At 45.0% G+C, this 461,373-nt stretch carries 401 protein-coding genes, 4 pseudogenes, 2 riboswitches and 1 other annotated feature (1 of these 408 only partly in view); of the genes and pseudogenes, 92 read left to right on the forward strand and 313 right to left on the reverse strand.

Features of this window, described 5'->3' with window-relative positions; genetic code table 11:
* Window positions 1-180 precede the first annotated feature (180 nt).
* The 6 genes from V6W81_RS20595 to V6W81_RS20620 all read right to left on the reverse strand — a co-directional run bounded on the left by V6W81_RS20595 (window position 181) and on the right by V6W81_RS20620 (window position 15,025).
* A complete protein-coding gene (locus tag V6W81_RS20595; protein ID WP_145045698.1) occupies window positions 181-525 on the reverse strand; it encodes a hypothetical protein in 345 nt (114 codons plus the stop codon).
* Between the two features lie 284 nt (window positions 526-809).
* Window positions 810-4,229 carry an SMC family ATPase gene (locus tag V6W81_RS20600; RefSeq protein ID WP_338540207.1) on the reverse strand — a complete coding sequence of 1,140 codons (3,420 nt, stop codon included), beginning with the start codon at window positions 4,227-4,229 and terminating at the stop codon, window positions 810-812.
* Window positions 4,226-5,410: an exonuclease SbcCD subunit D gene (locus tag V6W81_RS20605; RefSeq protein WP_145045702.1), complete on the reverse strand. Its 1,185-nt coding sequence runs from the start codon at window positions 5,408-5,410 to the stop codon at window positions 4,226-4,228. Before V6W81_RS20605 ends, V6W81_RS20600 begins: the two co-directional genes overlap by 4 nt.
* A gap of 166 nt (window positions 5,411-5,576) precedes the next feature.
* Complete coding sequence (gene addA / locus V6W81_RS20610; protein ID WP_338540208.1) at window positions 5,577-9,923, reverse strand: helicase-exonuclease AddAB subunit AddA; 4,347 nt, start codon at window positions 9,921-9,923, stop codon at window positions 5,577-5,579.
* Window positions 9,920-13,423 carry a helicase-exonuclease AddAB subunit AddB gene (gene addB, locus V6W81_RS20615; protein ID WP_145045706.1) on the reverse strand — a complete coding sequence of 1,168 codons (3,504 nt, stop codon included), beginning with the start codon at window positions 13,421-13,423 and terminating at the stop codon, window positions 9,920-9,922. Before addB ends, addA begins: the two co-directional genes overlap by 4 nt.
* A 222-nt stretch (window positions 13,424-13,645) precedes the next feature.
* A complete protein-coding gene (locus tag V6W81_RS20620; protein WP_338540209.1) occupies window positions 13,646-15,025 on the reverse strand; it encodes a class I SAM-dependent rRNA methyltransferase in 1,380 nt (459 codons plus the stop codon).
* A 500-nt stretch (window positions 15,026-15,525) separates the two neighbouring features.
* On the opposite strand from V6W81_RS20620, the gene V6W81_RS20625 reads away from it, so the two are divergent.
* Complete coding sequence (locus V6W81_RS20625) at window positions 15,526-16,527, forward strand: Na/Pi cotransporter family protein (RefSeq protein WP_338540210.1); 1,002 nt, start codon at window positions 15,526-15,528, stop codon at window positions 16,525-16,527.
* A gap of 57 nt (window positions 16,528-16,584) precedes the next feature.
* On the opposite strand, the gene V6W81_RS20630 is transcribed toward V6W81_RS20625, so the two are convergent.
* The 18 genes from V6W81_RS20630 to gpr form a co-directional block, all read right to left on the reverse strand.
* Window positions 16,585-17,019, reverse strand: coding sequence for an NUDIX hydrolase (locus tag V6W81_RS20630; protein WP_145045712.1), 435 nt, complete (start codon window positions 17,017-17,019; stop codon window positions 16,585-16,587).
* A 131-nt stretch (window positions 17,020-17,150) separates the two neighbouring features.
* Complete coding sequence (gene mtaB / locus V6W81_RS20635) at window positions 17,151-18,497, reverse strand: tRNA (N(6)-L-threonylcarbamoyladenosine(37)-C(2))-methylthiotransferase MtaB (protein WP_307220458.1); 1,347 nt, start codon at window positions 18,495-18,497, stop codon at window positions 17,151-17,153.
* Window positions 18,498-18,499: 2 nt separating this feature from the next.
* Complete coding sequence (locus V6W81_RS20640; RefSeq protein ID WP_338540211.1) at window positions 18,500-19,264, reverse strand: RsmE family RNA methyltransferase; 765 nt, start codon at window positions 19,262-19,264, stop codon at window positions 18,500-18,502.
* Window positions 19,265-19,432: 168 nt separating this feature from the next.
* Entirely contained in the window at window positions 19,433-20,110 is a 678-nt protein-coding gene (locus V6W81_RS20645; RefSeq protein WP_338540212.1) for a site-2 protease family protein, read from the reverse strand.
* A gap of 3 nt (window positions 20,111-20,113) precedes the next feature.
* On the reverse strand, window positions 20,114-21,079 hold the full coding sequence (prmA, locus tag V6W81_RS20650; protein ID WP_145045720.1) for a 50S ribosomal protein L11 methyltransferase: 966 nt from the start codon (window positions 21,077-21,079) through the stop codon (window positions 20,114-20,116).
* 235 nt (window positions 21,080-21,314) lie between these two features.
* Window positions 21,315-21,710: a hypothetical protein gene (locus V6W81_RS20655; RefSeq protein ID WP_338540213.1), complete on the reverse strand. Its 396-nt coding sequence runs from the start codon at window positions 21,708-21,710 to the stop codon at window positions 21,315-21,317.
* Window positions 21,703-21,882, reverse strand: a complete 180-nt coding sequence (locus V6W81_RS20660) for a YfhD family protein (RefSeq protein WP_056695979.1) — start codon at window positions 21,880-21,882, stop codon at window positions 21,703-21,705. The genes V6W81_RS20655 and V6W81_RS20660 overlap by 8 nt, the downstream gene beginning before the upstream one ends.
* Window positions 21,883-21,930: 48 nt before the next feature.
* Window positions 21,931-22,299 (reverse strand): hypothetical protein, encoded by a 369-nt coding sequence (locus V6W81_RS20665; protein WP_145045723.1) that lies wholly within the window; start codon window positions 22,297-22,299, stop codon window positions 21,931-21,933.
* A 219-nt stretch (window positions 22,300-22,518) separates the two neighbouring features.
* Window positions 22,519-23,643 carry a molecular chaperone DnaJ gene (dnaJ, locus tag V6W81_RS20670; protein ID WP_056695975.1) on the reverse strand — a complete coding sequence of 375 codons (1,125 nt, stop codon included), beginning with the start codon at window positions 23,641-23,643 and terminating at the stop codon, window positions 22,519-22,521.
* Window positions 23,644-23,772: 129 nt separating this feature from the next.
* Window positions 23,773-25,617: a molecular chaperone DnaK gene (gene dnaK / locus V6W81_RS20675; RefSeq protein ID WP_145045725.1), complete on the reverse strand. Its 1,845-nt coding sequence runs from the start codon at window positions 25,615-25,617 to the stop codon at window positions 23,773-23,775.
* Window positions 25,618-25,748: 131 nt separating this feature from the next.
* Window positions 25,749-26,318 carry a nucleotide exchange factor GrpE gene (gene grpE / locus V6W81_RS20680; protein WP_056695972.1) on the reverse strand — a complete coding sequence of 190 codons (570 nt, stop codon included), beginning with the start codon at window positions 26,316-26,318 and terminating at the stop codon, window positions 25,749-25,751.
* 78 nt (window positions 26,319-26,396) lie between these two features.
* Entirely contained in the window at window positions 26,397-27,428 is a 1,032-nt protein-coding gene (gene hrcA / locus V6W81_RS20685; protein WP_056695970.1) for a heat-inducible transcriptional repressor HrcA, read from the reverse strand.
* Between the two features lie 336 nt (window positions 27,429-27,764).
* Window positions 27,765-28,235, reverse strand: coding sequence for an N-acetyltransferase (locus V6W81_RS20690; protein WP_056695968.1), 471 nt, complete (start codon window positions 28,233-28,235; stop codon window positions 27,765-27,767).
* 118 nt (window positions 28,236-28,353) lie between these two features.
* A complete protein-coding gene (gene hemW / locus V6W81_RS20695) occupies window positions 28,354-29,538 on the reverse strand; it encodes a radical SAM family heme chaperone HemW (protein ID WP_338540214.1) in 1,185 nt (394 codons plus the stop codon).
* Between the two features lie 233 nt (window positions 29,539-29,771).
* Window positions 29,772-31,586, reverse strand: a complete 1,815-nt coding sequence (lepA, locus tag V6W81_RS20700; RefSeq protein WP_145045729.1) for a translation elongation factor 4 — start codon at window positions 31,584-31,586, stop codon at window positions 29,772-29,774.
* A gap of 147 nt (window positions 31,587-31,733) precedes the next feature.
* Entirely contained in the window at window positions 31,734-32,096 is a 363-nt protein-coding gene (locus V6W81_RS20705) for a hypothetical protein (RefSeq protein ID WP_338540215.1), read from the reverse strand.
* A 50-nt stretch (window positions 32,097-32,146) separates the two neighbouring features.
* On the reverse strand, window positions 32,147-33,454 hold the full coding sequence (locus V6W81_RS20710) for a stage II sporulation protein P (RefSeq protein ID WP_338540216.1): 1,308 nt from the start codon (window positions 33,452-33,454) through the stop codon (window positions 32,147-32,149).
* 211 nt (window positions 33,455-33,665) lie between these two features.
* Window positions 33,666-34,667, reverse strand: coding sequence for a GPR endopeptidase (gpr, locus tag V6W81_RS20715; protein ID WP_145045735.1), 1,002 nt, complete (start codon window positions 34,665-34,667; stop codon window positions 33,666-33,668).
* A 175-nt stretch (window positions 34,668-34,842) separates the two neighbouring features.
* Here gpr and rpsT point away from each other — a divergent pair, with 175 nt between their 5' ends.
* Window positions 34,843-35,115: a 30S ribosomal protein S20 gene (gene rpsT, locus V6W81_RS20720; protein ID WP_024628504.1), complete on the forward strand. Its 273-nt coding sequence runs from the start codon at window positions 34,843-34,845 to the stop codon at window positions 35,113-35,115.
* A gap of 213 nt (window positions 35,116-35,328) precedes the next feature.
* Here the strand turns inward: rpsT and holA are convergent, their stop codons facing one another.
* From holA to V6W81_RS20735, 3 genes are all read right to left on the reverse strand, one after another.
* Entirely contained in the window at window positions 35,329-36,345 is a 1,017-nt protein-coding gene (gene holA / locus V6W81_RS20725; RefSeq protein WP_145045737.1) for a DNA polymerase III subunit delta, read from the reverse strand.
* A 441-nt stretch (window positions 36,346-36,786) separates the two neighbouring features.
* Window positions 36,787-38,079 carry a zf-HC2 domain-containing protein gene (locus V6W81_RS20730; protein ID WP_338540217.1) on the reverse strand — a complete coding sequence of 431 codons (1,293 nt, stop codon included), beginning with the start codon at window positions 38,077-38,079 and terminating at the stop codon, window positions 36,787-36,789.
* Window positions 38,076-38,624: an RNA polymerase sigma factor gene (locus V6W81_RS20735; protein WP_056695951.1), complete on the reverse strand. Its 549-nt coding sequence runs from the start codon at window positions 38,622-38,624 to the stop codon at window positions 38,076-38,078. Before V6W81_RS20735 ends, V6W81_RS20730 begins: the two co-directional genes overlap by 4 nt.
* Window positions 38,625-38,969: 345 nt before the next feature.
* Here V6W81_RS20735 and V6W81_RS20740 point away from each other — a divergent pair, with 345 nt between their 5' ends.
* On the forward strand, window positions 38,970-39,272 hold the full coding sequence (locus V6W81_RS20740) for a hypothetical protein (RefSeq protein ID WP_056695947.1): 303 nt from the start codon (window positions 38,970-38,972) through the stop codon (window positions 39,270-39,272).
* 120 nt (window positions 39,273-39,392) lie between these two features.
* On the opposite strand, the gene V6W81_RS20745 is transcribed toward V6W81_RS20740, so the two are convergent.
* The 4 genes from V6W81_RS20745 to V6W81_RS20760 form a co-directional block, all read right to left on the reverse strand.
* A complete protein-coding gene (locus V6W81_RS20745) occupies window positions 39,393-41,453 on the reverse strand; it encodes a copper amine oxidase N-terminal domain-containing protein (protein ID WP_338540218.1) in 2,061 nt (686 codons plus the stop codon).
* A gap of 103 nt (window positions 41,454-41,556) precedes the next feature.
* On the reverse strand, window positions 41,557-44,397 hold the full coding sequence (locus tag V6W81_RS20750; RefSeq protein ID WP_430700903.1) for a ComEC/Rec2 family competence protein: 2,841 nt from the start codon (window positions 44,395-44,397) through the stop codon (window positions 41,557-41,559).
* Between the two features lie 409 nt (window positions 44,398-44,806).
* Window positions 44,807-45,328: a deoxycytidylate deaminase gene (locus tag V6W81_RS20755; RefSeq protein WP_145045746.1), complete on the reverse strand. Its 522-nt coding sequence runs from the start codon at window positions 45,326-45,328 to the stop codon at window positions 44,807-44,809.
* A gap of 33 nt (window positions 45,329-45,361) precedes the next feature.
* Window positions 45,362-45,973 carry a ComEA family DNA-binding protein gene (locus tag V6W81_RS20760; protein WP_338540220.1) on the reverse strand — a complete coding sequence of 204 codons (612 nt, stop codon included), beginning with the start codon at window positions 45,971-45,973 and terminating at the stop codon, window positions 45,362-45,364.
* A 187-nt stretch (window positions 45,974-46,160) separates the two neighbouring features.
* Between V6W81_RS20760 and comER the strand changes: the two genes are divergently transcribed.
* A complete protein-coding gene (comER, locus tag V6W81_RS20765; protein WP_056695937.1) occupies window positions 46,161-47,006 on the forward strand; it encodes a late competence protein ComER in 846 nt (281 codons plus the stop codon).
* On the opposite strand, the gene leuS is transcribed toward comER, so the two are convergent.
* The 17 genes from leuS to spoVAC all read right to left on the reverse strand — a co-directional run bounded on the left by leuS (window position 46,987) and on the right by spoVAC (window position 64,127).
* Entirely contained in the window at window positions 46,987-49,431 is a 2,445-nt protein-coding gene (gene leuS, locus V6W81_RS20770; RefSeq protein WP_145045748.1) for a leucine--tRNA ligase, read from the reverse strand. The genes comER and leuS overlap by 20 nt on opposite strands.
* Before the next feature lie 72 nt (window positions 49,432-49,503).
* Window positions 49,504-49,773 (reverse strand) — a binding site (T-box leader).
* A 55-nt stretch (window positions 49,774-49,828) separates the two neighbouring features.
* Entirely contained in the window at window positions 49,829-50,785 is a 957-nt protein-coding gene (locus tag V6W81_RS20775; protein WP_338540221.1) for a phosphotransferase family protein, read from the reverse strand.
* A 187-nt stretch (window positions 50,786-50,972) separates the two neighbouring features.
* Window positions 50,973-51,743, reverse strand: coding sequence for a class I SAM-dependent DNA methyltransferase (locus V6W81_RS20780; RefSeq protein ID WP_145045752.1), 771 nt, complete (start codon window positions 51,741-51,743; stop codon window positions 50,973-50,975).
* A 369-nt stretch (window positions 51,744-52,112) separates the two neighbouring features.
* Window positions 52,113-53,027, reverse strand: coding sequence for a CvfB family protein (locus V6W81_RS20785; RefSeq protein ID WP_338540222.1), 915 nt, complete (start codon window positions 53,025-53,027; stop codon window positions 52,113-52,115).
* Complete coding sequence (rsfS, locus tag V6W81_RS20790) at window positions 53,024-53,371, reverse strand: ribosome silencing factor (protein ID WP_338540223.1); 348 nt, start codon at window positions 53,369-53,371, stop codon at window positions 53,024-53,026. The genes V6W81_RS20785 and rsfS overlap by 4 nt, the downstream gene beginning before the upstream one ends.
* 17 nt (window positions 53,372-53,388) lie before the next feature.
* Window positions 53,389-53,955: a bis(5'-nucleosyl)-tetraphosphatase (symmetrical) YqeK gene (gene yqeK, locus V6W81_RS20795; RefSeq protein WP_338540224.1), complete on the reverse strand. Its 567-nt coding sequence runs from the start codon at window positions 53,953-53,955 to the stop codon at window positions 53,389-53,391.
* A complete protein-coding gene (locus V6W81_RS20800) occupies window positions 53,939-54,529 on the reverse strand; it encodes a nicotinate-nucleotide adenylyltransferase (RefSeq protein ID WP_145045759.1) in 591 nt (196 codons plus the stop codon). The genes yqeK and V6W81_RS20800 overlap by 17 nt, the downstream gene beginning before the upstream one ends.
* Before the next feature lie 12 nt (window positions 54,530-54,541).
* Window positions 54,542-54,832: a ribosome assembly RNA-binding protein YhbY gene (gene yhbY, locus V6W81_RS20805; RefSeq protein WP_145045761.1), complete on the reverse strand. Its 291-nt coding sequence runs from the start codon at window positions 54,830-54,832 to the stop codon at window positions 54,542-54,544.
* A 114-nt stretch (window positions 54,833-54,946) separates the two neighbouring features.
* Window positions 54,947-55,816, reverse strand: coding sequence for a shikimate dehydrogenase (gene aroE, locus V6W81_RS20810; protein ID WP_338540225.1), 870 nt, complete (start codon window positions 55,814-55,816; stop codon window positions 54,947-54,949).
* Window positions 55,817-55,856: 40 nt separating this feature from the next.
* Window positions 55,857-56,984: a ribosome biogenesis GTPase YqeH gene (gene yqeH, locus V6W81_RS20815; protein WP_145045765.1), complete on the reverse strand. Its 1,128-nt coding sequence runs from the start codon at window positions 56,982-56,984 to the stop codon at window positions 55,857-55,859.
* A complete protein-coding gene (locus V6W81_RS20820) occupies window positions 56,981-57,508 on the reverse strand; it encodes a YqeG family HAD IIIA-type phosphatase (RefSeq protein ID WP_338540226.1) in 528 nt (175 codons plus the stop codon). The genes yqeH and V6W81_RS20820 overlap by 4 nt, the downstream gene beginning before the upstream one ends.
* A 109-nt stretch (window positions 57,509-57,617) precedes the next feature.
* Window positions 57,618-59,831, reverse strand: a complete 2,214-nt coding sequence (locus V6W81_RS20825; RefSeq protein WP_338540227.1) for a transglutaminase TgpA family protein — start codon at window positions 59,829-59,831, stop codon at window positions 57,618-57,620.
* Window positions 59,828-61,075: a DUF58 domain-containing protein gene (locus V6W81_RS20830; protein WP_145045769.1), complete on the reverse strand. Its 1,248-nt coding sequence runs from the start codon at window positions 61,073-61,075 to the stop codon at window positions 59,828-59,830. The genes V6W81_RS20825 and V6W81_RS20830 overlap by 4 nt, the downstream gene beginning before the upstream one ends.
* A gap of 3 nt (window positions 61,076-61,078) precedes the next feature.
* Window positions 61,079-62,035: an AAA family ATPase gene (locus V6W81_RS20835; RefSeq protein ID WP_056695906.1), complete on the reverse strand. Its 957-nt coding sequence runs from the start codon at window positions 62,033-62,035 to the stop codon at window positions 61,079-61,081.
* Between the two features lie 219 nt (window positions 62,036-62,254).
* On the reverse strand, window positions 62,255-62,605 hold the full coding sequence (spoVAE, locus tag V6W81_RS20840) for a stage V sporulation protein AE (protein ID WP_056695903.1): 351 nt from the start codon (window positions 62,603-62,605) through the stop codon (window positions 62,255-62,257).
* A 2-nt stretch (window positions 62,606-62,607) separates the two neighbouring features.
* Window positions 62,608-63,624: a stage V sporulation protein AD gene (gene spoVAD, locus V6W81_RS20845; protein ID WP_145045773.1), complete on the reverse strand. Its 1,017-nt coding sequence runs from the start codon at window positions 63,622-63,624 to the stop codon at window positions 62,608-62,610.
* Complete coding sequence (spoVAC, locus tag V6W81_RS20850) at window positions 63,621-64,127, reverse strand: stage V sporulation protein AC (RefSeq protein ID WP_338540228.1); 507 nt, start codon at window positions 64,125-64,127, stop codon at window positions 63,621-63,623. Before spoVAC ends, spoVAD begins: the two co-directional genes overlap by 4 nt.
* A gap of 669 nt (window positions 64,128-64,796) precedes the next feature.
* Between spoVAC and V6W81_RS20855 the strand changes: the two genes are divergently transcribed.
* Together V6W81_RS20855 and V6W81_RS20860 are read left to right on the forward strand one after the other, a co-directional pair.
* Window positions 64,797-65,870, forward strand: coding sequence for a M42 family metallopeptidase (locus V6W81_RS20855; RefSeq protein WP_145045777.1), 1,074 nt, complete (start codon window positions 64,797-64,799; stop codon window positions 65,868-65,870).
* Window positions 65,871-66,050: 180 nt separating this feature from the next.
* Window positions 66,051-66,371 (forward strand): hypothetical protein, encoded by a 321-nt coding sequence (locus V6W81_RS20860; RefSeq protein WP_338540229.1) that lies wholly within the window; start codon window positions 66,051-66,053, stop codon window positions 66,369-66,371.
* 241 nt (window positions 66,372-66,612) lie between these two features.
* On the opposite strand, the gene V6W81_RS20865 is transcribed toward V6W81_RS20860, so the two are convergent.
* Window positions 66,613-67,320 carry a metal-dependent hydrolase gene (locus V6W81_RS20865; protein ID WP_338540230.1) on the reverse strand — a complete coding sequence of 236 codons (708 nt, stop codon included), beginning with the start codon at window positions 67,318-67,320 and terminating at the stop codon, window positions 66,613-66,615.
* Window positions 67,321-67,637: 317 nt separating this feature from the next.
* On the opposite strand from V6W81_RS20865, the gene nirB reads away from it, so the two are divergent.
* The 4 genes from nirB to V6W81_RS20885 all read left to right on the forward strand — a co-directional run bounded on the left by nirB (window position 67,638) and on the right by V6W81_RS20885 (window position 72,113).
* The gene (nirB, locus tag V6W81_RS20870) at window positions 67,638-70,067 is read left to right on the forward strand and encodes a nitrite reductase large subunit NirB (protein WP_338540231.1); all 2,430 of its coding nucleotides are present in this window, start codon (window positions 67,638-67,640) and stop codon (window positions 70,065-70,067) included.
* A gap of 31 nt (window positions 70,068-70,098) precedes the next feature.
* Window positions 70,099-70,425: a nitrite reductase small subunit NirD gene (nirD, locus tag V6W81_RS20875; protein WP_056695881.1), complete on the forward strand. Its 327-nt coding sequence runs from the start codon at window positions 70,099-70,101 to the stop codon at window positions 70,423-70,425.
* A gap of 52 nt (window positions 70,426-70,477) precedes the next feature.
* A complete protein-coding gene (locus V6W81_RS20880) occupies window positions 70,478-71,266 on the forward strand; it encodes a formate/nitrite transporter family protein (protein WP_145045783.1) in 789 nt (262 codons plus the stop codon).
* 217 nt (window positions 71,267-71,483) lie between these two features.
* Window positions 71,484-72,113 (forward strand): YfbR-like 5'-deoxynucleotidase, encoded by a 630-nt coding sequence (locus tag V6W81_RS20885; RefSeq protein WP_056695875.1) that lies wholly within the window; start codon window positions 71,484-71,486, stop codon window positions 72,111-72,113.
* Here V6W81_RS20885 and V6W81_RS20890 read toward each other — a convergent pair whose 3' ends face one another.
* Window positions 72,114-72,923 carry a response regulator transcription factor gene (locus tag V6W81_RS20890; protein WP_338540232.1) on the reverse strand — a complete coding sequence of 270 codons (810 nt, stop codon included), beginning with the start codon at window positions 72,921-72,923 and terminating at the stop codon, window positions 72,114-72,116.
* 1 nt (window position 72,924) lies between these two features.
* On the reverse strand, window positions 72,925-74,817 hold the full coding sequence (locus tag V6W81_RS20895; RefSeq protein WP_338540233.1) for a cache domain-containing sensor histidine kinase: 1,893 nt from the start codon (window positions 74,815-74,817) through the stop codon (window positions 72,925-72,927).
* A 159-nt stretch (window positions 74,818-74,976) separates the two neighbouring features.
* Between V6W81_RS20895 and V6W81_RS20900 the strand changes: the two genes are divergently transcribed.
* From V6W81_RS20900 to V6W81_RS20920, 5 genes are all read left to right on the forward strand, one after another.
* On the forward strand, window positions 74,977-76,278 hold the full coding sequence (locus V6W81_RS20900; protein ID WP_338540234.1) for an ABC transporter substrate-binding protein: 1,302 nt from the start codon (window positions 74,977-74,979) through the stop codon (window positions 76,276-76,278).
* Window positions 76,279-76,333: 55 nt separating this feature from the next.
* Window positions 76,334-77,206: a carbohydrate ABC transporter permease gene (locus V6W81_RS20905; protein WP_145045791.1), complete on the forward strand. Its 873-nt coding sequence runs from the start codon at window positions 76,334-76,336 to the stop codon at window positions 77,204-77,206.
* A complete protein-coding gene (locus tag V6W81_RS20910) occupies window positions 77,207-78,031 on the forward strand; it encodes a carbohydrate ABC transporter permease (RefSeq protein ID WP_338540235.1) in 825 nt (274 codons plus the stop codon).
* 145 nt (window positions 78,032-78,176) lie between these two features.
* Window positions 78,177-78,602 (forward strand): Rrf2 family transcriptional regulator, encoded by a 426-nt coding sequence (locus tag V6W81_RS20915; RefSeq protein ID WP_128102956.1) that lies wholly within the window; start codon window positions 78,177-78,179, stop codon window positions 78,600-78,602.
* Between the two features lie 465 nt (window positions 78,603-79,067).
* A complete protein-coding gene (locus V6W81_RS20920; protein ID WP_338540236.1) occupies window positions 79,068-79,925 on the forward strand; it encodes an SDR family oxidoreductase in 858 nt (285 codons plus the stop codon).
* Window positions 79,926-80,181: 256 nt separating this feature from the next.
* On the opposite strand, the gene V6W81_RS20925 is transcribed toward V6W81_RS20920, so the two are convergent.
* From V6W81_RS20925 to V6W81_RS21080, 32 genes are all read right to left on the reverse strand, one after another.
* Window positions 80,182-80,721: an RNA 2'-phosphotransferase gene (locus V6W81_RS20925; protein WP_338540237.1), complete on the reverse strand. Its 540-nt coding sequence runs from the start codon at window positions 80,719-80,721 to the stop codon at window positions 80,182-80,184.
* A gap of 355 nt (window positions 80,722-81,076) precedes the next feature.
* Window positions 81,077-81,511 carry an Imm48 family immunity protein gene (gene imm48 / locus V6W81_RS20930; RefSeq protein ID WP_338540238.1) on the reverse strand — a complete coding sequence of 145 codons (435 nt, stop codon included), beginning with the start codon at window positions 81,509-81,511 and terminating at the stop codon, window positions 81,077-81,079.
* Between the two features lie 170 nt (window positions 81,512-81,681).
* Window positions 81,682-82,575: a nucleotidyl transferase AbiEii/AbiGii toxin family protein gene (locus V6W81_RS20935; protein ID WP_338540239.1), complete on the reverse strand. Its 894-nt coding sequence runs from the start codon at window positions 82,573-82,575 to the stop codon at window positions 81,682-81,684.
* Between the two features lie 34 nt (window positions 82,576-82,609).
* Window positions 82,610-83,191 (reverse strand): hypothetical protein, encoded by a 582-nt coding sequence (locus tag V6W81_RS20940; protein ID WP_338540240.1) that lies wholly within the window; start codon window positions 83,189-83,191, stop codon window positions 82,610-82,612.
* A 175-nt stretch (window positions 83,192-83,366) separates the two neighbouring features.
* Window positions 83,367-83,834: a hypothetical protein gene (locus tag V6W81_RS20945; protein ID WP_338540241.1), complete on the reverse strand. Its 468-nt coding sequence runs from the start codon at window positions 83,832-83,834 to the stop codon at window positions 83,367-83,369.
* A 67-nt stretch (window positions 83,835-83,901) separates the two neighbouring features.
* On the reverse strand, window positions 83,902-84,411 hold the full coding sequence (locus V6W81_RS20950) for a hypothetical protein (RefSeq protein ID WP_338540242.1): 510 nt from the start codon (window positions 84,409-84,411) through the stop codon (window positions 83,902-83,904).
* Between the two features lie 82 nt (window positions 84,412-84,493).
* Window positions 84,494-84,997: a hypothetical protein gene (locus V6W81_RS20955; protein ID WP_338540243.1), complete on the reverse strand. Its 504-nt coding sequence runs from the start codon at window positions 84,995-84,997 to the stop codon at window positions 84,494-84,496.
* A gap of 47 nt (window positions 84,998-85,044) precedes the next feature.
* Window positions 85,045-85,641: a CbrC family protein gene (locus V6W81_RS20960; protein WP_338540244.1), complete on the reverse strand. Its 597-nt coding sequence runs from the start codon at window positions 85,639-85,641 to the stop codon at window positions 85,045-85,047.
* Between the two features lie 340 nt (window positions 85,642-85,981).
* Window positions 85,982-86,755 carry an Imm47 family immunity protein gene (imm47, locus tag V6W81_RS20965; protein ID WP_338544037.1) on the reverse strand — a complete coding sequence of 258 codons (774 nt, stop codon included), beginning with the start codon at window positions 86,753-86,755 and terminating at the stop codon, window positions 85,982-85,984.
* Between the two features lie 256 nt (window positions 86,756-87,011).
* Window positions 87,012-87,161, reverse strand: a complete 150-nt coding sequence (locus V6W81_RS20970; RefSeq protein WP_338540245.1) for a hypothetical protein — start codon at window positions 87,159-87,161, stop codon at window positions 87,012-87,014.
* Between the two features lie 150 nt (window positions 87,162-87,311).
* Window positions 87,312-87,767 (reverse strand): DUF6630 family protein, encoded by a 456-nt coding sequence (locus V6W81_RS20975; protein ID WP_338540246.1) that lies wholly within the window; start codon window positions 87,765-87,767, stop codon window positions 87,312-87,314.
* A gap of 17 nt (window positions 87,768-87,784) precedes the next feature.
* On the reverse strand, window positions 87,785-88,762 hold the full coding sequence (locus tag V6W81_RS20980) for a hypothetical protein (RefSeq protein WP_338540247.1): 978 nt from the start codon (window positions 88,760-88,762) through the stop codon (window positions 87,785-87,787).
* A gap of 17 nt (window positions 88,763-88,779) precedes the next feature.
* Window positions 88,780-88,959, reverse strand: coding sequence for a hypothetical protein (locus tag V6W81_RS20985; RefSeq protein WP_056695831.1), 180 nt, complete (start codon window positions 88,957-88,959; stop codon window positions 88,780-88,782).
* Window positions 88,960-89,309: 350 nt separating this feature from the next.
* Entirely contained in the window at window positions 89,310-89,690 is a 381-nt protein-coding gene (locus tag V6W81_RS20990) for a hypothetical protein (protein ID WP_338540248.1), read from the reverse strand.
* Window positions 89,691-89,956: 266 nt separating this feature from the next.
* On the reverse strand, window positions 89,957-90,445 hold the full coding sequence (locus V6W81_RS20995) for an immunity protein YezG family protein (RefSeq protein ID WP_338540249.1): 489 nt from the start codon (window positions 90,443-90,445) through the stop codon (window positions 89,957-89,959).
* A complete protein-coding gene (locus V6W81_RS21000) occupies window positions 90,445-93,366 on the reverse strand; it encodes a DNA/RNA non-specific endonuclease (RefSeq protein WP_338540250.1) in 2,922 nt (973 codons plus the stop codon). Before V6W81_RS21000 ends, V6W81_RS20995 begins: the two co-directional genes overlap by 1 nt.
* 69 nt (window positions 93,367-93,435) lie before the next feature.
* Window positions 93,436-93,912, reverse strand: coding sequence for a DUF4280 domain-containing protein (locus V6W81_RS21005; RefSeq protein ID WP_056695786.1), 477 nt, complete (start codon window positions 93,910-93,912; stop codon window positions 93,436-93,438).
* Between the two features lie 37 nt (window positions 93,913-93,949).
* Window positions 93,950-94,519, reverse strand: coding sequence for a hypothetical protein (locus V6W81_RS21010; protein WP_338540251.1), 570 nt, complete (start codon window positions 94,517-94,519; stop codon window positions 93,950-93,952).
* Entirely contained in the window at window positions 94,516-95,793 is a 1,278-nt protein-coding gene (locus V6W81_RS21015; protein WP_338540252.1) for a pentapeptide repeat-containing protein, read from the reverse strand. Before V6W81_RS21015 ends, V6W81_RS21010 begins: the two co-directional genes overlap by 4 nt.
* 84 nt (window positions 95,794-95,877) lie before the next feature.
* On the reverse strand, window positions 95,878-97,302 hold the full coding sequence (locus V6W81_RS21020) for a contractile injection system protein, VgrG/Pvc8 family (protein ID WP_338540253.1): 1,425 nt from the start codon (window positions 97,300-97,302) through the stop codon (window positions 95,878-95,880).
* Window positions 97,299-97,934, reverse strand: coding sequence for a hypothetical protein (locus V6W81_RS21025; RefSeq protein ID WP_338540254.1), 636 nt, complete (start codon window positions 97,932-97,934; stop codon window positions 97,299-97,301). The genes V6W81_RS21020 and V6W81_RS21025 overlap by 4 nt, the downstream gene beginning before the upstream one ends.
* 28 nt (window positions 97,935-97,962) lie before the next feature.
* Window positions 97,963-98,736: a DNA and RNA helicase gene (locus tag V6W81_RS21030; RefSeq protein ID WP_338540255.1), complete on the reverse strand. Its 774-nt coding sequence runs from the start codon at window positions 98,734-98,736 to the stop codon at window positions 97,963-97,965.
* Between the two features lie 31 nt (window positions 98,737-98,767).
* Window positions 98,768-101,419 carry a molecular chaperone gene (locus V6W81_RS21035; protein WP_338540256.1) on the reverse strand — a complete coding sequence of 884 codons (2,652 nt, stop codon included), beginning with the start codon at window positions 101,417-101,419 and terminating at the stop codon, window positions 98,768-98,770.
* A 31-nt stretch (window positions 101,420-101,450) separates the two neighbouring features.
* On the reverse strand, window positions 101,451-102,140 hold the full coding sequence (locus V6W81_RS21040) for an iron-dependent peroxidase (RefSeq protein WP_310138257.1): 690 nt from the start codon (window positions 102,138-102,140) through the stop codon (window positions 101,451-101,453).
* 7 nt (window positions 102,141-102,147) lie between these two features.
* Window positions 102,148-103,440, reverse strand: a complete 1,293-nt coding sequence (locus tag V6W81_RS21045; RefSeq protein WP_338540257.1) for a normocyte-binding protein — start codon at window positions 103,438-103,440, stop codon at window positions 102,148-102,150.
* Window positions 103,440-105,245 carry a serine/threonine protein phosphatase gene (locus tag V6W81_RS21050; protein WP_338540258.1) on the reverse strand — a complete coding sequence of 602 codons (1,806 nt, stop codon included), beginning with the start codon at window positions 105,243-105,245 and terminating at the stop codon, window positions 103,440-103,442. The genes V6W81_RS21045 and V6W81_RS21050 overlap by 1 nt, the downstream gene beginning before the upstream one ends.
* A 40-nt stretch (window positions 105,246-105,285) precedes the next feature.
* Window positions 105,286-106,167: a PP2C family protein-serine/threonine phosphatase gene (locus V6W81_RS21055; RefSeq protein WP_235540532.1), complete on the reverse strand. Its 882-nt coding sequence runs from the start codon at window positions 106,165-106,167 to the stop codon at window positions 105,286-105,288.
* Window positions 106,152-106,685: an FHA domain-containing protein gene (locus tag V6W81_RS21060; protein WP_145046582.1), complete on the reverse strand. Its 534-nt coding sequence runs from the start codon at window positions 106,683-106,685 to the stop codon at window positions 106,152-106,154. Before V6W81_RS21060 ends, V6W81_RS21055 begins: the two co-directional genes overlap by 16 nt.
* A 43-nt stretch (window positions 106,686-106,728) precedes the next feature.
* Window positions 106,729-107,274 carry an FHA domain-containing protein gene (locus V6W81_RS21065; RefSeq protein WP_235540531.1) on the reverse strand — a complete coding sequence of 182 codons (546 nt, stop codon included), beginning with the start codon at window positions 107,272-107,274 and terminating at the stop codon, window positions 106,729-106,731.
* A 50-nt stretch (window positions 107,275-107,324) separates the two neighbouring features.
* Window positions 107,325-107,780, reverse strand: a complete 456-nt coding sequence (locus V6W81_RS21070) for a J domain-containing protein (RefSeq protein ID WP_145046584.1) — start codon at window positions 107,778-107,780, stop codon at window positions 107,325-107,327.
* A 129-nt stretch (window positions 107,781-107,909) separates the two neighbouring features.
* The gene (locus V6W81_RS21075; RefSeq protein WP_056695746.1) at window positions 107,910-108,335 is read right to left on the reverse strand and encodes a hypothetical protein; all 426 of its coding nucleotides are present in this window, start codon (window positions 108,333-108,335) and stop codon (window positions 107,910-107,912) included.
* Window positions 108,336-108,519: 184 nt separating this feature from the next.
* Window positions 108,520-110,688 carry a transcriptional regulator gene (locus tag V6W81_RS21080; RefSeq protein WP_145046586.1) on the reverse strand — a complete coding sequence of 723 codons (2,169 nt, stop codon included), beginning with the start codon at window positions 110,686-110,688 and terminating at the stop codon, window positions 108,520-108,522.
* 579 nt (window positions 110,689-111,267) lie between these two features.
* Here V6W81_RS21080 and V6W81_RS21085 point away from each other — a divergent pair.
* On the forward strand, window positions 111,268-113,328 hold the full coding sequence (locus tag V6W81_RS21085) for a vWA domain-containing protein (protein ID WP_338540259.1): 2,061 nt from the start codon (window positions 111,268-111,270) through the stop codon (window positions 113,326-113,328).
* Window positions 113,329-113,623: 295 nt separating this feature from the next.
* On the opposite strand, the gene V6W81_RS21090 is transcribed toward V6W81_RS21085, so the two are convergent.
* From V6W81_RS21090 to V6W81_RS21110, 5 genes are all read right to left on the reverse strand, one after another.
* Window positions 113,624-114,613 carry a serine/threonine protein kinase gene (locus V6W81_RS21090; RefSeq protein ID WP_338540260.1) on the reverse strand — a complete coding sequence of 330 codons (990 nt, stop codon included), beginning with the start codon at window positions 114,611-114,613 and terminating at the stop codon, window positions 113,624-113,626.
* A 307-nt stretch (window positions 114,614-114,920) separates the two neighbouring features.
* A complete protein-coding gene (locus tag V6W81_RS21095; RefSeq protein ID WP_145046591.1) occupies window positions 114,921-115,790 on the reverse strand; it encodes an alpha/beta fold hydrolase in 870 nt (289 codons plus the stop codon).
* A 222-nt stretch (window positions 115,791-116,012) separates the two neighbouring features.
* Window positions 116,013-116,666, reverse strand: coding sequence for a ribonuclease H (gene rnhA, locus V6W81_RS21100; RefSeq protein ID WP_239288216.1), 654 nt, complete (start codon window positions 116,664-116,666; stop codon window positions 116,013-116,015).
* Between the two features lie 95 nt (window positions 116,667-116,761).
* A complete protein-coding gene (locus V6W81_RS21105; RefSeq protein ID WP_338540261.1) occupies window positions 116,762-117,148 on the reverse strand; it encodes a hypothetical protein in 387 nt (128 codons plus the stop codon).
* A gap of 156 nt (window positions 117,149-117,304) precedes the next feature.
* Window positions 117,305-117,727, reverse strand: coding sequence for a hypothetical protein (locus V6W81_RS21110; RefSeq protein ID WP_338540262.1), 423 nt, complete (start codon window positions 117,725-117,727; stop codon window positions 117,305-117,307).
* Between the two features lie 416 nt (window positions 117,728-118,143).
* Between V6W81_RS21110 and V6W81_RS21115 the strand changes: the two genes are divergently transcribed.
* Window positions 118,144-118,722 (forward strand): DUF421 domain-containing protein, encoded by a 579-nt coding sequence (locus tag V6W81_RS21115; RefSeq protein ID WP_338540263.1) that lies wholly within the window; start codon window positions 118,144-118,146, stop codon window positions 118,720-118,722.
* A 312-nt stretch (window positions 118,723-119,034) separates the two neighbouring features.
* On the opposite strand, the gene V6W81_RS21120 is transcribed toward V6W81_RS21115, so the two are convergent.
* From V6W81_RS21120 to V6W81_RS21130, 3 genes are all read right to left on the reverse strand, one after another.
* Entirely contained in the window at window positions 119,035-119,598 is a 564-nt protein-coding gene (locus tag V6W81_RS21120; RefSeq protein ID WP_338540264.1) for a nitroreductase family protein, read from the reverse strand.
* A 66-nt stretch (window positions 119,599-119,664) separates the two neighbouring features.
* Window positions 119,665-120,432 carry an ABC transporter ATP-binding protein gene (locus tag V6W81_RS21125; protein WP_338540265.1) on the reverse strand — a complete coding sequence of 256 codons (768 nt, stop codon included), beginning with the start codon at window positions 120,430-120,432 and terminating at the stop codon, window positions 119,665-119,667.
* Window positions 120,433-120,434: 2 nt separating this feature from the next.
* The gene (locus V6W81_RS21130; protein ID WP_338540266.1) at window positions 120,435-121,544 is read right to left on the reverse strand and encodes a FecCD family ABC transporter permease; all 1,110 of its coding nucleotides are present in this window, start codon (window positions 121,542-121,544) and stop codon (window positions 120,435-120,437) included.
* Between the two features lie 131 nt (window positions 121,545-121,675).
* On the opposite strand from V6W81_RS21130, the gene V6W81_RS21135 reads away from it, so the two are divergent.
* Window positions 121,676-122,749 carry an ABC transporter substrate-binding protein gene (locus tag V6W81_RS21135; RefSeq protein WP_338540267.1) on the forward strand — a complete coding sequence of 358 codons (1,074 nt, stop codon included), beginning with the start codon at window positions 121,676-121,678 and terminating at the stop codon, window positions 122,747-122,749.
* 656 nt (window positions 122,750-123,405) lie between these two features.
* Here V6W81_RS21135 and V6W81_RS21140 read toward each other — a convergent pair.
* On the reverse strand, window positions 123,406-124,767 hold the full coding sequence (locus tag V6W81_RS21140; RefSeq protein WP_338544038.1) for an amino acid permease: 1,362 nt from the start codon (window positions 124,765-124,767) through the stop codon (window positions 123,406-123,408).
* A 272-nt stretch (window positions 124,768-125,039) separates the two neighbouring features.
* Between V6W81_RS21140 and sigK the strand changes: the two genes are divergently transcribed.
* Window positions 125,040-125,741: an RNA polymerase sporulation sigma factor SigK gene (sigK, locus tag V6W81_RS21145; protein WP_056695710.1), complete on the forward strand. Its 702-nt coding sequence runs from the start codon at window positions 125,040-125,042 to the stop codon at window positions 125,739-125,741.
* A gap of 100 nt (window positions 125,742-125,841) precedes the next feature.
* Here the strand turns inward: sigK and V6W81_RS21150 are convergent, their stop codons facing one another.
* The 3 genes from V6W81_RS21150 to V6W81_RS21160 form a co-directional block, all read right to left on the reverse strand.
* Window positions 125,842-126,276, reverse strand: coding sequence for an ATP-binding protein (locus V6W81_RS21150; RefSeq protein WP_338540268.1), 435 nt, complete (start codon window positions 126,274-126,276; stop codon window positions 125,842-125,844).
* A 2-nt stretch (window positions 126,277-126,278) separates the two neighbouring features.
* Window positions 126,279-127,016, reverse strand: a complete 738-nt coding sequence (locus V6W81_RS21155; RefSeq protein WP_145046611.1) for a tRNA(His) guanylyltransferase Thg1 family protein — start codon at window positions 127,014-127,016, stop codon at window positions 126,279-126,281.
* 271 nt (window positions 127,017-127,287) lie between these two features.
* Window positions 127,288-128,532: an MFS transporter gene (locus V6W81_RS21160; protein WP_338540269.1), complete on the reverse strand. Its 1,245-nt coding sequence runs from the start codon at window positions 128,530-128,532 to the stop codon at window positions 127,288-127,290.
* Between the two features lie 263 nt (window positions 128,533-128,795).
* On the opposite strand from V6W81_RS21160, the gene V6W81_RS21165 reads away from it, so the two are divergent.
* Both V6W81_RS21165 and V6W81_RS21170 read left to right on the forward strand, forming a co-directional pair.
* Complete coding sequence (locus V6W81_RS21165; protein WP_338540270.1) at window positions 128,796-129,581, forward strand: hypothetical protein; 786 nt, start codon at window positions 128,796-128,798, stop codon at window positions 129,579-129,581.
* A gap of 81 nt (window positions 129,582-129,662) precedes the next feature.
* A complete protein-coding gene (locus V6W81_RS21170) occupies window positions 129,663-130,082 on the forward strand; it encodes a hypothetical protein (RefSeq protein WP_338540271.1) in 420 nt (139 codons plus the stop codon).
* Between the two features lie 27 nt (window positions 130,083-130,109).
* Here the strand turns inward: V6W81_RS21170 and V6W81_RS21175 are convergent, their stop codons facing one another.
* Window positions 130,110-131,045: an ADP-ribosylglycohydrolase family protein gene (locus tag V6W81_RS21175; RefSeq protein WP_338540272.1), complete on the reverse strand. Its 936-nt coding sequence runs from the start codon at window positions 131,043-131,045 to the stop codon at window positions 130,110-130,112.
* A gap of 706 nt (window positions 131,046-131,751) precedes the next feature.
* Between V6W81_RS21175 and V6W81_RS21180 the strand changes: the two genes are divergently transcribed.
* Both V6W81_RS21180 and V6W81_RS21185 read left to right on the forward strand, forming a co-directional pair.
* Window positions 131,752-132,420, forward strand: a complete 669-nt coding sequence (locus tag V6W81_RS21180) for an HAD family hydrolase (RefSeq protein WP_056695690.1) — start codon at window positions 131,752-131,754, stop codon at window positions 132,418-132,420.
* 50 nt (window positions 132,421-132,470) lie between these two features.
* The gene (locus V6W81_RS21185; protein WP_056695688.1) at window positions 132,471-133,643 is read left to right on the forward strand and encodes a mannitol-1-phosphate 5-dehydrogenase; all 1,173 of its coding nucleotides are present in this window, start codon (window positions 132,471-132,473) and stop codon (window positions 133,641-133,643) included.
* 141 nt (window positions 133,644-133,784) lie between these two features.
* On the opposite strand, the gene V6W81_RS21190 is transcribed toward V6W81_RS21185, so the two are convergent.
* The 3 genes from V6W81_RS21190 to V6W81_RS21200 form a co-directional block, all read right to left on the reverse strand.
* On the reverse strand, window positions 133,785-134,690 hold the full coding sequence (locus V6W81_RS21190; RefSeq protein ID WP_338540273.1) for a hypothetical protein: 906 nt from the start codon (window positions 134,688-134,690) through the stop codon (window positions 133,785-133,787).
* Between the two features lie 139 nt (window positions 134,691-134,829).
* The gene (locus V6W81_RS21195) at window positions 134,830-135,483 is read right to left on the reverse strand and encodes a YkyA family protein (protein ID WP_338540274.1); all 654 of its coding nucleotides are present in this window, start codon (window positions 135,481-135,483) and stop codon (window positions 134,830-134,832) included.
* A gap of 88 nt (window positions 135,484-135,571) precedes the next feature.
* Entirely contained in the window at window positions 135,572-136,471 is a 900-nt protein-coding gene (locus V6W81_RS21200) for a polysaccharide deacetylase family protein (RefSeq protein WP_338540275.1), read from the reverse strand.
* A gap of 228 nt (window positions 136,472-136,699) precedes the next feature.
* Here V6W81_RS21200 and V6W81_RS21205 point away from each other — a divergent pair, with 228 nt between their 5' ends.
* Together V6W81_RS21205 and V6W81_RS21210 are read left to right on the forward strand one after the other, a co-directional pair.
* Window positions 136,700-137,644: a DMT family transporter gene (locus V6W81_RS21205; RefSeq protein ID WP_145046625.1), complete on the forward strand. Its 945-nt coding sequence runs from the start codon at window positions 136,700-136,702 to the stop codon at window positions 137,642-137,644.
* Between the two features lie 75 nt (window positions 137,645-137,719).
* Window positions 137,720-138,559 carry a sulfurtransferase gene (locus V6W81_RS21210; RefSeq protein ID WP_338540276.1) on the forward strand — a complete coding sequence of 280 codons (840 nt, stop codon included), beginning with the start codon at window positions 137,720-137,722 and terminating at the stop codon, window positions 138,557-138,559.
* 217 nt (window positions 138,560-138,776) lie between these two features.
* Here V6W81_RS21210 and V6W81_RS21215 read toward each other — a convergent pair whose 3' ends face one another.
* Window positions 138,777-139,571, reverse strand: coding sequence for an alpha/beta fold hydrolase (locus V6W81_RS21215; protein WP_338540277.1), 795 nt, complete (start codon window positions 139,569-139,571; stop codon window positions 138,777-138,779).
* A 129-nt stretch (window positions 139,572-139,700) separates the two neighbouring features.
* Here V6W81_RS21215 and V6W81_RS21220 point away from each other — a divergent pair, with 129 nt between their 5' ends.
* On the forward strand, window positions 139,701-140,618 hold the full coding sequence (locus V6W81_RS21220) for a LysR family transcriptional regulator (RefSeq protein WP_338540278.1): 918 nt from the start codon (window positions 139,701-139,703) through the stop codon (window positions 140,616-140,618).
* Between the two features lie 46 nt (window positions 140,619-140,664).
* A pseudogene (locus V6W81_RS21225) lies at window positions 140,665-140,766 on the forward strand (sulfurtransferase); the annotation flags it as partial.
* 348 nt (window positions 140,767-141,114) lie between these two features.
* Here the strand turns inward: V6W81_RS21225 and tnpA are convergent.
* The 4 genes from tnpA to V6W81_RS21245 form a co-directional block, all read right to left on the reverse strand.
* Window positions 141,115-141,603: an IS200/IS605 family transposase gene (gene tnpA, locus V6W81_RS21230; protein ID WP_090915317.1), complete on the reverse strand. Its 489-nt coding sequence runs from the start codon at window positions 141,601-141,603 to the stop codon at window positions 141,115-141,117.
* Between the two features lie 186 nt (window positions 141,604-141,789).
* Window positions 141,790-143,346 carry an acetamidase/formamidase family protein gene (locus V6W81_RS21235; protein ID WP_338540279.1) on the reverse strand — a complete coding sequence of 519 codons (1,557 nt, stop codon included), beginning with the start codon at window positions 143,344-143,346 and terminating at the stop codon, window positions 141,790-141,792.
* Between the two features lie 471 nt (window positions 143,347-143,817).
* Window positions 143,818-144,048, reverse strand: a complete 231-nt coding sequence (locus V6W81_RS21240; protein WP_145046635.1) for a helix-turn-helix domain-containing protein — start codon at window positions 144,046-144,048, stop codon at window positions 143,818-143,820.
* Window positions 144,049-144,066: 18 nt separating this feature from the next.
* Window positions 144,067-144,684 carry a DUF2975 domain-containing protein gene (locus V6W81_RS21245; RefSeq protein WP_338540280.1) on the reverse strand — a complete coding sequence of 206 codons (618 nt, stop codon included), beginning with the start codon at window positions 144,682-144,684 and terminating at the stop codon, window positions 144,067-144,069.
* A gap of 386 nt (window positions 144,685-145,070) precedes the next feature.
* Between V6W81_RS21245 and V6W81_RS21250 the strand changes: the two genes are divergently transcribed.
* Together V6W81_RS21250 and V6W81_RS21255 are read left to right on the forward strand one after the other, a co-directional pair.
* Window positions 145,071-145,958: a hypothetical protein gene (locus V6W81_RS21250; protein WP_338540281.1), complete on the forward strand. Its 888-nt coding sequence runs from the start codon at window positions 145,071-145,073 to the stop codon at window positions 145,956-145,958.
* 38 nt (window positions 145,959-145,996) lie between these two features.
* Window positions 145,997-147,073, forward strand: coding sequence for a hypothetical protein (locus tag V6W81_RS21255; protein WP_338540282.1), 1,077 nt, complete (start codon window positions 145,997-145,999; stop codon window positions 147,071-147,073).
* 57 nt (window positions 147,074-147,130) lie between these two features.
* Here V6W81_RS21255 and V6W81_RS21260 read toward each other — a convergent pair whose 3' ends face one another.
* Entirely contained in the window at window positions 147,131-148,759 is a 1,629-nt protein-coding gene (locus V6W81_RS21260) for a helix-turn-helix domain-containing protein (RefSeq protein WP_338540283.1), read from the reverse strand.
* Between the two features lie 118 nt (window positions 148,760-148,877).
* A complete protein-coding gene (locus tag V6W81_RS21265) occupies window positions 148,878-149,912 on the reverse strand; it encodes an ABC transporter substrate-binding protein (protein ID WP_338540284.1) in 1,035 nt (344 codons plus the stop codon).
* Between the two features lie 959 nt (window positions 149,913-150,871).
* On the opposite strand from V6W81_RS21265, the gene V6W81_RS21270 reads away from it, so the two are divergent.
* Entirely contained in the window at window positions 150,872-152,794 is a 1,923-nt protein-coding gene (locus V6W81_RS21270) for a carbohydrate-binding protein (protein WP_338540285.1), read from the forward strand.
* A 280-nt stretch (window positions 152,795-153,074) separates the two neighbouring features.
* Window positions 153,075-153,734, forward strand: a complete 660-nt coding sequence (gene catA, locus V6W81_RS21275) for a type A chloramphenicol O-acetyltransferase (RefSeq protein WP_338540286.1) — start codon at window positions 153,075-153,077, stop codon at window positions 153,732-153,734.
* Window positions 153,735-154,034: 300 nt separating this feature from the next.
* On the opposite strand, the gene V6W81_RS21280 is transcribed toward catA, so the two are convergent.
* The 6 genes from V6W81_RS21280 to V6W81_RS21305 form a co-directional block, all read right to left on the reverse strand.
* Window positions 154,035-154,364: a hypothetical protein gene (locus V6W81_RS21280; protein WP_338540287.1), complete on the reverse strand. Its 330-nt coding sequence runs from the start codon at window positions 154,362-154,364 to the stop codon at window positions 154,035-154,037.
* 200 nt (window positions 154,365-154,564) lie between these two features.
* The gene (locus tag V6W81_RS21285; protein ID WP_338540288.1) at window positions 154,565-156,196 is read right to left on the reverse strand and encodes an exosporium glycoprotein BclB-related protein; all 1,632 of its coding nucleotides are present in this window, start codon (window positions 156,194-156,196) and stop codon (window positions 154,565-154,567) included.
* A 35-nt stretch (window positions 156,197-156,231) separates the two neighbouring features.
* The gene (locus V6W81_RS21290) at window positions 156,232-156,591 is read right to left on the reverse strand and encodes a hypothetical protein (RefSeq protein WP_145046646.1); all 360 of its coding nucleotides are present in this window, start codon (window positions 156,589-156,591) and stop codon (window positions 156,232-156,234) included.
* Window positions 156,592-156,969: 378 nt separating this feature from the next.
* Window positions 156,970-157,608, reverse strand: coding sequence for a hypothetical protein (locus V6W81_RS21295; RefSeq protein WP_338540289.1), 639 nt, complete (start codon window positions 157,606-157,608; stop codon window positions 156,970-156,972).
* Window positions 157,605-158,111: a flavodoxin family protein gene (locus V6W81_RS21300; protein ID WP_338540290.1), complete on the reverse strand. Its 507-nt coding sequence runs from the start codon at window positions 158,109-158,111 to the stop codon at window positions 157,605-157,607. The genes V6W81_RS21295 and V6W81_RS21300 overlap by 4 nt, the downstream gene beginning before the upstream one ends.
* A complete protein-coding gene (locus tag V6W81_RS21305; protein WP_338540291.1) occupies window positions 158,111-158,692 on the reverse strand; it encodes a TetR/AcrR family transcriptional regulator in 582 nt (193 codons plus the stop codon). Before V6W81_RS21305 ends, V6W81_RS21300 begins: the two co-directional genes overlap by 1 nt.
* A 231-nt stretch (window positions 158,693-158,923) precedes the next feature.
* Here V6W81_RS21305 and V6W81_RS21310 point away from each other — a divergent pair, with 231 nt between their 5' ends.
* Window positions 158,924-159,643, forward strand: a complete 720-nt coding sequence (locus tag V6W81_RS21310; protein ID WP_338540292.1) for an SDR family NAD(P)-dependent oxidoreductase — start codon at window positions 158,924-158,926, stop codon at window positions 159,641-159,643.
* Window positions 159,644-159,748: 105 nt separating this feature from the next.
* Here V6W81_RS21310 and V6W81_RS21315 read toward each other — a convergent pair whose 3' ends face one another.
* The 3 genes from V6W81_RS21315 to V6W81_RS21325 form a co-directional block, all read right to left on the reverse strand.
* Window positions 159,749-160,966: a glycoside hydrolase family 5 protein gene (locus V6W81_RS21315; protein WP_338540293.1), complete on the reverse strand. Its 1,218-nt coding sequence runs from the start codon at window positions 160,964-160,966 to the stop codon at window positions 159,749-159,751.
* 264 nt (window positions 160,967-161,230) lie between these two features.
* Entirely contained in the window at window positions 161,231-162,256 is a 1,026-nt protein-coding gene (locus V6W81_RS21320) for a hypothetical protein (RefSeq protein ID WP_338540294.1), read from the reverse strand.
* 329 nt (window positions 162,257-162,585) lie between these two features.
* Entirely contained in the window at window positions 162,586-164,331 is a 1,746-nt protein-coding gene (locus V6W81_RS21325; RefSeq protein WP_338540295.1) for a methyl-accepting chemotaxis protein, read from the reverse strand.
* Window positions 164,332-164,593: 262 nt separating this feature from the next.
* Between V6W81_RS21325 and V6W81_RS21330 the strand changes: the two genes are divergently transcribed.
* The gene (locus V6W81_RS21330) at window positions 164,594-166,663 is read left to right on the forward strand and encodes a methyl-accepting chemotaxis protein (RefSeq protein ID WP_430700906.1); all 2,070 of its coding nucleotides are present in this window, start codon (window positions 164,594-164,596) and stop codon (window positions 166,661-166,663) included.
* A 100-nt stretch (window positions 166,664-166,763) separates the two neighbouring features.
* A complete protein-coding gene (locus tag V6W81_RS21335) occupies window positions 166,764-167,939 on the forward strand; it encodes an aminotransferase class I/II-fold pyridoxal phosphate-dependent enzyme (protein WP_338540296.1) in 1,176 nt (391 codons plus the stop codon).
* Between the two features lie 162 nt (window positions 167,940-168,101).
* Here V6W81_RS21335 and V6W81_RS21340 read toward each other — a convergent pair whose 3' ends face one another.
* From V6W81_RS21340 to hcp, 9 genes are all read right to left on the reverse strand, one after another.
* Window positions 168,102-170,147, reverse strand: a complete 2,046-nt coding sequence (locus V6W81_RS21340) for an iron ABC transporter permease (protein WP_338540297.1) — start codon at window positions 170,145-170,147, stop codon at window positions 168,102-168,104.
* Window positions 170,144-171,148 carry an ABC transporter substrate-binding protein gene (locus tag V6W81_RS21345; protein WP_145046656.1) on the reverse strand — a complete coding sequence of 335 codons (1,005 nt, stop codon included), beginning with the start codon at window positions 171,146-171,148 and terminating at the stop codon, window positions 170,144-170,146. Before V6W81_RS21345 ends, V6W81_RS21340 begins: the two co-directional genes overlap by 4 nt.
* A 180-nt stretch (window positions 171,149-171,328) precedes the next feature.
* On the reverse strand, window positions 171,329-171,871 hold the full coding sequence (locus V6W81_RS21350) for a CueP family metal-binding protein (RefSeq protein WP_338540298.1): 543 nt from the start codon (window positions 171,869-171,871) through the stop codon (window positions 171,329-171,331).
* 132 nt (window positions 171,872-172,003) lie between these two features.
* Window positions 172,004-172,453 carry a V4R domain-containing protein gene (locus V6W81_RS21355; RefSeq protein ID WP_338540299.1) on the reverse strand — a complete coding sequence of 150 codons (450 nt, stop codon included), beginning with the start codon at window positions 172,451-172,453 and terminating at the stop codon, window positions 172,004-172,006.
* 248 nt (window positions 172,454-172,701) lie between these two features.
* Entirely contained in the window at window positions 172,702-173,733 is a 1,032-nt protein-coding gene (locus V6W81_RS21360; RefSeq protein ID WP_338540300.1) for an NAD(P)/FAD-dependent oxidoreductase, read from the reverse strand.
* A gap of 1 nt (window position 173,734) precedes the next feature.
* Complete coding sequence (locus tag V6W81_RS21365) at window positions 173,735-174,715, reverse strand: ABC transporter substrate-binding protein (RefSeq protein ID WP_338540301.1); 981 nt, start codon at window positions 174,713-174,715, stop codon at window positions 173,735-173,737.
* Between the two features lie 97 nt (window positions 174,716-174,812).
* On the reverse strand, window positions 174,813-176,438 hold the full coding sequence (locus tag V6W81_RS21370; protein ID WP_338540302.1) for a helix-turn-helix domain-containing protein: 1,626 nt from the start codon (window positions 176,436-176,438) through the stop codon (window positions 174,813-174,815).
* 203 nt (window positions 176,439-176,641) lie between these two features.
* Window positions 176,642-178,039 (reverse strand): PTS transporter subunit EIIC, encoded by a 1,398-nt coding sequence (locus tag V6W81_RS21375; protein ID WP_338540303.1) that lies wholly within the window; start codon window positions 178,037-178,039, stop codon window positions 176,642-176,644.
* A 215-nt stretch (window positions 178,040-178,254) separates the two neighbouring features.
* Window positions 178,255-179,547 carry a hydroxylamine reductase gene (gene hcp / locus V6W81_RS21380; protein ID WP_056701675.1) on the reverse strand — a complete coding sequence of 431 codons (1,293 nt, stop codon included), beginning with the start codon at window positions 179,545-179,547 and terminating at the stop codon, window positions 178,255-178,257.
* Between the two features lie 374 nt (window positions 179,548-179,921).
* Here hcp and V6W81_RS21385 point away from each other — a divergent pair, with 374 nt between their 5' ends.
* Together V6W81_RS21385 and V6W81_RS21390 are read left to right on the forward strand one after the other, a co-directional pair.
* Window positions 179,922-182,573, forward strand: coding sequence for a cation-translocating P-type ATPase (locus tag V6W81_RS21385; protein WP_338540304.1), 2,652 nt, complete (start codon window positions 179,922-179,924; stop codon window positions 182,571-182,573).
* A 232-nt stretch (window positions 182,574-182,805) separates the two neighbouring features.
* Window positions 182,806-184,149, forward strand: coding sequence for an MFS transporter (locus V6W81_RS21390; protein ID WP_338540305.1), 1,344 nt, complete (start codon window positions 182,806-182,808; stop codon window positions 184,147-184,149).
* A 21-nt stretch (window positions 184,150-184,170) separates the two neighbouring features.
* On the opposite strand, the gene V6W81_RS21395 is transcribed toward V6W81_RS21390, so the two are convergent.
* From V6W81_RS21395 to V6W81_RS21415, 5 genes are all read right to left on the reverse strand, one after another.
* Window positions 184,171-184,626 carry an SMI1/KNR4 family protein gene (locus V6W81_RS21395; protein ID WP_338540306.1) on the reverse strand — a complete coding sequence of 152 codons (456 nt, stop codon included), beginning with the start codon at window positions 184,624-184,626 and terminating at the stop codon, window positions 184,171-184,173.
* A 45-nt stretch (window positions 184,627-184,671) separates the two neighbouring features.
* On the reverse strand, window positions 184,672-185,328 hold the full coding sequence (locus V6W81_RS21400; protein WP_338540307.1) for a DUF2625 family protein: 657 nt from the start codon (window positions 185,326-185,328) through the stop codon (window positions 184,672-184,674).
* Window positions 185,329-185,430: 102 nt separating this feature from the next.
* The gene (locus V6W81_RS21405; RefSeq protein WP_338540308.1) at window positions 185,431-185,730 is read right to left on the reverse strand and encodes a hypothetical protein; all 300 of its coding nucleotides are present in this window, start codon (window positions 185,728-185,730) and stop codon (window positions 185,431-185,433) included.
* Window positions 185,731-185,856: 126 nt separating this feature from the next.
* Complete coding sequence (locus V6W81_RS21410; RefSeq protein WP_338540309.1) at window positions 185,857-186,831, reverse strand: sensor domain-containing diguanylate cyclase; 975 nt, start codon at window positions 186,829-186,831, stop codon at window positions 185,857-185,859.
* A 23-nt stretch (window positions 186,832-186,854) separates the two neighbouring features.
* Window positions 186,855-187,661: an alpha/beta fold hydrolase gene (locus V6W81_RS21415; protein WP_338540310.1), complete on the reverse strand. Its 807-nt coding sequence runs from the start codon at window positions 187,659-187,661 to the stop codon at window positions 186,855-186,857.
* A gap of 216 nt (window positions 187,662-187,877) precedes the next feature.
* On the opposite strand from V6W81_RS21415, the gene V6W81_RS21420 reads away from it, so the two are divergent.
* Complete coding sequence (locus V6W81_RS21420; protein WP_338540311.1) at window positions 187,878-189,092, forward strand: MFS transporter; 1,215 nt, start codon at window positions 187,878-187,880, stop codon at window positions 189,090-189,092.
* Entirely contained in the window at window positions 189,085-189,657 is a 573-nt protein-coding gene (locus V6W81_RS21425) for a TetR/AcrR family transcriptional regulator (RefSeq protein WP_338540312.1), read from the forward strand. Before V6W81_RS21420 ends, V6W81_RS21425 begins: the two co-directional genes overlap by 8 nt.
* Window positions 189,658-189,802: 145 nt before the next feature.
* Here the strand turns inward: V6W81_RS21425 and V6W81_RS21430 are convergent, their stop codons facing one another.
* The gene (locus V6W81_RS21430) at window positions 189,803-191,434 is read right to left on the reverse strand and encodes a DUF1593 domain-containing protein (protein ID WP_338540313.1); all 1,632 of its coding nucleotides are present in this window, start codon (window positions 191,432-191,434) and stop codon (window positions 189,803-189,805) included.
* 474 nt (window positions 191,435-191,908) lie between these two features.
* Here V6W81_RS21430 and V6W81_RS21435 point away from each other — a divergent pair, with 474 nt between their 5' ends.
* Both V6W81_RS21435 and V6W81_RS21440 read left to right on the forward strand, forming a co-directional pair.
* A complete protein-coding gene (locus V6W81_RS21435; protein ID WP_338540314.1) occupies window positions 191,909-192,565 on the forward strand; it encodes a hypothetical protein in 657 nt (218 codons plus the stop codon).
* 30 nt (window positions 192,566-192,595) lie between these two features.
* Window positions 192,596-193,156 carry a DUF1697 domain-containing protein gene (locus tag V6W81_RS21440; RefSeq protein WP_338540315.1) on the forward strand — a complete coding sequence of 187 codons (561 nt, stop codon included), beginning with the start codon at window positions 192,596-192,598 and terminating at the stop codon, window positions 193,154-193,156.
* Window positions 193,157-193,290: 134 nt separating this feature from the next.
* On the opposite strand, the gene V6W81_RS21445 is transcribed toward V6W81_RS21440, so the two are convergent.
* The 4 genes from V6W81_RS21445 to V6W81_RS21460 all read right to left on the reverse strand — a co-directional run bounded on the left by V6W81_RS21445 (window position 193,291) and on the right by V6W81_RS21460 (window position 200,593).
* Window positions 193,291-195,528: a carboxylesterase/lipase family protein gene (locus V6W81_RS21445; RefSeq protein ID WP_338540316.1), complete on the reverse strand. Its 2,238-nt coding sequence runs from the start codon at window positions 195,526-195,528 to the stop codon at window positions 193,291-193,293.
* A 584-nt stretch (window positions 195,529-196,112) separates the two neighbouring features.
* Window positions 196,113-197,369, reverse strand: a complete 1,257-nt coding sequence (locus tag V6W81_RS21450; protein ID WP_338540317.1) for an amidohydrolase — start codon at window positions 197,367-197,369, stop codon at window positions 196,113-196,115.
* A gap of 124 nt (window positions 197,370-197,493) precedes the next feature.
* Window positions 197,494-199,008: an AbgT family transporter gene (locus V6W81_RS21455; protein ID WP_338540318.1), complete on the reverse strand. Its 1,515-nt coding sequence runs from the start codon at window positions 199,006-199,008 to the stop codon at window positions 197,494-197,496.
* A gap of 280 nt (window positions 199,009-199,288) precedes the next feature.
* Complete coding sequence (locus tag V6W81_RS21460) at window positions 199,289-200,593, reverse strand: hypothetical protein (protein ID WP_338540319.1); 1,305 nt, start codon at window positions 200,591-200,593, stop codon at window positions 199,289-199,291.
* A 327-nt stretch (window positions 200,594-200,920) separates the two neighbouring features.
* On the opposite strand from V6W81_RS21460, the gene V6W81_RS21465 reads away from it, so the two are divergent.
* Both V6W81_RS21465 and V6W81_RS21470 read left to right on the forward strand, forming a co-directional pair.
* Window positions 200,921-202,567 carry an alkaline phosphatase gene (locus V6W81_RS21465; RefSeq protein ID WP_430700907.1) on the forward strand — a complete coding sequence of 549 codons (1,647 nt, stop codon included), beginning with the start codon at window positions 200,921-200,923 and terminating at the stop codon, window positions 202,565-202,567.
* 157 nt (window positions 202,568-202,724) lie between these two features.
* The gene (locus tag V6W81_RS21470; RefSeq protein ID WP_338540320.1) at window positions 202,725-203,090 is read left to right on the forward strand and encodes a VOC family protein; all 366 of its coding nucleotides are present in this window, start codon (window positions 202,725-202,727) and stop codon (window positions 203,088-203,090) included.
* 180 nt (window positions 203,091-203,270) lie between these two features.
* On the opposite strand, the gene V6W81_RS21475 is transcribed toward V6W81_RS21470, so the two are convergent.
* On the reverse strand, window positions 203,271-203,972 hold the full coding sequence (locus V6W81_RS21475; protein ID WP_338540321.1) for a DUF4274 domain-containing protein: 702 nt from the start codon (window positions 203,970-203,972) through the stop codon (window positions 203,271-203,273).
* A gap of 135 nt (window positions 203,973-204,107) precedes the next feature.
* On the opposite strand from V6W81_RS21475, the gene V6W81_RS21480 reads away from it, so the two are divergent.
* The gene (locus tag V6W81_RS21480; RefSeq protein ID WP_338540322.1) at window positions 204,108-205,238 is read left to right on the forward strand and encodes a hypothetical protein; all 1,131 of its coding nucleotides are present in this window, start codon (window positions 204,108-204,110) and stop codon (window positions 205,236-205,238) included.
* Between the two features lie 229 nt (window positions 205,239-205,467).
* Window positions 205,468-206,667: an MFS transporter gene (locus tag V6W81_RS21485; RefSeq protein WP_430700908.1), complete on the forward strand. Its 1,200-nt coding sequence runs from the start codon at window positions 205,468-205,470 to the stop codon at window positions 206,665-206,667.
* 83 nt (window positions 206,668-206,750) lie between these two features.
* Here V6W81_RS21485 and V6W81_RS21490 read toward each other — a convergent pair whose 3' ends face one another.
* Window positions 206,751-207,194 carry an Lrp/AsnC family transcriptional regulator gene (locus V6W81_RS21490; protein WP_338540323.1) on the reverse strand — a complete coding sequence of 148 codons (444 nt, stop codon included), beginning with the start codon at window positions 207,192-207,194 and terminating at the stop codon, window positions 206,751-206,753.
* A gap of 171 nt (window positions 207,195-207,365) precedes the next feature.
* On the opposite strand from V6W81_RS21490, the gene V6W81_RS21495 reads away from it, so the two are divergent.
* Window positions 207,366-208,532: a serine hydrolase domain-containing protein gene (locus V6W81_RS21495; RefSeq protein WP_338540324.1), complete on the forward strand. Its 1,167-nt coding sequence runs from the start codon at window positions 207,366-207,368 to the stop codon at window positions 208,530-208,532.
* A 133-nt stretch (window positions 208,533-208,665) separates the two neighbouring features.
* Here the strand turns inward: V6W81_RS21495 and V6W81_RS21500 are convergent, their stop codons facing one another.
* From V6W81_RS21500 to V6W81_RS29245, 10 genes and pseudogenes are all read right to left on the reverse strand, one after another.
* The gene (locus V6W81_RS21500; RefSeq protein WP_338540325.1) at window positions 208,666-209,334 is read right to left on the reverse strand and encodes a cyanophycinase; all 669 of its coding nucleotides are present in this window, start codon (window positions 209,332-209,334) and stop codon (window positions 208,666-208,668) included.
* Window positions 209,335-209,358: 24 nt separating this feature from the next.
* Window positions 209,359-210,429, reverse strand: a complete 1,071-nt coding sequence (locus tag V6W81_RS21505) for a serine hydrolase domain-containing protein (protein WP_338540326.1) — start codon at window positions 210,427-210,429, stop codon at window positions 209,359-209,361.
* A 211-nt stretch (window positions 210,430-210,640) separates the two neighbouring features.
* Window positions 210,641-212,134: a methyl-accepting chemotaxis protein gene (locus V6W81_RS21510; RefSeq protein WP_338540327.1), complete on the reverse strand. Its 1,494-nt coding sequence runs from the start codon at window positions 212,132-212,134 to the stop codon at window positions 210,641-210,643.
* A 300-nt stretch (window positions 212,135-212,434) separates the two neighbouring features.
* Complete coding sequence (locus V6W81_RS21515; protein WP_338540328.1) at window positions 212,435-213,481, reverse strand: pectate lyase; 1,047 nt, start codon at window positions 213,479-213,481, stop codon at window positions 212,435-212,437.
* Between the two features lie 206 nt (window positions 213,482-213,687).
* Window positions 213,688-214,839: a DUF4179 domain-containing protein gene (locus V6W81_RS21520; RefSeq protein WP_338540329.1), complete on the reverse strand. Its 1,152-nt coding sequence runs from the start codon at window positions 214,837-214,839 to the stop codon at window positions 213,688-213,690.
* Window positions 214,829-215,377 (reverse strand): RNA polymerase sigma factor, encoded by a 549-nt coding sequence (locus tag V6W81_RS21525; RefSeq protein WP_338540330.1) that lies wholly within the window; start codon window positions 215,375-215,377, stop codon window positions 214,829-214,831. The genes V6W81_RS21520 and V6W81_RS21525 overlap by 11 nt, the downstream gene beginning before the upstream one ends.
* A 188-nt stretch (window positions 215,378-215,565) precedes the next feature.
* A complete protein-coding gene (locus V6W81_RS21530) occupies window positions 215,566-215,967 on the reverse strand; it encodes a hypothetical protein (RefSeq protein WP_338540331.1) in 402 nt (133 codons plus the stop codon).
* 50 nt (window positions 215,968-216,017) lie between these two features.
* A complete protein-coding gene (locus tag V6W81_RS21535) occupies window positions 216,018-216,344 on the reverse strand; it encodes a hypothetical protein (RefSeq protein ID WP_338540332.1) in 327 nt (108 codons plus the stop codon).
* Window positions 216,345-216,393: 49 nt separating this feature from the next.
* Window positions 216,394-217,041, reverse strand: a complete 648-nt coding sequence (locus V6W81_RS21540; protein ID WP_338540333.1) for an SMI1/KNR4 family protein — start codon at window positions 217,039-217,041, stop codon at window positions 216,394-216,396.
* 20 nt (window positions 217,042-217,061) lie between these two features.
* Window positions 217,062-217,549 (reverse strand): annotated as a pseudogene (locus tag V6W81_RS29245) (DUF6386 family protein).
* Between the two features lie 276 nt (window positions 217,550-217,825).
* Between V6W81_RS29245 and V6W81_RS21555 the strand changes: the two are divergent.
* Complete coding sequence (locus V6W81_RS21555; protein WP_056701620.1) at window positions 217,826-218,203, forward strand: PilZ domain-containing protein; 378 nt, start codon at window positions 217,826-217,828, stop codon at window positions 218,201-218,203.
* Between the two features lie 71 nt (window positions 218,204-218,274).
* Here V6W81_RS21555 and V6W81_RS21560 read toward each other — a convergent pair whose 3' ends face one another.
* Complete coding sequence (locus tag V6W81_RS21560; protein WP_338540336.1) at window positions 218,275-219,618, reverse strand: uracil/xanthine transporter; 1,344 nt, start codon at window positions 219,616-219,618, stop codon at window positions 218,275-218,277.
* 175 nt (window positions 219,619-219,793) lie between these two features.
* On the opposite strand from V6W81_RS21560, the gene V6W81_RS21565 reads away from it, so the two are divergent.
* A complete protein-coding gene (locus V6W81_RS21565) occupies window positions 219,794-220,717 on the forward strand; it encodes a LysR family transcriptional regulator (protein WP_338540337.1) in 924 nt (307 codons plus the stop codon).
* A 208-nt stretch (window positions 220,718-220,925) separates the two neighbouring features.
* Here the strand turns inward: V6W81_RS21565 and V6W81_RS21570 are convergent, their stop codons facing one another.
* The 6 genes from V6W81_RS21570 to V6W81_RS21595 all read right to left on the reverse strand — a co-directional run bounded on the left by V6W81_RS21570 (window position 220,926) and on the right by V6W81_RS21595 (window position 227,812).
* Complete coding sequence (locus V6W81_RS21570; protein WP_338540338.1) at window positions 220,926-222,839, reverse strand: beta-glucoside-specific PTS transporter subunit IIABC; 1,914 nt, start codon at window positions 222,837-222,839, stop codon at window positions 220,926-220,928.
* Between the two features lie 128 nt (window positions 222,840-222,967).
* Entirely contained in the window at window positions 222,968-223,819 is an 852-nt protein-coding gene (gene licT / locus V6W81_RS21575) for a BglG family transcription antiterminator LicT (RefSeq protein WP_056701613.1), read from the reverse strand.
* A 23-nt stretch (window positions 223,820-223,842) separates the two neighbouring features.
* Window positions 223,843-224,016, reverse strand: coding sequence for a hypothetical protein (locus tag V6W81_RS21580; protein WP_156395541.1), 174 nt, complete (start codon window positions 224,014-224,016; stop codon window positions 223,843-223,845).
* Between the two features lie 83 nt (window positions 224,017-224,099).
* On the reverse strand, window positions 224,100-225,533 hold the full coding sequence (locus V6W81_RS21585; protein WP_164848763.1) for a glycoside hydrolase family 1 protein: 1,434 nt from the start codon (window positions 225,531-225,533) through the stop codon (window positions 224,100-224,102).
* Window positions 225,534-225,709: 176 nt separating this feature from the next.
* Window positions 225,710-227,167, reverse strand: a complete 1,458-nt coding sequence (locus tag V6W81_RS21590; RefSeq protein ID WP_145046698.1) for a glycoside hydrolase family 1 protein — start codon at window positions 227,165-227,167, stop codon at window positions 225,710-225,712.
* A gap of 351 nt (window positions 227,168-227,518) precedes the next feature.
* On the reverse strand, window positions 227,519-227,812 hold the full coding sequence (locus V6W81_RS21595; protein ID WP_338540339.1) for an antitoxin Xre/MbcA/ParS toxin-binding domain-containing protein: 294 nt from the start codon (window positions 227,810-227,812) through the stop codon (window positions 227,519-227,521).
* A 134-nt stretch (window positions 227,813-227,946) separates the two neighbouring features.
* Here V6W81_RS21595 and V6W81_RS21600 point away from each other — a divergent pair, with 134 nt between their 5' ends.
* The 3 genes from V6W81_RS21600 (at window position 227,947) to V6W81_RS21610 (ending at window position 230,763) form a co-directional block, all read left to right on the forward strand.
* Window positions 227,947-229,011: a suppressor of fused domain protein gene (locus V6W81_RS21600; RefSeq protein WP_338540340.1), complete on the forward strand. Its 1,065-nt coding sequence runs from the start codon at window positions 227,947-227,949 to the stop codon at window positions 229,009-229,011.
* Between the two features lie 51 nt (window positions 229,012-229,062).
* Window positions 229,063-229,824 carry a LuxR C-terminal-related transcriptional regulator gene (locus V6W81_RS21605; protein WP_338540341.1) on the forward strand — a complete coding sequence of 254 codons (762 nt, stop codon included), beginning with the start codon at window positions 229,063-229,065 and terminating at the stop codon, window positions 229,822-229,824.
* 150 nt (window positions 229,825-229,974) lie between these two features.
* Window positions 229,975-230,763: a hypothetical protein gene (locus V6W81_RS21610; protein WP_338540342.1), complete on the forward strand. Its 789-nt coding sequence runs from the start codon at window positions 229,975-229,977 to the stop codon at window positions 230,761-230,763.
* 82 nt (window positions 230,764-230,845) lie between these two features.
* Here V6W81_RS21610 and V6W81_RS21615 read toward each other — a convergent pair whose 3' ends face one another.
* On the reverse strand, window positions 230,846-232,582 hold the full coding sequence (locus V6W81_RS21615) for an ABC transporter ATP-binding protein (RefSeq protein WP_310138463.1): 1,737 nt from the start codon (window positions 232,580-232,582) through the stop codon (window positions 230,846-230,848).
* A gap of 145 nt (window positions 232,583-232,727) precedes the next feature.
* Here V6W81_RS21615 and V6W81_RS21620 point away from each other — a divergent pair, with 145 nt between their 5' ends.
* The 3 genes from V6W81_RS21620 (at window position 232,728) to V6W81_RS21630 (ending at window position 237,616) form a co-directional block, all read left to right on the forward strand.
* Entirely contained in the window at window positions 232,728-234,170 is a 1,443-nt protein-coding gene (locus V6W81_RS21620; RefSeq protein WP_338540343.1) for an ABC transporter permease, read from the forward strand.
* A 75-nt stretch (window positions 234,171-234,245) separates the two neighbouring features.
* Window positions 234,246-235,760: an ABC transporter permease gene (locus V6W81_RS21625; protein WP_338540344.1), complete on the forward strand. Its 1,515-nt coding sequence runs from the start codon at window positions 234,246-234,248 to the stop codon at window positions 235,758-235,760.
* Between the two features lie 29 nt (window positions 235,761-235,789).
* Window positions 235,790-237,616: an ABC transporter substrate-binding protein gene (locus V6W81_RS21630; protein WP_338540345.1), complete on the forward strand. Its 1,827-nt coding sequence runs from the start codon at window positions 235,790-235,792 to the stop codon at window positions 237,614-237,616.
* Between the two features lie 92 nt (window positions 237,617-237,708).
* Here the strand turns inward: V6W81_RS21630 and V6W81_RS21635 are convergent, their stop codons facing one another.
* On the reverse strand, window positions 237,709-238,164 hold the full coding sequence (locus V6W81_RS21635; RefSeq protein ID WP_338540346.1) for a hypothetical protein: 456 nt from the start codon (window positions 238,162-238,164) through the stop codon (window positions 237,709-237,711).
* 222 nt (window positions 238,165-238,386) lie between these two features.
* Here V6W81_RS21635 and V6W81_RS21640 point away from each other — a divergent pair, with 222 nt between their 5' ends.
* Window positions 238,387-238,587, forward strand: coding sequence for a hypothetical protein (locus tag V6W81_RS21640; protein ID WP_128103100.1), 201 nt, complete (start codon window positions 238,387-238,389; stop codon window positions 238,585-238,587).
* A 73-nt stretch (window positions 238,588-238,660) separates the two neighbouring features.
* Here V6W81_RS21640 and V6W81_RS21645 read toward each other — a convergent pair whose 3' ends face one another.
* From V6W81_RS21645 to V6W81_RS21665, 5 genes are all read right to left on the reverse strand, one after another.
* Window positions 238,661-239,398 carry a cyclase family protein gene (locus V6W81_RS21645; protein WP_338540347.1) on the reverse strand — a complete coding sequence of 246 codons (738 nt, stop codon included), beginning with the start codon at window positions 239,396-239,398 and terminating at the stop codon, window positions 238,661-238,663.
* Between the two features lie 265 nt (window positions 239,399-239,663).
* Window positions 239,664-240,590, reverse strand: coding sequence for an NADP-dependent oxidoreductase (locus V6W81_RS21650; protein WP_338540348.1), 927 nt, complete (start codon window positions 240,588-240,590; stop codon window positions 239,664-239,666).
* A 298-nt stretch (window positions 240,591-240,888) separates the two neighbouring features.
* A complete protein-coding gene (locus V6W81_RS21655; RefSeq protein WP_338540349.1) occupies window positions 240,889-242,094 on the reverse strand; it encodes a cation:proton antiporter in 1,206 nt (401 codons plus the stop codon).
* Window positions 242,095-242,097: 3 nt separating this feature from the next.
* The gene (locus V6W81_RS21660; protein ID WP_056701588.1) at window positions 242,098-242,604 is read right to left on the reverse strand and encodes a cation:proton antiporter regulatory subunit; all 507 of its coding nucleotides are present in this window, start codon (window positions 242,602-242,604) and stop codon (window positions 242,098-242,100) included.
* Window positions 242,594-243,067, reverse strand: coding sequence for a GreA/GreB family elongation factor (locus V6W81_RS21665; protein WP_338540350.1), 474 nt, complete (start codon window positions 243,065-243,067; stop codon window positions 242,594-242,596). Before V6W81_RS21665 ends, V6W81_RS21660 begins: the two co-directional genes overlap by 11 nt.
* A 511-nt stretch (window positions 243,068-243,578) precedes the next feature.
* Here V6W81_RS21665 and gdhA point away from each other — a divergent pair.
* Complete coding sequence (gene gdhA / locus V6W81_RS21670) at window positions 243,579-244,955, forward strand: NADP-specific glutamate dehydrogenase (RefSeq protein ID WP_338540351.1); 1,377 nt, start codon at window positions 243,579-243,581, stop codon at window positions 244,953-244,955.
* A 162-nt stretch (window positions 244,956-245,117) separates the two neighbouring features.
* On the opposite strand, the pseudogene V6W81_RS21675 reads toward gdhA, so the two are convergent.
* A pseudogene (locus V6W81_RS21675) lies at window positions 245,118-245,294 on the reverse strand (PTS glucose transporter subunit IIA); the annotation flags it as partial.
* Between the two features lie 62 nt (window positions 245,295-245,356).
* On the opposite strand from V6W81_RS21675, the gene V6W81_RS21680 reads away from it, so the two are divergent.
* Window positions 245,357-246,400 carry a LacI family DNA-binding transcriptional regulator gene (locus tag V6W81_RS21680; RefSeq protein ID WP_338540352.1) on the forward strand — a complete coding sequence of 348 codons (1,044 nt, stop codon included), beginning with the start codon at window positions 245,357-245,359 and terminating at the stop codon, window positions 246,398-246,400.
* Between the two features lie 39 nt (window positions 246,401-246,439).
* Window positions 246,440-247,330, forward strand: a complete 891-nt coding sequence (locus tag V6W81_RS21685; protein ID WP_338540353.1) for a pentapeptide repeat-containing protein — start codon at window positions 246,440-246,442, stop codon at window positions 247,328-247,330.
* A gap of 222 nt (window positions 247,331-247,552) precedes the next feature.
* On the opposite strand, the gene V6W81_RS21690 is transcribed toward V6W81_RS21685, so the two are convergent.
* From V6W81_RS21690 to V6W81_RS21755, 14 genes are all read right to left on the reverse strand, one after another.
* Window positions 247,553-248,530, reverse strand: a complete 978-nt coding sequence (locus tag V6W81_RS21690; protein ID WP_397338675.1) for a diaminopimelate dehydrogenase — start codon at window positions 248,528-248,530, stop codon at window positions 247,553-247,555.
* Window positions 248,531-248,710: 180 nt separating this feature from the next.
* The gene (locus V6W81_RS21695; RefSeq protein ID WP_338540354.1) at window positions 248,711-249,307 is read right to left on the reverse strand and encodes a hypothetical protein; all 597 of its coding nucleotides are present in this window, start codon (window positions 249,305-249,307) and stop codon (window positions 248,711-248,713) included.
* 184 nt (window positions 249,308-249,491) lie between these two features.
* Entirely contained in the window at window positions 249,492-249,650 is a 159-nt protein-coding gene (locus tag V6W81_RS21700) for a hypothetical protein (RefSeq protein WP_186380874.1), read from the reverse strand.
* A gap of 46 nt (window positions 249,651-249,696) precedes the next feature.
* Window positions 249,697-249,999: a hypothetical protein gene (locus V6W81_RS21705; RefSeq protein ID WP_145408267.1), complete on the reverse strand. Its 303-nt coding sequence runs from the start codon at window positions 249,997-249,999 to the stop codon at window positions 249,697-249,699.
* A gap of 447 nt (window positions 250,000-250,446) precedes the next feature.
* Window positions 250,447-251,208, reverse strand: coding sequence for an exodeoxyribonuclease III (locus V6W81_RS21710; protein WP_338540355.1), 762 nt, complete (start codon window positions 251,206-251,208; stop codon window positions 250,447-250,449).
* 146 nt (window positions 251,209-251,354) lie between these two features.
* Window positions 251,355-251,552: a hypothetical protein gene (locus tag V6W81_RS21715; RefSeq protein ID WP_338540356.1), complete on the reverse strand. Its 198-nt coding sequence runs from the start codon at window positions 251,550-251,552 to the stop codon at window positions 251,355-251,357.
* A gap of 91 nt (window positions 251,553-251,643) precedes the next feature.
* Window positions 251,644-252,201, reverse strand: a complete 558-nt coding sequence (locus V6W81_RS21720) for a GNAT family N-acetyltransferase (protein WP_338540357.1) — start codon at window positions 252,199-252,201, stop codon at window positions 251,644-251,646.
* A 285-nt stretch (window positions 252,202-252,486) separates the two neighbouring features.
* Window positions 252,487-255,435, reverse strand: a complete 2,949-nt coding sequence (locus V6W81_RS21725; RefSeq protein ID WP_338540358.1) for a beta-galactosidase — start codon at window positions 255,433-255,435, stop codon at window positions 252,487-252,489.
* A 52-nt stretch (window positions 255,436-255,487) separates the two neighbouring features.
* Window positions 255,488-256,984 carry a glycoside hydrolase family 30 protein gene (locus V6W81_RS21730; RefSeq protein WP_338540359.1) on the reverse strand — a complete coding sequence of 499 codons (1,497 nt, stop codon included), beginning with the start codon at window positions 256,982-256,984 and terminating at the stop codon, window positions 255,488-255,490.
* A 155-nt stretch (window positions 256,985-257,139) separates the two neighbouring features.
* Window positions 257,140-257,985 (reverse strand): carbohydrate ABC transporter permease, encoded by an 846-nt coding sequence (locus V6W81_RS21735; RefSeq protein WP_338540360.1) that lies wholly within the window; start codon window positions 257,983-257,985, stop codon window positions 257,140-257,142.
* Window positions 257,978-258,865, reverse strand: coding sequence for a carbohydrate ABC transporter permease (locus V6W81_RS21740; RefSeq protein ID WP_128103126.1), 888 nt, complete (start codon window positions 258,863-258,865; stop codon window positions 257,978-257,980). Before V6W81_RS21740 ends, V6W81_RS21735 begins: the two co-directional genes overlap by 8 nt.
* A gap of 114 nt (window positions 258,866-258,979) precedes the next feature.
* Window positions 258,980-260,251 (reverse strand): ABC transporter substrate-binding protein, encoded by a 1,272-nt coding sequence (locus V6W81_RS21745; protein WP_056701535.1) that lies wholly within the window; start codon window positions 260,249-260,251, stop codon window positions 258,980-258,982.
* A 181-nt stretch (window positions 260,252-260,432) separates the two neighbouring features.
* Window positions 260,433-261,461, reverse strand: a complete 1,029-nt coding sequence (locus V6W81_RS21750) for a LacI family DNA-binding transcriptional regulator (RefSeq protein ID WP_338540361.1) — start codon at window positions 261,459-261,461, stop codon at window positions 260,433-260,435.
* Window positions 261,462-261,587: 126 nt separating this feature from the next.
* Entirely contained in the window at window positions 261,588-262,538 is a 951-nt protein-coding gene (locus tag V6W81_RS21755; RefSeq protein ID WP_338540362.1) for a metallophosphoesterase family protein, read from the reverse strand.
* Between the two features lie 317 nt (window positions 262,539-262,855).
* Here V6W81_RS21755 and V6W81_RS21760 point away from each other — a divergent pair, with 317 nt between their 5' ends.
* The gene (locus V6W81_RS21760; RefSeq protein ID WP_056701528.1) at window positions 262,856-263,218 is read left to right on the forward strand and encodes an iron-sulfur cluster biosynthesis family protein; all 363 of its coding nucleotides are present in this window, start codon (window positions 262,856-262,858) and stop codon (window positions 263,216-263,218) included.
* 92 nt (window positions 263,219-263,310) lie between these two features.
* Here the strand turns inward: V6W81_RS21760 and V6W81_RS21765 are convergent, their stop codons facing one another.
* Entirely contained in the window at window positions 263,311-265,371 is a 2,061-nt protein-coding gene (locus V6W81_RS21765) for a methyl-accepting chemotaxis protein (protein ID WP_338540363.1), read from the reverse strand.
* 412 nt (window positions 265,372-265,783) lie between these two features.
* Between V6W81_RS21765 and V6W81_RS21770 the strand changes: the two genes are divergently transcribed.
* A complete protein-coding gene (locus V6W81_RS21770) occupies window positions 265,784-266,200 on the forward strand; it encodes a hypothetical protein (RefSeq protein WP_338540364.1) in 417 nt (138 codons plus the stop codon).
* A gap of 251 nt (window positions 266,201-266,451) precedes the next feature.
* Here the strand turns inward: V6W81_RS21770 and V6W81_RS21775 are convergent, their stop codons facing one another.
* From V6W81_RS21775 to V6W81_RS21815, 9 genes are all read right to left on the reverse strand, one after another.
* The gene (locus V6W81_RS21775) at window positions 266,452-266,757 is read right to left on the reverse strand and encodes a hypothetical protein (protein WP_338540365.1); all 306 of its coding nucleotides are present in this window, start codon (window positions 266,755-266,757) and stop codon (window positions 266,452-266,454) included.
* Window positions 266,758-266,785: 28 nt separating this feature from the next.
* Window positions 266,786-267,367, reverse strand: a complete 582-nt coding sequence (locus V6W81_RS21780; RefSeq protein ID WP_338540366.1) for a hypothetical protein — start codon at window positions 267,365-267,367, stop codon at window positions 266,786-266,788.
* A 139-nt stretch (window positions 267,368-267,506) separates the two neighbouring features.
* On the reverse strand, window positions 267,507-267,842 hold the full coding sequence (locus V6W81_RS21785; RefSeq protein WP_338540367.1) for a type II toxin-antitoxin system PemK/MazF family toxin: 336 nt from the start codon (window positions 267,840-267,842) through the stop codon (window positions 267,507-267,509).
* On the reverse strand, window positions 267,839-268,141 hold the full coding sequence (locus V6W81_RS21790; protein WP_338540368.1) for an AbrB/MazE/SpoVT family DNA-binding domain-containing protein: 303 nt from the start codon (window positions 268,139-268,141) through the stop codon (window positions 267,839-267,841). Before V6W81_RS21790 ends, V6W81_RS21785 begins: the two co-directional genes overlap by 4 nt.
* 112 nt (window positions 268,142-268,253) lie before the next feature.
* Window positions 268,254-268,427 (reverse strand): hypothetical protein, encoded by a 174-nt coding sequence (locus V6W81_RS21795; protein WP_164848771.1) that lies wholly within the window; start codon window positions 268,425-268,427, stop codon window positions 268,254-268,256.
* On the reverse strand, window positions 268,427-268,732 hold the full coding sequence (locus V6W81_RS21800; RefSeq protein WP_145046762.1) for a DUF2089 family protein: 306 nt from the start codon (window positions 268,730-268,732) through the stop codon (window positions 268,427-268,429). Before V6W81_RS21800 ends, V6W81_RS21795 begins: the two co-directional genes overlap by 1 nt.
* Window positions 268,733-269,072: 340 nt before the next feature.
* Complete coding sequence (locus tag V6W81_RS21805; protein ID WP_338544042.1) at window positions 269,073-270,272, reverse strand: MFS transporter; 1,200 nt, start codon at window positions 270,270-270,272, stop codon at window positions 269,073-269,075.
* Between the two features lie 260 nt (window positions 270,273-270,532).
* Window positions 270,533-271,570, reverse strand: coding sequence for an ROK family protein (locus V6W81_RS21810; RefSeq protein WP_338540369.1), 1,038 nt, complete (start codon window positions 271,568-271,570; stop codon window positions 270,533-270,535).
* Between the two features lie 211 nt (window positions 271,571-271,781).
* Window positions 271,782-272,051 carry a hypothetical protein gene (locus V6W81_RS21815; protein ID WP_338540370.1) on the reverse strand — a complete coding sequence of 90 codons (270 nt, stop codon included), beginning with the start codon at window positions 272,049-272,051 and terminating at the stop codon, window positions 271,782-271,784.
* A gap of 108 nt (window positions 272,052-272,159) precedes the next feature.
* Between V6W81_RS21815 and V6W81_RS21820 the strand changes: the two genes are divergently transcribed.
* Window positions 272,160-272,375, forward strand: a complete 216-nt coding sequence (locus V6W81_RS21820; RefSeq protein WP_338540371.1) for a helix-turn-helix domain-containing protein — start codon at window positions 272,160-272,162, stop codon at window positions 272,373-272,375.
* Between the two features lie 32 nt (window positions 272,376-272,407).
* Here V6W81_RS21820 and V6W81_RS21825 read toward each other — a convergent pair whose 3' ends face one another.
* Window positions 272,408-276,490, reverse strand: coding sequence for a hypothetical protein (locus V6W81_RS21825; protein WP_338540372.1), 4,083 nt, complete (start codon window positions 276,488-276,490; stop codon window positions 272,408-272,410).
* Window positions 276,491-276,913: 423 nt separating this feature from the next.
* Between V6W81_RS21825 and V6W81_RS21830 the strand changes: the two genes are divergently transcribed.
* Entirely contained in the window at window positions 276,914-277,342 is a 429-nt protein-coding gene (locus V6W81_RS21830; RefSeq protein WP_338540373.1) for a hypothetical protein, read from the forward strand.
* 134 nt (window positions 277,343-277,476) lie between these two features.
* On the opposite strand, the gene V6W81_RS21835 is transcribed toward V6W81_RS21830, so the two are convergent.
* From V6W81_RS21835 to V6W81_RS21845, 3 genes are read right to left on the reverse strand one after another with little or no spacing between them, the layout of a single operon-like run.
* A complete protein-coding gene (locus V6W81_RS21835) occupies window positions 277,477-278,271 on the reverse strand; it encodes an ABC transporter permease (RefSeq protein ID WP_338540374.1) in 795 nt (264 codons plus the stop codon).
* Between the two features lie 19 nt (window positions 278,272-278,290).
* A complete protein-coding gene (locus V6W81_RS21840; RefSeq protein ID WP_338540375.1) occupies window positions 278,291-279,079 on the reverse strand; it encodes an ABC transporter permease in 789 nt (262 codons plus the stop codon).
* 2 nt (window positions 279,080-279,081) lie between these two features.
* The gene (locus V6W81_RS21845; protein ID WP_338540376.1) at window positions 279,082-280,098 is read right to left on the reverse strand and encodes an ABC transporter ATP-binding protein; all 1,017 of its coding nucleotides are present in this window, start codon (window positions 280,096-280,098) and stop codon (window positions 279,082-279,084) included.
* A 251-nt stretch (window positions 280,099-280,349) separates the two neighbouring features.
* Here V6W81_RS21845 and V6W81_RS21850 point away from each other — a divergent pair, with 251 nt between their 5' ends.
* Entirely contained in the window at window positions 280,350-280,961 is a 612-nt protein-coding gene (locus tag V6W81_RS21850) for a TetR/AcrR family transcriptional regulator (RefSeq protein WP_338540377.1), read from the forward strand.
* Between the two features lie 190 nt (window positions 280,962-281,151).
* The gene (locus tag V6W81_RS21855; protein WP_338540378.1) at window positions 281,152-282,480 is read left to right on the forward strand and encodes an amidohydrolase family protein; all 1,329 of its coding nucleotides are present in this window, start codon (window positions 281,152-281,154) and stop codon (window positions 282,478-282,480) included.
* A 19-nt stretch (window positions 282,481-282,499) separates the two neighbouring features.
* On the opposite strand, the gene V6W81_RS21860 is transcribed toward V6W81_RS21855, so the two are convergent.
* Window positions 282,500-283,099, reverse strand: a complete 600-nt coding sequence (locus V6W81_RS21860; RefSeq protein WP_338540379.1) for a DUF4304 domain-containing protein — start codon at window positions 283,097-283,099, stop codon at window positions 282,500-282,502.
* Between the two features lie 170 nt (window positions 283,100-283,269).
* Here V6W81_RS21860 and V6W81_RS21865 point away from each other — a divergent pair, with 170 nt between their 5' ends.
* Window positions 283,270-283,617, forward strand: a complete 348-nt coding sequence (locus tag V6W81_RS21865) for a hypothetical protein (RefSeq protein ID WP_338540380.1) — start codon at window positions 283,270-283,272, stop codon at window positions 283,615-283,617.
* 92 nt (window positions 283,618-283,709) lie between these two features.
* Here V6W81_RS21865 and pstB read toward each other — a convergent pair whose 3' ends face one another.
* The 5 genes from pstB to V6W81_RS21890 all read right to left on the reverse strand — a co-directional run bounded on the left by pstB (window position 283,710) and on the right by V6W81_RS21890 (window position 289,021).
* On the reverse strand, window positions 283,710-284,465 hold the full coding sequence (gene pstB / locus V6W81_RS21870; protein ID WP_338540381.1) for a phosphate ABC transporter ATP-binding protein PstB: 756 nt from the start codon (window positions 284,463-284,465) through the stop codon (window positions 283,710-283,712).
* A 172-nt stretch (window positions 284,466-284,637) separates the two neighbouring features.
* Window positions 284,638-285,546 (reverse strand): phosphate ABC transporter permease PstA, encoded by a 909-nt coding sequence (pstA, locus tag V6W81_RS21875; protein ID WP_145046786.1) that lies wholly within the window; start codon window positions 285,544-285,546, stop codon window positions 284,638-284,640.
* Window positions 285,543-286,511 carry a phosphate ABC transporter permease subunit PstC gene (gene pstC / locus V6W81_RS21880; RefSeq protein ID WP_338540382.1) on the reverse strand — a complete coding sequence of 323 codons (969 nt, stop codon included), beginning with the start codon at window positions 286,509-286,511 and terminating at the stop codon, window positions 285,543-285,545. Before pstC ends, pstA begins: the two co-directional genes overlap by 4 nt.
* Window positions 286,512-286,698: 187 nt before the next feature.
* Window positions 286,699-287,562, reverse strand: a complete 864-nt coding sequence (locus tag V6W81_RS21885; RefSeq protein WP_056701493.1) for a phosphate ABC transporter substrate-binding protein — start codon at window positions 287,560-287,562, stop codon at window positions 286,699-286,701.
* A 58-nt stretch (window positions 287,563-287,620) separates the two neighbouring features.
* A complete protein-coding gene (locus V6W81_RS21890) occupies window positions 287,621-289,021 on the reverse strand; it encodes a stalk domain-containing protein (protein ID WP_338540383.1) in 1,401 nt (466 codons plus the stop codon).
* 680 nt (window positions 289,022-289,701) lie between these two features.
* Here V6W81_RS21890 and V6W81_RS21895 point away from each other — a divergent pair.
* Window positions 289,702-290,736 (forward strand): alpha/beta fold hydrolase, encoded by a 1,035-nt coding sequence (locus V6W81_RS21895; protein WP_338544043.1) that lies wholly within the window; start codon window positions 289,702-289,704, stop codon window positions 290,734-290,736.
* A gap of 325 nt (window positions 290,737-291,061) precedes the next feature.
* On the opposite strand, the gene V6W81_RS21900 is transcribed toward V6W81_RS21895, so the two are convergent.
* The 5 genes from V6W81_RS21900 to V6W81_RS21920 all read right to left on the reverse strand — a co-directional run bounded on the left by V6W81_RS21900 (window position 291,062) and on the right by V6W81_RS21920 (window position 297,370).
* Window positions 291,062-292,003, reverse strand: coding sequence for a family 43 glycosylhydrolase (locus tag V6W81_RS21900; RefSeq protein WP_338540384.1), 942 nt, complete (start codon window positions 292,001-292,003; stop codon window positions 291,062-291,064).
* 84 nt (window positions 292,004-292,087) lie between these two features.
* A complete protein-coding gene (locus V6W81_RS21905) occupies window positions 292,088-293,797 on the reverse strand; it encodes a discoidin domain-containing protein (RefSeq protein ID WP_338544044.1) in 1,710 nt (569 codons plus the stop codon).
* A gap of 20 nt (window positions 293,798-293,817) precedes the next feature.
* Window positions 293,818-295,503 (reverse strand): extracellular solute-binding protein, encoded by a 1,686-nt coding sequence (locus V6W81_RS21910; RefSeq protein WP_338540385.1) that lies wholly within the window; start codon window positions 295,501-295,503, stop codon window positions 293,818-293,820.
* A gap of 94 nt (window positions 295,504-295,597) precedes the next feature.
* Window positions 295,598-296,467 carry a carbohydrate ABC transporter permease gene (locus V6W81_RS21915; protein WP_338540386.1) on the reverse strand — a complete coding sequence of 290 codons (870 nt, stop codon included), beginning with the start codon at window positions 296,465-296,467 and terminating at the stop codon, window positions 295,598-295,600.
* A gap of 18 nt (window positions 296,468-296,485) precedes the next feature.
* On the reverse strand, window positions 296,486-297,370 hold the full coding sequence (locus V6W81_RS21920) for an ABC transporter permease (RefSeq protein WP_338540387.1): 885 nt from the start codon (window positions 297,368-297,370) through the stop codon (window positions 296,486-296,488).
* A 315-nt stretch (window positions 297,371-297,685) separates the two neighbouring features.
* On the opposite strand from V6W81_RS21920, the gene V6W81_RS21925 reads away from it, so the two are divergent.
* Together V6W81_RS21925 and V6W81_RS21930 are read left to right on the forward strand one after the other, a co-directional pair.
* Complete coding sequence (locus V6W81_RS21925; RefSeq protein ID WP_338540388.1) at window positions 297,686-299,398, forward strand: sensor histidine kinase; 1,713 nt, start codon at window positions 297,686-297,688, stop codon at window positions 299,396-299,398.
* Window positions 299,395-300,744: a response regulator gene (locus V6W81_RS21930; RefSeq protein WP_338540389.1), complete on the forward strand. Its 1,350-nt coding sequence runs from the start codon at window positions 299,395-299,397 to the stop codon at window positions 300,742-300,744. Before V6W81_RS21925 ends, V6W81_RS21930 begins: the two co-directional genes overlap by 4 nt.
* 195 nt (window positions 300,745-300,939) lie before the next feature.
* Here V6W81_RS21930 and V6W81_RS21935 read toward each other — a convergent pair whose 3' ends face one another.
* The 3 genes from V6W81_RS21935 to V6W81_RS21945 form a co-directional block, all read right to left on the reverse strand.
* Window positions 300,940-302,262 carry an LLM class flavin-dependent oxidoreductase gene (locus tag V6W81_RS21935; protein WP_338540390.1) on the reverse strand — a complete coding sequence of 441 codons (1,323 nt, stop codon included), beginning with the start codon at window positions 302,260-302,262 and terminating at the stop codon, window positions 300,940-300,942.
* 13 nt (window positions 302,263-302,275) lie between these two features.
* On the reverse strand, window positions 302,276-303,502 hold the full coding sequence (locus V6W81_RS21940; RefSeq protein WP_145408227.1) for an MFS transporter: 1,227 nt from the start codon (window positions 303,500-303,502) through the stop codon (window positions 302,276-302,278).
* Window positions 303,503-303,645: 143 nt separating this feature from the next.
* Entirely contained in the window at window positions 303,646-304,092 is a 447-nt protein-coding gene (locus V6W81_RS21945) for a GNAT family N-acetyltransferase (protein WP_338540391.1), read from the reverse strand.
* Between the two features lie 311 nt (window positions 304,093-304,403).
* On the opposite strand from V6W81_RS21945, the gene V6W81_RS21950 reads away from it, so the two are divergent.
* A complete protein-coding gene (locus V6W81_RS21950) occupies window positions 304,404-305,309 on the forward strand; it encodes an ArsR/SmtB family transcription factor (RefSeq protein WP_338540392.1) in 906 nt (301 codons plus the stop codon).
* A 56-nt stretch (window positions 305,310-305,365) separates the two neighbouring features.
* On the forward strand, window positions 305,366-306,598 hold the full coding sequence (locus V6W81_RS21955; RefSeq protein WP_338540393.1) for an MFS transporter: 1,233 nt from the start codon (window positions 305,366-305,368) through the stop codon (window positions 306,596-306,598).
* A gap of 122 nt (window positions 306,599-306,720) precedes the next feature.
* On the opposite strand, the gene V6W81_RS21960 is transcribed toward V6W81_RS21955, so the two are convergent.
* The 23 genes from V6W81_RS21960 to V6W81_RS22070 all read right to left on the reverse strand — a co-directional run bounded on the left by V6W81_RS21960 (window position 306,721) and on the right by V6W81_RS22070 (window position 327,592).
* Window positions 306,721-307,251, reverse strand: coding sequence for an SMI1/KNR4 family protein (locus V6W81_RS21960; RefSeq protein WP_338540394.1), 531 nt, complete (start codon window positions 307,249-307,251; stop codon window positions 306,721-306,723).
* A 52-nt stretch (window positions 307,252-307,303) separates the two neighbouring features.
* Entirely contained in the window at window positions 307,304-308,227 is a 924-nt protein-coding gene (locus V6W81_RS21965) for a DUF7638 domain-containing protein (RefSeq protein WP_338540395.1), read from the reverse strand.
* 237 nt (window positions 308,228-308,464) lie between these two features.
* The gene (locus V6W81_RS21970) at window positions 308,465-309,283 is read right to left on the reverse strand and encodes a purine-nucleoside phosphorylase (RefSeq protein WP_310138597.1); all 819 of its coding nucleotides are present in this window, start codon (window positions 309,281-309,283) and stop codon (window positions 308,465-308,467) included.
* 128 nt (window positions 309,284-309,411) lie between these two features.
* Window positions 309,412-309,741, reverse strand: a complete 330-nt coding sequence (locus V6W81_RS21975) for an immunity protein TriTu family protein (protein WP_338540396.1) — start codon at window positions 309,739-309,741, stop codon at window positions 309,412-309,414.
* Window positions 309,742-309,807: 66 nt separating this feature from the next.
* Window positions 309,808-310,167, reverse strand: coding sequence for a hypothetical protein (locus V6W81_RS21980; RefSeq protein ID WP_310138602.1), 360 nt, complete (start codon window positions 310,165-310,167; stop codon window positions 309,808-309,810).
* A 242-nt stretch (window positions 310,168-310,409) separates the two neighbouring features.
* On the reverse strand, window positions 310,410-311,312 hold the full coding sequence (locus V6W81_RS21985) for a carbohydrate ABC transporter permease (RefSeq protein ID WP_056701450.1): 903 nt from the start codon (window positions 311,310-311,312) through the stop codon (window positions 310,410-310,412).
* Between the two features lie 13 nt (window positions 311,313-311,325).
* Complete coding sequence (locus tag V6W81_RS21990; protein WP_260985345.1) at window positions 311,326-312,228, reverse strand: ABC transporter permease; 903 nt, start codon at window positions 312,226-312,228, stop codon at window positions 311,326-311,328.
* A gap of 181 nt (window positions 312,229-312,409) precedes the next feature.
* Window positions 312,410-314,071 carry an ABC transporter substrate-binding protein gene (locus V6W81_RS21995; protein ID WP_056701445.1) on the reverse strand — a complete coding sequence of 554 codons (1,662 nt, stop codon included), beginning with the start codon at window positions 314,069-314,071 and terminating at the stop codon, window positions 312,410-312,412.
* 132 nt (window positions 314,072-314,203) lie between these two features.
* Window positions 314,204-315,763, reverse strand: coding sequence for a response regulator (locus tag V6W81_RS22000; RefSeq protein ID WP_338540397.1), 1,560 nt, complete (start codon window positions 315,761-315,763; stop codon window positions 314,204-314,206).
* Window positions 315,764-315,774: 11 nt separating this feature from the next.
* Window positions 315,775-317,547, reverse strand: a complete 1,773-nt coding sequence (locus V6W81_RS22005; protein WP_338540398.1) for a sensor histidine kinase — start codon at window positions 317,545-317,547, stop codon at window positions 315,775-315,777.
* Between the two features lie 4 nt (window positions 317,548-317,551).
* Window positions 317,552-318,664 (reverse strand): helix-turn-helix domain-containing protein, encoded by a 1,113-nt coding sequence (locus V6W81_RS22010; RefSeq protein ID WP_338540399.1) that lies wholly within the window; start codon window positions 318,662-318,664, stop codon window positions 317,552-317,554.
* A 196-nt stretch (window positions 318,665-318,860) separates the two neighbouring features.
* On the reverse strand, window positions 318,861-319,892 hold the full coding sequence (locus tag V6W81_RS22015) for an endo-1,4-beta-xylanase (protein ID WP_338540400.1): 1,032 nt from the start codon (window positions 319,890-319,892) through the stop codon (window positions 318,861-318,863).
* Window positions 319,893-320,107: 215 nt separating this feature from the next.
* Complete coding sequence (locus tag V6W81_RS22020) at window positions 320,108-320,461, reverse strand: hypothetical protein (RefSeq protein ID WP_239288541.1); 354 nt, start codon at window positions 320,459-320,461, stop codon at window positions 320,108-320,110.
* Between the two features lie 372 nt (window positions 320,462-320,833).
* The gene (locus V6W81_RS22025) at window positions 320,834-321,331 is read right to left on the reverse strand and encodes a hypothetical protein (protein ID WP_338540401.1); all 498 of its coding nucleotides are present in this window, start codon (window positions 321,329-321,331) and stop codon (window positions 320,834-320,836) included.
* A 106-nt stretch (window positions 321,332-321,437) separates the two neighbouring features.
* Complete coding sequence (locus V6W81_RS22030) at window positions 321,438-321,728, reverse strand: hypothetical protein (RefSeq protein ID WP_338540402.1); 291 nt, start codon at window positions 321,726-321,728, stop codon at window positions 321,438-321,440.
* Between the two features lie 75 nt (window positions 321,729-321,803).
* Entirely contained in the window at window positions 321,804-322,226 is a 423-nt protein-coding gene (locus V6W81_RS22035) for a DUF1801 domain-containing protein (protein ID WP_338540403.1), read from the reverse strand.
* A gap of 82 nt (window positions 322,227-322,308) precedes the next feature.
* Complete coding sequence (locus V6W81_RS22040; RefSeq protein ID WP_338540404.1) at window positions 322,309-322,857, reverse strand: GNAT family N-acetyltransferase; 549 nt, start codon at window positions 322,855-322,857, stop codon at window positions 322,309-322,311.
* A gap of 164 nt (window positions 322,858-323,021) precedes the next feature.
* Complete coding sequence (locus V6W81_RS22045; RefSeq protein ID WP_056701425.1) at window positions 323,022-323,297, reverse strand: CD3324 family protein; 276 nt, start codon at window positions 323,295-323,297, stop codon at window positions 323,022-323,024.
* 220 nt (window positions 323,298-323,517) lie between these two features.
* Window positions 323,518-323,946: a GNAT family N-acetyltransferase gene (locus V6W81_RS22050; protein ID WP_338540405.1), complete on the reverse strand. Its 429-nt coding sequence runs from the start codon at window positions 323,944-323,946 to the stop codon at window positions 323,518-323,520.
* 5 nt (window positions 323,947-323,951) lie between these two features.
* Entirely contained in the window at window positions 323,952-324,446 is a 495-nt protein-coding gene (locus V6W81_RS22055; RefSeq protein WP_338540406.1) for a hypothetical protein, read from the reverse strand.
* 246 nt (window positions 324,447-324,692) lie between these two features.
* Window positions 324,693-325,916 (reverse strand): amidohydrolase, encoded by a 1,224-nt coding sequence (locus V6W81_RS22060; RefSeq protein WP_338540407.1) that lies wholly within the window; start codon window positions 325,914-325,916, stop codon window positions 324,693-324,695.
* A 376-nt stretch (window positions 325,917-326,292) separates the two neighbouring features.
* Window positions 326,293-326,832 carry a methylated-DNA--[protein]-cysteine S-methyltransferase gene (locus tag V6W81_RS22065; protein ID WP_338540408.1) on the reverse strand — a complete coding sequence of 180 codons (540 nt, stop codon included), beginning with the start codon at window positions 326,830-326,832 and terminating at the stop codon, window positions 326,293-326,295.
* Window positions 326,833-326,893: 61 nt separating this feature from the next.
* Window positions 326,894-327,592, reverse strand: coding sequence for a DNA alkylation repair protein (locus V6W81_RS22070; protein WP_145046843.1), 699 nt, complete (start codon window positions 327,590-327,592; stop codon window positions 326,894-326,896).
* A 235-nt stretch (window positions 327,593-327,827) separates the two neighbouring features.
* On the opposite strand from V6W81_RS22070, the gene mgtE reads away from it, so the two are divergent.
* A complete protein-coding gene (mgtE, locus tag V6W81_RS22075) occupies window positions 327,828-329,198 on the forward strand; it encodes a magnesium transporter (RefSeq protein ID WP_310138641.1) in 1,371 nt (456 codons plus the stop codon).
* 116 nt (window positions 329,199-329,314) lie between these two features.
* On the opposite strand, the gene mmsB is transcribed toward mgtE, so the two are convergent.
* The 6 genes from mmsB to V6W81_RS22105 form a co-directional block, all read right to left on the reverse strand.
* Window positions 329,315-330,478, reverse strand: coding sequence for a multiple monosaccharide ABC transporter permease (mmsB, locus tag V6W81_RS22080; RefSeq protein WP_338540409.1), 1,164 nt, complete (start codon window positions 330,476-330,478; stop codon window positions 329,315-329,317).
* Entirely contained in the window at window positions 330,453-332,012 is a 1,560-nt protein-coding gene (gene mmsA, locus V6W81_RS22085) for a multiple monosaccharide ABC transporter ATP-binding protein (protein WP_338540410.1), read from the reverse strand. The genes mmsB and mmsA overlap by 26 nt, the downstream gene beginning before the upstream one ends.
* 21 nt (window positions 332,013-332,033) lie before the next feature.
* Window positions 332,034-333,119, reverse strand: a complete 1,086-nt coding sequence (chvE, locus tag V6W81_RS22090; protein ID WP_145046850.1) for a multiple monosaccharide ABC transporter substrate-binding protein — start codon at window positions 333,117-333,119, stop codon at window positions 332,034-332,036.
* 330 nt (window positions 333,120-333,449) lie between these two features.
* Complete coding sequence (locus V6W81_RS22095) at window positions 333,450-334,706, reverse strand: response regulator (RefSeq protein WP_338540411.1); 1,257 nt, start codon at window positions 334,704-334,706, stop codon at window positions 333,450-333,452.
* Window positions 334,703-336,679: a cache domain-containing sensor histidine kinase gene (locus V6W81_RS22100; protein WP_430701371.1), complete on the reverse strand. Its 1,977-nt coding sequence runs from the start codon at window positions 336,677-336,679 to the stop codon at window positions 334,703-334,705. The genes V6W81_RS22095 and V6W81_RS22100 overlap by 4 nt, the downstream gene beginning before the upstream one ends.
* Window positions 336,660-337,667, reverse strand: a complete 1,008-nt coding sequence (locus tag V6W81_RS22105) for a substrate-binding domain-containing protein (protein WP_338540412.1) — start codon at window positions 337,665-337,667, stop codon at window positions 336,660-336,662. Before V6W81_RS22105 ends, V6W81_RS22100 begins: the two co-directional genes overlap by 20 nt.
* Before the next feature lie 207 nt (window positions 337,668-337,874).
* Here V6W81_RS22105 and V6W81_RS22110 point away from each other — a divergent pair, with 207 nt between their 5' ends.
* Both V6W81_RS22110 and V6W81_RS22115 read left to right on the forward strand, forming a co-directional pair.
* Entirely contained in the window at window positions 337,875-338,459 is a 585-nt protein-coding gene (locus tag V6W81_RS22110; protein WP_338540413.1) for a LysE family translocator, read from the forward strand.
* 15 nt (window positions 338,460-338,474) lie between these two features.
* Window positions 338,475-339,251, forward strand: a complete 777-nt coding sequence (locus tag V6W81_RS22115) for an AraC family transcriptional regulator (RefSeq protein WP_338540414.1) — start codon at window positions 338,475-338,477, stop codon at window positions 339,249-339,251.
* An 8-nt stretch (window positions 339,252-339,259) separates the two neighbouring features.
* Here V6W81_RS22115 and V6W81_RS22120 read toward each other — a convergent pair whose 3' ends face one another.
* Together V6W81_RS22120 and V6W81_RS22125 are read right to left on the reverse strand one after the other, a co-directional pair.
* Window positions 339,260-339,823 carry a hypothetical protein gene (locus V6W81_RS22120; RefSeq protein WP_338540415.1) on the reverse strand — a complete coding sequence of 188 codons (564 nt, stop codon included), beginning with the start codon at window positions 339,821-339,823 and terminating at the stop codon, window positions 339,260-339,262.
* A 175-nt stretch (window positions 339,824-339,998) separates the two neighbouring features.
* On the reverse strand, window positions 339,999-341,432 hold the full coding sequence (locus V6W81_RS22125; RefSeq protein ID WP_056701393.1) for a glycoside hydrolase family 1 protein: 1,434 nt from the start codon (window positions 341,430-341,432) through the stop codon (window positions 339,999-340,001).
* 100 nt (window positions 341,433-341,532) lie between these two features.
* Between V6W81_RS22125 and V6W81_RS22130 the strand changes: the two genes are divergently transcribed.
* The 3 genes from V6W81_RS22130 to V6W81_RS22140 all read left to right on the forward strand — a co-directional run bounded on the left by V6W81_RS22130 (window position 341,533) and on the right by V6W81_RS22140 (window position 344,044).
* On the forward strand, window positions 341,533-342,480 hold the full coding sequence (locus tag V6W81_RS22130) for a helix-turn-helix transcriptional regulator (RefSeq protein ID WP_260985334.1): 948 nt from the start codon (window positions 341,533-341,535) through the stop codon (window positions 342,478-342,480).
* An 88-nt stretch (window positions 342,481-342,568) separates the two neighbouring features.
* A complete protein-coding gene (locus V6W81_RS22135; protein ID WP_338540416.1) occupies window positions 342,569-343,384 on the forward strand; it encodes a class I SAM-dependent methyltransferase in 816 nt (271 codons plus the stop codon).
* Window positions 343,385-343,432: 48 nt separating this feature from the next.
* Window positions 343,433-344,044, forward strand: a complete 612-nt coding sequence (locus tag V6W81_RS22140; protein WP_338540417.1) for a hypothetical protein — start codon at window positions 343,433-343,435, stop codon at window positions 344,042-344,044.
* Window positions 344,045-344,109: 65 nt separating this feature from the next.
* Here the strand turns inward: V6W81_RS22140 and V6W81_RS22145 are convergent, their stop codons facing one another.
* The 3 genes from V6W81_RS22145 to V6W81_RS22155 all read right to left on the reverse strand — a co-directional run bounded on the left by V6W81_RS22145 (window position 344,110) and on the right by V6W81_RS22155 (window position 347,188).
* Window positions 344,110-344,904, reverse strand: a complete 795-nt coding sequence (locus V6W81_RS22145) for a hypothetical protein (protein WP_338540418.1) — start codon at window positions 344,902-344,904, stop codon at window positions 344,110-344,112.
* A gap of 97 nt (window positions 344,905-345,001) precedes the next feature.
* Window positions 345,002-345,418 carry a hypothetical protein gene (locus V6W81_RS22150; protein ID WP_056701385.1) on the reverse strand — a complete coding sequence of 139 codons (417 nt, stop codon included), beginning with the start codon at window positions 345,416-345,418 and terminating at the stop codon, window positions 345,002-345,004.
* A 489-nt stretch (window positions 345,419-345,907) separates the two neighbouring features.
* Entirely contained in the window at window positions 345,908-347,188 is a 1,281-nt protein-coding gene (locus V6W81_RS22155) for an XRE family transcriptional regulator (protein WP_338540419.1), read from the reverse strand.
* A gap of 201 nt (window positions 347,189-347,389) precedes the next feature.
* On the opposite strand from V6W81_RS22155, the gene fabV reads away from it, so the two are divergent.
* A complete protein-coding gene (gene fabV / locus V6W81_RS22160) occupies window positions 347,390-348,580 on the forward strand; it encodes an enoyl-ACP reductase FabV (protein WP_338540420.1) in 1,191 nt (396 codons plus the stop codon).
* Window positions 348,581-348,644: 64 nt separating this feature from the next.
* On the opposite strand, the gene V6W81_RS22165 is transcribed toward fabV, so the two are convergent.
* Window positions 348,645-348,866, reverse strand: coding sequence for a hypothetical protein (locus tag V6W81_RS22165; protein WP_145046872.1), 222 nt, complete (start codon window positions 348,864-348,866; stop codon window positions 348,645-348,647).
* Between the two features lie 139 nt (window positions 348,867-349,005).
* Window positions 349,006-349,611 carry a restriction endonuclease gene (locus V6W81_RS22170; protein ID WP_338540421.1) on the reverse strand — a complete coding sequence of 202 codons (606 nt, stop codon included), beginning with the start codon at window positions 349,609-349,611 and terminating at the stop codon, window positions 349,006-349,008.
* A 440-nt stretch (window positions 349,612-350,051) separates the two neighbouring features.
* Between V6W81_RS22170 and V6W81_RS22175 the strand changes: the two genes are divergently transcribed.
* Window positions 350,052-351,320: a PQQ-binding-like beta-propeller repeat protein gene (locus V6W81_RS22175; protein ID WP_338540422.1), complete on the forward strand. Its 1,269-nt coding sequence runs from the start codon at window positions 350,052-350,054 to the stop codon at window positions 351,318-351,320.
* 173 nt (window positions 351,321-351,493) lie between these two features.
* On the opposite strand, the gene msrA is transcribed toward V6W81_RS22175, so the two are convergent.
* The 6 genes from msrA to V6W81_RS22205 all read right to left on the reverse strand — a co-directional run bounded on the left by msrA (window position 351,494) and on the right by V6W81_RS22205 (window position 357,561).
* Window positions 351,494-352,009: a peptide-methionine (S)-S-oxide reductase MsrA gene (msrA, locus tag V6W81_RS22180; RefSeq protein WP_145046878.1), complete on the reverse strand. Its 516-nt coding sequence runs from the start codon at window positions 352,007-352,009 to the stop codon at window positions 351,494-351,496.
* A gap of 217 nt (window positions 352,010-352,226) precedes the next feature.
* Window positions 352,227-352,484 carry a GlsB/YeaQ/YmgE family stress response membrane protein gene (locus V6W81_RS22185; protein WP_056701367.1) on the reverse strand — a complete coding sequence of 86 codons (258 nt, stop codon included), beginning with the start codon at window positions 352,482-352,484 and terminating at the stop codon, window positions 352,227-352,229.
* A gap of 314 nt (window positions 352,485-352,798) precedes the next feature.
* Window positions 352,799-354,106, reverse strand: coding sequence for an AAA family ATPase (locus V6W81_RS22190; RefSeq protein ID WP_338540423.1), 1,308 nt, complete (start codon window positions 354,104-354,106; stop codon window positions 352,799-352,801).
* Window positions 354,106-355,569: an RtcB family protein gene (locus V6W81_RS22195; protein ID WP_338540424.1), complete on the reverse strand. Its 1,464-nt coding sequence runs from the start codon at window positions 355,567-355,569 to the stop codon at window positions 354,106-354,108. The genes V6W81_RS22190 and V6W81_RS22195 overlap by 1 nt, the downstream gene beginning before the upstream one ends.
* A 587-nt stretch (window positions 355,570-356,156) precedes the next feature.
* On the reverse strand, window positions 356,157-356,975 hold the full coding sequence (locus tag V6W81_RS22200; protein WP_145046881.1) for a TerC family protein: 819 nt from the start codon (window positions 356,973-356,975) through the stop codon (window positions 356,157-356,159).
* 289 nt (window positions 356,976-357,264) lie between these two features.
* The gene (locus tag V6W81_RS22205) at window positions 357,265-357,561 is read right to left on the reverse strand and encodes a DUF3817 domain-containing protein (RefSeq protein ID WP_145046883.1); all 297 of its coding nucleotides are present in this window, start codon (window positions 357,559-357,561) and stop codon (window positions 357,265-357,267) included.
* A 213-nt stretch (window positions 357,562-357,774) separates the two neighbouring features.
* On the opposite strand from V6W81_RS22205, the gene V6W81_RS22210 reads away from it, so the two are divergent.
* On the forward strand, window positions 357,775-358,875 hold the full coding sequence (locus V6W81_RS22210; RefSeq protein WP_338540425.1) for a glycosyltransferase family 4 protein: 1,101 nt from the start codon (window positions 357,775-357,777) through the stop codon (window positions 358,873-358,875).
* 12 nt (window positions 358,876-358,887) lie between these two features.
* Here V6W81_RS22210 and V6W81_RS22215 read toward each other — a convergent pair whose 3' ends face one another.
* From V6W81_RS22215 to V6W81_RS22275, 13 genes are all read right to left on the reverse strand, one after another.
* Window positions 358,888-359,250, reverse strand: a complete 363-nt coding sequence (locus V6W81_RS22215) for an HIRAN domain-containing protein (RefSeq protein ID WP_239288596.1) — start codon at window positions 359,248-359,250, stop codon at window positions 358,888-358,890.
* 43 nt (window positions 359,251-359,293) lie between these two features.
* The gene (locus V6W81_RS22220; RefSeq protein ID WP_056701351.1) at window positions 359,294-360,259 is read right to left on the reverse strand and encodes a helix-turn-helix transcriptional regulator; all 966 of its coding nucleotides are present in this window, start codon (window positions 360,257-360,259) and stop codon (window positions 359,294-359,296) included.
* 258 nt (window positions 360,260-360,517) lie between these two features.
* A complete protein-coding gene (locus V6W81_RS22225; protein WP_338540426.1) occupies window positions 360,518-361,039 on the reverse strand; it encodes a hypothetical protein in 522 nt (173 codons plus the stop codon).
* 241 nt (window positions 361,040-361,280) lie between these two features.
* Complete coding sequence (locus tag V6W81_RS22230) at window positions 361,281-361,913, reverse strand: 50S ribosomal protein L25 (RefSeq protein WP_239288605.1); 633 nt, start codon at window positions 361,911-361,913, stop codon at window positions 361,281-361,283.
* 218 nt (window positions 361,914-362,131) lie between these two features.
* Window positions 362,132-362,635, reverse strand: a complete 504-nt coding sequence (locus V6W81_RS22235; RefSeq protein ID WP_338540427.1) for a hypothetical protein — start codon at window positions 362,633-362,635, stop codon at window positions 362,132-362,134.
* A 242-nt stretch (window positions 362,636-362,877) separates the two neighbouring features.
* Entirely contained in the window at window positions 362,878-365,751 is a 2,874-nt protein-coding gene (gene pulA, locus V6W81_RS22240; protein ID WP_338540428.1) for a type I pullulanase, read from the reverse strand.
* 347 nt (window positions 365,752-366,098) lie between these two features.
* On the reverse strand, window positions 366,099-368,165 hold the full coding sequence (gene pulA / locus V6W81_RS22245; protein WP_338540429.1) for a type I pullulanase: 2,067 nt from the start codon (window positions 368,163-368,165) through the stop codon (window positions 366,099-366,101).
* A gap of 220 nt (window positions 368,166-368,385) precedes the next feature.
* Window positions 368,386-369,900 carry an extracellular solute-binding protein gene (locus V6W81_RS22250; RefSeq protein WP_338540430.1) on the reverse strand — a complete coding sequence of 505 codons (1,515 nt, stop codon included), beginning with the start codon at window positions 369,898-369,900 and terminating at the stop codon, window positions 368,386-368,388.
* 301 nt (window positions 369,901-370,201) lie between these two features.
* Window positions 370,202-371,311: a glycoside hydrolase family 88/105 protein gene (locus tag V6W81_RS22255; RefSeq protein WP_338540431.1), complete on the reverse strand. Its 1,110-nt coding sequence runs from the start codon at window positions 371,309-371,311 to the stop codon at window positions 370,202-370,204.
* 23 nt (window positions 371,312-371,334) lie between these two features.
* The gene (locus tag V6W81_RS22260) at window positions 371,335-372,834 is read right to left on the reverse strand and encodes an extracellular solute-binding protein (protein ID WP_145046901.1); all 1,500 of its coding nucleotides are present in this window, start codon (window positions 372,832-372,834) and stop codon (window positions 371,335-371,337) included.
* A 69-nt stretch (window positions 372,835-372,903) separates the two neighbouring features.
* Window positions 372,904-373,776: a carbohydrate ABC transporter permease gene (locus tag V6W81_RS22265; protein WP_128103222.1), complete on the reverse strand. Its 873-nt coding sequence runs from the start codon at window positions 373,774-373,776 to the stop codon at window positions 372,904-372,906.
* Between the two features lie 44 nt (window positions 373,777-373,820).
* On the reverse strand, window positions 373,821-374,774 hold the full coding sequence (locus tag V6W81_RS22270; protein ID WP_056701329.1) for an ABC transporter permease: 954 nt from the start codon (window positions 374,772-374,774) through the stop codon (window positions 373,821-373,823).
* Between the two features lie 350 nt (window positions 374,775-375,124).
* Window positions 375,125-377,461: a helix-turn-helix domain-containing protein gene (locus tag V6W81_RS22275; RefSeq protein ID WP_145046902.1), complete on the reverse strand. Its 2,337-nt coding sequence runs from the start codon at window positions 377,459-377,461 to the stop codon at window positions 375,125-375,127.
* A gap of 537 nt (window positions 377,462-377,998) precedes the next feature.
* Here V6W81_RS22275 and V6W81_RS22280 point away from each other — a divergent pair.
* Together V6W81_RS22280 and V6W81_RS22285 are read left to right on the forward strand one after the other, a co-directional pair.
* The gene (locus V6W81_RS22280) at window positions 377,999-380,101 is read left to right on the forward strand and encodes an endonuclease MutS2 (protein WP_338540432.1); all 2,103 of its coding nucleotides are present in this window, start codon (window positions 377,999-378,001) and stop codon (window positions 380,099-380,101) included.
* Window positions 380,102-380,161: 60 nt separating this feature from the next.
* Window positions 380,162-380,470 carry a cysteine-rich CWC family protein gene (locus V6W81_RS22285; protein ID WP_338540433.1) on the forward strand — a complete coding sequence of 103 codons (309 nt, stop codon included), beginning with the start codon at window positions 380,162-380,164 and terminating at the stop codon, window positions 380,468-380,470.
* Between the two features lie 530 nt (window positions 380,471-381,000).
* Here the strand turns inward: V6W81_RS22285 and V6W81_RS22290 are convergent.
* Together V6W81_RS22290 and gcvH are read right to left on the reverse strand one after the other, a co-directional pair.
* Window positions 381,001-381,438, reverse strand: a complete 438-nt coding sequence (locus V6W81_RS22290; protein ID WP_145046907.1) for a hypothetical protein — start codon at window positions 381,436-381,438, stop codon at window positions 381,001-381,003.
* Window positions 381,439-381,853: 415 nt separating this feature from the next.
* Entirely contained in the window at window positions 381,854-382,246 is a 393-nt protein-coding gene (gcvH, locus tag V6W81_RS22295) for a glycine cleavage system protein GcvH (RefSeq protein ID WP_056701322.1), read from the reverse strand.
* Between the two features lie 340 nt (window positions 382,247-382,586).
* A riboswitch (glycine riboswitch) is annotated at window positions 382,587-382,710 on the forward strand.
* Between the two features lie 3 nt (window positions 382,711-382,713).
* Window positions 382,714-382,812: riboswitch (glycine riboswitch) on the forward strand.
* 244 nt (window positions 382,813-383,056) lie between these two features.
* Between gcvH and gcvT the strand changes: the two genes are divergently transcribed.
* From gcvT to gcvPB, 3 genes are all read left to right on the forward strand, one after another.
* Window positions 383,057-384,193 carry a glycine cleavage system aminomethyltransferase GcvT gene (gene gcvT / locus V6W81_RS22300; protein ID WP_338540434.1) on the forward strand — a complete coding sequence of 379 codons (1,137 nt, stop codon included), beginning with the start codon at window positions 383,057-383,059 and terminating at the stop codon, window positions 384,191-384,193.
* The gene (gene gcvPA / locus V6W81_RS22305; protein ID WP_338540435.1) at window positions 384,190-385,545 is read left to right on the forward strand and encodes an aminomethyl-transferring glycine dehydrogenase subunit GcvPA; all 1,356 of its coding nucleotides are present in this window, start codon (window positions 384,190-384,192) and stop codon (window positions 385,543-385,545) included. The genes gcvT and gcvPA overlap by 4 nt, the downstream gene beginning before the upstream one ends.
* Window positions 385,546-385,622: 77 nt before the next feature.
* Window positions 385,623-387,107 (forward strand): aminomethyl-transferring glycine dehydrogenase subunit GcvPB, encoded by a 1,485-nt coding sequence (gcvPB, locus tag V6W81_RS22310; protein WP_338544046.1) that lies wholly within the window; start codon window positions 385,623-385,625, stop codon window positions 387,105-387,107.
* Window positions 387,108-388,678: 1,571 nt separating this feature from the next.
* Here gcvPB and ptsP read toward each other — a convergent pair.
* From ptsP to V6W81_RS22365, 11 genes are all read right to left on the reverse strand, one after another.
* Window positions 388,679-390,391 carry a phosphoenolpyruvate--protein phosphotransferase gene (ptsP, locus tag V6W81_RS22315; RefSeq protein WP_145046915.1) on the reverse strand — a complete coding sequence of 571 codons (1,713 nt, stop codon included), beginning with the start codon at window positions 390,389-390,391 and terminating at the stop codon, window positions 388,679-388,681.
* Complete coding sequence (locus V6W81_RS22320; protein WP_036617010.1) at window positions 390,384-390,659, reverse strand: HPr family phosphocarrier protein; 276 nt, start codon at window positions 390,657-390,659, stop codon at window positions 390,384-390,386. Before V6W81_RS22320 ends, ptsP begins: the two co-directional genes overlap by 8 nt.
* 79 nt (window positions 390,660-390,738) lie before the next feature.
* Entirely contained in the window at window positions 390,739-392,793 is a 2,055-nt protein-coding gene (gene ptsG, locus V6W81_RS22325) for a glucose-specific PTS transporter subunit IIBC (protein WP_145046917.1), read from the reverse strand.
* A 287-nt stretch (window positions 392,794-393,080) separates the two neighbouring features.
* The gene (gene glcT, locus V6W81_RS22330) at window positions 393,081-393,935 is read right to left on the reverse strand and encodes a glucose PTS transporter transcription antiterminator GlcT (RefSeq protein WP_338540436.1); all 855 of its coding nucleotides are present in this window, start codon (window positions 393,933-393,935) and stop codon (window positions 393,081-393,083) included.
* 166 nt (window positions 393,936-394,101) lie between these two features.
* Window positions 394,102-395,649 (reverse strand): flotillin family protein, encoded by a 1,548-nt coding sequence (locus V6W81_RS22335; RefSeq protein ID WP_145046919.1) that lies wholly within the window; start codon window positions 395,647-395,649, stop codon window positions 394,102-394,104.
* A 55-nt stretch (window positions 395,650-395,704) separates the two neighbouring features.
* Window positions 395,705-396,241: a protease gene (locus tag V6W81_RS22340; RefSeq protein WP_145046921.1), complete on the reverse strand. Its 537-nt coding sequence runs from the start codon at window positions 396,239-396,241 to the stop codon at window positions 395,705-395,707.
* Between the two features lie 281 nt (window positions 396,242-396,522).
* Window positions 396,523-397,686, reverse strand: coding sequence for an iron-containing alcohol dehydrogenase (locus V6W81_RS22345; protein WP_338540437.1), 1,164 nt, complete (start codon window positions 397,684-397,686; stop codon window positions 396,523-396,525).
* Between the two features lie 93 nt (window positions 397,687-397,779).
* Entirely contained in the window at window positions 397,780-398,367 is a 588-nt protein-coding gene (locus tag V6W81_RS22350; protein WP_338540438.1) for an MSMEG_1061 family FMN-dependent PPOX-type flavoprotein, read from the reverse strand.
* Window positions 398,368-398,541: 174 nt separating this feature from the next.
* On the reverse strand, window positions 398,542-400,140 hold the full coding sequence (locus tag V6W81_RS22355; RefSeq protein WP_338540439.1) for a UDP-glucose--hexose-1-phosphate uridylyltransferase: 1,599 nt from the start codon (window positions 400,138-400,140) through the stop codon (window positions 398,542-398,544).
* 15 nt (window positions 400,141-400,155) lie between these two features.
* Complete coding sequence (gene galE / locus V6W81_RS22360) at window positions 400,156-401,145, reverse strand: UDP-glucose 4-epimerase GalE (RefSeq protein ID WP_310138758.1); 990 nt, start codon at window positions 401,143-401,145, stop codon at window positions 400,156-400,158.
* Window position 401,146: 1 nt separating this feature from the next.
* A complete protein-coding gene (locus V6W81_RS22365) occupies window positions 401,147-402,328 on the reverse strand; it encodes a galactokinase (protein WP_338540440.1) in 1,182 nt (393 codons plus the stop codon).
* 170 nt (window positions 402,329-402,498) lie between these two features.
* On the opposite strand from V6W81_RS22365, the gene V6W81_RS22370 reads away from it, so the two are divergent.
* Window positions 402,499-403,440 (forward strand): AraC family transcriptional regulator, encoded by a 942-nt coding sequence (locus V6W81_RS22370; protein ID WP_338540441.1) that lies wholly within the window; start codon window positions 402,499-402,501, stop codon window positions 403,438-403,440.
* A gap of 267 nt (window positions 403,441-403,707) precedes the next feature.
* On the opposite strand, the gene mgrA is transcribed toward V6W81_RS22370, so the two are convergent.
* From mgrA to V6W81_RS22400, 6 genes are all read right to left on the reverse strand, one after another.
* Window positions 403,708-404,718 (reverse strand): L-glyceraldehyde 3-phosphate reductase, encoded by a 1,011-nt coding sequence (gene mgrA / locus V6W81_RS22375; RefSeq protein ID WP_145046930.1) that lies wholly within the window; start codon window positions 404,716-404,718, stop codon window positions 403,708-403,710.
* Window positions 404,719-404,798: 80 nt separating this feature from the next.
* Window positions 404,799-405,539, reverse strand: coding sequence for an NAD-dependent protein deacylase (locus V6W81_RS22380; protein WP_338540442.1), 741 nt, complete (start codon window positions 405,537-405,539; stop codon window positions 404,799-404,801).
* A gap of 40 nt (window positions 405,540-405,579) precedes the next feature.
* The gene (locus V6W81_RS22385) at window positions 405,580-406,359 is read right to left on the reverse strand and encodes an HAD family hydrolase (protein ID WP_338540443.1); all 780 of its coding nucleotides are present in this window, start codon (window positions 406,357-406,359) and stop codon (window positions 405,580-405,582) included.
* 27 nt (window positions 406,360-406,386) lie between these two features.
* On the reverse strand, window positions 406,387-407,163 hold the full coding sequence (locus V6W81_RS22390) for an alpha/beta fold hydrolase (RefSeq protein ID WP_338540444.1): 777 nt from the start codon (window positions 407,161-407,163) through the stop codon (window positions 406,387-406,389).
* An 85-nt stretch (window positions 407,164-407,248) separates the two neighbouring features.
* Window positions 407,249-407,914, reverse strand: coding sequence for a bifunctional 2-keto-4-hydroxyglutarate aldolase/2-keto-3-deoxy-6-phosphogluconate aldolase (locus V6W81_RS22395; RefSeq protein ID WP_145408163.1), 666 nt, complete (start codon window positions 407,912-407,914; stop codon window positions 407,249-407,251).
* 84 nt (window positions 407,915-407,998) lie between these two features.
* Entirely contained in the window at window positions 407,999-408,964 is a 966-nt protein-coding gene (locus V6W81_RS22400; protein WP_338540445.1) for a sugar kinase, read from the reverse strand.
* Between the two features lie 219 nt (window positions 408,965-409,183).
* On the opposite strand from V6W81_RS22400, the gene V6W81_RS22405 reads away from it, so the two are divergent.
* From V6W81_RS22405 to ilvD, 3 genes are all read left to right on the forward strand, one after another.
* A complete protein-coding gene (locus V6W81_RS22405; RefSeq protein ID WP_338540446.1) occupies window positions 409,184-410,224 on the forward strand; it encodes an acyltransferase family protein in 1,041 nt (346 codons plus the stop codon).
* A 100-nt stretch (window positions 410,225-410,324) separates the two neighbouring features.
* The gene (locus V6W81_RS22410) at window positions 410,325-410,576 is read left to right on the forward strand and encodes a KGG domain-containing protein (protein WP_307216055.1); all 252 of its coding nucleotides are present in this window, start codon (window positions 410,325-410,327) and stop codon (window positions 410,574-410,576) included.
* A 315-nt stretch (window positions 410,577-410,891) separates the two neighbouring features.
* Window positions 410,892-412,577, forward strand: a complete 1,686-nt coding sequence (gene ilvD / locus V6W81_RS22415; protein ID WP_239293741.1) for a dihydroxy-acid dehydratase — start codon at window positions 410,892-410,894, stop codon at window positions 412,575-412,577.
* 168 nt (window positions 412,578-412,745) lie between these two features.
* Here the strand turns inward: ilvD and V6W81_RS22420 are convergent, their stop codons facing one another.
* Entirely contained in the window at window positions 412,746-414,170 is a 1,425-nt protein-coding gene (locus V6W81_RS22420; protein ID WP_338540447.1) for a polysaccharide deacetylase family protein, read from the reverse strand.
* A gap of 190 nt (window positions 414,171-414,360) precedes the next feature.
* Between V6W81_RS22420 and V6W81_RS22425 the strand changes: the two genes are divergently transcribed.
* The gene (locus V6W81_RS22425) at window positions 414,361-415,581 is read left to right on the forward strand and encodes an AI-2E family transporter (RefSeq protein ID WP_338540448.1); all 1,221 of its coding nucleotides are present in this window, start codon (window positions 414,361-414,363) and stop codon (window positions 415,579-415,581) included.
* Here the strand turns inward: V6W81_RS22425 and V6W81_RS22430 are convergent.
* The 15 genes from V6W81_RS22430 to cymR all read right to left on the reverse strand — a co-directional run bounded on the left by V6W81_RS22430 (window position 415,545) and on the right by cymR (window position 432,203).
* Window positions 415,545-417,365: a peptidoglycan D,D-transpeptidase FtsI family protein gene (locus tag V6W81_RS22430; RefSeq protein ID WP_338540449.1), complete on the reverse strand. Its 1,821-nt coding sequence runs from the start codon at window positions 417,363-417,365 to the stop codon at window positions 415,545-415,547. The two genes, V6W81_RS22425 and V6W81_RS22430, sit on opposite strands and share 37 nt — an antisense overlap.
* A 117-nt stretch (window positions 417,366-417,482) precedes the next feature.
* Window positions 417,483-419,744: a methyl-accepting chemotaxis protein gene (locus V6W81_RS22435; protein WP_145046948.1), complete on the reverse strand. Its 2,262-nt coding sequence runs from the start codon at window positions 419,742-419,744 to the stop codon at window positions 417,483-417,485.
* A gap of 238 nt (window positions 419,745-419,982) precedes the next feature.
* A complete protein-coding gene (locus V6W81_RS22440; RefSeq protein WP_056701277.1) occupies window positions 419,983-421,311 on the reverse strand; it encodes a peptidase U32 family protein in 1,329 nt (442 codons plus the stop codon).
* A gap of 17 nt (window positions 421,312-421,328) precedes the next feature.
* Window positions 421,329-422,258, reverse strand: a complete 930-nt coding sequence (locus V6W81_RS22445; RefSeq protein WP_145046950.1) for a peptidase U32 family protein — start codon at window positions 422,256-422,258, stop codon at window positions 421,329-421,331.
* 15 nt (window positions 422,259-422,273) lie between these two features.
* Window positions 422,274-423,296: an endolytic transglycosylase MltG gene (mltG, locus tag V6W81_RS22450; RefSeq protein WP_338544047.1), complete on the reverse strand. Its 1,023-nt coding sequence runs from the start codon at window positions 423,294-423,296 to the stop codon at window positions 422,274-422,276.
* 93 nt (window positions 423,297-423,389) lie between these two features.
* Window positions 423,390-423,704 (reverse strand): DUF1292 domain-containing protein, encoded by a 315-nt coding sequence (locus tag V6W81_RS22455; RefSeq protein WP_128103253.1) that lies wholly within the window; start codon window positions 423,702-423,704, stop codon window positions 423,390-423,392.
* The gene (locus tag V6W81_RS22460; RefSeq protein ID WP_024633075.1) at window positions 423,705-424,004 is read right to left on the reverse strand and encodes a DUF1292 domain-containing protein; all 300 of its coding nucleotides are present in this window, start codon (window positions 424,002-424,004) and stop codon (window positions 423,705-423,707) included.
* A gap of 12 nt (window positions 424,005-424,016) precedes the next feature.
* Entirely contained in the window at window positions 424,017-424,433 is a 417-nt protein-coding gene (ruvX, locus tag V6W81_RS22465; RefSeq protein ID WP_186380887.1) for a Holliday junction resolvase RuvX, read from the reverse strand.
* A 127-nt stretch (window positions 424,434-424,560) separates the two neighbouring features.
* On the reverse strand, window positions 424,561-424,821 hold the full coding sequence (locus V6W81_RS22470) for an IreB family regulatory phosphoprotein (RefSeq protein ID WP_056701269.1): 261 nt from the start codon (window positions 424,819-424,821) through the stop codon (window positions 424,561-424,563).
* Between the two features lie 232 nt (window positions 424,822-425,053).
* Window positions 425,054-427,684 carry an alanine--tRNA ligase gene (gene alaS, locus V6W81_RS22475; protein ID WP_310138818.1) on the reverse strand — a complete coding sequence of 877 codons (2,631 nt, stop codon included), beginning with the start codon at window positions 427,682-427,684 and terminating at the stop codon, window positions 425,054-425,056.
* A 425-nt stretch (window positions 427,685-428,109) separates the two neighbouring features.
* Window positions 428,110-429,177, reverse strand: a complete 1,068-nt coding sequence (locus V6W81_RS22480) for an AI-2E family transporter (protein ID WP_128103256.1) — start codon at window positions 429,175-429,177, stop codon at window positions 428,110-428,112.
* 389 nt (window positions 429,178-429,566) lie between these two features.
* Window positions 429,567-429,776 carry a hypothetical protein gene (locus V6W81_RS22485; protein WP_024633070.1) on the reverse strand — a complete coding sequence of 70 codons (210 nt, stop codon included), beginning with the start codon at window positions 429,774-429,776 and terminating at the stop codon, window positions 429,567-429,569.
* 10 nt (window positions 429,777-429,786) lie between these two features.
* Complete coding sequence (locus V6W81_RS22490) at window positions 429,787-430,308, reverse strand: PRC-barrel domain-containing protein (RefSeq protein ID WP_056701263.1); 522 nt, start codon at window positions 430,306-430,308, stop codon at window positions 429,787-429,789.
* 165 nt (window positions 430,309-430,473) lie between these two features.
* Window positions 430,474-431,625, reverse strand: coding sequence for a cysteine desulfurase family protein (locus V6W81_RS22495; protein ID WP_338540450.1), 1,152 nt, complete (start codon window positions 431,623-431,625; stop codon window positions 430,474-430,476).
* A 158-nt stretch (window positions 431,626-431,783) separates the two neighbouring features.
* A complete protein-coding gene (cymR, locus tag V6W81_RS22500; RefSeq protein WP_056701259.1) occupies window positions 431,784-432,203 on the reverse strand; it encodes a cysteine metabolism transcriptional regulator CymR in 420 nt (139 codons plus the stop codon).
* A 323-nt stretch (window positions 432,204-432,526) separates the two neighbouring features.
* Here cymR and mnmA point away from each other — a divergent pair, with 323 nt between their 5' ends.
* On the forward strand, window positions 432,527-433,651 hold the full coding sequence (mnmA, locus tag V6W81_RS22505; RefSeq protein ID WP_056701257.1) for a tRNA 2-thiouridine(34) synthase MnmA: 1,125 nt from the start codon (window positions 432,527-432,529) through the stop codon (window positions 433,649-433,651).
* A gap of 186 nt (window positions 433,652-433,837) precedes the next feature.
* On the opposite strand, the gene crcB (V6W81_RS22510) is transcribed toward mnmA, so the two are convergent.
* From crcB (V6W81_RS22510) to V6W81_RS22525, 4 genes are read right to left on the reverse strand one after another with little or no spacing between them, the layout of a single operon-like run.
* Window positions 433,838-434,194, reverse strand: coding sequence for a fluoride efflux transporter CrcB (crcB, locus tag V6W81_RS22510; protein ID WP_338540451.1), 357 nt, complete (start codon window positions 434,192-434,194; stop codon window positions 433,838-433,840).
* Window positions 434,191-434,589: a fluoride efflux transporter CrcB gene (crcB, locus tag V6W81_RS22515; RefSeq protein WP_338540452.1), complete on the reverse strand. Its 399-nt coding sequence runs from the start codon at window positions 434,587-434,589 to the stop codon at window positions 434,191-434,193. Before crcB (V6W81_RS22515) ends, crcB (V6W81_RS22510) begins: the two co-directional genes overlap by 4 nt.
* A 2-nt stretch (window positions 434,590-434,591) precedes the next feature.
* Window positions 434,592-435,899 carry a replication-associated recombination protein A gene (locus V6W81_RS22520; RefSeq protein ID WP_145046960.1) on the reverse strand — a complete coding sequence of 436 codons (1,308 nt, stop codon included), beginning with the start codon at window positions 435,897-435,899 and terminating at the stop codon, window positions 434,592-434,594.
* An 18-nt stretch (window positions 435,900-435,917) separates the two neighbouring features.
* On the reverse strand, window positions 435,918-436,799 hold the full coding sequence (locus V6W81_RS22525; RefSeq protein ID WP_145046962.1) for a LysR family transcriptional regulator: 882 nt from the start codon (window positions 436,797-436,799) through the stop codon (window positions 435,918-435,920).
* A 146-nt stretch (window positions 436,800-436,945) separates the two neighbouring features.
* Here V6W81_RS22525 and V6W81_RS22530 point away from each other — a divergent pair, with 146 nt between their 5' ends.
* Entirely contained in the window at window positions 436,946-437,701 is a 756-nt protein-coding gene (locus tag V6W81_RS22530) for an SDR family NAD(P)-dependent oxidoreductase (protein WP_338540453.1), read from the forward strand.
* Window positions 437,702-437,730: 29 nt separating this feature from the next.
* Entirely contained in the window at window positions 437,731-438,606 is an 876-nt protein-coding gene (locus tag V6W81_RS22535) for a DMT family transporter (protein WP_338540454.1), read from the forward strand.
* Window positions 438,607-438,791: 185 nt separating this feature from the next.
* Here the strand turns inward: V6W81_RS22535 and V6W81_RS22540 are convergent.
* The 11 genes and pseudogenes from V6W81_RS22540 to V6W81_RS22590 form a co-directional block, all read right to left on the reverse strand.
* Window positions 438,792-440,970, reverse strand: a pseudogene (locus tag V6W81_RS22540) (HelD family protein).
* A gap of 225 nt (window positions 440,971-441,195) precedes the next feature.
* Window positions 441,196-442,977 carry an ABC transporter ATP-binding protein gene (locus V6W81_RS22545; protein WP_338540455.1) on the reverse strand — a complete coding sequence of 594 codons (1,782 nt, stop codon included), beginning with the start codon at window positions 442,975-442,977 and terminating at the stop codon, window positions 441,196-441,198.
* 71 nt (window positions 442,978-443,048) lie between these two features.
* Window positions 443,049-444,347, reverse strand: coding sequence for an NCS2 family permease (locus V6W81_RS22550; protein ID WP_338540456.1), 1,299 nt, complete (start codon window positions 444,345-444,347; stop codon window positions 443,049-443,051).
* A gap of 338 nt (window positions 444,348-444,685) precedes the next feature.
* The gene (locus tag V6W81_RS22555) at window positions 444,686-445,447 is read right to left on the reverse strand and encodes a tRNA threonylcarbamoyladenosine dehydratase (RefSeq protein WP_145046973.1); all 762 of its coding nucleotides are present in this window, start codon (window positions 445,445-445,447) and stop codon (window positions 444,686-444,688) included.
* Window positions 445,448-445,464: 17 nt separating this feature from the next.
* On the reverse strand, window positions 445,465-447,243 hold the full coding sequence (gene aspS, locus V6W81_RS22560; protein ID WP_063567716.1) for an aspartate--tRNA ligase: 1,779 nt from the start codon (window positions 447,241-447,243) through the stop codon (window positions 445,465-445,467).
* A gap of 226 nt (window positions 447,244-447,469) precedes the next feature.
* Window positions 447,470-448,720 carry a histidine--tRNA ligase gene (hisS, locus tag V6W81_RS22565; protein ID WP_338544048.1) on the reverse strand — a complete coding sequence of 417 codons (1,251 nt, stop codon included), beginning with the start codon at window positions 448,718-448,720 and terminating at the stop codon, window positions 447,470-447,472.
* A 721-nt stretch (window positions 448,721-449,441) separates the two neighbouring features.
* Complete coding sequence (locus V6W81_RS22570) at window positions 449,442-449,891, reverse strand: hypothetical protein (RefSeq protein WP_145046975.1); 450 nt, start codon at window positions 449,889-449,891, stop codon at window positions 449,442-449,444.
* Window positions 449,892-449,987: 96 nt separating this feature from the next.
* Entirely contained in the window at window positions 449,988-450,494 is a 507-nt protein-coding gene (locus V6W81_RS22575; RefSeq protein WP_056701229.1) for a type 1 glutamine amidotransferase domain-containing protein, read from the reverse strand.
* A gap of 344 nt (window positions 450,495-450,838) precedes the next feature.
* The gene (locus V6W81_RS22580; protein ID WP_156395533.1) at window positions 450,839-451,006 is read right to left on the reverse strand and encodes a hypothetical protein; all 168 of its coding nucleotides are present in this window, start codon (window positions 451,004-451,006) and stop codon (window positions 450,839-450,841) included.
* Window positions 451,007-451,085: 79 nt separating this feature from the next.
* Window positions 451,086-451,541 carry a D-aminoacyl-tRNA deacylase gene (dtd, locus tag V6W81_RS22585; protein WP_145046977.1) on the reverse strand — a complete coding sequence of 152 codons (456 nt, stop codon included), beginning with the start codon at window positions 451,539-451,541 and terminating at the stop codon, window positions 451,086-451,088.
* A gap of 12 nt (window positions 451,542-451,553) precedes the next feature.
* Window positions 451,554-453,731, reverse strand: coding sequence for a RelA/SpoT family protein (locus V6W81_RS22590; RefSeq protein ID WP_145047061.1), 2,178 nt, complete (start codon window positions 453,729-453,731; stop codon window positions 451,554-451,556).
* A gap of 382 nt (window positions 453,732-454,113) precedes the next feature.
* On the opposite strand from V6W81_RS22590, the gene uraA reads away from it, so the two are divergent.
* Window positions 454,114-455,430: a uracil permease gene (gene uraA, locus V6W81_RS22595; RefSeq protein ID WP_338540457.1), complete on the forward strand. Its 1,317-nt coding sequence runs from the start codon at window positions 454,114-454,116 to the stop codon at window positions 455,428-455,430.
* Between the two features lie 204 nt (window positions 455,431-455,634).
* Here the strand turns inward: uraA and V6W81_RS22600 are convergent, their stop codons facing one another.
* The 5 genes from V6W81_RS22600 to secD form a co-directional block, all read right to left on the reverse strand.
* Entirely contained in the window at window positions 455,635-456,147 is a 513-nt protein-coding gene (locus tag V6W81_RS22600) for an adenine phosphoribosyltransferase (RefSeq protein ID WP_056701222.1), read from the reverse strand.
* A gap of 37 nt (window positions 456,148-456,184) precedes the next feature.
* Window positions 456,185-458,593 (reverse strand): single-stranded-DNA-specific exonuclease RecJ, encoded by a 2,409-nt coding sequence (gene recJ / locus V6W81_RS22605; RefSeq protein WP_338540458.1) that lies wholly within the window; start codon window positions 458,591-458,593, stop codon window positions 456,185-456,187.
* Window positions 458,594-458,633: 40 nt separating this feature from the next.
* Window positions 458,634-459,608: a cation diffusion facilitator family transporter gene (locus V6W81_RS22610; protein ID WP_338540459.1), complete on the reverse strand. Its 975-nt coding sequence runs from the start codon at window positions 459,606-459,608 to the stop codon at window positions 458,634-458,636.
* A 73-nt stretch (window positions 459,609-459,681) separates the two neighbouring features.
* Entirely contained in the window at window positions 459,682-460,590 is a 909-nt protein-coding gene (gene secF / locus V6W81_RS22615) for a protein translocase subunit SecF (protein WP_145046985.1), read from the reverse strand.
* On the reverse strand, window positions 460,580-461,373 hold the 3' portion of the coding sequence (secD, locus tag V6W81_RS22620) for a protein translocase subunit SecD (RefSeq protein WP_145046987.1). It continues 457 nt past the right edge of the window; 794 of the gene's 1,251 nt are visible here — the last part of the coding sequence; the start codon falls outside the window, past its right edge; the stop codon is at window positions 460,580-460,582. Before secD ends, secF begins: the two co-directional genes overlap by 11 nt.

A 461,373-nucleotide genomic window follows, 5' to 3' on the forward strand; every position in this document is an offset into this window, starting at 1 on the left:
CTATTCAATATGTTGGATTCCGCAACTGCCGGATGTAGTACTCCTAAAGTAAGAACTAAGTACTGATCATTCGAGGCATCTATTAGCGCAATACACACACGATGCCTATCTATATGCTCCAGAGCGCACCCATCAAATATATGAAAGGTCTTTGCGGCAGATCTATACTAACTCCCGGTCTTAGTAGTACGGTAACAAGGTCAATGCAGTAAGGGCAAACAGCGGGAGTACGAGCCGATTAAATCGTCTACGTCCATAGCCATAATAAGGATATGGCGTCGGATATCCGTAACCCGGGTAAAATCCACGCGCATGTGCTATTGGATAGTTCGCTCCAGGCATTGCATTAGGTGCCCAGTTCGCATGGTGCATCGCTGCTTCTGGCCCAACAGGAACAGCCAAATAGATCATTTCATCATCCACATTTTCCATAATCCCGTCATAGTGACTGCCATCCTGCATCTGCACGCATACGTACCGATGCATGTGCTCTTTACAAATTTTCTTCGCTTCCACCTTTTCCACTTCTTAACGCCTCCCTGATCATTGCTCATCATCACCCTTTCATCGTATTCAGCTCTGGGCGAATTGACACTGCAAGAACAGGTAAAAAAAAGAAGCACCCCGTGTGTAGCTTCCTAAAGGAAGTCACTGCTTGCGGACGTCTATTCAGGATCATTCCTGATCAAACGTCCGCCGGGGTACTTACATCAAGTTTGTCGGCTTAACTGTAGTATAACAATGCGGTGAACCTGTATCTGTGATGTAACTCACTTTGTGATTGAATGAATTTAGACGTAGATTTATATCTACAATGTTTCCAGAACAACTCGAGAGCCGCCACCAGCCTCACTTGCCGGAATGACAACCAGCTTACGTGCTAGACGTGCCCGCAGTTCAGGTACGTGGCTAATGACACCAACGGCTAGACGATCGTCATGCAATTTCTCCAGTGAGGTTATGACCGTGTCTAACAGTTCAGGATCAAGTGTGCCGAACCCTTCATCCAGGAAAAAGAATTGCAGTGGATACTGCCCTCGAAGCTGAATCTGTGCAGACAACGCCAATGCTAGCGACAGCGAGGTTAAGAAGGTCTCGCCGCCCGACAAGGTGGACACTGGGCGTTTCACCCCACCATTAGCATCATCACATATGACAAACCCACCACCTGAATCAACTTCAAGCGAATATCTCTGTTTGGTTAAGAAGCGTAATCGCTGGGATGCTGCCTGGCTAACCTGCATCAATTGCTCTTCAGCAATGTATTCTACGAAGGCATTCCCGCGGAAAGCAGATTGTAGCTTACTCAGTAGCTCGCCTTCTCGGCTAACGTCCACTCGTTGGTTCTCCAGTTCAGTCCAGCGTACGTGACGTTGTTGAACATCTTCCAAGTCCCGCTCAGTCCGAGCTTTGGCGCTCAGTGCCGCTTCATCCTCAGCCCGTCTCAGCCGTAACTGTTCCGTGCAAGCAATCCACTGTTCCTCAGTCACCTCAGCTCCCGCAAGTTTCTGCTCCAGTTCTCGTAACTGCGATGCCAGCTCACGTTCCTGTTCGCGGTGTTGCTGGATGGCCGCAGCCAGTCGTTCTGCCTCCTCGGAAGCGATGGCTGCCTGCATAACAGCTTCCTCCGAAGTAAATGGTGATTGATCCAGCAGTTGCTTCCAGCGCCCTTGTGCTTGCTGCAGATGCTCGCCAGCAGAGGCAGCGGCTTGATGAGCGATAACGTCTTTCTTCGCCGACTCTTGTTTCAGAGCGTCTGCTTCCTTGAAACGCTGTGCTGCCTCGGTTGCAGATGTTCTTAATCGATTCAGCTGAGCCTGCGCAGCAGCAATCAGGTCTTCTACGCGTTGTTCGCCAACCCATTGCCGTAATCGGTCTTCCTTCTCGGCAAGTTGTTTGCTGTTGCCCTGCCACTCCGTCTGCCACTGGATTAATTGTTTATCCAATTCAACCAGCTTGCGCTGAAGTGATTGAAGGATCTCTTGCTTCTCCTCAAGGAACGTCACGCTTTTGTTCAGACGTTCCTTGATGTCTTCGGCGCGTGCATCGCGCTCCTGCATCGCCTGATATAGGACCTTGGCCTGTTCTGGGGCGATGTCAGGCAGTTCCGCGGCCCAGCGATCGCGCAGCGCTGTCGCTGCCGCCTCGCTCTCGGCCAGCTTGCGCTCCGCCTGGGCGAGCCCGGCACGGCCGGCTTCCTGCGCAGCCGCCGCCTCCATGCGGCGCTGCTGTGCGCTTACGGCCGCCTGCTGCAACGCAGCGGCCTCCGCTTGCAGCGGCGCTGCGGCGTCAGCCAGCGCCCGCGCGGCTTCGCGCAGCGCGGCGGCACGCGTCGCCCAGTCCGCCGAGGAGCGCCCGTTCACGGGCGACGCGGCGGGCTCGGGCTCCGCTGCCGCAGGCGCGGCCTCGGCTGCGGACGGAGCTTCGCCGGCCGCAGCGCCAAGCTGCGTCAGCAGGCTGCGACGTTCGTGCAGCTGCTGGCGCAGCCCAAAGCGCAGCTCCTGCAGCTCCGCGTGCAGGCTGCGCAGCAGTTCCAGGTCCGCATCGTCTGCGTGCGGACCTTCTCCCGCCGGCGTAGCCGGGAGCGGGTGGTGTGCGGAGCCGCACACCGGGCAAGGCTCGCCGTCACGCAGCTCGGCGCGCAAGGCGGAGGAGAGCCGGTGCAGCTCCTGCTCACGCATCGTGCCCCGAAGCTGTTCCTCCGCCCCAGCCAGCAAGCTCTGCTCGCGTCCGATGTCCTGCTCGCATGCAAGCAAGGCTTCAAGACCTGCAGCCGCCTGTTGTATCAATTGCTCACGCTGTATGCTCAGGCGGCTCTCCTCTTCAGTGATCGCCTGCAGCTTATTGGCTCCCTGTGTGGCTGATTGCTGGCTCGCCTCGAGTTCCACCTTGTTCTGACGTAACTGCTCTGCTACCGTGTCCATCCGGTGCTGAAGCTCTAATGCAGACTGTAGCTGTCTCCGCTCATCGGCTTTGACTTCGTTGGGCTTCAGGCTCTCCTGTAACTCTTCCCGCCGTTTACGTCCACGCTGCTGCAACTCTTGCTCTTTCTCCAATTGTTGACCCACAACCGTCTGCTCTGCTTGAGCTTGCTCAAGTAAATGCTTCAGACGTGAAGCATCCTCTCTAAGCCCGTCACGTTCCTTTTGCAGTTCTTTTGCCTGTTCCAGTTGCTCTAGGCGCAGCATTAATTTGGGCTCTTCCTCAGACAGTTGCACTCGAGTAGCCTCTGCCTTTTCCGCTTCAAGAACAGACTGCTTCTCATGTTCTATCGCTTGCTGATGCGCAGTCTCGGCTAACTGCTGACGCAACTGCTGTTCCGCCATAGCTTCGCGCATTGTTTGTAATGCAGGCAAAATCACTTCTGCTGCACTAGCCTGTTTCAAACGTTCTTCACCTGCAACAATGTGTGCTTCCTGTGCTTTTAACTTACGCTGCTCCTCTAAGCGAGATTGACGTTCATGACTCCATTCACGAATTTTACCCAGCTGTTCGGCTTCTTTCGTGGCCTCTTCTAACGCTTTACGGGACAGAGCCGCTGCACGAACTGCCTCTTCAAGAAGCCGAGCCGTCTCTTCAAGAGTCTCCTTACTTGCATTGCCTAACCCTTGCTGCTCCGCAACGAGGGACTGATGAACCATATCATTATTCTTCACTCGTCTGCTTAACTTGATGGCAAGCTGGTCTCCGTATTTCTCCAAATGGAAAAGCCGTTGCAGCATCTGACGTCGCTCGCTGCCCTTCAGAGACAGAAATTCGGCAAATTTCCCTTGCGGAAGAACAACCGCACGCGTAAAATCATCCATTTTGAGTCCAATCACATCCTCGACAGAGCGGTTAACCTCGGCTAACTTATCCGCAAGTACATGATCTTCCCCGTCAATGGTCTCAATAAATTTACTAACCGTATTGCTTACAGATACTTCATTATTTCGTTTGAATCGCCGCTCCACGCGGAATCTACGCGTACCTTCCGCAGATGATAATTCAAACGTAAACGCAACCGACAATGCATCCTCGGCATGGTTCATAATTCCCTGTGTACCATTCACCGCACGTTCTACTTTTCCGTACATTGCTAGTGTAATGGCATCAAGCAAGGAGGATTTCCCACTTCCCGTAGGTCCGAAAATACCGAATAACCCTGTCTCTGTCAGCACGGTAAAATCAATCTCCTGCGTGTCACGATAACTCTGTAAACCAGCCACTTTTAACGAAATCGGCTTCATTTGGCCTCAGCCTCCTCACGAACACCTGGCTCGTCCTCATCGACAAGCTCCAGGAATAGCTGTACAAGCTTCTCTTCAGGCTCTGCCCCACCGGTCTGCCGCTGATAGAACTTTCGGAATAATTCATGCACAGGCAGCTCAGAGCGTTGCTCTAACAGACCCGCAGCAGCCATCTCGGGATACACCGGACGGATGTGAATAATACCGTCATGGGCTCTTCGAAGCTGCTGGATTTCTTTTAAAGACATGGCATCCTCTAGCCATACTTCCATATCTACAAAGGCCTGGGCATCTCGGCCTTCCTCTAACCAACGATGAACCTCAGCAAGCCCTCCTCGCGCCTTCCAGCGAACAAGGGGACGACCACAGGTTAGCAGCACTTCTTCCACATGTGGAACACCACCAGGTGCTAGATCCACCATCGTCACCGATTTACTCTGTCCTGCTTCTGAGAAGCTGTAGGCTAATGGCGAACCGCTATAACGAATAATACCGTCTCCCTTTACCGCCTGTGCACGATGCAGATGTCCGAGTGCTGTATATTGCGCACCTACAGACAGCGCTGAAGGATCTACAGTGTAAGCACCACCAACCTGAATCGGACGTTCGGAATCACTTTCTACACCGCCAAGCACATAGATATGGCTCATGGCTAGATTCACTGTATCCGGTTGGAATGATGCTGCCAGATGCTGCATCAGCATCCCTACACGCCGGCTATACGCTTGACGAAGTACATTCTCATCCCCATCCGTTGTCAGTAGTTCGTTCAATCTAGCTTCAGATGGATAAGGTAACGCCGCAATGTTTGCCGTCTCACCTGTACGCTTTGCATGAAAGGTCACCGCTTCCGCAGTAGGCATTCCTACAAGGGTGATACCCTGTCTATTCACAAGCGGAGTTACCGATGCAACCCGTTCGGGCTGATCATGGTTTCCCGCAATGACCACAAGTGGTCTGCCCCGCTCGGTAAGCCTTGCGGCTGCTTCATAGAATAATTGCTCCGCAGAAGCTGGAGGGTTTACTGAATCATACACATCGCCAGCCATTAGAATAGCATCCGCCTGCTGATCATCTGCTAGTTTGACAAGCTCATCAATAAAGTCTTCCTGTTCTCGCAGACGGCTCCGACCTTCGAGTGTTTTCCCCAAATGCCAGTCTCCTGTATGCAAAATACGCATTGTCCGTTCGTCCCCTCTCCCAAGAACATTTCAAAGTACTGCCCATGAATCCATCTCATAACTCACTAAACCTGATGTATGTAACGAGATATAGACTAATAAACTCTTTTGATCTATATCTCGTCCTAATTAAGGTAGCTCAAGCTATTTTAAATGAATCCTTATATTAACATTTCACTGCATGTCCACCATCAAAGAAATAAAGCCACCTGTGGTCAACCTTACGTCCCAAAATATCCTCAATTGCCCGGCTATATAACTCTAGCTGGAAACGATAGTTTGCAGTTAAATCGTTTAACCCTTGTGCATCATTCCAGACACGATCCGTTTTATAATCTAGCAGCACAAGTTTGCCCTCCACCTCATAGAGGCAGTCTATAATCCCTTGAACCAATACCGTCTCATCTACCAGTGATGCCTGAAGTCCTTCGCCTTCATCTACTGTCTGCATCCCCTCATGTGGCGTTATATCACGCAACCACTCAGCAGGAGAATGATGTGCAGGCAATCCGTAAATAAATGGAATCTCCCGTTTTACCCAATCTGCGCGCACAAGTTCCAATCCAGGCTCAGTATCAAAAAAAGCAACGAGTTGCGTAGCATCAATGACCTCTCCCTGATGTGGCAACAGAATCTGTAGTTGTAGCAACCGCGCGATCGTACTTTCCACAACCTCGACGTCAACCCTTGTTCCATCCATCGGAAGATGCTGCATCAATGTATGATACACCGTTCCTCTTTCTGCACCTGTTAGCTTTTTCTCTTCCATGAATTTAGGACGACGCAAATGCAATTTGAAGGACGAATCCGGATCATGGCTTCTACTGTTATCAGGCTGCACTACTAGATTCAACTTCTCATTCGACGGATCATCTGTATGCGAAGTATTATTCTCAATTCGTCTTGCCATCTCTTCCATTACCTGTAGTGGCTGGTATTCCTGTTTGGCGAGCAATGTCTTAAGCTCAGACACGGATGTGCTTGCCGCAACCTGCGTTGCCGCTGTGTGTGGATATGCCCAGGATAATCGTTGATTGACTTGCTCCATAAGCGAGACATCTGTTTGCCCATCTTCAGTAACTTCATCACGATGACCGTTATCTTGCTGAGCTAATTCTAACAAGTCAGCAGCTTCATCGCTTCTCTCTTCAGAAATACGTAACTGAACAGGCTGTACTGCTTGCAACGCAGCAATTCGTTCCTTCCGAACTTCTGACATCGCTTCTTCCTCGTCCTTGAGATGTCCATGAACCATGTCCCGTGAAACCTGATCTGCAGAAACCACGGTGATATTCCAGCGCGACTCGTCGTCCATTAAGCAAGATGAATAGGAATCACTTCCTCCAGCCAATTCACGAAGGGAAGCCGCTGCTGGGTGACGAATAAGGGACGGGCCGATCCAGTCCAAATAATTACGTCCCGCTGCAAGTAAGTAGTCTGGCAATAACAACTCCGAACTGTCCTTCACCTGTGACCAAGCGGCTGCCTTTTTGGCAACATCCTTCACTGTTCCTATGAGAATCATTTTCTCCTTTGGACGTGTGAGCGCCACGTACAGCACCCTCATCTCCTCGGCTAACAGCTCAAATTGAGCCCGGCGGCGAATCGCTAGATTTGCAAGTGTCGGGTACGCAACACGGTTCTCTTGATCCACGAACCTTGGGCCGAATCCAAGCTCCTTATGCATGAGAAAAGGTGCGTTCAGATCCTGCTGATTGAACATTTTGGATATCCCCGCCACAAAGACTACTGGGAATTCCAGTCCTTTACTTCGATGAATGGTCATAATCCTTACTTCGTTGTCTTGCTCAGCAGCACCGCCGACTGTTCCTAAATCTCCACCATTCTCACGCAGTCTAGAGACATACGTCAAAAAGCGGAACAAACCTCGATTCGCAGTTGCTTCCTCATATTGACGCGCCCGATCATATAACGCCTTAAGATTACTCTGACGCTGCATGCCACCGGGGAGACCACCTACCCAGTCCAAGTACCCCGTCTCTCTGTAAATCCGCCAGATTAATTCACTCAGACTGCCTTGACGAGCCTCTAATCGCCATTGCTTCAATTGACGTGCAAACTGAATCAATTTTTGCTGTAATGTCACACCCTCATCAGGCTGAACGGCATTGTCCTCATCACTTACAAGATTGACCAGTCCCGCCCAGTGAGCCGCATCAACATCACTGCTGGATTGTCGCATGTCATCTACACGATCTAACTCAGCAGTAACCGCCGTCTCTCGTCGTGCCTGCTCCAGCTCTGTCCACGCATCAGGCCAATTCATCTGAACGGCTTGATCGTCACGATTTTCTTGCATGCGCTTCTGGTCTAAGCTGTGGTCATGCCCTGAATGATCTAGTTCTCCTGTAGCCAACACTACAGCATCATAGAAGGATTGAGTTTTATCCCCGAGACGAATCTGTGCCAGTTCCTCTTCGTCTAGACCAACAATCGGTGACCGTAGAACCGCAGCAAGAGGAATATCCTGTCTTGGGTTATCGACAATCTGAAGCAGGGACAACATCACTTCCACTTCGATTGCCTGAAAATACCCTTTGCTCTGCTCACCACCAGCAGGAATGCCTTGTTGCCTAAACTCTTCAATCATAAGCGGCGCCCACATTTGAGCAGAACGCAACAAAATGACAATGTCACCGTACCTTGCCGGTCGCATCGTTTTCAGCGCTTTATCATACACCTGCAATGCAGGCTGATCTGCATCGCCCACAATCTCTCGAATACGTCTAGCCATTGCTCGTGCTTCCAGTTGAGCAGTCTCTAACTCAGCGCTCTCCAGTTCAGCAGTAGCCAGTGTATCTCCCTGCTCCTCTGTGCTTTCAGACAGATCAGGCCCACCGCCTTGACGATCAATTAATATGACCTCAGGTGTATACGCCTCATCTCTTTCCGTCTCTGACGGGAACGATGCTCCATAAGCAAGCTGTGCTCGTTCATCATACGCAATCTCCGCCACACCTTCGTTCATAATCTGCCGGAAGAGCATATTGACCGAATGAACAACTTCTTCACGGCTTCGAAAGTTACGCGCTAGATCAATACGTCTGCCCGTGTGCTCGCTGGAGTCTTCGTCCTGATCCAGTACAGCACTTGAAGCATATTGACGGTATTTGTTAAGAAACAGCCCCGGCTCGGCCAGACGAAAACGATAAATACTCTGTTTTACATCACCAACCATAAATCGATTACCAGGATTTTCTCTTGAAATTAGTCTTACGATATCTTCCTGTACAGTATTGGTATCCTGATATTCATCCAGTAACACTTCATCAAAACGTGCACGAAATTCCATTGCTGCATCTGAAGGCATGGACACAGCTGGCGTAGAATCCTCATGACGCAAAATTTGAAGACAGTAATGCTCCAGATCGCTAAAATCAACCTGCCCACGCTCCTGCTTCGCCTGCTGGTATCGTTCTCCAAACTCACTGACGAGTTTAGATAACTCGTGCATCAGTGGGGCAGCCTGCTCTAATTCCTGCCAGAACGAAAAGGCAGTTCTCCCGAACAATGATCCTTTCAGATCAGTTACTGCTTTTTTGGCTGCTTCGCGAAGATCCTTAACTTGCTCTTGAAGCCCTGGGTCTGTCTGATCTTTCTTACAAGGCTTGAGCTTGCCAAATGCGGCTGATTGAAAGACGTCTGGCAACTTGTCCCATGGCATGATCTGAACGGCAGAACGAAGCTCCTCTACCATCACCAGATCTTCCTTGAGCGTATCCGCATAAGGTGCCGGCCCTTCTGGCTGCATAGCAATTTCAATCCCTTGGCGCAACACCCCAGCGGCACCACTTAACGTAAGTGAGGCATCACGTAAAATACTCTGTACCCAGACCGTACGTCCTAGCGCCTCTACACTCTCCACCTGAAAAGCAGACGCCATTTCTGCCAGCCAGTGATCTGGCCAAGAATGACTGCGAGAGAAGTCATACAGCCGTTGTACGAGCCGATGCATTGCATCATCGTTCCGCTCGCCACTGAACCAATCCACTAATTTGCGGAATGTACTGCCTTCATCCTGCTCACCATACTTTTCTTCAAAAAGCTGTTCCAGCAGTTCTTGCCGCATCATTTCAGCTTCATTTTCATTCAATATCCGGAAGGCAGGATTCAGCGGAATCTGCTGATAATAACGCCGTATAACTTCCATACAAAATGAATGCAGTGTCGTGATGGACGCACGTCCAAGAAGCGAAAGCTGCTTACGCAGATGCTCTTCTCCAGGCTGATCTTCCAGCGCACGTTCCAATGCTTCACGTATACGTTGCTTCATCTCGGCCGCGGCTGCTTTCGTAAATGTTGCTACAAGCAAACGATCTACGCTGAATCCCTGAGAAGGGTCGGCAATTTTGCGAATAATCCGTTCGACCAATACAGCCGTTTTACCCGATCCCGCAGCGGCGGCAACTAGAATGTCTTCTCCACTCTGCGAGATCGCACTCCACTGGTCATCACTCCAGAAGCTACCTTCTGGTTTTGGCATATTCGTCATAACGTTTCCCCTCCCTTGTTGTGAGATAACAACTCCCATATTTGCTGTTTGCCTGGTCTTGATAACAGATTATATTCATTACCTTCTATATTCTCATCAAACTGACAGACTGGCTTATACGGACAGAAGGTACATGCAACTTCCTGTTGGATACGATAAGGCTCGATGCCCACGTCCCCGTCCGTAATCCGTGTACCAATCTCTCGAATGTTGCTTCGTACGGTTGCAAGCAATGTGTCCCATTGCTCAGGTGTAGCTACAGCTGCACTGCTGTAAAAACTACCATCTGCTTTCAGTGCAACAGGAATAATCGCAGAATACCCTTTTTCCAAGGTATGATCCATTTGAGCAATGTTATCTCGGTCTGCGAGCAATAGTCCTTTCATTTTGAAGCGTTTCAGCAGCTCTTGTCCTGCTTGCTCCGAGGTCATGCCATTGGAAGATTGCAGTAGCGGATTATGCACATGGAAATACAGCGTGCCGCCCGGCATGGCAGATTCACCCAACCATTCTTCAGCCGCACTAAGTAACACTTCCAGATACGTAAGCATCTGTAGTGACAGACCATAATACACTTCGTGTAGCTTGAGATCCGTCTGACTTGACTTATAGTCTATGACTCGTAGTAGAAGTCCATTTTCCCCTTCAGCAACATCTACGCGGTCAATTCGACCGACAATCTCCATCACACAACCATTTTCCAGTTCAAAACGTAACGGCGGCAAAGGCTTGCCTGGTCCAAAATCAAGCTCAAGCCCGATCGGTTCATAACTTCCTCGTCTAGACTGTTCTCCCAGAATAACGGAAGCTCTGCTGACAATCTCCTTCAACTTGCGGAAAATGTAACCATACCGTTTGGTGCTAAGCAAAATTTCTCCTTGAAGCTGTGGAGCAATCTGCTCCACCGTCTGCTCTGCCTCTTGTCGGCATTGCTCTGGCGATAAACTCCCCCAGCTACGATTTTCTTCACGCAAGCGCATCGCCAACTGACTGAGTGCAGCATGAAATAATTGACCGATATCTGGTGCTTGAAGACGGTAAAGCTGGCGATCCTTCAAGCGTAATCCATGAGAAGCAAAGTGAGAGAATGGGCATGCTACAAACCGTTCCATCCGGGAGACACTTGTGCGAACTTCCGTACCGTACAATCTCCGACTAGTGGATGTGCGAAGTGGTAACGCCCGGTTACGATAAAAGACGGATCCCAGTAATCGGTCCAATAGCGGTTTGCTGCTTTCTTGCGAAGCATGCCAGTTATACACGGCCCACCATAATTCTGGAATGTCCTCACCGCGGCGCCATCTGCGCAATTGTCCAATTAACGTAGATAAGCTCTGTTCCGGATGACGAACATAGGCCCAATGATTCTGTAAAGCGACTGATCCCTGAGGTTCAGTCAGAAGAGGCTGCTCCTGTTTACCAAACATGTTCCGCACATGTCTTACAATCTCCGAAGGTAGCAGCGACTTCCCTTCATCATCCGCGACAGGGTAACTTAGCCACAGTTGGTCACTAGCTGATGTTAAGGCGGTATATATCAGAAAACGCTCGTCCAGCATTTGTCTGGTCGCTCCAGGCCCCAGAGGCAAACCTCTTTCTGTTAACAAAAGTCGTTCCTGCTCAGTCAATACACCATCCTCTTGAGGTACAGCCGGGAGTTCTCCATCCACTGCTCCAAGAATAAATACATACTTGATATCTTGCAGACGCGTCCGATCCATCGAACCAACCAATACCTGATCTAATGCAGGTGGAACCAGACCCAATTTAAGCTCCGTTAGTCCTGTCTCAATTAATCCAGCAAACAAATCCAAGTCCAGACGCTCGGCTCCCATCATATCGACCATCTGATCAAGCAGATCTAGAACGGCTCCCCACATTTGTCGATGCTCGCGTGAACGTTCCGGATCACCTTGAGCGGTGGCCTCGGTGGACATCGCCTCCAGCTTCCATGGAATCTCCGCATCTTCAAGTAAATTGTATAATGCAGCACACTGTTCCTTGGCTGTCTTTGCCTTGCTCATTCGCTTCTCAAAAGCACCCATTGGATCTGTAATAACCGTGCGGCACTTTTCCATCAACGATAACATTTGTTCACGTCCACGGCTCCGATTTTCCTGACCGTTGTCCTCCAGCGACAAGCTAGGCACATACTTCCAAGGTTTGCCGTCTGTCCAGCGGTATCCGTGAATACCACAAGCTAGGATGTAATTCTCGAGTTGATCCATGTCCTCACGGCTCACTGAACCATCCCGAGGCAGGAGGAGATCTGTTTTGACACAACGAAACACATCTTCGTAACGCCAGCGACGACGAACAACATCCAGTGCTGAACGAATAAACTCCGCGAGCGGATGATGCAGCTCACTTCGTCTGCGATCCAAGAAGACAGGGATGTTATAATCTCGGAACAACGGCTCGGCAATATCTGCATAAGCATCTAACTGACGAACCAACACAGCCATCTCACGGTAACGCGCACCCTCATCTTGAGCCAAACGTCTCATTTCCCGTAGCGCACCTTCCAGTTCCGCACGACGGTTCTCGGCTGCATACAACTTAATACCAGAATCACGCCCTTCACTTCTCCAGCGAACTCTACGATCGAACCCCGCTTCCAAATGCGCTAATCCCGGGCTTCCTTCATATCTTGGCGCAACCCCTGGCTGAAGAATCATCGTTTCGCTCGGCACACCTAAGTCATCAGCCATGCCTTTGAGACGTGCATAAGCACTCGCTGTGGGATAGAACAGATCCAAATCGTTAGGAAGTGCACCATGCTCGTATGGGCGATCTAACGTCAATGCAATCGTAACATTAGAAGACTGCAACATCAGTCTTCCAATCACACTCAGTTCCTGTGGAGTAAATCCCTGAAACCCATCTATCCAAATCTGAGAATCTTTCAGCATCGTGCCTTCAGATAACCGTTCAGTCAATTCGCTGAGCGTATCTTCATCATCAATGTAGAGATCCGTTAATTCCTGTTCATAATCACGATATATTAAAAGCAGATCATGAAGCTTATCTCCCAATATCGGTGCTGACGAAGAGGCATTCCACATGGAAACTCCGTCTCCCAGCGATGCAGGATCAAGCTCATAACGTTTAAATTCACCATATAGGTTGTTCAGATGACTAATAAAGCCTAATTGACTGCTTGAAGCACCAAATAATTTCAACTCTTCCTTACGCCGTTGCAGTACTTTATAGAGCAGCATCTTCTTACCTTCAGCACCGATTGGAATACGCGCCGAACCACCAGCCTCCTGCATGACACGGTAAGCTAGTCTTCGGAAACCAAGCACTTCAGCGCGCATAGATCCTTTGATCATGCCAGAAGAGACGAGTGCTTGCTCTGTACGGAATGAACTCTGTTCAGGTACTAGTAAAATAAGGGGATTCCCCTGTGGCTCCTGTTGAAGCAGGGTAGTAATTTCCCGGGTAACCAGGGCACTCTTGCCACTGCCTGCCCGGCCAATAACGAAGCGTACGGACATGTCTAATCCTCCAAATCATCACGAACAAGATTTTAATTCTCAGTATACCATACCTGACTCGGTTCGGAACATACGTTTGCCACTATTCGGCAGCATCGGAAACATCTCCATAAGCATTACAAAAAGGCCTACAGCTATATAACTGCAGACCTCCAATTTGATGTTGATATGATTGTTGTTACAACATAATTTGTCGTTTAAATGCTCGTGTGACTCATTACTTTATTTTGTTTTACTGCGAACCTCGAAGATCGCAAATTTCAGGTAATGTCCTTCATCTACACCCAAAATCTGTGGGTGATCCTTGCCTGCTGCCTTCCACTCAATGAGGCGAAGCACTTTGCCAGCATCTTCAGCCGCATCTGCGATTGTTTCGAGGAAAAGGTCTGGGCGCATGTGATATGAACAGCTTGCCGTTACAAGATATCCACCCTCATTGACGAGTCTCATACCATGAAGATTGATGTCCTTGTATCCACGGCATGCACCTTTGACTGCTGATTTCGTTTTGGCAAACGCCGGTGGATCAAGGATAACCACGTCAAACGATTTACCTCCGCCAGCAGCGAGCGCTTTGGAAGTGTCTACTTTTTGCTCGCCTGCACGTGCACGTACATTCCGATCTTCGAGTCCTTTAACCTGTTCACGCAGGTATTGGAAAGCATCTGCTACAACAAATTCAACTCGATCAGTGAATCCGTTCAACTCCACATTCGTTCTAGCACTTTCGATCGCATGCTCTGAAATGTCCAGACACGTTACTTTCTTCGCTCCATACTTACAAGCATTCAACGTGAAGCTGCCTGTATGTGAGAAACACTCCAGTACCGTCGCACCATCCCAATAAGGAAATGTTACAACTTTACCACTTTTGTTAACAGGCAACCGTTGCTCACTACCATCCTGCTCCACTTGTTCAAGACGGATACCGCTTTTGTAGCCCCAGCCCTTCATTAAGGGTTCGATCGCTGCACGGTTCTCACGCTGATCGAAGAAATAGCCTGTTTTCTGACCTTCCACGATATCTACTTTAATGAGCAAACCGTTTTCTGTTACGGTCACATGACGTGGGCACTCTCCGTATAGAGGACCTTTAATCTGCTCCAAGCCTTCCAGCTCACGAATAGACACATCGCTCCGCTCGTAAATGCCCTCAGGCTGCATCACTTCAATCAGTGCTTGGACAATCGCCTCACGACAACGATCCATCCCCAGTGTCAATAGCTGTACCACAAGTATGCTGCCGAAGCGGTCAACGATCAACCCAGGTAAAAAATCCGCTTCACCATAAACCAAGCGATACGCTTCTCCGTCTTGGATGAAACGTTCACGATGGCGTAAGCAATCCTGGAAACGTGCTGTAAAGAACGCTGTATCCATCTGAGCAAAATCTAACGGTTGGTAGGATACAACCCGTACAGTAATTTGTGATGCAGGATTGTAATACCCTGTCGCTAGGTAGCGACCTTGATGATTTAATACATTAACTAGATCTCCAGGCTCTGGATTTCCGTCAACTGAGGCAATTTCATTGTTAAAGATCCATGGATGTGCATGTTCCAGCCGCTTTTTGCGACTGCGTTCTAGGGTAACCGATGGCAAGGTAAATCCACTTCCTTTGTGAGTTAGTTGAAAAGATAGGTTTAGTGCAAAGGGAGACGCTCCGGGGACGGATCGGTCTTTCGATCGCTGTTATCCCCAGATTTTTTGGATTCCCTTTCTCAAAAGGGAAAATCCGGGGATAAACGCGAACGCTCCGCTTCTCCAGATCCGATTCCGTCCCCTCCGCTCCGTTTGCACGAATCTCCGTATCTTTTGAATATGGCGGTACGTAGGGGTAAACCTTTGAATGATGGCTGTTCCTCTTAACAGTTCCCTTTTTCTAAAAGGGAACTGTTAAGAGGAAGGCGCTCGCTTCGCTTCTACAGATTCAATTCCATGTTCTTGCTCCGTTCGTAAGAATATCTTTATTATTTGAGCTCCGTGATACGTAGGTAAAACCTTTAATCTCTTCTCGCTGTAATTCCTCATGCTTGTCATGGTTGTCCTTACCGGCTCATAGGATGAAGATAAGAGCCATGCAGGAAGGAATGAGGTTACGGATGTTCAGAGAAGTTGTGTTTCCTTTATTATATGGGCTTGTTATCTTCTTTGCTGGCATGAAGGTCATGGAAATGTCGCTACAGCGCATGGCTGGACCTATGCTCGCCGGGTGGCTTAACCGCGCCACTTCTGCCCCATGGAAAGGGATGGCTTTTAGTGCAGGCGCAACTGCACTGCTTCAGAGCAGTACCGCCGTTACCGTGCTCACCATTGGTCTTGCCAATGCAAGAATCATCACCTATGGACGCACGCTTGGGATTATTTTAGGTACAAATATCGGAACCTGTCTAACCACCGAGCTTGTTGGATTACAGATTGGACGTGCTGCACTACCTCTACTCGTTCTTTCCCTGCTTGGCTGGGCTACTTTTGTTGTCCTTGCAGAACGCAATCGGGCGGCTCCCGAAGAAACCAAGCGAACGCTTTTTCATATACAATGCAGTTTTTTGGCAGCAGCAGGATTCGCACTCGTCATGACAGGCATTCAGGTCATGCAATCCATTGCAGTTCCACTCCGAAGCATGGGTGTATTCCAATGGTTTTTGGATCGCTCCGCGGATAGCCTATGGTGGGGATTCCTTGCAGGAGCCTGTCTGACAGCACTAATTCACAGCAGTGCAGCTGTCATCAGCATGGCTATAACACTTGCCGCGACAGGTGTGTTACCCGTAGAGATTGGCATTGCCATTGTGATCGGCTCCAATGTGGGCACATGCATCACAGCCGTTCTTGCTGCCGCTGGCGGAGCATCCGCAGGCAAATTCGTCGCAGCCGCGCATGTCGTATTAAACGTGGCGGGTGCACTACTTTTCATGCCGCTCATTGATCAGCTTCATGCAGCTTCAGCTTGGCTGTCCGCGGATCACGGAGCACAGATCGCCCATGCACAGACCTTGTTTAACATCATATGCTCTCTATTAGCTCTACCCTTATGTTATTTACCAATCTGGCACAAAAAACCACCGGTTTCCGCCCCTTCGGCGAAATCACCCGTGGCATAGTGCTTTTGATAACTGTTCTCCCTAAAATCCGCAACTTATGAACCGAAATCTGAATAATTAAACGTTAATGCCTAGTTTGTTCAGTGCATCACGTAGAATGCTGTCATTGTTGTCATAGCCGTTACTTTCCTGTCTGGACCATGCTTCCTCAGGTGTATACCAATCTACGCCTTTAATTTCTTCAATCTGAGGCTGCATATCGCCACTCTCTGCCTCCACTAAATAATAGTGAACTTCCTTGTCTACCGGACCGAACTCTGCATGTTGGTACGTATAGGCGATAACGTCGACAGGTTCAACAATTCGTCCAACCATGCCTGTCTCTTCTAATATCTCGCGCAGCGCTGTCTGCTCAATCGTTTCGCCTGGTTCCATTTTGCCCTTAGCCAATGTCGTTTTCCCGTAACGATCCACAATCAATTGGATCTGTAGTTTTCCGTCATCGTCTTTGCGATAAACAACGCCACCTGCTGAAATTTCTTTTTTGTTCATTTTGTTCTCCCCCAATCACGGAATACTTACGGTCTGCTACACAACTTCTTAGCCATTTTATTGCAAAAGAAGGATTTCATCGCCCGGGTACGTTCCCCAAGGAAATGAAATCCTTGTTTTTGTCATCTCGATTACATCGCCGCAGACTTCAGTTGATCTTCCAATACACGAACCAACGTAGCCTGGCTCTCATTAACGCCAGCTTCAGTAAGCTTCACGCGGCATACTTTACCGATCATATCCTGGGAACCATCGAATACCAATTGAATGTAATTATCGCTGTATCCTTGCAGTTTACCACTGCCTTCGCGACCTTTGGCTTCTCCCTCAGGAATAACATCCAATACTTGTCCCACGAATTGCTGTGCATAAGCCAACTGCATCTGTTCAGACAGATCGATCAATTCATGTACACGGGCATTTTTCACTTCTTCATCCACCTGATCTTCCATACGTGCTGCCGGCGTTCCGGTACGTTTGGAATAAGGGAATACGTGCATTTCGGAGAAACCGATCTTCTTCATCAGTTCATAGCCGTTACGGAACATCTCATCCGTTTCACCCGGGAAGCCTACAATAACATCTGTCGTAATGGCTACATCCGGCATAGCTTCACGAATGCGGAGCATTTTATTGTAGAACTCTTCGGTTGTATATTTACGGCGCATCCGTTTCAACACTGCATCGTCCCCTGCTTGCAGCGGAATATGGAAGTGACGAACTAATTTATCCGAACGTTTAATCACATCCAGCATACGATCATCGATCTGGCTAGCTTCAATGGAGCTAATACGAATACGTTCCAGACCTTCGACTTTATCCAGATCCCAGAGCAGATCGGTTAAGTCGTAGTTTTCCATGTCGTCACCATATCCACCAGTATGGATACCTGTAAGCACAATTTCTTTGTAGCCCGCATGCACCAATTGATGAGCCTGTTGAACAATACTGTTTGATTCCCGGCTACGAGACAGACCACGCGACCACGGAATGATACAGAATGTGCAGAAGTTATTACATCCATCCTGAATTTTCAGGAAGGCACGCGTACGATCAGCAAAATCAGGCACATCCATTTCTTCAAACACACGTGTCTTCATAATGTTACGTACCGCGTTTACCGGTTGGCGGGATTCCTGAATTTCTCTAACATACGGCAAAATTTTATCCCGATCTTGTGTTCCGATAACCAGGTCTACTCCTGGAATATCTAGAATCTCGGCAGGAGAGGTCTGAGCGTAACAGCCAGTTACTGCCACAATGGCATCCGGATTCCGACGAATGGCACGACGAATAATTTGACGGCTTTTTTTGTCACCTGTATTCGTCACTGTACAAGTATTAATTAAGTATACATCGGCCGTCTGTTCATCAAAGTCCACTTGATCGTATCCTTCGTTCTTGAACAGTTGCCAGATTGCTTCTGTATCATAAAAGTTAACTTTGCAGCCTAAGGTGTAAAACGCCACGGATGGCATAATTACATTCCCCCCATTTCTCCAGATTCGTATAAAACACAAGTCAGCGCGGCCATTCCAGCCGTCTCTGCACGCAAAATCCGTTTGCCTAGTCCAACCGATACAGCGCCAGCCTGATCAGCTTCCAGCGTCTCCTTCTCCGAGAATCCGCCTTCTGGACCTACCACAATCAACACATTAGCCGAAGCATCAGGTGCAAGCTTTTCTACGAAAGGTTTTAGCGCATCGCGCAGTTGCTTGCCGTTTTCTTTCTCATAACAATAGCATACCAGATCATATCCCTCAAAAGAAGACAACAGCCCTTTCCAAGAAAGCGGCTGCTCAATGGACGGAATACGGTTGCGATGGCTCTGCTCAGCAGCTTCCTTGGCAATTTTCCCCCACCGCTCTAGTCGTTTGCTTTCCTTCTTGGCATCATATTGCACGATCGTCCGTTCCGAGAGAAAAGGAACAAACGCTACCGCTCCGATCTCAGTGCATCGCTGAATGACCGTTTCCATCTTGTCACCTTTAGGCAAACTTTGAGCTACCGTTACACGAATACGAGCCTCATGATCCATCTCCAGAGGCTCCACAATATTCGTTGTCACTTCACCAGCTTCTATGCCTTCAATCTCCACCAGAGCTTCTCTGGTACGTCCGTCACTGACAATTAGTTTATCTCCAGGTTTGCCGCGCATAACCTTACTGATATGGCGCGCATCATCCCCTGTGATTACAACCGAACGCTCTTGGAATTGTTCTTCAGATACAAAATAACGCTGCATAGGTCTGTCCACCATTCTATCCTGTTATGAATGAAATCCACCCTGCTCGCAAGCAGGCGTGAATCCATACGCCACAGATGATCATACAACTTTTATGTCCTTCTGACCAGTATTTCAGTCCAAAACGTTATCATTCGTTTATATAGAAATACGTGTTCGAAAAGGCCTCTAAAATAGACCTCTAATTAGATTTCCAAAATCGTCATACATACTGTATGCCAACATGTATAACGGATTAATCGTTACATCGCGTAACGGAGGTACGATAAGAATAAGCAAGAAAATAAGAATAGACCATTGCTCCACGCCCTGTAGCTTGCGACTAATAGAGGGCGGTAATAACTCTTCCAGAACCCGATAACCGTCCAGAGGTGGTAATGGAATCAGGTTGAACAGAAACAGGAAAAAGTTCGTGAGATTGAACATGAAGAAGAAGGTCGCAATCGCTGTATACAAACGTTCATTTGCAATATTATGCATAACTCCAGTACCCACAAGCGTAGCGAATACGATGGTACCAATGATCGCAAGCAACAAATTACTCAACGGACCCGCCAAGGAGACAATCAAACTCATTCTCCGCGGATGATCGAAGTTAGCTCGATTCACAGGTACAGGCCGAGCCCAACCAAAACCAGCGATCAATAGCATTATTACGCCCAATAGATCAAAATGCACAACCGGATTAAGCGTTACTCTCCCTAACAGTTTCGCTGTTGGATCTCCAAACTTATTGGCAAAATACGCATGTGCAAACTCGTGCACCGTAAAAGCAATCAGAATTGTTAGTAAGAAGAACGGTAACTGATCTAATGGGTAACGAAAGAGCGAATTAAGAAAATCCATCCGTTACCTCTTCCTAGCTACGTACGCCAGCCAGTCCTCATCACGGTGAACGGCACTAATTTCAAACCCAGCGGCAATGAGTCCATCATGAACTAACTGCTCTTTATTTTTCCAGATACCTGAAGCAATATAAACGCCTCCTGGTTCAAGAGCATTATAGACATCGTCCACAAACAGCATGATGATCTCCGCAAGAATATTAGCTACAATGACTTTGACTGGGAGTTTAACACCAAGCGTTGGGTCTTCGCTACCCAATACAGACAATAGATCACTTTCCTTCACGGTGATACGATTATCAAGTCCGTTTAGATGTGCATTTTCCTTCGCGCTGGATACAGCCACTGGATCCAAATCTAAAGCTAGAACATGCTTCGCCCCAAGTTGTACCGCGCCAATGGCAAGAATGCCTGAACCTGTTCCGACATCAATGACTTCTTCTCCGCCTTGGATCACCGTTTCCAGTGTACGCAAACAGAGTGAAGTTGTTGGGTGAGTCCCCGTACCAAAGGCCATGCCTGGGTCAAGCTCGATAATTTTTTCGTCTGGGCTTTCTGGAGTGTACTCCTCCCATGTAGGTTTGATCGTCAGACGTTCTGACACACGCACAGGTTTAAAATACTTTTTCCAAGCATCTGCCCAGTCGTTCTCATCAACCGTTCTTGTCTCATAACGCACGTCACCCACATTTATATCGAATTCAGCAAGTTGCTCAATTCTTGGGCGCACTTCTGCCTGTAATGCTTCCATGTCTGTGTCTTCGGAAAAATACCCTTTGATCTCAGCAAAACCTTCAGGAATATCATTCAAGGGAAATTCATACCACTCACCATAGGGTGCATCACGCTTTTTATTTAAAGTACCGGACTCTTCAATTGAAACCCCTCCAGCACCTGCTTCATGCAAAAAATTCGAAATCATCTCCACCGCTTCTTCGGTAGTATGTATTGTTAGTTCATGCCATAACATACGTTATTTTTCCTCCTCATTTTTCAAACATCCCCATCATTGTACTACACAAGCGAGTCAGAATACAAAATGCAGTAATTAAAGGCAGCTGTTCGGATAGCCGATTGAAGCGCCGCTAATATCTCATCATCCATAACTAACGGGTCTACACAACTTCTTAATGAGAACAAAAAAAACAGGATCTCGTAGCAATGGCTAGAGCATCCTGTTCTTTTGGCTTATTCTATTACATTTGTTAATAAAAACGCCCACCGTTTTGGCTAATCATCTCGGCTGCCTGCGGAAACGAATCGTTAGTCACCGACACGGTCAATAAAATCCCTTGTTTGGGTTGCCCTGTCGATATGGTCTCAGGCATATCATATACCTGACCATTGGATAGCATTTCCGGATCATCGCTAATTAGCGAAAGAACGTTAAGTTCCCCGCTAAACCCACCAATTACCGCCGTGGGAGAGAATTCTCCCTCCTCATCCTGTTTGGCAATCGGTTCATTAGATTGCAGAGGAAGACTTTCAATACGCAATTGATTTGGGTGTAATAGTTCGAGAGCTCTCCGTGCAGATTCAGCGTCAGACCAACTCGTAAAGACTGCCTCAATCCTTACTGTTGAGCGAACGTCTTCAGTCATGCAGCTCTCTTCCTTGACGACGATCAGCTGCCTCACTCCGACGCAATGCCTCTACGTCTTCATGATCGGCTGCCTCACTACTAAATTCCACATCTTCATTTTTTGCAGATTGCAATCGTTTCATTTTCTCGGTCTTCGTCAAAATTTTGCCCGGGCGTTCATGTTCTGCCATGTTATGTTCCTCCTTTAATATCAGTGCCCTATTATGGATGGGGTCTAACTAGATCATGCCACCAGCCTGCTCGATTATCGACAAGGCGCGGTGATGTACGGATTCATCTACGACTACAGTGAGCAAGACATCCCGACCTGTAGGGCCTTCTTGTCCGCCATCACTCATCCCACTAGCGGTAGGATCTGCAGCAGCCATAATTCCAGCGGTTACATTCATGCCCATCGCTCCAGGCACCCAAGAAGAGTAACTACCAGAAACTCCTGGCGTGTACGAGGCTCCACTTGGCCCGACACCCGCATAACGGCTGAAACGATTGATCGACAGGTCCTCCACACGTAACGCCTCCAATTTTTTGGCAGCGCCTTCTGCTTGCTCTGGGCTATGGAAGTACGCCAAAATGTTTTTCTCACTCATCTGGTCACACCTGCTTCCCTAGTTTTCGTATATGGGCTATCCCTTATCGTTCTCGCTATGCTAGTCTGCCGCAATGCTTCTCCATTTATGCACAAAAAAGGACACCATGCCGAATAACAGCAATGATGTCCTTTTATATTTACAATAACTGTGGTGAACCACATATTTGAAGCTTTCCGGCTAAGGCCTTACACCGAGTTGTTGGATAACATCCATCTATTAGTCACCACGGAATGCGCGTTTTACTCGATCAAAGAAGGATTGCTCATGTTCATGAGTTTGTTCTCCATCTAGTGCAGCAATTTGGCGTAACAGATCTTTCTGCTCGTCATTCAGCTTGCTAGGTGTAACAACAACCACCTTCACATGTTGATCCCCTTGCCCCATACCACGCAGGCGTGGAACCCCTTTGCCTTTAAGACGGAAATAAGTTCCGGTTTGCGTACCTGCTGGAATTTTCAACTTCACTTTTTCAGTCAACGTTGGAATCTCAATCTCGTCTCCCAATGCTGCCTGAGCAAACGTCAGTGGAATCTCGCAGTAAATATCGTCTCCTTCGCGTTCGAAGAAATCATGTGATTTCACACGAATAACAATATACAAGTCTCCCGCTGGGCCACCACGCAGACCGCCTTCCCCTTCACCTGTCATACGCAGTTGTGCACCATCATCTACGCCCGCTGGAATGCGAACATGGATTTTGCGTTGCTTGCGCACTTTACCGCTACCACTGCACGTTGTACATTTTTCTTTGATAATTTGTCCTGTACCACTACAGTTTGAGCATGCACGGCGATTCACCATACGGCCAAATGGAGTGTTCTGAACAACTTCCTGTTGTCCACTACCTTTGCAGACCGTACATGTTTCTGGTTTCGTTCCTGGTTTAGCACCTGAACCGTGACAAGTGTCACAGCCTTCAGTACGCGGAATTGTAATATCCGTTTCTTTACCAAAGACAGCCTCTTTGAACTCAATGGTCATGGTATATTGCAGATCGTTCCCACGTTGCGGTGCATTAGGATCACGTCGTCCGCCACCACCACCGCCAAAGAACATATCGAAGATATCGCCAAATCCACCGCCACCAAAATCGCCGCCACCACCGAATCCACCTTGATTCGGATCAATATGCCCATATTGGTCATACTGCGCACGTTTCTGGCTGTCACTAACAACATCATAAGCTTCTTTCACTTCTTTGAACTTAGCTTCTGCATCATCCGCTTTGTTTACGTCAGGGTGATACTGACGTGCAAGCTTACGGTATGCCTTTTTGATCTCCTCGTCGCTTGCATTTTTGCCAACGCCGAGAACCTCATAATAATCACGTTTTTCAGCCACTCTTCCACCCCCATAACATTCACCATATCGCACATCGTGACAAAAGGAAAGTCAAAGCACGGGAGCCCCGGCTCTGACTTTCCCTTTAATCCGAACGTCACCGATGTTTCATTCGCCTAAATGCGCGAATTAGTTTTGTTTTTTATCTTCGTCTACGACTTCGTAATCCGCGTCAACAACGTTATCACGTTTAGCAGAACCTTGTTGCTCTTCAGCACCTTGAGCTGCTTGTTCTTGTGCTTGTGCTTGCTCATACAGTTTTACGGACAGTTGTTGAACGATCTCTGTCAGTTCTTCTGTAGCTGCTTTGATGTCTTCCAAGTTGTCTGTAGCTACTACACCTTGCAATTTTTCTTTTGCAGCGTTAGCTTTTTCAACTTCACCAGCGTCAGCTTTTTCACCAAGATCTTTAATCGTTTTGTCCACAGAGTAGATCAGTTGGTCTGCACTGTTTTTGGCTTCAACGAGTTCTTTACGTTTTTTATCTTCTTCAGCGTGCAACTCAGCATCTTTCATCATTTGCTCAACTTCAGCATCGCTCAAACCGCTGGAAGAAGTGATTGTGATTTTTTGTGTTTTGTTCGTACCTTTATCTGTTGCAGATACGTTAACGATACCGTTGGCATCAATATCGAAGCTAACTTCGATTTGTGGAACACCACGTGGAGCTGGTGGGATATCTCCCAGCATGAAGCGTCCAAGGGATTTGTTACCTGCTGCCATCTCACGCTCACCTTGCAGGACGTGGATCTCAACGCTAGGTTGATTGTCGGCATAAGTGGAGAACACTTGAGATTTACTTGTAGGGATCGTTGTGTTGCGCTCGATCATTTTAGTGAACACGCCACCTGCAGTTTCGATACCCAGGGACAATGGAGTTACGTCGAGCAATACAACGTCTTTCACATCACCTGTCAGTACGCCCGCTTGTACAGCAGCACCCAAAGCTACAACTTCATCCGGGTTAACGCCTTTGTGAGGCTCTTTACCTGTCAGTTTTTTGATTGCTTCTTGTACTGCTGGAATACGTGTTGAACCACCAACCAATACGATCTTGTCAATATCGTTAGCAGTCATGCCTGCATCACTCAATGCACGACGAGTCGGCTCAAGTGTACGCTCAACAAGACTTGCAGAGATCTCTTCGAATTTCGCACGGCTCAGGTTAAGCTCCAAGTGCTGAGGAACGCCGTCAGCCACTGTAATGAACGGCAGGGAAATCGTTGTAGTCAATACGCCGGAAAGTTCTTTTTTCGCTTTTTCCGCTGCATCTTTCAAACGTTGCACCGCTGCTTTATCTTTGCTCAGATCAATACCTTGATCTTTCTTGAATTCACTTACGAGGTAATCAATGATTACTTGGTCGAAGTCATCTCCACCTAGTTGGTTGTCACCACTAGTTGCTTTAACTTCGAAGAAGCCATCGCCGAGTTCAAGGATAGATACGTCGAACGTACCGCCACCAAGGTCATATACGAGGATCGTTTGATCTTCGGATTTCTCCATACCATATGCCAGTGCCGCTGCTGTTGGTTCGTTGACGATACGCAGAACTTCCAAACCAGCGATTTTGCCAGCATCTTTTGTTGCTTGACGCTGACTGTCATTGAAGTAAGCTGGAACTGTGATAACCGCTTGAGTTACCGTTTGACCCAGGTAAGCTTCAGCGTCAGCTTTCAATTTTTGCAGGATGATTGCAGAGATCTCTTGTGGAGAATAATCTTTGCTATCGATTGTTTCTTTATGGGAAGTACCCATGTGACGTTTGATCGAGATGATCGTACGATCTGGATTCGTAATAGCTTGGCGTTTTGCAGTCTCACCTACAACGCGCTCACCGTCTTTTTTGAAACCTACCACGGATGGCGTTGTACGTGCGCCTTCTGGGTTTGGAATTACGACAGCCTCGCCGCCTTCCATAACCGCTACGCATGAGTTAGTTGTTCCTAAGTCAATACCGATTACTTTGCTCATCGGAAAATTTCCTCCTTCGACAATTGAGAAGAATCCTTCGATCCTTCGCTGTATTATGATTTATTTTCTTGCTCTATGTGTGCAAACCTCTATATGAAGCTTCGCGGGCATCATACCCTCACAAAGAGGAATTATGAGCTTACCTTAACCATAGCTGGACGAAGCACTTTATCTTTTAGCATATAGCCTTTTTGGACTTCCTCAACAACGGTACCTTCTTCATACTCGTCGCTTTCCACTTGCATAATCGCTTGGTGGAATTCAGGATTGAACGGTTGTCCCACCGTCTCCATTGCAGTCAGACCTTCGTTGTTCAACACGGACTCCAACTGGCGGAAGATCATTTGAATGCCTTTGGAAAAAGATTCACTCTCCGTACCTTCAGGTACAGTCGCCATAGCACGCTCAAAATTGTCGATAACCGGTACGAGTTCGGTGATCAGCTTCATCGAAGCGTATTTCGCTAGTTCTTCTTTTTCCTTTTGTGTGCGGCGACGGAAGTTGTCAAAGTCAGCTTGTGCACGAACCAAACGTTGCTGATGTTCCTCAGCTTCTGCCGTCAAACGTGCGATCTCACCTTGCTCTTGATCTACCATCTCCTCAGCCTGTGCTTCTGCAGCACCTGCTTCGTTAACAGGCTCCTGGCTTTCAGCCGCTGTTGTTTCCTGTTCTTCTGCTGCGAATGATTGCTCCTCTTTCAAGATGTTCACCTCCTTATAAGAATGAAATGGTTCATTTCCCGTTCATATAAGCATCATGCGGGATGACCCACACAATGCTTATTTGAAACGATGCGTTAACATCGAAGTCAAGTCACGAGAGAGTGTATTTAATATATGAATGACACGTGCGTAATCCATTCGCGTCGGTCCCAGTATACCAATGGAACCTAAGGCCTCTCCATCCAATGAGTAGGATGCTGTAATCAGGCTGCAGTTGGCAAAGGCTTCATGATCATTCTCGGTACCAATCCGTACCTGAATCCCAGATCCACCCGGCACGGGCATCATTAACTTCATCAGTGTTGGTGTCTCATCTAACAGGTCAAGAATATCTTTAACCTTTTCAACATCTTTAAACTCAGGTTGAGTTAACATATTTGTAGCACCGCTAAGGAACAGACGATTGTCGTGCTCATTATCAAAAGCGCTATTCAGCACCTGCATTACTTCTTCATAGCGATTAATATGTCGTTCCATCTCTTGCCCAAGCTCTGTATAAAGACGTGATTTGAGTTTATAAATAGGCACACCGACCAATTTGGTATTTAACAGACGCACCACATTCTCCATCTCGGCTACCGAGATTTCCGGTGGAATCTGTACAGTTTTGTTCTCGACTTGGCCTGTATTCGTTACAATAATCGCCACGGCCTCCCGTTCATTGAGCGGAAGCAGTTGAAAATGGCGAAGCGAGGTGTGAAATACTTCCGGCCCCAGCAAGATCGAAGTATAATTTGTCATGTGTGACAATATGACTGATGCATGCTGTATGACCTGTTCCATCACGTTTAACTTTTCAGCAAAAAATGACTTCAGATCGTCCAACTCTTGAGGCTCCACTTGATTCCATGGAACCAGATGATCTACATAATAACGGTAGCCCTTATGGGAAGGAATTCGTCCAGCAGATGTATGCGGCTGTTCCAAAAATCCCATATCCTCAAGATCCGCCATCTCATTACGGATCGTCGCCGGACTGTATCCAACATCTCCTCGTTTGGAGATGCTTCGGGACCCTACGGGCTCAGCTGAACGGATATAGTCATCCACTATAGCGTTCAGAATCATACGTTGACGCTCTGTTAACATGGTGAGTATCCCTCCTTCTGACTGCAATGTCCCATGTCGTTAGCACTCAGGTTAGATGAGTGCTAAGCGGTAATACAAAAATACCAAACTGACATGAACATTGTCAAGTCAGTTTCATAACCATACTCATCAATTTATTACGTATGTTCAAGCTGACATGTTTTTTAGAACACCTTTAGCACGAAGAAGACGGAAATCATGCGATATCTCTAATAGTATAGACCATTCTCCGTCAGTCATAACATTCAACATTCATTATACATAATATGCATGAAAAAGGATCGCATGTGAGTAGAGTTGTTCACTCAAGACTCTGTTCATGCGACCCATTATGCATCAGGCGGAAATTTCTAGTTCTTTCAGTACTGCAATCTCGTCGCAGCAATTTTGTTTGCTGCAGTGCACGCAGTCCGTCCATACTTTTTCAGGAAAAATCTCTTTATCTACAATGGCAAAGCCATTTTTCTCAAAGAAAGAAACTTCATATGTGAGTGCCATCACTTTAGGAATTTTCTGATTCTGAGCTTCTTCCACCAGTCGATCCAGCAACCGGGAACCTATACCCAGTCCTTTGTGTCCTTCTGAGATACCAAGGGATCTAACCTCCACTAGATCGTTGCCCAAACGGCAAAGCGACCCACATCCCACGACCTCTCCATCCACTTCAGCGACGACAAAGTGTTCCAGTTGCCTATGCAGTACTTCCCTTGATCGCGGAAGCATGATCCCACGCTCTGCGTATCCCTTAATCATTTCATATAGCGGTTCAACATCTTCCGGCACGGCTTTTCTGCATATAACCGACATTCTGCTCTCCTCCTATTACCAAGCTTTCCGAAGGAAAGCCAACTTCGTAGTTGTTAAATTACACGCTCTGCCAAAATCAATATGAATAAATATACAACAAAGCGTATAGAATTTCAAGCTACGAATTTAGCGATATCGAGCCAATAAACTCGGCAAAAACGTCGTTTCCGAACAGGATACCCTGCTCACTCAGACGGAAGCCGTCTGACGTCCGCTCAAGTAATCCTGCGTTTAACATTTTGCCCAATGGTTTTGCGAACACCTCTTCAATGGATTCACCAAATTGCTCACTGAAACGTGAGGCCGAGGCTCCCTCTAGCATTCTGAGTCCAACCATGAGATAATCCTCCATCGCTTCTGGACGACTGATCTCAAAATGATCTAAACGCGGCAGTCCCGTTTTGGCAGCTTCAACATACGGATTTATTCCTTTAATATTCATATGCCGTTCGCGGCCTACATATCCATGTGCACCTGCTCCAAGTCCATAATAATCCTCATTGCGCCAGTATGTGATATTGTGACGACTCTGGAAGCCAGGTTTAGCAAAGTTACTGATCTCATACTGTTCATAACCTGCTTCTTTCATTCGGCTCATTAATAGAAGATACATCTGCAATTCATCATCTTCATGCGGTAGCGGCAATTGATTTTTCTGGTACAGCGTATGGAAAAGAGTGTTCTCTTCCACTTTCAAGCTGTAGATTGAATAATGCGGCAGATCCAGTTCCAGCGCTCTGTCGATGCTCTCATTTAACATCTCTACCGTCTGGTTTGGCAAACCGAACATTAGATCGATGGACAAGTTGCTCAATCCTGCTTTACGTGCATTCTCCAAGCTACGATATACATCATCCGTGTTATGAATACGACCGATGCCAGTGAGTAGGTCATTTTGGAAAGCCTGCACACCAAAGCTGACACGGTTAACGCCGCCTTCTTTCATCGCAGCAAGCTTCTCCGCATCTGTAGTGCCCGGGTTCGCTTCCATTGAAAACTCAATATCGTCTGCCCAATTGGGGAAATACGTTTTGACGGAACGAAGGAAGTAAGCCATTTCGTCAGGCTTCAAGGCTGTCGGCGTGCCCCCACCTACAAATATAGTCTTAATCTCGCCCGGCGGATTCGCCTTAACGGTATGCTCCATTTCTCGTTCCAATGCCTCTAAATACTGCATGACAGGCTGATCCTTCAGAACGTAGGAGTTAAAATCACAGTAAAAACATTTATTCGTGCAAAAGGGAATGTGAAGGTACACCGCTTGGGGTGAACCTGTTTTCCGGCTTTGTGATGTCAATGTCATGGGTAAGTCCCCCTCTATTTGAAAAAAGGAAAGCCATCCGGCTTCCCCTCTCAGCTTCATTATATAAATTGAATTTACTCGTAAGGATCAGTTCAATCTATATCGTATTATCGTTTGCAAGCAAACGTCTTACAATTCAATTTCGATACACACATTCTGTGTTGTACCCGAAATTGAATTATTGGAATCTAATTTGAATACACACATTCTGTGTTGTACCTCAAAATAGATTATTAATCATCAATTTTCAACACGGCCATGAACGCTTCTTGTGGTACCTCAACGTTACCAACCTGCTTCATCCGCTTCTTACCTTCCTTCTGCTTCTCAAGCAGTTTCCGTTTCCGCGAGATGTCACCACCATAACACTTAGCAAGTACGTTTTTACGCATTGCTTTTACCGTTTCACGCGCCACTACCTTCGTTCCAACGGATGCCTGAATCGGCACCTCGAACATTTGCCGCGGAATCAGCTCACGAAGCTTCTCACAGATAATGCGGCCGCGGTTATATGCACGGTCACGGTGAACGATGAAGGACAGAGCATCGACCTGTTCACCATTGAGCAAAATATCCATTTTCGCCAGATTAGACTGACGATAACCAGACAACTCATAGTCGAAGGATGCGTAACCTTTGGTACTTGATTTTAATTGATCGAAGAAGTCATATACAATCTCGGACAGTGGGATTTCATACGTAATCGTAACCCGTGTGGTGTCCAAGTACTCCATATTAACGTATTCGCCACGTTTGTTTTGGCACAATTCCATAATGGTACCTACATAATCATTCGGTACGATAATGGCTGCTTTAACATACGGTTCTTCAACATAATCAATCCGTCCTACCTCAGGGTAGTTAGAAGGGTTGTCGATCTGTATCATCTCACCATTGGTCAGTGTGACATGATAGATTACGCTTGGTGCAGTAGTGATCAACGGAATGTTGAACTCACGCTCAATCCGCTCTTGGATAACGTCCATGTGCAGCAATCCGAGGAATCCGCAACGGAATCCGAATCCAAGTGCACTGGATGTCTCTGGCTCAAAGCTCAGTGAAGCATCATTTAATTGCAATTTTTCCAACGCCTCACGCAGATCCACGTAATCCGATGTTTCAATCGGATACAGACCGCAGTAAACCATTGGATTAATTTTGCGATAACCCGGCAAAGGCTCTGCCGTTGGCTTTTTGGCATCGGTTACTGTATCCCCGACCCGCGTATCTCCTACGTGCCGGATACCTGCTACGATAAATCCAACGTCACCCACGTTCAGCTCGTCCACAATAGTCATGCGTGGTTTGAAGGCACCCACTTCGATAACCTCAAATGACTTGTCTGTTGCCATCATTTTGATCTTCGAACCGGATTTGATCTTACCATCGACAACACGTACGTATACGATTACACCTTTGTACGGATCATAGTGCGAGTCAAAAATCAGCGCTTTCAGTGGTTGATCCGGGTCACCCGCAGGAGCAGGTACGCTTTGTACCACTTGCTCAAGAATCTCCTTGATACCAATTCCAGCCTTGGCGGAAGCCAGCACTGCATTGCTTGTATCAAGCCCAATCACATCTTCTACTTCCTGTTTCACACGATCAGGATCAGCGCTTGGCAGGTCAATTTTGTTGATGACTGGTAGAATTTCGAGATCATTATCAAGCGCAAGATATACGTTAGCTAGTGTTTGCGCTTCAATCCCCTGAGCTGCATCCACTACCAACAATGCGCCTTCACATGCAGCCAAACTCCGTGATACTTCATACGTGAAGTCTACGTGTCCTGGCGTGTCAATCAGATTCAATAGATACTCTTCACCATCGTCTGCTTTGTAAGTCAGAGCTACAGCTTGCAGTTTAATCGTAATTCCACGTTCGCGTTCAAGATCCATCTGATCCAGCACTTGCTCCTGCATCTCACGCGATGTAAGCGCACCTGTGTACTCCAAGATCCGGTCCGCAAGTGTTGATTTGCCGTGATCTATATGTGCAATAATTGAGAAGTTACGAATTTTACGTTGTCTTGCCCGAATGTCAGTCATTCCTTACCCCCAGAAACAGCCTAGTGTCAATCACTTCATTATAACAGTTGATGCAGGGTGCATCAATCCCATGATGTTTCAACTTTATCATAATTTATCACTACGAAGAACTGCCAGGGGTATATTTTGCCTTGAATGTATTGCTTTTTATTCAGCAACGCCACTAAACAGGGAGACCACCCATTTAATTCCGTTATGAGAAAGGTTCTGAAGAAGCCCTGCCGTTTTATCAGCAAGAACATCAACCGGTGCTTGGCTCTGCTCTGCTCCTAACACCTGACTCGGCGATTGGACAGGTACAACCGGCGGTTCCTTTTTTTTGACCTGCTCCACAGGCTGCTCTGGCTCAGATTCGACTGCGACGGATGCTGGCTCTGACTTTACAAGCGCAGGACTTTCCTGCTGATCATTCCCAAGCTGAAAGTTACTGCCTGCCAGCTGCATACCAAACAGAATTCCCAGTAACATCAGAACAGCAACCGATAGCAGCTTTTTCCCGAATCTGGACACGCCCTTCGCCCCCTCGATACATGATTTAGAATGTTCTCCGTTGACTCAACCTAACCACCTTGTGTTTTCGTTTCCGCACTTGCTTTATCTACGTTCTGATCTTGCCAATACACTTCGGCAATCATGTCAGCTAATATTTTAGAGGTTCGCTCTAATTCAGCTGCCGTATTATCGATGCCTCCGATTTCAATAAGGATACTGTTTGGAGACAGTGTCTGGTTGTATTCACCATTGTTAGCTCCTCCACCGGTTTTCCCCCAGACTCCACGAGAAACCCCAGGATACTTGGCCTCAAGCTTCTTGTGAATCTTAGCCGCAAAGGCTTCATTTTTCTCCCAGTTCGGATTTTCATGCCCAATGATAAAGTAGACTTTTGCATATCCAAGACCTTCAATCGTTGTTGTTGTTTTATTATGGCGCTGTGAATCCCTGTGGATATCAATGAGATAGGTAAGATCATCATTTTGGGCAAGTGCAGCTTTTACTGTCTGACGTGAATATTTATAGGAATAATTCCAGTTGTAGTCCTTCACTTTAGTAGGGTAATCCTCCTTAGCATGTTCAACCCCTATACCTAGCTTTTCCAAACTATCTGTTAAATAGCTCCCCACTTGAAAAACATTGCCTGTGGACTTGCCTGACGAAGGATTATCACTCTTGGTCCCTAATAATGGATTGTATCCTTCCCGTGGATGTGAGTGATAGATGAGGACTGCCTTTTTATCTAATGTAGGTTCGGGATCATCCTCTGGATTCTTCTTAGGCGGATTTTCCTGAGCTTCTGGATCTTTGGAATCTCCTGGATCTTCAGTTTCGTCCGTATCTGGTGAGGTCGGGTCATCCTGCCCTGGGGGAGTATGTAGCTCTCCCTCACTTTTCCCACCATTCGTCGAAGCTGTGTCCGTTAATCCGGGACCGGGTTGATAATCCTCTGGTGCTTCTGCCTTTTCATTTCCCGAGCCTGGCCGAAGCAACACCGGCTGATTTGACCCCATTCCTGGCATTTCTCTAGCAATTAAGCTTTTGGGATCCTGAGGATTAACATTGGTAAGCAGTTGAAAAACAAACGTAGTTAAATTCTCACCTGAAAATGCAGAGGTTTGTTCCTTTTGAGTTAAGTGCGGGACTTCCATACCAAGCATGTCTACGAAAAAACGACTAGACACGGTACTCGCAAATCCTTTCATTGAAGAAACAGGCGAGTTATTTAACTGCTTCTCAGCCATTCCTCCCAGACCGAGTACAATAAAAAATAGGATCGATATAATCATAAGCAACAGCAATGTACGACCCATGGCCAGTACATGCAGAAATCTTTTTCTCCACTTGCCAATATTCCATGCCAATATTTTGTTCATGCCTCTGTCTCCTTCCCTGCTGGACAACTCTTATACTCCAACTCTATGAGCTAGTTAGAATTGATAGAACTAGAAGAGGACAATCTCCAAAAAAAAAGAAAGTCCGATAGATTCGGACTCTCTTCTAAGAGGGCTTGGAAAGTGCATTTTCGGGAAAAGATAGGAAGTAGCTGGAAGTGGTTAACTCTAAAGTTAACTTCACCAGTTTCAATTAATGTGTATAGGCAGCTACATTATCAGGATTAACAGCATCATGTAATGCCGCATTCAGCCCTGTTGCAATGACATTAGCGATGTCTTCTATAAACTCATCAATCTCTTTAGGGGTTACGATCAGATCATGACCCAATGGTTCCAATATTTCTTTGACCAAACTGAGGCGCTCATGTTCACTGATGTCGTCAAGCATGCCCATGATTTGCTTCGTTTGATCCGTCTCCTGGCGGAAATGACTCCGCATCATTTCAATCGCGTTATTCACAATCGTTGATGCATAACACACCGTAGGGACTCCAATTGCAATACAAGGCACACCCAGAATATCCTTAGTTAAGCCACGTCGCTTATTCCCAATGCCAGAACCTGGGTGAATCCCTATGTCTGCAACTTGTATTGTTGTGTTGACACGTTCTAATGAACGGGAAGCAAGAGAATCAATCGCAATAATCGCATCTGGCTTGGTTCGATCCACGATACCTTGTACGATATCACTCGATTCAATTCCCGTAGTTCCGAGTACCCCTGGAGCAATAGCACTCACTTCTCGATAGCCTGGTGCTACCTGATCTGGCACTAATTCAAAATATTGACGAGTAACCATGAGATTCTCCACAACTAACGGGCCAAGTGCATCAGGCGTTACATTTAAATTTCCAAGTCCCACAATTAAGATCTTGGAGTCTTTGTTAATGCCTGCTTTAGTCATAAAGTCTTCCATTTCTCGAGTGAACTCTGCAGCGACACGTTCCTGTAGTTCCGTATCTCCATTGCGAAGGGCGGGAACCTCCAACGTAACATAGTGTCCCTTTACACGACCGATGGCTTGTGCAGCAGCATCGTTCTGAACATCAATCCGCGTAATCGTGATTCCTTCTTTGGTCTCTACATCTTCCCGCAGACCTGGAATCGTTTGCTTCTGGTCACCTTGAACCATTTCCTTTGAATCAATTGCCAAATCAGTGCGTACTGTATAGTTCTGTAAATCAAGTGTCATCCGTTCTTGCCTCCCTTACCGCATTTGAGCATATTGTGTGGGAAAAAGGGATACTTTATGCAACACGCCCGAATATGATAGGAATTTCTGTTGCAATTTACATGCCATCATGCTAGAATATTTTAAGTTGTGAAACGTTTGTATTCATGCAAATGCCTTACAGGAGGTGAATGTAATGCCAAACATCAAATCCGCTGTTAAACGCGTAAAAACGAGCGACAAGCGCCGCGCACTCAATGCTTCCCAGAAATCTGCACTTCGTACAGCTGTTAAAGCTGCTGATGCTGCCCTGGTAAGCAACGAAGTTGATACTGCTAAAGCTGCAATTCAAGCTGCTTCCAAAAAGCTGGACAAGGCTGTAACTAAAGGTCTGGTTCATAAAAATGCTGCAGCTCGCAAAAAGTCTCGCTTGGCGAAAAAACTGAACGCTCTTTCCGCACAAGCGTAAGAAGCGTTACTTATACGATCCAATGGAAAAATCCTGAACAGCATGTGCTTTCAGGATTTTTTAGCTATGTGGTCGGTTGAGTACTATCAGAACAAAAAGCGGCTCTCACTCGGTTGATCAATGATCAACGGAATGAGAGCCGCTTTTGTCTATTTCCGCTAATGGATGATTCGCAATAATAATTAGCATTACACTAACATCACGCAACACTTCTTAGGCACCAAGTTTTAACAAAAATAACTCCAGACCAAGCACTTTGTCTACAGCACCTGTTTTCATTTGATAATCCAGCTCACTCAGATGGCTTAAAATCAGTCGTAAACGTTCAGGTTGAAATTTACGTGCCTGCTCCCCAGCAATTTTGACTGCATAGGGGTGGAGTCCAAGCTGGCTTGCAATCTGCTGCTGTGAATAGCTCTGTTGCCCAAGCTCCTTCACTTGAATCATGATTCGGAACTGTCTAGCGATCAATGCCGCAATTTTGATAGGCTCTTCGCGCTGTTTCAACAACTCATAGAATAGGGATAACGCCTTCTCAAGCCTTAGATTCGCCAATTCCTCTACTAGAGCAAATACATTCTGCTCCGTGCTACGCGCAACTAACGATTCGATATCCGCACGTCTAATCATGCCACCGTTTCCAGCAAAAAGGCAGAGCTTGTCTACTTCAGCAGATAACGTCTGTAGACCTGTTCCCGCATAACTAACGAGAATATCTGGAGCTCCAGGCTCAAAGGTAACCTCACGTTGTTTAGCCAGCTTCACAATCCAGTTCAACAACTCTTCCCCACTAAGTGGAGCAAACGAAAGCACAATGGCTTGCTTCTTCGCAGCCTTAACTAACTTTTTGCGCTCGTCCAGCTTATCTCCTTGGGCTAAAAATACGATTGTACTGTAATCCGCAGGGTTATCCATGTATGTCAGCAAGCGATCAACCTGATGTTCAATTTTGGAATCCTTACCGGCTGTAAACAGATTCGCATCTCTAACAATAATTAGTTTACGCGGCACAAGGAAAGGAACTGTCTCCGCTTCTTCGATAACAACTTCTACAGGCGTCTCCGAGAGATCATAAGGTACAATCGCAAAATCTCGATGCTCCTCCTCAATAACCTGTTCCTTCAACATATCCGTAAATTGCTGTATCTGGTATTTCTCCGTTCCGTACAGCACATATATCGGAGCCGTATCCCCACTTCGTATTGCTTTTGTTGCACTCTTCACATCCATCACGGTGCCTCCTTATCCCTCTTATCCTACCAGAAAACGTGACAGACAACAAAGGGGCCTTCGATCCACCGTGTGGATGAAGACCCCTTAGTCCTACATCTATATAAACGCAGCACCAACCACTCTAGAAGAAGCTGTTCAAAAAAGTTCGCTTTTGATTACGAAGGATGCGCGAGCGGCATCTCAGCGTCGAACATAGAATTCAACCGAAATGTCCGTTGCTCACGTAGGTTGCCTACGCTCCGCTACTCCATTTCTAGCTTCATCCCATCTTCTCGGTACTGAAAATCGCCCTTTTTGAACACATAACTAGTAGAGGCTGATGCGCGGTCATACGACGTCAGTTGTTATAACTGATATAGGACGTGGTTTACTTCCATTATATTCAGATGCAGCTAAAATGTTCTTCCATGGACAGATGATAACCATAACATGGTACGATTATTTCCCGGAATTCTCACTGTCTGCTGCCGGAGCTACATTAAATGATTTTTTCATTGCTGCTCCATCCTTCTCTGTCTCATAATTGAATACGGTGCTATCCTTGGACCAGCTAGCCGATTTCAATGTTCCTTCCAGATCACGTTGTTCTACTAGATTCAGAACGTCAGAATCACTGGCAGATTTAGAATAGATACTGAGCTGGTTGCCGATCTGTATGACCAGATAAGAACCGTTCGGAGACTTCCACTCTGTTGCAGGAGGAGTCACCGCAGCAGCAAACCCACGATCTGGAGCAACCAATCCATTGTTACCTTCTGTCGCCTGCTCAGGGCTCTGATCTGCATTAGGAGCGACCATTCCCGTTGCTGGTTCGTCATTATTTACATGCGGCACTACATCTTGCGTCGAGAAAGACTCTGACTCTCCAGTTTCAGGCTCAGTTCCAGCACCATCATCTGAACGTCCTTGAGGAGCATCAGCACTTCCCGGATCTACACTCTTTTGTTGATCAGGTTGTACTTGATTAGCATTCCCCTGATTTTCCGAAGGAGTTGACGCTGAAGGTGTTTCTTTCGGCGCATCGACTTTTGCCCCAGCATCAGCCGACGGCTGTTTCGGTGTTACATCTTCCTGTGGTTGAGTGTCCTGCACCTTCTCCGACTCATTCTCCTCAGGATTTACTGTCGAAGTAGATTCTTGTGTATCAGGCTGTGAATCAGGCTGATCTTTGGACAGCCCTGACATAGTACTATTATCTCCCTCTGCAGGGGCAGCGGAATCCTCGTTGCTAATTTCCATTCTCAAAGCGTTCTGATCCTCATTACCGCTTTCTTGAGCACTCCCTGCGCCCATCATTGACTCTGCATTTTCAATTTTCTCAGGCGTATAACCCCATATAGCTACGCCCAATACCAAGACTGCTGCCGCAGCCCCCATAGACATTCGACCAACCATAGAATTAAACCATGACGGTTTAACTTTCCGATCACTTGATCGTTGTAAATTTTCAAATGCAGCAGGGACAGGACTCATTTCTTGCATTGTACTGCTCTGTTCCCTCCGCGCTTCGTCGATCGCATCTAATTGAGGCATAATTGCATCCACTAAACTAAACTTTGGGGTTACTTGCGGTAAATCTTCCAGTTCTCTGGACAAAGCTCTGAGCAAACTAAAATTCTCGGCGCACTCCGGGCACTTGGCCACATGTTGTAGCAACTGCTCGGTCTCCACCTCACCCAGATCATGATCCAGATACCGGTGCATCCATTCCACCACCTCATCACATTTCATCCTGTCACACCACCTTTCTGATACTCCTGTAATAGATTTTGTAATTGTTGTCTAGCTCGGAATAAATAAGATTTCACCGTATTCAACGGAAGATCTAGACAGTCCGCAATTTCGTTATACGATAAATCCTGTAAGTATCTTAGAACAATCACGGTTCGATGATGCTCTGGAAGCTTGTTGATCGCCTCCTGAATATCTTTTGCCACATACGTGGACATGACTTCAAATTCTACATTTTGATTATCTTGAAAAACCATCTCATGCTCGTCAATCGAGACAGAAGGCTTGGTTCTTCTAAATTTATCAATACAGATATTCGTTACAATGCGTTGAACCCAGGTTTTGAATTGTGCTTTTTCTTCATAAGAATTAATCTTGGTGTAAATTCGGATCAACGCTTCCTGAGCAGCATCCAAAGCGTCTTGTTCATTATTTAAGATGTAAAATGCGGATCGATAAACATGCTGTTCAATGTTCCGCAATAGGGTAATTAGAGCGTCGCGATCGCCCGATTGAGCGGCTCTGATGAGTTCCGGCTCTACCACAAAGGATCCCCCTCTCCCTGCAACCTTACAGACGTGACCATCAATAAAATTGTTGCAAAGTTAAGTATTTTTTTATTGGCACCATAAAATAACGGCTTATGTATTAGGGCCGCCCAAAATCTTCTCTTAGAATAACAGAAATTGCATAAAGCGTCATCACAGCAAAAAGCTATTCCAGTACTTACACGATTCAATTGATGAGCAATAGCATATATTATAGCAAACAGGCTTTCAGAAGCAAAAAATAAAAAAAGTCGAATTTTGTACAAATTTAAGCTCTTTTTAATGCAATTTTCATGAAAATAGTGTATTGTAAATTTACATTCATAATACGAGGTGATGAGCATGCCAGCTCTAGCGAAAATTCAATTGTTAAAAGAACAAATGCCTAAGGAATATCAAAGCATTTCTCATTTTGTAGAACATGCACTGGAATCCATTGATACCTTGGTAGAGGAACATCGGAAATACACTGCTGCACAAGCGTTATACGGCGATAAAATTGTCGGATCGGAAGAACGCTTGTACAGAGAAACCGTACTTGATGTTCGCGAGCAACTTCTGCTTACGCTTGAAAAAACAGTAGAAGACCTTCTGCATAAAGGCGATAAGCACTGGAACAAGCATTTTAAAGACGGTGTTGAATAGTTTCAACTAGCAATTAAATAGCCCGTTTCCGTTTCCTCTTAGATGGAGGGCATGGGAAGCGGGCTTTTTTGTGCAGTTCTGTAACTTGTAATCAAAAGAAATGAATAATTCGTGTAATGATCAGTAAATCACAATCAGTTTGCCATTGGCAAATCCTAAAGCTCTTACACCTGCGGAGCTAGCATATACCCAAGCTTCGATCTTGCCTTTTGAACTTGTTTCATACGAAATGCTCGTTGGATCCCCCCACGCCAAGCGAGCCTGCGTCATGTTCATTCCTAGAACTACTTCTCTAGCAATAATTTTATTCCATGTGGACTGAGACCAATTGTATTTCTTATAAGGATCAGAAGAGAAGAATTGGTCAGAATCAGCAAGCATTTCCGTCACACTGGAGGGCGCACCTCCTGCATAAGCAGAAACCGTTTTTCCTTTAGCATTACGGAATACAACGGTGTAACTTCGATCACTATTATTCTTCTCAATTTTGATATCTGTAACGGTCACTTTGCTGAAACGTTGCCCTAAACTCGTATCACTGTTAATCCAGTAAGACCTGCCAATGAAGCGACTAAGATTCCCCAGCTCTTTTTTCTTGAGCAGTGCACTTGTGTCCTTCGATTCCACCACAATAGAAGAATCTCCAACCAGCACCTTGGCCTGCTTTAGCTCAGCATCCCATTGAACCTGAATGCCTGCAGTCTGCCTTAATAAGTCAGCAGGAAATACAGTTTGTCCTCCAATGGTTTGTACTTTCCCTTTCAGTTTAAGCTCTTTGTTGTTAAATTGAGCAATAGCGCTTCCTTTTTGCAAAGTAATTCGGTCATCGCCAAATTGAATCTCAAAAGTTGAGCCTTTCACAACGACTTTGGCTCCCAATGTTTGGAACACCGACTGTACTGGTAAGTAAATATTTCCCTCCAACATTGTGGAACCTGTTAAATTTCGTTGTTGTGAATCAACGTTCAGTTGAACACTTGAGGTCTGGTCTCCTGTCTTGAACGTCACTTTGGTTGTTCCCATACCCGTAACCTTTAGTTTGCCTCCTGCCTGAATCTGTGCAACTTGCGGTTGTTCCACTATAATTTCTTCAGGCAAGGGCACACGTTCATTTTTGAAACCGTTGCTATAATTCTCCACAAGGGTAAGGCTAACTGTATCTCCAATATTAGCTTTTTTGGAAGACGCCAAGAGAGTCACTTCATTTAATGTGGGAGCTGATAAAGGTACTAACCTGCCATTATCATATTTTGCCCATGCCCCATCTTGTAACTGTGCATATAATTCATCCAGACGAGGTGCATACACCATTTGGGACACATTAGTTAATCCTGGTAGTTGCTCGCCCTTATATTTGGCAGTTCGATCGTAGCTCCAAACGGTTCCATCTTGTTTCACCGTAAGCAGTTTATGCGTATCCCCCCACCAAATCAAAGATTTCACATTATCCGCAACCGTGATCTGCTTGTCCTCATACAACATACTTACAATGACTACCGACCCATCATTTTTTAAGACTGCTGCATAAACGCCATTCGTTGCAATCCGTTTACCATCGGGCACATTTCCAGCTTTACGTATCTTATTGTAATTGGCATAATACACGTCCCCTGATGAAGATAAGGCGCTATAAGAAGAATCTTTTCCAGAACTATCCCGATAGGAACTCACATCAATAATGGATTCCGCAACTTTATCCTTATCCTTAAATGTATAAAGGTTTCCATCTTGTAGCAAAACTAATCCATGGCCATATACTCTTACAACCCCATTAAATTGTTTCGTTTCCGGTATATGTGCATTGTCTTTATCCCACCGAATAACTTGGCCAGCCGCAGTCCAACCAAAGATGGAATGGTCATCTGATTTTGAAATACCGATCAGGTTTCGATTTTGTGTCCATACTCCGCTCGTGGTTCCTTTAGACCAAAGTGTACCATCATCCAGCAAATAGTCATTCTGGTCAAGAACTGAAATGATCTTGCTATTGGAACTAGATGCCGCAGATACAGGGGTATAACTAATCAATAGACCAAAGATTAAAAATCCAATCCATAAAGTAATAAATTTAATACCCCTTTTGCCTCTATGATTCTCTGTTACAATCTGACTACATTGTGTTGTTTCAAGAAGTCCCATTTCATTCTCCTTCTCGCTTATGTATTCTTGTTTATTACGCACTAAGTTCCCCAGCCCTCCTCAAGCTGAGTTTAATTGAGTTATGAAATTAATCAAAATACTATTCGAGAAAAATATCCAATGTCCTGCAATATCCGAAAATTCATCATTCCCTGCCCTCCAATTTATATCGAATATCAATTTCCCCACCTTTGACCCTCATCTGGACCTCCCCCATCTGATCTGTTCGATAGATCTCGGATCCCGTTTCCCCCAGACGTTCCATAACTCCCGGATTGGGATGACCATAGGTATTGTTGACTCCAGCGGAGATTACAGCGGTTTTGGCATTCCAATATTGAAGCCATGCTTCGGTTGACGACGTTTTACTACCGTGATGAGCCACCTTCAGGACGTCAATGGCGATCGACTCCTCCTTCGCTGCCGTCTCTTCTGCATCACCAGTGACTTTCCCAGCCGTTTTGTTGCCCGAAATCATTTTCATTAGTTCCAGAGGAACATCCTTATTAACAATTCCACCTTTTACATTCTGTCTTTCAAACTGGGTAGCAAGCGAGCCATTCTGAATCATATGGAGCAGATCTTGCTCGGCTGCTGCATCCATATCTCCCGTGAACAAAAATGAAGCGCCAGCTATATCCAGCAAAAAGACAACCGAATCATGATTTTGATCTTCAGATACAGGAATACCATCCTCAGCCTCAAGAAGCAAGGTATCTAGATCTGGATTAATAAAATGTAACGTAGTCTCCTCATCGGCGACGTAAGACAGTCCTTGCCGAATTGCATATAGCGGTATATTACGCTCAATAGCTGTATCTATAAGTTTATCAAAATTGCTCTTACCACTTGTTGTGCCATTGAACATAAAACGCTCCACTGGAATCTGTTCCAGTACAGCTTGTAATCCCCCAGCATGATCCTGATCGGCATGGGTTACGATAACGGCATCCAGCCGATGTATGCCTCGTTTCTTCAGCAAGGGTACAACCACCTTAGCTCCAACTTCATAGGGATCACGCCGAGTTTTCCACGATTGATCAGGCTTGCCGAAGCTAACTGTACCCCCACCATCAACCAAAATATGCTTTCCCTCAGGCGTTGTAATTAACGTGCTATCCCCCTGACCAATATCAAGAAACTGTACTATACCTGTATTTGATGGTTGCGGAGTTTGATAGGCCCACCATAACCCTGCAATTAAAGTAATCGCAAGCAACCCGCATATCCATCGTTCATAAACAGCTCTTTGTCTCCCCGGATCATCACCCGCTCCTCTAGCCCGAAATGCACTTGTATACTCTGGCCAGGCAATACTTGCGCTGAGTGCTGTCATCGAACCCTTGTGCTTTGCTTGCGCTATATGATTCTGATTCGGTGGGTAAAGAGAGGACTTGAAGGCAAGTTTGCCATTCATCTTAGAGGTCGCCCATGCTGCATCTTCGCGTTTCAACGGTTTGGTCTCTTCCTCCATATGACTGCTCCATTGCGGTTCTTGACCATTCCCTTGAAACCATATACGTAATAGTGCATACAACACTCCGTAATAGACTCCAACCCACAGCCAGGTAGGCGTAGCCCAGATAAGTACAAAACCAGGCAAACTATTCAACCATTCAATGCCAGCAAAGGTTAGTTTGTTTAGGAGGATGACCAGCCAAGCGAACGGTTTGGCAAGAGGGAGCCATATCATAGATAACAGTAATGCAACTGCTCCAAGGGGTAAAACCACAGCGCTAATGAGGGAGACAAAAAGGAAATTCGCTACAAACGATAATATTGAAAACTGATTGAAATACAAAATGGTCACTGGAAAAGAAATGAGCTGCGCTGTAACGGTCACTGAGGCGGTCGCGGCCAGTGCTTTGGGTAATTTTCTAAACAGACGATTAATAAAGGGCATATAGATCATTAAACCAGCGGTGACGAGAAAAGAAAGCTGGAAGCTAACGCTCAGCAAAAAATACGGATTACACCACATCATTAACAATGCTGCCGCACTGATCATCTGCAATCCATCTCTAGCTAACCCTCGTCTAGCCATATACAAGCCAAGCATGGACATAATGCCTGCACGAATGACTGAAGGTGAACCACCAGATAACATGACATATGCCGGAATAAGAAATAACACAATTGTGAGTGAGGTTTCCCTAGTTAACCTCAGCCAAGACATCAGAAATAATAATGAACCAACATACACAGCAACATGTGTGCCTGATATCGCTAGGATATGGGTAAGTCCAAGCTGTGAGAAGTGACCATACGTATCCGGATCAATGTCCTTCGCCATACCTATGATCAGCCCCTTCATATATCCAGCATGGGGTTCAGGAAATAAGCCCTCTAATGCGGAACCTAACTGGTATCTGATCATGTCATTCCAACGAAAAATATCAAAACGGCCCCAGCCTTCAGGCTGTATGGAAGTGATTGAGCTGGCACCTTTGACCTTAAACAACCAATGTATCTCCTGTGTCCGCAAATAATTACGATAGTCAAAGCCACCATAATTCCGGGCTTCCCCTGGTCTAGTGAACGAGCCAGTCAATATCACGGTATCCCCGCGGCTCCACGCCATCGCTATGTCCTGCTCTTCTTCTTCAGCTAGTTTGACTTGTACCATCATACGCTCACCCACGTCATGCATCGGCTGTTGCTTCGGATCTGCCCTTTCTTCGGTGCCAGATAACGGGTCTGATTCTGGATATATTGTCGAAAGTAACAACTCAAAATCGGCCCGATCTCCATCCACACGAACAGCTGACGCGATTGTACCTTCTAGCTTCGCTACATATCCATCAAGCTCCTGATGACTCCTTCCAGTGATCTCCGGCAAGACACTGACATTACGCAGATCATTCCATTCCCAGTGGGCAAGACCACCTAGAAGCGATGCAACAAGTAATAGACGAGTCCAGCCACGAATATCTATCCAGTGAAAAAGGAGGGGCATACATGCCAGCACTCCCACCAACCCCCACATAAGTGTCCATCCTGATAATGCACATCCCACTACACTTCCGCATAACCAACAGACTGTAAATAGCAATAACGGCCTACCTTTCATCCTAATCCCCCCTTATCGTTTTTTGCAGAAATATCTAGAGCAATTACATTGTTTCCGAAGAAAACAACCTTCGTAAGCATCTACTTATTTCGGCTGAATCCCATCTTCGACACTGAGATGCCGACTGGCATTCTTCGTAATCAAAAGCGGACTTTCTGAACAACCTCTAGAAGCAGAAAAACCCCCGGTAGCTGACGTAGCTAACCGGAGGTTCTTCCTCGATCTAAAGCGTAATTTAGTTAAGTGATATCACATTACAATACACATGCCTAGTGACAGAGACGATAGTACACGAAGTCTTTAGATCCTCCCCATGCCTAACCGTTTAATCACGAATTGTCATCATCGTCTCACGTGGAGGCTGATATTGCTCCAGCTTGCGGAATGTGATTCCTTTTTGCGCCATCATACGTGTTACTTTACCGGTATCCTTAGGATACGGGCGATGGAAAACAATTTCTGTAATGCCACTGTTCGCAAGCATATTAGAGCAAGTCCAGCAAGGTTCATCCGTCACATACACAGAAGAGCCCTCCCGATCGATTCGATCCGTGAACAGAAGCAAATTTTGCTCCGCATGAATGGTGCGAATACACCGCTGCTTCTTGACCATTTCTTCTTGACCATCAGTCACAACCAGTTCGTACTCTTCGGATATCATGCATCCTGCTTCTGAACAATCAGGTACGCCCATAGGTGCCCCGTTGTATGCTGTTCCGAGCAGTTTTTTCCCTTGGACAAGCACTGCACCTACATGCCGACGCGAACAGCGGGAGCGGGTTGAGACCATATAAGCAATATCCATGAAGTAAGTATCCCAGTCTTTGCGTACATCTGCTGTACTCATATTTGCATCCTCTCCCGATTGAAATAATCTAATTTAGCGAATCTGCACATAAGGAGCCATCTTCTCCAGCATTTTCATACCTATTCCTTTTACTTTGGTCAAATCACTGACTCTTGTAAACGGTCCGTGTGCATTTCGATAATCAACGATGGCCTGTGCCTTCTTCTCTCCAATGCCTGGAAGCTCGGTGAGTTTAGAGACAGGGGCTGAATTGATATCAATCTTACCGTTGTCGACAACCTGTTGCTCTGGTGGACTTGTAACCTGCTGTTCAAGCTTTATTTCTGTTTCAGTTGAGATATTCGTGACCGCTGCAGACGTAGCAGATTCCGTATTACCCACGTCTGGACTCTTCTCCTCTGACGCCTTCCCCTGCATCGTAGAAGAAGCCTCACTGTCTCGAGCAGGATTCACCCCCGCATTGACTGATGTGGCTTGTTCTACTACAGCTTGCGTTGACAACTCACTATTTTGACCCAAAACAGCCGACTCTACAATAGCAGCTTCCTGCTTGAGCGTCGGCGTTTGAGTGGCGAGCTGCATCGGTTCCCAGCCAGAAGGCGGCTGTTCACTTTTGCCCGACCATAATATAAGTATCGTTCCAATTACCGCAGCACCAATCGTCCATCCTTGTTTCCATCTCATTCGTCTACACCTCTCCCTGTTATCAAAATAGATCAATTTTGAACACGGGCGGTGCTTCCGAACCGTCTATAAATGGACTACAAACTCCACATTCCTTTTTTGATGTCATGTCAAACAAGTTATGCTGCATAGACTAGAAGGAACGAACTACGCCAGTACCGTAAAGCATGAAAGGAGGCCTGAAACAATGAAGGTTGGATTTATCGGAACCGGCAGCATGGGAAGCCTGCTGATCTATGCCCTGATCCAATCCGGAGCATTGGAGCCGCGGCAGATCGCCGCAAGCAATCGTACCCCTTCCAAAGTGCGTCAGTTATCCCTCCGTTATCCCGGTCTGCATGAATCACAGAGTAATCGGGAAACCGTTATCCGGAGCAACATTATCTTCCTCTGTGTGAAGCCGCTGGAATTCAAACATGTTATTGACGAGATCCTGCCCGTCGTGAATCCCAATCATATGATTGTATCGATCACTAGTCCCGTGCAGCTGCGTCATCTGGAATCTTCACTTCCTTGCAAAGTCTCCAAAGTTATCCCAAGCGTCACACATCAGGTCGGTAGCGGAGCGTCATTATGTATACACGGTGAACGAATGACACCTGAAGATCGCACTGTGTTGGAAGGCTTGCTGAGTCATTTCAGCAAACCTTACCAAGTGGATGAAGCTTGCACACGCATAACATCCGACTTTTCCAGTTGCGGACCTGCATTCATATCGTTCTTTTTGGAACAGTGGATTGAGAGTGCCGTCAAGCTTACAGGGATCAAACGAGCAGATGCATGTGCTCTTGCAGGCGAGATGCTCCTTGGAACAGGTAAACTGCTCACTGAAGGAGGGTATACGCCTCAAGAACTTCAAGCTCGAGTTGCTGTTCCCGGTGGCATCACTGCTCAAGCCTTGGCACTACTCAAGATTAGTCTGGACGGTGTGTTTGATAGCCTCATTCACACCACCCATGACAAATATGATGAAGACCTGGTAAAGCTTAATGAACTATTCCAAGCCAGTGAGATTAACCGGCAACAATATTAACCAGTTTGCCTGGAACGGCAATGACCTTACGAATGGTCTTGCCTTCCAGAGCCTGCTTCACTGGTGCAAGCTCCATCGTGAAGTCCTGCATGCCTTGTGCATCCAAATCCTTCGCAACGGTTGCCCGTGTTACAATTTTGCCATTCACTTGAACGACAATCTCCACTTCAGCGTCTACCGTCATTGCTTCGTCATATTCAGGCCAAGCTACATAAGTAATACCACCTTCATGACCTAAGCGACTCCACAGCTCTTCCGCCATATGCGGCGCAAGTGGTGACAGTAATTGCACGAAGTTCTCCATCGATTCACGTGGCAGCGTATCTGCTTTGTATGCATCGTTGATGAAGATCATCAGCTGACTGATCGCTGTGTTGAAGCGCAGATGTTCCAGATCATCTGTAACCTTCTTAATTGTTTTGTGAGCAGTACGCTTGAATTCTTCTGTACCGCCATCCGCTGTAATTTTATCATTAATCGCGCCAGTATCCTCGTTGATGAAGAGACGCCATACACGTGACAGGAAGCGGTACATGCCTTCAACCCCGTTAGCATTCCAAGGTTTTGTTGCTTCCAATGGTCCCATGAACATCTCATACAAACGCAGAGTATCTGCACCGAATTCATTTACAATTTCATCTGGGTTAATAACGTTACCACGAGATTTACTCATTTTCTCATTATTAGTTCCCAGAATCATACCTTGGTTCACAAGTTTATGGAATGGCTCTTTCGTCTGCACTACACCCAGATCATACAGCACTTTATGCCAGAAACGTGCATACAGCAAGTGAAGCACAGCGTGCTCTGCTCCCCCGATGTACAGATCCACAGGCAGCCATTGTTGTTGTTTCTCCTGAGAGATCAATTCCTTGTCGTTATGTGGATCGATAAAGCGCAGGTAATACCAGCAGCTTCCCGCCCATTGCGGCATGGTGTTTGTCTCACGACGTGCTTTCATTCCAGTTTCAGGGTCAACCGTATTCACCCACTCGGTTACATTCGCCAGTGGTGATTCGCCTGTACCCGAAGGCTTGATCTGATCGATGTCCGGCAGCAACAACGGAAGTTGATCCTCAGGCACGGTCTTCATCGTTCCGTCTTCCAGATGTAGAATTGGAATCGGCTCTCCCCAGTAGCGTTGGCGGCTGAACAACCAGTCACGCAGACGATATGTCGTTTTGCCTTCACCTTTACCGCTGTCTTCCAGCCATGCAATCATCTTCGCAATCGCTTCTTCGTTGTTCAGACCATTCAAGAAATCAGAGTTAACGTGTGGTCCGTCTCCGGAATACGCTTCTTTGGTCACATCCCCACCAGCAACAACCTCAATGATATCCAGTCCGAATTGCTTCGCAAATTCCCAGTCACGTGTATCATGCCCAGGAACCGCCATAATTGCACCTGTACCATAACCAGCCAGAACATAATCGGCGATCCAGATAGGCACCTTCGCTCCATTTACTGGATTGATGGCATAAGCTCCTGTAAATACACCTGTTTTGTCTTTGGCCAAATCGGTACGTTCCAGGTCACTCTTACGTCCAGCTTGCTCCTGATAAGCTTTGATCGCTTCACGTTGCTCAGCTGTCACAATGGCATCTACCAACTCATGTTCTGGCGCCAATACAGCATAACTAGCTCCAAACAAAGTATCCGCACGAGTCGTGAATACCTTGATTACTTCCTCACGTCCCTCAATGGCAAACACCACTTCTGCTCCTGTGGATTTACCAATCCAGTTACGTTGCATATCCTTAATGCTCTCGGACCAATCCAGCTCTTCCAGATCCTCCAAGAGGCGCTCAGCATATTCAGTAATTTTCAAAACCCATTGACGCATCGGTTTACGGACAACTGGGTGATTACCGCGCTCACTTTTACCGTCAATGACCTCTTCATTAGCCAGCACTGTACCCAATGCTTCGCACCAGTTTACAGGTACTTCATCAACGTAAGCGAGGCCTTTGTTGTACAACTGGATGAAGATCCATTGCGTCCATTTGTAATAATCCGGATCCGTTGTGCTGATCTCCCGATCCCAGTCATAGGAGAACCCAAGGGATTTAATCTGACGACGGAAGTTGTCAATGTTACGGAATGTGATCTCACGTGGGTGTTCACCCGTATCAAGTGCATGCTGCTCAGCAGGCAAACCAAAAGCGTCCCAGCCCATCGGATGCAAAACATTGTATCCACGCATACGTTTGTAACGAGAAACGATATCTGTTGCTGTGTATCCTTCCGGGTGACCTACGTGCAGTCCCGCGCCTGATGGATATGGGAACATATCCAATGCATAGAACTTCGGTTTAGCCGGGTCCTCACCTGTTTTGAACGTTTTATTCTCATCCCAAAATTGCTGCCAACTTTTCTCCATCACTTGCGGTTGATAGCCGTGCTTCGGCTGGTGATTCTCACTCATCTATTGTTCCTCCTCTGGTTGATTCACATAAATTACAACAAAAAAACCTCAGCATCCCGTAGCGTTTGCAGCGCTAGGGACGAGAGGTTGAATTCCCGTGGTACCACCCTAGTTAGCGGATGAACGTGCTTCGTCATCCACTCCCTTTGAACCTGTAACGGCGGTTAACCGATGCGGATTTCCATTCCTTCACCCACCGAATAGACATCGGTTAAGTATCGGATGGTGTAATCACCGCATTTCTCCAAGGCGAGTTCGTGAAATACTGTCAATCGGCTTGCACCAACCGCCGACTCTCTGTCATGTACAGGACTCACTACTGATCCTTATCATCGAAATATGTATACAATATCGGAAACATTATATAAAAAAGTACCGCTAAAGTCAATGACAGACCTCAGCCTAACCGAAACCGTTCAATGCTTTCTTCTAGATTGTGAATTGTCCACTGAATATGATCTTGATCATCAAACTGCCGGTATGCACATTCGATTCGAAGTAATAGGTCAAAATACAGATCATATAACCCTCTTCTGCTTCGTTCACTTGGTGTTGTAATGGATGCACCGTAACCCTTCAAAAAGCCAGTCGTGTAATTAAAATGACTAAAATAATGCTCCATCAATGGATCTGCCCAGAGTGATCGCTCAAAATCAATAATGGCGGTAATTCGACCATTCTCCACCAGCACATTGCCATCCCACAGATCCCAGCTAATAAACACAGGTTCTAGCACATCATCGAGGACATCAGCTCTAGCCTGAATCAAACGCTCCAACTCCTCATAAGACATCGAAAACGTAATCCCTGCCTTTTTCCCATCGATTAATACATCATCCATCAGTTGCAGAAAAGCTTCTTTCCATGTGGAATAACGTTGTCGTTCCGATGAGAAATAACCAAATTGTTCGCCTTTGATTTCATTCAATCTTCGGTTGTAAAGCCCGATCTGTTCCTCAATCGCTTCCTGTTTTTCAACGCTACAGTGCTCTTTCACTTGGTTATACGGCTTACCTGTCATATGCTCCATAATAAAATATTCTGAGGGAGCAAGAGTTAGCGAATCATCATACGCAAGTACACGAGGAATAGGTACATCCGTTAGTTCTGACACAAGACGCAGCGCCTCCACTTCAGTCTTCATTAACCCTTGTTCACAACGCATCAGATTGGATTTATCCGTAGGGGCTATTTTGAGCACCACTGTCTGTCCATCTTTTAATACGATCCGATATGCCTGATTCGCCCAGCCTTCATTCATTTCCTGATACTCAGATAGTTCACTATTTAATATTTGGGTTACTATCCGTTCTAGCTGTTCCGAAGTTAGCTTGGTTTTGTATTTACTTTCCACCCCATAATCACCTGTCCTTCTTAAGTTCGTCATCTTATCTCATCAAAAAAGGAAAACGCTTTCTGTTAGTGTTATTATGGCTTCCCCGCACTTAACTGGCAATAGCTTAGATCACGTTTCAACGCTCCTATTCTGATCAAAATAAAAAAACGCCCTCCGCATATGCAAGGGCGATGAACAAGACTAATTATTTGATAGCAACATAGAACAGACGCTGCGCGCCATCCCCTGCTTCTTCCCACTCAAAATCTGCGTACACACTGACATCGCGGAATCCCGCCTTCCGTAACTCCAGCTTCATCCACTCCGGATCGTATGCACGCTGCACATGCACCTCTTCAAACCTCTGATAGAGATCCTTCCCCCCATCATCAACACGTGAGAAAATGCTAAGATGATGTTCGATCTCACATCGTTCCGAGTCTAAAGCACTTGTCCAGATATAGGATATCGAGCGTTCGTCCAGTACAAAAGGCTGTTCTTCCTCATATCGAATGAATGTATTGGGATGATGCACATCAAACAGGAATGTTCCTCCTGGCTTCATCATTTCGTACGTTCGTTGGAAGGTGCGGATGACATCGTCCTGCTCCAGCAAATAGTTAATACAGTCACAGAATGAAATAACCGAGTCAACAGGCTCAGGCACTCTCCATTCGCACATATCCTGCTGTACCCACCGTACACTGCCTTCACGGTACAAACGATGCCCTTGGGGAGTAGCTTCCATCTTACTGCGAGCCACAGATAACATATCCGCCGAAAGGTCGATCCCCGTCACCTCGAATCCTGAGTTAACCAAAGGGATCGTAATCGAACCTGTACCACAACCAAGTTCTGCTACACTTTTGGGCATCCCGTGCCGCTCCCAAGCTGTTCTCGCGAACCTTATCCAGTCCGGATAAGGCATATCTTCCATTAATTCATCGTAAACATAGGCAAATTTACGGTAAGACATGTCAGGCACCGCACTTTCAATTCATTTTATTATAAAGTTCAAAAATATTTACACTTGCCACTCCGATGACAGAACAACCTTCCGATCGCTGTTATCCCCAGATTTTTTTGATTCCCTTTTCCAAAGGGTAAATCCGGGGATAGCTGATGCTTCCGATGCAGCTTTCTTTCAGAAAGCTTTCAGGCGAACGCTTCGCTTCTTCATGTTATTTCTGTCTTCTCCGTTCTCGTGTAAAGAATTAGTTAAACTTATATAAATTTATTATAGACGAAAAAGCAGGGGCGTCCGGAGTTCACCCAGCCTTGCCCTGCTTTTACATTGGACTCACATGAGTCTTCGTTTAGCTTAAGTTCAACGTTAATAACGTTACTAGTTCTTGTCCGAATCTGGAGCAGAAGCTTGCGAAGCAGCTTCCGTCAGGTATGTCCAGTTTTCTTTCTGAGTGACCAGTCCATCCTTCATTAGCTTACCTAAAGCACGCTTGAAGGCTGATTTGCTGATGCCAAAACGCTGTTTAATAATATCCGGTGGCGTCGCATCCGAATACGGCATTCCACCTGTTGGACGCTCCTTCATGAACGCGAGTAGCTTATCCGCATCCTCGTTACGACCTACCTCTTTGCGAAGAGACGTTGCCAAGTTCACACGTCCATCCTCACGAACCAGCGTTACCCGGCATTTCACTTTCTCGCCGAGACGCAACAAGTGCGTACGCTCGGAGGAATGGATCATACCAATGGCTCCGAATCCAAGTACACCACCTTCTACAAGTACAAAAGTACCCATTTGCAATGGCTTGTACACCGTCGCTTCGACCCATTCGTTGAGCCATGATGTCGGTGCATGGAAGGCTAACGTTGCAAGTTCACGTTCTCCAGCCAATTTCGCACGAAGACGACCTTGCTTATCATGCTCCATGATAACAAAAACCTCGTCCCCAACCTGTGGACGCAGCTCTTCTAATTCAGGCAATTCACGGATAGGAAGCAGTAGTTGCCGACCCAGACCCATTTCTAGAAAACAACCGAGCCGTGGATGTACGTCAGCCACAACAAGTCGTGCCATTTCACCAAGGGTGAGGTAAGGCTTCTTCATTGTCGCGGCAAGGCGATCTTCCGTATCAAAAAAGATAAAGACTTCCAGCGTCTCATCGATTTTGATATCTCGTGTCAGCTCCGTATAGTGAAGCAGTACATCTTCCGATCCAGTCGTCAAAAAGTAGCCAAACGGAGATACTTCACGTTCAACCCGCAATGAGACAACAGTTCCTGCAATCAAATTCATACCGTCTCCACCACTTTAGCATCCGACCATAAACGTTCGATGTTGTAGTATTCGCGCTCATCGCGGTGGAAGACATGAACAACCACGTCTCCCAGATCCATGAGAACCCAGCGTGCAGAATCCATACCCTCGATCCCTTTAATCGTTACACCTGCAGCATGCGCCTGTTTACGAATCTCTGTAGCAATAGACTGTACCTGTGTATCCGAGTTACCGTGACAGATTACAAAATAGTCAGCTACCAGTGAAATTCCCACCAGATCCAGTGCTACAATGTTGGATGCCTTTTTATCGTCTGCGGCTGTAACCGCCATATTCATTAGTTCTTTCGATGATAATGTCATGAACCAACCTCCATAGTTTATAATTGTGTAATCAGATCATTACGTGCAAACATGGTTAAAGGGTAAATCACTCTCCGCTGTGATAACAGCAAGCTAATCGTTGAGTCAAAACCAGCGATTAACCCTTCCTCCAGACTGTGTTCAGCCTGTTCACGAATGCGATCCACACCCGGAAAATCTCTTCCCGGTTCAATATAATCCGCAAGACATACCACCTTATCCAGCAGACTCATGCCCACTCTTCCAGAGGTATGCCAACGAATAGCATTAATGATCTCCAGATCATCGATTCCGTAATCCCGCTGTGCTACAAAAGCACCAACCTCTGAGTGCCAGAGCTGCTTGTCATGCTGCAACAGGTCTTCGTTTAATCCATTGTCACGGATGACTGCTTCCATCTCTGATACAGGCCAGTACTTGGCAACATCGTGCAATATGGCAGCTAGATCCGCCTTCACGGGATCTGCACCATATTTTTCAGCTAAATATACGGCAGATTGCATCACGCCAAGTGTATGCTTCCAGCGTTTCTCCGGCATTTGACCCGAAACGGCTTGGATGAGTTCCTCACGGCTTAGTGCCATATAAACCGCTCCTTACAATATATTCATGAACTGCAGCAGGAATCATGAAACGTACCGATTGTCCCTTCGCAAGACGTTTACGTACGGCAGTGGATGATATGTCGACAAGCGGCATCTCTGCCAGTAATACTTTGTCTTGCAGCTCATCGGGTAACTCATCCAGATGAAGCTGAAAGCCGGGTCTGCCCACTCCGATAAAGGTCAAGCGTGCCGCAAGCTCCTCGATCTGTTCCCATTTGGGTAGATAGTTCACCATATCCGCACCAATGATAAAGTAAAAATCATGCTCTGGATAACGATTCCATAGCTCCTTCATCGTGTCGATCGTATAAGATACGCCACCAAGCTCCATTTCAATATCCAGCATCTCATATTGCTGTACATCTTGGATCGCCGCTTCCGTCATATCCAGACGTTGCTGCCCCGAAGCCCCGGCTCCACGCTTGTGTGGTGGAACATGGGAGGGCATGAACCAGATTTCATCCAGTGCATGGGAATCCCTCGCAGCTTCAGCGGCCAACAGATGTCCCATATGGATTGGATCGAATGTTCCACCCATGATCCCAATCTTCATGATGTCACCGTCCTAAGGAAGTTCGATTTGTTTATTGTCGCGTGATTCCTTATACAGGACAATCGTACCACCAATCACTTGTACAAGCTCACTGCCAGTCTCACGAGCAAGTTCTGCCGCGATTTCGTTTTTGTCATCCAGATTATTGTTCAAAATTTGAACTTTCATCAACTCGCGTTTTTCGATCGCATCTTCAATGTGACGGAACAGATGGTCGTTTGTGCCACCTTTACCGATCTGAAACACCGGGGTCAGATGATGTGCTTGTGAACGCAAAAAGCGTTTTTGTTTACCTGTTAACATGAATATTCCATACTCCTTATGCTCAGCACACGCTGTGACAGAAGAGTCTCTGTCAGGCTTGGCTGTTCAATTATATTTTAATGTCATTATTTATTATTCACTTAACCTTGCTTGTTACTTATCGAAGCTGTCTAGTACCGCTTGTCTCATTGTCTCCACAGGAGCCTGGATACCGAACCAATGTTCAAAAGCCACCGCGCCCTGATATACAAACATCCCCAGACCACCATGCACTGTACATCCACGTAGGCGCGATTCACGCAACAGACGTGTCTCCAATGGATTATAAATGAGATCACTTACGGCTGCATCTGCACGAATCAGTGCAGGATCTACCGGAACATCATCCACATGAGGATGCATACCAGCAGCCGTTGTATTAATAACAATATCAGCGGAAGCAAGCACAACTGCTGCTTCTTCCATTCCACTGCCTGTAATCTCACCTAAACCATGTGCTCGCAGATCCGAAGCAAGTTCAATGGCTCGCTCGGCTGTACGGTTCAAAATGTGTATACGTTCAGGCTTTTCTAGAGCCAGCGCGTAAATGACGCCTCTAGCAGCTCCACCTGCCCCCAGAACAGCAATCCGTTTGCCTGCTAGGTCAGGCACAGCTTCTTCCTTAAGTGACCGTACATAACCAATGCCATCCGTATTATAGCCTATCAGCTTTCCGTCCTTATTGACAATGGTATTGACTGCACCAATCAACCGTGCGCTCTCATCGATCTCATCCAGATAAGACATAACCTGCTCCTTATGAGGAATGGTGACATTCACACCGCGATACCCTAGAGCAACAATGCCTCTAACCGCTGCCTGCAATTGTTCCGGATGAACATGGAGTGGCATATAGATTCCATTCACTTCTGCCGCCTTTAAAGCTGCATTATGCATAGCCGGAGATTTGGAATGAGCAATAGGATCACCCATAACGCCCAGCAACACTGGAAGTGAAGTCGTGGTTTTCTTTTGTTCAGACAACGCGTCCGCCTCCGATCTGATGAATATGTTACTGACCTGGTTAGATCAGAGAAGGACGAACGAGTACCCGGATACCTTTAGGTACATGAACAGCTACGAGAGCCCCATTGTCTCCGTTCACTTTAACCCAGCCTAGACCGGAGATAAAGATATCGGACTGACTTCCACGTTTGATACGGAACTCATGACGAGTCCATTCAGGCATCTCCGAAGCACCTTCGCGTGTTGGCGGGGTAAGCAACTCTCCCAGATGATCACGGTACAATTCATCCGCGCGTTCTAGCTTCGTCCGGTGAATATTCAGCGCTGTGCTGATAAAACATGTGAAGGACTGACGATCACCCTCTACAAAGTCGAAACGAGCCATACCGCCAAAGAACAGCGCTTGACCTGGATTTAATTGATATACGGCAGGCTTAAGCGGCTTGTCCGGCATAATCGCAGCCAAGTCTTTGCGAGATACGATCTCGCTGAAACGCCATGGATATACGATTCCCGGGGTATCAATAATGAATTTCCCATCTTCCAATGGAATGTTCACCATATCCAGCGTTGTTCCTGGATAACGGGATGTTGTGAGTTCCTGCTCCAGATCGCTGTAGTCACGAATCAATCGGTTAATCAACGTAGATTTACCCACATTGGTTCCGCCGACCACATAAACGTCACGATCTTCACGATAGGTGCTTACCAATTCTAGGAGACGTTCGAAGCCTTGATTTTGCTTAGCGCTCACGAGCAACACATCTACAGTGCGCAGTCCCTGCTCCTTAGCCTGCTTCTGTACCCAGTTGCGAACCTTGTTCCAGTTTGTTACTTTAGGTAGCAAGTCCGTTTTGTTTACTACAAGTAGAACCGGATTGTTACCGACAAAACGTTGTAAGCCAGAGATGACGCTACCGTCAAAGTCAAACAGATCAACGATATGGATGACAAGTGCATCCTTATCCCCGATTTGGCTCAGTAGTGCTAGGAACTCGTCCTGATCAACAGTTACAGACGATGATTCATTATAATTTTTGATACGGAAACAACGTTGGCATATTACCGGTTCACGATCCAACGCTTTCTCAGGAATAAAGCCTGGCTTATCCTGGTCTTCTGTTTGCAGATGCACGCCGCATCCACTGCATCTTACGGCAAGATTGCCGTTATGCGTGTCTGTCATTTCTTATTTTCCTCCTCAAGCCATAAGCCTTTCTTGCGCAAACTAGTTAGAGCAATCCGTTCCACTCGTCGATTGAAGCGCGTCATGAATCCTTCATCACCGATGGAGATGGGCAATACCAGCACGGTATAAAGCCCTAGCCGGTTACCTCCATATACATCGGTCAACATCTGATCGCCTACCACAATCGTTTTGTCTGGCGTTAGCTCCATCATTTTCATTGCTTTACGAAACGGTGTATTCGATGGTTTGCGTGCACTGTGCACAAACTGGATATCCAGTGGCGTAGCAAACAAGGATACACGATTCAAATTATTATTGGACACAATCATTAGTTTGAAGCCTGCCTCTTTCACACGCGCAAACCATTCGATCAGTTCAGGCGTTGCATCAGGCGCTTTGGCTCCAACAAGCGTATTGTCGAGATCAGTTATTATTCCGCGATAGCCTTGAGCGTACAGCTCTTCCAGATTAATGTCAAAAACCGTGTCTACTCGCAGCTTGGGCATTAACATTTTAAACAATCAAGTCACCTCAGTTTCATACGACACACTATATCACAAATCTGTCTTTCCTGAAAATGCATACAACGCTTGATGCGCTAGAAAAAAGGAAAAACGGGACGGGCAATAATTATGCCCGTTCCGCTTTGAGTTCCTTCCGTAGCTTCAAGGCCGTCTCATACACTGCCTTCCAATCATCTGAAGTTACAGATGCTGGACTATAACGCGTGCGTTCAAACCATGCTAACAGTTCATGCAGCGTGGCTGCAGATGCTGGTACAGACTGGCTCCAGCGGTTAACTGATTCACGCAGCGTTTCATCCCCACTGCGGGTTAAGCCTTTGCGTTTCACATAACGAATCCAGCGTTCCGTTTCAGCTACAACCTTCTGCTCTGGTGTAAGCGGCTCGCCTGTTCGTAGACGAAGTAACAAGAAACGAAGAGAGAAGCGGTTCCGCCAGAACATGTAGGCAACCCATGCGATCAGGATGGCTACAGCCATCCAAATGACGAATGTTGGTACACCAGATGTCGCTTGCTCAGATACAGGTGTCTGTTCTTCTTCCTGCACCGGCTCTTCTTCTGGCTGCTCTTCTGGCTCGTCAACCGGCTGCACATCAGGTGCCTCTGTTAACAAAGGCATATCAAAGCCTGGTGTTGCTTCAACTGGAATCCATCCATACTCACCAAAGTAAACTTCAGCCCAAGAGTGAGCATCTGCATTGGTTACTGTATAGGTGGTCTCAATCTCAGAGCCAGGTTGACGAGGTGCCTGCATGTCTGAGTTGAGAGACAATTGTCCTGGTGCATAACCTTTAACCCAGCGAGCAGGAATCCCTTCGGAACGCGCCATCATGACTAGAGCTGTGGAGAAGTAATCACAGTAACCTTCCATAACATCGAACAGGAATCCTTCGACAAAGTCACTGCTCACTTTCCGGGATAAATCCGGATTATTGGTGTATTCAAAATTGGTTTGTAAATAGTTTTGCAGTAATGCTACTTTTTCATACGGAGTATTTGCAGAAGCCGTAATTTCGTTTGCTAAGTCCGTAACTCGATCCGGGAAACGAGACGGCAACTGTAAATACATATCGTCGGCTGGATTACTTCCGTACAGATCGTCAAAAGATTTTGTACGAAGCTCGTCCTCTACAACCACAGGTGCTTCAGATACGACTGTATACGTTTTGGGATACTGAGGTTGTTGTCGGTTTGTCATTAGCAGCAACTCAGCCTGCTCTGGATTCCAGAGCATTCGATTAGACTCCGTCTGTCCATCAATGGAAGTGACTTCTGCAATGGAGTACGCTCCAAACATAATCGGATAAACCGTATCATTCAGCATCGTTACTTTTTGCGTCACTTGTTTTGTGTTCCCACTACCTGCGTCATCATTCTCCAACGTTTCGCCAGGCTGCACCTCTTCCGTCGAGGCACGTCTACGGTCATCCCAGCCTGTTCCGGTGTACTCTTCACGAGTCTCACCACGCCAGTAACTACGCTCATTGGTCTGTACAGACATCACAGGTGTGTAGTCAAAGTTAAAACCGCCGCCAAGTTGATTATCTTCACGACTATATCCAGACTCTGTTGAATTTGGAATATCGAGTGTTCCATTGCCAGCCTGACTGGTCGAAGTTCCGGTATAGTTACGCCATGCTGTATATGGATCTGTCAGCGTTGGAGGTACTTCCGGCATGTTCACACTTGCTACAATAATAAGAGAAAAAATGATGGCGATATTGGCAATGATTTTGTATGGATACCGAATGAGTCGCTTCCAGCCTTGTGGAAAATAAACTTGAAAGTTACGGAAGTGCTGACATACTAACCAACCCATACCTGCAAACATCACCCAAGCAACCTCAATCCACAAGGAAATCTGAGTGAAGGAATCCAGAATCCCCATGGATACAATATTAATACCCAAGAATACTAGAATGCGCCGAGTTGTATTCACCAAACGTAATGCAGCTTCAAGCATGACCCAGGCACATAGGGAAAACCAGATATATGGATTAGAGTGAAAGATAAATTGCTCCACCCGATCCGTAAATGAACCATAAGGAATGTACACAGAGTAATCAATTAAGGTTTTATGCAAAATATAAATAAGAACGATGGCTTTAATGATCGTGCGATAGATAAGCTTAAATGGCAAAATCACTTCAAGTACACTCATAGCTGCCAGCGTCCACAATACCAAAGAGGTCGTCTCGTTATACCACGATTCCTTAGTAAACGACAGCCACTGCATCGCAATCAGAAAGATCCATAGCAGCGATGCCGCTTGATACCACGATCTTTTGCCAGATGCCTGTTGTTTGCCTGTTGTATTCATGCAGAACCTCCCCCCATAACCGTTGGGAGCTCCTGAAGATGGGCCACCGTGAAGGATCTTGTACCTCTACCACGCAGCATGGCAGACCACTCTGCGCTCTGACGAGAGCCTTGAGGATCGACCAGGACATGACAAGGTGTCATCCCCCGGGTATCCGCCCATCTTAACAATTCTAATACCTTCTCATCCTTCTGAGGTGAAATCAAAACGAAATAAGCTCCTTGCGGCAACTGACGCCCAAGCTTCTCTACACCCGGAAGCAAGCGACGATCCTGCCCGTTGTATTGAATGTCCACCAGATGATGCATCATCTTCTGACGGTCAATGAGACTTTCGCTAGGTGCGAGGAATGTGTTCTTATCAGACAAGGTCATCAATCCCATCCCCATCCGCTCTCTTGAACCATATTCCAATAAAGAGGCTGCTGTGGACACCGCTAATTCAAATGTTTCACTCTGTTCATAGCTGGCTGCCAGTGCATCGATAACCAGAACGGTTTTGGGCACAGATTCGTGCTCAAACTCCTTCGATTTCCATGAACCGGTCTTCGCTGTGGCATTCCAATGAATGCGAGAGAGACGATCCCCGTAGACATAGTCGCGGACACCATTAATCTGGGTTGTTTCTCGGCGTGAGCGTGTCTGTGCTGTCTGTGGTCCAGATAATCGTGATTTGCGATCATATAACTGCCAGTAGGGAATAAACACAGTTCGTGGTAACACTCGAAATTCGCCCTTGGCTTTAAACGTCCCGCGATGCTCAATCAGCCCGAAAATATCTTCACTTGAACATTCCGTTTTGGAAAATACATATTTTCCACGTTCGAGCGGCGGTGTCTGAAACGACAGCTCACCAACGCCCCTCATATTGGGAATTAGGCTCTCACGGAACGACCATGATTCACCGTTGTGGCGATGTAGCATCTCACGCACGACCACATAAGGAAGTGGTAGAAATCCGGGAATGTTCACTCGAAGCTGAACTTGAACCTGATCACCAGCATGCAGCAATTCTTCATGACCCTGACCTGATGACAATGCCCTAGCTCCCTTAGCGCGTCTTACACCACTAAAACCAGCAATAGCAAGGTACAGACAGAGCAGGGTAACCATCGATAATAACATGATGGATGTCTTACCACCTTGAAATAGAACATACGCAAGGCAGCACATCCACACCGCCGCGATGCTCCAAACGCGGGGATGCCGTATTCCTCTTTTGACGGTACTCAAAAGCGGCTTCATAAACTATTGCCCCATAGAAACGGGCACACGTATCTGCTGAAGTACAGAGTTCAGAACAGCTTCAGAACTCATGCTATCCAGTCTCGCCTCAGGACGTAGCACAATCCGATGAGAGATGACATATGGCGCCATTGTCTTCACATCATCGGGAAGCACATAGTCCCGTTCCTGTAGGAAGGCGAAGGCTTTTACCGCTGACATAAATGAAATGGCCGCCCGCGGGCTGGCACCGAGCAATACGGATGGATGGGAGCGTGTGGTACGAACAACATCCAGCAAATAATCCATCACTGGATCACCAATGAATACTTCCTTGATCTCCTGCTGGATAGCAGAGATCTGATCCATATGAGTCACCGACTCGAGTCGGTCAACCGGTTGACCCGACTGATGCTGCTTCAGCAGTGTTTTCTCAATATCCTTATCTGGATAACCAAGGCTTATTTTCAACATAAACCGGTCTAGTTGTGCCTCCGGCAATGTATATGTTCCTTCAAAATCAATCGGGTTCTGCGTAGCACAGAGCATAAACGGATGTGGCAAATCGTAAGTATCCCCGTCTACCGTCACACTGCGTTCTTCCATAACCTCCAGCAATGCCGATTGGGTCTTCGTTGTAGCTCGGTTAATCTCGTCTGCCAGCAAAATGTTCGTCATGACTGGACCTGGACGGAAGTAAAAGCGCTCATCACGCGGATGGAACACGGATACACCCGTAATGTCACTCGGTAAAATATCTGGATTACATTGAATACGGCGGTATTCGCCGCGCATCGATTTGGATAAGGCCTTAATCAATTGTGTCTTGCCTGTTCCCGGTACGTCTTCAATTAAAACGTGGCCGCCTGCAAGCAAAGCTGTGAGCAAAAGTTGAATTTCAAAGGATTTCCCCATTATGCAAGATTCTAGATTAGAACGGACTGCTGAAATGATTTGGATCGACTCTTTGCGCACAGGCATATGTCTAACCTCCTAAAAAAGCATACAGATTTCCTTTTATTGTACATGATCCATGGGCGCGAGTACACTCGAAGAGAATCACAATTTGTTTCCAGCCGTCCGATTCACCGCTATTCACGCATGAATACGACAAAAAGAGACCCGGATAAGAGTTATCCGAAGCCTCTTTGGAAATTGTTTTTTTCTATCTGCACGTACTGCCCTCTACCACCACAACGATCACCCTTTTGGACGAACAACAAGTGCCGCAAGAAATGAGAAGATAATCGCTGCGGAAATCCCCGCTGCAGTTAGATCGAAGATACCGGTGATTACACCGAGCCAGCCTTCTTTCTCCAATTCGGTTAATGCTCCATGGACTAGGGAATTACCAAAACTCGTAATGGGAATGGAAGCACCTGCACCCGCAAATTTCACCAGTGGATCATAGAGGCCAAAGGCATCAGCCACAGCGCCTGCAACCACCAACGTACTCATCGTATGTGCTGGTGTCAACTTGACCCCATCCATAAGAAGCTGTCCAATGACACAGATTAAGCCGCCAACGATAAATGCCCACAGAAATTGCATTTTCAACCCTCCTTCTCGATGGAAACGGCATGTGCAATACAAGGAATACTCTCACCCTGCTGGTAAGATAGCGGTGACAATAAAGCTCCCGTAGCTACCACCAGAACACGTTTTAAATCGCCCTTTTGCATTCGGTTTAGAATGTGCCCATAGGTAACTGATGCGGAGCATCCGCAACCACTTCCCCCTGCCACGACCTGAGGCTGTTTCTCACGGTCATAGATCATCAATCCACAGTCGTTAAACACCGTTTGTTCCATTGGAATGCCTTCTTTATGCAAAAGTTCTTTGGTGATCGGTAGTCCGACCGAAGCAAGATCTCCCGTAACAATCAGATCGTAATAACCCGGCTCAAGCCCTGTATCACGGAAATGAGAAACCAACGTATCCGCAGCCGCAGGTGCCATGGCTGCTCCCATGTTGAATGGATCTTTGATGCCCAGATCCATAACGCGACCGATCGTTGCGTGTGTAATGACAGGCCCTTCTCCTGTTCGCGATACAACTCCGCAGCCTGCACCTGTGACGGTATACTGCGCATAAGGCGGCTTCTGTGACCCATACTCGGTCGGATAACGAAACTGCTTCTCTACGGTACAGTTGTGACTGACCGTTCCTGCAAGAACGTAGTCACCGCCCCCAGAATCCACAATGAGAGAAGCCAGTGCCAAACTTTCCATGGAGGTGGAGCATGCACCAAACACACCGAGGAAGGGGGCTCCTAGCTTACGAGCTGAGAACGAACTACTGATGATCTGGTTCATGAGATCTCCACCAATGAAAAACTGAAGCTCTTCTTTGGTAATATTCGCATTGATCAACGCTAGTTGAGTCGCCTGCTCTAATAGCTTGCGCTCCCCTTTCTCCCATGTCTTCTCGCCAATCTCCAGATTGTCGTATACATAGTCAAAGTCAGATGCGAGCGGCCCTTGACCTTCGTCAGGTCCAACAACAGCAGCCCTGCCAACAATGCGTGGACGATTTTCAAATTTCCAAGTTTGACGTCCCAGTCGTTTCATAGATGTCCTCCCCCAAATCCGAGGAAGGCATATACGATCCCGATAATAAATGCTGCGACTACACCAAACACGATAACGGAGCCAGCCAGCTTAAACATGTTGGCACCTACACCAAGTACCAATCCTTCTGCCCTGTGCTCCAGCGCCGCAGAACACATCGAGTTGGCAAAGCCTGTAACCGGAACGGCTGTACCCGCCCCTGCCCATTGTGCGATTTTATCGTATACACCAAGACAGGTCAGCACGACCGAGATAAAGATCATCACCGCTACGGTCGGGCTAGCTGCTTCCTTAGAAGTCATATCAAAACCCGCCATAAATGCTTCTTGGATAGCTTGTCCAATCAGGCAGACAAATCCCCCAACGAAAAAAGCTTTAATGCAGTTAGCCAAGAGGGGACGTGCAGGTTCATGCTTTTTGGCTACCTTTTTATATTCCTGCTCACTTATGGACAATGATGGTGATTTTTTGCTACTGCCGGTTCCTTTCGTCTCAGCTGGCAATGTACAGAACCTCCTTCGAAATGGAATGAGAACGCGAATTCATTCCTGTATGCAATGGTTGGACGTGTGTAATCCTAAATACATTGTTTGTTAATGTTCGTAAGGTTATGTATCCGGCGAAATGCAGCATATGTTTCCAGTGTGATAAAGATTTGAATTTGCTGATGTAAGCGCCGGATCTTTCTAAGCTACAAACTATCCTGCATTCGGATAAGGCCTTTCCCTTTATGCATTCCTTGAATGTATACAATCATGCTCTTACAAATAAAGCAGGATGATAACGAGTAGAATAAACAAGACGATGAAAAGAACTGCTTCATTACCTTCATCAGGTGGCTTCATCTAGTTGTATGCAACTCCTTCCTATTGCTCAAACGTATAGAACAAAGGATGTGGTTTCCCTGAGAGGTAAACCACTCCTATCTATGTATTCCTATTCAAACAGCTATTCGGTGGAACAGGGCTTGTGCGGATTTCATACGAATATGCAGTGGAAATCGAAACTCAATATGCCTGATATACGTGACGTAAACATGGACAATTACGTGCGCAAGGTTCATACTGGTTATGACCGGTGGTTAATAATTGATCCTGAAATGACAGGATTCCATGTCCAGCAGCCGTTCTGCTGAGACTTGAACTACATAAGAACAGAGGAGTTGTCCACATATGAATGAAAAAACAATGGATATGTTTCGCACACTGACTGAATTCCCTTCTGCTTCGGGCTTTGAACGTGAGCTTCGCGGATGGATGAAGGATCAGCTTTCCGCTTACACGGATGAATTTGTTCAGGATCGCTTGGGTAGTCTTTTTGGTGTATTACGCGGGGATGAATCAGGCCCTAAAGTAATGGTTGCTGGGCATTTTGATGAAGTAGGCTTCATGACGACTGGCATTACAGAAACCGGTATGATTAAATTCCGTCCACTGGGTGGATGGTGGAGCCAAGCTGTGTTGTCACAACGACTTCAGATCATCACACCTGAGCGCCGAATTACTGGGGTTGTAGGCTCTACACCTACACATCTTTTGGATGAGTCCCAGCGCAGCAAGCCGGTGGATCTGAACACCATGTACCTGGATATTGGTGCAGATAACCGCGCTGAAGCGGAGTCATGGGGCATCCATCCGGGCATGCAAATTGTACCTATTTGTGAATTTACACCAATGGCGAATCCGAAGAAAATCATGGCTAAGGCGTGGGATAACCGTTATGGTGTTGGTCTCGCACTGGAACTCGTTGAGGCACTTCATAAAGAAAAATTGCCTAATATCCTATATTCCGGGGCAACCGTTCAAGAGGAATTGGGTCTTCGCGGCGCACGTACCGCTGCAAATCTCATTGAGCCTGATATCTTCTTCGCACTCGACTGTAGTGCAGCCAATGATATGACAGGAGACAAGCAATCCTTTGGACATATTGGACAAGGCGCATTGCTGCGTATTTTTGATCCAGGCATGTTCACCCATCGTGGTATGGTTGAGTATGTGCAGGATACAGCATCCTCCAACCAGATTAAGATGCAATACTTCATCTCACCAGGAGGAACAGATGCAGGACAGGTTCATCTGAGCGGTATTGGTGTCCCTTCCACCGTTATTGGAATCTGTGCTCGTTACATTCACACTTCTTCATCCATCATCCATACAGATGACTATGATGCAGCGAAAGAATTGATTGTGAAGCTCGTCAAAGGACTGGATCGCTCCACGATGAATACCATTATCAATAATGCTTAACATCTGAACGCACGCTTTATTTCAAGAGATGTCCTGACTATGTCGGGATGTCTCTTTTTTCGTTTTCACCAATAGTACGTGTTCAAAAAGGATAGATTAATAGGTCGAACATTATAGGAAATTACACATAAGATACAAGAACGGAAGAAGAATCAAACACCAAGCGGCGGGGGAGCTTCTATGGCAGTAAGAAAGAATGGAAAGTCGAATAAGAGCTCCAAAAAAGAGAATGCTGCCAGCTCCCTTCTTGGCGGTAATCTTAAAGGAAGAAATCTGGAGCTTATTGTGGCAGCATTACTAGTGAGCGGGAAGCTCAGAGTGGATGCGGTTACGTTGTTTCGCGAAGCTACGCTTGTCGTTGAATTGGTCGGCCAATATAAAACGCTACAACAGATCACACCATCGAATCAAGACAAACTTGTGCAATTTCTGGATGAAATCGGTGGCGATATGACGTTAAATGATGTTATTCGGGCATTTCAACAAAGAATCAATTCCTAACACCAAGAAATGAGGTTGAGATCATGTCTGACTTCGATGGAAATGGATTCGCCGAGCTAATCATCATCGTCATTCTTGTTGTTTTATTCGTATATGGTTCCTCAGATATTGATAGCCTAACCGATGCCCCTTCTCAAGCTTAAGTAAGCGGCATCCACCCTAGCATGCAAGACAAAAATCATCTGTATCCCTACAAACGCCAGTCTGAGCTTCAATCTACAGACTGGCATTATTGGGATCGTTAGAGAAATAGTGGTGAAAATGCAATCCAGGCAAGTATGAGAGTAAGTACAATGCAGACATTCTCAACTACGGCTCCATGCTTGGTTCCCGTACTCATTAGATTCGCACGTATACGCCACTTAAGTGGCGGTAGTGGACGGATTCCCCGATTCGTTAATGAATCAGCAAGTAGATGCATAGCATAGGCTGTACCCCCAGCGATCCAGATCTCCGGTTGCAGCTGCGCAGTCGTAGTATACAGCAGTCCTGCCCACACTGCAGTTCCATACACTGTATGCGTTAGTCCCCTGTGTGTCAGCGTTGTACATAACATCAGCAAACTCCCTGCAATCCAGTTCCAAGGCGCAAATGCATGGCCGTAGAAAACCAACCCCAAGCCAATCGCAAACATTAGCACTTTACGGAGTGAGCGTGAAGGCAAAAATGATACCATACCAATCAAGATCGCAAGTAACAGATTCCAAGGTTGACTCTGAACATAGAAGTACACAAACACCGCCGTCGGTAACAAAATCGTCTGTAGTAGCCTAATGAGACTGTTTGGCAGAGCCTTCGAAACCAATAGCGAGTTGGGTTCATCGATGTCAGGCAACAGTGAACCGATCAGCGCCACCGTTACTGCAGGATCTGTTACAGGCAGACCTGTGAATTGAAGAACAGAAAGCGATACCCCTGTTCCAATAATAAGGTGGGATCTTCCCATCATGATGCAAAAACTTCCTTTCGACGAAATAGGGAACATAACTGACCCACTTCTGATATTACACTGATTTCAAAATGAGAACAATAGTTCGTATATCCTTATTTATTTTCAAAATAAATTTTGAGTTCTGTGACCGGGACCACAGTTTTTATTTTGTGAGGAGTTTATCGTTATTTGTGAAATTTATCACATTAGATGATGCCAATCATCTGTATGATTAAAATATAAACCACTAAAAATGTTAGTAAATACGTGTTCAAAAGCGCGAGCTTCTGAACAACCACTGGTAATGTACAGTCTATCCAAGGAGGCCTATACACATGAACGGAAATAAAGAAAAACTGGTCGTCATCGGTAACGGCATGGCAGGAATTAGTACGGTTGAGCAAATTTTAAAATTAAGCTCCCGCTTCGAGATCACAGTTATTGGTACAGAACCCTACCCTAACTATAACCGCATTATGTTGTCCTATGTGCTGGAGGGCAGCAAAACGTTGGATGATATTGTACTCAATGACCTGCATTGGTATGAAGAATATGGTATTACGTTGCATATGGGCACAACGGTATCCAAAATCGATTCCGATACACGCGAAGTGGTGACTACAGACGGTTCGCGCGTTCCTTATGACAAGGTCATCATTGCTACAGGCTCCAATTCCTTTATTCTTCCTGTACCTGGACACGATAAACAGGGCGTTGTTGGATTCCGGGATATCGCTGACTGTAATACGATGCTAGATGCAGCGAAGAATTACAAAAAAGCAGCTGTCATTGGTGGCGGATTGCTAGGTCTAGAAGCAGCTAAAGGACTGGTTCAGCTCGGCATGGAGGTTACCGTTGTCCACTTAATGCAGGATCTCATGGAACGTCAACTAGATTCAACAGCTTCTGCCATGTTAAAGGCTGAACTTGAACGCCAAGGCATCCAATTCAAAATGGGTGCACAGACATCCGAATTGCTTGGCGGCGAGCGTGTTGAAGGTATTCGTTTTGCAGATGAAACGGTACTGGATGTTGATTTTGTTGTTATGGCTGTCGGTATCAAACCAAACATCACTGTTGCTCGCGAGAGCGGCATGGAAGTCAATCGAGGCATCATTGTTGACGACTACATGCAAACTTCTCTTGAAAATGTGTATTCCGTCGGAGAATGTACAGAGCATCGCGGTGTGTGTTACGGCCTCGTCGCTCCATTATTCGAACAAGGTATGATCCTGGCTAAACATATATGCGGTGTTGAAACTGCACCTTATGAAGGTTCTGTAGTATCTACGAAATTGAAAATTTCGGGCGTAGATGTATTTTCGACAGGTGAGTTTATTGATGGCCCTGAGCACACGGTTATCTCTCACAAAGACGAATGGAAACGCACGTACAAAAAAATCCTGCTTCGCGATAATGTAATGGTCGGCGCTGTGTTATTTGGTGACATCACGGATTCAGCGGAGCTGCAAAAACTGATCAAGCAACAGACTGAAATGACCGATGACCTGTACGCTTCACTCATGGGCACAGGCTGCGGTGGACACAAGAAGGCAACATCGGTAGAAACGATGGCTGAGGACGAAATCGTATGTGGCTGTAATGGTGTTACCAAAGGTCATATTATGGACGCGATTACGAATCAAGGATTAACCAGCATCGATGAGATCAAAGCGAGCACGGGTGCAACACGTTCTTGCGGTGGCTGTAAACCAGTCGTAGAACAGATCTTGCAATATGTACTTGGTGATAATTTTACAACGGGTGCCAAACAGGGCATTTGCGGATGTACTTCCCTAAGCCGGGATGAGATCGTAGCGGAGATCAGACAAAAAGGTCTGCAAACGACCAAAGAAGTGATGAACGTATTGGGATGGACTCAGCCTGAGGGCTGCTCGAAATGCCGTCCTGCAATCAACTATTACCTGGGTATGATTGCACCGGATACACATGAGGATGAGAAGGAATCCCGCTTCGTCAACGAACGTATGAACGCCAATATTCAGAAAGACGGAACCTATACCGTTGTGCCACGGATGTATGGCGGGGTTACAACACCAGAAGACTTGAAACGTATCGCGGATGTATCGGTCAAATACGATGTAAAAGCGGTTAAAGTGACTGGAGGACAGCGTCTAGACTTGATCGGAGTCAAAAAAGAAGATTTGCAAAACGTATGGGCTGAGCTCGATATGCCTTCAGGCTATGCTTATGCTAAATCACTTCGTACCGTCAAAACATGTGTAGGTTCACAGTTCTGCCGCTTCGGTACACAGGATTCAATGGCTATGGGCGCCAGAATTGAACGTAAATTCGAACGCTTGGATCTACCTGCTAAATTCAAATACGCCGTGAACGGCTGCCCACGTAACTGTGCAGAAGCATGTACGAAAGATATCGGTATTGTTGGTAACGACGGCGGTTGGGAAATATTCATCGGCGGTAACGGCGGGATCAAAGCCAGACTTGCGGACTCCCTCTGCAAAGTGAAAACGGACGAAGAATTGATCGAGCTGTGCGGCGCCATCATGCAACATTATCGTGAGACTGCCAACTACCTCGAACGGACTTCGGAATGGGTAGAACGTGTGGGTCTGGAATCGATACGTGCAGTTGTGGTTGACGATATTCAAGAACGTAAGGCGCTAATGGAACGAATTGAGTTTGCACTTGGACATGTGGAAGAACCTTGGCAAAAAGCAATTCGAAATGAACAAGGTGAGAACAAACTATTTCACGGAATTGAAGTAACTGCCCGTCCGTAAGTCAAACCACTACAGATAAGGAGAGTTCAATATGACAACTAAACCAGCCGGCACCTATTACCCTGCCGGAACGATTGATGAATTTCTACCTCGCATTGGTAGAGTCGTTGAGATTCAAGGCAAACAGCTCGCTGTATTTCTTGCCTCGGATGGCACCATCTTCGCAGCAGATAATCGAAACCCGCATCCGAAAGGCGGACCACTTGCCGAAGGCATTGTGTCAGGTCATTACCTCTATGACCCACTGTACGATTGGAAGATCGATCTTAGCACAGGTCTAGTGCAAGCTCCCGACCAAGGACAGGTTCAGATGTACTCGGTCAAAGTGGAAAATGGAACGGTCTGGATTGCAGTATAGCTGCAGTCCAGGTAACACATGGGATTGATGCTTAAGTATGGGGGAAACCGACATGTACACACCTAATGTTGAAGGAATTATTGAAGCCGCGGTCAAAAAAAGAGATCAAATGAATTCAGGTCTAGCACGTTATATGGTATCCGCCTTGATGGCTGGTGCATATGTAGGCCTTGGCATTATTCTAATCTTCAGTATCGGCGCACCGCTTCTCGCGGCGCAATCACCTTTTCAGATGATCCTGATGGGCATGTCCTTCGGGCTCGCTCTCACCCTTGTTATTTTTGCAGGGTCGGAGCTGTTTACGGGCAACAATATGTTTTTTACCATGAGTACGTTAGCAGGTCGCACTACCGTGAAAGACACAATGAAGAACTGGGGACTTGTCTTTCTCGGCAATCTGATCGGCGCGGTCATTCTGAGTCTGCTCATTGTCGGCAGTGGTTTGTTCAAAACAGCTACACCAGAGCATCTGCTCTTTGCCGTTTCTGCTAAGAAGATGGCAGCCCCCGTTACTGAGCTATTCTTCCGCGGCATTCTCTGTAACTGGCTCGTCTGTCTAGCCATCTGGATGTCTTCACGCACAAAAGAGGACATTGCCAAGCTTGTATTGATCTGGTGGTGTCTGTACGCATTTATCGCCAGTGGATATGAGCACAGCGTTGCCAATATGACATTGCTCTCCTTATCTTGGTTACTGCCAAACCATCCGGATACCATCACATTAGCAGGCTGGTTCCATAATATGATTCCAGTCACACTCGGTAACATTGTCGGAGGCGCTTTGTTTGTTGGGATGGCCTATTGGTTCGTATCACCTGTGAGAAAGAAAACCCGTCAATGACTCATGCTCTCATGCTATAAACCATGCATTCTCTGGACTCTCAGAGGGCATGGTTTTTTACGTTCTATTTTTCTACGTTATGTTTTTTATGTCATGACTTTATTTACCTTATGACCTTTTACCTTTCACAACCTCAGCGTTAATCCGCCGTTTACATATTAGTCGTATAGTCGAACCATGCCTTAACATATCTAACGACCAAAGGATGACTGCTTATATGGGAATACACACGTACTTCAGATCTCTGAATGATCTAGAACGCATTATCCGAACGCCAGGCAAATTCAAGTTTGAGGAACACAGCGTGTCCGCACATTCATGGAAGGTCGTGCAATACGCCAAAACGCTCGCCGATATTGAAGAACAGAACGGCGTAGCTATTGATTGGAAAAAGCTTTACGAGATCACCAGCAGCCATGATTACGGCGAGATTTTCATTGGAGATATCAAAACTCCGGTTAAGCATTATTCACTTGAGCTTCGTGCGATGCTGCAGCAAGTCGAGGAAGGTATGGTTGAGCATTTTATCAACGAGAACATTCCCGAAGAGTTCCAAGCCATATTCCGCCGTCAACTGCGTGAAGGTAAAGATCAATCTGTTGAAGGGCTTATTCTTGAAGTTGCCGACAAGATGGATCAGGTATATGAAGCCTTTGCAGAATTACAACGGGGAAATACGGAGAAAGAATTCATTGTGATGTATCGCTATGCCCTGATCAAAATCAAGAACATTGACCTTCATTGTGTTCACTACTTCCTCCATCACATCCTCCCCGACATTATTCAAGAAGGCATCCGTTCCCCGATTGATATTCGCAAAATAACTGAAGAAGCACTCGCCGAATAATCAGCTCAAGTCGCCATGGCTCTCATGATCCAGGGACAGAGCTTTTTTTCGTTCTGCACACTGTTGCCGATATTCACTTGGATATACCCCTGTTTTATTTTTGAAAATACGGCTGAAATAATGAGAGTCCGCGTAGCCAACGGCTTTGCCTATCGATTGAATGTCCAGGTTCTGATGCGCAACGAGCAACCGCTTCGCTTCGTTAATTCTCAGCCCTGTCATATATTTGAGCGGAGTTTCGCCCGTTACTTTTTTGAAACACTTACCTAGATAATCCACGCTAAAGTGCATCTGTCCCGCCATATCCTGAAGGCTGATCTCGTGCATGTAATGCTGCTTCACGTACAGTTTGACCGCCTCTGCAATATCCTCTGGCTTCCTCTGTTCGTCCACAGCCGCACTAACATGCGTGAGAGAATCAACTACATTCCCAAGCTTGAGTTCCATCGCGTCCAGCAGTCCACGAATCTGGTCTTCCGAGATCGGCTTGAGCAAATAATCCTCCACCTTATAGCTGATCGCCTGACGTGCATACTCAAATTCATGATGACCGCTGAGGATTACAATTTTCACTTGAGGATAGGCAAAATACAGATGCTTCGCCAGTTCTAATCCATTCATCACGGGCATCTGAATATCGGTGACGACAAGATCAGGAACCGTCTGTTCGATCAATTGCAGTGCCTCCTGCCCATTCCTCGCTTCGCCAATTACCTCGAATCGTGTACCCAGCTCACTGAACTTTCGCGACACATTACGGCGGATCAGTGCTTCATCCTCCACAATAATGGTTCTGTAGTTAACCGTCATTTCAGCCACGCTCCTTTCGAATAGAACCACCCACGGTAATTCTGACCCCGCCGTTAAGCCTATTCTCGATGTGCATCTGCGCCTTAGAGCCATACCACAATTTCAGTCGTATCCAAATATTCCTCAGCCCCATGCCGTTAATCGCAAGATCAGGAATACGCTCCCATTCCTCTGAAGATGCAATATACGCTTGTATGGATGTTAATACCTCTGGCTCCATGCCCGGTCCGTTGTCTTCAACGATAATCCGCCAGGTTTCTTCCGCTTCGTTCAACTCTCCTCCAACATACAGCTTCCATGGAGGTGAATCGCCTAGTCCATATTTGATGGTGTTCTCCAATAAGGGTTGGATCAGCAGCATGGGAATACGTATATGGTGCATGGCCTCTGGAATATGAAACGTATAATGCAGATCCTCTTCGAACCGAATCTTCATACACTCCAAATACCGCTCGCAATAATTCATCTCCTCTGATAAGGTCACCCCTTCAGGGTTAGGTGCTGAGATATAACGAAGCATCGCTGTAATATGACCACAAAAAGCAACGATCTGGTCATTCATGCCCTCTTCGGCCATGATGCTGATATTCGTGATGTTATTGTAAAGGAAGTGAGGATTCATCTGGGATTGCAACGCGAATAAACGCGTATCCGTTTCCTGCGACTTGAGAGCAAGCATATCCTGGAAGGACTGCATAAGCTGTTGATTCAATCGAACAAATGTATCGTTCAGTTCATCCATCTCGCGGATGGAGCTTGGATGATCCAGCTTGAACAAATGACCCGAATCCTGGCCTGTGGCGAGGTCTTGTACACCGATCTTTTGAATGATGCGCTGTAGCCGATGCAGGGGTAACGTGACTCTTTTGGAGATCAGATACGATAACACGAGAATGAGCAATAACATGCCTAACGTAGCGCCTATAAATAGCGTAGCCATTCGGTTCAGGCTCACGAACAACGATTGCTTCGATTGTGTCACGATCACTGTCCAGCCCGTTTCGGCTGAGGTCATGTATGTCATCATCTGAGGAGAGTTGCTGTCCGTGTGGACGACCTCTTGCATTTCTCCTGGTGGGTACTGTCCCGTGCGAATCATAGCTAGATCCTCTGAACTAATCATCATTGTTGCCTCAACATCCTCCGAGGAAGAGCGGGAGAAGGGGTACAGTAACGATCCTCGCTCATCGATTACATCAATATGCAGCTCTTCATTCCCAGCCTGTATTTCATGTAGATAGTTGAACATCGTCTGAGCATCCTGCAAAATTTCGACGACGCCTTGGCTAACGTAATTCCCGTTCTTGTACACACGTGTAAGTGAGACATATCGGCTATCCGACTCTCCTTCACCTGTAGGCATGGGCAGACTGCCTCCATCTAACATCGTGATAACTCGCCAGCCATTGCGATTCCAGGTTTCGTTGTACCAAGGTCTCTGCGTTAAGTCGACATTCATCTGTCCATTAAAAGCACCCGCCCCTAGCATTTTGCCATTCACATCATAGATGTTAGCCTGTTTGGCTGTATTCGAGCTGCTAATGATGGCTAATATGACGTCGATCAGCGTGGTTGTATCTTTGTAGAATGCTGGATCTGCCGCAATCCCCTGCTCGCTTCCTTCCGCAGGAGACAAGTAGTGACTAAAGTGCTCCTTAACCAGATTGGAATAAACGATATTCATTGAGAAATTGTTCATCTTGACTACTTCCTGATCCAGATTACTCACCAGGGATGCACCGAGCTGCTTCTGCTGTTCTTCGCTGCGACTGCGAATATCATTGGCCAGAAAAACGTACAGCAGCCCTGCCACAATGAGTGCAAACACAATAAAAACTGCCGAGTAATACATAAACAAGCTTTGCTGCAACGTTCGAAAACGGTATCGAATCATCTTACACCTCAATCTACGGGTTCGAAAATGTCCACCCAACAGACCGCTTTTGTCTATTGAGCCCATTCCTCAATCAGCGTAATGTTGAACACATAAGAATACGCTTACATTATGTTGTACTGCAAGACATCATATCTTATTCTTCCAGGAGGTTCAATGATGAAAAAAAGATTTTTGGTATCACTAGCCAGCTTGTTACTCGTATCCGGATTGCTGCTAGCTGGCTGTAACTCGGCTAAAACATCGGAAGGTTCAGGTAAAGTAACCCTTACGTTTGGAACAAGCCAAAGTGGCATTCCACGTACGGGAATTATGCAAACGATGGCGAAGGAATATGAACAAGAAACGGGTGTGAAAATTGACTTTCAGGTGGTGCCTGATGCCCAGTGGAGAGATCTGATCAAAGTAAAACTCGCTTCTGGCGAAGCACCGGATATCTTCAATGTCGATGTAGACCCACTTAGCATGCCAGCTAATGTGCGACCAGAAGAGAATGCGATTGACCTGACCAATGAGGAATTTGCCGGACGAATGTCCGAAGAAATTCTGCCAACCGTCAGCCATAACGATAAAGTTTACGGCGTTTCATTCGCTCCATCGAAAATTTGGTATGTGTACTATAACAAACGGATATTTAATGAGCTGGGCATCGAGCCCCCAACCACATACGCCGAGTTTAAAGCCATTAGCGAGAAAATTAAGGCTCAAGATATCATCCCATTTTACCAAGCACCAGCAAGCGGATGGTATCAGGTACTCCCCCTGTTCGAGACAGGGCCTAACTATGAACATACGACACCGGGAACTTATGAGAAGCTGAACAACAATGAGATGAAGGTCGCAGATCTGACGCAGTTAAAGACCGTTATTGAGCAACTAAAAGAATTCGCGGATCTCGGATATTTCGGCAAAGACTTCTTGTCCAACACCGTTGAAGCTGGCATCGAAGCCTTCGGTCAGGAAAAAGCAGCAATGCTGCTGCGTGTGCCTGGTACTGAAAAAGAAGTCTCCGAAGCTTACCCTGAGATGGAAGACAATATGGGATTCTTCGTCATGCCTTGGGGTGATAACCAAACAATTGGTGTCAATCCAGGTGGTTCCGCAGCGATGTTTGGCAACAAAAACAGCAAACATCCTGAAGAAGTGCTGAAGTTCTTCCGCTGGATTACGGAGCATGACAATCTACAACGTGTATTTGACGGAGGCGAGGGTAATCTGACCATCTGCTGGCCGGAGATTGAACCTAAGCTGACGCAAGATTATATCGATTATGAGAAAAATCACGAAAAAGGAACGGTTATGCAAGCTGCCGTGAAGTATATCGATCCTCAATGGATGGATATCGGCAAAGATATTTCGGGTATGTTTGCCGGCGCTATGACTCCTGATCAAATTTTGCAGAATATTGATAAACGTCGGGCGGAACAAGCCAAAGTGTTGAAAGATGAGGCATGGCAGTAGTTGTGTCGTGTCACTACAGTGAAGCACGCGGCAGGAAGGACAGGTGTTACATGTTATGAATGCGAACAAAATTTATCCTTGGTACTTCTCATCCGGAGCGATTGTGCTTTACCTCCTATTCATCGTCGCTCCCGCCCTGCTGGGTATATATTATTCCTTCACCGACTGGAACAGCTATAGCTCGGAGAAGAACTTTGTTGGACTGGAGCATTTTCGCACCATTTTGGCGGGTGATCCTACCTATCTACTTTTTATCAAAAACACAGTGTTATTTACGTTAGTTACATCGATTGCGAAAACGGTATTAGGGCTATTTCTCGCCTTGCTGCTCGTTAGTGGTGTGAAGGCAGCCAATCTGCATCGGATGATTATTTTCTCACCGCAGGTGCTGTCCTTCCTCATCATTGGTCTAGTGTTCAAAAGCCTACTTGATCCAAACAATGGCTTTGTTAACGTTACGCTGCGGTCGCTCGGACTTGATTTTCTGGCGCAAAACTGGCTCGGCTCACTGACGTGGGCGATGCCGTCCATTATGGCTGTGGATACGTGGAAAGGCATGGGCTATATTATGGTGCTGTTCATTGCGGGATTGCTCGCCATTCCCCGTGATTATTACGAAGCGGCATCCATTGACGGCGCAGGGTTCTGGCAGAAGCTGTTCAAAATCACCCTACCGATGCTGATGCCTACCATCACCATTGCAACAGTATTAAATATTACGTATGGCTTGCGGGTATTCGATGCTGTTTACGTGCTCACCAACGGCGGGCCGGGTAACGCAACAGATGTCATTAACACAGCAGTATATTCGTCTTTTGCCAAAGGGTATTGGGGACTCGGTAGCGCACTATCCACCATTTTGTTTGTCATTATGGCGATCATCTCCTTCTTCATTATTCGCTTGATGAACCGAAAGGTGGAATTCTAGATGCGCTTGAAGAAACGACTTGTTTCCTTATGTCTGAACGTGCTGGCATGGATCCTTAGCCTTATTGTATTGATTCCTTTTGTCGTCATCGTCCTGAACTCGTTCAAGTCTGATGCGGAAGCTAAGGTGTTGAAACTAACACTTCCAGAGACGTTTATTTTCGAAAATTATAAAATTGTATATGAGCAAGGACATCTAGGCAGCTCCTTCTTCAACAGCCTGTTACATGCGGGAGCATCCTCCCTTTTACTCGTATTTGTCGTGGCCTTCTCGGCCTTCACGCTATCTCGGAATCACTCCCGGTGGAGTAAGTTCCTATACTTCTTCCTCATTCTAGGCATTACATTGCCTCTGAACTATATTCCTTTGATGGAAGTGATGAAGACACTAGGCATGATTAATTCACATGTCGGCATGGTTCTACTCTACACTGCGATGGGCATTCCCATCTCCCTGTTCATTACGTTTGCGTTTGTATCGAATATTCCAAGAGAGTTAGACGAGGCTGCCATCATGGATGGATGCAACGGGATCAAGCTTTTCTTAAAAGTTATTGTCCCTCTGCTCACCTCCGTGCTGGTTACGGTATTTGTCTTGAATTTCCTCAGTGTATGGAATGAATTCACCGCTCCGCTCTACATGCTCAATACGGTCGAGATGTGGCCTATGACGCTGGCTGTATATAATTTCTTCGGACAGTTCAGTGCACAGTGGAATCTAGTTAGTGCGGATATTGTACTTACATCGTTGCCTGTGTTAATTGTGTTCCTCATTGGGCAAAAGTATATTGTAGGCGGGCTCACTTCCGGGGCTGTCAAAGGTTGATATGGCGGGATTTCATGAGAATACGCAAGATGGAAAATGGAGTTCAGCTAACATGAATGGAACCCATGCTGCGGAGGACAACGAAAAATTCATTTGACTTCGGTGTACTTTGTAACTATTATGGTTACAACGGTGGTGATTAACAATGAAACAAATCAGCAGTCGTTTCTCCATTGCAGTTCATACATTATCTCTGATTGCCGTTGTACCTACAGAGTGCACCGGAGATTTTATAGCTAGAAGTGTCAATACCAATCCCGTCATCATTCGCCGGATCATGTCCACGCTGAAGAAAGCAGGCTTGATTGATGTCAGACCTGGCGTTGGTGGTGCGTATCTGCTCAAGCCGCCTGCGGAGATCACGTTGTTGGATATCTATCATGCGCTCGATGTCGTGGAGGATGGTCAGCTGTTTAACTTTCACAAACATCCGAATCCAGCCTGTTCGGTAGGTAGCATGATTGAGCATACATTGCGTGCCGAACTGGTAGAGGCTCAGCTTGCCATGGAGGAACGGTTGAAGCGTGTTACGATTCAGCAGTTGATGGATCAAGTTCAACCAGATGAATAGCCCAGTACACTATGATTCCCTTTCGATTTTTTGATTGGTTCGTTGAAGAGAACTGGCTATTTTGGTGAAAATTAAAAAAAGCTCAGGGTTGAGCTTTTTTTATCCCTTCGTTGTAATCACACCTGTTATAACGTATATGGTTACATCAATACTTTAATACTTTTACATTAGGAAAGCTATATTTAAGTGCGTGTTCAAAAAGGTCGGTTTTCAGTACCGAGAAGATGGGGTGAAGATAGAAATGGAGTAGCGGAGCGTAGATTAAGCTACGTGAGCAACTACATTGTTTCTGAAGGAAACAACCTTCGTAAGCATCTACTTATTTCGGCTGAATCCCATATTCGAAGCTAAGATGCCGTCAGGCATCCTTTGTAATCAAAAGCGGACTTTTTGAACAACCTCTTTAACGCATCTACTTAGGCATTTCCCTATGATTTTAAAACATACCCATTGGAGGAATTAACAATGACAATTTTAGTTACTGGCGCAACAGGACATCTCGGTTCACTCGTCGTAGAAGCTTTGCTACAATCCGTTCCGGCTTCGAATCTGGCAGTAAGTGTTCGTAATCCAGAAAAAGCAGAGCACCTACGCTCCCAAGGTGTGGACGTACGTCATGGTGATTTTGATCAACCGGAAACATTGGCACAAGCCTTTGCCGGTGTAGATCGTCTACTCTTGATCTCTGCTGATGCAGATAACGAAACGCGTATTCGTCAGCACAAGGCTGCCGTAAGTGCAGCGAAGCAAGCTGGGGTTGGCTTTATCGCCTACACAAGTGTTGTCAATGCAGGACAGAGCTCCCTTTCTCTCGCAGAAGTACACCGTGCAACAGAGAGTGCGATTCTGGAGACAGGCATCCCGTATTCCTTCCTACGAAATAACTGGTATTTGGAAAATGAAGCAGGCAGCATTCAAGCTGCGATTCAAGGCGCACCTTGGGTTCATGCTACGGATTCCAGCCAGGTGGGCTGGGCTACCCGTCGTGATTACGCACATGCTGCAGCTGCTGTGCTAACAGGTGAAGGTCATGAGAACACAGTCTATGAACTGTCTGGCAAACTTTTAACTCAAGCTGAACTTGCTGCCATCGCTGGTGACGTACTGGGCAAGGACATCCCCATTCAGAACGTAGACGGCGCTGCTTATGCTGAAATCATGAAGGGCGCAGGTCTACCAGACTTTATCGTATCCATGCTAGTGGATATGCAAGCTGCAATTAAAGATGGCGCACTTGCAGTAGAGAGCAACACACTCGAACAATTGCTTGGACGTCCAGCTCAGCCACTTCGCGAGGGCATTCAAGCGATTGTTGGTCAATAAGATCCGATGAGCCGTTGAGCTGATGAATTTCACCGACATCGATTCTGTTAAGGATATGGCATGATTCGTACGAGAAAGGGACACACCAACTCAAGGTTGGAAGTGTCCCTTTTCTGTACTAACGATTGATTTTAATGAGTATACACCGTAAGAGCAATCCCGATCATAGACCGGTGTTTTCTCTTTTGGTAGCTCTGTTTGCATCTCTATTTATATCTCGTTTGTATCTTCTCTCATGCTCTTTCTTATGATCCACTCAAGGTTGCTGAATGTACTGTATAGGAATATGATCAGCTAGCCAAATATTTTCATTTCCATGATAGAACCGTATTCCATCTTGGGCAGCCTTAGCAGCGTCGATTGTCAAAATAATAGGCTGGTCATCCCGCCTGCGTCCGACCTGAGTGGCAGTTTCCATATCTGCGGATAGATGCACGTATTGCCGTTGTCTCGGCTGTAAACCCTGCTCCATAATGGACTCTACTGCACGTAAGGGCGTACCATGGTAAAGCGTCGCTGGGGGAGTTGCAGGTAATTTCGCAATCTTGTGTGGAGTCGAATGTCCATATAAGGCGCGAATCCGACCAGCTTGAATCTCATGTCGCTTTTTCTCCGAGACTGCGATCATCTTCTCCAGATCCGCTTCCGTCACATGCTTCCACTGCGGGCTCTCATGCAGCGCCACAAGCAATTGTGAGATCTCCACCCAGCCCTCTTCGTCTAACTCCAGCTCATATTCCCACGGAGCGTGACGCAACGCATAAGAGAGTTTTTTACTCAACTTCATCAGATCCATCGCAATCAACTCCTAAGTAGGTTAATAGGTTCGATGTAAGAAGGTTTCCACTAACCATTCTGATAACAGAAAAAATTTAAGGTTAGTAAAACTATATAGATTGAACTAAAAATATTTACACTGACCACTCCGATGACAGAATAACCTTCCGATCGCTGTTATCCCCAGATTTTTTTATTCCCTTCCCATAGGGGAAAATCCGGGGATAGCGTATGCTTCCGAAGTAGCTTTCTTTCAGAAAGCTTTTGCGAACGCTTCGCTTCTTCACGTTATTTCTGTCCTCTCCGTTCTTGTGTAAATTTATTGTTTAATCTATATAGTTAAACATATCTTCTTCGTAACAAAAATACCACCGTTAGGAGCGTACAGCCGTTAAAATCTCTTGTATATTCCGTGCAAGTCCCTCATTATCATCCTGTGTAAATTGGTAGTGTCCATCAATGCCACGATGAATAATTGTATTCATGACCGGATGAGCCTCACGATCTGAAGCCACTCGAATGAGGTCGTCGGCAAAGTCTACTGCCTGTTGTTCACTATAAAGAAACGGCTTGATTAGCATTCGAATACTTAGGGCATGAGCTTGAGGCTCTCGAAGCTGATCCCGATGAGTGATGCCATATACAGCACCGAATCCAAAAGCAGCAATAACTTGTCGTTCCAGTTCTGTCGTCTGCTCCAACGGCGTGCCAATCAGTTCGCAGATTCGATTCACCATCTCCTCCAGCTCGTTCGCTGCAGCAGCTATAATTACATCATTAATATCATCAGCGTTAATAAAATCAGTCATAGGTAATTCTCCATTTCTGAACCAGTTTGGATCCATTCTATGAATCACTTGCCCCTATTGTAACGAGATAGGGCGAACAGTTCAAATCTATCAATATGCTCGATAGATGCTATGAATTGAAGTAAAAGGGCAAGAGCGAACAAGGTTCAGTTCATATTGTGAGCAATTAACTATCTTTTATGAATGGTAGGGCCAGGAAGATTTTCGTAAGCATGAATGTTAATACCTGCCTGGTTCATGATCTCACGCAGCTTCGTCGCAAACTCCGAATAATAATAGTCTATGTTCAGACTTCCCGCATAATCTCGCAGATCATACTCGGATAACTCTACTCTTAGATCAACCAGGTCATCCACCAGTACCTTCTTGATCGCTGCATCCGTTATGGATGGATCGATATGACATTCGTTGACTAGCGTCTGTAACGTTTGTTGCAGTGTCTGCTTGTCATACGTGGGATGCGTTAACAGGAAGCTCAGATCGTATAAGTCCTTGAACCGGGGTCTAACAATCGTCTGATGCAGCTTCCACGCAACTTGAACCGATAATGGAACTGTATACGGAACGACAAAAGGCTCTCCCATAAGCGGTTGGTACGTGAGTGGGATCGGCGCAGCCTCCATATCCAGATTAAAGGAAATATCCAGAAATAACTCCTCTTCATAGGTATCTTCCTGTCTAGGTTCACTCGTGAAATAATAAGCTAGATCGGTATTAATCGTTGGAAAGTCATCCGCCATCGCGTAATCAATTCTGCGCCAAAAGGCGTTCTCGCGAAAACTTCTAAACATGACACCATCGTTCAGATCAAGCTCCGTGACCTGGATCATCCAGTCGGTAAAAAGTTTCTTGGCCTGCTGATCATCCTCGACCTTACCCATGTACAAAAAGTCGATATCCTCCGCGTCCCGAATATCTCGGTTGCTTAAATACTGTCTTGTTAACAAGCTGCCTTTCAATACAAATGGCATACCTACATGAGATGCTCTTCGTAGCAGTGCCTCTAACGCAATAATTAATTTCTCTCCCCAGCTGAACTGGTGTAGATGCTTCACTTCAGACATCTCTATTCCTTCTTTCCCCTATATGTATGTGTGATTAGATCCAGCCACGATCCAGTTCTTCTCTGCTGTCATAGACACATAATTCGTACTGTTCCTTGATGAGCTCGATTCCGTTGTGTTGCAAGATATGATGTATCTGCTTCACTGTGTTGTAGAACTGTTCAGACCTGTTATATTCTCGGACTGTTACAAATCGTATTTTGCCATTTGCATTAAGCGAGTTTCTTGAAATATGTCCACCGTTACCTTCGCATAATTCTTTTAAATGATTCACATCATCTACGTTCACTTTACCGTGCCATTCGAAATAGGGGGTGGAGTTAGCTACCATCCGCTGATGAAAGTACGTCTCCTCCTTCGCTGGAACCTCTACCTTGGTTCGCACGACCGTAAACCCGCTATCTTGGAAGCGTGCAGCCATCTGTTTAATGGTACCGTGTACTTCATCAAAATTCGTACTATGTATTACGCCTGTAATCATCGGTTGATGAATGTAATCGCCATGATCTAACACAATCATCACTGGTTTAACCTGCTCTATCTGGCAACGTTCAATAAAGCTCGCCTTCTCTTCAAGACTTAGATCATTCACTGTAATATGAAACTCAAATTCCATGTGCTCACTCCCTGTCGTTTCTTATGATGTTAGGATCGTTGCGAAGATGTTAGGTGTACTACTTTACTCACAATTCTCTGGGAAACTTCCTAAATTATACATCGGTATTTTGCTAGATTTGTTTCAGTTTTCTTCAACATAGTCTTGTAAGGACTATAGATTTTTAAGTTAGTACTTACCTAAGATAAGACATCTGAATATCCACAAGATTATGCAAACTAATTTCAATTCTCATATCTTCGTTTTCATTAATGGCTGTTAATGTTGTATCTTCAATACTTAACTGTTTAATAGGATTGGTTACATCAAGAAAGATGCCCCACACCAAATAGTCGTCTGCATCTGTACAAGCAATGAAGCCTTCATTTCCCATTTGCCCATCCCCGCCATAGATCTTGCCACCTTGATAATCAATACTCGTCCATGGGTCAACCATAGTCCAGCAGTCTGCGTTATATTTCTCCACACTCTCAATCGTGGTATCACAGAGGGGAGAACAGTATATTCTGCGCTCATTGTTGTTGGGATCGTAATAGGTCTCGATATTTAACATGATGATGTTCCCATTGGAGAAAGCAATACAATTCAGCCCGGGCAACTCACGTTGTTCGGCAGACCAATGTTTCATTATTGAGCCGTTCATAGCGTTATCCTCCTTATCCATTCAATTTTATCTATGTGACAAAACATTCACTTGGTGCAATTCGAATCTACATGCAAGATGGAGTCCAGTCTTTTTCACTCTCTTTAATATATGTAACATACCCATTTGCCGAAAATCGTGCATCAAGCACCCTGGTTGCGTAAGCCTTACTACATCCCTGTTCCACATGAATTTCATCCTGTAGAAACAACATAAATAGAGATTCAGACGCTCCATCATCGGACAAATATAATCCCAGTAATTCGTTGTATTGAGAACCGAAAACCAAACCTATGTATTCGATTTTGAAAGTCAGCTTTTCTTTGCATTCCAGTAGTCCTTCGTATGTAGCGTACAAATTAAAATCATCCACATCATCTATTCGATTCGCCGATATTAACGGATTCATTCCCCTTATGTATACACCTATGACATCGCCATCACTTTTTTCAAGGAAAATAACCTGGTCTAATCGTTCATGATCCTCTTCATCCTGTAGATAAATGATATTTGCAATATCTTGTTGGCTAAAATAGTGGTCTACCTTTTTGGTAACAGACAACATATATTTGTTCATGGAGAACCTCACGATCTATTGTGGAATAATCATCATGTATTATAATTATAAAACCGAAATAAGTTTTTATGATTTAACTAGTTTAGTAAATGTACAATGTACCTTTTGGCCATCTTCCGTTCCATCCGCATGGACAGTGCCCTGATCTAAGAACCAGTAACATTTGTCCAAAGAAACTTGGACAACCTTTAAACTCGCCAAACGCACGCTCAACACCAGCATTAAGCAATAACCAGGCTATTGTTCCTGCAAACTCATCTTTTATATTCTTCTTTTCAATAACATCGTTAAGTGTAGCAATAGCCGTTTTATACTGCTGTGACTCTCTTACGGCAACAACAACTGCATTAAAATCTCTAACACTATATCCTAATTTCCTCAGAATAAATTCCGCAAGACGATCTCTACTATTGGAGATTATCGCCTCCCATTCTTCCTTATCATCCAATTCTTCTGCTGTCTCCCAGCACTCCACTTGTTGTATTGAACAAAGTAACTCCATGGCTTCGATTTTTCCGCAATTTTTAAACCAATGGATATCCTCAAATGCATTCAACAACTCTTGACTAACAATAATCTCTTTCATTAAATAAACCCACCTTTGCAAACCATTAAATATAAGCACTGTAAAAATCAAGTATTATCTATATGTATTCTGTACTTCCCTTTATTTGATAAAGATTCAAACAAATACAACCCTATATCATCAAAGATTGAATCTCTATTAAAACCGTAATTTTCATATAGTTCATTTAATGCCTCACTTAACAATAATAATTTATCTTCTATTTCTTCTATTGTTAGGTACTTCACAAAAGCAAGAGGGAAGTTGTTTTCTGTTAACCAGTACGACTCCTGCCAAGACACATATCCAGGGGTTCTAAATAATAATTCTTCAATTGCAGGTTCTTCTGATAAGGAGACTTCATCATAACCAAGAAAATATAAAAACTTATTTGTAGATTCATCATAAGAAACCGATAGAGAAGACCCTCTGTATTCTATTCCACCTTGAAAAAAACCATTAAAATCTTTCCAAGCCTTCCCATTATGGATGCATACTGGGCAAATTCCATTCAAATCTTCGATGCTATAAAAGGGACCATAATAGATATAATCACTAGTATTTTTGCAAACAGAGCAGTTCTTCTTTTCATAATTGACTTCAAAAATACCATTTGTGTATGCATGAGGTTGAAATCTAAAAAATGGTGTTTTCTCTAAAGTCATATTACATTCTCCTATCGTTATTTTCCTTTGAATCCATAAACCCATGATAATTAACTTCTAAATTTCTGTATGCGTACGAAGAGCGATAATTAACGATTAATTTATATTGGTGATGCACTATAGGGATGAATGATAACTTAATTCGAAATAATCCCACTTGTATGAATATTTTTTAGCACGAAGCAGCTGTAAAAAAACAACAACACGCCAGTCAACTTGAATTTTCGCGTTGTACTGTATGTTAGGAGGATACACAGAATCTAATAGGCTAATTGACTTCGCTAGGTTGAATTGAATTCAGAAATTCTTTAAATGATACACTCACAAAAATATTGTTTATTTAACACTCATAACCATAAAAATACTTTACTCCCCTCTTCCATTCTTTTTTCGACAAATCCTCCACATATGTTATAAAATTCTTATAGTTTTTTTCATTAATTCTTGTGTAGTAATCTCCAGGTACTTTCTTTCCCGACCAGACAGACAACAATGATGGGATCAACTCCAACTCCAGTGCTTGTTGAGTGCTAGCAGCTATTAAAACCCTTTCTATCATTTTTTTAGCTAAGTCACCAGGAAACACGAAATTTAGATTATAATAATACATTCCTATATCGTGGTCATCTCTATATTCCAAATAATATTGACCAATATCTTCTAATGTCGCATCCTCTCCCAGCTCTTCTTCAAAATCCGTATAAAAATCAATTGAATCTCTTAAAATTATAGAAGTTTCATCAATTTCATCCCACTCTTCAAGTAATGCTAGAAGATATGGAACAATCTCGACTGATAGCGAGGTAACTGCCGCAGAAGCAAAGGTGTTAATCACCTCAACATTAGCACTTTCCAGAAAACGAAGATTGCTTGGATCTAATAGATCATCATGATTACAAACCGAGCAGAATATTCTAATACAAAGATTCAATACAGATTCATTTTTAGTATGATTCATTAGTTGAAACAAAAGTGGTTTTTGTGTGAAGTCTCCTAATTTGAAAAGATCAATAAGATGAAATAAAATATCCTGCTCAGTATCTGCATTCAAAATTCTATCTTTAATATCTTGAATACTATAATAGGGTTTTTCTCCATACCAAATACTGTTCATTAAATTATTATTCACTTTCTATCACTGCCTCTACTTTTTACTTTTCCCAATTATCTGATCAGTATCCCTTTCCAGTTTTAATCTTCTTTCTGGAAAAAAGTTTGGCTCGCTATATCATATTCATTTCGTTGAAGTACTTGGCTACTATATTTAATTCTTGACTAACTAGAGGAAAAGCCCAGACTGAACTATACCACTTGCTTGAATTTTTTTGTAAGCATCACCAATTAATTTTTTATCTTCTTCAGTCTTTGGCTTAACTCATCAGTAGATTCTGCATGAAGCCTTTCGCCATACCGCCAGCCATCTTGAGTCCGTTTGCCAGCTTCGGCGAATTCACCATCAGATCGTTCAGCTTACCTTTTGGCTTGTTCACTAGATCCGTTGGACTGAAGTAGACTCGCAAGCTCCTTCTCCTTGCTTATGACCTTAACTAGCAATATCTAAAGTAACGTATTTCCTATCTATGTACATCAATTCCTTGTTTACTACTGATCCAAATAGGCAGGCTCCGTATTCTAACCAGAACCTGCCTGCCTTCTTTTATCAATCACTATTAGACATAATACTGAATATGTCGCTCTTTTTCAGGAATATCCTCATCCCCTAATAAATCAACCTGCGTTAAAGCATCCTTGTGTTCAAGTTCAGCAATGAATAGCGCATAGAAATCACCTGTTGTCGGATAGGTGTATAGACCATATCCTTTTGGAGAGATCAACTTGTTAACTTCTCTGATCTTCTCCGGAAGATACTTGTAGTCGAACTCTCCCAACTCTTCCAGTTCATCCGGGGTTCCCAATTCAATGTCGTGATTGAACTCGTAATCTAAGATATAGTTTACGATCTCATGGCTCTCTTCTCCCTTGTAATCCAAAAACAAAAATCTTTTGGTTTCCAGACCATAGTTCAGCATACTGAAATACGCAAGCGACTCCTCTGGATCATTCAAGATACGTTCAACGTCTTCCGGATCTTTGAAAATCAAAGGCACCAAATCTTCCTCATCCATGTTGTATTCCTCCTCTCTTATTGAAATAGTTCTCCATGTTGATTAGGAATATATTCAGGGTAATTCTTACGATAGAATTCATCTACCATTTTGAGCAGTGGGTCTAATTCAGGATACGGTTCAGGGTCTTGTATGTTCATTTTGGCTTCAGGTGTATTCATGAGAAAATCATCAAAGTGCTCCGGATTAGGTAGTCCTTGTTTTTTTCGTACATGAAGTAAGAAGAGAATTTCATAGGGGTAAAACGCGTAATCGAAATTGCCAAACTCCAGTGACTCTCCTAAATCTGAAGCCAAGGTAGCATGATGATCTGACATCTTAGCGATTAACTGTGTGATCTCATCCAGATCAGGTGTATTCCAACGATCCAACACTTCTCTATAGATACCAAGTTCCTCTGGAATCAAGTCACAACGCTTATCCCGATCCTCTAATGTTGATCTGGCAGCCAAATGAACATGATCGTTAGTTCCTAAAAGCGTTTTGTTAGTGTATTGTAGATACAACTCTAGCAAAAACCAAATATGTTGTTTCCAATCATTGGCCTCCATAATGTTCTCTCCAAAATAATCCTCTATAAAATTAAAGAATAATGTTTCCTCCTTCGCCCATCCATACATATTAAAGTGAATTAGCGCGATTATGTTGGACTCAAAAGAATAATTGATCAATTTCATTTTCGGATAACGATCTTTATAAATATGTCTACACATACATTGATATAAAGTAACTTGCTGCATTTGTTTTAATCCTATAGAACTGTTATTACCGTTGATTAAGACTTCATTTTTCCATACAGATAGCCAATAGGAGGAGATTCTATACAGATTAATTAAAAGAATATGATCTTTTCCAATATCTTGACTTTCTACTATTGGAGTATTTTCACTTTCAGCTTCTTCATATTTCAACTGAACTTTATCTAAAGTTGATTTATCCGCGAAATTTTTAAGATACCTTTTATAAGCTAATTGTAGTTTTTTTGAATTTAACATTCGTTTCTCCTTAAATATTATTTAAGTGCTTTACTCCAGTCTTTTACTTTCACAATATCTACTCCAAATCCAACTTTTGTTTTTGAAATATCTGTTTCTACTCTAACATACTCAAATTCCAAACCTGGATTTTCCTTTAACAATTTTTCGTATCTTTCATTAAAATCAGAATATCTGGAATCTTTATTTTTCAACATATTTTCGAAGTAACCTTCCCCTCCTAACTTCTGATTTGTAGAGTATGAAAAGCTTCCCCATTCCGATGTCTTGGCCTCAATCATCGTTAATTTAGGTGGTGGGCCTTTTGATAAAAATGTCCCATCTACTCCATTTCGGCCAACTTGGAATAAATCTGAAATATCTTTGCCTAAATTGTTATCCTTAGCAATTTGTTTGGCTACTTCTTCTCCAAAGTCACCTTTATCATGATGATAATATTTTGAATTATCTATTTTACGCTCATACCCTTCTACATTGGATAAATCATACTTGTGACTAATATCATCTGGTGTATCCAGCCTATTGGCCAGCTTACTTCGTTCTCGTTTTAATTTCTTGAGTTCTTCTTTGCTTGCCCTTCTTTTTCTCGTTTCTTAATTTCCTGATCTAAAGCGTCAACTTCTTTTTTGATTTGTTTCTGGCTTTTTCCTTTTGATTTATTTTTCTTACCGCCACCTGTGCTACCCACAATCATCATGGCCGACAATAATATATTCGAATCCGCATAATTACCAAGCATATCTATTGCGGCAGAGAACATCGCATCAGACATCAAATCTGCCATCAGACCATGTGTGAAATCAGTTGCTTTCGTGAGCGCGTTCCCAAGCATTGGCGACTTCATCATCAGAGCATCCAGCTTGCCTTTGAGCTTGTTCGCTAGATCTGTTGGACTGAAGTTACTGGCAGGTCCCTTTGCCTTGGTCATGACTTGCACTATCTTAGAGTACGTTTCTATTAACTATGTACAACAAACCCTAGTTTCTATCAATTATAAGAGGCAGGCTCCCGTATTCTAACCAGAGCCTGCCTAATTTTTTTCATTCGCAGTCGTGGGGTAAAGGTTTTATTAACCATAACCTTTGGAATTTTCAACTTGTTGACTTCTCTGATTTTCTTATGAAGGAAAAATCTAATTAAATGAAGCAACAACTAATTCATACCATTTTAAAGCTCTATACCAAAGATACTAACTTAAATTGGATTATCAGGAAATTCCTCGGTGTATCTAGCTATTAGGTTTTGTAAATCCACGTCTTGAGGATATTCTTTTAAATATTTATACTTCCAAATTATAAGTTGGTCACTAAAGCTGTAATTGGTATCAAACCAATTTGTATAGTCAAAGTGTACTTTTAAACTCCCGGATATATCCAAAATTAACGTAAAAGAATACCATAATTCTTGCCCTTCTTCTTGAAATAATTCTCTCAATGCTTCTGCTAATGACAGGAGTTTTCTTTTATTTAATTTGAATTCTCTTTCGTTTACTTGGTATTTAAAAGGAATCTCAAGACTATGTTCATACCTATCAGGCTCTGTTTCTGGTTGGTAGTAAAAGTAAGTTCCTCCACCATCGTCAGAAACCTGAGCATAAAAATAAAACTTTTTCCAACCCTCCGGTATCATTTCATTAACCGTCTCAGCGATCTGTCGATATAAATGATTCAGTGTTTCCTCCATTATTTGCCCCCGCTTTTATTTTTTATTGTTTTTTCAGTAATTCCCTTACCCTCAATCTCATAGACTATCTCGAACGCATCTGGTCTCATTGAATTACCCGAATAGATTGGTTCAATTTTTACTGTAACCTTTTTCGGCGGATCTTCTTTAAGCGCATTCGCCCAATCCGTTTCCATATCATACCATAATCCACCACTCCGATTAATATTGCTATTTTGTGGCACAAGGTTATCAATGTCCTTCGGCCCTTTGAATTGTGCTCCTATTAAGTGTCCACCATCATCATCATCTTTTCTGCCTTGCCCTTTTCCTACTGTTCTCTGAGCATATTCACTTCGATCGCCTTTACCAAGTACAAGCGTTCCTTCACAATTAATAATACGTCCTTGGCTATCTGTACGATAAGTGTAACCATCTGGTGATGTGTATTCCACATTCGGTTTTAAAACCTTTTTTCTACCTTTCTTTGTAAAGTGATCTCCGTACTTAACCGTTTCATAACCGGTTTGTTTAGAATCATCAACATCACCATTTTTATCTTTCTTGGAATCTGATGTTGACGAATCCTTCGGATTATCTCCCGTTTTCCCTTTAGATTTGTCCGTTTCCTGATCTTTAGGTTTAGGTTTGTTTGGTTCATCCTTGGTTTTGTCTTTCGTCTTATCTGTGTCTTTCGGTTTATCCTTATCCTTGTTACCTGAATCCTTATCTTTCTTGCTCTTATCCTTATCACCAGAACCTTTATTATTGGAAGTAATCCCTTGGTTCTGATTCTTCTTGAACTTGCCACTTAGCATACTCATCAGAATCATGGCTTTAGTCATTGTATCCGAATCGACGTATTGGCTTAATTGCTCCAAGCCATAATTCATCGCTTCACTCATGAGTAGATTCTGCATGAAGCCTTTGGCCATGCCGCCCGCCATTTTTAGTCCGTTCCCAAGCATTGGCGACTTCATCATCAGAGCATCCAGTTTGCCTTTGAGCTTGTTCGCTAGATCTGCTGGACTGAAGTTACTGGCAAGTCCCTTCGCCTTGGTCATGACTTTTCCGAGTGCACCCGAGATGGCATCGCCAGCTTTATTGGCGAGATCACCGATGGCCTTCGCAACTTGACCTGCCTTATCTGCAATCTTTGTGGCTGCACCTACGACACTGTCGACCACTTTACCCGCTTTTTTAACTAGCTTGGCGCCTTTGATGGCAAACTTGGCACCCGTTGCTGCCCAGCCTACGAACGGGATCGCCGCGGCAGCGGACAACGCCGCGTTGGTATAGTCTCCTCGAGCCGCATAGATGGCTGCATTGGCAAGGTCTGCGACCTCACCGACCACCGGAATCATACCGACAACATCCAGTACGGTCTGAGTCACATCCAGCACTTTTCCCCAGAAGCCCTTCTTCTCCTCTTCGGGTTCCTCTTCCACCTGTACCTCAGACACAAATGGCGCTTCTGGTACTGGCTCAAGATCCTCCACCGTTACAGGCATTTTGATTAGGCCATCGAGCAGCACTTCACTGCCCTTCAGATCGGTCATGCCATCCAGAATCATACTGCTGTCTCCGCACTGTAGGAAAATGGTTTCCTGTGCCTCAATCCCTATCTTCTTCTCGCTCTCAAGCGTAATCTCCTGCCCACCGGATGCTACAATTCCGCTATTACTCTGAATGGTGACCCCGCCGCCGTCCAATGTAATGAATAGACTGCCTTCTGTCGCAATTAGAGACATTTCCGAATCCGTCATTTTCATTTCTTTGCCATAATTCGTTCCCCAGCTCTTCGTTGCTGGATCTGCAGTCTTGGGAGAAGGCTGACTGCCCCGACGCACAGAACCCATCGCGAATGCGTCGCTCTCTTGACCACTAGCAAAATACACTTGAACAGCTGAGCCGGATTCTGGCATGCTGTAGAATCCACCGCCATCTCCGGCATATACAGCCGAATAAGGCATCCAGCTTGCTTCCGCTTCCGATTGGGAGGCATCCACATCCAGATGGACTTTTACCGTGTCTTTGGTAACACCGATAATTTTGCCTTCTAGTGCTGCTCCGGCAATGTCATCGTTCCTGATTTCATTTTGCCGAATTCCACTTTCTGGACTAAGCGTAACCGTATGGCGAAGCAACCCTCCTACCGTTTCGCTTACGCAAGCAGCTACTTTCAGCTCCTCCTCGTGGAAGAGCACAGTATCTCCAAGCGCCAACCAGCGATGGGTATCTATCATATAACTCGTGAAGTCTTTCTCCGTTACGCCCGTAGCACCTACCGACCAAGCTTCTTTCAACGCCTTCATATCTCGCCTTAGCGTATATGCTTGGTCTGGCAGTTCTGTATACCGCCCATCTGGCACGCCAATATACAGTTTAGGAGAGTCAGCCGATATTTCCGGAATGATCGCTGCGCCGAACCGTGACGCGAGTCGGCGTAAGAAAGCCCAATCCGTCTCTCGATATTGCAGCGTCAAGGCTCCTAGTTTCGAGCCTCCACTCACATAATCAATGACATCTGATCTCGGATAAACCTTCAATACCTGCCGAATGACGTCTTCACAGTCCTGATCCTTGTTCTGGAACGAACGAATACGAGGTTCAATGTCTAGCAGATATGAGTAAGACACTGCCTCTAGCTCCAATATGTATATCCCTTGTACTCGGCGGATGCTGACATCCAGTACAAGTCCTTGGAACAGCTTGCGAACTTCCTGCCCCTGTTCTCCGATCTCCACCAACGACACGGTCTCATCTTTGGCGAGCCGGTTCAGATCTTGATCCTGATGCTCTTCTGGAATAATGCCTTGCAAATACAAGCGAGCATGTTCTCCTGCACTCCGCTCGATCCGCAAATGTTGTATGTTCTGCAACGTGTATGGAGATATACATCGGATATTCCCCATACCCACTGCCGCTTCCACTACACTCATCGTCTCACTTCTTTCCTAGCAATGTCAGCACACGGAAAAAAGGTCTCAGCTATAGCTCTAAGATGTTCATTACCTGATGTTACCGCCAAACCCGGTTGTGCCGCCTATGGAAGACCCTCCAAGCTCTTGACCATCATCTTCAATCTGGATGTAGCCTCCGTGGAGACACATATTCATGCAGGTACTTAACAGTGCAGGTTCATTCTCAATGAGCACATCTGTTTTGCCCTCCATCCATGGTGTAGAGATGGAAGGAATACAGGGTGCCTTCTGGACACCTTCAATATCGAATTCACCTGTCTGAACGACAGGATTCAATTGACTGGTACAGTTACCAAACGGCATAATGTGAATCATCGGTGTTGCATCAGCCACGTTCAGTTGTGCTTTTTCCTTTAGATGCACGCCATGGCTGTAAGGTATTTTCAATCGATTCAACTGTGTACCACAAGAACAACTTAAGATCGCTCCGGCCACAACATACGTTGGGCCTCCAGCCCCTTCATCCACTACATCCGGTCTCGTCGCTCCAATCGCTTCAGCCATTGATTTTCCTCCTCCGCTGGGTTTCACCCAGATGATTTTATAGACTCAGTAAACGGTTCTCCCCTTCAACCTGATTCACACGTTGCAACCGCAAACCAGTATAGTTCCTTCGTAATATCGCTTCAGCCAGAGCAAGATTCACCAATATCACTGTTTCTTGCAATCGTTCATCCGCCACATAAATAATGGGCCAAGATGTGCTCCTTAATTGATCCGCATCAACTTGAAGCACATTTAACTTGCCACTATTATCAAAGGTACTGCTTCGAGATAGAGCTTGCAGACGTGGAGGCACCATGAACCAATACGGGTGCAATTGCTGTCTTTCCATGTCCATCAATCCAACCAAACGAAACATGAGACGCGGGGCAAAGGTATGTAACAGGCGTTTAAGCTCATCCGACCACATTGGATATGGGCGTTCAATCAGATCTACAGCTACAGGCCTTCGATTCGGACGGATGGTAAACTGTAGATTCGATTGTTCGAGTTCATTTAATTGCTCGCCTCTCATCCACTCAGGCTGAATAATACCTTTAACTCCCACGGGCTCAATCGCTCCTGTTACACGTGTATCCTGCATGATTTGGAACCAATTGTGCCTCATACGAGCTTTCCTCCTTGCCCTAAGCTCTTCTCCAATAATTGCGCTAACTGTTGATCCATTGTGCCAGCCATATGATCTATTCCTTCTCGTATCCGTACTACCGGGCGATCCAGAATGCGGCAAGAAGTTCCAAGATCCATTTGCGCTCTGTCCAAACGGGAACCTGTGAAATCCACTTTAGATACATCTGTCCCTCGAAAATCCGTATCAGCCAAATTGCATACGCCAAACACGGTGTTTTCAAACGATGCTTCTCTAAAATCGGCTCCTTGAAGATCTGCCAGTATAAAGTCAGCTTCTCTTAGATCCGCCCCTGCGAAGGAAACTGGGTTGAATCCAGGTGCGTCCCAGATCTCTGAATTAGGTATCCCCTGCCTTGCTTCAATTCCATGAAATAGAGCGCCAACCATCCTGCAGTTTCGGAACCGGGCGCCGTACATCTGGCTGCCATTCCAGCGAGTGTCCGTTAAGTCACATTGTTCCCACACCGTGTTTACCAGATTGCTATTTTCGAATTGACTTCCGCCAAACGCAACATCTCGAAACGCTGAGAAACGGAAATCCATTCCACTGTAGTCTCCTCCAGCCAGATCCAGATGTTCTAAGGCTGCATAGCCGTAGACTTCTTCTGTTCTTTCAGCAAGCCACTTTCGAATCTCGGCTTCATCCGCAGGTTCAGCATCTGTTTTGTATACCGACTCACTGACATCCAAATATTCACCTACACGTACTTCAATAGCAGGACACTTCTCTAGATTAATAAATGATTCGCATTGCACGGCCTCCGGCATCGCTTGGTGGATCAGATGAGTTACATAAGCATGTCCATGCTCTGCTTCTCGTAATAACAAGCGTTCCAGTTCTGGTTGTGCAATGGAGCCTGTATAGGAAGATCCCGGTCGCTCCAATTCCTCCTTCCAGCAAGCCAGCATAATATCTAGGTAGCCAAACGCCCATGAAGCATCGTAAGCTCCCTCAATAGGAGAAGGATCGAATAACCACGTTTCGTCCGCAGCTTCTGTCAAATACAGAGCCTTCCCTTCTAGCAATTGTGTTCGAAGTAGAGAATACGTGAAGTGTCCCACGGCTCCATGTTCACCGATGTTCTGCATGTCCAGTACCAACTGACACTGCTTGGCAAAATGCCGAATAAATTCTTCTTTCAGTCGTTCGCGATTCTGCTGATAGACCTGCTCCCATTGCAGCATCACACGATTCCGCAGAGGTATTACAATCTCTTGCTTGAAATGCTCAAGCGCAGTAGTCACGAGCATTCACCCTCTCCCTTGAATATCATCAATACGTTGTCAGATGAATATTGTAAACATTTTTCACTTTATACTCTTTGTTACTAGCGTTTAATTGGTTTTCAATTCAGTTCCTACTAGAGAGGTCGTACCATCCATTTTGATATTACTCTCTTTGCAGGTTAGACTTATTTCTTCCTTCGCAGAGAACACAATGCTTTTCTCAGCATTCATCATAATATCTTCCTTAGCAAAGATCGTGATCTGCTGACTACTAATAATCTCAATCCCCCCGCCTTCACTGAGACGAATAAAGATCTCCCCATCCTTGCCAGTAACAATCACCTCTTCAGGTGTCATCTTCAATTCCTTCCCTGCTGCCGTACGGAAGTATTTGTGATCTGGGTTGCTCAGCTTGTTGCTCTCCCCCTCATCCGAGTTCTGACGTACCGAGCTTGTAGCTACCCCTTCCTCTTCCTTGTTACCAGGGAAATACACCCGCACATGATCGCCTTTCTCCGGCATAACGTACCAACCACTGTTTCCTTCTGCGGTATACACAGATTGGTAAGGAAAAGCATGTGCCTCACCCTCATTCTGAGCTTGATCGATTTGCAGATGTATCTTCAATTTATCTTTGCTAATACCGATAACGACACCTTGCAAGGAAACCCCAATAATCTTATCGTTATAAAATGTATTTTGTCTGAGACCCCGGTGAGTACTCAGTGTATAACGGTGCTTTAATAGTCCATTTTTCATTTCCGTAAAAGCTTCATATACGTACAGCAGCTTGCCTTTAAATTCAATGGCATTTCCCAGATCAAGTACACGGTTCGTCTCAACCTCGTAATACACATAGTCCTCCTCACCCACCTCAACCTTCGTGTTCTGAGAAGTGTATCGGAACTTATCCATCCGTTTGCGAACTCTGTAGTTAAAATCCTGCAGCTTGCCTTTAGATGAAGTATCGAACAAACCAAAATAAAATTTGGGTGTATCAAATACGGAAGCAGGCATGAGTCCTGTCCGCAGTCGAGATGCAATTCGCTTCAGAAATTGCCAATCCGTCTCCTCATACTGAAGAGTAAACTTTCCAATCGCTGCTCCGTCCGTCGCCGCATCCATAATATCGATATTAGGGTAACCAGCCGCAATCTGATCCAATAGCTGGGGATATGTCATACCGTGGTTTTGAAAAGAACGACTTTTCTTACGGATATCGAGTTCATGGGTATGGGAGATACCCTCGACTTCAAGTAAGTAGACGCCGCCCTGCACCATAACGCTAACATTAAGGATTAGACCGCTGAACAATACAGATGTACTGCCTTGATCATCGACTTGGCTAATCTCCACAAGTGTATCGGAACCACTTAACCGTACATAAGAATCCTTCTTCTCTTCATCTACAATTCCCGTGAATCTCACACGAGCGTGCTCATTCATCTGTTTAGTAATCGTTAACTCACGAAGACTAATTACCTCAAATGGACTCACTCTCACATTTTTGTAAGATAAGGCTTCAATGCTCATTCTCCAGCATCCCTTTCGTCATGGACTTCAAATCGAACCGAATTCATGATTGCTGAAGCCACGCGTTGCCAGTCATCCAGTTCATGGTCTGTACAATTGAAAGTACAGATTAGTGCCCGATCCTCCAAAGAAGTAAATAACATCAAATGATATAAGTTTGCGTTTACGACAGGAGTCAAAAATTCACATGTCGCCGCTTCACGTCCTCCGACCATGCGATCTCCATCCCCGTACCACTTGGTGAGCTTCTGCGTTCGCCGCAATATCTGAATCATGCTCTGTTTAAATAACGGTATATCCTCTGCAGGTAATGGATTCATCGTATGGTTTACTGCAATATTAATCGTGCCCTCAGCATTGGTGTAGATTGTGCTTGGTCTATGCTGTGAAGGGTACTTCATATTCATCATTTGTTCAGACATCGGTTTGAACGTTCGAGGCAGCATCATCCACAGCTTGCCTTCCAGCAGTTCTGTTTCCTGAAAAGAATACGGGTTGCCGCCAATTTGTAGAAAAGCTGCCTTCAAATCCGGCTCAGGGTCTTCTGGGATATGCCCATAATCACCATCTTCAACCGAATTCATTTTCATGCCGTTCATCATTGCAACAATCTTCTCATCCCAATGCTTCATTGTTACATCCTCCCTTGCTGTTCCAAATTCAATCCACAATCATCCGATGTGGCACGCCCACCGGCATACCCGAGCGACCTGATCCGCGGCCAGCATTCGCCAATATGCGGTCTAGATATCGATGGATCTGTGCGTTGTCATACTCCCGGTACTCGAGTCCCAACCGATTCGCAATGTGATGCAGGATGACGGTTCGTGCAATTGTGCCTTCGTTCAGACACATCATGGCAAAGATCAGATCCTGGGGATCGGAGGTTCCTGTGCGAAGCAATCTCTCTGCATAATCTTTCATAACGAGAGGGGATAATGTGCTAACACCTTCCGCTGCATATGCGACATGAATAACATGAAGCGTGTTGAACTCTGTTGCTAGATCCGCAAAGGTCTGATAATCCCGCCTGAGTCTGGCGCCTTCCTTCAGCTTGAACCGTGCGAGCTCCATTTCACTGGAATCACAGGTAGCCTCCTCATCCAGCCGAAGTTCTGCATGACTGGCTGTCATGTCACTTAGCTTCTCATCCTCGGTAAATCGAAGTTTCAGCACATTCACCCTACCCGTAGCCTGATATTCCAGTTCAGCAGACTCGGTTAACATATACAATCTTCCCTTGTGCAGCACCATTCCCGGAGTAACCACCAGCTTGTCCGGGTATACCTCCACCTCTGCGCCTGCAAGGATACCATCCGCGTAACTACGGTAGTACAACTCCATGTAGTCTCGGGGATAGTCCCGTAGTTCCTCCAGCATTGATGTCTTGAGAATTCTGCCTTTATGAAAATGGGGATAGGAATACGTGAACATGAACGTTTCCCCTCCTTTCTGCTGACGATGTTCATTTCATTCCGTCAAAAAAATCCAGTTCGGACAAATCCGTCTCGAATGGGAGCAGCTTCTGCGAACCGAGATACAATCGTTCATTTCTACGAGCTACAGGTAGTACGTGGAAGCCCCAATGCCGATCATCCGGGTAAACAAAAAACTTCGTCTCTCCGTTCACGATGGAGTCCGTATCATCTTGCGGAATTTTGTCTCCATATTGCGCACGGATATCTTCGTACAGAACCTCTTTATATGCATCCTGACGATTGGAATACACAAATTTCTGTCTCAGTTGACCATCGTTTCCGCTCAGATATAATTCCACTTCTGCTGTCTCAAACGGGCGAGATATGCTGCCAGGGATCCCGTCACTGCGATCCAGACTACTGATCAACACTTTTTCACGTCCATTGTGTGTGTATGCACTTACGGTATACGGGATAACAGCCGCATCATGTGTAATCTCTGCCTGAACAGCACCTGTTTTGCGGGCACTCAGATAACGAATCGCACCTCGGAGACAGGCAAGTTTGAGATCAGGTACACGTCCTTCCGCAGGTTTTTGCCGAAACTCAATGCTCCTGCCTGGAACAAACTCCTTCAACGCTTCCCGAAATACATCAATGCGGCAGGATTGGCCTGTCAGCTTGATAATGGAGTATTGACTCATCTTTCCTTGCCGATAGAAGTCATCCAGAAACTTCCGCACTACCTCATAGATATCTGCTTTAATCAGTTGAGTAATCTCTTTAATATTGAACACAACATCAGGGAACTCGTACTCGTCCTTCAGTTCCCCGCCACGTTCCACAGACAGAAACCATCGTTCCATAGTCGTGATCTGTAGATCACTATCTCGATCATCTTCCATCTCGGAATGGAATCGATTGCGTAGGATACCTGTTTTGCGGAAAAATTGCTGTTTCATCTCTTCGGCGATCTCCCACAGAAAATAAAAGTTGCCTCTTACCCGCAAGTATTCATCCCGTGAACGGTTCTCCCTACGTGCAAAAGCAGTAGGTATGATCTGTTCTGCCTCCTCGTAACGCTGCTCCAGCTTCCGATACACGGACTTCACGCCTTCTTCGTCCACTTGGCGGAATACATCTGCACCAGGTGCTTCAATTAAATGATCGATATCCGTTACTTGGCGGCGGCCACTGTAATAATCGGCGAATACAATTTTCATGAACTGCATGATGCGATATGTAATGTTGTGACCCCCGAAGTTGGTATCCCCATTTTCGTACGTGGTATGGATGTCCAGCTTATACGCCATATGTCCGTCTTCCATCGTAAATGCGCAGGATGACAAGTCGGTCGTTCCGCCGCCGCAATCAATCACGAGTGCATGATACATCTGCCCTTCCATGAACACACCGCGTTCCATACCATCCGCAAGCGTGTTATAGAGAACAGCCATCCCCTCATCCAGCGCATAAGTCTGTTCAATCTGATAGTCTGGAAGCATCTCCCCGAACATCTGCAAAAACTGTGTTTTCATCTTCACGGGACTCGTAAAATGTACATGGCGGAACTTGCACTTGAATTGATGCTCTGCGGTTCGAATAATATAGCTCATGTACGCACGTAGCAGATCCATCCGAGAAACGTTAGCTGCATTTCCATGAACATCGACGATTTCTTCCAGCTTGGTATAATTGTTCACCCAGCGCTTCATACTCCGGAACACACTGGCTCGGCTGCTGTATCCTCCGCGACGCATGCTTCGCAATGCCTCATAGCCGAATTCGTAACGAATATTTGACGGATCGGAGCAATCTGCTACACCAATGGCCGTAGGCAACACTTCAATCCAGTCGGTGTCTTTGTAAGTGGGATCAGGAAATGCAACATAGTTAATGGCATCCATTCGAACCCGTCCATTCAACAGATCCTGACTGCTGGGTGCTTGAATATAACCGTTATGCAAAAAGGCGCCTGCCGTCGTATTGGAGGTGCCAAAATCTATCGCAAGCACAGCTTCTGTTGGCTCAAGCTCCCGAATATCCAGATCAGCCAGTGGAATCTGAGTATATTGAATATGAACCGGAGGTAGAGGGCGGTTGGAGTAATACGTCTGGTACAAATATTCCGAATCGCGTTTACGGAAAAAGAGCAGACTGTACTGTCTGTTTCCCGAACGCTTCCAAGTCGATCCACTGCCTGCCGTCAGATAAAAAGTACCAGCTACAGTGTCATCCTTAACGAGGTTGAAGATGCCACACAGCTCCATGCTCTCATTGACCAACAGCACATTAGACTCCGTTAACCCTCCGGGTGCGGTGACGACGTATTGATCCAGCTTGTCCACCTTCAAACCTTCGTACAGAATAAGCCTTGCGGGAACACTGATTCCTCCATCACTGCTCATCGGAGCTGTCATATGACGGGATATTGCCTTTTGGATGCGCTCAAATCCACCCTCATACGACTGATCGATCCACAATACATCGTCAGCCCCCAGAAATTTCAGAATGATCCGTATCAACTCTTCGCGCTCCGTTCTGGGCCCCAATCCCTCAACTAAACGCTCTTTGTAACAAATGTTACGCAATTGGAATGTCGTCATATCCATTAGTTCTTCACGCGTATAACGCATCGTGCCTCTGGCTCGCTCCCTGCCGGTGGCGTCAGGATACAATCGGTATGAATAACCGTTCATCTATGCTTCCTCCTTACAACTGCTACCGCTGCTAATATAGCGCAATACCGTCCTGTATCATCGTATAGTCCACATCCAATATGCCAAAATGATGACCCCAATAGATTTCCGTATCGAAGCGAACCGGCAAAAATAGTTCTAGAATCAGCTCCAACTTCTCCTTCGCCTCTGTGCGTTCCGCCTGTCCAATATATAAGAGCAATTCGTCCTTCTCCTCACAATTGGCATATAGAGTGGAGCGGGGAAACATCCGAACAAGTGTATCTCGTAGAAGATGCACAGCCTCTCCCGTATCGTACAAGCGGAGCATATTACAAGCGATCACTTCCTGCTCCTCTCGACCAAACAGCTCCAATCGCCGCTTAATTCGCTCCCCGTATACACCCGAATGCATATCATTCAGAATGAAACGAATGTAGTACTCCCGCTTGTTCATCCCCTGCATCAGATCCATATTCGCCAGAAAATGAATGACCAGATCAAATAACGCTTCCCGTAATTCCACCTGCTCTTCATTGTTGATATCAAACAAATCTCGGAATATATCAAAAAAGCGATAATACGGATTCACTTCGATCGTCCGTTCTACCCCTGAAGCATTCAGATTCGTATGACTGAGTTCCATGTAAGGCGAGTACACGCGTGCAGGCACAAAGGAAATATCGCGCAGATCAGCTCCATTTCGCTTCGCTCGAATGACGAGATCCCATATATAGTTCATGTCATACTCACACCCATTCCCCTTCACAGCAGTATTCCGGGAAGGCAAGCTGGACTTCCGATACGAGAAAGCTCAGCAAATCATCTAAGAAAATAGCCATCTCCGGCTGAATTCCATGGTTGCTGAACCTCAAAATCATTCGATGTTTATCCGCCTCAACACGAACATGATCACTGACAAATTCATTGAGTGGATACGTTACTCCAAGTCCCGAACCAGGTGCTACAACCTGCACATCCTCTAGTTCCAATCCTTCTGCCGACTGAAAAGCATGAATCATGCGGGCAATCTCGCCTTTGGATCGAACAGATCGTCCCTCCTGACGTGCATACTTACCAGCAAAACCTTCCCGTTTGTTATTGGAAAATAGCGGGTAGTCCATCCTGCTAATTCGGGTAGCAACAGGCACCGCTACCTTAAGCACCGTCCAAGAATCTGATTTTTCTAGTGGAGATACGATGGTAATCTCCTCTTCTGATCTTTTGATATACCGGATGTGCGATTCTTCTCCATCAACCAGATATCCGTGCTCTGTTCCTGTTTTGCGGAGTGGTAATACATGCTCATAATTAATTCGATCCGAAGCCGGTACAGGGAAGCCACCTGTTTTCATATCAAGCTTCTGAATGTTCCACAGTGGAATCATATTCGTTCGTTTGTAGGACTCAAATTCTTCTAGATGGATAGAGAGTTCCTTGACGGTTTGTTGTTTGTCCCATTCGTCACCGTCATCCGAACTGACCAGAACACAATCAACGAATTTGAATATGTAGGGTGCATTAACTGACTTCCAAGGAAGGCTGTTTTTACGAAATACTCGGTACAACTCTTCAACTTTGGAGATATATGCGGTGCTTGGTTTCAATCGAACGGTTATCGCATGTCTACCCTCACTCGTTACAATTTCACCGCGAAATGTGCGATTACTATGTAACAGAGATTGCAGCTCACGATGACCGCACTCCATATAACATGTAAATAACTTCATCTCTTCCTTGCGTGACAAAGCTTCTGATGCTTCGCTCAAATATACCTTCTGAGGAACAGCATCCTCGGGAAGAATCGGATATAAGAATTCATGAATCGGATCTAAATCTTCATGTGCACATAACGTGACATATACATCATGACGTTCCTCTTGCGGAAGAACCTCATCGAACACACGCTGCTCAATCTGCTTATTCAGCGTCTCCTGGTATTCAACCAAATTCAGAAAAACGCCAGTCATGAGGTTCTTTAGCATGCTGCGTTGTTCAAGATCCTCCATCTTATTGAGGCGGTCACGGATAATGTCTTTCATTATGAATCTCCTCCTTCCGTTGTTGGCTGCTCTTCAGACTCTATTTCAGTTGTATTATTGCTAACCGCATTCGTAGCTCCAGTTCCTACAGATGAATTCGTATCACCATTGGTAGTATTAGATGTGTTGGATGTATTGGAAGAACTGCTTCCCACCGAATTATTCGTGTTCACTCCGCCTGTGTTGTTTGTCAGATCCGTGTTCATCCCTGACATATCTGCTGATCCGAATCCTGCTGTATCCGCATTTAGGTCAGCCGCGGGTACGGGTGGATTGAGCTTTTCGTCCAACTTGTTAATTTTGCGTTCCATCGCCAGCACACGTTCCAGCATATCAATCTCCTGATACACTTCCTGTGCTTTCTCGTAGGCTGTTAGCGCACCCGCATAATCGCCCGCTTCATTGAATCGATCACCCTTCTGTTCCAACGTATCTGCTTGAAGCTGGCGCGACTGGCGTTTGATATCTGCACGTTTCGTCTCCGCCGTCTCCAGTTTGGTGGCGATCTCCTTCAGGGCATCCTTATAAGCTGTCTCCGTTGCGGCTGTTCGAGCTCGTTTATACAAAATAATAGCCCCACTATAGTCCCCGTTCTGGAGTTTCAGATCCCCTTCGGTAATCCAATCCTGCACTTGTTGGAAGGTTGTCATTTGCTCCAGTCGCTCTGAAATAACTTCTCGATTGAACATGCTGTATGACTCCGTCAATTCGAGTGCCTTCGTATAGCTAGCCGTTGCCTTCGTAATATCGCCTTCCTTCAGATGAGCGTCTCCATCGACGAGCGTCTGAGCAGCAGCCATTTTTTCAGTAAATAGCTTCTTATGTATCGGGTCCTTGACCTTAATAGAATTGTTGCGTGCTAGACTGTAATCCGAGACCGCCTTGGCGTACTCCTGTTCCTTCACATACTGGTCAGCATTCTGCTCGTATTGCAGCATATCTACAACTAACTCAGCCTTCTTGGCTGCGCTTTTTACCGCATAGAATATGCCCGCCCCACCAAAAATGAGAAGCATGATTAACATAATCGCAATCCGCTTAATCCACTTCTTCCGATTCTTAGGCTCTTCGTGAAAGATTTTGTTCACATAAATAGCAGCCGCACTGTAATTCTCGATTCGCGCACGCTGCTTGCTCAGCATCACTTCTTCGAGGGTATCCGCCAGCGTCTGTGGATCATTGGCTCCCTCCACGGCATCGATCATCTCGGCATCCTGTACACCTTCCCACAGACCAGGCGTACAGAGTACAAGCACATCTCCGTCAGCAAGCTTGATTTTGTCGGATACATAAGGCTTAATCATACCGGGTTTGCCAGCATATTCATTCAGATTACCGCGTTCATCATGTTGGTCAACACGATCCTCTGCAATCTGTCCTTCCGCAGCAAGTCTTGCAGCTACACTATGATCCTTGCTTTTCAGAGCAATACGGTTACCTCGAAAATGATACAACCGGGTATGTCCAGCCGATGCCCAGACCATACGTGTATAATCTGTGACCACAATGACGAATCCCGCTTTGAGTCTGACCCGGCGGCTCTCATACTGCAACCATTCATGGGCGATCTTGATATATTCGGTGAGTCTGCGTTTCGACATCGTCGGTTTGTCTAGAAAGGATTCAAGAATGGTCTGCACCGTGATCTGTGCACTGTTCACCTCTGTGTCCGTGTCCAGTCCATCTGCCATGACATAACAAGCCCAATCCTCCAGTTCTACACAACCGTAGAAATCTCGATTTTTCAGGAAAGATCCCGCTTCCGAGACAAACGCTGTATTAAATTCACTGTTCTCCTTCCTCATCCGTCTCCCCATTTCCCGTCCCTGTGCGTTGCCTTATCCCTTACCATCCTTGCTCCAAAATGATAATCGTGGCATTATCCTGATGCACGAGCTGTTTTTCTTCAATTAGATCAATAATGGCCTGTGCAGCATCAAATGGCGGAATACTTTGCGCCAATATGGTTTCCAGTTCCATCTCCGTGAGCGAGTTATATACACCATCACTGCATAACACAATCTTGTCCGCCGGATGCAACGCAAACGGCTCGTCCGCGATTTCCATTTGCTTGAAATGGTCGTATCCCAAATAGTTGACCAGCCTTTTGCGCTGCGGGTTATCCAGTGCCTCCTGCTCCGATATCTGTCCAGACATGTATTGTTCTTCTAGTTGACTTTCCAGCGTATGTTTGTGATTAATCGGAATAAGTTCACCTTGGCGAAATACAGATAGAATGCTATCTCCAACGGCTCCCCAATAGAGATTTCTTCCCCGAATCATGACTGAAACTAGGGTTGTGCCCCCTGGAACACCAAGCAAATTACGGAGAATAGCTTGATTCGCTAAGTGCGCAGACTCACTCCAGAACTCGTCCGGGTCTGGGAATCGATCCAGTGCCTCAAACTCACGGATGAAGGTTTCAACGGCTGTCGTACTCGCAACCTTTCCACCCGATAATCCACTAATTCCATCAGCAAGTACCGCAAGTACGCCATAGGGCTCTACAGCACAGGCAAAATAATCATCTTGCTCACTTCGAGCTCCAATCGTCTGTCCATTCCCAATCTGAACTCCAACCGGTCTATCGTCACGCTGCCTTACCGGAATCCGGCTTCGGACGAATAATAGTAATCCAATGGACAGACAACCTGCTAAGATCACCCAATAAGGGGTTAGCTCCTTGTCGTTCCAGAGAATCATGAACGTACTCACTGCTGCTCCCATTCAAAGTGCACACCGCACAATGGAATGAAGATGAATTTACTTCGACCTAATTGAATGACATCGTATGCAGCCAGTTCCACCGGAGAATAGACCGCTTCATTGTTGTGATACGCAAGGCCAGAGGCATCACCGGGCAGCAAGTAGAAATTTCTCTTTTTGGGATCATATACGATCACCGCATGATTACGCCGAGAAATGGTGTTATCTCCGAGGATGCGAACATGCATCTCTTCTGAACGTCCGATAAAGTTCTTCTCTGCCATAATCCGATAATCCTGACCCATCTGTGCACCTTCAATGCACACGAGCCAGCCTGTTACTGGTTCAATCCCCGTCGTTTCTCCCAAATACGGCATGGTTTTGTCTTCCTCAGATGTACGAGGTGCCCGCGGGATTGCACCCGCCCCATCACTACTACTTGAAGCTGGTGATTCCACTGCTAGATTGCAATATGGACACGTATTCCCGTGCCGTCTCGTGCTGAACATATGTCCGTTTCCGCATCTTGTCAGACTCATTTCGTTTCATTCCCCCGTAAGCTTGTATGATGGTACGCCAACGTCATTTCACCAAAATTCGGGTATTGGCAATATAAATTAAATCCCCCGCCTCAATTAGACTGGGTTCCTCGATTTCCAATTTGGATGCTCGGCTCTGATTGCCCTTACGCACACCTACACCACTGGCCGAATCGATATCCTCGATAAACCATTGGCCTGATGCTTTGTTAAGCACGGCATGCTGTTGACTGATTAGAGATGCATAAGGTGTATCTGACAGATCGATGTCTGCCTCACTATGTTTCGAACTTTTACCGATAAGCACACTGGTCTCACCCTGGATGTACCATTCCTTCACACTTGTTCCGTCATCATCGAGCAGTACAAGTTTTACAACGCGTGAGGATAGTTTCTTCTTTTCCGCCTTGGTAGCAGGCATGTATTTAAAAAACAGATAAGCCGCTCCCGAGAGAATCACGATGCTTCCAGTAATCCACTGGGCACCCATATCCCGGTTCACAAAAAATATGTAATAGAGCACGGTTAACGAAATGATGGCGACACATGCATCAAGCCCTATCGTCAATACCGACCTTCCTTGTCTCACGTTTCATAACCTCCGCCTGAGCCAGAATCTCTTATAAATTGTTTAACATCCTACTTTTTTCGAACTCCGAAATAACGGTCAAACATGGCGGACATATCCATTCCCTTATGAGAATCGGCTTTATTCCCACTGTTCGGACTTTCTTTCCCCTTTGGTCGAATCCCAAAAAACTGTTCAAATTGTTCATGCATTCGCGAAGGATCTGACCAGCCAGTTACCGGATTTCCTCCGGAAGCTGCATGGTTTTCCCTTGTTGCATGATTGGAGCCTGTTCCCTTGGAGCTACTACTTCCTCCAGATCGAGGTTGTTGGTCATACGCAGCCTTAAGCTCTGGATTGCCAAGGGTGCTGTAAGCCTCATGAACCTGCTTAAAGCGTGCTTCGGCCTGAGCATCGCCGCCATTCACGTCAGGATGATACGTTTTGGCTAATTGGCGATAAGACTTCTTAATCTGTTCAGGCGAAGCATCTCGACTTACCCCAAGAACAGCATAAAAATCACTCATTTGATTGTTCCTCCTTCCTTACTGTTATCAGTGCAAAATAAAGATTAAGGGGCACAAGGCCCCTTAACTTATGATGCTTGTTCCATGCAAGTGCCGGTAGCACTTGTCTGGGACATCAGATGTTTCCTATTAAACCGGGAAGCCACCTTCAATTTTCGTGAACTCAGTTTTGTCTTTTTTCTGTTTGATGAACAAGCTGAATTCACCCACACCTTCGGTATCTCCGAAACGCTCTGTGTAATCCACTACAAAAGCATTAGGCATGTAAATTTTGCGTACCACTTGGTCAGCTGCAACAACTTCCAGCGTTACTTTACGGTAGCAATCTGCTTTTTCAGCAGGAACGAGGGACCACAGCGCCAGCTTCATCGTGTCATCTGCGTTGTCACCATCCGTTGCTGTAATGATTTTGCCGCTAATGCGCAGTGTTGCGCCCACATCTGTGGAGCGTGCATTGGAATCATCCGGCGTATCTGTGTCGTATACGACTGTACGGATATTATCCATTCCCAATTCGATTGTTTCTGCGCCTTCTACTTTCAATACAAAACCCATTAATAAAAACCTCCTTAAGATTAGGAAAAATGTGTCCGCCATCCTGCTTCAAAATCTGAGGAAAGACAACGAAATATATGTATAAAGGCAAGCCGGTAAAGGCAGCCTCTAACACCAAATTCATGTTTTCAACACGTTGTTTAAAGAACTATACACACTATTAAAACTTATATATTTAAACTAGCTAGACTTTCATTGCACTTGTGCCTTTGGTAATCATGACCTCAAGATTCTTCACGTTACCGTTGAAGACCAGGTCAATATGGCACATATTGCTCTTCTCATCGATGATAAAGCTCATGTCATCACCCTCTTGAATGATCGAATTGATCGATCCACGAGTTCCCAGCCACCGGCTCTTTTGACTGCTCGGATTGTTGCTGAAGAATTTGACGATATTTTCATGCTTGAAATCACCGGTTTGGAAACGGAGCAAGCGTTCAATGTATGTGCTAACAAGTGTCTTATACAAGGAATCAAATCCATCTTCGGACATCGCCATGCTTCTAGCTTTATACACGGTGATTCGTTTGATATCACTGTCCTGAATCTGAGCATTTTCCGATGAGAAAATAAATCCAAAGTTCTTCCGGTTAATCGAATCCTTAATAGTGTTCGTGAAACCCGAAATTTCCTTGGTCATCGTCGTAACAACACGCAGACTGTTATCGCCAGCTTCGATATCAAAACGCACCCCTGGATAATCGCGGTTGACCGTTTTGAATGCTCCACGCAGATACTCCGGACATTGATAAGCTGCCACAATACCAGCAGATACATAAGATGCTCCTACATAAACACCCTCGATCCAAAGTCTCAGGATATCTTCTTTTTCCTTCGAGAGCTCAACACCATGCTCGGTTTGAAGCATACGGCTGTCGATGACTACACCTGACTTCTCCTTCGGAATAATGGTGAAATTCGGCGCACTTGGAATCGCAAACTCACTATATTCCTTCCGCGTTAACACAGAACATTTCTCAATGTACTTATCAATGCCAGCGGTAGCCATACTGCTGAACGTCGTCTCTTCTCCGGATTCAAAACTGAAGAAGACCTGGACTTTGTAGTCCTTCACGACTTGCAGAAGCATTGTCAGGGATTCCATACTATTCCCGTCCTGCTTAACCACCTTGTCATTACCACGGAAACGAGTACGACTGACCTTAACTTGGCTTGTATTCTCCAGTTCAACCGAAGGTACAATCCCGAACCAGATCGTATCCGAAAAGTCATTCTTCGCGTTAACCGTGTTAAGGTACGTCTCTAGCCGTGGAATATTGCTACTCTTCACAAGCATATCCAGCTTCGTGTTGGAGATCAGCATGGAAGGAACCATACCTTTGTTCTTCGTTGCATATTGATCAAAGAACATTTTGACACCCAAAATCTTCTCCACCAACGGCTTCACTGTTTTGACAAAGTCATCCTTGGCGTTTTTGTAAAACTCCAGGTATGTATTGTAGTTCTGTACCTCCACGGATGTATCCACATCGGTCTGTACCGCAGGAAGTGGGGAGAATGTACGAACAACCAGATCCTGAACATAAGGTGAAGGTGTCTCGGACAATGAATTATAATCCTCGGCAAATACCTGAGTCAGATCTGTACTACTTGCTTCATCCAATAACATCAACTCGTTGTTATCCGATTTAGGAGCTTCGATAATTTTCAATTCTCCGCTCTCACCGATGGTCAGTTGACCCACTTGAATCGCTTCGGAAGAGGTCTCTTCCTGTGCACGACCCAATAACAAACGGGTTTTGATATCTTCAATTGCAAGCGGTAGCATCGCCATGACATTGTTGTAATTCCGGCTAGCTTCCTCGAACATCACATTCAATTTGTCGCCGATATCCAGCTTCTTAGGATCTCCATCATCCAGCTTCTCGTGCTGGCCGTACATGTAGTGAATTTCCTTCCGCACTTGGCGGATGTCATCCATCACTTTTTTCGGGGAGATCATGTCGAGCAGATTCTCAAACTTGAAATCTACGTTGGTAATGCCTTGGCTACGCTTTGTATCGATCAAGGTAAACAACATTCTTAGAAAATCATTGCTCTGATCAATTTTGATCTCCGAGATGGCTTCATCCGGAATACCTTCCGGTTTTTTAAGCGTATACATGACTTTCTGGTTCACCGCATTGAAAAATGAATATACGCTCGGTGAGAACTTATCCAGAAACTCATCAAAGCTGCGAACAAGCAAGTGCTCGTTAATCTCTTTGATTTTGTCATCGCTCAGGCTATCAATGCCCTTCACGTCACCAACGATTGTGATGAGATCCAACTTCTCGGGATTGATCTCTTCAAAAAGCATCGTTCGGTTCGTTTGATTAATAATGTCCATTCAGGCAGCATCCTCACGAGCAGGCTTTCATTCGGGCGGATGCTTTCCCCCCTCCATCAATTTTTGACACTCCGCACGTCTTTTCGGCCTTTGGTCTTGATCTTTAAGAATCAAACTAGGCAGAAGGAAGACGATCGATAGAACGAGCTGTCAACATGTAACTGGAACTTATGTACCAGTTTATGCCGTTTGCTTTGGAGATTTATGGAATTCATCTTAATCATCAGCGACATGTTTTGTCAATATTCCCCACTATAGGTCTAAAAGCTCATTTTATAACCTTCGATATACCTATAGAACTAATTTTTGGAATTCGCTTCATTTCCTTGTAAGTCAAACCGATGATATAGAATATCCTATAATTTGGATCTTGTTCAAGGATTTAAGACCGATGGAGTATTCCCCCTATTCGAGCGTGTAAACACATAACCTATGCGAGGTTGCACTTCTTTTGACAATGCAAAACTACGCATAACCACGTTAAAACGTGTGGAAGCAGAAAAAAATTAGATTTTGTAGATTTACTTCAAGAAACATAAGCTAGTTGTGTGCAAACAGAAAGGAGACTTGAAGCCTCACATGATATTAATTAAATTCAAAAAAGCATGGCTTACCCTATTGGTGGTGAGCATCTTACTTCCCAATTGGGACACTGGAAACGTGCACGCAGATTCATCTGTCAAGACCCAGGCTTATGAAGGCCTAGATGCTATGTTTGTTCTAGACGTTAGCTACTCAATGAATGAGACTGACAAAGATCGCATTGCCGAAGAAGTTATACATATGTTTATGGATATGAGTAGTGGACCTAAGACCCGGCTTGGCTTTGTAGCCTATAATGACAAGATCACATCATCTGTACCTTTGATGGATATCTCATCTTCCGGAGCTCGCAATAATCTTCGCAGCCGTGTGGATGGATTGAAGCGTTCAGGTTATACAGATCTTGGACTCGGTTTACGCCGAGGTGCCAGCTTGCTTGAACAATCTAAGACAGATCAACGTAAACCATTTATGATTTTGTTATCTGATGGGGAGACAGACTTAAGGGGTTCAACCAATCGAACACCTGCCGATTCTTCCAAAGATGTCGACAAGGTAATTCAAATGGCACAACAAGCCGGTTATCCGATCTATACTGTTGGGCTTAACCGAGATGGAACTGTAAATCCTGCTGAACTTGAACGAATTGCCAAAGAAACAGGTGGTTCTTCCTTTATCACCGGAAGTGCAGACGACTTACCCGAGATTTTCAATCGAATTTTTGCCGATCAGATTCAATCCGTTCTCGTTTCTGTAGCTGCTGTTACAGCAACTGGGGCAATGCAAGAGGTCACAGTAGACATTCCGAATTCAAGTATGGCGGATGCGAATATCATCATGCTCTCGGATCATGCGGTCTCTGAGGCTCAGCTCTATTATCAATCCAGCAATGTGAGCTTTATCCGTTCAGACAAATATGCTTTGATGAAGATTATTCGTCCGGTTAAAGGACAGTTCAAATTGAAATTCAAAGGACGTAGCGGAGATCTTGTGAAGATTAACCTGCTCGGCAATTACAACGTTTCTGCATCTGCAAATATGGCAACTGAGCTGCCAGTCAAGGGACAGAGCATTACGTTTAACGCTGCGTTATACGATCAAGCTACTGAGCCAAAGCCAATTCAGGATCTGGATGTATACAAAGGTCTTGAAGCTGAGCTAATCGTGAGCACATCGGAAGGAACGAGTGAACGCGTAGCTCTAACGAATACAGGCAGTGGGTTTACGGGGAATTATACGTTTCCGAAGTCTGATCTATATACATGGGGACTCCGCATCGACGGTCCAGACTTTTATCGAGAGATCACTCCGGTTGAAGTAGATATTACGAACCAAGCCCCTGTAAGTACAGGCACTTCCATGGATTTGTCCAAAGATGACGGGGATGCTTATCTGGATCTAAATACATATTTTGAAGATGCTAATAATGACCCTTTAACTTATACGCTCGGTGCAGCTCAGAATGCCAGTACACTTGGTAATGCGAGCATTAATGGAAATATGCTGCACTTGTCTTCTCTTCACACCGGTAGTTCGTTCGTTCAGATTACAGCAACGGATTCCGAAGGCGCGAGTGTGACCACCGACATCCCATTGCGGATTCACTCTTTACGTGAAAAGATTTTCTTATTTACTGGCTTGGGGATCCTTGCCGCAGGTGGGATCTTTGCTTTGTATTGGTTTGTGTTGAAGCCTAAGCCTGTGTTTCGCGGAAGGTTGGAGGGTTATTTTCTTGCAACAGCGAGTGGTGAAGATATTCCGGTTACCCATTGGCCTCTAACTTCGCTGAACAGTCGAAAGGTGAGCTTAAATGAGCTTTTTGCTCGAATGGATATTGGAGTGAGGGTACCCGAAGCAGGCAGAATTTGGCTGGAAGCAGGCAAAAAAGAAACATTGCTGATCCGGCATGATACGAATTGCACCGTCGTTCGAGGTCGAACACCTGTGAAACGGCGCCATACGGAGGCTCTGGAGTATAATGAAAAGTTATATGTTACCTTCGAGGATGGAATTACCGAGATTGAAATTCGTTACAAGCCTATTAAACCGAGTACCAATATTTCAGTTGGGCAACGGAGAGAACCGTACCAGCCATAGTTAAATGCGATGTGCTCTGTTAGGGACGAATTGTAACTCACTTACCAACTAGAGATATTCGTAGCGGAAGGACATGAGCGTTCGAGAAATCGAGGATGATTTATCATTTACTCGTCTCTGTTGTTGCCCTTCTATATTGCACACAGATACTTTTCCTGATTAAAGCAGCTAACGGTACTATACATTTGACTCCCTAACAAATAAAACAGGTTAGATACAACCCACCGGGGTTAATCTGACCTGTTTTTTCGTATGCATATGATATGTAACACTTGGCGTATACCTGGGATTTGGTTCAGGCGGTCTCGTGCTGTTTGCCTGACTCCGCTTCGTAGATCTGAGTATGTTCATTCTCAGCCAATGACCACTCCACCGTTCCCGGTTTACGCACTTTCCACACCAAAGCCTGCATCTGCAATGATCTTCTCACCCACCGTAGCGAAGCACAACGCTTCTCGGAACGAACGGATAGTCCCCAGTGAATGACATGAGCGAGCCATGGATTCACATATTCATTGTGCGAACGCACTGACGGGAGTTCATCCTGGAATAGACGCTGCTTCACATCCATCGGCGGCTGTCCACATGTCCAGTAATGAAGCAGTGCTGCTAGACTATATATATCGGACATCGGCCCTTGACTGGACTTCTCTGAATAAAATTCGAGCGGAGAATATCCAGCAGATGTGAAAATGACCTGTTTCTCACCAGATGGCATCGGCCACCGAACGGCAGAACCGAAATCTAATAATTTAGGCGTACCATCCTCCATCACCATAATGTTAGAAGGTTTCAGATCCCGATGCAGAATGCCTTGCTTATGTATATGTTCAACGGTATCGATAATCGGAAGAAGCGTGCCTTTGATAAAAGCAGCATCCAATGCATGATTACGTTCTTTCAAATAATCATTCAACATCGTCCCCGTACAGTATTCCATCACAAGGTAGCCGGTATCATTCGCTTCAAAATGATCTACATATTGAATAATATGAGGATGATTCAGACCAGATAACAGCTCTCCTTCAATTAGGAAAGAAGCAAGTAACTCTTGATACTGTCCACTGTATCCTCGTGAGGAACAATACACACTCCGTTTGTCAGACTGACGGGAAGCCAGACTTTGAGGGAAGAATTCTTTGATCGCAACTTTCGCGCCTGTATTCCGATCTCTTCCTATGTATACAATAGCCAGCTCGCTACAAGCTAGGACTTGTCTTACTTGATATGTATCGTTCAATATAACATTGCGTTGCAGTGCCATTTTGTAGTTATCTTTTCTCATAACTTCCTTCGTCTCACCCCTATCTAACTGAGGAACTTTCCGCAGGTTGCATCATTTCGTTCAGTCAGTAAGCAATTGGATCGCCAACCATATATATAAACCAAATGATGCAACATGAATCATATCCCTGCGAAAAAAATATAATTATTTTACCTTAATACTACACTTGCTTCATTCTATTACTTACGCATACCTTACTCGTACCCATAATTGTTTCATTCTTCTATTTATGTTATCGACAGAACGGAGCATTTAATGAATGCATTCGCACAAAAAGTATAATTATTCCGCTCAATGTCTATATCGTTTAATAATTCTCTTGTAAGAAAAGCTTAATCTCCTCGTTCATCTGAACCAGCACATCCTGGGATGGATAATGTCCGGTATCATACTTAACGGTTCTCACATTCGGGATAATCTTTCGTGCTCTCTCAATCAACTTATCTCCTGGGAAAAAGATATCCTTCTCACCTGCCAAGAGTAGTGTTGGGGCAGTGTAGTTCAACAATTCTTCTCGGTCGGTCAGCTTCGGCATATCCTGTTCCAGACTTACATGTTTGAAAATTTTGCCGATGATGTTCTTATCTACTTCCTTCATACAGTTACAAGACATGGTATCTGCAATTTTTTGCAGCGAATTCGGTGAAGAAGTCATTCGGTAAGTCACAATCGGAAGCATGAAGTCCTGAGCCACTTTCATTTTGGAACGAGCAATCAGTCCCGCTGGTGCAACTAGAACGGAGCACGCAATTCGATCCGGAATATACGTTGCGAGTCTCAGAATAATTCCACCGCCAAAGGAAGGACCGATAAAGGCACTTTGCTCAATCTCATAGTGATCTAGCAGATCCGTCACCCACATCGCCAAGCTATCAAACCTCGCGGAGATTCGGGTATCCTCACTATAGCCGGGGTGACCAATGGTATCCGGTGCAATAATTCGATAATCCTTAAATAAGGAAGAGAACCATGACAGCGTCATCGGATTCACACAATTCCCGCCTTGGAGAATAAATAACGGCTTGCCGTCCTTAGGACCAGTCAATAACACATGGGTCTGTCCAAAACGTGTTTCAACATACTCACGCGTAAAGCCCTCACCCAACTGATCTACATATGCCTCGTATTCCTCAAGAATACAACTCTTACCTTCTTCACTTCTGTAAATGGAACTCATGTCTGCCTCCTGCAATGTGTACTCAAATAACTCATTTTCATCATATTCGTTTCATATAACCAGTAAAAATAACGACTCAAAAAGATAAAGAGGGCCTGCAGACGGCAGGCTCCTCCATATGTGCAACTTATCATATTGACTGATTATAGAATGGAAATTGGAAATTGTAAATATCGTTTCTAATAGACAACAAATATCATGATTAGAGAGCGCAACGGCAGCTTATTTTCGGCCATAATCCGCCTTAATTTCGCCCCATTGTTTGGTCTGCCATTTCAGCACTTTATTACTGTATGTGTTGGTTCGCAGCCACTGCTCTGCACGGTCAATCATAAGCCAGATTTCTTCTGTTGAAGAATCTCGCGGCAATGTGGTCGATACCGCCTTTTGCTTCAACCATTTCATCGCATTGACTGAGTCGGTGTACACCGTCTTATTACTGCCCTCTTTCTTAAGATGAGCCAGTGCATGTACAATCGCTAGAAATTCTCCAAGATTGTTGGTGCCTTTTGAGATTGGGCCAACCGAGAAGATGATCTCACCAGTACGAGTATCCACTCCTTTATATTCTACCGGCCCTGGATTACCTCGTGTACCTACATCAACCGAAATGCTGTCATAATCGACCTCTTCGGAGGTTTCCATGCCAGCACTACGTCCACTGCTTCCTGCCTTCGTCTTGGACGAACCCTTAGCACCAGTGCCCCAATTGCCTTTCCAACCTGCACGATACGCTTCTTCTGCCGCAGCTTTGGATTCGTATGACTTATATTTAGCCCCAGTATATTGATCTGTCTGCGCCTTGCATTCTGCCCACGTACTATATACACCTGGCTGTTTGCCTTCCCAGACAACATAATATTTAGATTTGGCCATCGTTACCCGCTCCCTTACTCGCTTACGTTCAATACCCTATTGTATACGAACCACAGGGTGGATTGAAAGTTAATGATAGTTCATAGAAAAAGTAATTATATGATCTCTCTTATGATGGGGGTTATTGCGAAGCAGTTGTCCAATTCAGGTTCGTCTAATAGCGCCCAATAACGTAGCGTATTGTAGTGAATGTCCGCATCAAGAATGAGATGATGTTTCAGTACATTGATTATCTCTGGATCGCACGTTCCTTCCACAAGAGCATCGTTACAAGATTCAATTATAATGATCATCAGCGCGAACTTTTCTTCAACATCCCATGGGTATTGATCATACGCATCCAGAAATTCAGTTATCCTAGAAGCATCCGCAACCTCATACTCCCAGTCTTGTGTAAATTCACCCTGTGATTTAAGATTCAATTTACTGCACAGGCTCCTTACTGCATGTCCTGTAACATACTTAGGATAGTTCTTCTCCATATGGATCTCCTTCGTATAATTCCTTTTACATCAATTGTATCACTCTCTTAATTGGATCGATCCGTCAGATTGTGTATACAGAAAGGTTAACATATGAAGTATACTTCAACCATCCAGCTTATATCATATTTATCGCATAGCGGATGCAAAGACCTATTACCTATCTCTCTCTAACGAATGAAGGGGATTGGCAATATGTTCCCCAACCTCTGCAATAGTTTCTTCGATTTCACTACGAATGGCTGGGTCTAGCTTATTATCCTGATGTAAAGAATTTTGCACTTGTGAAAAGCATCCCTTTAACCCTAAATTCACTACTAGCGACAGCATAATGTCTACCTCATCATAGGAGTCCGTATTCCACAGCTTTCGAAGCACCTGGTCTATGTTATCTCGTAGTTCCTTCTCTAGTAACTCATACGTCATCGCTTGTCGATCAGTTAGCTCGCTAAGAATCAGTAAGAACTCTTGCTTATCGTTTGTACCATTCTCAAAGTGTTGAAGTGCGTCATGGAACAGCGTATGTAAAAAGTCTACAGCACAATAATCAGGTAATTTGCGGATATCTTCGTAATGCATAATTAATGTGGCATCTCCTCTCCAGTTCTGAGCTTCGAACAAAGTTACATTATCTTCTTTTTAATATCCAAAAATTCAACTTCACTCTCCAAATTCTATTCACAAATAAAGCCATATCCCTATCATGATCGCATTAACGAACACTAGATTTTTCTGTTTATAATAAATAACAATACATCTCCACTAACAGTTTGAACTTAAAATTTCCCAGGCAATGAACTGTACAACAGCATCCAAGTTATTAGAGGTTAGTGCCCAAACGATAAGGAAGTGGGAATGAGGCGACAGGTATCCAAGCAAAAAGAACATGTTGAACATTGAAGATTTGTATTTTCCCTTTTGCATAAATTCCCCTTATCCAGAACACGCTAATCCTAATGATGGAAAAGACTGTATTAGAAAGGAGATCGAAGTACATGGATTGGATATGGAAATCGATCTTACTTGTTCTGGTGGGTATGCTTTTATTGCGCATTGCGGGGCGTAAGTCCATCTCACAGATGAGTGTTGCAACCACGGTCATTATGATCTCAATCGGAACAACGATTGTACAGCCTATTGCGAATCATGAGCTTGGCAAAGCCATTGGATCAGCAACTGTTTTTATTGCGACTTTACTGGCTGTAGAGGTGCTTCAGTTGAAATTCAATTTTTTCGAACGGCTGATGAGTGGTAGCTCCAAAATTGTTGTTGAAGACGGCAAAATCATTGTGCCCAATCTGAACAAGATGCGTTATACCGTGGATCAGTTAGAGATGCATCTGCGCCAAAGTGGCATCTCTAGTGTGGAAGACCTGGAAACGGCAACTGTAGAACCAAACGGTCAATTGGGCTATGTATTGAAAAGACATGCGCGTCCAGTCACGATTGGAGATTTGGAGCTATTGCTTCAGGGTCAGAATCCTAATGTAAAACAGGATAATAATTCAGGAAACATTTTCAATGAAGTCAGCCAGGGTGAGCATCAGGAGCCAGTTGATCCTATGCTACGCTGATCCGCTAGTCTTATCCAATAGAACCGTCCCATAAAGCAATGCCACATTGCAATCGGGACGGTTTTTTGTTGTTATGTTCATTCCATTCTTCTCCGTATCGTTCAAAATAAAATTAATAAACAGAAAAAAGCCGAAGCCTTAAGGCTCCAGCTAGGGGTGTGTCTGAAAACTCCGAAGGAAGCAGATTTTGACGAATTTTGTTTCAAGCAAGAAAGTTTTCCGCAGGCGTGCCGGGGCACGTCAAGGGAAAGTGACGCAGCAGGGGGCGAAAAGGCGGTAAAAGATGCACTTCAGCGAGTTTTGAGACACGCCCTAATTAAATATCGTTAGTTTATCTTCTGCAGCAGTTCGCGGACGTGGCTGAGGAATGACTTCGGGATAACCAATGTGCAGTACACCTACGATCCGTTCGCCTGGTTGTACCCCTGCCATCTCACGGAAATTAGGAGAGAACTGGTATGCATTTGTTTTCCACACAACCCCAAGTCCCTGCTCCCACGCAGCCAACTGGAAACTCTGTATCCAGCTACATACTGCACCAAAATCCTCAATCCATTGTTTCGAACGAGGGTCTTCCTTCATCACCACAATTAAGTGCAGCGGAATGATTGCATACTCGGCTCTACGTGACTCTTCATATCTACGACGGTCATCGGCCGACAGGGCATCCAGCACCGCTTCTGTAAATAGATGACGGGAATCACCCGAAAATTGAATATAACGCCAAGGCTCACGCAAGCCATGATTAGGTGCCCAGTTGGCTGTATTTAACAACGACAGCAACAGCTCCTGAGGAACGGGAGTACTCTTGAACTGCCTGATTGTCCTGCGATCCATAATCGTCTGTGCTACGGGTGTTAGCTGATTGACCTTCATAAGTTCACTCCTTGTGTAATGTATGGTCTAATAGTCTCACTTATTATGATGCTCTCTCTCTTGAACTTACCGTGTGCTTAGATAAGCAATCCCAAGCCCACCTGTTACGGGATTTTGGTAGATTTCACAATCTACCTCAAACACTTCACCAATCATCTCGCGGGTTAATATATCGGCAGGTTTACCATGAACCACAATCTGTCCCTGCTTCACCACGTAGAGATGATCACAATACGAAGCGGCGAGTTCAAGATCGTGCAGCGCAGCCAGAATTCCGATATCGAGGCTTTTCACGATATTGAGAATCTGTAGCTGGTATTTAATATCCAGATGATTGGTCGGCTCGTCCAATATCAGAAATTCGGGTTGCTGAGCCAGCACACGAGCCAACACAACACGCTGCTTCTCCCCGCCGGACAACGAAATATAGTTACGGTCTGCGTGTCCGTTTAGATGTACCTTTTCCAAAGCCTGCTCGACAATTTCAAGATCCCGTCCATTATCCGTCTCCAGCAACTTCTTATGCGGGGTACGTCCCATCATGACCATCTCACGCACCGTAAAATCGAAGCTCAACTCGTTAAACTGACCCACTACACCCATATGCCGAGCAACGACTTTGGGACTGGACTTCAATATATCCGTATGATCCAAAAATACATTGCCCTGCTGGGGCTTAATGACCTTATAGATGCTCTTGAGCAGCGTGGATTTGCCACAACCGTTAGGTCCGATCAAGCCAACGAACTGCTTTTCTTTTACCTGCAAAGAAATATTACGAATAATATCTGTGTTCTGCACCGTGATGGATATGTTCTCTACATTCAGTTCCATGGTTAGTTTCCTCCAAAACCGTAGCCTTTTTTGACTAACATATACATGAACATCGGTGCACCTATCATCGCTGTAATGATCCCGATTGGCAGCTCTACACTGGATATCAGAGATCTTGCAATAACGTCTGTCCAGATGAGGAAGATCGCACCAAAGAGTACGGATACAGGCATCACTTTGCGATGGTCTGAACCGACCAGACCTCTAACGATATGCGGAATAATGAGACCGACAAAACCAATCATGCCGCAGCTCGCCACCATAACCCCTGTCACCAGCGCCGTTAATAACATATAGAGCCTACGGTACACACTCAAGTTAATGCCAAGCGTAACTGCTGCTTCATCACCCAGTAACATGGTGTTCAGCACACGGGATTGCAATAGGAAGAACACAATCGACACAATCACCACGATACCGATCAAAGGTAGCTTATTCCACCCGGAGGCAGCGAGACTACCCATCGTCCAGAACGTTACCGTTTTGATTCCCTCAGCGTTGTTAGCAAAATAGATAATAAAATTAGAAAAGGCTGTACACAGCGCATTAATAACCATGCCAGCAAGCACAAGCTTGACTGAGGTCATCTTGCCCCGAATGCCTGCTAAGGTTAGCACCAACAAGGAAGCTCCCATGGCTCCCGCAAATGCCCAGAAGGCCACTCCCGTCTGTCCTAACCAACTGATGGCACCGAATCCAATCAAGATCGCAAACGTTGCTCCGAGTGAAGCTCCCGAAGATATACCCAATATGTATGGATCGGCCAACGGGTTCTGTACAGCTGCCTGCATGACTGCACCACACATCGCGAGACCCGCACCAATAAACATCGCCATCAGAACACGCGGAAAACGAATCTGCCAGATGATATCGGTAAATGATCCAGCTTCAATCGCTGCTTGACCGATTTGGAATCCTGTCAATTTGAATACAAGGATGCGATAGGATTCAGCAAGCGGGATACTCACCTGCCCGATCGATACGGCAATGCCAACAGAAATAATCATCACACCAATCAGAAGCGCGATTAATAATGCAAAACCGGATTTGCTGTGAATAAGAGATTCTTTTCTTCCCACACGCGGTGTCTGAAGCTGAACTGTCTGTGCCATCTTGTCCCCCATCATTTCCTACGAAAATAAAATAAAAAGAATTTAGCTATTTACAAAGTATTTTCTCGGATTATAATTGAGAATGATTATCTTTGTCAATTTACATTACAGAAAAGGGGCTCTCTCTCATTATGAAATTTACATCCAGAAAAGTACTCATCACCTGTCTAAGTCTTATGCTACTTCTTCTCGCTGCTTGTTCTAATGCCACATCCTCCAATACGGAGCAAACCACCGCATCAGGAGAAAATACAACCAACACTTCAGAATCAACCACTACCGCTGGAGATACGAATAAAACAACCTATCCACTGACGATTGAAAACTTCAGTATCTCCGGTGAAGGCGGAGAATGGAAACCGAAATCCCAGACGTTCGAGAAAGCACCTGAGCGTGTTGTAGCCAACACACAATCTGTAGCTGAAATGTTAATTAAGCTCGGTCTAACAGACAAAATGGTCGGAGTAGCTGCATTGTATGGCTCTGTGACTCCAGATGTTGCTGACGATTTCGCTAAAATTCCAGTCCTATCCGAAAACTATGTAGGTAAAGAGCTCGTTGTAGGCGCAAGCCCAGACATCGTGTTGGGTCGCGGTGACCTGTTCGCAGATGCTGACTGGGGCGTGGGTACCGTGGATGGACTGAACGACATGAATATCCATACATTCCTGCAAACAACAAACCATAAGGGCACATTGGACAGCCTCTATAATGATATTGCACAGCTCGGACAGATCTTCGATGTACAGGAAAATGCTACATCTTTCACCGAGAGCCTGAAAGCACGTGCTGAAGCAATCAAGGCGAGTGTTGCAGATCAGCCTGAGCATACATTTGCTTACATCGTACCTGCGTCCGAAGATTCCATTACAGTTAGCAGCATGCAAAATGATACGTATCAATTGGATGCGCTCAGCCTGCTGAAATTGAAGAATGCTTTTGATGGCGTGCAAGGCGAAGTCAGTGTAGAGCAACTGATCACAGCTAACCCAGACTACCTGCTGTTGTCTGCGTATACGGGTTCCCCGGATATCGACAAACTGATTCAAAATCTATATGCTAATCCTGCCTTGCAAAGTATGAATGCGATTAAGAACAAACAAATCTATGTCACTGATTTTGGTCAGTTCTGGGGTTATGGGCATCAGATTCTCGATGGTATCGAAAATATGCAGAAGCAAATGAATGAAAACCCAATTCAATAACAAGCATGTTCATCTTGATTGAAAGTGCTACATTATGAAATGAATGTAATCAGTTAATATGCTGGACAACGCAACGCTATATGACAAGAGCAGGAGATGTTAATCTCACTGCTCTTTTTCTTTAGGACATTACTACGTAATGCGTGTGTGAAATGGATTACATCATGTAGTGTGATTTGAGAACAAACGAATGAGGCAACGAGCAGATAAAGTATATTCATCAACGATCTTCTCTGCATACACCGTCGATTTTAACGACTCTGAGAGACCTTATTGGATCGGATCACGAGGAATGGAAATAGTAAGGAATCTGAGAAAAGTTATATGACGAAATACAACGGAATGAAACTAGTTTTCGCACCCAAAAGGCATATTAGCGTGTCAACGATTCGTTATCTTTTCCGAAATGCAATTTTCCCGCCAATAAGGCCTACTGAGTTCGTTAGGGATGGAGGTTAGCACTCAACAAAAAAAGTTGCCCCAAGTCATATGAACGACTTTTGAGACAACTCCTTATTTACTCCAACTATACTTTTGGATTTTTTTACTTTTATTTGATTTTTCACTTTACTTTTATTGATTCTTATTTTTTTGGCTTAATGCTTCGTTTCTTAATACATTACTGCTTTTTATAACGTTACGCCCTGTTCTACCAATCAGCTCTTACTCAAAGCACGTCTTCTCTTCTGCACAAGATATACGCCCACCAGCAGAATGAACCATACCGGCGTTACAAACAATGCTACCCGAGTATCTTCTGCGAATCCGAGGATCACCAGAACAAAGACCAAGAAAGTGAGAATAATGTAATTCGAGAACGGATATAGCGGCAATCTAAACTTCGCACGCTTAGCAAGTTCTGGCTGAGTACGGCGATATTTCAGATGACTGATTACGGTGATGCCCCACACAAAAATAAAGCAAACGGTCGACACACTCGTAATTAGAACAAACACGCCCTCAGGCATGACATAATTCAATATAATCGCAAGCAGAATAATCAACGTCGAGAAAAACAGCGCATTGGACGGTACCTTTCTCCGGTTAACTCGTGCAAACGAAGAAGGTGCATTGCGATCCTTGGCCATCGAGAATACCATACGACTTGTACTAAAAATGGCACTATTACATGCCGAAGCTGCCGACGTCAGCACGACAAAATTTACAATTCCTGCGGCTGTTGCGATACCGACAGCAGCAAATACCTGCACAAATGGACTCTCACTCGGCACAATAGCGTTCCAAGGATAGATGCTCATAATGATCAACAAGGCGCCAACGTAGAATAACAACACCCGAATCGGGATCTGGTTGATGGCCTTAGGAATGACTTTCTCTGGATTCTCTGTCTCCCCAGCTGTAAGCCCTACAAGTTCAATACCGACAAAGGCGAAGACAACCATCTGGAACGATAGTAAAAACCCATGTAACCCATGTGGGAATAGTCCACCATGACTCCAGATATTTGTGAAGCTTGCTGGACCTAGATCCGTAGAGAATCCTTTGACAATCATGAAGAGCCCAATGACAATCAGCGCCACGATGGCAATGACTTTAATTAAAGCAAACCAGAACTCCATTTCCCCAAACCATTTAACTGTAGCCAAATTCATGATCAACAGAATAACCAGTGCAATTAAGCCCGGCATCCATTGAGGAATGTTCGGAAACCAAAATTGTGTGTACAGCCCAACCGCTGTAACGTCTGCCATCGCAATCGATATCCAGCAGAACCAGTAGGTCCATCCCGTGACAAATGCCGCCATCTCCCCAAGGTAATCACGCACAAAGTCCACAAATGAATGATAGTTCAAATTGCTTAACAACAATTCTCCCAAGGCACGCATGATCAGGAACAGCACGATCCCTGTGATGATGTAGGCAAGCAGGATCGACGGCCCAGCCAATTGAATGGTTTTGCCTGCCCCTAGGAACAGTCCCGTACCAATGGCTCCCCCGATGGCCATCAGCTGCACATGCCTATTTTTTAACCCCCGCGTTAATGTTTCTTCTTGCATCGTACTCAACCACTCTCTTTCTGCTCATGCTCTCTAAGTTGCTAAAATAGTTATACCCCATCATATAATAATCTCCGCAGAATACAATCCCTGATTTTTTATTTTTTAAGACTGTCGAATCCCTTCTGCAGAAATATCAATGATTGCTTGGAGATTCAAACCCTTTTTCACGTGTACGTGCACTTCTGGGCAACAGCCTACATACAATAAATCGACCCTGTTCCCTTATGTGCTCAGGCCAGATCGTTGTAAAACTGCAGGAGGTGTCATCTGTGCCCGGATTGTTTACTGCAATTGCCCTATTCATCAAAGAGTTGACGTTGCTCGTCTCGTATGTCAAAAATAATGCATTCCCTCAACCGCTCGCTGAGGACGACGAAGCCAAACATTTACGCCTCATGGCTGAAGGCAATGCCCATTCTCGAAATCTGTTGATCGAACACAATTTGCGCCTCGTCGCACATATCGTTAAGAAATTTGATAATACCGGCGAAGATCAGGAGGACCTGATTTCAATCGGAACCATCGGTTTGATCAAGGCTATCGAAAGCTTCCAGCAAGGAAAAGGAACCAAGCTTGCTACGTTTGCCGCTCGTTGTATTGAGAACGAAATACTGATGCATCTCCGTTCCCTGAAAAAAACACGTAAAGACGTATCCCTGCATGATCCCATCGGAACAGATAAAGAAGGCAATGAAATTACACTGATAGATATCCTAGGAACAGAAGCAGATGATGTCGTAGACCGGGTTCAACTCAAAATTGAGAAAAGTAAAATTTATCGTAATCTCGATATTCTCGATGATCGGGAGAAAGAAGTCGTTATTGGCCGATTCGGTCTGGAAGCAGGTGGTGAAGAACGGACCCAGCGTGAAATCGCCAAGGAACTGGGCATCTCCCGTTCTTATGTGTCGCGGATTGAGAAAAGGGCGCTCATGAAGCTTTATCATGAGTTCTATAAACAAAAGAGTTAGAAACTTCTTCATCATCGAAGTTAGGTTCTGCATTGTAACCAAAAGGGAGCTTATCCGGTGCTTTAAAACTGCGCCCGAATAGCTCCCTTTGCATACCTACTTATATCTGCTCAACCTCAAACTCTCCATCCACGGAACGGATTAAATACAACGTATCAAACCCTTCAGCGTATGTAGGCATTTGCAAATTCTTCATCGTGCTTTTGAGTCCAACCTCAGGAATCTTAGCGGCTCCTTCTCTCCGTTCATTCCTCGCATAAGACAACTCGTAATCAGGTTCAAAATAATAACCAACAACCTTAAATCGGTTCCTCTTGGCTGCATCGATATACTTCTTTCGTTCTTCGATCGTGGGATTCGTATTATCAATCACAAAGGGTTGTTTCGCCTCAAGCGAAGCGGTTAAATAAATCTGCTCACGATGTCTCGTTCTCAACATATCCAGATTGATTCGAATATGCGTTTTGAAGAAGTTTGCTTGATAAAATGTCGATTTCCCCGAGGCCTGTATCCCAACAAAAATTATACATTCCACTGTTACTCATCCTTTTGTAGATAAACGTATTGATTAATGTATTCACGATCCTGGCTAAAGATAGGCGTTTCCAAATCCACGTCCCATTTGCTCCGCGTAGCTTCACCCTTTTTGTAAAATTGCTTGGTTATACAGGCTCCACGTTTCTGCCAGATCGGTAGGTCATTCCAATTGATCCCTCTTTCAAGGAATAATTTATCCTGTAGACTTTTCCCATCTAGACCTTGTAGCTCGTTATGTGGAAAATGAGCTTGCGCTACCATAGAGATGCTGTTCTTCGTTGCATCCTGTTGTCGCCAGAGAAAATAATTGGTCACTTCATCCGGCGGAAGCACCCAAGCCCTACTATCAAAGGTGGCCAGTGGCTTGTCCGGATAATGATCTCGGATCACTTCATTAAACTTGGCGGTTGCCATCGAGGCGGATACGGAAACCATCTTTTGCAGGTTATTTTCAAACCATGATTTCGTTGTTAATTTATCGTAGTTCGTCAACAGCAGAGATATTTCATCGCTCTGATGGTACACTAATTTGCACCCCATAATGTTCTGCGCTAAGTATTTACTGGTCTCCCACAGAGCCCCTGTCAATGCTTCATCAAATGGTTTCTTCAAGCCACGTGTAAACGTGTGAAAGTGACATCCATCGATTCGAATAATAATCGGCAGCCGCTGAGGGAGGGTTTGTCTGAATGTATTTTCATACCCCTTCATCCGATTTCCAAAATCATCTTTTCTCATCTCTACCCCTCCTGCAAAACCTATGTAATTAAAATCCTCGTTGTCTTGTCTCGTCTTGTCTTGTTGGTACATCTATTGTCTAACGTGCAACTCCATCAACAGCTATTTATCACTTCATTATACAACGTAAAAAGCTTGCGAACTATTGGTTTCTCCTGACGCACTTGATGTTAATTATTACTTCTCATCTTAATTGATCTGAAACCAAAAAACCTCCATTCCACATCTCAATGTGTGAACAGAGGTTTTGTATGCTGCATGATATCCCTATTTAATTCGCTGATGCAACTTCTACCATTTCCGACTTATCAATCAATCGTTTTCTCCGATCCATTCCTACACTAATCAATAACCCTAATAATCCACAAGCTGCAATAACGGCTGCATAGAGCGGTACGGAACCCAGCCCCGTATGGGTAATTGCGAAGCCACCTAAGTACGCACCCCAGGCGTTACCCAAATTGAAAGCTGAATGACTTGACGTCGTAGCAAGCAATGGCGCTTCTCGGGTCAGGTTCATAATGCGAATCTGCAATCCTGGCATAATACCGAATGCCGCGACACCCCAGCAAAATATTGTAATGACTGCAAGAGTAGCATTCTCTAGCGTAAACGTAAGTAGAGCGAGAAGTACAGCTAGTATACCGAAATTAACTATGAGTGACGGCATCAGCTTCCAATCCGCCAGACGTCCACCTACCATATTGCCAAGGGTAACACCTACGCCGAACAGTACAAGAATCCAGGTTACATTTTGCTCCGCAAAACCACTAATATCCACTAACATTGGAGTAATGTAAGTGAACACAGCAAAGAGACTTCCACATCCTAACGCACCTACAAGTAGAACCAATAATACCTGCGGGCGAATCAGGTTGCGAAACTGCTGCATCAGATTCGCTGGAGCGCCTTGTGGGATAACCGGAATAAAGCGAATGATCCCGATTAACGAAATGATACCTAGGATTGTAATCGCACCGAACGATGATCGCCATCCCAATTGTTGACCGATAAATGTACCAAATGGAACGCCAATGATATTCGCAATCGTAAGTCCTGCAAGCACAACGGATACAGCTCCTGCCCTTCTCTCTGGAGCAACCAGCTTCGTTGCCATAATCGATCCTACACCTAGAAACGTACCATGCGCAAATGCCGTCAAAATACGTGCGGAGATTAGTAACCCATAGGTTGGTGCTATAACAGACAAAGCGTTGCCTAGTATGAAAATGCACATTAATAGGACAAGCAATCTCTTTTGCGGTATTTTATGTGTAAACACCGTTAATATCGGTGCACCTACAGCTACACCAAGGGCATATCCCGTAATAAGTTGGCCTGCTTGTGGAATGCTCACATTCAGATCTGTCGCCACGTTTGGCAACAATCCCATAATGATAAATTCGGTCATACCAATCGCAAATGCACCTACAGTGAGGCACAGCAAGGACAATGGAAATGCACCTCGTGGATTGGATGGCGAAGCTTGCGCCTTATTGCTCTCTGTCTTACTCATACGATGTCTCTTCTCCTATCCGTTTAACATAATGAAACCTTGCACATCTCTATAAACACAACTTATATAGTATACCGCCATGCTCTAATCCTGAACAGTAATTCTCGGTATTCAGGCGCTATAGGGACATGAAGAAGCTGTGGGACTTTAGTTTTAAATCTGTCTTTTACGTATAGGTCAGACTTACCTTTTATCCCATTTTTTGTTGAAATACTCCTTAGCATATGTTTAATTGGTATGAATTCATAAGGAGGTATTACACATTGATAAGAAAAGAATTTAAGGCATTTTTAGCTTTTGTCATGTTCGCCACTGTTGTATTAGGAACTTTCCAGCATCCCCGAGCAAGTGCCGAAGAATCAGCTAACAACGAAATAACAATCGAAGAGAATTGGTGGGATGTGGATGCAGCACAAAGCTTAAGCACAGTAAATGACTCTTCTAAGCAACTAACCAAAGAAGAGGTCTTGGATATCGCTAGAGAACAACTTGAGAATCAGAATGCATCACAAGAGAGCATTGATTATTTCACTAACCTTATTGAGAACGAATATAACGCTATGCCTAACGAAGGAATAACAACGCAAGCTCAGGCTACACAAGCCGCTACCGCTAATACCAAACAAGTATTGATGAAGAGAGGTGGAGAGGATTACTATCAGTCTTACCTGGGAAGTAGATATATCGCCACTCACCGAGTTCAATACTTACCACCTACGGTGACAGCAGATATTATAGACAAAAAGCTGCGCGGAAACCTGACCACTTGGCAGCATGTGATGACGGCATTGTTAGGCTGGCCAATCTCTGCCAAATTCCCTGTAATCGGCCATATTATTTCAGCAGTAGGTGTTCTCAACACGATTGATTCATATATGACGTCTGAAACGATCCGTAAGATTGAAGCATCTACCGGAGCATCTAGAATTATTAGTTACAACTCCTCTCAGGGAGAAGACACTCTGTGGGTACCTTGGACAGAATACCCATATGCTAACGTTAGCGTCGACTCACAGTACTCTAAGAATTCCAGTCATGTGATCTATTAAAATTAAATTGATATTACGAATCAATATTAATCATCAAGTCATGACCAGGCTTACTATTATCCAATGTGAAAGGGACTTAACATGAATACTCAACCTCTGAAGAACAAAATTTGGTATTATTTCACCATTGTTTCTTTTGCGCTCCTACTTCTCAGTTCATTCATGTTAGAACAGATAACTTCCCAATCTGCGGTTGAGCAGTTATTGGGTGCGTATATCATCCCCGTGTACGTTGTTGTTCTTGTTGTGATCTCCACCATAATCCGGCAACGGGATGAGTTATTCAATTTAGCACTAATCATCTTCGCCACATACGCACATGCAGACTACACTGAAATGCTCCTAACGCATTGGATTATTTCATTAGCTCTTCCGGTTCTATTTATCCTGCGGCTGATCTTCGTCGTAAAAAGGAAACATAGAACCGCGATTGGCATTGGAATAGGAGCCGCTATTATTTATCTCTTCTTCTACCTTCGCTATACGCTTGATGTCATATAACACGAACAAAGCCAAAATCACAGGATCTCACCCGTGATTTTGGCTTTTATTCGCTTTATGCCACAGCCCATTCACTACCTCATCCAACGTTTCTTGCATAGCCAGCTTCTCTCGCCATTGGACTGGAATACCGCTGAGACCGTAATACGCACCGGCAATTTGCCCATACACAGCTCCGGTTGTATCCGCATCATCGCCTAAGTTGACCGCCAAAAGTGCTCCTTCTTCAAAAGTAGAAGATTTATAAAAAGCCCACAAAGCCGCTTCAAGCGAACGAACGACATAACCACTCCCTTGAATTTCGGGCGGCTCCTTGCGCTGATAAGACCCTTCCACCACTTCCTCTATGCCAGGGGAAAATGTCTTCGTTTCCCGCCACTGACGAATGGTCACGGGTGACAACATGGTTTCTTTGCTCGCTCCCTGAAGTCCAGCCACCAGAATCGCAGCCAATACACCACAGGCTTCTACGCTTTCGGTCGTGGCATGTGTTGTTCGAGAACTCATCTCGGCATACCGCACCGCTTCTTCCGGGTGGTTAGCATAGGCCATTGCTACTGGAGCAAGCCGCATAATGGAGCCGTTGCCTGCCGTATTCGGATTCGTAGATCCACTATACGGCTCCCCTGACACTGCAAATCGTTCCAAAGCGTTCCGCGTCGCCCCGCCAATATCGAAGCATGTTCCCGTACTGCTCATGTATCCCACTTGGTACCAGTTTGTATATCTTCGCATCTGATCTGCAGGGTCAAAAGCTTCTCTCCGCACCAAACTTTCTGCCAGACACAGAGCCATAGAGGTATCATCTGTCCATTGCCCAGCCTTTAATCCAAATACGCCGCCACCCACCATATCCGTCAGTGGTTCAAATGTTCCCGGCGCACTGAATTCCACAGTTGTACCGAGTGCATCGCCAGCGGCAAGTCCAATGAACGTTCCATTAAAGCGATCTTGATTAAGCATCTGCCATTCCTCCTCTTCCATTCACCATTCAACCTAGATTAACTTCTTTCATTTTGACACATGCCTCAATGTGGCGCAAAAAGATTAATATTCCACACTTATTTAGCCTTATTTCAATTGCCTTTCTTCTATTATAAAAGTGTCGAAACCTGTTGAACGGTTGTCATATCCAGTAATCCATAAAAAAAGTTTAAAAAAATCAAACTGAAAATACAGTTTTTCCAGTACACCGCTTACATGCAAAAGGCATAACGGTTTATGACTTTTTCTATTTTCTGAAAATACGTCATTCATGTGCAAATTTTCAATGTAAACAATCATAACGCGCTTGACCCTTCACTTTGTCCTATGTTACGGTTTTATTAGATACAGCGCATATTATTTTCCAGTTTTATTGCTTTAACCTGTTGTCTGCGTCAACTAACATGCCGCAGGTTAAATAATACAGGAAATGAATTTGCAGAAAGTTTTCATTTCATTCCAAACAATATAGGTTCAACCAAACTTTTTACACGAGAACGGAGAGAACAGAAATAACGTGAAGAAGCGAAGCGTTCGCCTTTATCACCGGATTTTCCCTTTGAAGAAGGGAATCCAAAAAATCTGGGGATAACAGCGATCGGAAGGTTATTCTGTTATCGGAGTGGCAAGTGTAAACATTCTTTAGTTGAACTTATCTAATTCTGAAACAGGAGGAAACAAATTTATGATTAAGGCACTGGTTTTTGATTTTGACGGAACGATTATTGATACAGAAACAGCATGGTATGTCGCTTTTCGAGATGCCTATAAGGAACATGGTGTCGACCTGACCCTGGAGATGTATTCACAATGCATCGGTACCAGTCTAAAAACATTCAATCCATATGAGTACTTAATAACAGATTTGAATCTTCCGATCGATCGGGATGCGTTCAGGGAATCCGTTCAGTTGCATCACGCAGCACTGATGAACAAAGAACAAGTCAGACCCGGTATCCAGAACTACCTCGATGCAGCACGCGAAGCAGGATTGAAATTGGCCGTTGCGTCCAGCTCGAAGCGCGAGTGGGTTGAGCAACACCTCGAACAACTGAAGCTTAAGGATTATTTCGAAGTAATCCGTACAGCTGACGATGTAGCCAATGTGAAGCCGGATCCAGAATTATATAATCAAGCGCTTGAAGCCCTTGGAGTAACTGCAGACGAAGCCGTCGCGATTGAAGATTCACCTAACGGCGCGCGTGCAGCTGCTGCGGCAGGTATTCACTGTGTCGTTATCTCCAATACCATTACCGGGACACTTGAATTCGACATGCCTCACCAACGGCTATCCTGCCTGACCGACCTCGAATTTAATGATCTGATCTCGAAGCCACTCGTCACTACCGTTTAAGTCTGAACGAATGCTGCTTCATTTCAATGATTAAAAGGGGGAGTTCACACATGAAAGCTGTACATTTTGGTGCGGGCAATATAGGCCGCGGTTTTATCGGTCATATGTTGTCCGCTTCCGATTACGAAGTCTGCTTTGTCGCACGTAACCCGAAGAAAATCTCCATGCTCCAGAAGAGGAAAGAGTATCCGATTACACTTGCAAATCGTGATCAGGATACAACGATTGTAAATAACGTAACTGCCATCAACGTTGGCGAACAAGATCGAGTAGCCGAGCATATTGCCTCGGCTGATCTGATAACAACGGCAGTTGGTGTATCAGCACTTGAAGATATCGCGGAACCGATTGCCAAGGGCATTCACCTTCGCATGCAACAACGTAACCCTGCTCCGCTCCATATTATTGCTTGTGAGAATGCTATTGGAGGAAGTACACGCCTTAAGAAGCGTATCTACCCTTTACTTGATGAACAGACTCGCCAGAAAGCGGAGCGCTATGTCGCCTTCCCTAATGCGGCTGTAGATCGGATCGTACCCGCTCAGGATCACCAGGATCCCTTACAGGTGACGGTTGAACCGTTCTACGAATGGGTTGTACATCGCCCCGCGTTATTGGATGGATTCAAGAAAATTAAAGGTGTACACTACGTTGATTCTCTTGAGCCATATATTGAACGTAAAATGTTTACCGTCAACACCGGACACTGTGTTGCGGCATACTTCGGATATCTCGAAGGATTCAAGACCATTCGACAGGTCATGAGTCACAAACCGCTTCGTGAGAAAATTCGTCATGTCATGGAAGAGACCGGAGCAATGCTCATCCAGAAACATGGCTTCGATCCACAGAAGCATAGCAGGTACATTGATACCATTCTCGAACGCTTTGCCAATCCGAACCTGACAGATCAGGTGACCCGGGTCGGCCGCTCACCTCTTCGCAAGTTATCGCCTTACGACCGGCTTGTTCGCCCAGCGATGCAGGCCAGTGAATTCGGAATAGCAATTCCTCATTTAACTTCCGCTATGGCAGCCGCGATGTTGTTCAACTACGAACGAGACGAGGAAGCCATGACGCTACAACACATGATTCGTGAGGACGGCGTATCCGCCTTTATTCGCGAACGCATGGGTATTCCCGACGCACATCCCGTTCATGGGCAAGTTGTCGCCCGTTATGAAGACATTAAAGGGCGCAAGGAAGCTACGATTTTGACTTAATCAGATATTGATGTCTGGGTCATTCTTGATATGAATAGAACAAGGGCTCAGAACGAAGACCTTAGAACAAGCAAAAGCAAAAGCCGGGAGGAACCCATGCGCTTAAGCATAGTCCCTTCCGGCTTTATCATGTTTGTATCCTTATTTAGGAGAAACCTTTTCGTTCATGATGGAATTCAAAGATGCATATGCCATTGGCAAGAACCCTTCGGACGGCTCACCAATAGGTGCATTCACACGGAAGATAAACCCGTTTCCATCCAGCTCTTTCACAATATAATATTCTGTCTTCTTATCGTTCTGAGACATCATGTATAGCTGAGCATCATTCATCGATCCCGTGCTAAGCTCTTTCTTGGTTAATTCCTTAACCTCTCCAGTCTCTGACAGCTCTTCTTTTGCATCCATCTTCAAGAAATCCAGATTATAGTCAGAAGGCAACTTTTCAATCTCTACCTCATAATCGGGATCAATCTTCATCGTCAATTCATTCTCATCTGCGTCGAATGCCATCGGTTCAAATACATACAACGAATATCCATTACCCTGTGCCAGCGTGACGGGACGTTTCTCTGTCATTCCTTCCACAGCCACTTCTAACTCAGACGTCTTGGGACGATCCGATGTACCATTAGCACCTGTACTCGCACGATCGTCATCTACTTCAACCTTCGTAATTTCCTTGACCACAAGTTGTTTGATCGTCGTATCTCCCGCAAAGGTTCTCTCTACATACTTGAAACGAACGGTATCCTCATCATCTATATCGTCGAATAAGGGCTGAACACTCTCTTCTACCTGGAATGACATCGGTTCATCCTTTACCCGAATCTCTACCGTATGAGGATCCGCCCAACCTGTAAGGATGCCTTCCGCTTCAATCACATCACCCTCTGCAGGTTGCTCCTCCGGTGCAGGCGCAGGTGCCTGTTCCCCTGTATTGCTGGTAGGTGGCTGCACCGCCGGATTACTGTTACCACAGGCGACGAGTGAGAACCCCATCATTAAAACTAGAATTGATGCACTAATATTCATTGTACTTCGCATATGAACACCTCCGTTAGCTTATACGCAATGATGCTTGTCCATGTTGCTTGACATTTAACTGAGCTACTTACTACTACTTACACCACTGACGTTATACTCAATCAAAAGGATACTCCAGCAGACTAGCATCTCACTGCGCTTAGCTTGCCTGATCCATCTCCACAAGCTTGGCATTCGCACTGTTAAAGGTTTTGGTCTGGATATTGAACTGCTTCCTGAACTCGGCAACTTGCACATATTGCGCATTTCGTTCTCGAATCGCTCGTTTAATCTTCACAAGGTTCGGCTTAACATCGGCTCTCATCATCGAATACAGCAGTTCTTCTGCATCCAAGCTCTGTTTATAGGACGCAACGAATCCGTCGAACGTAGCCGCTCTTACCTGATATTGATCCAGCACAGCCTGTGCTTGAGCCAACGTTTCTTCTTTTTCAAAAGACAATTCATCTAGAGACGTTCGAAGACTATCGATCTGCTCCAATGTCTGCTTCATGGCCGAATCAGCCTCGTCCAACAATTTCCGACGTTCATTAATGTGTTGGGCTGCCTGGTCTAATAGATCCTCAATATGGCTGTTTTTGTTCTTCCCCTTACTCAGAATCTCCGTATATAATTCCATGTCTTCCCGTTCATGACGAGAAAGCTCCTTCAGGCTCTCATCGATCCCCTGATCATGCTGAAGCCATTGATTCACCTGATTCGCCGCTGGTTCCTGCGGCTGTCCGCAGGCGGTAAGAAGCAGGATCAGCCCTATGCTGAATGCCGTCCACATTGTTTTTTTTCTGCCAAGCACCTGATCGACTCTCTCCCTTTTGCATCTGTTATGCCATTTCTCGAATCTATTTCAATGTTCTCCTACAGTGCGTATTCTTGAACCTCTCTTATAAACGCGTATCTCCGCTAAAATTAGCAATCCAATGCGCACTCGGATCATATACCTCGAACTCATAACCACGATCTTCTAGCATTTTCAAAATACGAGGCAATGCCTGTACGGTCTGTTCACGTTCATGCATAAGAATGACTTCTTTATCCCGATGTACGCTACTGCTGACGCGATCTACAATCTTATCTGGCTGTCCAGGCAGATTCCAATCCAGGGAGTCTGTGGTCCAATCCCACATTTTGAATCCGGCTGCCGCAATGTCTCCTCGGAATTTCTCTCCGATCTGAGGGCTGCTGCCATAAGGGGCGCGAATCAGATGAGTTGTGAAACCAATCAGCTCCTGTACCATCTTCTGTTCCTTCTTAAACTCCTTGACAAAATTCGAGGAGCTACCGCTCTTATACAGTTTATTATAGTTATGCGTCATGCTATGAAGACCGGGATAGCTGCCTTCTTTTACAAGCCGCTCGACCACCTCTTTGTGTTGATTCAACTGTCGTCCGATCATGAAGAAGGTCGCCTTTGCCTCATGTTGCTTCAAAATGTCCAGCAGTGTTGCGGTATGTTCACTTGGTCCATCATCAAAAGTTATGTATGCCAGCTTGCGAACCTGACCTTGGAACCTCACAGGCTCTTCCTTCACATCTGGAGTCATTGCAATCATGCCAAGCTTCGTCGGTTGCTCAATGGCCGTGATGGGTGGGGGTGCAACGTAATCTTTGATCCAATGTGTCATTCCAATGAAAATATATGTTAAACCGGTAATCAGCATTACAAGAATCAGCAACGCTGCACTAAGTCTCCCATACCGGATTCGTCTACGTTTGTGCGTCTTCATTCGGCTTGTTGTCTGCGAGATCGCGCCGTTCTTTCCCGCTGTCTGCTCTACTTTCACTACCAGGCCACTTCCTTAATTTCATTTTTTCCCGAATCTTGGTATATTATATCGTTTCATGTCTCTATATAGAAGATTAATAGAAAAGCCCTGTGGGAGAATGACAGAATAGTTACAAGCTCGGTTACAATCTACTTATCTATTTTCATATGATGCATTTCCTGTGGATTCATTCTCCTGTATAATGATTTCATTTACGCCATTTGACTTCAAGAAGGAGCTACACCCATGACAAGCTTGAAACATACCGGCAGATCCATCTATCTGTTATTCTTTGTCGGTATTATCGCCATCTCGTTTTCTTCTATCTTTGTACGCTGGTCTTCCGCAGATGTTGCGGTAATCGCCATGTATCGTCTCTTCCTTACCAACCTGCTGATGCTTCCGTTTATCTGGAAGTACAGACATGAAATGTTACGTCTCAACTTCAGACAATGGGCATTGTTGGTCGCTTCTGGGGTTATGCTTGCACTTCACTTCCTGCTCTGGATGGGGTCTCTACGCCTAACGAGTGTTGCCAGCTCAACCGTAATTCTAGCGCTCGAACCGATTCTAATCTTGGCTGGTTCCATCTGGCTGTTCAAAGCCAAAGTGAACCGTATGATGATTATCGGAATGGGTATCGCACTGCTCGGTTCCATCGCTATTGGCGCAGGAGACTTCCAGTTGGCGGGAACCGCACTTCAAGGCGACATTCTCTCGTTGCTCGGCACCATTGCTGTAGCGGTACACATGCTGTTAGGACAGTTTTTGCGATCAGGACTTAGCGCCTTTTCCTATAATTTCTGGGTATTCTTCGTCGCTGCCTGTACACTAGCTGTATACAATCTAATCCAGGGTCATGCCTTTGGTGGTTATGCGGCAACCGAGTGGGGAATCTTCCTGTTGCTTGCCATTGTGCCAACGATCTTTGGACATTATCTCTTCAACTGGCTGCTTCAATATATGAATGCAACGACGGTATCCATGGGGGTGCTTGGGGAGCCTGTTTTCTCCTCCCTGCTGGCCTGGATGCTGCTTGGCGAATCGCTGAGTACGCTGCAGATGTCTGCGGGCGTGTTCATCCTATTTGGCGTGTGGATCTTCATTCGATATGGCAAAACGAAGCCACAACTAGCTCCTGCCGAGGACAATATGGTAGGAAACACCCCAGCTAAACCAACTGTTGTATAAAGTAGACCAGGCAATGCTATAGCTGAAACTCATGCCTCACTAATAATCTCATTACTTATAAGGCGGTGTATTGTTATGAAAAATATTGTATCCATGCGCTGGCTACTCGCCAGAATGTACGAACCGGATGTTGTTATCGCGGATTGCCGTTTCCTACTCGGTCAACCGAATGCCGGAAGAGAGGCGTATAAAGCTGGTCATATTCCAGGTGCAGTCTACCTCGATCTAGAAAATGATCTTTCCTCTCCAGTATCCGCCCATGGCGGACGTCACCCACTGCCTGATCCGGCTGCGCTCGCAAGTCGCCTAGCCAAAGCTGGGATCAGTTCAGATGCTCGCATTGTTGCGTATGATGATCAAGGCGGCATGAACGCCTCGCGGCTATGGTGGTTGCTACGTTATATGGGGCATGAACAGGTATATGTCATGGATGAAGGCTTTACCGCTTGGCAGAATGCCAAATTCCCTGTTACGACGGATGTACCCGTTCAGATTCCATCTTCGTTCGAGTGGAACGTACAACCTCAGATGCTGGCAAGTGTAGAAGATGTGCAACAAGCGTCGGCAAGCGGTAGCGCCGTGCTCATCGACTCCCGCGATGCCCGTCGTTATGCCGGGCTGGAGGAACCGATCGACGCCAAGGCCGGACATATTCCGGGGGCTTTGAACTATTTTTGGAAAGACGTGCTTAATGCGGATGGTCGCTGGTCTGGTGTTAACGCATTAGAGGAGCGGTTCTTGAAACTGGGGAAAGATGATGCGATTATCGTGTACTGTGGCTCTGGCGTATCCGCCTGCCCGAACGTGATCGCGCTGGAAGAAGCGGGATATACGGATGTGAAGTTGTATTCCGGGAGCTGGAGCGATTGGATTAGTTATGAGGGGAATGCGGTGGCTACGGGAGAAGAGATCTAGGTTAGTTTGGAACAGGGAAGCCCGTGAAGGACGCGGGCTTTTTTTGTGCTTGCGAAAATTTCAAAAAGCATAAGTCATGATATGGGGATATAAACCATATGAGGCGCTCCGTATCTGGAAAAAAACATAAATAAAAAGACTCGCCTGGCAAAAGCCGACGAGCCTGTATACGTAAGCAAGGATTTGAGGCGTTCCCTTGGCTTCATGGGAAAATTTTTTATGAAAGGACGAAATTGATGACTTCCCGATTGAACTTTTCTTTTTCCTCATAAAAAGGGGCATGCCCGCTGTTTTCAAAACGAACAAGTTTGGATGTCGATACCATTTCGTGAGCTTGTTCGGCGGCCGGGAACGGACATACTTGGTCGTGAACGCCGTGCAGCATTAATGTCGGGACACGAATGGCTTCAAGATCGGATTGAAGATCTTCCCTACCGATCGCTTTTACCGTTTCAATAGTGGCATGGACATTTGCCTTCATACCCATATGCCATAACCAGTTTTCTATCCCTTGGGAAGGTTGTATGTGGAAAAATCCTTTAAACATATTCGTCAGCGTTTGCGGACGATCAGATTGAAGCCCGGCGATCAATCCGTTTACTGCTTCTTCGGGAAGTTTGCTCAACGTCGACGCTCCGAAAAGCATCAATTTGGAAACTTTATGTCCGCTATGTCTTCCCATATACCGCGTTACAACACCTCCGCCCATAGAAAAACCGGCCAGTGTAACATCATTGAGGTCAAGCTGATCGATCACTTCCTTGATATCGTCTGCCATCCGATCATAAGTGTACCCATGTAGTGGATGATCAGAGCGGCCATATCCTCGCAGATCGATTCCGATAAAACGGATACCTTGCCCAGGCAGAATCGATTGCTGATACTCGTAGATTCGATGATTGACCGGCATACCGTGTACAAATACAACCGGTTTGCCTTCCCCGACATCTTCCACGTAAAGCGTGACGTTTTCCTCGACCTTAATATAATGACCATTGGATGTATGCTTCATGATAATTTCCCCCTTGGCGAAGTGGTTGGCTTAAGAATATCCATATGCTATCATGGATTTATCCATTTTAAAAACGAAGAAATATGATGGAATCCATTTGTTTTTTTGATACCTAGGGGGGGCATAGTCATGTTGGGGACTTTGGAAGGACGTTCGTTGCTTACCTTTTTGGCCGTTTTGGAAGAAGGGAATTTTAGTCGTGCCGCAGAAAAGCTGGGTTATGTGCAATCAACGGTTACTTCGCAGATTCAGTTATTGGAGCAAAGCTGCAATCAGAAACTTTTCCACCGACTTCCCCGCGGCGTAAAGCCTACTGAAGCGGGCGAACAATTTGCGCAGTATGCCCGACAATTCGTACAATTGGGTCATTCGCTCGAAGAAGCCATGGAAAATTTAAATTATCCTCGAGGCATGCTACGGTTGGGATCGTTGGAATCTTTTTTGGTAACGCGGATGCCCGATTTCATGCATGGTTTTTTCACGGAATACACCGAAATCAATCTGCTGTTAGAAACGGGATTTCAAGCGGACATTGTTGAACAAGTTCAGTCTCATGCACTCGATTTCGGAATCGTGCCGATGGATCCCCAAAAAGAAGATCTGATTTTCGAACCGCTTATTGAAGAAGAGATGATCGTTGTCTCCTCCCAAAGTCTGGCTTATTTGATCGCAAACGAAGGCTGGGAAAATACTTCGGGGATTCAGATGGTCGGTTTCGGTTCCCGCTGTGTGTATCATACGGAAGGCCTTAGACTCTTAAGCGAAATGGGGATTCCTTCTGACAGCCGTTCGACCGGATTTGCCAGTACTGAACTTGTAAGGCAGATCGTCACTTGTGGACTCGGCGTTGCTCTTGTGCCTAAAATTTCGATGGCTCAAGAACTTACGTCAGGCCTTGTCGTTTCACTCCCTCTGCCTCGACAAGTCACCTTCGTTCATGGGATCGTTCGGCACAAAAAACGTGTATTGAACACGCCCTCCAAAGTGTTTTATCAGGAAATTATCAAATATTTTTCCGATAGAACTTCTTTAAGGCCGATAGAATAAACGGTGTCGTCTACCCGATGGGGAAAGAAAAGAAGCGATCGGGCTGGAGATCGTCGTCTACTACGGCTCCGGCGTAGGCGCTTGCCCGAACGTGCTAGCGCTGGAAGTAGCGGGGTTCACCAGCGCACGGCTGTATTCCGGAAGCTAGAGCAACTGGATTAGTTATGAGGGGAATGCGGTGCCTACGGGGACTGAGGAAGAGCAAAAAGATGTATAATAGTGTATCTATGTTGAATACATCGTCGGGTGGTTTATCTGCCCCGGCGATGTATTTTTCTATGTTCGGAGTCAACAACATGGCTACAAAGCACACAGAAGTAGACATCAGGAGGCAGCCTTTAGGGATTTCATGATAACAAAAAAAAAGAAATCAAAACCACCCGTATAACGGGTGGTTTGCTCTGCGGCTGAAAGCCTTTGTTACTGGCCAGCCCTAAAAGGGCGTTGAAGGATTCGCCAACCGCACTACTTTTTCGGCCACCCTTAAAAGGGTTCTCTATTTCTTCTTCTTTCGTTGCTCCTTTGTTTCTTCGCCTGTAAATGGATCGATGTACTCCGCCATGGTTATTTGTTCTGCGACGATGTCTTCCTGCAATTGATTTTGGATATATTCCTGTATCACTTTCTTGTTCCTTCCGACCGTATCTACATAAAATCCTTTACACCAGAACTTCCGATTTCCATATCGATACTTTAGACTAGCATGTCTGTCAAAGATCATTAGGCTGCTCTTTCCCTTTAAATATCCTATAAATGCTGACACACTAAGTTTTGGTGGGATACTCACCAACATGTGAATATGGTCTTTACACGCTTCCGCTTCAATAATCTCTACATTTTTTCGCTCACATAATTGTCTCAATATCTTTCCGATGTCTTGTTTCAATTTTCCGTAAATCACTTGTCTTCTGTACTTTGGAGCAAACACGATATGATACTTACAATTCCATTTTGTATGTGCTAAACTGTTCACATCAGATGACATCTGTATTCCTCCTATTGTCGATAAATTCGGTTGGCGAACCAAATTTATTGTAACATTAGGAGGAATTTTTTTTGATACATCGCTGAAAGCTCCCCTGAACCATACGCATAGCGTATGGTTTTCTTTTCACAACAAAAAAACCGCGATGGACAACTGTCCACCACGGTTGAATGATGAAATCGATTATTACTTTGTACTTAACGATACATTGGCTGTTAACGTCTTGTCGATCGTCGTCCAGTTTACATAAGCACCTAGTATTTCATTAATAATAGAAACCGGAACTACGGTTTCGCCATTTAAAAGCTTAGGTACCTTACTATTGAACACTAGTTTATCGTTAATGGAATACACATCTGAACCAATTTGGGCACTTATATTTTTCGTGCCTAATTTGATTTGCGTTGTGCGCGTCTTATGATCCCATTCTACTGTGCCACCCAATAGCTCCGAAATGGTTCGAATCGGTACGTAGAACTCATCGTTATGAACAACCGGCTTGATTGACGTACCACTTACATTCATTATAACGTCAACATATTCAAGGAAATCGGTCTTCCGAATGAGTCCATGAACCCCTTTCGTTCGGTCTACGACCTGAGATACTTCATAATCCGTTGCGGCCGATAGGTACGCATAAGCCACACTTCGATCCATATCAAGCTTATCGGATAAGAATTGAATCGATTCACGTACGGATTCTTTCATTGCTTCATCCAAATCAGGATCCAGTCCAATGGGAATCCAATAATCCTCTGTTTCAGCAAAGGGTTGCGTGAATTCTCCACTATGCGGGATTGACGGATCACCTTTCTTTAACACCGTTAATCGAACTGTCCCTCTTAAGGAGGCTTCCAATGCAGTTAATGCGACTTCTCCATCTCCTTGAGCAAAGTGTGGATCTCCAGTATAGAATAGCCCGCCTTTAACTTGAATCGGATAATAAATAGTTGAACCAACACCTAACTCATTAATATCCATATTCCCTCCTGTTTCAATAGGTGGGATAGAACTCACAACTTCACTGGTATTTGGTGCAACCCCCATAACACCTAGAAACGGGTTAATTGGGAAACGTACATTCTTGCCAGCTTTTGTTGGTAATAAACCATACCAATTGCCGTTGATTTCTTCAATCGGCGTAAATATAGATACATTATTGTATAATTCCGGTTTTGTTGCGCTAGCCCCCTCTTGCGGGCCTGAATTTTCTGGGAATTCGTTAGGAAGGGCACCTTTACCATGGCGGTTAGAAATGACACCATATGGAACTCGAGTTTGCAACGAAAGGACTTCTACTTTAAGAACATCTCCTGGCATCGCTCCCTCAACCGCTACTGGCCCAGTGATAATATGAGGTCCGTCTTTTACATAATCATGCTGAATCTCAGAAGCCGCAATTGCCTTCGCATCATCCAACACGCCATCGGGTGAGATACCATATTTGCCGAAGTACTCCACTGGATTTCTCCCTTGATCCTCGATCAGTCCCTCATGCGATACCGTATCAAATGTTACAGCACTTCCTGATGGTACAGTAAGAATAGGAGAGCTATCTCGATTAGGCAGTGATCCCCAGCGAATGTTTTCAATCGCAGACGTTACATAATAATCACCTTCTACCTTATCGATGGTTGTTGGTTGCAGCGGCATACTAAAGCCCACTGAAGGAAGAGCAAATGTCAACATACCTACAATCCCGACTGAAACCCCTAATTTCCTAATCGTTCGGTTAATAAACATTACATCTCCTCCATCACATTATGTAATATTACCTAACACTTAAATACACATTAACATATAAATATATTTACAACAATGCATTAATGTGAATAAACTTTACATAAATTAACTATATATCAATATCAACTTATACAAATAAATCGAATGTCATTATACTTTTCATATGTAAGACATATAAAATTTAAATACATCTAGCAAATTTGAGGATACTCCTTTCGAGATTTGGTTGAAGGCATAATCACCTACCCGAACCTGATTGCGCTCAAAAAAGTGGGATTCTTGAATGTGGAGGTGTATTCCGGAGGCGGAGAGATTGAATTAGTTATGAGGGGAATGCGGTGGCTACAGACATGAATAACGTCAAAGAACCCGCGCTCTGCGCAGGTTCTTTGTGTTCGGCTTGGGTGGTGTCCCTCTCGGTACATAGTGCTCTGAGATACTCCGAAACAATTAAAAAGTAAATAGTCACTCTCATTCCACTTCACTGCTGTCGCTGTCGCCTGGAATATATTCCAGAATGTCTCCAGGCTGACAGTCTAAGATTTCGCAGATTGCTTCCAAGGTAGAGAAGCGGATCGCCTTCACTTTCCCCGTTTTCAGATTGGACAGATTGACATTGGAGATCCCTACCTTATCAGCCAGGTCATTCAATTTCATTTTTTTGTCGGCCAGAACTCGGTCGAGACGTATAATAATCGGCACTGTCATCAATCTCCATTCTCATAAAGTCGAATCATGCTCTTCCTGCAGAAGAGCGCCATATTTGAAAATCTCGGAGATGAACAGCACGAGTATGCCGATGATAATTCCGATTAAAGAGATACTCCCCAGATTAATGGAGAAGATACGAGTTACGAACAGGCAGATCAGAATGTTGAGAATCAGCTTCGCCAGCAAAGAATACAGGATAACGACGACTCCCAGCCTTCTTAGACGCGTGGCATTCGCCAGGCTAAACGGACTGCCTCCGCTAAGTATGCTACCTATTATATAGCGAATCTGGCCAATCGAGTAGATGTAAGTAATGAAGATAAGCGTAGTGTTGGTCAAAGTGACGACCAGATAAGCGGTCTTAGCATCGAACATATCAGGATTGATCGGTTGAAAATAAGTGAAAGGCACCATGACACTATTCGTCACAGTATCCGATAATGGTACTGAAAAAAACCAGTGCGCAATTCCCTTCTCTGCAGTGAACAGCTCCTGAGGAGTTAATCCGATCCATAGTTTGAAACAGACCAACGCAATGAGTATTGCAATTCCTCCCCAATATCCGATCATAAGTGCGAAGTGCATTCTTTTGAGGCCAGGCTTGGCTCTAAATTCAATTCCGTTCATGAACAATCTCCTTTCCATGTGAACTTACAATATATACTAAATGATCCATTCACGAAAAACAATAAATATTTAATGATAAACATTAATTTTTTATTGAAGAACGACCTCAAACTTCTTGATGATGAACGATCTGCTGGTACAACTTCGCACAGACAAGCAGGAAGCCAGAAGTCTCTCCGATGTAATGACCGATGGTTTTGTGAACTGGAGGAATGAGCTGAGGAGGCAGGTTGGTTCTAAATCAAACCGATTGTAGATTCATTCTGCCGTCATTCTGAGATTCTAGACTGGATTCGGTTAGTACGTTGTAGATGATTGGTTTTATCCCCTAATTCTCTTATAATGGATAAGTTAAAGAATAATATACTATTTTAGGGAGAGAGAGTATGAGAAAGAGTAGTAGACGCTTTATCACCTGGTTTTTAACTGTAGTAGCTATGATGTTGTTTAGTGGGTTGCTACCGAATACAGGTGGAAAAGCAGAAGCGGCACAAGAGCGGTTTAAATCCGAATTCGAATTTGAATTTAAGTTTGAGGAAGAAGCATCCAGAGTTATACCGCAGGTTCGTGTAACGAAGTTTTATTTTGATGATGGTCGTGTGGAGACTGAACTTCATGAATTTCCTAAGCAGGCACGAGCTGTATCGAAAGACGCTCAATATTTGGAGAGCGCTCGCAAAAAAGATGATCCAGCGCTGAAGCAAACATTTTATCCAGGCTGCGGTTGGGGCTTTGGCACACATGTGATGAATACAGAGAAAGGTCCGCTAGCTTTTACGATTTATTGTGATTCAACGACAGACAAACAACCAGATGCAAAAGGTGAAAAGAAGTCAGTAAGCAATCATGTTATCTATAAATATGATCTCGAACGCAATCTTCTAAGCGTGTTGAATCAAGTACAAACGTTCGGGGAAAGCCGGCCTCCGTTCCGAATGTATTATGACTTTGGAGGCTATACCTTGCAAGAAGGAAACGGAGAAATAAACTATGAAGAACGAAATACCCGAGTCTATTCACTGCTCAGTAACAAACTGCTGGCGCGTATTGCTGGATATCCACAGGAAATCAGCCAAACCTTAAGGTACTCCGAGTACACAAAAATATCCAATGATCCAAAAGTTCTCGCTAAAATCGGAAATTATGTAACACATAGGAATAATAATTACATAGGAGAAACAATCATTTTGAATTCAGACGGAACCCGAACAAAAAGCAAGATTCCCGCCGAACTGCCAAAAAATGTTTTTTTGAAAATAAAATCGGTTCAATAACTTATGTATCCTATAAAAATCCAAAAGGCGAAAATACTATGGTAGGTTATCGAACTTCTACAAGTGCAGCAATCAAGCCATTATCTCGCGTAGATGCTTCAAGTTCCATACGATTCTCTAAGTACGAACGTTACGTTCTGATTCATCAGCAAACAGCCAAAGAAAAAACGTTAAGAATCATCGATACAAAAACGGCAAAAGTTGTATCCGAAATTCCGGATACCGGCTTTGCAGTATATAGGGAAATTGGCGATTCAATTCTTTTATTCCAAGCTGAAAAGAAAGATTACTACCTGCATGTGCCAACAGGAATTGTTACCCGTAACATGGAGAATTCTCAATTGGTACAAGCCGATACAGGCGGGTACACGGGCGACCAATCGAAACTGATTTCCATGCAGGCTCCACCACAAATGCTCGTAAACGGCAAACCGATGCGTTATGCCGGCCAAGGCCCCTTCCTGACGAAGGACAACCGATGGTACGTAGAAGTGAATGATTTTGCAAAGGCAGCGGATGCTACAGTGTCCAAAACTTCCAGTGGACTTACGATCAATCGTGGTAATTACAAAATGACCGTCTCCAAAACCGATAAAACGATATTAACCTGGGCTGGGCAGACCTTCGTACCGTTGGAGACACTGAACGAAAAATTGGGCATGGCTGGAGGTTTCTTGAATTCCCTTTTAGGTAAAGGCTACGAATACAAAGTGCTCCATGTTTTCTCCAAAGATCTGAAAGAAGCAGATGTGATCGCTCGCCCTGATCTGTATGAGGCCATCGAAAATCATTCAGGGAATTATTATTCAATGGAAAATGGTAAACCTGCCGCAAGGCCGTTGTCGGAAGCCAACAGATATTATTATGATGGAACTAATCTCATCTTCAAAGATGGCTTACTCGTAAATGTAGCTTCTATTCACAATGCGGGTGGCCGTACGATGCGAAATATTATCTTCGATATCAATAAACTGAAGCATGTCATTGCCGTCTATGGAACGCCGAATGCAACCAAAACCGGAGGACAAATGGTACGCTGGTACGAGGTGGATGGTAACGTGCTGGTATTCGAAAGTAACACGAATTTGAGCAGTGCTTATTATATTTCACGTTAAACCATGAAGTGCTCCAAGCCCGATTCCTAATAAGGACTCGGGCTTTTTTAATAAAATTTACGATGAAATGAATTCTGATTCCCCGCTCTCGACCAACTTAACGATCTCGTCTAATTGTCCATCGACCGCCAGCGGTGTGTACATCCACCATTTATCGTAGGATACGGTGTGTACGTTCCCTTTACGAACAACATTTAAGTTGCCCCACACTTCTGAGCGACACAGCTTACGGAAAGCGGCTTCGGCATACGGATTTTGCCCATTCACCATGACAAACAGGCGATCTGCATCATAATTGCGAAGTTCTTCGAAGGGTAGCTTGTCCGAGAAGGCATTATGACCGTTATAGTTGTTAATGAATTGCTGCACGAGTGGATGAGGGGTCAACTGAAGGGAGCGATGTAGTACGTGCCCCATGTTCCGGTTACCTGCCACACGAAAGCCTGTGTCATCGATCACCAGTGCCGCATACGTATCTTGTAATCCAATAATGGAAGCAAGTCGTTCCTTGGTTCGGGCAACTCTAAGCTGATGCTGTTCCATCCATTCTCTGCTTCTACTGCGCTTGTTCATCACAGCAGAGACGCTGTCCAACTGTTGGTATACATCCTGAGATTGCCAGGGGATGCGAACCACTTCAGCAATCTTGGAAAACTGTTCGTATTCTCCCGTCGTCATATGCTCATATCCCAGAATAAGATCAGGCTCCATACCACGAATGGCCTCGAGATCGTATGGTTCCCACTCAAATGGTCTGATTTCAGCCAAATACGGACGAACGTACTCATTGCGATACAAATGATAATCAGGTGCTCCAATAGGTTTCATACCCAGCGCAAGCAAATGAGAAGTGAATAGCAGACCGATTACACGCGGCTCACGTTGCTTCATATACATACTGGGAGATACTCCTTCTTGCTGCTTGAACCTGCGGCTGAAATAAAATTCGTCCTTGAAGCCAACCTGTGTGGCAATCGCGTGCATATCCCGGCTTGGTGAGCGAAGTAAACGTTTGGCCTGATCCACTCGTACGCGATGCAAATAATCCATCGGGCTTGTTCCTGTGATCTGTCGGAAAATATGGCTATACTGCCTTGTGCCAACACAGGCCATGGCAGCCAGCTCCCCCACCTTCCAATGTTGCTGGTAATTTCCCTCAATGTGAGTGATCGTTCGAAGCACTGCCTCCTTTGTATTGGAAGGTTGATCCGCACACGCCTTAATTGCAAATTGAAAAATCACTTCCTGTAGCAAAATTCCACGCCTGAATCGCCCCATTCCTTTCTCGGTCATTCTTAGATCGGCAATCTGATCCAGTAATTCCATCACATTAGCCAAAGGCTGTATGGAAACTAATCGATTCCCGATATTAGTCAATGGATGCTCCTCGGCGTCTCCATCCCATTCTGCATCAAATTCCAGCTTGTGTGCATGCACGATCTGCCCTGGCAGTTGTTCCCACGCTATGACCGTGCCAGGAAGAAGCAAAATACTGCTGCTAGGAACAATTGGGAAACGTTGTTCATCCACAACAGCAATACCTTCACCCTCATTCATCACCCATAATGCATAATTGTCTGAAGTGAACATCCGATGTTCTATACCCGAATGAAACGTATGGACTTCAAGCCCAATCCACCGTAAACGTACGTTATCCATGGGTAAATCGAAGCTCTGCCAATCCACAGTTGTTCACCTTCCTCCAAATGAAAACGATTCTCATCTACATCTCATTGTATTGTACGATAATTTAGACATGCAGAAAAGCCCCCTAAACATAGGGAGCTTTTACACTAATTTTTCCTTATTGCTTGTGTTGTTTGAACAACTCCACCGCTTCATCCAGCAGAGCATCAGTGGAGAATAACGTGTAAGACCACCATTTGTCATGCGGTACGATAAATACGTTGCCGTTTTTGACCGCAGGCAGGTTCTGCCACAGCTTGGATTCCTTCATTTTCTCATAAAATTCTGTTGAACCTGGCTGGGTATCATTCACCTTAATGATCAAGTAATCCGCCGTAAGCTCAGGCAATTTCTCCAGTGATTGCGGCTCGGTATACACGAGGAATCCATCACTTTTATCAACCTCTTCCTGAACCCATGACATGCGTTTTAATCCGAGCAGTTCATGCAATACAAAGCCCATATTGCGATTACCTGCGACTTGGAAGGAGTCCTTGAAAATTTCGACAGCTGCTACTGTCTGATCTGCTCCAACAAGGCTGCTCATTTCGGCTTTGCGTTCTTCTACCTTCGCCTCATGCTTCGTAATCCATTCTTCAGCTTCTGACTTCTTACCAACGATATCACCGATATATCTCAGTTGATCGTACAGATTATCTTCCCATGGATAGACCACCGTCGGAGCAATCTTCTCTAATTGAGCAATGATGTCCGGTTCGACAAAGGAAGACGCGATGATCAAATCTGGCGTAAGTGCTGTTACAGCTTCCATATTAGGTGGATAGTCCCCAGCGATTTCAACCTTACTAGCCGCATTTTTGAGATAATAATCCTGATCAATCTCATACTGGAGTCCACCTACTGGCGTAATACCAAGAGCAAGTAATTGCGTCGTTGCACTGATTGAGAAAATACGCTGTGCTTGCACAGGAATCTCTTTGGTTCCCGTAGGATCTGTAAAAGTTTTCGTTTGCGGAGCATCAGTGGATGCCACTTCTTCCTGCGTTGTCGTTCCTGTATCCGTTGACGACGAAGCCGTCTGGCTTCCAGTGGATGAACCACTATCGGCTTGCGTGCCACATCCCGTCATAATTAAGATCAACAGCAATACGATTGCTGCAGACATCATGCTATACAACCCTTTTCGTTTCATTAAATGGATCTCCTCGCTATGCAGTATTCAGTAATGAGAATCAATATCACTTAGACTAGAATACTGGACAGACCTCTTCTTTGCACATGGAGAATTCGGCGATTTTTTTTAGATCATTGAGAGGTTGTAAGATCAGGGGATATTAGCATCATCTATCGATCTGATAAATTCCTGAGTCAAGCGGGTAGAGTGTTTATTAGCAAAGTTATAAGGCAGTTCACCTAGTAAACTCCCAAGATCATAAACTTCTACTTTTGAGCCAGTTATCAAAAGCATGGACAAGCCGCAAGCACAATGGCCTTTCGCAAATTGATTCTTTTGATAATAGAAAGGGACATTCCCCTGCCTTTTTAGTGAAACAGGTATAATCGCAGGGCGAACTCTGACCAACGATCATTATGCATATGTCAAAAGTCAATCAATTCACTTTCAGCCTGCAATTCTTGCGGGCTTGTTCGTGTGTCACGGGCACTCTTTCCCCTTATCATTGAATCGAACAAACACGCCAATGTAAAGCACGCCAAGACTGTACTTCCGCCATCTCAACTTCTCCTCTCTCTAATCAAGTTACGTTTACAAAATTAGATAAAAAGTGATTGTATTCTAGCAAAAATGTGATATGATATCGTCAAGTTAATAAACATTTTAAAGAAAATATGAAAAATAATTACAATTGATTCGGTTTATTTTATAGACAGATGTCATTTAACCTATTGTATTGAAAGCGATTGCAGACAACAACCGGACAGATTATAGCGTTTCTAGCGAAGTCTGGTGATGCAACAATACTGTTGGGTTATAGCTGTCCATTGCCGTCGTGGATATGTACACGCCGAGCATGTCGTATGGCTTGAGCCATAGATGACGCACCTGAGATCCCCAGACGAAAAAAACCTGAACAACGGAGGTGAAGTGAGATCATTCCTGTTTTCACATTTTAACTTATGGAGGCGAAACGTATGATCCGTAAACCCCTTGCCATGCTAATGTCCTTTCTTCTGGTGCTGCTTCTCTTCCCAGCTCATTCAAGCCATGCAGCCAATGCTCCACTTGCCAAACTGCCTGGAAACGCCAACCCCCTTATCGATCATAAATTGGGAGCTGACCCGTATGTGCTCGTACATAATAATCGGGTCTATGTGTACATGACGGGTGATTCCTATCTCTATAACAATGATGGCTCCATTAGAGAGAATCAGTATAGTACCATCGGAAGAATCAATGTAATCTCTTCTTCCGATCTGGTGAATTGGACAGACCATGGCTATATACCTGTAGCTGGTGCGAACAATGCTAATAACGGTCAAGGTATAGCCAAGTGGGCAACCCAATCCTGGGCTCCAGCAATGGCGAAGAAAACGATCGGTGGCAAAGATAAATTCTTCCTCTACTTCGCAAATTCCGGTGGTGGTATTGGTGTACTAACAGGTGACTCACCTATCGGCCCTTGGTCAGATCCGCTGGGGCGTGCACTTCTGACGCATAGCACACCGGGTATGGCTGGGGTAACATGGTTATTCGATCCGGCTGTTCTCGTCGATGACGATGGCTCGGCTTATCTGTACGCGGGTGGAGGTATTCCAGACTCCAATAATGCAGCATCCATCGCTAATCCAAAAACTTCTCGGGTGATCCGACTCGGCGCGGATATGATCAGTGTGGTAGGAAGTGCTGTAACGATTGATGCCCCTTATATGTTCGAGGATTCGGGCATACACAAATACAATGGCAAATATTATTACTCCTATTGCATCAACTTTGCGGGGACACATCCTGCGGCATACCCAAAAGGTGAAATCGGATATATGGTAAGTGACAGCCCAATGGGTCCTTTTACGTATCAAGGACATTTTCTCAAAAATCCTGCAACATTCTTCGGCGTAGGTGGGAATAACCATCATGCCGTGTTCCAGTTCAACAATCAATGGTATGTCGCCTATCATGCACAAACAGTTAGCAAAGCTTTTCTCGGTGATGGCAAAGGATATCGTTCGACGCATATCAATAAACTGACACACAACGCGAATGGAACCATTCAGGAGGTACAAGGCAACATGGCTGGTGTTCCTCAGATTGCTAACGTAAATCCGTATGTACGTGTAGAAGCTGAGACCATTGGCTGGCAAGCGGGAATTACAACTGAACCAAGCCAAGCGAGCGGTGGCCCGGTCGCTAATCAGAACGTAACAAACATTCATAATGGAGACTGGATTGCCGTGAGTAATGTTGATTTTGGCTCGGCGGGTGCTTCGAAATTCAAGGCCAATGTCGCTTCCACCGGAAGTGGTAAAATCGAGGTACGACTGGATAGCCCAACAGGGCCTCTAGTTGGAACGCTGAACGTAAGTTCAACTGGTGGTTCTCAGACTTGGAAAGAGCTAGAGACAACTGTGACCAATGCTACCGGTATGCATCACTTGTATCTTGTCTTTACCGGCACGGGGAACGGAAACCTGTTCAACTTGGATTACTGGCAATTTACATCGAGCTCAGGCAACAATCCTAACCCCAATCCCGTCGTGAGCCGTTATGAGACTGAAACGATGACCATCGGTGGCCCCTATGCTGGCCTGATCAGCTCTCCTTTTAATGGCGTAGCCCTATATGCAAATAATGATTATGCGGCATATAATCAATATTTTGCCTTTCCTACCCACAACTTTTCTGTCCGCGGAGCTTCCAACAACAATAATACCGCCCGCGTCGATCTGGTGATTGGTGGAGTAACAGCTGGCTCCTTCTACTTCACTGGAACCCAACCCACAGTGCAGACACTGTCGAACGTTACCCATGCCACAGGGAATCAGGAGGTTAAACTGGTAGTTACCACAGATAACGGCACATGGGATGCATACATCGACTATCTTGAACATTCCCAATAACTTCAGTAGATGCAGCATCAAAGGGATTGCACTTTCGAAATGATCTATAGCTGTCCTGTTGGTATCAACGATAGTCATGAGATAAAATGAAGTATGAACCTGCTGTCAGCTGTCAGCAACAACTGGAGTCATGAAATCAACTAATGAGAGAATTCCAGAGTTACTTTGGAAACTCTACTGAAACGCATATAAAATAAGTAGATGACGAGGAGTGAGGCAATGGTCAAAGCAGTGGATGTACCCTCCTAAAATAAATATTTTAATTTTAGGAGGGTGAATATTGAATTTTAATATTATTGATATGCATCAATGGCGTAGAAAGCCTTATTTTGAACATTATCTCAATCATGTCTGTTGCACTTACAGTATGACGGTACCGGTTGATATCAGTCGGTTGCGGGAGGAACTTAAACGCTCAGGTAGGAAGCTGTATCCGGCTCTAATCTATATGATTACGACAGTCGTTAATCGACATCATGAATTTCGGACTTCTTTTGACTCTGAAGGACGGTTAGGGATTTGGGAACAGATGTCTCCAAGCTTCACTATTTTCCATGAGGAACATCGCACGTTCTCGAGCATTTGGACACCGTTCAGTGAGCATTTCCCAACATTTTATCAGCGGTATCTTGAGGAAACGGCCAAATACCTTAATGCAGATCAGTTATTTCCTAATCCCGACGTACCGCCAAACACGTTCCCCATTTCATGTATACCGTGGGTTAATTTCACTGGATTTAACCTAAATGTCTATGCGGGAGAGCGTTACTTACTTCCTTTTTTTACGATTGGGAAGTTCCTTCGCCAAGATGACAAGGTTCTGCTACCTCTGTCGGTTCAATTCCATCATGCAGTATGTGACGGGTACCATGCTAGTGTGTTGTTCAATGAGCTTGAAGAATTAGCATCAGGATGCACACGTTGGCTGAAGGACGAGTGATAAGATGGCAGGTATGACATTAAAAAAATTACTAATCTCTAATAGAAGCAGCTTGTTATCATGGCTTTCTTTGAAGCTTTCTTTGGTGACTTGCTGGTAATAGGAATTAGGCAAGATATTCATTGAACTCGTTAGAAGAGACTCCCGTCCCTACTGGACAGGATGAACAAGCATAAGCCCGCGATCAACGCGGGCTTATAACACATATCTTTATTGTTAAATATCCTCACTGAATATCAACAGTATATGCGGAAGCCAGAAGCTCAGCATAGCTGTCATAACCAATCACAATATAATGTTTCAGCTGCAGCCGATTACGTGGGTCGTATTTCCCCCGTTCTTGTACAAGCCACTCCGAAGTGTGTACCTGGTATACCCCGTATCTGGGTTACTCCCGATTAACTCGTACCCATTGTAGTTAGCCTCATCGAAATTAAGTGTGATACACCGAAGCTCAGCGACATTGGAAAAATTCAGCTGCATCTGGTGATACTTCATTTTCATTTCTCCGGATTCTTCGAGCGGTGTTACATCAACGTTAATACTCACGCCATTCTGTTCTGTATAACGAACCTCCATCTCGGTTGTAGAGATTCGGCAGTCTAATCGTTCTGGTTCCAATGAAAGCATGAACCATATCCTCCTCCGTCTGGCTTAAGCTGCTATTTGTTAGAGGTCGTCCACACAAAAACCCCTCTATAATAGACAGATTAATGGACTTTCTTTTCTCTGTCTATTATAGAGGTTTCATATCAAGTACTACGTTACCCCTCAGCATGATCCGCAAGAAGCTCCCTGTTTATGAATTGTATACAAAGTGTGAAATTCTGTTAAGTGATGTTAAGGCTGCCGCTTGCATATCCGGCCAAGGTTGTAGCCACATCAATTCCGGCTGTTACGGATGCCGAGAACACCATAAGCAGACGGTCACCCGCAGCTACTGGAACACTCAGTCCCGTGGTCAATCCGCTGGATATTGTGCCCAATGCCAAAACGCCGGTCAGTGGAGGAGCCAAGGTAACCAATGCACCAGGTACAGCTGTAAAGGTGTTATTAGGTGTAGTGGAATGGAACAGTTGTGCAGTTATGGTTACTGTAGATCCAACCAAGCTAAGCCCAGCTGTCGTGCTGAAATAGGCAGCCAGTGAAGTAATCGTTCCTGCACGAGATGCTGAGAAAGCGAAGTTAAGCAAGGTGCCTGCAGCGCCCGTGAGATCAATAATGCCTCCATTAACACTTATTCCTGTGGCACTGTTACCAAAACCAACTAAACTGGAGGTATTTAAAAGTCCACCTAATACTGTAGTCAACGCGACTGGAAGTCCCGATGCATAAGGAATGATCGCTCCAGAACCTGCTGCACCTGTCGCTCCCGTTGTACCTATTGCTCCGGTCACTCCCGCTGTACCCGTGGTGCCGGTTGCTCCCGTTATACCCGCCGTGCCGGTTGCTCCGGTTACTCCCGTTGTACCCGCCGTGCCGGTTGCTCCCGTTACTCCTGTTGTACCTGGTGCGCCGGTTGCTCCCGTTACTCCTGTCGTACCCGCCGTGCCGGTTGCTCCCGTTACTCCCGTTGTACCCGCTGAGCCTGTTGCTCCGGTCACTCCCGTTGTACCCGCCGTGCCGGTCACTCCCGTTACTCCCGTTGTACCCGCCGTGCCTGTTGCTCCGGTCACTCCCGTTGTACCCGCTGAGCCTGTTGCTCCGGTCACTCCCGTTGTACCCGCTGAGCCTGTTGCTCCGGTCACTCCCGTTGTACCTGCCGTGCCTGTTGCTCCGGTCACTCCCGTTGTACCCGCCGTGCCGGTTGCTCCCGTTACTCCCGTTGTACCCGCCGTGCCTGTTGCTCCCGTTACTCCTGTCGTACCCGCCGTGCCTGTTGCTCCGGTCACTCCTGTCGTACCCGCGGTGCCTGTTGCTCCCGTTACTCCTGTCGTACCCGCCGTACCTGTTGCTCCCGTTACTCCTGTCGTACCCGCCGTACCTGTTGCTCCCGTTACTCCCGTCGTACCCGCCGTACCTGTTGCTCCCGTTACTCCCGTCGTACCTGGCGTGCCCGGTGCGCCTGTCGCTCCTGTAGACCCGGTTGCGCCGGTGATGCTTGGGATTTCACCTATCAATTCTGAAGAAACCAAACGATGAGCTGCTACCAAAGAGCCTGTGCTGCTTTTTCCCCATACGGATACTTGAACAGGATCATTAACCACCGCTGTTGTTGAAAAGGTAAACTCGAACGCATCAAAATTAGCAAAATAATTGTTGGTTATCACTTGATTTGGTGCAATGTCGAACGACTCACTGACATATAGAATCCTGGATCCATCAGTCATATAATACCCTTGTAGTTGTATGGTTGAAGTTACGGTATCGCTTCGATTATCAATTCTGATCGTAACCGACTGAGTCGGTCTTACACCGTTAACCGAATTATTTTCTATTGGTCCTGTTGACAAAAAACTCATCGCCACATCCTCCTCTTGTGAGTGAACCCCTTTTGCTAGATATCCTTAACTATGTTTTCGTGTACCACTATTCGGTGTGCATCAACTAATTGCCCAGACGCTTGTTTGCCCCACACTGAAATCCCTACTTCCTCCACACCTTCCGCACTAGTTTCAAAAACAAACTCAAAAGCATCCAAATCTGCGAAATAATTTTTGCTCACGACTTCGTTAGGTGCAATACTGATTGCTTCATTCACATACAGCGTCCTTGTTGTACTTACTACAAAGCCTTGCAAATAAACTATTACAGAATCTACAGTAGCGCGATTTACCAATCTAATCGTCACCTGTTGTGTCGGTCTAACGCCAGAAACGGGGCTGTTTTCTACCGGCCCAGTTGATAAAACACTCATTATCCCCATCCCACCTTTTTATGAACCTCTAACTCTGGAGGTATTTTGTATATTGGAACACAAGCCAACGGTGCGGACAAAAGTCAGTGGGCAAGTTCACCATAATCAATAAACAATAACAGTCTTCACCCAGAGCTTAGCTATAAAAGGCTGGATTATGTACAGCAAGGAGGAGAAATAACGCTAGTGCTATTATGAAGTTTTTTCATTGTTATCCGCAGGCTGATTCTTTGTGTCTTAACCAAAATCCATTCCAGAAGAAACTAAACGACTGTTCCCAGTAAATTATATGGAAACAGCCACAGCTTAAGACTTTTTTTCGTGTCTACTTGTTCAGTTTTTTTATGTAATCTAACGTGCTGTCCCCTATGTCTTACTCTACAATCTCCGCAACATGTCCTTTTTCTTCAAACCGTTTTTCTTGGCGGTAGCTTCCCAAAAGGAGCGCTTTGCTGCCCATTTCCATGCAAAACGTGGAAAGTTTGGACTGAAAAAGCGAGATTGTCCTATCCCTTGTGTGTTAATGTGGTGGGCAAGTTCTTGAATTGCTCTGCCGAGATTCCGAAGAGGGCCATGTCCGAGTGGAACCTTTTCGAGAAAACCCAACATTTCACCGCCACCTTGACCAAGACCCTGTCCAAAGGTTACCCCTGAGCGCTGACACCAATTTTGAATGATTTCAATAGCAATTTGATTTTGGTGTCCCTCATAAAAACCATTGTTCAGCATGACATATAGATAAATATCCTTGTTACGTTCTGTTCTCATAAATTTCTCTAAGGTCACAAGCATGCTAAATAAATGGGATGGCAAGCCGTCCACGTACAGTGGTGATGCAATAACCAGTACATCCATATCGCAAAGTTCAATGAACTGCGCGTCTGTAAGTGCTCTCTGGCGAATCGGGAAGTGTGTAACTTCATGCTCTTCATGGATAAGAGGCTCCAAAGCTTGCAGCATGAAGGCAGAGTTACTTTGTCTTACTTTGGGACTCCCGTTAATCATCGCGATTTTCATTGAAGCATCCCCCTCACATCTTGGGCATGTGTGTGAAAGAACACACTTTTATTGGCAGAAGCCCAGTTAAGACTATTGGCAGCAACAAGCTTCTTCGCAGTTTCCTTCTCATTTTCCATAATGTCTTCGCCATAAAAATGGACAGACAAGGCGAAGCGATTTTTGTATCGTTGCTTATGGTGAGTTTCCCCATTCTTCGTAACGAAATAAGGCAACACGTAAGAGATACTTCTGTTAAGTACATTAAGCACAAAAGGGCTATAGCTTCCATACATGCACTCGCTGACAATGATCAGCTCATCAATTTTGGAGAGACGTTCTCCCATGTGCTGATATTCATCCCTTATAATACATACGCCAGGCGTTCTGGTCCAGCATCCGAAACAGCCAACACATTTGCGAATGGAGCCATTGTTGGTGACAACGTCCAGTTCCAAAGCATCTGTAGGATTATATATCTGACTCAACTGCTGTTCAGGCAAATCATGAATTAGCATTTTCATTATTTTCCCTCCTGAAATGGGGTTTGGATCGTGATATAATCACGCCAATTTCCAGAGAAACGAACACCATTGTTAGTGAGCAGCGAAGCTATACCGTGCACCATCGCCCACAATGCAATTAACTGTTGTGGACATTGCTCCTCGGGAAGGCCGACGGAACGAAACATACGATATGCAATCATGCGAAACAGTACAAACGGCGGATAATCATCTTGGTCATAGTTATCCAGATTAATTGAGATTTTAGAATGATAGAACAAGAACTGAAAATAAGGCGGATGATCCACAAAAAAATCAATGTAGGCCTGACCCAGCAAGGATACGGCTTCGCGGCTGTCCTCCTGTCCATCAATGGAAGTATGAAGCTTATCCATAAATTGTGCTGTCACATGCTCCCCCATAGCAGCAAGTAGTTCATCCACATTTTCAAAATGACTATAGGGTGCGGTGTGACTAACGTTGCATTTTGCAGCAACCCGACGCAGCGAGAAGCTCTTTAAACCATCCTCGTTAATCAGTCGAATACCTGCTTCAATCAGTTGACCTCGCAGATTGCCATGGTGATACGGCTTTTCCTTCATAAAATATAAGCGCTCCCTTCTCAATAACTTAACACTGTAAAGATTGTATCATATAATCTTTACAGTGTTAAGTTTAATTAGCGAATGAATCCATTAATTTGCCTCTATTTAGCAAAACCGCCGCTGTTCCTAGCAAAATTTGGAGCTATATATCCCTAGATGATATAGTAAAACCTGTAATCCTTTTTTAGAAATTAATATCTTGTACATATAAGAAAGAGAGGCATGAAGATGAAAAGTTACCTTGTATTTGGTGCAAGTAAGGGATTAGGAGATGCCTTTGTTAGAGGTGTACCTCAGGAGGGTGACAAGGTCTGGGTTGTATCCAGAAGTAAACCCGAGAGTCTGAAGTTGAATGATGGTGTAGAGCGAATATGGGTTCAGGCCGATCTTGCTAATCAAAATGCGGCTACCATTGTTACGGATCAGCTAAAAAACGAAAGACTAGATGTTCTCATCTACAATGTGGGAATCTGGGAAAAGGAAGGCTTCGAGGATCACTATTCGTTCGACCGAGATGAGCCTGCGGATATTAGTCAGCTGATCCATGTGAATATCACCTCAACGATTGTATGTATTCAGGCTTTATTGCCGCATCTGCGACAATCTTCAGGAGGAAAGATCATCCTCATCGGTTCAACAGCGGGACTTAACAATGCCAATAATACACAGGTTTCTTTTGTCGCTTCCAAATTTGCTATTCGTGGAATTACAGAAGCACTGCGAGAACATACCAGACAGGATGGCATCGCTGTTACGTGTATTAACCCTGGGGAGCTTGCAGCCGAGATTCCTTATGAGCAAGGAGCCCAGCGAGCACTTGAGGAATATAACGGAACACGCATCCCGCTTCAGGACATGGTCTCCATTGTGAAGTGTATCGTTAGCCTATCCAACGCTGCCTGTGTGAAAGAGATTAACGTTCCTGCGCTAACAGATACCAACACCTAGCTTATTAACGATATGATCACCAATATATGGCTTCAAAAAACCTAAAAACGGCGCGTTCCTTCTATCAGGAGCGCGCCGATTGCATTCATCTCGCCAAACGGCGGATTATTGCATACCTTGCATAATTCCATTAATAATTCCTTGCTGAGTTACCGTATTGTTGTATCGGTTAAACAAGCCGAATCCATGCTGACCGTTGTAACCATTGTCCCAGTATACAGGAACCGCTTTATACTTTTTGGCTGTTTTCGCAACAGCTTTGGCAAATATGGCACGGTACGTATTGTTGGTAGAATCATATGACGTTTTGTCAATGGAGCCGAATTCGCCGATCACAACAGGATAGCCTTGTGTCACAAATTTATCGTGCATCGATTTCAACTGTGATTCCAAGTAATCCTCTTGACCCCAAGTAGACTTCTTGGATGGGTTAGTCGCCGTTGCTCCCCATTGAGTGATGTTACCAGATTCTTCACCGGCGAAATCCCAAGGAGAATAATAGTGTGCCGAGATCATAATTCTTTTTTCGGAGCTCGGAATGGTCGAAGATCGGAACGTATCTGTTGGCAGAACGAAACCATAGTTGCCTACCGTATAGTCAATATTCGTATTCCAACCTGGGATCAGCAGCCATCTAGCGCTGTTGTTTCCTCCCGTTTTCCGAACGGTATCCACGAAGATCTGATTGTAAGCGTTAAGGTTTGCATAGTAGGCAGGATTAGGATTGCCGTAAGTCCCATCAAATGTTTCATTCATGGATTCTAGCACAAGGCGCTCATCATAATTAATGAACTTATTGGCAATTTGTTGCCATACACGTTGATATTTTTCTTTGATCTGTGTTTGATTCGAACCATTCACAAGCAACCATCCACCTTGAACGGAATTGAATCCATCCCCGTGAATGTTTATGACCACGTAGAGCCCTTCATTGTAGGCATAGTCAACAACCGTTTTTACCCGGTTCAACCATGTAGCATTGATCGTATAGTTGGGAGCGCTTCCAATATGGCTCAAATATGATACTGGGATACGGATCGTATTAAATCCCGCTGCCTTTACCTTTTTGATCAACTCTGGAGTAACGGTAGGATTATTCCATGCTGTCTCGCTTGGTGTACCATTGACTGATGCCTCCAATGAATTCCCCAAGTTCCATCCGGCACCCATCTCATAAACGATCTGCGAAGCCGGCAGTGATCTGAAATCCGAAGTAATTGGTGTTGCCGCTGATGCCTTAGAACCCCATCCAGAGAAGACCACTGAAGCCAACAAAACGAGAGCTAAGCTATGAATGCCTAATTTCTTCATTTTCATAAGCATGTCCAACCTCCATTTAAATGAATAGTTTATGCACACCTACATAACCGTTCCATGATTAAATCCAATCAACGTTCGGAGAATACGGAGCCTCCCTTCTACTAACTTAAGGAGATAAAAGTGGTAACAAACTTTACCGATAGATTCCCTTAATCATCTATGCTGATTGAATAATACGTGACCAAATAATACCATATATTAGTAAAATAAGGAACTACTATTCTCGGGAAATTTAACTATTTTGTCGAAAAATCCATTATAATCACGCTACATCAACACACGAGATAGGTGCGCAAGTGCCATCGATTGAATTCGATTTTCTTCTGGAATATTTTCATAGAGAAGATCCGCTTTACCTGCTTCGACCATTCGTTTACGCAAAGCGCCGATTCGTCCTTTATTGACATCCATAAAACGAAAATCCACCTGTCGTAAATGATCCATTTCCGCCATACGGTTACAGGCCTCGGCCTTAAGCTTTGGATTAATCTCTTTTAATTCAAGCACCTCTAACTGGTTTGCATTCCATAGATGATCGATATCCTTCAATGATTTCATGTAATCTAGTTCAACTTGCCTTAGGTTGCTCAACCTGGAGAGATCGCATAAACGCTCTACTTTGGGAAGGGACAGCCGCAGATAGACCAAATTATGCAATGTTTCTAACGCATCAATGTTGCTTAAATTACGTATGGCAGATAACCGCAGCATGCTAATGTTTGAGCTAGCTAGGACATCCAGTGAGTCATTTAAGGTACAGCTGTCTATAGCCAGATACGTTAAGAGGGGTAGATCTACAACAAAATCAAGCTTCGCGATAGCGCAGTTCAGTACAAGCGTCTCCAACCGGATACAATCCTCGATCGGTGAGAGATCATTGAATTTACCATGAAGCGACAGGTACTTTAAATACTTGAAATTTCGAATAAAATCAAGGGATTGCCCTTTTGGTGAATGAATCTCCAGATAATCCATGCGGTCTAATGCACTCAATGGATTCAAATCCTGTCTCTGCTGAAGATGGAGCTTCAGCGCAGTAACATGCTTCAACTCTGCAAGTTGTGCTAACACTTCCTCTGAGGAAGGACTGTTCTTCTCCACATGGGATACGTACAAAATCAGATCCGGTCTTCTCGCAAATACATGTTGATCTAATTGAATGAGATCATGCAACTTATCTACTCCAACTACATAGCTGATCGTCGCTCGATTCCGCAAATGTCTCACAGCGTCATCCATCTTGTTCATTGTCCAGGGAACCCCGCTCATTGATGCAGCCCAAACTTCACTCATCGTTCGTCATCCTCCATTTACCCATTATTATTTATTGAAATGAGAATTTACCGATTTTAGATCACTTCCTATAATTGTAAAGGAGGCTGATAACATTGAGAAGTACAATATTGAGTTTCTATCAATTGGTTAGCTCCGAAACAGCTACACAAATGTATCATCTTCGAGCTTTACCGATGTCCAGCAGCAAATAATTATCACAAAAAAATACACCCGTTTACCGATCACACGAAGGTCTTCGACTCTTCATATTCGGTACAACAGGGTGTATTTCTATTTCTATTTCTTTTTCTATACATATCAATGAAGCAACTCATTTTTACGCAGGTCTATACTTTAAACCCTTTCACAAGATCGTTTAGACGCGAAGCACTTTCCTTCACTTGATCCGACTGGTCAGCTACCTGCAACGATTGCTCCGTAGAGGACACCATGTGTTCAGCAATATGCTGACTCGATGCAGCGGATTGCTCACTAGCCGTTGCGATCTCATGAATCGCACGTACGAGCGTATCAACCGTTTGTTTTACCTCTTGAGCCGTCTTATGAAGATCGTTAACGGTATTGGCTTGATCCACTGCATTGTTGTAGTACTGCCCGGCCGTATTTTCCAATAGCTGATAGTCGCTTCCCACCTGATTATACATAAACGCAAGCATTTCCTTAGCGCTAGAGGATAGATGAGCAACCGATTCGGTAACTTCACTGGTGACATGCCGAATCTGATCTGCCGCTACTCTAGAGCCATCTGCCAATTTGCGAATCTCCTCAGCCACAACGGCAAATCCTCTGCCTGCCTCTCCTGCACGAGCAGCTTCAATGGAAGCATTTAATGCGAGCAAGTTGGTTTGCGCCGTAATATCCAGAATAGATTGGGATAATACACTAATCTGGTCAACCGCATTGGCACGTTCCAATGCTTCATTCATTTTGGCACTTGCACTTGTGTACATATCTTGGGCAGCCTTACTAGATTCACTAGCCTCCTGCTTCAGAGCCTCGGCTTTGTCGCTGGTAACGTTCGCCGACTCTGCCTCCTCCTTCGTACGAGAAGAGATATATTCCGTAGCTCGAAGCACCTCATTAACCGATTGATTCATATTTTCAGTATATGCCGAGGTCTCTTCCATCGTAGCTGATAACTCTTCCACGGTAGCAGATACTTCCCGGATACGCTCGTTAAGCTCCGACATATTTTGGTTGGTGAGATCACTCATCTCGTTGATCTGACGAGACTCTTGTACCACACTCGTAATGACCGTTGAAGTAGCTCCCGTCATGGAATGGATTCCACGTGCAATAACACTAATCTCGTTATTCCCTTGGAGTATGTTCGGATCGAGGGTAGCTGTCAAATTACCCTGCGTCACTTCAGCACAGTAGTGATTGATCGCACGCATCCGCAGAATAATATTTCGAATCGTGATAAACGAAACAGCCCCTAGAATAGCAAATGAAGATATCAACACAATACTAAGTAAAACCGCTTTTTCTCTAATCGTTTCCTGAGCTGCATCGTACAGCTTCGCGGATTCCTCTTCGATATATGTACTTAGCTTGGAGATCGTTTCTACAATGACTGTACTGCTTTTGTTAATTCGATTTCTCTCTTCATCATCGTAAGTTCCCGTTGTTTTCTTCACGTCCATGATCCGTTCGATGTCCTGGTCATAGACTTCCAGTTTAGCCTGTAGATCAGTAAAAATCTCTTGTTCTGTTGGATCTAATGATCGTGCGGAGAACTCATCCATTCCAGCCATAACATTGCTCTTATTTTTCTGAACTTGCTCATATTGCTTATCCGTATACTCTTGTTTGTCGAGAAGCTTCGTATAATTAGCTCGCATATTATAGAAGTCCGCTTTGATCTCCAGAATGTTCGTCTGATGCAGGAAGCGATCGGTGTAGAGCTTCCCCTGCCCCTCTTTTACCTCATTCATACCGAATATTCCGGACAGGAACAAGATAAATAACCCCACTAAACTAACCGCGAGCATCAAGATCAAGGTTGTCGTTAACCTCAGATGTTTAATTCCCCTCCTCTTGGATCCACTATGTAATGATTTTTGTACCATGGATACTCCCCCACTTTGTTCATATGACTTAAATTTCACATCGTGATAACTATATATCGGTCAAACGAGGTTCCAATTGTTAGATGGCGATAAAAAGGTTCATCACTTTATTGCACAAATATGAAGGAACTCTGCCCTTGTAGACACGATCTAGACCTTTTCATTTTTTTTCGTACAACCTATAAAAACCTACATAAATCTATTTATTTTTCCGACATATACTTAGGAGCATTTAGCTTAATAATCATCTGGGAGATGGAACATGAAAAAAATGTTGAAACGGGGATCTAACGGTGCCAGAGTAACCAGCATCGCCAACACAGTATCTATTGTATTGTTAATTATTATCGTAGTCGTCTTCACCGTTCTTGGCACATTTATGTTTTCGAGTACACGGAGTATCCTGATCAAACAACAGGAATCTATGCTACAGACCAAGACACAGGCTATTGTCAGTGAATTTGATGCGATGTTTAAAGAAAAAGGATCACTCGTGAAACAGATGTCAACGAATACACTTTTTCAACAATATATCGAAACCACCGAATCAGCAGAAGTGGCGACAACCTCTCCACATGCTGAAGAGACACAGGCAACATTAGCAGCAATTGTCAAAGAAGAGCCTTCATTTGCCGATGCTTGGATCGCAGGTATTGAAGGAAAGGGATTCTGGCTGCAAAATGATGGCGTCTCTTCCGCGCCGGACTTTGATATTCAGACTCGTCCCTATTATGAGCCTATTCGAGCTACAGATGGACTGTACTATTCAGATCCATACATCGATATCGCAGCAGGTAATGTACTGATGGGCATTTTCTATCCGATCAAAGATAACAATCAACTCATCGGGTTTGCCGCAGCGGATATCGCATTCAAAGACATTCCTGCTATTATGGAAAGCTATTCTCTTGGGAACACGGGCTATTCCATACTGGTTTCCAAGACAGGAGAGATTCTGTACCACCCGGATGAGGAGAAAGTCTTAAAAGAAAACATCACGGACAGCACTAGCGACCTGGGGGAAATCGGTAAGAAGATGATCGCTGGGGAATCCGGTGTACAACTTATTACAGACGACAACGGGGAACGTCGTTATATCGGTTATGCCACTAGTAAAGATACCGGATGGGCGGTAGGTCTGACAATAACTGAGAAAGAGGTTCTTGAAGAACTGAAGACGTTCACGTGGATTACGCTTAGCGGATTTGCTGTAGCTACCCTTTTATTGGTTATCATCTGCTACATTACACTTCGTTACCTGTTAAGATCCATTCCACAACTGCTCGCGAAGATCAAATTGATTGAGCAAGGGGACTTAACGATTCAACTGGATGCCCAAGCGAATAATGAGATAGGTCAAATATCTCGCGGCATTAATACGATGGTGCAAAAAATTCAAAGCATGCTGCAAATCGTAGGCAGCTCTGCTCATGTACTGAATCAGTCCTCTACCGATCTACAGTCGATCTCTTCTAGAACGGCTACAACGATGAATGATACAAGTACAGCCATTAATGAGATTGCGAATGCAACCAACTATCAGTCAATTGAGACAGAGAACATTTTACGTAAAACAGGATCATTATCAAGCCAGATCGATGAGATTGCAACCGATGCTCAAGCGATCGAAACGATGGTACAGACCTCGGCTGATCAAAGTGGACAAGGATTAACGGTCGTGGAGCAGCTATCCCAATGGGCCGAAGAGAATCACAATTCCACACAGGCCATTTCATCCATTATTCAGGAAATTGACCAGAGCCGTCATGAGATTTCCAGCTTCGTGGATACGGTCAATCAGATTGCAACACAGACCAACCTGCTTGCTCTCAATGCTTCGATTGAGGCAGCACGTGCAGGAGAACAAGGTCGAGGCTTCGCCGTCGTGGCGGGAGAAGTACGTAAGCTTGCTGAACAGACCGCACTTGCGACCCAGGAGATTTATAAAAAAGTACGTGTTATTGAGGAAAAAACAACAATATCGGTTGAGCATACCGCTCGCGGCATGAAAATCGCGGAGGAAAATGCGAAATCCGTAGAGGATACGAAGCAAGTATTCTTCAGCATTAACAAAGACTTGGAAGATTTGAAATTGCGCATGATTCAGATCAGTACAAATACCGCTAATGTGCATAAGCACAAAGATGAAATTTTGCAGGCATTGGAGATCATCTCTTCCACTACCGAAGAAAATTCAGCTTCAACCGAAGAGGTTAGTGCCAGCACGCAAGAACAGCTAGATAGTATTGAGCAGGTTGCTGACTTATCCAAACAGTTGAATCAACTATCCAGCAAATTACAAGAGGAACTCAAACAGTTCAAAGTCGAATAAACGATATTACGGTATCATACCCGTCTCCTCTTCTCATTTACGCCCAGTCCATCTATTATAGATAGATATGTGTACGATGAGGAATGGAGGATACGACATCATGGAATTTGCAAAACGTATGAACCACTTTAGTGAGGGGATCTTCACCCGTTTGCTCGAAATCAAGCGCGAACGGTTAGAGAAGGGACAAGCGGTGATTGATCTTAGCGTGGGGACACCTAATATCCCGCCTGCCCCCCATATTATCACAGCACTGTGCGAAGCTGCGGCAGATCCCCAAAACTACATTTATGCAGTAAATGACCAGAGTGAACTATTGCAAGCAGCCAGTACATGGTACAAACAGCGTTATAATGTAGAGCTAGATCCAAAGACACAGATCTGTTCTTTACTCGGCTCACAAGAAGGGCTTGCCCATATTTCCCTATCCATCGTTGATGAAGGGGATTTGGTGCTTGTTCCTGATCCATGTTACCCGGTATTCGCAGATGGGCCTCTACTCGCTGGAGCCGAATTGTATTATATGCCACAACAAGAAGAACACGGATATGTCATTCAGCTAGAGGATATTCCAGCAGACATCGCAGCCCGTGCGAAATTCATGCTGGTGTCTTACCCTAACAATCCAACTACAGCGATGGCACCGGAGCAATTCTATGTGGATCTGATTGCCTTTGCCAAAAAGCATAATATTATAGTTCTTCATGACAATGCCTATAGTGAACTTGTATTTGATGGAAAGACTTGTGGGAGCTTCCTCTCCCTGCCCGGCGCCATGGACGTAGGTATCGAATTCAATTCCTTGTCCAAAACCTATGGACTTGCTGGCGCAAGAATTGGTTTCTGTGTAGGTAATGCATCGGTTGTCTCTGTGCTTAAGAAATTAAAATCCAATATGGATTATGGTATGTTTCTACCGATTCAGAGAGCCGCAATTGCAGCCATCACCGGAGATCAGTCACAAGTTGAACAGGTACGAGCGATTTATGAGGAACGTCGAGATATCCTGTGTGATGGCTTCAGCCGGCTCGGATGGCATATCACGAAGCCCGAAGCAACAATGTTTGTCTGGACGCGGATCCCTGCGCATTACAAGTCTTCAGAACAGTTCGCCACAGACTTGGTTAACCAAACAGGCGTAATTGTTACCCCAGGTAGCGCATTTGGTCCTTCTGGTGAAGGGTATGTCAGACTGGCTCTAGTGCAGAGTCAAGAACAGTTAGAACAAGCACTTCAATACGTAGAAGCCAGTGGGATCTTAAATCCTAACAACTAAATACAGCAATAACAAAGAAGAGAAGCACGATTGCCCTGTATAGGGACTCAAAGTGCTTCTCTTCTTTGCTATCTACGCGAACAGCCCGCTACATGAGCAGGCTGCAAGGTTATTTTACATAGTTACATACTAGGATGGAATGTCCATGTCCTGATCTAACTTTTACTTGATCGACTTGCGCCAGTTGGAGCGATACATCAGGTAAAGGAAATATGGTGTACCAATGAGCGCGATCAGTATGCCTGATGGGATCTCCGTTGGTGCCATCACCGTTCTACCAATCGTATCTGCCAATACCAGCATAACTGCACCAACCAGGGCGGACAAAAACATCGATCGTCTTAACTTATGTCCAGTGAGTAACCGAACCATGTGCGGTGCTATTAGACCGATAAAGCCGACAGTACCTACACATGCGACAGCACCGGCTGCCAACAACACACCTGTTGCCATGGCCATTAACCGTGTTCGGCGTACACCTAAACCAAGTCCTGACGCACTATTATCATCAAAGACTAACAATTCAAATCGACGAGCAAGCCACCAGGCAATCGGTATGAGAATGACTAAAAATAGACCGATGACTCTCACCTGTTCCCAGGTACGCGCATACGTGCTTCCTGTCAGCCAGATATATCCGCTGCTTCCATATACCGCGCCACGCACGATTAGAATCTGGATACCTGCGCCAGCAATGGCGGACATCGCAATTCCTAGCAACACGACCGCAGAAGGATTTAATCCTTTTTTCCACGAGAGTGAGAATACAACTGTTGCAGCGATACCTGCACCGATAATTGCTGCAATAGGTAGCAGGAATGCCGGTAGACCTGGCCAGAGAATAATGACCATCATCGCTCCGAGACCTGCACCTGAGGATACCCCAACGATGGAAGCGTCCGCCAGTGGATTACGTACCGCCATCTGGATCAACACACCGCTAATTGCCAGTGCAGCTCCAGCACCTGCAGCAACAAGGGTACGTGGAATACGCAACTGAATTATACCGGAGAACAACCCCTCTGACGTGAATAGACTCGGTATTAGATCACCTAGTGGAATACGCATCCCACCAAACATTGTACTAACCAGAATCAGAAGTATCGTGGCGGCACTAAATACAACCGCCAATGGACCAAAAGCCCAACGGCGACGCGCCCCCGTACTCATGGAGGTAGTCATGCCCCCGCCATTTGCTGCTTTCATCCGGGTAAGCACCAGCCAGATTAGCCATGGTGCCCCAATGATCGCCATTACAGCACCCGTTGGCAGCTCCATACTGGAGTTATGTACCATTTTGGCAAGTACGTCAGCACCGATGAGCAGCGCAGCACCCCATATAAAAACACCCGGTAATAATAAACGATTAGAACGCACTCCACTTAGTCGAACGAGATGTGGTGCAACCAATCCAACAAAACCGATTGGCCCAATAACGCTGACGATTACTGCTGCCAGCAATACGGCGAGAAGCAACCCACCTGCACGAGCCAACCCAACCTTCTGCCCTAATGAGGAAGCGGTTGATTCATCCAGCTCTAACATGTCCCACTGCCGGGATAACAACAGAGCAAGGAGTGTAATACCGATCACCCAAGGCCAAGCATAGGCTACGCCACTCCAGTCATTTTGCACAAGTGTTCCGGAGCCCCAGAGGAATAACCCCTGTGTTTCCATAGAGAAGAAAATATGTAATGCACTCGTGAATGAACCAAGTACCATTGATACAATCATACCTGATAATGCTAGTCGAACCGGGCTTGAAGCTCTGCCACCGCCCATGAAATAAGCTGCAAATGCAGCTACCAATCCACCTAAAGCAGCAAATAAGAAGGGAGACTGACTGAGTAAACCTGGAAATAAAATCGCTCCGAGCACCACGATAAAGTATGCTCCCGCATTAATACCTAATGTATCTGACGCAGCCAGCGGGTTACGCGTAATCGTTTGCAGTAAAGCTCCTGCTACAGCTAATGCTCCGCCTGCAAGAATACCAATAACGGTTCGGGGCATACGTAGATCCCAGATCATATTATGCTCTAATGTATTCTGCTTACCCATCAGAGAATCGACAACAGTCTGCAATGGAATGGCTGCCTCTCCATAACAAAGGCTTACAAAAAAAAGCACGATGAGAGCGGTTAAACCGCCCCCATAGATGCTTATTGTGCGCCAGTTCACGGCTGGCTTAGCTTGAACCGAACTCATTTCGTAATCGCTCCAACGACTCCATCAACGAGAACTTTGGAGGAGATTGGCCCACCAAATGTCCATGTTGTGCTGTCCAGTTGATATACTCGTTTGTCTTTAACAAAGTTTAGACCATTCCAAACAGAGTTATCTTTCATTGCTGTGCCAAACACGTCATCATCTGGCTGTGTGATATAAATGAAGTTGCTATCTTGTACGGCAGACAGGGATTCAATGCCCACTGTGGAGAATCCGTATCCTTCCAATTTGTCCGGCTGCCAGTCATTAACGAGTCCAATTTTGTCCAAAGTGCCTACAACAACTGAATTATCAGTAAACATACGCAAGCTTGCAGCATTCTGATAGGTAAATGCTTGTGTCAATGCAAAGTGGAAGTCTGATTTACCCGCATCAGCCAGCTTTTGTTTCGCTTCTTCATAATGCTGATCAAGGTCAGCAAGAACTTCTTTTGCTTTATCCTCTTTTCCAAGTGCAGTTGCAATCGAATTGAAGATCTCTGTCATTTTGTCATAGTTATAACCATCGCCGTTGTATGGATCAAATTCAAGCGTTGGTGCAATTGCATTCAGTTGATCATAAACAGCATTATTATTATCAGCATTTGCAATGATTAGATCGGGTTTAAGGGCAGCAATGGCCTCCAAGTTTGGCTCACTGCGTGTTCCAATATCCGTCACACTATCATCGAGAGCTGCTTCAGAAGTCACGTACACTTTATAGTTAGCGTTGTCTGCGTTACCTACTGGCTGAACGCCCAGAGCAACCACATCTTCGGTATAGGTCCATTCCAATGTAACAACTCGTTCTGCTGGCTTGTCTAATTTAAGCTCACCACGATTATGCTTCACCGTTACAGGACCTGCTGTCTCTTCAGCCGGAGCACTGCCTGAATCCGCTGCCTTACTTGTATCAGTAGTTGTGCTAGTAGATTGACCACACCCCGCTAGCACGAGTGCAAATACTAACATCAACAAAAGTCCGTTCAAACTCTTTTTCATATTTCTGTTCTCCCCTATTGATATATATTTATATGATAACAATTATCATTATCACTATTGGATTATCCCCTACCTGTACTATTTTGTCAATGGGATTGCCATGCGTTTAAGATGATCTGCACAAAAAGAAAAAGGAACTACTCTTAAGTAATCCCTTCTCTTAGATATATCACCTGTGTTTTAGCTTAGCTGCATCGTTGTGATGCATGTATTATCGTTATCATATGTAGACAGTTGAGTCTCAACAACTTTTCCATGATGAACGACACGAATGAGATAGGTTCGATCTCTAGGCAACCACATATCCATAAATCCGTTTGCTCCTGACTTCATTGCAGATTCTTTCATGAAGGTGTTCCCCTCAGAATCATGAATCGTTACACTGAACTCCTCGTTAATCATTTCTCCCTGACAACCGGTCAAGCTATGAATTGCACAGGGATGGGTCTGCGTTACATAAGGCGCAATGGACAGAAAAAACTCGTCCTGAGGCAAATCATACGTTGTCGTGGTTTTATCTTGATCTGTGACTATTAACTGTTTAGCATCAATAGAGGCAGATACAGGCGACTCTTTACCCGCACTGATATCTTCAACCAATGTTCTAACATTGGTCTCATTCTCTGTCCCTGCCTCTTCCCGACCAGTATTGATTGCAACTAGATAGGTTCCTAACACCATCACAACGACTATACTCGTCATGATCCACATTGTTTTTTTCATCTGGAGTCCATCTCCTCGTCCATTTTCATTAAGTATAATGGAGAACGGATTACCACGGACTTATACAGCAAGGATTTCACCAGATATTCACATATATGTATAACTCATCGTCTGGAAATTGATTATGTTAATCTACATTCGAATCTCATATTCACAGTGCTCGTGTCCACTCACATTACATTTCGTTTCCTTCACGGTAACCCTACGCTTCATTATCTTCGTCAGTGCACCCTCAAGAATTGCTCCCTCAAGATCACAGACCAGCTTTTCTTCTTCCAGAGTTGGCAGCCCTCTGCAGAAACAGTCATCCACTGCAACAATCATCTTGTGTTCCTCTTGGTGCAGAATCCGGGGAATGCCAATCCTTAACTCCTCAAACAGTTGCAGTAACTCTTCAACCGTATGTACAGGGAGATTCTCTCCAATTTTACGCCCAATCGTTAATGTTGTGCTTCTACCTCCCATCGGCAGCCCTTGGTTCAATCCAATTAAACGGATGGTACGAAACAGCTCGAGTGGTACCATATTGCCTAGCCTGTCGCGATTTATTAGTTTCATATCGTCAAATGTATAATCCAACATCGTTATGACCTCCCAGTAATGATCTATAATTCTATACTGACAGAAGAGGTTATGCTCTGCCTTGATTTGAATCAATAATACATGCCAAGTCTTCAATAAAATCTAACCTAACGATACGGTAATAAGATCAGCCAAATACAAATAACAAAAAACCTTACCAGCCGTCAAGAACATCTCGACGTTGGCAAGGATAATAGTTGGTCTGCATATGTCTCCATAGATGTGATTGTTCCATAATATCAGCCCGTCTACCTGTTGGAGAGAGCTTTATTTTTCTCATAAAACCGATCATTATGTGAGGATACACCTGCCATGTCCGAAGCAGTCGGTTCCAAATACATCTTGGCACTGTTCACAGCAAGCACAGCATCATTAAATGCTCCAGCGATCAAGCGAACTTTACTTCTATAGGTGATAAAATCCCCTGCTCCAAAAACTCCCGGTATACTTGTACCCATTCTCGGATCAACTGATATACCATAATCTTCTCGCTCGAGTCCCCACTGCACTAGATTGCCAAAATCACGATCGTAACCGTGGCTCACGACAACTTCATCCACTTCAACTTGTCGCAACTCGCCACTCTCCATATGCGCAAGTTCCACTCGATCAATTTTGTCTCCTGCACCGTATAAACGAGAGATGCGGTACGGCGTCAAGACTTGGGCAAAAGTTTTCATCTGGGCTACAGGCAACTCATGTCCTGTGAATTCATGACGTCGGTGTACAACTGTAATTTCTTTTGCCAAACCAGCCATTTCGTTCGCCCAATCAATTGCGGAATCGCCACCACCAGAGATCAAAACTCGCTTTCCAGCGAATTTAGATAGATCCGTTATCGTATAATGAAGATTCGTCAGTTCGTAACGGTTGGCACCCTCGATATCAAGCTTCTGGATCTGGGTCATACCTCTACCAGCACATAGCAGAATTGAACGTGTATAGTGTTGCTCTCCCGTTTTGCTAGTAAGTACAAACACACCATCCTCACGCTTTTCCATCCCTGCTATTTCCTGTCCAAACACAATCGTTGGATCAAACGTCCTCGCCTGTTTCTCCAAAGAATTAATCAATTGCTCGCACCGAACAGGCTCTACCCCACCAACATCCCAGATCATCTTCTCTGGGTACGTACGCATAAATCCGCCTAGTTCCGCTTTAGCTTCTATAATTTTGGTGCGCATTGCTCGCATTCCACTATAAAATGCGGCATACATTCCCGCTGGCCCACCACCGACAATAGTTATATCATAAATATCCATTAATTGCTTTTTTTTCATCTTAAGGCACCAACTTTTCAACCACATAATCCATCAGTTTGACGGAACCGATTGGCCCTACACCTGATGTAAAATCACTCGTTTTCAGTGGGTACACACGATCATTTTTTACCGCATCCAGGTTCGTCCACACAATGCTTTCTTTCAAGTTTTCCATCGACTGCTTCGTATCATAGCCTTTCAAAGATCTGTCTTCTAAGAAAATATAGTCAGGATTCATTTCACTGAGAAATTCGAGTGAGAATGGATTAAACCAGACATCCGAATCTTTGATAACCTCTGGGCTATTCAGTCCCAATGTATCATAGAAAAACACACTGCTATTGGCCGCTTTGGGACCCATAAAACGATAACGGTCACTTTCCACTCGAAGCACTAGAACCGTTTTGTCTCCGATGCCATTGGCAATTTTCTCTCTAGCCAGCTTCGCCTTCTCATCGAATTCGACTAATAACTGGTTGGCTTCCTCGGTCTTATTGAAGATCGCGGCCAGCTTCGGCATAGCCAGATTCATCTCATAGTTGGTATCCATAGCTAGCGTTGGCGCAATTTTTGATAGTTCATCATACACAGCTTGCTCCATCCCCGCACCCCTCATAATGATTAAATCCGGAGCTAGTCCGAGCAGTTGTTCATAGTTGAATTGATATTGCTCAGATTGCACCATCTGCACGCCATGTTCCTCAAAATAAGGTGCTCGATAGTCTGGCTCTATCTCTGGTACAAAGGCCACCATCTGTGGGGTAACACCCATTTCAATTAAAAACTCAGCATAAATGGAATCAAGCACAAGCATATTTTTAGGCTCAGTCGGAATGGTTACTTCTCCAAACTGATCCTGAATAACTTTGGTTGTACTTACCTCTGTTTCTTCTCCCGCTGTTGCAGTCTCATTCGTAGTTCCATTGGAACACGCGGCTAATATCAAACTTAATACCACCAGCAAAACGCCAAACCTCAAATTCTTCAATCCTGGTAACATGATGTACTCGCCCCTTATATTGATAATGATTATTATTATCAGATGTTATCAAATAAGAAGCGGCTCTTCCATAGTGAATCGTGCGTATCCGAATGGATTATTGTGCTCCAGCGTGATCAATATTCGTCAACTTCTCCACGATCTGATGCAATATCTGAGTATGCCCGATGAGTCCATATCCATCCACCCACAAGCGAGTATCCACGTAAAATACCCGATTATTCCTCACAGCCTTTAATCCATTCCATGCCGGAGTACTCGTTAAATAATTCATGCTCTCTTCTGCATTGAAATGTTCCATGACACGTTTCTCCACAAACAGAATATCCGGATCAGCCATTTTCAATTGTTCTATTGAGCAAGGATTGAACCAGGCTTCTCCAGCCTGCAAGGAGTCTGGAAGAGCTAAACCAAGCTGCTGGTAGAGTAATCTGGACACCCCGTGCGAATAACCTCCTAAATAGCGATATCCAAATGGTTCCACACGCAATACCATAACTTTCGTAGAAGCTTGGATATTTTCTTGCAAATGCTGCTGTGCCGAACTCACTACATCTTTCATCCGCATATGAATGGCAGCAGCTTCCTCTTGTTTATGAAAAATAGCTGCTAACTGCTGTAGTAGAATCTCGGCATCCATTTTCAGTCCCGTAATTAGTGGTGCAATTGTGCGCAGGCTCTGCTTCAATTCATCCGCCCACACATTGCCAATAATCATCTCTGGCTGCTCTTGTTGGATTAGTTCCACATTCAATTCATATTGAGAAGTTGGCAATATACGTATACCGTGAGATACAAAAAGTTCATGCTGATCGGGTGGTACTAGCAGCGGTACGACGACAACGGCATATGGTATTATGCCTATTCCGATGAGTACTTCGGCACAGAGTGGGGAAAGACATACAATTTTACGTTCTGATAAGGTTCTGATATAACTTCGAGGAGACGTGCCAGCAAATTGTTTGAATCTACGACTGAAATAGTGGGCATCCTCATAGCCTACCTTTTTGGCTATATTTTGTGATGTTTCGGTGGTTAATATCAGTTCTTCCTGAGCTCGGTACATTCGGTAATGCGTCAGATAATCTAGCGGTGGCTTACCATAACGTTCACTGAACTTGCGGGAATAATGCCATGGGCTTAGTCCAGCAATCTCAGCTAGTTGCTTTCGGGTAATATTCTCATCATAATGACTCATCATATAGGTAATAGAACGCAGGATCCCTTGTTCGATGGTATGCTCTTCGCTTAGCTGGTTCTCATATAAAAAGTTCAATAGTTCGTTTATGAGAAGCTGATTGCGTACCTGTTGCGCATGCTTCGCTAACGAGCCTGTATTGATGTGCTGAATAATTCTTGCTAGGTCGCCCAGCATTAGCTGTACAGACTGGTAAATGCTACCCCTAGGAATTTCCCAATCGAATGTAGCGATGCTCTCCTCATGTTGTTTAATCGAATAGGTGTTGAATTCCACAAGCCATCCCGCCATATCCAGACTGCCGCCATTTACGATTTCAATCATTGAATTCTTTTGTAATGCTACCAGTTGTCCATAAGATACTTGAACCTTCTGTCCGTTGATATTCCAAGTAGCTCTGCCATCAACAATGAGAATGAACGCATGATGATGGAAATAGTGCACTTCACCTGTCGCAATCCATTTGTCCGTTAGTGGTTTAGTAGAATGCCATTCCGCAATCCATCCCTGTTCTATTGAATTCATAACGAGTGCGGGACGTATGCGCTCATATCATTATTGATGCACTGCATCTTGTCTATTAACTTGTTAATACTGTTCATTACGCCTCTCCTTTATCACACAACCTTTAATAATCTTAAAATCTAGTTCATTGAATCACAGTATACATGAAAACCCCACACCATGTCGGTGCGGGGTTATACCAATCCTTTGGGATCTACTTTAAATTAACGCTTAACGGATGTAGACTGTCTTCCAGTTAACCAATAAGTCAATGCACCTGCTACTACAAAGGATACTGCCAATCCTATGCAAGCATGCAGTACATTCAATGAGCCTTCTTCTATGAACAATGGAATTTCAAACAAACTGCCGAAACCACCGCTAATTACAGAAATACTAACAGACGTAAGTCCCATGTATAATCCACCTATACCCCCACCTAGTAGTGCTGAGTAAAAGGCAATCCTCTTGCTCATATTCACTGCGTAGATTGCAGGCTCAGGTACGCCTAGAAGTGCTACAACGGAGGACCATACGGCTGTTCTTTTCGTTTCGCCCCTTCTGCTTCGAAGGGCAACTGCCAGCGCTGCACCCGCATGTCCAAACATCGCAACAAACATCGTAGGAAGTACAATAGAGTAGCCCGCAGACGTAATTTCATAAACGATAATTGGAAATAGACAGTATTGCAATCCAGCAATCATCAACAGGGAGAAAAATGCAGCAATTAACATAACCGCTAGTACGGGCGCACTTTCCACAAGTGAGCTAATCCACTCTCCAGCATAATCATCCACGAATGTTCCAACGATACTTAGAATAAGTAAGATGACTGGCAAGAGGATCACCAAACTCATGAATGCAGCGGCAATTCCTTGGAATGCTCTAGGTACTCTTCTATTGATACTTCTTTCCAGATATGCTGCTGCGCATACGGCTAGAATAACCCATGGAACGGAAGAATAGAGAGTTGGCTGTGAGATAATCTCTACGCCAAACAAACGAGCTGTTTTCTCACCGTTTAACCACATGGCAACCTCAGGGTAGAACATGAATCCTCCAATTGTAGCAGCCACATACATATTGCTTCTCAATCGGTAAGCCGTGCTAACGGCGATTAGCACAGGTAGTAGATATACCGGGGTATTTGCGATCATACTCAGCAAGTTGATTATAGGCTCATCCATCAACATCGAATCATCAGATATGAGTTGATTCAGTAGTAGAATGATGCCCAATATGACCTTAATAAGGCCCGCCCCAAGAATCACGGGCAGTAATGGTCTAAATACATCGGATATAAAGTGCAAAACTGAAAAGGATCTCTTTGCCTCAAGCTTGGTTTCTTGCTCTCCATCCTCAATCTTATGTACAAAATAGCTGCCCGTAAGGGTGTTGAATACATCTAATGCTACACTTTCTGATTCTAGTTCGATCCGGCATCGTTCACCTTCAAGGTAAATATTGGCTGTAAACTGCTGCGCAGAGAGAATGGAGAAATCCGCCTGAGTCCGATCCTTCAGCACCAATGTGATTGCCGTCAGTTCATGCTCTACACCTCTAATATTGTCCTCCCCTCCTGCAATTTGCACAATGTCTGACATGAGTTGCCTGTGATTCATGAATATACCTTCTCCTCTTACAACGGTAAACCGAGTTATTTAAGTCCTCTATCTATATATCCATTTCCACAAATAAATCACAATAGGATAAATAAACCAATTATAATTGCATATCTGAGTATGTACACTAGGTGAAATGAACCACCAGAAATACAAAATAAAGCAAAGAACCTACCGTACTGGTAGGCTCTTTACTTCAAAATATATAAGTATGATTAAGACAATGCCAGCATTGCATTCATGTCTTCTTCAGCAGTTGTAATGAGTTTCAGACCAAACATCTCTACCAACACTTCCAATACTCCCGATGAAATGAACTCTGGCGGCTTAGGCCCAATGCGAATATCTTGAATGCCTAAGCTGAACAAGCCTAGCAAGATCGCGACAGCCTTCTGTTCGAACCATGACAGCACAATGCTGACAGGCAATTCATTTACGCTGCAACCGAAGGCATCAGCTAAAGCCATAGCGATTTTTACAGTAGAACCGGAGTTGTTGCATTGCCCCAGATCGATATAGCGCGGAATACCTGTATCGCCTACAGTTCCATAATCCACATCATTGAAGCGGAATTTACCGCAGGAAGTAGTCAGAATTACCGTATCATTCGGGAGAGATGTTGCCAACTCCCGGTAATAGTTGCCGCCTTTACCCGGTGCGTCACAGCCAGCGATGACGAAGAATCGGCGGATATGTCCATCTTTGACCGCTTGGATAATCTCAGGAGCCAGCCCAATGACTGTTTCATGGTGATACCCCGTAGTTAAAACCTGTTCCGATTGTACGTTAGCTACAGGCAATGACAATGCTCGCTCAATTAAGCGTGAGAAATCATCGTTCTCTACCTTCTCAACGCCCTCTAATCCAGCAACTTCGTACGAGAAGAAGCGATCCGCATACGTTCCTTTGATCGGCATTACACAGTTCGTCGTTGCTAGAATAGCCCCTGGGAACTGTTCGAACAGTCTGCGCTGATCATACCAAGCCTTACCGATATTTCCTTTCAAATGTGCATACTTCTTGAGTGCAGGATAACCGTGTGCAGGTAACATTTCTGAATGTGTATAAATGTTGATGCCTTTACCTTCGGTCTGCCGCAGCAGTTCCTCCAGAGCATACAGATTATGTCCTGTCACTACGATACAATGTCCTTCGATCTGATTCTGACTTACCGTGATCGGCTGTGGAATTCCGAAGCGTTCTGTATGCGCCCGATCCAGCACATCCATGATGCGTATCGCTGCATTCCCCACTTGCATCGCCATATCAATATGCTCTTGGACATTAAAATTAGAATTCGTTAGCGTCATGTATAGAGCTTCATGCGTAATCCGATCTACTTCAGGATCGGTATATCCCAACTGCCGTGCATGCGTGGCATAAGCGGCAATTCCTTTTAAAGCAAAGATCATCGTATCCTGCAAACTGGCTACTGTTTCATTTTTTCCACATACCCCAACGACGGTACAACCCCCACTAGGCGTCTGTTCGCACTGATAACAAAACATATATCGTTCCCTCCAAACTTGGTAACAACTCGTTATTAACAAGCCTAGCAGAGACTTCAAGGTGCAAGTGTGATTAAAAACACAGTTCTATAATCTTCCAACTTCTGTAACTTTTAATGGAATAACATTGCTAAATAAGTGCAACCCCATGCATTTAGAATGCGTAATGCTAACCAAGCGAATGAGATTGAATCCCATCGGAAATTATACGTTAAGGCAGGCTTTAAAAAAATCTAAACGCGTTTCGTTTTTCTAGCCACGTCATGTTCTACAAAGTGTTCTACAAATATCTGAAATTGGGATGGGATTCACTGATTCTATTCATTCTACAGGGTTATATAAACAGAGAAATCCATACGCAAGGAGCTGGTCCATTGGAACATTATAGACACAGTACAGAGGAGACACTTAATGAGGTACAGAGTTCACTGAACGGACTCACGACCTCTGAAGCAACCCAAAGACTCGAAAACGTTGGATACAATGAGATAAAAGGAAAAGACGCCACACCTGTGTGGAAGCTGTTTATTGAGAATTTTAAAGATCCCATGGTTATTGTCCTGCTCATCGCTGCTGCGGTACAGATTGTGCTCGGGCATCTGATTGAATCACTCATTATATTTCTGGTCATCCTGCTGAATGCCGTTATTAGTGTCGTGCAGACGAAGAAGGCAGAGAGCTCTCTTGATGCCTTACGGCAAATGTCAGCACCAGAAGCCAAGGTCATTCGTGATGGTCAGAAAAGGACAATTCAAGCTAGAGAGCTAGTCCCGGGTGATATCGTTCTGCTTGATGCTGGGGATTATGTACCCGCAGATGGTCGCATTTTGGAATCGGGAAGTCTGAAAATCAATGAAGGCATGCTAACAGGTGAATCCGAAGCTGCGGAGAAACATGCCGATGCTATCGCAGAAGAGGCGCCCATTGGAGACCGGCGTAATATGGCATTCAGTGGATCACTCGTCGTGTATGGTCGAGGAACCTTTGTCGTAACAGGTACCGCACTTCAAACGGAAATCGGCAAAATCGCTGAACTCATCCAGAATGCTGAAGCTAAGGAAACACCATTGCAGCGTAAATTAGAGGCTTTTAGCAAAAAACTAGGCTTCTTCATTCTTGGCCTATCCATTCTGATCTTTGCCATTGAAGCAGGACGGGTCTGGTTAACGGAAGGTACGGAGAACATTGGCCCATCCATTATCAATGCCCTAATGTTTGCTGTTGCGGTAGCTGTTGCAGCGATCCCTGAAGCGTTATCCTCCATCGTAACAATCGTTCTATCGCTCGGAACAAATAAAATGGCTAAACAACATGCCATCATCCGTCGTCTGCCTGCGGTAGAAGCACTTGGGTCAGCTAGCATCATCTGCACAGACAAGACAGGAACCCTCACCCAAAATAAAATGACAGTCGTGGATTATTATATTCCGCACGGTACGAAAGAAGAGTTCCCGGATGACCCAAAAGAGTGGTCTGAAGAGGAGCGTCGTTTATTACATATTGCCGTGCTCTGCAATGACTCTAACATTAATCAGGAAGGGAAGGAACTCGGTGATCCGACAGAGGTTGCGCTCATTGCTTTTAGTAACCGAGTAAACAAGGACTACAACGAAATTCGTGATCAGTTTCCACGTGAAGCCGAGCTTCCTTTCGATTCAGATCGTAAATTGATGAGCACCGTGCATACGTTTGAAGGACAGACTGCTCTATTGACCAAAGGTGGCCCTGATGTTCTGTTCAGCCGCTGTACTCATGTGTTTATTCATGGCGAAGTTCAGCCGTTGACACCAGAGATTCGTACACAATTTGAAGAGAAAAACGAAGCCTTTTCCAAACGTGCATTCCGGGTTTTGGCATATGCCTACAAGAGGTTTGATGATAAAAAGCAAGTTACTACTGAGGATGAACATGATCTGATCCTTGTCGGTCTAACGGCTATGATTGACCCGCCCCGTGAAGCGGTATATAGCTCTATCGAAGAGTCCAAAAAGGCGGGTATCCGTACGATTATGATTACGGGTGACCATAAAACAACCGCTCAAGCCATCGGTATCGATATCGGGCTTGCTAAGCCAGATGATATAGCTATTACAGGCAGCGAACTAGACAAAATGTCCGATGAGGAGCTAGATCAAAAGTTAGAGCAAATTTCGGTATATGCGAGGGTATCGCCGGAAAACAAAATTCGCATTGTACGTGCATGGCAGCGTAAAGGCAAAATTGCTGCAATGACCGGAGACGGGGTCAACGATGCCCCTGCCTTGAAGCAGGCCGATATCGGTGTTGCGATGGGAAGCGGAACCGATGTGGCCAAAGACGCCGCAGCCATGATTTTGACGGATGATAATTTTGTATCCATCGTGAATGCGGTGAGTGTGGGACGGATGGTATTTGATAATATCAAAAAAGCGATTGCGTACCTGTTTGCTGGTAACCTAGGTGCCATTATCGCGATCCTGTTTGCACTGGTGGTCGGTTGGGTCAATCCATTCACTGCTCTGCAACTGCTCTTCATCAACCTGGTCAATGACTCTCTACCTGCCATTGCGTTAGGCACCGAAAAAGCCGAACCTGATGTGATGCGACGGAAACCACGCGATATCAATGAAGGTATCTTTGCCGGTGGAACACTACAGGCTGTTATTACACGTGGGATTCTGATCGGGGTTGCCGTCATTATATCCCAGTATATTGGGCTGGGTATCTCTGAGGAGATCAGTGTGGCGATGGCCTTTACAACACTGATTCTAGCACGTAGTTTACAGACGTTTGCGGCACGTTCTAATACGCAGACTATTTTTCAAGTAGGTTTCACAACGAACAAATGGGTACTTGGCTCCATCTTTGTGTGCCTATGTCTGTATGGAATCACGTTGATTCCAGGTGTGCGCGGCATCTTCGCTATCCCAGATGCGTTTGGCTGGTATGAATTCCTCATTGCCGGCGGGCTTGCTCTTGCCGCAGTCATTCTAATGGATCTATTCAAATGGATTCGTAATCGAGGTAAAGCTACAAGCGTCGCTTAACCGAACACAGGCTCCCTTCCGTCGAAGGGAGCCTGTCATTTTTATACAATACAATATTTAGCCCGCTATCTGTCTACGAATTTACTCAATTAGATTAAGTTCATACGAACGCGTATGACATTATTGCCATATTCAATACACTAACGTAAAATGTTACAACGAACGCATATGACTGCATGAATGTACAAGCAACTTATCGTTCCATATTGAACATATAGACAGGAAGGATTACATGAAAGATCATATTGTCATGCCACTGTGGACATGCTGCCTATTCATTGTGGTGATGAATACCACGATGTTTAACGTATCACTACCTATCATTATTCATGATCTGCAAATTACGTCTGACTTAGGTTCCTGGGTCATTTCCAGCTACTCCATCGGATACGCTTTATCTACGGTAATCTACAGCCGATTGTCGGATCGGATTCCGGTACGTAAGCTGTTAACCATTGGGCTGCTCATTCTAGGGCTGTCTTCCTTACTCGGTCTATTTGCTCATAGCTTCGCCGTGTTATTGCTCACTCGGATTCTGCAATCTGCTGGAGCAGGAGTTATGGCCGGCTTAGGACTCGTCATCGCAAGTCGTTACATTCCACTGGAGCGAAGAGGAGCTGCCATTGCTCTAATCTCCTCCGGTAGTGCTATGGCCTTTGGTCTTGGCCCAATCGTCGGTGGATTAATCAGTGAATATTGGGGCTGGAACGGGCTCTTTGCGATTACCGTTCTCGTGTTAATTGCGCTACCCGTACTGCTCTATTTCCTGCCAAATGAAACGACCAAGACGGATCAGCCTTTTGATACAACGGGTGCCATTCTCACGACACTGAACGCAGTAACATTGTTGGTCGCGATCACTCAGCAGTCGCTCTTATGGTTTACGGTAGGCATCCTGTCTCTTGTGGTGCACATTCTATATATTCGCAGAGCGAAGCTGTCGTTTATTAATCCACAGGTTTTTAAGGCTCCAGGCTACACACGATTAGTCATGATTGGCTTTTGTGTGTTGGTGGTTAACTTAGGCAATCTGTTCCTCATGCCCCTTGTGCTCGCTGACCTGTTCGCACGTTCTTCCCTGGCAATCGGTCTGCTTATCGCGCCTGGAGCGATTGTCGCTGCATTTATGGCTAGATATATAGGACGCTGGATTGATCAATACGGAAATATGCGCTTTCTGATCATCGGACATGTATTGCTTGCCGCTGTGCTTACGTTATTTATGCTTGGATTGCATCAATCGGCATTTGTTATTACAGCAGGTTATTTATTTTTCTCTCCTGCAATTTCGGCGTCCATGTCATCACTCAATAACGAAGCATCACGTATCCTGCCCAAATCGCAGATTGGTTCAGGCATGGGTCTGTTACAGCTTGTTCAGTTCTTCGGCGGCTCGGTATCTGTTGCAGCTTGTGGTTTGTTGCTCCATAAAATTCCACACGTTACAGTTGAACAGGCTTACCATTATGTCTATGGATGTCTGTTGATCGTTGCTGTTGTTTCGCTGGTGCTTGTAATCTTCCACCATCGGGCATCCCGCCCCACATCTCCTGCATTTCTGTCGAACAACTCCTAGGGTAAACAACAGGAAACCTCTTTAGAGAGCTTGATCTACCTTCAGCTTTGCCAGAAACGACGCAAAGCTGTCGGCAATCTCTCTCACATTTCCCTCCATTAACCGCTGAGCTTCCTCCGGTGTATCTGTCTCACTCTCGGCATCTTCCCACACGATAGCTTCTTCATGCTCCATAATTAAAATAGCCGGGCTCGCTGAATGTTTACGATAATCCAGTAAATAGTTATTGCCACTACTGACACTCCATGCGATTGGGATAATACGCTTCGGATCAGGATTCACCTCGTCTACCATCTGAATGTTATTCGTGATGAACTGGTCATCCAATACAGAGAAGCGAATCTGCCAATCTAATACCTCTCCGCTATCCAACAGATTGAAGGAACTACCGCTGTTCGTCTGCTGAAAATCCAAATATTCCTGTGGGAATACAACGCCGTAATGATTCTGTATATTAGTAATGTCAGCTATATTCATATCTCTCCACACCTTTCAGCATCGCATTTGCTAGCCTTGCATGGATTATCTTTCACCCCGCGCTATTTTCCAGGCTTCCGTGATCGCAACGGGTGTTTTTTGACTTGTCTGACCTCCACCTTCCTTGGTCCAAAGGGGTGGATAATAAGCAAACACCTGTCCTTGCTGTAGCTGGCTCATATCGTTCTGCCAATCCTGCCAGCGAAATGTCTGATAGAACTGCTCCAGATCTCCATGCGCTAACCAGTTCATAAATTCAGAGTACGTAAGTTCCGTCGATTCCCATTCCAACGTATCTGGTGCGAAATAGTATATGTGACCGCTTCCTTCGAATTTCCCGGCATCCATTGCAAAGAATCCGCCAGCGACATCATATGCAACGACCAGCATCCCTTCGAGTGCCTCTAGAGCGGGGCGATCTGAGAGCCCATTCCAACTTGTCAGACTTCCCACGATCTGTTCGGTCTCAGCGCCAAGCAAGGTAATCCAGCCATGATCCACCAGAATACCTCCTGTTTCATAGGCTATGGCACCAAGATAAGATCTTGTGCTCACTTGGAGACCATAGATCGCCTCTTCGCCCTTACTCCGTTGTACTGGAATAACGGTATACGTATTGCTGCCTTCCTCCAATAGCTGCTTGAGTTCAGGCCATGCATCGTTCTCCAGATCCAGTAGTTCATGTACCGATAATTTCTGCATCGTGATACTCCTCCTTAATACGTTCAATTTTTTTGATGCAACCATATACCTTTTCATTCGTTTCTTGTTTGTTCATTGATCTATTTCAATTTAATTTAAATTTCAATTTCTACCACCGTGTACTCTCAACACTTCACCACATTCACAATCTAAATGCACACATAAGTCCATTTCCTCCCAGCTACCATCCATCCAATTATCCGGAGTAATCTCATGGGGATAGAACCATACGGAATAATAGGGCTTGCCATACTCCCTTGTATCCTTCTCTAGAGATAACTGAATGTGATAACGCGTAATATCTACATTCCAATGTCTCGTCAGATCCGACGCTCTTACGGCATCAATGGCCCGAACTAGATACGAGGTATACTGTTTATCGACCTTCAAAATTTCATTCATGCTGGAACATGCCCCTTCTCTTCCGAATTCGAGATTCAATTACCTGTGCACGTCATTTTCGTCTCTTTATAAATAAAACAACAAGAGCCCGCGATTAACCCACAGGCTCTTATTATCAACAACCATTTATAAATGATCTGCATGGGTAACGCGGTTTCGACCTGCTGTTTTGGAAGCATAGAGTGCCTGATCTGCCCGCTGGAATACAGAGGTGTCTGTATCCCCTTGTACCGCTGTAGCAGCACCGATACTTACAGTAATGTTATATTGACCCCAGTCGGATGAAGCAACTTCAGAACGATATTGCTCTGCAGCCTCCATGGCTTGGTCATGATCACAATCTGCTAGGATGATAACAAATTCTTCCCCGCCATATCTTGCGACCACATCACTACTGCGTGACATGGATTGCAACAACCCAGCCAGATTTCCCAGTACCAGGTCACCGATTGGATGCCCATAGGTATCGTTTATACTTTTGAAATGATCAATATCGATCACTAACAGAGAGAAATGGCGTTGCTGTTGCTCTAACAGAATCAAGCTTGCCAGCAAGCTATTCTGGAAGAACCTCCGATTTTTGAGACCCGTTAATGGATCTGTGGATGCCATCGCTTCTAATTGGTCATTTACTTTAAGTAGTGCTTGTTGCTTTACCTCGTATTCCTCGTGTAAACGTTCAAGCTCTTTGTTGGCTTCTTGTGTCGCCTGGTATAATTCCTGCAGCTTGGTTTTGGTCTGCAAAATATCCTTCTCATGCTCAATCCGTTTGCGCATGACAACGACAACACAGTCCACCACGCTCTCTCCATCACGCGTCTGCCGAACACCGTTCAGGAGAACCGGAACATCTTGCTGGTCACTGGTGCGAAAAGAAAAATACATTTCATCCACATGCCCGTAGAGCTGAATATAAGGATAGAAATACGTATGAAAAAACAATTTGTTCGTTACCGACATAGTCGACTCAATATGTCTCCCCAGCAATTCGCTACGCTCTACCTTAAGCATATTTAGCAATGTCTGGTTTACTGATCGCACAATACCTGAATCCGAGATAGAGAAGTATCCGCAAGGAGCCTGGTCTAGTTGGATATCCATGTAACAACTGCCTTTCGTTCATATTAAACGCTTGCCAAGTAGTCTTTGATCAAACGACTCGTTTCCTCAGGTTGACTTAGATGAGGATAGTGCCCCTTCGCCGTCATCTGTTGTAATCGGCTGTTCTTCAGATGAGCGTGCAGATAATCTCCAACCTCAACTGGAGCTATACTATCATCCGAGCATTGGAGAATTAGAGATGGAACCGAGGCTTGTTCCAGATTGACACGGCAATCCGAGAAAAAGGTCACTTCAGCAAATTGTCGTGCAATATGCGGATCTCTGGAGCAGAAGCTTTTTTCCAGTTCTTCTGTTAGCTCTTTCCGATCCGGATTCTGCATCACAATTGGTGCGAGATAACTAGCCCAGCCGATAAAATTCAACTGCATCATTTCAAGTAACTCATCAATGTCCCGTTTGTCAAATCCACCGTAATAATTCGGAAGATCATTCACATAACGCGGGGAAGGCCCCAGCATAACCATTCGTTCAAAGTATTTCGTTTCATGAATGGAAGCAAGCATACCAATCATGCTGCTAACAGAATGCCCTACAAAAATACTATCTCGTATATCTAGCGTTTCCATAATCTCCAATACATCCTGCGCATAGCCATGAAGATTATTATATTTTCCAGCATCATAATAATTAATTTGAGATTGCCCTGAGCCTACATAATCGAACAATACCACACGGTAGTTATCCACAAAACTAGGCACGATGTAACGCCACATATCCTGATCACATCCAAAGCCGTGGGCAAATACAATCGTTTGACTTCCTGTACCAAGTACCTTCACATTGTTGCGTTCGAGGACGTCAACATTCATCAAAATCACCTCTCTGAGGTAGTAGTCTACACCTTGATTTTATTCCATTATTATATCGGAAAATGTTGGAATATGGCTAAAAAATATTAATTTTTCATGTGTAAAATATTCAAATGATAGAAAACACATGTCAACTCACCCTTTAAAAACTGACCGTCGTCAGATAAAATCATCCCAACATGCTTCATCGCATAGAACATCATACGGAGGAAGATTATGAGTACATTAACAGCAGGAACAGCCACACAAAAGTTATGGGGAAGATCGTTTATTTTCATTATGCTAGCCAATGCATTGTTATTTATGGCCTTTGAAATGCTTCTCCCCACCTTGCCCCTATTCGTTTCAACCCTTGGGGGAGAAGCATCACAGATTGGACTCGTGACAGGGATTTTCATGTTCTCTGCAATTCTAGTTCGCCCCTTTACCGCTGTGCTTGCCACATGGATGGATAAGAAATATTGGTTAATTATCGGTATCGCCATCTGTGCACTAATGACAGGAGCATACTACCTATCGTCAGGTATAGGCATGATTCTTGTATTTCGAGTGATCCACGGCTTCGGTTTTGGCTTAGCAACAACTTATTTCGCAACGATTGCAACCGAAAATATCCCCAAAACACGTCGCGGTGAGGGGATGGGATACTTTGGCGTCGGCGAGACCGTAGCGGTATCCATTGGTCCTCTTATCGGTACGACGCTACTGCTGCAATCCAGCTATCAAAGCCTGTTCATGGGTGGCATGTGTATCTTATTGCTTGCACTACTCATGGCTGTATTTGTATCGCGCAAACCTAAACAGGCATTTGAAACTGAAGCTCAGACTGCACCTCCGGCTACAGTGAAATTGATTGAGAAAAAGGTTCTTTTCCCTTCCCTTCTCATTATGCTGGTTGGTATTGCCGCTGGCGCAATTATGTCCTTTGTTGCCCTGTTTGCTAACGAGAGGGGCTTTACCAATATTGCATGGTTTTTCTTTATCGTAGCGATCGCGAGCTTTGTTGTTCGGCTGTTCTCTGGTAAAATGTTTGACCAGCTCGGACCTGGTTCTGTATTGTTGCCTGCTGCCGGATTTGCTATCGCTGGACTATTGATTCTGATCGTCGCCCAAAACGAAATTCAATTCCTCATCGCCGCTGCGTTATATGGTTTCGGCTTTGGGGCGATATTCCCGGCAATTCAGACTTGGTGTGTTAATCTTGTGGAAGAACATGAGCATGAAAATGCGATGGCCTCTTTCTTTAATTTCTTCGACCTAGGTATTGGCGGGGGTTCACTAGTATTAGGGGTCGTTGCCTCTGCATTTTCTTATACAATGGTGTATGCTATATCCATAGGCATTTTTGTGGTGTATATTTTGCTGTATCTGATCTACAGCTCTAAACAAAAGAGCATCAAGAACCGTCCATTGGAGGTACACATTGAGTAAACAACGTATTAAAGAAATTGCGATTCAGCACTTTAACCGTTATGGGTATGAAGGAACCAAAATGGCTCAGATTGCAGAGGAGGCTGGCATTCGTAAGCAGTCACTTGCGTACCATTATGCAACGAAGAAAGCGTTGCTGCTGGAGATCTATGAAGAGGTCGTGCAGGAGGAGCAGCAATTTGTGCGTCAATTTTTTAGCGAATCAAGCACACTTCCGTTAGAGCAACAGCTGCATTCTTTTTTGTTAGAGCACAAAAACCGCTTTTTGACCCATCCCAATGTAGCTTTTATGTACATTCTCTCCTTTATCACGCCACTGGAGGTTCACGATTTTGTATTAGCTCAGTATCGAACCTATCTTGGCACGCTGAAGGAAGAATTGTCGGCTACCTTTGCCACCGTGCAGGACACAGATATTCGTCTAAGTCCAGAAGAAGCAACGGTTGCCTTCGTTACCCTAATGGATGGACTTGACGTTCAGCTCGTGTATGAGACACGTCAGTCGTATGAGCAGGCACTCGCTATCGCTTGGAATGTATTTTGGTCAGGCATACAGCGCAAGTAGCAGTTCGTGTTCATTAGAACAGTTGAATTTCGTAGTATATTTAAAAGCATTTCTTAAAAAAAAGCCCTGATCATTAAGATCAGGGCTTGCTTCTTCATCTGGACGAATTCATCTGCATAAATAAGGTTCAATCCATTCGAATGGTTTATTGCACTGTTACAATGACACGTTGGTAATGCTTCAAGTTATGCTCACCGTCATCTTGTACCTCTGCGATGATGTGAAGAGTGTCACCAGATTTGGCATCCTCAGGCACCTTGAACGTTACCGCATCTGTATCCTTCCCTTGCAGTTCAAGCTCATCGAGCTTCTCATCCTTGGCCAATGGGCGCTGTAATCCAAGCTGTAGATCTCCAGCCATCTCTGGTGTTGCCTTGCCTTCCTGCTCCTCGGATTCCTGATAGGTGTCAGCTTCGAAATATCTCCACCATGTATATGTCAGCTGATCGCCATCCGGGTCTTGTCCTACAGCGTGTAGCGTTAATTCTTCGCCTGGCGCAGCAGTCAGATCCAATCCTTCCTTAATGGTGAGCGTTGGGTTATGATTGGCATCCTCATATCGATCTGTTACACCCCAGTCTGCACGGGCTGCAAAATCATTCTGAATGTCATCAAACCATCTCATGAGAGAATATTCGGCTTCATACCGTTTGGAGTACGGATCGTAGTCCAATACATTATTGCGGTAAAGCTTATCGTTAACGACGCCAAAGCGTCCACCCCAGCCACCATACGATGGATCTTCCATACTGCGAAGACCGTTATCAATTAAATAGAAGAAAGATGGGGAATCTCCTTCGGAAATAAAATCATATTGATCATATTGCGGATTGTTCTTGAGGTATTCAGCGCTACCGCGTTGCTCCTCTGCTAATTCGCCTTCAATCATTTTGCCGTCACCCATCGTAGCGTACATATCCATCAGCTTGCCATGTCCGTTGAGAAGGTTCTTGCTCATCCAATCCCCGCGCAGCTTGCTGTTTACTTCTTCGGCATGCATCTTCCATGCATAGGCAAAATGCCAGAAGTTCGACTGATCGTTCAAAATACGAATATCCGGCCAGTTCTTCGCAATATATTCGTTGTAGCTGTCATCCTGGTCCAGGATGATATAGAGCAGCAACTTGTCACTGACCTTTTTCTGAATATTAGCCCAATCAGCAGTATCCTTATATTGTTCTTCAATGGATTTCAGTGCCCGAGCAGTTGTGTTCATTCCTCCCCAGGTCTGTACAACTAAATCCCTTGAGTCGTCATCGAGAAACAGTGTTTTTAGAAATTCTGAACCTTCTGTTTCCTTCTCCATCTCACCTTTATCAGAGATATTGCCAATTTTGGTCATCGCCCGAATCTCCTCAGGTTTAGGATAACCATCTGCATGTGTGCTCAAGTTAGGATATATCTCCTCGTAAGCATCCAGCATATCATAGAGCCACTGGGTTCCAGTCCAGCGGAAGGGTTCAATACCTGCCTCCTTATCACCAGCATAGTGATAAACTGAGCTTGTTAGCACGATCCCGGCTAGATCCATCTCATTGGCATAATAGAGATAACGAATGACAGAGTTCATATCATCCACTTCTCCATCCGTCGTAATCACCGTTCTTGCCTTCTGTTTCTCGTTGTCCGTTACCTGCTCAGGTTGGTTACCTTCCTGCTCTGTTGCTTGATTCCCTTGATTATCCGATGCTTGTGGCGTTGTAGATGTACAACCACTCATAATGAGCATGCAAGCCAAGAGTGCAGCCAGCATGCTAAATCCCGTTTTCTTGTTCATGCTTACTCTCCCTTCCCGTACTCGTGGTGATGTGTGTTCGGATTATCCTGTTCGATCTCTGTGCTTAATATGAGCCATATAAAGCAAAAAAACCCAAACATCAACATGGGTAGGGCAGTGCCTACACATATCGATATTTAGGTTTTGCCTGCGAAAGCAGTAACAATCCTTTAACTGAGTGGAATTATAGCATGATTACGCTTACTTGTAAACGCATTCAGTATGAAACAGGTCATATAGACCTAGATTCGTCCTTATCTTTTCTACGCTATCCTACCCTTGGTCTAAGCCATTCTACCTCGAATCCCAGTTGCTCCAGTTCTTTAAAATCCCGATTCGAAAATAAATGCCACCTTCCTATATTTTCATGTAAACTAAACCTTAGCTACAGAACACCAATGAATGAAGGAAACACACGTCGAGCACAAGTAAAAGTAGTGCCGTCCATCGTCTGATTAGGAGGATTAGAAGACTATGAAGGAACTAAATACAGCGTTAATCCGTTTTATCGAGCAACAGAATGTATACAATGAAGCCTATGGACTATTCAAAGACCATGATATACGCCCTCTCGCCAACCCGCAATCACCTGTTATCGATGAGCGAATTCCGCTCTCGCCCGAATTGATGTACTTTTACTCCAACTATGAGATGGTGGATGCTAAGGCTGAGGGCACTCTTAAAATGAAAAACGCTGCTGTAGAGATTGGTGACGCTGCCCTCCTGTTTTTTGTTGCACCTGAGCATCTCTATCGTCAGCAGTTAGGTTACCGCTGGATTGGTATGGAAGAGCCTTATCAGCAATCGCCAGACTGGAAGCCACAGCATGTGGTTATTGCCAACCTGAATGATGATCCTCTTATTGTGGATACACAAGTACCACAATCGCCTGTGTATGCGGCATTTGCAGGTGGAGAGCCTCAGCCAATCGCGAGGTCATTGGCGGACTTTTTCCATGCATTTTCCATTCTCATTGAAGCTGCGCGAGTTTACGAAGGAGAAGTCAAGGACGAGGAAACGTATGAGACCAAACCTGAATACCTGGAACATGTCCTACCTCTATTGCGCGAAGTGCTCGAAGAAGAAGACTACGTCACTCATTTAATCGCTTATCTATCGTTACAAGAATAGTTGAATCATTATAGAAATGGAGATATGGATATGATCTATGTTGCGTTGCTGCGAGGTATCAATGTTGGTGGAAATAATAAAATTAACATGAAGCAGCTCAAGGAAACATTTGAGCAGGCTGGTATGCAACAGGTTGTGACCTATATCAACTCAGGCAACATTATCTTTGCTTATGAGCCAGAGCCGGAGAATGCCAGTACAGAGCTAGCACACATTCTGCAGGAAGCTATTGCGACGGACTTTGGCTTGCAGATCCGAGTTGTGGTGCGAAATATCCATGAAATGCAGACCGTTATTACTGCACTGCCGGAGAAATGGAGCAATGACGATCAAGCGAAGAGTGATGTTATGTTCCTCTGGGATGAGATCAATGACGTGTCTATTCTGGACAAGCTGCCCCTCAAATCTGGCATTGGCACGTTAATCTATGTTTCAGGTGCCTTACTGTACAGCGTAAGTCGCGAGGATGCCACCAAAAGTGGAATGAATAAGCTGGCAGGATCGTCTGTCTACAAACAAATGACCGTTCGCAACGTCAATACGACTCGCCAGATTTATACCTTGATGCTGGCTACAAGCGAAAAGTCTTAATCCTATTAACATTAGTAACTTTTCAACGATGCTACATATTGAAATTGTTAAAGACAACAAAAAAGGACAAGAGATTAACCCTCTTGTCCCTTTTGCTACATTTTATAGTTCAGTCGCACACACTTAAAATCGTTTTATTCCCAGAAGAAACGGCCTGCGAATACTTTTTCCGTCAGCAGCTTGTATGTCTCTTCGGGCAATTCTTTTTTCATTTTCGCCATAACTGCTTCTTTGCCTTGATAGTACTGTGAAGACATGCCAATCTCGGCCTTGGTATTGCTTGCATCTAGACGCATAATTGGTGTCGCTGCATCCTTCGTCCAAGGTGTCCATTCTGCGAGATTCGCAGATCCGCCATCCCCAGGGTGCCCTGTATACAAGAACTGTTTCAGATATGCCGCCATAGCTGTGGACAGCTGGTCACGACCTGGTTGGTTCACCTCACTGAAGTATCCTTCTGGGAAGTACGCAGCTATACCAGCTGCATGCCCTGTATAGAAGTCCATATCTGCACCGTGAGGAGCACCAAGCAATGTCTGCAAACGTTCCGAAATTACACCAGGCTGTGTGCCCCATGCAAACCGATATGCATAAACGGAAGGCTGGCCTGCAACATTTGTCAGTTGCTCGGCTACCCGCTCTGCGTTAAAGCCGGCATACGCTTCACTACCGTATTGAATAGCCGCAGCATATTGTTCCGCTTTGGTTGCATCTGTGAACAATGTTCCATCGTTAATGGATGGGGAGAAGTTCGGATCACCGAAGGCAAATGCCGCGAATTCGGTATCCAGACTACCCAGTAATACTGGAACTTTAGTGTAGTTGCCTTGCTCCAGAGCTGAGAAGCCCTCTTTTGGAATGACTGCGCCATCACGGAACAGGTGCGGGAATGGCTCCATTCGGATTGCCGTGCCACCAAACACCTTAACCAGCTTGTCCGCAGGCAATTCACGTAGATACGTAGCTAGCTGTTCCTTAGACTGCTTCGCAATCCACGCTTTTGCTTCCTCAGGGGTAGTTGCTTTGCCTTCCTCAACTAGCAATTTCTCCAGAGCACTTTCCGACTTTTGCTCACCTTCTTCTGGCGATGAAGTCGTTAATCCACCACTGAATGCAACGGCTTTTTGGAATAGTCCTTTTCCGAGTGGTGAGATGAGCGTAGCCAGCACGTCCCTCGCTCCTGCAGACTGACCTGCCAGCGTTACGTTATCCGTGTCACCACCGAAGCCTTCAATATTATCCTGTACCCACTCCAATGCACGGAGCCCATCAAGTAGTCCATAGTTGCCAGAATCATCCAGAGCATTACCTGTCTCCAACGCTTCATTCTTGAAGAAACCAAGCGCACCTAAACGATAGTTCACCGAAATAATAATGCTGTTTGTATTGCGTGCAAGTTGTTCACCTTGGAAGTCCTTGCCTGATCCAGTCATGTTCCCGCCGCCGTGCAGGAATACCATTACCGGAAGTTTGGAACTCGTTGTATCGGGTCTCCAAATATTCAAATAGAGTGAATCTTCACTGCCTACCGTATTTTGCCCAGACAGTTGCAAGCTGTTGGCAGCGAATTCCTTCGCTTCACGTGTCCCCGTCCATGCCTTCGGTTCGACTGGCGCTTTCCAGCGCAGCTCTCCTACAGGTGGTGCTGCATAAGGTACACCCAGCCAGCCAAGTGTTCCGTACTGCTCATAACTCTTGCCATCAATGGAGCCATATTTCGTCTGTTGAAGTGTTTGTGGCGTAAAACCTTGATCCTGCTGGTGCTTCAGCCAGCGCTGTTCAAGTGTGCCGCTCCCATCTTTGAGTTGCACTTGCAAGGCCTGCGCTGTTGCCTCAGCCATTTGGCGATTCGAGAGTGGACCCTTGCCACCTTGGAGTGCATTGATTCCTTTCGATGCCGCAAAGGATACTGCCTCACCTTCCTTATAATCTGTGCCAGCTTCATAACCGAGTGTCTTTAATAACAGTGTTGCATAGTCTTCAGACGTAAGTGTCGCATTGGGTTTAAATACGTTCGCTCCGTCAGCGATCCCCAGATAAGGGTGCTGCTTAAGATACCCAACAACAGGCTGTAGGAATTTCCCAGCTGATGCCGCATCTTCATACGTATCTGTGCCGGTATAGGCAAGTGCCTCTTTTTCCAATCCAGTCAAACGCAAGTACAGAACAGCAGCCTGAATACGTGTTGCTTTTTTGTTCAGATACGCTGCGCTAACCCCTTGACCATTGCCTTTAATTAATTGGGATGAGATCAGCTTATCGATCGCTGCATTGGAAGCTGGAGTTGAAGTTCCGGCTGCATAGGCAGGCATTGCTGATAAACATAAACCTAGAACGGTTGCTACCGCGATGGATCGTTTGATTTTTTTCATGTCGTAAATCTCCTCGCTGTCAGATAGTGTGTGATGGAATCTACGATGGCACCTCATTACGGATATCCATAGTATTCCAAACCAAGATCATCCTAAATCTCTGTCTGTGAACCGAAAATGTCCCCCTTCCGGTTATGATTCTGCTACGGCGTTTCAAGCGAAGACAATACCAACCAGGCGTTTATCTGTATAAAAAAAACCTGAATCGAAGGCAAACAGACGTCGCTACAGCGTGTCTTCTGCCCTCAATTCAGGTTTTGCCTGTCTTCAGTAACAACCCTGAGAATATGAGGTCATTCAATAAAACATAAATAGTAAGCGTATTCAAAAACATAACAGGTATTGCCCGGAGTTGGTTACAATCCTGTTGTTATGGTGATGTTAGCACATAATGTAAGCGTTCGCAATATCTTTTTTTCACAAATGATAATATTTATTAAACCTATTTAGCTAGTTGGAAAATAACGGGTGATGACTCTATACTATAAACGAAAAGCCACCCCTAAGTAGATGAGTGGTTCTTCGTTTATATGAGTAATTCTTCAATTCAGACATACTCACCTAGCTATTCAATATAAGATTGATCAGCGTGTTCGCGCCAACCTCTCTAACAATGTAACCGCCGGCGAGAGAACCGCTTCATCGATGTCAAATTCGGGGTGATGATGAGAAGCTGGCAGATCACTACCGACGATCATGTACGTAGCTTTTCCCCCTTGTTCCTGCACACGCCGAATCATGTAGCTTGCGTCCTCGCTGCCCAGCGCACTACCATTCGCAACCGTCTCTGCATCGGTAAAGCCAGGAATGCCTTTCGCTTCCCGAACCGCAAGCTCAGCCAGTTCAAGATCACAACGAATAGGAATAGCTCCACCGATTGTCTCCACACTAGCACTCAGTTCATGCATCGCCGCACTATGCTCAATGATCTGCCGTACACGGCGTTCCAGTTCAAGGTTTGTCTCTTCACTGGTTGAACGGGTCTCAATGACCATCCGAGCCTGCTCAGCAATAATATTGGCTCCCGTCCCCCCTTCTAGTATGCCAACATTAACTCTAGTGTCAGCAGAGCTGAAGCGGGGGAGCGCATGAATATTAAGCAGAGCCGTGGATGCTCCGAGCAGTGCATTACGCCCCTCCTCTGGGGATGCACCGGCATGAGAAGATACTCCTGTGAAATGAGCTTCTAGCTTCGTTGTTGCCAAGAATCCGGCAGATGAGCCTTTTATGTGACCCGAAGGCACATCGGTACCGAGATGCATACAGAACAGACGATCCACGCCTTCGAGCATTCCTTTTTTCACCATGGCATATGCTCCGCGCACGCCTTCTTCCGCAGGTTGAAATAACAATCTTACTTTGCCCGCGAACTTTCGATCACTAAGACGTTCTGCGAGTGCGAGCCCAATTGATGTGTGTCCATCATGAGCACAAGCGTGCATAATCCCTTCATGGGCTGAACGGAACTGTCCCTTTTGTGGCAGGTGGCGATCCAGTTCACACTCCCAAATCGGTAATGCATCCATATCAAAACGAAAAGCAGTTGTAGGCCCCTCCTGGTCACCTTGAAGTTCTGCAACAACAGCTGTAAATCCGCCTCGCATCTGCTGCACAATGTCTGGATCTGCCCCTTCACGGAGCGCACGCTGATAGGCATCCTCCAACACTTCCAGTTTGGGTAAACCACGCCGTGAATCCTCGTCAATCGCATCTCTGCCATACATGACCTGATATCCCATCTCGGTCAGCATCTGCACCACTTTAGTCGCTGTCCGAAACTCCGTAAATCCTAGCTCAGGATGTTGATGCAAATCTCTTCGTAACGCAATAATATCTATCATATTTCGGTTCTCCTCTCACATTAAAACTAGATATGATGGCTGTAACCTCTTATTCCCAATGTTCTACTCAACCATGTTAAACTTCCGTTCTACATTCTACTGCTGTTATTTAAACTGTTAATGTTTACAGTCTAGCGTTAACCCCTGGCCCAAGTGGCAGATTGAAGACATACCACAGAACAACCATAATGACCCAAACTGAGAAAAACACGATTGAATAAGGCAAAATCAATGAGTAATATGTTCCAAGCTTCGCGTCCTTGCGATATTCCTGAAGAAATCCAACGAACAGGGGTACAAACGGTGATACCGGAGCCAAAGGAATAACGACTGAATCGGATACTCGAAAAATAACCTGTGTAAATGCTGGATGGAATCCAAGCAGCATCATCATAGGGATAAACACCGGAGCTAGAATCGACCAGATTGCCGATCCGCTCGCGATAAACATTGTCAGAAGAGCCGATAGGAAGACCAGTCCAATGACAACAGGGATACCGTTAATTCCTGTTTTCTCCAACAGATCAGTAATCGTCAGTGCCAGAAATTTCCCCATATTGCTCCAGTTAAACATGGCTACAAATTGAGATAGCGGAAACACCATTACGATAAAACCCGCCATTGTCTTGATCGGTTCAATGAGTAGCTTCGGCAGATCATTCTGATTTTGAATCACCTTCAATTTAATGCCGTAAGTCAGTGCTACGGTGAAGAAGAACAGTAAAATGACAGGTACGATCCCTGCCAGAAAAGGAGAACCCATAACGCCCCCTGTTTCTGGATTGCGGAGCACAGCATTTGTAGGAATAACAAGAAACGCCATCACCGCGATGAAAAGTATTGCAGCAATTCCAGCTGCTCGCAATGCCTTATTCTCTTCTGGCGTTGGGGCCTCCAGCTTGTAGACCCGTTCTCCTTCATATTTTCCGAGGCGGGGTTCCAGGAATTTGTCAGTCATAAACCCTGCAACAAGCGTCAACACAATAACCGAAGCGGACATAAAGTACCAGTTATCCAATACCGTTACTCCAACATTAGGATCAACGGAAGCAGCGATCTCTGTACTGATTCCTGACAAAAGAACATCGGTCGTCACAATCAGCATATTGGCAGTAAAACCTGCTCCCACTCCTGCAATAGCAGCGATCAGACCAGCAACTGGATGTCTGCCCACCGCAAGGAATATCAATGCTCCGAGTGGAGGCATAATCACTAGCGCAGCGTCCGAAGACACATGGCTGAAAAAGGCAATAAAGATAACCAGATAACTGGCATAACGCGCTGGAACCCGAACAGCCATTTTACGCATAACCGCTTCAAGGAGTCCTACTTTCTCAGCCAAACCAATACCGAGCACCAGTGCGAGAATGGAAGCTAGTGGTTTGAAATCAGCGAAGTTTTTGACCACATTTGGCAATAACCATTGAATTCCCTCTCGACTCAGCAGGTTTTTCACATGCACCTTTTCACCGTCGATTGGATTATGTGCTGTGGCATTAAATAATGACAACACCAGTGTAGCAACCATCAATGCGACAATGAGATAGATAAACAACAAAAATGGATTGGGAAGCTTGTTCCCCACTTTCTCTACCCAACCAAAAAGCCCTGCGTTCTCCTGCCTGTCCGCTCTCACCATGCATAATACCCCCTGACTGTGATGAAACTGCCTCTGAATAAACGGAATCGTCCGATAAAGAACGTATTCCTTCGCGCAGTTTAACGTACATTTAACGAAAATGTCGTATTTTCAGGACATTATATAATTAAGTCGACTAAAAACTCAATACTTATGTTATGTATTTTAACAACAAGCAACAAAAAACCGATCTGTATCCGTTATCGCCGTGTCCACTGTACATGGACATGAGACATAAGATATCATATCGGTTCGTTTCTTTCATCATGGGTTCACATATCTAACGTATAAGGCGATAACGGTTACTAGGTCTTCCTCTACGCGTATTTAGCTCACTTCCTGCAATTTCCGCTAAAGAAAATGCAGTCAGACTCCCCATAATTCGTTGTACGTGTCTGACGGTCATTGATAGTCCAGAAGCTAACTCACTAGCTGTAAATTCTTCTTTACCTATTCGACGCATATAAGCCTTTATTTTCTGAAATGTGCGAATACTAACGCCTGCTTTGTTTAATTGCTCGAGTAATTCAACATCACTGGAATATGTCTCGTAGGACAATGCCTGGTCCTCACCAGCCATTTCGACAATCGTCCCATCGGTCTCATAAATGATGATCTGTCCTGCCTCGTCATCCTTAGCATATTGTATCGCTTTACGAGCGTGACGCTCCGCATCAAAAGCCGTCTCTCCAAATCCAATACCAGCAAAAGAGGGAAGATCTGTATCCAGCTCCAATTGCTGCATGGTAGCAAAGAGCGAATCCATATTGCGAGCCATCCCACCTCGTGAACCGTACATAAGGTATCTCCCTGTACCATCCTGATGAAGGGATCCATCAATACGCTCGCAATGGTGAAGCAATAGGCTTTTGATCTTCAGTTCCATATGTTGTAGCTGATAACGTTCTGTGCTGTGTTTACCAGCTTCATGCAGGCGATCAATCTCAATCATCAGTACGCCAATCTGACTATCCTTGAACGCAGAGCTACGAATCTGCTCCACTAACATCCGCACAGCTTGGATCGTTTCCAGCTTGGTCGAATTGATCTTGAAGACGGGAACTCCACGTTCCAACAATTCCTCATAAACCGCATATAAGCAAGTAATTGCCGCTTTGGTGCGCCCTTCTTGCCAATGTTTTACATGAAACTCAACCATTTCTTGCACATCGTAATCTATTGAAAATACGTATTTACGTAATTGATTCTCGGTAAAGTTCAGTTCCTCAAGACTGTCCATCATTCCCCAACTCTCGTTATCCGGCATATCAATGGACATTTCCTTTATATTCGTATCCAATGAATACACCGCTTGGAGGATCGCCTTGTAGAGACTCGCGCCAGTAGGCGGGCAATAAATAACATGCTCTTTCTTATGAAGAACCGTCTGCGCTGTCAAATATGGAATTGGGCCGGTAAACACCCATCCGTGAACATTCTCACGATTCCGACGAATAATATCTACGGTTTCTCTCGCATGTTCATATGGATACAATTCATAATTAGCTTCTAATTGCTGTCCTTGCAGAGCTTGCATGGTTCGCTCAATAGACAACTTTGGACCAACGACCCCAATCCGATACATTCCCACACCCCTTGTTCACACTCTGTTAAATTTCAATTCATTATAGAATAGTACAGCCTTGTACTTTTAATATAAAAATCATACCGAACTGGGCTTGCTATGTAAACTGTAAGCAATCAGTGATTCATTCACAGAAGGAGAGCAACAAGAATGCAATATGAAGTAGTAGATATCCGCTTTCTATTAATCATAGATGCAGCTAGTTTCACTTACTCATAATCGTAAAATTTACATTTAGTTAATCTACAGGTAACGCTCATTTATCATTCATTGATTACACTTGGTTCTGGATACCAAACTATACATATCTTATAGGAGGCTGTGTTCATGTTAACTCGCTTTAACGCTCGTGCAGCAAAAATGATGCTCGCGGTGACTACGATTGTAACCGCTACCCTGGGTGGAAGCAGTGCCGCTTGGGCTGTGGAGGATAGCACGTCCAGTGCATCCCCAATCAAAAATGTGATTATCCTGATCCCGGACGGAATGGCTAATGACGCTACCGCTCTTGCTCGCTGGTACAAGGGTTCATCTCTTACACTGGATTCTATGGCAAGTGGCCTGGTACGTACTCACTCCGCGGATGCGCCGATTGCGGACTCGGCGCCAGCAGGAACAGCTTTTGCAACAGGCTACAAATCTCACACGGGTTACGTTGGCGTCCTGCCAGATAAAGCGACCATGCCTGGACAGAAAGCAATTGCACCAGGTGATGCCAAGAAGCCGATAGCCTCCATTCTTGAAGCATCCCGACTTGCGGGTAAAGCAACAGGAATCATCTCTACTTCTGAGATTATGCATGCTACGCCAGCTGACTTCTCGGCACATTATCCAGACCGCAAAAACTACGACGCTCTGAGCAAACAACAAGTTTACAATGGTATGGACGTTGTACTCGGTGGCGGTAGCCGCTATCTTGAGCCTGCTGGTCGTAAAGATGGCGAGAATCTCGTCTCATCCATTAAAGCGCTGGGATATGATTATGTAACTACGCCTGAAGCAATGAAAGCATCTAACTCGAACAAGCTGTGGGGTATGTTTGCACCTGCAGGTATGTCTTATAATATGGATCGTGATCCAGCCAAACAACCAAGCCTTGCAGAAATGACTTCTAAAGCAATTGATGTTCTTTCCAAAGATGAAGATGGCTTCTTCCTCATGGTTGAAGGTAGTAAAGTAGACTGGGCAGCACATGCCAATGATCCAATCGGTATCATTAGTGATGTCCTTGCCTTTGACGATGCAGTCAAAACGGCTATGGACTTCGCGAAGTCCAATCAAGAAACCGTCGTTGTTGCAGTAACAGACCACGGTAATGGCGGACTTACCATTGGTAATAATGCAACTTCGGGTACGTACGACGAAGAGCCATTGTCCACATTTATCGGCCCTTTGAAAAAGGCCAAGCTGACAGGTGAAGGTGTTGAGGCGAAGCTGAATGCTCAGCGCACAAACATCAAAGCTGTGATGAAGCAATACTATGGCATCTCTGACCTGACTTCAGAAGAAGTGAAAGCAATCAAAGAAGCGAAGCCGGGCAGCCTTAACTATGTCGTTGGACCAATGATCAGTAAACGTGCCGGAATCGGCTGGACTACTGGTGGTCACACGGGTGGAGATGTGGTTCTCTATACGTATGCTCCAAACAATGACCGTCCGTTTGGCGTGATCGATAACACCGATGTAGCGAAGTACATGGCTCGTGTGCTTAACCTTGATCTGGACAGCGTAAGCAAACAGCTATTTGTTCCTGCGAAGCAAGCATTTACTGCTAAAGGTGCAACGTACAAGCTGGATCTGACGGATGCGAAGAATCCTAAAATCCTCGTAACAAAAGGTAGCACGAAGCTGGAACTGCAAATCTACAAAAACATTGCTCTTGTGAATGGTAAGAAAACTATGCTGGACGGTGTGATCGTGTATAACGGCGTTGATGCATTTGTACCACAGATGGCTGTTGATCTGATTCAATAAATGTAGTTTAGGATTAAATGCCAAATGAGTCCGCACAATGATGTGCGGGCTCTTTCATTCGTCTAAATATACCTGTAAAGTATATCTGCATGGCTTATCTTTGCCGTATAATAAACGTAATGTTTCTACATATGACGTAAAAAGGAGAGATTCTCCCATGTTAATTAAACTAAATTGGATTACTCTGCGTGTGAGCAACCTAGAGAACTCGCTGGCGTTTTACAACGGAAAGCTTGGGCTTCCGATTCAGCGCAGATTCGAGAGTCGCGGACGACAGATTGCTATGCTCGGCATAGAAAATGAAACGAAGTTGGAACTAATCGAGGGCAGCGAATCCATCCTTAAACCGGAGGCTGGCATATCGATTGGGTATGAAGTGAACTCCCTAGAGGAAGCGATAGAGCAACTGACAGCGCTGGATATTCCGATTGTCCGCGGCCCAATTCAGCCCAATCCTCATCTGCGTTTTATTTACATTACTGACCCAGACGGATTCGAGGTACAGCTCGCTGAACATATATGATTAGACATCGGCAGTGGTGGGTCTAAATGCTCTGGATCAATGAAACGATGTTTTAGTGGGGTAGCCGCAGCTAGACACTAACTAAATTGCTATTCGTTGTTGTCACTGTTCAACCTACCTTTGTGCACATGATCAGCAATCCGCTCACCAGGCTTTCTCGATCCGAGAGTCCAATATTGCTCAACTCCTTCTGGACTGTCTCTCATACAATTGTTCTGCAAGCCGGCGATAAGCAGGCCCGTCAACGCGCTGACGCACCTCTTCCTCATCCATTTCAAGCCAGTAGTCTGCTTCCATTAACTTTAGCATATCCAGCAATGTGATCTCCGCACATGCGGGATGTTCACAAACAGCCAGCATCGGCTCAGGCCCATCATCCCAGTTATATTCGCTAACAACGGCATGTATCAGCACTGCGGAATCCAGCTCGCGAATCTTGACGATGGCCTGCTCTATCGATTCTTCATATACAATGGCATCTACCTTGTTCTGCTCGTCTTCGGTTAACTTCAATCGGAGTGCACCTGGTGTATCCAATAATAGATCAGCGATGTTTGGATTAGATCGTGCAGCGTTCCAGGCCGTGCCTAGAATGCCCTGTGGAGAATCTAGTTTAGCTCCAAATTCAAGTAGAAGCGAAATAGCTTCCACCTGCTTGAATCGTATCGCCTTTTTGAGTGCGGTATCCCCAAGCTTATCTTCGATCTCTAGGTCTGGACTCTGTTCCAATAGGCAGCGTATACCTTCAACAGGCATGCGCGCAGTTAAGCAGAGCATCAACGGTGTCCGCCCCCGCTCATCTCTCTCATTGATATTCAAACCTTGGACTGCTTCCCGAATTTGATTCACATCTTTTATTTTACTTATTTGCACCCAATTCATCAGGTTCTCCTGCCTCCTCTACCTCTAACCCTATGTATGTTGTTTAAGCTTTTGACAATATATTCTTCTCCCTATTATATTGAATCTTGAACACCGTGTACAAATCTTGTAAAACCCTTACTTCGGAGGTGCATCATGTCATTTTATTCCGTTCCACTTCCTGAGCTTCATCCCTCACCTGGAACATTAATAGCTATCCAAGAACTAACCGAAGAATTTCCCAACCCAGAGCGAATCATGGTGCTTGCCTTGAATGACCATGCGGAGTTATGGAAGCTCAACTTACATACCGGAGTAACCGAACGAATTCTGCAAACAAACATCCCTCAGATGAATTTACTTCATCCTGTTCAGATCGTGACTAGCCCAGATGGATCTGTTGCTGCAGTATCTAACACGTATGGCCAGCATGCGGCTGTATATGACCTATTAACGGGAAAAGAAATCCTGCAATTATCGCGAGACGACTATCATTATGATGTATGTACATACCCACTGAGCTTTGCATATATTGATCAGCGTTTAATCTTAGTCCACGGCATAGAGTGGAATCGGTTAGATCTAACCGATGTTCTCCGTGGTACATCCCTTACAGGTAGACCCACTCCAACGTACAATAATGATTCCAATCATAAGGACGAGCCTGATACAAATAAACATTATCTCGATTATTTTCACGGTAAATTAAGCGTATCTCCTGATCAGAAATGGATTGTAGATAGTGGATGGGTATGGGCGCCTTTAGGTATTACGCGTACTTGGAGTTTGGAAAACTGGTTAAATCATGCATGGGAATCCGAAAACGGATCATCGATCCATAACCTATGGCAAACCATGGATTGGGATCTGCCTTCCGCCTGGATCTCCCCTGATACTATAGCAATCTGGGGTCAAGTAGACGAAGAAATGGTTGATGAAGAAGATTGGCAGGAAGAAGGCGTGTCACCCGCCATTATTTTATTTAATGTACAGACAGGTCAGCGAATGGGCGTCATCACTTCTGTGCCTGCCTTCAGCACAACGAGTCCGGTAGAAGGTGTCTTCCCCCATGCTCAAGCGGGTATGGCCGCAGATCAAGATAAGCTTTTTACTTGGAGATATGGGCTCGATCTGCACGTATGGAATTGCTCTACCCTAACTTGTGATGCCACCACGACAGAAGTTCATCCACAGTTGTATCATCACCAAGCCAAACTTTTTATCGGGCTATCTACAGATGCACCACATCAGTTACTCGCGTGGAGGTATGATTCGGAAACGATATAGATTTTGATCGGTTAGTTCTCATCAATTAGGATTTATTATTAGGCGGCATCTAGCGATGCTGCCTTTTCACCTTTATATTCATGGAATTTCTATATAAATAAACGTATTTTCCTCTTATTTCGCTTCATTCTCCTTTAATCAGCCATGTAGATAAATGTTTTATTTTTATATGCTTATACGAAAGCCAAATCCTATTAAGCGGCTAAAAATAAACAAAGGAGATTTTTTCGTGAACTCAAACACTGCTCTTATAAGACAAGACGATGCTAATATGCCGTCTTCCAAACGTTTTCCGTGGGTCGGGCTATTAGCCTTAGCTATGGCAGGATTCATCTGCATTCTTACAGAAAGCCTGCCTGCTGGATTACTACCGCAAATTGCACAGGATCTTGGGGTCACAGAAGCTCTTGCTGGACAATTGGTCACTCTCTATGCGGTTGGATCTCTTCTTGCTGCCATTCCTTTGACAGCCGCTACCCGCGGTTGGAGACGCCGGCCGCTTCTGCTGCTGTGCATTATCGGCTTTCTAGTATTTAACACGATCACCGCATTATCTTCCTCTTATGCGTTGACGCTTGTCGCGCGTTTCTTCGCAGGTGTATCGGCAGGTGTGCTGTGGGGGATGACAGCTGGCTATGCACGTCGTATGGTACCTGATTCGCTGAAAGGTAAAGCGATGGCCGTAGCCATGATTGGCACCCCGTTGGCATTGGCATTAGGCGTTCCACTGGGCACTTTTTTCGGTGCTTATACAGGGTGGCGTTTCATTTTCGGAGTAGTATCGTTACTAGCTGTAGTTCTTATTGGCTGGGTGCTCTGGAAGGTACCGGATTACGAAGGTGAGCCTGCGGGTGATCAACTCCCTTTGTACAAAATTTTCCTGGTTCCTGGTATACGGACAATTTTGTTTGTCGTGTTGACTTGGGTATTAGCTCATAATATTTTGTACACTTATATTGCACCCTATCTTGCGGAAACCGCGTTTGCGGAGCGAGTGGATCTAGTTCTTCTTATTTTCGGAATTACCTCGGTTGTTGGCATTTGGGTGATAGGCATGCTGATTGACCGTTTCCTAAGAATATTGGTGTTAATCAGCATCACAGGATTTGCTTTGGCTTCTGTAGCCTTGGGAATTGGAATGAATCAACCTGCAATCATCATTCTTGGTGTTACAGCATGGGGGCTTACATTTGGCGGAGCAGCCACTTTACTGCAAACGGCAATAGCACAAGCTGGGGGAAAAAGCGCAGATATCGCTCAATCTATGCTGGTTACCGCATGGAATGTGGCAATCGGAGGAGGAGGCATAATCGGGGGATTTCTTCTCCAGCTGTTTGGAGCCGGTTTCCTTCCCGGATCATTAATTATCCTCTTGCTCCCCTCCTTGCTTGCAGCTTGGCTAGCTAAAAAGCATGGCTTCCCTTCCTAATGGAATCCATAAGTATGTGTAACATAAACAAAAAAAATCCGTCCTTGAGCGGATTCTTTTTTTGGGTGTTTATAGAATACACCTTATGCGAGCAAATTCGTTTCTCCAATCAGATTTTTGTAAGCGATCGGTGAAGACATCACGATCAGAGTCGTATAGGTGCCATATTGATCACACCTGTTTTCAAACTCCTCCAGCTCCTGGGTTGTTTCCGTGAGGATCTTCAATAAATAATTATGCTCCCCACTTATCCGGTAACACTCCGTTACCTCTGATGAAGAACGACAAAAATCAAGAAAAGGATAACAATTCCGAGTTTGAATAAGCATATAGGCCGTGCATTGCTTACCCAATTTTTGCGAAGAAATAACAGTCCTGTATTCCTCGATAACCCCCTTTTCTTCCATGCGTTTTACACGTTCCGTAACGGCTGGCTGAGACAGCCCCACCAGCTTTCCTAAATCTGTCATTGATAATCTAGCCTGGTTCTGCAAATGGAGCAGAATGTTTTTATCGATCTCATCCAAGAAAATTACACCCCTTTAATTTAAAAGTTATTTCTTCAAAATGCCTTTATAATCATTGGAAGTCTCTTCATCTAACTTGTTTCTTTTATATAAGCTAGCAGAAATTATTTATATAATAAACTCACTTGCTATATATAATCAAGTAAATTACAGCAGAAAAGGATGAGATACATGAGAGATATAGATCTGGAATTGTTGCACGAAAGCGTCAACGAAGTAATTGAGCGCACACTTGAGGAAAAAAGAATTGTGGGTACAGTTGTGCAAATTGCATTAGACGGAAACCTCGTTTACAGCAGGTCTGCTGGTCTGGCCGATCGCGAGCATAAACGACCGATGCAGGAAAATGCTTTGTTTAGATATGCTTCGGTAACCAAGCCGGTCGTTTCAACAGCAGCCCTAGTATTAGTTTCGCAAGGAAGATTACAGTTAGACGATCTGGTGGAAAAATGGTTGCCCACCTTTCGTCCCAAACTGCCTAACGGACAGCATGTTCCAATGACCGTACGCCATCTGATGACGCATACCGCAGGCTTAACTTACCGCTTCTTCCAAGAGGAAAAGGGAACTTATGAGCTTGCCGGGGTATCGGACGGCATGGATTTGGTGGGAATTACACTTGAAGAGAATTTGCAAAGACTCGCATCTGTCCCGCTTCTATATGAGCCAGGGAAAATGTGGAGGTATTCCATAGCAACAGACGTGCTCGGAGCGGTCATCGAAAAGGTAACTGGAATGTTGCTTAGTGAAGCTGTACGGGTGCTTGTAACACATCCGCTTTCAATGATGGACACAGACTTCAAGGCTGTGGATACAGACAGATTGACTACAGCTTACGCAGACAGCACCGGAGAGCCCCGGCGCCTGCATGATTTTGATACCATTCCTTTCATCGAGGGGACAGCAGGATTCCTCCTTTCACCCAATAGGTTTAACGATAAGACAGCTTACCCTTCCGGGGGAGCAGGCATGATTGGCAGTGCAGGGGACTTTCTTAAACTGCTGGAAGCTTTGCGGCAAGGAGGACATCCAATTCTGCCGAAGGCTCTTGTCACAGAAATGACAACCAATCAAATTGGTAACCTTGTGATGCCTTACTGGCCAGGGAGAGGTTTCGGACTTGGATTCACGCTACTAAAAGACTCAGAGGAAGCCAATACACCTGAATCGCCAGGAACGTGGCGGATGGGCGGTACCTACGGACACTCCTGGTTTGTTGATCCGAGTAAGGAGCTTAGTGTTGTAGCGTTCACCAATACGGCGCTTGAAGGAATGTCAGGCAGATTTACAACGGAGCTGTGCGAATCTGTCTATAAAGGTATTCAAGAAACGAAGTAAGTCGTACATCTCTACTAGGACAATAGAAAGACCGCCATTGAAGGCGGTCTTTCAAGTTTATATTTCTGCCCGACGATATGTCCGGAGATACGAAAGCTTGCTGTCAGGTCACAAGCCACAGCACTCACCCTAATTAGAGCGTATCAGCCAATTTCTGAATCTTTGAGTGGGATATTAAATAGATAGGCCCCATTGTTTCTATTTTGCCGTCCTTCACACGCATAGCGCTCTCCTGTTCTGCAGCATAAACATCCATTTCCTCAGACAAGGGGAACAGATAGCCTTGAACAAACGTGGTGTAGTTTCGTTGCGAGTGAGATTCATAGGCAAAATGACCAAAGCCAATCCCATCATAAATAGTGCTTGCTTCAATTTCGTCGCTAGCAGTCTCCATGTTCAACCATTTGGCAGCCATGTTTAGCGAGCCAGCGCTGGCACCCAAGATAACGGCATTGCTGTTCTTAATAAGATCGGTTAATTCATAATCCGCCAAAAAATCGTGCTGCAAAACAGGATATCCACCGCAACAAAAAATGACAGAAGCGTTCTGAATCAAACGCTGAGCATCCTCCTTTTGTATACGGTAATCAATGAAATGATATTCATCAAACTTAATGTCAGCCTGCTTCAACCATGTCCATTCCGAAATATCATTAAAGTTAACCTGGTTATCTTCATAGTTAGAAGGATCAGCGCTAATCATGACAAGCGATTGTCTGTCTGTAATATCCTCATGCAACAATTTGACCAGCTTCTCTGGAAAAAAATAATTAAACCAACTGAAATAATAGTGAGTATTCAAACTTAATTACCTCCATATGTATTATTACTTTAATGTCTTTTCGCTACTTAGCATTTCTTCTAATATTCGCCTACCTGTAAAGTCTATCATCGTTCCTTGAACAGGCTCTTTTCTAGTAATCCATTTCTTTAATTGAGCCACATAATGATCGATAAGCACGTTTGAGAAAAAAGAATAATTGGATAGTAATACTACTCCTACACGGAGTTCCTTGTTGAAAGCTAGATAACTATTAAAACCAGCTGAACCCCCGTTATGCCAGAGGATATCTTTATCTAGAATTTCATCCCCGCCCCAGCCAAAATAAAGATTAGCATTTCCAATGGCGTTCGGAAGATGACTTCTGGCTAGTATAGAGGCGAGCGGATGGTCATCATTTAGATTGGCTTGAACCAATAAACTCATATCACGAATAGAAGACTTGATCCCCCCAGCCCCTTCATGTATAGCAAGATTCCAATGAGGTACTCTCTTGCCAGTTGAAGCATGTCCATTCAAAAATCTGCTATTCTGTTCTGAATTAAGCAGAACGGCTGTTTCTTTCATTTTTAGTGGTTCTGTTATATATCTTTTTAACAGTTCATCATATGTTCTTCCTGACACCTTACATAAAATGTTGCCCAGCAGGCCCACAGCAAGATTGGAATATCCAAATGAATCAATGCCATCTGTGAAATCAGCTGTAGCTAAAAAAGCAGTTAAATCTTCCTCAGTATACATTGAATAAGGATCCGATCTTTTCTTAGCCATATTATGGTTAGTTGCCAGAATAGGTAATCCCGAGGTATGAGTAGCAAGGTTCTTCAAGGTAATTTTATTCAAATAATCGTTCTTAACGTTTGGCAGGAACTTACCCACCATGTCATCCGAGGAAAGCACGTTTTCTTCCTCCATTGCTAATAAAAGAATGGATGTAAATACTTTCGTTATAGAGCCGATTTCAAATAACCTATGCTCAGGAGGAACTATACTTTTCTTTTTATCATGACTAAACGAAAAGTATTCAATATCGTCTCCTCTAACCATCCCGATCGCAAGATGTAAATGTTTCTTATCTTGCATGTAATCTGAAACTAAGCTATGTAAATTCTGCATAGGGTAAAGTTACTCCTTTTAGTTTTATGATGGTTACATCACTCGATCGTTGAAATCACGTTAATCAACTTATTTGGGACGCCACATTATGTATTCGTATAGAACCCTTATTATTCCTGCCCTCCAACTTAATGAAAACCAAAAGAGCCTATCCATTTACGTTATTACGTTAGGACAGGCTCTATTTATCTCGAATCATGCTTCTCCGAACTTATGCTGATTGCTCATTTGGAACAGTAACATCCGATGAATTCTCATCGTCCGCTACCAATTCATTCAAACTCCTGATTAACAATTCTAACTCATCAAAGCTACTCACGATGTTCTGCGTAAGATTGCGCTGCTCCTCCATACTTGCCAGAATCTCTTCTGTCGCTGCACTGGACTGCTCCGTCACACTCGAAATTTCAGCGACTTCATTGACTACTCTGGTTGAAGCATCTTTCATGGTCGCCGAACTACCCTCAATGTCCATCGCTTGACTCAAGACATGCTGAGAATTGCCATTAATCGTACGGAATACATCTTCAGCCGTTTCTACAGTTTCCTGGCCTTTTGACAATGACTCTCGGATATTAACAAAACGCTCTGTCAGAGCCTGAGTTTGTCCTTTCAATCTGGCTAATACCGTAGCGATCTCCTGTGCCGATTGTCCGGAATGCTCAGCGAGCTTGCGAACCTCTTCCGAAACGACGGCGAAACCACGACCTTGTTCTCCAGCACGAGCCGCTTCAATAGCAGCATTAAGGGCAAGGAGATTCGTCTGACTGGCAATTTCCGTGATGCTGCTCAGCAGTATGGTCATCGACTCACTCTCTTGATTGAATCGTTCCATATCATCCGCAGTGATCTTAATTTGATCAGAAATCCCCTGCATCTGCACGTTTAGCTGCTCCATTTGAGTACTTCCTGTTTGCGTGCTTTGGGTCATATGCGAAGAAAGTTCCTTCATTTTAGATGAATTAGCCGCTACGTCTCGAATATGCTGATCGGATTGAGACAAGGAGCCTGATATTTCTGCTACACTCGTGGCTTGGAACTCCACACCCTTTGCTACTTCACTGAATCCAATCGTTACCTCATTCATAATTGAACCAGTTTCGTCAACCTTGAGCTTCAATTGATCGGTGAAACTTGTTAATCCTGTAACCGAAACCTTAACCCGTCCTAGCATCGATTCTACCCTGACACGAGTTTGCTCGACCTCAGCCCATCTTTTCTCACTTTCATGGAAGAGCCTCTGAGACATATGTGCAACCAAAAATAGAATCCCACCAATTGCACCGACAAGAATGACTTGGGTCATATTTTTATTAAAAACTTCTGCTGTCGTGCTCGGAAGAATGAACAACTTAAGAATATCATTCGCATACATGGCTAAGAAGCCAATCAAAAACATTTTCTTATCTGGATACAATAGTAAAACGGAAGAGATCAAAATGGTCATAATGGATTGGTTACTTCCCCATCCGCTATAAATTCCACATCCAATAATAAGAATCGTAATGATCCATGGAATGAGACGAATGTGCTTTTTCTTCACATTAGCGTAAGTTGTCCATGATGCGAACAAAATGGCGATAATGTTCGAAACAATTAACTTTGGATGCATAAAGAGCATCGCAAACCCTAGTGCTACTACACACCATAGGATGATAGTGATGATTTTGTTTCTGTTCCACATAATTTCATCGTAACGATTCATTCATTCTCCGCCCTTTTAGTTAAAATCAAACATCATCGTTTAAACTCGTATGTACTTTTAATTTCATTTTCTCGTGCCTCACTCTTAATAAGATGCATACTCACAGGCTAATTTATCTTTGGATCTGACGCATTCTATCTTTTGAGAGCAATACACGCTAATATTATATCGGCATATATTAATTAAAATTAAATATAAATTTTACATTCATTACACTTTTGATATCTAGAGACATGCTCACCTAATATAAAACAAGAATAGACCCCTATCACCGATGGGGGTCTATTCCTTGAGTAATTCCTATTTTCCAAATACAAGAGTGGTATTCGATGAACCTGCATATTTCGTTACAAACTCTCTAGCATAGCTAGCAGATTGAACTTCATAGCTATAGTTTGTGCTAGGTCTCCAGTTCGTTTTTGGAGAAGTTTTCGCGCTCAATGCAGGTGTGCTACCTGTATCCGTGAACTCCCCCTTGCCCTTATCATCAAGGATGCCGCCTTTTTCAGCACCTGCACCGAAATAGTTGTTTTCGGAATAAATACGAGCCTTCTCACCAATGGTAATGGATTGATTGAAATTGTTCGCATAGTTGTTTTTCAAATGGAAGTAGCCGTATCTGAATAGCCCCGGACCACGTACATACACATTTTCAAAGTAATTGTTGGACATTGTGATGTGAGGAACGCCATTATAGCTGTTGTTTCCATCATTAGGGTGACCTAGAATAACGCCATACTTATGATTGGAGAATTTAGAATTGCTGATCGTGATAAAATCTGCACGGTCACCAATGTAGAGCAGTTTGTCCAGATCGTTACCGTTGGAACTATAGCTGTGTCCAGCAAAAGTCACATGATCAATCCAATAGTTGTTACCTGAAGTAATGTATAGTTGAATATCATCATTCGCATTAATATTGGCAGAGTGTTCAAATCTTAAATTTTGAAAAATCACATTGCTTGAGCTAGCTGTGGATCTGAAGTTGATGTTGATAAGCTTATGATTGTCGTAGGAACCAACAATGGTTTTGTTGGCACCAAAGTTGACTTTTTGCAGGGTGGATGAAGAGATATTTTTCTCAATGACCAAAATTTTAGGCGTAGTATCCGCAGCATGAGTTCTCAGATCGTTCAGATTGTTAATGTAGATGACCTGACCATTCTTACCACCTGTTATAGCAGACTTGGAAACACCTGACACACTCTTGGCATTACCAGCAAAGCCCGTCAAACCAGTCGTTCCCGTATTCGGGAAATTAGCCGCACCATATGTAGTAGGAGGAGCTGCCGAGACGGTTAACAACAACAAAGTGACCGCGAGTAAAAGAGCTGAAAATTTCTTCAAAATTCCACCATCCTTTGTAAAATTTTTCTTACAAGCCGATTATATAATGTAACCCGCCATGTGACAATACAAAATATGCAAAAAATATATTTTTTATTTATTTCGCAACAACGTACTGGGTCTGCACATATAAGAAAGACGAAGCCGTTTCCTCCGAAGAAAGAAAGTGCTTCGCCCTAGTTTTACTCGCTATTGAATTTTCGCATCTATTTAATTTTGATCTCTAACATATCCACTTCATTTCTTTTGTTTAGCTGAGAGTAGAGCTTTAATGTTAGTGATTGTGGGTCATCCAACAAATTACTACCTAAAATATAGATTATGCCATCTTCCGAGACACGATCTGAACCGAGCGATATCAGAGTGTTTCCAGAAATGTAATTAGACAAAGAACCTAGTAATGTGTGACCATCCTTTGTGATAGATATTATATCGACTCCTCTGATCAGATCCATCATGGATTGTTTCTCTTCATCATCCATGTTCTCACTGTTCTCCATTTGGATTAGGATTTTTGTTGAGAGGGGTGACATCTCTACCTCAGATAACAAAAACGAATGACCTTCCAATGTAAATGAATAGTTGGGCTTTATCACATCTGTCTTAGCTGAAACGAATTTCGAATCCAACGTAAATGAGATATTCATCGGCTTTGAGAAATGAGCTGTCTCGCTTTTGAATGTAGCTGAACGTTGTTCTGTGCTAGGGGTATTCGATGAAATTCGATATGTCATTGTTACCTTCTCAGGCATCGGTTCATTCGGATCTAACATAATGTACGTCCGACCATAGATTATATTTTCGTTTAACGGTGCATCGAGACTGTGCATTGATCCAAAAGGTTGACTTGTCTCCGTATCTACAGCCTTCACTTGGTTCACGGAATAGATCTCTTGTGACGCATCCGTCCTGGCAGTGTATAACACAATTAGTCTATTCCTGTCTGCCATAACTGCATTAACGGTGAATTCATATGAGCCTGATACCACAGTCCGATCAACCATCTGTACATAGCCATGATTAATAGCAGACAACATCGTACTTCGATCATTATCCTTTTGAATTAATGTGCGAAAAGGCTCAAGCTTCTCCCAATACGTTGCTTGCTCTCCTGCTGTTAGTTGCTTCGGTGTACGCTCATAGAATTCTGACACCAGCCAAGCTCCACCAATGACCACCACAAGAAGCGCTGAAATCCACTTCATTGCTAGGCTTCGATCGTATCGCTTCGCGCTACGCTCCCTTGCGAGTCCACGCTGGATTGCATGTGTGGTCTCGGACTTATTCATCTGCCGCACGTCCCGCTGTAACCGGGCAGCATCTGCGATTAGTACCTTTTCCTCTGGACTAGTATTCATGCCAATCCCCCCGGTTTTTCATCAATTTACGAAGCTGTTCCAGCCCTTTGTGCTGCCATGTCTTGACCGTGCCTTCCGGTTTACCGAGAATTGCTGCAATTTCGATTAAGGTCATATCGTTATAATATTTCAGCAGCAACACATGGCGGTACTTCGGTTTAATGGATTCCAGAACGGTATGGATCGCGAGCTGATCGGCTTGGATTCCGCCTACGGTAGCACCGTTAAATGCATCATCCAGCTCTTCATTAGGGATCACTGTTGTGCGCTTACGTCGTCTCTGTTCATCAATACAAATGTAGATCAGAATGCGGATGATCCAGGATTTGAACGCTTTGTCGTTTTTGAGAGAGCTGCGTTTCATCCATGCCCGGCATGTCATCTCCTGAATGGCTTCCAGCGCATCATGACGGTTCCGCAGATAACTGTAGGCAATGGAGAACAATGTATCCTGATGCTCCATGATGGATTGAACAAACACCGTTTCATCGTTCGTCTGAATGAAAACCATCTTTTTCATCTCAGCATTGGTTCCCAACCTCGTAACCCCTCCTCTTCTCTCTTTCTATATGTAATGACGGGTGAACTGCCCAAACGGTTTTTTTACAGCAAAAAAAGCCTCTCTCCTTAGATGGGGTTAGCCCCCTGGGAGAAGCCTCTTTCATAATCAGCTCGATGCAACATGTGGAAACCTCATCTGATTACAAGTTACCAACAACATCTATCTTACAGATTGCCGCTCACTTCGATACCATCTGCTTGATGTACATGTTTCCTGATCCAAGATGTGAATCTTTCGATAAATGACCGCAATTCAAGCTCTTCTACCGGATGTTGTTCTAGATCCTCCAAAATCATGAGCCAAGCTTCCTTCATCAGGGGATTATCCCAGCAAGGGTCGAACTTTTCCATGCTCTCTCCGGTAAATGCATCAATTAAGGGAAAATGCTTCTCCACGAACGGCTGAATATAATCAAAATCCACTGCATAGATAAACAACATGTCATCCTTAGAGACTTCCGGCTGATCCTGCAGATAGAAGGGTGATAACGTATATCCGATATTTCTACGAGACCCTTGATAACGGTAGATCAAGACGGGGATTTCCGGCTTCGATGTACCTGACATTTCCTATCCCCTCCATATAAGTCAGACTGTATTGGCATACCCTATCTTCTTTAGAGTTCAAACCATTCACTCATCCCGTCTAAACCTTCTGTCTCGGTCTGCATCTGCCTTAACCAATTGGAAGTTAATTCGTCTCCGACATGGAACAAACAATAGATGTATTGCATTCCATCCTCAACTTCTTCAAGCGCAGCAGCTTGTTCAATCGACAACTGCATCACTTCCGGCCAAGCCGGATGATCCTGTACAATGGCAAACCCGGTTGGAGTGCGCTCTATGCTATAGTTTTCAGGCACAATAATAACATTGCTTAGTCGTTCTATAACTTCGGGAATCCTCGCGGCAGGTGTTACCTTGATTCCATACTCCCAGCCCATTACGTGCCTCCTTTCTCTAACTCACATCCCTCTTTCCCAAGATTACGGCTCAACGAGGGTCATTGGATGATTCTTTTGCTTGTTCCTCACATTCTAACAGTGACTGATCAAGCCATAATTCATACCAGTCTAGGAAACAAAGTCGTTCCTTATTCCCCATATAATGATCCGGATAGATTCCGTTGCTGTTGGCACGATCATCTGCCCAGATCTCTCCATAGGAAGAACCCTTGACGACTAGATTCATAGAAACTCCACAGCCAAAATCACTGATACGCAGCATCCCGGCAGACCACTTTGGATCATAGTATTCATGTTCAAGCTGGCTCCACTCTTCTTCTGTTCGGCTATCATCATACCAGTCATAATCCCAATTCCATGCTTCCGTTAATGTGCAAGGATCGGATATCGCATTTAACTCATCACCATAATCCAGCACCGCATATACCCCATCCTCGGGCTTCTCCAGCCCATAATAAGGACCTGTGCCTCCTGCACCTACCGTTAGCAAAAAAGCCTGATAATCTTCCGGCAGTTGCACCTTCCATTTCTGTTCAAATTGCTTCATCTGTTCGGTCGTCCATACCGGCTCAAGCACATACTCATGACTCTCCGCTCCGAACAAGCTTAGCTCTACATCCGCATTTCGCAGTGCATGCAGCTTGTCCTGTATACGTGCTAGCTGTTGTTCATACATACAAAGTTCCTCCTTTTCATTCAGATGCGTATCAAATCCTCCAAATGGTTGCTTCCCTTCACGCTGGGCTCCATCGTCGCATGGATACGATTGTTCTCCCTCCATATGGTGGAAGCATAATTACCTGGTTCAAGCTCCAGTAGAACGCCTTCACACGCCTCATCAGGCTCAAGTTCGTCCGCTGTGACATCCTCTGCCGCGCCCATGAAGATCTTGCCTGTAGGCACGTTAAGATAGTATATCTGCCCTTCACCCGTTCGTTCACCTTCTGACAAGGAGGCGTTCAGGCTCCAATCCACATCATATGCTCCATCTGTACCAGATTAATAAAAAGACAATGTCCAGCATTAACCTCGGCCAGTTCATCCTCAGGGATCGACCACCAGTCTACCGTGTCCTGCAAACGATGTTTCAACGTACCCAAATCATATATACACATCGTTGCTGTGTCTGTAATAAAGCTAAATGGTACTTGTCTCATGTTAAGCCCCTCTTCTCTATAACACATCTGAATTTTGTGTTCTATGTAGTTATTCAACTCTTTTGAAGACAACGAGTTTCTTGCACACTATGTCCAGCATTATATCAAGCTCTCTTCAACTGTTAAAGGAACTTGAGAACGATCTTTACCTTGCACCATCTCTCGGGACTCATCAGGATACGGCGTATATTTATTTATTTTTGCAATCCCCTACCCTTCTGACTTCCTTCACTTCTCTTCATTTCTGCTGTCCTTTTGACGATATAACGATAACTGACTTTTTTGAAATATATGGAGGAGTACATGTCAATCAACCAGAGAAAAACACCTTTTCGCTATTTTTTAAAGCAACCTATAACATCGGAAGTGTACATTATAAGCATTAACGGGTCACCTGCTCCAGACAAACCCATTCAAGCCGAGCTATGCGATATCAGTCGTTCTGGCTGTCAGCTCTCCTTCCCACTCCGGTTAAACGTAGATTCCAATGAGATCCGAATTGGGCTTGCTACAACATTAACGGAAGAACCTTTATATATGGAGGGTTTACTGCGTTGGGGTGCGGAAAAAGGAAACCATTGGCACTATGGCGTTGAGTTTGAGGTTGCCGAAGATCAGCAGGAGCGTCTATATAAAGAAATGCGCATGCTTGCAGGACAAAATAGAATTATCGTCAAATAGGTACAAATGACACAAAAAACAGCCCTATACTTTAATAAGACTGTTGCTGAAAAAGAGTTATATTCCTAACTTTAAGCCGCTTTACTTGGCTTAGGTGAGTTATCCAAGTTAGACCACTTCACCGTAGATTCCAACACAAGCGATATCACCACACCGATGACAAGACCATTACTGATCATAGGAATTAGATAGATGGGCAACCCTTGAAATGCTTCTGCTGGTATGTTCATAATAGCAACACCCGTAAGAATGGGAAGAGCAATACGATAAATCGTTTTGGAGTTGAAGACCGTGCCCTCAAGCGTTCGTATTGCCGTACCAAACATTTGCAAATACGCTACAAATAGCACAGCACTGCCCACACTCGGTGGCATTTGAGCAAAGAAACTTGTCAACATAGGCATTAGCCCCAACATACATAACAACCCAGCTCCCAGTATAAAAGCTGACCGACGAAAAATACGGGTGCTCTCCAGAAATCCGATGGAAGAAGCAAATGCACCAAAGGGAATCACCCCCACACATGCAGCGATAACCGTAAACAGTCCAGTCCATCCATAGGAATGCTTATACTGTTGAGCCGTCGTTTGAACCCCATACATTTTCTCCACAGCCCCCAAGGTTGTAATGGAATTCGTCATATTCACCAGCCCAACAAAAAAAGCGGTAATGACGATTCCAGGCTCCCACTTCGGCGTCCCCCATGGAAAAAAGGTAAAAAACTCACCCACTGCCTGAGTCTCGGTGTTCTGGTGTCCAGGAATGAGTATGCGATAAGCAATCCAGCCCGCAATAATACCGATCAGGATCGCATAATTGGCAAGCTTGCCTCTCCCCTTCAGCTGAATCCACGCAACCAGAACCGCAATGAGTATAGATAATGCCGCAACCGGTAGATTAAATGTGCCAAACTCCGTATATCCAATCATGCCCTTGAAGAAATTCATGGTCAATTGAATCGTTAATAGAAATAACATCGCACTTTTAACCATTGGCGTGAACAGCTTCTGAAGCACATGAGCAGCACCCAGCCAACCTAGGATCGCCATCGTTAATCCAGCCAGTACAAAGCCTGCTGTCAGTCCACCGCCAACCCGTTCGAGACTCATTCCTGCGGATGAAGCGGAGACCGTTAAGCTAAGTGTCAACCCCCACCACAGCCCTGACGGTCCATCCATTACCGCATACCGATGTCCACATATCGCTTGTAAGATACAAACCGCTCCTGTCAGCAAAAAGGAGTGCTGCATCGATGTAGCAATAGCTTCTGGTGTAAGTTGAAAATTATGCCCAATGGATAACGGCACAACAACGGTATTTGTAAATAAGAAGAAAAACCATTGGATGCCTGCAAGAACGGAAGAGGAGAATTGTTTTACATTTGGAGTTCGTAGATGCTCTTGTTGTTTGGTCATACGTGTTGATTTCCTTTCGCGAAACGATAATATTCCATGGCTTATGTTAGCCCAACCTCACTAGGTAAATGTCTAAACCTTATGTATAGTACCACGGAGATGTAGTATATTAAAAATACATGTTTTATTGCCTTTCTATATGATCTACATATACTTGTTAGTAAGGAGCATCCTTTTGGATATTAAACAATGTCGTTATTTTATAGCCATTGCCGAAGAGAAGCAGATTACCGCAGCAGCACGAAGACTGCACATGGCACAACCACCCTTAAGTCAGCAACTTAAGCTGATGGAGGAAGAACTAGGTGTTGCTTTATTTGAGCGCCAAGGACGGACAATGGAATTGACACAAGCTGGTCGAAGCTTCTATGAATATGCCATTACGATAACCAAGTACATGGAAGAAGCCGTCATGGAAATACAGGACTTTCGCCAAGGCGTCCGCGGTAAACTCAACCTAGGCATGAATACGATTTCGGACAGTCTGCTGCCCCGCGTACTTCAACAATTTCGAATGACCCACCCAAAGGTTACGTATAAAATTCAACAAAATGAATCTGCGCAACTGTGTCAGTTGCTGGATGATGGCAAAATAGAGCTGGCCTGTGTACGGATGCCCGTGAGAACAGAGCATTACGAAGTGCTGCATCTCCCCCAGGAACCTCTCTACTATATCTCGGCTACACCTCTTGAAACCGGAATGAACGGTGAGACTTATTTGAAGCAGCTCGCTCACATTCCACTCTTGTTACCAAGCACGGAAGGGCTAGGAATGTTTGAACTAATCCTCGATCGATTTCGTGAACATCACGTAAGTCCATCCATTATGGGGGAATGCTCGGATGTAGCGATGCTGATGGAGCTTGTACGTCTCGGTTTTGCAAGTTCAATCGTGCCCCGCACCGTTCTTCAACTGCATCATGAACATGCCTTACATATCTATCGTATTATTGACCAATCCTCAACCGTAGGATCAGCGCTTGTATGGTTGCATCACCGCCACCTATCCAAGCCGGCTCAGCATTTTGTACAAATGGTTGAAGATATGCTGCCGTCCGTCACCGAGAAGTCACCAAGCACCTTGCAAGCGGATAACTAAGCAGAATTAGTGAGCTACAAGGTCTAAGCATAAAAATCAATCTCCCAGCTCTGATCGGCTATGACCACCGTCAATATCCAGCAGCAATCATTGATTTTGGGAGAAGTAGGTGCTGAATAGACGCTACAAATAAATAAGCTACAAAAAAGCAGCAGCCTTACGAAGTTCCTCCGTAAGGCTGCTGCTTTTATTCTTATTTAACCCATGCTTATGCTTTAACCGTATAGATCAATTCTTTCTCTGTGATCGTTGTACGTCCAGCAGATTCAATGGATTCATACTGATGCATGTTTGTAATAATGACAGGTGTAATTGTCGTGTAACCGGCTTTTTCAATCTCTTCCCGGTCGAACTCCATCAATACGTCACCTACGGACACCTTCGCTCCAGCTTGAACCTTAGGAGAGAAGAATTGACCTTTCAGCTTCACGGTATCGATCCCGATATGAATCAGCATTTCTGCACCCGTATCACTTACAAGACCAATCGCATGTCCACTCTTCGACAAGGAGAACACTGTTCCGTTAATTGGAGATACGGCACGTCCTTCTGTCGGCTGAATAGCGAACCCTTTACCCATAATTTCTTCGGAGAATGCAGGATCTGGTACTTCGCTAAGTGGTTTAACTTCCCCAGTCATTGGGCTGAAAATTTGCTCATCCTGTGCTTTTGCTTCTTCTTTTACAACAGGAGCTGAAGTTGTTGTTGCTGGTGTAGCAGGTTCAGCAGCCGGTGTTGTTGCAGCCGGTTGCGGAGCATTGTCTTCTTTGAAGCCCAAGATGTAAGTAATCAATGTAGCGGATACAACGGCAATCACGCCACCAAGCAAACCATAGATCAATGTGCTGATTGCTGGACTGATGAACGCTGCAATACCAGGCAATCCAACAAGACCTGTAATAACATAAGCTTTAACTTTGAAGATACCCATGAATGCACCACCGATTGCTCCACCCGCAAGGGCTGCAATAAACGGTTTTTTGTATCTCATGTTGACACCATACATTGCTGGCTCAGTAATACCCATAATCGCTGTCAAACCTGTGGAGAACGCCATGGACTTAGTTTGTCCATTTTTGGAACGAAGTCCGACACCAATTGCGCCACCTGCTTGAGCCCAGTTCGCTGCAAACATCAACGGAACGATAAAGTCATATCCAAGCGTTGTGATCGAACCGATAACGATTGGTGTAAGTGCATAGTGCATACCTGTAATGATCAACAGGGACATCGTACCACCGATCAAGATACTTGCAAGGATGGACGCATTATCGAACAACCAAGCAATACCGCCAGACAAGCCGTTACCGATAATGGAACCCAATGGTCCAATTGCAATCAATGTGAGAGGAACCATGATCAACAAGGTAACTGTTGGAACTACCAAGAGTTTAACGGATGAATGTGTAATACGGTCAACCGCTTTTTCTACATAAGAAGCGATCCAGATCGCAATAACAATCGGAATTACCGTAGAAGAATACACTGCTGCAACGACTGTAATCCCTGCAAACGAAGAGTTACCACCTTCCAGCAAAGCTGTAATGGTCGGGTGCATAATTCCCGCTGCAAGTGCTGCACCAATATATATATTGCTTCCCAATTTCTTCGCCGCACTGACTGCCAGAATGATTGGCAGGAAGTAGAACGCACCATCACCGATGGCGGACAAGATGATATACGTTGAGCTTGTCTCAGACAACCAACCAAGTGCAACAAGAATAGCCACGATCCCTTTGATCATACCTGCACCGGTAATCGCAGGCAGGATTGGTGTAAACATACCTGAGATGAAGTCGAACAATGCGCTTATTGGATTTCTCTTTTTCTTCTCGCCAGTTGAAGCTGAAGCACTAGAAGATCCAGCGTTTGCACCTTTGGACATGTTACCTACCAGCGCGTTATACACGACAGGTACATCGTTACCGATAATAACCTGGAACTGTCCACCGTTCTCCATAACACCCATAACACCTGGTGTATTTTTCAGTGTCGCTTTGTCTGCTTTTTTGTTATCGTTCAAGTTAAATCTAAGTCTTGTCATACAGTGTGTGACTTGATCAATATTCTCTTCGCCACCGACCAACTTCAAAATGTCCTTGGACAATTGTTGTTTATCCATTGTGAATTTGCTCCTTTGATGTGTAATGAAGGTTTAAAAAAAACCTAAACACTGAATAATGACAAAGCAATAAGCTTATCATTATTCAACGTTTAGGTTTTGCCTTTTTTGCAGTAACAATCCCAAATTTATTCGATTGTTTGTTCATTCCTAACCACACGTTCAATATGAATGGTCAGGTACAGTATTTCTTCTTTGGATAATACCCGATTATAGATCTTACGCGTATAATCACTAATCCTTACTGCACAAGCATGTGCCTCGGGATATTGTTTACTTACGAGATCGTGAAGCGGATTATCTTCTTCCTTATCCTCAATTGCCGTTCCTTGTAACACACGTTGCGCAAAGAACTTCAAATGAGTCAAAAAGCGATAATAACTTAAAGAATCTTCATCAAGCTCAATGACGAAACTACGTCTTACAATGTTGAGTATATCTTTAACAATATTCGTGATGCTGATGGTTTCTCGCATCTCACCGTTCATCTGGGCATTGACCAGATGCATAGCGATAAATGCGCATTCATCTTCGGGCAGAAGTACACCCAACGTTTCTTCAATAATCTGTAGTGCCTTGAGACCGATTGCATATTCCTTGCGGTACATGCGCTTGATCTCCCAAAATAGAGCATTGCGGATCTGTAATCCTTGACGATGCCGATCAATGGCAAAATGAATATGATCCGTCAGTGAGATATAAATACTCTCATGCAGTTTCTCACCTAACACCGTCTCTGCATAACGAATAATTTCATCAGAACATTCAACATATTCAACAGGGATGTCCGACAAGAGCGTCTTGAGCTTCTGCGATACTTCCTTGCTCTCCAATGAGAATATCTTCTCGATCAGACTTTCATCTATCGTTTCACCGGTATGCTTCTTGAAGGCAATTCCCCGCCCCATGACGACCAGTTCGTTTCCGCCCGGATCGATCACAGTAACTACGTTGTTATTAAGCACCTTCTCAATTTTCATTTTCTCCACATCACCTTGCACCGTCAAAAGTAGTAAAAGGCAAAACCAAAGCAGGTCACGAGAACATGTCCTGCCTCCGGTTTTGCCTGATTGAACAGTAACAATCCGTATTCATTAGCCTTAGGTCCCATCTTACCACAGAATTGTGCATATGACAATGTTTTTGTGAAAGCGGTTAATGTCGTATAATCTAACATAAGCAAGACACTCCTAGCTCATATTCAACAAAATTCGACGCTACGTACCGCCAAGATGGGCTGAGGCTTTAGAACCAGGACGATTATTCGTTCGCTCCTTTAAGACTTGCACCATTCGTACCAATTACCTCTTTGTACCAGTGGAAAGATTTCTTCTTGTAGCGCTCTAATGTACCTGAACCATCATTATTGCGGTCAACATAAATGAAGCCATAACGTTTCTTCATCTCAGCAGTCGATGCACTCACCAGGTCAATACAGCCCCAAGACGTGTAACCCATAACCTCTACACCATCTTCAATCGCTTCCCCTACTTGTACCAAGTGATCATTCAAGTATTGAATGCGATATTCATCATTCACTGTTTTATTGCCATTCTCGTCCGTAATCAGCTCGTCCACGGCGCCTAGACCATTTTCAACGATGAACAATGGTTTTTGGTAACGGTCATAATACTTGTTCAAGGTTACGCGCAAACCTTGTGGATCGATCTGCCAGCCCCACTCACTTGCTTTGAGATAAGGGTTCATTACACCTGCGAACAGGTTTCCTTTACCTTCTTTGCGTTTCTCCGGATCTCCTGTCTCACAGATACTTACATAGTAACTAAATGAGATAAAGTCAACGGTATGTTTGAGAATCTCAGCATCGCCATCTTCAAACTTAATGTTGATATTGTTCGCCTTGAAGTAGCGATTAATGTATTTTGGATAATATCCGCGTGCATGAATGTCTGCGAATAGGTCATTGCGCTGCTCTGCATGCATAGCTGCGACAACATCATCCGGGTTAGGAGTTAGTGGGTAAGTCGGCATGCTCAGCACCATACAACCAATTTTGGCTTCTGGCATAATCTCATGTCCTATCTTAACCGCTAGCGCACTCGCCACAAGCTCATGATGGATAGCTTGGTACAGGTCTTGCTTCGACAATTCCGATTTTGGCGTGAAAATCCCACCACTCATGAATGGCTCTTCGAGAATAGAGTTAATCTCATTGAACGTCAGCCAGTATTTCACTTTGCCTTTGAAACGATTGAACAGCACAGTTACGTAACGCTCATAGAAATCAACCATTTTGCGGTTAACCCATCCGTCGTACGTTTTGGACAAGTGAAGTGGCGTCTCATAATGAGAAATCGTCACCAGTGGCTCAATACCGTATTTATGGCACTCATCGAACAAATCATCATAGAATTGCAGCCCTTTTTCGTTAGGCTCCAGCTCGTCACCATTCGGGAAAATACGAGACCATGCAATAGATGTACGGAATACTTTGAAGCCCATCTCTGCAAACAATTTCACATCTTCTTTATAGCGGTTATAAAAATCGATCCCGATCAACTTCAGGTTATCTTCAGTTGGTCCCTCAGTTCTTGGCGTTGTAATCCCGTGTGGCATTACATCCTGTACAGACAGGCCTTTGCCGTCAGTATTGTATGCTCCTTCAAGCTGGTTGGCCGCTACTGCGCCGCCCCATAGAAAGTCTTTTGGAAATGGTGTAGTCAATTCAATCATTCCTTCCTCTTATTGTTGTAACAAACATAAAAAAGCGGGACAAAAACCAACAAGGGCTTTCTGGAGCATGTAGCTCCATGAGTACGCCCCTTTATTGTTAGGTTTTGCCCGCTTCTTATGCGGTAACAATCCGAATTCATCTGATGTTATTCGGTTATATCCTAGGGATCAACGTATTACAGTTGCTCACCATTCGTTGCAATTACATTTTTGTACCAGTCAAAGGAATCTTTCTTCGAACGTTCCAAAGTTCCGTTACCTTCATCATCCAGATCAACATAGATGAAGCCATAACGCTTGGACATTTCAGAAGTTGACATACTTACAAGGTCAATTGGACCCCAAGCTGTGAAACCAATCAACTCTACGCCGTCTTTGATAGCTTCTTTCATTTGCTCGATATGCTTCTTCAGGTAATCTACACGATACGTATCGTGAATGGAACCATCTTCCTCAACCTTGTCGTAAGCACCCAGACCATTTTCAACGATGAACAATGGTTTTTGGTAACGATCCCAGAAGTTGTTCAGCGTTACGCGCAGACCGATCGGATCAATCTCCCAGCCCCAGTCGGAAGCTTCCAGATAAGGGTTTTTCACGCCACCAGTCAAGTTACCTGCTGTTTCTTCCAAATCAGCGGAAGCTGATTTTGTTACAGACATGTAGTAACTGAAGGAGATGAAATCAACGGTGTTGTTCAACAAGATTTCGTCATCGCCAGCTTCTTTTTGAATCACGATGTTGTTTTCTTCAAAGTAACGAGCCATGTAGTTCGGGTATTTACCGCGAGCATGCATGTCTGTGAAGAACAAGTTAAGCTGGTTCTCATGCTGAGCCAGTTGAACATCTACTGGATTACAAGTTGCTGGGTATGTCTCCATACGTGCAAGCATACAGCCCACTTGGGAACCTGGGATAATCTCATGCGCAAGCTTCGTTACCAATGCACTTGCAACAAATTGGTGATGCAACGCTTGATATGTGGTTTGCAGCTTGTTGTCTACTTTATCAATGAGAATTCCGCCGCCAGTGTAAGGACTGAACACCATTACGTTAATTTCATTGAAAGTAAGCCAGTATTTCACTTTGTTTTTATAGCGATTAAATACGGTCTCTGCGTATCTAACATAATGTTGGATTACTTCACGGCCAGCCCAGCCGTTATATTTTTGCGTCAAACCGAGCGGAGTCTCATAGTGAGACAACGTTACGAGCGGCTCAATGCCATGTTTCAACAACTCGTCGAAGACTTCATCGTAGAATTTCAAACCTGCTTCATTAGGCTCTTGATCATAACCGTTCGGGAAAATACGTGCCCAGTGGATGGACAAACGGAATACTTTGAAGCCCATTTCTGCAAACAATGCGATATCTTCTCTGAAACGATGGTAGAAATCAATACCAAAACGTTTAGGGAAACGTTCTTCGATTTTGCCAGCCAGAATCTCTTCAATGCGGGAAGAGGAAATTTCCATTGCATGGCCGCCAGTACGCTTCTCTTTAGGAACATGTGCGATCATATCCGCAGTGGAGAGACCTTTGCCATCCTTATCAAATGCACCCTCCAATTGATTCGCCGCTGTAGCGCCGCCCCATAGGAAGTTTTCAGGGAATCCTTTTTTAGCTGTGGTCATGAATAACAACCTCATTTCAATTTGTATTTTTATTGACAAGTCAGAAAGATAGAATATCCAAAAGAGAGCAAAATCAACACCATACCCACGACATTATTGTTCAATCGCAACAATATACACGTATATTTTTACGCAAAAACAAGAAAAACCTAAACTCAAGGTAAAATAGCATCCCGAAAAAAGGAGCTTTCATTTCACCATCAGTTTAGGTTTTGCCTGTCTACGCAGTTACAATCCATCAAAAGATGTCGTTTACGTATTCTGTTGTGTTCTCTTGTGATGTAAGCGTAACATAATCATTTCACAAAATCAACTTCACTGTGCATCAGTGTATTTTGTAGCATCATAACCTCAACGTGGCATACGCAAAATAGCTGCTCGAAGCTCATTGGTTCCCTCTTCTGTTTCCAAATAACTTACAGGACTTTGGTCCCCCAAAGCAGGGATATTCATCTCTAGCCATTTAAATGTGTACTCCCCCATTTCACACAGAAGTACCTGACCCACATCTGCCGGAATTTTCTGTACTCGTGCGCGTTCTATCCATTTTGGATCCACCTGCGCATATAACTCGTCAAACAAATGAACGAATGCATCCCAACTAGCCTGATTAAACTCTTCCGAATAGATCTCTTTCATACTCATGTAAAATCACTCCCCATATGACTAGTTCTATCTCATACAAATTCATCCTAAAGCCGCTTTGAAACAGCTCCTGCAACCGTTAGACTTAATTTTAAATGTTTTTCGGGGGAAAGAAAAGTCAAGGAGGATTCATCATGTCTCAAGAAGAAAACACTTCCGGCTGGGATGCCATTGATGCTGCGGTTGACGCACTCTATGGTAATCAACAGCCTAAACATTACGGGACTGCAATCCCTTATATGTTGGGTGGCCCTGATCCACTCAACGGAATAAGCGCATATCGCGTAGAGCAACCAACACCGCATTGGCACTTCATCACGTATGGCTTCTCAGAGCTCTATGATAAAGAAACAGATGATCCTGAACATAGTGGTTATGGATTCGAATTGACCTTCCGGCTACTTCGGAATGTGGAAGAAGAAGAACCGCCCGCTTGGGCATTGAACCTTTTGCAAAATATCGGAAGATATGTCTTCAACAGCGGTAATATCTTTCACGCAGGCGATTATATGGATGCTAACGGTCCGATCTGCCTCGGTTCTGACACACTGCTGACCGCACTTGCTTTTATCGAAGACCCTGATCTTGAAGAGATAACTACACCGAACGGTACCGTTAAATTCATTCAGATGGTCGGCGTGACATGTAGAGAGCTGGAGACGATACAGACATGGAATACCCGTGGATTCTTAGCTGCATGCGCTAGCTTTATGCCGAAATATGTTACCGATCTCATGCGTAACTCCTATGTGGATATTCCTATCATTGAAGAGGCGGTAGCAAGGGGCATCGAGCAAGAAGGTTCCAGTACTGCCTTTCTGTTCATACAACAACTTGAATGGACGTCCGTTCATCAAGAAACGCTTCAAAATGCCGAACCCGCTGTACTTCAAGTTGGAGCCAAGCAGGCTCGACTCATCGGCAGAATATTGCGTAGTCGCACAGCTAAAGGAGACTCCCTCTCCTTAATCGGACCTAACGTGAACATCACGTTTAAGGCTGGAGACGAGCCATCTTTTCAGGAGAACGAAAACAACGTTACCTTAATTGTAAATGACGCAGCCGTCATTGAACTTATGGAGAAGCTGAAACCGAAAGCCCAAACGTTTGAGTTAAACACGCTTCCCGGTATCACCTTCCGCATCGTACGTACGGAAATTACCGACCCAGATGGGAACATAATTGATACGATCGGCTAATAACGAAAAGATATATATTTACGACAAGTTGCATCGCAAGGAGGAATCGATATGAGTGCGACAACAACTGCTTTGAGCAAGCATTGGCCTAAGACCCAGATGCCTGTACCCAAGGCAGCACAGATCCATTATTTATCCAAGCCCCAGCTCGATCGGGTTCTGAAAATCAATCATTTTCTAATCGGTGCCTTCCAGCACAGCATCTCTAATATCAAAGAAAATTTATCAGGAACGTATCTATTCCTTCTTACGGATTCAGATGGCGTGCTGATCGCAATGGATCACAGTTGTGATCTAACCGATGAGGTGCAGCAGTCTCCTATTCGTCTGGGGATGATCTTCACGGCCAAGAGCTGTGGTGTGAATGCGATATCCGAAACGATGGATCAACATAAACCCATTTTTCTACCACCAGAGCTGCATGAAAACCCACTGTTTCAAACCTGGCACTGCTATGCTACTCCTCTCTCCGTGGGTCTGAAGCATTCCGGTTATTTAGATGTGTCTACCATTAACGCTGATCTACAGAGTGAACTTATTGCTATAGCCAAGCTCATTCCTGCATTTATGCAAAATAGCTATCAGAGTCTGCAAGCCTCTCAGGCTACTGGACACACTTCGGTGGAATTCACCGATCGCCAGTTAACGATCCTGGAGATGATCTCGAATGGACTTACTGTCAAGGCGATTGCACTGAAATTAAAAATTAAGGAATGCACCGTTAATCATCACAAAAAAGTGATTTTTAACAAATTAGGTGTGCAATCAAGTACTGAAGCTGTTTCAATGGCTAGCCGATTGTCTTATTTATAACAGGTACCCCTATAGATTCCTATAGGTGGGAAAAGAGAACAGGTGTGCTAAAATTAAAGAGTACATAAGTACACTTGAAATGCGTGTTCAAAAGCAGACTTTTGAACGCCTCTTCATTCAAGTTAAGAGAACACACATCAGGAGGGTATTATGTCTATTTCTAAAAAAGCTTCACTATTTGCCATGTTAATCATGATCGTACTCGTTGCAGCTGCTTGCGGTGACAAAGCCGATACGGCTACGAGCACAGAAGACACAACCAAAACAGAAACAGCAACTGCGGGCACAGATACAGATAGCGCCGCTAAAGAGGATACCGAGAACACGGAAAACACAGAAACGGCTACTGAAACAGCTACAGAAGATAACACCCAAAATGTCGAGCTCGGAACGACGGAAAAAGGTAGCTACAACAACGATTACTTTGGCGTATCCCTGAAATTCCCTGAAGAATGGGAGTTCCAAGATGCTGCAGGCATGAATCAGTTGACTAGCGCTTCTTCCGAAGCTATTGCTGGAGACGATGCTACGAAGAAAAAACAACTCGAGTTGTCTCAAGAAAAAACACTCAACCTGTTAATGGCATCTGAACTGCCACTCGGTGGACAACAAGTTGGCCCTTCCGCTATGGCAATTGCTGAGAAAGTAAGCTTGCTGCAAGGTATTCGTACAGGTAAAGACTATCTCGAAGCAACAAAAGAGTTCATGCAAGCGAGTCAATTCCCATATGATTACAAAGACATCACCACTGAAACGATCGGTGGCAAAGAGATGGATCTAATGCAAATTACGATGGACGCTGGCGATGGCACAACGATTACACAAGACTACTACAGTGCTATTATCGAAGGTTATGCTTTTAACTTCATCTTTACGTACCTGGATGACGAGAGCAAAGCATCGATTGATACGATCAAAAAATCTGTACAATTCAAGTAATCTTCTTGCCTTTTTAGGCAAGCATCATATGCTTAGAACCCCGACTAGAATCTCGATGATTCATGGTCGGGGTTCTTTTTCGTTATATAGCTACCCAATGCCCATCAGACACTTCAACCCAACTGGAATGTTCCAATTGATAGCGATCCACACCAGCATCTCGGTGCTCCTCGCTTACGATTCGTTTTTTCTTCGACTCTATCGCAGGATCCGGAACAGGAATAGCAGATAACAATGCCTTCGTGTAAGCGTGCTGAGGGTTGCTGTATAACTCTTCACTCTCGGCTAACTCGACAATTTTGCCATTATACATAACAGCCACACGGTCACTGATATGTTTGACCATCGATAGATCATGCGCAATGAAGAGATAAGTCAGACCAAGACGCTGCTGCAACTCTTCTAGTAATTGCACAATCTGCGCCTGAATGGAGACATCCAATGCAGATAAAGGCTCATCACATACAATAAACTCCGGTTCCACCGCTAGTGCTCTTGCGATCCCTATTCGCTGCCGTTGTCCTCCTGAGAATTCATGCGGATAACGCTGAGCATGTGACGGATCAAGCCCCACCAGTTCTAATAATTCCTCCACCCGCTTCTCACGTTCCGACGTATTCTTAACCAGTCCATGAATATCGAGCGCTTCGCCAATAATATCCATGATTCTCATTTTCGGATTCAGTGAAGCATACGGATCTTGGAAAATAATCTGCATATGCCTCCTCATCGTCTTCATCTCCGAAGCGGATAGACGGTTCAGCGGAACCCCTTTAAACAACACTTCACCGCCCGTAGGTTCATGCAATCTTAGAATTGCACGTCCAGTCGTGGACTTACCACTGCCTGATTCCCCCACGACACCCAGCGTCTCACCTTGGCGAATATGAAAGCTAATATCATTCACGGCCTTCAAGGTATTGCCCTTCCCCAGATTGAAATGCTGGCGAAGAGACTTCACTTCCAGCAAAGGTTGATGATCCTCCAAGTCACGAGGAACAAGAGAGACCGGCTTAGGCTTCTTCTTCTCATCCAGTCGTGGCAATGCGTTAAGTAATCTGGAAGTGTACGGGTGTTTTGGACTTGCAAAGATCTCGGCTGTTGTGCCCGTTTCTACGATCTCCCCACTCTTCATGACCACAACCCGATCACACATGCCTGCAACAACCCCAAGATCATGGGTTATCAAAATGATCGAGGTCCCTAATTGCTGCTGCATATTTTTCATCAAATCGAGAATCTGTGCCTGAATGGTTACATCAAGCGCAGTCGTGGGTTCATCGGCAATCAATAGCTCAGGTCGGCAGGCGAGTGCAATAGCAATCATGACACGCTGACGCATACCACCGGAAAACTCATGTGGATACTGATTGTAACGTACCTCGCCTTGCGATATACCTACCAGTTCAAGCATCGCTATTGCTTGTTTCTTCGCTTCTCGTCTGGATACCTTCTGATGTTTAATCAAGCTCTCCGAAATTTGTTTACCAATCTTAATGGTCGGATTAAGTGAACTCATTGGATCTTGAAAGATCATTCCGATATCACGACCTCGAATGCTCTCCATTTCCTTCTGCGTTTTGTTCACAAGATCGGTTCCCTTGAACCAGATCTCCCCTTGTTTCATACGTGAAGGCGGAGATGCTAGCAATCTCATAATGGAGCGTGCAGTCACACTTTTGCCACTACCAGACTCCCCAACAATGCCAAGTGTTTCACCTGGACGTACCTCGAAACTGACATTCTTGACCGCCTCAAACTCATTCTCCCCGGAATGAAAAGAGACTGATAGATCATTTACCTTTAACAAAGGTTGCATCACAACACCTGCTTCCTTCCATATTTTCATAACCTTACGTATGTATACTCATTATTCCTTGACAATCTGTAGACCCTAAAATAATATATACTATATCCATCGGAATAATGCAATTTTAACTTGGATGAAAGGAGGTTCACCTGGGTTGAATGTAGCAGAAGGCAGCAGAATGTCACGGCTTGCACACACCTTGGGCTTTATCTACGACAAAATGTTGCTCCACCCCTCCTATCGATATGTTCTATTTATTCTCGGCTTGCCCGTTAATTTAATCGTGTTATTGGTCTGGAGATCCAGAAGACAACAGGATGGCTGGAAGGTCGCTAGGCAAGAAGCAGAACAGGAAATGCTGACTCATGCCTATCGAGATCAACTTCGCGGAGAAATAGAAGAACAACTTCGACGGAAGCATCGCTTCTTCAAGCAGCATGTCAGTGAGAGCGAATTCCAACATGAAACGCAAGAATGGCTAGAAGAAACGCTTCGCAAAGAGGTGAACGAGCGTACAGCTTTCAAACTTCGGGAAAAAGGACAACAACGAACAACGATGGCGGATACCTTCCGCTCACTGATTAACCATCCGTGGTTTTTCGTGTTATCACTTATTCCAGGCTGTCTGATGTACGGCATTTTATTGTTGTATGGCAATCCCTATCTCAAGTACATATTTGAAAGACTACTCATGACCATATTCGTCATAATGGGCGTAGCCACACTTGTATTCACCATTTTATATCTGTCGCCATTTAATCCGGCAGCTAACATTCTGGGAGAGACAGCAACGCCAGAACAGATTGCAGCTTTTAATCACGTATATGGACTAGATCAGCCTTATCTCGTGCAGCTCTGGAATAATATCAAAGGCATTGCCTTATTTGATCTTGGGAAGTCGTTTGCGGGGAATGAAGATGTCACAGCCACCATTGCTCGAAAGTTTCCGATTACGCTAACTTTGGCTGTTATCTCACTATTGATTGCCATTGTGATCGCACTGCCGATCGGTATTATCTCAGCAATCAAACCGAATTCATTATTTGATTACACGTTCATGTTTATCGCATTAATCGGATTATCGATTCCAAACTTCTGGCAAGGACTTATTTTCATTCTGAATTTCTCAATCAAAATGCAATGGCTACCCGCTACCTTCAATCCGCAGAACTGGTTATCCATGATCATGCCAACCATCGTTCTGGGAACCGGACTCACGGCGGCTGTTGCACGGATGACCCGTTCTTCTACACTCGAAGTCATTCATGAAGATTACGTCATGACTGCTCGGGCTAAAGGACTTAGTGAGCGCCACGTCCTTCTTAAACATGCAGTTCGTAACGCATTGATTCCTATCGTGACGGTTGTCGGTCTGCAATTTGGCGGAATGCTCGGCGGAGCCGCGGTAACAGAGAAAGTGTTTAACATCAGCGGTCTGGGCAGCTACATTGTGGATAAGCAATTTATACCCGATATTCCGAGTATTATGGGCGGAGTAGTGTACACTGCAATTACGATTTCGATTATCAATGTGATCGTTGATCTGATGTACGCTTTTATTGATCCGAGGGTACGTTCCAAGATGAAACAATATTAAAATATGTGTTCAAAAGTCTGGTCTACCTTATCTTTCTTATCTTTCTTACAACCGCTTAAAGCAGGTGCAATTTAAATGACAAAATCAGGTTCTATTACACAAGAGATGCGTTTTCGACTGAAGTCTTCTTCAGAATATAGTCAGGCTAACTTCGCCTGGATCACTTCGCTACTCCTGACATTGCTCTTCATGTTCAATAGCTATGATTACGGGGAGAACGTATTTAGACCATTTATTCTGACAGCATTTCTGGCTTACCTGTTCTTCACACTCGTTCAGAGCTTCGTGACCTATAAATTACGCAAAGACCTGATGCGCGATGGCTCGATCTCTGTCTGGACTCGCAGGATGGGATGGATTCAACTTCTGGCCATCATCACAGGTAATATTTTTATTGTCACGGCTGCTTTTCATCTGATTCGAAGAGGCAAGAGCGTTGAGTATACCTTCGCTGTCTACACCGTGCTGACTCAGCTCTTCGTGATAGGTGTATCGGGCTTGAATATATTCAAACCCTACGTCGCGGATACCTTTCTTCCAGCAATGGCGGTACTTCTTCTGATCATGGTCATTGATCTGATCGTGCTGTTCATCGTATCTCAATATGCGCCAGCACAGATGCTTCCTCGCTGGATGCTGATCGTCAGTGTAGTGCTTATCCTGACTTCAATTACAGGTAACCTGTTTGCTCTGTTGCTGGGTGTTACCCTTCTTGGACGGATACGCCGCCAAGGGAAGCAAAAATCTAACTTCTGGAACGATCTATGGGAACGACTTGCTCCAAATGTAACTGCGATGTCAGGCTTGTTCTTCATCGTTTTCCTATTCTCGATCTCGATCTGTAGTTTCTATACGTTCGACTATAGCGTAGCCGTGGAAAACAATTACTCAGCCCTGTTACAGCCGCCTTCTCTCGCCTACCCGCTTGGGACGGATGACTTTGGACGCGACCTGTTCTCCCGAATTGTATTCGGTGCTCGAATTTCTCTCATTGTAGGTTGTATGTCCACCATCATTCCCGTATTGATTGGCGGGGTGCTCGGAGCATTCTCAGGCTTCTATGGTAAACATACAGACAATATCATCATGCGACTGCTTGATGTACTGTACGCTATACCAGGTATCCTGCTTGCCATTGCAATCATCGCGGCATTTGGAGCGAATACCGTCAACCTGATCCTGGCGCTAAGCCTTGGCTCTATCCCGACTTACGCTCGAACAATGAGAGCAAGTGTGCTTTATGTATCTACCTTTGAATTTGTAGAGGCAGCACGTGCACTCGGGTATAACAACCGTTCCATCATTTTCAAACACATCATTCCGAACTCGCTAGCTCCAATGATCATCAAGTCCACACTTACGATTGGTGGAGCCGTCATCGCCACGAGCAGCTTGAGTTATCTTGGGCTCGGCGTTGAGCCACATATTCCGGAATGGGGCAACATTCTCAAACTAGGCAGTACGTATCTGGAGACACATTCGTATCTTGCCATTTATCCTGGTCTTGCCATTATTCTACTTGTTCTTTCGTTTAACTTTCTCGGTGACGGACTGCGCGACGCGCTTGATCCTAAGCTTGAAAAAGTATAACTTCATTCATTCCAATAGGAGGTATTTTCATGAAAAAACGTACACTCATTTCGCTGTTACTTATCTTGGTCATTGTGATCTCCGGCTGCAGCGTAAAAACGAAGAGCGATACTCAAGCTGAATCGTCAACTTCGGATACAACAGAGACTACTACGAATCAAGCACCAGTAGATATTACATTGCTGGCACAAAGTTCTTCCGAGAACGATGTAAACATCATCCGTGACCAGCTGACTAAAAACGGATTCAACGTGAAGCTGAACCTGCAACCGGATTACGGTAGCTACAAATCCCAACAGGACGCTGGGAATTATGACATTGCTTTGTCAAGCTGGACAACAGTTACGGGAAACCCGGACTATGCCGTTCGTTCTCTTTTCAAAACAGGCGGAGATTACAGCATTTTGGCTGATGAAGAAATCGACAAGTTGATTGATGAAGCAGCTACGCAAACGCCAGATCAATACAAAGAAACGTACAAGAACTTGGAGCAACGTCTGGTAACTGATCAAGCGTATATCGCTCCAGTCTATAACTCCCTCAAAAACCAGGCACTGAACAAAGACGTTATTAACCAAGATACAGTGCGCTTGTCCAAATCTCGTGCAATGGCTTGGGAACCGATTCAATTCAAGGACAGTTCCAAAAACGAAACAGATCCTCTGATCTTGACGCAAAGCGCGTCTGTACTAACCTCTCTTGACCCGATCAAAGGTAATGATGGTTCTATCAACCAACTGAATACCAATATGTATGTGCGTCTAGTCAATCTGACGGATGACGATCAACTGACTGCTGAGGGATCCCTGTCCCACAACTTCAGCATCGCGGATGGAAACTCAGAGTACTACTTCGTCTTGAGAGACGATATTAACTTTGCTAAGATTGACAACAAAAAAGCAGTAGATACGGGTGAACGCGTTGGTGCGGATGATGTTATCTTCTCCATGGATCGTGCCAAAAATAAAGATTCCGTGCCTGATCACCGGACATACAGCTTGCATGAGCACATCCAAAAAACCGAGCTGGTCACAGATCTGAGCGTACTGGAGTCTACGCAACAAACTGGTGGTGGCGGTTCAATCAAGGATGCATTGGAACAAGGATTGGACAGCAAAATTACAGAGCTTGTATCTGATAAAACCAAAGCAGACAACGGAGCAGGTAAATATCAGGTCATCAAACTGACAACAACTGAACCGTTCCCGCAAGTATTGAACTACCTGGCTCACCAATCGGCTGGTATCGTGTCCAAGAAACAAGTGGAAAGCATCAACACTTATGATGTAGCATCCTTTGATGTGAACAAAGACATCCCTTACGGTGATCAAAACACAGTAACTGAAGGAGCAGCGTACAACAATACGTTGTATACAAGTGGACCATACATTTTGTCATACAAAAATGACTATGAAGGTGTATTCCTCAAAAATCCTGGCTATCGCGCAGGAACCGAGTATGCACCGAAAATTTCACAAGTAAATGTACGCTTTATCGCTGATGCAGACAGCGCACTTTCCGCCCTGCGTAGCGGTGAGATCCACCTCTACTACGGTGTGCCTGAAACCAAGTATGACATCGTTGAGAGTGATAGCAAGCTGCACTTACAGAGTATCCCGAGCAACGCGGTATCTTACCTGCTGTTCAACACGGCAAATCGTGAAGTATCCAAGAGCAGTGACCTGAGAAAAGCTGTTCTATACTCTATTAATCAGGATGAAATTCTGCAATTCTATAAAAACAACAAACTAAAAGCATTCTCCACATTAAGCCCACTGGTTCAGACAGGTAACGAATTGAAGGCTGATCCAGCAAAAGTAAAAGAGTTCTTGAGCAACTACAACGCTTCAAAATAAACGGTTAACAACAAACGGCTGTACCCGATCTCTTCTTGATCGTGGTACAGCCGTTTTCTATCCAATGTCAATAACATCTTCAGTAGCTATATTTATTGCGAATATTTTCGTTGTACCCCAGGCAGTAAGGTTACGATCTGAATTCCTATGCCCCATGCAAAATAGGTTAAGTGGATCAACGAGGCGGCCTGAATCCAGTACACCTGCGTCATAATCCAGATCAAGAGCGCAAATCCGGTATATAAGGAGAACGTCCACGCCCAGTAGCTCTTAGGAAAGAGATTAAGCTTCTCACATAGCACTAAGCGAATGTGACGGATGAGCGAAATACCGATGATTGTAGGCATCACGCCAAGAACTAACATTAACAATATGCCCGGGATCAGAAAGTTAGCAAACGGAGAATGCTCCAATAACGTATTCGGTAAACCAATTGCATCTCCCGTCGGATCTATAATTAGCATTATTCCTCCAGCAAGTGCTCCAATCCCTAATATCCCATGCATTACTGCAAGTAACCATGACCTACCTAATGTCGGCTGTACCATGAACCCCGCCTCCCACTCAACTTATTATTTAACTCCTGCCAAAATGCTACTATACACGACGATTATATCCGACCACGCTAAGAACATTCTCACACAAGGTGCACCACGTTCCTATGCTTCTTGTCACTACAAGGATTCGACAATATGTATCATGGAAAAACTTGATAAAAGAACGTATGTTCGGTATAATAGAAATCTATCCTGAATGAGCGAGAGGCAGATATGGACGACAAATTTATTAAGGAATTACGTGAGATTAGTCGGGATGACAGACGGAGATCTGAATTCATGATTCAAGGCTTGAAAGAAACGTTAGAGGGAAGAAAAGCAGAGAATGCATTCAAACGTTGGATTCGGCGCAAGAAGGAACAGAAGAGAATTACGGAACGATTTAATCAAGCTTCATCATCGGATCATAAGTAATTAGAAAAAGGAGGCTTTCGCCTCCCTTGCATTTTACATAATACATTTGGATAAGACGATACCTTAACTAGATTTATGGCAAGATAGCAAAGGATCTAACCGGGAATCCGGACGCTTTCTCCGCTTTGGGTACGAGATTGAAAATGACTGCTCCTTTGGCAGGAACCTGATCTAAGTTCGTCAACAGCTCTACTTGATATGTATCCTGTGCCAAGACATAATATTCGGCGAGTAAAGCTCCATTTTTACGATAATCTATTGCCGAATCTGTATCGAAGGTCTCATGACCGATAGCCTTTACGCTCCGTTCTTCGAACAGAAATTTCAGTGCGCTTACCGACCACCCTGGTGCATGACTGTTCCCATCAGCATCCTTATTATCAAATAGCTCATGGCTTGGCCAACGCTTGCTCCAATCGGTACGTAGAGCGACGAAGCTGCCCGCTTCAATCTCACCGTGCTCTTGCTCGAATGCTAGGATATGCTCCACATCCAGCGTAAAGTCAGGATTGTTTGCTACGGCTGCTGACTGGTCGATTACAACTAGTGGTAATACTAACTCTTTCAACCCGAGTTGATCCAGATAACGAGTATCACGCACAAAATGGATCGGCGCATCTAGGTGAGTACCATATTGCCCGGGGAATCGGAAGCTTTGTGCAAAAAATCCTTGGTCGTGATTGAATAGCGTATCAAATTGAGCTGCATCAAAGGCTGAGAAGTGAGGTGAATCTGGCCCAAAGGTATGTGTCAGATCTACCCACTTTTTTTCTTTTAACAATTGAATAGCTTGAATAAGTTCAGTCGACATCAGGATCACCTCATATGTAGAATGGAATAAATTCCCCCTATTATATCTCAACGCTGCACATTGGTGAAGAATTTTGATTGAATTTATTCTAGAAGATACAAGTACCGTATGCTGTAATCTTCATTCAACCGAAAAGAAATGCCAAAAAAGCCGCTCTCCTGTATGGAGAACGGCGTAGGATCTTGAGGTTGAAAAGTATTGATTTTACCGTAATATTCAACCTTTATCCTTCTTTGGCTTGCTTGATTAACTCACGGACTCTAGACTAATTCACGGTAATAACCAGCTTACCCCGCGTATGATGTGACTCACTTTTTTCGTGAGCATCACGCAATCCCTGTTCAGTTAGCGGATACGTTTCATCAATGATCGACTTCAATTTGCCTTCAGCCGCAAGCTCGGCCAACTGTTCAAGTTGATCTCCCTTGGGTTCCATCATGAACACGTTACCTGTTACGCCGGTTTCCTTCGCCAGCTTCTCATCTGGCTGCTCCACAAGTGATACCAAACGTCCGCCAGACTTCAACACCTTGAAGCTGTTCCGCTGTATGTCCCCGCCCATCGTATCCAATACAACATCGTAGTCTGAGAGAATCTGCGAGAAATCCACTTCCTTGTAGTTAATGAAATGATCCACACCTAACGAGCGAAGTAATTCTTCGTTTGCTGCACTTGCTGTAGAAGCAACTTCAGCGCCCAACGATTTGGCGATTTGAATGGCGTATGTGCCTACTCCACCCGCACCGGCATGAATGAGCACCTTCTGTCCTTTGCCCAAACGGCCATGATCCACCAGTGCCTGCCAAGCTGTCATCGCGGCGAGCGGAATCGCAGCTGCTTCCTCAAAGCTCAACTGCTCCGGTATACGAGCAACAATATCCGCATCTACAGCAACATATTCCGCATAGGTTCCGAATTGACGTGGACGTGCAAATACACGATCTCCTTCTCTGAAACGAGTAACGTTTGAGCCCGCTTCAACCACAGTACCTGCGACGTCACCACCCAGAATCATCGGTAGCTGATCTGCCGCTTCTTTCAAGTGACCTTGTCTTATTTTGAAATCAACTGGATTAACAGATGTCGCCTGTGTACGGATCAAAACTTGATTCACTCCGCATGCCGGTTTATTGACTTCCTTTTCCTTCATTTGCTCAGGTCCGCCAAATGCTTCAATCACTATAGCCTTCATATTGAATCCCTGCCTTTCTTAAAAATGGACTGACATGTGATAGGTTATTCTCATAATCTTCTCTGTTTATAATTACCCCATTCATTGGTTTACTTGACCTGAGGTCACAGCATTTTCATTCTATAAGTCAGGGATGTTAATGACGGTCCGTTACATAAACTATGGTCTTCTCCTTATTACGCAAAAAAAGCGCCACACCTTGGAGACGATAATTCTCCAACGAAATGTGGCGCCTTGCTTGCCATATGCCTGATCCGCACAGCTTATCCTGTCTATCAAGGCTATTATAACTATCCGCTTATCCGATTTCCTTTTGTTTCGCCCGATTCCGGAACCGTTCATACCTCGCATACAGGCGAGGAGATTCTTTGGTCAGAATAGGTCCAAGTACCGCCAGAATCAGCACATATAACACGGCAAAAGACTGAATGGAAGCCATCAGACCTCCTGCCTTACCGATATTCGCCATAATGATGGAGAACTCTCCCCGAGATACCAGTGTAAAGCCTACATTCAACGAAGCCTTGGTCGACATACCAGCCATTTTACCAGCAATCATGCCTGCACCGTAATTGCTAAGAATGGTCAGAACGACGGCAATCAGTGTCATCCCGACAGCTCCACCGAGGGAAGATGGCTCAATCGTCAGGCCAAAGCTGAAGAAAAACAGCGCACCAAAGAAGTCCTTGAACGGCATAATTTGCTGTTCAATTCGGCTGACATGTCTGGATTCGCCAAGCACAAGTCCAATCATTAACGCACCGATGGCCTCAGCAACATGTAGCGTTTCCGAGAATCCAGCCACGAGGAACAAGAGCGTCATGATAGTAAGCAGAAATAATTCCGATGACTTGATATGGAGTGCTTTATCAATAGCTTTGATACTCTTCCTGCCAATAATCAGGAACAAGACGATAAAAAGCAGAGCAGAGAGCGATACTAACAGCACACTCAGGAACGAGGTCGCCCCGCTCAGTACAAGTCCAGTCAGAATCGAGATATGGATTGCGATGAATAGATCATCAAACATGATCATGCCCATAATAATTTCCGTTTCAGGGTTCGCCGTCCGCTTCAAATCCACAAGCACTTTGGCTACGATCGCTGTAGATGAACTGGTCATGATGCCGCACACAACCATCGTTTCCTGAAGGGGCAGGCTCATTAACCAGCCTAACAGCAAACCTGAGACAAAATTAAGACCTACATAGAATATACCACCCGTAAGAATGGCTTTACCAGATTTCAACAATCGGGAGACCGAGAACTCCAGTCCCAGATAAAACAATAAAAATAAAATACCCAGCCTGCCCATAAACTCAATAAAAGACGAGCTCTCGATAAATCGTAAATCCACAATGCCAAACTGCGGTGCATGCGGTCCAACAGCCATACCGACCAGGATGTAAAATGGAATAACTGAAAATCGTAGTCGTGCAGATATTAATCCCGTAAGTGTAATTAGCGCAACGGCAATTCCCACCTCAAATATGAGCATATCCATAGGCTATAGCCTTCCATCAACAAGCAAACGTTTGAGCTCTCTAAGCTGCTCACGTTCTCCGGCAACAACAAGGGTCGCACCTGCGGTAAACGTATACTCAGGCCCTGGATTAAGCTGCTTCGCCCTATCCTTCTCCACCACAGCCAGAATGACTGCACCTGTAGCTTGGCGAATGTTCAGATCCCCAATGGTTTGCCCAACACTTGCTGCGTGTGGCTCAATCCGCAACCATTCAATCAGCAACCCATCTAGCATAACCTCGCGTTGCTCCTGGAATTGCGGTTTATACGTCATCCCACCTACAATAGCGGCGACTGCTCTTGCTTCATCGTCATCCAGCGTCACCAAAGACCTCATATCTCCAGGTTCATCCGGTACTTCCCCAGACTCCATATGAAAAAGATCTCGTCGCTCGTCATTATGAATGACAATCACCAGATGCTCACCGCTACGTGTATGCAGCCAATACTTTCGGCCAATGCCCGGCAGATCCGTCTCTTTAAAGTGCATAATCTGCACCCCCTTCAACCTTCCCAGTGACCGGCTCGTGCTGCAATTGAATATCTGTAATACGCACCCGCATAGAACCTGCAGGGATATTCACACTCCGGGTTTCCCCTTGGCGAGCAAGCAACAATTGTCTTCCAACCGGGGAAAGGAACGAGATGCGACTCTCATCTGCATCTGCCTCGTCCGGCATTACGATCCAGAACGAATCCGATGTATGGAAGTCCACATATTCGAAGGTGATACGGCTCCCAATTAGCACAGTGGAATTCAACAGTTCATCTGATCCCAGCAACAGCTGCTCTACATGTTCTGTGTACGTAGTAAGCATCCGTTCCATCTGAAACCATTCAGGTTCACGCACGTCAAAATAGGCGTTGAGAAATGTTTTTTTCTCTTCACCCAAAGTAATGAGCTGGCTCACCAGCATCTCTCTGCAATTATGGCAATGGGATCTATGGTTCATAATAGATCTCACCTCCTATACAAGCCTTGTTCTCTTGGTTCATGTGTCTGAGTCTTTGCAACATCTTGTATGCCTCCTTGAATATAAAATGAAGATCCCGATTGCCGAGACCTCTACATCCATCTTACCAAAACTAATTATTAAATCCAGCTAAATAGGTAACTTGACCTTAGGACGTGTCTCAAAACTCGCTGAAGTGCATCTTTCACCACCTTTTCGCCCCCTGCTGCGTCACTTTCCCTTGACGTGCCCCGGCACGCCTGCGAAAAACTTCCTGGCTTGGATCGAAAATTCGGCAAAATCTGCGTCCTTCGGAATTTCAAGACTCGCCCTATCCTTAACATCATATGGTAGATCTATAGAACATTTTAATAACGTCATAAAAAACATTTTATGGATTTCTATCTCGTATTTTTATAGCATTTCCTGTATATTTAACTACAAACTTTTGTGCAATTTATGCAAATGGGTAATTACAGACTTTAACACGACAAAGGAGTGCATCAGAAAAGTGTCCACACTAACTAAAGAATCTACTCAGTCTATCGCTTCACAATATGTTCATTCCGTCTATGAATCCGTAGTCGCTAGAAACCCGCAGGAGAACGAATTCCACCAAGCGGTAAAAGAGATTCTGGACTCACTCATTCCTGTCATCGAGGCTCATCCTAAATATATGGAGAACGGTCTGCTGGAACAATTGGTTGAACCTGAACGTGTAATTACCTTCCGTGTACCTTGGGTGGATGATCAAGGCAAAGTTCAAGTTAACCGCGGATTCCGCGTACAGTTCAACAGTGCCATCGGCCCTTACAAAGGTGGAATTCGCTTCCATCCATCCGTGTACTCGGGCATTGTTAAATTCCTTGGTTTTGAGCAAATTTTCAAAAACGCTTTAACAGGTCTTCCGATTGGAGGAGGTAAAGGCGGCTCGGACTTCGATCCAAAAGGTAAATCAGATCAGGAAGTGATGCGGTTCACGCAAAGCTTCATGACAGAGCTCTATAAATATATTGGTGCAGACACGGACGTTCCTGCAGGCGACATCGGTGTAGGTGCCCGTGAGATCGGTTATATGTTCGGACAGTACAAACGCATTAGCGGAGGTCACCAAGCAGGTGTCCTGACAGGTAAAGGTCTGCTCTACGGCGGTAGCCTTGCTCGTACAGAAGCGACTGGCTTCGGTTGTGTGTACTTCGTGAACGAGATGCTTCAAGCCAAAGGATTAAGCTTCCAGGACAGCACGGTTGTCGTTTCCGGCTCAGGCAACGTATCCATCTACGCGATCCAGAAAGCTCAGGAGCTCGGTGCCAAAGTTGTCGCGTGTAGCGACTCTGGCGGATACATTCATGATCCAGAAGGAATTAACCTGCAAACCGTGAAACGCCTGAAAGAAGAGAATCGTCTCCGGATTAGTGAATATGTGAAGGAACATCCTCATGCGGTTTACACCAGTGGTTGTGAAGGAATCTGGTCTATTCCTTGTGATATTGCCTTGCCTTGTGCTACTCAGAACGAGATTGATGAACATGCGGCAGCTACGCTTATCGAAGGTGGAGTAAAAGCGATTGGCGAAGGAGCCAACATGCCTTCAACGCTGGCAGCTATTGACCTCTTCCTCGAAAAAGGCGTCCTGTTTGGACCAGCAAAAGCAGCTAACGCTGGCGGCGTGGCTGTGTCTGCACTTGAAATGTCACAGAACAGCATGCGGTTGTCCTGGACATTTGAAGAAGTAGACGCGAAGTTGCAGCAAATCATGAAAAACATCTACACAAGCTGCGTAGAGGCTGCAGAAGAATACGGCTGCTCAGGCAACCTCGTTGCAGGGGCAAACATTGCCGGCTTCCGTAAAGTGGCTGATGCGATGCTGGCTCAAGGTATTGTATAATTCTCCGAAACCTGCATAAACATTCTGAGCAGGTTCGTATGGTAACGGTATAAATATGCACTAGATTATGACGTGCATGACAAAGGGTAGCGATCCGCAAAACCGGACGCTGCCCTTACTTTTTTCCAACCAATTCTAACATATTTGTATGCAAAAACTCTTTTATTTAACACTAATTAGAGCCGCACCCTGTTCCACCTGAGAAGAAGAATTGATCTGAATATCCGAATACGCTGAGGTGTTAGATACAATGACCGATGTTGTCGTATCATAACCAGCCGCCTGAATAGCCGCAAGATCAAACTCCACGAGCTTATCACCCTTACGAACGACATCCCCATCGGAGACATACCTAAATCATGGTATACTTAGGACATGCAGGCCATTTAGGAGGTTGTATATTGAAAATTGATGATATTGCGCGGCTTGCGGGGGTATCGAAGGCTGCGGTCTCACTTGCGTTTAACAATAAACCTGGGGTTAGTGAACAGACCCGAGAACATATATTAGATATCGCTCAGGCACACGGGTATAGACCGAGAACACTGAAGTCCGATAAAGAAATTCAGAAACCTCATGCCATTATTCGTTTTGTCGCCTGTAAAAATGCAGACATTGTTACCGAGCATTATGATTCATTACCTTTTTTCAATGAGTTAATTCATCATATTACCGATCAAGTGAAGCAGCATGGGAATACCTTGGTGATCTCTTCCATTGATATACAGAATCTACATCATGAACTACTGGCCTTGGAAAAGGATCAGCCATCCGCTGGCATTCTGCTACTCGGTACCAATCTCACGCCAGATATGATCGAGCCTATACGATCCCACCATGCTAATGTGGTCATTTTGGATACGTGCTTTGAATATATGGATGCAAGCTTTATCTCCATTAATAACAAGCTGGGTGGATATCAAGCAGGCCAGCATTTAATTAAGCTTGGACATCGTAGAATAGGTTATGTTCGGTCGCATACGCGCATCGTCAATTTCGTGCAAAGGGAAGAAGGCTTTAACGCCGCTCTTCGTGAGCATCAGTTAACGGTAGAGGATGGATTAATCTTCGATATGCATCCCATGCGTGTGATGCCACAGGAAGGATTCCAGCAGTCCATTCAACAGCTGGCAGAGCTGCCTACAGCCATATTTTGCGAGAATGATTACATTGCCATTAGTGCGATCAAATCACTACAGAACATAGGCGTTCGTGTTCCTGAAGATGTGTCGGTGATGGGATTTGATAATATTTTTGAAGCCAAAGTTATCAGCCCCGAATTAACCACCGTGCATGTCAAAAAGGATATGTTAGCCAAGAGCGCTGTGAAGCTATTGATGGAAAAGATCGATCATACGGATGCAAATGCAGTCCAAATGGTTGTGAATACCGAGATTGTGGAGCGAAGATCATGCATACCTGTTGTGGGCAAAAATCAAAAGTAACGTTTTTTTTGAACAACCTCTTAAAGGAAGTGTACAATAATGTCTAACCACCCCTTCGTCAGCACGGAGGCACCCCTACATCTGAGCGCAGACTGCGAGCAATGTTTTGGCTTATGTTGCGTGGCACTGCCCTATGGCAAATCTTCCGATTTTGCTTTTGATAAATCCAGTGGCACACCATGCCCGAATCTCCGCAACGATAATCGATGCGGCATCCATACACAACTTAGACAAAAAGGATTTAAAGGTTGTACGGTATACGATTGTTTTGGAGCGGGACAGAAGCTCTCACAGCTTACATATGCAGGTAAGGACTGGCGGGATCACCCCGAGCTTGCTTCGGAAATGTTCGACTGCCTACCTGTGATGAGACAGCTACAGGAAATGATGAGCTATGTGAATGAGATGCTGGCGTATCCAGAAACAAAATCGATTCATTCACGTCTGCGTGAAAAATATCAAGAAACAGAGCAACTCACACTGCTGGAGCCGGCAGCCATTTTACGACTCGATATCCCGACTCACCGAGCCGGTATAAGTGAGCTCTTGCTGCAAGGAAGCGAGATGATCCGTACCCAAGCCATTTCCAGCATGAAACAGACTGTTACAGCATCGGGTCATGGAAAATCCAAATCAAAATCCAAAATGAATAAACGTGCCGGTGGAATGGACTATCTAGGTGCCAACCTCAAAGGAGCAGACCTTCGTGGTAACAGCTTCAGGGGCGCACTTATGATCGCGGCAGATCTACGAAATGCAGACTTAAGAGCAGCCGACTTCATAGGTGCTGACTTACGGGATGCAAACCTTGGCGGGGCAGATCTGAGAGGCAGTCTTTTCCTAACACAGTCACAGCTTAACTCAGCCAAGGGAAATAGCGCGACGAAGCTGCCCACTCATGTGAAAATGCCTGATCACTGGACTACCTAAGATCAAGTGTACAGCATCAGACTGAGAGATCATTCGTCCCCAACAACAGCAGTATGAATATACCCAGCGGCATTATCTGGTGATCCTAATGAAACAACTAAGAGCCCGTCCTTCAATCAACCGAAGGACGGGCTCTTTCTGATGAACTTCATCCGTCCCTACTCTGTTCGAACGTGAGTATGACGGTAAAGCTCTTTTTTTTATAAATTCTAAACTCGTTGATTAGAGCAGGTCACGACGAAGCTCTTCAGCGGATTTAGGAGACAGGTGACCCAGCGGAATATCAAATACTGTTTTGGCACCTTTGTGACCTTCAGCGCTCAGGCGATGTGCAGCTCTTGCATATGCAACCAGTACACTTGCTGTGAACTCAGGGTTACTATCCAATTTCAAGCCAAATTCAATAATTTGCTTGGATGCTGTTCCCGTAACTCCACTGCGAATCACGAATCCACCATGCGGCATACCTTCGTGTTCAGCTTTCAATTGCTCTTCAGTAATAAAGGTTACCGTTGTATCATAGTCAGCAAAATAGTTCGGCATGGATACAATCGTTTCACGGATCTCATCCTCGTTTGCTCCTGCTTCAGCCACAACGTAACATTGTCTCAAATGTTTCTCACGAGTAGACAACTCTGGCGTTTCACCTGCACGAATACGGTTAATCACTTCTTCTACAGGTACGGTGTATTGAACTCCGGCTTTGACACCTGGCACACGACGAATCGCATCAGAGTGACCTTGGCTAACGCCAGTTCCCCAGAATGTATATTCTTTACCTTCAGGCAGAATGGATTGCGCCAACAGACGATTCATGGAGAACAATCCTGGATCCCAGCCCGTAGAGATGACACTTACATGTCCACCTTGCTCGGCAGCGGCATTAACCTCTGCATAGAATTCAGGGATTTTGGCATGTGTATCGAAGCTGTCTACCGTGTTGAATAGTCGTGCAATGACAGGTGTCTGCTCCGGAAGATCTGTAGCCGAACCTCCACACAGCAACATCACATCAATTTTGCCTATGTATTGCTCAGCGGCAGAGATATGTTCGAAACGAGCGGATGTATCTTCGCCTACCATCTGCTCTGGATCACGACGTGTAAATATAGCAACCAGTTCCATATCATCATTTTGCTTAATTGCTTTCTCAACGCCTCTACCCAAGTTACCGTAACCCACAATACCCACTTTAACCATGTTCAATCCTCTCCTGTCTTCGTCAGTAGTTGTCTATCTTTCTATAAAGATATAACATACCATGTAACCTGTTGTGTTTCCAGTTCTAAATTAAAAAAACCTTACATTTATGTGGCAACAGAGCCACCGACAATGTAAGGCAAGACGTATCATATGTTCTATATTGAGTTGTTCCGGCTATCAAGATTCAGCCCACGTAAGTGTCAGCTCAATCGTACCTTCCTTGCTAGCCAGGGCTCCGCCAATCAGTGACCATTGCTGCTTCGTTTCAGGATCAGTCCCTTGAATAATGATACTTTTGTCATCCAACGTCTGACCTGCATCGGTTAATTTTTTGGCTTCGAAATAGTCCTTATACATCTTGGAGACTGTCTTCATATCCTGCTCCGTGGTGTAGATTACCATAGCTGTCTTCTTACCATCATTGTCACCGGAGTTAGCTAGCTGAATATGAGCGTCATCTGGCATAGGAAAGTCTGTTGGCAAGACGTCTGGTAATTCTTGAGTCCCCTCTGCTGCTGCGTTATCACCACCAGCCTCAGAATTGGTCTCCTCATCGGTATCCACAATCTCCGCTGTACCATCTGGGGAACTCACTTCTGCTGTGGTTGCTTCGTTATTAGCATCATTGTTCACTTCACCCGTAGACTCCAATGATTCGGAATTAACCTGTCCTGTATCCTGTGCTGGCTGCCCTGTTCTACCGCTACATGCACTTAGCGCAATAACCATTGCTACAGCAGCACACATCATGAGATGCTTCTGAGGTAATTTCATTATGTTCACTCCTTATGTGTTGTGTATGGACTAAGGAATATCTTATACATATTCAGCTCAATCGTTATCATGTGGAATTATGCCCTGCGTTAACTTCATCCACATCTGCATTCATTATTTAGTTATCTCCCCCCTTACCCTAATTAAAGATTTAAGAAACCTAAGAATTCATATCCAACAGTTATTACGATGAACTCATCGTAATCAGATGTGATGCATCTATATATGAAGCTGCTTCAACATAAGCTGAGGCATACAGCATCATGACAGATAGTGCTGCGATGGATAGTAGGAAGCTGACCAGAAACCAAGCTAGGAATCCGCCCATCACCTTTACCTTCATCCCTCTTCCTCCTTCTCGGCTATGATTCAATCAAGCCACAATTCGCTTATTCATATAACTCCAGGTTCAGTGAAGATTTCAGATGCTCATAAACTTGTGTAAACTCTTCAACCAAGGTTGAATCTTCGGGATCAGAAGCAAGCCTTATTCCACCTGAATGTAACGTGCTAGATGTATTCACTTGTACATGACCCCTGTTAAACTCATCTATTCTTTCCGTTGGCAGATAAGCTTGCCTCGTTTGCACATCCTGCACTACCATGTAGCCCGCCCCAACAAATAACAGAACACCTGTTACAACCATCACACCGCCAACAATTCGAATACCTCTACCCAGCAATCTATCCATTCTCGTCCTCCCCATGCAACTTGATATCTGTTCCGAATCCATGCTACGCCAAGACTCCTTATGTATGTATTAATCCTAACCCATGTTCTCATGGCAAGAAACGATCCAGAGCCTAGTCTAATCCCCAACTTTAGTCTAGTATGTAATCCTGCCCGGGATCGATGAAAAAAACTAAAAAACCGCAAGTCTCCTGTCACTCCTAGGAAACTTGCGGCATATTGCATTCGAATTATTGCGATTGAACTAAAATATTTACACTGACCACTCCAATGACAGAACAACCTTCCGATCGCTGTTATCCCCAGATTCTTCTGATTCCCTTTTTCTAAGGGAAAATCCTGGGATGGTTTATGCTTCCGATGCAGCTTTCTTGCAGAAAGCTTTCAGGCGAACACTTCGCTTCTTCACGTTATTTCTGTCCTCTCCGTTCTTGTGTAAATGTCTAGTTCAACCTATACAATTTAATGTTAGCCCGACAGGACAATGATCGCTGCCCATCACATGGCAGTCAATGTGTGCATCCTCGACTTTTGAGACCAGTTGATTCGATACCAGAAAATAATCGATACGCCAGCCAACGTTCCGTTCTCTAACCTTTGGCATATAGGACCACCAGCTATATACATCCGTGCGATCCGGGTACAGATGACGGAAGCTGTCCACATATCCTGCCTCGAGCAAATCCGTCATTTTGCCTCGCTCTTCTAATGTGAACCCTGAATTACCCATATTGGGCTTCGGATTCTTCAGATCAATCTCTTGATGGGCTACATTCAGGTCACCGCATACGATAACCGGTTTGTTCGCTTCCAACTGCTGAAGGTATTTCAGGAAACGATCCTCCCATTCGAGACGGTAAGGTAATCGGGTCAGGTCACGCTTTGCATTAGGTGTATACACATTCACCAGATAAAATTCATCAAACTCCAGTGTAATCATTCGACCTTCCGGCTCACTGTCTTCCTCCATCCCATACCAGACGGAAAGTGGCTTGATCCGAGTAAATACGGCCGTGCCGGAATAGCCTTTTTTGATCGCATAATTCCAGTATTGATATACATCATCACCCAGATCCATCTCGATCTGGCCTGCCTGTAGCTTCGTCTCTTGCACACAGAAAATATCAGCCTGGCTCTCCTGATAATAATCCATAAATCCCTTGGTCACACATGCCCGTAATCCATTTACATTCCAGGACACTAACTTCATATCCTCATCTCCTCACATCTCTCCAATATAGCATGGGCGAATTCGCAAGGACAAGGTTAAGTCACTGGGATGTTCAATCAAGAACGCAGATATGTCATAGTCACAATGTTCCAGCACGGTAATCTTGACTTAGTATGACGAGCTACTTATGGGTATTCGATTTCCGTTTTCTTACCCTTTTCGTCAAAAATGATCTCGGTTTTCCTGCCATCCGGATATTCCTTAATCATTTTTTCATTTTCTTCATATACAATGGGTACACCATTCATCTTAGCTTCTTCTCTGGCCGATAATGTAGCTTTTACTAGAATTTCATTTAGTTCAGAAGTTGACATACGTTTCATGTGAAAACATCCTCTCTGTATGTATAACACTTTAAGTTTAATAGAATCGATTTTGCTTATTCCATTTAACACTCAAACTACAGATTATGGCTTACGCTTCACTTCTCAGTTTAGAGAACACGGCAAGATCAACGTATCTTCCCTTCTCAAACTCATGCTCCCGCAAAACGCCTTCCTGCTGAAAACCAAGCTTGCGCAACAGGTGAATCGACGCCTCATTCTTCGGTTCTACTCTTGCTTCGATCTTGTTGAGCTGCATGCTCGTGAATCCAAACTGCATAATAACTCTTGCTACCTCTGTCATGACACCTCGTCCCCAATAATCAGGGTGTAGATCGTATCCAATCTCAGCGCGGTTATGTACCTCTTCCAGATTGAGAAACCCACAGGTTCCAATGACTTTCCCGGATTCACCATCCTCAATCATCCAACGTAAACCTGACTTCTCTCTGAAAATCTTCGCATACCAACTCATCTCATCGTTCGCATCATCTATCGACTCGAAGGGGGTAAACGGCATAAACTCAACGACAGCTTCATTCGAATACAATTCCAAAATATCATGGCTGTCCTTGACCTCTGCCGATCGGAGGTTGAATCGTTCTGTCCTTAGTTGCGGGAATTCATCAAAATCAAATCGATTACTCATATGTCATCTCCTTTGTTATACGTTATTGTACAACGCTTTACTTTAGATAAGAAAGCCTATCTTAGGCAGAGCCTCCTTGAAGCCACCATCTCGCTATTCGAATTGAAACAGGGTTCTATACGTCTCCATCTACGATTGTGTATTCAATCATGTTGTCTGTAAATAAATACACTGTAAATACACAAAAAAGACGTGTTCGGCGCCCGTCGCTACCTAACGACCTGGCTCCAACACACGTCTTTGAATTCCACCTATCTAGCTATGAATTGCTTATTAATATTTCGTTTACTTGATGCTCACCCACGGATACTTGGATGGCTCGTCAAACAATAGACGGATTCGATCTGGCGAGCGTCCTTCTTCATCAAATAACAATAGCTCATTCTCTTCCTGTAACCAGGCAACAGGGATTTTGTAATCCTCCTGTGGACCAATCTGCCAGTAACGTCCAAGATCATGACCATTGAGGTGAAGCGTGCCTTTGCTCATTCCAGTAAGTCTTACCTTCACATTCACAACATACTGGTCGGATACAGCTGGCATTTTAAAGTTCCAACGGTACCATGCAGGCTGACCTTCTCCCTGATTGGCAGTACGATTGCCAGTAGTAGCCGCATGTTCGCCCAGAAGACTAGATGGCGATCCTACCTCTTGTGTCTCCCACTGCTGCGGAAGCAATGCATCATTACCCGCCATACGCCAACCGCTCAATTCATCGGCACTACGATACAAGATCAGTTCGAGCCGCTCAAGCGGGGATTTGGAATAAGGCATTTCCAATGTATTGACTTCACCTTGACGCAGATAGCTGGAAAGGTCCACCGTAGCGAAGGAGAACCAATCATGGTAACCTTCCATTGGCACTTCGGTGCCGTTCACGCGAAGCCCTTTGCTTACAGCACCAACCAGAATCGCACGGTCATTGCCATCCAGCTCAAAGCTTCTACTTAGAAGTGGAGCTTCCGTTAGATTGTTCACTTCGTTCAGTTGTATAGATGTATCTGCCGCCTGCCAGTCACGACGAATATCTTGCACCGAACCGCCCAGATATGCAGGACCAGCAAGTCCCTTGCTCTCTCCGAGATTCGGTGAGAAATTCAATCTACCCATTTGCTGCACGAGAATCTGCAGCGTATTATGACCTTGGGCTGCTTGAATGTTCACACCTGCTGCACCAACCTGACGCACTAGTGCCTGTTCTACCTGATTCACATAGACTCTTGCGGTATCTTGAAGATCAGGAAGTACAATATGTGTCATTCCGCCATTCGGACTTTCGAAATCACACTCATAGAGCAGATAGCCGAAATCTTGCCCGAACTGTGAGAAGTGCTCAGGCTGCCCACTTGCTGGACGCTGATCAGCTGCCAGTTTCACACGTGCTACCTCTGGAGAACGTGACAATATTGGTGCCACTGGAGGTGTAAGTGCTGCAACGGATGAAGCTGACAACGGCTCACTTGTTTCTGTTCGAGCGATGAATTCACGCCCTGTCCACGTCTGCTCGCCATCCTGCCAATCGCCGAGTAACACTACGGTGCGATCCAGATCAGAGATCGACCCTTTAACTTGACCTTGCGATAGGACTTGAACTTCGTCAAAACCAATCGCATAACGATGTTCATTTTGGCTAATACCATCTAATCGCCATGTACGGTTCATTGACTCCCGATCCAGCACAATCAATCGAATGGACACATCGCCCGCCTGAAGACGAATGATTCCCGGTTCACGGAAGTGGAACAAGTCGAAGCGATATAGGTCTCGCGCTGAATCCTTCTCCACAAGAACCTGCATGCTACTGCTGACAACTTCCAATGCAGGCGCTTCCAGATCCAATACAGATCGCTGTCCGGAATCCGCTGAGATGAACAAGTTCAGCTCTCCGTTAATCATCTCATTCCCCGTAATCAGGGCTCCGCTTGTTACATAGACGTTATCCGCAAGGCGAACGCGATCCAACACCGGAATGATCTGACCTGGATTTACAGTGATCGGAAGTGTTCGACCATCTTCAAACGTTATGGTGGTTCCCTCACGTTCACCTTTGTGGCTTTCTACAAACCAGATATTCTGGTTATCCGCAGTGCGGCCACGTACAGACAATCCTTCCGGATGGCGGATATTAATCTGCTCTGTAGGAACCTCTTCCGATTGAAGCAGCAATGGTCCGAGTGCATCTACAAAATAGGATACCGTTTTCGTAACTGCATACTTCTCGGTTACACGTCCATATTCATTCAGCGGAGCATCGTAGTCATAGGAAGTGATCATAAAGATATCGCTGCTACCTATCGTTCTACCGCCATATCCACCGAAATTCGTACCGCCAAAGAACATATAGTGGCTAATACCCGTATATCCGGTTTGGAGAATTTCCATGATTCGTCTCTCAAGTAGAGCTGGCGTCTTCTGGATTGCGGAAGGACCACCCCAGTTCTCAAACCAACCAGTCCAGAACTCGGTCACCATCTTCGGCGTATCTGGCTGCTTCGCTCTGAGCTTCGCATAGTGCCCATCTGCACCCGACCAGAAATTAGCGCCCTCAATAGTTCCTTCTGCTCCTCCGACACAAGTGATCAATGGCACATCAATTCCACGCTGTAATAAACCATCGCGCAGATAGATCATATGCTCGCTTGCCGCTTCGTCGTCCTTGATATATTCATACTCGTTCTCGACTTGCACCAGAATAACAGTACCGCCAGAGGAAATCTGACGCTTACGGATAATCGGTACGAGTTTATCAAAATACAGATCCACATAATGGAGATACGTTTCATTATTTTCACGGAACTTCATGTCAGGCTTCGTTCCGAGCCAATAAGGGAAGCCGCCGAAATCCCATTCAGCACAGATAAACGGCCCCGGACGAGCGATAACCCACATTCCGAGTTCTGCACAAAGATCAAGGAATTCTCCGCAATCATTGTCTCCTTCGAAGTTCCATTGGCCTTCCTCAGGCTCATGGACATTCCAAGCAAAATACGTATCGATGCAGTTCATGCCAGCAAGCTTGGCTTTCACCAACAACTGTCTCCACTCTTCCTTTGGCATACGGAAGTAATGAATTGTAGCACTATTCAGAAATACGCGCTCTCCATTTAGCATGAAGCTACGCTGGTCATACGTCAGCTCCAATGGAAGCTGGTCTGATGTGGAGCCAATAATTTGGGAATCGACATTGTTCTCACCTGCTTGATCTTGAACCAACAGGGATGGTTTCTCTCTCATCGATGTGTTCCCCTCCTTCTATCTAATTCAGTTCAACCTGTATAACATACCATTATTGAGATTGAAGTGTAACCCCTTCCAATACAACGGTAGTAATCGAATTTTCTGCCGTATTAACTTCTATTCCATTTGAGTATACTTTAACGTCCTCAAGCTGCTGCATATCTAGATCCGGTGAGGTTTGATAGACCTGTGCTGTGGTCGAATTCCCATAGGTAAACGGCTCCAGTGCAAACGAGGTTTTGCCAGCAGATAACTCGTTACGAATCACTAACACCAGCCGTTGACTGGTCTTGTCATATGCCGCCAGCGTCCGTCCATCATCCGTTGGAATAATCGTTGCACCCGGACGAATGAACTTCGTGAATTGAGCCATACCATAATACTGTTTGGTGAGTTCATACGAATCTTGTGCCGCAAAATCAGCATGGATGAAGCCCCAGTTGTTATTCGCACCTTCATCCTCAACCGCCTGCCAGTATACCCAAGCCGAAGGCTGCATCACTTTGAGGTCGAACATAACGCGCTCAGCCAGTTCCTGTACAGATGTCATATCGTCATGACTATGCGGCTCGCTACCACCTGTTCCATATTCGGACATCCACAACTTCTTGCCATGCTTCTTAGCAAGTTCGCGGAGCTCCTCCATTTTGCTTCCATTATAAGAGTGAGTATTGATCTGTGAGATCGCATCTAATGTGTCCTGATCATAGAGACTGAAATTGAATACTGTCTCATCAATACTATTATCGTCCGCTGCGCTAACGACCGTGCCATCCAAACCTTTGCTTTGAAGAGAAGCTGCTACTTTCTTGATGATCTCTGCCTGCTTATCATTGCTAAAATGACTGCCTTCCTGCATATTGCCCTTCTTCCACCAGTCCGAGGATGGCTCGTTCAAAGGGTCAAGTGTACGGAACGTAATACCCCACTCATCGCGATAATGTCTAACCACTTCTGTTAAATAATCCGCAAAGGCATCATATTGATCTTCCTGCAAATTGTTACTTCCATCGACTGCTCCAGTCACAGATCCGCTGATCGTCATCCAGTACGGCGGCGAATTCGAGAAGGCTTCCGCGATGTCAGCACCTCGTTCCAACGCACCTTTCAACACCGCACGTTGACCTGCATCCGCCTCCCAGTCCCATTCGCCCGGTTCAGGTTGGAAGCCAGGAACATCGCCCCCAGGACGTAACGCTTTCATCTCAGGGTTCTCCTCGCCTCCAATGTTGTAACGAACAATATTCAGTCCAAGCCCTTTGGCTGGGTCAAATACCAGATCCATCACTTCATCTACCTTCGCCTGATCCTTCCATTCACCCATATTGTTCGCCCACCACGCAAGTGATGTTCCCCAACCTTCAAAATGATCATAGGACTGCTCCAACTTCAAATTCACAGGTTCTCCCTCAAAGGCAAGTGGCTTCGATTGTCCATTGGCAAATTGATTCAATACAATTCCTCCTCCAGCTAGCAGTACAACCAGGGCTGCACCCATCAGGATGTAGCTTCGTCTGCGTCTGCTACGATGTTGATCACGACTCATGGTTCACACAATCCTCTCTCCAGTGCACCGCATCGTGCATGTGTAGTCACCCTTTGTGTGTCTGACACTTGTTTGTCTATACATTTGGTTGCCTAACGTTAAATTATTACGTTGGAGCTGCACATGTTAGGTGACATCTCGCTATACCACTTTCGTTATTTGATACCGCTGCTGCCTCCGCTAATGTTCGCTTCATATACATAACGTTGTCCGAATAGATAGACAAGCACCATCGGAATCGTCAGGAATAGCGAAGCGATCATGACTAAGTTCCATGGTGGCATCTGTCCACCACCAACGGTTGTCAGAAGTTGAACACCCAGGGCTAGTGGCATTTTCTCCGGGTCATTGATATAAATGAGCGGCCCCATGAAGTTACCCCAGTTGTAGGAGAATGAGAAAATAGCGATAGCAGCCAATATTGGATAGGTCAGCGGCATAATAATTTTCCAGTAGATCCCCGGATGACCCATGCCGTCAATCATCGCTGCTTCATCCAGTGATTTTGGAATGCTCATAACAAATTGCCGGATCAGGAATACGTTGAACGCACCCGCGAAGAAGCTTGGTACGATCAGTGGATAGAAGGTATTAATCCAGTCCAGATGGCGGAAGATGATAAATTGCGGTACCATCGTAACCTCACCCGGGATCATCATTGTGCTGAGCAGCACGATAAATAAGAAACGACTGCCTTTCGCTTTGATCCGTGCGAAACCATACGATACAATCGATGCAGACAATACAGATCCGATAATCGTGAATACCGTGATAATAATGGAGTTTTTCAGATAAGTGCCGAGATTGTTATTCGTAAAGATGGTGTAGAAGTTCGACCATTGAAATTCGAGTGGTATAAACGTAAAGGCTGATTTTACCGTCGTTGCGTCACTCGCCAGTGCAATAGAGATCATGTACAGGAAGGGGGAAGCCAGCAGCACCCCGACCAGAATCAGAAAAATGTAGGATATCGTCTTCTCGACAGTGGATGGATTACTCATTCGCTTTTCCCTCCTCGTAGTGCACCCATAGCGCTGATGAACGGAACACAACCAGGGTCAGTGCCATGATGATGATGAATAATACCCAAGCTATAGCGGATGCATAGCCCATTTTGTAGAACTGGAATGCGTTCTGGAACAAGTAAGGCACAACCATCTGACTTGAGTTATCCGGTCCACCCGCCGTAACGATAAATACCTGTGCGAATGTCTGGAGTGCGCCAATCATACCTGTTACCAAGTTGAAGAAAATGACGGGCGTAAGCATTGGAAATGTAATGTGGAAGAAGGATTGCGAGCTTTTGGCTCCATCGATGGCAGCGGCCTCGTACAACTCCTGAGGGATACCTTTCATACCCGCCAGTAGCAGTACCACGCCGCCCCCAACGCCCCATAAGGACATGAGAATCAATGCAGGTTTTACCCAATTCGGATCAAGAAGCCAAGCAGGACCTTGAATACCGAATACAGCAAGCGCTTGGTTAATTAAACCCTCTGTTGGTGCAAGCAAGTGGATAAAGAGCAAAGAGCTTGCTACGACTGGAACGACAGAAGGTAGATAGAATAGAATGCGGAAGAACGTGATGCCTTTGATTTTTTTGTTCAGATAATAGGCAATCCAGAGCGAGATGGACATCCCAAGTGGGATCGATATCAAGGCATAGAAAAAGGTGTTACCCACCGACTTCCAGAAGATCGGGTCATCGGTTAACAAGGTTTTGTAGTTATCAATACCGATGAAATTCGGGGACTGGAACAGATCCCAGTTGGTGAAGCTCATGTAGATTGAAAACAAAATCGGGCCCAGGGTAAGTCCTAGGAAACCAATTAGCCAAGGCGAGATAAAGATATAAAACCATTTCCCGTCCTTTTTCTTCACGTTAAGCCCTCCCATAACAAAGCGAGCAGACGGAACCCGGGTTCATGCCGAATTCCGTCTGTCCCCCTGTCGATCTATTTGTTCGTGTTCAAAAGGTTCGCTCTTGAACAACTTCTATTTATAGATTCTTTCCAGTCCACTCTGAATCTCGTTTACGGTATCATCGAGTGAAGCTTTGTTGTTGAAATATACACCCAGCTTGTCATTGATCAGCTTCATCATTTCATTCCATTGTGGATTGAACGGTTCAGCGTAAATGGTAGATTCACTGAAAGCAGCCATATTGATTTTTTTGCCACCATATTCCGCATTAAGGAACTCGTCGCTGGATAGACCTGCTTTCGTTGCTGGTGCATCTTGGCCTGCTTTGATCATTGGCATCTGAGCCTCAGGTGTAGTGAGTGCTTCGATCACCTTGAACGCTTCCTCTTTATGTTTGGATGCATTCGTAATCGTTAAGCCGTTGAAGAACGCATTGGTCTCACCCCAGATCGGAGAGATATCCCAGTTGATGCCTTCTACCTTAGCCAGTGAACCAATATTCCAGAAACCTGTCGTTTCCATCGCAATTTTACCTTGAGCGAACAATGGGTCAGCACCGATATTTCCCATATCCGCAATCTCCGTTGGTGTCGGGCTTGCACCGTGTACGAACGTTAAGTCATTCATGAACTGCAACGCTTTGCGGACAGGCTCTGTATTGAACGAAGGTTTACCATTCTCGTCAAAGATTCCGCCACCGTTCTGGTAGATCAATTGCATCCATTGCGGCCACCAGCTACCTGGATAGTAACCCCATTGAACCGTCTTGCCATTCTCTTGCACGGTCAGCTTCTGAGCTGCCGCCAGCAGATCTTCTTGTGTCCATTCCTTGGTTGGGTATTCTACCCCAGCCTTGTCGAACAGATCTTTGTTATAGAAAAGCACCATCGCGCCAGCGCGGTCAGGCAGTCCGAATTGTTTGCCATCATATTTCATCAAATTCGCGATATCGTCTGAATAACGCTCTGACATGTTCACATTGTGCTCCTTGATCATGTCATCGAGCGGAATAATCTGATTCTTAGAGGCGTACGCCTGATAGTTCTCGGCAATCATCATGATGTCAGGTGCAGTACCGCCGGCAATCATCGTCTGTACCTTCTGGTCATAATCCCCTGCAACAACGTTGAGCTTCACGTTAATGTCCGGATAGGTTTGTTTCACAATGTCGAGCCGTTCCTGATAAATCTTCTTCTCATCCTCTGAGCCCCAGATCGTCATACTTAGATCAACCTTGCCACCTTCCGAACCGCTTGCTCCACCATTCTCGCCTTTACTACAGGCTGTCAGACCAAATACCATGACCAGCATCAATAACGAAATGACCTTTAAACTTCTTCTCATACTGTACGCCCCCTTGGATAATGAATGGATTATTTCATTGAAACCCATTTCATGAAATGGGTTTCATTAAGCTGAAACATAAAACCCGATTCACTTTATGAAAGGGGTTTCATTTACGCACTCATTATATTTCACCCTTAGAGAAAATGTCAACGCTTTCTTTTTGAGAACGTAACCCTTTTCATCGTGGTGCTGGCCCTGTACTTTGACGTATGATTAGTTCAGGTTGCAGGATCGTTTGCTTCTTCACTTGTCGCTGATTAATCAACTCATGCAGCTTATCCACCGCCAGTTTGCCCAGTTGATATGTGTTCTGAGAGACGGTTGTAAGTTCAGGAATCACAGCACTTGCGAGCGGTGTATCATCGAAACCTACGATCGAAATATCTCTCGGAATAGATAATCCGTGCTCAATGGTCGTCTTCATTGCACCAATCGCCGTATTATCATTCACGCAGATGACTGCTGTTGGCGGATTATCACGCTCCAGGAGTTTAGCCATCTCCCGCTTACCATCATCAATAGAGAAGCTGCCCAATAAGAGCCTGTCTTTCGGGATTTCGAGACCATGCTCACGGAGCTTTTTCTGAACAGCCTTGACCTTAACCATCGTGGTCGCTAACTCCTTCAATCCACCTACAAATGCAATGTCCTTATGTCCCAGTTCGAGTAAGTGTTCAGCAGCTAGAGCCGCCCCAACTCCTTCATCCGTATACACGCGGTGGAACCCGCCTTTGGCAATATTGCCATTGACCAGTACAACCGGCGTACGTTTGCCAACATCAATCAATTCCTGAGCCATGTCATCCGGACAGGACTGCATATTAATGCGCCCGCCTAGGAAAATAATCCCGTCTACCCGCTTCTCGCGCAGCATGGACAGGTATTCAGACTCTCGATTGTAATCGCCTGCGGTGTTACAGAGAAAGAATGTATATCCCAGACCACGCGCCTCGTTCTCTGCGCCCCAGAATACTTCGGGGAAGAATGGATTCGTAATATCTGGTAGGATGATTGCAATGGTGCCTGTTTCTTTTTTAATTAGACTGCGCGCTTGGGCGTTAGGTTGAAATTGGTGCTTGGCGATAATCGACATGATCTTTTCCCTCGTGCTTGCACGTACGGGTGCCGTATCATTCAGCACCCGGGAAACCGTGGATACAGATACGTTCGCCTCTTTGGCAATATCATATATCGTAATTGGTGTCATATGTAGAACCTTCCTTTTTCACTGATTTTCCTGCTTATCATACCAGATAAGGATTATCGATGAAACGGGTTTCATTCCACAACTTTGGAGCCAGAGCGGCTCACCTGCCATGTCATGAGAATGCTTTTAACCCTTCTCAGTCTTTCCATACTGCTCTCTTGTAAAAATAAACAGCTTACTGTCGGCATTCACAATTTGTGTGCCATTGTTTAGCTGCACGAGCGAGGTCTGCCAGTGGGTATGCCCGCAGAACACAACCGTTTCCGATCCGGCTTCCAACGCCTGACGGATCAATGCTTCACCCTTCAGCCCGAGCTCGGCAATGCCTGGGCTCTGGTGCAGTAAGAGGCAATCCGGCTGCTGCTTCAGCAGCTTGTTCAAGGATTGCAGGTATTGCTTCTCCGGCAGCCGGTTCGGCTTGTCCGGCCTGCCGATGATGCCGCCAAGGCCAGCAACGCGTAGCGGCTGACTGGCGGCAGAGGACGCGAGCCCATCCAAGGGCAGGCTCGCGTTAATCACGACAGGCGCATCCATGTAGTGGATGGCCGTGTCGCTGTGCAACCGATGGGCGCCTGCCTCATCGGTGAGATCATGGTTGCCGTCCACGCCGGCAACCCAGCCGAAGGCGTCTCTGAAGGCAAGCCAGACGGGAACCGGATTGCCGCTGGCTCCCCTTTTCCCGCGCCGGGCATATAGGTCACCACATAGCAATACCCCCACTCGATTCGGATCGATCTCAGGCATCTCCACTTCAAGTAGCAAGCGCACATAATCCGGTAACATCTCGCCTAGTAAACAATCCTCATCCATGTTCAATGTTCGTTCATCTTGAGATGATATATCTGGAGAAATATGAACGTCTGAATCCGCAGTAATCTTAGCATCCTCTCTGACGTAAGGCAGAGGCACAATCCCCTGCAAATCCGAGCTTACAATCAGCGCATCCATTCCTTTCGGAAGACCTGAGATAGTGCCAAGATAAATGGGCAGTTGTGCCGCTTGCACTTCTCCGCCTGGGACGGCATTCAGATAACCAAAGGTTTCAATCGGGTGCTCTTGCAGCGTAATAATTCTCAATGATGATACCTCCTTGCTCCTAACAATGACTTAACTATTTCCTGTTATTTCTGAACTACTCCTTAGTCTACTTCTTCAACTATATGTTGGGCTAGCTCATGAGTTGTCTCTCGGTTAAATCTTTACGTTATTTCTTAACTTAGTACCCGAGTCTTCCACGGTTACTTCTTGTATTGTTCATGATTCGCGTGATGAAGACAATACATATTTGTTTTTCTCCGTTTCGTTCTCGATTTCATCTTCTATTTGCCAGTGATTCTCCATACATTATTAATGTAAGCGAATTCAATTGGTGATTAGAGGAGTGTGAACGTTGTATGATCATTCAGGTTAGCCCATTGGCAGAATCACGACTTAGCGCAAAACTCAAGGATCAGCCGGGCTATTTCAAGCTATTTTATGACACGGATGGATGTGGATGTGACGGTATTGCTGTACTCCTGATCGTTAATGAACCGGACAGCGATGACATCCCGATTGAATCCAGTACGCTCCCTTTTCTCATCAACAAGCAGCAGCAAATTTATTTTGAGCCTAGCCTACGCCTGCAGTCGGAAAACAGCTTCCCCTGCTTTCGCCTATGCAGCGATTCCATGATCTATGGTAGCAATGTGAAGGTGTACGATCTTCGGGACACGGCAGAAGTTGCTCCGCAGCCAACTGCATGGTATGTACGATAAAAATATAGCATAAAAATGCACAAAAACCCAAAAACCTCCATCCCTATCATACATGGGAATGGAGGTTTTTGAGTGAATCCATTTTTAGCATACTATTCGGTTTTGAACTTCGCTGATTCTGCAGCAAGCTGCTCTGTCAGACCATTGATCGTATCCACCATCTCGGCAAGATGTCCTGTCATGCCAGACTGTTCCTGCATCGTCGCGGTCACTTCCTCCACAGAAGCGGATACTTGCTCACCTGAAGCGGACAAGTTCTGTGCTGCACCCAAGACGTCATCCTTATCTCGTTCAATGGATTCAATCTGGGAGGCAATGGCTTGGACCTGATCCATGAGGTCATTCATATGCTCTGTGACGAAATTAAAGGTCTGCTTCGTCTGATTCACGCTATGCTTCTGTTGCTCCGTAATCGTCTCAATTGCTTGAACGCTGCGGTTATTTTGCTCCACATGCTCAATCGTCTGGGTCACAATGCGGCTAATATTCTCTGATTGGGACGTGGTCTGCTCCGCAAGCTTGCGAATCTCGGATGCCACTACGGCGAAGCCGCGTCCATGCTCCCCTGCTCTTGCTGCTTCAATGGATGCATTGAGTGCTAACAACTTCGTCTGCGTCGCAATCTCCGAGATGGTACCCGTGATCTGATGAATATCGGAAGAGCTCTCCGCAAGCTGAAGGGTTGTCTGCGAAATATTGTGCACTTCAGCCTCATTCTGATCATTGACCATAATGAGTGCATCAATCACGGCATGGTTATTCTGGAAGGCATCTGTAATGCCATCCGCCTTCTGCTTCACTTCTTGCGACATTTCGTTCACGCTCGCGATCTTGTCGCCTACGTTCATGAATTTATTAACAATCGCTTCGGTATCATTCGCCTGAGACTCCATAGCGCGCGAGATTTCCACGGCTGTTGTTGTTGTATCGGCAATCGATGCTGACGTCTGCTGTGTGGAACGATCTAACTCTGTGGTGCTAGTATTCAAGACTCCGATGGAATGGTTCATCCTGGAGATTAATTGTTTATTGCCTTGTGCCATAGCGTTGAAGCTATCGACCAATTCCTTGAATTCACCGCTGTATTTTCCCTGTGCTTGAACGGTCAAGTCACCACCCGCGAGTTGTCTGAACAGGACAGTCAGACGGCTGATTGGCTTGGTTACCATGCGCGAGATCAAGATGCCCGATACGATCGAGACAGCAATTGCAGCAAATAGAACGATATACATCTTGTTTGCCATCGCAGTTAACGGTTTCTTGACATCTTCGTAGCTGTCCTCCACAATAATCGTCCAATCAGATCGTGGAATCTTGGAGTAAAATACGACTTTATCGTCAGTGCTGACCTCACCCTGTTGCAGTTGATCACTTGCAGGCAGATCAACCAACGACTGATATTCCCCATCCGCCATCTTCTGGCTAATCAATTTCTCATCTGCTGAGTGGTAGATTACCGTTCCTACACGATCCAGAACAATAACTTTTCCAGCATCATTAATTTTAATACTCTGCAGTTGATCTACGAAGAACGCAGTGGATACCACCGAAGTGAGTATGCCCAGCACTTGATTATTCTCATCATAGATCGGCATAGCGAAGACGTTGCCCAGTGTTCCTAACGACTTCGAAATTACACCTTCACTGATGATGTTCTTGCCTTCCATAGCTTGTTGGAAATACAAACGATCCGACCGGTCACCCTGAAGCGCTTCGGGATTGTTCGATGCTACCACGACCCCGTTACGATCCAGTAAGATAATGGTACTATTGCCCTCCATACCTGCCAGATTATCCGCCAGTATTCCATTCGCTTGATCTATCATTTCACTATTGTCCGCAAAAAAAGCTTCTGTATTTTGTCCTTCTTGATTTCGAATGTCTAACAAATCCCGAAAGATTCCGTGTGTCGTAATCAGAAATGTAGATTGTTCCTCCATACTTAAAGTAGCAAATAAACCCTCACCAACCCGGTCAGAGGTTGCTCGAATCTCATCTTTACTTTTGTCCAGTGTGATGCTTTCGGCCACCTTGTAACACAGCACAGCTGTAGCGGCCAGTACGATACATACCACCACACTGATCATCAGCGGCAGTTTTACTTTGAACGACATGTTGGCCATTCGCTCTCTCGCCTTAGCGATTAAATTCAATACATTCACCATCCATTTTAGGTCATTATTAAAGCCCACTTCATATGGGTTAATTCTATATCGGCAGATATAATATAAACCTACAGTAAGGAAAGCGTTTTAAATTTAAAATATTTTTCAACTATCCTTTTTATCCAAAAATAGGGGCTGAAATTGAAAAGAGGGCTTAGATTGGATATGAATATCTTATTATTGAAGATGATCCTCTTCTCCTGATAAATTCCACATTTCGCAAGTAGGAGTATTTGGCATTTGCATGCTTATGTAGTGCATTATGAATCTTCCACAAACCTATTTTAGGACATATGCCTCTATTTGCCCGATTGGAAAATATAGACTTTGGTTTAATACAAAATATGACATCCTCACCGTATAATTAGAGAACTACATATTGATTAGGGAGAGAACCGTCTTGAATATCAAAATGCCAACACTACTTAATGTAATTCGTGCTTTACTAGGGGTGCAATCCATCTACATCATCATTTCCATGGTGGCTGTACTTATGGAATTGTTTCAGTATAGGGCTACTTACGCGGGATTACCTTTGTTCGATCTTATTGCCTTATTTGCTAATATCCTGCTTCGTATCATACTCATCGTAGGGCCGCCAATCCTGACTATCGTGTATATTTCGAAGAGACGATATAAGCTGACGATCACCTTCATGAGCATGACACTCTTCTTCGGATTAGTCTTCCTACAAAATTTCTTGGTTGTATTGCACTTCTTCATGTTACTTGTACTGCTGCTGCATCAACCAATTAAACGCTATTTGAAGCAAGAGCAGGATGCCCGGCAATATGATCAGCGGAGTCTGAGATTGTAGATTAAGCGTGTGGTATTGTTTATCTTGTTCGTAGCTCTTATTCCTCAGCTTAAGAACCCGTTAAGATGAATCATTAAAGAAATTAGAAAGAGCCTGACATTCAGTAGTCAGGCTTCTTTTTGTTGTTTTTTTGGGAGAGAGGCATGGATATTATTAAACCATTGAAGTTTACGCGCTTGGTCTCAGCTCCTCCGTGCATTCCGTTGGTTCGACTGATCGCCGTCATCACTACGCACTGGGAGCTTGTGCTGTCAGGGTTCAGGCGTCAGCTGTATCCACTGATCAGTTTGAAACACATAGATGTATTCTTGGGGAGTATCATTGAATTGCACCACAACAGGATACATCGGCATCTTGCTACGCCGTGCTTCAATACTTACAATACGCTTCTCATCCACACCTTGATCAACAATTAAATGGGTTCGTAGCCTTTCTTCCAGTTCACGCATGTCCTTCTGATATGAGTTGTACCACGTTACGGACGCCATAATTATAATGGCCACAACAATTAGACCACTCTTGAGTATTCTCGTAACTTCACCCCACTTCTTAGTCATTAGTACACCATTTTTCAGATGTAAATTGTTAGTCTAAGTAAGCTAAATGTTGTAATACATCTGTCTTCAGTGCTTGTAGCTGCGGATTGTTGGCTCTGGTCGCCTGCTCTTCTGTATCTCTATGATCTACATTGAACTTACCCTGCTCTAACGAACGCACCCAGTATCCTTGCCGTTTATCATCCCAAGTCAGGAACAAGACATACCGCTGATCCGCATACATGGGGGTATAGTGACCATAGTTATAACGAGTTACACCCGTATAAAGCCCTCTATTGCGCATGACATACGTAGGCTCCAGAATATCAAGTTGATCATGAAGCTCCCGCTGAGTTGAATTCGCAAAAGCTTGATTGATCGCTACACGAGTCACTGTATGACCTCTTCCCATTCCACTCTTATCCTCAATCACCTGAGTAGACTCATCCGTTGCGGTCACCTCAACGATGAAGTCAGCATGTTCCGCCAGTTCTTCATAGTCTGTGAAGACATGATGGTCGCTGCTAATGGTGTTAACCCTGTCCTCAATCGTCTGATCTGCAATAATGTAACTGATGCCTGCGATTAGAACGATGATCAACACACCGAATACAAATGGTTTGTTTTTCATCCCATTCGCCCCCTACCTTCAAACCGTATATATACTAGATGGTACTTGCCTATGAAAAGTTACACTCACTTGTACAAAACATCAAAAAGAAACCCATTTCTGAAGTCAGACATGGATTTCAACATGAAGTCGTTTATGATTATGCTAGGATGGAACGAACATTGCGTAAAATCGATTGCATGAACTCAGAGTTTGGTTCAGCATGGCCTTCGATTGTTATTCGTCGCTGCCTTACATCAAGGCTCTTCAACTGATCTGTCAGGACAACCCCTGAAAAAGGAAGTTCTGCAGGCAAAGCCACTTCAAAGGGGTAATCCTTAGATTGGCTTGTAATAGGACATACAACAGCAAAACCTGTTATTTCATTGAAATCTTGTTCCGATAAAACAACGGCTGAACGTCTTCCTGCCTGTTCATGGCCAGCTTGCGGATCAAAATCAAGCCAAATCAGATCACCGCGTTTAGGAATTTTCAAAATAATTCTTTCCCTTCCACGCCCAGTTCTATTTCTTCATGTCGTGCATCCTGCTTTACTTTGGACAGAAGTGTTTGTAGATGTGTACGAAGCTCTTCATTAGACTCCACAGGATTGGTCTTAGGCCGCAGTAGTAATTCATTATCTGCTGTTACCAGAATTTCGATCTCCGCACCTTCCTGAAGATTGAGGCGCTTAAGCAATTGGTTTGGAATACGAATTGCACTGCTATTTCCCCACTTGCTGAGTGTGGCTGTGGTCATGGCAATAACACGCCTTTCTTTGGATTGATGATCCAATTATACCCCACCTTTCTACCACTGTATATCCATATGATATACACAAGCGAGAAAAAGGATACCTTAGTTATTAAATACAACAAATCATAAATCAATGAACGACGTCTTGACTTTACTTCAGATCTTCAATTTTCATTCGATCCAACTCTTCTTGTTGTGGGCTCTTTCTCTTATTCACTTGGGCGTTATATTTAATAAAATATCTAATGACGAAAAATAATGCTAAAGCTCCCACCAACATGAGCAAGGGGACAATAATTATTGTTATTAAAGTAACCGTCATCATTACCTCTCTCCTTTATTCTTCGAATTGTGGTATTCGTTGACAAGCAGCTTGGCTGTTTCAAAATCAATCTTATCGTTGATGGCCAGTCTCTTAACGAGAGAGATGAACGGATCCTGATCTTCCCTTTCCGTAATCTGGATCTTCTGAATTAATCGGTCGAGTCTGAGACGAACTGTCGGGTATGTAACTTGATAAATGGAGGCGATTTGCTTCAGCGATCCGGATTGAAGAATGAATTTTTTGATAAATGTAACATCCTCTTCATCGAGATTAATCATCCATTCAGGGACACTTTTGATCGTCATAAGGAAACCTCCTTAACACGTATTTACTTTAATATTATTATAATAAACTTTAACTTTGTTAAAATCAATGATTATGTCCCCTTTAATATTATAAATGATTTCAGTTGAATATTATGACTACTTCCTACTCTAATGACAGAATAAGCTTAAACATCAGTAAATTTAAAAAAATTGCTGTAACTCGGGATGTACCCTGTGCCCTTACTACAAGAATTCCTCGATGTGTAATCCCATCACTCAGATGACGCAAAAAAACACTGACAATTATGCCCCTAAAGGGACAAGTTCGTCAGTGCTTGGATCATATTCATTTACCTATTAAGATGCCATATTTCTGTGGTCAGATGAGTTCCTGTCTTCTTTTCAAATACACGTACAACACGATGCCAGACACCGCACAGATGACTGCACACAGTCCAATAAATCCATAGCCCGCCTGAAGTCCGCGCAGTAGACCGAGCTGCGTTGTCGCACCGTACATTTGCTTCACGCCTTCAATGACCCAGCCGATTATATAGTTACCAATAACACTACCAACCCCCATTAGGGTGACAGTGAAGGTTATCGCGGTATCACTGCCATTCGGATAACGCTTGGCGATAAACGCCATAACGGTAGGATAGATCATCGCAATACCTGCGCCAGATACAGCGAACAGTACAGCTAGACGCTCTCCTCCCAAGATAGCCGCAAACGTACATATTGCCGAGAATGCCGAGAACACAATCAGGGACAATACAAATCCGATCCGGTCTGTCAGTGGTCCAAGCAACAAACGTCCCAGCGAGAAAGCGAGGAAGAACGCAGATAACAATCCAGAAGCTTTCACGGTGTCCCATGTATAGGCTTTCTCCAGGAAGTTAACGAGCCAACCCCCAACCGCAAGCTCCGATACTACGCCAAAAGAAAGAATCATCACCATCAGCCAGATCGCTGGATCACGCGTTAATGTCTTGAGAGAAGTCCGATCTTCGTGAGCAAGATCATCCCCTGGAAACTTGCTACGCAGTGCCGCAATGATCGGCAATAGACAGAGTGACAGCATCACCAGATACATGCCGCGCCAATCCAGTTCGTGTCCAAACACCTTCAGGGACATCACTCCTGTCGCGAGCAACGGAGCAACTGTTGAACTCAATCCATAGAAGAAATGAGATAAGTTCATCATCATACCTGTGTTTTTCACAAAAATCCGTGCACCCAGAATCGCTAGTGCGATTTCAAGCATCCCGTTACCGATGTACATGAAGAAATAGGATGAGGCAAAGAGCGGATATGTATGCGACACATAAATAAACACACCCGAGAGGATCATGGAGGCAAACGAAATAATGCTTACCGCCTTGATGCCCCATTTGCGAACCAATATAGCCGTGAACGAACAGGCGATCAGATACCCTAGTGCGTTCAGGGACAACAACGTACCGAGCTGTTTCTCATCGAGATTGAAGTCGAATTGAATGCGCGGAATGGCTGGCCCCTTAATATTTTCCGATATACCAAATACGATAAAGCCCAGAAAGATCGTTGCCAGTTGCATCGCGTATAGCTTGTTGAACTTTCTCTTACTCCCTTGGGTATCTACTTGCTGACTCAAAATAAGTTCCTCCTGTAAGTTCAGAAAAAAATGATTACACTTCACCACTGCGATTGCAGTACCCTCTTCCGATCACTGTTATCCCCAGATTTTGCTGATCCCCTCCTAAAGGGGAAAATCCGGTGATAAACGTGCTCTTCAGATTGCTACTGCACTCTCCGCTATCGTGTAAAAGCTTTGCTTAACTTATATAAAAGTAGTACCTACCACTGCTTCTCAATAACCTGAATGCGGTAGGTTAAGCTCTCAAGCGTCACAGCCACCAGTCCAGTAACATATGCATGCCGCGTATCTTGCTGGATGATCAGCTCGGGCATGTGCTCCTGCGGAATCAAGTGATCCAGACAACCTTGTGTGAGGTCATCCAGCATCGCTGGGTTCATCGTGTCTCCTGTGACCACAATCGTGGCAGGGTTGATGATCGCAATAATGGAAACTAACGTGCGGATTACCAGTTCCTTCACCCCATCGGTTGTTTTCAACATGCGCAACTGTTCTTCTCGGGACACACCAAAAGGCAGGAAGGACACCTCACCCCCAAAGTCTGTGTTCCCCGTCAGTGGACGACCGTCAATGATAAAACCCGCACCCGGAAAATGATTCTCTGGAAACGTCACAACCGCAAAATTCTTCTCTTCCTCAAATTGTTGCTGGTTATAGAGCCCGTACACCGTCAAGTTCATGTCGTTGCCAATGACCACTTCTACATCTTCATATTGCTCCTTGAGTCTCTGACCCAGCGGTTGAAACATTAGCTCCGGTACATCACAGAGACCAATCACGCCGTTGTGTGCCACACCGGGTATACCAATACCAATCGCCTGTACGTTGTGGTGCTGTTCAATCAGCTTTGCAATCAGATCCTCAACCACCGTCACATTGATCTCATCCAGCATGAGCGTCTGCTCATCTGACCACTCTCCGTTCAGGTTCGAATGCGTATGTGTAATCGAATGGATACCGCCTTCCGTTCGAATAATGAGGCATAGCACACTCGCATAATCAGCATTAAATTGATACCGACTTGCTGGTCTTCCCCCGCTTGATTCATCCGGACCCAGATCCACGATCTCACCTGTCTGAAGCAACTCATTCAGGATCGTGCCGCATGTCGCCACGCTGAGTTTCGTTAAATTCGCGATGGAAGCCTTCGTACCCACACCGATCGTTCTGAGCGTATTCTTCACGAGTTCAACGTTAATTCGCTTCACCTGTTGGGTGTTGTGTGATGTTGGTAACATTGTTAGATGTGCGCCTCCCGTCATTCATTTCACATGATTCTAAAATGTTCAAACATTGTTTTTAAAAGTCTTTTAATAATTGACAGTTTAGGTGGATTAGTGAAGAAAGTCAATGCTTTATTTGGAAACGAAAACGGTTTTGTTGGAAATGGGAAAGGACAGCTTAATGTCATCCTAAGATGAACTATACTGTCCCTCATTACAATTGTGGCTATGTAGACTGTCTCATGCGGTTTGCCAAGATGCTTTTCTTCAGTCTGACTTCAAATAACTTACGGTTCAGATCCTGCTCCATGTTGTGGAGATGGTATGCTGCTTGCTTAACTGTGTCCATGTGCAGCACCTTTGCACGCTTTGCGATGATGTCCATCGCGTCCAAGATGAGCTTGTTGCAGGTGACCAGTTGATCCACGTAATCGTCTTCTAATCGGACGAGTTGAGCGTACTGTGAAGTAAGATCCTCGGTGTTGGTACTTGCCATGTTACCACTCCTAAAATTGGTACGCATAAGAGTACCAGTTATACAAAAAGTATATGGTACGCTCATGCGTAACGTCAAGACCATATGGAAATTTTAGGAGTGATACTCATGGCTAAAAAAGTTGTCGTCAATATACATAAACTCACGGAGAAACATAACATCTCACTGCGAGAATTGGCACGCTTGTCTGATATTCGCCACGCTGCATTAAGTGAGCTACAGTCTGGTAAACGAGAGAACATCAACTTTGCTCATATTGAGCGAATTGCGGAAGCGTTGGGTATTGATGACATTAGGGAGATTATTGAGATTCGGGAAGATTAATTGATTGATAATTTTGAAACAATTGGATTATATTATAAGTCATTTAAACTAATTCTAGCTTGATTCCCTCTAATTATGTGACTCTGCAAAAGAATTATACAAACAATAATGGGGTCAATAATTCTTTCAAAGTTTACCACCGTCTCGAGTTTAGATAAAGATTCTTGAATTTCGCCTATTTCATCTAGAGCTTTCTGAATAATTTCAACCAATTCAAATATTTCTGTATCCATCACTAACTCAAGTAGTTTTAAAGAAGGCTTCATATTATCTATAAATTCCGTTAACATCTGAGAAAATTGAGCACTGAAGATTTTCAAATACTCCGCTATTCCTTCTTCACATAATTTATTTGAAGCTAGTGCCGTTTCAATAAAGTGATTGTACTGTGTGAGTAAAAGCCTAATAATACCCAAATAACCTGTAGCTAGCCTCCACTTTTCTAATTCTACGAACTCAAGATCCAAATATGAAAAAATTTCATTCGGTAATTCAATCGGAAACATTGGTTTTGAGACTAATTCTTCTTCTACATCAAGTAGCCGATAATGCGGTATTAAAAAACCATTTGACAGTGGTGCACCGTTATAAATGGGTACAAATATTATATTTGATAATTTAGTTTCTAATATCCATCTACAACTGTTGTATGGTATAGCTGATTTGAGTGCCCCACGTAATGTGAGAACTATTCTTGTATATTCATCCTCTATAGTGCTAGAATCACTTAAATCCTCAACTTTACTAATAACATATAAATCTTGATCAATGGATACAGTTTCCCCTTCAATTCTTTCAAATGCTACTTCAAAAGCTCTTTTAATCCTTTCGTTCGATTGTTTATACTTTTCTCTAGCAGCATATGCTATGGAAACGCCCTTAATTGGATGATTAACAACATGTATCCACATATTTAATAAAACGAGCATTCCTTCAGTTTCCTCTTTACGTAAGATTTCCTCAATTGTTCCGTATTCTCTAAACAGTGATTCATACTCATTTTGCATTATTGTTAATGATTTCACAGCATTAAATAGGTTTATAAGCGCCAAGCGTGAGTTCTTAATATGATCTAAACCATCTCCTTTTAGTCTTGCAATAATGGTTTCTGCAATTTGATCGTAAAAGTAAACTAATTTTCTATGGGTTCCATAAAACCCCTTTTCAAAATTCATATACTGATTTATTGAGATTTCCATAAATTCCGAGACAATACCAAGTTTGTTTAAAATATCAATATTTCCGGCATTGAGATCAAGGTTCATTTTCTCTCTGATTAGGCAATAAGGATCAACTGCAGTTTTTGGTAATAGGATTTCCTTGTTCATAACATGCTTAAACTCTTTTAGAGTCTCTACCACCCTATCCCAACGTAAATTATCGTGTCGTTTCTTCTTGTAGATGAAATCTAAATAGTCAATGGTAAAATAAATAAGTTCCTTTGATTTTTTTCTTATCTGGTCTACGTGCATTACATATTGTGTCCATGTATCGGGTCTATCTAAATAATCTATTCTCGTCTGTTCCCAAGCATTAAGTTCCATAATCCATAGATTAGGACGATTTTTCTTATTGATATTAGACTCGTTATCATATGCATCAATTCCAATATCCCGCAATAAATCAGTTCCAATTAACTTAACCTCTATATACTCTTTTTCAGGAAATACCTGATCAAGTAAATCTGTCATCTTACTTCTCCAAAAAAAGTTGAAATTTGTTTTAGATGATTTTGCTTGCCCTATCTTATAATAATCATTAAAAACAGGTGGTATAAAATAGCACTGTACGACTGACTCAGAAATATCCAAGTTTATTACACAATAGTCTTTTATTATTCTTGAAGACAATGTATTCCTTGCTGAGGTAAATAATTCTTCATTAAGGATCTCATGAAGTCCTCTTAAAGCCTCTGCCTTTGACTTAACATCACCAGTACTCATTTCATCAATAATTTTATCTACTGAGAAAGGAATGTCTATTTTTTTACCACGCTTTGCTAACCAAAATAAAGAGTATCCTAGTTGTGACCATTCTTTATCATACATCGGCATGTTAAAAGGAATTTTCAGATTGTGGGCTAATAAATCTGTAGCTTCATAATCAATCTGTAGAGAAGTCAATAATTTCTTTATTGTTTCAATCTCTTTTCTTGACTCATCTTCATTAATTCTTTCAATAATAAATTCGTTAGGTCGTAAGTATCCTGAAATATCCACAGGCATATATTTAATCCAACCAATACCATATTTATTCTTAATTACTTGAATCGCTTCTTGATTAGTTTCTACATACCGCTTGACATCCAACCATAACATCGTTTTAATTAAGCCCGCACAAGCTATCCAATCCTTCTGTCCTTTTAATGAAATTAAAGCAACAAGTTCTTTAGAGTAAGAATTTTTGCTGAAGTAATCCATTAAAATATATTGATAATATTTACTATCCAAACAATCCAGAGATAAAAGTAAAAGCCTGCGGGAATCCTCTCCAATAATTTCGTGAATAATTTCCGAAACTATTAACGCTCTCTGTGGGTGAAGAGATTCTAAAAACAAATTATCATCTGAAGATTTTATCAAGTACTCATTACTAAACCTTTGGATAGCAGAAAATAGATTATTAATACCAACAACTTTTTTTATATGTTCAATATAAAGGGGACAACCAATTTTCCCTGCAAAACTAACAAGTTGTAATAATAAAAACCATGAGTCAGGATGTCCTTCTCTTAACAAATTTTCAATCTGAGCTCTTAACCGTTGTTTCAATGTTTGATTATTCGTAAGCAGGTATACAAATTCCATTAATGGACCATTTCCACCAAATCTAGCCCACGCTTCTTCAAAACTCCGAAAGTAAGCATGTGGCGATGAATCTATAATTGTCTGATAAATTGACATCGCTTCTTTCATAGTAAGGTTTAAATCAATAATTTGAATACTTACCGAACTTGAGTCAATAGGAGTCATTCTAAAGTCCTCTTCACGTATAGAAACTAACACAGGAACAGCAATGCCACGTGCCTGTAGTTCTTGTACTAGGATTATCCATTGTTGTTCTCCTGGATGGACATCTATGTACACGATTAGATTTCCAGTGTGCTTAGTAATACCTTTTAAAGCATTAGCTAAATTTTCTGCTTGCCTAGTAGAAGAGATTGAGCGTATGCAAAAAATTAATTGTTCTGGATAATGATCAAGTAAATAACGATAACAAAGAGTTGTTTTACCCTGCCCAGAAACCCCTCTTATGATTACCGCTTTATTAGGTTCAATTTTAAGACTAATCTTGTCAATCCAATTTCGTCTACTTAAATCCAGTTTATTACGTACATGAGAGGGATGTGTAGATACACCTTGATCGAACTCAACTTTAAGCTGATTGTAACTTTTGTCTGTAACGATATCACATAGTCTTATTAAGGAATTGTTATATTCTTTGTAGTAACCGTCTATTGCAGAAATATCTCTGCCAATTTGGTGTATTTGCTCCTCCCATAACTTGAGACTAGTACTTCCTTTTTTATTTGATAGATCAGAAACATATTGGATAAGCAATGAATAAGCAAGATCAGGAGCAGCCATCACTGGTACAAAGTCTTTTAACTGTTTTAATATTTGTTTTTGAAGATCTTCAATATTTACTTTTTCAAACACTAAAGATGAGATTAACCATTTTGCTGATTCTAGTGTAAGATCGTGATTTTCAGTCAATTTTTTCAAAACTGATTTTTCACAACTAATTTCTCCATCTATTAATCCTTTTAATTCCTCTCCTAAATTATTAAAATAAACAACTCTTACTTTTGAAAAGGAATTATCTGCTTTATGTATGCTACATACTCTTTGATAAAATCCTTCTCCTCCGAGAGAAGATTTCGCGGAAGCTAAGGATGAGAGGGTTAAGTCCGATGAAATGTTTTTAATTTGTATTGCCTCTATTATTTTCCCTTCATTTTTTATAACTAAATCTTCAATATCTTCTGGATAAAAGTCATAGTTCTGAGTATTAGACATTAAACGATAAGCGATGTACAACGTTTGTGAAGAGAACCCTCTCCAAGCTGCTTGAGCTCCTATATCTGATTTAGCAAATCCCTCATTGTCACTCATTTTATAGCTCTCCTCTACTATAATTGAATTCTTTTAAACAATATTACCATTTTAAGTTTAGCTGAATACTCATTCCCTTTATACACCTTAATAGTACTAGATAATTTCCCCTTACAGTGATAACAATAAAAAAAACAGTAATTAACACTCTTGCCTCTTAGATTTCAAATATAGTTAAATTCGTGTTATCCCCGGCACTTCAACAACCAGTCTTTTAGTTTCAAGCTTGGTAGTACTCCTGAAAACTATTGACCCTGAAATAGACGAAAAAGATCTTATGGCAATATTCAAAAAAACTTCAACTGATCTAGGTACAAAGGGAAGAGATGATCATTATGGATTTGGACTTATAAATTTTCAAGATATAATTAAATATATAAATCAGTTCAACTAAATTTAATTCCATCCCTAGGAGGATAACGAATGACAAAGTTGCGTTTTAGTTTAATCATAACTCTAATAACCCTTGCCTCAATATTACTCGTTGGCTGTAATGAGAAAGAAGCAGTTTCTCTTGATGATTTAATTAAGACGATGCAAGAATCAAGCCTAAATATTGAAGCCAATGATGATGATGTCACCTCAACGCATTATGCTTACGACCCAGACAGTAAGACGTTTTATTTCGGTCTACAATTTGAAGATGACGAACTTCCTTCGGAGGAACAACAACAGACGATCTATGAAAAGTTCCTCTCCAAAGCTTCTGAGGTTACCACGACTGGTGACTGGAGAAAAGCTTTAGAGTCATATAACGTGACTTTTGAACAACTGTTATCTAATAACGATAAAAAGACGCTTGCTCTAAAGAAATCCAACTCTGACATCATTGAACTCGTAGATACCAAATAAACAAAAACAAGGAGCATTGCACAAGTGCTCCTTGTTCATTTCTTCTATAAGAACTAGCTATATATTTTTCAATTTACAAGTATGATCCTCTTTTAATGCTAAACTCACCCCAACTCCCTACTATCTTCTCTCCCCTACCCACCCGCACCTTGATACCTATTCACACTCGACATCCATATCCGATAACCAAGGAAATAACATAGCGGACCCATGACAGGTACTAGCCACATCGTCCACGACGATAGAAGCGCGGTTTCCTTTGTTAGCAGAAATGCAGCCGGATAGAAATTGATAAATGCAAAGGGAATGACAAACGTTAACAGCACCTGGATAAAGGTACCGAATACCGGAAGTGGGTATGATACGAACTCCTTAAATTTGAAAAATAAGGTGAACAGGAAGTTTGTTTTGACCCATACAAAGGATACAGCCCCGATCACGGACATGAATCCCGCCTGAATCATGGCACCGCCAATAATACAGAGGATCAGGTACACCACTTCCACCCAGCTCAGACTCAGGTCTAACTTAAACAACGCCCACAGCAGCACAGACCCTGATATCGCCACATGCGCAAGGTAGCCCAGGTTAAATCCCCTACATACTAAGTAAAGATACGGATTCACGGGTTTAACCAGGATCGAATCAAACGTCCCATTCTTCACCTGACTCTCCAATTCACGCATTTGTACAAATGAAAACGACGCTCCAAGTGCGTACGTGAACAGCCCCAGACTATATAAGAGCGCAATTTCTGGCCAGGTCCAGCCTGCCAATGTATCGAATTTACGTAAGAACAGCCAAATAATAATATAGTCGCCAGTATAGTTGATGATTTGTGCAATCACGGCAAGCAAGAAATCCCCGCGATATTCCATTCGTTCTTTGGTTAACAAATAGACTAATTTCCCGAACAATTTGAAAGTCATTTAGATCAGCCTCTCTACTTTATCCACCTTGTACAACCAGACGTTTGATCGCTCTATTCCATAACCAGCACACGAGGAGTGTGAGTCCGGCAATCCATGCCATACCTGTGAGAATCAACGTCGCTATTTCTTGAAGTGGGATCGCTCCCAAATAAACCGCAGCAGGAAGATATCCTAGATATAAGAAGGGTAAAGTTTTGGTAACGGTCACCCAAGAATCAGGAAAGAACCACAAGGGTAAAAAAGAGCCCGAGAAGATGGTAATGAGACCGCCCAACATCCAATTCAGAGCAAAATGATTCATTAGCCAGAATGCCAGTAAGGATATGAGATACCCTAGCAAGAAAGAGATCGCCAAGGCCAAGAGCAGCGCAATCAAGAATAATAACAGATGGGTCACAGAAGCTGGCGGAAGAAAACCAAAAAACACCCATGCAATGAGTAATGAAGGAATGGAGGTGAAAAGCAACTGGTACAACGAATTCCCTAGTCCTTCTGATAATAGGTGAAGCGGATAAGACATCGGTTTGATAAGTTCAGAAGCTATGGAGCCTGTTTTGAGACTGTTATCTACCTTGGAACTAATTCCAGTAAGAAGTAAGGCAGCCAGAAGTGTGTTGATAATGCTATATGTAATCATCTGCTCTACACCGATGCCTTCAATCGTCCCATTCCCTAATACAGCCTTCCATATTTCAGTCAGAATCAGAATAGCAACGAAATTCCCTAACAATCTTAGCCATACTTCAGAACGATACGAAAGTTGATTGGAGAATGTTTTTACCCCGAACATAATGTACGTTTTCAACCTTAGGCTCTCCTCTCATGCGCATTCGCTCGATCTTCTTCCTCCAGCTTTTTATACAGCTTTCGAATGACTGAATCGATATCAACGCTTTCAATCGAGGCATCTTCAATGGCATGTTCACGTGCAATCTGATTCACGCAATCAAATACGGTTCTGTCGCTTTTTTCAAACAAATACGTTTTCCGTAATCCCTCGTTCTTTATTAATTGCATGCCCGGGATATCAATTGCTCCAGACTCTTCCCGGAAATCAATGATTACCTGACGCTGATCACCAAGCGTTCTGCGTAATTGTTCCACAGATCCGTCGTACACCATATTACCTTTGTTCACAACGATCATTCGGTGACAGATCTCTTCAATATCCTTCATGTCATGCGTCGTCAGTACGATGGAGACCTTTTTCTCCTTATTAATCATTCTTAGAAACTCTCGGATCTGTTCTTTGGCCATGACATCTAGACCTATTGTCGGTTCGTCCAAGAATAAAATTTTAGGATCATGTAATAGAGCCATTGCGATCTCTACCCGCATTCTCTGCCCCAAACTTAACTGCCGGACTGGCTTCCCGACAAATGACGATAACGATAGAAGCTCGGAATACATAGTGAAATTTCGGTGATACGTATCGTCTGATAGCTTGTATATGTATTTATGAAGATCGAAGGAATCCTGAACGGGAAGATCCCACCACAACTGGCTTCGTTGTCCAAACACAACACCGATATGCTGTGAATTATGTTGTCTATTCTCATGCGGGATCGAACCCAGCACGCTCAATTGTCCTGAGGTCGGAACCAATATACCCGTCATCATCTTGATCATCGTCGATTTCCCCGCACCGTTTGGCCCTAGATATCCTACTGCTTCTCCTTCCTCGATTGAAAATGAGATATTGCGTACAGCTACCTCTTCCGTATACTGCCTCGTGACTAAGCTTCTCAAGGAACCGATCAGTCCCGGGAATCGCTTGTATTGCCGATACACTTTAGTGATACCGCTTACATCAATAATGCTCATGAATCACACCTCGTCTGCTTCTTTAGGAGTCATGTAACAGAACTCAATTTATTACAATTTTCACCAATCAACTCTTTAGAAACATGTTAGCTTTTTGCTTATGAAATAAGTACCAACATTATTAGATTATTTTTCATATCATAATTAGATATATGTTCTCAATTGCCTATTGGAAGTTCCATTTGACAACCTCTCCAAAAAGGTCTACCCTAATAACGAATCATTCATTCACTATTAAGGAGTCGTTCCCGATGGTGCAAGCCAAGAAAGACGAAGTTAGGAAAGAGATTGAATACGCAGCGCTCAAAGTTTTCTTTGAGAAAGGCTATGTGGATGCCAAGATGAGTGATATTGCCAATGAGATTAACATTTCCGTGGGCAATATCTATACCTATTTTAAGAATAAGAAGGATCTATTCTATGCGGTCGTGCCGCCAGATCTGGTGGATTATCTGAAGAAGGTGCTGGTGGAGACGATTCACTTTGATAACCAAACCTTGTTCGAAGAGACCGATAGCGAGCGTAAGTCTGCACTATTGCAGGAACAAGTGGATGTGTTACGGAAGTATCGGAATCAGATCGTCATTATCTTTGAGAAAAATAAAGGCACCATCTACACCAACGCCAAGAATGAACTTGTTGAGCTGATGATCGAGACCAAGAAGGCTTATCTCAAGAATCAATATAAACGGTATGAGATTGGCACTGAAGAAAACTTAATCTTGCTCGATATTCTCGCCCACAACGTGATCGACATGAACCTGGACTTGTTAAAACGCGAGATGACTGAGGACAGCCGCAAACAGATATTTGAAGCGTTGTATGTATACAGACTCTACGGGATGAAGAGCTTGAACGAATAACAGCCCCTGACCTGTCATCTCCTATCCATGGGTAGAAAACAATACAAAGCGTGCAGATTAGATCGATTTAACTTCATCTAGTTTGCACGTATAAAATCCATATCAGAAGTCACCCTATTTTTTTGAACGAAAAATGAATTAATAATTCACTTTTAAACCAAACACCCTACTACCTAAGGAGGAACACAACATGAACACCGCTTATGCAATAAAAAACATTAATCTAATTCACGGAGATGCGAACCGTAATCTGCAAAAAAATATGACCCTTCTCGTCAATGAGCAAGGACTAATTCAGGATATCGGTCAAGATCATGAGCTACATATCCCAAGCCACTACAATACAATGGATCTCTCTGGAAAATATGTGATGCCAGGGCTCATTAACGCACATGTGCACCTGTTTGCTGATGGGAAACCGTTCAGTCTCTCGGTTAGTGAGGGTATGCTGCAGTTTGCCTATGATCGGATATTGAATACGACATTCGGTAGACGTATGTTGAAAAAACGAATGAAACGCAACGCGCTCACCGCACTTCATGCGGGGGTAACGACAATGCGCAGTGTGGGAGAATTCTTTTACACCGATGTTCAACTTCGGGATGAGATTAATAACGGTGAATTTGTAGGCCCTAACCTACTTGTCTCGGGGTTCTTCTTAAGTGTGACGGGCGGGCATGGTGCTCCTTACCTGGCACTGGTGGGCGACTCGCCTTGGGAGGCACGGAGAAATGTACGAATCAATGTGAAGCACGGCGTCGATCTGATCAAAATCTGCGTCACAGGTGGTGTGACAGATGCCAAGATGGTTGGGGAGGCTGGTCGCCTACAGATGACGGTCGAGGAAGTTGCAGCGATCTGCGATGAAGCACATAAGATTGGTATGCGGGTAGCAGCCCATGTGGAAAGCACGGAAGGTGTTCGAGTTGCGCTACAAGGTGGCGTCGATACGATTGAGCATGGTGCAGAGATGGACGACGAGATTATTCGTTTGTATCAAAATAACCCCAATGCCCTGCATGGTTACACCGCTCTGATTCCAACTTTGCAAGCCGGTTACCCCTCCGCTTCATTGGATACAAATGTGACCCAGGTTAGTCAAACGGTGAAGGAGAATTCCAGATTGATCTATGATTCTATGCTCCAAAGTATGAGACAAGCAGTTGAGAACAATATCACGGTTGGGATTGGTACGGATGCCGCTATGCCTTTCGTGACTCATTATGATATGTGGAGAGAGATGGATCATTATATGAGACGAACCAACCTGAGCAACAAGCACGTTATTGAAATGGTAACCCGTACAAATGCGAAAATCCTAGGCATTGACAAGGTCACAGGTACACTGGACATTGGCAAACAGGCTGATCTGATTGTGCTCGAACAGAGTCCGTTAGAGCAGATTGAAGCCTTGTCAGACATCTCGATGGTTATGGTCAAAGGTAATCTCATTGATAAGCCATCCGTCACTAGAATTCCAGAAGTTGACGCTGTTCTAGATTCTGTTTGGCTAAATTAGTCCCCTCTCCAGATCGGTGTTACAGCTTCATTCCGTACTCGGCAAAAATAGCTGTAAATTTCTTATCAAATATCGCCCAGCGCTTTTGGTCTCCATACTTGGTATGGAGCTGCTGCAAATAATGTCTGGCCTCTTCCGTATCGCCGGTTTGCAATAGAAAGCGGAAGGTTTCGTCGCTTAAATGTAGTGCTGTCTTAGCCATATAATACTCTACTATATCTCTGGCGCTTGTTAGGGTGTACAGGAATGTCATCGCTTCTTCTAAATGCGCCAACAGCTCTCTCTTTAATAACTCTGGGTCAATCTCGGCTGTTAGGACATAATCATCTGGAGCGGATGGAACCAATTCTCTAATTCGGCAGATAAAATGAGCTTTATTCTCCACAACGTTTGCCCCCGGCTGTCCGGATTGCAATTCGGCCAACTCAGTGGAATGGACACTAATATTGATATAGAAACCGACACGATGAACCGTATTGAACTTTACTTTTTGAATGTTGAACTTGTAAACCAATGTTTCATCCGTTTTTTGAAAGTTTAGATCCTGCTTGGAGTACCCCTGTTTCGTAAAATAGGGTTTGATATCATTTTTAATCATTTCCTGAAAAAGCTTTTGCATAAATAGCCCTCCCCAGATGAAATTAGTAATGATCAAGTTCTGCTTACTCTGTCATAATACAACTATAGCAAGAAATGGATGAGTTCAACAAACAGACTCTCTCGGCAACTCTGGTGATGTATCTATATTTTATAATGGATTCTAACTCTACTTAACGGAGGTCAATATGCATGACAGTGAACAAAAAGCGCTGGGTCGTGGGCATCGTTGTTCTCGTTAGTTTATTCGTTGTAAGTGATCTGTTCCTATGGTCTTCCGGGAAGGTTGGCGTATTCAACACGGCGAAGAGAGTTTTGTCAGGCTCACCTCAGGTCACGCTTAACGGCCAGACTTTATCCTATCAGGGGAAGGTTGATTTTGAGGATATAGATGCGATTGAGGAGTATGCCACCAGCGATGAAAGAATACCGTTATACAAAGCGTTACACACTCCCCCATCACCGCCCTGGATTTATGTTAAGCACGAACATACAACCTTTTTCCGTTATAACATCCCGAAGGCTCCTTGGAAAATGTAAAAACAAAAAGTCTTTCAGAACCGAGCTGAAAGACTTGCATCTAATATTTGATATAGCGGTCATATAATATAACTTCTAATGCGCTTGCTTGATCAGCCGAATCGGCCACTAATATAATCCTGTGTGCGCGAATCGACGGGAGTTGCGAATAGATCTTGGGTTGCGCCGTACTCCACGACCTCACCATTGAGGAAAAACACGGTCTGCTGGGATACCCGCGCCGCTTGCTGCATATTGTGGGTGACCATCACGATGGTGTAGCGTTCCTTCAACTCATGTGTGAGCTCCTCAATCTTGAAGGTTGAGACGGGATCAAGGGATGCTGTAGCCTCATCCATCAGTAGAATATCCGGCTCTACTGCTAGTGCGCGTGCAATACAGAGACGCTGCTGCTGTCCTCCAGATAGACTTAATGCGGAACGCTTCAAGTTATCCTTCACTTCATCCCATAACACAGCCGCACGAAGGCTCTGTTCAACGATCTCATCTAGCTTTTTCTTCCCATGAATCCCATGTTGTTTGGGCCCAAAGGCTACGTTCTCGTAGATGGATTTGGGGAAAGGATTAGGCTGCTGGAAGACCATTCCGATTTTTTGGCGAAGAGATTCCACATGCACTTCACCATGATAGATGTCAGCTCCTCCTACGGCCACTTTACCCTCAATGCGTGTGCCGGGAATGCGATCATTCATCCGATTAAGCGTGCGTAGCAGCGTGGACTTCCCACATCCAGACGGCCCGATAAAGGCAGTAATGGCTCGTTCCGAGATATTCATCGAGACCTCTTTAAGCGCTTGGAATGTACCATAATATAAATTCAGCTTATTAATTTCAATAATAGGTTGCACAAGGTGCCCTCCCAGTGGTGAAATGAATTACGTTCCTTATTTGCTTATGCGAAGGATAAACCAGGTAAACAATATTGTCGTAATTTAACCTATCCATTTAGGTTCAATATTGACGTAAGCATAAGATCTTCCTCGCAAGTCGCCTCTCCAAATTAGACTAGGCATACAGCTGTTAGACTTGAGTCTTGCGTGCATTCAACCACAGTGGTACACGGAACAGAATATTAATGAGCAAAGCTACGAAGATCAGTACAGCCGTCGTTTTCTGTGCAATCAGCTCGGCATCCGGTACAATCGCTTCAGATTGGATATACCACAAGTGCACTGCGAGGGTTCCCCCCGGCGAGAACAGATTGAAATCCCACATCTCCCCCGAAGTGGACACACCTGCGGTCAAAATAATAACGGCACTCTCACCAAATGCCCGCCCTGCGGTAAGGCAGATCCCTGTCATAATCCCGTTCAGAGCAACCGGCAGTAATACACTGCGAATCGTCTGTAGATGCGTTGAACCTAATGCAAATGATGCATTGCGGAGTTCAACCGGAACCGCTCGAATCGATTCCTCGGTCACCCTCGTCAGCACCGGCAGATTTAAGAAAGCAAGGCTAATTGCTGCCCCCAAGATGGTTAAACCAATTTCGAAGAACTCCACAAATAAGGCAATCCCGAACAATCCAAAAATAATCGACGGAACAGAGGACAATCCCTCCACACAGATCCGTACAAACTCAATGAGTTTATTGTTCGGAGCGAATTCCGCCAGATAGATTCCGGCTGCCATACCGATAGGAATAGAGACGAGCAAGGAGATAATCAGCACATAGAATGAATTAAATAGTGCCGGCCCAATCCCACCGCCTTCTTCAATCTCACTTGGTAACCCATATAAGAAGTCCCAGCTCAGCTCTGGAAGGCCTTTTTGCAGCAGAAGAAATAGCAGTCCAATGATAAATAGGATGACAACGATACCTATGCCCCAGACCGTGCCCGTAAACAGCCGATCCATCAGCACAGAAGCTCTTCTGCGTTTACTGAATGAATAAGGGGAACCCGCGCTTACCTCTTTTCTCATACTCATGAGCCCTGTACCCCTTTTCTCTGGAACATTCTTACGGCAACAATCATCAATATGGAGATCGCGAGCAAAATAAAGCCCATCATGTACAGACCCCGATTCCAGGTCGAATCGAACTCTACACTTGAAATTTGCATGACGATATTACTCGTCAACACGGATGTTGGTGTAAACAGACTGTTTGGAAGCTGCGCTGTATTGCCGATAACCATCACCACAGCCATCGTTTCCCCGATAGCACGTGTCATTCCGAGAATGACCGCATAAGTAATTCCACCTCTCGCCGCAGGTAAGACAACACGGGTTATCGTCTGAAAACGGTTGGTACCTAGGGCGTACGCCGCATCCCTGTATTTATTCGGTACGGCTGATATGGCGTCATCGCTAATCCGACTAATCGTAGGCAGAATCATAATGGTCAGTACGATGGAGGCTGCGAGCAGACCGTCGGCGAGATCGTTGCCACTTAAATCTCTAAGCCATGGGATGAGGATTGTCAGTCCCAGGAAACCATATACGACCGAAGGAATACCCACCAATAGATCCAGCACAGGACGTAACACTTGACGAAGCCATTTCGGTGTCATTTCCGCCAGAAACACTGCAACTATGACGGAGATCGGAATGGCAAACAGCATGGTGAGTCCTGTCAGAGCCAGCGTACCCAGAATGAAGGTCAGCGCGCCGTAGTGCTCATTCTCGGGGTCCCAGTTCGTGGAGAAGAAGAATTCCTTCAATGAAACATCCGCAAATGTGAGTACACCCGTCCGAAGCATGAGAACCAGAATAGATAACAAAATCAGACATACCAATAGTGCACTGCTAATACAAATCACGCGAAATAGTTTGTTAGACCACCTTAGGCGTGCCTTCCGGTCAAAACGTGTTCCCGAGCCGGGAGCCTTGCCAACATCTGAGCCAAGCTCATTTGGCGCGGAGCTGTTGGCAGGTGCATTCATATCCATCATGACGGACTCTTCCTTTCACATAGAGAAGCCAGCTTGGCGACCACGCGCGGAAGCTGGCTATCCCTTGCCTTATGAAATGTGGAATTAACGAACGGCTACATATAAGAGGTTGTTCAAAAAGTCCGCTTTTGAATACGAAGGATCTTCTCGGTACTGAAAACCGACCTTTTTGAACACGCACTATAAGTTATTTAACAGCTGCGAGTGGAATGAACTTCAGCTTTTTCAGGGAACCATTCTGGAACTTGCTGCTCTGAATATACTCGATGAACGCTTTGGTAGCCCCTGTTGGCTGACCTTTCGTCATGTAATATCCAATGCCCCATACTTTGTACGTTTTGTTCAGAACGTTTTTCTCTGTTGGTGCTACACCGTTGATGGAGACAGCCTTCATTTTGCTCGTTACATACGGAAGGTCGATATAACCGATCGCATTAGGTGTCGTTTCAATCGTTGTTTTCATGTCACCGCTGGAGCCAACTTCTTTGTAGTTGTCCCCTTTGCTCATGAAGTCCTTACCATCCAGTGCTTTTTGTTGGAAGTTAACTCGTGTACCTGATCCGAATTTACGGTTAACTACAACAATGTTTGCATCCGAACCGCCTACCTCTTTCCAGTTCGTAATTTTGCCAGAGAAGATATCTTGTAATTGTTTGGTTGTCAGGTTGCTTACACCGACATTCGTATTCACAACCGCCGTGAACACTGTTACAGCTACCGGATTCGCTACCAAGCCATCAAATTTCTTGAAGCCAGGTACGTCCTTGGAAGCATCCCAGTCCACCGCGCCGATGTCAGCAATACCTTTACGAACGGATTGAGGGCCTGTGATAGAACCCGCTGCGGAAGCAGAGATTTTGACCTTTGGGTTATCTTTCTTGAATTCACTAGCCGCTTGAAGGGTAAGTGGCAGCAACGCCGAGGAACCATTAATTACGATTTTGCCTTTCTCCGTGCTTTTGGCAGCTGATGCCGTCGTAGCGCCACCAAGTCCACCAATTAGCGTTACAGCCATAAGCATTGCTGTGAAGGGTTTGATCCATTTTTTCATGGGAAAATAGTCTCCTCTCAATTTAACAAGCATGGTTAATATTTGATTTTCTCAATCCTTACTTCGTTACAGCTCTCCAGCCCTGTCCTGAACTCACCAACACCTGACCATTCTCAACTACGGCAATCTGGGATCCAACAACCGCAATGGAGGATACGTTCGAGGATACCGTGAATAGCTTCGTCTGGTTGCCTGTGATCGTATCGATGGAATAAATCACGCTGTTGTTATCATCTTGAGCGGCAAGCACAACCAATTTTCCGTTCGACAGAATCACTTGCTCTACGTCATAATCCGCATACACAAAGCTCACCTTCTGGGATGAATCAACAGACATCAGTGTTGCCTTACCCTCTGTAGACGGTACGCTAACGTAATAAGCCTTCTGTCCATCTGCAGACCATACAAACAGCTTGTCATCGGTTGTAGTGGTGAGTTTCACCGCTTCAGGTTTTGAATCACCGATGTTATACGAATAAATCTGCTGTTGATCAGACGAGAAATCGATCGATACATTATCTTCGTCGACATTCGTTGAATCCGAAGTCACTTTGCTAAGTGACGTTACTCTATAGACAAATTTCTTGCCATCCGCGGAGACGTTCAAATTCTCTTTATAATCCACCTTGTCTTCCACCAGTTTGGTAATGGCTCCATCAGCCAGGTTCAGCTTGGCAATGACCGATCCTTTCTCCCCTTGCAAAAAGTAAATCGCACTACCATCTGCTGCCCACACCAGATCGGACTTAATGCTGTTATCACTCGTAATTAATTTTGAATTTTGTGTATTAAGGTCAATGGTGTAGACGGCTCCTTCGGCGTTGGTATAGACCGCACTGTCACCGTTCGGGGAGATAACGAGATCTGATCCGCCGTCTGTCGTGAACAACAGTTCATATTTACCGTTCGTTGCATTCACGAGATAGTCCGATCTGCCCTTGTCGTCATTTTTGGATACAATCAGCTTATCCGTTCCAGCAAAACGTGGACTCTCGGCTTCTGCCAACAATGGAATCGTGCTAATCTCAAGTACGCCGGCTCTCTTCACAAGTGTACCGCCAACTCCAGCAATGAGCGGACGAAGTGCAACGTAGCTCGTTCCCCCAATAAGGGCAACCGGTTGGGTCAGATTCGTAGTAGTACCGTCAACTACGAACTGTTTAGAATTCTGCTCAAGCTGCACAGTATGTTCATTTAACTTGATGGTTGTAGTTCCGTTATGTACCTCGGTCTGTGCACCGATGGCTTTGGTCACATCACGAAGGGATACCAACGTCTCACCGTTCTTAACGATCGAACGAATTGTGACGGTATTGCCGTTTATGGTAAACGTGGAATGTTGGATCTGAGCTGCATTGGAGACAGGTTTCACGGCAGGAGCAGCCGAGACCGCACTTACAACAGAAGTGCCTAACGCTGTGGCTACCATGGACACTACTAACGCCTTTTTCATTACCATTGGCTATGTTCACCCTTCTTTTCCCATATAATTTGCCTTGTTTGTCGTGTCCTGCTGTTCATGTTCTGCGTATTGCTCGGATCTGCATTTTGCATCATTTGTTGTGAGAATCACCTATTGAATTGATGCAAAATGACCGTTAATCCCCCTGCTGGCTCATCCCCCCATACTCCCACGTTTCTACTCAAAATCACCTTGTACGATTGCTATTATAGGAGCGATTTGTAAAAAGGAAATCTGTGGATTGTGCTTGAATTGTAAATAATTTCATATCACCCTAAAGAGCGCGTAGAACGTGATCGGTGACTCGCTACGAACCCTAAATATGACTCCACGTGATAAGTAAAATTGTCGCTTTTGCTCATATCGCTGACATACTTCATTAAGCTCTGTTATGTGAACGTAAACTCGTAAATTCAATTAACGAAACTCTTGATTTTCGGTCGGCATTAACGGCTTGATCCACTTTTTTATTTCCTCAAATATGGCTCCAGACCGCTCCTTCGCAACACCTAACCACAGTAGAATCCGACAAATTTCCACCTAAGACTCAAGACGGACGATAATCTCACACCAGCGTACGATTTGAAATAATCACCGATCAAGTAACATAGAGGTATACGTTCATGAGCAACTGGCACATGGATAAATTAAATGTGAAGGTGAAAGGTACATACCCTATGAAAAAGGTGAAACAAACGATGTTGTTCTGCTTGAGTATTACAGTGTTGGCACTCAGTATTGCCGTTCTTTATTTTCCAACATGGACATCCTCCATAGAAGGCTCTAACAGTATCCATGTCCTAGAACAAGTGAACATCAATGGCACAGATCATGAGATCATGATCCGGGGTCAGGATCTGAGTAATCCGGTTATTCTGTATATACACGGTGGACCTGGTGCATCTGAGATCCCTTACGCTAAGAAAGTTCAAGATCTATTGGAAACGAGATTTACAATTGTCAACTATGATCAGAGAGCAAGCGGTAAGTCCTATCATTTTTTTGAAGACTATTCCAATCTCTCCGCTAACTTGTTAGTGCAAGATGCACTAGCCATCACGGATTACATCACTACACGTCTGGGGAAAGAGAAAGTGATCTTAATGGGTCATTCCTACGGCACGTACATCGGCACGCTTGCTGCACAGCAAACACCGGAGAAATACGAAGCCTACATTGGAGTTGGACAAATGGCGGATATTCAGCAGAGCGAGACGGACGGATGGAATGAGATGATGGAGCAAGCTCGGCTGGCTGGTAATGATGAGGACGTACACCAGTTGGAGCAGATATATGGTGCCATTGCACAAGGGCAAGCCTTTGTACCGCGCGATATCGTGAAGCGATATGGTGGTGCTTCAAGGTTGATAGACAGCCCTGAAGCTACCTTCTTCGGAATGACGTTCAGCAGTGAATATACGATGCTTGATGCCATCCGCTACAATAAAGGGATTATATTTTCACAAGAGGTGCTGATCGCTGAGGCTATGCATCATCCTTTACCTTCCAAGATTACAAAGCTGGATCTGCCCTTTTATTTCATTATGGGGGATTACGACTATATGACCTCCTCCCATGCAGCTAAGTTGTTCTACGACAACATTGAAGCAGACCACAAAGAATTTATCTCTTACAAGCAGTCAGCTCATTATCCCCACTATGAAGAAAAGCAGAAGTTCTTCAATTGGATGGTAGATACCTTTCGAAATTAGACTTAGACATTAGAAACACCCAGCTCCATTTGCTCGCGCCAGAACTCGAAAAAGCTCTGCAAGTCATGGACGACTCGCAGAGCGATCTATATAACTTGAACTAAAGAATATTTACACTTGCCACTCCAATGACAGAACAACCTTACGATCGCTGTTATCCCCAGATTTTTTTGATTCCCTCTATAACGGGAAAATCCGGGGATAAAGGCGACCGCTCCGCTTCTTCAGGTTATTTCTGTCCTCTCCGTTTCCGTGTAAATGTTTAGTTCAATTTATATAGCATTGGATATGAATGAGCAGACTGGCCTACAAGGTATGGCACAACCTACTTTGCAAAAAGAATTGAATCCGTCTCGCTACTCAAGGTCAAAGTAGCATACTCGTTAAGAACGGGTACAGCGCCATTGAACTCAATAGGCAACACGACATAACTAGATTGGAAATAATCCGCCCCATTCCAGCGATCCGAAAAATATAGATACTCCTGCGCTGATCGCTTCAGTACAAAAGCCGGCTGTGTACGATACGTCGTCTCATCACCGAAGTCATAGAGCATGCTCCACGAACCTTCCATTGAATCGGCCATCGCATACTTCCCTTGGTTCGGTTCCCAACCTGTGCAAAAAGAGGTAAGCATATAATACTTCTCATGCCGCTTGAACACGGCTGGGGCTTCCCGATATTCACCCTGCCACAGCTTCGAGACTAAACGTTCTACATTCAGGTAATCTTCCTGAAGACGATAGATATGCAGATCCGCATTGTCTCTGGCCGCCGAGATAAAATAAGCTGTTCCATCATCATCCTGAAAGAGTGTGCAATCTCTCGACATATACCCGTAAGGATTGAAGCTCCCGTGATAGACAAATTGACGATCCGGATAATCGGAGGTGGCTACAGCACATGCAGCGTCATTGTAATTCTTTCCATTCTCATAGTGCACCCAGAGCACAAATTTCTTAGTCACGGGATTAAAAAGAACTTTGGGGCGCTCAAGGTTTACCTTACCACCCTCATCATTCACTAACTCCAACTTCGTGCGGACTCGTATGGATGCCGTTGGAGTCGAAGTCGTCAGGATGTGATCCCGAAACTCCCACTGGAATAGATCCTTGGATCGGTAACAACTCACATAGATATCATCTCTTCGGTCTTCACCGTACCAATAATAGTAACCATCATGATATAACATATGCCCACCGTGAGCATGAATGGGTTCACCGTTGATATCATTCCAGAGACTACCGTTGACTAATGTTGTCTTCATGACGTTACCTCTCTTCTGTCGACATTCACTCTCGGGAAACATCATTAATTAATACATCGTTCACTAGGACGCTGAGTCGCTAGGTTACTCGATGTCCTCTCCAAACACTTTGACTTCCCATAATCTTGGTGTGTACCAGTTGTTAGGATTGTTATGAAGCGTTGCACCTTGCATATTGATTCGCACATATCTGGCCGTACTTGATAAGGTATCCGAAGTAAATCCGTAGGATTTATTGTCCGTTCGATCCAATGCGACGGTCCAATTCACATTATCGTTGCTCGTCTCGATTTTATATTTATAGAATCCTTCGGAGCCTTTTTGCATCCACCATGAAATCTGTACATTGTTAATCTGCTGCACTGATCCAAGATCCACCTTCCACCAATGTGGCCATGCAACGCTGGTACCTACCCATTCGGTTTGATAGCTTCCATCATTAGCGTAACTCGCTGGTTTCGTTCCTGTTGCCGTTTGTGCAGTTGCCTCTTTCCCTTGTGACAGTAGTCTTCCGTCCTGTACAGGAACGACGACATCATTGACTGTATCGTATAACACCTGATCAAAATAATCATAGAATGCGTATCCGTTAGAGAACCAAACTGGTAACAATCGTTCCTCTGTGGTTCCATTTTGCGTGCCTGCCCATCCGAACATCCAGCGATATGCAACCATCACGACATTGTCGCCCGTATCTGGGGTGACCCGCATAACCGAGCCAGACTGTGCCGAGAAGGTCGAGGTATTACCAATTACGCGTAGTTCAGACCATTCTCCATCGAGGCTTGTGGCAGATGAGTACATCGGTATGCTTGGATACCAGCCCGCAGCTTGGGAGGAGAATAAATAATAGATGCCGTCTTTTTTGATTACCTTGGGCAGTTCCCGGTGCTGGTTCTGATAAATGGTAGACACTTGGTGATCGACATCCAGCCAATCGGAAGTTAACTGATACAATATCGTATCCGAATTATTATTCGCCGTAGAGATCAAGTACGCTGTACCATCATCATCTTTGAAAATGGAGATATCTCTAGATTCATTTCCACCTGGTCGGAAGCTCTTATGAAATGTAAAATCTTCTCCAGGTGTGGCAGATGCCACTGATACTCTGGCAAGTGTATAGTCTGTGCTGTTCTCATAGTGAGCCCAAAATACAAACTTATTGGTAGAAGCATGGTAGAGAATATTAATTCCCTCAAATTTGCTATCCGCCAAGTCTGGATGATCGGTATAAGATAGCACCACTTTATCGTTGCCGTAGGTAATATCATCGGTTGACGTCTGTTGGATCATCTGACCGAATCCACCTGTTGGCTTTTGAACAAAGTTGAATCTGTAGTAGGTATCCCCGACTTTGAGTTCATTCGGCAGGTTCAGAGTTGACTTGCTTGTATTATCAAACGTAGTCAGGTTCTCTGGAAGCACATATGGCGTATATGCGGGTGAAACCGCGGAGGTTAGCACGGTGCTTCCCCCATACGCTTTCACTTGATAGGTATACGTGCTACCTAGTTGAAGATCATAATCATCTGTTGTTGTCCCAGTTAAGGTCTGTAATAACTCATAAGCCCCATTGTTCTCGGAGCGAAGCAATTCATACCCGGTCGCTCCGTCAACAGGTGCCCAGTGGATCTTGGCATTGTTCACCTCAGAATCGTTCTTTAGTACAAACAGCGTTGCAGCAATATTCGTCTCTTCACCCGCAGCTTGAGTGGTTGGTACAGCAGCAGAGAAATGGTATGCCAGCAATAGAAATGCAACAATGATTGCTATTCTTGATTTTTTTATCATCACGCTGAGTCATCTCCTTATTATTTCAGATTCATCAATGCCATGACATCTGTCTTGCTCGCTTGATTGTACCAATCGTTGACTTCCTCAGTTACTTCATCGCCGCCCTTCTCGTGCCATTGCTTAACAAAGGTATCGAACGCTTCGAGCGGTTCATTGCCATAAATGATCTTGGTGAATATCTCTTGTTCCATGGTCGTCAACTGTTCCCATATGTTTTGCATCGTTGGTGTAGGTGGGCCGTTAAAATCATTGGGTACCAAGGAATCGCGGTTCTCATAAGAGATTCGATATCCGTCTTTGGTCGTTTGATCCCTTGAATCACTCTGAAGGAGAACACCTGTATCCGGTTCTACCCCATTAGCCAGATCGTAGTAAGACTGACCAGGACCGTCGACGCTTGGTGTATTTTTCGTAAAGGCCATTTTCCCTACCCCTTGCACGGCTTCCAACGGTGTATTGAATTGCTGCGGGTCGAAGGTGACTTCTTCGTTGACGATATCGTAGTCATATCCCTGCGCATAGCCGTATTTAAACTCTCCTGTGCCAAACGCAGCATCGTACATTTTATCGTAGTATAGGAAGAAGGCCTCCATGTTCTGAAAGTCCTTGTTAAACATAAATACGCCATCGTTCAATTGAGCAGTCTGATAGGTTCTATCTCCGTTCACACCTTGGATGGTCGGATAGGGAACAACTTTGGCACCCTCTATATTTTTCTCCACATCCTTCACACTGCCGTATAACCAAGGTCGACCGACGATAATGCCTGCCTTGCCTTCCGTAAAGTCTGACAAAGCGTCCCATGCTCCCTGCGTAGCCAGCTCTTTGTTCAAATATCCTTTCGCATACCAATCACGCAGCTTGCCAAGTGCCTCCTTGTTGCCTGGAGCGACCGATCCATAGGCCAGTTTGCCATTATCGTTAACCCATTGTCTTGGAAGATGTTTACCTGTATATGCACTGAAAATCATGACTGGATCACTCACCCAGCCTGTGTTGTACGAATCCTTCCCCGAGAAAGTAAAGCCATATGTATCCTGCTTGCCATTACCATCCGGGTCATCATTCGTAAATGCCGCAATGACTTGCTCGAACTCTTCCAGTGTTGTTGGCGCTTTCAATTGTAGTTTGTCGAGCCAATCTTGGCGAATCAGCATGACTTCACCTTCTGTGAGATTTGGCGCAATGGCCATACCATACACTTTGCCGTCCCGAACAACCGGATTGAAGGTCGATGGATATTGTTTGTAGATTTCCTTGATGCGGTCAGGCATGTATGTTGCGATATCTTCCGTAATTTCCTTCACCTGTCCAGATTCGATTAAGTCATTAATCAGCATCGTGTCATAGACCGGTAGAACGTCTGGCAGCTTCTCTGAACCCGTTAGTGCAAGCCGTAACTTGGTATTATATTGTGAAGCATCACCCCCAAGCAGCGTAGTTTCGATCTTAATGCCCAGTTTTTCCTCGCCCCAGCGAGTTAACACATTGTCATTCAAGCTTTCGCCGTTGATGTATTTCCCTGAATTCTCATCCTGTTGTTTGGCAATCGTCATGGTCAACGGCGGATCATACTTTCCATCTTTCAGCACGGATTCTGGCGTCGCAACGGTATTGCTCTCGCCACTGCTACAACCGGCTACGACAAGTGCTGACAACATGATTGTACTTAACATTTTCCACACGTTACTTCTTTCTCTCATAGAGATAATCCCCCTCTGCTCGACTGGTGTTGCTATGAATACTATGGAATCCAAACCATGTAAGCATGAATCCGAACATGTGACTTACCTCTTCTTACTCTTTGACAGCCCCCAGCACAATTCCCTTCACGAAATATCGTTGTAAAAAAGGATAAACCATAATAATTGGCAGTGTGCTCACGAATATTTGGGCTGCCTTGATGCTCTGTTCCGACATCGCTTCCACTTCCGACTGACTCATCGCCATGTTCTGCATGTTGCTCTGCACCACTACGGTCTGTAGGAAAGAAGCCAGCGGATACTTACTCGCATCCGACATGTACAATATACCGTCAAACCAGGAATTCCAGTGCCCTACCATAATAAACAAGGATACCGTAGCTATGCCTGGTAGAGACAACGGTAAATAAATTTTGCTAAGGATTGCAAAAAAGGAAGCTCCATCGATAAATGCTGCTTCTTCCAGCGCTTTCGGGATCGTTTTGAAGAAATTGACAAGAAGAATCAGGTTATACGCTCCGAATGCTCCCGGCAAGACCAACGCCCAGATGGTATCCTTCAAACCAAGACCTGTAACCAAAATATAAGAAGGAATTAATCCACCAGAGAAGAGCATGGTGAAGATAAAAAACCACATCAGCACGTTGCGTCCCCGGAATTCCTTGGACAGCGCATATCCTGCGCAAGTAAGAATAAACATGCTGATGGATGTTCCGAGAACCGTTCGAAGAATCGAAGTCCACATGGAACTGATAAAGTTAGAATTGCTAAACGTTTTGACATAGGCGTCCATATTGAAGCCGACCGGCCAAAAGGATACCAAATTACCGCTTATTGCCGCCTTACTACTGAGGGATTGCGCGAGCAAATGAAGCAGTGGAAGAAAACACACCAGTCCTGCCAAGATCATAAACGCATAATTGAATACGGAGAAAACTCTATACCCTGTCGTCTTATGGTACATACTGCCTCTCCCTCCCTGTTAGAATATTTTGTAGTTGGCATACTTATAGGCCAGCCTATAGGATACGACGATCAAGATTAGACTGATCCCCGATTTGAACAACCCTACCGCTGTACCGAATCCGTATTGCCCATTCAACAAGGAAGAACGATAAACATAGGTGTCAATAATATCTCCCGTACTGTAGACAAGAGGGTTGTAGAGGTTGAACACCTGATCAAATCCAGCGTCCAGAATATTTCCCAGACTGAGCGTAGAAATAACAATAATCATCGGCAACATACTTGGCAGGGTAACGTACATAATTTGCTGGCGACGTGTCGCACCATCAATTTCGGCTGCCTCATAATACGAAGGGTTGATCCCCGCAATGGTCGCCAGATAGACGATCATGCCAAACCCGAAGCTTTTCCATACATCGCTGACTACGACCGTAAATCTAAACAGATCCGGGTCACCCAAAAAGTAAATAGGAGCGATGTCGAACATGCGGGTCAGCATCTGGTTGATGCCTCCATCCAATCCAAGGATGTTAATCATCAGCCCTGCAACCGTAACCCATGACAAGAAATGAGGCAGATAAACGAGTGTCTGCACACTTTTCTTAATGCCAACATTCCGCAGCTCGCTCAGCAAAATAGCCATAATAATCGGAACGATAATACCAACGATAATTTTGGAAACGGCGATAATCAACGTATTGATAATGGCTTGCGTTGCTTCGTCATACCGGAAGATTCTTTCGAAATTGTCCAGCCCGATCCAGCGGGAACCTGAGATCCCAAGCCATGGTTTATAATCCTGAAAAGCCATGAGCAGACCGACCATCGGACCATATGAAAAGATACAGACAAATACGAAAGCGGGAATACACAATACATACAGTGGCCAGCTCTTCTTCAATTCCTTTTTCCAAGGCGTTCGCCGGGACACCCTTGGCGTTATATTCGAGCCTGTTTTTACGGAACCAATCTCATTAATGGTGCATACCTCCTCTGTGATGGCTCTGGGGACGCGTCCTCGTAATGTAAGCTTAACAAAAGCGCTTTCATGTCAAAATGCCAAAATGTGAAGATCATAACCTCAATCTGAATCATTTTTAAACCGCTTTCATTTTAAGGCACGGTTACTCTTCCGCTTTTATTTAGTTTGGCTTATGATGAAAATGGAATTGCAATCGGTCGTACTTCAAGTTCTGCGTATAGGAAAGGAACACACATGATTAGAAAAATGTACATGAAACGTTTTATCTATTTCTTTGTTTTTTTTCTGTTATTAACACTGAGTTTATTCTTCGTGATGAATCGATTGAGCTCGAAGACATTGGAAGAAAATATGATTGGAGCCTCCAAGAACCAACTTGACTACGTAAAGGGCATTCTTGACGGTATCATGTATGAGGCTAATATGTACGGAGTTCAGTTTGCGGCTGATAGTGATGTCAGGTTTTATCAAAGGCAAGTGCTGGAGCTAAGTAACTACGACTCTCAAATGAAGAAAAATGATATTGTTGATCGCTTACGCCAGACCCTTCTGTCTAGCCGCTCGATTGAATCCATTGGCATCTATTGGAAAAACGAAGGAACATTCCTGTCTACCAGCAATTCGCTGGAGGCGCGACTTCCATTTAACGAGATTCAGCGACCTGGGTGGCGTATTATCGATGATAGCTTGTATTATTTTGCAGCCTACCCGTATATCCAAAAATCCGAGCAATTAAAACCGGTTCAATATGTCGTTGGTGTTAAGCTGAACAATGACTACCTGAAGAGCCTACTTCAGAAGGCTGTTAACAATGATAGCTCGAGGGCTTTTCTATGGTTTGACGACCACCGATTATGGGACGAGAATGAAGTAGACAACGATCTATTGAAAGCGATTTCAGAACTTCTGTTACCGCAAGAAGGAGCCACACTTAAATATGATTACCATACGAAATCCGAAAACTACTATGTTCTCTCCCGTTATATTGAAGCACTCGACACCTATCTGATCACCTATACACGTACAAATGATTTTCTTAAACCGCTCGATCATAACCGAAAGGTATTCCTTATCAGTATTATAGCCGTTCTGACACTAGGCCTGATTGTCATCTTTACGTTCTACCGGAATTACGATCGTAACATTCGCTTAATGGAGAGAAAGTTCTTACAGGTTGAGCAGGGCAATCATAGTACACGAATTACGGAAAATACGGATAACGAATTTTACGTCCTCTTTCGCAGCTTTAATCACATGGTAGCCGAGATTCAGGATCTGTTTGTATCCTTGAAGACCGAGACGGATTTGAGAAGGAGTGCAGAGCTGAAGCAACTGCAAGCGCAGATTAATCCTCATTTTCTGTACAACAGTTTATTCTTCATTATGTCCGTAGCCAAATTCTCTCCTGATGCTGTCATGCGAATGAGTAAACATCTGGCTGAATATTATCGTTACTTGACCAGACTGGATAAACATGAAGTCACATTACAAGAGGAATTGCAGTTTGCGGAACACTTCTTAATCATCATGACCCTGAGTAAAAAAATAGAGTATGCCATCGATCTTCCGTCAGAACTCACCTCTCTTCCACTCATGCCACTGATCATCCAGCCTGTCGTGGAGAACGCGATTCAGCATGGTATTGAAGGGCAACAGGGAGCCAACCGGGTGAACATCGATGTTAAGCAAGCAGAGGAAGTCATTCTCATTCGGGTATCCGATGATGGAAAGGGTCTTACACCGGATGAAATCCAAAAGCTGGAGACTCAGCTTGATAGCGACACCCCGCCTGAGGGAACCCGAGGTGTCGGTCTCTGGAATGTTAATCGGCGTCTAAAAAATACGTATGGCGATCGTAGCGGGTTAGCATTTTCAACCAATGACTGGGGCGGGCTGTCTGTCCTGCTGATGATTCATGTTCCGACTGAGAAAGGAGAGAGCATATGAAGCTGTTAATTGTTGATGATGGACATTATGTCGTGGAGTATATGAAGCATTTGGTGGATTGGCGTTCCTTCGGTATTCATCAGATTGAGACAACGACCAATTCCATTGAAGCGAGAGAAATGTTGAACGGAAGCCTGATCGACATCTTGATTACGGACATTCGCATGCCTGAGGTTTCGGGAATCGATCTGCTGCACCACATTCATCAAAACAACTTACCAACCAAAGTCATCATCCTCTCCGGATATTCCGAGTTCGATTATGCACAGCAAGGAATCCGTCTCGGGGCTCTGGACTATTTACTTAAACCTGTTGATAAAGATGACGTAGAGCATGCGATGTCCAAAGCCATTCAAAAGATCCAGAAATCACGGCCTGTTCACGCCGTTAATTGGGAGCATTTTAATGGTATGGGCTATCTACTCTCGCTACTTGCTCAGAACGAAACTTTAAAGGAAGAGTATGATGTATACGCAGCATGTTTAGGAGATCATCGTTATTGCTTCTTCAAGCTTGAGCATTACACAGAAGCAGATGTAGAACGTGTACAACATGCTGTTGCTGAGCCATCCACTTCATTCGTTTGGCCTTCAGGATCACATCTGGTCGCCTGTATACCTGAAGAAACAGCACGGAGATTCGCTGCCGAGTGGAATCAAGCGGCCTTGTCCTCACCGTTCGCATTGACCAACCGGAATGAAACACGGGATCATTTCTATCGTTTCTTCCTGAATGAAGACGTAAGCTCTAGCGATTTTGTTGGGCCAACTGCCCTTTCTTCAGTGGAAAGTGATTCGGAAACGATAGGCAATATCATACATACGTATGAGCGAATCACTAATAGAAAACATAAACAAATTTATCTTATGGAGATCATCACGTATATCTATCTCAAGGACAAAAATCAGGATGCAACGAAAATAGCCGATTGGATGTTCAATCGGCTTCAAGACCCCGACAAGTTCGGATCCGTTCTCATCGACATGTTCAGCAGAATCCGTATCAACAAACAAATGTCCATTCAATCCATCGTTGATAAAGTACGAAAATACATTGAAGACCATCTTTCCCACGGTCTTAGTCTGGATGAACTAGGAAAAGTCGCGCATCTTCATCCAGTCTACTTTTCCAAGCTGTTCAAACAAGAGACCGGAGAGAACGTGTCCAACTACATTTCGAGGAAACGGTTGGAGAAAGCTTCCCAGTTGCTCCAGGATTCCGAACTCCGTATAGCCGATATCGCGCAAATGATCGGTTACCGTAAAATTCAATATTTCATTCAATTGTTCAAACAGGAGTACGGCGTCACGCCATACCAGTATCGGAGAAACATGACCCATCAATAAGGACACATTTCACAGACAATATGATCCATTTCAAGCTTTTAACATTCAGCATTAAACATCGTGCTTTCGTTCATCATCTCACCGTTCCCAGCCTTGGAGCGGTTTTTCTTTGTTTAAGATTTTTGTTTCATCTAGCTAGCTTAAAGGAACAAGCCCATCGACTGTTTTCACATGCCTTTTAACAGAAGCTCGAACCTATTGTGCCGTCTCAAGTGAATATCGATTATGCGGAATCGGAAGACCCAGGTTGCCACGCAATGTATCCTGCTCATATTCTGTGCGGAATAATCCGCGCTCTTGTAATACCGGAACGACTAGATCCACGAAATCCGCCAAGCCATTTGGAACAACGGTACGAATGTTGAAGCCATCTGCCGCGCCACCTTCGAACCATTCCTGAATTTGGTCAGCGATTTGCTCGGGTGTACCGATGAAGGATGTTCTTGGCGTTGAAGCAAGCAGAGCTACTTCGCGTAAGCTCAGTCCTTGCTCACGAGCCTGCTGCTTGATTTTGTCTGTTGTACTGCGGAAGCTGTTGCTGCCCAGATCACCAATATCAGGGAATGGTTCATCCAGTGGAAATTGGGAGAAATCATAATGCTCAAAGTACCGTCCTAAGTAATTCAGCGCCTGATCAATACTAACCAGTTCAGCGCTCTCTTGATACTTTCGCTCCGCTTCCTCTTCCGTTCTGCCTACAATAGGCCCAATGCCAGGGAAGATTAGCAGTTCTTCCGGGTTGCGTCCATAAGCTGCTGCTCTTGCCTTCACATCTTGGTAGAACTCGCGCGCTTCTTCTAACGTCTCATGCCCTGTATAGATCGCATCAGCCGATCGAGCGGCCAGATCCTTACCGGATTCAGAAGAGCCTGCCTGAAAAATAACCGGTTGTCCTTGCTTGGAACGTGCGACGTTCAGCGGACCTTGAACGGAGAAATGCTTCCCTTTGTGATGCAACGTATGTAACTTCGCCGGATCGAAGAACACCCCGTTCTCTTTATCCCCGACAAAGGCATCATCCTCCCATGAATCCCACAAACCTTTGACAACTTCGAGATGCTCCTTAGCGATCTCATAGCGTAATGCATGATTCGGATGCTCACCTTTGCCAAAATTGAGGGCTGATCCTTCCAACGGTGAAGTCACCACATTCCAGCCTGCACGCCCTTGACTGATATGATCCAGTGAAGCAAACTGCCTAGCCACCGTGAACGGCTCACTATATGATGTCGACAATGTGGCTACAAGACCAATGTGAGAGGTTGCTCCCGCCAGCGCAGATAAGAGCGTTATCGGCTCAAGTCGATTCAGGAAATGAGGATTGGATTTCTCATTAATAAAGAGACCGTCTGCAATAAAAAGCAGATCGAACTTGCCTTCCTCTGCTTTGAGCGCTTGTTTTTTATAAAAATCCAGGCTTACACTCGCATTAATCGGAATATCCGGATGTCTCCAGAATGAAATGCTATTCCCAACTCCGTTTAGATTCGCTCCCAATCTCAACTGTCTTTGCGCCATATCGAAGCCCTCCCTATAATTTGTTAAGCGTTGTCTCACCATCACTTGTCATAACCTTCCGGATAGCTCCTTGCTTGAACTCCTTCGCCCTAACCACCCAAGCCGCAGTAAGCAGTACAATTCCCGTGAGTAGGAATATAAAAGGAATACCTGTCCACCCTCCCAGAAAGCCACCGAGAAGTGGCCCTAGTACAATACCGAACTGGCTTGCACTCTGACTTAAGCTAACGGCTCTACCTCGAAATTCCTTAGCTGCATATTGAATAATGAGTGCATTAAGAGCCGGGTACACGGCCGCGAAGAAGAGCCCATACACAAACCGCAGACTACCGAAATAAATAAGATTTGTCGCAGTCAACTGCAATAGACTACCGATGCCTCCACCCAGCAGACCGATAAACAACGTTTTCTCGTATCCAATCCTTCCACCGATGCGTCCCCAGCGAGGCCCCATAATAACCGTTGCTATACCAATTGCGGAGAAGACAATCCCGGCACTAAGTGTCGCACGGCTGACATCCCCACCAATCTGCACAACGTACAGCGTCAGCACGGGTTCAATAATTAACACTGAAGTAGAGACGAGCAAAATCAGCCCATAGATTCGCATTAGACCTGGTGTGCTCACTGCTTGCTTTACATCATCTAGAATGCTGGAACGAGCGATGTTGCGAGGCTCTCGTGATTCCTTAACACCCAGCACCATGAGAGCAGATAGCAGTGTAATAATCCCTGAGGCAATGAAGCATCCACGCAGACCTACCCATTGACTAAGAATTCCACCTGCCAACGGACCAAGAATACTTCCAGCGGCTGTAGCTGTTGAGATGACTCCTAGTGCATAACCCACATGTTTCTCTGGCGTGTTGGTACCAACCAGCGTTAGGGATGCCGGATTGAACCCAGCCATCAGTCCCTGAAAGACCCGAACAGCTATAAAGGTAAAGGGATCGTATACCCAATAGTTGGCTAAATGTGCCATCGCGAGACCGACCCCTGAGCGAATCAGCATCAGCTTGCTGCCGTATCTGTCCGCTAGTGATCCCCAGAATGGGGCACAGAGTCCACTGATTAGAAAGCTAATGGAGATGGCGATGCCTGCCCAGACCTCCACCCCCTGCTGGATACCAAGATCATTTTGCAGAAACAGTGGAAAGAAAGGGACAGATAAGGTGTATGCCATATGATTGAAGAACAAACCCAGCCACAGAATATACAGATTCCGTTTCCAATGAACCATCGACATTCCTCATATTCAATAATTCCCATATAAAAAGTAGGTTATAAAGTATATTAGAATATCCCATCGTGAATGTATAATAGAAAAGTTCAATAGACCCATTCAACAATTAAATGAATGGATCTATATTCCGTTTAACATATTTAATGATTATGATTAGACTCCTGTGGAACTAGCTTGGACATAAACACGTCAACTTCATCTTCCGTATCCAGAACAAACCCAAGACGCTCATACAATCGCCGCGCTGGACTTCCTTGCAACACATTTAAGGTAACTCGTTTGCCCCGAATCTCTTCCCGATCCAGTAACATGTTCAGCACCTGCGTTCCAATTCGTTTGCCCTGATAGTCTGGATGAATATAAAAGTGTTCTAACAAATATTCCTCTGCTCTAGGCTTAAATGCAATACATCCTACCATAGAGCCTTCAGCTTCAATAATCCACGTATAGTCGGGATCGAATGTTGTACGGAAACGTTCACGTACCCTCACCTCATCATATCTCCCTAACCGCGTTAGATCATCGTACAGAACCAAGGCTCTTAATTCTGCAAGCTGTTCCTGGTCTTCCTGATGTGATTGTCGCATCGTAACTGGAACCACCTCAACACCCCTCTCTAGAACCTCACTATACATCTTCGAAAACAAAGTTACCTTCATTTTTTTGCTTACTAGGACAACAAAGTCATTGAATGAACTATAAGTATTCCCATTAAGCTGCTTCTCGTAAGTAAAGTACTCTTCATTTACGTAGGAAAATGTGGGAGAGAACCGTTGAAATATTTGTGTTGTAACAAACATAATCGTTCGTATATAATAAAACAAATTACTAGTTCTATAAATATAGAACAAAAATAGAAAGATAGATTACATACTGAAAGGAAAGGAAGTGTACAACTATGAACTATCAAGTGGAGGTTGATTTTGCACCCATTTATGAATGTGTAAGCAGTCTGTCCGCTTTTATGGGTAAACAAAATCATTCAGCTCTCGATGCTGGAAAACTGTGGATTCGTGATGTACAGGATCAATTTGCACCAGCCAAGCTACAAAACATGAGAGATACGATGAAAGCTACAGACAACTTCAGTCTTGCACCATACATATGGCATTGCCCTGGGGATCGCTCGGTTCATGGCTTTTTGGATTGGCTTGAAGGTTTGTCTTCGGGACAGTTGTATGATATCGCTGCTGGCTTGAAATTGTCTGTACCCTCTAATCTGCCCGATCTGCGCAGCCGGACATCTGAAGCCATACGGGAATGGAATGAACACTACTTTAAGAACATCGATCCAGCCATTATCGAAGGTCTCTCGTACGAGGCAAAGACTAGACGTGCCCGTTTACAGGGAGGTAATGACCAAGAGGTCTATGAACAAGCTACACAGGGTATGCGAATCTATCCTAACGGTGTGCTGAACAAGATCATTCTTATCCCTCAATACCATGCGCGTCCATTTGTCACCTCAGCAATCTTTGACGAGATCATCTTCACCAGTTACTCGTGTGACATTCTTCCCACCGAACCGGGAAGACCCAACCCTGGATTACTGCGTCTAACCCGTGCACTATCGGATGAAACTAGATTGTTCATTTTACGATTACTGGCGGATAAGCAATTGACGTTTACTGAGATTGTACGCGAGGTAGGACTATCGAAGAGCACGATACATTACCATCTCATTGCTTTGCGAGCAGCCGGACTAATTATCGTACATTATGACCACAAGAACACGGAATATAGCCTGCGCTTGGAAGCTCTGAACAACCTCCCACAGCAGATTGGAGCTTATATTGGAAGCTGAATTCAAGCAACTTCCTCTGTACAAATGGCTTGATTCTACTCTGCGGAGGAACCTATATGCTTAAGCGAAGTTATTATGGTTTATTAGCTACAGTTACACTCAGTTCTCTCGGTGATGTGTTTGGTCTGCTGGCTATGGAATGGCTGGTCTATGAGTTAACTGCCTCGAAGCTAGCTATGGGAGCTATGGCACTCAGCTTCAGCATTCCCGAGGTAGCCTTCAGGTTGCTTGGATCGCCCTTATCCGACCGTCTGCATCGTGGAAAGTTTATGGCGGGACTAGCGTCAGTAAGGTTACTGGCTCTATTGCTACCACTGAGTATGGGGATCACAGGACAATTGCAACTCTGGCATCTGTTCGTTGCCGCAGCGCTCAGCGGAGCCTGTTCCGCCCTATTTATGCCCACAGCCATGGCTGTTGTACCCGGTGTCGCTGGTGAACATAAACTGTTACGTGCATTTGCAGTCATTGATGGTTGTCGGAACGCCGCTGCTTTGCTGGGGCCAGCCATCGCCGGAGCGCTAACGGCTGCCGCTGGTGCATTGCCTACCCTTGGTATCAACGCGATATGTTACCTTGCAGCGATTACTGCCCTGCTCTATCTGCCCACTATGCAGAAACCAGCAGCATCACGAGTCACCTTCTCCCTTCAAGCTTATGTTCGAGATATTGGAGAAGGCTTCTCATTCTATCGGAGATTCCCAGCGATGCTCTCGATCATGCTGATGGTTTCCATCAGCAACATGTCGTCCGTTGCCATCTGGACGATGATGATTCCTTTTGTCCGCGAAGTGCTGCACCGAGATGCTGCCGCTATGGGAACACTGACTACTGCTTCGGCATTTGGCACACTCCTAGGGCTAGCCGTTATCTCATGGATCGGTGAGATTAAGAAAAGACGAACCGTCATGCTGTGTAGCCTAGCAGTCATTGGGCTTTGTAATGCCTTATTAGGATTATTTCCGAGTTACCCATTTGCACTTATTGCCTTATGTGCCGCAGGAGTGGCGGGTCCCTTCTTCGGTTCTCTCAGCTCTTCGTTACACGGGACACTTGTACCTAGCTCCATGCAAGGTCGGGTCAATTCTATTCGTTTCTTAATTGGTGGCGGACTTCAACCCGTGGGAGCTTTTGCAGGTGCGGCCGTTGCCGAAATGTATGGTATACCCTTCTTATTTGTATCTCTCGGACTTCTTCCTTTCATCTGCTCTATAGTTGCTATATTTCTCCCAAACCTGAAACATTTGAACGGTGATCTTTCTACTCTACAGCATAAACCTTTGAATTAAGTTCGTATAACAAAGCGAAAAACACATTAAAAAACACTTAAACGTTTCCTTCCAAGGACGACGCTTTAAGTGTTTTGGTGTTTTGGTGTATTTTTGTTTCGGAATGTTGCAAGCCGAGAGTTCTAATAGTCGTCCTCTTCTTCCTCTAAACATAGCTCCAAAAACGCAAATAATCCCGGAGCCTCAACCGAACGTTTACCCCAATCATGCCAGAAATACAGGACTTGTCCCACATTTCCCGAAGATGCAGGATCCGTGTCCAGACATAGATAATCTCCCCCACCATTCTCTGCAATAGGAATCCATTTGGCGTTCCAAAGCAGTGGTTTAATCGCATCATCCATGTCTGCTTCCAACTCATCAGGTTCGAATTCCTCCTGAAGAAAAGCCCAATTCTCCTTCACTTGCGCAAGAGGGGTTAGCGTTAGGTTTCTGACAAAAGCAGCTCCGTCGATGTCCCATATCTGTCCATCATGGATACGATATAATGCCTTCATCTCTTCTGGCAATATCACACCCAACTCGTTCTCTACAGAACGAAAATCTGCCTCTGTCGCTCCCGGCTGGAGATGAAGTGCCACTTCAAAGCTCGGATCAACGCTTGTCCCTTTGGCAATGATACGTTGCCACAATTGTTCAGCATGCCTACTCATTCCACGCCTCATCCTCCTTATACATGGGTCACCTCTGCTGGAGATGCAAAGGCTACACTTCTCGTTTCTCCTCTGGCGTATATATAATTCGCTGATAATCCATATCCCGGCTATCCATATCGCCCAAGTACATCCGTTGGTGCTCGGGTACCCGTTCATATTTTTCCTTCAGCACAGCTCGGTTGAATTCACTCGGATCTTGCAGATACATGTGGTACGCATGTCGACATGCTTCAAATGTGGTCTGTTCTCCTGTTAACTTCTTATGCATATCCAGCAGTTCCTGGTACTTATCCTCAACATTCTCGGCATATTGCTCTTCTGAGAACGTCACTTCGCCCAGATCCATTATCCGAATAGCTACCGGGCGATCAATCGTCGTAAAGAAGGTTCCATCCTGAAACCACGTTGCTAATTCATCTATAGCCATCTCGACATACTCGGGCAACTGATAGATCGCCACCTTACCATTCTCATACACCACCAGATGAACCAGGTAATGCTGTCCTTCGTATTTCATGAAAATAGAGAAGCCATCGCCCTGAATCGTCTCATAGAACAGTTCCTGCACTACTGCAAAATCAACCGCTTGAGGCGAATATGACACCCTTCTATTCTCCTTCAGTTGTTGTAGACGTGGCGTGACTTCGAATATATTACGAAATTCGGGATTAAGCGCTCTGATCTTACGCTCAATATGTTCATAATAACTGCTATTGTTATGCGTCCAGTTCGCTTGCTCCACTCGGTAAGCACCTAATCCATGGATGGAGATCGTCTCTCCAACAGGTACATCAGGGCCTAACCAATACTTCTCGATTTTCTGCTTCAGCTCTTTCAGATCAACCAGTTCCCAGCAATTAATCATGCCGTCTTCATAAATCTGCACAGGTATGAGAAAATGATGTCCGCCATTATGTATGATGCCAGGTGTTGTTGTGCCTTCAATCTGCTTTGTTCTTCTAATGTTCTGCACTTAAGATACCTCACTTTCATGAATCTTCACGTTCCCATATCCTACAACTGTACAATAAGAGAAACGAAAACACGAGAGAACTTCCGCCCATCTTTTGCTACGCAATTGGACTCATCCTTTATGAAACTTTCAAAAAATTTGCACATAAAAGCATTGCCCAGACAGATTCAGCTCTATCTTGAACAATGCTCCTATGATCACCAACTTGCAATATTAGGAGAGATGCTGCTCTTCCGATTACATCTCTTGCAGAATACCTTTGACAAGCCCCGTGAACGTTGTTTTTACTTTGGCAGCTACTTCAATGACTTCTTCATGATTAAGCGGCTGATCTAGAATGCCGCAGGCCATATTAGTGAGACAAGAAATACCCAACACTTTCATGCCCCCATGAACCGCAATAATAGCTTCAGGCACAGTCGACATCCCTACTGCATCTGCACCCATCGTACGAATCATGCGAATCTCCGCTGGTGTCTCATAAGCCGGTCCACTCCACCAAGCATAGACACCTTGCTGCAAGCTAACTTTCTGCTCATCTGCAACACGAAGCGCAATGCTGCGCAGCTCTGGATTGTATACCTGGGACAAGTCTGGAAAGCGTGTGCCCAGTTCTGGATTGTTTGGCCCCATCAGCGGATTGTTACCTACCAGGTTAATATGATCTGTAATGATCATAAGCTGTCCTGGTTCAAAGCTTGTATTGATCGCGCCACAAGCATTGGTGATAATCAATTGCTCTACACCTAATGCTTTCATCATACGTACCGGGAACGTCACTTCCTCCAGTGTAAAGCCTTCATAATAATGAAGACGTCCCTTCATCGCAACAACGGTTTTGCCCATTAGTTCTCCAATGACCAATTCGTTGGCATGACCCACAGCCTCGGATTTAGCAAAGTATGGAATTTCACTATACGGAATAACCGTTGCGTTCTGAATTTCGTCTGCGAGAGCGCCAAGTCCTGAACCCAGTATCATACCTACAGTTGGCTTGGAGCTGGTTCTGCTTAATATGTAATCTCTAGCTTCTTGAATATGTGCAGTTTGATGCATGGATGGATTCCTCCTGATGATAATAATTTACGTAATCAAGTTACGATACCTCAAGTGTAATCAACTACAGAGTTGATGTAAATGGAAGCTCGCAAAGTAACCTCCCCGTGACACTTGTACTAATCCATTTAGGGTTTGGCTCCCGACTTCAATGCTCGGAAATATTCCTGCAAGAGCTCATCGAAGTCAACTTCATTATCATGGTCACTCTTCTCCACATACTTCCACAAGATCAGTTCTTCTGTCTCAATATTCAAGACCTCATATTCCATCTGTCTCGATTCCCAGACAGTCACTTGACCCATAGCAAGTCTCGACTCATGTCTGAATCCTGTGGAAGGATCAAATATGAGCCGTTCATCTACATCATCCTTTTGAACCTGTTCCGTCCTGATCTGCTCGGATTGCAGCGCAACTGCTCGGCGCTTAGCCCAATGTTCGAAACGATGTCGAAGCAAGTGACAACACACCTCCTTGGGGATGCAAAATATCGACCCATATATGGTCAGTCATCTTCGTTTATTTTACTCCACATAGATCGTCTCTTCCTGATCTCGGTTCCACTGAATATGAACAGGGATCGGAAGCGTCTCAGATTCATAATCATTCGAATCACTCTTAAATGAAATTTCCTTATAAGGCGCATTAAGCTTCTCCATTGAACCACTCGGTGAAATCGCCTGTCCAGCAAACTGATAACGAACATTTCTCGGCTGATCTTCTTCCCCTATGTATCGGATTACGAAGCTTATAGGGCCATTCTTATTTTCACTACTAACACTCACATTCCAGTTCACACTTTCTCCATGAAGCGATAGCTTATTACTAGAGCATCCTAGCAACAAGAGCAACATCATTAGGATAGGCAAGATTCTTTTTCTCATAGATTGTTTCCTCCTGAGCTGTGAAAGGATAATCATTCATATAAAATTTTACCATATTATCCATGCATAAGGCATACTCACTATACTTTTGTTCCAAATTGCATGAGCTGTCTTCGTCCATTAATCAATATAGAAACTACATAAGCTCAAAAAAACCGGTCATCCCATGACCGGTTTCATTCTACTACTATTCTTTTGCTACAACTTCTTCAAATCGCCTGTATTTTCACGTTGACGCTCGACTATTCCTTAACGCCTCCAAGCTGTAATCCATGAACAAAATACTTCTGCAAGAATGGATACACCACCAGGATTGGCAAAGCTGCTACGATTGTAATGGCTGCACGAATCGATACAGGTGTAACCATATTCCGAGCTGCGCCGAGATCTGCTCCGTTAGCAACAGCAGCACTGCTATTCGAATTCATTGACGAGGATAATAGCTTCATTAATTCGTATTGCAGCGTGCTCAGATTCTGCTTGGATGATGCATACAAGAACGTATCAAACCACGAGTTCCATTGACCCACTGCGATGAACAAAGCCACCGTAGCAAGTACAGGCTGACATAACGGCAAGATAATCGAGATAAACGTTCTGAAATCACCGGCTCCATCAATCTTAGCGGATTCAATTAGTCCTTCCGGCAGTGTCTGAATATACGTTCGAATCACGATCATGTTAAACGCACTGATCAAACCCGGAATGATATACACTAGGAAGTTGTTGAGCAGATGCAGATCCTTGATTAGGAAGTAGGTTGGAATCAGACCTGCACTGAAGTACATCGTCAGTACAACGATAATCGTAATCGGTTTACGCAGGATATAATCTCTGCGGCTTAGAGTGTAAGCGAGCATAGAGGTCAAAAATAAGCTGAGCACCGTGCCCAGCACGGTTCTCGCAACCGAGATGCCGAAGGCTTGGAAGATGGTTCCCCCAGCAAATACGGCTCGATAGTTCTGGGCTGTCCACTCCCGCGGCCATAGATAGATGCCTCCACGGATCGTGTCATTACCTGCATTAAACGATATGGCAAGTGTGTTCAGAAACGGATACAGGGTCACGACTGCAATAAAAATCATCAGTGCGCCGTTAAACGTATGGAAGACAATCGGCTCAAGCCGAGACTTGTTTATTCCCATCGATATGTCCTCCTCATATTAATCGGTCCTCACCGAAGCGTTTGGAAAGCGAGTTAGCTGCAAAGATCAGTGTGATACTGACAATGGTTTTGAATATACCTGCAGCGGTTGCGAGTGAATAGTTGCCGATCTGCAGGCCGTATTTCAGAACGAAGATATCTATGGTCTGGGACCAGTCCACAACGACCCCATTACCCAGTAAGTACTGTACTTCGAAGCCTGCTTCCAGAATCCATCCCATGTTCATGATCAGTAAGATAATGACGATGGACTTGATTCCAGGCAGTGTGACATACAGCATTTTATGATAGCGATTCGCTCCATCGATCTCAGCCGCCTCATAGAGCGAAGGGTCAATGGAAGTAATGGCTGCCAGATAAATAATGGCGTTCCAGCCAACCTCTTTCCACACATGGGAAGCGCCGACAATGCCCCAGAAGTATTCCGGTACACTAAGCCACATAATCGGTTCGTCAATAAATCCCAGCTTCATCAACACAACATTGACAATCCCGCCGTCTACGGATAACGAACTCGCTACAATGCCCGTAACGATGATCCAGGATAGAAAATGGGGCAGATACGAGATCGTTTGAATTGTCCGTTTGTAGAGCTTGTTTTTGATCTCATTGAGTAGCACCGCAAATAAAATAGCTGTCACAAATCCAAGAATCATATTGATTAAGCTCATTGCGATGGTATTGCGAAGTACGTTCAGAAACGCGTCGTCCGTAAGCAGAAACTTGAAGTGCTTAAGTCCGACCCACTCCTGCTGCGCGAAGCTCTTCGCTGGACTGTAATTCTGGAAAGCCATGACCCAGCCCCAGATCGGATAGTACGAAAATACTAGAATATACGCGACGATCGGCAAAGACATAAACATGAGCTGCTTCTGGCTACGCAAACGCTTGAACATAGACGTCTTGGCAGCAACGGTTGGAGCTGATTGATTCTGTATGGCTCTAGGCGTGTTCGCCATCCTTCACTCCTCCTATTAGGCTACAGCGATTAGCAAGAGAACCCGGAAGGTACGTAATGCGTAATGCATGCTCCTGCATGCCATTCACACCTTCCGGAAGACTCTGATTCACTTTTTTCTATTTTTCCACGGTCCAGTTCTGAATCCGCCATTGCAATTGCTCGTTAATTCGGTCTTCATAAGCCTTCACATCGATTTTCTTGTATGCATCCTCATATTCGCTCCAGACGGAATCGAACTCATCTGCTTTGGACATGATCGCTCTAGGCAAGAATTTAAGGGAAGTATCTGTCATTTGCTTATTCGCAACGGAAGCATCTGAACCTTCCTGCAGATCTACCTGCCATGCTGGATAATACACTGGATTCTCAGGTGCAGGAGAGAAGAAATCGCTCCATGTTTTGTAACCATATGCATCCAACAACTCTTTATCCTCTGGCTTCAAGCCGTCATAGAACTCCTCTGGTTGATTCGTTGCTCCGATCGCATTGCCATCTTCAAAGGTTCCTTCCATCTTGGGTGCTGCACCGTAGAAACCTTCCGCTTTGTTAGCCAGTCTCCAAGCTGGGTCTTCCTGCTCTGTGCGCTGCTCTGGTGTGCGATAGAATCGACCTTCTTCGTTCACCATGTAATCCACGCCTTCTTCACCCCAGGACAGCAGCTTCTGATATTTCTCATCCATGAGCGCATCAAGGAACTTGAGGATTGCTACCGGGTCTTTGGCATCTTTACTAATACCAAATCCGTTATTCAGGTTAATGACCGGACGATCTAAATAGTGATCCTTAATACTTGTATCGTATACAAGCGGTAACCCGACATAAGTTTGACTGATTTTGCCCTGAGCTACGAGGGGGTCTTCACCCTGCTGGAAGTTCCAGTGCTGATCGAACATGCCGATAACCCGCCCGGAAGAGATTTTGGCCAAGTATTGGTCATAGTTCTGTACAAAGGCTTCCTTATCAAGCAAACCATCGTTATAAAGACTGTTCAGCTCTTTATAATAACGTTTGGAGATATCCTTATCTGCGAATACACTTGCTACGCCATTGTCATCTACGACAACACCACCATCATTCGGATGACCCGTCAGATGCTCTGGTGGGTTAAGCAACGGAAACGTTCTCCAGTCGGATGCAAGTGTAGTGAATCCGATGGTTGGCTGACCATCCTCCGTTGTAGGGTGCTTCGCAGCATAATCACGAATCAGCTTCATATATTCATCTAGCGTCTTAGGAGTTGGATATCCGGCTTCTTTCAGAACCGCCTTTTGAATCCAGAAGGCAGGACCCGAATAATAGTTACTAATGAATTCACCGGTATAAACGCCATAGTTCGGTAACCAATAAATATGTCCGTCGCTGGAATCTTTCATTCGCTCCCAATCTTTAGCGTAATGCTTCTTCAGATTAGGTGCATGCTCCTCAATCAGTTCTTCCAGTGGAATAACGGCACCGGCCGCAACCAATTTCGTATCTGCTGTGATCAGATCGGGGAAATCTCCACCTGCAATCATAACCCCCAATTTTTGCTGAAGATCACCCACGAGGAATTCCATGTTCAGCTTAACGCCAAGCTCTTCTTCGATTTGTTTGTATATCCGATTATCCTGAGCCGGCGCCTGGTTAGGCGTACCAATAAAAGCCGAGATGTTCAGTACTTCCTTGCCGTCCACCGTTGTTGTTTTGGCTTCCTCACCACTGCAACCTACCAGCGCTAGGCTGATTGCCAGAACGAGTGAAACGGATCCCCATAATTTTTTCCTCTTCAAGACCCCCATGTATTGCCCCTCCTTGGAAGTTGGATTGCTTACAGGTCTTATTATGATGAAATGTATGCGTTTCCAAAATAGTTAAATTTAAGGTCCTTCCCCCCTTAATTTCAGATGTTCATGATGTACAAGTCATCATTATTACTCTCTAAGCGTAGATTGCAGCCTATATTCTGCTGGTTTCATACCCACCCTTTTCTCAAATTGTTTCAGAAAATGTTGATAGCTTCGATAACCTACTTGTTCCGCAATAATATACAAGGCCTGGTCGGTCTCTCGAAGCTGTTGCTTCGCTTCCTCCATTCGCAGATCATGCACAACATCCAGCACCCCTTTGCCATATTTACGCAGAAAGGATTGCCCCAGATGAACCGGATGAATATAGAATCGCTCCGCGAGCTCTTTAATCGTAAAGGTTTCCTTGTAGTGATTGTGGACGTATTCAGCTACCATAGCCTGGGTTCCACCCACACGTCGTTCTCGCAGCGTCCCGATCTCCGATTGGCATCTGAGGCAGAATGCTTCTAACATTCTGGCTGTCTCCTCTATATTCTGATAACGCCGTTCATGGAGATGGAGAGCTGAGTCTTGCATCAATGTATTCGGTTCTCCGCCCAGTTCCTTGAAGAGTGAAAGTCCGCGAAACATAATCTGGGTTGCAAAAATATGAACCAGCTCTGGTGCAGCCATCTGATCTTTAAATGCATTGAACGCTCGCCAGACAGACGTCGATAATTCTGCCTCGGAACCGTTTTCGATTAGCTCCATAATGAGGTCTGCTTCCATCAACGTATCTGGATCAAACAGCAAATGCTGTTCATTCATGTCCTCTGCGTACAGAAGCCGTGTATCATCAAAAAATAAAAAGCGTCCTGCATCTGCGGCAGCACGGTAAGAGATCGTTAATTCTTGCACTTGGCTGACAGGACAGCCTACAGCTATTTGCACCCGACTTGCTGCCGCCTGCTGATCCAGAACGTTCAGGAGCCGCTCTGCAAATTGCCGTAAGTCTTGATCCGAACGGGTAGAAGCGTCGCTACAGCCACACCAGACAATGCCATAAGGACTCCATTCGGCATCCAGCAGATACCCGCAATGCTCATCATCCATAAATTGCTGGATCGCCTGTTTGGCACTTGCGCTATCGCCTTGAATCATCACTAGCAAGTAGGCCCACGTATGTGCTTTAGCAGATAACTCATGCACAACCCAATCCATCTCATCCCCAAGTTCTGCCTGATCTTGGTTCGTGACTAACGTAAGTAAAGCTTGCTTCGTTCGCTGATTATAAGCCTGATCCAACATTAACTCGCGCGTTTCCCGGTGCACCAATTCTTCTCTCAGCCGTTGCAGCACATCATCCGCTTCGGACTCGATCACCGGTTTGGTCAAATAATGGGATACCCCGAGTCGTATCGCCTGTCTGGCATAATTGAAGTCACTATACCCACTCGTAATGACAAACAATGTTGAGCGATGACCAAGTCGGCGGGCTTCTTCAATGAGTTCCAGCCCATTCATGATCGGCATTCGAATATCGGTTACGACCAAGTCAGGCTGCTCACGGGAAATTGCATCTATAGCATCCTCCCCGTTGGCACATATCCCACCAACTTCGAATCCATGCTTCTCCCAGTCGATTAACAGTTGTAGTCCCTCTATCGCAAACGGTTCATCATCCACAAGAAGAACCTTATACATGTTCATTCCTCCTATCCCTTCGTGTCCATAATCGAGAATGGAATAAGAAAGCCTGCTTCCGTTCCTTCGACTAGTCCACTACGAATGTTGAATATAGCAGCTCCCTCATAAAAAAGCTCAAGCCGTCTGTAGACGTTACGTATCCCCACATGACCGTCCATCACGCGATCGGAACGTACGTCCCGCATGAGTTGATTCAGTTTCCCCTCATCCATGCCAACCCCATTGTCGATTACTCGAATATCCAAACCAGACTTCGTCAGCCTGGCCGTTACTCGAATTAGCCGACCATTCTTCCGAGCCTGTAATCCATGCTTACAAGCATTTTCTACCAGAGGCTGAATGCTCATGCGTGGAATACGAAGTGAGTCCGCTTCAGGATCGATCTCGAAGGTATAATTGAACAGATCACCAAACCGAAATTTTTCAATCTGCAAATAGAGCGACGTGAATTGCAGCTCCTCCTGCAGGGGTACAAGGTTGTCTGATCTACTGAGTAATTGCCGCATGAGCAAGGATAAGCTTTTTATAATTTCAGTAACTTCCGTATAACCATTTTTCGTGCTGACAACGAGTAGTGCATTCAACGTATTGAACAAAAAATGGGGATTCATCTGACTTTGAAGCATCGACAACTCCGTTCTAACCCGATCAAGTTCGAGGTCCTTTTGTCTAATTTCTAATTTGTAGACATCGTTAATGAGGGAATGAATTTTGCCAACCATCATATTAAATGTACGGATCAATCCACCAATCTCATCACGGCCCTCTTGAATTTCAATCACATCAAAACGATCATTGCGCACTCTCTTCATATGCTTAGACAGCTTCTGAATGCGATAATGATACGAACGAAGAATAATATAAATCAGCACTGAAGGAATAATCGTGCTAATCAATGCGAGCCATAAGATCGAGTTACGTGCTTCTGCCAGCAACTGATCCAGATGAGCCGTGTTTGCGACCCCAATTAATTTCCATCCCTTTAGATAATCAAGGTTGCCTAATGTTTGCTCTAAACGATATCTGGAGTTCCCCTCATCTGTCGATGAAGACGAACTTTGGATTGCAGCCTGCTGGGACTGATCGCTAGACACGACAACCCGATTATTCTCGTCAACCAGACGAAGCTGCAGACTATTCGTTTCACGATTCAAAATGCTGTACACTCGACTGAGCTGCAGATCGATTTTTGAATATTTGGCATAGGTTGAATACGACGTATATGTATCCATTTTGCCAATCACACTAATACGCCTACCTGGATGGAACAACGTGGTTTCGTCATAATCCACAACTAAAATTCCACCTTTGGTTTCCTGCAAGCGCTCCATCCCCGGAACAGCTCGTTCCCCTTGCCCAATCACAGCGTAATGACTGCCCGTCTGAATGGTGTCGTTATCCGTTAAGATACGAACCTCCAGAATGTTGGCTGACATATATCGAGTCAACTTATCACGTAGAAATCCATCATATTGATTGTAATACTCAACGGGCGAGTCATACGTCTGATCGAGCGCCTGATATAACGTATCATCGGCTGCAATAATCCGGCTCAAGGCTACACTCTCATCAATCATGCCCAGTAGTTCTCCTGCCGCCCGCTCAATGGATTTGCGTAAGTTTTCTTCTTCCCGTATTTTGATATCTGAAGAGGTTCGCTGATAGAAGAATACATTAATGATCATGACCGGCAGAAGAATGCTGAAGATATAGATCAGCAGTAGCTTCGATCGAAGAGGAATATCATTGACCTTGTGAAACATCCATCTATTTCTTCGCACGTAATCACCCTTGACTTTTGTTTTTGTAGACAGATGGGAGTTCTCCTGTAAGCGCTTTAAATTTATCTGTAAAATACTCTGCATCGTGATAGCCAAGCTTGGATGCAATATCCGAAATTTTCATATGGGTTCGGCGGAGCAATTTACGCGCTTCCTCAATCCGAAGCCTATGAATATATTCGCTGAAGCTGACGCCGACCTCCTGCTTAAACTGCTGACCAAGATAAGCCGAATTCACATGGATTTGCTGGGCAATATCCTGTAGCTTTATTTTCGTGCAATAGTGCTCATTTAAATATTCGATCGCTTCGGCTACCGGACTTCTCATGGTGGACTTCTGGGGTAAAGACTGAGATAGACGTTCTGATAATTGAATGCATAGCCCTTTTAATTTTCCAGATGTCCAGCTCTCCGCTTCATGCCATGCTCTCTCCTGAAGCAACAGCATACAGTCTTTCTTTTCACTGAACTTACGTAGCAACTCACCGTGCATATATCGAATGACACTTTGAGCCTGGCTGAGAGACATTTCCGATCTCACGATCAAGCATAGTATCTTGTCGACTACAGCTTGGATTTCACCAACGTCGCCTGCCTCAATGGCCACCAACAGTTGTCTCGACAACGAAAGCATCCCTTCATGATCGTAATGCTCTGGCGTGTCTAGTCCTATGGATCTGTGGGTCGCCATTTCACTCCCGGGATCAACGGTTCCAGTGTACTTTTTCTCGTCTCTACGCTGGTTTAATGGTGGGATGAGTTCCAGCAATATCTGATGAATCTCTTCGGTGACCAGCGGTTTGAGTACATACTCGTCAACTTGGTACTGGATCGCCTGCTTGGCATAACCAAATTCGGAATACCCTGTGGCAATAACAATCTTGGCATTATTTTTCAATTCCTCACGCATCGTTCGAATTAATCCGAGACCGTCCAGTACAGGCATTTGAATATCGGTTACCACCAGATCAGGTTCAATCGCACCGATTAAGGAAAGCGCCTCTTCGCCGTCCGTCGCCGTACCACATAATTCGTAGCCACAAGCTTGCCAGTCAATCATTGTTCTCCAGCCTTCCAGTGTATACGGCTCATCATCTGCCACTATGACTTTGTGCATGAACCCACCTTCCATTTCCATTTTTGTATCCAGTATGGCATTATGCGGCCCATGCGACAATAGAAATTTTTCTACAGGAATCGTGAAAAGCCTTACCTCCGCGACCTTAGACAAGGTTTGGATGAGTAAGGCTCTCCGTTATTCAGAATACCTCAAACACAGCTATTGGAACCCTCGTTATGCGAAACTCACCGATTTAAGAAATCCCCTTGCTTGTAGGTACACTTCCTTTTGCCGCGTTTAACAGGCGCGAGAACGATTCTTTGGGCTGTCGCTGTTGATCAAATACGAAAGGCCAGTTCTTACGTCCACGCACAGGGAAGTTGTCTAACCACGTGTAGTGATCCGATGTTCCCCAGAACGTGACCGAAGTAATCGAAGCTTGATACTCCAGGAAGAGACGGAAGATCTCTTCATAGCGTTGCTCCTGTAGCTCCATCATCTCAGCGGTTGGTTCGATCAGATCGGTTCTTCGATCTTCATGACGGAATACAGACAGATCCAGTTCTGTAATGTGAAGTTGCACATTCAGTGAAGCATAACGTTCGATTGCCATGCGAATATCCTCAATAGATGGGCCATGAATATTCCAGTGACCCTGCATACCAATCCCATGAATAGGTGCTCCCTTTTCCAATAAACCTTTGACCAGTTCGTAAATTTTCTCCCGCTTGACCGGATCAGTCTCGTTATAATCGTTATAGAATAACAGTGCTTGAGGGTCAGCCGCATGAGCTAAGCGGAACGCTTCCAGCAGATAATCTTCCCCCAGAATCTGAAGCCACTTGGTGTCCCGCATCGTCAGATCCGTTTTATCTTCAATCGCTTCATTAACAACATCCCAGGCGCTGATATGACCTTTGTAACGTCCAACCACTGTATCGATATGTGACTTCAGGCGTGACAGCAATAATTCTCTAGACGCCGTGCCACCAGCTGGATCTTGAAAAACCCAATCTGATGTCTGATTATGCCATACTAACGTATGCCCACGAACGGACATCCCGTTACGAACGGCGAAATCAACGATCTCATCGCCTGCCTCAAACGAATACCGCTCCTCTTCCGGATGAATCTCTTCAAATTTCATCTGATTCTCTGCAGTGATGCTGTTATAATGACGGGCAATGAAATCGCCCTCTGTGCGTATAAGGCCTGTGTGAACAGCGGCACCAATTTTAAAATTGTCTCGGAATGCATAGTGTAAAGATGGAATCTCTTTCGACATGTTTCATTCCTCCCCCGCAGGTTTTAACTTCATCATATCTGTTTATGAATGCGCTTACTATGAACAAATTAAACTTCTTACCCCCACAGATTGAACCAAACGCCTGTTCATACAAAAATACGCCTCTCCTCATTCGTCGCTACAGACGACAGTGGATGCGGAAGGCGCTTAACTCATTTAACTCGCTTGATTTATTTGATTCGCTTCCTGGTGACTTACAACTTGTCCACCTGTAATAAGGTGATTGGCTTTACGGTAACTGCCGAACTAATCTGCTCCTCGGAGAGCACATTGAGCTTGAGCAGACTCTTGAGCTTGTTGTTGTCCACCTTGGACAGTAAACGCCAGATTTCAGGATCGGGAAGAATTGCGTATAGCTTCTGATCATCATATTCCTTCCGCTGCTGTAGCACCGTTTTTACAACATACCCACCAAGTTCTGTCTCATACACACCTTGCTCCGCGCAGTACCCCAAGATGTCATCCCGTAGGACAGAAAGACGTTGCTCGATTTCCTTTTGCTGCTGTTTCAACTCAAAATAATCCCGTACCTTCTGTTCCATCCTCATCACGCTCCCTCTATACCATACCTATGCGAGACATGAGGATTTAGGACAGGTTGTTGAGGATTACTCGCCAGGGCGTAGATCCGTACTCTTGAGGATGAAGAACGATTACAATTACGATCGTCATTAGGATGATTGCTATCCAAATGAAAATGTTGAACCAATGAAGACGATTATTCTTCACTGCAATCTTTGAGCTAATGAACATCCCGATCAGAATGATCAGAACATTCACCATATACGTAAATGGAACCGTTAAGATCCTTCCTAACCCCGTTGCGGGGAAATAAAAAATCATAAGTTGTATCGAAATGATCGTAGGGAGTAAAGCTAATAAGAATATAAGTATTTTACGTAGCAGTTCTCTCACACCTTCTACTTATCTTCAGCCCAACCTTCAAACCAAGCTTTATCTGTGAACTCATTCCATTCCATTGTCACACGATTACAACGAATCACAACGTAAGCATAATCTGTGTTGTGTTTAACCGATCCAATACCCTCGAACCGATGTACATATCCATTTGGGTGACGCTGCTCCGAATGCTGTAACACTTCAAAATCCTCTAATATCTCTAACATGTCGACTTCTCTCGGATGAGAGTCTTCTTCCGCATCAGGGTCGTCTTGCTTAGCACTCTCAGAAGTATCATACAAGACAGACTCAATACCCTCGGCATGTTCTAACCGAAGCCTCGCTTCTCCCGTGCACATGCTTAGTCCAGTCGAATTCAGAGGATGATCTGCGAGCACATCAATATGTCCAAACGTTAAGATTAGATCCGCACCGGATACAACCACCTCTTTTATCAAACAATCATGCAGAGATATAAGTTGTAACGTATTTTCAGAGATATAAGCCGCTTGCTCCATAATAACTCCATCCTTTCTACATTAAAATTCCTGAATTTAAAATTGAGTTATCCCTCCTCATGTGATCATGTTATGCGCAAAAACGAAAAAACCGCGTGCTTCGCGGTCACTGTTCCACACGAGATGAACCCCATCTGTTCTTAATGTATATACCAACGTGTATGAAGAAATAAATCATCAGCACATTAATAATGAACGCACCCAGCCCGATGGATACTCCTGCCATAAACCAAGGGTACCCCGTTGTATGTCCCAGATGATATTGTGTAAAGAATCGAAACGGCAACCCATATTCTGTCCGCGATACTCCTTCCGTATATACTGTTCCAGGAAGGAGCAGTACAGATAAGACCGTTAACCATGTTGATATATTAAGAATTCTATAATTAATCTTCAATTCTATATCCTCCAGTCTTTACAGAATTAGCTTACAACTCATAGACCTACTCGTCATCAGCCTTAGCTAATCACTCTATTGATTCGGATATTTTTCCTGCAAGAAACGTACCGATTGTGTAATCAACGCTTGTAGTACAAGCACGTCAATGTCTGCAACTTTGTTAATGTAGACACAAGCTTTCCCAGTCGTATGCTTACCTAAATCGCTCAATAGTGCCTCTCGCTCCGTATCTCCTGTGGCGAAATATAAACTGATCTTGGCTTTGCGGGGTGAAAAACCGACCAGCGGTGCATCACCTTCATGTCCTGATTCATATCGATAATGATAGCTGCCGAATCCGATAATACTCGGTCCCCACATCTTGGCTTCATATCCCGTCGTTTCTGTGAAAATATCTAATAATTGATATGCATCCTCACGTTTCTTCGGGTTCCCTACACTTTCAATAAACTCAATGACACTGCCATCGGTTTCTTTTGTTTTTGGTTGTACCATAGGTGATTTTCACTCCCTTCATTCCACCACTTGCCATTTACTCCTATTAATTATACACGAAGCAAGTACATATTTACCTTAATTATCCTAATTCGACAATTTGGTTATTCAGTGTAAACTTCAATTTCGTTCCATCCTTATCAGCTTCCAGCGTGTCTTGTTGGTACTTTCCGAGTGTATATCGCGCTAATGTCTTTTTCCAAAATTGCTGGGCTCTAACATTGATTTCCGCTGCATTCGTCTGCACCTCCCACGTGCCTCGGTGCTCGTTCATCACCTGAGTAGCGACATGTTCAGCAATTCCTTTCCCACGGTATGATCGCAAAATAAAAAATTCATTCATATAAAAGGCGCTGCCATGAGGTGTGTATGGTGGTGTCGCCACCAAAGCAAATCCTGCTGGGATACCCTCTACTCGTGCTAAATATGGATATAGTACGCCTGGCTTCGACCACCAGATATCAAAAACCTTATTTTGCTCTGCTAATGTGCTCGTCTCATCTTCTTCGAAGATTCCATAAACGTTAGGTTTGAATCCCCAGATTTCAGACAGATCGTGCAAGTACATGGGATACAGATTGTTAATGATGAATTTCGTTTGTTCATTGGTTAATTCAATAGTAATATTCATTAATGTTCCATCCTCTCGATATGAGTTGTATATTAAGCAGTTAACGATTAAGTATCAGTATAAGGACATTCAAATGACTTAAATAGATAAGGATTAAGTAGGACTCATTCTTTACATACTAAAAAATCCACATTAGACGTTGCTCTAACATGGATTTTCATAATTTACGATTTGTTTTTGCGAGAATATACAATCTTTTTGATACTGTCCGAAGATAACGCATATTGATCAATCAGCTGATCTACTGTAGCTCCTTCAGCAAACTTCTCACGTATTTCGCGATTTCTTAGGTTAAGCATAACCCGAGTGCCCGATTGTTCTCCCCATTTTGAATAGGTATCTTTGCGTTTCGGGATATAGATCATTCCGCCATGCACATAACGTTGGATCTCTTGTAATAACTCTTCTGGTAATAGTGAATCAGCATTTGTATATTTCATCTGGCTCGCTCCTTAAAAAATTGATATTTAAGGTAGCAAAGTCAACCGATGAACTCTTTTTCGTGTAGAAAATGAAGGCGGATCTATAGTTTAGGCTCTATGCAAACAACCGCCGTTGTTCATACGTACTGACTTTGCATAGAGCAGATCGATAAACCTGTTATGACAAACTTCATGGTATCTCCCCTTTCTTGAACACTACTAGATACGAAATTCGCTTCTACAGGTACTTCTTAAATGCCTTACTTGCTTCGCCGTCATAACCTAACTTTTCATAAAATTGATGCGCGTCTTGCCGCAATGCATTGCTCGTAAGGAACACTTTAACGCATTGTTTCTCCTTGCAGACTTCTTCCAGGTGCTCTATTAATCTCGAACCATATCCTCTGCCCTGCAGTTCCTGCGTCACGATCACTCGTTCAACTACACCGAAGGGTCTCGTTCCACTCAGTGCATCCAAACAAACATGTAAATGCGCCGACCCCACAAGACTTCCATCCACCTCATATACAAACAGATAGCTGTTCGGGTTAATTCGAATCTCTTCCAATCGTTCAGGCAACACATGAATATCAGAATGATTCGGTAACAATTCTTGATATAGTCTTTCAACTGCAATAGCATCCTTACCCTCAGCTTCTCGAATCATGTACATCACCTCTGCTCGTTATTTGCATTTCTTGCTTGGACTAAGACCTTTACCCCTATATCAATGAAGAAAAATAACACCGCAGCAATGATCCCATATAAGGTCATGAACAAGACTTCTCTAACTTCTATCACTTTACCGATATTAAGCGCGAAAAGGTATAAATAGGTACCTAGGAAACCAACCATCGCATAAGCGATCACATGTATTCCTATGAAGTACACTTTGTTCTTATCAGCAATTGGGGCTAACCACTTGTCTAATAGGATAGAGCTTGGGATACCAATCAGGAAAATAGGCGGCGTACCAAATAACAGAAATACGATCATATAGACTCTGAAACCCTCCATATCATTCACTGAAGGAATGCTCACAATGAAGGCAAAAATAAGAGAGGTTACGAGCGCAACGAGGAGTTTTCTCGTCAGATTTATCCGTCTTCTACCTTGACCTTCTTGATCGACATAGATCATCCTACGTATTGATCGTGTTCTTTTCATAAGTTGTTTCTCCTCTGAACCAGCATATGTTAGGTCATATCACCCCCGCTGATTCGTTCCAAACCATACGAGATGAGACAGTTCCTCTTCACGAAGATTCCAGCTGCCTTTCATCTAAATATTTCATATGCTTCCATCATAACCCAGAATTACATCCATGGACATATGATTTATGCAGCAAAAAAACCACGGTTTCCCGTGGCTGATGCATTCTCCATCTCTATACAATGCGCTGAGTATTTTCGTTTATATCGCTCCACTCACCCATTGCCCTTCATACCATACGGTCTGCCGTTTGGCTCTTCGAGCAACCGCCTCCGCGGAACAACTCGCGTGAACCAGCATAAAGCTAGCTGTATCGCCTACCTTCGGCCAAACCTGATTCCCTTGAGCGTCGATTGGAGTTATGCCGCCCGTAACGAATCCTAGCGATTGAGCCAAGGAAAGCTCATCTGAATATCCGTACAATTCTGCGTAACGTCCCGCTTTCTCCAATTGATCTCCATTCCCAAAAGGCGACCAGTGATCTGTCAAACTATCGGTTCCCAGCTTGACCTTCACCCCATGGCGATGAAGCATCGGCAGAGGCATCATCATTCTGCCAATTGGCACAGTAGATGCCACACTCATACCAAGAGATGCCATCTGAATGGCCATCTCTTCTGCCTCCTGCGCGTCCGCATTAGCGAACCAGAACGCATGACTCACCGTGACTTTTCCATGAAGCCCTGCCTGTTCAGTTAGCTTAACTAATTGTTGCAACGTTTGCTTCCCAGCTTCATCACGTTCATGCAGATGGATATCAATACCCGCCTGATAACGGACAGCCAGTTCGACCATCGCATGCAACGATCTCTCGACATCTCCGTCCACAGTAGCTGGATCTAGTCCACCTACATGCGTTGCACCTTCAGCCATAGCCTGATCCATCCATCCAACAGAATCGGAGCGAAGAAGTCCATGCTGTGGAAAAGCCACAATTTCGGAAGAAAGCTTGCCCGAGAATGCATCCAATGCCTGCTTGGTTGCTTCTAATCGTTTCAGTCCACTCACTGGCTCAATGTTACAGTGACTTCTTACATGCGTAGAGCCTAAGCGCTGAATAAGCTGTAAAATATGCTCTGCTTGACCTCTAGCTTCAGGCAATAGTTTCGGGAGCAACTGCCGCTCCTCCTCAATACGTTCGAAGATGCTGCCTATGCGCTTAACCGCCTGCCACGGCTCTCCGTAATATGTTTTGTCCAGATGAATATGAGCCTCTTCGAACGAAGGAAGCAACAACAGACCGTGACAATCGTATTTGGGTAGTGCACTCTGAAGCGCTGTTTCAATACCTATGATCTCTGCAATAACTCCGTTCTCAATGCGAAGGTGACATAAGCTTGTCCGTGTTCCGGTCACTTCTTGTCCATCCATCACATAACTCTGCTCCAAATTTACGTTCGTTAACCAATAGCCCTGATTCAACATATGACCCTTCACTCCCACCCCGTTATATTTAGTATTTGAATCAATTTCATAACTCATTAAACCGAGTTTTATGTACCTAGATATAGACAAATTAAACCGTTTCGATCTATATCTAGCCTTGATTTAAGAAGCTAAAGGTATTATGAAATTGATTCATTTATCGTAGCATAATGGGTAACGTAGCAAAAATATGTATAACGTTGGCATACCATACGTTTAGCGTTTGGAGTCACTCTTAATAGACAGAAATACAAGCATGATTCATGCCTATATTTCTGTCTGCTCATCCTATTTTTCTAGTGGTTCTAGTGGTTATAGTGGTTATAGTGGTTATATCTCATGGCAACTCCGATCATGCACACATCCGCATCACGATCTAGAATCTAAACCTCGCATGCCCACCGTCAGATACGCCCTCGATCTGTTCAATATCGAGCAGTCTGCGTTTCATGTCTAGCCCGCCACGAAACCCAGTCAATTTGCGGTTTGCACCAATAATGCGATGGCATGGCAATAGAATTGGAATGGGGTTAGCTCCATTCGCTGCACCGACTGCACGTACTGCCGATGGTCTTCCAATTGCAGACGCAACATCGCCATAGGTTCGAGTCTCACCGTAAGGAACTCGTCCAAGCTCTGTCCATACTTGCTGCTGGAATGCTGTTCCAATCAGATCCAGGGGAATGTCCGCTTTAAATGCTACCTTTTCTCCGGCAAAGTACGATGTGAGCCACTCGGTAATACCTGTATGGTTAATCGTCAGTTCATCCTCTATTAATTCAACCCCAGGAGCTACACGAGCAATCCAACCTTCCCAGTCCTGCAATGTTTCATTAGGCATAATAATACGGCTTACACCCTTCTCTGTTGCAAGTACGATCCAGGGCAGACCATCTAGTTCCAACGGGGTCCACATGATCTTTTGCCTCATATCCATCATCCTTCCATGTCATGTTCCAATTGTACGCTTATGAGGATCAAACTGATCGCTTCAGCTTGCGCTTCATCCCACGAATAATTTGTTTTGTATGCGGATCAATGCGAGTCGATTCGGTTATTTTCTGAAGCGCTTTGTTGTACGTAAAATCATCGAGCGTATTGTCCTTGAGATAACGCATCGTTATATCGGGCAATTTAATATAAGCAATCGAAATCGCCCATGCCACAGCCATTTTCACATAATATCCTTCGTGTCTAACCTGGTCCAATGAAGCCAACACCTGATGGATATAAGGCTCTTCCATATAATAGTTTAAGTACATCACAACGCCGAAGCGAATGTCATACTCTAGCTCGGATACCAGATAAGGCTGCACAAAATGCCACACCCGTTCTTGTTCTTTTTTCGTCAATTTTAATCCACCACAGAAGCTATCGCATACAGACCAGTTATTGATTTTGGGGACAAACCAAGCAATATGCCGCAGCCATTCTTCTGGATCTGTACGGATATATCCAATAACCAGCGCCTGCAACATGACTTCTTCAAAGTAATCATCGTCTGCGTTCTCCAGATAGGCACGCCAATCCGTTGCAATAATCTGTTTTGCCATCTTACGCAGTTCAGGCATTCGAACCCCCAATAGATTCGTAATGTTAGGTATAAGCGCTGCCGTAAACTTTTGATACTCTGGCTCAGCCAGGCTGAGTAACTGTGTTCTGATATCTGCTTCCACTAGTGCATGTCCCCCTCGTTTGTTGCTGTACATCAAGTATATCCCTGCAGCGCATGTTTGTAAGCCCATATTGTATGGTTGAGCGAGATTTCCATATCCTAATACATCCCGAAGTGTTCAAGCTTCTCTTCACCTGTTCCATACGATACGTTCCCCTTTTTCTTTAAGCCTTGTTTAACTGGCAACCCATTTCGTTTAAAAATATGAAGTTGACCATTTAGAAAGGAGTGTCGATATGAACGGATCTCATACCAAGAAAGATTTCTCCGTGGAGGAGATCACCGAACAACTTGTCCAACATGTGCAGTCCCAAAATTTACCTGAATTCTATAAATTGGTGAAGGAACTGCATCCCTATGATCTTTCACTTATATATAAGAAGTTCCCCGAAGAAGAGAGAAATCGGTTTCTACTCCTGTTCAAACCCGATGCGCTAGCCGATCTGGCGGAGAACTTGAAGCTGCATGAACAGATCCAACTGTTTGAGCGGCTCGGGCCAGAACGAACACTTGAAGTCATGCAACAGATGGATAAAAGCGATCTAATCCGGTTCATGCATGATATCCCTGCTAAACGTAGGGAAGAATTGCTGTCTGATATGAATCTCGATCACTCCGCCATCATCCGGTCTGTGCTTAATTATCCGCCAGAGACAGCTGGACGGATCATGACAGATCGCTATCGTACCCTGCTCGCTCATGAGACAGCCAAGGAAGCACTAAGACAATCGCAAGGTACGATGCATATCTCCGCCTCCAGCTACCTCTATGTAACCGATAATGAGGGTAAACTCGTGGGTGTTGTAAGTTATCGCTCCCTTGCTTTGGCAGACGATAAGACCAAAGTTGAAGAGCTCATGACCAGGCGTGTGATCTACGCTACAGTAGATATGGATCAGGAAGAAGCTGCGCAGCTGCTGCAGCGTTACGAGTTCATGGCACTCCCGGTTGTAGATGAGAATCATAGGCTGTGCGGGATCATTCAGATGGATGATGTCATCGATATTATTATGCATGAAGCGAGTGAGGATTTAGCTAAGATGGGGGGCGGGGGTAAAGATATTGATTTTGATACGAAGCCACTGGTTGCGGTCAAACGCAGACTTCCCTGGTTGATCTTGCTATTACTGATCGGATTAATATCCGGAAGTATTGTAGACTTTTTTGAAGATACGTTGAACCAAGTCGTCGCGCTCGCCTTCTTCATGCCCATGATCGCCGGGATGACGGGGAATACAGGTACACAATCTCTGGCTGTCGTTGTACGTGGACTGATCGGACGTAAGCTGGACAAGTCAACCGTGCTGGCACTAATTGGTCGGGAGATTAAGGTGGGTACGATGATCGGGTTAGTCTGCGGAATCCTGATTACCGTCATCGCTTATTTCTGGCAAGGAGACTGGCTGCTTGGTGCGATTATCGGAGTATCTCTATTCTTCACACTCGTGATTGGTACACTGACCGGAACGTGTATCCCACTTCTACTCAGCCGCTTCAAGGTAGACCCCGCTGTTGCCTCAGGGCCACTAATTACAACGTTAAATGATATTCTGTCGCTCTTTATCTATTTCGGCATTGCTACTCGTTTCCTAGGTGCACTGATGTAAATACAGCCGGAATACAACTGAAAAAACATAAACGAGTAAAGCAATAAACAGACCCTGATCCCGTGATCTAGGTCTGTTTATTGCTTATGCAGACATCAGCCATAAGCCTTCTACACTTAGACAGCTCTTTTATTTTTGTTATAGATATCGAATGCAACGGCGAGCAGCAACACCAGACCCTTGATCCCCTGTTGCCAATCAATACCGAGACCAATCAAGGACATCCCGTTATTGAGCACACCCATAACCAGACCCCCAATAATAGCGCCGAAGACCGTCCCGATCCCTCCAGAAGCTGAGGCTCCACCGATGAAGCAGGCAGCAATCGCATCTAGTTCAAAGTTGGTACCTGCCCTTGGTGTAGCTGCATTCAGACGTGCAGCGAAGATTAGTCCAGATACTGCCGCAAGTGTACCCATGTTCACAAATACCCAGAAGGTTACCTTTTTCGTTTTGACGCCAGACAGACCCGCTGCCTTCTCATTACCTCCAAGAGCATATACGTGACGGCCCATCACGGTACGGTTCATGACGAACGAGTAGACAACGATTAGGACGAACAGCAGCACCAATATATTCGGAATACCTGCATAACTCGCAAGCACAAAGGTGAACAAATTCGTTACCACTGCTACCACAATCAACTTAAGCAGGAAGAGTCCCTGAGATACAACTTGAAAGCCGTATTTGCGCTGTGAACGACGTTCACGCAGTTCATTGAAGACGTACCACAAGGTAAGCAGAATCCCCACAATAATGGACACCAATCCAAGTCCAGAGAATTGAATATCCGGCAAAAAGCCTGAGCTTATTTTCTGGAACCCTCCTGGAAAAGGTGAAATGGATTGACCCTCTAGCACAATCATCGTCAACCCGCGGAACAACAACATACCGGCGAGTGTTACAATAAAGGCGGGAATTCGCACATATGCGATCCAGAAGCCCTGCCATGCACCAATCAAGGCTCCAACCAGCAAAGACGCGATCACCGCAAGCCATGCCGGAAGCTGCCAGTCAACCATCATAATGGCTGCAACTGCACCAACAAAGGCTGCAATGGAACCCACCGATAGATCAATGTGACCGGTAATGATGACCAGCACCATCCCAATGGCCAGTACTAGAATGTAGCTATTCTGCAAAATCAGATTTGTTATATTGATGGGCTTAAGTAATAGCCCGTTGGTCAGTACCTCAAACAAAAGCATAATAACGACTAAGGCAATGATCATACCATACTGACGGATGTTACTTTTAAATAGTTTCGTTATTGATTCCATGCTTCCCGCCTCCAGACTTGGTCATATATCTCATCAACGTTTCCTGCGATGCTTGTTCACGGCTAACTTCTCCGGTAATTCTGCCAGCATTCATCACATAGATCCGGTCACAGAGGCCAAGAACCTCCGGCAGTTCGGATGAAATAACCAGCACCCCTTTACCCTCAGCGGCAAGACGATGAATGATGGTATAGATTTCAAACTTGGCTCCAACGTCGATGCCGCGGGTGGGTTCATCCAGAATGAGAATATCGGGTCCGGCAAAAATCCACTTACTCAGCACCACCTTCTGTTGATTGCCCCCACTAAGGTTACCGGTCTTCTGCAAAATATTAGGTGCTTTGATGTTCATACTCTTCTTCATCTCTTCCGCTACGAGCACTTCTTCCTGCTCATTCACAACGGCATTTTTCGTCAGTTTGTTGAGGCCTGTCAATGAAATATTGCGCTTGATATCATCCATCAGAATAAGCCCGTATTCTTTGCGATCCTCGGTGACATAAGCAAACCCATTTTGAATGGCCTCGGTAACGCTATTGTTTTGGATGGGCTTGCCATCCTTCATGAGTTGTCCTGATATATTGCGTCCATACGATTTGCCGAATATACTCATGGCAAGTTCAGTACGTCCAGCGCCCATAAGCCCCGCAATACCTACAATCTCACCACGTCTAATATTCATGTTGATCTGATCCAGTACTTTTCGTTCAGCATGTTGCTCGTGGTATACTGTCCAGTCCTTCACTTCCAGAACGATGTCGCCAATGGTCGCATGACGCTCAGGATAACGGCTCGTGAGATCACGTCCCACCATTCCACTAATGATCCGGTCTTCTGTAACCTGATCTTTTCTCATATCCAGCGTCTCAATGGTCTTGCCGTCTCGTAATATGGTTACGGCATCCGACACTTTGGAGACCTCATTCAGCTTGTGAGAGATCAGAATGCAGGCGATGCCCTGCTTCTTGAATTCCAACATTAATTGCAGCAGATTCTCGCTATCGTCCTCATTCAGTGCAGCGGTAGGCTCATCCAGAATAAGCAAGCGAACCTTTTTGGAGAGTGCTTTCGCAATCTCAACGAGTTGTTGTTTACCCACCCCGATGCTAGATACCAGCGTATTCGGATCTTCACTTAAACCTACTTTGCTTAACAGTTCACGCGTACCAACAAACGTTTCCTTCCAATTAATAATTCCTTTACTTGCACGCTCGTTGCCCAAATATATATTCTCTGCTATGGAAAGGTAGGGGATCAGAGCTAACTCCTGATGAATAATGACAATCCCCAGATCTTCACTCTGCTTGATGTCTCTGAACTCACACGGTTTGCCTTGAAATAAAATATCACCTTCATACGTGCCGTATGGGTATACTCCGCTAAGCACCTTCATGAGTGTCGATTTGCCTGCACCATTTTCACCGCATATCGAATGAATCTCGCCCTCACGGATTTGCAGATTGACATTTTCCAGCGCTTTGACGCCAGGGAATGTTTTGGTAATATTCTTCATTTCCAGAATAATTCCGGCCATGGGATGTGCTCCTTTCATTCCTTATTTCAAGCCGATCTCTTCCTTCGTGTAATACTTACTGCCAACAATATCCTGCTCTACATTGGTTCGGTCTACAGAGATCGGATCAAGAAGATATGCTGGCACTATCTTAATTCCGTTGTTATATGATTTTGTATCATTCACTTCCGCCTGTTCACCTTGCAAAATGCTATTAGCCATTTCCACCGTTTGTTCCGCCAGTTTCCGTGTATCCTTGAATACCGTCTGTGTCTGCTCACCAGCAACAATGGATTTGATTGAAGCAAGCTCGGCATCCTGTCCTGTTATGACAGGTAATGGCTTGTTTGCTGTTCCGTAACCAATCCCTTTCAAGGACGAGATAATCCCGATGCTGATACCATCATATGGAGATAGGACTGCATCGAGGTTGTCTCCAGAGTAATAAGCACTGAGGAGATTATCCATGCGTGACTGTGCAAGTGCACCGTCCCAGCGCAAAGTGGCGATCTGTGCCATCGTCATCTGTTTACTACGAACAACCAGCTTGCCGGAATCCATGTAAGGCTTCAGAACAGACATTGCACCGTCGAAGAAAAAGTAGGCGTTATTGTCGTCTGGAGATCCGCCAAACAATTCAATGTTATAAGGTCCCTTTCCTTCCTTAAGCCCAAGCTTCTGCTCAATGTAGGAAGCCTGGAGCACACCCACCTTAAAGTTATCAAACGTGGCATAATAGGTCAGATACGGGGTATTTCTAATGAGCCTGTCATACGAAATGACCTGTATCCCTTCATCATGCGCCTTCTTGATTACATCGGTTAGTGTGTTACCGTCCACGGATGCGATGACCATCACATCCACACCTTTTGTAATCATGTTCTCAATCTGTGAAATCTGATTCTCGACCACATCCTCAGCATACTGAAGATCTGTTTTATAACCTTGCTCTTGAAACAGTCGTACCATGTTCTCTCCGTCCCCGACCCATCGTTCGGATGATTTGGTGGGCATCGAGATACCGACATATCCTTTTTCCTTGCTGCCCAGGTCACTTTCAGCTAGATTACAAGCCGAGAGCATCAAGGTCATCACCAGAAGCCAGATCCATATTGCTCCTTTTTTCATATGAAGTTCCCCTTTCCTCAGGTCATACGATTATTCACAACAACTGAGATAACGCTTACAACGAATGAATGTAGTATGTGCCTTGCGACTTCCTGTTCGAGAATTATCGTAGCATTTCTGCAGCAGAGAGGTCTTTGCAGGTTTTGAACCTTTTTTATAAAAATTTAACTTTTGATGGAAGTAAAGAAGAAGATATATTTATATTGTTGGACCTAGCAATCAATCTACAAGGAAAAACAAAAAAGACATGTTCTACTTCACTTCATGGAAGTAGATCACATCTTTATGATAGTCATCCTTATGGTGTCATTCATATTTTAACTTTCATAATTACTGTGTAACCGAAGAACGATTGCCCGTTCCTCCATCTTTGCGATACTGAGCTGGCGAGATGCCCATCGTCTTCTTAAATGCAGTACTGAAATAGTGCTGCGTATCATAACCTACACGCTCTGCGATCATATGAATGGGTAGCGTCGTGGAATCAAGCAGTTGCACAGCCTTGCGAATGCGAGCATGCGTGACGAGCGTAACGAAGGAGTTGTCGAGCTCTTTCTTAAGCACTCGGCTAAGATATACAGCGGACACTTGCAATCTAGTGGCGAGCGATTCTAACGTTAGATCCCGCTCTGCATATTCTTCCTGAATAAGTTGTCTTGCCCTACGAACCAGCGGGGACAACCGAACTTCCCCATAGACCCGCTCACGACAAAGACGATACGTGCCCGGGGTCTCCTCCAGTGTGCCTGTATGAAGCTCAACATGGGCATGAATGGCGATATTTAGGCAGGCACTGATCTGCTGTTCTAACAGAGAAGCGATTTCCTCTGGAGCTTCCTGCCACAGACATATGCCAATTAACCCGCTGGCATCCCGAAATAAGACATGTGGGAGGTCTCCTAGCAGCTCACTAACAACATTTTCAACAGCATAAAGGAACAGTTGACGATCATTCTCCCTCATGACGGTCTTTCGTGCTTCTGCAGCAGGCCAACGTACCGTTCCAATCTGAACAGGTGGCGTGGAGGGCAGACGCAAAAAGGTAAGTTGTTCCTTTAGATCTCTCCCTCCAATCTGCCCTTCAAGCCACTCTAGACAGAATCGCTGCCGTAGCAGAGGAATATTGCGCTCAATCTGATGGGCAGCCTGCCTTACATAGGCTGTCCGCTGATGTTCTTCATCCAACCGCTGACGCAAGCGCCCAAGCGCAGAATACAATTGCTCAGCTTCTACAGGCTTCAGGATGTAATCCTCCACCCCCAGACGAACAGCCTCTTGAGCATAAGCGAATTCATCATGTCCTGAGATGATCAAATAACGACATCTTGGACACTTTTGCTGAAGAGCCCGAATCAGTCCGATTCCGTTCAGAAACGGCATATTCATATCAACTAATACGACATCAACATCCATGTCGACCGCACGTTCCAGCGCTTCCTCACCATCCTCGGCTTCACCGACGACTTCCATTCCGAGAGTGGCCCAGTCAATTGCATCCCGAATGCCCTCCCGAATGATTGGTTCATCATCCGCAATAAGTACACGGTATTTCTTGGTTGTCGTAGTTGATTCAATAGACTCCTTCATTCGTTCTCCTGCCTCTCTTCATTATTAAGTCGCTGCGTTGGTGGGAGTGATGGCAGCTCTCGCATCAGCGGATGGACAATAGTTACGCGAGTTCCCTCGCCTTCCCGGCTTGTTAGTTCGATTCCGTATTCATCACCAAAGGACAGTCGTAAGCGGGCTTGTACGTTCAGCATCCCATAGCTTTTACCGGTCATACCTGGAGAAGTTGACTCCAAGCTTTCTAGGGGAACATCTAGCAAATCTGTCATTTCTGCAAGGCGTTCGGTAGACATACCCGCTCCATCGTCCTCTACCATAAGAAGTAATCTGCCACGTTCTACCCTGGCTTCTACACGGATCAGACCTGGCCCACGTCGTCCTTTGATTCCATGATAAATAGCGTTCTCCACCAATGGCTGAAGCAACAACTTCAACATATACAGGTTCTGCAGTTCCTCAGGAACATTCAGTGTATACTGTAGCCGATCACGGTATCGTGTCTGCTGAATTTGCAGGTAACTGCTAATATGTTCAAGCTCGGAACGCAGCGGAATATAATCCTGACCTTTACTAAGCCCAATTCGAAACAGTCGAGACAGCGCACCCACCATGCCCGATACGTCATCTGCACCCTCTTTGCGAGCCATCCAGTGAATCGTGTCCAGTGTATTGTATAAAAAGTGGGGTTTAATATGCTCCTGCAAACTACGCATTTCCGCATCCCGCTTCTGTCGTTCCCGTAGTTCATTCAGCGACATGAGCTGCCGAATCTGTATAAGCATTCGATTGAAGCTGTTCCCCAACATGCCAATCTCATCGGCACGATCGCTCCAGGCACCTGCTCTAAGATTGCCAGTCTCTGCTCTACGCATATAAGACATTAAGCGAAAAATAGGCTGAGCAATCGAACGCGAGAACCACAAAGAGGCACTTAAACCGAACAAACACACCACAAACACAAAACTGACTACATAAAACTGTATCTGGCGTACCTCCGCAATCGATTCCCTTGTTGGAAATACACCTACGGTTCTCCACCCGGTAAAGGTGGAGGACTGGTACATGAATAATAACGTGCCACCCTCCGTCTCTGCGGTAAATGTTCCACTGTCCTCGAAGGGAAACCACTCCGCAGGGATATCTTCAATCAGAGGATGCTGAGGCTTATACACACTCTGCCCTTCTGCATCCGTTACCATGACGTACCCGGATTTACCCAAGGTTACGTTGCGTGCAGCCTGCGAGACAGATCTCAGCTTGAGATCAATCATGATGACTCCTCGCACACGCCCCGATTCTTCATCTGTAATGGAGCGTGCAACCGATACAATCTCATCATCCTTGTAGCGAACATGTGTCGTCATATTACGTTCTTTAGGCTGACCTAGAACAGTAAAGATACCTGGATGAGCTGAAGCTTCGCGGTACCATGCCTCTTCGGTCAGCCCCTGCTCCGTCCGGGGATACATCTCATTACTAATATAGTCCCCGCTGCCATTGACGAGCACGATGCCAGCGATTTCCGGATACAATGTTGTGAATCCCTGTAAAGTTTGCTTGATGTCATACAGCTGCTTCTGCTCTAACTGAGCACTCCCTGCATTGCTTATCGAACCCAGATCCCCATCCACATCCGAAGGCGTATTTCCATGCATAAATGCATCGATATCCGGGTCAAATGCAATCAAGTAGGTCATATTCTGCAAATTTTCCATTTTCGTGTTCAGACCTTCATTCACTTTGCCAATAAGCTGCATCGTATGTCCCTCAACTTGTCTCTCTACCACCCGCTCTACCGTCCAGTTCACGAGCAATCCGAGTCCAACGGAAGGTACAATAGCAAATAACAAAAACAGCAGCATCAACTGGTAGCGAAGCGGCATGTTACGTAGCCATAAACGCTTAATACCGTTTCGGAGTGAAGAGCGCCAAGTTTGCCGATTCCAAGCACTGTTTTCCTCAACATGCTCCTTGTTATTTGGCATAATAATCATCCACATTGGAGCGTGTCACCACAGAGATCCCCGTATCTACCATTACAGGTAACGGCGCATTTTCGCCAGAAGAGGATGGAGCAGGCACCGTTAACCGGTGATGAAGATGGAACAAATATTGGAGCGACCAATATCCCATGTTCCAGGTTCCCTGCGCAATCGTGGCCGAGATCGTACCATTCTTGATCATGTCGAGTGTCACTTTGTTTGTGTCAAAAGAGATGATTTGCAGCGTCTGACCTTCCCCTGCATCTTGCACAGCCTCACCGACTCCTGCTCCTCCTGTTGCCTCGGTCACAAAAATACCTGCCAATTGCGGGTGAGCCTTCATCATTCTTACCGTCTCTTCTCTAGATATCACCGCATCTCCATGTCCATCCGCAATTTCAACGACCTTCATGGAAGGATATCGTTCCTGAATCGTATCTCGGAAACCCTTCGTTCGCTCTTCATGATTTTGTTGTCCCGGTAGGGTCAGAACAGCAACCTCACCCTCACGCCCCAACAACTCAGCCATTTTATCCGCCGCGGTTACCCCAGACTTGTAATTATCAGTCCCGAGGAAGGAATAGGCCTGGCTATCAGGAGCATCTGCATCGAACAAGATGACGGGAATGTCCGCTTCGATCGCCTTATTAATCGCTGGGATCAACGATTGTGGGTCGATGGCAGATATAGCAATACCTGCGGGCTTCCGCGCGATTGCCTGCTCAATTACAGTTGTCTGCTCCTTCGTGTCATATCGGGTAGCTCCGCGGTATTCAACAGTCACGCCAAGCGTATCCGCGGCATCCTCGAATCCTTTGAGCGGACTCTTCCAATACTCTAGCCCGGATTGGAACGTTATCATGATGTACGTCTCGCCAATATCACCACGCAGTCCCCGGTTCTCCCAAGAACTGTTCTCCTGACTGGTGTATTCAAATCTCAGAACATATAATGCAAATGCTGCAATAAGCAAAATGTATACCAACAGCATTTTCTTCATTCCGTTCACTTCCCTATACATGGTCTGATCACCTTACACTTCGTTCTAAATTGTAAACGCAATCATTCAAAAAGAAAACCACTCTTTGCTTTCGAAAAGAAGCTACCGCTGCTCTAGTCAATAATTGTGCTGCAATAATGTACTATAAGCTCGAAGCCTCTCTGGCATATGATCATAGAACCATATTACTTCTAGAGGGGACTTCAGATGAATATTACATCCTTTTTGATCTACTGCATTATCGTTACCTTCACACCTGGCCCTAGCAATATTGTTATTCTATCTTCTACGCAGAAGATAGGCGCACGCAAAACGATGCAATATGTGTGGGGTGCCACACTTGCGTTTGGTCTGCTGCTTGCCGCTTCCGCCTTTCTTAATCATCTGCTTGCCGGCGTTCTGCCCAGCATGATGAAAATGATGCAGATCGTAGGCAGTCTGTACATGCTATACCTGGCTTACCAGGTGTACAAAATGGGTTCCACTACGGATGCACCGAAACAAGTTACTGGTTTCCTGAATGGGTTCATCATGCAATTTCTGAATCCCAAAGTCATTCTGTTTACGTTCACCGTCATTCCTAGTTATGTATTGCCCTATTACAATAGTTCTCTATCTTCGTTTATGTTCGTTATGCTCATTACACTCATTGGATTTTTAGCCTACTCCAGTTGGGTCGTGTTCGGGTCTATCTTCAGAACGTTTCTTAATCATCATCAAAAAACAACGAGTATCCTCATGGCTCTATTTTTGTTATACTCAGCCATTATGGTATCGGGAATCATCTCGTGATCGGAGGTCAGCTTGGTGGAATTGTTCAATTACAAAAAATCAGAGGATGTGCTGGCTCTCTCCGCCAGCTTTACGGATTTCACTTACAAAAAACATTGTCACGAGGAATATGCCGTAGGGGTAACTCTTCGAGGTATTCAACAATATAATCTGGATGGTCATTATCAAGCTTCTCACAAAAATGGCGTCATGTTATTCAATCGAGAGCAGACGCATGATGGTAGCTCCTATGACCGTGAAGGAATCGATTATGTCATGTTATATTTCAAACCAGAACTGATGGCCGAGGTGCTGGGAGAGAAGGAGTTGCACTTCTCAACACCCATCGTTTATGACCCTGAACTTGCGCGAGCAATTCTCAGGGTGAACGATGCTGTTCAGCATGGTCGAGACGAAGCTTTATGCAGCGAGCTACTACTCAATCTAGCGAGCCTGTTAGCTAGAGAAAACGAAGTAACCGTACCGCATAGAGCTACCAGCAGCCTTGTGCGTACGGCAAAAGAAATGATGTTCTACAGTATCGACGATGTGCTTAAACTGGACGACCTTTGCACCCAACTTGGCATGTCCAAGTATCAATTCATTCGTGAGTTCAAAGCACAAGCCGGTATTTCTCCGTACCAGTTTTTCCTGAATTGCAAAGTAGAGCGCGCACGCCAATCTTTGGAGAACGATAAGGACATCTACGCTGCTGTAGCTCAGTGCGGGTTCGTGGATCTCACGCATCTTAACCGTCATTTCAAACGTTTCTTCGGCATTACCGCCTATGAATATATGAAACAACTCAATTAAAGAAGTAGTTACTTCTGCCGTCTACGGACATAAATTACTGCTACAACAATAACAAGAAACAGACCTATACTACCTAGAACGAGTGGGAATAAATAATTAGCAGTTGAATTCGTTGAACCCGAGCCATCTTCAGTGACCCACTCTCCTGCTCCTAGTAATTTTACATCTTCATCCGCTTGGGAAATGGGTTTATTACCACTGCACAGAGTCGTTTTCAGCGTTTGGTCTTTTTCATCCGAGGAAGCAAATACGAGATAGGTTTCACCTTGGGTAAATTGGAAGCCACATGATGAGGAACCATGATCCAGACTATGAATCGTAACCTTCTGCCCATTCACTCCCTTCCATGCTCTTACTGCTTCAAACGTATATTTGCGATATTCGCCAAATCCGAACTGGCTTCGGGCGCCTTTTTCAGTAACCTTCCCCTCAAATACCGCCGAGTAGGTATCTAGCTTTTCTAGTGCATTACTGTCGACACAGCTACAAGCATAGGCTTTCTCTCCCGGGTAAACGGTAAATCCTAATGTAACGAGGACAATGAGTATGGTTAGAAAGGATATTCGTTTCATAACATGCCTCCATTTCCTTTTTTTCATGATTATACCATATGGTCGAGAATCTACTATCTATGTATCTGTAGAGTACGTTAAAGTAGAGTAGCGTAACTATAGACCAATAAACCCGCCATCCCTATTACAGGATAAGCGGGTTTAATTTTTTGTATCGTCAGCCAATTACAGTGAATTACAGTTGTTCACCATTGGATTCAATGACTTTTTTGTACCAGTAGAAGCTCTTCTTCGGTGTTCTGCTCAGATCACCATTACCATCATTGTCTTTGTTGACATGGATAAAGCCATACCGTTTTTTCATCTCCCCTGTGGAAGCACTCACAAGGTCGATACATCCCCACATCGTATACGCAATAAGATCTACGCCATCTGCAACAGCTTCTTTCATCTGCTCAATGTGGCCTTTCAGATAGTCAATCCGGTAGTCATCGTTAATGGAGCCGTCTTCCTCTACCACATCAACCGCGCCCAGACCATTCTCTACCACCATCAGTGGAACCTGATAACGGTCATACAGGTGGTTCAACGTGTAACGCAGTCCTTTCGGATCGATCTGCCAGCCCCAGTCGGAAGCTTCCAGATACGGATTTTTAATACCGCCCAGTAGGTTGCCTTCTGCTCTCTCCAGCGTCTCATCTGCACTTTCAACCAAAGACATATAATAACTGAAGGAGTAGAAGTCTACGCAACCTTCGCGCAGTGTCTGTGCATCATCCGGGTGCATCTCGATTTGGATACCTTGCTCCGCAAAGAAACGTTTAGCAAACCCAGGGTATGCGCCGCGAACCTGCACATCTCCACAGATCATGTTCGAAATCTGGTCCTTCTTCTGTGCGAGCAACATATCGTCTGGGTTACATGTATTCGGATATGTCGTCATGAAGGCGATCATACAGCCAATTTGGAAATCAGGATTGATCTCATGAGCAAGCTTCACTGCTTTCGCACTCGCAACGAACTGGTGATGCAATGCTTGGAAACGAGTCTGTGGCTCATCGACTCCATCCGTCAGCGTCTCTTTGCCTTCAAATCGAATACCACCCGCCATATACGCACCAAGCGGCATTGTCAGACAGTTGATCTCATTGAACGTCAACCAGTACTTCACCTGATCCTTGTAGCGGTTGAAGAGGGTTGTACAATATCGAATATAGAAGTCAATCAAATCACGGGATGCCCAGCCATTATACTTCTCAGTTAGACCAAATGGTGTCTCATAGTGAGAAATCGTCACGAGTGGTTCAATGTTATATTTTCTCAGCTCAGCAAAGACATTGTCATAGAACTTCAATCCCTCTTCGTTCGGTTCCAGATCGTCACCGTTAGGATAGATTCTTGACCAGTTGATCGACATACGGAACATTTTGAAGCCCATTTCAGCCATAAGAGCAATGTCCTCTTTGTAATGACCGTAAAAATCAACCGCTTCGTGGCTCGGATAATACGTTCCTTCTTCCAATACAGATGTAATGCGTCGTGGAGTCGTGTGCGTACCCCCTGTCATCATATCGGAAGTGCTTGGGCCTTTGCCGCCCTTATTCCATCCACCTTCAAATTGATTGGCAGCCGTTGCGCCACCCCAGAAAAATCCATCTTTCATTTTCATATCTTCGTTCCTCCTCTGTTCGTCTTTATTCGCTTAGCAACACTATATACCTAGTCTAACATCCATACCCTGACACCTTCTGTCATGGTATAATTACAACATGGAAAATAACCGATTATTCAGAATGCTACTGTTGTTATTGGAGAAAAAGAAATCGACTGCGCCTGAACTGGCACGGCTGTTTGAAATATCGGTACGCACCGTATACCGTGACATCGATCGATTAAGTGCGGCAGGCATTCCCGTGTATACCACAACCGGCAAACATGGCGGTGTACATCTCATGGACAACTATGTCATGGATAAGTCGCTTCTATCTGAAGATGATCAGAATGAGATTTTGTTAGGTCTTTATAGCGTGAGTGCCATCCCACATCTGAACAGTGCACATATGTTGAAACGGCTCACCGCCATGTTTGACCATGAGCTAGACTGGATTGAATTTGATTTTTCTCCTTGGGGTAGCATTCCCATGCAAGAGAGAGAACTATTTAACCAGGTGAAGCTTGCCATCCTCAGCAAGCAGCTTATGACATTTCATTATGTCGATTCAGACGGCGAGTCTAGTATAGAGACGATCGAACCAATCAAATTAATTTTCAAAAACAATACCTGGTACTTCAAAGGCTACGACCGCAATCGACCTCAACACCCCGAAGCCCAGACCTATAAAATGAAACGAATATCTGAACTCAAGCTGCGACCGAAGCTTATGGACGAGAACACAACAATTGAGGGCTCGGGCACAAAAGACCACATTGCCAACACGCCTATTTCGTTAAAGCTACAATTCTCAAGCGCAATTGCGTACCGGGCATATGATTATTTTGACCCCTCCCGGATTGAGAAACTGCCTGATGGTCAATTGCTTGTGTCGCTAGAGATTCATGAGGGCGAACGCTTATATTTTTTCCTTATGTCATTCGGCGCTGAACTCACCATTCTGGAGCCAACGTATATCCGGCAGGAACTGCTCCATCGCCATCGCATGGCTGTCGCACATTTACAGGAACAATGCAGCGATCCATCCAGTCTAGATCAGGAATGAATGGTATACTGTAAGAGATTGGGTTTGGAAACATTGTAGTTGTATGTTGTGGTATCCCGTCCGTCTATCCCCAGAAGGAGGTTTGTCCATGCAAGACATTAGACGTAACAATGTAGATCGATTTACCGGCTTTGGTGCGTTATATGACCAGAATCGACCATCTGCTCCCACCGAAGTTGTAGATATTCTAACGACGTATTTAGGTCATAAACCGCGTATGGTCGCAGATGTAGGCTGCGGAACAGGGTTATCCTCATGGATCTGGCTTCATGAAGCAGATCGTATTATTGGATTTGAACCAAGTGATGATATGAGAACAGTTGCCGAGTCCAAATGGGAGTCTGCAGGAAAACCGGATAACCTCCGATTTGTATCTGGCTTATCGCATGAGCTTGGCTTGCCTGACGATAGTGTAGACATACTGACTTGCTCACAGTCCTTTCATTGGATGGAGCCTCAATCGACTCTCTCCGAGTTCGCTCGTGTGTTGCGACCGGGAGGCATCTTCGCAGCTTACGATTGTGACTGGCCCCCTATGCTAGATTGGGAGCTTGAACAGGCGTACCAGCAATTAGTGCTTACCGCAGACAACCGAGCATTGCAACTATCCAGTCCAGAGAGTCAGGCTTATAAATGGAGTAAAGACGGACATCTAGGGCAGATTCAGCAATCGGGATTGTTCCGCTATGTTCGTGAGATTGTATTCCATCACCGAGAGACATTCGACGCAGACCGTTATGTCAATCTGGCTCTAAGTCAGGGTGGATTACAAACTGCTCTGAAGCTTGGTGCAGATGAAGTTCGGACTGCCGCAGATGAGTTCAGACAACTGGCAGTGAAGGTATTTGATGGGCATGCCAGATCAGCTTTATTTTCTTATCGCATGCGCCTAGGAATCGTATAATTTTATAAGGTATCATGATATAAATCTGTGAATAAGGAATGATGTACAATGCAGGAATTGAAGCAGGATCAGACCCTGATTGTGAGTACATTGGAAGCTTATTTTGACACCCCACATCGGGATATCCTGATGTCTCTTCCTGCCAAAACGGATGAGGAAGATTATGGAGTACCTCATAACATGCAAGTGGGTGAGGTCGATGAGGAAGGTTGGGTTCGTTGGGAGATGATACCCTCTACGGTTACAGAAGACCAGGTTCGAAGGTTAGAACAATTGCATGATCTTCCACTTCCGGTCCCTCCATTGTATTTTGCCTACCTTACAACCCGACATGTTCTAAATGTGTATCTGCGTTATGATCACTTCATGGTTGGGCTCCCGGATTTGCCATCAGACAATCCATTGCGGAGTTTACATACGTTATGGGAAACATGGGAGCCCTTGATTGCGCAGGGGTATATTCCTTTTGCAACCTACGAAGATGATGCAGGGCCTGTGTGTTGGGATACCCAGAATCCCACCGAGGATGAGGATTATGCTGTTGTTTGGTTTGACCACGAGGCTCTGGTTGGGCAGCCATCATGGACTCGTGCACAGCTTGCTCCATTAGCACAACCTTTATTTCCTTCATTTCGAACGATGCTAACCTCTCTATACTGAAATAAATCCCCAGATTCTGACCCTTTGATACAAGGGAAATCTGGGGATTATTAGTGTAGCATTAATTAGGAGGAGAACAGCTTATTCATCTGATCTTCCTGCACATTCAAAGCGAGCACTAACTTCGAAGGATCTTGCTTGGAATATATGACGTTAATGATATGCCCTTGTTGAACCTGAGGCAGCGCAGAGGATAATAACTCCTTTTGCGTAGTCACGTTAAATGTCTCTCCATTCGTCTTCGTCACACTTAGCGTAAGCTGTAGCTTCAACTTCCCTTCGCTTGCTCCCCCTAGTGGGGTAACGTCGAGGATTTTGGCCATCGCTTTCTCGCCTGTACGGGCGATATCCATCATCTCGGGAGACACGCCCTCCTGAACCATTTTCTCATTCAGTAATTCCTGCATATCCTGCTGCGACAATTGTCCATTCAGATCCAAACCCACCTTACGTTCATCTTTCTCAGATACTAGCAGTGGAATGAAGCTACCTGGCTGGAATTGCGCCATAGATGTCAACGGAATGATTGTCTTGAACGTGGTATCGTATTTCTCATGTCCCTTACGGGAGACGGTAACACCGATACGTACTTCAGGCTGTTCATTAATATAGGTTCCAGTCTGTTGTATACTTGTGATGACACCAAGGGCAGGTATCCCTGTCTTCACTCGGCTTCTGCCGAAAATAGCGCTTAGAATTGAAGGGACAAAAATCAACGCAAATCCCGTATAAATTGCAGGTCTATACCACCAAGCCTGCATCGTAATAAACGGATCATTCCACAGCTTTTCTGCCAAAAATGGCGAGAATCCAACACCAAACACAAGTAATAATCCAATAAGTCTCAAAAATCCTACCATAAGTACCACCCTTTCAATATCTATGTCTAATTGTTAAACGTAATATTATTTTAGTTCATCCCAGCATTTGTTCACACTAACGTTCCTGCTTATCAACCTAGCTTGGTAATAGTCCCATATAGATTAATTCAGATGGATTAGCGGGATTCTGACCTAGCCCAACACGATCCCCTACCCGTGGAATCTGCATCTTCGATACTAACGTCTCCAGTGTTCGTTGATATGTAGTCCCATTCGTCTCAGTCACATCCAGAACCAGGATAACGATCGGGTCGAAGTTGATTAGTTTCCCGGTATCCGTAGCCGCTACCACGACAGCAGTCGCTGTTAAAGGAAGCGAACCACTCGCACCTAGTTGTGCTTGCTTCGCAGAATGGATACTCTGGTTAATTGCCTCCCGATGTTCTTTAGATACCAGCCCCTTCATCATCATGCCAGTAAGTCCTTTGTTCATGACCTTGTCAGCCTTTGCAATCGCATCTTCCTGTTTGTTCTTTCTACTGAACCATCCCATGATGAGCACCTCTTTATTTGTGTTATTTGTTATATATTAAGTATAAACATAACGCCATGCTCTTGAATACACTTCTGAGTACATACAAAAGAAACGACGAATGAAGAGATTTACCCTTCACTTTCTCGCTCATTATGATACCTATTTCTTGATTCTCACAATAAAAGAGATGATAATCCTAACTTCAATTTGTCTTTCTGCATATTTTTTTGCGTAAGCGCCCTAAAGAGATGGGATCTGAGGCTTAAAATTAATTCACAGGGTGGGCACTATTACATCCACAACGAAGAATTAACAACTCAAATTCAAAGACTACTAGAGAATGGAAACCTCGCAAAAAATGATCAATAGGAACCTACATCAAGATAGCTATAACTTAAGCAAATTCATCTATTAGTACACCAAGCATAGGACAGCCGGAAGATTAACCAATCTATCCTATGTCTTTTTTCCTGTTGATCGATCAGACACATAATTCGACGATAAATCTTATTTATTACGTAGCAGATAGACAAGCTTACGATAATACATCGCTGCTTCCTTATACTTGCGCTGATCCTCCGACACGACCGCTAACCCTTCATATAAATGCTCTAGCCTTAGGGCATGCTGTGCCGATTCAAAATAAGGTAGACATGCCAAAGCTCGTTCCATAAATACGCCTTGATCCCCATGTGCTAGTGCGAGTTGACTTTGATAGAAGATTCCGCTCATCTGTTGATCCTGCGTCGTCGCACACTGCAGCAGATGATCCACACTTAGAGCAAGCATACCCCAATCTTTACGAGCTAAGGCGATTTCACAGCGATAAATGAGAATAAGTGGCTTCATGCCGTACTGTGTCTCTTCTGGCTCCTGTTGCAACAGTGATTCGAATCTTTCAATCTCGCCCATGGCCTGATCCAGCTCACCCGTCATCGTCAGCATGACGATCCGATTGTTCGCAATAGCGGTCATCAGCTCCCCCTGATTGCTGGTGTACACCAAGTTCGCCTCCGCCATCGTCAACGCCGAGAGCGCCTCTTGCACAAGCCCCATGGTGAAGCAATATCCACTATAAGCTACATACAGTCCAGATAAACGATGAAATAATCGCTGATCTACGACATGACGCATCGTCTGCTCAAACACCTGCTTGGCCTCTTCATACTGCCTAACCTGAATGTACGCTTCCATCTTGATGTTCTGCACGGACAACCAAAACTCGCTGCCTTGAGGAAGCAACGAACTAAGCCGGGTCGCATGTGTGAGAACATCCACAAAAGCGTGTTTAGAACGATAGTATTGTATTTTGTAGTATAACAAGGCTTTGTATAACGGACGTGGGAAATCCGAATCATCCGGACGACCGTATTTCTCCAGATAAAAGTTCAGGTATGAGCTATGTATATATTCATGTGCGGATGCATCATTTAATTGCTGATAATAGACTGCTTTCATCAAGGCAGTGGTTAACTCCACCGTAAGTGTATCATCCCGGTCATCCAATGCATGTACCGTCTCCTCTGTGATCGCCGAGGCGGCAACCGACAACTGGTCAAAGATCGCTTCGGCACGCGAAAGTGTCTGCTCATCCTGTGCAGCTGCAAGTAATAGGTATGATGGCTGCACCCCTAACCGCTCTGCGATGGCCTCTGCCAAGTCTTCAGGAAGTGCGTAGCGTTCTGCCAAAATATTAGCAAAGTGTGCCTGGGTAACCAGGCCATCCACAAGATCCTTGCGCGAGATTTGTTTCTTTTTACTTAGAAATTCAATTCGTTCCTTGAGCATAATTTTATGTATCCTTCCTATTATTCTGACAAGTGAAATGGATATATGATTATCTTCATGTTATGTACTATCATCGCAAACTCAAACGCCGAATGCCACACTATTCCTAAAAATGAATCAAACGGTTTCCGTTTCGGAGCCAATTGTTTTACAATAGGGAGGTATGTAACATTTGAGCTGAACATGAAAGGATGCCAATATATGATTATTAAACCAAGAACACGTGGTTTTATCTGTACAACCTCCCATCCTGTAGGCTGTGCTGCACAGGTACAGGAACAGATTGAATATGTTAAATCCCAACCTGAAATTAAAGGCCCGCGCAATGTGCTTGTCATCGGTGCTTCAACCGGTTATGGACTAGCTTCACGTGTGGTCTCTGCCTTCGGAGCAGGTGCCAATACAATCGGGATTTATCGCCCTAGCACGTCCACAGAGAAACGTACGGCTTCCGCAGGTTGGTACAATTCTGCCGCTTTTGAGAAAGCAGCCGAAAAAGCCGGTCTTCAATCGTACAGCATTACAGGTGACGCATTCGCAAACGAAACGAGAGAGAAAGCTGTTGAATTGATCCGTAGTGAATTCGGTCAAGTCGATCTCGTTGTATACAGCGTAGCTTCGGCACGCCGTGTTGATCCAAATACAGGCGAAGTGTTCAACTCCGTTCTGAAACCGATTGGACAATCGTACACGAACAAAACGGTCAACTTCCATACAGGTGAAGTTAGTTCAGTTACCTTGGAGCCAGCTAGCGAAGAAGAGATTCGCCAAACCGTAACCGTAATGGGCGGAGAAGACTGGGAACTGTGGATGGACGCATTACAACAAGGTGGCGTGCTGGCTGATGATGCTACAACGATCGCGTTCTCTTACATAGGGCCAGAGCTGACACAAGCCATCTACCGTGAAGGTTCCATTGGTCAGGCGAAGGATCATTTGGAAGCGACAGCGCACAAGCTGAATGATCGTTTGAGTACTACGGGTGGACGTGCTTACGTTACCGTTGCCAAAGCACTTGTTACTCAATCCAGCTCAGCTATTCCGGTTGTACCGTTGTATATTTCCGCATTGTACAAAGTCATGAAAGAAAAAGGATTGCATGAGGGCTGCATCGAGCAATTACAGCGTCTCTTCGCAGATCGTCTATACGCAGGTGGCAATGTGCCAACCGATGAACAAGGTCGCATTCGTATTGACGATTGGGAAATGAGAGACGATGTGCAGGAGGAAGTTGCGAAGATTTGGAACGAGCTGACTACAGATAATATCTATGATTTGTCTGATCTCGAAGGTTACCGTAAGGAGTTCTTCCAACTGTTTGGTTTCGAAACCGACGGCGTAGATTACGAAGCAGACGTTGATCCCAATGTAGAGGTGCCACACCTACGCTAATCCTAACTTGATAATATGTTAACTCTTAAGGGGAGTCTTACGGCTCTCCTTTTTGTATTGCTTTTCAACAACTCCACCGAGCAAAGACAAAATAAAAAGAAGCACCACCATCCTGGATCCGCTTCTTGTGTTTGACCTTTTGTAATTTTTCTTGTTTCGTGGGCATGATGCGAACATGCTGTGAAATTGCACCATAATCTTTGTTGTTTCTTCTGCTTTGTTCTGGACACCATTGTCCTGCAAGCTCTGCTTTGCGTAATGCCTTTTGTGTTTGTGTTCGTGCCATGATGACAACACACTCCTTGAATTGGGATATCCCCAATATACCATGTGCATCAGGAGAATGTGAAGGCATGAGTGCCTGGAGGCAGTACATCTTACCGACACATTCAACAAACTATTATTCTGTAGACAGGAAGCAATTTTTATTTGGCTGTTTTGGTCGCTTTCTTTTGCCGGGATTGCCACGTTTCAATCGGTTCGTGATCCTCTTCCTCAATTAATTCCATCGCCTCTTCGATTCTTCTCGATTTGAACAAAGTAATTAAGTCCATTAGATCCTCTCGATCCAGTAACTTTACACCATTCACAGCAGCGAGTGTTCGGCACGCCTCCGTGTATCTAGCCGACGTCAATACGATAGAACGATCTGCTTCATAATAACGCATGGATGTAAATATCTCCTGCACAGCACTTAGCCCTACAGGATGATTAGCCCCATATCGCTTCGCTTGAATGACATTTCTTCGACCCAATCTGTCCGTAAACACGAGGTCTGCTCCAAAATCTCGGCTGCTGGTCGTCTTGTGCACCTCGTCATATCCCATCTGTTGAAATAAATGAAATAGATACAGCTCGAATTCTGATCCATCCTGCATTTTATCAATGTCTCGAATTGTAATTTTGCGGGGATTAGCTTCTCTGCGTATGCGCTGCCCTCGCCCAATAATACGGCGAATAATCCATACAAATATGAGTAATGCAGCGATACAGCCGATGACCCAGGTGGTCCAATTGTCGTTCCAACTCATGTCTGTTCTCCTTGTCCATTCCCATATAGAGGTTGTTCAAAAAGTCCGCTTTTGATTACGAAGGATACCTAACGGCATCTCAGCGTCGAAGATGGAATTCAGCCGAAATGTCCGTTGCTCACGTAGTTTTCCCTACGCTCCGCTACTCCATTTCTATCTTCATTCCATCTTCTCGGTACTGAAAACCGACCTTTTTGAACACACACTTATAAAATGATGCCAAATCTATGATTCCTCTTCACCACCGGACTAAATATATCAGACTTCCACCTCGGCCGAAAGAAGATGAATTCCTTGTAACCGCCATAATTCTGCAAACAACTACAATTACCTATTTATATCGATAAAAGGTTACAGCCCATTAGGTTGAATTCAACTTGCTATAAATGGTAGAATTCAACAATCGGTTCTATTCGAACCGAAGAAAGGTGGTTTATAACTTGCATACACTTAGCAAACGAAATACCAAAACATGGGCTGCCCTTTTACTTAGCGGCATGCTCCTCTTCAGCATGAATACACCAAGCTATGCAGCAACTTCAACGGAAGCGCTGACCAAGCCTTTCTGGACTTCCTCATCTCTCATGCTCTCTGAAGTGAACGCTCAGGAAGACATTAGAATTAAGGAAATTCAAGCCGTACCCTCCAAAAATCTGGTGTACGTGCACTCTTATCAGCCTGTAACCAAAATCAACAGTAAAACGACGCTTGATTGGAATCTGGACTCACTCCAGGCACTGGATGCTACAACAGGTAAACTGAAGTGGAACGTTATTTTCCATGAGAAAAGTGGCCCTTATACTACATACTCCAATTCGTTGTACGCCGATAACGGAACAGCCTATGTATACATGGAATATTCCGATGGAACGAAAAAGGTATATTCCTACAATACGTCCGGAAAAACAAATTGGGTTAAAACGGTCAACGCGCCATCTAACTTATATCTAATGAATAACGGCACGTTAATGATCGCTTCCAGCACAGGGCCTCTATCGAACGGTTCTGTTCGTTCATCCATTTCACTTTATGACGCCAAGGGCAAGCTGATCACAGCGAAAACCATCAATGGTGCTGTGCTAAAAGCAGGTAATGACCGCATCGTTGTGGATGCCAGCAAGCAGACCAAAGTAGGCAACTACTGGCAGCAAGCGGCGAATCCGAAAGTGGAAATTTATGATCTCACGTTGAATCGTCTTTCCTTCTATCAATTCCCTGCGAACGCTAACACGATTGGAGACGGTGGCGGCGAATCTCTGGCTATCCTGGAGGACGGCTCAGTCATTATGCGTGCCAATTTCGAAAATACAGGCAATAAACTCATGGGCTTTGGTTCAGATGGTAAACTCGCTTGGGGTCGATCCATTGCCGGCAATGCTTTCGTGCAAACGGCAGGTAACGGATATACCGTGTTTACAGGCCAGAAGCTTGAGCTGTATACGATGAAAGGTAAGGTAACGGAGCGCATGTTCAAGGATCAGCAAGATGTATTAACTGTCGTTGATCATACACAGGATGGAAATTATAAAATTGTTTTTGCTAACACAGGATACATCCTTGATCCTACTACCTTGGAGAGCATTCACGAATATACATTTACCTCATCTCCTGAAGATATGAAGGGTTACTCCACCTATACGAATGATATGATTTATACCTTCAAGAACGAGACATTGTCCAAATATGTCCTGAACACAGCGAATAATTAATTCGTAAATGTTCATAAACATCTATTTTCGATCTGCTTCATTATAATGAAGTAATAGCTATTGTTTTTGCTTCATATCGATAAAACCAAAAATCCAGGAGAGTTCCAACCGGAACTTCCTGGATTTTCGCGTTTCGTTACCTTTAGATTCGTCGCTTTCAGATCACTACGACATTATTTCCAGTTCTCTTCAATGAATTCATCACGGCCAGATATCGCACGGTCTTCTTTATAATGCTTCTCGTTTTTCTTATGATAGTCTTGATGATAGTCCTCTGCCGGATAGAACACTGCTGCATCCCGAATCTCTGTTACAATCGGTTGATTGAAGCGACCGCTTGAAGCTACAGCCTGTTTGGACTGTTCGGCAAGCTCACGTTGGCGTTCATTATGCACAAAAATAGCCGTCCGGTACTGTGAACCTCGGTCCTGGAACTGCCCTCCATCATCGGTAGGATCAATCTGAGGCCAATATAGCTCCAGTAATCGTTCATAAGGGAATACCTCGGGATCAAAAGTGATTTCCACCACCTCGACATGCCCCGTCTCTCCCGTTTTGACCTGTTCATATGTTGGATTATCGACGTGACCGCCGGTATAGCCGGAAATGATACCATGTATGCCCGGTTGCTCTTCAAACGGTGTAACCATACACCAGAAACAACCTCCAGCAAATGTAGCTTTCTCCACTCCACCTCATCCTTTCTAATTAAGCAACACGCCCTAACAAAATTATAAGAAATACATCTATCGAAGTAAATATAATAACAAACAAGAGGTTGATGCAAATCCACTATTGTGGACTTCCATCAACCTCTTCGTAATCATCCGTTATATGATCGAGCCCTTGCGTTACCCACTACACCTTCAAGTGTGTTTGCAAGAATTCGCAGTATCTCGAATATCGTTACCCGCGGCTACGACCCATAGAACGGAAGATCAAGCTCACGATGGCTACCAGTACGATCGCACCGATTAATGCCGGTACGATGAAGAATCCGCCCATTTCTGGACCCATATCTCCCAGAATGACTCCACCTAACCATCCACCGATGAAACCAGCTACGATGTTACCAATTACACCGCCGGGAATGTCACGACCAACGATAAGTCCTGCCAACCATCCAATGATACCACCGATAATTAATGACCATAACCAACCCATATCATTCACCTCTAATTAAAAGTTTTTGTTGTTGTCTGTCTACTATTAACCGCTACGGAAGCATTTAAACACCTATACGAAATTTGTTGAATATTACCTTATTTCCATAACACTCATTTCTAGGCTGCTACCCACGACGGTATCGGATTCATTTTCGATATAACTTCCGGTAACTGATTACTTACACAGCAGAGCTGTTTTGTACCTCCCGAAAGTCATTGTATGTCTTACCAGACAACCTTAGTATAACCAATTGAGATTTATAATATTTTGGGCGTTATCCGATCATCATTCTCCAACAGGATACGGGCAGATCAATAAAATCCAGCACGTCCTTTTCCAGGCTGCGTCATCCAATTATGCTTGTGGCTCTTGTCCAACTCACCACGCATGGCTTGAATGATCTTCATCGTATCTACCTCTCCGTTCTGATGCCATTCCAATGCTGTACTAACATAAAGTTCTCCTAGCTGTGCGAGTGAAAAGGAATCCGTCAAACGCGCTGCTTCCTTCGTGCCTTCCTCACCAGCGAACACTGCGAAGCCCCGCTGCTGCAAATATTGCAGGCGAAGCGCCTCGTCTGGCATTGGAATCTCGTACGCTCGGTCGAAACGTCCGGCACGGTTCATCAGACCCGGATCTATTTTTTCTGGATAATTCGTTGTCCCAATTAAGAAAATCCCTTCTTTGGATGTAGCGCCATCCAGCGTGTTCAGGAAAAATGAACGCACCTCCTCCGGCATGGAATCAATATCCTCAATAATCAGCACCATCGGTGCTAAACGCTTCGCTGCGTCGAACACATCACGTACTGATTCACTATTTGTGTACTCCGTGATCTGCCAATAAGCGGCAGGCCCCGGAATGCTTCCCGCAATGGATTTCACCAGTGTCGTCTTACCGTTACCTGGATGGCCATAGAGGAGAATTCCACGTTTGTAAGGGATATCGTAATCCCGATAGAAGGAGCGATCCGCTTCGAAGAACTGATCCAGTGAGCGGAAAATATCTTGTTTGATCTGAGGCGATAATACCACCTCATCTCTGGTCACTGAACGAGTAATCGACTCTGAATGACGGTCACTGCCATTGCGCGCATCGGTGTACACCGTTACTTTTTTCATATTTTGCTGTCGTTCACGCTCACGTACACTGCCCAGGAATTGTTTCAGCTCTTCTTCGCCGATGGCAAAAACAAAGTCCTCGTTATATATCCCATTCTCCCGAAAGAAAGGGATACGCACAAGCGCCACGCCCCAGCTTGGATAAGCAAATACATTGTTGCGGATAGAGTAATGCACGCCGTAAGATGGTACATCTCCCTCGTCGTCATAATGTAATGTACGCAGCTCCAGATCATCGAAAATTCGAGCTACAATCTCTACTTCAGGATTATCCGTGCGTAGATCCTCTCTCAGCAGATCCCAATATTCGCTATTGGGATCATCGCTCGCAAACAGTTCGTAGCGAGTTCCGTATCGCTCATAGAGTGCCTGCGAAATGCCGCGAATGAGACGTGCATATGCTGAATATCCTTCAATTCGACCATCATTATGCTCATCAAAGGCATAGATCGCTCTCGGTGAATTCGTTTGCTTCACATGTTCCTTGTGTACTGTCATTATTTAGCTCCCTTCACAGCGGCAAGCGGTTTACATTTGGCGACAACTTGAGCCAACCCCGCGCCGGTAACACTATCAATAATTTCATCAACATTTTTATAAGCCTGTGGTGATTCATCAATAATCGATTCTAGTGAAGGCTGATTGACAACAATCTCATTCTCTGTACCTACACCCAGCGCGCGTTCAAAATCCGCCAAAGTGACTAGACGCTTCGTTGCATTACGTGAACGGATTCGTCCCGCACCATGACAAATGGAATAGAAGTTATCCGCTCCTTGCGGTTGACCAACCATGATATACGAAGCTGTGCCCATAGAGCCTGGAATCAGCGCAGGGTGTCCAGTCCCGAGATATGGCTTTGGATTATCAGGATGATGCGCTGGCAATGCACGTGTTGCCCCTTTGCGATGTACGAAGACCGAGCCTTGATCTGCATGGGATTCTTCCCAAGCATAGTTGTGCATCAGATCATACAGTGTACGGAATTCGCACTTGGATCCAAACACTTCACGGAAGGCTTCACGAATGGAGTAAGCAATCAAGTGACGATTCACCACAGCGTAGTTTAATGCGGAATACATCATATTCACGTAATGGCGTCCTTCGGCATGCTCCAGTGGAGCAAAGACTAGTCTTGGGTCAGATGTTCCGAGCCCGTTTCGTTGCATCATTTTGGCGATTGCTGCTGAACTGGTCTGGCTTATATGCCCTCCCCAAGTGCGGGAGCCGGAATGGATCATCACTACAATTTGTCCGTCAACTAACCCCCATGCTTCAGCAATATCACGATTCTCCTCGGCGATTTCAATCGCTTGTATTTCGGCAAAATGATTTCCTCCGCCCAACGTACCTAGCTGACGGTGGGAACGATGCCATGTCATATCTGGGACAAGGTTCAGCACTTCTTCATCAAATGTGAACTTACTGCTTTCTACATGGGTAATAGACGTAGACTTCTTAGGGGTATAGCCGTCCGGTATATATTTCTTCGGTAATCCGTGTAATCCTTTGCGAACAATGTGCTCTAATCGAATGTCAGAATAATGCCCCCGCTGGTTCGCTTCCATAGGCAGTACCTTTTCAATCGCTTTAACGAGTTTTCGGCGTAATTTTACATCTTTCAAATCATCTTTATGCAAATTGGTCATATGCACCCTCATGCCACAGCCAATGTCGCTGCCTACAATCGAGGGGGATACGTACCCATTGGTCGCATCCCATACTGCTGTTGTTCCAATGCATGTACCTACACCGACATGCACGTCAGGTGTATAGCTCATATACGAAATTCCGGGGATCTGCAAATTGTTATTGGCCATCTCGAACACTTTATAGTCCAGAGAGGAGAATAGCTGTTGTGCGGCATATACGGTTAGATCCCCCGCCGGCAACTTGACCTCATGCCGGTATCCGCCCAAGGAATCATTGGCATCCGCAAATAAATTAGGTTGTGTATTCATAAAATTGGTTTATTCCTTTCATTTATCCGTAAGTTTTAAAGATTTTCTAACATTGCCGTAATATCCAGATTCGTTGTCCCTCTTCTGCAAAAGGCACAAAAAAGAAGCCATGGACAGAATGCCCATGACTTCTTCATCACCATAATGGAAAACAGTTGCAGCTTGAAGAAGCTACGACTCTAGTTTCCATCGCTAAATTAGCGGAGAACAGCCTATCCGTACCGAGTCATTCTGACTCTTCACAGATACGCTCCTTCTCCTATGTTGCCCGTATGAGGCCGATGAGACAATGAGCTGCATATGCAATTGTGTGTGTGCTGTGTTGTGATTTCTGTTGCGTGTAGTTCCAATTGTAGACCAGCGTCATGACTCGCGACCTCCCTTCGTAAATGATATATACAATATTAAGCGGATTTCTTTCCGTGTGTCAACCCTATTCTTGGAAATTAAAATAAGCTCTGCTATCTGCTACCCTAAAGAATCTCATAGCTCGTCAACATGATGCATAACAAAAAGGCAAGACCCGCTGTAAGCGAATCTTGCCTTTGTCCTATCCAGTTCACCTGTTATTTCAAGCAAACTTAAGCTTACTTTCCTGCTTGCTGCTCCAACTCTTCGACCGGATTTTCGTTCTCTTTTTCCGGTACTTTGGAAGAGAAGAACCAGCCGCAAACGGCAATGGCAATCAGGACAATATAGAATCCGAATTTCCAAATTTTATTTTCTGGAAAATGCTCATCCAGTACGCCCAGAGAAGGGTGTGCAAGTGTGATAACTGAAAGCTTAACTCCAACCCAACCTACGATAACAAAAGCAGCTACTTCAAGACCAGGACGGGAATGCAACAATTTAACGAAGAAGGAAGCGGCAAATCGCATAATCACGAGACCGATGAATCCTCCCAAGAAAATAACGATAAACTGTCCGCCGTCCAGACCACCAATAGGTGCTAATCCACTTGGCGGCAACGCAACAGCAAGTGCAACAGCGGCCAAGATGGAGTCTACAGCAAATGCAATGTCCGCTACTTCTACCTTGAAGACTGTCATCCAGAAGCCAGCTTGCTTCTTCGGTTTCTTCGGGGACTGATCAGCAGCTTCATCGGTTTTGTTACGACTACCCATTATCTTCTTAACGATATGGTTGATGGAGATATACAAGAGATACAGCGCACCAATCGCTTGAACCTGCCACACATCAACGAGGAACGAGATTAGGAACAACGATCCCAAACGGAATATAAATGCTCCTAACAAACCATAAAACAACGCCTTTTTGCGTTTATCATCTGGTAAATGTTTAACCATGATCGCGAGCACCAATGCATTATCTGCTGCCAGCAATCCCTCCAGGACAACTAAGACGGCAAGTACCCATCCATACTCCAATAATAATGACAACTCCAAAATTGACTCCTCCTTAGTATCCTTATGATGTACAAAAAAAAGGACCTTTACCATCGCTGGTAAAGATCCTTTTTATCCACAAAAAGAGACCTTTACCCAGCATAAAAACTTGGTAAAGGTCTCGCTAACAACAAATTGCTGCCAATAAAGCCGGGGATAAATCCCGAATTGACGACTTTACTGTGAAAGCTACTCCCCTTTAACATCAGGATATGTAGTTTTTAGATGAAACAGGCTTCAATAACCTGTTCCCATCATATTCATAACGTTAATTAAAGTCAAGCTTTATTTAACGAACCATTTTGCGAAAAACCACAAAGTCATATACAAAATTTCCGAGCGGAATAAACGAAATGAAGAATAGCGCCAATGATCGGCGTATACGCCATTTTTGCGAAGTATGCATGCTGACCACAATCAGCAGATACAACAAGAAAAGAAAACCATACAGATTACCAAACCACGTCACAGCCTGCGGCATAATCCCGGCATTCTTCAATGGAAAAGCAACAAAAAGCAATAACAAATAAGAGAGTCCCTGCAACCACATTAGCAATCGAAAGCGACCCATTGTTGAATGTAACATGTCTTTCCTCCTGGCTTCATACCTATACCTAAATATGATCTCATATTCAGTACCATTGCATCCAACCAGTATACCACATTAAACATTGCTTACTCCCAACTACGCTCGGTGGGAATGTTATCCATAGCATAAGCTTTTGAACCAAAAGCCTTAGTAGCACATAGGATATGACGAAGATTGTTTACGCTGGAGGGACAAGGAGGAGACAGGTTGATGAAAATAGCTATGGTTGCACCGGAAAAACTTCCTGTACCTGGAAACGGATCAGTCGAGATCTGTATCTTAGGTATCGCTCGTGAACTCGCCCTCCGGCATGAAGTTACCATCATCAGTCGTGAGATGCCAGGTCTGCCCACAACGGAATATACGGAAGGACTGACCATACGGCGTTTGCCTGCCACCAATACGGAGCAATATACCAAAGCTGTTATCCGTTTATTGAAACACCATACGTTTGACCTGATTCAAGTCGACAATCGACCACGCTGCATGGCTGCCATCAAACAAAACCTTCCTCATACTCCTGTGATTCTCTACCTCCATTCTCTTACGTTCGCACAGCCAGGATCAGCACGTCTCGCGTTGATGCGACAGGCCGATCTAATTGCTGTCAACAGCCTCTCACTCAAACAACGCCTCAGTCGTCGATTCCCTCAATTAACAAGTCTCATGTCCGTTATACCATTAGGTGCGGATCTGGAACGCTTCAAGCCTGCTACAGTGATTGAACGACAAGATCTCCGAACGGAGTTTAAACTATCAGAGTCTTTCTGCGTCCTCTATGTTGGCAGACTCATCCCTGGCAAAGGGATCGATGTCCTGATTCGTGCAATCGCACGTCTACAACAACACATATCGGTCAAACTCATTATTGCAGGTAAAGGGCCACCCCAATACGTTCGTAAACTGCGTCAATTAGCCAAAAAAATGAATGTTCGTGCTTCTTTTCGCGGTCAGATTGCGCATAAACGAATCGATCGTTTATACCGAGCTGTGGACTGTCTTGTGTGTCCATCCCAGCAACATGAAGCTTTTGGACTGGTGAACGTTGAAGCTATGGCCTCAGGTATTCCGGTAATTGCTTCAGACAATGGGGGTATACGAGAGATCATTGAGTCTGGGCATAATGGTTATCTAATACATCCATATCATGAGCCAGAGCCTTTTGCTATAATTCTGTATAAACTAGCCGTTAATCCAGCGCTGGCTCACTCCTTAGGCGAAAACGGGAGAGCACACGCCATCCATAAGTTTAGTTGGGAGCGTACGGCATTACATCTAGAAGCCGCCTATACCCGGCTAATTCGCGAATAAAAGCGAGATAAATCAAGCCTTTTCTCGTGATTGCCAGCCTGTTATAAATGTGTCCATATGCGGAACGGGAACCTGTACAATCTCAATTAGCTCTACGATAATCATGTCCTTCATCGCAAACCTTACCTTTGCGCAGGTCTGTTGACTGAAGATGTCATAGAAGTCCGAACCTGTCCAACAGCCGTGAGGAATCAGACGGGGATCATTAACAATGTATCCTACCGTTCCAATCGGGGGAATGACGACTTTAATTGCATGTTGATCCCTACGATTATCAGGATCCTTGACCAGAAACAACATGTCTCCTACATGCAAAGCCCCAACACCATGATAGTGTTCCATCCCATACATGGCTGCGAATAACTCTTTACTCATGAATCATACTCCTTTACGTTTTCTCTTCAGTTCACATGGGAACTTAGGCTTCCCGATCATAATGCTTCAACCATTGAGTTAATTGATTACGAATTTCCTTACGGAATTCACGGGGCTCTAGCACTTCAGCTTGAGGCCCGAATTGATATAGCCACTTCAGAAATTCACGACTGCTGTTCAACGTCACTTCGAATAACAACCCACCATCGGGCGTATCTGTCATACGAGGACGAACAAACATCTCCTCTTCTTTTATGTAAGGGGCTATTTTATCCGAAAATTTAACTTTGAAATGGATATGTTCGTCCCCACGGTCAATAGACCATGTGTGCTTCATGTACTGCGTTATGTTGAAATCACTTTTGTCAAAATGATTGTTGATCCGAACCACGTCAAGAAATCGACTGATTCGAAATAGACGCACCTTTTGCAGCAAATGACAATAACCAATTAGATAAAAGCGTTGATCACGCGGTATAAGATAATAGGGGTCAATGTCCCGAATTGTGATTTCATTATTCGTCAATGTATGGTACTGCGTTCGAATCGTTTGTTGATGAAGAATAGCTTCAATAATCGGAATTAACAAATTGGGATCTTTACCTTCTTCCCGATAGGCAGGAGTGCCCATACGAATAATACCTGCAATATCTTCCACAATTTCACTGCTTTTTGCATTCGATCTGGAATGAGCAGACATCACTTTATCAAATGCAGAATCGAATTCAAGAGGCAGCTTAGAGGTATCCACGACAGATGGAAGCATGGAGAAAACCATCGCTTCCTTTTCCGTAAAATCAAGAGGATACATGGAAAATCCCCCAATAAAACGGTAACCTTTGCCATAACCTTCATTTGTTATAGGGGCAACCCTGTCCAAAATCCGTAGGTCACGATATATTGTGCGTACCGTTGTATTACATTTTACAGCCAATTCTTTGGCTGTAATACCGGGATTTGCTTGTATAGCCTGAAGTATACGTAGCAGACGAATTAATTTCTCTGTCATGTAGTTTCTCCCCTTCGATACTTTATCGGCAAGGAAAACTAGTTCCTTTAGTACACTGGTAAATCTTTAGACCCAATTCACTTTCGCAATTTCACCACTAACATCTAGTTCTCTTGCACTTATAACGCTATTCCAATATACATTCTCTTACTTGCTTGCGTAAATTAATAATTCAAAGTCCTTTTACCTGTGTCTGATTACCTATATTAATTTTCACAAAAAAAGCCTTGTCTCTTGATCAAGAGACAAGGCTTGAGCCTATGAGGTATGTAGCGCTACCAATTGGGTTAAAGCATCGATCATGTGCTCAGCAAGTTCTGGGATATCTCCCATCTGTTCCTCGTTCACATTACGGTCAAAATAGACTTCGGCGGAGACAGAATATACTCTTGGCTCCTCTTCATATTCATACTGGAGCTTCAGGATTATACTCTGCTGCGGCCAGCTCTGCTGTAATATTGTACGTATTCTCTCACAATCTGGATCAGGCTGTACAATCTTCATCGCGAACCGAAGTTGCAGACGACAGCCGGGCACTCCATCCGGCTTCTCCAATATTTCAGCTGCAATGGCTTCAAGAGAAGAGCTTAACACGACTTCTCCGGTCACTTCAGGATGTGCACGTAAACTGAATTGCAATACAAACTCTCTGGACATGCTCGCCATCTCTAGGCGATCTCGACGATCCGTGATAAGAATGAGCTCATCTAAATTATCGAGGTCATAGAGCGTATTTTCGAAGCCCACTTTCAGATTATCAAATACGATCGGATCAAACATGATACATACCTACCTTCTTTTCTTTCAACTTAACCTAAACTCAGCCATACCTATATTATAAACGCACAAGCACTCTGATGCGTTACAACCCGTCGTTTCAACATTCATGGCTACATCTGGTCATTCTGCTGAGGATTGTTCATCCGAGTATTACACTCTCCTGTCTTAGTAACTAAGAATAGCCCAGTCCAATGGACTGGGCTTGAGTAAGGTTAGCATCCCGCAGGATTTTATACCTTGCTTATTCTTCTGTAGACTTCTCTTCCTCAGCCGCTGGTTCTGCTTCATCTGCAGAAGCCGTAGGCTCTTCCTCAACCGCTTGTGGCGGCATCACGGAAGCAATAATGGAATCAGGTGACGTAATTAGCGTCAAGCCTTTATCCAGTTTGATATCAGCAGCCGTTAGACGATCACCGATCTCCAGTCCACTTACATCTACCTCGATAGAAGTAGGCAGGTCAGCAGGCAATCCTTCGACCTCCAACTGAGTTTCCTGTGTCTGGAATACGCCGCCTGCTTTCGATCCAGCAGCTGTACCTTGGAAATCAAGCGTTACACTTACACTGATTGGTTTATTCTTAGAAATCTGCAGAAAGTCTACATGCAACAGACGTCCGTTACGCTCCTGTTGATCCTTGATCAACACCGGAACTGTTTTGCCACCCTCTACATTGAGGTTGAACATTTCAGAGCGTCCTGTGCGCGCTACCTTCAGCATTTCTTTTTCATCTACATGTATTGGGGCGCCATCTTGTCCTGGGCCATACACGACAGCCGGAACTCGTCCGCCCTGTCTCAACAGGCGCAAGGCTGCACCTTTCTTTTCAGTTCTTGGGGTTGCCGTAAGTTGAGCCATTTTTCCGTTGGATTTCATGATTGAACATCCTCCTTCAAGGGATCCCTACTTCATATTGGTTTGAGGAAGCCAGATGCTTCGCAATTAAACCAAATGGGTCTTTATATTCTGTGGCCTAATTAGGAGCCATATCTATATTTACCCCATTGAAAGAGGATCTCAAACATTACTTGTACATTTTTTTGATTTTTGACTATAAGAATCTCCCGTTAGCATCATAAATGGAACTGACTCAATTATTGGATTGTATCCGCTATTTCAATTAATGTTTTGTAATCATATAAGGGTTCGAGGTTGTTATTTTTGCCTGCAACCAGAGAGTATGTTAACCCCTCATTCCTCCAGTAAATGGCACTGATATGATCGTTTCCCTGATCCCAGGTTTGCGAACCGTTCGCTAGTTTTTGCCCTTTCTTTCCATGGGGAGACGTTTTAACCTTTGAGTTAGTGATCATCATAATCAGGTTCAATCCTTGTTCTGTATTGGCATACGTAATTTCTACAGCATCATATGGGTCATTGGTAGCTAAAATCCTTATCGATTTCTCAGTCGTTTGGAATGGAACTGACGGTTCTTTAATGTCAAATGGGATCATGGCTTCTGCCTCTTCAATTGTTATTTCGACTGGAGGCTTCAGATCCGAATCATAGGTCAGTTGAGGACTTTCCCCGTTATGTAAGCAGGAGGACAATAGAATTGGAATCATACAGAGGAGCAGCAATTTACTTACAACCTTCATTTCATCACCTCAAAAATAGAATCGTTACGTTCATTACGCTTTAAATCGCTGGAAAGTTCCATAATTTTACCAATTCAGTCTATATCGTGCACTATTGTCCATATTTTATTGCCGGTTATCTATAATCTGTTCGAGAGATTAATCAGCGTAGCTCTAGGTATAGCAAAAGCAGCCGGAATCACTCCCGACTGCCTGCACAACGTGGTCTTACATTACATGCTGCCAATTACAACTAGATTGAATTATGCACTATCCTGTTCATCTTCTGTATTCGCCCGAATAACTTGCATCTGATCTGATCCACTGCGCACGATGATTTGCACATCTCCATCCTCAGGCACGATATCCACATAACGGTCTCCGCACGTATCTTTGGCCTCCCACTCATTCAGTCGAATGATCAAGCCGAGATGATGCAGACCTGCGGCAACACGGAATCGAGCTTCTGCCACATTTCCTACACGTTCCAAAGGAACGGCTCCATCCTGCATACCTGTGCCCCAGACCCACACATCCCATCCTTCATAGCGCTGATCCTCTCGTTCATATCGAAGGGTAACAACGCGTGAGATTTGCTTATGCACCTTGGTTGTGACGGAGGCACGAATCCCACCTGCCTCAGCTACGATATCGCTTGATCCAGGCGTCAGCGCACGAACAATACCAGCAGTACTAACGGCTGCTACTTCCGGATTCGATGAGCTCCAACGAAGCTTGGTTCCGTGAAGAGGCTGACCAAATTGATCTAGAACCAATGCTCGAAAACGGCTAATGCGTGTGGTGTACATAATCGGCTCACCCACGATCTCAATTCGTTCAGCATAGCGTTGCTCCACCTGTAATGTAAAGTTCGAAGTAAGCTCACCACAGTGAACGGTGATGGAGGCTTCTCCCGTCTGCACAGCCTGAATTGCACCATTCGACTGGATACGCATCACATCAGGATTAGAAGAAGTCCATCGTACTGCAGTGTTCTTCACGACATTGCCTAGAAGATCCCTCACGACAGCTCTTAGCTCTGCTGTCTCCCCAGGACTATACACCTGGCGTGGGCTATTAATCTCGACCACTGCCGGTTCTGCAACACATGCACGCTCTGTATCATATAGCACCATCAACGACCACCGCTCGACAGAGACGCTAGCATTAACGGTTGTGATCGGCTCCGTACCCGCATGTTGATCATTCACCACCACATGCCAGTTTCCTTCCGGCAGATGAATCTGCTGCTGATTAGCGGAACCGTTGTAGATGACGATAATCTGATTCCAAGTATCTTGATTCGCGCCATCGTGGAGCATAAAAACAACAACGTTGCCCTCAGCACGCATAATACGCAGATGATTCCGTACCTGCTGGGCTTCGATCATTCGAAAAGCCGGGTGTGTACGACGCAGATGGATTAAGCCACGATAATAGTCAAAGACAGGACGGAACTTTGCTTTATTTGCCCAAGTGATTGCATTAACTGCATCTCCACTACGATAGCTGTTCTGATCTCCTGCTTTGGAACGGAGCATTTCATCACCCGCATGCAGAAAAGGGATCCCCTGAGAGGTCAATATAATGCCTGACGCTATTAAGGAGCGACGAACCATCTCATGATCTAAGACACGATCCCCTTGAATATATCGGTAGGGGTTGGCTGCTTTTACCGCAGATTCGGCACTGCCACCTTCCACAGGCTGACCATCCTTCCACGTCGGAAAACCGAGTTCATGTCGAAGATTCATCGTTGTTGCAATTTTGTCCCACAGATTGAGGTTATCATGCGCCGTTATATAGTTGACCGTCTCTATAGGTGATGATGTAAAATCATCCAATGCTCCTGCTACTCCTGTGATTAGATCATATTCTTTACCTGCAGCCCCTGTAGCGAATCCGGTGCCCGTTCCGTCACTATCTCCTTTAATGGCACTTCGAAAATGATCATTGAACACGGCAAAACCCTGGCCCCGCTGTGTTCCTTTGAGTGTCTTTCGCTCTAACGGTGAGTCTCCCCCCGTCCAAGGTTCACCATAAATCAACATCGACGGGTCGATATGCTCCCGCAGCTCACGTGTTAGTTCATTCATCGTTTCTGTATCAATCAATCCCATTAGATCAAAACGAAAACCGTCGATATGATACTCTTCTGCCCAATATAAAAGAGAATCAACGATATATTTTCGCACCATAGGACGCTCGGTAGCCAGCTCATTACCCACACCTGATCCGTTGCTCAGCGTACCGTCCGCACGATGACGATAGTAATATCCAGGCACGATGCGTTCGAATGGCCCTTCCTCTATGCTGTACGTATGATTGTATACAACATCAAGCACCACACGTATTCCTTGTCGATGTAACGACTGTACCAACAACTTGAACTCCCGAATCCGAACTGCTGGATCATGCGGATCTGTCGCATAAGAACCCTCGGGTACATTATAATGTTGCGGATCATATCCCCAGTTATAAGGTACTTTAGCCGCCGGAGTAACTTCGGAAGCAACCAATTCATTTACCGTCTGATAATCGGCTATAGGCAGCAAGTGTACATGTGTAACGCCTAATTCAGTAAGGTGGTCTACGCCGATGGAATTGCCCGCATTATCTGTCAGTCCCGAAGCAGTGAAGGCAAGATACTTCCCCTTATAAGGAATGTTAGCATGTGGATCTGATGAGAAGTCACGTACATGTAATTCATAGATCACAGCATCTACCGGGTGCAGAAAAGTAGGCTTCACATCCTGCTCCCAATCGACCGGGTGGGTATCCTCCAGATCAATAATCGCTGTCCGCTGCCCGTTGGCAGATACTGCCCGAGCATAAGGGTCTGCCACCACTTCTATTCGCTGATCGGCATGGGTGACCTGATACATGTAATAATAGCCCGCCCAGTTCCCTTCAAGCTTCAAGCTCCATATTCCATCAGGCTCTTGAGCCATCAAATGCTCTTGGCCATCTGTATGTTCAGTTACCTTTCCCTTTGCATCATAGATCCCAGCACCTTCAAAAAGGAGTAGTGAAACCTGTTGTACCGTTGGTGCCCACAGTTTAAAGAAACTTGCAGCACGAGTATATGTTAAGCCAAGATCGTTGCCATCATAACGAAAAGATGTCCATTCCGGCATCGTTCCCACCGCCTTTATATGCATGAATTTCATGTTGTCCCGATGTTACGGAGTGGGACACCATTTGTCAACCCAGGGTTGTCTGATACTCAACATATCGGTTTATGCTCGCTTTTGATGAAGTGCACCTCTGGGCAAAGTTTCATCGCCCTTAGCAATCGCTTTCAAAATACAGCATATGTAAACAAGCGCCATAGATTGACAGCATTTGTACCTGTCCAGACGAAAAAGGCATGAAATGTTCAAGATGATCCTGATCCAACACGCTCCGTCACATGCCGAAAAGCCCCTCTTCCAAAGAAGAGAGGCAGATCTTTTCCTATTCCTATTCTATCTAGTGATTACGTTTATGAGCAATACATAACTGTCATTGAGATGGCCGGAATGCTGAGTTCTCCACCTACTACTGTACGGATTATATCCGTGCCCGCTCGTCCTTGCTCCACAACCACATGCCATTGTGCTGACGGAATGGAAAGTGCTCGACTTTCTTTCGCAGCGTTATAGGCAACGATGACTCGTTTCCACGAATCGCCTGATGCTGTGCCGAATAGCTCATATGCCAGAACACCCTTGTCCTGTTCAAGCAATCGTATACTCTGCTCAATCTCTCCACGGGTACGAAGGCGAAAAACAGGATGCTCGCGCCGCAGACGAATCAAACCGCGATAATAATCAAATACCGGCTTGAACTGCTTTTTGTATTCCCAACGGATCGCGTTAACTACATCTCCGCTCTCGTGGCTGTTAGCGTCACCAAACTTGGTACGCAGCAATTCATCACCAGCGGCCAGAAATGGTATACCTTGAGAGGTCAATACAATGCCATTGGCAAGCAAACATCGCCGTACCATTTCATTCTCTAGAACATGTCCAGCTTCGACCTGCTTATACGGGCTCGCTTGTTGTACCGCTTGCTGCACATTGTCGCACCCTTTGACACTACCGTCCTCATCATAGCTGATAAAACCGAGTGTATCCTCCAGCCCTTGCGTATACGCAACCTTGTCCCACAAATTAAGATTGTCATGCGCGGTAACATAATTAATGGTTTCTGTCGGAGCTGAAGTAAAATCAGTGATAGCTCCCCTTACGCCAACCCACACGTTTTCTTCCGCGCCTTCTGCACCCGTTGCAAACCCTGTTCCTGCACCATCACTATCTCCCTTGATGGCTCCGCGAAAATTATCATTAAAGACAGCAAAGCCAGACTCACGTTGATCACCCTTAAGCGTCATACCTTCTCCAAGAGGCGATTCCAGTGCGCCCCAAGGTTCTCCATATAACAGGATAGATGGTGAGACCTTCTCATGTAGGTCTGCCGCCAGACTTTTCATCGTTGCTGTATCTATGAGCCCCATTAGATCAAACCGAAACCCATCCACATGGTATTCCTCTGCCCAATAGCGTACAGAATCCATAATGAATTTACGCACCATATGACGCTCGGTCGCTACTTCATTTCCTGTTCCCGACCCGTTACTATATGTACCATCCTCCCATTGACGATAGTAGTACCCTGGATAGAGCTTCTCAAATGAACTTCTCGCAGTGTCGAAGGTATGGTTGTAGACCACATCCATAATGACGCCGATCCCCTTTTGATGCAGAGCCATCACCATCGATTTGAACTCTCGAATTCGAGTCTCTGGTTCATCCGCCCGTGTTGCATAAGAGCCTTCTGGCACATTGTAGTGGAGAGGATCATACCCCCAATTATAATTAGATCGATCGGAATTGGATGTATCCACCTGAGCTTCATCTACTGTAGCAAAATCAAATACGGGTAGCAGATGCACATGTGTAATGCCAAGCTCAGCCAAGTGATCAACACCGATGGAATTACCTTCTGAATCCAGTAAACCCGTCTCGGTAAAAGCCAGATATTTGCCCCTATACTTCATCCCAGATGAAGGGTGTATCGAGAAATCCCGCACGTGTAGCTCGTACAACACCGCATCCACTGGGCTCGCGAGTTCTGGCCGAACATCTTCTTTCCATCCCTCGGGATCTGTATGCTCCAGTCTGACGATTACCCCCATCTCTCCATTCATAGTGACAGCCCTAGCATAAGGATCTACAGCTACCTCGCGTCTTCCGTCCCCGAAGGTAGTCTGAATCATATAACGATAACCACACCAATCACCGCTCATCTCGACGTGCCAGATGCCTTGAGCTTGTTTATTCATGGGAATTACTTTAGGTTTCAATTGTCCCGAACGATCGGAATATTCTTCAGGACTTCCGTCTGTAGATGGGGGATATAACAACAGCTGAACTTCAGAAGCCTTCGGTGTCCATACTTTGAAACTACATGACGCTGATTGCATCGTAATACCTAGATCGTCTCCCTCATATGTATCGTTTACATCCTCAACATACCGTTGATCCTCGTATTCATATTGTTCTATCATGTCTTTGTACTCCTCTCTGTGGGCATCAAGTTGATTATGCTATATAAGTGCTCCTCTACTCTTATACCCCTTCCACAGTCCATTCATAATAGAAACGAATAAAAAAGGTTACGAATCCGAAGATTCGCAACCCTTATTTTAGAACGTAGATGATAAGCGCACGGGGTACGCCTCCATTTTATAAACTACGAATCAATTTCATAAATCACTGAAAATGAATTCACTTGCCGTTCAATTCCTTATACGATGCTTCAAACTCTGAGATCAGTTGGTCACCACCGGATTTCTTCCAGTTTGCCACTTCCTGCTCCCAGCCTGCATCATCTAGTTTACCCATAATATACTTGGTTTGGGCATCCCAGATCATCTGATCTAACTCTTGACCTCTCTCAGTATAGATTGCAGAAGAGAGTGTCAGCGCAGGGTTCGGAATTGCATATTGTTCATTCTCACGTGCCATCTTCGTACCCTTCATACCAATAGGTACGTCCACGAGTTCAGCAACATTATAGCCCTCAATACTTAGAAGATTGTCACGGTAAGGCTTCACTTCCCGTTGATATGCATCAAAGTCTTTCAGCTCCGTTTTGCCATCAGCAGTCTCGGTATAGTGCACATCCTTCAAACCGCGTAATTGTAATGTACTAAGCTCTTCATCCATTAGCTGATCCAAGAAGGTGAGTACCTTCTTCAACTGCTCTTCATCAGGTACGGCCGCTTTTGGAATGACAAGCATACCATAGTTACCTGGTTCCCCAGCGATACGAATTCCATCTGGCCCTTCAAATGGAGCGACATCAATCTCTCCATCCGGTGCATTCGGTGTGAGACGTTGTTGGGATGACTTGCCGTTCTGAGCTACCCCGTTCAGCTTCATGCCAATGAGCCCGGAATCCATCTTTTTGTCCGCATCCGATGGATCAAGCGCAGGGAAATCACTGTTAATGAGCCCCTCGCTGAACAACTTCTTGAACAGCTTCATCGTGTCTACATACTGTGGAGTCATGAACTCCGGTGTCAGTTTACCTGAGTCATCCACACCCCATTTATTTACGCCTCCGATACTTACCGCAATCCGTGTAAATGGGGAAGATACGCCTTCATTGTACCGCTTGAACAGCAACGCACCATAGGTGTCCTCTTTGCCATTTCCATCAGGATCATCCTTGCGCATGGAATGCATCACGTTGTACCAATCATCCAATGTTTTGGGGATTTCCAGATTCAATTTATCGAACCAGTCCTTACGATATACAATCGCGGTACGGCCGATATCACGGAAATTAGGGATACCGTAGATTTTGCCTTCTATTTTGATATTCTCAAAATACGCCTCGGATTGGGCAGACAGGTTCTTATAATCCTTCAGGTAAGGGCCAAGTTCCCAGAACAAGCCTGTTTTGGCTGCATTAAAAGTAGTCGGTACATAGTTCACCCGCATAATGGTGGGCATCTCACCCGAAGCAACCATGACGTTTACTTTATCATCAAAAGCAGACTGCGGAATCCATTGCACATTCACATCAGTTCCCGTGTATTCCTCAATCTTTTGCTCAATCCCGTTCTCCTTCGCAGGTACATCACCTACCTGCATTAAAGAGATGGAAATGGGAAACTTGCCTTCTCCCGTCGCAGCGGGTGCTTTCTCTCCCCCACAACCTGCGAGCAGTCCTGCGGACATTGCACCAATGACAACCAATCCGCTTAAACGAGACATCCGTACTTTTGGGCTCATGAACCATCTCTCCTTTTGGATAACCTAATTATTACATGCCTCCATTAACTAGAAGATGCTCACGGGTGTAGGAGCCATATGATGGATTGAAGCAAAACCAATAAATGAATGCGCTATCATAAATGTTCTGAAGAAAAGAACGGGAGTGTCTGAAAACTCCGAAGGACGCAGATTTTGCCGAAATTTTCGTTCCAAGCCAGGAAGTTTTCCGCAGGCGTGCCGGGGCACGTCAAGGGAAAGTGACGAAGCAGGGGGCGAAAAGGCGGTAAAAGATGCACTTCAGCGAGTTTTCTGACACGACCTAGCATGTAGCTAGTTCCATCTCCACTCCTGCAAGAATAAATGGAGCGACCGATTTCGGATCATTAATCCGAATGGATTCTGTTACATAATACTCGTATGAACCATCACGATAAGGACTACCGCCAAGACCAGCTCCACCATTACATTGCGTTAAGGAGAGTACGCCTTCTCGATCCGTTTGCAGCAAGTGCTGTAACAGACCTTGATATCCCTTTTCCGCAATCGCCTTGAATTTACCACTCAGATATCCCTTGCGTACACCTTTAGCTAAGGCATATACAAACATGGAAGTCCCCGATGCTTCCAAGTAATTGCGCTCACGGCCTGGTTGATCCAAGAGATGCGGCCATAATCCAGTCTGTTGATCCTGAACATGTACAAGCGCATTAGCGAGTCGTTCGAAGATACCTACAATCTGTCCACGCTGTTCATGATCCATTGGCAAATAGTCCAATGTGTCTACCACAGCCATCACATACCAGCCGACAGCTCTGCTCCAGACATGGGGAGAACAACCCGTCTCCCCTGAGCTCCAGCGCTGCTCCTTACTCTCATCCCAAGCATGATATAACAGACCGCTCCGCGGATCACGCGTACGTTGCTCTACCAAGAGCAACTGTAGTGCTGCCTTATCGAACCACTTATCTTGACCTGTTACGGCTCCATATTGCGTTAGGTAAGGGGTCGCCATATACAACCCATCTAGCCACATTTGGAAAGGATATATCTTTTTGTGCCAGAACCCACCTTCGCTTGTACGCGGCTGGCCTTTGAGCTGTACCATGAGTAGGTCAGCCGCTTGGCGATACTTCTCCTTTCCCGTTTTGTCTAAGAGCAGAAATAACGATTTGCCTTGATTAATCTGATCCAGGTTATATTCCTCAACACCGTAGGTTCGAATCGTACCATCTTCCTGCACGAAATGATCCATCAGTTCCTGGATATAATCAAAATACTTTTGTTCCCCCGTATGGGTATACAACTCTTCTAATGCTTTTAATATACAACCATTCTCATAATGCCAGGTGGAGTACAAGTCATGGCTACGATAACTTTCCATGAACTGTTCAGCCATTCGCACTGGCGTAAATTGTAACGTTTCTTTCATGGCGCTCCTCCGCTTCTAGCTCATTATTGAGCTTGCTTTTTGTAGTCCTCCGCGTATTCTTCGCGAATTTTGTTTCCACCGGCATTCGCCCAATTCTCAATTTCCTTCTGCCAGCCTGCTTCATCGATTTTGCCCATAATATATTTGGTCTGTGCATCCGCAATCATCTGATCAAGATCCGCGCCGCGATCACCATACGTAGGTGAATACAACGTAAGGGCAGGGTTAGGGACAGCATGCTCAGCAAGCGCTTTCGCGAGTTCAGTTCCTTTTTCACCCAGCTCAGTATCTTTCAGTTTCGGTACATTGTAGCCCTCGACATAAGGGAAGTTATCACGATACGGCTTCACTTCACGTTGGAAACCGTCGAAGTCGCTCATCTCTACCTGGTCTTCGCCAACCTTGGTGAAATGTTTATCTTCGATACCACGCATCAAGAGTGTAGCCATTTCAGGATCCATCAACTTATCAATGAATGCTAACAAACTCTTCAGCTCTTCTTCCGATTTCACCGTGGATTTAGGGAAGGCCAGAATGCCTGAGTTACCTGTCTGTCCTGCAACGCGATCACCATTTGGCCCTAACAAGCCAGCAATATCGACTACACCATCAGGATCGTTCTTGGATAAACGTTCCTGCTGACTTTTACCGTTCTGTGCGACACCCACACGCATACCCACTAAACCGGAATCGTATTTCTTCTCAGCTTCAGTGGAATCGAATACTGCGAAGTCTTGGTTAAGCAGCTTCTCATCATACAACCGCTTCAGAAGATCCATAACTTGTTTATATTCAGGCGTCATAAATTCCGGTGTAAAGCTTCCATCGTCCTCTACTTTCCACTTGTTTGGCGCGCCAAAGCTTACACCAAGACGAGTTGTGAAGGAATATTGATCCTCGTTGTAACGCTTGAACAGCATCAAACCAAATGTATTGTCTTGACCATCTCCATCTGGATCAGAAGTGGACAACGTTTTGATCGTCTCATACCATTCATCTGCTGTTGTCGGTACTTTGAGATTCAGCTTCTCAAACCAATCTTTACGGTAAATGACGGTTGCCCGGGCAATATCGGAGAATACAGGTACGCCGTAAATTTTCCCTTCAACCTTGATGTTGTCAAAAAAGCGCTCGTTCTGTGCAGACAGATTTTTATAATCCTTCAACAACGGTCCGACTTCCCAGAACACTTCATTACGCATCGCACTTGTTACCGTAGGGTTATATTGAACTTTCACAATTTTAGGCATGTCGCTGGAAGCGATCATGACATTGATTTTGTCATTGTATGCTGAAGCCGGAATCCACTGGACGTCCAGTTTCGTATTGGTGTACGCTTCGATCTTCTTTTGTACTTCATTGTCCTTGCTCGGAACATCCCCTACTTGTGCGATCGCAATGGATACATTTTGCACGCCGCCTTCAGCAGCCTGACCCTCATCTGATCCGCATCCCGCGAGCAAACCTGTAACCAGTGCAAGTGTGCTCAGAACGGCTACGGCTTTCTTTTTTGTTGCTTTCATAGAATGAAACCTCCCCTTTTTATGCAGCTTTAACTGTTTTAAAGTTCCGATTTCTTAACATGTGCCAACTCAACCTTTCACCGAACCTAGCATCACCCCTTTGGCAAAGTGTTTTTGCAGGAACGGATAGACAAGCATGATTGGAATGGTGGAGAACACGATAACCGCCATACGGATGGTGAGTGGCTGAATCTCCGTTTCCTCGATACTTGTATCCCCAATCCGGCTCTGGGCCAGAATGACAATCTCACGTAGCCATACCTGTACCGGCCATTTCTGACTATCGTTGATATAAATAACTGCACTGAAGAAGCTGTTCCAGTGAGCTACGGCATAAAACAAGGAGAACGTTGCCATCGCCGGCATGGATAAAGGCAATACAATACGGAATAATACGCCGACGTCGTTACACCCATCTATTTTGGCCGCATCCTCCAGTTCATCAGGGATGGCCTGGAAGAAGTTTTTAAGAACGATCAGGTTAAACGCACTAATGGCCGTAGGCAGCATGAGCGACCATAACGTGTCTGTCAGGTGCAGTGATTTTACGACGAAGTAAGTCGGAATCATACCTCCGCTAAATAACATGGTGAACAGTACACCTAACAAGATCGGCTGACGTCCACGCAAATATCTTCTTGAGAGCGGATACGCCATAAGTGACGTAAACAACAAGTTAATCAGCGTTCCAACAACGGTAATGTAAATGGATACACCCAAACTACGAATCAGGGTATCTGTAGAGAAAATATAGCGATATGCAGCAAGTGAGAATTCTTTAGGAAAAAGAATGAATCCTCCCTTGGCTACTTCACTCGGGCTTGTAAAGGAAACCGCCAAAATATAAATGAATGGGATGACGGTCACAATTCCGATTAACAGTAACAAGCCATGATTGAGAAAGTCGAAAATCCGATTGCCCCACGTTTTATCCTGTTGCATCTTAATGTTCACTCCTGTCTGGTGAAGAGCGCCTGCTCTTTATGTCAGTAGACGCCTTCCTCCCCGAATTTTTTGGCCAACTTATTGGCACCTAGTACAAGCGCCAGACCGACGACCGACTTGAACAATCCCACGGCAGCACTGTAACTGTACTGTGCCTGTGTCAGACCTTTCGTGTACACGTAGGTGTCAAACACCTCGCCCACGTCGCGGTTTGTCGGAGTCAGCATCAGGAAGATTTGTTCAAAGCCTGTATCCAGGAAGTTGCCCAGACGCAGAATGAGCAGAATAACAATGGTGCTACGAATAGCAGGCAGCGTAATGTGCCACGTCTGACGCCAGCGGTTGGCGCCATCGATTCTTGCCGCTTCATAGAGCTGTGTATCTACACCAGAGAGGGCAGCAAGGAAAATGATTGTACCCCAGCCGACTTCTTTCCAAATGGATTGTCCAACAATCATGGTACGGAACCAGCCTGGCTCAAGTAAGAAGGCAACCTTTTGTCCCGTCAGATTGTAGAGCAATTCATTAATGGCACCACCTTCAGTGGTGAACAACATGTAGAACACACCAACAACAACAACCCATGATACAAAGTGTGGTACATAGACAAGTGTTTGTACGAATCGTTTGAAACGTTCTCGACGAACTTCATTCAACATCAGTGCCAATACAATTGGCAGTGGGAAGAAAAACACCATGTTATAGATGGCAAGCAAGAACGTATTTCGGAATAAAGTCCAGAACTGCGGTTCCCCGAAGAAACGTGAAAAATGCTTAAATCCAACCCACTCACTGCCGAGGATACCTTTGTAAGGCGTGTAATCCTGAAAAGCCATCGTAATGCCATACATAGGTATGTATTTGAAGATAATAAAGTAAAGCACACCGGGTATTAACATAATATAGAGCCACCGGTTTTTGATGATGTCCCTCCACAGTAGGTTTTTGTCACTGCGGGTAGCGGGCCGTGTCTGAGCCGCCGTTTCGGCTTTCATAGTGTCTTCCTCCCCACATTGGAAACGATTACAAAATATCACTTCCTGAATTCATGTCTTCATTGTGGAGGATAAACACATCACTGGCTATCGTCTCATTTTAGCTTCTTGTTTTCCCTTATGTAGCAAGGGTTTACAGCTTTTGTGTAATTGAATTCCAACCAGTAATGAACCGCTTTTAACCTCAATATCTCTGTCTTAACTCCTGCGAAAAGATGAGGACAATCCATAAAACAAGGCTGTAATCTTCTGATTGTTCTTGTCCGCGGCAAAAGTTAGCTCAGAGATGATTCGCATCACATTACCTCAAAAAAAACCTGCCCGCCATAGCAGGCGAAGCAGGTCTATTTCTACCGTTGTTGTTCCCGATATTTCCCCGGGGTCGTGCCTGTAATTTTACGAAATGTGCGAATAAAAGCCGTCGGATTAGTGTAGTTCAATTTCTCTGCAATCTCTGATATTTTCAGATCTGTTGTCTGTAGCCAGGTCTTGGCTTTTTCCATCCGGTATTGGGCTAAATATTCTGTGAAGTTCACGCCTGCTTCTTTCTTGAACACACGGCTCAAATAAACAGGATGAAAATTCAATTCCTCCGCACAAGCCTCAAGTGACAGCTCACGATCATAACGCTCTTCGATTAATCGGATCATTCTTCGAGCGATATTCATGTATTGAGACTCTTCCTGCTCCCGCCAGAAATGGATGACCGGTTGGAATAAGCGTTTGCGGAACCAATTCGTCATCTCATCCAGTGTAGACAGCTTCAACAGACGAGCCATCGAGGCTTTCTCCCCCAACACTTCCGCCACGTCTCCACCCTGCTCCTGTACTAATTGATATACACGGGACAACAATTGAACCATAATGACTGGATACTCACTGAAATGTAGTTTCTTATCTGCAAGTAATCCCAAGTACTGTGTGAAGTAGGCATCCGTTTTCTCCACATCACCCTGCTTCAGCGCAGAAGCCAATTGATCTTCGATCATCCGTAACTGTGTATATAGGGCGGCTTCCGTCTGACCTCGCGGCTGAATATCCTCATAATGCAAAATAATACGGCTACCCAGGCTCACTCGCCCTTGGAGAGCTTCCCGGCTCTCCTGATAAGCTTGCGGTGTATCGCCTATGGCCTGATAAGATCGGCTGATCCCAATACTTACGGGCAGATTCAGATATGTGACGACACGCTCTCGTATGCCTTCGGCCTGAGTGTGCATCCATTCTTTTAGTTGCAATTCATCATGCAGTTCAGAGGCCAGAACGGTAACCTGGGCGTCATCAATCATGACTGGTGTGAACCGAATTTCCGGAGGAAGCCATTCTCCGACGATGTTATTTACAGCGAAAAGCAGCAGATCCCGGTCCTGCTCCTCATAACGCGTCCCCTCAATGGTATCCATTTGCAGTGTAAGCACACCAAGGCTCGACCAGTTGGTCGGAAAATCATATAGATCCCCCTGATATCTAAAGTCCTCTTCCGATATTTTGCCTGTTAATAGTTTAGTCATAAAAAATTCCTGTAAATGAACGTGCTGTCCCTTCATCTGCTCTCGCATGGTCTGTTCTGAACTGAATAAGGTCGATAATCGCTCTTCAATATAACTGAACTCATCCTGTCTTCGACCTTTGGAATCCATAGGAGAGTCCAGTCCTTTAGTGAATTGAAGGAGTCTCGAAATGGGTGAATACATCCGCCGGCTACCGTAAAAAGCAACTAGTCCGGTTAATCCCAGCATCACCAGTGTTGCCACCCCCGTTACCAATGCAATTTTCTGAGATTGAGCAGTAATCTGCCCAAGAGATACAACAGATACGTACAACCATCCGTTAAGCTGTGACTGTTTATAACTAACAGCCACCTGGTTCCCCTCTACCTCTGCATTGAAGAAGCCTTCTGACTGCCCTGTTACTTGCACTTTTTCTTGAATTTCCTCATTCAGTGCAGTGTACTTCCCATTTTGATCCGCATCATTCAGGAAAAATTTCTGATCCCGATCAAGCACATACATATCTCCTGAATTCGTATTCCGACTCAAATAAGAGCTAAGCTCTGTATCGGAAATATCAATCACAAGAAATCCTTTCGGTTTGACGTTCGTCGGCATCATCGGGATTTTGAACACCATGCTAACCACATTGTCCGAAGAAATGAGTGCTGGAACAATCTCCTGTGTTGAATCGCCCACACCTGCCGATACAGGTACACTTTCTTTTGCCGAGTTTACATTCTGCGTCACCCAGAATAAACTGTTCGTATACTTCAGATATGAGCCAATTCGATCCCGAATACTAAAATCATCTAATTTGCCAAATGAACGCATCGAAACAACCCAGTCCTCATCAAGATTGACTAAATAAGCCTGATCAATATTAGTCACTGCCTGTAAATTGTTAAAGCCAGATGTCAGATCACGGATTTGCTCAAATTCGCTACTATCCAGTGGATGTTTCATCGCTTGCAAAACCAAAGGAGAATTTACGTATTGAATAGATGATAATTGCAAACTGCGCAGCACCTGCTCCACCCTCATCTGAGTCTGATGTAATATCTGCAGATTACTCTCGCGCACCTTTTGCTCAATATCCTGTGAAGCAATCGTATACGAGACAGAACCAATAATGATGACTGGAAGCGCTCCAAGGATCATGGTGAAGCATAGCAGACGCAGCAAGTATTTTGGCAAAGAAGAGCACCCTCCTTCTACAAACTTTCCATTTCATAATATCGCTTACATTGGGTTAATTTACTATTGTTATTTTAAAACCCATTCTTATTCAAGTCCACTCATTTCTTCTGAACGATGATCTTCCGGGTTGACTTTGAGGTAATTTCCAGTTTATATTAGTTGCATATTCCTCAATCAAAGGAGAGATTTTGATGTCGGTGAGCGTTCTTAACTAACCAAGTTTCATATTCAGGAGTTTGGCCTCTCATTTCGCATATGCCGTCAGGCATACGTGTATTTCATGATGCGCCAGATCCCTGTACTTAGTTAAGAACAGCGGATATCATAAATCGCCTCCGGGATTGTACTTGTCCGGGTCTATTTCCGCGCTGTGTTCAGCGTGGATTTTTTTGTTATAGGCCTTATTGGACTCTGCTTTCCCATGCAGCTTAGGGCGGAGAATGACGTTTGTTCATTCTCCGCCCTTTTTGCGTTTTTCAGGAATAAGTCAGCTGTATAACCCAACACCATATTTAATATTAAGGAGAGATTCCCATGAACGAAAACACTTTACGCACACTGAATTATTTTGAAATTCAAAAAAACGTAGCCTCCTGCGCGCGATCTTATTTGGGCAAACGTCATGCTCACAACATGAAGCCGATGAATGATGTACATTGGATTCAGACGCGGCTAGAAGAAACAGCAGAAGCCGCTCTTATGCTCCGTTACGGCGCGAGTATCCCCATTCCATCCCTTGATGGGATGGAAACCATCATGGATCTGCTAGGCACAGGATATTTATTCAGTGAACGTGACTTCAGTCATCTTGCACAATTTCTGCGAAGCTGTGCACAGCTGATGAAATATATGGAGGGCAAATCCGAGATCGCTCCAACCGTTAGCCGTTATGCTGCATCGATGATGCTGATGGAATCATTGCTCAGTGAGATTGAACGCAGTATCCATAACGGACGTATTCAAGATCTGGCGAGCAAAGAGCTTACACGAATCCGTAAAAAAATGATGGTTAACGAAGAGCGAATGAAGCGTAAGCTCGATTCACTGCTCAGCAAACATCGCTCCATCATGCAGGAAAATGTCATTAGTCAACGTCATGGAAGAACCGTTCTGCCGATCAAGAAGGAATTCCGCAAGCTGGTCAAGGGCAGTGTGTTGGACGAATCAGGAAGTGGGCAAACGGTATATATTGAGCCGGTAGAACTCATGAGTCTTCACAGTGAACTCGCGGCACTACAGGGAGATGAATCTCGAGAAGAGATGAAGATTCTTGGTGAGTTGACCACGCTCACAGAGTCATACAGTCGTGAAATTGCTCTGAATACCGAGACGGTAGGCATACTAGACTTTCTTCTGGCAAAAGCAAAATATGCGGTCACTACGGACGGACGCGTTGTTCAAGTTAATGCAGAAGGAAGAGTTCAAATCCAACGTGCACATCACCCATTAATGGGCGAATCTATGGTTCCACTCGATTTTACAATTGGCACGAACTATCGTTCACTCATTATTACGGGGCCGAATACCGGGGGGAAAACAATAGCACTCAAGACACTCGGACTACTCACCCTTATGATGCAATCCGGTTTGCTTGTCCCTGTTGGAGAAGGTGGCACGATGTCTGTATACAGTGAAATTGCGGTGGATATCGGAGATGGTCAAAGCATGGAGCAAGCACTCAGCACGTTCTCTGCCCATATTCGCAACATGATCGGTATCCTGGAACAGGCTAATTCCTCAACACTCGTTCTCATTGATGAGATGGCTTCTGGTACAGATCCAGGGGAAGGAGTTGGATTATCCATCGCCATGCTTGAAGAGCTGCATCGACGGGGAGCAACGGTTGTAGCCACCACCCATTTTGGAGAAATTAAGCATTTTGCTGCCGCTACACCAGGTTTTGAAAATGCTCGGATGGAATTTGACACGGCAACATTGCAGCCGTTATATCGGTTGCGAATTGGAGAAGCCGGACAAAGTTATGCGTATGCCATTGCACTGAAACTAGGAATGGCACAACACATTATCGATCGTTCGAAGTCCATCTCCGATCAGGGCATTCAACAGAGCAATTCATCAACAGAGAAATGGATCACAGAACCTTCTTCAACCCTATCAGGTGAAACGAAAGAAGATCCATTAATTCAATCGGGTAGCTTATTGAAATTAGAGCAGGATCACCACATAACCTCCCAGTCTGAACAGAAGCCATACAAAAGCTCACATTCAACAGAAAAACATCCTGTAACTGACATAGCCAAACCTTTCGTGCCTACCAACACCCCTTCTGTGGCAGAGTCGGTGCTTACGTCTATGAAACCGGAAGAATCAGAGACAGCTGTAAAAGCCTACGTATTCCAAAAGGGAGACCGGGTCTACATCGGGTATCTTGATCAAACCGGAACTGTATGCGACGTTGAGGATGCTCGTGGCAATATCGGAGTGATGCTACGCGGTCGCAAGATTAAGATTCACAAGAAGAGAATGACTCTGCATATCGCTGCCGATCAACTCTACCCTGAAAACTATGACCTCGACATTGTATTCGAGAGCAAAGTGAACCGGAAGAAGCGTAAACTTATGGGACGTAAACATGTGGAAGGACTTCAGATTGAACTGCCTCCTGAACAACAATGATAATCCCAGTATCTGATATACTGTAAGAAAGACCTGACCGAGATAAAGGTGGAGTTCAAGTTGAATAGAGAATTAACATTAAAATCAGAATTACAATTGAAATCGGAGTCTACCTTAAGCCCAGATTCAGAAGCAGGCGCAGATCGTGATGCAAATGCAAATCTTAAGGAGGCTCAGATGAATCCACTTGTCTGTCCCCTCTGTGGAAAAGCCAATGGATGTTCGTATGCCGCTGGCGCACCACATTCAGAGTGCTGGTGTAATCACGCTGTATTTCCTGAAGGCGTGTTCGAGAGGATTCCTGCGGAGCAACGAAGAAAGTCGTGCATTTGTCAGACATGTCTGGCAGAGTTTAAGGCACGGGGGTAAATGGAATCCTCTTGGTAGCAAAAATGGGCTGTCCCATAAGTCATAAATATGACGGGGATAGCCCATTTAGTGTTTTTTTGATGTAATGCATCTGACACACGCTATTCGCTCTCAGTTTCCGGGATCTGAAATCTAACGAATCATAGAGGCACTATTTCGTAAATTCAGTTGAATTTTGAGGTTTTGAAAACGCTCTATGACGGAATAGCGACACTCAGGTTCGTTAAATCCTGCATACGTTGATAATCCGCCTATTAAGATGCCGTAGGTTCGTTAGCGTTTGGAGCGAAGATGAATTCCTCTTGGTAGCCGAGCAGCGCAAAGGATTGTAACATCACTCTGCGCTGTTTATTTCTATGCCCTATGTTAACCACGTTGAGCAAGATGTCTAACGATTTTATTTTTATCTCATTTGTAGCTTCCAACGTTGCAGTGACTTCGTAACAGATCCATGGTGTTCGCTACCTACACTGAAGGATGCTTAAGACAAGAAGACTGTCCAAAATCTATTTGTTCATTTAAGTTTATCGTTAATTAACAGCAGTAAAGATTGTCCGTGTTGAATATGAAGTATGATAAGGCAGGTCTTGGATCTCAACCTTCACTCTCATATTGTGATCTGCTGCGTATAACACCTCAGTGGACAATTGTGAGTTGACGCTTAATGCTGTTGCGAGTGACGCTGCCGACACATATCCCCCTAATACAGGTGAAATTTTGGTCGCAATGATCGGTGCAATCGTTTCTGCCAGAATGGCTGTGTTACTGGATAAAGCTCGCATGTTCGCTGCTAAATCTTTTACTGTGCTTTTGTCCATGGTGTAGGTTGCAATCGTTGAATACTGAGGTTGGGGAACTGTGCCAATGTAGTCACTTGCAGAAGCTTGATTCAGAGTGACAGGAACCAGCGGGTACACAGCCGCCGTAACCATCGAAGCTAGCAACACTTTTTGAATGATATTTTTCATAGACTTGTACACCTCCACATGTTGTTAAATTCTAAATTCAAGAATGCTGTCGTTCCTTGCTTATATGTCATTATAGACGCTTCAATACGAGAAACAACTGTAATCCGTGAATTCAGGATGATAGCCCCAAATGAGATAACGTCATTCAATTGCTGTACGTTCATCCATCAACTTCCATGTCCCATAGGCAATCATGGGCATCTTTTCTGCCTTTGAAACTATAGTTATCCTTACCAAAAATAGGGACTTAGTACCTATCCATTTATCAGGAAATAATATCCTTTCTATGCTTATTCAGCACGGCAAACCACAACAAAAAGCACCCTCGTGATTCAAAGCTTCCCCAAAAGGCGATTACTTTGTTCCACAAAAGGTGCTCATATTTATTATAGGTCTGTTCAATTACATTCGAAGTTTAATCCTCGGTATGTTTGCGATAAGCGTCCGCGTTCATGAGCTTAGATAAGGCTGCACTCAAATCCCCATTTACCCGGATCTCAATCATCCAACCTTCTTCATAAGGAGAGCTATTTACAAGCTCTGGTGCATCTTGTAATGCATCATTGATCGCAATAATGGAGCCGCTAACCGGTGAGAACAAATCAGACACCGTTTTGACAGATTCAATCGTACCAATGCTCTCTTCGGCTTGTACACTGGATTCAAGATCAGGCAATTCAACAAACACAATGTCACCCAGCTGATGCTGCGCGAACTCGGTAATACCAATACGTACGGTATCCTCCCCTACGGTCTGCACCCATTCGTGCTCTTCACTGTACAGGAAATCACTTTTCAATTCGCTCATCGATATCCGCCTCGCTTTTCATTAATGAGTGCATGCGTTCTTCAGCCATTCCTTTTTCCCAGAACATAGCGTATGATATTTTCGATTCAAATGTCAAGATATCTCACAATTTATTTGTATTCCACTACTAAAAAACAAGCTCATCAAAATACGAACTTACATATACTAGTTATTATTGGAATAGTAAGCGCAGTCTTTTAATTTATCCGAACATTAATTTATATTTAATCATTAATATTCGTATTTATTTAAAAACCGATGACATTGTTCTTGACATTACTATGCAATTCGCGTATTAATGGAAGGAGTAAAACTGTTTTCGTTGTGTGCAATATCGCGGATGAATGTAAAGGGAGAGATTACCCAAACACCCGAATCTGGATGTTCATGCGGTAACGCCGAAGGAGTAAACCACCCGACAAGCGGGCGGTGAATCTCTCAGGCAAAAGGACTTTTACGGGACGCAACTCTGGAGAGCATCTACCCGCCCGGTAGGGCGTTACGATCACCCAAGGGGAAACCTGCTGCATTGGCGGCGGGGTAACTCTCAGGTACCAAGGACAGAGCCTAAGAATACAGCGTGCTTCTGGCATGCCGGTTCTTTGGCCTGTCCTTTTCCTTTTTCCCAAAAAAAGATGACATCAGGAACCAGACCGTGCGGCATAACGCATCTCAGAAGTACGGCTTTAAGTAAGACTAATATTCATTAATCAACATACTTATACCATTTTTAATAACGATCATGTTCTTTCAATGATAATCCATATGCAACACATTCAGCCGCTTGACGGCTAATGAAGAGGTGATTCGATGTCTGATTTACTTAGAACTCCACTCTTTCCACTCTATCAGCAGTATGAAGGTGTACGTTGCATTGACTTTGGCGGCTGGGAGCTGCCTGTACAATTTAGTGGCATCCAGAAGGAACACGAGGCTGTTCGTGAACGCGCTGGACTGTTTGATGTATCCCATATGGGCGAATTCACCGTTCAGGGTGAGCAAGCGGAGGCTTTTTTACAGCAAATGACCACGAATGACGTAACTGCACTTGTTCCCGGTCAGGCACAGTATACGTTGATGTGTTATCCCGATGGCGGTGTGGTGGATGACCTGCTCGTGTATAAGCTAGAGGAACAGCATTATATGTTAGTGGTTAATGCCTCCAACATCGATAAGGATTGGGCATGGTTGGTAGAACATCTTGCTCCTGGGGTAACCATGACAAATGACTCTGAGCAGACTGCCCTTCTAGCACTGCAAGGTCCATTGTCTGTTGATATTCTCACAAAAGTTACGGACATCAATGTAGCTACTATTGAGCCGTTTCGTTTTGTACAGAATGCGGAAGTCTGCGGTGTAAAATTGCTGTTATCCCGCACCGGATATACCGGCGAAGATGGCTTTGAACTATATGTTCCAGCAGATCAAGCAGCTACGGTATGGAACGGATTGATGCATGCTGGGGAGGATCACGGATTAGTTCCGGCTGGGCTTGGTGCACGGGACACCCTACGCTTTGAAGCAAAATTACCTTTGTACGGACAGGAATTATCACCTACGATCTCCCCGCTGGAAGCTGGGGTTGGTATGTTTGTGAAGCTGAATTCTGGGCCTTTTATCGGACACGACGTATTATCCCAGCAGAAAAATGATGGGCCTGCTCGTAAATTAGTCGGTATCGAAGTGCTGGAGCGTGGAATTCCACGTCCCCATTACCCTCTTTACGCGGATGGTGTTCAGATTGGCGAAGTAACGACAGGCACACAATCCCCTACGCTGAAACGGAATCTTGGGTTAGCCCTCATTGACAGCAAATATGCTGCGCTAGGTACGCCACTGGAGATTGAGATTCGTGGCAAAAAACTAAAAGCCGAGGTCGTAAAGACCCCTTTTCATAAACGGACACGCACGCCTAAGACACCTACTCAAGGAGCTGATCAAGCATGACCAAGCACCGTTACATTCCTATGACCGAGCAGGATCAGAGCGCTATGCTGGCAACAGTTGGTGTAGACACGATTGAAGATCTCTTCCGAGATATCCCGCAGGAGATTCGTTATCAGGGCGAGCTTCCCGTATCCTCTAGGTTAGATGAATATGCTCTTACACGTCATATGTCCAAACAAGCTGGAGCCAATGCCAACTTCGAGACACACGCAAGCTTTCTTGGTGCAGGCATCTATGACCACCATATACCTTCTGTCATTAATCATGTAATCTCCCGTTCAGAATTCTATACTGCATATACACCGTACCAGCCTGAAATTAGTCAGGGCGAACTTCAAGCTATATTTGAATTTCAATCATATATTTGTGAATTAACAGGCATGGCCGTGGCCAATGCAAGTATGTACGATGGTGCGACAGCTTTTGCAGAAGCAGGGAATTTGGCAGCAGCAGCTACTCGCCGTAAACAATTGATCGTATCCCGCACCGTCCACCCGGAAGCACGCCAAGTATTGAAAGCCTATGCTCATGGTCTAAGTCTCGATATCGTCGAGATCGGGTATCAGAACGGAGTAACCGACTGGGATGCCTTACAAGCTACTATTTCAGAAGATACAGCCGCAGTCATGATTCAAAGCCCGAACTTCTTCGGTGCCATTGAACCGATTCAACAAGCAGCTGACCTTGCTCATGCACATAAAAGCCTACTTGTTGTCAGTGCCAATCCAATATCACTTGGACTGCTAGAAGCTCCTGGCAAGCTTGGGGCTGACATTGTTGTCGGCGACGCTCAACCTTTGGGAATTGCCGCATCACTGGGCGGGCCAACATGTGGATATTTTGCTGTATCACAGGCTCATATGCGCCGTATTCCTGGTCGAATCGTAGGTCAGACGACTGATCGTAATGGCAAACGCGGCTTCGTATTAACGCTTCAGGCACGCGAACAACATATCCGCCGGGAAAAGGCGACGTCTAACATTTGTTCCAACCAAGCCTTGCTTGCACTCAGCGCATCCGTGTACATGTCCACATTGGGAAGACAGGGCATGATCGATGTAGCCGATCTCAATTTGCAGAAGAGTCATTATGCACTCGAAGTGTTCAAAGCTATCCCTGGTGTAAAAGCAACCTTCAACGCACCAACGTTTAACGAGTTCGTCATTCAATTGCCTGAAGGAACAAACGTTGATACCCTGCAACTAGCATTGCTGGATAAAGGTTTTATCGGTGGTTACGAACTCGGCCGGGAGTATCCCGAGCTTGCCGGACATATGTTAATCGCAGTTACGGAGCGACGCACCAAAGAAGAAATTGACGAATTCGCACGAGCATTGGAGGGATCGTTGTGAGCCAAGAAACGAAAACATCACTAGGGCAAACTGAGTCAGCACCTGCTACTGCATCGCCGGTGAACACCGAAACCGAATTGAAGAATACTGCTTCAACAGCATCTCCTGCTCCTGAACAGACTCTCATATTCGAACTTAGCAGCCCTGGACGTGTGGCTTATTCCCTACCGGAATGTGACGTGCCTCGCCAAGATCCCGGAGCTTTGATTCCCCGGGAAATGCTACGGTCAGAAGCAGCTGCGTTACCTGAAGTATTCGAAGTCGATGTCATTCGTCACTATACAGCTCTATCCCGCCGTAACTTCGGAGTAGATAATGGATTTTACCCACTCGGCTCCTGTACGATGAAATACAATCCCAAAATTAACGAGGATGTTGCACGCTACAGTGGATTCGCCAAAATCCACCCATATCAGCATGAGTCCAGTATTCAAGGTGCTCTTGAGCTGTTGTACACACTACAAAAGGATCTTGCTGGCCTGACTGGCATGGATGCCGTAACTTTACAACCAGCTGCAGGCGCCCATGGCGAATGGACGGGGCTTATGATGATTCGGGCCTACCATGAAAGTCGTGGTGAAGTACGTACCAAAGTAATCGTGCCTGATTCATCCCATGGAACCAATCCAGCCAGTGCAACGGTTGCTGGGTTCGAGACGGTAACCATTCCTTCGCGAGCGGATGGCCTTGTTGACCTGGATGCACTTCGCGGGGCAGTGGGCAACGACACAGCTGCATTGATGCTTACGAATCCTAATACGCTTGGTCTGTTCGAGAAGGATATCCAGGAGATCGCTTCAATTGTGCATGAGGCAGGCGGATTATTGTATTATGATGGCGCTAATTCAAACGCAATTATGGGCATTACCCGTCCGGGAGACATGGGCTTTGATGTCGTACATCTGAACTTGCACAAAACAATGAGTACCCCACATGGTGGCGGCGGCCCTGGTGCTGGCCCTGTTGGTGTGAAAAGCCGTCTCGTGCCTTATTTGCCTAAACCGATGGTGATCAAAAATGATCAAGGCCTCTATGCTCTGGATTATGAAGGCGATCGATCCATCGGACGTGTCAAAGCGTACTATGGCAACTTCGGCATTTTGGTACGTGCTTATGCTTACATGCGTACGTATGGCCCCGAGGGACTGCGACGTGTATCCGAATGTGCCGTGCTTAATGCAAATTATATGATGGCACGTCTTGCACCTTATTACGAAATTCCATACCCAGGTGTATGTAAACATGAATTCGTGATGTCCGGCCGTGGATTGAAGCAATATGGTGTTCGTACATTGGACGTTGCCAAGCGGTTGCTTGATTTTGGCTATCATCCCCCAACGGTCTATTTCCCACTTAATGTGGAGGAATGCATTATGATTGAGCCTACCGAGACTGAAAGTAAAGAAACACTCGATGGATTCATTGATACGATGATCCGCATTGCGAAGGAAGCAGAAGAAACACCTGAACTGGTGCTTAATGCTCCTTACGGCACACCTGTAACTCGTCTGGACGAAACAACCGCTGCTCGTAAACCTGTATTGAACTGCGCTTGCAGTTAGGACATTTTGAATCTTATTTGAGGGCAAATCAGACTTAAAGACATTTCCACTGCCTTTCCGTTGCCTTACCTGAGCCTTTTCGCTGACTTTCCACTGATTTTCCACTGACTTTCTGTCATACTTCATCTGTGTTGGCTACCTCTTGCGTAGATCGGTACGTCTGTGGAAATTTCCTTGGTTGGAACGTAAATTGGGCACAACCTGCTTCTTTTGGAACAAAAAGTTATATTACACTTGCTCCTTTCAAAGTTATAGAACGTGCCTAATCAAATCATTGTTCACACAAAAGCTCTTGCGGATTATACCTCTGCAAGAGCTTTTGTATGTTACTTTTCTCTTTTGCTGATGGCATTGTTGCTGCCAGTTGCTTTTGTCTTCTTACGGAAACTAGCGTTGCCGCCCAGTTACTTTTCCCTTCTTACAGATACCAGTGTTACCACCCCGTTGCTTTCCTCTTCTTACGAAGACTAGCGTTGCCGCCCAGTCGCTTTCCCTTCTTACGGATACCAGTGTTACTACCCCGACACTTTCACCTTCATACGAAAACTAGCGTTGCCGCCCAGTCGCTTTCCCCTTCTTACGGATACCAGTGTTGCGCCCCATCATGCTGTTAGAACATGTCTTAAACATAGGTAAGCTGTATTCAGATCAATTATGGCGTCTATATATTACTCGCGTCTAGATTGGTTTATGGGCTCACATGGTGATGTCCAGTGGGATTTTCGGCTCCAGACACTGGCTTATAACCGTGAGCGACACCACCGGTCCATAAGATACTCTATGAATCATGACATCTTATTGAGCCCGTAGGCTCACACACGGTGGCGTCCGTCGTAGTTCTTAACTCCAGACTGGCTTATGCCTCTGAAGGGACAGCACTGACTCAAGATATTCTAAGGAATCCAGGACATCTTATTTGGCCTATAGGCTCAATTTTTCAATTTTTAGGAACACCAGACACGTTATTTCTCGAAACCATCGGCTATTATATCGAAAAACGGCTATATTTTCCGATATAACGCGTCTCAGGTTCTTTAGATTTCTGCAGGCGCTTCAAACACCTGAATAAGATGTCTCAGATTCTTTAGAACTGAGTGCCTACTACTCACCACTTAAAAGTCATTGCTAGGAACTTAGCACTTGCGACTTGCGACTTGCATCTTACCACTTGCATTTAGAACTCAAATCTTGGCTCTTTGCACTTAGCACTCGGCTCTCGGCTCTTGGCTCTTCACATAGCACTGATACTTGGCTCTCGGCATTGGCAAGTGACCCTAGCTCTCAGCACTTGATATTTGGCTCTCGGCATTTGGTAAGTGACCCTAGCTCTCAGCACTTGCACTCGGCTCTTGGCATCTAGCTCTTAGCATGAGCTAATCGACTCAATAGTTTCCCTACTTATATCAGAAGAAGCCGGCATCTACTGTTAGGTAGATTCCGGCAACATGCTGCTCGAAACAAAAAAAGCCAGTAACCGCTATAACAGCGGATACTGGCAAAATCGCTGCATTAACGCAGCTCATTATCGGAAAAAAGAAGACCTTTAAGCTCCGGAGGAAACCCCCGCAAAATTACGCTTGAATGCTTTGAACCAATTCAACGACTTGTTCAGCCGTTTGCATATCCAATGCTTTGGCAGCCAATTCTTGCATGTCCGCACGGGACAGCTTCGTGATCTGGCTACGTGCGGGCAGAATGGATGTTGCGCTCATGCTGAACTCATCAAGTCCAAGACCGAGCAACAATGGAATTGCGGTTTCGTCTCCCGCCATTTCCCCACACATGCCAACCCATTTTCCTTCACGGTGAGCTGCATCAATGACCATTTTAACCAAGCGCAAGATGGCAGGGTTATATGGTTGATACAGGTAAGATACACGTTCGTTCATACGGTCAGCAGCCATTGTGTATTGAATCAGATCGTTTGTTCCGATACTGAAGAAATCCACTTCTTTAGCAAACTGATCCGCCAGAACTGCAGTCGAAGGAATTTCGACCATGATTCCGAGTTGAATGCTGTCTGAAACAGCGATACCTTCAGCAACGAGCTTCTCCTTCTCTTCGAGCAGGACAGCTTTTGCTTCACGGAATTCACCCAGTGTTGCGATCATTGGGAACATGACACGCAAGTTACCGTGTACGCTTGCACGCAACAATGCACGCAATTGTGTACGGAAGATATCCAGGCGATCCAGACACAGACGAACTGCGCGGAAGCCGAGGAATGGGTTCATTTCTTTTGGCAGATCCAGGTATGGAAGCTCTTTGTCTCCACCGATATCGAGTGTACGAACAACGACAGGTTTGCCTTCCATTTTTTCCAATACCGCTTTGTAAGCATTATACTGGATGTCCTCGGAAGGAAGCTTGTCTCTGCCCATGTACAAGAACTCCGTACGATACAGACCTACAGCCTCTCCACCGTTCTCTAGAACGCCAGCAACATCATTTGGAGTACCAATGTTTGCTGCGAGTTCCACATGAACGTTGTCCACAGTAACGGTTGGCTCGTCACGCAGTTTTCTCCACTCCGCACGTTGTGCGTCATACTGCTCCTGTTTGGCGCGGTATTCAGCAACAACCTCGTCTGTAGGATTAACCAAGACTTGACCATCCAGACCGTCCACAATAATCAGATCGCCTTGTTTCGCTTGAGCCAGAATGTCTTTGGTACCAACAACAGCTGGAATTTCAAGCGAGCGCGCCATAATTGCGGAGTGAGAAGTACGTCCACCAATGTTCGTAGCAAAACCTTTAACGAATTGGCGATTCAATTGCGCTGTGTCGGAAGGTGTAAGATCCTCCGCAAGCACGATGACTTCTTCACTGATCTCTGCGGGACTCATGAAGTCGATACCAAGCAAGTGATTTAGCACACGTTTGGTAACGTCACGCATATCTGCTGCACGTTCTTGAAGATATGCACTTTTCATGTTCTCGAACATGGAGATAAATTGAGATGCTGTTTCATTCAATGCATATTCTGCATTAACCATGTCATCAGCAATTTTTGCTTTTACCGGATCAATAAGTTCCGGGTCATTTAGAATGAGCAAATGCGAAGCAAAAATCTCAGCTTTTTTCTCGCCAAGCTCTTGTAAAGTACGCTCTTTGATCGCCTCAAGCTCAGCCTGGGATTTACCCAGAGCTGAGTCGAGTTTCGCGATCTCTGCGTCAACGTCGTTAATTTGGCGTTTTTCTACAGAGTAATCAGGATGCTCCAAGATAAACGCCTTGGCGATAGCAATACCCGCCGAAGCCGCGATCCCGGAAACATTAAGCATTAATTTCGCCCAACCCTTCGTTAACCATAACATCAGTCAAAGCTTGAAGAGCTTCTGCTTCGCCTTCACCTTCAACGATAATGCTGATTGTGTCACCTTGCTCCAAACCAAGGGAAAGAACGCCCAGGATGGATTTCAATGTTACTTTTTTACCGTTAGCTTCTGCAAAGGATTCTGCACCTTTGAATTTGTTTGCTGTATTTACCAAGGCTGTCGCCGGACGTGCGTGGATACCATCTTCGTCTGTAATTCTGAATGTTTGTTGCATTACAATCATCTCACTTTCGCAATTTGTTTTTTTAGGCATTGCATATATTTACACTTGCTTGCCATCATCGTAACACTTCTTATTTTATCTCAATGATTGGCTGATCGCCAATTTTCAACACGCCACTCTTCTTGAGAGTGACTGTAGAGCCCTCTGGCAGGTTGGTGAAAATGACTGGTGAAATAATCGATGGAGCGTTTGCTTTCACAAACTCCAGGTCGACTTCCATAATCGGCTGTCCTGCCGATACCAAGTCCCCTTCCTGCACAAGCACGTTGAAGCCCTGACCTTTCAGCTTCACCGTGTTCACACCTATATGAACAAGCACTTCCTTACCACCGTCAGACATAATACCTACGGCATGTTTGCTTGGAAATACATTAAACACTTTACCATACACAGGAGATGTTATCGTTCCGTCATGTGGCAGAATTGCGAATCCGTCACCTGTCATTTTCTCGGCAAAGACCGGATCAGGTACATTCGTAATATCCAGTAGCTCACCATTGACCGGCATGACGATATCTTCTGCAACAATGCGTTCACCTTGCTCTCCTTGCGCCTTCTCTTCCTCTGGCGTTGGCGTCACATCAGCAGCCGGAGTTGGTGCAGGTGTACGTCCTGCGATGATGTCTTGCATTTGCGATTTAATTGTATCTGAACGTGTACCGAAGATGGCCTGTACATTATTACCCACTTCTAGCACGCCAGATGCACCCAATTGCTTCAAACGGTCTTTATTTACATTCGATTTCTCGTTCACTTCAATCCGCAAACGAGTAATACATGCATCCAGATGTTTGATGTTTTGTTGCCCACCAAATGCAGCAAGAATATTGTGCGGTAGGTCGTCTGTCGAGCCCTTACCTCCGCCTGCTTGTGTTTCCATGGTTGCCTCTTCACGTCCTGGCGTCTTGAGATTGAATTTGCGAATAATCAATCGGAAACCGATGTAGTAGATCACCGCAAGAATCAAACCAACGATAATAACGTCCCACCATGGTGTGCGATTCGGAATAATCCCGAAGATCAGGAAATCGATGAACCCACCGGAGAAGGTCATTCCGATCTTGACACCAAGAATTTGCATGGTCATGAACGACAAACCTGCAAAGATACAGTGTACTGCGAATAGCACAGGCGCTACAAACAAGAATGAGAACTCTAGCGGTTCTGTGATCCCTGTCAGGAATGAGGTCAGCGCTGCCGAACCCATGATGCCTGCTACGTACTTTTTGTGCTCTGGTCTTGCTTCATGGTACATCGCAAGTGCCGCTGCGGGCAAACCGAACATCATGAACGGGAATTTACCTACTTGGAAGGTTCCCGCCGTAATATCGGCACCATCACGAAGCTGATTGAAGAAAATTTGCTGATCTCCTCGAATAACATCTCCAGCCTTATTCACGTATTCCCCGAACTCAAACCAGAATGGTGAGTAGAAAATGTGATGCAAGCCAAACGGAATCAATGACCGTTCAACTACACCGAAGATGAATGCCGACAATGTTGGACTTGTATCTACCATGAAATGAGATACAGCATTCAGTCCATTTTGAATTGGAGGCCAGACAATCACTAGAAGTAACCCAATGATGAGGGAAACAACTGAAGTGATAATCGGAACAAAACGTTTGCCTGCGAAGAAACCTAGATAAGACGGCAACTCAATTTTGAAAAACCGATTGTAGCATAGTGCGGCGGTAATACCTATGATAATACCTCCGAACACGCCGGTACTTAATGTAGGGATACCTAGTATACTCGCATACCCCGGCACTTCCCCAATCATGGCTGGCGTAACACCTACAGCTGTACCTAGTGTCACGTTCATGACCAGGTAACCAATGATGGCTGCAAGCCCAGCTACACCTTCACCACCAGCTAATCCTACGGCTACACCGACGGCGAACAGCAGTGCAAGATTATCAAATACGATCTGACCCGCATTCATCATAATCGTTGCGATCGAGTTCACCCAAGGAGTATCTAACGCCGTAACGTATTGCAAAAAGTCTGGATTAACCAGCATGTTACCAATGCCTAAGAGTAATCCTGCCGCAGGCAAGATCGCTACAGGCAGCATTAGCGCTTTACCAACTCTTTGCAGAACACCAAAAAGCTTTTTGAACATCGCGTTGTTACTCCCTTTCGTTCTCTGTTAGTATGTCGTGATGCAAGCAAGGGGACACAAAAAAAGCATGAATTAATAAAGGAATCGAACTAACCTTTTCGGGTATAGCATACCCGGGTTAAGGTAAGAACAATCACACTTTAATAACTCATGCCTGATCGAGTCAGTAACACGTCGCTTATGTTTATTCAGTTGCTTGATTACGGAAACCATTGTAGCATCACTTCAATTACAGTGCAAGCCTTTACAGTAAATTTCCTAAAAACCATTCCACATGTGGAAATATATCACTTCTTCTCTTCTTCTTTCCTCTGATACAACCGTTGAAGATGAATAGTGAGATATCCCACCTCAGCTGGATACACAGGCAGATTCAGCCTTTTCTCCATAACTTTTGTTAGCTTCCATGCAAGCGAGTACATTTCAGGGTATTCCAATTTCAAAAGAGAATCCAATTTATGAAGCTCCTCGACTTTGTCTCCACGACGAACACGCTCTAGAGCAAAACGCAGATGAGTTAATAAACGTGAATAATCCAGCGATTCCGTTTCAAACGAATAGTCCAACTGCTTCGAGACAAGGCTCACCAGATCCGTTATTAATTGAGAATGCTCTCGTACTTGGGAGATATTCTGGTTCGTCATAGCACTATAGATATGAAGGGCAATAAACCCGATCTCATCCATCCCTAAATCGACGCCCAGCTTCTCTTTTATCAAGCGAACAGCGTATTCACCCATACGATATTCTTCCGGATAGATCTCGCGCGTTTCATATAAAAATGGATTTTGAATGACAATTCCCTGTTCCTTACGCTTCAATGCAAAAGAAATATGATCAGTTAATGCAATATGGATATGCTCATTCAATGGAGCATCCGTACGTTCAGCAATATACGTAATGACTTCGTTAATAATCTCGATCAACGCTTCATCCACTTGTGGAAGAAGCTGCTTGTACTGCTCCTGCTCCTGCTGGTTCTTCAAAATAAACATTTTCTCCACAGCCATAAGTGGGATATTGTCACTTGTTTTGCGGTTAAAGCCGATGCCTTTACCAATGACAACGACTTCCCCATGTTCAGGATGCTGTGCAATGATTACATTATTATTTAGCGCTTTATCTACATGCAGGCTGCTCATTGTTTGCACCTCTTTTTTCACACCATCTTGGGCGTGATGAAGTCACACCCTGTTACGAACGAAAAGACATCCGGAGCGGGCAAACCGCGCCGGACGTCTTGCTTAAAAAGTAACAAAAATTCGCCTCAAGGTCAATAGAGCTTACCACTGACAATGCTTGTAATACTTACTCGTCAGCTCTCGTTTTTTCCACAATTTTATCTACGATGGACGGAGTCGTTGCAGATTCGCTCTGTTGTACAGCAACTGGTGCAGCTGTTTTGGTTTTGGTAAGACCTTTAATCAACTGTTCAACATCAATTCCGGACACACTTTTGAGCATCTCTGGTGCTGTTGCCATCAGTTCAGTTACATAGTTACTAACCCGTGTTGCCCCTTCACCCTTACCAGTATCTACCACTGTCAATTTATCAATGGATGAGATTGGCTCTGCAATTTTGCCAGCCAGTTCAGGCAGCATTTTGACAATGATATCGAGCACGGCTGCTTCGCCAAACTTTTGGAAGGCCTCAGCCAGCTTCTCTTTTGCTTCTGCTTCGGCAAGACCACGCAGACGGATAACTTCAGCATCCGCTGTACCTTTAGCCCGCTCTGCATCTGCCACAGCCTGACCTTCGAGACGTTTCTGTTCTGCAGTTGCCTTCGCTTGAGTCTCAATCGAGTATTGCACCGCATCTGCTTCACGCATTCTTTTCGCTTTGTCTGCTTCGGCAGCCTGCTCTACAGCGTAACGATCTGCTTCTGCTTTTTTCTTCACTTCAGCATCATATTGCTTCTCACGAACGGTAATTTCTTTTTCCTGCAAGTCAATTTCGCGTTCTTTACGAACCAATTCAACTTTCATCTGCTCTTCTACTACCGTTTGTCTAGCACGAGCTTCATGAATATGATACGCCTGATCGGCTTCGGCTTTGGCTGTATCCTGATCACGCTTAAATGCCGCAACTTTCAGTTCCTTCTCCTTCGCAGCTTCAGCGATATTGGTATCACGTAGCAATTCTGCCTTTTGTCCTTGTTCCTCCGCATTTGCCTTCTGAATACGAGCATCCCGCATTGCTTCGGCTTCTGCGATCTCAGCATCACGCTTAACGGCAGCAATTCTTGGTTTACCGAGGGCATCTAGATAACCTTGCTTATCCCGAACATCTTTGATGGTAAATGAAACAATCTGTAGACCCATCTTCTTCAGATCTCTTGCCGCTACGCCTTGAACTTCTTGTGCGAACCGATCACGGTTCCGATATACTTCTTCTACAGTCATTGTACCGAGGATAGCCCGCAAATGCCCCTCTAATACTTCCTGCGCTTCGCCTCTAAGCGATTCTACTGGTTTACCAATGAATTGCTCAGCTGCGGTAGCAACGTCTTCTACAGCGCCTCCAACTTTGATGATCGCGACACCGTCTGCAATAACCGGTACACCCTGCTCGGTGTAAACCTCTGGTGTGGAGACATCCAATTTGTGAGACAACAATGAGATAAACTCGGATTGCTGGAATACAGGCAGAATAAATGCACCGCCACCACGAACGATTTTAATCTTTCGACCTGACTCATCTTCAGAAATATTCTTGTTACCCAGGAATGAACCCGTAACAATCATCGCTTCGTCTGGTCCAACCGTTTTGTATCTTGCCCAGAACGCCAAACCCAGAATCAAAATTACACCAACCACAACAACCGGAATCAACAATACATCCCAATTCAAATCCATTCCACATCTCTCCCTTTAATCATTGATGATTGCTTCATCTTGCTACTGTTCTTACTTATACATCTTTAAGTACATCATCTTCCCATTCCGACACTCGTAACACACCATCTACTACATCAATAATAACAACACGCGCTCCCGCCGCAATGGGACGATGTTCAAAACTGGATGCCGTTTGAATTGTACTGCCAGAGGCGAAACGGATCATCACTTCACCAAATCCTTTTTCCGGCACCGGAATCGTAATCTCTCCAATTTTGCCTGATAGATCCTTCATCGAGAATCCAATAGAGACATCGCTATTACGCATCGGTTTGATATATGCAAAAAATACCAGCATAGCTGCAGCAATACCTATTAGCAGGGATAATATTAGACCCGTCATCGCACTTACCGAGCTATAACGTGTCAGCATAATGCCTGCCCCGCCAAAAGCTGTAATGGAACCAGCCAACACAACGGGTTTGAAAAAATCAACACCAGGTAGCTCGAAGGCTCCATCCAGCAAGCCATCAATTAAGTCACCTAGCACAAGACTCACGACCGCAAATATGGCACCGCCGATGAGACAGCCCCAATAGATTGACTCCATTCCCCGTTTCCTCCTCTCCTCTGCCGCAATTTCAATCCTAACTAGGCATTCCACATGTAAATAAATACGTACGAATCGGCAAAATGTTTCAAAATGTTTCCTCAAATGTATTCAGAAGCCGATAATGGGTATTATCATTATGTTCTTCAACTCATGCTTTACCATGCTCAGTCAAGCTCGAGCGTCCAGCCTCACATATAGAAAACAACAAAAAACCGCAAGCTTCCTAGAAGGAAACCTGCGGTTAATTAGACATATCTATGTGACTAATCTCTGTTCAATTACAGAGAAGCTTTGTAGATGGATACAACATCTTCACGTTGCAGTTTTTTGAAGTTACCGAATGGACCAAACAACATTGCTTTATCGGCCATTACATCGATTTGGCTGTCATCGATATCATAATCAGCCAAACGGTTAGGCGCTCCAATGGACGTCCAGAACTGGCTCAGTGCTTCAATGCCTTCTTCAGCTACCTGTCTGTCCGATTTACCTTCAGGATTCACATCGAACACGTTAGTAGCCAGACGCTTGAATCGATCCACATTCACATCCAGATTATGCTTCATCCAGTGCGGGAACAGGATTGCGAGTCCGCCACCATGTGGGATATCATACACAGCGGATACCGCGTGCTCAATGTTATGTGTTGCCCAGTCACCTGCAAGACCCATGTTAAGAACGCCGTTCAATGCCATCGTTCCGCAGTACAGGATCGTTTCACGCAGCTCGTAATTTTCAAGATCATCGACGAGGCGAGGTGCTGCATCCATTACTGTACGAAGAATTGTTTCACAGAATCCGAGCTGTACAGGTGTATTGGCATCTAGATGGAAATAGTGCTCAAGCACGTGCGACATCATATCAACCATGCCATAGACCGTTTGATCACGAGGCACCGTATATGTATTGACTGGATCAAGGATTGAGAATGCTGGGAATGAATACGCACTACCCCATCCTAATTTCTCCTGTGTATCTTGATTCGTAATAACGGAACCGGAGTTCATCTCGGAACCTGTAGCTGCCATCGTCAACACTGTACCAAGCGGAAGAGCATCTTGTGCTACTGCTTTACGCTGTGCAAAGTCCCACATATCGCCGTCATACTTCGCACCAACAGCGATTGCTTTGGCACAGTCGAGTACACTACCGCCACCAACAGCCAGTACGAGGTCAATGTTATTCGTTTTGCAAAGGTCTACCCCTTTGTGAACTGTCGAAAGACGTGGGTTAGGCTCTACGCCCGCCAATTCAGTTACTTCTGCACCAATTTCGCCCAGCAAGCCGATGACTTGATCATACAAGCCACTACGTTTGATGCTACCGCCACCATATACAAGCAAAACCCGTTTGCCGTATTTCGGAACTTCCGTTTTCAACGCTTCTAGTTGTCCTTTACCGAAAATCAAGCGGGTTGGATTATAAAATTGAAAAGATCTCATGATCTATATCGCCTCCATTGGAGATTTATATTTGTAACGCAACTCCCATTATAGTACCCCATATCTAGAAAAACAAATCTATAGATGCTAACTTTATAACAACCCATTAATCTGCAAATGCGCTCGGAACATTTCAGTAGAGGAAGGCAATTCCTCTGATTGTGTCCAAGTTTCGGAATCCCATAACCCTGCCTGTTTAAAGGCACGTGGACAATGGATAAAGCATTCCTCCACATCGACAATAACAGCTGCACCAATCGTTTTACCGTTCCAATTCATGCTCTCAATAAATTCTGCATCCTTGGTAATGGAGGCTGTCCCATTGATGCGCAGCACTTCGTTCATACCTGGAATCAAGAAAAGCATGCCCACTCCTGGGTTAGATAATATGTTAATTAATGAGTCAATACGGCGATTACCTGGCCGTTCGGGATATACTAAACGGTATGGATCTAACACTTTCACAAATCCGGCTTCATCGCCCCGGGGAGATACATCGCTGTTCCCATCTTGATCGGACGTAGATAAGAAAAACAAGGGTGACATGGATACAAAATTCTGAACATGCGAATCTACATAGGAGATTGCCTTATTACGTACATGTTCATGTGGTTCCCCCACCATGCTTTGCAATTCCTTTGCATCTGTGATCAACGGAATATTCAATGCCTGCTTTTCCAATTATTCGTCCCCGTTTCTTCATAGTCATTGTGTTCCTACACACTTCTTCCCATTATACATGGGTGAGAATCCCATTCCAAACGATCAGCAAAACACCAAAAGCACTCGCTCCTGATTGAGCGGGTGCTTTGGATTTCATAGATATTTATTTTCCTAAGGAAAGAAATGTCTAAGTTATTCGGTATACCCCATGCTAGTTACAAAACGACGGAACGCCTGACGTCCAGCTTCATCATGTTTGTACACACCTGCATGTTCTAGAATCTCAGCAAATTTCAAACCAACTTGTTGCTGCACAAGCGTAACGGCTTCCTCTTTGGTTAGGTTAGCACCGTGGCTCTGCTTCAATTCTTCGGTCCAGCGCAGATGCTTGTTCAAATCATGATCCACAGCCTGTGCTGCCTCGGCCAGCTCGTTGTCTCCTGCCAAAATATTAGCAATGCCGTCCAACTCTTCTTTCAGACGCCCTGGCAGAATCGCAAGACCCATGACTTCAATAAGTCCGATGTTCTCCTTCTTCAGGTGATGCATCTCACGATGCGGGTGGAAAATACCTTCAGGATGCACATCATTCGTCCGGTTGTTACGTAGGACAAGATCCATCTCATAACCACCGTCTGCACTACGACGAACAATTGGGGTTACTGTGTTATGTGGTATTTGTTCTCCGTCCACATCACTGAAAGCTTCAATATCCACTGTGGAATCACTGTAGACCTTCCATGCTTCATATACAGCGTTACCCGCTTCAAGTAGCTCTGCTGGATCGTGGGAAGCTAGTCGCATAACAGACATCGGCCATTTCACGAGACTCAGCGTAAGTCCAGGTGCATCAGCGTGACGGAATACTGCCTCTGGCTGTGCATTCTGGATCGCAAATGTATGACGTCCACCTTGGAAATGATCATGCGTCAGGATTGAGCCACCTACGATTGGAAGATCGGCGTTAGAGCCGATAAAGTAATGTGGGTACTCCCCAACAAAAGCAAGCAGTCTGCGCAGCGTGTCTTTGGTTAGTTTCATCGGTACATGATCATGATGGAAAATAATGCAGTGCTCGTTGTAGTACACATATGGCGAGTATTGGAACAACCAAGGCTCACCGTTCAGCTCCAACGGAATCACACGCAGATTTTGACGAGCGGGATGGTTCACCCGGCCCGCATAACCTACATTTTCACGACACAACTGACATTTCGGATAGACCGGTGGTGGCAGCAATTTCGCCATTGCGATTTCTTTCGGACTTTTCTCCGGTTTCGAAAGATTGATGGTAATCTCCATATCGCCGTAAGCCGTATCCTGTGTCCAGTAAACGTTCTTCGCGATCCGATCCATCCGGATATAGTTAGAGTGAATCGACAGCTCGTAAAATTGCTTGGTTGCTGCCTCAATGCCTTCGGTCTGCTCCGTATGACGGAAAGCACGAACAACCTCTGATGGGCGAGCCATAAGATGGCCCATAATTTTAGCATCCAACAAATCACGGTACGTATCTGTATTTTCAGGGATAAGACCAATGGTGAATCCATAATCAATCAATGTATCCAACATGGCCTGTGGACCATCGGGTACAGTATTATCTAATGCTCCAGCATAAGGTTCCGAGAATCCGAACTGTTCCAGCAAGAGATTACGGCTATAATCCCAATCTGCTTCTTCAATCAGCTTATTGTGCAGAGCAAATGCAACCAGACATTCAATGGCATGCAGTGCTTCCTGCTGCTCGGGTGTCCGCTCTGTGGCACCTGCTGCATTATGAGTCTGTGACATATGGGTATTCGCCTCCTAGTTTTTCCCGTAGCCATTAGGGTGGGATTGGTGCCAGCCCCAAGCGCTCTGAATGACATCTTCCAGGTTGGTACGTGTTGGGTTCCAGCCCAGTACGGATCTTGCTTTAGCAGACGAAGCAACCAGAACTGCTGGGTCACCTGCACGACGTGGCTCTTGTACGACCGGAATATCCAATCCAGTTACTTTCTTAGCTGTTTCGATGACTTGTTTAACCGAGAATCCTGTACCGTTACCCAGGTTAAACACGTTGCTGCTTTCGCCTTTACGAAGGTAATCTACAGCCCGCAAATGCGCATCTGCAAGGTCGCTTACGTGAATGTAGTCACGGATACATGTTCCGTCCTCAGTGTCATAATCGTCACCAAACACAGCGATATGTGAACGTTGTTTCAGTGCTGTTTGCAACACGAGTGGGATCAAGTGACTTTCCGGTTGGTGATCTTCACCGATTTTGCCACTGTCATGAGCGCCGGCTGCATTGAAGTAACGCAGGGATACATATTTGATATCCTGTACTTTATCGAACCAAGACATCATGCGCTCCATCATGAGCTTTGTTTCGCCGTATACGTTGGTTGGCTCTGTACGGTCGCTCTCTTCGATCGGCACCTTTTCAGGCTCACCGTAGGTTGCTGCTGTAGAGGAGAACACAATCTTACGCACATTCGCTTCGTTCATTGCTTCCAGCAAGCACAATGTACCGAAGACATTGTTGTCATAGTATTTAACCGGAGCTGTCATGCTCTCGCCTACCAAGGAGTTCGCTGCAAAGTGAATAACTGCGTCAATCGAGTTCTCTGCGAACAGCTTCTTCAGAATCGCTTTGTCACGAAGATCCCCTTCATACAACTTACCGCCAAGCAATGCTTCGCGATGCCCTGTTTGCAAGTTATCCAGAACAACAACCTCTTCACCACGTTCCAACAAAGCCGCTACCGTATGCGAACCAATATATCCTGCTCCACCTGTCACCAAAATTGCCATTTTACTTCGCCTCCTTCAATTCTTTAACACCGTCGCCTACTCCGCACACATAAAACTCACCTTTGAGGCTCGTACGTGCTTCATACGCTGCCCCAACTTCACTAACAAAACGCTTTACATCATCTTCATGTACCAGAGATACGGTGCAACCGCCGAATCCTGCACCCGTCATCCGAGCACCAAGTGTACCTGGAATCCGCTGAGCTTCTTCCACCATGACATCCAGTTCTTCGCAGCTTACTTCATACAAAGAACGAAGCGATTCATGAGAAGCATTCATCAGTTTGCCAAAGGTAACGAGGTCGTTCTCGCGCAAAGCCTCTACCGATGCCAGTACACGTGCATTTTCTTCGACGACGTGCTGTGCACGCTGTCTCACTTTCTCATCTGTAATCTGATCTTGAAGTGTTACGAACTGCTCTGGCGTCAATTGCGCCAGGTAATTCAGTGCAGGCAGCTGTTCCTTCAAAATGGCAAGTGCCTGCTCGCATTGGGAACGACGTTCATTATAAGCCGAATCCACCAAACCACGACGTTTGTTCGTGTTACCAATAATCAGTTTATAGGAACCTGTACGGAAAGGCACCTTCTCGTATTCCAGAGTATCACACATCAGCAGAATCGCATGATCCTCTGCACCGTTGGCAACAGCAAACTGATCCATAATTCCGCAGTTGACACCAACAAATTCATTCTCCGCCTTCTGTGACAGCAATGCTAGCTGCACCGTATCGATATCGGACACGCCTTCTAATGATTGAATCGCATATCCGGTGAGAACTTCCAATGAAGCAGACGATGAAAGTCCTGCGCCATTAGGAATTTCGCCGTGGTATAGGAAGTCGTACCCTTTCGTTACCTTCACACCTTTGCCTGCAAGCTCAACCATGACACCAACAGGATAGTCCGTCCATTCACCTGTTTTCTCTTCTCCAACAGAAGAAGTGGTCAACGTTCCTTCGTAGGACATGTTCGTGGAGGCCAGTTGCAGCTTGTTGTCCTCTCGCTCCCGAATAACCAATGTTGTACCAAATTCAAGTGCTGCCGGAAGGACGTATCCGCCGTTGTAATCGATATGCTCACCGATCAGATTCACACGCCCAGGGGCATGAAATACACGGATGTCCGCTCCACTTTCTCCGTACTTATCGATAAACTTTTGTTTCAATTCATTTATGTTCACCGCTGCTGCACCTCATCTCAATGTTGTAGGTTTTCTTAATGTTATTATATAAGAAAGCGATACCTCTTGAAATGCAACCATGTGTGTTTCATATGGATAAATGTGACCTTAACACGTATAATGGAGCAAACAACACATTCTTAATGTAGATAGAAAGAAGGCTTGTACTCATGACTGAGTCCCGATCGGAGCAGACCCCAAACCCGCTAAACACGAAGCTTCAAGAGACGTCGGGCAAAAGTGGTGCTCTTAGTTATTCGGTGGCCTCTAATCCCGTATATTATGAAAGAGGCGCACTACATGTCCTGTTTGCAGGAGCAAGTCAGACGTTACCTGGACACGCACTTGGACCGAAATTGTATGATTATTACCTGCTACATTATGTAGAGAAGGGTGCCGGTACATTCCGTACAGAACTGCATTCATACGAGTTAGCCGCAGGAGACTGCTTCCTCATTCACCCTGGACAATTGGTAAGCTATCAATCCAATGCACGTAATCCTTGGCAATATCGATGGATCGCCTATACGGGAACTCAAGCGAGCCAGCATACGGAAGCTGCTGGGTTTCGCCCAGAGAAATCTGTATTTCATGCCGGGACGGCATGCGGCATTGCGGACTGGCTGTCTGTGATGCAGGAGGCTTTTGCCCAGCGCAAGGAAAGCTCTCATTTTACCTCTCTGGGCACACTGTATATGATTCTCGCCGAAGCGCAAAATCACCTTGCTGAAGATCAAACTTTAATTCCAGGTGAATCTTCCATACGCCGAACGGTCAAACAGATGATCCAATACATGTCGACGCAATATGCCTATCCAGTCTCCATTGAACAGATGTCAGCCAGTCTAGGTTATAATCGCGCCTATCTATCGCGTATATTCAAACAAGAAACCGGCTTAACTCCGGTAACGTATCTACTCAAGCTACGCATTGATAAATCGCGGCAGTTACTCCGCGAACGACCAGACCTATCGATTGAACAGATCTCTGACTCTGTAGGGATTGCGGATGCGCTATACTTCTCCAAACAGTTCAAACGATTTCACGGTGAAGCCCCTAGTCTATACAGGGAGAACATACTCTCGAGAAGTAACGGAGCCAAGAAAACATAAGAAAAATGCCTAACGTCGTACTTTCACAGAAGAAAGACCGAGTTTAGTTGTGGGTTTTCTTGCGATAATTGAATTGTTCAGCTCCGCTGAAAACTTATAAACTCTATGATCTAAAAAAAGGTGCATCCACGCCGATATGGCTAAGATGCACCTTTTTCACTTCATTTATTTCAATCAGAGCTTCGGTCGTCATGATCCTATTAAGTACATAATACAAAAGCTTACTTTTGGAACAACCACTATTAGGAATGCATGGAAAGAGCGAGCTTATTGCTTATCACCATGCTCAGGACGAAGGATGGATTCAATGCGCTCCAATTCCTCGGTAGAGAAATCCAGTTGGCTTAGCGCTGCCACATTCTCCTCAATCTGAGCAGGACGACTTGCACCGATTAATGCAGAAGTCACTTTGCCACTCCGTAGTACCCAAGCGAGTGCGAACTGAGCCAGACTTTGACCACGCGCAGCCGCAATCTGATTAAGCGCACGAACTTTTCGCAGCGTCTCTGGCGAGATGTTATTTTCATTTAGAAATACAGACGGCCCTTTTGCACGAGAATCCTCAGGAATTCCATTCAGGTACTTGTTCGTGAGCAACCCTTGAGCAAGTGGACAAAAGGCGATACTACCCGCACCATATTCCTCTAGTACATCCTGTAACCCATCTTCAATCCAGCGATCCAACATCGAATATTTAGGTTGATGAATTAAAAGCGGTGTCCCTAGTCCCTTCAGAATTTCTGCGGCTTGCTTGGTCTGTTCTGCAGGGTAATTCGAGATCCCTACATAGAGTGCTTTACCCGAACGCACGATATGGTCAAGAGCCATCATCGTTTCTTCCAGTGGTGTTTCCGGATCATAGCGATGGGAATAGAAAATATCGACATAATCGAGTCCCATCCGTTTCAGACTCTGATTCAGACTAGATACGAGATTTTTGCGGGAGCCCCATTCGCCATAAGGCCCAGGCCACATATAATATCCAGCCTTGGTGGAGATGATAAGCTCGTCTCGATAGGGCTTCAGATCCTGTGCCAGCACCTGTCCAAACAATTGCTCTGCTGATCCAGCTGGAGGTCCATAATTGTTGGCAAGGTCAAAGTGTGTAATACCTAGATCAAATGAACGCGTAATCATGTTGCGTCCATTCTCTGCATTATTAATACCACCGAAATTATGCCAAAGTCCAAGTGAAATAGCTGGCAGTTTCAATCCGGAACGCCCAACTCGATTATATTTCATTACCTCGTAGCGTGTATCGCTGGCCACGTAGACCATACTGAATCCCTTCTTTCCCCAGATTCCGCTTTTATTCATCCGGCACCATACCGGAGCGTGCGGTTATTTAATTTTGCTTTCTAACCCAGAAGCTGGTCCACAGTATTCATTACCTCACCGATCGGTTCAGTAATCAGTAAATCAGCCTGATGATCATACGCGGTAGGTGTAGCGTTAAGCAGCACAGTATGCTTGCCTTGAAAGTACGTAATAAGTTGGGCTGCAGGCTGTACCGTGAGTGATGTTCCCCCCACCAACAATAAGTCCGCTGTAGAGATCGCATCCACTGAGAGATACAGCGTATTCTGATCCAACTCCTCTTCGTACAGCACCACATCTGGCTTGACTACCCCGCCGCAGGAGATACAGCGGGGAACGATATCTTGAGAACGAATAATATCATCAAGCGAGTGGAATCGTTTACAATCCATACATGCATTGCGATGAACAGATCCATGCAATTCAAGCACGTTCTTACTACCAGCCTTCTGATGTAAACCGTCGATATTTTGCGTGATTACCGCTTGCAGACGCCCTTCATTCTCCAAGCGTGCAAGCAATCGATGGCAGCCATTCGGCTCGGCTTGTGGATGGAGCATCTTCCCGCGATAAAAATCGTAGAAGATATCCGCGTGCTGATCAAAAAAATGACGGCTCAGCAGTTCCTCCGGTGGATAAGGTGAATGCTGCTCCGTTTGATACAGGCCTGCGGCAGAACGAAAGTCGGGAATTCCGCTTTCTGTTGAAGTCCCTGCCCCGCCGAAAAAGACAATTTTCGTACTTTTCTGAATCCAAGAGACCAATTGTTCCGTTGCGTTCATCCTCTCTCTCCTCCTTCTCTTGAAATGAACCGCTGAACCTTCAATTTTCGTTAGGAAACAAGCCTAGCTCTTCATAAGCTCGGATAATGACATCGGCATCATGTAAATGGTCAGTAGCTTGATCTTGTGGGCAGAACCCAATAACGCAAGATGCCCCTGCACTACGTCCCATCTGCATATCCCCATTGCTGTCACCAATAACAATCGCTCGATCAGGACGAATATGTAATTCCTTACAAGCCAGCATAACCGATTCTTGATCCGGTTTGCCTAATGTAACCCGATCAGAGCCAACGATGGATGTAAAAAAGGATCGAATCCCCATCCAATCCAGATGTGTTTCCGCTGCTGCGGTGCTGTCGGAGGTTACTACCGCCATCGGAATGGATGCATCTCTGCATTGCTGCAAAAATGGTAGAAGACCTGCGATAGGCTCTGCAAGCTTATTTTGACGCACCTCTCGCATAGCTACACTTGAGAACTTGCGAATCATCGTGATTGATTCGTTCCATGGGATGCCAGCAGCATACAACTGTCCAGCCAATAATCCATTGCTTTCATCTACTGTAGCAATCACGAATGGTCCCTGTGGATCGTATCCGATGATGTTGCCTGCACCGTCATGCTTCGTGCCTAACATGTCACCACGATCAACTGTGAACGTGGCCCCCCGTTCGGCGAGTGCCTCTTCCAATTGCCGTAACATGGTCTCCGCCCAAGGCCCCCATAGATGCAGGAACTCTAGTAAAGTTCCATCTTTGTCAAAGAGAATGCCCTCACAGGGGTACGCTACATCGTGCACGTGAAGGTTAACGGTCATTTGGTTTCCTCCCTTAGCAACATCGATCTATTGAATGTCCTGCAGCCAATCCAAAACCGTTTTTACCGTCTGTGTTAACTGCTCTTCTTCACTGATTCCAGGTTCTCCATCGCCACTCTGGTGATCATAATCACCGAATTGGGAGTGATTTCCTCCTTCGATGGTATAATACACGGTATCTTCAGGTAAGTAAGCACGCCCACTTTGATATTTCGTCGAATTTACAACTTCATCATTTGTTCCCAGAATAGACAATGCTGGAATATCTAATGATTTCACACTACCTTTTTCATCTGGATAAGATGCTAAGAAGAATATGCCTTGAAGTGCATCAGGATGGGCAGCTGCATATCGCGCAGCCATTGAACCACCTAAAGAGTGTCCACCCATGACGAATGCTTCGTCAGGATATGCATTCCGAATCTGATCAGCTAGATCTTGCTTCAGCACCGCCAGGTTGACAGGCATTTTGGCGATAATGGTATGATGGCCTGCTTCCGCTAACTTATGGGCGAACGGTGCATAACTTTCCGGTTTAACCAATCCACCTGGATAGAAAATAACGCTCACACCTTCAGGCTTTTCAGGAGCAAAATCAATCCAGTTCTCTTGCTCACTAACCGTGACCTGATCCGCAGTTTCCATAGCCGTTTGAGCTATTTCCTGTGGTCCATAAGGGGTTAACAGTTTATAACCAACATATCCTAAACCAATGACAATGAGCGCCAGAAGAACGAGCAGGAATTTCCATATGCCCCTTTTCTTGCGCCCTGTGTTGTACCGATTCCTATTTCTCAACTGCATTCACCTTTCTTCGCTTCCGCAGGTGCCGCGGCTCGCAAGAATGAGAGCCTCATACGTACCGGCTCCTATTCTCCGCATATTCATCCTATTCGGCTTTGGCCTTACGATAAGCGTCCATATATTGTTCCGCTTTGCGACGGACATGACTCAAGTCCCCCGTTTTTACTGCTTCGGTCGTCAAGTCGGAACCAATTCCTACTGCTACCGCGCCACCCTTGATCCAATCACCTAAGTTAGACAAAGAAACCCCACCTGTTGGCATAAAATTCGCCTGCGGCATTGGGCCTTTCATTGTTTTGATAATTGAAGGATCATACAGATTACCTGGGAATAATTTTACAATGTCAACGCCAAGTTCCAAAGCACGTTGAACATCTGCAATCGTCATTACACCTGGCAAAATAGGGATACGATACAAGTTGCATATCTGAACGGTATCTGGATTCAGAGATGGTCCAACGACGAATTCAGCACCTGACATAATAGCTGCACGCGCTGTTTGGGGTTCTAGAACGGTGCCCGCTCCAATAATGGCAAACTTCTCAGGATCCTGTGTATTCCAATGATAGACACGACTTAATTTCTCAATTGCTTTGAGGGCACTGGGAACTGTCATGGTGATCTCAATGACTTTGATCCCACCAGCAATGGCTTGTTCCGCCATAGCGATAACTTGATCGGCAGAATCCGCACGTAGGACGGCAACGACGCCGTTGTCCGTTATTTTTTGCAGTAGCTGAAGCTTCTTCATTTCATTCTCTCCCTTGTCAATGTGATCGTCATGGCAATCCTTACATTTAGAACGAAGATGAGACATTCATGATATCAGCAGCGACTAGCGCTCAACATGAGCTACGTTGTTCAGCTTAGCCTCTACCTGCTCCCACGTCGGGAGTGCTTCCCAGTCCCCTACAGCCTGTATCACCATAGAACCTGTCAGGTTTCCTAGTCGAGTAGCGTCTTGAGGGGAATAACCTTTGATCATGCCTGACAGAAATCCTGCACAGAAACCATCACCCGCTCCGACCGTATCCAGCACATGATCCGCTTTGAAGTACGGAACTTCCGTTAGGGTACCATTCACTAATACATAGGTCAAATCAGGACCACCCTTCACAATACAGACCGCGTCCAGAGCAGATAAACGATCAAGCACCTTTTGATCATCTTCTTCGTTATATAACAGCTTCATCTCATCCAGACCAGGCAAGAAATAATCCGCCTGTTCAGCCAGCCGAAGGATAACAGGACGTGCTTCTTCAATCGACCAGAGCTTTAAGCGCAGATTCGGGTCAAAACTCACCTTCACACCAGCCTGCTTGGCGATATGTATAGCAGCTTCGACGGTAGCAAGACCTGTTGGACTGATCGCTGCTGTAATGCCAGTGACATGCAAAATTTGTGCACCTGCGATATAGTCCTGATCCAGATCCTGAGGTGTCATCGCGCTGGCAGCAGATAGTTTCCTATAATAATGAACCGATGCTTTCCCGGAAGCGTTCTCACGAATCATCAGACCAGTAGGTTCCATATCACTAAGGGTCACTCTAGATACATCTACACCTTCACCCCGAATCGCCTTCAAGATCATACTACCCAATGCATCTCTACCAAGTCGTCCAAACCAGCCGCTGGTATGGCCAAGACGTGCGACACCAATCGCCAGATTGCTCTCTGCCCCACCAAATGATTTATCTAATGAAGCTGCGTATTCCAATCCACGAGTATCCTTCGCGGTCAAAAGCCCCATACTCTCACCAAACGTGATAATATCAGGGCTTTGGCTCGTTTTCGTTGACATATTTCATCCCTCCTTATATTTACAGTTTCTCATCTTCTTGTACCATTGTCATCCCGTATGCAAGCGTTGTCAATCCCAAAGCGTTCATTTTGTTGTCACAGCTTGGTGAAAGGATAACGCTTTCTATTGTGAAAAATATCACAATAGATTAACTACTTTCATATTACCCTTATTGCAGAAGCACTTTTTGCATACAAAGGGGTAACAGGAGGCTACATCATGAACATTCAGACAATACATCGTGATGATCCAGATTCATTTTTTTACAATTTAAGATTCATGCTCATCGTCTGTGTTCTTGTAGGGAACGCGCTTGAACCAATTATTACACGTTTTGCCGGGGCAGAGACATTGTTCCTGTGGATATATACGTTTCACATGCCACTATTCGTGTGGGTAACCGGGTATTTTGCTAGACACACTCTTCAAGGAGAATCCGGTAAACGAGTGCTTCAGCACATCGCCATCCAGTATGTACTATTTCAATCCTTGTACGCATTGATGGATTTCACGGTGTTCCACACGCCACATATGCGCTTATCTTTTTTTGCACCCTACTTGTTATTATGGTTTCTAGCCAGTCATTTCTGCTGGAGACTCTTGCTTCGTGTCACCTTATCTTGGAAACCGATCTATCGGTTGATTGGCTCCATTATTCTTGGAATCATCGCTGGATATCTACCTGTAGACGGTTTCTGGCTCAGCTTCTGTCGTACGTTTGTTTTCCTTCCGTTCTTTATCATCGGTTATGACTACGGAACAGCCATTCGCTCCCATATAAAATCAAACTGGAGTCGTTATGTAGCTGCACTATTCTCAGTGGGTGTACTCATTTTGATTGGCGTGGGGGGAATTCCGCTCTCACCTGGCTGGCTGCTCGGAAGTATGACTTATGCTGAGCTAGGTCATTCCGAATGGTATGCAGGCATCTACCGTCTGGGCATGTACGGTGTACAGTTTGGGTCGGCTGCATTATTTCTAGCTTGGGTTCCTACACTCACTTCCAGAATAACAGAAATGGGACGCCGCACCCTGTATGTGTTCCTCTTGCACGGATTTCTCGTTCGTCTCGTGATCTGGTCTGGCGTATATAATTATATGGAAAGCAGTTTATATATTCCGGTCATCATTGCGATCGCAGTCCTGTTTGCTGTTATGCTTGCACATCCGGTGGTTCGCCATACATTCAGACCGCTTATTGAACCCAATCTTTCGCGTTTCACCTTCCATCGTCAGGAGGTTTCCAAACGCTCTGCATGATTATAATGCGTCCGAATCATTTTGTTTCAGCCTGCAAAGACCGTGGTAAATAGGCATACGCGCTACAAAAAACAACTTATGATCTAAGGAGTGATTTGTAATGGCACGTCCACAAACGTCTGAACACAAAATGACTCGCGAGGAAGCGGGACGACTGGGTGGTAAAGCCACCTCCAAAAAGTATGATCGCAGCTTCTACCAAACCATTGGTAAAAAGGGCGGTGAAGCGACCTCAGATGCCCATAATACAGACTTCTATAAAGAGATAGGGCGCAAGGGCGGCATCGCCACTTCCGAGACACATGATAAGGAATTCTATCGCGAAATTGGACGCAAAGGCGGAAGCAACTAACGTATCTTGAACATTTCGATCCGATATATATGAATAGCTGTGTTTTTAACTTAGAAGTCGAACTCCATGGATTTGGAAGCCGGCTTCTTTCTATTGATTGTAGAAATATGGCGACGATTGTGATAGACTCTTTAAAAAACCGGGTTGTTCACGGGTTTAAAGCAGCAAAGAATTTCACAAACTACGGGAAGCTCGAACCGGCAATTGTCGGTCTATTTTTTTAGAGTACGGATGAAATTTAACGACAGAGCCACTGCCATTTTATTTCCATTCATGTTGCTCGAATACACTATATAATTTGGGGGGAAATACACCATGTCAGCCAATAAGATGCGTTCCGATATGATCAAAAAAGGTTTTGACCGTGCACCGCACCGCAGTTTGTTGCGTGCCGCAGGCGTTAAAGAAGAAGATTTTGGCAAGCCGTTTATTGCCGTATGTAACTCTTACATTGATATCGTTCCTGGTCATGTACATCTGCAGGAGTTTGGTAAAATTGTAAAAGATGCAATCCGTGAAGCTGGCGGCGTTCCATTTGAGTTCAACACAATCGGTGTTGACGATGGGATTGCAATGGGACACATTGGTATGCGTTACTCCCTTCCAAGCCGTGATATCATTGCCGATTCCGTTGAGACGGTAGTATCCGCTCACTGGTTCGACGGTATGGTATGTATCCCGAACTGTGACAAAATCACACCAGGTATGATGATGGGTGCACTTCGTTGTAATATCCCTACCGTGTTCGTAAGTGGTGGACCGATGAAAGCTGGTCGTGATAGCAACGGTAAAGCTCTCTCCCTGACTTCCGTATTTGAAGGTGTAGGTGCTTACCAAGCGGGTAAAATTGATGACAAGAGCTTGCTTGAGCTTGAACAGTTTGGCTGTCCAACTTGTGGCTCATGCTCCGGTATGTTCACGGCTAACTCCATGAACTGTCTAGCAGAAGCAATGGGACTGGCTATGCCAGGTAACGGAACTATTCTGGCTGTTGCTCCTGAGCGTCGTGAGTTTGTTAAACAATCTGCGAAACAATTGATGGAACTCATCAAACTTGACCTGAAACCACGCGATATCGTTACAGTCGAAGCAATCGATAACGCGTTCGCTTTGGATATGGCTATGGGTGGTTCTACCAATACGGTACTGCATACGCTGGCATTGGCTCATGAAGCAGGCATCGAATATCCAATCGAGCGCATCAATGAAGTAGCTAACCGCGTACCACATCTGGCTAAGCTTGCTCCAGCTTCTGATCTGCACATCGAAGATGTTCACAATGCAGGCGGTGTAAGTGCAGTTCTGAACGAATTGCTGAAGAAACCAGGCGCGATCCACGCAGATTGCATTACCGTAACAGGTAAAACGATCCGTGAGAACGTTGAAGGTCAAGAAATTCAAGATACCAACTGTATCCACACAATAGATAATCCGCACTCCGAAAAAGGTGGACTGGCTGTATTGTTCGGTAACCTTGCACCTCAAGGAGCTATTATCAAAGTTGGCGCAGTAGATGCTTCGGTTGGCGGGTATCACAAAGGTCCAGCAATCTGCTTCGACTCTCAAGATGAAGCTCTGGCAGGCATTGCGAATGGCAAAGTTAAAGAAGGACATGTTGTAGTTATCCGTTATGAAGGACCAAAAGGCGGACCAGGTATGCCTGAGATGCTTGCTCCAACTTCCCAAATCGTTGGTATGGGTCTCGGTGCTAAAGTCGGTCTGATCACTGATGGACGCTTCTCTGGCGCATCCCGCGGAATCAGTATCGGACATATCTCCCCAGAAGCGGCTGAAGGTGGTCCAATCGCCTTTGTTGAAGAAGGAGATATCATTGAGCTTGACCTGAACAACCGGATCATTGAGTTGCACATCAGTGACGAGGAGTTCGAGCGTCGTCGTGCAGGTTGGAAAGGCTTTGAACCAAAAGTGAAAACCGGATTACTGGCTCGTTACTCCAAACTTGTAACGAATGCAAGTAACGGCGGCGTGTTGAAAATCTAATTCAAATGGTTCCTTACCATTGATTAAAAACCATAACAAAAGGGTGGCTTCTTACCAACACGGTAAGAAGCCACCCTTTTCTGTTCACATTAGGAAGATAAGAACAAAGAAATCATGACATTTGTATCTGCACTTGTGCCTGCATTTGTACTTATTCTTGCGTTCCTATCACATTGGAGGAACGTTTCTCAATTCAGCTCCTGACAACAAATCTTGTTGTGGCTCCTTCACAGTAGTGTGAACCTGTTCAACCCTCGCTCCAGCGAAGCTTCTCGTTCCATAGTGCTGCAATAGATGTTCCATCGGCATGGCGATGACTTTAGGTACGAGCTGTTCGGAACGCTGTTTCAGACGCTTGGTGCCTGCAGGGTGAATCACACTGAGCAGTAATTTCAAATAGATCTTAGAAGCCGCACTAAACGGCCCAGGGGGCAAATCCCGAACCGTAAAGCCAAACTTCTCTGGCCCGCGATTAATCATGCTGACACCATACAATGCTTTAGCTGAGCTAAGCTTCGGATCGGAAGCGATCTGCCGAGCCAAATCAGGTAACTGCTGTTCGATCGCACGAATCATACGAATCGCTAAGTGCATACTGGAACGTGAGGTCATGCCTAATTCGAATAATTTTTTATTATCAAAATGAAGTTCAATCACTTGATCCCCGTTCTGCATCACATGTCCATCGGTCATCTCAACCATTGCACCATGATACACACGTGGGCGGTAATGTAATAACGGATCTTCCGGAGAAGCTGTTCTCAGATGATACATCCAGTGAAACACGTTCTCCCAGAGCAACCATAACGCGACAATACCTCTCTTCCAGAAGGATAACTGAACCTGAGATTGATTGTTCTCTTGGGATTCACTCATTATAGCGCCTCCTCCCATTAAAGTATCCACCCTCACACTATGCAGCCCTCGTCTGTCGGCCTCTTGGAGAACAACCTTCAGAGCTTCAAGCATATGTTCAGGCGCTTGTGCGTCAGCTCCCAACGTTGTACCGCGATCATGCAATAACATGACCTCGCCACCCCTTAGCTCTTTCAGCATTCGTTCTGTTAGCTTCTGCACCCCTACTCGGCTTTTCCAGTCTTCAAACATGGATGACCATAGTATAATCTTACGATCTTTTTTACTGAAAAAATCAAACAGATTCATGATGCCCCATGGCGGGCGGTAATAACAGGATTTTACCCCGGTCACTTCCTGAATAATCTGCCCCGTCTGCTGAATTTGCTTCCGAACGGTTCCCGGTCTCATTAACCAATTCGTCTTGTGGATATAATTATGAATCCCGATCAGATGCCCTTCCTCATGCATTCGCTGGATTAAATCCCGATGATGGGCTGCATGCTCTCCAACAACAAAAAATGTCGCTTTGGCATCGTATTGCTTAAGCAGCTGCAGCAGCCTTGGTGTATACACCGGATCTGGCCCATCGTCGAATGTCAGGGCAAACTCGGTCTCGCTTTTTCCTCGCCTGAATACCCGAAAACCAAAAAGCCTACTAATCAAACTTGGAATAAAGGCGTAAAATGATGAAATATACAATGCCCACATCAATAGGCTATGAAGTAGACTCGTCATGCTTCAATTCCCCGTCTCTCTCGCTGAATTATGGCTACTATCATATGTGCTATAGAAAAGAAACCACCTATCATTTTATCACAATTCATACTTATCTTGAATCCTATTTTCCAAAAAAGAGTATGATCGTGTACAATGAATGCATTCCTATTTTTACCTTTCACCTCATACATACGAAGGAGTAGAGCCTATGTTACCGTTATACAAAAAATATGGACGCACCGTCTTCGACATTGCGTTACTCGTGTTGACTGTTTATTTCATCATGTACGGATTCAGCCGTTTGTATCAGATTGCAGCGCCCGTGTTCCTTTCTTTTATCGTGTATTGGATGATCGAACCACTGGCTCGTTTTTTACATCGAAGAGGATTACCGAAAACGTTAGGGGCGGCTATATCGGTGTTGTTATTTCTCGGGGTCATTGTCGCTCTGTTTTTTGGATTGGGGCTTATCATTATCTCTCAGATCTCCAACCTACAAGATAATTTTCCATCCTATATCGAAATGGTTCAACAGCAATTCACCAACCTGGTTCATTTCGCACAGGACAAATCGGATGCCTTGCCTGTAAGCATCATGGACAAAGTGAATGAGTATTTTGCTACGCTGACTGGATTCATCTCGACATGGGTAACGAGTGGTGCTCAGTATCTTATTGGATTCTTAAGCTCCTTCTCTTCATTTATTACCAACTTCGGGATCGCCATTATTCTCGCCTTTTTCCTTAGCATTGAGATTGAATCCTGGCGTAAGTTCGCCCGTGCCAAAACACCAAAAACATTAAAGCTGGCGATTGAATTCATGCGCAATCATGTGTTCAAAACCATTCGTTCTTATCTAAAAGCACAGATGATCATGATGTTAATCACCTTTGTATTGATCTATGCTGGACTATTGATCTTAGGAACAAGTAATGCCTTTACGATTGCGGCAATCTGTGCAGTCTTTGACCTTGTTCCACTGCTCGGTGTTCCGGTTATATTCATCCCTTGGATTGTCTATCTGTTTATTGTAGGAAACACTACATTAGCCATCGGCCTAATTGTCCTGCTCGCAGTAACGATGCTGACACGCCAGTTGCTTGAGCCCAAAATATCAGGTAATTCCATCGGTGTCTCTTCGGCTTACTTGATGCTCTCATTTATGCTTATCTCGCTCTCAATCTTCGGGCTTGCAGGCGTGGTATTGTCTCCAGTGTTGTTAATCTTGCTGAAAGAACTGCTGCAACAAGGATATCTACAACAGTGGATTCACTTGCCAAAAGATGAGTTTGACTCCTCTCCGCTCGTCATGGATACACCAGTTGCAGCCGGAGCAGCAAGTCATCGGTCAGAAGAACCTGAACATCATGGCCCCCCTTCTGCACAGGCGTCTCAACCAGCGGACGATGGCGATCCCTCTGCCAAGTAATCCATAATGCTGCGAAACAATGCCGTGGCTTGGTGAGAGCTTCCTGGAGCGACATGTTGAACTAACACAGCAACTGCATATTTGGGATTCTCCACTGGCCCATAACCTATAAACCATTGATGATTCAGCTTACGCCCTTGCTGCTCAACTTGAGCCGTCCCAGACTTCCCTGCAACATGCCATTTGGCGTGCTGCAGGGTTTTTCCCGTGCCATCTGTAACGACTCCTCTCATCCACTTTAACAATTGATGAGCCGTAGCTGGTGAGATCTGTCCCACAGAAGATGGCGAATCATGTAAGGGCATCTCCAGCATCGTATCACCATCTGCATAACGTATGCGTTGAACTAACCTAGGTGCACTCACTTTACCATCATGCAAGAGAGTAACCATCAGATTGGCTGCTTGAAGAGGTGTGACCAGCGTATCACGCTGTCCAATCGAAGTCTGCACTTTAGCTCCTTCATCTTGTGAGGAAACTGCTGTAGTGCGAACGCGGCCTGCCTGTTCATGATCAAAGTGTCGCAGGGTGGGCATTCCCCCCATATGCTTGCCCTCCCAACCAATGGTACGCGCAAGTCCTAAAGCATTGGCGGTACGTTCCAGTTGCTCCATGCTTAATCGGCGAGCCGTCTCAGCAAAGACAATATTACAGGATTGAGCAAAACCTTCCTCTAGATGTAACGTTCCATGCCCATGCTCTTTCCAGCAAGATAGTCCGTATTTCCCCCATTCCCCGTTACAATGAAAGGTTTCCCGCGGAGATACAGCATGTGCTTCAAGTGCCGCAGCGGCTGTGATGATTTTGAAAATAGACCCAGGAACGGCTCCTTGGATCGCACGATTCGCCCAAGATGATTGTGTCGGTTCCACATGTTGCGGCTTATACATGGGCACAGAGATCATCGCTCGCACATCAGCCGTAGCCGCATCCAGCACTACAACAGCTCCTTCACGGATACCTGACTGCTTCGCAATGTTCTCCAAACCCTGCTGGAGATCTATATCTACCGTCGTCTCTACTTGTAAGGGGTAATGGCTATTGGTTGGAGCGATAACTCGTGGCTGCATTTCAGGAATGATCTCACCAGAACCTGTAACCATACGTGTCAGCAACGTAGGTCCCAGTCCCACCATCAAAGGCTCCAACGTCCTCTCTAACCCAGCTGCTCCCGACTTCATCGCAAATGGTTGCTTTACTTCATTTTTATGGGCTGTTGAAGATACGAGGCGATTAGGTTGCTCAGCTACATACCCAAGCCATTGCATCCCTGTATATTTCTGATCATACCGGCTCATCATCGGATAAACATATGCTCCCATATCCTCTAATTGTCGAATCTGGGTTACTTGTGAATCACTTAATACAACCGGCTGTTGATTGCCTGCTGTCCATAACCGAGGAGCATGATCTTGTTCCCATTCTTGTTGTAGCTTCACGACATCTGTATGTAAAATAGCTGCTAGCTGATTCAACTGGGATTCTGCATGTTGAGTGTTCGCTAAACTGGTGGCATGTTGATGTGGGAATAGAACAAGAGCCCATTCCAATTTTCCCGTTAATGGCTTACCTCTATAATCTGTAAATTGCCCTCGACCCGAATCAAGCATCACACCCCGTTCTCGCTGTAGCACAGACATCTCCCGCAATGAACGCGTGGTACCCGGAGTTACCTGGTTCACTTGAATAATCTGAATCCAAGCTAGACGGAACAGAAGAATGGCAAAAACACCCGTCAAAAGCATACAGGCTACAAAGATTCTGCGTTTTAAGTGTACATTCATCGGGCTCATCCTTTAGCGTTTTAGCATAGTATGCTGCAAATGGCATGTATGTATCCAATAAATAACAGCAAAAGACCTGTTCCATCATAGGGACAGGTCTTCTCTTAAATTATGTGATTATACAGTGAAACGTGACAAGGTGTTTTTCAATTCGGTGGATACATTCTGCAGCTTATCAGACAGGTTAACCAGCTGATTACTAATATTTTGCTGTTCGCTACTAAGTGAAGCAACCTCTTGTGATGTAGCTGATGATTCTTCGGCTACAGCGCTAACGTTACTCATCGCTTCAGATAGCGTAACCTGGGATTGGTTCAAGTCTCCAATTGAGCTTGTTGCCATATCCAGTCGTTCTACGAACGCACCCATTTGTTGCTGAACTGAAGCAAAAATGACGTTGGTGTCCTTCACGGAATCCATCTGTTCTTTAAACAATGGGTATGCATCCGATAAGGCTGTAACGGTTTCATTCATTTCGGCCATGATGTTGTCAGTAATTTCCCCAACCATGTCAATCGATTTCCTAGATTGCTCAGCCAATTGCCGAACCTCATTAGCAACGACCATAAATCCGCGTCCCGCAGTACCCGCCCGTGCCGCTTCAATCGTAGCGTTAAGGGACAGAATGTTCGTTTGCTTCGTAATATTTTGCATCACATCGAGCACCTTCAGAACAGAGGACGTGCTCTCTTTAAGGGAATCCACTTTGTTCACCAATGCACCGATCATTTCTTCGGTCTTCTGGGTTTTGGTCATCAATTGATTCAAATGCTGAATACCCGTTTCACTGGACTTCTCAACATGACGTGCGGATTGTCCCATTTCCTCATTGGCAGCGACCACACTTTCCATCTGGCGAGAGATGTTATCCGTGAGATCATTCCCACGCTCAGCTTCGTTTGCAAGACTGCTCGCACCTCCTGCAATCTCTTCTGTAGCTACAGCGATCTCAGAAGCGGAAACAGCCGTTTTCTTGGAAGCATTGCTGAGCTCCGACGCTGTATCCAGTACTTCTTGTGCAGAACGATTTGTTTGCTCAACCAGCTTGGTGATTTGCTCCATCATCTCATTGAAGGCAGCCGACAATTGACCAATCTCATCCTTAGACGTATACGGCGTACGAACTTTGAGATCACCTTTGGCTCCTTGTTGCATCAGGTCTTTCAATTTACCGAGCGGACGGGCAAACATACGAACCATCCAAATACCGATTAAGACTGCAATAGCAGCATCGAGTAATGCCATCCACAGTGTGAGTGTAAGAATACCTTTGGCATCCTTAACCAATACGGACGTTGGCAACATACCGATTAATTTCCAGTTGGAGGACTCCATCGTGCTATACACAGCTAACATCTCTGTGTTCTTACCATCCACCGTGTATTCCGTATTAAGACTTCCTGTCGTTTCGGTAAGGTCTTTGAAGAATGCCAGTTCGGTATCTTTTCCTGTCCGATCCGGAATGGTAGAAGCAACTACTTTATTGTCTGGAGCAATCAACTGTAGAACTGAACCTGCCCCTAGATCAAGCGATTTCAATTGTTCTTCCAATACTTCTAATTTAAGTTCAATAATTAAGACATACGATTGGTTGGAGCCTTGTAAATTCTTCATTGAGCGAGCAATGCGGAAGGTTGGCATAGATCCATCTTCTTCATTCTCTGTAGGCAACCAGCGATATCCACCGGATTGGGTGAGTTCAGCATACCAAGGCTCAGTACGAATGCTTCCCATGGAGGAACTACTATTGCCTGTACCCATAGTTGATTTCGTTTCATCCGTAGGAACCAAATAAATCGCTTCCATGGATTTGTTTGTAAAAGCAATGTTGGACAACTGTTTGTTGATGGAACTAGAATTCACAAATAGGTCATACGCAGACAAGTTTTTGTCAGACATTTTCTGCAATAATGACTGCATCTCTGGGTCGAAGAAGATCTGTGTGGACGTATCCACAAAACGTTCTAAAATAATATCCAGCTTTTGCTTCGTTTGTTCAATCGTCTCTTGGTTAGAAAGAGATGCATTTTGTTCAATTGTGTTTTTGGCTTTATTATAAGATAACAGCCCCAAGCTAACGACAAAGATCATAATTGCCGCAAAAAAGATAAAGAACAATTTGACGCCGACCGATTTAATTGGATTCGCTTTCTTAATTTGGGATAACGTTGAACCCCCTAGGTTCTTCCACTTCACGTTTTTCAAATCTGGCTTGCTCCATTTTACTTTAAAGGGCTTTTTATTCGGAGCACCATCCGCTTTGCTATGTACAGCTTTTCCCTTTTTCGTAATCTTTTCCTTTAATACGTTTAACACTTTATTTTCCTTCACCGGCTTTTCCTTCTTTTCCCCATTTTCTTTCTGCTTCTTTTGAACCATTCCCATTCACCTGCCAGTTTCTACTTGTTGGTTTTTCTTACTTTCCCCTATAAACATGTATTATTCGACAGGTTTCCTATTTCCCCTTTACTAAATCGAAAATTTTTTACAACTTTTTTCCTAATTTTCTATACAAAAAAGACCCCCATTAACCGATATACGGAGGTCATTTTTAGTGATTTATAACATAATATTGTTATTTCATAATACTATTTTGTTATATTATAGGCCTGTAAGACTATTTCTTTTTTCTCATCATATCGAAGTAAGAAATAGGTTGGTCTACTTTCATTTTGACACGTTGCAATGGGTGTCTTGCCGCATCCAGAACATTGCCTTCCTCATCCTGCAATTCTCCTACAACTTGTTTGAAGAATGTGCCACCTGGACCGAAAAACTCAATTTGATCGCCCGGCTTAAAGTGATTGCGTTGTTGAATTGTCGCCATACCCGTTGCAGCATCATAATCCATAACAAGCCCTGCGAAGTCATAAGGAACTGCTTTTTCTTCTGGCTCGTAGATGTGATCCTCATGATCTGGTGTGTCATAGAAGAAACCTGTGTTTAACGGACGGTTTGCAGCTTTATTCATCTCTTCAACCCATTCCGGTTTCAACACATAATTTTCTGGATCAGCCATATATGAATCAATGGCTTGACGATACACGTTAACCACAGTGGCTACATAGTGGATGGATTTCATACGACCTTCGATTTTGAAGCTGTCCACACCTACGTCGATCAATTCAGGAATATGCCCGATCATGCACAGATCTTTGGAACCCATCGAGAACGCATTATCCTGTTTCTCAAACAACGGAATCTGATTCTCACCTAGGTTAAACGGAGCAGGAGCTTGCATCTGCATCTCTTCTTCGCTGACCCATACCCCTTCTTCTCGTGCATCTTCGAATAGATCATACTTCCAGCGGCAGGATTGGCAGCAGCCTCCGCGATTGGAGTCCCGATCCGTAAAGTGGTTGGAGAGTACACAACGTCCGGAATATGAAGAACACATTGCACCATGGATAAAAGCTTCAATCTCGATATCGACATGTGCCTTGATCTCCTCGATCTCCTCAAAGCTTGTCTCACGACCTAGAACGACGCGTGGCAGCCCTTCATCCTTCCAGAACTTCACGGCTTGCCAGTTAAGCGTTGACTGTTGGGTACTCAAGTGAACCTCAAGTCCTGGAACCGCACGCAGCGCTACATCAATAATGGCTGGGTCTGCTACGATTACAGCCGAGATGCCGGCATTGTACAAATTCTGAAGATACGTTTCAATCCCTTCAATATCTTCATTGTGTGCATAGATGTTCGTTGCCACAAACACTTTCGCTCCGTATTTCTTGGCAAATTCCACACCTTCACGCATTTCCTCAAAGCTAAAATTGTCTGCATTCGAACGTAAGCCATAAGCCTGTCCACCAATATACACAGCATCTGCGCCGTAATGGATTGCAAACTTCAGTTTTTCCAGATTCCCAGCCGGAGCAAGCAACTCCGGTTTATCCAGACGGTTACGTTTGCCGGAGAACTTCCGCTGTACCGCCACTGTTTCCATGTTCTTCACCTCTTCTATTAATACACTTGTTCTTTGTAGAAAAATCCAAATGACAATTCCCGTTCAGGATCTTGCAATTCACGAACTTCATCCAGCCAATCTTCGGAGAAGGCATATGCATCAGCATCTGAGATATAATGATCAATTGCTTTTCGGTAGGCCTTAACTACAGCTACATTGTAGGCTAGCGGCTTCAAAATGCCTTCAATCTTCAAGCTATGCACGCCTGCCTCCATTAGCAAATGTAGATCCTCCAAAATGCAAATATCCTCTGAACTCATAATATGTGTCCCGTTCACATCTTCATAGATCGGGAATTTCTCATCCCGTCGTTCAGCTTCAATCAAGAACAAGCCACGCTCTTTGCCGAGATGCCCCTCCACAGGACGACCCTGATGTGCCATGTAACTCTGTACGAGGCTACGCTTGGAATGATAAATATTAGTCATCCCATGTACCTGTACCTGAGCCTCTACCTTCAGAAAAGGAACCATCTCGGTGAGCTCATCCATATTCAGCTCGCGTGCCAACACAACACGACTAGCACCTTTTGTCCCCCAATAGTTGGCGGTCGCATAGTTGGTTGAAGTCATCTCTGCATTCCAATGAAGCTGAATGTGCGGGGCATATTCTCGAATAGCTCCAAGCACCGACGGATCATTGAACTCCACTCCGTGTACACCGATTTTGCCCAATGCCTGTACATACTCAGGTAGTTCCTTCAGCAGATCATTAGACATCAAGTTCGTCATAGATACATAGACGCGCGCCTGATGTTGAGTTGCAAGTTCTACGACCTTTGCTGTCTCTTCTATAGTGAAGCTACCAGGAAGCCGCATACCGAATCGATCATCCCCAACTAACAGGGCATCCGCACCTGCCTGTAACAGCACCTCTGCTTCATTTACATTCGCTGCCGTAACCAGCAGTTCATGTTTCTTACTCATATACATCCCCTCCGCTTATTGCGCAGCCTTACTCTTGGCTATATTTTGCTGATGTTCCTTATACGTTTTGGCAAACAAATGCCCGGACGAACCGTCTTTTTTGGTTACATAAAACAGATATTCTGAAGCTTCTGGTTGAAGCGCCGCCTGAATGGACGGGAGACTTGGACTTGCGATGGGCCCCGGAGGTAGCCCTTTGTTCAGATACATATTGTAGGGACTCTCTACCTTTAGGTCCTTGAAGAGCAATCTAGCCTTTGGCTTGTCCAACAAATACTGCACTGTAGCGTCAATCTCCAGCTTCATGTCCTGATGAATCCGATTATAGATCACACCCGCGACTAGAGGACGTTCCGCATCGACGACAACTTCTCTCTCCACTAGCGAAGCGATGGTCAGCAATTCATGCAATGACAACTTCTTCTCTTGCAGCTCAGTCTCCAGATCCGGAATTGAATTTACTTTGGTCTGGAACTCCTCCAGCATGCGCTGCATAACATCATGGGTAGAGCTGTCCTTTTTGAGTTCATAGGTTTCTGGGAACAGATACCCTTCGAGCACATAACGCAGCTCTTCATCTACTGGAATATCTTTAATAATATCTACATCAAAAGCAGATGGGTCATTGGCAAGCTTGATAAATTCATCGCGATCCACAATGCCTTCTTCCGATAATTTATCTGCCATTTGCAGCACAGTATACCCTTCCGGAATCGTAAACTTCACCATTTCCTCAGGTACAACTTCACCACTATTCAGCTTGTTCACGATCTCCTCATATGACACACCTGGATTCATCGAATAGGTGCCTGCCATAAAATTCGACCCTTGCTTCTTCCATTTCAAATATCCTTTAAAAGCTAGACCACTTCGAATAAGACCTTCTTGCTGTAGTTGTTCTGCAATTTTTGATGTTCCAGTTCCACTTTTGATCTCAAAAACGATCGGCTCTGTTGAAGCTTCGAGTGGACGCATCAAGTTCCAGGCATAAGCACCAGCTCCACCAGCAGCTATAACAATGACAAGCAGAAGAATCATCCAGACTTTCCCTTTCAAAAAAGAAACAACTCCTTTACACAACCAAAAAGAGCGGACTTCTCCGCCCTTCCGGTTTCTTCAATTTGAAGCTGATTAATCCTCATCAATGGGAAGTGTACATTCATCGTATAATTCCGAGATGTTCTCCCATTCTTCATCATCGTCAATCGTTACTAACTCCGGCATGATCTGGTCTTCACTACCTGGCAATACTCTCAGAAGTTCAACTTCGTCATAAGGACGCAATGAGCTTCGAAGTACGGCGTATTGCTGACCATGCACTTCGAATTCAGCCAGCAAGTCGTAGGGATGTGATTTCCCGTTCTCTTCCTCGAGCTCAACGTGAGCACCAAAAGCCAAACGCAGTGAATCTGTCCATTTTAGGTCTTTGCGGCTGTATTCAGTCATTTAGTTCGCTTCCTCTTCATCTTCAGCTAGAAATGTATTAAACGTCTCCTCAACGATATCCCATTCGGCATCATCTTGGATGACGAAAAGTTTAATGTCGTCGCCCTCTTCTTCGTAACGGAATGCATATACATCCGTCTCTCCATCCTCGGGCTCAACCGGAGCAACCATCATGTACTTGGCCTCCGAACCATCTACTTCAAACTTCATGATGACTTCGAATTCTTCTTCATTGCCCTCGTCATCCGCGATGTAAATAATCTCCGATTCTTCTTCCATACCCAGTTGATCTTCAGCCATTGTTGATCCCCCTCACCTTTTACTGTTGGCATCTAAATAGTTTTGCAAAATCAAGCTTGCGGCCATTTTGTCCACAACCTGCTTGCGTTTTTTCCGACTGACATCCGCTTCAATCAGCGTTCTTTCCGCTGCCATGGTTGTCAGCCGTTCATCCCAAAGGTGAACAGGTAAATTCAGTTCGCCCCGTAGGCGTTCGGCAAAATCGATACAGATTTCACCACGCGGCCCTACGGTGCCGTTCATGTTTTTGGGGAGCCCTACAACGATCTCGCTAACCTCGTGCTCGCGCACAAGCTCGGCAATTCGACCGAACTCACCTTCATCCCGGCGGCGTTCAAGCACTTCCAATCCCTGGGCAGTCCAACCGAAGGCGTCACTGACAGCAACTCCGATTCTTCGGTCCCCATAATCCAAACCTAATATTTTCATCATGCTCTCCCATCCTCAAGCCTGCTTAGGAGGATGAATCATCCTCTCTCTCAAGCTTCAGGCTGACTACTGTCGGTTCATTTCCCGCTGCCCTGCATGGGTTGCATCACAGCGGAAGCGGTGTACATTACCGGTGATTGGCCAGATAAGAACGTACAAGCTCTTCAATGAGCTCATCGCGCTCCTTTTTCCGAACCAGGCTGCGTGCATTGTTGTGACGAGGGATGTATGCGGGGTCGCCAGAGATCAGATACCCGACAATCTGGTTGATAGGATTATACTCCTTATCGACCAGTGCATCATATACCGTGAGAAGAATCTCTTGGGAAGATGCCTCCTGCTCGTCAGCTTTCACATTAAATTTAACCGTCTTATCCATGGAGTCCATTGATGACACCTCGCTCCTGCATGAACATGGGGACCATGTCCTGCCGAATTGATTTCTGCTTATATAATAACATATTCTGACTGTCACGAGTAAACAAAGGAGAAGCGAATTGTGTTTTTTGCTTGACTGTTACTTTTTACAGCAATTTGTTTCTGTTCATTCGTAACTGAAAACAGTAATTTATATTCGCTTCATCCTCTGTAGATGTTCAATTCCATTGATTTCGTTAGAATTAAACAACGTGCTCACTTACAAGTGATACAGCCACTTTCAGTGCTTCATCCAGCTTGGATGCGTCCTTACCTCCAGCTTGTGCCATATCAGGGCGTCCACCACCTCCGCCGCCGCACACAGCTGCAACTTCTTTGACAATCTTGCCCGCATGAAGACCTTGCTTCACTTGCTCTGCAGGTACAGCGACAACAAAGTTCACTTTACCATCTGCAGGAGCACCCAGAACGAGGACTGCATTAGGCAGTTTCGCCTTCAGTTCATCCGCTACAGTTCGCAGTGCATCCATGTTCGGAGCATCCACACGAGCCGCTAGCACCTGTGTGTTACCAGCTTGTACGACTTGGTCGGTCAGTTGACCTGCTTCCATAGCACTGAGTTTGCTTTGCAGGGATTCTGCTTCTCTCGCTGCTTCTTTCAATTGTTGATTCAAGCCTTCGATCCGTTTAGGCACATCAGCAACATTCGCTTTGAGCAAGGTAGCCGATTGTTTCAACAGTTCTAATTGACTCTCAACATAGAGATATGCACCACGACCCGTAACAGCTTCAATACGGCGCACACCGGAACCAATTCCGCTTTCGCTTACTAGTTTGAAAATTCCAATCTCCGATGTATTATTTACGTGGCAACCGCCGCAAAGTTCCAAACTGTAGTCTCCTACTTGAACTACGCGCACGATATCCCCGTATTTTTCACCAAATAGCGCCATTGCGCCCATTTCCTTGGCCTCATCGATCGCCTTCAATTCAATATTCACGTTCAAGCGATTCCAGATCTGTTCGTTAACCTGACGCTCGATCTCCGTCAATTCTTCCGGTGTGATGCTGCCGAAGTGTGAGAAGTCGAAACGCAGACGTTGTGGTTCAACCAGTGATCCTGCTTGATTAACGTGAGTTCCTAGTACATCCTTGAGCGCTTTGTGCAACAGGTGGGTTGCGGTATGGTTTTTGATAATATCCCCACGTTTGGACGCATCCACCTCTGCTTTAATGACATCCCCTACACGCAGCTCACCAGCTTCTACCACAACCAAATGCACATGTTGTCCCATTGGAGCTTTGAACAAGCCTTGAACTTTAGCAGTCATGTTAGCTCCGCGCAATAAACCTTGGTCACTGACTTGTCCGCCACTTTCCGCATAGAACGGTGTTTGGTCAAGGATGACTTGGCAAGACTGCCCTTCACCGACAGCATCCACAAGCGCTTCGTCAGCAACAATAGCTACCACTTTCGCTTCCTTCAACAGGTCAGTATAACCAACAAACTCGCTTTTAACCTCTAGATCAGCAAGAGGGCCACCTTGAGCCTTCATACTTTCGTTCTCTTGACGACCTGCACGTCCAAGATCACGTTGTCTCTGCATCGATACATCGAATCCTTCACGGTCTACCGTGAGGCCATTCTCAGCTGCATAGTCTTCTGTGAGGTCAAACGGGAATCCATATGTGTCATACAATTTGAAAGCTTCTGGGCCACTTATCACTGTGCGTCCTTCCGCTTTAGCTGCTGCACTAATATCAGCCAGAATCGCCAATCCATCGCTAAGTGTTTCGTGGAAACGCTCTTCTTCCGTTTTGATGACTTTAGCAATGAACTCTTGCTTCTCCACCACTTCTGGATAGTACACGCCCATAACCTCACCGACAGTTGTTGTCAGTTCATACAGGAACGGACGGTCTAGTCCAAGCACTTTACCGTAACGCACTGCACGGCGGAGCAAACGACGGATAACGTATCCACGGCCATCATTACCTGGCAAAATGCCATCACCTACAGCGAAAGAAACCGTACGGATGTGATCCGCAATCACTTTTAGCGCAACGTCAATTTCCACGCTATCATTATATTTAACACCAGCAAGTGCCGCTGTTCTTTGAATCATCGGTTGGAACAGGTCTGTATCGAAGTTGGAATCCACATTTTGAAGAATGGAAGCAAACCGCTCCAGCCCTGCGCCTGTATCAATATTTTTGTTCGGAAGCGGAGTATAGCTGCCATCTTTATTATGATTGAATTGGGAGAATACCAAGTTCCATACTTCAAGGTAACGCTCGTTTTCCCCACCTGGATACATCTCTGGATCACTCATGTCGTTGCCATAAGCTTCACCGCGGTCATAGAAAATTTCCGTACATGGTCCACAAGGGCCTTCACCGATGTCCCAGAAGTTCTCGTCCAGCTTAATAATCCGTTCTGCCGGTAGACCAATCTTTTCGTTCCACAGCTTGAACGCTTCTTCGTCTTCTGGATATACCGTTACGGACAGGCGCTCTGGGTCGAAACCAATCCACTCTTTGCTTGTCAGGAACTCCCATGCCCATTCGATGGTCTCTTCCTTGAAGTAATCACCAATGGAAAAGTTACCTAACATTTCGAAAAATGTATGGTGACGGCGCGTTTTGCCGACATTCTCGATATCATTCGTACGAATACATTTTTGCGAGTTCGCAAGACGCGGATTCTCTGGCTTCTCACGACCGTCAAAATATGGTTTGAGTGGCGCCATACCTGCATTAATCCACAACAAAGATGGATCATTGTGAGGTACAAGAGATGCACTTGGTTCAATTTTATGACCTTTACTTGCAAAAAACTCTAACCATTTAGACCGGATTTCACTAGCTTTCATGTTGGTCTTCCTCCAATTTAATTATAATGTCCGGTGCTGTAACTCCCCGGTTTGTTAATCATGATAATGCGATAAAAACAACACAAAAAACGCCCCTGATTATATCAGGGACGATGTTATCGCGGTACCACCCTGGTTATTGCCATTTATCCAGGATAAATAGACAATCGCCTCGTTGATGCGAATAACGGTCGCTTCCGGCAGGGTTGTCCTGCACTCCGAAATTAGCTTTCTGCCGCTTCAACTTCCTAGACTCTTCCAGCCATCAGGCAGATTCAACTCTGCTCCGAAGGAGTCTATTCTCTGAGAAAGGAACCCCGGCATACTTGATTTCATCATCGATTTCATAGTCTAAACATACACCCTCATTATATCGATATGCCTATCAGGTGTCAACGCACGTCACTTCCGCTTCCAGACTGGCTCTATTCAATCCTCCGCTTAATGTAATATGCGAAGAAATGCTGCATAATCACTTTCAAGACGGCAAAGACAGGTACAGCGAGAATAAGTCCAACAATGCCGGCCAGCTCTCCCCCAACGAGAAGGGCAAAGATAATCGACAGCGGATGCAGGTGCAATGTTCGCCCGACCACCTGTGGTGAGATGACGTTACTTTCTAATACCTGACATAACGTATTAACGATGACCACGAACAGCACCATTTTGAGAGATACGGTGGACGCCATTACGACTGCAGGTGCTGCCCCCAGAAACGGCCCCAGATAAGGAACGATATTAAACACCGCAACAATGCTTGCCAGTAATAAGGCATACGGCATATCGACAATCACGTAACCGATGTAGGCAAAGATCCCCACGATTACACACACAATAAATTGCCCACGAATGTAATTGCCCAGTGCAGCATCAATCTCTTTCATAACTGAAACAATGGCCTTGCGACGTGAGCGGGGTAAGTAGGCAACAACCGTACGCTCAAATACTTCAAAGTCCTTAAGCATATAGAAAATAAGAAAAGGCACGATGAATACGTTGAACAATACGTTAATTGTTGCTCCGATATTATCCATCAGCACCGTAATTCCTTGGGTCAGCCGATCCTCCATCTGAAAAAACCAGCTATTCATGCCTGTGCGCACGCTTGGCGGCATTAACTTGTTATCCATGCTATTCATCAAACTTTGGGCTCGCATCGAAAGCTCTGGCATATGTTCATTCAACTCTTCCAGTTGTTCAATCAATACAGGAATCACATTCATTAAGATCACGCCGATACAGGTCAGGAAAAAAGCATAAATCAGCAGGACTGCAATTGTCCTCGGCACTTTACGTCCGCCTAGCATACTTACAATTGGATTCAGAACATAAGATATGATGAGGGCAACGATGAATGGTGCCAGAACTGTTTTCAGAAATCCATATATATGAAGCAGCAATGGCCTTAACAACCAGATAAAATATAAAATAATCAAGCCCAGCAGCAGCCAGATGGCGTAACGGAACAGCTTGTGTTTGGTTAATTGCTCCACTTGTATCTCTCCCTTTTGGACTGGCTCTGAAAGTCAGTATATGTAGGAAAGAGAATATTTATTATTAGGACATGTCTCAAAACTCGCTAAAGCGCATCTTTTACCGCCTTTTTGCCCCCGCTGCATACTTCGGATTTTTCACACACGTACTAGAGGTTGTTCAAAAAAGCCCGAAACCGCATTTATTGAACATGCACTATATCTAAACGCAAAAACGCCCCCTTCTCATTGAGAAGGAGACGCATGTTGTAATCCGGTCGAGCATATATTATGGCATACTCTATGAATTACTATGTAACCACACATCTATATGCCCTGTCCCGCATATTGCAACAGCATTTAACGACATAAACTGTCATCAAACCGCATATAGAGGAAGTTCATTGACTTTAAGAAGATGCGTGCAGGTGAGGGAAGTCTTGTGGTAACTCTTCCCCGAAGAACAAGTCATCGAGTGAGCTAAGTGTGCCGTCTTCTTCTACCTGATACACAGACATCTTCTCTCCGTTCACCGTTAATTCGATAAAGCATCCCCAGCAATAAAACTGGTGGGAACCAATTTTCCCGATATCTTTGGAACTACAGTTTGGACATTTCATATTCATTCACCTATCCATTAACAGAATGAATGGCATTTTCCAAGCGCTGCTCACTCAGTGGAGGTACCATAACGGCATTTTCCCCGATAGACATATCGCTTGTACATGGCAGCCATTTACGGCCCTCAATCAGATCGGACACGAACCCGTCCGTAATTTCAATCCCTATTATTGTATTTCCCAACTCTTGGTCAAAATAAACATCAGAGATTCGTCCTAATAACAAACCCTCTTCAGTAAGTACATTTCTCTCCTTCAATTTAGACTGACCGAGAAGGTACGTATGTTTTATGTCGTCGGCTCCCGTCTTGCGGACAGCCTGTTGATTACGGATCATGACGGCATCTTCGCCGTAGGCAACGATATCTTGCCACTGCACGATTTTGACATGACTGGTAAACAGGCCTTTGTTCTCAAGTTCAATGCCTTCAATTTTCCAATCGTCACTCACAATGAAATCCTGGATTTTGCCGACCTGTTTGCCATCCTCAACATCAAAAACAGCTAGACCGATCATTTCCTGAAGCTTCATCGTAGGGTCCCCCTCATCTTCTTATCATTAAATAGGCGCGGTGCTATCATTGTTAGGTATGCCCAAAGCTTATGAATGGCAATCAGATACCAACATGCAAACCGCTCTATCCAACCGATGAAATGGAACTTCTTCCCTCCTTATGTCCCATGTGTAAAGATCCCCTTAGGGTCTATTACGCAGTCGCCCAAGAATGGTTCCAATTTTTTCGGCGGTTATCCTGATTTCTTCCGTAGTATTACCCAATCCCCAGCTAAAACGAATCGCTGAATGCAAAAATGCTTCTGGAAGCTTCATCGCTTTGAGCACATGGGACAATTCAAGAGAACCTGATGTACATGCCGAGCCGCTGGCAACAGCAATCCCCTCCATATCGAGGTTCATTAACATCGTTTCCGTTGACACTTCAGGGAAGCTAATATTTATAATGTTGGGAAGCGTGAATTCGGGATGGCCGTTCACATGAAAATGCTCTGCGCCCACGTTCTCCTCCAATTGTTGAAGCAACAATGCTCTAAGCTGCAGATCATGCTCGTAACGCATTTGTTGTTCTGCCGAAACAAGTCGTAATGCTTCAGCGAATCCGGCAATGCCCGCCATGTTCTCTGTTCCTGCACGTCTCTGCCGCTCCTGCAACCCTCCGTGTGCTCTTGCTTCCAGTACAACGCCACGCCGCACATAGAGTGCACCGACACCTTGCGGCCCATTGATTTTGTGAGCAGAGAAACTAATCAAATCCACGGGCAAGTCATGACAGGAAATTTGTTGTGTACCCAATGCTTGAACCGCATCGGTATGGAACCAGATATTATGCTGTCTTGCAAGCTCACCAATCTCACGTATAGGCTGAATTGTACCCACTTCATTGTTGGCAAACATAATCGTAATCAGAATCGTGTCTGGGCGAATGGCATCACGTAACTCATCCACGTTAATTCTTCCGTGTTGATCAACAGGCAGATAAGTTACTTCGTACCCTTGACGCTCCAATTCTTGACATGTATGCAATACGGCATGATGTTCAATCTCCGTTGTAATGACATGACGTCCACGATCTTTTCTTGCTGACACCGCACCAAAAATAGCTAGATTATCACTTTCCGTTCCACCCCCAGTGAATACTAGCTCGTCCGGCAAACAGTCCAAAGCCTTGGCTACAGCATCTCTTGAGCCGCTGACAACGCGTTTGGCATCTCGTCCAAATGCATGAATACTAGACGCATTCCCATATTGCTCTGTCATAACTTTCATCATCGCTTCTGCGACTTGTGGATGCATTGGTGTGGATGCAGCGTGATCCAGGTAGATTCTTTGCATTTCACTTCACTCCGTTATCGTTAAAGTACGAATTCGCAATTAAATTTACATGTACAACTATGTTTAAAAGCTCGTTGCATGGCTAAAGCCCCCATAATGGGGGCTTTATATGTGTGATCTCTGATGCTCGTCATCTTATTTAGATATGGAACATTTCATTAAATGTAGAACATATAGCTGTCTTTTTTCTCCTGATCCTCGAACGTAATAAGATCCTTCAATGTCGTGGAATCCAGCACCTCTGCAATGCTATCACGAATACGCAGCCATAGATCCCGTTTAGCTGGGTCATCTTCTTCAGTGAAGTCCACCGGAGAGATCGGCCCTTCCAGTACGCGAATCACGTCACCTGCGGTTACTGTCGCAGGATCGCCTGCGAGAATGTAGCCACCGTATGCACCGCGAATACTTTTAACAAGTCCTGCATTACGCAGCGGAGCGATCAGTTGCTCCAGATAATGCTCGGAAAGCTGGTTGCGCTCGGCAATGCTTTTAAGTGATGTAGGGCCTTCGCCTGTTCTTGCAGCCAGCTCCATCATGATTGTGAGACCGTAGCGGCCTTTTGTTGATATCTTCAAAGGAGTCACCTCTTTCAATTTTCGAAAAAACGCACGATAAATCTGAACTTACCCTATGTGATTCATGACCGTCTTTCCCTTATGGTGTGGTTAAGAATGGGAAAATACAGGTCTTATACTTCTAATCCTACGTATTCCGATCATAACCCTCAGCTAATGTTAACATATCTGTCTGCGTTATGGAAAACAAAGATTGACGATTTTCAAAAAATGTACGCCTACAGTGGACACTATCCAAAATTGGCCGGGTGTATCGTAACTTAGACCAGGTTATGCTAAAATGGATAAACGAAACACATTTATATATAGAAGTGGTGATAACGATGTCCAAAACAATTGAAAATACACGGGTCGTCGTTGGCATGTCCGGAGGTGTCGATTCTTCCGTAACTGCGCTCTTATTGAAAGAGCAAGGATACGATGTCATCGGCATTTTCATGAAAAACTGGGATGACACAGACGAGTTCGGCCACTGTACCGCTGAAGAAGATTCAGAGGATGTGCGCCGGGTTTGTGAACAGATCGGCATTCCATACTACACTGTCAACTTCGAGAAAGAATACTTTGATAAAGTATTTTCCTATTTCCTTGATGAATATAAGTCAGGTCGCACGCCAAATCCTGATGTCATGTGTAATCGTGAGATCAAGTTCGGCGAATTCCTGAACAAAGCGCTTGATCTGGGTGCAGATTATGTAGCAACAGGTCACTACGCCCGCCTTGTTGAAGAGGATGGTCAATTCAAACTGCTGCGTGGTGTAGACAATAACAAGGATCAGACCTATTTCCTTAACGCTCTCAATCAGAACCAGCTATCCAAAGCAATGTTCCCGATCGGTCATCTTCCTAAACCGGAAGTACGCAAAATTGCTGAAGCAGCCGGTCTGTACACTGCGAAGAAAAAAGATAGTACAGGTGTCTGCTTTATTGGCGAGCGCAACTTCAAAGAGTTCCTGAGTAACTACCTACCTGCCAAAGGTGGAGATATGGTCGATATCGTTACTGGTGAAGTCAAAGGTCGTCATGATGGCCTAATGTACTACACACTTGGACAGCGCCAAGGTCTCGGTATTGGTGGGTCTGGTAATGGTGAGCCTTGGTTTGTTGCTGATAAGGATCTAGAGCGTAATCAATTGCTCGTTGTACAGGGCGATGCCCATGCAAGCTTGTACTCAACAGGGCTCACAGCAACTGGTGTAAACTGGATTGCCGGCGCCGAGAAGGTGCCTAACGTTCCATTCCGCTGTACCGCAAAATTCCGTTATCGCCAGCCAGATCAAGGCGTAACGCTGACATGGCAAGCAGACGGTAGTGTCGATGTACAATTCGACCAACAGCAAAAAGCCATTACGCCAGGACAAGCTGTCGTTTTCTACGACGGAGAAGTATGCCTGGGCGGTGGAACCATTGATCAAGTGCAAAAGGTACCTGTACCCGCAATGCAATAACAAACACTCTTTATGATGTAGTGTAGGGCTGTTTGCACAGTCCTTCCATTATCATGAAGAAAGCCTTGTATCTCGATAAGAAAAGCCACCTTTCATGTATACCATGAGAGATGGCTTTTTTCCTGCTTTTTATTGCAAAAAAAATAAATTTTTCTATCTTGGCAACTCACCTGATTTCCTCGTTCGTCACACGATCCAGGTTCCTACATAAGCAGCAGCAACACCTAGCACGACCGAACTAACGACGTACACCGCAGCTCTCGCATAACGCGCTTGATTCAACAAGCCCAGTGTTTCATACCCGAAGGTGGAGAAGGTGGTATATGCTCCGCAAAAACCTGTACCCCCTACCACCCATAACCAATCAGGTATGATAGCCGACTGGTGGCAGCCATATAGTAAACCCAGCAATAGAGAACCACTAATATTAATTATCCAGGTTCCCCACGGAAACCCCGTACCGATGGATCCCGAGATCCATTTTCCCAGGCTATAACGAAGCAATGCACCCACCATACCTGCACACCCAATCCACAGGATCATGAAGCACCTCCTGCCGATGATTGGCCGAGCATACGATGTCCAATCTTGATGCCAAGTCCACAGAGAAGTAGGCCCGTAACCAAACTGACGAACAGGTATATCAGAGCTCTTTCCCATAATCCTCCGTCGAACAATCGTACGATATCTAGACTAAACGTAGAGAATGTAGTGAATGCCCCCGTAAAACCAGTGCCGATCGCTAGGCGGAGTTGAGGTGTTATTTTACCCGGAATAGCAATGGTGAAGAACCACCCAAGGAACAAGCTTCCAAGCGCATTAATCAACAGTACCGCCCAAGGAAAACCTTCGTTCGCTGCAGGCATCCAGACCTGTACTCCATACCGGGTAAGTGTTCCTACCAATCCACCACACGCCACATATATGAATTCTTTCATGACTACAGGTCTCTGCGCCGTTGTTGATTCAGCCGAATTTTCGATTCATTCCCCTGCTCAGTCGCTTCGTAAAATACACGGCGTGATAGTTGCTTAGGTAGGTATTCCTGCTTCACATAATGACCTGGATAGTTATGAGGATATTGATATCCTTCATGTCCAAGTTTCACCGCGCCTGAGTAATGGGTATCCCTCAAATGAAGGGGTACCTCTGCCGATTTCACTTCATCGATGGCATTCATCGCTTTGGATATGGCCGTATACACCGCATTCGATTTAGGGCTCTCTACCGCAAATAGAATCGCTTGAGCAATGTTCAGCTTGGCTTCCGGCCATCCGTTGTTCCGGTATGCATCCAATGCGCCAATGGCTTGTGTCATCGCTTGTGGGTTAGCAAGTCCAATGTCCTCACTGCTCGCTGCAATCAGGCGACGAATAAACGTCATCGGATCCATACCGAGCTTCTCCACTGCATATAAAAACCAGAATAACGCCGCATCACTAGAACCACGAATGCTCTTATGGAAGGCAGATAACACATCATACTGCGTTGATTCATCCGCTTTTACAATGGGACGCCGAATCGACTCCTCCGCTACACCAAGCGTAATATGAATCGTACCATCCTTCTCCGGTGGCGTCGTCAGGGCAGCCAGTTCAAGTGCATTTAACGCCCGGCGAATATCCCCATTAGCCATCGTAGCGATGTGCTCCAGCGCTTCCTCGTCTACCTGCAGCTCCATGAAGCCCAGCCCTTTGTCTGCATCCGTAAGCGCACGACGCATCGCAATCAGAGAATGCTCCTTGTTCAAGGACTCCAACTGGAACAGGGTGGAACGACTCATTAAAGCTCCATTCACATAGTGAAAGGGATTCTCCGTTGTAGCTCCGATAAAAATAATGGTGCCTTTCTCCACTGCTGGAAGAAGTGCATCCTGTCTAGAGCTATTGAAGCGATGAACCTCATCCAGAAATAGAATCGTTTTAGTTCCATACAGCTGTTTGTTCGTCTGCGCCTGTTCGATCACTTCACGCACATCTTTGACAGAGGCATCCACTGCGTTGAGACGCACAAATTGACCCTGTGTATGCTTCGAGATGATGTTAGCAAGAGTTGTCTTACCACAGCCTGGAGGGCCGTATAATAAAATCGAGGAAATCTGATCCGCTTCGATCGCACGTCGCAGCAGCTTCCCCTGTCCGATAATGTGTTCTTGTCCAATATATTCATCAAGCTGCTCTGGCCGCATCCGGTCAGCGAGCAGTCTTGCCTGTGGCTGTGAATCTTGTTGAAATGAAAATAAATCCATGATCTATCACTTCCTTAACTAATGACCTGTACTCTCTATCATATCATATTCTTTCGGTAGCAAATCCATAAATGCACGTAGAGCACTACTAACAAAGGCATCTTTGCGAGTGATAAAATACGTCATCATATGATTCATACCCAAAGGAAGTGGATGTTTACGCAGTAATCCTTGTTGCAGATGTTGCCGAATCACAATTTCAGGTAACAAAGAAATCCCCATACCTGAAGTAACCCCACTGATAATGGCTTCAAGGGTACCAAACTCCATAATTACGGGACGATTAACACCGTTGCTTCGTAACCAATCTTCCAAAATTTGACGATAGGAGCACCCCATGCTGTATACCAAAACAGGCTTCTCAACGAGTTCTTGATTCTCTGGACGAATGCCAGAGGATACAATAAATAATTCCTCGTCGTAGACGGGTACCGCAGAGAGATCAGGATGATCACATGAACAGCCTATAAAGGCTCCTTCCAGCTCATAACCCAGCACCTGATCCATAAGAGATTGTGAGTTGCCTGTGCTTAATGACAGGGAAACCGATGGATACAGCGTATAATAACTTGCAAACAGCTCTGGCAATCGTACAGCCGCAGCCGTCTGTGTAGAGCCTATTCGTAGCGGACCTGTTGGCTCATTGGTGGCACATAGTGCTTTCTCTGCCTCATTCAGCAATCCGATAATCTTATCTGCATAGGTAAGCAGCAACTCCCCCGCAGGAGATAACGTCATCCCCCGATTATGACGAATGAACAGTAATGTACCGACCTCTGCCTCTAAGTATTTGATTCTCGCTGTGACATTGGACTGCACATATCCCAGGCGCTCCGCTGCCTTGGTCAAATTGCCTTCCTGGGCTACAACTTGGAATATTCGTAGATCTCCGCTCTCCATATAATGAACATACCCTCCTCATCTGACATCACTATTAATGATATCAAGATCATTAACAATCATTATACAGTATGGCAGATCAGCCCTACAATTGAGGTTATCAGGATACAGCGTATAGCTGTTTCACCCTAGGAGGATGTATAAGTATGTCTAATCGACACCATAGTTGGACAGAGCAAGTGGTTTTAATTACTGGAGGTGGTACAGGCATCGGACGAGCAACCAGCATACTTTTGGCTGAACGAGGCGCGAAGGTTGTTATCAATTACTCTCGTTCCCGTGAAGATGCCGAGGCGACTGTGCAGTTTATTAGGGACTTAGGTGGGCAGGCCATGAGCATTCAAGCTAACGTTGCATCTGACCATGAGGTTCGTCGAATGGTCGCGGCAGTTGCTGAAACGTATGGACCTGTAACCCAACTGGTCAACAATGCAAGCATTACGCATCATATTCCACTGCCTGATCTAGAATCTGTAACGGATGACATCTGGAATGAATTGTACGATGTGAACGTCAAAGGCATGTTTTATTGCGCACGTGCTGTCTCAGACGGAATGAAACAGGCTGGTCACGGTGCAATTGTCAATTTGGGAAGTATTGCAGGCAGCACAGGTTCAGGCTCATCTCTTCCCTACGCTGTATCCAAATCAGCCGTCCATGGCTTAACCCGCTCACTTGCTCATGCTCTTTCACCTAATATCCGGGTCAATGCGATTGTCCCTGGTGCAGTGTCTACACGTTGGTGGGCAGGCAACGAAGAACGAATGAGCCAGTTGGCAGGGAATATTTTGCTACAGAAAATTACGCCTAGTGAAGATATCGCCCATATGATCTGCGCCGCCCTCGAACAACCCTCTATGACAGGACAATTAATTACAGTTGATGCTGGTCAGACATTGTAACGTGAATCATGGAAAGGAGTACTGATGGTATGAAACCCGGACGATACACACTACTAATTATCATCACAACCTTCATTATGGGAACTTCATTTCCTGTTGGTAAACTAGGCATGCATTACGCTCCGCCCTTCTTACTTATGGGACTGCGTTATACCCTCGCCAGCATCATTATGGTCTATATTGTGCGTAAACGCCCACTGCCTGTAGGATGGCGACAATGGTTACAGATAGCCTTGATCGGACTATTCCAGTCCGCTGGTGTCATGGGCTGCGCTTACTACAGTATGAACTGGATCAGTTCGGGAGAATCGGCCATTCTGACCTTCACCAATCCTCTACTGGTCATTCTATTCAGTGCAGTTCTGTATGGGGTGAGCTACCGTTGGAGTCAATGGGCTGGTGTTCTGCTAGGCTTCATAGGGGTTGTATTAACGTTTGGTCTACAGCTGAGCGTAAGTCCTGGAACATGGATTGGCCTAGCCGGCGCCTTCTGTTTTGCCGTGTCCACATTATTGATTAAACGCTGGGGAGCTGCGCAGGATACGTTTGTGCTTACCGCATACCAAATGCTCGCCGGTGGCATCATTCTTCTGGTTCTAAGTGCTTGGACGGAAGAACCCCATTTTGTTCTAAATGCGACCTCTGGCTTTGTCCTGCTGTGGCTCGCACTCATCTGTTCGATCATTCAATTCTCACTCTGGTTCTATCTGTTACAACATAGTGATCCAGCCAAAACAAGTTCTTTCCTCTTCTTGGCTCCGTTCTTCGGTGTACTTTCAAGTTGGATTTTGCTATCTGAACGCATGGAGTGGATGATGGGTGTAGGCGGGGCGTTGATCTGTATCGGTATTTATCTGGTCAATCGACGTCAACGTATGACGAAGCTGAGTACAACGAATCCATAATAGTTGGCACCAGTAGTTAATACGAGTAGTTAATACGTGATGTCAAACGAGTTATTAACCACAAGTAAGTAATACAAGTATCTAATATAAGTAACGGATACAAGCACAAAAAAAGTCATGGCGCTCCCCAACTGAGCACCATGACTTGTCGCATTTATTAATAGATAAATCGATTTCATGTATCTCTAAACTTCAGGCCACTCTTGAATAGATACCAAGTCACCGTCTGAGTTATGTGTTGCAGAAGCATATGCTGGTAAATCACCTTCATGAAACAGCCATAGCTCATGCAAGGCACGCGTGCACCCAACATATAGTAGCTTCGCATCTCCTGCATTAGGCAAATAATGTGTCTGATCCACATCCGCCACAATCGCTGCATCGAACTCCAGCCCTTTGGACAGATACACGGGTAGAACGGAGTGACCACCAGTATATTCTTTTTTTGCCACCATCAATCAGATTAAGCTCCCAGCCCGCCTGCTCTAGTTCAAGATGTAACTCCTTCGCTTCATGCAAGGTACGCGTTAGAATAGAAACTGTCCGATAATCCTTTGCCGTCAGTAGTTTCAGAGCACGCTCTAGACTCGCAGTCCGCCCATCACTATCATAAGGGAGCGTCCGGACAGGATCACCACTCCGGAACACAGGAATCGCTGTAATTCCGCTCTTAACGCCCTGTTCAAGAATGGTATTCGCATAATCAATGATCTCCATTGTAGAGCGATAACTACGTGTTAGTGCAAAATATGCATTCTGCTCTGCTGGAAACAAGGAGCTCATCTCTTCCCATGTGTGTACACCACGGTACTCATGAATGCCTTGCGAGAGATCGCCAAGAATCGTAAAGGAATGCCCTTTGACAAACTGATCCAGCAATGCCACGTGAAACGGTGAAAAATCCTGTGCCTCATCGATAACAACGTGATCGAACCGCTCATTGCCTTCAATATCGTTGACTAACGTATGAATATACACGAGCGCTGGTAAATCCTCTTCACGCACACGATTTTCTTTCAGATCTGCTGCCGTTTGTTTCATAACCATCTTCGGAATCGCTTGCTGGGCAGATGCTGGCACTGAACCACCTTTGATCACTTTGAACAATTGCTTATACAGGGTTAACGGTTCGTATTGCGGCCACTTTTTGGCGTAAGCCTTCTCCCGGGTTGCTGCTTTCTTTTTGCGATCCTTGCGCACAGACTCCGGTGCAGGTTTCTTAAGTTCCATCTCTATCCAGCGATGAATACGCGCCATAACACGCTCTTTTCGTTTCGCGAGTGGGTAGTGCTTGTATTCATCCCCAAACCAGCCCTCGATCTCGGCTTTGCTGAGCACTGCCCCATCCCATGGACTGAAGTCCATATCTGGCACGGAATCCTTTTCCATCCCGGACAGCCACTCCTTAATCAGTTCCATGAAGCGGATCGATCCTTTGTAGCGCCCAGGCACATCATCATTAAGCTCAGGACGAGCAGCTGGTGTTTCAAACCATGTGTGTAGTGTCTCCGCTGTATCTGCCAAAGGCATCTCCAGACTGAGCAGATTCATCGCCCAATCCGGGAATGTTTGCTGCTGGATATCACCTACCCCCAGTTCGGGGAGCACATCGGAGATGTAATCAAGGAACATATGGTTCGGTGCAAAAATAACCATTTTCTCCGCAGATACCTGCTCCTTGTATTGATACAGTAAGAAGGCGAGTCGGTGCAGCGCAACTGTTGTTTTTCCAGATCCAGCTACACCTTGGATAATCAAAGCGGTGTTTCTTGCCGCCCGAATGATCTGATCCTGCTCTGCCTGAATGGTTGAAACGATATCACGTAGCTTGTTATCCTTGTTCTCACCCAACCGATACACGAGAAATTCATCCGATACGGCTGGCTGGTCGCTGTCGCGATTATACGTATCTGCCACACGTTCCAATATCCGCTGCCGAATGACAACGTTACGTTTTAAGTAAACGAGACCTTCAATGAGCCCTTCTGGGGCTTCATACGTAGCGGAGGCTTCGCCTCCTGTAAAAGAGTAAAACAGACTTGCGACAGGAGCACGCCAATCGATGACGAGTGGATTCTCGCCTACCTCTTCGCGGTCTACGCCGATCTTACCAATATACAGCGGTTTCCGTGCACCACTGCCCTGCTCTTCGAAATCCAAGCGTCCGAAATAGGGTTGCTGCGCGCTCTTGGACAAGGCGGTGCGGCGCTCTTCGCGTCCCGCTTCCAGCACTTGCTCTGTGAAGTCGTGGCCGGTATAGACCGGAACATTCCGCAGTCGTTCCAACTGACGATCCACTTCCTCCATCGTTCGCTCTAACCTGTACTCTTCTTCTTGATAGGCACTTTGAAAGCTGTCTGACATGTTTCAGTTACCTCCTAAGAAATGTTTGCTCTGCATAGCCAATCACTGACCACGCAAAAGGATACCCAATATATCACATTGATCTGCAAAAAGCTACAGGCACTCCCAATACCAGTAAACGAAAAACCGCTGTTCTCGTTTGTAGAAACGAAAGAACAACGGTGTATAGCTTCAGTTTGTTGATTATCTATGATGGATTAAGCATAACCGGCCTGTAATCACAAATTAATTTTCTTGGCCTTCCTGAGCCACAAACTGTTTCTGAGCAAGCTCACGATACACCGGATGATTGCTAATCAATTCCGCATGCGTTCCTGTTCCAGTCACATGTCCATGTTCCAACACAACAATCTGATCCGAATCAACGACCGTAGACAACCGGTGTGCAATCACAATTGTGGTTCTTCCCTCCATAAGATTGGATAAGGCCTGTTGAACTTCATGTTCTGAGGTACTATCCAAGCTGGATGTCGCTTCATCCAACATGAGAATATCCGGACTACGCAGCAGTGCACGAGCAATAGCAATCCGTTGACGCTGACCACCGGATAACTTGATGCCTCTTTCGCCTACTTCTGTCTCATAGCCCTGAGGTAGCTTGTCGATAAAGTCAGCCGAATACGCCATCTCCGCAGCTCGCCTAATCTCATCCATCGTAACTTCACGGTTCAGTCCGTATGTAATGTTGTCCTTGACCGTACCTGCCATGAGCGGACTTTCCTGTGATACATACCCGATCTTACTTCGCCAAGAGGACAAAGAATACTCTGATATTTGTTGTCCACCATACGAAATGTGACCTGAATCCGGCATATAAAACTGCTCCAATAAGGAGAACAGCGTTGATTTACCACTACCACTTGGCCCAACAATAGCTGTTACCTTCCGTGTAGGAACCGTTAGATCAATCCCATGCAGCACTTCTTCCCCTGTGACATAAGAGAAATGCACTTGATGAAATTCAATGGTTTCATTCCCCTGAGGCGCTATCTTCGTGCTGTGGTTCTGTTCTTCCTCATCTGCAAGAATAGCTTGAATGCGCTCTGTCGCTCCGACTACTTTTTGCAAACGGGAATATAATGTTGTGAACTGTCCCATGGGCATGATGACTTGGAATAAGAGTAGGATGAATGCTACTAGCTCACCTGGCGACAGTATCCCAGAAGCTACGCGCATTCCCCCAACACCCAGAATAACGACCAACACAGCCGTCATGACAAAAGAGAACAACGGACCAATCAACGCCAGAATACGCGCTTCTTGCAAACCAAAAGCAAACATTTTGCGAATCCGGGAATCCCCTGCTTCGGCCTCCTGTTTCTCCGTACCATAGGCTTTAACCAATCGAATCTCGCCAATCACTTGGCTAAGCACCGACGTTAGACCTGCCATCTCATCCTGCTGTTTCTTGGAAATCTTGTACATCTTCTTCCCAACCGGCAACAAAATTAATAACGTAAGTGGCACAAGACTTAGGATAATGAGCGACATCACCCAGTCCAGATAAAATAACAACGCCACTCCACCGATCACAGCAACGATATTAGATACAAACGATACAAGATAATCCGCAATTAAGGTCATGATCTGACTCGTATCATTGGTAATCCGGCTCATCGTATCCCCAGTACGATTGCGATCAAAATACGGCATTCGCAGAGATAACACCTTGTTCCATAGCTTGGTTCGCAGTGTTGCGACCACTCGTTGCCCTGCATAATTCAACATATAAATACTGATGCCCGAAGCAATGGCCTGTATGACAAATGCTCCAACCAATAACAAAATGATAGACTTATCTAACGCAGAGGTCGTCAGTCCATCGATCAGACCCTTGGTCATCAGAGGTACAATCAGTCCGGCTGTAGTCTGAATCAAGGTCAAAATGAGAGCTAGTATCAGGATTAGTTTGGGTGGGTTCGTGGAAGCAATGAGCTTAACGAAATCCTTAAATCCCTTTTTCCCAACCTTAGGCTCATTTTGTTCTACTTGTTGCTGCTCTTCCATTCCCGTTCCTCCCGTTCTCATCTGCTTACCAAAGATCATACGTATGAACTTACACGAGGTTCCCTGCCCTCTTACAACACGCCATGCAGCACGAAGTTAGCCAAAAAGAGAATGGATATGCCATACATCACGAGCGGCACCTGTTTTCCTTGGCCTGCGGCCAGCTTCGCAAGTGGATAAGCGATGAATCCAAACGCCATACCGTCCACGATACTATACGTAAAGGGAATCATGACCATGATCAAAAAGGCTGGGAATGCCTCTGTGAAGTCGCCAAAATCCATGTCCTTCACACCTTGCACCATCAACCCACCAATAATTATTAAGATTGGTGCAATCGCACTATCTGGAATGTAACCAAGCAATGGGATGAAGAAAAAGGTTGCCCCGAACAGCACTGCTGTTACGAGCGGTGTCAAGCCTGTACGACCACCTGCAGCAATACCAGCAGTCGTCTCCGCTGCCGCTACCGGTGGGCTGCTTCCAAATATCCCTGCCAGCACCGTACTAATGGAGAGTGCTCGCAGACTGCCTTTGAATCGTTCTGGACGGCCGATCATTTGCGTTTGAGCGGTAATGAGTCCAATATTTTCGAACACCACAATAAGTAGCAATAGGAATACTGCAATCCAGAAAGCGATGTCGGCTAGCTTCATCAATGACAACTCGCCAAACAAGCCTCCATACTGGCGCAGCGCCTCCATTGCCGATACCGACTCGCCTGGTTGTACTGCACCGAGGACATAGGCAAGCCCTGTACCAATCAGAATACTAATGAGAAGTCCACCCTGTACATTACGGATAAATAAAATTAAGGCAAGAACTAGCGTCACGCAAGCGGTGATTACATTAGGATCGTTGAAATGCCCAATTGCTACAAACGTAGTCTGGTGCGCGATTACGATCCCGCTTTTTTGCAAACCGATGAACGTCAAAAACAAGCCAATCCCTACGGTAATACCATGCTGTAGATTTTTAGGGATCGCTTCACTGATCATTTTATATAATGACGTAAATGCAACAATAGCAAATAATACCCCTGTAACGGCTACAACAGCCAGCGCTTCCTGCCAACTCAGTTTCATCGAATGTACCAATGTATACGTGAAGAAGGCATTAATCCCCATACCAGGCACAACTACAATAGGTGATTTTCCGCCAAATGCCATAAGTAAACAGCCTGCAATAGATGTGAGTAACGTGCCTACCATTGCCGCCTGTAAAGGCATTCCGGCATCAGATAGAATTGTAGCATTGACCATAACGATATAGACCACGGCAAAGTAAGAAATGGCTCCTGCCACAATCTCCTTTTTCCACTGATCCCCCGGTTCGATCCCAAGACGTCTGGACATCCATCCATGTTTCATTCGTTCTATTCCCCTCTCAAGCTGTGAATCTCTATGTATTTATCATCATTTCGCACAGCAATGAATATCATACACGGTTTTCACTTTGAAGTACATGACGTAATCCTGACATATCTATTGCTTCACTGGTTCACTTATCACAGCAAATACGCGACTGATCTGACCAACCTTGTCATGAAGCAGGGCACTGCGTGCTGGGAACTGCACGCATTTAGATATGTCGATTACCTGTTTCAGAGATAAGTAGTAGACAAACACCAAAAAACGCAGGTGCACATAGGCACCCACGTTCTATAAGGTAGAGAATGTTTATTAATTGATGTTACTTGTTGCTTCTGTTATGCCTGTTGCTTCTCATCCGCTTTTTCAAGCAGTTCTTTCACCGCTACGCTGACCATAATCAGTCCAGCTACCGGTGGAACAAAGGCATTACTCGCTGGTGGCTGTTTGGCTTTACGTATTTCTGGTGCGTTCTCCGGCACGATTTTTTGCGTAACATCTGCGCGTGGTTTGAGTGGCTCTTCCGTGGAGAATACCACCTTCACGCCTTTTTTGATGCCGTCTTTACGAAGCTTCGTACGCACTACACGGGCAATCGGGTCCATGGATGTCTTGGAAATATCCGCAACCTGGAATTTCGTCGGATCCATTTTATTCGCCGCACCCATGCTGGAGATCACTGGAATGTTACGTTTCAGGCACTCTTTAATGAGGTGGACTTTGTAGATGATCGTGTCGGATGCATCCAGTACATAATCCAATTCATATTTGAACAGTTCCTCGTAAGTCTCTTCCGTGTAAAACATATTCAGTGCAATCGCATCACACTCGGGATTGATCAGCTTCACCCGGTCAACCATCAGATCGGCTTTCTTCTGACCTACAGTTGTCGTCAACGCATGAATCTGGCGGTTGATATTTGTGATATCCACCACGTCTTTATCAATCAGGATGATGCGTCCAACGCCGCTGCGCGCAAGGGCTTCTACTGCAATACCGCCTACGCCGCCAATGCCGAGCACAGCTACGGTACTATTTTTGAGAGCATCCAGACCTGCAGGTCCGATGGCCAGTTCTGTTCTGGAAAATTGATGGAGCATTGAGATCGAAACCTCCTTTATTTCTTTTCCGCTACCGGTTTACGGGCAACACGGATATGAAGTTGTTCCAATTGCGAGTTGTCTACTTCAGAAGGTGCATTCATGAGCAGATCCGTTGCACTTGCCGTTTTCGGGAAGGCAATCGTTTCACGCAGGTTCGTACGACCAGCAAGCAACATTACGAGACGGTCAAGACCAAAGGCAATACCGCCATGTGGTGGAGTTCCGTATTCGAATGCTTCGAGCAAGTAACCGAATTTCTCATTTGCCACTTCTGGAGACAATCCCAGAGCTGCAAACATTTTCTCTTGCACGTCACGTTTGTAGATACGCATCGAACCGCCACCGACTTCATAACCATTCAGAACAAGGTCATAGGCTTGAGCGCGAATTGCACCTGGGTCTGTATCGAACAAATGTACATCTTCATCTTTTGGACGTGTGAACGGATGGTGTTCCGCCACATAACGTTTCGCATCTTCATCATATCCAAGCAGTGGGAAGTCTACAACCCAAGCAAACTTGAATTTGCTATCATCAATCAGACCGAGTTGACGGCCAATTTTCAGACGCAATGCGCCCAGAACGTCAGCAACGACTTTTTTCGTGTCAGCGGAGAAGAGCAACAAGTCGCCTTCCTCTGCACCTGTACGTTCTTTAACGGCTTCGATCTCTTCAGGCGTGAAGAACTTCACGATTGGCCCTTTGAACTCGCCATCTTTCACTTGAATCCATGCCAGACCTTTGGCACCGTAACGCGCTGCGAATGGTCCGAGGTCGTCGATTTCTTTACGGCTCCATGTACCACAGCCTTTAGCGTTCAGTACTTTTACTTCTCCGCCTTTTTCGATGACAGAAGCAAATACTTTAACACCGCTATTCGCTACGATATCGTTCATTTCTACCAGCTCCATGCCAAAACGCAGATCTGGTTTGTCTGAGCCGTATTTACCCATTGCATCTGCATACGTGATACGTTGGAATGGCAGTTCAAGCTCAATGCCTTTTGTTTCACGAAGCAATTTAGCCATAAGCTCTTCCATCATTGGCAGCAGGTCATCCTGTTGCAGGAAGGAAGTCTCGATGTCGACTTGCGTGAATTCCGGTTGACGGTCTGCACGCAGATCCTCATCACGGAAACAACGTGCGATTTGATAATAGCGCTCCAATCCACCGACCATCAGCAATTGCTTATAAATCTGTGGGGATTGTGGCAGGGCGAAGAATTCACCTTCATGCACACGGCTTGGTACAAGATAGTCACGCGCACCTTCTGGGGAGCTCTTTGTCAAGATTGGTGTTTCTACCTCAACGAATTCTTCTCCATCCAGATAATCACGGAATACTTTAGATGCTTTGGAACGCAGTTTCAGTGTTTCGAACATTTCCGGACGACGCAGATCCAGATAACGATATTTCAAACGAAGCGACTCATCAACCTCAACGCCATCTTCAATGAAGAATGGAGGTGTTTTGGCTGCATTCAGCACTTCGATTTCTGTAATTTGAACTTCAATCTCGCCTGTAGGCAAGTTTTTGTTTACGGTCTCTTCGTCACGCTTAACGACTTTACCAGTAACAGCGATAACATACTCACTACGTACACGATCTGCGATTTGCAGAGCTTCGCCTGAGTAAGCTGGGTTAAAGACAACTTGTACAATTCCACTACGGTCACGTAGATCAATGAAGAGTACGCCCCCAAGGTCACGGCGAGTCTGAACCCAACCGTTTAATGTTACTGTTTCACCGATGTGTGCGGGTGTTAATGCGCCGCAATGATGACTTCTTTTCATAACCAAACTCCTCATTATGTGAATTTCCGTTCTGTGTTGATAGCAGGCAGCTCCTGTTATCACCAGTGCGGTTGTGTGAAGACGAATTTATTGAAAAGGCATTGCTCTTACAGAGCCATTCGACCTTTCGCATCCAATGTGTCTAGTCTACGTTTGTCTGTAAGATAGCCGGATCATATGTTACTTTTTATATTTTGTTACATTAGATAAAGTTTTGAATAGATTATTACTTACCTTGGATTGCAGTGACCAAGTCTTCAAGCTTCACTGTCTGTTGTTCACCTGTATCCATGGATTTCAAGGCAATCTCACCGCGTTCTAGCTCATCATCGCCGAGAATGGCGGTGTAACGTGCTTTGAAGCGGTCTGCCGACTTCATCTGTGCTTTCATCTTACGACCCAGGTAGTCACGTTCTCCAGATATACCTGATTGACGAAGTTTGAACAGCTGACGGTTCACTTCACGATCCGCTGCCTCGCCTAAAGCGACAAAGTAAACATCGAGCGGAGCAAGTGTGGTAACGTCAATGTTTTGGTGTTCCAGAATAAGCTGAATCCGCTCCAAACCAATTCCGAAACCAATACCTGGCTGATCTGGCCCGCCAATATCTCCGACAAGACCGTTATATCGACCCCCGCCGCCTACAGTATCAATTGCACCAATACCTTGTGCCTTTAACTCAAAAGCAGTGAGCGTATAATAATCCAGTCCACGTACGAGACGATTGTTCACGGCATAGTCTACACCGAAGTCATCCAGATATGCTTTTAGCTTGGCAAAGTGATTCAGGGACTCTTCATCAAGACTATCCAAAATGGACGGTGCACCTACGAATTTATCCTGATCTACTTTGCAATCGAGCACACGCAGTGGGTTACGCTCCATCCGTGATTGGCAATCTTTGCAGAGGGTATCTTTCATCGGTCTGAGGAATCCCAGCAATTGTTCACGGTAAGCCGCACGACTGGTTGGATTACCTACGGAGTTAATCTCAACCTTAACATCCTTCAAGCCAAGCTCTACACACAGTTGGTATCCCAGTGCAATCACTTCTGCATCAATAGCTGGATCAAGTGCTCCGATCGCCTCTACGCCAAACTGGTGAAACTGACGCTGACGCCCTGCCTGCGGACGCTCATAACGGAACATCGGACCAATATAATACAGTTTGCTTACATCCGGTTCGCCGTAGATTTTATTCTCCACATAAGCCCGCACCACGCCCGCAGTTCCCTCTGGGCGAAGAGTCATGCTTCGATTACCCTTATCGTCAAACGTGTACATTTCCTTCTCGACAATATCCGTCGTCTCTCCTACACCTCGTACAAACAAAGAAGTCTGTTCGAAAATCGGTGTGCGAATTTCACGATAGTTGAAGCGGCGGCAAAGGTCACGTGCTTTTTCTTCTACGTACTGCCATTTCTCTACAACGCCAGGCAACAAATCTTGCGTACCTGTTGGTTTTTGAAAAGCCATCATTCATCCCTCCAGCTTTTGATATGAATTGGTTCTTTTTAAATAACAAAAAATCCCTCGCCCTGTCGCTGTATACAGCAAACAAAGGGACGAGAGATTGTGTTTAACATTCACCCGTGGTACCACCCACATTCCGGAAACCTGAAACATTAGCCGTTCAGGTGATTCTCCTGATCATACAAAAAGTGCATTTGTATGGATTCATACAGAATCATTCCGCTCAACGTGTAACGCACGTCTGCGCAGGTCTGCTACTGACCTCATAAGAAGCTCAGAGTGTTCGCAGTCTGTTCTCGGGGAAGTCATTCGTCCGCTCATCAAGAGAATCCTTACAGCCTAGGGATTCCTCTCTGGTCATGTGGGTACGGAGTACTTGGTCCCGTCATCAAATCATCGTTATATGTCCTTAAACGCTCTAATCTAACGTTTGGAGTCAATATTATTTCCTGATTGTAATGAACCGCAGTGCTAAAGTCAAGGGTTAACCCGAAAAGATAACAAAAAAAAGCCCGCACACGGTGTGCGGGCTCAAATCATATATAAAAAAAAGGGGGTCATGTGTGTTATTATAAGCCCCCTATGTTAAAGCCTTATGTAACTAATATTACAGTAATATTACAAAAATGATAGCGCTTTATAAATTACCTGTATTATATGGATAAAAGCCCCTGCAACGTCTGAGAGTCAGACGTTACAGGAGCCCACTGGCCTATCATTTTAATTATTCGTCTAATTCCTCTACATAGGCATGGTTAGAGCGAAGCTTATGAACGATATCATCATAGTCTTCATCGCTCACTTTGGCCGACAAAACGTAATGCAGATCACTATAATCTCCCGGAGACACATCCGCAGCATTTAACAAATCTCCATCCTCATTAACGCGATCACGAGGATCTGTCTCCCTGTCACGATCTACATCCGCGATGACTGGAACAACGTTCCCCGTCCCTGGAGCGCCAGGTGCTGTACCCACACCAACGCCTCCACTGGTTCCTGTAGCGCCAGTAGTCGTATAGGGCACTAGAGGTATTAGAATGCGATTACTTCTGCCTACTGCACCATCCAGTTGTCCTACTTCCAAATGCTCTGTACGATACGCTTGAAGTGAGATTCTTGCTCCCTCTGCCTCATCTTCTGTTCGAAAATACGCCTGAATATGTTTTGCCATGTCAAACCCTCCTTTGTCGAGTTGAACTGCCATGTATCTAAGCTAAAACATAGTTTAGAATTCTAAATTACATAAGGCTCATTCATTTAATGGCGATTAAATGACTTTCAACAATTCACGAACAAATGCTGGTTCATCTTCTGGTGTTCTGGATGTAATATAGTTTCCATCCACTACAGCTTCATGATCCTTAAATTCTGCCCCAGCATTCACCATATCATCCTTAAGCGGTGGATAAGCGGTCACGGTACGACCTTTGAGCAAGTCTGCACTTGCCAAAATCTGTGGCCCATGGCAGATCGCCGCGATTGGTTTTTTCGCACTATTGATCTCCGTTACAAACTTCAGAATGTTTGCATCTGTCCGCAGATTTTCAGGAGAAGAGCCACCAGGTATAACTACCGCGTCATAATCGGATGAAGAGACTTCTGAGATCGCCTTATCGGAGGTGTAGGTCACTTTTCCTCCCTTACCTTTTAACGATTCTCCAGCCTTCAAACCGATGATTTCTACATCATGTCCGGCTTTTTTCACTTCATCATATGGCACCTGCATTTCCGAATCTTCAAAATCATTCGCCAATAAAAAAGCAACTTTACTCATAACGTACGTTCTCCTTTCCGTGTTCGAAATTTCTTGAAATCGGGGTTCTGCAGAACTGTATGTCTAACATCTCTGTTCTTTACCCGTTAAGTTGTCGTATGACTTGGCGCATCCCTGCGCCTCGTTTTGTTATTACCCTAACTGAGGGCGTTTATAACAATTCGTTTTCTTTTCTTTCGCAACTATCTTTATGTTCCGAACGTATCATTCGCCGCCATACCAAAAAGACCTGATTCATATGACATGAAATCAGGTCTTCTTTATAGTTTGTCATTTTCAAACAGAATTCCGTTCAAGAGTCTGTTTCAGGCTCACTCTTATGTGCCGTGCAAGATCCACTTAACTCAGCTACGTGGAAGCCTGCTCTGCTCCCCTTTGTCTGCGTTCTCCAGCGCCCACACTGTTGAAGCATATTCAGCAGCTGCACGGGCAAGTTGAAGCGATTCATATAAATTCCCTGGTAGAAGTAAGGGTTCGATGCGTGATCGTGTTTCCTTGACAGATTGACGCATAATGGCAGGATACTCCTTTGACAATAAATTTCATCGGTTGGATATCCTACATTATGACCAGATTACGATCTCATTATGCTCACGAGCTGGGATTACTAGGACTTTCAAGCATTAGGGTGACTGGCCCCCAATTCGTGAAGGTCACATCCATCATAGCGCCGAAACGCCCTGTTTCCACTTGAATGCCTTTATCCCGCAGCAACTGATTGAACAGCTCATATAACGTTTCAGCTACATCTGGTTTAGCTGCAGCAGCGAAGCTCGGACGTTTTCCTTTGCGGCAGTCGCCATATAGCGTAAATTGAGACACAGATAACACAGCTCCGCCCACATCCAAGAGGCTAAGATTCATCTTCTCCTGCTCATCTTCAAAAATACGAAGTCCTGCAACTTTGTCAGCCAAATACTTGACGTCCTTTTCCGTATCTTCATGCGTAATGCCAACGAGCAACATTAACCCTGACTCAATCCGTCCCGTCAATTCATGATGCACAGTAACCTGAGCCTCTTTACAGCGTTGCACAAGCACTCTCATTGCACAGGCTCCTTACTGCATAATCCGGTGCACCGAATAGACATCCTTCACCCGTTTGATTCGTTCTACCACGGCATGCAGATGCTCTGTATTCCGAATCAAAATAGTGACATGCACCAACGCTAATTTATTTTTGTCTGTCCGTCCAGTAACGGCAGAAATATTCGTTTTACTTTCGGAGACAGCTTGAAGCACCTCATTAAGCAAGCCATTACGATCATGACCTGTAATTTCGATATCCACACTGTAGCTCGCTTCAATATTCTCTTCCCACTCAACCTCAATGACACGTGCTGCTTCTTCCCCATCTGCACTAGTTGGAATATTAGGACAATCGCTACGATGGACAGAAACGCCACGTCCACGTGTAACATATCCGATAATTTCATCTCCAGGCACAGGGTTGCAACAGCGGGCAAAACGAACAAGCAGATTATCTATTCCTTTGACACGAATACCATTGGTCGGACGATTTTTGCGTTCTGGTGCAGGCTTCAATTCGCGCATCTCGGAATTCAGTTCCAGTAAGCTGGACTCTTCCTGCTCTTTACGCAGCTTCTCCGTTGCTTTGGTCACAATCTGCGCAGCCGTAATTCCGCCGAACCCGACAGCTGCAAGCATATCGTCAATGTCGTTAAAAGCGTATTTTTTGGCTGCTTCCTGCAGCTTGTCGTCCGTCATCCAAGCGGATGGATCAAGTCCCATACGTTTGAGCTCACGTTCACAGCTCTCGCGTCCTTTTTCCACATTCTCTTCACGCCGTTCCTTCTTAAACCATTGCTTGATTTTCGCTCGCGCATGGGACGATTTGGCGATTTTGAGCCAGTCCTGACTCGGCCCATACGAATGCTTGGACGTCAAAATCTCAATAATATCGCCGGTCTTCAGGTGATAATCAAGAGGGACAATACGCCCATTCACCTTAGCTCCAATCGTGCGATTACCTACTTCCGTATGAATCCTGTAGGCAAAATCAAGCGGGACAGAACCTGTTGGAAGTTCAATGACTTCCCCCTTCGGTGTAAATACAAACACGAGATCAGAGAAAAAGTCCATTTTGAGCGATTCCACAAACTCTGATGCATCTTGAGCCTCATTTTGAAGTTCGAGGATTTCGCGGAAGAAGGTAATTTTGTCTTCAAAATTGTTGCCTGAAGCCACGCCTTCCTTGTACGCCCAGTGGGCAGCGATACCGAATTCAGCGGTACGGTGCATATCCCAAGTTCTGATCTGAACCTCGGTTGGTTCACCATTAGGGCCAACGACCGTTGTATGCAAGGATTGATACATGTTCGCCTTCGGCATTGCGATATAATCTTTGAACCGTCCTGGCATCGGTTTCCATAAGGTGTGTATAATTCCGAGCGTCGCATAACAGTCCTTAATATTATCCACAATAATACGGATGGCAAGCAGGTCATATATCTCATTGAATTGTTTGTTTTTCGTTGTCATTTTCTTAAACACGCTGTAGATATGTTTCGGACGGCCTGATAGGTCTGCCTGAATTCCCATCTCTTCCAGCTTGCTCGTAATTCCGTCCATAACCGTATCAATGTATTGCTCTCGTTCTGCACGCTTCTTGTGCATCAGATTCGCAATGCGGTAGTATTGCTGCGGATTCAAATAACGGAGGGCGATGTCCTCCATTTCCCATTTGATTGCAGAGATACCTAGACGGTTCGCAATAGGACAGAAAATTTCCAACGTCTCATACGAGATTCGGCGCTGGCTTTCTTCCGATTGAAATTTCAACGTCCGCATATTATGCAGACGGTCCGCTAATTTTATGACGATTACACGAATATCCTGCGCCATAGCGATAAACATCTTACGATAGTTCTCGTTCTGTTGCTCTTCTTTGGAGCGGAACTGAATTCGTTCCAGCTTCGTCAAACCGTCAACAAGCATAGCACACGTATTGCCAAAATGATTGCGAATTTCTTCAAGGGACACCGTAGTGTCTTCTACTACATCATGAAGAAGCGCTGCAATAATGGAGATGGTGTCCATCTGCATGTTCACAACAATATCGGCAACCGCAAGCGGATGCAGAATATAAGGTTCTCCTGATTTTCGCGTCTGTCCGTGATGTGCCTGATCCGCAAATTCGTAAGCTTCACGTATGCGCACCAAATCAGGTTCTTTGATGTAGGCTCCGGCCTTCTCGAGTAATTGCTCTATGCCCATTCTGATCTGTTCCGTGTCCTTTCTATACAAAATGGAACCCGTGACATTGCATGAACACAGGCTCCCCGTAAAAGTAATTTCCTATAATTATGACGCTTCACCCGTTTCCCGTCAACTGCTGACGAATAAGAGTAAGTTTTCCATTTTTTTAGCTGAAAATATGTATTCTGTTCCGATGCTGACCCTTCTTGTAAATGTCCCGTTTAATCGAAGAAAAATGGGTATTCCTCTGTATTATTATTCCCGATCCTAGCTGAAATAGAATATAAAGTATAAAAAAACACCTCAAACCCATGCTATTACACAAAATGTTATTGCTTAATTAAGAGAAACTCTGTAATCTATTGAAAGTTTGTGTTTCGGAAAAGGAGATGAACAATCAGTGCAACGCGAAATTCAGGTTAATCAAAAGATGCCGCTCGGCTCAGGTTCGCTGCTAAGCCTTCAGCATTTGTTCGCCATGTTTGGAAGTACGGTGCTTGTACCGAATTATTTCGGTGTCGATCCAAGTATGATTTTGCTAATGAACGGTATTGGTACATTGCTGTACATACTCATGTGTAAGGGAAAGATCCCTGCGTACCTCGGTTCCAGCTTCGCTTTTATTTCCCCTGTATATTCAGTTTTGCTTGCTAATCCTGAGAATGGATATTCTATGGCACTCGGGGCGTTTATCATCACAGGTATTGTCTTCTGCCTCGTAGCTCTTCTCATTAAATATGCTGGAACAGGATGGATTAATGTTGTATTCCCACCAGCTGCTATGGGAGCCATTGTAGCGTTAATCGGTTTGGAACTCATTCCTGTTGCTGCCGGAATGGCCGGGCTAATTAATTCAGATCCTATCAAGAACCCTGATTGGGTACCGCAAGTAAAACCAATTATACTGTCGATGGTCACTTTAGGCGTCACTGTTATAGGTGCCGTAACGTTCCGCGGATTCCCCAAAATCATTCACATTTTGATCGGAATTGTAACCGGCTATGTACTTGGTTATTTTATGAAGGAAGTAGAAAAAGCCAACATTACCAATGCTGACTTTTTCTCGCTACCAACGATCACTACACCAACGTTTGATTGGTCAGTCATCCTAACGATTCTACCTGTGGCTCTCGTTGTAATTGTAGAACACATTGGTCACTTGCTTGTAACGAGCAGTATTGTAGGTAAGGATTTGTCCAAAGACCCTGGTTTGCATCGCTCCCTACTTGGAAACGGCGTCTCCACCATTTTATCCGGTTTTGTTGGATCTACTCCAAATACAACCTATGGCGAGAACATCGGCGTTATGGCCTTAACCAAAGTGTACTCGATCTATGTGATTGGTGGCGCAGCCATCATCGCGATCATCCTTTCCTTCTCAGGAACGTTCTCGGCTCTAGTTGCCAATATTCCTGTTCCTGTTATGGGTGGTGTCTCCTTGCTTCTATTTGGTGTCATTGCCGCATCCGGATTACGTATTCTGGTTGAACAAAAAGTTGATTTTGCCAAACCTACGAATTTGATTCTGACTACTCTCGTGCTCGTGGTTGGACTAAGTGGAACCGAAGTAAGTTTCTATGGTATTCACCTGAAAGGTATGGCACTTGCAACAATTGTTGGAATCTTGATGAGCTTGCTATTCAAACTGTTCGATGTATTAGGCTTGTCTAACGATAAGTCAGAGAATCAACCTTTGACAAAGAAAACACCAGACTGATGTATAATTCGGTTCAAAATAATACTTAAAAACGAAAAAGCTCTTCACCCATAATAAAACTCAACAAAAGCAAAAAGCCTGTTCTCTCACACCATCAAGGAATGAGGGAACAGGCTTCTTTATAATAGTTAATGCTGTATATTATTTCCCGGGAAACGGGAGAGCCAATTCGTGTTCAATCACAGCAAGCTCTACGCTGAAATCTTAGTAGTTCATCAATGTAAATACATCAATTTCAGGCAACTTGGCACGTCCATTCAGATCAGAAAGCTCAATCAGGAAGGCTGCACCAACAACTTTACCACCCAATTGTTCAATCAAATTGATGGAAGTCGCAATCGTTCCACCCGTTGCAAGCAGATCGTCCGCAATCAGAACATTTTGTCCCTTTTCGATCGCATCTGTATGCATAGCGAGTGTATCCTTGCCATACTCGAGATCATATCCAACTTCAATCGTCTCTCCTGGCAATTTTCCGCTTTTACGGATCGGAGCAAAACCGACACCAAGAGCATAAGCCAGAGGGGCGCCCACAACGAAACCACGTGCTTCAGGTCCGGCAATCACATCAATTTTCAGATCAGAAACCATTGTTTTGATCTCATTGATTGCATTGCGGTACATTTCTCCATCCTTCAACAATGTCGTAATGTCCTTGAAGCTGATTCCCGGTTGTGGAAAGTCAGGAATGACACGAATATACTCTTTAAAATCCAAAATAATCTCCTCCTAAAATAAATAGCACAACTTCCATCTAAGATACGCCCTTCATCCGGGATATCATCCATTGTGTCAGCTGAGGCGTAGATGCATCCAGCATCACTTGCTCCGTCTCGGCCATACTTTCCAGCGCCTGATAATGACGTGACGCGGTTAGCTCACGTTTGGGTGGGTTATCCACAAACGCAATTTTTCCAGAATCTCTTGTAATGAAGGATAACTCCTCAAATACATCAAGCATCATGGTGATCATACGTGGAGAACAGCCACATTGACGGCTGAGTACGGGAGTAATCTCTTTTTCCTCCACCGGTTCAGCTCGCCATTTCGATACCAGCATATAGATCCGCTTGAATAGTTCTCTGGAAGGCATCTGAAGGCGATCTCGGCGGTTGCCTGATCCGTGCAGAAGGATGATATTCTCTGCTCCGCTGAACAAAGCCAGCATAGCATCAAGTTGTTCCGGAGTTTCCGGCGTATCAAACACAAATAACGTCCGGATCTGTTCCTGTCCATATTGCTGCGCAGCAGCATTACACGGAAACAACCCGACCTTTCTATCATATACCCAAAGGCACGGTTCATACAATGAATTTCCCTCAGAAACATTCGTTTCATTCTTAACGATTGCACCGACCGAGCCAGATTTGTACCGTAAATGTACTTCTAGTGTGCTCAGGAACTGCTTCATTGTACTCAGCGGCTCACCATTTCCTCTTAAGTCAAACACTTGTGCATGAGGCACATGGATGTCTTGGAGCATCAATTGTGGTTTGCGCATTCCATTCCATTCATTAATCGACAGCTCGCCCATAACGTCAATGATGGAACCCACTGGTAAAAATTCAGCTAGCGCTCCTTTGCCAAAGGCCACGGTCTCTAACTGTTGCCCTTCTTGTTCCAGAACGAGTTTCAGATGGCGTTTCTCTCGCCCCATCGTTCGGGTCTCTTTAACCGTAACATTTCTAAATACGAAACGGGGAGAAGGATTGCTCATACCGAACGGTTGCAGTCTGTCAATCTCTTGAATTACTTGTAGAGGTACATCACTGATGCGACATTCATCATCTGCAAGACGCTGAGGTACAAAATCTTCCTCGGTTAGAACAGACGCAGCAAACTCGTTCAAGCCTTGCTCCAGCTCTTCCAACTGATCCCGATGGAGTGTCATACCTGCCGCCGCTGGATGTCCCCCGTAATGATCCATGGAGTCTTTGCAAGCCGTTAATGCTTCATAGATATCCAATCCGTCAATGGAACGGGCAGAGCCTTTACAAACCCCACTCTGAGGATCAATGCCCAGAATTAGTGTTGGCCGATAGTAACGTTCCAGCAATTTGGATGCAACGATACCTACAACGCCAACATTCCACCCTTCTCCCGCAAGAACGATCACATCAGGAACAGCACCAGAGCGAAGCTCTATTTTCTGTTCTAATTGAGCTGTTGCTTCCTGAAGGATTCCCTCAACAACCTGTTGTCTCTCTCTGTTAAGCAGGTCTAATTGGCCTGCAAGTGTATGAGCTTCGTCTAAATCTTCAGTCGTCAGAAGAGATACCGCTCGTCCTGCATGATCCAAACGGCCACTTGCATTAATACGAGGCGCCATTGCAAATGCAATATTAATGGACGTTACTTGACTCTGATCCACACCACTAATTTCAAGGAGAGCACTTACACCAGGTAAGCGTGAGCCTCGCATAGATTCAATTCCATAACTGACAATAACACGATTCTCACCTTCGAGCGGCATCAAGTCAGCGACGGTACCAATAGCTGCGATCTCCATCCATTCACCTGGAACTTCACCAATGAGGGCCTGAGCCAGCTTCAGAGCTACGCCTGCACCCGCCAGCCCCTTAAATGGATAAGGACATTCGGGTAGTTTCGGATTAATAAGTGTGTACGCCTCAGGAAGTATCTCAGGTGGTTCATGGTGATCCGTGACAATCACTTCTATCCCTAGCGTGGACGCGTAGGCAATCTGCTCTACTGCACTTATGCCAGTATCGACGGTAATCACCAGCGTCACACCTTGTTGATGAGCCCAATCTAATGCATGATTGTGAAGTCCATAACCTTCGTTGGAGCGATGAGGAATATAAATATCGTAGGATGCCCCCAAATGGCGCATCAGATGGATCATGAGTGAGGTACTGGAGACACCATCAGCGTCATAATCTCCATAAATTAAAATATGTTCTTCCCGCTCAATGGCCTGACGTATCCGCGGTACAGCTTCTTTCATACCAAGCAGAAGATATGGATCATGCATCTGATTCAGATCTGGATGTAAGAACCGTTCCGCCTCCATTTCATTATGAACCCCGCGACTAGCTAACAAACGTCCAACAAGAGATGACACGGAAAGCGCCTGCGAGAGTCCCGCAGCCGCATCCAAATCAATATGTGGTGTATTCCACCGGTATTGCGAATAAAGCAATAATAACGCTCCTTTCTTGATCTACGGGATCCGAGCTCCATTACTGAATTAATGTCGCTTCATGATCGGGCAGTTCATGATTGGATTTATAAGGATACCCAGGGTCATAGGGTACTGCCTGAATCTGTACTTCCTTTACATGGCTGAAGCGAGTGAAGAGCAGCGTTTTGGCTCGATTAGATATCTCCTGAGCCTCCAAAACGGATATCCGTGGATTAACGCTAATAATGAGTTCAATGGTAACGGCATGCTCCTGTTCGCGGGCTACCAATTGTTCGATGGTAATGACGCCGTACACTCGCTGTACAGTCTCTTTGAAATCGAGAGCCTCTTCCTGTTGCAGTTCTTGCACTAAAGAACCATATACTGTGTCTACAATCATTCTATAACCTTTATGAAACACGAAACAAGATGCAATTAATGCCGCTGCTGGATCCATATACAGAAGCATACTCCACCCTGACATCTCCCCGATCATTGAACCAATGATACCAACCAATACCGTAAGTGAGCAGTAAAGCGCCCGGCGATGCTGCTGAGCATAGGTCAGTGCTTGTGCTTGATTTCTTTTTCGGAAATACCTGTATTGAAATTGGAAGATGGCTTCCTTGATCGCTAAGGCTGCAAAGGCTGCGACAAGTGCATGCTGATATTTATCAGAAGTCACTGGAGCATCGCCTATTAGGCTACTTAAGGCTGAAATTGCAATCTGTAATCCTCCCATAAGAATGAGAACAGACAGCAAAACCGATATCCCTGGTCTCGCTACACGTGAATGTTCCTTAGACCGTGTAGCTACTCGATCTGTATCCTTGCTCTTGTGCCTTACAGAATGGGAAGGGAATAATCCCGCCAGTGAAGAGGCAGCTTCTGAGGCAGAGTACAGACCATCTGCGAGTAACGATTTGCTATTGGCTAAATAACCGACAACAGCCTTAATTACTGCAAGCGTCATATTCCCAGCAATACCACTCCACGTTGCCGCCTGAACCGTTGGAATATGTTCTCTGGCCATGGAAATTCCCCCTTGTTTCTGTCTCTAAAGTTACAAAGCCGCGCCTAGTAGACGCGGCTTCACAATAAGATGTTTAGTTAGATGCTTTAGCCGCTGTTTTTGGCTTATCAATTTGTTTACCTTTAAGTGTCAGCCATAGTGGAGCAGCGATAAAGATGGAAGAATACGCACCGAACAGCGTTCCGATTACCATAGCGAGCGAGAACATCCGAATGGACTCCCCACCGAAAATGAACAAACAGATGGAAGCTGCAAATACGGTGAATGTCGTATTCAGGGAACGTGTCATCGTCTGTGCCAAACTACTGTTAACGACCTGACGCAAATCTGCTTTGGTTGTCTTTTTGGCAAAACGTAAGTTTTCCCGAATTCGGTCAAAGATAACGATCGTATCGTTGATCGAGAAACCAACAATCGTCAATACAGCGGTAATAAAAGTCAGATCCACTTCCAGACGGAAGATGGAGAACACACTTATTACAACAAATGCATCGTGGAAGAGAGCAATAACTGCCGCCAAACCGAAACGCCATTCAAAACGAATAGCTACATAAATCATGATCCCGATACTTGCGATGAGAACGGCATAAATCGCATTACGTTCCAGTTCCTTCGCCATTTCAGGGTCTACCGTGTTTACTTCGTAAGAGGCAGTGGAATCCAGTTTACTGAATTCCTGCTTAAATGTACTCTCTTGCGTTTCATCAAGCTCATTGGAAAAACGAACATTAACCCGATCTGAACCCGGTGTGATCGTTACATCACCCTCATCAACACCAAGATCAGCAATGATAGGTTTAATCTGTTCTGTTGTAATTGCTTTGGATACGGAAATATCAACATTCGATCCAGCACGGAAATCAACCGCATAGTTCAAACCAAGTGAAAGGATACTAACAATCCCAGCAACGGTTAGAATAATTGAGAAAATATAGGCGAATTTGCTGCCTTTGATATAATCATAATTCCAATTAAAGCGCACGAATTTCACTCTCCTTCACTCCGAAGTACTTAGGCTTCTTCAAGACGTTACCCCGTACGAGCAAGGTTAACAGGAAGCGGGAGAAGAAAATATTCGTGATAATACTTGTGACGATGTCGAAAATCAACACAAGTGCGAAGCCTTTAACTGCACCCGTACCAAAGTAGAACATAACAGCAGCAGCAATGATCGTAGTGATGTTAGAGTCAATAATTGTGCGGAAGGAATGCTTACTACCCGCTTTGACTGAAGACAAGATCGACTTACCACTCCGCATTTCTTCTTTGATCCGTTCGTACGTGATGATATTGGCGTCAACCGCCATCCCTATACCTAGAATGAATGCCGCAATACCCGGAAGGGTAAGGACAAACTCCCCTAGGTAGAAAATAGCAAGCACCAGCCACGTATGTGTAATCAACGCAAAGCTCGCAATGATCCCTGGAATACGGTAGATCCCAATCATAAATACGAGAATGAGAACAGACCCAATCAAACCTGCTTTGACCGTCTGATCCAATGACAATTTCCCCAGCGTTGCACCAACACTCTGTGAATACTTCTCTGTCAGTTTCAGCGGAAGCGCACCAAGGTTAATAGTATCACGAAGCTGATTTGCTTCTTCGCGCGTATAAGAACCTGAGATTTGGGCAGAGCCATCTGTTAGTTGTTGTCTAACGGTTGGCGCAGACAGCAGCTCATCATCCAAATAAATGGCGAGAGGTTGTCCAAGCAAACGTTTGGTGATCTCAGAAAATTTAGCTTTGTCTTTCACTTGAATGT

It is taken from the genome of Paenibacillus tundrae (assembly GCF_036884255.1).
Classification (GTDB): Bacteria; Bacillota; Bacilli; order Paenibacillales; family Paenibacillaceae; genus Paenibacillus.

Excerpts from the sequence above, each read along its gene's own strand:
- V6W81_RS20600 (WP_338540207.1), bottom strand. The coding sequence starts at position 4,229 with ATGAAGCCGATTTCGTTAAAAGTGGCTGGTTTACAGAGTTATCGTGAC.
- V6W81_RS20605 (WP_145045702.1), bottom strand. The coding sequence starts at position 5,410 with ATGCGTATTTTGCATACAGGAGACTGGCATTTGGGGAAAACACTCGAA.
- addA (WP_338540208.1), bottom strand. The coding sequence starts at position 9,923 with ATGACGAATATGCCAAAACCAGAAGGTAGCTTCTGGAGTGATGACCAG.
- addB (WP_145045706.1), bottom strand. The coding sequence starts at position 13,423 with ATGTCCGTACGCTTCGTTATTGGCCGGGCAGGCAGTGGCAAGAGTGCC.
- V6W81_RS20625 (WP_338540210.1), top strand. The coding sequence starts at position 15,526 with ATGTTCAGAGAAGTTGTGTTTCCTTTATTATATGGGCTTGTTATCTTC.
- V6W81_RS20630 (WP_145045712.1), bottom strand. The coding sequence starts at position 17,019 with ATGAACAAAAAAGAAATTTCAGCAGGTGGCGTTGTTTATCGCAAAGAC.
- mtaB (WP_307220458.1), bottom strand. The coding sequence starts at position 18,497 with ATGCCATCCGTGGCGTTTTACACCTTAGGCTGCAAAGTTAACTTTTAT.
- V6W81_RS20640 (WP_338540211.1), bottom strand. The coding sequence starts at position 19,264 with ATGCAGCGTTATTTTGTATCTGAAGAACAATTCCAAGAGCGTTCGGTT.
- V6W81_RS20645 (WP_338540212.1), bottom strand. The coding sequence starts at position 20,110 with ATGGATTTTCTTAATTCGCTCTTTCGTTACCCATTAGATCAGTTACCG.
- prmA (WP_145045720.1), bottom strand. The coding sequence starts at position 21,079 with ATGTTATGGCATGAACTAACAATACATACTACCGAAGAAGCGGTGGAG.
- V6W81_RS20655 (WP_338540213.1), bottom strand. The coding sequence starts at position 21,710 with ATGACTGAAGACGTTCGCTCAACAGTAAGGATTGAGGCAGTCTTTACG.
- V6W81_RS20660 (WP_056695979.1), bottom strand. The coding sequence starts at position 21,882 with ATGGCAGAACATGAACGCCCGGGCAAAATTTTGACGAAGACCGAGAAA.
- V6W81_RS20665 (WP_145045723.1), bottom strand. The coding sequence starts at position 22,299 with ATGAGTGAGAAAAACATTTTGGCGTACTTCCATAGCCCAGAGCAAGCA.
- dnaK (WP_145045725.1), bottom strand. The coding sequence starts at position 25,617 with ATGAGCAAAGTAATCGGTATTGACTTAGGAACAACTAACTCATGCGTA.
- hrcA (WP_056695970.1), bottom strand. The coding sequence starts at position 27,428 with ATGTTAACAGAGCGTCAACGTATGATTCTGAACGCTATAGTGGATGAC.
- V6W81_RS20690 (WP_056695968.1), bottom strand. The coding sequence starts at position 28,235 with ATGTCGGTTATATGCAGAAAAGCCGTGCCGGAAGATGTTGAACCGCTA.
- hemW (WP_338540214.1), bottom strand. The coding sequence starts at position 29,538 with ATGACATTGACATCACAAAGCCGGAAAACAGGTTCACCCCAAGCGGTG.
- lepA (WP_145045729.1), bottom strand. The coding sequence starts at position 31,586 with ATGACTGACATTCGGGCAAGACAACGTAAAATTCGTAACTTCTCAATT.
- V6W81_RS20710 (WP_338540216.1), bottom strand. The coding sequence starts at position 33,454 with ATGAACAAAATATTGGCATGGAATATTGGCAAGTGGAGAAAAAGATTT.
- gpr (WP_145045735.1), bottom strand. The coding sequence starts at position 34,667 with ATGACACTTGATTTACAGAACTATACAGTACGCACTGATTTGGCAATT.
- rpsT (WP_024628504.1), top strand. The coding sequence starts at position 34,843 with ATGCCAAACATCAAATCCGCTGTTAAACGCGTAAAAACGAGCGACAAG.
- holA (WP_145045737.1), bottom strand. The coding sequence starts at position 36,345 with ATGGATGTGAAGAGTGCAACAAAAGCAATACGAAGTGGGGATACGGCT.
- V6W81_RS20730 (WP_338540217.1), bottom strand. The coding sequence starts at position 38,079 with ATGAAATGTGATGAGGTGGTGGAATGGATGCACCGGTATCTGGATCAT.
- V6W81_RS20740 (WP_056695947.1), top strand. The coding sequence starts at position 38,970 with ATGCCAGCTCTAGCGAAAATTCAATTGTTAAAAGAACAAATGCCTAAG.
- V6W81_RS20750 (WP_430700903.1), bottom strand. The coding sequence starts at position 44,397 with ATGTGGGGGTTGGTGGGAGTGCTGGCATGTATGCCCCTCCTTTTTCAC.
- V6W81_RS20755 (WP_145045746.1), bottom strand. The coding sequence starts at position 45,328 with ATGAGTACAGCAGATGTACGCAAAGACTGGGATACTTACTTCATGGAT.
- V6W81_RS20760 (WP_338540220.1), bottom strand. The coding sequence starts at position 45,973 with ATGAGATGGAAACAAGGATGGACGATTGGTGCTGCGGTAATTGGAACG.
- comER (WP_056695937.1), top strand. The coding sequence starts at position 46,161 with ATGAAGGTTGGATTTATCGGAACCGGCAGCATGGGAAGCCTGCTGATC.
- leuS (WP_145045748.1), bottom strand. The coding sequence starts at position 49,431 with ATGAGTGAGAATCACCAGCCGAAGCACGGCTATCAACCGCAAGTGATG.
- V6W81_RS20780 (WP_145045752.1), bottom strand. The coding sequence starts at position 51,743 with ATGTCTTACCGTAAATTTGCCTATGTTTACGATGAATTAATGGAAGAT.
- V6W81_RS20785 (WP_338540222.1), bottom strand. The coding sequence starts at position 53,027 with ATGAATTTGATTGCAGGAACTGTTGTCTCATTGCGGGTTGAACGTGAA.
- rsfS (WP_338540223.1), bottom strand. The coding sequence starts at position 53,371 with ATGACATTATCATCGAAAGAACTAATGAATATGGCGGTTACAGCCGCA.
- yqeK (WP_338540224.1), bottom strand. The coding sequence starts at position 53,955 with ATGGCACTAAGCCGTGAGGAACTCATCCAAGCCGTTTCGGGTCAAATG.
- V6W81_RS20800 (WP_145045759.1), bottom strand. The coding sequence starts at position 54,529 with ATGAAGATTGGGATCATGGGTGGAACATTCGATCCAATCCATATGGGA.
- yhbY (WP_145045761.1), bottom strand. The coding sequence starts at position 54,832 with ATGTTAACAGGTAAACAAAAACGCTTTTTGCGTTCACAAGCACATCAT.
- yqeH (WP_145045765.1), bottom strand. The coding sequence starts at position 56,984 with ATGACAGACACGCATAACGGCAATCTTGCCGTAAGATGCAGTGGATGC.
- V6W81_RS20825 (WP_338540227.1), bottom strand. The coding sequence starts at position 59,831 with ATGAATACAACAGGCAAACAACAGGCATCTGGCAAAAGATCGTGGTAT.
- V6W81_RS20830 (WP_145045769.1), bottom strand. The coding sequence starts at position 61,075 with ATGAAGCCGCTTTTGAGTACCGTCAAAAGAGGAATACGGCATCCCCGC.
- V6W81_RS20835 (WP_056695906.1), bottom strand. The coding sequence starts at position 62,035 with ATGCCTGTGCGCAAAGAGTCGATCCAAATCATTTCAGCAGTCCGTTCT.
- spoVAE (WP_056695903.1), bottom strand. The coding sequence starts at position 62,605 with ATGCAATTTCTGTGGGCATTTATCGTTGGCGGCTTAATCTGTGTCATT.
- spoVAD (WP_145045773.1), bottom strand. The coding sequence starts at position 63,624 with ATGAAACGACTGGGACGTCAAACTTGGAAATTTGAAAATCGTCCACGC.
- V6W81_RS20855 (WP_145045777.1), top strand. The coding sequence starts at position 64,797 with ATGAATGAAAAAACAATGGATATGTTTCGCACACTGACTGAATTCCCT.
- V6W81_RS20860 (WP_338540229.1), top strand. The coding sequence starts at position 66,051 with ATGGCAGTAAGAAAGAATGGAAAGTCGAATAAGAGCTCCAAAAAAGAG.
- V6W81_RS20865 (WP_338540230.1), bottom strand. The coding sequence starts at position 67,320 with ATGATGGGAAGATCCCACCTTATTATTGGAACAGGGGTATCGCTTTCT.
- nirB (WP_338540231.1), top strand. The coding sequence starts at position 67,638 with ATGAACGGAAATAAAGAAAAACTGGTCGTCATCGGTAACGGCATGGCA.
- nirD (WP_056695881.1), top strand. The coding sequence starts at position 70,099 with ATGACAACTAAACCAGCCGGCACCTATTACCCTGCCGGAACGATTGAT.
- V6W81_RS20880 (WP_145045783.1), top strand. The coding sequence starts at position 70,478 with ATGTACACACCTAATGTTGAAGGAATTATTGAAGCCGCGGTCAAAAAA.
- V6W81_RS20885 (WP_056695875.1), top strand. The coding sequence starts at position 71,484 with ATGGGAATACACACGTACTTCAGATCTCTGAATGATCTAGAACGCATT.
- V6W81_RS20890 (WP_338540232.1), bottom strand. The coding sequence starts at position 72,923 with ATGACGGTTAACTACAGAACCATTATTGTGGAGGATGAAGCACTGATC.
- V6W81_RS20895 (WP_338540233.1), bottom strand. The coding sequence starts at position 74,817 with ATGATTCGATACCGTTTTCGAACGTTGCAGCAAAGCTTGTTTATGTAT.
- V6W81_RS20900 (WP_338540234.1), top strand. The coding sequence starts at position 74,977 with ATGAAAAAAAGATTTTTGGTATCACTAGCCAGCTTGTTACTCGTATCC.
- V6W81_RS20905 (WP_145045791.1), top strand. The coding sequence starts at position 76,334 with ATGAATGCGAACAAAATTTATCCTTGGTACTTCTCATCCGGAGCGATT.
- V6W81_RS20910 (WP_338540235.1), top strand. The coding sequence starts at position 77,207 with ATGCGCTTGAAGAAACGACTTGTTTCCTTATGTCTGAACGTGCTGGCA.
- V6W81_RS20915 (WP_128102956.1), top strand. The coding sequence starts at position 78,177 with ATGAAACAAATCAGCAGTCGTTTCTCCATTGCAGTTCATACATTATCT.
- V6W81_RS20920 (WP_338540236.1), top strand. The coding sequence starts at position 79,068 with ATGACAATTTTAGTTACTGGCGCAACAGGACATCTCGGTTCACTCGTC.
- V6W81_RS20925 (WP_338540237.1), bottom strand. The coding sequence starts at position 80,721 with ATGGATCTGATGAAGTTGAGTAAAAAACTCTCTTATGCGTTGCGTCAC.
- imm48 (WP_338540238.1), bottom strand. The coding sequence starts at position 81,511 with ATGACTGATTTTATTAACGCTGATGATATTAATGATGTAATTATAGCT.
- V6W81_RS20935 (WP_338540239.1), bottom strand. The coding sequence starts at position 82,575 with ATGTCTGAAGTGAAGCATCTACACCAGTTCAGCTGGGGAGAGAAATTA.
- V6W81_RS20940 (WP_338540240.1), bottom strand. The coding sequence starts at position 83,191 with ATGGAATTTGAGTTTCATATTACAGTGAATGATCTAAGTCTTGAAGAG.
- V6W81_RS20945 (WP_338540241.1), bottom strand. The coding sequence starts at position 83,834 with ATGAACGGCTCAATAATGAAACATTGGTCTGCCGAACAACGTGAGTTG.
- V6W81_RS20950 (WP_338540242.1), bottom strand. The coding sequence starts at position 84,411 with ATGAACAAATATATGTTGTCTGTTACCAAAAAGGTAGACCACTATTTT.
- V6W81_RS20955 (WP_338540243.1), bottom strand. The coding sequence starts at position 84,997 with ATGAAAGAGATTATTGTTAGTCAAGAGTTGTTGAATGCATTTGAGGAT.
- V6W81_RS20960 (WP_338540244.1), bottom strand. The coding sequence starts at position 85,641 with ATGACTTTAGAGAAAACACCATTTTTTAGATTTCAACCTCATGCATAC.
- imm47 (WP_338544037.1), bottom strand. The coding sequence starts at position 86,755 with ATGAACAGTATTTGGTATGGAGAAAAACCCTATTATAGTATTCAAGAT.
- V6W81_RS20975 (WP_338540246.1), bottom strand. The coding sequence starts at position 87,767 with ATGGATGAGGAAGATTTGGTGCCTTTGATTTTCAAAGATCCGGAAGAC.
- V6W81_RS20980 (WP_338540247.1), bottom strand. The coding sequence starts at position 88,762 with ATGTTAAATTCAAAAAAACTACAATTAGCTTATAAAAGGTATCTTAAA.
- V6W81_RS20985 (WP_056695831.1), bottom strand. The coding sequence starts at position 88,959 with ATGTTGAAAAATAAAGATTCCAGATATTCTGATTTTAATGAAAGATAC.
- V6W81_RS20990 (WP_338540248.1), bottom strand. The coding sequence starts at position 89,690 with ATGACCAAGGCAAAGGGACCTGCCAGTAACTTCAGTCCAACAGATCTA.
- V6W81_RS20995 (WP_338540249.1), bottom strand. The coding sequence starts at position 90,445 with ATGGAGGAAACACTGAATCATTTATATCGACAGATCGCTGAGACGGTT.
- V6W81_RS21000 (WP_338540250.1), bottom strand. The coding sequence starts at position 93,366 with ATGAGTGTAGTGGAAGCGGCAGTGGGTATGGGGAATATCCGATGTATA.
- V6W81_RS21005 (WP_056695786.1), bottom strand. The coding sequence starts at position 93,912 with ATGGCTGAAGCGATTGGAGCGACGAGACCGGATGTAGTGGATGAAGGG.
- V6W81_RS21010 (WP_338540251.1), bottom strand. The coding sequence starts at position 94,519 with ATGAGGCACAATTGGTTCCAAATCATGCAGGATACACGTGTAACAGGA.
- V6W81_RS21015 (WP_338540252.1), bottom strand. The coding sequence starts at position 95,793 with ATGCTCGTGACTACTGCGCTTGAGCATTTCAAGCAAGAGATTGTAATA.
- V6W81_RS21020 (WP_338540253.1), bottom strand. The coding sequence starts at position 97,302 with ATGAGCATTGAAGCCTTATCTTACAAAAATGTGAGAGTGAGTCCATTT.
- V6W81_RS21025 (WP_338540254.1), bottom strand. The coding sequence starts at position 97,934 with ATGAAGCATTGGGATGAGAAGATTGTTGCAATGATGAACGGCATGAAA.
- V6W81_RS21030 (WP_338540255.1), bottom strand. The coding sequence starts at position 98,736 with ATGTTCACGTATTCCTATCCCCATTTTCATAAAGGCAGAATTCTCAAG.
- V6W81_RS21035 (WP_338540256.1), bottom strand. The coding sequence starts at position 101,419 with ATGAACGGTTATTCATACCGATTGTATCCTGACGCCACCGGCAGGGAG.
- V6W81_RS21040 (WP_310138257.1), bottom strand. The coding sequence starts at position 102,140 with ATGAACTATATATGGGATCTCGTCATTCGAGCGAAGCGAAATGGAGCT.
- V6W81_RS21045 (WP_338540257.1), bottom strand. The coding sequence starts at position 103,440 with ATGAAAGACATTATCCGTGACCGCCTCAATAAGATGGAGGATCTTGAA.
- V6W81_RS21050 (WP_338540258.1), bottom strand. The coding sequence starts at position 105,245 with ATGAGGAAGGAGAACAGTGAATTTAATACAGCGTTTGTCTCGGAAGCG.
- V6W81_RS21055 (WP_235540532.1), bottom strand. The coding sequence starts at position 106,167 with ATGGGAGCAGCAGTGAGTACGTTCATGATTCTCTGGAACGACAAGGAG.
- V6W81_RS21060 (WP_145046582.1), bottom strand. The coding sequence starts at position 106,685 with ATGAGTCTGACAAGATGCGGAAACGGACATATGTTCAGCACGAGACGG.
- V6W81_RS21070 (WP_145046584.1), bottom strand. The coding sequence starts at position 107,780 with ATGAGTGATTTTTATGCTGTTCTTGGGGTAAGTCGAGATGCTTCGCCT.
- V6W81_RS21075 (WP_056695746.1), bottom strand. The coding sequence starts at position 108,335 with ATGGGTTTTGTATTGAAAGTAGAAGGCGCAGAAACAATCGAATTGGGA.
- V6W81_RS21080 (WP_145046586.1), bottom strand. The coding sequence starts at position 110,688 with ATGGACATTATTAATCAAACGAACCGAACGATGCTTTTTGAAGAGATC.
- V6W81_RS21085 (WP_338540259.1), top strand. The coding sequence starts at position 111,268 with ATGATATTAATTAAATTCAAAAAAGCATGGCTTACCCTATTGGTGGTG.
- V6W81_RS21090 (WP_338540260.1), bottom strand. The coding sequence starts at position 114,613 with ATGAGAAAAGATAACTACAAAATGGCACTGCAACGCAATGTTATATTG.
- V6W81_RS21095 (WP_145046591.1), bottom strand. The coding sequence starts at position 115,790 with ATGAGTTCCATTTACAGAAGTGAAGAAGGTAAGAGTTGTATTCTTGAG.
- rnhA (WP_239288216.1), bottom strand. The coding sequence starts at position 116,666 with ATGGCCAAATCTAAATATTATGTTGTCTGGGAAGGCAAACAGCCAGGT.
- V6W81_RS21105 (WP_338540261.1), bottom strand. The coding sequence starts at position 117,148 with ATGGAGAAGAACTATCCTAAGTATGTTACAGGACATGCAGTAAGGAGC.
- V6W81_RS21110 (WP_338540262.1), bottom strand. The coding sequence starts at position 117,727 with ATGCATTACGAAGATATCCGCAAATTACCTGATTATTGTGCTGTAGAC.
- V6W81_RS21115 (WP_338540263.1), top strand. The coding sequence starts at position 118,144 with ATGGATTGGATATGGAAATCGATCTTACTTGTTCTGGTGGGTATGCTT.
- V6W81_RS21120 (WP_338540264.1), bottom strand. The coding sequence starts at position 119,598 with ATGAAGGTCAATCAGCTAACACCCGTAGCACAGACGATTATGGATCGC.
- V6W81_RS21125 (WP_338540265.1), bottom strand. The coding sequence starts at position 120,432 with ATGGAACTGAATGTAGAGAACATATCCATCACGGTGCAGAACACAGAT.
- V6W81_RS21130 (WP_338540266.1), bottom strand. The coding sequence starts at position 121,544 with ATGGCACAGACAGTTCAGCTTCAGACACCGCGTGTGGGAAGAAAAGAA.
- V6W81_RS21135 (WP_338540267.1), top strand. The coding sequence starts at position 121,676 with ATGAAATTTACATCCAGAAAAGTACTCATCACCTGTCTAAGTCTTATG.
- V6W81_RS21140 (WP_338544038.1), bottom strand. The coding sequence starts at position 124,767 with ATGCAAGAAGAAACATTAACGCGGGGGTTAAAAAATAGGCATGTGCAG.
- V6W81_RS21155 (WP_145046611.1), bottom strand. The coding sequence starts at position 127,016 with ATGAGAAAAGATGATTTTGGAAATCGGATGAAGGGGTATGAAAATACA.
- V6W81_RS21160 (WP_338540269.1), bottom strand. The coding sequence starts at position 128,532 with ATGAGTAAGACAGAGAGCAATAAGGCGCAAGCTTCGCCATCCAATCCA.
- V6W81_RS21170 (WP_338540271.1), top strand. The coding sequence starts at position 129,663 with ATGAATACTCAACCTCTGAAGAACAAAATTTGGTATTATTTCACCATT.
- V6W81_RS21175 (WP_338540272.1), bottom strand. The coding sequence starts at position 131,045 with ATGCTTAATCAAGATCGCTTTAATGGAACGTTCATTGGACTTGCCGCT.
- V6W81_RS21180 (WP_056695690.1), top strand. The coding sequence starts at position 131,752 with ATGATTAAGGCACTGGTTTTTGATTTTGACGGAACGATTATTGATACA.
- V6W81_RS21185 (WP_056695688.1), top strand. The coding sequence starts at position 132,471 with ATGAAAGCTGTACATTTTGGTGCGGGCAATATAGGCCGCGGTTTTATC.
- V6W81_RS21190 (WP_338540273.1), bottom strand. The coding sequence starts at position 134,690 with ATGCGAAGTACAATGAATATTAGTGCATCAATTCTAGTTTTAATGATG.
- V6W81_RS21205 (WP_145046625.1), top strand. The coding sequence starts at position 136,700 with ATGACAAGCTTGAAACATACCGGCAGATCCATCTATCTGTTATTCTTT.
- V6W81_RS21210 (WP_338540276.1), top strand. The coding sequence starts at position 137,720 with ATGAAAAATATTGTATCCATGCGCTGGCTACTCGCCAGAATGTACGAA.
- V6W81_RS21215 (WP_338540277.1), bottom strand. The coding sequence starts at position 139,571 with ATGAAGCATACATCCAATGGTCATTATATTAAGGTCGAGGAAAACGTC.
- V6W81_RS21220 (WP_338540278.1), top strand. The coding sequence starts at position 139,701 with ATGTTGGGGACTTTGGAAGGACGTTCGTTGCTTACCTTTTTGGCCGTT.
- tnpA (WP_090915317.1), bottom strand. The coding sequence starts at position 141,603 with ATGTCATCTGATGTGAACAGTTTAGCACATACAAAATGGAATTGTAAG.
- V6W81_RS21235 (WP_338540279.1), bottom strand. The coding sequence starts at position 143,346 with ATGTTTATTAACCGAACGATTAGGAAATTAGGGGTTTCAGTCGGGATT.
- V6W81_RS21245 (WP_338540280.1), bottom strand. The coding sequence starts at position 144,684 with ATGAACGGAATTGAATTTAGAGCCAAGCCTGGCCTCAAAAGAATGCAC.
- V6W81_RS21250 (WP_338540281.1), top strand. The coding sequence starts at position 145,071 with ATGAGAAAGAGTAGTAGACGCTTTATCACCTGGTTTTTAACTGTAGTA.
- V6W81_RS21255 (WP_338540282.1), top strand. The coding sequence starts at position 145,997 with ATGGTAGGTTATCGAACTTCTACAAGTGCAGCAATCAAGCCATTATCT.
- V6W81_RS21265 (WP_338540284.1), bottom strand. The coding sequence starts at position 149,912 with ATGAAACGAAAAGGGTTGTATAGCATGATGTCTGCAGCAATCGTATTG.
- V6W81_RS21270 (WP_338540285.1), top strand. The coding sequence starts at position 150,872 with ATGATCCGTAAACCCCTTGCCATGCTAATGTCCTTTCTTCTGGTGCTG.
- V6W81_RS21280 (WP_338540287.1), bottom strand. The coding sequence starts at position 154,364 with ATGCTTTCATTGGAACCAGAACGATTAGACTGCCGAATCTCTACAACC.
- V6W81_RS21285 (WP_338540288.1), bottom strand. The coding sequence starts at position 156,196 with ATGAGTTTTTTGTCAACAGGACCAATAGAAAATAATTCGGTTAACGGT.
- V6W81_RS21290 (WP_145046646.1), bottom strand. The coding sequence starts at position 156,591 with ATGAGTGTTTTATCAACTGGGCCGGTAGAAAACAGCCCCGTTTCTGGC.
- V6W81_RS21295 (WP_338540289.1), bottom strand. The coding sequence starts at position 157,608 with ATGAAAATCGCGATGATTAACGGGAGTCCCAAAGTAAGACAAAGTAAC.
- V6W81_RS21300 (WP_338540290.1), bottom strand. The coding sequence starts at position 158,111 with ATGAAAATGCTAATTCATGATTTGCCTGAACAGCAGTTGAGTCAGATA.
- V6W81_RS21305 (WP_338540291.1), bottom strand. The coding sequence starts at position 158,692 with ATGAAGGAAAAGCCGTATCACCATGGCAATCTGCGAGGTCAACTGATT.
- V6W81_RS21310 (WP_338540292.1), top strand. The coding sequence starts at position 158,924 with ATGAAAAGTTACCTTGTATTTGGTGCAAGTAAGGGATTAGGAGATGCC.
- V6W81_RS21315 (WP_338540293.1), bottom strand. The coding sequence starts at position 160,966 with ATGCTTATGAAAATGAAGAAATTAGGCATTCATAGCTTAGCTCTCGTT.
- V6W81_RS21320 (WP_338540294.1), bottom strand. The coding sequence starts at position 162,256 with ATGAGTGAAGTTTGGGCTGCATCAATGAGCGGGGTTCCCTGGACAATG.
- V6W81_RS21325 (WP_338540295.1), bottom strand. The coding sequence starts at position 164,331 with ATGGTACAAAAATCATTACATAGTGGATCCAAGAGGAGGGGAATTAAA.
- V6W81_RS21330 (WP_430700906.1), top strand. The coding sequence starts at position 164,594 with ATGAAAAAAATGTTGAAACGGGGATCTAACGGTGCCAGAGTAACCAGC.
- V6W81_RS21335 (WP_338540296.1), top strand. The coding sequence starts at position 166,764 with ATGGAATTTGCAAAACGTATGAACCACTTTAGTGAGGGGATCTTCACC.
- V6W81_RS21340 (WP_338540297.1), bottom strand. The coding sequence starts at position 170,147 with ATGAGTTCGGTTCAAGCTAAGCCAGCCGTGAACTGGCGCACAATAAGC.
- V6W81_RS21345 (WP_145046656.1), bottom strand. The coding sequence starts at position 171,148 with ATGAAAAAGAGTTTGAACGGACTTTTGTTGATGTTAGTATTTGCACTC.
- V6W81_RS21350 (WP_338540298.1), bottom strand. The coding sequence starts at position 171,871 with ATGAAAAAAACAATGTGGATCATGACGAGTATAGTCGTTGTGATGGTG.
- V6W81_RS21355 (WP_338540299.1), bottom strand. The coding sequence starts at position 172,453 with ATGTTGGATTATACATTTGACGATATGAAACTAATAAATCGCGACAGG.
- V6W81_RS21360 (WP_338540300.1), bottom strand. The coding sequence starts at position 173,733 with ATGAAAAAAAAGCAATTAATGGATATTTATGATATAACTATTGTCGGT.
- V6W81_RS21365 (WP_338540301.1), bottom strand. The coding sequence starts at position 174,715 with ATGTTACCAGGATTGAAGAATTTGAGGTTTGGCGTTTTGCTGGTGGTA.
- V6W81_RS21370 (WP_338540302.1), bottom strand. The coding sequence starts at position 176,438 with ATGAATTCAATAGAACAGGGATGGATTGCGGAATGGCATTCTACTAAA.
- V6W81_RS21375 (WP_338540303.1), bottom strand. The coding sequence starts at position 178,039 with ATGAATCACAGGCAACTCATGTCAGACATTGTGCAAATTGCAGGAGGG.
- hcp (WP_056701675.1), bottom strand. The coding sequence starts at position 179,547 with ATGTTTTGTTATCAGTGCGAACAGACGCCTAGTGGGGGTTGTACCGTC.
- V6W81_RS21390 (WP_338540305.1), top strand. The coding sequence starts at position 182,806 with ATGAAAGATCATATTGTCATGCCACTGTGGACATGCTGCCTATTCATT.
- V6W81_RS21395 (WP_338540306.1), bottom strand. The coding sequence starts at position 184,626 with ATGAATATAGCTGACATTACTAATATACAGAATCATTACGGCGTTGTA.
- V6W81_RS21400 (WP_338540307.1), bottom strand. The coding sequence starts at position 185,328 with ATGCAGAAATTATCGGTACATGAACTACTGGATCTGGAGAACGATGCA.
- V6W81_RS21405 (WP_338540308.1), bottom strand. The coding sequence starts at position 185,730 with ATGAATGAAATTTTGAAGGTCGATAAACAGTATACCTCGTATCTAGTT.
- V6W81_RS21410 (WP_338540309.1), bottom strand. The coding sequence starts at position 186,831 with ATGGATATCCAACTAGACCAGGCTCCTTGCGGATACTTCTCTATCTCG.
- V6W81_RS21415 (WP_338540310.1), bottom strand. The coding sequence starts at position 187,661 with ATGAATGTTGACGTCCTCGAACGCAACAATGTGAAGGTACTTGGTACA.
- V6W81_RS21420 (WP_338540311.1), top strand. The coding sequence starts at position 187,878 with ATGAGTACATTAACAGCAGGAACAGCCACACAAAAGTTATGGGGAAGA.
- V6W81_RS21430 (WP_338540313.1), bottom strand. The coding sequence starts at position 191,434 with ATGAACAAGAAAACGGGATTTAGCATGCTGGCTGCACTCTTGGCTTGC.
- V6W81_RS21435 (WP_338540314.1), top strand. The coding sequence starts at position 191,909 with ATGAAGGAACTAAATACAGCGTTAATCCGTTTTATCGAGCAACAGAAT.
- V6W81_RS21440 (WP_338540315.1), top strand. The coding sequence starts at position 192,596 with ATGATCTATGTTGCGTTGCTGCGAGGTATCAATGTTGGTGGAAATAAT.
- V6W81_RS21445 (WP_338540316.1), bottom strand. The coding sequence starts at position 195,528 with ATGAAAAAAATCAAACGATCCATCGCGGTAGCAACCGTTCTAGGTTTA.
- V6W81_RS21450 (WP_338540317.1), bottom strand. The coding sequence starts at position 197,369 with ATGATAGATATTATTGCGTTACGAAGAGATTTGCATCAACATCCTGAG.
- V6W81_RS21455 (WP_338540318.1), bottom strand. The coding sequence starts at position 199,008 with ATGGTGAGAGCGGACAGGCAGGAGAACGCAGGGCTTTTTGGTTGGGTA.
- V6W81_RS21460 (WP_338540319.1), bottom strand. The coding sequence starts at position 200,593 with ATGTATCGGATTGGGGTCGTTGGTCCAAAGTTGTCTATTGAGCGAACC.
- V6W81_RS21465 (WP_430700907.1), top strand. The coding sequence starts at position 200,921 with ATGTTAACTCGCTTTAACGCTCGTGCAGCAAAAATGATGCTCGCGGTG.
- V6W81_RS21470 (WP_338540320.1), top strand. The coding sequence starts at position 202,725 with ATGTTAATTAAACTAAATTGGATTACTCTGCGTGTGAGCAACCTAGAG.
- V6W81_RS21475 (WP_338540321.1), bottom strand. The coding sequence starts at position 203,972 with ATGAATTGGGTGCAAATAAGTAAAATAAAAGATGTGAATCAAATTCGG.
- V6W81_RS21480 (WP_338540322.1), top strand. The coding sequence starts at position 204,108 with ATGTCATTTTATTCCGTTCCACTTCCTGAGCTTCATCCCTCACCTGGA.
- V6W81_RS21495 (WP_338540324.1), top strand. The coding sequence starts at position 207,366 with ATGAGAGATATAGATCTGGAATTGTTGCACGAAAGCGTCAACGAAGTA.
- V6W81_RS21505 (WP_338540326.1), bottom strand. The coding sequence starts at position 210,429 with ATGCAGAATTTACATAGCTTAGTTTCAGATTACATGCAAGATAAGAAA.
- V6W81_RS21510 (WP_338540327.1), bottom strand. The coding sequence starts at position 212,134 with ATGAATCGTTACGATGAAATTATGTGGAACAGAAACAAAATCATCACT.
- V6W81_RS21520 (WP_338540329.1), bottom strand. The coding sequence starts at position 214,839 with ATGAATACTAGTCCAGAGGAAAAGGTACTAATCGCAGATGCTGCCCGG.
- V6W81_RS21530 (WP_338540331.1), bottom strand. The coding sequence starts at position 215,967 with ATGTCAGGTACATCGAAGCCGGAAATCCCCGTCTTGATCTACCGTTAT.
- V6W81_RS21535 (WP_338540332.1), bottom strand. The coding sequence starts at position 216,344 with ATGGGCTGGGAGTATGGAATCAAGGTAACACCTGCCGCGAGGATTCCC.
- V6W81_RS21540 (WP_338540333.1), bottom strand. The coding sequence starts at position 217,041 with ATGTATGAACAACAGCTAGCACGTATACAGGACAAGCTGCATGCACTG.
- V6W81_RS21555 (WP_056701620.1), top strand. The coding sequence starts at position 217,826 with ATGTCAATCAACCAGAGAAAAACACCTTTTCGCTATTTTTTAAAGCAA.
- V6W81_RS21560 (WP_338540336.1), bottom strand. The coding sequence starts at position 219,618 with ATGACCAAACAACAAGAGCATCTACGAACTCCAAATGTAAAACAATTC.
- V6W81_RS21570 (WP_338540338.1), bottom strand. The coding sequence starts at position 222,839 with ATGGATAAACAACAATTGTCCAAGGACATTTTGAAGTTGGTCGGTGGC.
- licT (WP_056701613.1), bottom strand. The coding sequence starts at position 223,819 with ATGAAAATTGAGAAGGTGCTTAATAACAACGTAGTTACTGTGATCGAT.
- V6W81_RS21580 (WP_156395541.1), bottom strand. The coding sequence starts at position 224,016 with ATGTTAGATTATACGACATTAACCGCTTTCACAAAAACATTGTCATAT.
- V6W81_RS21585 (WP_164848763.1), bottom strand. The coding sequence starts at position 225,533 with ATGATTGAATTGACTACACCATTTCCAAAAGACTTTCTATGGGGCGGC.
- V6W81_RS21590 (WP_145046698.1), bottom strand. The coding sequence starts at position 227,167 with ATGACCACAGCTAAAAAAGGATTCCCTGAAAACTTCCTATGGGGCGGC.
- V6W81_RS21595 (WP_338540339.1), bottom strand. The coding sequence starts at position 227,812 with ATGAGTATGAAAGAGATCTATTCGGAAGAGTTTAATCAGGCTAGTTGG.
- V6W81_RS21600 (WP_338540340.1), top strand. The coding sequence starts at position 227,947 with ATGTCTCAAGAAGAAAACACTTCCGGCTGGGATGCCATTGATGCTGCG.
- V6W81_RS21605 (WP_338540341.1), top strand. The coding sequence starts at position 229,063 with ATGAGTGCGACAACAACTGCTTTGAGCAAGCATTGGCCTAAGACCCAG.
- V6W81_RS21610 (WP_338540342.1), top strand. The coding sequence starts at position 229,975 with ATGTCTATTTCTAAAAAAGCTTCACTATTTGCCATGTTAATCATGATC.
- V6W81_RS21615 (WP_310138463.1), bottom strand. The coding sequence starts at position 232,582 with ATGCAACCTTTGTTAAAGGTAAATGATCTATCAGTCTCTTTTCATTCC.
- V6W81_RS21625 (WP_338540344.1), top strand. The coding sequence starts at position 234,246 with ATGACAAAATCAGGTTCTATTACACAAGAGATGCGTTTTCGACTGAAG.
- V6W81_RS21630 (WP_338540345.1), top strand. The coding sequence starts at position 235,790 with ATGAAAAAACGTACACTCATTTCGCTGTTACTTATCTTGGTCATTGTG.
- V6W81_RS21635 (WP_338540346.1), bottom strand. The coding sequence starts at position 238,164 with ATGGTACAGCCGACATTAGGTAGGTCATGGTTACTTGCAGTAATGCAT.
- V6W81_RS21640 (WP_128103100.1), top strand. The coding sequence starts at position 238,387 with ATGGACGACAAATTTATTAAGGAATTACGTGAGATTAGTCGGGATGAC.
- V6W81_RS21645 (WP_338540347.1), bottom strand. The coding sequence starts at position 239,398 with ATGTCGACTGAACTTATTCAAGCTATTCAATTGTTAAAAGAAAAAAAG.
- V6W81_RS21650 (WP_338540348.1), bottom strand. The coding sequence starts at position 240,590 with ATGAAGGCTATAGTGATTGAAGCATTTGGCGGACCTGAGCAAATGAAG.
- V6W81_RS21655 (WP_338540349.1), bottom strand. The coding sequence starts at position 242,094 with ATGGATATGCTCATATTTGAGGTGGGAATTGCCGTTGCGCTAATTACA.
- V6W81_RS21660 (WP_056701588.1), bottom strand. The coding sequence starts at position 242,604 with ATGCACTTTAAAGAGACGGATCTGCCGGGCATTGGCCGAAAGTATTGG.
- V6W81_RS21665 (WP_338540350.1), bottom strand. The coding sequence starts at position 243,067 with ATGAACCATAGATCCCATTGCCATAATTGCAGAGAGATGCTGGTGAGC.
- V6W81_RS21685 (WP_338540353.1), top strand. The coding sequence starts at position 246,440 with ATGTCTAACCACCCCTTCGTCAGCACGGAGGCACCCCTACATCTGAGC.
- V6W81_RS21690 (WP_397338675.1), bottom strand. The coding sequence starts at position 248,530 with ATGGTTAAAGTGGGTATTGTGGGTTACGGTAACTTGGGTAGAGGCGTT.
- V6W81_RS21695 (WP_338540354.1), bottom strand. The coding sequence starts at position 249,307 with ATGAAATTACCTCAGAAGCATCTCATGATGTGTGCTGCTGTAGCAATG.
- V6W81_RS21700 (WP_186380874.1), bottom strand. The coding sequence starts at position 249,650 with ATGAAGGTAAAGGTGATGGGCGGATTCCTAGCTTGGTTTCTGGTCAGC.
- V6W81_RS21705 (WP_145408267.1), bottom strand. The coding sequence starts at position 249,999 with ATGGATAGATTGCTGGGTAGAGGTATTCGAATTGTTGGCGGTGTGATG.
- V6W81_RS21710 (WP_338540355.1), bottom strand. The coding sequence starts at position 251,208 with ATGAAGTTAGTGTCCTGGAATGTAAATGGATTACGGGCATGTGTGACC.
- V6W81_RS21715 (WP_338540356.1), bottom strand. The coding sequence starts at position 251,552 with ATGAAACGTATGTCAACTTCTGAACTAAATGAAATTCTAGTAAAAGCT.
- V6W81_RS21720 (WP_338540357.1), bottom strand. The coding sequence starts at position 252,201 with ATGAGTAATCGATTTGATTTTGATGAATTCCCGCAACTAAGGACAGAA.
- V6W81_RS21725 (WP_338540358.1), bottom strand. The coding sequence starts at position 255,435 with ATGAGAGAGAAACCATCCCTGTTGGTTCAAGATCAAGCAGGTGAGAAC.
- V6W81_RS21730 (WP_338540359.1), bottom strand. The coding sequence starts at position 256,984 with ATGAGTCGTGATCAACATCGTAGCAGACGCAGACGAAGCTACATCCTG.
- V6W81_RS21735 (WP_338540360.1), bottom strand. The coding sequence starts at position 257,985 with ATGAGTAATCCATCCACTGTCGAGAAGACGATATCCTACATTTTTCTG.
- V6W81_RS21745 (WP_056701535.1), bottom strand. The coding sequence starts at position 260,251 with ATGAGAAGAAGTTTAAAGGTCATTTCGTTATTGATGCTGGTCATGGTA.
- V6W81_RS21750 (WP_338540361.1), bottom strand. The coding sequence starts at position 261,461 with ATGACACCAATTACGATATATGATATTGCCAAAGAGGCGAACGTATCT.
- V6W81_RS21760 (WP_056701528.1), top strand. The coding sequence starts at position 262,856 with ATGATCATTCAGGTTAGCCCATTGGCAGAATCACGACTTAGCGCAAAA.
- V6W81_RS21775 (WP_338540365.1), bottom strand. The coding sequence starts at position 266,757 with ATGACTAAGAAGTGGGGTGAAGTTACGAGAATACTCAAGAGTGGTCTA.
- V6W81_RS21780 (WP_338540366.1), bottom strand. The coding sequence starts at position 267,367 with ATGAAAAACAAACCATTTGTATTCGGTGTGTTGATCATCGTTCTAATC.
- V6W81_RS21795 (WP_164848771.1), bottom strand. The coding sequence starts at position 268,427 with ATGATGACGGTTACTTTAATAACAATAATTATTGTCCCCTTGCTCATG.
- V6W81_RS21800 (WP_145046762.1), bottom strand. The coding sequence starts at position 268,732 with ATGACGATCAAAAGTGTCCCTGAATGGATGATTAATCTCGATGAAGAG.
- V6W81_RS21805 (WP_338544042.1), bottom strand. The coding sequence starts at position 270,272 with ATGCAACTGGCAACGATCTTTCTGGGCTTTATCGTATTTGGTATATCG.
- V6W81_RS21810 (WP_338540369.1), bottom strand. The coding sequence starts at position 271,570 with ATGTTACCAACATCACACAACACCCAACAGGTGAAGCGAATTAACGTT.
- V6W81_RS21815 (WP_338540370.1), bottom strand. The coding sequence starts at position 272,051 with ATGGCAAGTACCAACACCGAGGATCTTACTTCACAGTACGCTCAACTC.
- V6W81_RS21820 (WP_338540371.1), top strand. The coding sequence starts at position 272,160 with ATGGCTAAAAAAGTTGTCGTCAATATACATAAACTCACGGAGAAACAT.
- V6W81_RS21825 (WP_338540372.1), bottom strand. The coding sequence starts at position 276,490 with ATGAGTGACAATGAGGGATTTGCTAAATCAGATATAGGAGCTCAAGCA.
- V6W81_RS21830 (WP_338540373.1), top strand. The coding sequence starts at position 276,914 with ATGACAAAGTTGCGTTTTAGTTTAATCATAACTCTAATAACCCTTGCC.
- V6W81_RS21835 (WP_338540374.1), bottom strand. The coding sequence starts at position 278,271 with ATGACTTTCAAATTGTTCGGGAAATTAGTCTATTTGTTAACCAAAGAA.
- V6W81_RS21845 (WP_338540376.1), bottom strand. The coding sequence starts at position 280,098 with ATGAGCATTATTGATGTAAGCGGTATCACTAAAGTGTATCGGCAATAC.
- V6W81_RS21850 (WP_338540377.1), top strand. The coding sequence starts at position 280,350 with ATGGTGCAAGCCAAGAAAGACGAAGTTAGGAAAGAGATTGAATACGCA.
- V6W81_RS21855 (WP_338540378.1), top strand. The coding sequence starts at position 281,152 with ATGAACACCGCTTATGCAATAAAAAACATTAATCTAATTCACGGAGAT.
- V6W81_RS21860 (WP_338540379.1), bottom strand. The coding sequence starts at position 283,099 with ATGCAAAAGCTTTTTCAGGAAATGATTAAAAATGATATCAAACCCTAT.
- V6W81_RS21865 (WP_338540380.1), top strand. The coding sequence starts at position 283,270 with ATGACAGTGAACAAAAAGCGCTGGGTCGTGGGCATCGTTGTTCTCGTT.
- pstA (WP_145046786.1), bottom strand. The coding sequence starts at position 285,546 with ATGAGTATGAGAAAAGAGGTAAGCGCGGGTTCCCCTTATTCATTCAGT.
- pstC (WP_338540382.1), bottom strand. The coding sequence starts at position 286,511 with ATGATGGATATGAATGCACCTGCCAACAGCTCCGCGCCAAATGAGCTT.
- V6W81_RS21885 (WP_056701493.1), bottom strand. The coding sequence starts at position 287,562 with ATGAAAAAATGGATCAAACCCTTCACAGCAATGCTTATGGCTGTAACG.
- V6W81_RS21890 (WP_338540383.1), bottom strand. The coding sequence starts at position 289,021 with ATGGTAATGAAAAAGGCGTTAGTAGTGTCCATGGTAGCCACAGCGTTA.
- V6W81_RS21895 (WP_338544043.1), top strand. The coding sequence starts at position 289,702 with ATGAAAAAGGTGAAACAAACGATGTTGTTCTGCTTGAGTATTACAGTG.
- V6W81_RS21900 (WP_338540384.1), bottom strand. The coding sequence starts at position 292,003 with ATGAAGACAACATTAGTCAACGGTAGTCTCTGGAATGATATCAACGGT.
- V6W81_RS21905 (WP_338544044.1), bottom strand. The coding sequence starts at position 293,797 with ATGATAAAAAAATCAAGAATAGCAATCATTGTTGCATTTCTATTGCTG.
- V6W81_RS21910 (WP_338540385.1), bottom strand. The coding sequence starts at position 295,503 with ATGAGAGAAAGAAGTAACGTGTGGAAAATGTTAAGTACAATCATGTTG.
- V6W81_RS21915 (WP_338540386.1), bottom strand. The coding sequence starts at position 296,467 with ATGTACCATAAGACGACAGGGTATAGAGTTTTCTCCGTATTCAATTAT.
- V6W81_RS21925 (WP_338540388.1), top strand. The coding sequence starts at position 297,686 with ATGATTAGAAAAATGTACATGAAACGTTTTATCTATTTCTTTGTTTTT.
- V6W81_RS21930 (WP_338540389.1), top strand. The coding sequence starts at position 299,395 with ATGAAGCTGTTAATTGTTGATGATGGACATTATGTCGTGGAGTATATG.
- V6W81_RS21935 (WP_338540390.1), bottom strand. The coding sequence starts at position 302,262 with ATGGCGCAAAGACAGTTGAGATTGGGAGCGAATCTAAACGGAGTTGGG.
- V6W81_RS21940 (WP_145408227.1), bottom strand. The coding sequence starts at position 303,502 with ATGGTTCATTGGAAACGGAATCTGTATATTCTGTGGCTGGGTTTGTTC.
- V6W81_RS21945 (WP_338540391.1), bottom strand. The coding sequence starts at position 304,092 with ATGCGACAATCACATCAGGAAGACCAGGAACAGCTTGCAGAATTAAGA.
- V6W81_RS21950 (WP_338540392.1), top strand. The coding sequence starts at position 304,404 with ATGAACTATCAAGTGGAGGTTGATTTTGCACCCATTTATGAATGTGTA.
- V6W81_RS21955 (WP_338540393.1), top strand. The coding sequence starts at position 305,366 with ATGCTTAAGCGAAGTTATTATGGTTTATTAGCTACAGTTACACTCAGT.
- V6W81_RS21960 (WP_338540394.1), bottom strand. The coding sequence starts at position 307,251 with ATGAGTAGGCATGCTGAACAATTGTGGCAACGTATCATTGCCAAAGGG.
- V6W81_RS21970 (WP_310138597.1), bottom strand. The coding sequence starts at position 309,283 with ATGCATCAAACTGCACATATTCAAGAAGCTAGAGATTACATATTAAGC.
- V6W81_RS21980 (WP_310138602.1), bottom strand. The coding sequence starts at position 310,167 with ATGAGAAAAAGAATCTTGCCTATCCTAATGATGTTGCTCTTGTTGCTA.
- V6W81_RS21985 (WP_056701450.1), bottom strand. The coding sequence starts at position 311,312 with ATGGGAATAAACAAGTCTCGGCTTGAGCCGATTGTCTTCCATACGTTT.
- V6W81_RS21990 (WP_260985345.1), bottom strand. The coding sequence starts at position 312,228 with ATGTTCAAGCGTTTGCGTAGCCAGAAGCAGCTCATGTTTATGTCTTTG.
- V6W81_RS21995 (WP_056701445.1), bottom strand. The coding sequence starts at position 314,071 with ATGGGGGTCTTGAAGAGGAAAAAATTATGGGGATCCGTTTCACTCGTT.
- V6W81_RS22000 (WP_338540397.1), bottom strand. The coding sequence starts at position 315,763 with ATGTATAAGGTTCTTCTTGTGGATGATGAACCGTTTGCGATAGAGGGA.
- V6W81_RS22010 (WP_338540399.1), bottom strand. The coding sequence starts at position 318,664 with ATGCACAAAGTCATAGTGGCAGATGATGAGCCGTATACACTGGAAGGC.
- V6W81_RS22015 (WP_338540400.1), bottom strand. The coding sequence starts at position 319,892 with ATGTCGAAAGAGATTCCATCTTTACACTATGCATTCCGAGACAATTTT.
- V6W81_RS22020 (WP_239288541.1), bottom strand. The coding sequence starts at position 320,461 with ATGAGGATGGAACAGAAGGTACGGGATTATTTTGAGTTGAAACAGCAG.
- V6W81_RS22025 (WP_338540401.1), bottom strand. The coding sequence starts at position 321,331 with ATGGAGCAAGCGGCTTATATCTCTGAAAATACGTTACAACTTATATCT.
- V6W81_RS22035 (WP_338540403.1), bottom strand. The coding sequence starts at position 322,226 with ATGGTACAACCAAAAACAAAAGAAACCGATGGCAGTGTCATTGAGTTT.
- V6W81_RS22040 (WP_338540404.1), bottom strand. The coding sequence starts at position 322,857 with ATGAATATTACTATTGAATTAACCAATGAACAAACGAAATTCATCATT.
- V6W81_RS22045 (WP_056701425.1), bottom strand. The coding sequence starts at position 323,297 with ATGAAATATACAAATGCTGATTCACTATTACCAGAAGAGTTATTACAA.
- V6W81_RS22050 (WP_338540405.1), bottom strand. The coding sequence starts at position 323,946 with ATGATTCGAGAAGCTGAGGGTAAGGATGCTATTGCAGTTGAAAGACTA.
- V6W81_RS22055 (WP_338540406.1), bottom strand. The coding sequence starts at position 324,446 with ATGAAAAGAACACGATCAATACGTAGGATGATCTATGTCGATCAAGAA.
- V6W81_RS22060 (WP_338540407.1), bottom strand. The coding sequence starts at position 325,916 with ATGTTGAATCAGGGCTATTGGTTAACGAACGTAAATTTGGAGCAGAGT.
- V6W81_RS22065 (WP_338540408.1), bottom strand. The coding sequence starts at position 326,832 with ATGTGGACCCCGTTGGAACTAGATGGTCTGCCCTGGATCGTACTTGCA.
- mgtE (WP_310138641.1), top strand. The coding sequence starts at position 327,828 with ATGAACGGATCTCATACCAAGAAAGATTTCTCCGTGGAGGAGATCACC.
- mmsB (WP_338540409.1), bottom strand. The coding sequence starts at position 330,478 with ATGGAATCAATAACGAAACTATTTAAAAGTAACATCCGTCAGTATGGT.
- mmsA (WP_338540410.1), bottom strand. The coding sequence starts at position 332,012 with ATGGCCGGAATTATTCTGGAAATGAAGAATATTACCAAAACATTCCCT.
- chvE (WP_145046850.1), bottom strand. The coding sequence starts at position 333,119 with ATGAAAAAAGGAGCAATATGGATCTGGCTTCTGGTGATGACCTTGATG.
- V6W81_RS22095 (WP_338540411.1), bottom strand. The coding sequence starts at position 334,706 with ATGAAGGAGTCTATTGAATCAACTACGACAACCAAGAAATACCGTGTA.
- V6W81_RS22100 (WP_430701371.1), bottom strand. The coding sequence starts at position 336,679 with ATGATTATTATGCCAAATAACAAGGAGCATGTTGAGGAAAACAGTGCT.
- V6W81_RS22105 (WP_338540412.1), bottom strand. The coding sequence starts at position 337,667 with ATGAAGAAAATGCTGTTGGTATACATTTTGCTTATTGCAGCATTTGCA.
- V6W81_RS22110 (WP_338540413.1), top strand. The coding sequence starts at position 337,875 with ATGAATATTACATCCTTTTTGATCTACTGCATTATCGTTACCTTCACA.
- V6W81_RS22120 (WP_338540415.1), bottom strand. The coding sequence starts at position 339,823 with ATGAAACGAATATCCTTTCTAACCATACTCATTGTCCTCGTTACATTA.
- V6W81_RS22125 (WP_056701393.1), bottom strand. The coding sequence starts at position 341,432 with ATGAAAATGAAAGATGGATTTTTCTGGGGTGGCGCAACGGCTGCCAAT.
- V6W81_RS22130 (WP_260985334.1), top strand. The coding sequence starts at position 341,533 with ATGGAAAATAACCGATTATTCAGAATGCTACTGTTGTTATTGGAGAAA.
- V6W81_RS22135 (WP_338540416.1), top strand. The coding sequence starts at position 342,569 with ATGCAAGACATTAGACGTAACAATGTAGATCGATTTACCGGCTTTGGT.
- V6W81_RS22140 (WP_338540417.1), top strand. The coding sequence starts at position 343,433 with ATGCAGGAATTGAAGCAGGATCAGACCCTGATTGTGAGTACATTGGAA.
- V6W81_RS22145 (WP_338540418.1), bottom strand. The coding sequence starts at position 344,904 with ATGGTAGGATTTTTGAGACTTATTGGATTATTACTTGTGTTTGGTGTT.
- V6W81_RS22150 (WP_056701385.1), bottom strand. The coding sequence starts at position 345,418 with ATGGGATGGTTCAGTAGAAAGAACAAACAGGAAGATGCGATTGCAAAG.
- V6W81_RS22155 (WP_338540419.1), bottom strand. The coding sequence starts at position 347,188 with ATGCTCAAGGAACGAATTGAATTTCTAAGTAAAAAGAAACAAATCTCG.
- fabV (WP_338540420.1), top strand. The coding sequence starts at position 347,390 with ATGATTATTAAACCAAGAACACGTGGTTTTATCTGTACAACCTCCCAT.
- V6W81_RS22165 (WP_145046872.1), bottom strand. The coding sequence starts at position 348,866 with ATGGCACGAACACAAACACAAAAGGCATTACGCAAAGCAGAGCTTGCA.
- V6W81_RS22170 (WP_338540421.1), bottom strand. The coding sequence starts at position 349,611 with ATGAGTTGGAACGACAATTGGACCACCTGGGTCATCGGCTGTATCGCT.
- V6W81_RS22185 (WP_056701367.1), bottom strand. The coding sequence starts at position 352,484 with ATGGGTTGGTTATGGTCATTAATTATCGGTGGTATCATTGGATGGTTG.
- V6W81_RS22190 (WP_338540423.1), bottom strand. The coding sequence starts at position 354,106 with ATGACAGTACACAAGGAACATGTGAAGCAAACGAATTCACCGAGAGCG.
- V6W81_RS22195 (WP_338540424.1), bottom strand. The coding sequence starts at position 355,569 with ATGAATACACAACCTAATTTATTTGCGGATGCCAATGATTCCTTGGGC.
- V6W81_RS22205 (WP_145046883.1), bottom strand. The coding sequence starts at position 357,561 with ATGTTACATTCAACAATGGGTCGCTTTCGATTGCTAATGTGGTTGCAG.
- V6W81_RS22210 (WP_338540425.1), top strand. The coding sequence starts at position 357,775 with ATGAAAATAGCTATGGTTGCACCGGAAAAACTTCCTGTACCTGGAAAC.
- V6W81_RS22215 (WP_239288596.1), bottom strand. The coding sequence starts at position 359,250 with ATGAGTAAAGAGTTATTCGCAGCCATGTATGGGATGGAACACTATCAT.
- V6W81_RS22220 (WP_056701351.1), bottom strand. The coding sequence starts at position 360,259 with ATGACAGAGAAATTAATTCGTCTGCTACGTATACTTCAGGCTATACAA.
- V6W81_RS22225 (WP_338540426.1), bottom strand. The coding sequence starts at position 361,039 with ATGTTTGATCCGATCGTATTTGATAATCTGAAAGTGGGCTTCGAAAAT.
- V6W81_RS22230 (WP_239288605.1), bottom strand. The coding sequence starts at position 361,913 with ATGAAATCCAACGGAAAAATGGCTCAACTTACGGCAACCCCAAGAACT.
- V6W81_RS22235 (WP_338540427.1), bottom strand. The coding sequence starts at position 362,635 with ATGAAGGTTGTAAGTAAATTGCTGCTCCTCTGTATGATTCCAATTCTA.
- pulA (WP_338540428.1), bottom strand. The coding sequence starts at position 365,751 with ATGCCGGAATGGACATCTTTTCGTTATGATGGCAACGATCTTGGCTTA.
- pulA (WP_338540429.1), bottom strand. The coding sequence starts at position 368,165 with ATGATAGAACAATATGAATACGAGGATCAACGGTATGTTGAGGATGTA.
- V6W81_RS22250 (WP_338540430.1), bottom strand. The coding sequence starts at position 369,900 with ATGAGCCCAAAAGTACGGATGTCTCGTTTAAGCGGATTGGTTGTCATT.
- V6W81_RS22255 (WP_338540431.1), bottom strand. The coding sequence starts at position 371,311 with ATGAAAGAAACGTTACAATTTACGCCAGTGCGAATGGCTGAACAGTTC.
- V6W81_RS22260 (WP_145046901.1), bottom strand. The coding sequence starts at position 372,834 with ATGAAAGCAACAAAAAAGAAAGCCGTAGCCGTTCTGAGCACACTTGCA.
- V6W81_RS22265 (WP_128103222.1), bottom strand. The coding sequence starts at position 373,776 with ATGCAACAGGATAAAACGTGGGGCAATCGGATTTTCGACTTTCTCAAT.
- V6W81_RS22270 (WP_056701329.1), bottom strand. The coding sequence starts at position 374,774 with ATGAAAGCCGAAACGGCGGCTCAGACACGGCCCGCTACCCGCAGTGAC.
- V6W81_RS22280 (WP_338540432.1), top strand. The coding sequence starts at position 377,999 with ATGAACGAAAACACTTTACGCACACTGAATTATTTTGAAATTCAAAAA.
- V6W81_RS22290 (WP_145046907.1), bottom strand. The coding sequence starts at position 381,438 with ATGAAAAATATCATTCAAAAAGTGTTGCTAGCTTCGATGGTTACGGCG.
- gcvH (WP_056701322.1), bottom strand. The coding sequence starts at position 382,246 with ATGAGCGAATTGAAAAGTGATTTCCTGTACAGTGAAGAGCACGAATGG.
- gcvT (WP_338540434.1), top strand. The coding sequence starts at position 383,057 with ATGTCTGATTTACTTAGAACTCCACTCTTTCCACTCTATCAGCAGTAT.
- gcvPA (WP_338540435.1), top strand. The coding sequence starts at position 384,190 with ATGACCAAGCACCGTTACATTCCTATGACCGAGCAGGATCAGAGCGCT.
- ptsP (WP_145046915.1), bottom strand. The coding sequence starts at position 390,391 with ATGCTTAATGTTTCCGGGATCGCGGCTTCGGCGGGTATTGCTATCGCC.
- V6W81_RS22320 (WP_036617010.1), bottom strand. The coding sequence starts at position 390,659 with ATGCAACAAACATTCAGAATTACAGACGAAGATGGTATCCACGCACGT.
- ptsG (WP_145046917.1), bottom strand. The coding sequence starts at position 392,793 with ATGTTCAAAAAGCTTTTTGGTGTTCTGCAAAGAGTTGGTAAAGCGCTA.
- glcT (WP_338540436.1), bottom strand. The coding sequence starts at position 393,935 with ATGAGCAGCCTGCATGTAGATAAAGCGCTAAATAATAATGTAATCATT.
- V6W81_RS22335 (WP_145046919.1), bottom strand. The coding sequence starts at position 395,649 with ATGGATTTGAATTGGGATGTATTGTTGATTCCGGTTGTTGTGGTTGGT.
- V6W81_RS22340 (WP_145046921.1), bottom strand. The coding sequence starts at position 396,241 with ATGGAGTCAATCTATTGGGGCTGTCTCATCGGCGGTGCCATATTTGCG.
- V6W81_RS22345 (WP_338540437.1), bottom strand. The coding sequence starts at position 397,686 with ATGAGATCTTTTCAATTTTATAATCCAACCCGCTTGATTTTCGGTAAA.
- V6W81_RS22355 (WP_338540439.1), bottom strand. The coding sequence starts at position 400,140 with ATGTCACAGACTCATAATGCAGCAGGTGCCACAGAGCGGACACCCGAG.
- galE (WP_310138758.1), bottom strand. The coding sequence starts at position 401,145 with ATGGCAATTTTGGTGACAGGTGGAGCAGGATATATTGGTTCGCATACG.
- V6W81_RS22370 (WP_338540441.1), top strand. The coding sequence starts at position 402,499 with ATGACTGAGTCCCGATCGGAGCAGACCCCAAACCCGCTAAACACGAAG.
- mgrA (WP_145046930.1), bottom strand. The coding sequence starts at position 404,718 with ATGGTCTACGTGGCCAGCGATACACGCTACGAGGTAATGAAATATAAT.
- V6W81_RS22380 (WP_338540442.1), bottom strand. The coding sequence starts at position 405,539 with ATGAACGCAACGGAACAATTGGTCTCTTGGATTCAGAAAAGTACGAAA.
- V6W81_RS22385 (WP_338540443.1), bottom strand. The coding sequence starts at position 406,359 with ATGACCGTTAACCTTCACGTGCACGATGTAGCGTACCCCTGTGAGGGC.
- V6W81_RS22390 (WP_338540444.1), bottom strand. The coding sequence starts at position 407,163 with ATGCAGTTGAGAAATAGGAATCGGTACAACACAGGGCGCAAGAAAAGG.
- V6W81_RS22395 (WP_145408163.1), bottom strand. The coding sequence starts at position 407,914 with ATGAAGAAGCTTCAGCTACTGCAAAAAATAACGGACAACGGCGTCGTT.
- V6W81_RS22400 (WP_338540445.1), bottom strand. The coding sequence starts at position 408,964 with ATGTCAACGAAAACGAGCCAAAGCCCTGATATTATCACGTTTGGTGAG.
- V6W81_RS22405 (WP_338540446.1), top strand. The coding sequence starts at position 409,184 with ATGAACATTCAGACAATACATCGTGATGATCCAGATTCATTTTTTTAC.
- V6W81_RS22410 (WP_307216055.1), top strand. The coding sequence starts at position 410,325 with ATGGCACGTCCACAAACGTCTGAACACAAAATGACTCGCGAGGAAGCG.
- ilvD (WP_239293741.1), top strand. The coding sequence starts at position 410,892 with ATGTCAGCCAATAAGATGCGTTCCGATATGATCAAAAAAGGTTTTGAC.
- V6W81_RS22420 (WP_338540447.1), bottom strand. The coding sequence starts at position 414,170 with ATGACGAGTCTACTTCATAGCCTATTGATGTGGGCATTGTATATTTCA.
- V6W81_RS22425 (WP_338540448.1), top strand. The coding sequence starts at position 414,361 with ATGTTACCGTTATACAAAAAATATGGACGCACCGTCTTCGACATTGCG.
- V6W81_RS22430 (WP_338540449.1), bottom strand. The coding sequence starts at position 417,365 with ATGAATGTACACTTAAAACGCAGAATCTTTGTAGCCTGTATGCTTTTG.
- V6W81_RS22435 (WP_145046948.1), bottom strand. The coding sequence starts at position 419,744 with ATGGTTCAAAAGAAGCAGAAAGAAAATGGGGAAAAGAAGGAAAAGCCG.
- V6W81_RS22440 (WP_056701277.1), bottom strand. The coding sequence starts at position 421,311 with ATGGAAACAGTGGCGGTACAGCGGAAGTTCTCCGGCAAACGTAACCGT.
- V6W81_RS22445 (WP_145046950.1), bottom strand. The coding sequence starts at position 422,258 with ATGAGTAAGAAACATGAACTGCTGGTTACGGCAGCGAATGTAAATGAA.
- mltG (WP_338544047.1), bottom strand. The coding sequence starts at position 423,296 with ATGATTCTTCTGCTTGTCATTGTTATAGCTGCTGGTGGAGCTGGTGCT.
- V6W81_RS22455 (WP_128103253.1), bottom strand. The coding sequence starts at position 423,704 with ATGACTGAATACAGCCGCAAAGACCTAAAATGGACAGATTCACTGCGT.
- V6W81_RS22460 (WP_024633075.1), bottom strand. The coding sequence starts at position 424,004 with ATGGCTGAAGATCAACTGGGTATGGAAGAAGAATCGGAGATTATTTAC.
- ruvX (WP_186380887.1), bottom strand. The coding sequence starts at position 424,433 with ATGAAAATATTAGGTTTGGATTATGGGGACCGAAGAATCGGAGTTGCT.
- V6W81_RS22470 (WP_056701269.1), bottom strand. The coding sequence starts at position 424,821 with ATGGACTCCATGGATAAGACGGTTAAATTTAATGTGAAAGCTGACGAG.
- alaS (WP_310138818.1), bottom strand. The coding sequence starts at position 427,684 with ATGAAAGCTAGTGAAATCCGGTCTAAATGGTTAGAGTTTTTTGCAAGT.
- V6W81_RS22485 (WP_024633070.1), bottom strand. The coding sequence starts at position 429,776 with ATGAAATGTCCAAACTGTAGTTCCAAAGATATCGGGAAAATTGGTTCC.
- V6W81_RS22490 (WP_056701263.1), bottom strand. The coding sequence starts at position 430,308 with ATGAAGCTTCAGGAAATGATCGGTCTAGCTGTTTTTGATGTTGAGGAT.
- V6W81_RS22495 (WP_338540450.1), bottom strand. The coding sequence starts at position 431,625 with ATGCAAAGAATCTACCTGGATCACGCTGCATCCACACCAATGCATCCA.
- mnmA (WP_056701257.1), top strand. The coding sequence starts at position 432,527 with ATGTCCAAAACAATTGAAAATACACGGGTCGTCGTTGGCATGTCCGGA.
- crcB (WP_338540451.1), bottom strand. The coding sequence starts at position 434,194 with ATGATCCTGTGGATTGGGTGTGCAGGTATGGTGGGTGCATTGCTTCGT.
- crcB (WP_338540452.1), bottom strand. The coding sequence starts at position 434,589 with ATGAAAGAATTCATATATGTGGCGTGTGGTGGATTGGTAGGAACACTT.
- V6W81_RS22520 (WP_145046960.1), bottom strand. The coding sequence starts at position 435,899 with ATGGATTTATTTTCATTTCAACAAGATTCACAGCCACAGGCAAGACTG.
- V6W81_RS22525 (WP_145046962.1), bottom strand. The coding sequence starts at position 436,799 with ATGGAGAGCGGAGATCTACGAATATTCCAAGTTGTAGCCCAGGAAGGC.
- V6W81_RS22530 (WP_338540453.1), top strand. The coding sequence starts at position 436,946 with ATGTCTAATCGACACCATAGTTGGACAGAGCAAGTGGTTTTAATTACT.
- V6W81_RS22535 (WP_338540454.1), top strand. The coding sequence starts at position 437,731 with ATGAAACCCGGACGATACACACTACTAATTATCATCACAACCTTCATT.
- V6W81_RS22545 (WP_338540455.1), bottom strand. The coding sequence starts at position 442,977 with ATGGAAGAGCAGCAACAAGTAGAACAAAATGAGCCTAAGGTTGGGAAA.
- V6W81_RS22550 (WP_338540456.1), bottom strand. The coding sequence starts at position 444,347 with ATGAAACATGGATGGATGTCCAGACGTCTTGGGATCGAACCGGGGGAT.
- V6W81_RS22555 (WP_145046973.1), bottom strand. The coding sequence starts at position 445,447 with ATGCTCCATCAATTTTCCAGAACAGAACTGGCCATCGGACCTGCAGGT.
- aspS (WP_063567716.1), bottom strand. The coding sequence starts at position 447,243 with ATGAAAAGAAGTCATCATTGCGGCGCATTAACACCCGCACACATCGGT.
- hisS (WP_338544048.1), bottom strand. The coding sequence starts at position 448,720 with ATGGCTTTTCAAAAACCAACAGGTACGCAAGATTTGTTGCCTGGCGTT.
- V6W81_RS22570 (WP_145046975.1), bottom strand. The coding sequence starts at position 449,891 with ATGGCAAAACATATTCAGGCGTATTTTCGAACAGAAGATGAGGCAGAG.
- V6W81_RS22575 (WP_056701229.1), bottom strand. The coding sequence starts at position 450,494 with ATGAGTAAAGTTGCTTTTTTATTGGCGAATGATTTTGAAGATTCGGAA.
- V6W81_RS22580 (WP_156395533.1), bottom strand. The coding sequence starts at position 451,006 with ATGCGTCAATCTGTCAAGGAAACACGATCACGCATCGAACCCTTACTT.
- dtd (WP_145046977.1), bottom strand. The coding sequence starts at position 451,541 with ATGAGAGTGCTTGTGCAACGCTGTAAAGAGGCTCAGGTTACTGTGCAT.
- V6W81_RS22590 (WP_145047061.1), bottom strand. The coding sequence starts at position 453,731 with ATGGGCATAGAGCAATTACTCGAGAAGGCCGGAGCCTACATCAAAGAA.
- V6W81_RS22610 (WP_338540459.1), bottom strand. The coding sequence starts at position 459,608 with ATGGCCAGAGAACATATTCCAACGGTTCAGGCGGCAACGTGGAGTGGT.